Origin of the sequence: Cytobacillus sp. FSL R7-0680, from assembly GCF_038009245.1 — a bacterium.
Taxonomy (GTDB): domain Bacteria; phylum Bacillota; class Bacilli; order Bacillales; family Cytobacillaceae; genus Cytobacillus; species Cytobacillus kochii.
Genome location: NZ_JBBPAO010000001.1, coordinates 862,814 through 1,324,186 on the forward strand (window position 1 = coordinate 862,814; position 461,373 = coordinate 1,324,186).

A 461,373-nucleotide genomic window follows, 5' to 3' on the forward strand; every position below is an offset into this window, starting at 1 on the left:
AAAACCTAAACATTCCTATATAAAAATATTCCGACCCCATTAGTCGTCAAATGTTAAAGATGAGAATGGGATCGGTTTTTTATTTATCATCGATAGAATTAGATTGTAGTCCTATTAATAAATTGCGTCACTTTCCGAATTATAGCTTGATACTTATGCTTAATAGCCTACGCTTCATTCATTTTTGAAGTGTTAAATAACCCGTTCATTCCTCGGGGAAATAATATACATTACCACAAAATAGTTGACAATTAGCGTGATTTTTACTTTATCAAATCTAGTATTTAATTATGATATAATAGTGACCGATTGAAAAAAATAGAACGTTAATGAAGGGGGAGGGCTGAAATGAGCGATGTAAAAGGAAACAAAGAACGTTTTCAGCTCCTGTTACAACAATTAGAATTAACAGAAGATGCTTTTGTTCATTATTTTGAACAAGCCGAAATCATGAAAGTATATATTCAAAAAAAGGAAAAAAGGTGGCATTTTTCCTTTAGCTTAGTACAAATCTTACCGGCAACTGTTCTTCAAAGATTTGCAGCTCAATTGCACCACAAGTTTTCTCATATTGCACGTACCTCTTTTTCTATTACTGTTACGAATCAACAATATGATGAGAGCTTAATTCAAGATTATTGGACATTTTGTATGAAAGAAATTGAAGGCATCTCACCACCGATGCTTAAGCTTCTTCATGAGCAAGTGCCGAAAATAAAGGGAAATAAGGTAATCGTTACCGTTAGTAATGATATGGAAAGTCAGTCTATTAAAAATAAGTATGCGCCCCTTATTCTTGATAGCTTTCAATCATTTGGATTTCCACCATTTCAAATTGAAACAGAATTGTCAACCGAAGAGAGCAATGAAGCATATGAGCGTTTCTTAGAAGCAAAGAGAAAAGAAGATCAAGAACGCGGCATGCAAGCAGCAATTGAAATGGAGAAGAAAGCATTAGAGCAAGAATCAGATACACCGATACCACAAGGGCCATTGACAGTTGGCCTGACAATTAAAGATGATGCTGACTTCCGCAAACTAATTGATATAGTTGACGAAGAAAGAAGAATTGCTGTGGAAGGTTACGTCTTTCATGCAGAAACAAAAGAACTCAGAAGTGGTCGGACATTATTAACTTTCAAAATTACTGATTATACAAGCTCGATACTTGTAAAAATGTTTTCCCGAGATAAAGAAGATGCTGCACTCTTTCAAATGGTACAAAAAGGCATGTGGCTGAAAGTTCGTGGTAGCATTCAAAATGATACCTTCGTGCGTGACCTAGTCATGATTGGTAATGATTTAAATGAAATTAAACCAATTGAAAGAAAAGATACAGCTAAGGAAGATGAAAAGCGGGTTGAACTTCATCTTCATACACCAATGAGCCAAATGGATGCCGTTAGTTCGGTTAGTGCGCTTGTTTCACAAGCAAAGAAGTGGGGACATAAAGCAATTGCGATTACAGACCATGCTGGTGCTCAATCCTTTCCAGAAGCATTTAATGCCGGTAAGAAAAATGGTATCAAAATACTTTATGGTGTTGAGGCGAACTTAATCGATGACGGTGTACCAATTGCTTATAATGATGCTCATAGACGAGTAGCTGAAGATACTTATGTTGTGTTTGACGTTGAAACGACTGGATTATCTGCTGTTTATGACACCATTATAGAACTTGCAGCCGTGAAAATTCACGACGGCGAGATTATTGATCGTTTTGAATCCTTTGCTAATCCGCATCATCCATTATCTGCTACGACAATTAATTTAACGGGCATAACAGATGATTTAGTAGAGAATGCCCCTGAAGTAGCTGACGTTTTAAAAGATTTTTACGAATGGACTGGCGATAGTGTGCTTGTGGCCCATAACGCTTCATTTGATATGGGTTTTTTAAATGTAGGGTATAAGAAAATAGGTCTTGGAAAAGCAACAAATCCCGTTGTAGATACACTTGAATTAGCGCGATTTTTACACCCTGAAATGAAAAATCATCGCCTCAACACATTGGCAAAGAAGTTTGATGTTGAACTAACTCAACATCACCGGGCAATATACGATGCGGAAGCGACAGGCTATATATTAATCAAAATGCTGAAGGATGCGATGGCTAAAGGCATTGAATACCATGATCAATTTAATGACAATATGGGTAAAGGAAATGCTTATCAAAGGGCTAGACCGTCCCATTGTACTTTGATAGCGCAAACGAGTGAAGGATTGAAGAATCTTTTTAAATTAGTCTCGATTGCTCATATTAATTATTTTTATCGTGTGCCACGTATTCCTCGCTCGGTATTACAGAAATATAGAGAAGGTATTATTGTTGGTTCTGGATGTGACAAAGGTGAAGTTTTTGAAGGGATGATGCAAAAATCGCCTGATGAAGTGGAAGAGATAGCTGAGTTTTATGATTATCTAGAGGTTCACCCTAAAGAGGTCTATGCTCATTTATTAGAATTAGAGTTAGTTCGTGACGAAAAGGCGCTCGAAGAAATCATTACGAACGTTGTACAACTTGGTGAAAAATTAAATATCCCAGTTGTTGCCACAGGGAATGTTCATTACTTAAATCCGAATGATAAGATTTATCGTAAGATTTTAGTAAATTCTCAAGGTGGGGCAAATCCGCTCAACCGTCATGAACTGCCTGATGTGCATTTTCGCACGACCAATGAAATGCTTGAATGCTTTGCATTTTTAGGAAAAGAAACAGCGAAAAAAATCGTAGTAGATAATACGAATAAAATTGCTGAGATGATTGATGAAATCAAACCAATAAAAGATGATCTCTATACGCCAAAAATAGAAGGCGCAGACGAAGAAATGCGTGAAATGAGCTATAGCATGGCGAGAAGTATTTACGGAGAAGAACTACCTGAAATCGTAGAAGCTCGTTTAGAGAAAGAATTAAAAAGTATTATCGGACATGGCTTTGCCGTTATTTACTTGATCTCTCATAAACTTGTTAAAAAGTCACTAAATGATGGCTACTTAGTAGGATCAAGGGGTTCGGTAGGTTCCTCATTTGTTGCGACAATGACGGAAATAACAGAGGTTAATCCACTGCCTCCTCATTACGTCTGCCCTGATTGTAAACACTCTGAGTTTTTTGATGATGGTTCAGTAGGTTCAGGGTTTGATTTACCAGATAAAGATTGTCCAAACTGTTCTCAGCATTATCGTAAAGATGGCCATGATATTCCATTTGAAACTTTCTTAGGCTTTAAAGGGGATAAAGTACCAGATATTGACTTGAACTTCTCCGGGGAATATCAGCCTAGAGCTCATAACTATACAAAAGTTCTTTTTGGTGAAGAATATGTATATCGGGCAGGAACGATCGGTACTGTAGCAGACAAAACGGCATTCGGCTATGTTAAAGCGTATCAAAATGATAATAATCTTCATATTCGAGGCGCAGAAATTGATCGCTTAGCTTCTGGTTGTACCGGTGTTAAGCGAACAACTGGACAACATCCAGGCGGCATTATTGTTGTTCCTGATTATATGGATATTTATGATTTTTCACCTATCCAGTTTCCGGCTGATGATCGTAACTCAGAATGGAAAACAACTCATTTTGACTTCCACTCCATTCATGATAATGTGTTGAAGCTAGATATACTTGGTCATGATGATCCCACTGTTATTAGGATGTTGCAAGATTTAAGTGGGATTGATCCGAAGACCATTCCAACCGATGATCCAGAAGTAATGAAAATCTTCAGTGGAACGGAATCGTTAGGCGTCACAGAAGAGCAAATTATGTGTAAAACAGGGACATTTGGTATTCCGGAGTTCGGAACAAGGTTTGTTCGACAAATGCTAGAAGACACGAAACCAACGACATTTTCTGAGCTTGTTCAAATTTCAGGTCTTTCACATGGAACTGATGTATGGCTCGGCAATGCTCAAGAGTTAATTCATAACAATACATGCACATTAAGTGAAGTTATTGGATGTCGGGATGATATTATGGTGTATTTAATTTATCAAGGCTTAGAACCGGCTTTCGCTTTTAAAATTATGGAATCAGTCCGAAAAGGAAAAGGCCTGACAGAAGAGATGGAAGCGGAAATGAGGAAGAATGAAGTACCTGAGTGGTATATTGACTCTTGCTTAAAGATAAAATATATGTTCCCTAAAGCCCATGCCGCTGCCTATGTCTTAATGGCGGTACGTATAGCCTACTTTAAAGTTCATCATGCGCTTTTATATTATGCAGCTTATTTTACCGTTCGTGCAGAAGATTTTGATATAGATGCGATGGTAAAAGGCTCACAGGCGATCCGAGCAAAAATTGAAGAAATCAATGCGAAAGGCTTAGATGCTTCTACAAAAGAAAAAAACTTGCTGACTGTAATGGAGTTAGCGCTTGAAATGAATGAAAGAGGATATAGTTTCCAAAAAGTTGATTTGTATAAATCCAGTGCAAGTGACTTTATTATTGAAGGTAATACACTGATTCCGCCGTTCAACTCTATACCAGGATTAGGTACGAACGCAGCACTGAATATTGTAAAAGCAAGAGGAGAAGGAGACTTCCTATCGAAGGAAGATCTTCAGCAAAGAGGTAAGGTATCTAAAACAATTATCGAGTACTTAAATAATCATGGTTGTTTAGAAGAATTACCAGACCAAAATCAGTTAAGTTTGTTCTAAGTCGCTTTTACAGCTATTCCATTTGCATAAAAATTATGGTTATGGTATAGTTTTATTGGAAATACTAACGGATATCTTCGCAAACAAGAGTGGGGCAACCCACTCTTTCGTCTTGTTATTAACCAAAATTTTCATCGGTTACAAAGATGATCCGGTATATCTCGATTAGCAGCAACTCTAGTGTTTGCTGCTACATTTATAATGAATAGGCATCTTGCTAGAAGGAGGGATAAAGATGAGTAAAGTGACTGAAGAAGTTGAACAATTAGTCACTCCTATTTTGAGCGATCTTCAGTTGGAATTAGTTGAGATCGAATATGTGAAGGAAGGAAAAGACTGGTTTCTTCGTGTCTTTATTGATAAAGAGACAGGCGTTGATATAGAAGAGTGTGGAGTAGTTAGTGAACGCTTAAGTGAGAAATTAGATGAAATTGACCCAATTCCTTACAACTATTTCCTTGAGGTCTCTTCACCAGGAGCGGAACGCCCTCTAAAAAAAGAACAAGATTTCATGAAAGCAATTGGTAAAAACGTATTTATAAAAACGTATGAACCAATAGATGGAGAAAAAACATTTGAAGGTGTATTAACAGACTTCGATGGCCATATCGTTAAAGTTGAAATGAAAGTTAAAACAAGAAAGAAAACGGTAGAATTACCGTATGAAAAAATCGCAAAAGCTCGCTTAGCTATTGTCTTCTCATAAAGCAATTGGCGTAACGCAACTTATTTAAAGGGGGATATGAATCACATGAGCAGTGAATTATTAGATGCTCTTATTTTGCTTGAAAAGGAAAAAGGAATTTCACGAGATGTCATTATTGATGCAATGGAAGCCGCGTTAGTGTCTGCTTATCGTAGAAACTTTAATCAAGCACAAAATGTCCGTATTGATTTAAATTTAGGTAGTGGCACTATGAAAGTATTTGCCCGCAAAGAAGTCGTTGATGAAGTGTTTGATCCAAGATTAGAGATTTCTATCGAGGATGCACGCAAGATTAATCCTAACTATACGGTTGAAGATATTGTAGAAATGGAAGTAACGCCAAAAGATTTTGGTAGAATTGCTGCACAAACAGCCAAACAAGTCGTTACTCAACGTGTTCGTGAAGCAGAAAGAGGCATTATCTATTCTGAATTCATTGATCGAGAAGAGGATATCATGACAGGCATTGTCCAAAGACAAGACGCAAAATTTATTTACGTTAGTCTTGGTAAGATTGAAGCGATTTTACCTGTAAGTGAACAGATGCCTAGTGAACAGTATCGCCCACATGATCGTATTAAAGTGTTTATTACAAAAGTCGAAAAAACGACAAAAGGTCCACAAATTTATGTTTCTAGAACACACCCAGGACTTTTAAAACGTCTTTTTGAAATTGAAGTACCAGAAATTTATGACGGTACTGTTGAATTAAAATCTGTTGCGCGTGAAGCGGGAGATCGCTCAAAAATCTCTGTACATTCTGATAATCCAGAGGTAGATCCAGTTGGTTCATGTGTTGGACCTAAAGGTACACGTGTGCAAGCCGTTGTTAACGAGTTAAAAGGTGAAAAAATTGACATTGTGAAGTGGTCTAGCGATCCAGTTGTCTTTGTAGCCAATGCATTAAGTCCTTCTAAAGTGTTAGATGTTGTAGTAAATGAAGAGGACAAAGCGACAACGGTTGTTGTTCCAGATTATCAACTATCGCTAGCTATTGGGAAACGCGGACAAAATGCAAGACTTGCGGCGAAGCTTACTGGTTGGAAAATTGATATTAAATCAGAGACAGAAGCAAGAGAAGCCGGCACATATCCAAGAGATGAAGCTCTTTTAAGCTATCATCAAGATGATGAAGATGAAGATTTTACATTCCCTGAAGATAAGGAATAAGAGGTGAATGGCTGGTGAACAAAAGCAGAAAAATTCCGATGAGAAAATGTATAGCGACGGGAGAAATGATGCCGAAGAAATCACTCGTACGCATTGTTCGCTCAAAAGAAGGCGAAGTTTCGGTTGATGTTACAGGTAAGAAATCCGGTCGTGGAGCGTATCTTACAAAAAGCAAGGAAGCCATCTTACTTGCAAAAAAGAAAAATATTTTAGCTAGTCATCTAGATGTACAAGTGGATGAGGACATATATAACGAACTTTTAGATCTTATTGAAAAGGAGAAATGACCGTCCAAAATGAATGAGAGAAAATGGATGTCATTACTTGGCTTGGCCAATCGAGCGCGTAAAATCACTTCAGGTGAAGAGCTTTCTATAAGCGATATTAGAAAAGGGAAAGCGAAGCTGGTTTTGTTGTCTGCAGATGCTTCTGCTAATACGACAAAAAAAGTAACAGACAAATGTAAATCTTATGCTGTTCCTTATAAGATTGTCCCAGACAGAGAATTGTTAGGGCAAGCAATTGGCAAGGAAGCAAGAGTAGTGGTGGCTGTTTTAGACGCTGGATTCGCCAAAAAGCTATTAACGTTGCTCGATTAATTCTAGCGGGGGTGAAAGCATGAGTAAAATTCGCGTTTACGAATATGCTAAAAAACATAATCTATCTAGTAAAGATGTAATTACGAAATTAAAGGAAATGAATATAGAGGTTTCGAATCATATGACAACATTAGAACCAGGTGAAGTAACAAAATTAGACGGTATTTACAATAAGCAAGAAGAGAAGCAACCACAAAAACAACAATCAGCGCAAGCACAACCTGCAAACAATCAGAAAAATAAACCAGCAGGTGCACCAAAAGGCAATAGAAATAAGCCAAATAATAATAATAATAAGAATCAAAAACCTAATCGCAATAATAATCAAAAAAATAAACCAAAGAATAAAGGGCAGAAGCCACCTCAACCACCAGCACCTAAAAAAGTAAAAGAATTACCAGAGAAAATTACTTTTACTGAATCACTAACGGTTGGTGAGCTTGCTAAGAAGCTCCATAGAGAGCCTTCAGAAATCATTAAAAAGCTATTTATGCTTGGTGTGATGGCAACAATTAACCAAGAACTAGATAAAGATTCAATTGAGTTAATTGCAGGCGAATATGGTGTTGATGTAGAAGAAGAAGTATTAGTAGATGTGACAGATTTAGAAGCATATTTCACTGAAGATGAAGAGACTAATCTTGAGGAACGTCCATCTGTTGTAACGATTATGGGTCACGTTGACCATGGTAAAACGACATTACTTGATTCCATTCGCCACACAAAGGTAACTGCTGGCGAAGCTGGTGGAATTACACAGCATATCGGTGCCTATCAAGTAGAAGATAAAGGTAAGAAGATTACATTTCTAGATACACCTGGTCATGCGGCATTTACAACAATGCGTGCCCGTGGAGCGAAAATAACTGATATTACAATTTTAGTTGTTGCAGCGGATGATGGTGTGATGCCGCAGACAATTGAAGCAATTAACCATGCTAAAGCTGCTGAGGTACCAATTATTGTTGCTGTTAATAAAATGGATAAAGAAGCGGCAAATCCTGACCGTGTAATGCAAGAGCTAACAGAACATGGATTAGTTCCTGAAGCATGGGGCGGAGATACAATCTTTGTACCGATTTCAGCCATTAAAGGTGACGGTATTGATGAGTTGTTAGAAATGATTCTCCTTGTTGGTGAAGTAGAAGAATATAAGGCGAACCCTAATCGTAATGCTGTCGGAACAGTTATTGAAGCACAGCTTGATAAAGGTAGAGGATCAGTAGCCACATTACTTGTACAAAACGGAACATTGAAGGTTGGTGATCCGATTGTTGTCGGTAATACATTTGGACGCGTACGTGCAATGGTTAATGACCTTGGACGTCGAGTAAAAACTGCGGGACCATCTACTCCTGTAGAAATTACAGGATTGAATGATGTCCCTCAAGCAGGTGACAGATTTGCTGTTCTAGAAGACGAGAAATCTGCGCGCCAAGTAGGGGAAGCACGTGCACAATTAGCTCTACAAGCACAAAGATCTGAGAAATCTCGTGTTAGCCTTGATAACTTATTTGAGCATATGAAAGAAGGGGAAATGAAGGACATAAACATCGTTGTAAAAGCTGATGTCCAAGGTTCTGCTGAAGCCCTAACTTCCGCATTAAATAAGATTGATGTAGAAGGCGTAAAAGTACGTATTCTTCATACAGGTGCGGGTGCCATTAATGAATCAGATATTACGCTTGCTGCTGCATTTAACGCAATCGTTATCGGCTTTAACGTAAGACCAGATACGAATGCAAAACGTGCTGCTGAAGCAGAAGATGTTGATATTCGTCTACACCGCATCATTTATAACGTAATTGAAGAAATTGAATTAGCAATGAAAGGGATGCTAGACCCAGAGTTTGAAGAAAAAATTATTGGTCAAGCAGAAGTCCGTCAAACATTTAAAGTATCAAAAATTGGTACAATTGCTGGTTCTTATGTTACGGAAGGTAAAATCACAAGAGATTCTGGTATTCGCCTAATTAGAGATGGCGTTGTTATTTTCGAAGGTGAAATTGATGCGTTAAAACGCTTCAAAGATGATGCGAAAGAAGTAGCAACAAATTACGAATGTGGTATCACAATTAAGAACTACAATGATGTCAAAGAAGGCGACATCATTGAAGCTTATATTATGCAAGAAATTGAGCGTAAATGATTGTAGGTTTGGTTTCGTGTGAGTGTATGATATATGATGCTCGTTCATTAAAGGAGAAGAGAAGTGTATTACAGCGAATCCTCACTCGTCTGCAACAGAAGTTTAACATTTCTGTTGCAGAAGTAGGGTTTCAAGATACATGGCAACATACGCAAATTGCCATAACTGCTGTAGCTTCAAGTAAGCAAGCCGTTGAGTGGGAGCTTTCAAATGCGCTTAAATTAATTGATTCTTTTCCTGAGATTGAACGGACAATTACAGACATTGAATGGCTTTGAAAAAGAGGTGTAACAATTGAGCCTAAGATCAAATAGAGTTGGCGAGCAAATGAAAAAAGAGCTCGGAGAAATTATCGGTCGAAAAATTAAAGATCCACGAGTGGGATTTGTAACAGTAACAGACGTTCATGTGACAGGTGATTTACAACAAGCTACTGTCTATATTTCTGTTCTCGGTAATGAAGAGCAAAGAGAAGATACATTGAGAGGATTGGCTAAAGCTAAAGGGTTTATCCGTTCTGAAATTGGTCAGAGAATACGTTTGAGAAAAACCCCTGAAATCACTTTTGAGTTTGACGAATCAATCGATTACGGTAATCGTATTGAAACACTCCTTCATCAAATTCAAGATGACGGTCAATCCAAAGATAAGGAATAAATAATGATTGGCGGATAGACGTTTGTCTATCCGTATTTATTTCACCTTAATTTGAATTTGAAAGGGGGCGTACAAAATGGAAGGAATATTACCTTTATTAAAGCCAAAAGGAATGACTTCTCATGACTGTGTATTCAAGTTACGCAAGATTCTAAAAACGAAAAAGGTGGGTCACACAGGAACATTGGACCCTGAGGTAACTGGCGTATTACCTATTTGTATTGGACGTGCTACGAAGGTTGCCGAATATATTACGGATGCAGGTAAAGAGTATGAAGGAGAGGTCACAATAGGTTTCTCTACAACGACAGAAGATGCCTCAGGTGAAGTGGTTGAAGAGAAGAAGGTAGATAAACCGATTACTCGAGAAGAGATTATCGCGGTGTTCCAGCAATTAACTGGAGAGATTGTCCAAACACCACCCCTGTATTCTGCTGTTAAAGTGAATGGTAAAAGACTTTATGAATATGCACGACTAGGGCAAGAAGTGGAGCGGCCAAGTAGAAAAGTGCGCATTGATCGTATCACCTTGCTAAATGAGCAGGAAGTATATAATGGGGAACGGATTACTTTTCGTTTTCGTGTTGCATGTGGAAAAGGAACATATATTAGAACATTAGCAGTTATGATGGGTGAACTTCTTGGTTATCCTGCCCATATGTCTGATTTAACTCGCATCCGGTCTGCAGACTTTACTATTGAGGATTGTTTGACATTACCACAAGTGGAGGAAGTGATGAACGAGGGAAGAATAGCTGATGTGCTCAAACCTTTAGAATGGGGGATTAGCTATTTGCCGAAATATCAAATAAATGATAAAGTAGCAATGAAAGTGAAGAATGGCGCAGTTCTTCCTACTCCCGAAGAACTTGAGAGTGTATCTGGTCCTATTGTAATGGAGACTGTGAACAATCAAGCGTTAGCCCTGTATATCCATCATCCTGATAAACCAGGTATAATAAAGCCAACTAAAGTTCTATACATAGGTGAATAGGGTAAAGGTAAACGTTCTTTAACATAAAGTAGACGTTCTATGCCTATCTTCATGTTTAAACAATATAAAAAGGTGAATGATCATGGAAGTTATAAAAATAGTACATCCACATAACCATACTAAAGATAGCTGGCCACCTCTTTCAATGGCATTGGGCTTTTTCGACGGTGTTCATCTTGGTCACCAGAAAGTGATGGAAAATGCAAAGGAGAAGGCAGCTGAACTAGGGTTGAAAAGTGCCGTAATGACATTTGATCCTCATCCATCAGCTGTATTAGGTGATCCACAAGAACAAATTAGATACATCACACCGATAAATGAGAAAATTAAGATTGTTGCACAGTTAGGCATTGATTATTTATTTATTGTGCACTTTTCTAAAGCATTTGCTAATCTAGATCCAGAAGCTTTTATCGATCAGTATATTATTGATTTAAATGTATCACATGTATCTGCTGGATTTGATTATACGTATGGTAAATTCGGAAAAGGCACTATGGATACGATAAAGACACATGCTAAAGGGTTTTTCTCTACAACCACGATTCCACAATTAAAAAGAGATAATGCCAAGATTAGTTCCTCGCTTATTAGGTCTTACTTAAAAGAGGGGAGCGTTGAAAAAATCCCTCCGCTTTTGGGAAGATACTATACAGTTAGTGGTCCGGTCGTGCAAGGTGATCAAAGAGGGAGACAATTAGGTTTTCCAACAGCAAACGTTGCTGTTAGCGAAGATTTCATCACCCCGCCTACAGGTGTTTACGCTGTAAGAATTTTTGTTCAAGGAAAATGGCGTAAAGGGGTCTGTAATTTAGGCTATAAGCCAACTTTCCATGATGACTTAAAGACCCCTTCTATTGAAGTTCATATTTTTGATTTCGATCAAGATATATATGGTGAAGAGGTTGAAGTAGAGTGGCATCAACATATTAGAGATGAACGAAAGTTTAATGGAATTGAAGCTTTAATAGAGCAAATTGCTAAAGATAAGCAAGCAACACTCGATTATTTTGCAAAAAACAACGGTTAATTCTTGCATTTTGTCTAAAAAAGTTGTATTCTTATAAACGTATTGATTGATGAACCTTTGCTTGGCAAGTCGAGTCACCGACGCTTGCTCAGTAACAGGGGATTGAAATTTTAGGAGGTGAATCGGATGGCAATCACTAAAGAACGTAAAAATGAACTTATCAGTGAGTACAAAACTCATGAAAATGATACTGGATCTCCAGAAGTTCAAATCGCTGTCCTTACAGAAGAAATCAACAATTTGAACGAACATTTACGTACTCATAAGAAAGATCACCACTCTCGTCGTGGTCTATTAAAAATGGTAGGTAAACGTCGTAACCTATTAACTTACCTTCGTAACAAAGATGTACAACGTTACCGTGAGTTAATCAATAAGCTTGGTTTACGTCGATAATAAGAAGCTTGTCTTCTTATTTGAAGAAGCGGGATTTTTTCCCGCTTTTTTATTAGCCTAAAAACGCTATTCTACATAAAATTTTGTTATTTTATATATTTGAAAAAGTGTGCATAATAGTATTAATGATGAAAATATGTCATGGCATTTTGCTTTAGTATATATGATTTTGTAAGTGAAATGGTAGAGAGGGGTACAAATATGGGACAAGATAAGCATATCTACAGCATAGATTGGGCTGGACGCAAGTTGTCTGTTGAAATTGGACAATTAGCAAAGCAAGCAAACGGTGCTGTATTGGTTCGCTATGGTGATACAGCTGTACTAAGTACAGCAACGGCATCAAAAGAACCGAAGAACTTAGATTTCTTTCCACTTACTGTGAACTATGAGGAAAGATTATACGCAGTCGGTAAAATACCTGGCGGCTTTATTAAACGTGAAGGTCGTCCAAGTGAAAGAGCCATTCTAGCTAGCCGATTAATTGATAGACCAATTCGACCACTTTTCCCGGACGGTTTCCGCAATGATGTTCAAGTTGTCAGTATGGTTATGAGTGTCGACCAAGATTGTTCTTCGGAAATGGCGGCAATGTTTGGGTCATCTCTTGCATTAAGTGTTTCTGATATTCCGTTTGCCGGTCCAATTGCAGGTGTAACTGTTGGCAGAGTTGACAATGAATTTATCATTAACCCTTCTGTAGAACAAACAGAAAAAAGTGATATTCATTTAGTCGTTGCTGGTACGAAAGATGCGATCAACATGGTAGAAGCAGGGGCAGAAGAAGTTCCTGAAGAAACGATGCTTGAAGCAATTATGTTTGGTCATGATGAGATAAAACGATTAATTGCCTTCCAAGAGAAGATTGCTGAAGAAATTGGTAAAGACAAGATGGAAGTTACACTTTATCAAGTCGATGAAGAGATTAATGCAACTGTGCGCGCTATGTGTGAAGCGGATATGATTCCTGCTATTCAAGTTCAAGAAAAACATGCTAGAGAAGCGGCCATTAAAGTTGTCAAAGATAAAGTGATCACCCATTTTGAAGAGCAAGAAGTTGATGATGACTATCTTAAACAAGTAAAGCAAGTACTTGATAAAATTGTTAAACAAGAAGTACGCCGCTTAATTACTGAAGATAAAGTAAGACCTGATGGGCGTGGACTAGAGGAAATTCGTCCGCTGTCATCTGAGATTGATTTACTTCCACGTACACATGGATCAGGACTGTTTACACGTGGTCAAACACAAGCGTTGAGCATTTGTACATTAGGTGCGCTTGGTGATGTACAAATTTTAGATGGTCTTGGCATTGAAGAAGAAAAACGTTTTATGCATCATTATAATTTTCCTAATTTCAGTGTTGGTGAAACTGGCCCGATGAGAGGACCTGGTCGTCGTGAAATCGGACACGGTGCTTTAGGAGAAAGAGCTTTAGAACCAATTATTCCATCAGAAAAGGATTTTCCTTATACGATTCGACTTGTTTCTGAAGTGTTGGAATCTAATGGTTCCACCTCACAAGCAAGTATCTGTGCAAGTACTTTAGCAATGATGGACGCTGGGGTACCAATTAAAGCGCCAGTTGCTGGTATTGCGATGGGTCTTATCAAATCAGGTGATTATTACTCTATTCTAACCGATATTCAAGGAATGGAAGATCACTTAGGTGATATGGACTTTAAAGTAGCAGGTACAAGTAAAGGCGTTACAGCACTACAAATGGATATTAAAATCGATGGTCTTTCTAGAGAAATTTTAGAAGAGGCATTACAACAAGCAAAAATCGGTAGAATGCAGATTCTTGATTCTATGCTAGCAACAATTGCTGAACCTAATAAAGAGCTTTCACAATATGCACCGAAAATCTTAATGATGTCAATTAACCCAGATAAAATCCGTGATGTTATTGGACCAAGTGGAAAACAAATCAATAAAATCATTGAAGAAACGGGCGTAAAAATTGATATCGAACAAGATGGTACAGTATTTATTTCTTCAGTCGATGAAGCGATGAACCAAAAAGCGAAGAAAATCATTGAAGATATCGTTCGTGAAGTAGAAGTTGGACAAATGTATTTGGGTAAAGTGAAGCGCATAGAGAAATTTGGTGCTTTCGTAGAGATCTTTAATGGGAAAGATGGACTTGTTCATATTTCTGAACTAGCTGAAGAGCGGGTAGGAAAAGTCGAAGATGTGCTTTCAATAGGTGATGAAGTCCTTGTAAAAGTGACGGAAATCGATAAACAAGGTAGAGTGAACCTTTCTCGTAAAGCTGTATTAAAAGAGCAGCGTGAACAAAAAGAAAAAGCTGAGAATAAATAAACTTGTAAGAAAGTCAGGGTTGTCCCCTGATTTTTTTCTTTCTTTTTTTGTTAGAATATAAAATGATGATGTTTTTTGTGAGCCCTTGGCTTGTTTCTTTTACTTGTCAAAGGGATTGTTATTATGTAAGCGCTTTATCAAATAGTTAAACTGTTCTACCTTGTCCTCCTTTAACATATTTTAATGAAGAGGGAGGCTGGTGTTATGAGAAAAATTGGATACACGCTGGTAATAGTCATTAGTGGATTTTTAATCGTTGCGAACCCGTTAACAGATCAATATATGTCTTTAGCCCTGAATGAAAGCATATCGGTAAGTAAAGTAGATGATCCGCTTTTAATAGAAATAAAGGAGCAAGCGAAGACGTTTGAAGTACCTGCCAAGGATGCTGTTATAGATAGAGTATGGAAGGCGATTCCAGGATTAAATGGACTAAAGGTTGATGTGAATGCATCTTATAAAAAGATGAAAAAGGACGGGTCCTTTGATAAAGAGAAACTCGTATTTTCCGAAGTAAAACCAAAAATCCATCTAGAAGATTTAGAACCTTCACCGATTTATAAGGGCCATCCAGACAAGCCGATGGTTAGTTTATTAATTAATGTAGCTTGGGGAAATGAGTATCTTCCTAAAATGTTGGAAACATTAAAGAAACATAATGTAAAAGCAACGTTTTTTTTAGAAGGAAGATGGACGCAAAATAACCCTGATTTAGCAAAAATGATTGTTGCCGCAGGGCACGAAATTGGCAATCATTCTTATACGCATCCTGATTTGAAAGTTGCTTCTGATCAAAAAACGAAAGAAGAAATTGCGAAAACTAACGAAGTCATAGAGGCGACGACTGAACAAAAGGTGAAATGGTTTGCCCCCCCAAGTGGTAGTTATCGTAATCAAACCGTCAACATTGCTAATGGGCAAGGACTACTTACTGTGATGTGGACTGTCGATACGATAGATTGGCAAAAACCATCACCTGAAACGATTATTAATCGTGTAGTCAATAAAGTAGAAAATGGTTCAATGGTCTTAATGCATCCAACAGAATCAACAGCAAATGCACTGGACAGAATGATTGTAGGGATTAAAGACAAAGACTTACAAATTGGGACAGTGACATCCTTATTATCAGAGGAAAGAATCGGATCACACGAAAAGCCGAAAAAATAACAAGCGAGATTTTGCAAAAAATAGCAACAATAGATACACTTATGTTATTCTACCATCATGAGTCTTTTTTTCTAATGAATGATAAACAGTTGTTTTGAAAAGCATTTCGTATCATTCGGAAAAAAGACAGCTTGCAAACAGAACAGGAGGAGCATGCTTGATTAAAAGATATACTTGCAAAAATGGAACAAGAATCGTATTAGAAAATATTCCGACTGTCCGCTCTGTTGCCATTGGCGTTTGGATTGGAACAGGATCAAGAAATGAAGATAAAGAGAATAATGGGATTTCCCACTTTCTTGAACATATGATTTTTAAAGGTACAGAGTCAAAAACAGCTAGAGAAATAGCGGAGTCTTTTGATAGTATTGGTGGACAAGTGAACGCTTTCACATCAAAGGAATATACATGCTATTACGCAAAAGTACTGGATACTCACGCCTCATTTGCGTTAGATGTACTAGCAGATATGTTTTTCAACTCTTCCTTCGATAACGAAGAGTTGAAAAAAGAGAAAAATGTTGTCTACGAAGAAATTAAAATGTATGAAGATACACCGGATGATATTGTCCATGATGTTTTAAGCAAGGGTGTATATGAAAGTCATTCATTGGGGTACCCTATACTCGGAACGGAAGAAACACTAGAAACGTTTAACGGGGACACATTAAGAGACTATATGCATAATCACTATATACCTGAGAATGTTGTCATCTCCATTGCAGGTAATGTGCCTGAATCATTTATTAAAGAAGTTGAGTCGCATTTTGGTACATATACAGGTGGTAGTCCGGCAGTAAACGAAACAGTACCTACTTTTCACAATAATAAGATCGCCAGAAAGAAAGAAACGGAACAAGCGCATCTTTGTTTAGGGTTTAACGGACTTCCAGTCGGTCATGATGATATGTATCAGTTGATCGTTCTAAATAATATTCTTGGTGGTAGCATGAGTAGTCGCTTATTCCAAGATGTGAGGGAAGATAAGGGGCTCGCTTACTCTGTGTTTTCTTATCACTCTTCTTTTAAAGATAGTGGCCTGGTTACAATATATGGCGGTACCGGTGCGAAACAAATGAATGTTCTTTTCGAAACGATTCAGAACACATTAGACGTTTTAAAACGAAACGGAATAACAGAAAAAGAATTAGTCAATAGTAAAGAGCAATTAAAAGGTGGCTTAATGCTAAGTTTAGAAAGTACAAATAGTCGCATGAGCCGTAACGGCAAAAATGAACTATTGCTTGGATCTCATCGTACATTAGATAAAATTATTGAAGAAATTGATGAAGTATCAATGGATGAAGTCAATGAAATGGCGAAAAAGATCTTTACAGATGACTACTCATTAGCCTTAATTAGTCCAGATGGTGAATTACCTCAAGGGCTATAAATAAAAGAGAACAATTTCCCGTTTGTTAAGATAGGAAATTGTTCTTTTTTTATTATAAAAATTATATTTTCTTTAGCCTTTGTTCTTTTTTAAAACCGCACGAAAACAACTTAATTCTCCCCATATAGTTGATGTGAGGACATTAGAAGGTCGGGTGAAGGTCACATGATCAAAAAAGGTTAATCCAGCTTCGTGAATCATACGATTGAACATGTCTAGATCGATGGTAGGATAATCACATGTTAAAATAATAAGTCCATCCTCTTTTAATACACGTTTAAACTCTACAAGGCTTTTATATATATCCTCAATACTTAAATGTTCAATAACGGAAATACAGAAGATTTTATCAAATAGTTGCCCACTGTATGGTAAATCAGTTAAGGAACAGCAATTCATAGATAAGTTGTTTAACAATCGCTGTACATTTCCTTCTTGTATGTCGTCATGTGTATATGTTTCCTTCATATCTAACAAAATGGCTTTACTGTCTAATAATCTCTCATCGATATCACAGGCAAAAGTGTGTTTGCATATCTCACTTAGATAAAATTTTAAGGGATGCCCCAATCCACAGGCTGCATCGAGAACAATTTCATTTTTGTCTGCAAAATTTTTTGCCCATTCATACTCATAGGGTCTTGTTTCCCATTCCTTAGGTAACTGGAAGACAAACTGCTGAGATTTCGGATCGTCAGTTGTAATAAACCTAGAATCTGTTATGTTTTTCATTTCATTTCCTCCTCACTTAGCATTTTATTGTATGTGAATAAAGATGAGTCGCTACCTCACTATTTAATAACTTTTCCTATTTAAAGTGTTTTTTTAAAGTAAGGAGTTTCGTCCTTCATTCTTTATCAATCTTCTCTTCACAACTAAGGTTCAAACTTAGAGTCTATTCTTTGTTAGAGAACTCACCGAATAGGTCATTTCTACATAAGATGTTGAAGTAATTGAGTAAAAGAACATAAAAAGTTCTTTAAAAGAAGGTGAGTGTTGCATGCTGACAGGATTACAAATTGCAGTGATCGGCGGAGATGCAAGGCAGCTTGAGGTCATTCGTAAGCTGACAGAATTGGATGCAAAATTATATTTAGTTGGTTTTGAACAGCTTGACCACGCTTTTTCTGGTGCAGTAAAGGAGAAGTTAGATGAAGTTGACTTTACATGCATTGACGCCATTATATTGCCAGTGCCTGGGGCTGGGGTGGATGGACAGATTGATACAATTTTCTCTAATGAAAAAATTACAATAAATGAAGAAATTTTAAAGAAAACACCGCAACATTGTAAAATTTATTCTGGTATTAATCCTCCTTATCTTCAAGAAATTTCAACCAAAGCAGATCGTGAAGTTGTTCAATTATTTAATCGTGATGATGTCGCAATATACAATTCAATCCCCACTGTTGAAGGTGCATTAATGATGGCCATTCAACATACTGATTTTACAATTCACGGATCAAATGTGACTGTATTAGGACTAGGAAGAACAGGTATGAGTATAGCTCGTGCATTTCATGCTTTAGGAGCTAAAGTGAAAGTAGGAGCTAGAAAAAGCGAGCATATAGCGAGAATAACTGAAATGGGTCTTACGCCTTTTCATTTGAGTGATATTGAAGAAGCCGTTGTGGATACAGATATATGCATTAATACAATTCCCGTACAAGTCGTGGTGGCGTCAGTAATAGCGAAAATGCCAGTTCATACGCTCATTATTGATTTAGCTTCTAAACCGGGTGGTACGGACTTTAGGTACGCAGAGAAACGCGGGGTCAAAGCACTATTAGCACCTGGCCTTCCAGGAATCGTTGCACCAAAAACAGCGGGACGTATTTTAGCTAATGTTCTTTCACAATTGATTTTGGCTAATTTTGATGAAAGGGAGGATAAACAATCATGAATTTAAAAGGGAAAAAAATAGGATTCGGGTTAACTGGGTCGCATTGCACATATGATGCCGTTTTTCCGGAAATAGAGAAGTTAGTCGGGGCAGGAGCTGAAGTAATACCAGTCGTGACTTTTACAGTTCAAAACACGGTGACAAGATTTGGCGATGGAGAAGATTGGATTAAAAGAATAGAAGAAGTGACTGGGAATAAAGTCATCGATTCTATTGTAAAAGCAGAACCATTAGGTCCGAAAATCCCATTAGATTGCATGGTTGTTGCCCCATTAACAGGAAACTCCATGAGTAAATTTGCAAATGCTATGACAGATTCTCCAGTGCTTATGGCTGCCAAAGCAACATTAAGGAACGAAAAACCAGTTGTACTAGGTATATCGACTAATGATGCACTTGGCTTAAATGGCACAAATCTCATGCGTTTAATGTCAACAAAAAATATTTATTTTATCCCATTTGGGCAAGATGACCCGGTGAAGAAACCGAACTCAATGGTCGCCCGTATGACCGCATTATCTGATACAATAGTGAAAGCAATAAATGGTGAACAGATTCAGCCAGTCATTGTAGAAAGATACAAAGATGGTAACTAAGTTCGAGATTTATCATAGTTCCTTTTGTTAACTCATGAATATTTAGCAGACGACGGCTTTCGCCAGTAGACTTGGCGATAAGCCATGTTTTCTCATAAAATTTTATTTTTTAATGCGGGAATATGATAAAATATAAAATAATCTTAGTATACTATCTCTAGCTCGCTCTCATAGCTGAAATACGACTGAAAGATAGTCGCTCACTTGTTTGTTAGCTGAAAGGTAAACTAAAAAATATCAATCATTATGTTGGCCGGAAGGAGAAATGGTTATGACAGAGAAAAAAGACTTCCATGTAGCTGTAGTAGGAGCAACAGGAGCAGTAGGTGAACAAATGTTAAAAACATTGGAAGAGCGTGCTTTTCCGATATCAACGTTGAAAGTATTATCTTCGTCTCGCTCAGCTGGGAAGAAGATTCAATATAACGGTAAGGAATATACTGTAGAAGAAGCTACACCTGATAGTTTTGAAGGTGTAGATATTGCCTTGTTTAGTGCAGGGGGAAGTGTATCCAAACAATTAGCTCCAGAAGCGGTAAAGAGAGGAGCAATTGTGGTTGATAATACGAGTGCATTCCGTATGGATGAAAATACTCCACTCATCGTACCTGAAGTAAATGAAGAAGACTTGCATAACCATAATGGCATCATTGCCAACCCCAATTGTTCAACCATTCAAATGGTTGTAGCGCTTGAACCGATTAGAAAAGCATTTGGTTTAAATAAAGTGATTGTCTCCACTTATCAAGCAGTCTCTGGCTCAGGGCAAGCAGCTATTGATGAATTGCAAGAGCAAACAAGAGCGATCCTAGATAATCAAGCATACACGCCTGAAGTATTGCCAGTAAAGGGTGATAAAAAGCATTATCAAATCGCTTTTAACGCCATTCCTCAAATAGATAAATTTGTTGATAACGGTTATACATTTGAAGAAATGAAAATGATTAATGAAACGAAAAAAATTATGCATCTGCCTTCTTTACCAGTCGCTGCGACTTGTGTTCGTCTACCCGTAGGAACTGGTCATTCTGAATCTGTGTATTTTGAGATTGATCAGGAAGGCATTAACGCAAAGGATATAAAAGCTTTGTTAAGTACCGCACCAGGTATAGAACTACAAGATGACCCTGAACAGCAAATTTATCCAATGCCAGCAGATTGTGTTGGTAAATCAGAAGTGTTCGTCGGTCGTATTCGCAATGACTTAGATGAGCCAAAAGGGTTCCATATGTGGGTCGTTTCTGATAATCTACTAAAAGGTGCAGCCTGGAATTCTGTACAAATCGCAGAAAGTCTTGTTAAATTAAAGTTAGTGAAATAAATTGCAATTACTCGAGGTGTTAAGATGAAAATCGTCGTTCAAAAATTTGGCGGTACATCGGTAAAAAATGAAGAAGGCAGGAGTCATGCATTAAGGCATATTAAAAATGCCGTTCAGGAAGGGTTCAAAGTGGTAGTTGTTGTTTCTGCAATGGGAAGAAAGGGAGACCCTTATGCAACAGACACGTTATTATCACTTGTTGGTGCGCCCATTGCCAAAATCAATAAACGTGAAACAGATTTATTACTATCTTGTGGAGAAGTTATTTCAAGTGTTGTATTTACGAATATGCTTTTAGAAAATGAGCTAACGGCGACCGCATTAACAGGTGCGCAAGCTGGTTTTCGTACAAATCATGATCATATGAATGCGAAAATTATTGATATGAAATGTGAACGTTTAAAAAACGAGTTAGAATTACATGATGTTGTTGTCGTTGCAGGCTTTCAAGGATCAGCTAGAAATGGTGATACAACGACGATTGGACGTGGCGGTAGTGATACTTCAGCAGCTGCGCTAGGTTCTGCCCTTAATGCAGAGTGGATTGATATATTCACAGATGTTGAAGGGATTATGACAGCTGATCCGCGGATTGCACAGAATGCACGTTCTTTGGATGTCGTAACTTATACGGAAGTTTGCAATATGGCTTATCAAGGTGCAAAGGTTATTCATCCACGGGCAGTTGAAATCGCGATGCAATCAAAAATTCCCATTCGTATCCGTTCCACTTATACAGACGGTTTAGGGACCCTAGTTACGGCTGTTACGAAACAAAGTAGAGGAACAGATATAAAAGAAAGGCCGGTTACCGGGATTGCACATGTAGCGAATATTACGCAAATTAAAGTGGTTGCTAAAGAAAATCAGTATGACCTACAATCAGAGGTTTTTAAGGCAATGGCTAAAGAAGGCATTAGCGTTGATTTCATTAATATTTATCCACATGGAGTAACCTATACAGTGACCGAAGAAATGACCGATAAAGCGATACAAATTTTAAATGGATTAGGTCATGAACCAAAAGTGGAAAGAGGCTGTGCGAAAGTTTCAGTTGTCGGTGCAGGTATGCAAGGTGTACCTGGTGTTGCCTCTAAAATTGTAACAGCACTTTCGGAACAAGGCATTAGAATTATGCAATCAGCAGATAGCCATACGACTATTTGGGTTTTAGTTGAACAAGAAGATTTGCCGAAAGCAGTCAATGCACTCCATGATGCCTTTCATTTAGAAAAAGATCAAGTAGAAATGATATAAGTGATTATTAAAAAGAGGTGTAAAAATGGTTTTATTCGGAAGAGTTTCAACAGCAATGGTTACGCCATTCGATATCAATGGGCATATTGATTTTGCAAAGACAACTCAGTTGATCAATCATTTGATTGAGAATGGGACAGATTCTCTTGTTGTTGCTGGAACAACAGGCGAATCACCTACGTTAACGAAAGAAGAAAAGCTTGCTTTGTTTAAACATGTAGTGAAGGTAACGGATGGACGCGTGCCAGTTATTGCCGGTACAGGTAGCAATAATACTTACTCATCCATTGAATTAACGAAAAAAGCAGCAGAAATTGGTGTAGATGCCATCATGTTAGTCGCTCCTTATTATAATAAGCCAAACCAAGCTGGCTTATATGAACATTTTAAAGCGATCGCAGCAAGTACAGATTTGCCTGTTATGTTATATAATATTCCAGGTCGATCATCTGTTAATATTGCACCTGAAACAATTATTGAACTATCCAAAATTAAAAATATTGTCTCTGTAAAAGAAGCGAGTGGTGATCTTAATGCAATGACGAAGATTATCGCTGAAACAGATGACGATTTCTTGTTATATAGTGGCGACGATGGTATCGCTTTACCAGTCTTATCCATTGGTGGAGCAGGTGTTGTATCAGTGGCCTCACATATAATCGGCTCTGAAATTCAAGAAATGGTGCAAGCATTTTTAGATGGACACTATCAAGAGGCTGCAAAATTGCACCAATCCTTACTACCAATAATGGAAGCGATGTTTGCAGCGCCAAGTCCTGTACCAGTTAAAACCGCTTTGCAGGTCAAAGGCCTTGATGTCGGTTCGGTGCGTTTACCAATGGTACCACTTTCTGAACAAGAAAGAGCTACACTGATTGCCATTATTAAATAGTTAGCAAAAAAATCTGAACGTTCATTCCCACCTTAGGGTTTGAATTGTTCAGATTTTTTTTGTGATGCCATAACATATTTACACTGGATAGTGGAGTAAAAAGGGGGCTCTTCGTATATTTCACACAAATCTAAAATATATTGAGCAAACATAAGTAGTGCAGCTATCCTTGGAGAAGTTTTCGCATACTAGCTGAACTAGAGATATTTAAATCTTTGATTACTACTATTTAGTCCTTGTTAAATCCAAACCCAATATATCAATCTGGATGAAGGAAGTTTACACGTTTCTTGAGTCTTTTACGTTCTCTTTTTTAAAAGCAAGACTAACTGAATTATTAAAAACTTGATATTAGGTATCACTTTTTGAGGAGAGTATTTGCTAAAGTAAAATTATCCTTTATTGTGCCGTCTTCTTTAATTACTAAAGTGTTTAATTACTTAATTTAACTGGATAAATTGCTTAATAACCGCAAAAATGCATAAATTTGGTTGTTATTATTTTCTTAGTTAAAGTATAATGGGAATAACTGATTTTGATCGGGTGAATGAACTATAGGAGGATACATAAGTGAAAAGACAGAACGAAAGCATCAAGTTAGCAGCACTAGGTGGAGTTGGTGAATTAGGAAAGAATATGTACATAATCGAAGTTGATGAGGATTTATTCGTAATCGATGCAGGTTTAATGCTTCCAGAGAACGAAATGCTTGGAATTGATACGGTTATTCCAGATTTCACCTATCTTATTCAACAAAAAGATCGTGTGCAAGGAGTATTTTTAACCCACGGACATGAAGACCATATTGGAGCTTTATCTTATTTGCTTCGTCAAATTGAGGCCCCGGTATACGGAACTAAGCTTACGATTGCGTTAGCAAAAGCAAAAATGAAAGAGCAAGGATTTAAAGGGAAAGCTAAACTAGTGGAAATACATAGTGATACTGAACTACACTTTGATCATTGTGAAATTTCATTTTTTAAAACAAATCATAGCATCCCAGACAGTGTTGGGGTATGTATTCATACCTCACAAGGCAGTATCGTCTACACTGGGGATTTTAAATTTGACCAAGCGGCTGGCCCACTTTATAAAGCCGAAATTGGAAAAATGGCTAAAATCGGAGAAAATGGCGTTTTGTGCTTATTATCTGATAGTACAGAAGCAGAAAAGCCGGGCTACACAAAATCTGAAGCTGAAGTATTAGATGATTTAGTGAAGCATTTTTATCAAGCAAAAGGGAGAGTCGTAGTAGCTACATTTGCGTCTGAGTTAATTAGGATTCAACAAGTATTTGACGCTGCGAAACAGACTAACCGAAAAGTAGCAATAGTAGGAAGAAGTTTGCAAAAAATATATGATATTGCCATCAGATTAGGGTTTTTGGATATTTATGAAGACGTAATGGTTTCTATGAACGATGTGAAAAACTTGGCAGATGAAGAAATCATTTATTTAGTGACAGGTACGCAAGGAGAGCCAATTGATGCGCTGTATAAGATGGCGAAAAACTCTCACCGTCAAGTGCATATTCAATCTGGAGATTATGTGATATTCTTTGCTTCTCCTTTGAGAGGTTCGGAAGTTTATTTATCAAAAACAGTTGATGTATTGTTCAGGGGCGGAGCACATGTGGTCTCAGGTAAAGGGAGTTTTAATACATCTAGTCATGGTAGCAAAGAAGAGCTTAAATTCATGATTAATTTAATGAATCCGAGATATTTCTTTCCTGTTCATGGAGAATATAGGATGTTAAAGGCACATGCAAAAGTAGCTGAGTCGACTGGTATGGAAAGTGAAGCTATTTTTATTCCTGAAAAGGGAGAATTATATGAAATAGCAAAAGGAACCATGAAAAATGTGGGGAAAATCCCAACCGGACATGTATTAATTGATGGCAGTGGTGTAGGTGATGTTGGTAATATTGTCCTTAGAGATCGTAAGTTATTATCTCAAGATGGGATATTACTTGTGGTTGTTACGTTAAACAAAAAACAAAAAATCATTTCAGCAGGACCAGAAATTATTACAAGAGGATTTGTTTATGTTAGAGAATCTGAAGAATTACTTGCAGAAGCAAGCAAATTGGTAAAAGAAATTGTTGAAGCCAAACTATCGAAAGAAGCTTTCGACTGGTCAGGTATCAAACAAGATATGAGAGAAGGTCTCAATCAGTTCTTATTTGATAAAACAAAACGTCGTCCGATGATCTTACCGATAATTATGGAGTCCTAAAAAAGCAGGCAATTACGTATTCGTGGTTGCCTGCTTATATTTTTATTTCGATAATAGATATCTTCGTTTCTAAAAGCATTAGTAGAATGAAAATCCCATCCCTGTTCATACTAAATATATAAAAGTTTGAAGGGAGAAGTCTTATGGATTTTGAAATGAATGGGAATGATCAAGAGCAACAACCTAAAGAAGATAAACAATCGCCTTTAATGGAAAAGATACAGCAATTAGGTCAAACAAATGTACCGCAACTATCTCAAGATTCCAAAATTCACTGTTTGACTATCGTTGGACAAATAGAAGGGCATTTACAACTACCGCCACAAAATAAGACAACAAAATATGAACATCTTATCCCTCAGATTGTAGCCATTGAGCAAAATCCAAAAATAGAAGGTTTGTTAGTAATATTAAATACTGTAGGTGGAGATGTAGAAGCAGGATTAGCGCTTGCTGAAATGTTAGCATCATTGTCGAAACCTACAGTTTCAATCGTGTTAGGTGGTGGACACTCAATAGGTGTACCTATAGCCGTATCTTGTGATTATGCCTATATTGCTGAATCAGCAACGATGACCATTCACCCCATTCGGTTAACCGGCTTAGTAATTGGGGTGCCACAAACTTTTGAGTATTTAGATAAAATGCAAGAACGCGTCATTAACTTTGTAACAAAACACTCACAGATTACTGAAGAGAAGTTTAAAGACTTAATGTTTGCTAAAGGAAATTTGACAAGAGATATTGGAACGAATGTGATTGGTGCTGATGCTGTTGAATTTGGTTTGATTAATGAAGTAGGTGGTATTGGCCCAGCCTTAAAAAAACTTGAGGAGTTAATTGAAAACAATGAACATCAGGAGGGGCTTGTGCAATGATATTATATACAGCCATGCCAAGTGAATGGATATACCAAGCTGAACCATCTGAATATGCGAAACAAAAAGTGGTTAACTTTGAAGGTATCCCGTTACTAGTGGAATTAACTAGTGGTTCTGAATATCGTGTAATCCAAGTAATGAGTACGGACCCAAATGATTTCATGAATGAAAATATTGGACCTGGAGTAAAAATCACCCTCAGTTAAGTAAAAGATGGATGAAATTATGCTATAATAAATGAACAAACGTAGAGCAGCCACTAAAAGGCTGCTCTCTTCTTTCATGCATCATTCAAGTACTTATAAATCAGGTGATAAAATGGCGAAAAAAAAGAAGCGTAAAACGCGTAAAAAGCAACAAGTGAGACAAACTTTAAAATATGAATTAACTGCTCTAGTGATGCTCGCATTAGCAGTGATTGCTATAGCGAAATTAGGGGCAGTAGGTGGAGCAATCGTACTTTTTTTCAGGTTTTTTACCGGCGAATGGTACATGCTTTGTTTAATTGGATTAGTGATTTATGCAGGATTTCTAATGTGGAAAAGGGAGAGACCTGATCTCTTTCATATGAAATTAGTGGGCATGTACTTCATCATTAGTGCACTTCTTTTATTAAGTCATGTAACGTTATTTGAATTACTTTCAAATGGGGGAGCATTTACCGACCCAAGTGTAATCATGAATACATGGCGTCTCTATTGGGGTGAGGTGACAAATCAAGCCAGCACTTCAGATTTAGGTGGAGGCATGATTGGAGCATTAATGTTTGCCGTTTTCTATTATTTATTTGATGAAGCTGGCTCAAAAATTATTGCATTCCTCTTGATTATCGTAGGAATTATATTAATTACAGGGAAAACTTTTGGCCCTGCGATGGGCGATATGACCATTTCATTTGCTCAATTTCTAAAAAAACAATGGCTAGCATTTCTTGATGATGTAAAAGGTTGGGTAAGTAAAAAGAATAAGCGCAATGCTAAACCTCGTACGAGAAGAAGTAAAGAGAATCAAGAAGAGCCGGCAATAACAATCCATAACAGCTCAGAAGACATGGATAAAGACAATACACCAGAAGAACCAATTATTTCTAGCTTTTCTCAAAATGCTTATGATCAAGAACAAGATGTTACAGTCCCGGTACAAGGGATAAGCGAGAGACAACCGGAGGACGAAGAGCAGCAAGATGAGACTGTACCACCGATTACATTTACAGAAGTGGAAAATAAGGATTATAAACTACCACCAATGAAATTATTAAAGGCACCTAATCACACCGACCAAAGCGGTGAATATAAACTTATTCATGATAATGCAGCAAAGCTTGAGAGAACCTTCCAAAGCTTTGGTGTCAAAGCTAAAGTAACCCAAGTTCATCTTGGACCGGCAGTAACCAAATATGAAGTACATCCTGATGTAGGTGTGAAAGTAAGTAAAATTGTTAGTTTAAGTGACGACTTAGCACTTGCGTTAGCAGCAAAAGATATCCGAATTGAAGCACCAATTCCAGGGAAATCAGCTATCGGGATAGAGGTACCGAATTCAGAAGTTGCGATGGTTTCCTTAAGAGAGGTCATTGAACCTAAAGGTAAAGATCGCAATGATTCAAAACTATTAATCGGTTTAGGAAGAGATATTACTGGCGAAGCTGTCACGGCAGAGTTGAATAAAATGCCGCATTTGCTCGTCGCTGGAGCGACAGGAAGTGGGAAGAGTGTTTGTATTAATGGCATTATTACTAGTATTTTAATGAGAGCGAAACCTCATGAAGTGAAATTGATGATGATTGACCCAAAAATGGTAGAGCTTAATGTATATAATGGCGTCCCACATTTATTAGCGCCTGTTGTGACAAATGCCAAAAAAGCTTCTCAAGCACTGAAAAAGGTTGTAAGCGAAATGGAGAGAAGATATGAATTATTCTCCCATACAGGCACAAGAAACATAGAAGGTTATAATGAATTTATAAAAAGGCAAAATAAAATAGAGGAAGCTAAGCAACCACTACTCCCTTACATCGTTGTTATTGTTGATGAGTTAGCGGACTTAATGATGGTTGCTTCATCGGATGTTGAGGATGCAATCACTAGATTAGCACAAATGGCTAGGGCAGCTGGTATTCATCTAATCATTGCGACTCAACGTCCTTCAGTAGATGTCATCACCGGTGTGATAAAAGCAAATATTCCATCAAGAATTGCGTTTGCTGTTTCTTCTATGACGGATTCAAGGACGATTTTAGACATGGGCGGAGCAGAGAAGTTATTAGGAAGAGGCGATATGTTATTTATGCCAGTCGGCGCATCAAAACCTATTCGGGTACAAGGCGCATTTTTATCGGATGATGAAGTAGAAGAAATTGTTGATTTTGTCATTGGTCAGCAAAAAGCGCAATATCAAGAAGAAATGATTCCCGATGATTTACCAGATTCACAAGCAAGTGAAGTTGATGACAAATTATATGATGAAGCAGTTGAGCTTGTCATTGAAATGCAAACAGCCTCTGTTTCCATGTTGCAAAGGAGGTTCCGTATCGGTTATACGCGAGCAGCGAGGTTAATTGATGAAATGGAGCTGCGAGGAATCGTCGGACCTTATGAGGGAAGTAAACCAAGAACAGTACTCGTCAGCCAAAGTATGGATGAGGCATCTTCTTAAAAATATATTTAACGCTTTTTAGCAACACAGCTTTAATCAACAATTGAAAGAAAGTATGTACAAAGAATAGGTTAATATTTATTATAAATATGACCTATTCTTTTTTTAAAGGTTTCTAAAATATTTTAGTAGCATTTGATTTTTATCAAAAGAAGCCTATAACGAAAGGGAAAATAAATAAACAAAACTCTTTAAGACATCAACTATGAGTCAACAAATGTGAAAAATATTCACTTTTTTCACTATCTTTTTCGACATTTTTTGAAAAATATGTTTCTTTATATTTAGAAAAATGGTATAGTATTTTCGATTAGTAGAGATGATTGAACATCAGAGGTCTGATGTCTTGAGATTTGGATTTGGAGGAGCACAGCATGTCTATTAAGTCAGATAGCCGCCATTTGTATTTACAAGTAATTGATCGTTTGAAGCAAGATATTGATAAAGGAATTTATAAAGAGAGAGAAAAATTACCTTCAGAATTTGATCTTGCCAAACAATTAGGTGTCAGTCGTGCGACATTAAGAGAGGCATTAAGGATATTAGAAGAAGAGAATGTCATTATTCGTAGACACGGTGTCGGCACTTTCGTAAATACAAAGCCATTATTTACATCAGGAATTGAACAGTTAAATAGTATCACTAATATGATTACCCAAGCAGGTATGCAACCTGGGACTATATTCCTTAGCTCAGAGACGCAATGTCCAAGTGAGGAAGATATCAGACTTTTTTCCTGTTCAGCAGATGAAGAAATCTTAGTAGTAGAACGGGTGAGAACGGCAAATGGTGAACCTGTTGTTCATTGCTTGGATAAAATGTTGGCGAAGCATATTCCAGACTCTATCTCTTGGGAAAAAGAATCTATTTTTGAAAATTTGGAAGAAAAAACAGGCAGAAGAATTACATATGCGGTCTCTGAAATTGAACCGATTGGTTATCACGAGAAGGTCTCACCTATTTTAGATTGTAGCCCTGAGACAGCTCTACTCGTTCTTAAGCAGATGCATTACACTGAACAAGACGAGCCATTACTCCTCTCGGTTAACTATTTTAGAGCAGACAAATTTAGCTTCCATGTTCTTAGAAAACGGATTAACTAATCAATCATACTCATCTACTAATGTAAACCAATTCCTTAAGGGGGACAAAATGAAAAAACGTAAACTTGGATTAGTACTTTCTTTTGCACTAGCAGCAGGTACCATTTTAGGAGCATGTGGTTCTTCAGAAGAAAACGAAAAAGGATCAAGTTCAGAAGGCAACAAAGAAGAGTCATTCACGGTTGCAATGGTAACAGATGTTGGTGGCGTAGATGATAAATCATTTAACCAATCTGCATGGGAAGGGATTAAAGCTTTTGGTGAAGACAATGGCTTAGAAGAAGGTAAAGGTGGATACACTTACCTTCAATCCCAATCTGATGCTGATTATGCAACAAATTTAAATAACTTAACTCGTCAAAAATTCAATTTAGTGTTTGGTGTTGGAGCGATGATGCATGATGCGATTGCTGAAATTGCCGAACAACAAAAAGATAGCCAATTTTCAATTATTGATTCAGAAGTAGAGGCAGATAATGTAGCTAGCATTATGTTTAAAGAACAAGAGTCAGGTTTCTTAGCTGGTGTCGTTGCTGCAAATGCAACAAAAGGGGATACAGTTGGTTTTATCGGCGGTATGGAACTTCCTGTTATTGAACGCTTTGAAGCAGGGTTTATTGCAGGTGTTAGAGCTGTAAATCCAGATATTAAAGTAGAAAGCAATTACTCAGGTGCATTTGACAAAGCAGAGCTTGGTCAATCAATAGCCTCTAAGATGTATGCTTCTGGTATTGATGTCATCTTCCATGCGGCTGGTGGAACAGGTAATGGATTATTCAAAGAAGCACGTGACTTAAAAGGAAAAGATCCAGAGAGAGAACTTTGGGCAATTGGTGTTGACGCAGACCAATCAGCAGAAGGGGTAGTCGGAGATCATAATATTATCCTTACATCTGCTATGAAACGTGTAGACGTTGCTGTACAAGATATCGCTACTAAAGCAAAAGATGGGAACTTCCCTGGTGGCGAAACTACTGTTTACGGTTTAAATGAAGATGGAGTGACTTTGGCACCAATCAACGAAGAGTTCGCTGCCAAAGCGGAAGTTGAAACACAAGTAAACGAATGGATTGAAAAAATTAAGAGTGGAGAAGTTACTCCTCCTCAATCAGTAGAAGAAGCGAAGGCATTTACAGCAGAGTAATGAGGAAAGGAATAAGGGACTTGAAATCTCTTATTCCTTTTTAACTTAAAAGGTTAATTGAAAAGAATAACAAATTATCCTTTTCAATTAGGTTTTTAAAGATAAGCCTAAAATTTCATTCATGGATGTTCAATCAATCATAAATAAAAAGCGAGGTCTGACCTCTAACTACATAAGGGTAAGGAGTGGAGAGGGTGGAATATGTTATTGAAATGCTCAATATTCGTAAAGAGTTTCCGGGTATTGTAGCGAATAATAATATCACACTTCAAGTTAAACCAGGAGAAATTCATGCGCTCCTCGGAGAAAATGGTGCAGGAAAATCAACGTTAATGAATGTTTTATTCGGTCTTTATCAACCTGAAAAAGGGGAGATTAAAGTCAGGGGAAACATTGAAAAAATCACCAATCCAAATGTCGCGAATGAGTTAGGTATTGGGATGGTTCATCAACATTTCATGTTAGTTGATAAATTCACAGTAACAGAAAATATTATTTTAGGGAAAGAAATCACATCAAAAGGTAAAATTGATTTAAAAGAAGCGGAAAAAGTAGTTAGCGACATTTCACAAAAATATGGTTTATCGGTAGATCCAAAAGCAAAAATTGCAGATATTTCTGTAGGAATGCAACAGCGTGTTGAGATTCTAAAAACACTTTATCGAGGAGCAGATATCCTAATATTCGATGAACCTACTGCAGTGCTAACACCACAGGAGATTGCAGAGCTTATTCAAATAATGGGTAAGCTGATTAAAGAGGGTAAATCTATCATTCTGATTACTCATAAACTAAAAGAAATTATGGAAGTATGTGACCGAGTAACGGTTATTCGCAAAGGTGAGGGAATCGGAACGCTAAATGTATCTGAAACAAATCCCGATGAATTAGCTAGTTTAATGGTTGGTAGGGAAGTGACGTTTAAAACTGAGAAAACAGAAGCTATGCCGAAAGAAGCGTCATTAGAAATACAATCGCTTACAGTGAAAGATTCTCGCAATATCGCAGTTGTAGACAATTTAAACTTAACAGTCAGAAAAGGGGAAATTGTCGGTATTGCAGGTGTAGATGGTAATGGACAAACAGAATTGGTAGAAGCAATTGCAGGGTTAAGAAAAGTAGAAAAAGGGTCAATTCTGTTAAACAATAAAGAAATTACTAAATTAAATACAAGAAAAGTAACTGAATCAGGTATTGGACATATCCCGCAAGATCGCCATAAACATGGCTTAGTATTAGATTTTACAATTGGTGAAAATATGGTGCTACAAACCTATTACCAACAGCCTTATTCGAAAACAGGTTTGATGAATAAGAAAGCGATTTATGACCAAGCAAATAGATTAATAGAAGAATATGATGTACGAACACCAAGTGAATATACACCAGCTCGCGCTCTTTCTGGAGGTAATCAGCAAAAAGCGATTATCGGCAGAGAAGTAGATCGTAATCCAGATTTATTAATTGCCTCACAACCGACTAGGGGGCTTGACGTGGGTGCAATTGAATTCATCCATCGCAAGTTAATTGACCAAAGAGATCAAGGTAAAGCCGTGCTGTTAGTTTCTTTTGAAATGGACGAAATCATGAATGTGAGTGACCGTATTGCTGTTATTTTTGAAGGGGAAATCATTGCAATGGTTGATCCCAAGGAAACGACAGAGCAAGAGTTGGGCTTATTAATGGCTGGTTCAACGAAGAAAAAGGTAGGTGATGGAAATGTCTAACCGTATGCAAAATATATTAATACCGATCATTGCCGTGCTTCTTGGCATCATTGTTGGGACTATTTTAATGATTGTAACAGGTTATGATGCTATTGCAGGGTTTATAGCTCTGTGGAATGGTGCATTTGGTGATGTTTATTTTTTCGGTGAAACCGTTAGACAAATTATCCCCTATATATTAGCTGGCCTTGCAGTTGCATTTGCTTTTAAAACAGGCCTTTTTAACATCGGAGTTGAAGGGCAATTAATTGTTGGTTGGTTAGCTGCTGTTTGGGTAGGTGTAGCTTTTGAACTACCGAAGATCATTCATTTACCTTTAGCTGTGCTAGCTGCTGCTTTAGCGGGGGCAATTTGGGCATTTATACCTGGTTTCTTAAAAGCACAATATCGTGTTCATGAAGTTATTGTCACAATTATGTTGAATTATACTGCACTTCATATTACGAACTATATTATTCGAACAAAATTGTCAGAAGGTAGTGATAGTTCGGACCCAATTGCTGAAACAGCAAGTCTTCGTTCACCTTTATTAGAATCTTTAACAGATTACTCTCGTATGCACTGGGGAATTGTTATTGCCATTATTGCTGTTATTATTATGTGGTTTATTTTGGAGAAAACAACGAGAGGATTTGAGTTGAAGGCTGTTGGCTTAAATCAACATGCTTCAAATTATGCAGGCATGAATGTTAAAAAGAATATTATTCTTTCCATGGTGATATCTGGAGTTTTTGCTGGTTTAGCTGGTGCAATGGAGGGGCTTGGGACTTTCGGATATGCCGCTGTGAAAAGTGGATTTACTGGAGTCGGCTTTGATGGTATCGCTGTAGCTTTATTAGGTGCTAATTCACCGATAGGCATTGTTTTGGCGGCGATTCTTTTCGGGAGCTTGAAGGTTGGTGCCCTTAATATGCCACTAGAAGCAGGCGTTCCGAACGAGTTGGTTGATATTATTATTGCTTTAATTGTTTTCTTTGTGGCTTCAAGTTATATGATTCGATTACTCATAAGAAAGATTAATAAGAAGGGGGTGAAGTAAGTGGGTATCATGGAAATATTAATGATTATTGTGCCAACTACTTTACTTTGGGCAGCACCCCTTATTTTCACCGCGTTAGGTGGAACTTTCTCAGAACGTTCAGGTGTAATTAATATTGGATTAGAAGGATTAATGGTAATAGGTGCTTTTACAGCAATTGTTTTCAATTTATCGTTTGCCGATGTATTAGGGGCATCGACCCCGTGGGTTTCGCTATTAGTAGCCATGCTTGCTGGAGTCATTTTTTCAGCTATTCATGCGATAGCATCCATCACTTTTAGAGCGGATCAAACTGTTTCTGGTGTCGCAATCAATCTGTTAGCAGTAGGAGTTACCTTATTTCTAGTAAAATTTATTTATGATAAAGGGCAAACAGATATCATTCAAGAGAGCTTCAGTAAAATAGATATCCCGCTTTTAAGTGATATCCCGTTTATTGGCCCGATATTCTTTTCTAATACGTATTACACTTCGTTTGTAGCAATCATTTTCGCTGTGGTTGCTTGGTATGTCATTTATAAGACAAAATTCGGTCTCAGATTACGGTCTGTTGGCGAACATCCGATGGCCGCAGATACTATGGGGATTAATGTGACAAAAATGCGCTATTATGGCGTATTACTTTCGGGAGCGCTAGGTGGTATAGGTGGTGGTGTATATGCCCAAGCGATCTCTTCTGATTTTGGTCATGCGACAATTAGTGGACAAGGATTTATGGCATTAGCTGCAATGATATTTGGGAAATGGCATCCCTTAGGAGCAATGGGTGCAGCGATATTCTTTGGCTTTGCCCAAAGTTTGAGTATTATTGGTTCTAGCTTACCGCTATTAGAGAATATCCCAAATGTCTATCTACTTGTTGCACCATATGTATTAACGATTATAGCACTCACTGGATTTATAGGTAGAGCAGATGCGCCAAAAGCTTCTGGGGTACCGTATATTAAAGGAAATAGATAATAAGTAAAGTCTCGGGAGATTGGCCCTGAGACTTTTATTTTACTTATTTTCTCCTATAGATGTCTGCAAGATTAGCATAGGATGGTTATTAACGTATATAATAGAAAATATTGTTTTCTTTTCATACATATACTAAAAAGATGACAAAATAGGAAGAAGTGCGATTCAAATAGTATGTTTTAAGGTAAAAAGGAATAAGGAGGTTTATTAATGAATATTACAACAGAAACAGTTAAAGAAATTGATGGTGTTAAGCTCCATCAAATTAAAACAGATAAATATAAAACAAATACGATTGTTTGGAAAATGAAAGCGCCTTTAAGTAAAGATACTGTCACACTAAGGGCTTTATTACCGCATGTGTTAGAAAGTAGTAGCGCTGCATATCCTACCACGGCTAAGTTGAGGGCATACTTAGATGAGCTTTATGGCGCTTCCTTATATGTGGACCTCTCAAAAAAAGGGGAGTACCACATTATTTCTATGACTATTGAAATGGCAAATGAAAAATTTCTATCTGATCAGACCCCATTACTTAGAAAAGCTTTTGAATTACTTTCAGAGCTTTTACTCCATCCATTATCCAATAATGGAGCTTTTGACCGAGAGGTGGTTGAAAGTGAGAAAAGAACATTAAAGCAGCGGATACAAGCAGTTAATGATGATAAAATGAGATATGCTAATTTACGTCTTGTACAAGAAATGTGTAAAGATGAAGCCTATGCGCTCCATGTACACGGTGAATTAGATGATTTACCATTAATTACAGAATCGTCTCTTTATCATTATTACGAAAAGGCTCTAGCTGAAGATGAGCTTGATTTATATATGATTGGTGATATTGATACGAATGAAGTTGAACAATATGTTCGTGAATTATTACCTTTAAAAACTCGATCTATTAAAGAAACCTCAATGGCGAGAGCAAACGATTTGATTGAGCCAGAAACGATTAAGGAAGAGCAGGATGTGAAACAAGCGAAATTAAATATTGGTTATCGTACTGGTATCACTTATGGTGATCCTGAATATAGTGCGTTACAAATATTTAACGGAATTTTTGGCGGATTCTCCCACTCAAAATTATTTATTAATGTAAGAGAAAAAGCTTCTCTAGCCTATTATGTCGCCAGTCGTTTGGAAAGTCACAAAGGTCTATTGATGGTGATGTCTGGAATTGACAACAACAGCTATGGGCAAGCAACTTCTATTATTGAAGAACAATTAGAGGAAATGCAGAAGGGTGCCTTTACAGAAGAAGAGATTACGCAGACAAAAGCGGTTATTAAGAACCAAATGTTGGAAACGATGGATACGGCAAGAGGTGTCGCAGAAGTGCTCTATCATAATATCGTTTCTCAACAAAAAATGGACTTAACTGAATGGATGAATGGAATGGAAGCAGTTACAAAGGAAGACATTATAACTGTAGCTAAGAAAGTTCAGCTTGATACAATTTACTTTCTTCATGGAAAAGAGGTGCAAAAATAATGGAACAAATCGCATTTGATCAGCTTCAAGAAAAACTCTATTATGAAAAAATGGCCAATGGGTTAGATGTCTATGTCCTACCGAAAAATGGTTTTAATAAGACTTTTGCAACATTTACGACAAAATACGGATCGATCGATAATCACTTTGTTCCGCTTGATAAAAATGAACCAGTTAAAGTACCAGACGGTATCGCCCATTTCTTAGAGCATAAAATGTTTGAAAAAGAAGATGGAGATGTGTTTCAACAATTTAGTCGCCAAGGTGCATCTGCCAATGCATTTACTTCATTTACTCGCACGGCCTATCTTTTTTCAAGTACTTCAAACGTTCAAGAGAATTTAACTACATTGATTGACTTTGTCCAAGACCCTTATTTTACTAAGGAAACGGTAGAAAAAGAGAAAGGCATTATCGGACAAGAGATTACAATGTATGATGATAATCCTGACTGGCGTCTATATTATGGTCTAATAGCAAACCTATATCATCATCACCCTGTGAAAATCGATATCGCGGGAACGATTGAAAGTATTTCTCACATTACAAAGGATATGATGTATGAATGTTATCATACTTTTTATCACCCAAGTAATATGTTGCTTTTTGTAGTGGGTCCAGTTGACCCAGAAGCTATAATTGCTCAAGTAAGGGAAAATCAGGCTAATAAAAGTTATAGCGAGCAGCCTGCAATTGATAGAATCTTTGATCAAGAGCCGCAAACGGTTGCTGAAACGATAAGTACATTAAGAATGAATGTGCAAACACCGAAATGTATGGTGGGCATTAAAACAAACGACGCCAGCCAGCAAGGAGCGGAGATGCTAAAAAAAGAACTAAGCCTAAATGTTATGTTAGACTTGTTATTTGGAAAAAGTGGGCAACATTACAATGATCTCTATCGAGAAGGTTTAATCGATGATACTTTCTCTTACGATTACTCCCAAGAATCTGGGTTTGGCTTTGCTATGATTGGCGGAGATACAAGTGACCCAAATAAACTTGCTGAAAAAGTGAAAGAGATTTTATTGCAGTCTACGAATGGTGCAAATTGGGATGAAGCGGCACTTCAACGCTCAATCAAGAAGAAGATTGGTGGGTTTTTAAGAGCGCTTAACTCTCCTGAATATATAGCCAATCAATTTACTCGTTACTCATTCAATGATATGGACCTCTTTCAAATTGTTCCTTTTCTTGAAAAGTTAACGTTGGATGATATTAATGAAGCGGCAAAAGAATTAATTTCGGAAGAAAGAATGTCTGTGTGCCAAGTTTTACCAAAATAAATAATGCTAGCCCCGTTTTAGGTGGGCTAGCTTGATTTATGTATTTGTTTTTTGGAGGAAAAAAATGAAGAAATTTGTATTAATAACGGGAGCTAGTGGAGATATTGGCGAAGCAATTGCGCAGTTATTAGCGAAAGAAGGTTATTCCCTTTATTTGCATTACAACAAAAATCAGTCTCGTATTGATCAGTTAGTGGCTGCTTTGAATACTTATGGCGGTGAATATATTGCTATTTCTGCTGATTTAACCTCAACTGAAGGATATCAAAAAATTGTTAAAAACATTTTTTCACTTGATGCGATCATTCATTGCAGCGGTCATGCTTATTATGGTCTATTAACTGATATGACAGATGCTGATGTCCAACATTTAATGAACGTACACGTCTTAAACCCGATTTTATTAACGAGAGCATTAATGCCAAAACTTGTAACAAAACAAAGAGGAAATATACAGTTTATTTCTTCGATATGGGGACAAACAGGCTCTGCCTGTGAAACTGTCTATTCAGCTGTTAAAGGGGCACAGATTAGCTTTGTGAAGGCATTGAGTAAAGAAGTAGCCTCTAGTGGCATACGGGTAAATGCAATTGCTCCAGGTGCCATTGAGTCAAAGATGATGTCCTCTTTTAACGAAATGGAAATGGAAGATATTAAGAATGATATTCCTATCGGTCGGTTCGGTCATCCAAGTGAAGTAGCTCATGCTTGTGCATTTTTACTATCTGACGCCTCTTCTTATATAACTGGTCAAACCATAAGTGTCAATGGTGGCTGGTATACATAAAGAATGAATAATTTATTTCTCCTCGTTGCATGATAATATTGTACGTTCTAATATTTTGCATTTGCACCATCTACCTGTTGAGGCAAATGTCTATAACGAGGAGGAAATACAAATGTCTGTACTAGATAATTGGCAACAATGGAAAGATTTTTTAGGTGAGCGTTTAGAACAAGGTCAAGATCAAGGGATGAATCAATCTACGGTAAGTGAAATTGCTTATCAAATTGGAGATTATCTTGCTGGTTCAGTAGAGCCGAAAAACGACCAAGAGAAAATTCTTGCTGATCTTTGGTCTGTCGCAAGTGAGGAAGAACAACATGCGATTGCTAATTTAGTTGTGAAATTAGTACAAAAATAATTAGCGGGTATGGGAAAAGCAATGAAGGTGTATATGCCTTTAATTGCTTTTTTCTTATTTTACATATATTTTTACGAACGAAAAGGATTTTCCTTTCATATTAGTGGAAAATCATATATTATAGAACCTAGATTTAATTAAAAATAAATTAATATTGTGTAATAAGAATATCTGGAACTGTAGGCGAATAAGGAGTGTTTTAGGTGGAGAAAAAAGAATGGTATTTCGAATATGAAATCCAAAAAAACAGACCTGGATTACTCGGAGATATTTCATCATTGTTAGGGATGCTTTCCATCAACATTATTACGATTAATGGAGTTGATCAAGGTAGGCGTGGAATGTTGATCCTTGCTAAAGATGATGACCAAATCGTTCGATTGGAATCAATATTAAAGACGATGGATACGATTAAGCTCATTAAACTAAGAGAGCCAAAGCTTCGCGATCGGCTGGCTGTGAGACATGGGAGATACATACAGAGAGACGCAGATGATAAGAAGACTTTTCGATTTGTCAGAGATGAGCTCGGTCTTTTAGTAGATTTTATGGCAGAATTATTTAAGAAGGAAGGCCATAAATTAATTGGTATTCGTGGCATGCCTAGGGTTGGGAAAACAGAATCTATTGTGGCATCAAGTGTTTGTGCGAATAAACGATGGCTGTTTGTTTCGTCAACGTTGCTTAAACAAACGATTCGCAATCAATTAATTGAAGATGAGTATAGCGATGATAATTTATTTATCATTGATGGGATCGTTTCGACAAAAAGAGCAAATGAACGTCATTGGCAGCTTGTGAGAGAGATAATGAGACTCCCAGCTATTAAAGTAATTGAACATCCTGATGTTTTTGTGCAAAATTCAGAATATACTTTGGATGATTTTGATTATATTATCGAGCTTCGTCACGACCATGATGAAGATATCGTCTATGATGTAGTCGAACGTAACAATCATAATATGTTCTCCGATACAGGCTTCGGAGGTTTTGATTTTTAGTAATGTTGGAAGGTGTTAGTTTTGACAGAATTAGGTAGTCGTTTGAAAGAAGCACGTTTACAAAAAGGGATGTCTCTTGATGAGTTACAGACAGTTACAAAAATACAGAAAAGATATTTAATCGGCATAGAAGAAGGTAATTACCGTATAATGCCGGGTAAATTTTATGTGCGTGCTTTCATTAAGCAATATGCAGAGGCAGTGGGCTTAAATCATGAAGAGCTGTTAGATGAGTATAAAAGTGAAATTCCAGCAACATCCAATGAAGATATTCCAGAGAAACTTTCACGTGTGCAAACAAGTAAGAATATCTCTCCTTCAACTTCGAAGTTTTTAGATCTTTTACCAAAAGTTTTAATTATTGTCTTTATCATTGGTGTTATTGCTGTCATTTATTATTTTGTTGAAAATAACGTGTCTAATAGTGATAAGCAATCAAATGAAGACAATAATAATCCAGGTGCAATTGTTGAAAATAATATGCCTAAAGATGAGAAACAAAATGAAGATGCTGCTCCTGAGGAAGAAAAAGACGATGCAGCAGATGAAAATGCAGAAGAAGAGGAGAAACCAGTTCAAGAGTTAAGTGTACAAGAATCCTCGGGTAAAAACACTGTATATGAATTGAAAAATACGGATACGTTTACACTATCTTTATTAGCAGAAGGTAAAAGCTGGGTAAGAGTGGCTAGTGCTGATAATGAAACCTTCTATGAAGAAACAATGGAAGAAGGCGTTGAAAAAGAGTTAGATTTAACAGATCAAAAAGAAGTACAAGTAATCATTGGAAATACAACTGCTACTGAAATTAAAATCAATGATGAGAGACTCGAATATGAAGTCTCACCATCAGAGTATGTAAACCAAAACATTACAATCCGTTTTACATCGCTTGGCGAATAGTCATCAACCATTGATGACTATTTTCGTGTTTAGCCCCCTGAGGTGGGAAATATAAATAAATCCTAACATTGTATCGCAAATTTAGGCTTTATGACTTTTTTTTGATAAAATATGATCATCCCACCAAGGGAAGAATTACATAATTACCGGAGGGAACTTATGAATTTACCAAATAAGATAACGATTTCAAGGATTTTGTTAATACCGATTTTCATTATTATTATGTACAACCCTTTCTCATGGGGAGACATGAATTTTATCGGTGTGACGCTCCCAATTGCTCATTTTGTTGGCGCGCTTATTTTTATATTCGCTTCCGTTACAGATTGGATTGATGGATATGTAGCGAGAAAATATCAATTAGTAACCAATTTAGGGAAATTTTTAGACCCTTTAGCAGATAAGTTATTAGTTTCCAGTGCATTAATCATCCTTGTAGAATTAGGGATGGCTCCCGCTTGGATTGTGATTATTATTATTAGTAGGGAGTTTGCAATAACTGGTCTTCGCCTGATTTTAGCAGGTGGTGGTGAGGTAGTTGCAGCGAATATGTTAGGTAAGATTAAAACTTGGACGCAAATTATAGCTGTATCTGCGTTATTGCTGCATAATACAATCTTCGCATTGATTCCATTTGACTTTGCGACATTTGCTCTATGGGTGAGCATGGTGTTTACTGTTTGGTCTGGCGTTGATTATTTTATTAAAAACAAACATGCCTTTACCAATTCAAAATAATAGGAGAGTGGTCATCATGAATGCTGAAATTATTGCCGTTGGCTCTGAGTTGTTATTAGGACAAATTAACAATACGAACGCCAAATTTTTATCACAGCAGTTAGCTGACCTTGGTGTGAATGTTTTTTATCATACGGTCGTCGGAGACAATGCGGGGCGGTTAGAGTCTGCTATAAAAATTGCTGAAAATAGAGCTGAACTCATTATCTTCACTGGTGGGCTTGGTCCGACAAAAGACGATTTAACAAAAGAAACCATTGCTAAGCATTTGCAAACAAATCTCGTAATGGATGATACAGCACTGGCGTCTATTGAAGAATATTTTAAACGGACGAATCGACCGATGACTGAAAATAATCGTAAGCAAGCCTTAGTTCTTTCTGGTGCGAAAGTACTTCCTAATGATTACGGTATGGCACCTGGTATGTTTTATCAGACGGAAAATAAGCAATATATGCTTTTACCTGGGCCACCAAAAGAAATGGAACCGATGTTTTTGAAATACGGATTTTCTGCAATAAAATCACAATCAGTAGAAGAAGCAGTTATCTCGTCGCGTGTCCTTAGATTCTTTGGCATTGGTGAAGCAATGCTAGAGGCGGAAATAGAAGATATACTTGATAACCAAACAAACCCGACGATTGCGCCGTTAGCGGGAGATCATGAAGTTACATTGAGGTTGACAGCCAAACATCATAATCTTGATACTGCTTTAACACTTTTGGAAGAAAAAGAGAAAGAAATTATGGCAGTAGTAGGAGACTATTTTTACGGTTATGATGATACGTCGCTCTTTAAAGAGCTCTCAAAAAGAATGCAGGACAAGAAATTAACCCTGTCTGCTGCGGAAAGTTTAACTGGGGGCATGTTTCAAGAAACATTTACATCGATTCCTGGAGCTGGTGGGCTAATAAATGGTGGCGTCGTTTGTTATACAAATGAAGTAAAAGCTAAAGTACTCAATGTAAAGCTAGAGACAATTAAAAATGAAGGTGTTGTCAGTGCTACATGTGCAAAGGAACTTGCGGAAAATGTCGCCAAGTTAATGGAAAGTGACATTGGTGTAAGCTTTACGGGTGTTGCCGGACCTGATGAATTAGAAGGCAATCCAGTCGGTACCGTTTATATAGGGATTTATCACGATGGTGAAGCAAGAGCTGAGAAGCTCAACCTTGGTGGTTCCCGCACATCAATCAGAAAGAGGTCATCTCTTTATGGCGCCTATTTTCTATTGAAATCCTTGGCGTAGTGAGGCGTTTTAGATACTGAAGGAAGTAAGTAGTTGAAGAAATCCGGACAATGATTAACGTTGTTCGGATTTCTCACTTCTAAAGAAGCAATAGATGCTTGTTATGATCGGCTAGGGTGCCAATATAGCTAAAGGAATAGTCGGAGATTAAAAGAAATTTGAAGTTTATACTGAGAAAGAGGTTTGATTAATGGATTTCTATCTGGCAAAACGATCATTTTTCCAAAAAAACCAACCGATAAAAAAAACGAATGGATGTTCGATTTTTTCCTCGACAAAGTCATAAAAAAAAGCTATAGTATAAATATGAAATCGAAAGACCTAATGATAAATTTATCATAGATAATCGAAATTTAAAGGAGGAAATAGCATGAGCGATCGTCAAGCAGCCTTAGATATGGCGTTGAAACAAATAGAAAAGCAGTTTGGTAAAGGCTCGATTATGAAGTTAGGAGAACAAGCAGAGCGTAAAATATCCACTATTCCAAGTGGTTCATTAGCTTTAGATACCGCTTTAGGAGTAGGTGGATATCCGAGAGGACGTATCATCGAAATTTACGGGCCTGAAAGTTCGGGTAAAACAACTGTTGCTCTGCACGCCATTGCTGAAGTACAAGCAGCAGGTGGACAAGCAGCATTTATCGATGCAGAGCATGCACTTGACCCTGTATATGCTCAAAACCTTGGGGTAAATATTGATGAGCTTCTTTTATCACAACCAGATACAGGGGAACAAGCCCTTGAAATAGCTGAAGCTTTAGTTAGAAGTGGTGCCGTTGATATTTTAGTTATTGACTCTGTAGCTGCTTTAGTACCAAAGGCAGAAATTGAAGGGGAAATGGGAGATTCTCACGTCGGTCTTCAAGCAAGATTAATGTCGCAGGCACTAAGGAAACTATCTGGTGCGATTAATAAATCCAAAACGATTGCGATCTTCATTAACCAAATTCGTGAAAAAGTAGGCGTTATGTTCGGTAACCCTGAAACAACACCAGGTGGTCGTGCATTAAAATTCTACTCAACGGTACGTTTAGAAGTGCGTAGAGCAGAAGCTTTGAAGCAAGGCAATGAGATTGTCGGTAATAAAACAAAAATTAAAATTGTAAAAAATAAAGTAGCTCCGCCTTTTAGAGTAGCGGAAGTTGATATCATGTATGGTGAAGGTGTATCAAAAGAAGGGGAAATTATTGATCTCGGATCAGAGATTGATATTGTACAAAAAAGTGGTTCTTGGTACTCCTATAATGATGAACGTTTAGGTCAAGGAAGAGAAAATGCAAAGCAATTCCTTAAAGAGAATACGGAAATTCGTTTGCAAATTCAAGAGAAAATCCGGGAGTACTATGGTTTAGACGTAGATAAATCTTCTAACAGCGATGATGAACAAGAGGAATTCGAACTAATCGATTAATTGAGAGAAAGCAGAGTACAGACTACTGTAACTCTTGTTACTTCGAAAAGAGATATTCACAACTTATAAATATAGTTGAATATCTCTTTTTGTATAGAAAAATCATGCGGTGAAAATCGTCATCTTCTTGAGCTCGTGATTATACATAATAACAGGCATTGTGGACTTATACTCTACCTTCAAGTACTTGACAATGAAATTCTGCGGCTTTACAATTAAAACTGTATAATTTACATTTTTTATATGTTAATTTGCATATTTGTTAAGGGAAGGTAGAAATAACCTTTTCAGAAGATATCTCTGTTGCAAACAATGGAGAATGCTTCCAAATAACTGTATTATTTGCAAACAATAAGAAGAATGAAAGCGTTGAAAAGCTTAAGTGCAGTATATTGTTAAAACGGTATACATGCCAACACTTTAAAAACGTAACAAAAAAGTTTATAGCAAGAGGAGGTGAAATGATGGAACTAGGTTATATCATCTCCATTTTGCTTGGCCTAATCGTTGCTGCTTTTGTTGGCTATTTCTTTCGAAAATCCGTTACGGAAGCAAAAATCGCTGGTGCCCGAGGAGCTGCTGATCAAATCTTAGAAGATGCAAAACGTGAAGCAGAAGCTCTAAAGAAAGAGGCATTACTTGAAGCGAAGGATGAGAATCATAAGCTTCGCACAGAGGCGGAACGTGAAATTCGTGAACGTAGGAATGAACTGCAAAAACAAGAAAATCGTTTATTGCAAAAAGAAGAGAATCTAGACCGAAAAGATGAAACGCTAGATAAGCGTGAAGCGGTTTTGGAAAAAAGAGACGACTCTCTTGGCAAAAGACAACAGCATATTGAAGAGATGGAAAGCAAAGTGGACAAAATGGTACAGTCTCAGCAAACTGAACTGGAAAGAATCTCCGGGTTAACTCGTGAGGAAGCTAAATCCATCATTTTAGATCGTACTGAACAAGAGGTTGCACATGATATTGCCATCATGGTAAAAGAGAGTGAATCAAGGGCGAAGGAAGAAGCGGATAAGCGTGCGAAAGAAATCTTATCATTAGCGATTCAAAGATGTGCTGCGGACCATGTAGCTGAAACAACGGTGTCAGTTGTTAACTTGCCAAACGACGAAATGAAAGGTCGTATTATCGGTCGTGAAGGGCGTAATATCCGTACACTTGAAACGTTGACAGGTATTGATTTGATTATCGATGATACACCAGAAGCCGTTATTCTTTCAGGATTTGATCCTATCCGACGAGAAACTGCTCGTCTTGCACTTGATAAACTTGTACAGGATGGAAGAATTCATCCAGCTCGAATCGAGGAAATGGTGGACAAGGCCAGACGAGAAGTGGATGAGCATATTCGAGAAATTGGAGAGCAAACGACATTCGAAGTTGGTGTCCATGGTTTACATCCTGACTTGATCAAAATATTAGGTCGCCTAAAATTCCGTACAAGCTACGGTCAAAATGTATTGAAACACTCGATGGAAGTAGCACAGTTGTCCGGTATGCTTGCTGCGGAATTAGGTCAAGATGAGACATTAGCTCGCCGAGCAGGATTATTACATGATGTTGGGAAAGCGATTGACCATGAAGTAGAAGGAAGCCATGTGGAAATTGGGGTTGAACTAGCGACGAAATATAAAGAACACCCAGTTGTCATTAATAGTATCGCTTCCCATCATGGTGACACGGAACCAACATCCATTATCGCTGTTTTAGTAGCTGCAGCTGATGCACTTTCTGCTGCAAGACCGGGGGCAAGAAGAGAAACGCTTGAGAATTATATTCGACGTTTAGAAAAGCTCGAAGAAATCTCAGAGTCATATGATGGTGTTGAAAAATCATTTGCTATTCAAGCGGGTCGTGAAATTCGCATTATGGTTAAACCGGAGCAAATTGATGATTTGGAAGCACACCGTCTTGCAAGAGATATAAGGAAGAAAATCGAAGAAGAACTCGATTATCCAGGTCATATAAAAGTAACGGTTATTAGGGAAACAAGAGCCGTAGAATATGCGAAATAAGAGCGATGCCTATTAGGCATCGCTTCCTTTTTTGAAGGATAAATAATCTTAAAGAGCTAACAATCTAGCATAGAGCTTGATTGGCGTATGTATGAATACAAGTATTTTTAGAAGGGGAATTTTATGAGAATTTTATTTGTAGGGGACGTTGTTGGATCATTAGGCCGTGAAATGGTAGAAGAGTATTTACCCAAGTTAAAGGAAAAGTATCGACCGCAAATAACCATTATTAATGGGGAGAACGCTGCTGGTGGTAGAGGAATTACCGAAAAAATATACAGGGAATTTTTATCGGCTGGAGCACAAGCGGTGACATTAGGTAATCACACATGGGATAATAAGGAAATATTTGATTTCATTGAGGAAGCAAAGTATTTAGTTAGGCCAGCTAATTTCCCTGATAATAATCCAGGGAAGGGTTTAGTTTATTTAAAATATAATAGTGAAGAAATAGCTGTTATCAATCTACAAGGTCGAACATTTATGCAACCAAGTGATTGCCCTTTTGAGAAGGCAGAGCAACTTATTGAAGAGGCAAAGCAAAGAACTCCGGTTATTTTCGTCGATTTTCATGGTGAAACAACAAGTGAGAAACAAGCAATGGGCTGGTATTTAGATGGTAAAGTGTCAGCAGTAATTGGGACTCATACACATGTGCAAACAGCAGATCAACGCATTCTGCCAAATGGGACAGCATTCATGAGTGATGTAGGTATGACTGGACCATACGATGGTATTCTTGGTATGGAAAGAGAAGCTGTATTAAAGCGGTTTATTACGAATATGCCGGTTCGTTTTGAAGTACCGAAAAGTGGAAGAGGAATATTGAGTGCCGTAACCATTGACATTGATATGAAAACAGGAAAAGCGAAGAAGATAGAAAGCGTTTTAATTAATGATGATCACCAATTTTATAGCTAAAAAAAACCTCCTCATTTTTTAATTTTTCTGGTCAAGCTGGAATATGTCTTTTTCATTATGAATATAGTAGCAGTGGAAACATTTATTGAAACCTGATGAACTCTTTAAAAAAAGAGCATTCAGGAGGGGGAAAAATGAGGAGGAGCTAGGAATGGAAATATTAAAAGTTTCAGCAAAATCTAATCCTAATTCTGTAGCTGGTGCGCTTGCTGGTGTTCTACGTGAAAGAGGAGCAGCAGAAATCCAGGCAATTGGTGCGGGTGCATTGAATCAAGCGGTTAAAGCAGTAGCAATCGCAAGAGGATTTGTAGCGCCTAGCGGTGTAGACTTAGTATGTATTCCTGCGTTTACAGATATTTTGATAGATGGGGAAGAGAGAACAGCTATAAAGCTGATCGTAGAACCTAGATAATGGCTGTCATGTCCCATCAGAAAAAGTAAAAGCTCATTTGATTATCAAATGGGTTTTTTCTCTTTGTAGAACGAAAAACAATAGAGAATGAATGAAATATTTTGTATATTTAAATAATAAGGGAGTGAGAAAGTGAAGATAGTTGATGGTCATTGTGATGTATTAGTAAAAATGTTTTTGGACCCTTCCATTGAGTTTCAGTATTCGCAGCAGCTTCAGGCTAATCTCAATCGATTATTAGCCGGTGATGTGAAAGTCCAATTGTTTGCTATTTATGTACCAGAGAAAATTCATCCAGAATTAAAGTTTAACGCAGCACTACAAATGGTTGATATTTTTTATGAGAAAATAGTTAAACCTCATCCTCAAGTGAAGGTAATTCAGTCGAGTGATGATCTTCAAGGATTACAGGAAAATGAAATAGGGGCGGTTTTAACTCTAGAAGGCTGTGATGCGATTTACAATGATGAAGTGAAATTAAAATCGCTGTTAAGGTTAGGTGTACAATCGGTCGGCTTAACTTGGAATTACGGAAATTTTGTTGCCGATGGTGTATTAGAGGAGAATGCAGGAGGACTATCACGATTTGGCAAAAAGGTTATTGAAATATTAAATGAACGCAATATATTATGTGATGTCTCTCATATAGCAGAAAAAGGCTTCTGGGATGTAATGGATATAGCTAAGAGACCGTTTGCTTCACACTCTAATTGTCTTCATTATTGTTCACATCCAAGGAATTTAACCGATGACCAAATTCGAGCTCTTATTAAGAAAGATGGTTTGATTGGATTGACTTTTGTTAGAGAATTCTTAAATGAGCCACATAGAGCTTCAATCAATGATGTATTAAAACATATTGATCATATCTGCTCCCTTGGTGGAGAAGACCATATTGGCCTTGGTTCAGACTTTGATGGCACTGAACCACCACTAAGAGGGCTTGAGCATGCTGGAGAATATCAATATTTGATTGACACATTATTACAGCACTTTCCACACGATGTCGTAGAAAAGATTACCTATTATAATTTTAAAAATATGTTATTTAGTAGATAAATAGATGAATTTTTCAAAACTATCTAAAAAAATAAACAAATCTATCAATTATTTAATCTTAAAGGCTTGCAATTTTACATTGTTAGGTCTAGAATTGAAAGCGTTTAGTACGTTAAATGGTGAAATGGATGTATAAAAAGAGATTATACAAGTTATTTACATATTTCTCATGTAATAAAAGGGGTGTAGGACATGGTGAAACAACTTTCGTGGAAGGTTGGCGGACAACAAGGCGAAGGAATTGAAAGTACTGGTGAAATATTTTCTATTGCATTGAATCGCCTTGGCTATTATTTATACGGATACCGTCATTTTTCTTCTCGTATCAAAGGGGGGCATACGAATAATAAAATTCGTGTGAGTACCTCTCAAACTCGGTCTGTTGCGGATGATTTAGACGTTCTTGTGGCGTTTGACCAAGAAACGATAGATGTCAATTATAAAGAGTTACATGATGGTGGGATTATCTTAGCAGATGCAAAATTTAATCCAGTGAAACCAGAAGATACAAACGCGCTACTTCTATCCATTCCATTTACACAAATGGCGACTGATCTGGGTACATCACTGATGAAAAATATGGTCGCTGTAGGCTCAACTTGTGCCGTTTTAAATTTGGATGTGGAAGTTTTCAAAGAAGTGGTAGAAGAGATTTTTGCTCGCAAAGGACAAGCCGTTGTAGATAAAAATATGGAAGCGATAAAAGCTGGCTATGATACAACAGTTGAACAATTAGGTAAAACAGATGGCTTGATGCAGTTGGATGAAGCGGATGGTAAGAAAAGAATGTTCATGATCGGAAATGATGCCATTGCTCTGGGTGCATTAGCTGCAGGAAGTCGATTTATGGCTGCTTATCCAATTACACCAGCCTCGGAAATTATGGAGTATCTAATAAAAAAATTACCTGAACTTGGTGGTACTGTTATTCAGACAGAGGATGAAATTGCTGCTGCAACTATGGCGATTGGTGCTAACTATGCAGGAGTACGTGCTTTCACAGCCTCAGCCGGCCCAGGATTATCTTTGAAAATGGAATCGATTGGCCTAGCGGGTATTACAGAGACACCATTAGTTATCGTTGATACTCAACGTGGTGGCCCGTCAACAGGTCTACCAACGAAACAAGAACAGTCAGATTTAATGGCTATGATTTATGGAACACATGGCGAAATTCCAAAAATTGTTCTTGCACCAAGTACAGTACAGGAAGCGTTTTATGATACTGCTGAAGCATTTAATCTAGCTGAAGAATATCAATGTCCTGTAATTGTTTTATCAGATCTACAATTATCATTAGGTAAACAAACAGTGGAACCGTTGAATTTTAATGAAGTAGAAATTCGCCGTGGGAAGCTGCAAGGTGATCTACCTGAAATAGATAGCAAAGAATATTTTAAACGTTATGAAGTGACGGAGGATGGCGTATCGCCAAGGGTAATCCCAGGGATGAAATATGGAATCCACCATGTTACAGGTGTAGAGCATGATCAATCTGGAAAACCATCGGAATCAGCAGCAAATCGTATTCAACAAATGGATAAACGGTTCCGTAAAATTGAAAATGTGAAATTTAATACACCAGTATATAAAAATGCCCCTCATGAAGAAGCAGACTTGTTATTAGTTGGTTTCATTTCAACAAGAGGTGCAATTGAAGAAGCGATTACTAGATTAGAAGCAGACGGTTTGAAGGTTAATCACGCACATATTCGTTTGATTCATCCATTCCCAACTGATGAGTTAATGCCGTTAGTTGCATCTGCTAAAAAGGTTGTGGTGGTTGAAAACAATGCCACTGGACAGTTAGCAAATATTATCAAAATGAATGTTGGACATGCGAATAAAATCATTAAATATAATAAGTACGACGGGAATCCTTTCTTGCCGCACGAAATCCATACAAAGTGCAAGGAGTTGTTCTAAATGGCTACGTTTAAAGACTTTCGAAATAATGTAAAACCGAATTGGTGCCCAGGCTGTGGTGACTTCTCTGTTCAAGCTGCTATTCAACGCGCATCAGCTAATGTTGGTTTAGAACCTGAAGAGTTAGCTGTAGTATCTGGAATTGGTTGTTCTGGACGAATTTCTGGCTATATTAATTCATATGGATTTCACGGAATCCATGGACGTTCATTACCGATTGCTCAAGGTGTTAAGATGGCGAATAAGGACTTAACGGTTATTGCTTCTGGTGGTGATGGGGATGGCTTTGCTATCGGTATGGGGCATACGATTCATGCTATTCGCCGCAATATTAATGTTACGTATATCGTAATGGATAACCAAATTTATGGCTTAACTAAGGGCCAAACATCTCCGCGTTCATCTACCGGTTTTAAAACAAAATCAACACCTGAAGGTTCCATTGAACAAGCGATTTCACCAATGGAAATGGCTTTAACGGCAGGAGCTACGTTTGTTGCACAAAGTTTTTCAACCGACTTGAAAGATTTAACTGCTCTCATTGAACAAGGAATTCAACATGATGGATTTTCACTTATTAATGTGTTTAGTCCATGTGTCACTTATAACAAAATCAATACGTATGATTGGTTTAAAGCGAACTTAACTAAATTAAAAGATATTGAAGGATACGATTCTTCCAATAGAGAACAAGCAATGCAAACCTTAATGAAACACGAAGGATTAGTAACTGGACTTATTTATCAAGACACAGAGCGTAAGTCTTATCAGGAAATGCTACATGGTTATTCAGAGACACCGTTAGCAAAGGCTGATTTAAACTTAGATCAAGCGTACTTTGATAAGTTAGTAGAAGAATTTATGTAAATTAAATAAAAGACTTAAGAGAATCCATTGTTGATTTTCTTAGGTCTTTTTTATTCTTTATAGAATGTACGCCTATTTTTAATACTTTCCTACGAAAAAGAATAGATCAGGTGCATTGCTATTGTGTTCAATAGAAATACGCTTTATACTATAGTAATGTGTATAGAAATAATGGATAGAAATCGCCTACAGTATCATAGAAAGGGGCATGTCGTAAATGAATGAAAAACAAAGATTAGAAAGTCAACAAGTAAAGGTCGCAAATCCTGCGGACAAAAAATCCGAAAAGGATTACAGTAAGTATTTTGAACATGTGTATACAGCTCCATCTTTAAAGGATGCGAAGAAACGTGGAAAAGAAGATGTCAAATACCATAAGGATTTTGAAATACCGAGTGAATTTGCCGGCTTAGGGGAAGGTCGTAAGTTCTATATCCGTACATATGGATGTCAAATGAATGAGCATGACACGGAAGTAATGGCAGGGATTTTTATGAATTTAGGCTATGAACCAACTGAATCCGTAGATGATGCCAATGTGATTCTTCTAAATACTTGTGCCATCCGTGAAAATGCGGAAAATAAGGTGTTTGGTGAACTCGGACATTTGAAACATTTAAAACAGCAAAATCCTGATTTACTTATCGGTGTTTGTGGGTGTATGTCTCAAGAAGAATCTGTCGTTAATAAGATTCTTAAAACATATAACCAAGTAGATATGGTGTTCGGAACACATAATATTCACCGCTTGCCAAATATTTTACAAGAAGCTTATATGTCTAAGGAAATGGTACTTGAAGTTTGGTCTAAAGAAGGCGATGTGATTGAAAATTTACCTAAAGTGAGAAGAGGTAATATCAAGGCTTGGGTAAATATTATGTATGGCTGTGATAAATTCTGTACGTATTGCATTGTTCCTTATACAAGAGGAAAAGAGAGAAGTCGCAGACCGGAAGATATCATTCAAGAAGTTCGTCAACTAGCGGCAAAAGGCTATCAAGAAATTACTTTATTAGGACAAAATGTGAATGCTTACGGTAAAGACTTTAAAGACATAAAGTATGGTCTTGGGGATTTAATGGATGAAATTCATAAAATTGATATTCCTAGGGTCCGTTTTACAACTAGTCATCCACGTGACTTTGATGACCATCTCATTGAAGTGCTTGCAAAAGGCGGCAACCTTGTAGAACATATTCATTTACCTGTACAATCAGGTTCGAATGATGTATTGAAAATTATGGCTAGAAAGTATACCAGAGAACAGTTTCTAGAGTTAGTACGCAAAATAAAAGAAAACATACCAGGAGCAACTTTTACTACGGATATAATTGTTGGTTATCCGAATGAAACTGAAGAACAGTTCGAGGAAACGATGTCGCTCTATCGTGAAGTAGGTTTTGAAGCGGCGTATACTTTTATCTATTCTCCTCGTGAAGGTACACCTGCTGCGAAAATGAAGGATAATGTACCAATGGAAGTGAAGAAGGAACGCTTACAAAGATTAAACGCGCTAGTAAATGAAATATCTGCTGAATCTATGAAGAAATACCAAGATGAAATAGTTGAAGTGTTAGTAGAAGGGGAAAGCAAAAACAACCCTGATACATTAGCAGGCTATACAAGAAAGAACAAGTTGGTAAACTTTAAAGGACCGAAGACAGCAATAGGAAAAATCGTCAAGGTGAAAGTGACGGATGCTAAAACTTGGTCACTTAATGGTGAGATGATTGAAGAAAAAGAAAATCTTGAGGTGAGCTAAGATGGCGAAGTATTCTAAAGATGATATTGTAAAGCGTGCAAGAGAACTAGCTGTAATGATTGCTGAAACGGAAGAAGTAGATTTCTTTAAACGTGCGGAAGCACAAATTAATGAGAATGAAAAAGTTTCAAAGATTATTACGCAAATTAAAGGTCTACAAAAACAAGCGGTTAATTTACAACATTATGGGAAAGAGGAAGCTTTAAGAAAAACAGAAGCGAAAATTGATTCTCTTGAAGAAGAGCTAGATGCAATTCCTGTTGTTCAAGAGTTTAAACAATCTCAAGTGGATGTGAATGATTTATTACAAATTGTCTCTTCAGCCATTTCTAACAGAGTGACAGATGAGATTATTTCGTCAACTGGTGGCGATTTACTATCTGGTCAAACCGGTTCACAATTGAAAAATTCAGGCTGTCAACATTAAGAATGAAATTGAAGGGTGATCACAAGTCGATGTGATCACCCTTTTGATTTTTCACTATTGATATCAGCAGCTTTTAGAAACTTTTTTTATAAGTTTATTGTTCTTTAAGAAAGGAAGTGTTTCTCATGGATTACTTTAGACTTATGAATATATTCTTAGATTTCGAACTTCTTATTTTTGAATAGAATGATTATCAATATAGGTTAAATATGTGGATTTATCACCCTTTCCTTTATTGTGTAAGATGAAAATAGGGTCTTTTTTTGCTTGTTAAAAAATACATCACATTCAATGCAACAGTATTTATAACCAATTGCCTGCAATCCATAATCGCCCTTTTTAAAAGCAATAATACATCTGCATCGTTGTCGTTTTGGGCAATGATTGAATCGGTTGCAGCTGCACAACCTTTGTTGATGAAAAACTGTAAAGTTATAAAGATATTGTAAAAAAATAGTCTAAAGACCAGCAATAGTACCCAGCGCTGCTGATCTGTGCTTATTTAAACGGCTAATCTCACTTATGCATGTATCTTATTTGTTTCTATTGAGGAGTAAATTTATATCTCTAATTTTGCGCCGTTTTGTGAGAAATGAAAAAGTGTACTATAAGAAAAACAATATAATTGGGAACAAACTATACAGTAAGGTGAAATTTGAGAATTCAAATTTTCTACAAGTGAGATGCGTTTTCAAGATATTATTTAACTGACCAATTAATCCTTCGTAAGACAACTATCACAATAACGCCACTTCTATCCTCGTATGATTAATTTAACAGCTACGTGACAATCAATACCGGTATTTGAACCAAAATTGAGAGAGAATGTTTCAAGAGGTTGCTGAAAAATCTTTCCTAGATTGGGCCCTTGCCCACCTCAGTCCGTAACAATCGCCCGTATGCGGCATATGATAAAGCATGCTAATGGATTTGGCTAATTGCCCACAAGAAAATATGTCGCACACTAGTCTAATATCCCGCATAGGATGAATTGAAAATGAATGAGGAGGGTTCGCTCGCAATGGGAGACTATAGAGAGATAATAACGAAGGCAGTCGTTGCGAAAGGACGTAAGTTTATCCAGTCCAATCACACGGTTTGTCCTCAACACCACCCATCTAGTATTCTTGGTGCTTGGATCATTAACCATAAGTACAAAGCGAAAAAGGTGGGAAATACTGTAGAGGTTAGCGGAAGCTTTGATATCAATATCTGGTATTCTTATAAAGATAACACGCAAACTGAAGTAGTAACAGAATGCGTGGAATACAAAGATGTAATCAAAGTGAAGTATCGTGATGAAGAAATCCTTGACGATATTGAAGTTGTTGCACGGGTCGTTCAACAACCAAACTGTATTGAAGCAACAATCTCTAAAAATGGCAATAAAATTATTGTACATGTGGAGAGAGAGTTTATTGTTGAAGTCATTGGAGAAACAAAGATTTGTGTAGCAGTTGCTGATGCTGGTGACTGCGAAGATGAAGATTGGGGATTAGAAGCAGAAGATGAGGAATTTGAAGACTTAAACCCAGACTTCATCATTGGAACTGAAGAGGAATAAAAACTAACTAGGAGGTTTTACTTCCTAGTTTTTTTCTTTTTTCAAAGTGTTGAAGAGTTAAGGCGGGTAAGAGTATGAAGCATTTCTAATCGTTTGTTGACTTTCAAGTATGATATAATGAGATAAGAAAATAATAGATTATGAATTATGTGGAGGAAATTATGGCAGCAACATATACGCCGATGATACAACAATATTTAAGGGTAAAGGCAGATTATCAAGATGCCTTTTTATTTTTTCGTTTAGGCGATTTTTATGAGATGTTTTTTGACGATGCGATTTCAGCATCAAGAGAGTTAGAAATTACATTAACAAGTAGAGACGGAGGAGCTGAAGACCGCATACCGATGTGCGGGGTACCTTATCATTCAGCCCCGAATTATATCGAACGCTTAATTGAAAAAGGCTACAAAGTAGCCATATGTGAACAAACCGAAGATCCGAAACAGGCTAAAGGTGTAGTCAAAAGGGAAGTTGTTCAATTAATTACACCTGGGACTCGGATGGAAGGTAAGGGGTTAAATGAAAAGGAAAATAACTATATCGCTACAGTAAGCGCATTTGAAGATGATACTTATGGTTTTGCATATAGTGATTTATCAACAGGAGAAACAAAAGCGACCATTATAACTGATGGTTTTACTTCCATTTTGAATGAGCTTTCAGTTTCTAATGCGAAAGAAATTGTCGTCTCTTCGCAGTTCTCAGATAAATGGCTCAAAAAGATGAAAGAGAGAATGGTACTGACCATTTCTATTGAAGACGATATCCAAACTCGGGAAGTGTTTCAGGAAAGTATAGCAAAGTTAGCAAATGATCGACTGCGTGAAACAGTAATGAGATTATATAATTATTTATACAAAACACAAAAACGTAGCCTTGACCATTTGCAACTTGCTGAAGTGTATGAAGTGAACCAATTTATGAAAATTGATTACTTCTCGAAGAAAAACCTAGAACTAACTGAAACGATGCGTTCAAATGGAAAGAAAGGTTCACTTCTTTGGCTGCTGGATGAAACGAAAACAGCGATGGGTTCGAGAATGTTAAAACAATGGATAGATCGTCCGCTAATTAATAAGGATGCCATTATAGAACGACAATCAATGGTGGAAACTTTCATGAATCATTATTTCGAACGAGAAGAGCTAAGAGATACTTTAAAAGAGGTATATGACTTAGAGCGACTTGCAGGTAGAGTCGCATTCGGTAATGTCAATGCTCGTGACTTATTTCAATTGCAAAAATCATTACAGCAAGTACCCAAAATAGGTCATGTAGTGAATCAGTTAACGAATGACGTTGCTAAACAGTTGGCAAATGAACTTGATCCTTGTGAGGATGTAACCGACTTGTTAGAAAGAGCCATTACCGATAATCCCCCGTTAACCATCAAGGAAGGGAATATTATTGCTGACGGTTTTAATGAAGCACTCGATCAATATCGTGACGCAACGAAAAACGGTAAAAATTGGATCGCTCAGCTTGAGAAGAGAGAGAGAGAGAAGACAGGGATTAAGTCATTAAAAATCGGATACAATCGTGTCTTCGGATATTATATTGAAGTGACAAAGTCTAATCTTCATCTGTTAGAAGAAGGTTTATATGAACGAAAGCAAACCTTAACAAATGCTGAACGGTTTATTACTCCAGAGCTAAAAGAAAAAGAGGCATTAATTCTACAAGCGGAAGAAAAATCGGTTGAACTAGAATACACATTATTCTTAGAGGTAAGAGAACAGGTAAAAGAGCATATTCCACGCATCCAGAATCTTGCCAAGCTTATAAGTGAATTGGATGTATTGCAATGTTTCTCTGTGGTTAGCGAACAGCGGCAATACCATAAACCGACCTTTTCTAGTGAACGGAAAATCGTCATTGAGGACGGGAGACATCCGGTTGTTGAAAAAGTGATGAATGCGCAAGAATATGTAGCAAATGACTGTTATATGGATGATGAAAGAGAGTTGTTACTTATTACTGGACCTAATATGTCAGGTAAAAGTACATATATGCGACAAATTGCTTTAACCTCAATTTTGGCACAAGTTGGTTGTTTTGTTCCTGCCAAACAAGCGGTGTTACCTATTTTTGACCAAGTGTTTACTAGAATAGGTGCGGCAGATGATTTAATCTCTGGACAAAGCACATTTATGGTCGAGATGTTAGAAGCAAGGAATGCCATTGTTCATGCCACAGAAAATAGTCTTATCCTATTTGACGAAATTGGTAGGGGAACGTCGACCTATGATGGAATGGCCCTTGCTCAGGCGATTATTGAATATATTCACCACCATATTGGGGCGAAAACATTGTTCTCAACGCATTATCATGAGCTTACTGTTTTGGCAGAGGAGTTACCCCATTTAGAAAATGTGCATGTAAGTGCAGTTGAACAAAACGGGAAGGTCGTATTTCTCCATAAGATTAAAGAAGGCTCAGCAGATAAAAGTTATGGTATACATGTTGCCCAACTTGCAGAGCTACCGGAGACATTGATTCAAAGAGCAAACGAAATCCTTACGCGACTAGAAGCAAAGGATTCAACAAAAATAAATGCAACAGCAACAAAAATAGACGTACAAGAAGAAGCGGTTGGCCAATTGTCATTCTTTGAAGAAGAAACGCAAGCGAAAAGAGGAACAAATATTGCAACAAAGGAAAGAAAGTTGCTTGATCAGCTAAAGAAACTAGACATTCTAGAAATGACACCGATGACGGCATTAAATACCTTATATGAAATACAAAAAAAATTAAAATAAAGATTGAAAGGGTGAATCCTAATGGGTAAAATCAAGCTCTTAGATGATTATCTATCAAATAAAATCGCAGCAGGAGAAGTCGTTGAGCGTCCAGCATCTGTTGTAAAAGAATTAGTTGAAAATGCAATTGATGCAGGCAGTTCTGTTATAGAAGTGGAAGTAGAAGAAGCTGGCCTTTCAAGTATCCGCATCATCGATAATGGAGAAGGAATAGCAGAAGATGACGTTCTCCATGCGTTCCACCGACATGCGACAAGTAAAATCCAAGACGAGAGCGACCTATTTAGGATTCGCACATTAGGATTTAGAGGGGAAGCGTTGCCCTCTATTGCTTCCGTTTCCAAAGTTGAATTGAAGACTTGCCATAGTGATATAGGTACGAGAGTGGTGCTTGAAGGCGGAAAAGTTGTAACGATGGAAAAGGCAGCTAGTCGTAAAGGTACAGATATTACCGTGTCAGATTTGTTTTACAATACGCCGGCTAGACTTAAATATATGAAAACGATTCATACCGAATTAGGTAATATTACAGATGTCATGAATCGCTTATCTTTATCACACCCGGAGATTTCATTCAGGTTACTCCATAATGATAAGCAATTGTTAAAAACAACAGGTAATGGTGATGTTCGTCAAGTTTTAGCGGCGATCTATGGTTTAAATATTGTCAAAAAAATGATTCCCATTCAAACTCAGTCCCTTGACTTCAAGGTTTCTGGTTATGTAGCGTTACCAGAAATAACGAGAGCTTCGAGAAATTATATTTCAACGATGATCAATGGTAGGTTTATTAAAAACTACCCTTTAGTGAAAGCGATTCAGGAAGGTTATCATACATTATTGCCGATAGGACGGTATCCCATTGTTTTATTAAACATTGAAATGGACCCATTATTAGTAGATGTAAACGTTCATCCTTCTAAAATGGAAGTTCGGTTAAGTAAAGAGCATGAATTAAACGAATTAGTAACGGCCACCATTAAACAAGTCTTTAAAAAAGAAGAATTAATTCCAAGTGGCTTTACCGAAAAGAAAATAATTAAGCCAAAAGATGAACAAACATTCCTTCACCTCGATCATTTACCTGAAAGAAAACCATTTAAAGAGATCGAGCAAGAAAGGAAAGAAACAGAAGTACAATTCATCCAAGAAGATTCAGTAACACCAAATCAACAAGTAAAAAATACGATCTTTGAAACGGCTCCTGCAATAGAAGTTTCTGCTCCACCTAAAGAAGTGGATTCACAAGAAGGAGAAAATATAACGCTTGCAGAAGAAGAGGAATTCGTGCTTCCTTCTAGAGTCCCAGCGATGTATCCTATAGGTCAAATGCATGGTACCTATATTTTTGCACAAAATGATAATGGTTTGTATATCATTGACCAGCATGCGGCTCAGGAAAGAATCAAATATGAGTTTTTTAAGGAAAAGGTTGGGAAAGTAGAAAGTGAATTACAGGAGCTTTTGATTCCAATGACCTTTGAATATGCGAATGACGATGTGATAAAGATTGAAGAATATAAAGACGAACTTGAAAAAGTGGGAGTTTTCTTAGAGGAGTTTGGCCACAACAGTTATATCGTTCGTGCGCATCCACAATGGTTTCCTAAAGGAGAGGAACAAGAAACGATTGTGGATATGATAGAACAATTGCTGAATATGAAACGAGTGGATATAAAAAAACTGAGAGAAGAAGCGGCTATCATGATGAGTTGTAAAGGTTCCATAAAAGCAAATCGCCATTTACGTAACGATGAAATTCAAGCATTACTTGATGAGTTACGACAAACGAATGATCCCTTTACTTGTCCTCATGGTCGCCCAATTATCATTCATTATTCTATATATGAAATGGAAAAAATGTTTAAGCGTATTATGTAAGACTTGCTTTAAAGAGACCTTTGTTTTAAGAAGGATACAGGAAATCAACTCTAAAACGCTTATGGTCACATAAAAAGAGAGAACCGCAAAATTAGTGATACGCGGTTCTCTCTTTTTTAATTATTTCGCATTGGCTGTTTGTAATTTGTCCATGTATTTTAATGATTTTCCTGTTCCAATTGCGACGGATTCTAACGGATTTGGAGCAAGGTGAACAGGCACATCAATCTCTTGACTGATCCATTCTTGCATACCGTTAAGTAAAGCTCCACCGCCAGTTAAAATGACTCCACGGTCAACGATATCACCGCTTAATTCAGCAGGGCTATCTTCTAATGTTGCTCTTAGTGCTTCTAAAATACTGAGTAACGCTTCTTTCATCGCATCCCTAATTTCAAAGGAAGAAAGCTCAATGGTTTTTGGTAAACCAGTAACTAAATCTCTCCCACGTATCTCCATTTTTAATTCATCATGGTTAATCAGCGCATGGCCAATCTCAATTTTAATATTCTCTGCTGTTCTTTCACCAATAAGTACGTTGTATTCTTTACGCACATACTGAATAATATCATCGTCTAAACGGTCTCCGCCAATACGGACGGAGTGGCAAGCAACTACACCACCGAAGGAAATAATCGCCACTTCAGTTGAACCGCCACCTATGTCAACTACTACATTTGCTACTGGCTCATCGACTGGCATACCAGCGCCAATTGCTGCTGCAACAGGTTCCTCAATAACGAAAACTTTTTTTGCACCGGCGTTTCGTACTGCGTCTTGAATCGCTCTTCTTTCAACACTTGTCGACCCGGAAGGTGTACAAACAACAACACTCGGCTTTCTAATTGAGAAGCCACCAGCTTTTGCAGCTTTTTTCATAATATGACGTAACATTTCTGTTGTTGTATCGAAATCGGCAATTACCCCATCTTTTAGTGGGCGTATGGCGACAATTCGTCCCGGTGTTTTACCAATCATTTCTTTTGCTTCAGAGCCAACTGCAAGCACTTTTTTTGTTTCTGTATCAATCGCAACAACAGAAGGCTCATTGAGAGCGATTCCTTTTGCTTTACTATAAACAAGTATATTAGCTGTTCCTAAATCGATTCCAATTTCAGCATTTCCTATCATTATCAATCACCTAATTTCCTATAATTCTGCTTCGTCTCAATCCATTTTCATAAGACCATATTCATAAGACATCTTATCTTAAACTCCGCTTTTTATAAGGTAACATGAAACGACTATAGAAGCCTGAATGTAAATAAAACGTTATAAAAATGTAATCTCCACTGTAAAAAAGAATCGAATCCGCAATAAAAAAGGTTTAATTTGTAGAAAAAGGGTGAATAATGTTTGAGTATTGATTGTCTTTTTTCCTTCCTATGCTTATGGTACGATAAGGTAGAAATTGAAAGACTAAAAGGCAGTGTGAGTGAATGACAAATCAAAAAGAAAAAATCATTATTCTTATAGGACCTACTGCTGTAGGGAAAACAAAAACAAGTATTGAACTGGCAAAAAAATATAATGGTGAAATTATTAGTGGTGATTCCATGCAAATTTACAAAGGTATGGACATTGGTACAGCTAAAATAACGAAAGAAGAGACAGAAGGTATCAGCCATCATTTAATTGATATTAAAGAGCCAGATGAAAGTTTTTCGACAGCTGAATTTCAAACAATTGTCAGAGAAAAGATAACTGAAATCAGTAGTAAAGGGAAGTTACCCATTATTGTAGGGGGGACGGGACTATATATACAATCCGTTCTATTTGACTATCAATTTTCAAATGCCCCCTCAGATGATGATTTTCGATATCGCTTAGAGGAAAGGGCGAAAGTTGAAGGGAATGTTTGTATACATAAGGAATTACAGGTGGTCGATCCGGTATCTGCGGGAAAAATACATCCTAATAATATTCGAAGAGTGATTCGGGCTCTCGAAGTATACCATTGTACGGGAAAAACGATGACAGAATGGCAAAGTAAACAGGAACTTGAATCGGTATATAATGCCGCTGTAATCGGTTTAACAATGGACAGAGATCTTTTGTATAAACGAATTAATCAGAGAATAGATATGATGATGGATAATGGCCTATTGGAAGAGGTGAAAGGGTTTAGTGATAAGGGGTTGCAAAACTGTCAGTCCATGCAAGCGATAGGATATAAGGAATTCTACCCTTATTTTGATGGTTTGATTACTTTAGACGAAGCTGTTGATCAACTAAAGCAAAACTCACGAAGATATGCCAAAAGACAGCTAACCTGGTTTCGTAATAAACTGGATGTTAGTTGGATAGATATGAGTGAAGCTCTCGATTCAAAGGGTTTTCATAAAAAAATAAATGAAATTTATGTAACGATTGAAGGAAAGCTGAAAATTAAATCGAATACATAATAATAGAGATAAAAGAGGAGGATTTGTAATGAAAACATCAATCAATATCCAAGATCAATTTCTAAATCAATTGCGAAAAGATAATGCCAATGTGACAGTTTTCTTGTTAAACGGTTTCCAAATTAGGGGGCAAGTAAAGGGATTTGATAATTTTACTGTCCTATTTGAATCAGAAGGAAAACAACAACTTGTTTATAAGCACGCGATTTCAACATTTGCTCCTCAACGAAATGTATCGCTAGATATGGAACAAAAATAATAAAGTTGCCTTGTCGAGTCCGCAAATGATGCGGGCTTTTTCTTATGCTTTGACAATCTTGTTGGAAGAAATTCTGTTGTTCTATAATTTATATTTAATTATTAACAATTTTGTTTTCACTAAAAAAACTTTAATGATTTTCCTCCAAATTGAATATATATGAACAAGAAGACTCTAACTTCTAATAATAGAATAGGCTAAATAACGACTTGAGATAACGACTAGGCTTTTGTCACAATTAAGGCAATCTTAGCGTATACTGGTGCAAGAGAATGTGAGGTGAAAGCTATTGGATCAGCCGATTCGTTTGAAAAATAATGGACAAATCAGTATTGTACTAAATTCTCAAAAAAGAAAAGCCTTAACAAAGGAAATACCCGAACCGAATGTTGTACAAAAAACCTTACAATCAGAGCATCTTGCTCTTAGAGAAATTGAAGAAGAATTAGCTGCTTTAGTAGGCATGGAAGAAATGAAGAGAATGATTAAAGAAATTTATGCCTGGATCTATGTGAACAAGAAGCGAGAAGAAGCAGGACTGAAAGCGGGAAAGCAGTCCCTTCATATGATGTTCAAGGGAAACCCTGGTACAGGGAAAACAACGGTAGCGAGGTTAATAAGTAAGCTATTTCAAAAAATGGATGTTTTGACAAAGGGACATTTGATCGAAGCTGAAAGGGCTGACTTAGTAGGAGAATATATTGGCCATACAGCTCAAAAAACGAGAGATTTAATTAAAAAAGCAATCGGAGGCATACTTTTTATCGATGAAGCTTATTCCCTCGGTAGAGGAGGGGAAAAGGATTTTGGTAAAGAGGCAATCGATACATTAGTGAAACATATGGAAGATAAACAGCATGATTTTATACTGATTTTAGCCGGATATTCAAAAGAAATGGACTATTTTTTATCTTTAAATCCGGGTTTACATTCTAGGTTTCCGCTAGTTATAGATTTTCCAGATTATTCGATTGAACAACTAATGGAGATTGGGCAAAGAATGCTGAAACAAAAAGAGTACGTACTTAGTAGAGAAAGTGAAAGGAAATTAAAAGATCACTTACTTTGGGTGAAAACAGTCTTAAATCCACAAACATTTTCTAATGGAAGATATATAAGAAATATTATCGAAAAGGCAATACGCGCACAATCCATGAGGCTTTTAATGCAAAGTCATTATGACCGCCATGAATTAATGACTATTAGAAGCAACGACTTAGTTTTTGAAGAAGATGATTGACCTTGTTTTAGCTCCGATTAATTTAGGAGCTTGTTTTTGTTATTAATAGAGATGGAAATTGAATTAAGCAGAGCCAGTCTCCTACCTTTTATCGTGGGCTGAAACGTGGCTCTGTTTTTTTACTATTTTATCTTTAATTTAACTTGAATTGTTTTGTAGGAAGTTTCCATTTATAAGTGTAAGATAATACTCTAAGGGCTGTAATTGTTATGAATAATATTATGAGTTCTACTGCTGATGTGAAAATATTTAATCCAATTAATAGCCCAGTAATAATCGCCCAAACAGCATAGATTTCTGATCGTAATACCAAAGGTTTTCTTTGTGCTAATAAATCACGAATCATTCCACCACCACTACCGGTTAATACTGCGGCAACGATAATTGCGCTTAATGGATGATTCATATCAGCAGCATAAAGTGCACCTTGTATAGCAAATGCTGATAATCCGATGGCATCAGTGAAGTTTCCCCACTTATGCCAATGCTTCAATAAGTGATGGGGAAAAATAATAATCAATGTAATAGACAAGAGGGCGATTTGAAAAAAAGTTCCCTGTTCCCACAATGTTGATACGGGTACCCCAATTAATAAATTACGGATGGCTCCCCCACCAAAGGCAGTGACAATACCTAAAATATAAATGCCTAATATATCATAATCTTCTTCCATTGCTACGATAGCACCGCTAATGGCAAAAGCAATTGTACCAATCATACTTAAAAAATCCCAAGTTAACATCACATATCACCACACGTTCTTAAAATCCTGCTAAAACACAAACATATAGATTTTAACATGAAAAAGCATGAAATCAATGATTTTCAATAAATAAATTTTTGTGGTAAACAATAATTATTGATTACTTAGCAGGGACATTTTGGATAACCGGAAATTTTCTCCCTTTAACGTAAAGAATAATTAGTGAATTACAAAAGAATTTGATATGATAATGATATGTTAAAAAGAAAGTAGGGCTTTAATGGAACAACAGTCTTTTAAAGAAAAAGCGATACTTGTCGGCTGTCAAACGACTGAAGACGATTTGCAATATAGTTATTCAATGGATGAGCTTGTGTCTCTAACAAAAACAGCTAAAGGTGAAGTGATTACAAGTGTTGTACAAAAAAGAGAGAGAATTCATCCATCTACATATATAGGAAAAGGGAAAGTTGAAGAAATATCACGCCTACAAGAAGAGACCGAAGCAGATGTGATTATTTTTAATGATGAACTATCTCCTAGTCAAGTTCGTAACTTATCCGAATTCATTTCGGCAAGAATTATTGATCGAACCCAGTTGATTCTTGATATTTTTGCTGGCAGAGCTCGTTCAAAAGAAGGGAAACTGCAAGTTGAACTAGCTCAATTAAAATATTTACTACCGAGATTATTGGGACAAGGAACAGCACTTTCACGCTTAGGCGGGGGAATTGGAACAAGAGGTCCAGGTGAGACAAAGCTTGAATCAGATCGCCGTCATATACGAAGGAAAATTGATGATATTGATAAGCAATTGAGGGCAGTTGTTCATCATAGAAAGCGTTATCGTGAAAGAAGAAAGAAGAACCAAGTACTGCAAATAGCCTTAGTAGGTTATACGAATGCGGGTAAATCGACCTTGTTTAATCGCCTAACCGAAGCTGATTCCTATGAAGAAAATCAATTATTTGCCACACTTGATCCAATGACAAGAAAAATGTCTTTACCAAGTGGATATACAGCTCTTTTAACCGATACAGTTGGATTTATACAAGACTTACCGACTACGTTAATTGCAGCTTTTAGATCTACTTTAGAAGAAGTAAACGAAGCGGATCTCATTTTACATGTAGTCGATATGTCTAATCCGGACTACACCCAACATGAACAAACCGTACAACAATTAATTGATGATTTAGAGCAGGAAGAGATTCCACAATTGATTGTTTATAATAAAAAAGATGAAGCACATGAAAGGTTCATTCCAACAAAAGGTAGGCACACGTTACAAATGAGTGCATTAAATGATCGTGATCGCTATTTGCTAAAAGAAGCAATTGAACATGCGGTCACCCAATTAATGGATTCGTATACTGCTGCAATCCCTGCATCTGAAGGAAAGTTATTATCGCTCCTAAATACGGTGACTATTGTGCGGAGTAGTGAGTTTATAGAAGAAAAACAAATGTATTTGGCTAAAGGTTTTTACTTCAAAGATCATCCAATCACACAAATGCTAAATCATTATAGAGTATAGAAAGTAAAGGTGTAAATCATGTTCCAAAGCTTAATAAATGGAGAATCTCTTTCTGAGATTGTTCAAGAAGTAGAAAAAAAAATTTCTTGTGTGACACATAAAATAGAGGAAAGAATAGATGAGAATCAATTTCGGGTTCTGCGGAGTTTTCAAAAACACCGTGTAAGTGATAGCCATTTTATACCGTCGACGGGATATGGTTATGACGATGCGGGTAGAGATACTTTAGAATTAATCTATGCAGATGTCTTTGGTGGCGAAGCAGCATTGGTTAGACCACAAATCATTTCTGGTACGCATGCTATATCCACTGCGCTATTTGGTATTTTACGACCGGGGGATGACCTTTTATATATTACTGGTAAACCATACGATACGTTAGAAGAAATCGTCGGTATAAGAGGTAAAGGGGTAGGGTCTCTAAAAGAATTTCGTATTGGGTATGATGCGGTTGAATTGCAAGAGGATGGTACTGTTGATTTTGAGGTACTCAAAGAAAGAATGACATCCTCAACAAAGATGGTTGGTATACAACGTTCAAAAGGTTATGCGGAAAGACCATCATTTACAATAAATGAAATTAAAGAAATGATTCATTTTGTTAAGTCCATCAACCCTGAAGTCGTTATCTTCGTCGATAATTGTTATGGTGAATTTGTTGAAGAAATGGAACCTTGTCATGTTGGTGCCGATTTAATGGCCGGTTCCCTTATTAAGAACCCAGGCGGTGGATTGGCGAAAACGGGTGGTTATATTGTTGGAAAAAAAGCCCTTGTTGAAGCGTGCTCTTATCGATTAACTTCCCCTGGCATTGGAGCGGAAGCTGGAGCCTCACTATATAGTTTACAGGAGATGTATCAGGGTTTTTTCTTAGCCCCCCATGTAGTAGGACAAGCTTTGAAGGGAGCGGTTTTTACAGCTGCAATTCTCGAATACTTTGGGATGAAAACTAATCCAAGATGGGATGCAGAGAGAACAGACCTTATACAATCAGTACAATTTGGTGATGCTAAAATGATGGTTGCCTTTTGTCAAGCGATTCAATATGCTTCCCCAATCAACTCTCACGTTACTGCCTATCCAGCATATATGCCAGGATATGAGGATGATGTCATTATGGCTGCGGGTACTTTTATACAAGGAGCAAGTATTGAGTTAACAGCAGACGGACCTATTCGGCCCCCGTTTGAAGCATATGTTCAAGGCGGATTAACCTATTCTCATGTGAAAATCGCCATTTGTACAGCGTTAGACCAATTATTAGAGAAAAAACTCATTCAAAAGTATTAATAAATATAGGGAAAGGAGGCGGATATACGCTGCCTTCTTTCAGTATTAGGAAAAAAGTTTGAAAATTTCATGATTTCCATGTGATAAAACATAACATTTTGTTGACAGATTATCTAACACGACATATAATAGGATATAAGATACAAAGAAATTAAAAGTAAAAGAATGAAGGAGGAGAGATGGTTGACTGGAAGTGAAATACGTCGTTCCATGCCGCTCTTTCCAATTGGCATTGTGATGCAGCTGACTGAGCTAACAGCAAGACAGATTCGCTATTATGAAGAACACCAATTGATTACTCCAGCTAGAACGGATACGAATAGAAGGCTATATTCATTGAATGATATTGATAAGTTGCTAGAGATCAAAGATTTAATTGATCAAGGTGTCAATATGGCTGGAATAAAGCAACTATTCACAGTGAAACAACAACAAGAGATGGATGAACAAGCATTTAAGAAGCAAGAAGAAAAAGTGAGACACGATTTGTCAGATGACGAATTGAGAAAGCTTTTGCGTAAAGAATTTATGCAAGCAGGTAGGTTTACTCGATCGTCTTTAAGACAAGGTGATTTATCACGCTTTTTCCATTAAAATAAAAAATCTTTTCTTGACTTTAAAGGAGGAAACACAAGGTGGCAAAATTCACTAAAGAAGATATCACACGAATTGCTGAAGAAGAAAATGTAAAATTTATCAGATTACAATTTACTGACATTTTAGGAACAATTAAAAACGTAGAAATCCCAATTAGTCAGCTTGAAAAAGCTTTGGACAATAAAATGATGTTCGATGGTTCCTCAATTGAAGGTTTCGTTCGCATTGAAGAATCAGATATGTATTTATTCCCAGACTTAGACACATGGGTAGTCTTCCCTTGGACAGCTGAAAAAGGAAAAGTTGCACGTTTAATCTGCGATATTTATAATCCAGATGGTACGCCATTCGCGGGAGACCCTCGTAATAACTTAAGAAGAATCCTTAAAGAAATGGAAGACCTCGGCTTTACAGATTTTAACCTTGGACCAGAACCAGAATTCTTCTTATTTAAGTTAGATCAACAAGGTGAACCAACTTTAGAGCTTAATGATAATGGTGGTTATTTTGATTTAGCTCCAACTGATTTAGGTGAAAATTGCCGTCGTGATATCGTTCTTGAGCTAGAAGAAATGGGCTTTGAAATTGAAGCTTCTCACCATGAAGTGGCTCCAGGGCAACATGAAATCGATTTTAAATATGCTGATGCACTTACAGCATGTGATAACATCCAAACATTTAAATTAGTGGTTAAAACAATTGCACGTAAACACGGTTTACACGCAACATTTATGCCAAAACCATTATTCGGTGTGAACGGATCAGGTATGCACTGTAACGTTTCATTATTTAAAGATGGTGTAAATGCATTCTATGATACAAAAGGTGATTTAGAACTTAGTGATACAGCACGTAATTTTATTGCAGGTATCATTAACCATGCACCAAGTTTCACAGCAGTAACAAATCCAACAGTAAACTCTTTTAAACGTTTAGTGCCTGGATATGAAGCTCCTTGTTATGTTGCTTGGTCTGCAAGAAACCGTTCACCACTTATTCGTATCCCAGCATCACGTGGTGTCAGTACACGTGTAGAAGTACGTAGTGTTGACCCAGCTGCCAATCCATACCTTGCAATGGCTGTTCTTCTTAAGGCTGGATTAGATGGTGTGAAAAACAACCTAACACCACCAGCTCCGGTAGACCGTAATATCTATGTTATGAGCAAAGAGGAACGTGAAGCTGAAGGTATTAAAGATCTTCCAGCTACACTTTATAGCGCGCTAGAACTTCTTAAACAAGATGAAGTAATGGTTGCTGCACTTGGTGAACATATTCTTGAGCACTTTATTGAAGCAAAAGAAATTGAGTGGGATATGTTCAGAACGCAAGTTCACCCATGGGAACGCGAGCAATATTTACAAATGTATTAATAGATAATACCAAAGTGGTTTTTCAGACTGTAGGTAAACTCGGTGTAATCGAGGTACCTACAGTCTTTTTTATTTAAAAATAGAAGAAAGTAAAGCGGTGAGGATCATCATTGAGGCGTTTATTATGAACCTCTTTACATTTAATTTATAGAAGTAGCCTTAACATCTGATTTTTCATAAAAACTTAAGAAGATGTAATATAAAATGGTCTTTTAACAAGGTAATATAGCCCGTACAACTCTTCATCTTCCACATATAGTATTAACATAACCATAGAAAGGAGGATGAGAATATGGGATATAATAATCAAAACTATTCAGACTCATACGGATATGATCATAATGATTGTGGATGTGATGAGTTCTTTAGGAACATTTCCCGTGGTGAGGATGTGAAAGTATTCCTTAAAGGTGGCGGCCATGTGTTCGGAGAGTTTATCGATGTTCGTGGAAATTTAGTTTTTCTAGCAAAAGCTAACTGTAATCGTCACGATGATCGTCACGATGATCGTCATGATGATCGTCACAAAGATTGTTGCAACAAGAAAGATCGTGTAAGGATTACTACGATCTGTTGTGATGATATCATTGCAGTTGAAACTCGATAGTAAGAGTCCTTTTTATGAGTCTAAAAGAAGTTCTTGCAAGGGGTATAACTGCTTCGTATCATCATTCAACTAATTAATAGAAACTAAAAAGGGTCTCAGATAAAAGCAGCCATAATGGCTGCTTTTATATATTTGCTAGGATAGGTTTGAAAAACAAAAAAGGTCCACAGAGAAAAATAAAATGGTCTTTCAACAGGGGGATATAGCCCGTACAACTCTAAGACCATCCACATATAGTATTAACATAATCATAGAAAGGAGGAAGAAAAATGGGATGTAATAATAATTTCTATGGAAGAGGCTCAAGATATTCAGACTCATATGGATATGACAACAACAATCACGGTTGTGGTAATTACAGTAAAAACGACAATAAGGATTGTGGCTGTGATGAGTTCTTTAAGAATATCTCCCGTGGTGAGGATGTGAGAGTATTTCTTAAAGGCGGCGACCATGTGACAGGAGAATTCGTTGATGTTCGCGGTAATTTAGTTTTCTTAGCAAAAGCTAACTGTGATCGTCACGATGATCGTCACGATGATTGTTGCGACAAGAAAAATCGTGTAAGAATCACTACGATCTGTTGCGATAATATCGTTGCAGTTGAAACACGATAGTTAGGAGTTTCTTTATTGTGTCTTAGCGGATGCAAGGGCTATAACTGTTTAGTATTAACATTCAACTTGGTATCTATTTAATAGATACCAAAAATCGAGTTCAAAGCAGCCATAAAGGCTGCTTCTTTATTTTAGTTAGATAGGTTTGACAAACAAAAAGAAGGTCCACAGAGAAAATAAAATGGTCTTTTAATAGGATGATATAGCCCGTACACCTCCTTTATTATCCACATATAGTATTAACATAATCATAGAAAGGAGGAAGAAAAATGGGATGTAATAATAATTTCTATGGAAGAGGCTCAAGATATTCAGACTCATATGACAATAACAATCACGGTTGTGGTAATTACAGTAAAAACGACAATAAGGATTGTGGCTGTGATGAGTTCTTTAAGAATATCTCCCGTGGTGAGGATGTAAGAGTATTTCTTAAAGGTGGCGACCATGTGACAGGAGAATTCGTTGATGTTCGCGGTAATTTAGTTTTCTTAGCAAAAGCTAACTGTGATCGTCACGATGATCGTCACGATGATTGTTGCGACAAGAAAAATCGTGTAAGAATCACTACGATCTGTTGCGATAATATCGTTGCAGTTGAAACACGATAGTTAGGAGTTTCTTTATTGTGTCTAAACAGATATGTATGCAAGGAGTATAACTGTTGAGTATTAACATTCAACTTGGTATCTCTTTATTAGATACTAAAAAGAGTCCAACCAAAGCAGCCATAACGGCTGCTTCTTTATTTTAGTTAGGATAGGATAGCAAATTAAAAGATAGAAACAAAGAGAAAATAAATGGTCTTTTAACAGGGGGATATAGCCCGTACACCTCCAATACCCTCGACATATAGTATTAACATAATGATAGAAAGGAGGAAGAGATATGGGATATAATAATTGTTTTTTTGGAAGAAGACCAAGATATTCAGACTCATATGGATATGACAACAACAATCACGGTTGTGGTAATTACAGCAAAGACGACAATAAGGATTGTGGCTGCGATGAGTTCTTTAAGAACGTTTCCCGTGGTGAGGATGTGAGAGTGTTTCTTAAAGGTGGCGGCCATGTGTTCGGGGAGTTTATCGATATTCGCGGTAATTTAGTCTTCCTAGCTAAAGCAGACTGTGATCGTCACGATGATCGTCACGATCATTGTTGTTGTGACAAGAAAGCTCGTGTAAGAATTACTACGATCTGTTGTGATGATATTGTTGCAGTTGAAGTATAAGGAACTTAGGAACCCCGTAAGTTGAGAGTGCTTTTACTGTGTTTTAATGGAAGCTTATATATGGGAAAATAACTATTGCTAAAACTAAAAGGTATCTTCAAATACCGTTTTAACGGCTGCTTCAGACTGTAGATAAACTCCTTAAATGAGTTTGTCTACAGATTTATTTATTAATAATAGGAAGAAAAATTATAAGTAATGATGCGGATAGTCGAAATCAATGAGAAATAGTTACTTTAAGCGATTTAGTACTTGTGGGTTATTGGGTATGTAAAATCAAGGGGGGCAATTGATTCATTTATGAACTGAATTTAAGGTGTATGTATGATGAAGTAGGTCGTTCAAGTTACCAATCAATTGAATAATTGGCATTTAATCATCCTAGCTATTTGTTTTCATGAAAAATGCTTTAATATTTATTTACCCATAAAACATCATGTCAAGTAGTAGGTATCAAATTTAAAAACATTAGCTCGTATTGAATGGATGAACAGTACTTCAGGAGAGTGGTTCTATGGGCTGTGTAAGACATACATATTACAATTTAAGAAGCAACACAAAACGTTAAACGAAAATGTGTTATGTCCCTTCCATAAAGGTGAAATAGAACTGTTTAAGCGGGTATTTCTAGCGCTAGAATAGTAGGTAAAAAGCGAAGTTGTCTAAATAAAATCTGTTCTTGTTATATACAACAAAAAACCGTTCATAAGAACGGAATAAAATTTTATTCTTGATCTTTTACTTTTAGGGTATCTAATAATTTTAAGATACCCTCACCTCCCATACCAGATACGAGAGAGATGATGAAAACAGCAGTGGGGGAATCCGGTGTTGTTGTCACAATGACAAATACGGCCGCCAGTCCTCCTAGTAAGATGTCTTCTAAGAACCCTAAATAAATGAATTTTTTCGTCATCCGTGGCTTGACTAGTTTGCCTAATCTCTGCAAATGTCCTGCAACACCGACAATTCCACCAATCAACGCAGCGAAGAGAATGTTCATTAACATTTTTCCTTCACACTCCTAAAGCCGAGATTTTTTTGCGACCTTAGGTTGATTCTTGGTGTAAATTTCATTATAATATATTTTTGTCTCGATGTAATGATTCTATTTTACTGAATTTTTCAAATTTTATAATTGTATGAGTAACATATAAAGATAATTGCAAACTATTAAAAAGGAGTGTCAATAATGACACTCTTTTTTAATGTATTTGACGATAAACACCAATAACTTTGCCTAAAATAGATACATTGTGCAAGATAATCGGCTCCATAGTAGGGTTTTCTGGTTGCAAGCGGATAAAGTTCTTCTCTTTAAAGAATCGCTTAACGGTGGCCTCATCATCTTCTGTCATAGCAACCACGATTTCTCCATTATTTGCTGTTTGTTGCTGCTTGACTATGACATAATCACCATCTAATATGCCAGCTTCAATCATACTTTCTCCCATAATTTCAAGCATGAAGATATTTTCATCACTCGGAGCCATTCTTTCAGGTAAAGGGAAATATTCCTCAACATTCTCAATCGCAGTAATGGGGTGACCAGCAGTAACCTTACCGATAATAGGTACGTTCACCGTTTGCACTTTAGGTATTGGGTTGCTCTCTTCTAGATTTAATACCTCAATGGCACGGGGTTTTGTCGGATCTCGACGAATAAGACCTTTACTCTCTAGTCTGGCTAGATGGCCATGTACGGTTGAACTTGAAGCAAGTCCAACAGCTTCACCTATTTCCCTAACGGAAGGTGGATAACCTTTTTGTTTTACTTCATCTTTTATAAAATTCAATATATCTTGCTGCCTCTTAGATAATTTCACGCTATCACGCACCTTCGTCAATTTCATTAAGATTATTATACCATCAGTAGTAAATAGATACAAACATAAGTTCGAATTTTCTTATTGACAGAAACAAATGTTCGCATTATACTAAAATTATTAAATCGAACATATATTCTATTCAGGGGTGGCAATTAATGATAAAACAATTGTGGAATTCTTATAGTTATGCTATTATTCTTATCGCTTTTAGTTTCGGTATGGTTTTCTTATTATTTTTGAACACTGGTAATGCAAATCAGGAGGAATATGTAAAAGTTGAAGTAAAACAAGGAGATTCTTTATGGAAAATAGCGGAGGAGTTTAAAGATGCCCATAATATGTCTTCTAAAGACTTTGTTGCTTGGGTAGAAGAATTTAATCATATACATTTAGGTAAAATACATCCTGGTGATACGGTATATCTTCCCATTACAAATGGTGAAATAATATCTGAAACAAATTTAGCTAGTGTGATATTAGAAGACTAAAGGAATGAAAGAGAATGAATGTAATTATATATTGCAGGGTGAGTACGACGAAGGATACCCAGGAAACGTCTCTTGCTAGACAAGAAGAAGAACTTTTACATTTAGCGAGAATGAAGGATATGAATGTAGTTGAAGTCATACGTGAGAAAGCAAGTGGCTATGATTTAGAAAGAATTGGTGTGTTGCAATTATTGGAGTTACTTAAACAAAATCAAGCAGAGGCTGTTCTTATTCAAGATGAAACCAGGATTGGAAGAGGAAATGCTAAAATTGCCATCTTACATTGTATACTTAAAGAAAATGGGAAGATTTATACAATTGCCCATAATGGAGAATTGCAACTTTCAGATTCTGATTCTATGGTATTACAAATTGTTAGCATGGTTGAAGAGTATCAAAGAAAACTACATAATGTAAAAATAAAAAGAGGGATGCAAAAAGCTGTTCAAAAAGGCTTTCGACCTGAAAAAAATTTAAAAAACCAAGGAAATATAAACGGAAGAGAACGAATAGAGGTACCAATAGAAGAAATAGTAAAATTGAGACAAAATAACCTTACTTTTGCAGAAATTGCTGCAACGTTAAGAGGCTTTGGTTATAAAATATCTAAAGCGACAGTAAACCGTAGGTATAATGAATATATAGATGATATAGAGCAGATGGATAATGAATCATCATGATATAGGCATAATAAGTTAAGTCGATTGATTAGTTGTAATTTAACTTAAAAACTAAGAAATATTAGTACTGATACCAAGCAAGATAAAGGCATACTAAAAGATCCTACAATCGTTCGTGGGTTCAGACAAGTGAACTGTGAATGGTTATTTGTTTCCGAGGATTCATCCATGTTTTTTCATTTAACGTTAGTTGTTAGTGAAAGTATTATTCCCTTATTCCCCTTATTTACATACATACGCTCCCTATATTAATAGTCTCACATTTTTAAGTTGAGAACACTGCTACATTGCCATACCTAATAATAAAGCAATACGATACCAACTTATTGGCGTCTGAAATGAAAATCAAAAGATGATTGTAAAACTGCTTTCTTGTAAAATGCAGTCATATTTAGTAATATGGCTATTAAGTATCTTCTCCATATGGGATGAAGAACTTTTTGGATGGGAAGGAGTGTAGCACAATGATTTCAAAAGAAAAATTAGCGAGAATTAATTCGCTTGCTAAGAAAGCGAAAACAGAAGGTTTATCAGAACCAGAAGCAAAGGAACAATCTAAATTAAGAAAAGAATATTTAGAGAAGTTTAGAGCTTCTATGTTAAATACATTAAAAGGTGTTACTGTTATTGACCCTGAAGGTAATGATGTTACACCAGAGAAGTTAAAACGTGAACAAAATAAACCACTTCACTAAGATTGTGTTTATAAATTTTTAAAAGGAAACTGTCACGAACAGTTTCCTTTGTTGTTGTTTTATATGACAATTATATAATTTTTTACCTTTCTGGTTGTAACTGAAGGTGAAAGTCTATTATATTTAATTTGTAGGATATATATTGAAAGGATGTCGTTCATGTTCAACAAAACAGATGCTTTATCAATTAGTGCCATAAGAACATTGTCTATCGATGCAGTCGAGAAGGCAAACTCTGGTCATCCAGGAATGCCAATGGGGGCTGCGCCAATGGCGTATACTTTATGGACAAAGTTTATGAATCATAATCCCAAAAATCCTGATTGGTTTAATCGTGATCGCTTTGTGTTATCTGCGGGTCATGGGTCTATGCTTTTGTATAGTCTCCTTCATTTATCGGGATATGGTCTTTCTTTAGATGATATTAAAGAATTTCGCCAGTGGGGTAGTAAAACACCAGGACATCCTGAATATGGCCATACACCAGGTGTAGATGCGACAACAGGTCCATTAGGACAAGGGATTGCCATGGCAGTAGGGATGGCAATGGCAGAAAGTCACTTATCAGCTGAATATAATAAAGATGGCTACAATGTAGTAGACCACTATACATATAGTATATGCGGAGATGGAGACTTAATGGAGGGAGTGTCTGCAGAAGCAGCTTCTCTTGCTGGTCACCTTCAATTAGGAAAGTTGATTGTAATGTATGATTCTAATGACATCTCATTAGACGGAGATTTAGATCAATCATTTTCTGAAAGTGTAGCCGATCGTTTTAAAAGTTATGGCTGGCATTATCTTCGAGTAGAAGATGGAAATAATCTCGATGAAATTGCCCAGGCAATTGACAGCGCTCGTCAAAATACTACACAACCGACGTTAATAGAAGTTAAAACAGTAATTGGTTATGGATCCCCGAATAAGGCAGGCTCATCTGCTTCTCATGGTTCACCACTAGGCTCATCTGAATTAAAATTAACAAAAGATGCTTATGAGTGGACATTTGAAGAAGATTTTCATGTTCCTGAAGAAGTATATGCACACTTCAAACAAAATGTAGCTATTAACGGTGAAAAAGCAGATAGTGAATGGAAAGATCTTTTCGCTGCTTATAAAAAAAATCATCCGGAATTAGCAGAACAGCTAGAAGGTGCAATCAAAGGTGAATTACCAAATGGTTGGGATAAAGATATTCCCGTATATGAAGAAGGTAAAAGTTTAGCCACTAGAGCGTCTTCAGGGGAAGCTCTCAATAGTATTGCGAAGAACTTACCATCTTTCTTTGGTGGTTCAGCTGACTTAGCAGGTTCGAATAAGACGATGATTAAAGATGCAGAAGACTTCTCAGCAACTAATTATGCTGGAAAAAATATTTGGTTTGGCGTACGAGAATTTGCTATGGGTGCCGCTTTAAATGGTATGGCTTTACACGGTGGTCTAAATGTTTTTGGAGGGACATTCTTTGTATTCTCTGACTACTTAAGACCAGCTATTCGGCTTGCAGCATTAATGAAGCTACCTGTTACTTATGTTCTTACACATGACAGTATTGCTGTAGGTGAAGATGGACCTACTCATGAACCAGTTGAACAATTAGCAGCGCTTCGTGCCATGCCAAATTTAGCAGTTATTCGCCCAGCTGATGGAAATGAGACTTCAGCTGCTTGGAAGTTAGCGATTGAATCAAAAGATCAACCAACAGCACTTGTGTTAACTAGGCAAAATATTGCTACACTACCAAACTCAGCAGAGTTAGCCCCTGAAGGAGTTCAAAAAGGTGCTTATGTGATTGCAAAAGCAGAAAAAGAGCAACCAGATGCGCTTCTTTTAGCGACAGGGTCAGAGGTAGAATTAGCGGTGAAGGCTAAAGCTGCTTTAAAAGAAGAGGGCTTTGATGTGGCAGTAATCAGTATGCCGGATTGGAAACGATTTGATGCTCAATCAAATGAATATAAAGAATCTGTATTACCTAAAAATGTAACCAAACGTTTAGCCATTGAAATGGCAGCATCATTTGGCTGGCATAAATACGTCGGTCTAGAAGGCGACGTTTTAGGAATTGATCAATTCGGTGCTTCTGCACCAGGAGATATTCTAATAAAAGAGTATGGGTTTACTGTAGAGAACATCGTAAGTAAATTAAAAAGTTTATAAACATGAGCGAAGAGGGAATTTCCCTCTTCGTTTTTTTTCGACAAAAAAAGTAGAAATTTATAACAAAAAGAGACAGAAAATACAGAAATAAAATTTTATAATAAGAAAAAGACTTGTCTAAAAAAGGAGTAATTCTATGAGAACGTATCAGCTATATTTAATAGATGAACCTTTTGCGTCTCATTATTTTGGTAGAGAGCAAATGTTTTATCAGCTGTTCAAGGAATATGAACAAGCGACTGGGACGATCCAATTTATTTTGGGAAAACAAATTGCCTTTATCACCAAGAATATTCCAAAAGATAAAGTAAATAATGATTTATATAGAGAATTATATGCAGAGAAAAAAGTTTCTTATAAGAGTAATGCGTTTTATATTAAAGAAAAAAATAGTCAAGCTAAGTTGATGATCTATGATCGTTTTCTTAGTTTAGAGGCTCAAGGAAACTATGATGCAGAGACGGTGTTCTTTGAAGTCCTACGAAAAGAAGAAAGTTCTTATTTAGCTATCGACCTTTTTCATAATCGATTTGGCTGGTTAAAGCCAATAAAAGAAAGAAAGTTTGTCTAAATTAGAGAAAATCATCAGCAAATATTGTATAATAACCTTTGGTCTAGTACACTGTATGATAGACAACATGAAGGAGGAAGTAGTATGTGGACATATATTCTAGTTGGTATATTAGCATTACTTGCTGGTGTAGCACTAGGATTTTTCATCGCTCGTAAATATATGATGAGCTACCTAAAGAAAAATCCACCAATTAATGAACAAATGCTTAAAATGATGATGATGCAAATGGGAATGAAGCCGTCTCAGAAGAAAATTAACCAAATGATGAATGCGATGAATAAGCAACAACCTGGAAAATAACTTACGAACGTTGATATATCAAGGGTTCATCAACTAGTTACACCATTTAATATGTAAGAATTAAATCTATCAATATCGACAGGGTGAATCCTTCACCTTTAAAAATTGCTAGAAAATGGTGTAACTTACTCCATATCAAAATATAACCACTTTTCCTGTAGAAACTTAACCAGGGAGAGTGGTTTTTTTGCGTCTTGATGAAGTTATATCTGAGTATTTTTATCATTGTCATGCAAAGGGGTTTACTCCTAAAACCATTAAAAACAATCGACAAGAGTTAAAGCAAATAACTCTTTATTTGAAAGAGAAAAGAGGAATTGAAAACTTAGAGAGTATCACCGTATACGATTTAAAAGCCTATGTCCGTTACAAGCATCAGCGGGATTGAAACCTCAAAGTATTGTTTCAATGTTTAAAATGATTAGAGCTTTCTTCAATTGGTGTGTGTCAGAAGAATATTTAGATGAAGATATAACTAAAAAAGTTGAACTACCTAAAGTACCTAAGAAGGTATTAAAAGGATTCACTTCCGAAGATATCACAACCATGATCAATGTTTTTTCTTATCAAAACTATATGGAAGCTCGTAATAAAGCAATAATTGCTATGTTATCAGACTGTGGACTTCGTTCGATGGAAATTAGAGGGCTTAAGTTTAGCAATGTCAAAGAAGCTTATCTTTTGGTAAATGGTAAAGGGAATAAAGAAAGAATGGTTTATATTAGTCCTGAGCTTAAAAAAATACTGATTAAATATGATAGAAAACGTAAGGAATATTTTAAAGATAAGCTCAATGATGATCGCTACTTTTTATCTTACAAAGGTGGAGAACTATCACATGTAGGCTTGTATAACGTAATAAAAGAAGCAGGAGAGAGAGCTAAAATAAAAGGGAAACGTATCTCTCCGCACTCATTTAGACATTTTTACGCAGTCCAGTGCATTTTGAATGGCATTGATATTTATACATTGTCTAAATTACTTGGACACAGTGAAATTAGGACTACCCAAAGGTATCTGCAGTCACTGGAGGACTTTAAATTGCTTGAAAAAGCCATGCCATCGAGTCCGTTAATGACTATTAATAAAAAGAGATAAACAAAAAAAGTCTGTGCTACCAACACATGGCTTCAACTTACCATATTAATTGCTTGCCAACAATTGAATACGGAATTTTCCTGCCTTTATTTTACTTAAAAAAATAGTAGATGCAAGGTTTAGTTTCTTATTGTCTTTATTAGGGAATTCCCTTGTGAGATGCCGTTAAGCACAAGTAAATAAATTACGTCAGGTGCTGACCCAGCCAACGCAAATAAATGGGGATAGGATAGCTCAGTATCCGAAGGGCGAAAGCTACCATAAAGTGCTGACGAAGGAAGGACAGTGGCAGATATGCCAGTAAGATAAATCACTCATATAAGTCTTTAAATAGCTTTTATGGCCGCCTAGGGCTGTTTGAGGTGTGTAGGTTTATTAGGGTTGATAACCCTCTATGTTTATGCTTAATAATTTTCAAACGCTTTCTCATTTATTAGTTTCCTCCTCATTTCTATTCATATTGTCTAATTTATCTAATGTTACATCTACTTCATTGTAATAATCTTTACCGTATGGGAAATGTATGGACTGAGATAAAATTACTGAAGAGATTAAATCATTATCTTACCAATTATTTTATAGATTATTTCTATACTTTCTGGCAAGAATTTAAAATTATATAAGAATATTAACTTTGTTGCAAGTGTAATTAGGGTTAAAATGAATTTATCTTTAAATAATGAATACCTAATAAAATGTCTTTTATAGTAAAATAAACCATAAGGGGGGATATTTTACTATGACAACAACTGATTGGATTCAAATAGCAGCAATTATAGTTAGTCTTATAACATCTTTAATTGCTATCATTATTTCTAGTAAGTCACTTAAATTAACAAGGTATTCTATTGAAGAAGCTAATAGACCTTATGTAGTTATCTATGAAACTGATGTTCAAGTATCAAAAAGTATACACACATATCTAGTAATCAAAAACTTTGGCAACACTGGAGCAACAATAGAATCAATAAATTACTATCCAGAATATAGAGATGTGATTTTTAACAGACAACCATTTTTAAAAGTAAAAAATCACTTTATTGCTCCTGGTCAACAATTTTCAACATCTATAAGAATAAAAAATAACTCTAATAAAGAAGTAAGAACTTTTCATATTAAATACCGTGATTCAGCTAATAAGATATATAGAGAAAAGATAATTCTCAATGAATTTTCTACATCTGAACTAGTGCATGCCAAAACTATTCCAGATAAAAATACAAGTCTAGAAACAGTAATATCAAAGGCAACAGAAGAATTAATACGGAGAAATTTATAATAAAAGAGTTATTTCATTATACACCTAAATAGAAGTTGGAGGTAAAAGGTTTTTATTCAATAAAATAAAGGTGCAAAAGAAATCAAACCTGACCAAATAGTCGATTGTTAACAAAATTACTAGATATATATTATAGGATGCTTTACTGAAATTATTAAAAATGTCCCAAAGAAGCGAGTATGCTTGTTTCTTTGGGATGAAAGTAAAATTTATGGAACATAATATTAACCTTTTAATAAGGCATAGATTATTACGCTCAAGACAATGCTTATGAATAAAGAAATTAGCCAGTCTCTTTTTCTGGTGTTTTTCAGCAGTATATTCAACACAGAACTGATTATTAAAAGTATAATAAAAATTACAAAAACCATAAATAAATCCATTTTCTTTGTGCTCCTTAATTTGATTTGTCATTCACTCGACATTATCCAAATAATACTAAATTAAAAAGATTGTTTCAACTATATCTGAAACAATCTTTTTAGAAATAGACTATAGTCCTGTTACAGAACCAGAGTATTTACTAGATTTAGCATAGTAAAGTGGTGGCTTATCATATCCAGTACGCTCTGCTTCATCATATATCACTAAACGATAATCGCCATCTCCAGAACTGACATTAAAGCTTATCTGACTTGTACTCGTCACTGACTTCGTGGCTTTTGTGCTCCACCAAAGTCCGTTGCTTTTTTGTACTTCAACATATACACGCTTTTTTTTATGAGTCTTTATAAATTTATCTACCTTAAATTTAACATTTATTGTATCTTTACTTGAGTAGAAGTGATGATAATTTTTTGGGTGGGATGCAGTACTTTCCTTTGTTGTGCCACTAAAATTAGTAATATGAACATCAGCAAACACAGATCCCGAACCAACGAATAAAGCTATAATTAGTATTAATAAAAACGTTAAACCCTTAGTAATTTTCGACATAAGCTTAAGCTCCCTTCTATATTAACTGCTGATTTTTGCTGTAATGATTCTATAGCTTTTTGTAGGTGCATAAAAATCAACAACAAGAGTAGTATAATAAGAGATTGGTGACCATTTTAATGCAGTAAAAGTCCCTTTACTTGTTAATTTTCCTATCTTTGCATCTCTTCCAATAGTGCCGTCTACTCCCTGAATGTTTGTGCTAGCTGATTTACCATACATTGTTCCACTAAGATCTTCGACATAAGTAATGGCCTTAAGTAAACTGCCGTCCCATGTGAATTTCCCACTTACTCCGTGCCTAAAATTAAATCCTGATGTATTTGCTACAAATGCTTGATAGCTTTTAGATCCAATTGCTTGAATACCTACATTATTTTTACTAACGGTAGTATTATCTTTAACGTTGAATCCTAAAGTCATATTTTCTGAAGATACTTCAATATTTTCTTCTCCATTTTCGAGCTTCTCATTTGCCTCATCAACTAAGATTTGAAGCTCTTCATTCAACTGGTTAATCTCTTTTAGGGTGGGATAGCTATTATTTTCAGATGCACTGGCATCACTTGCTAAGTGAAATACGCTAACTCCAAGACTAAGCGTAAGTATTAGAAATAGTTTTTTCATAGATTTATCATCCCTTACATTTTTTTCAGAAAATAGTTCATTTGTGTTTAAGAGGCCTCTTTTTAACAAAATTGGATATTTATTTCCTGTCAAATTCCAGTATAAGGTATTTGTTGATAGAATAAAAGTCTAATATTGTAAATTGACACTAAATAAATAGAAATAATAGTTTATTACTATTTTTCCTAATTTTAATTTAGGTGAATGGTATTTTTGTGACCGATTTTCTCAGGACTAAAGACCTAACGCTGTTATTATAAATATTATACAAATAGGAACGCTTGTTCTATAATAGTTGTAAAGAGATGATCTTATGGCCATACAAGATAGAGGAAAGAAAAAGTGGCAAGGTTTCTTTATGACTTGTTTTACAATATGTTAGGAATTTAATTTGTAGAAATGCTATAATAGTAACAGTTATCACCTAGAGAAGAATTAACTTCTTCCCTAGGCAAAATGTTTATTTGCGGTACCTTCTTCTATAACTTGGGCATTTAGGAGAAGGTTTTTTATTTTGCTTTAATGACCTCAGAAGAACCATTTTTAATCTTGTATCGTGACTAAAATGTTATCTCTAAAGTATAGGTATTTATAGCCTGGGGATACGGTAAAAACACTTTAAATTTTGACAATACTGCACCTCCTAATATAGTTAAATTGCACCATATTATAGTTGGAATTTTCTTTATTTATCATAAAATATCCACTGTTTAGTTAACTTGTATAGGAATATCATGGTAAAATATAGGCCTTAAGATACTGGGGGGGATTTTGTTGACACAAAGTCATTTGGCAAATTATAGCGATGTTAAATTGGGTAAAGTTGGTAAAAAATATGATAGAGAGGATTTTATCAATTACTTAGATTTAAATGGTTTTGTTGTGTTGACCGTAGAAAAAAAAGAAAATTTGCATGAATTTGCTGTTATCGAACGATTGTCTACAGTAGCCAATCAGAGAAGAACTATCTATGTTGAAGTAGATGAAAACAATAAAATAGAAAAAATCTCAATTTTCCATGGTATTGTACATAATAAGAAAGTTGCTGATAATGATTTTTATCTAGGGTTGGTAATTGTTAGCTTTATCATTTTTGCGATAGGATATTTCTTATTTTGGTTTTTTAGAAATGTAATATAAAACAAGTATTTTAATAGATATGAGGAAGTAAGCATGATTCAAGCATTAGTTTAAACGAGTAGAAGAGTAATAATTAAGAGGAGACTATAGAATGAAAAAAGGGTTTTTATCTGTTTTACTTTTAATGGGGTGCGGAGCTGAGGAGATAAAAGAAACAGAAAAATCCTCAGAAGAAATTGTTACAGATGTATCCAAAGTTGACAATGAGAAAGAAGCAAAATATATCAAACCAGATACGAAAACAGTAGAGGGAAACAATGATGAGGGAGAGGATATTATTGCTTTTCATTGGCACAATATCGAAGCATTACCAAAAGCAGAAAACTTCACAGAAGCGGTAGAAACCATTTTCGGTAAAGATCGATATTACTATGATTATACAGCGGAAACCATTGAAAAAATGATTGATGTTTACAAAGCGAATGATGATAAACAGGTTGTGACTGTTAAAAATGGTGATGATGATAAACCTATATCATTTGTTGGAGGGTTCATATTTGATTTATCAATTGACCTAGATGTAGATCCAAGAATGGAAATGATTGATTTTTTACATTATTTAAAAATGAGTGATTTAATCAAAAGTGATTCAGATACGTTCAGCTATGCTATTCGCTTATATAATAAGAGAGAACCTGGAATGAACTATTCAGAGCCAGCTATGTTGTGGTCAATCAAAGGAAAGGCAATTGCTGAAATGGATTTTAATGATAAAACATCAATTTATAAAAGTATATACCAATATGGTAAATATGAGGGAATGTACCCGACCGAATAGAAGAATTAAAATAATCATGCTCTAGAGGAGAAAAGGAAAAAACATTGCCATATGACAAGAAAAATATTTTAGTAGAGATAAGGAGGTTATTCATATGGACAAATATGTAATTGTATCAGACGATGAGAAATATTGGAATAAAAAGAAAAAGGAGTGGGTTAATAATTTTTCACAGGTGACTCCACTTGAGTTTGAGGAAGCTCAAAATATAGCAGAAGATCTTGAATCTGACTATGCTATAAGTATCAAGTCATTCAGCAAAGAATTGATGAAGTATAGTAAATAACCAATTATAAACCAGCATTTTAAAAAAGCATAGACAGTATTAAAATAATCATTTTATTTATGTACATTTAATAAAATTGGAGGTTTTTATGTTTACTAAGGAACATATTCAAAAGACAGTAGTTGAGGGAATAGTTGGCGGTTTTAGATATCATAGAATACGTATGGGAGACGCATGTGCATACACATCATATTTAACAAGAGACTTAATGAAAAGGTTTTATAATTTAGACGTAGAATTGGTAGCAGGTGAATTAAGGTTTACTGATTTACCAATTGCCTACCTTTGGAATCCGCCAAATGAATTCCACATGTGGGCAAAAAAAGACAAAGATATAATAGACATTTCTATAATGGATTTGACTAGAAGGGATGAGTTTAAAAAGGGGAATAGATTTTATGAATTTAGCGACTGCGATTTTAATGTAGTTTGGGAAGAGTGGCCTTATGGCGGTCAGATATATAACGAAATTGAAAATGGACTAGATAAGATAGAGTCTCCTGTTGATTCTGAAGATTATATAGACATTCTCAACTATGCAATTAAGTATATTGAAAATCACAATCGGTGATGTAACAAGATAAAAGAAATATTTTATAGAATGGTATAGAGGTGAATTTATTTCAAATGAAGAACTTAAAGGCTGTACATTCAGAAACATTAAAAGTCTCAAAAAATGTATTAGATAATGTATTCAGAGGTAAACGCAGAGAGTTTAAATATGAAGATGTTGTAATATTTGGTCTTTTTGAAGACATGTTAGGGAAAGTTGGATCATTTATAAAACTGCTAGAAATGAACGATTACAATGTTTTACTTGGTATATCTAGAATGGTACTAGAAAACTACGCATATTTAAAGTACATCTTAGAAAAAGATACCGTACATAGAGGTGAGACCTATTTCTACTCAACCGCAATGAACAAGATTCAAGTATATGATATATACTCAAAAGATAAGCAAGTAAAAGATTATCTTGGTCTAAGTCAAAGTGTTTTTTCCCCTGCTTTCAAAGAAGATATAAAAGAAAAGTATAAGAGATCGATTGGTTCTAAAAAAACTAAAGATAAATGGTACAATTTTAATGGTAAGATTAATAACTTTAGAAAACTATGCGATTATCTAGGTATTGATTTAGAATATAAAATACTCTATAAAATGCAATCAACTGAAGTACATGCACAAGATATTTTCTCATTTATAAGATTAGAAAATGAAAAAATATCTGTTCCAAAAAAGACTTATAATCCAGAAGCTATAATTTGGAAACTCATCAGTTTTTTAATAGATACTGTTAAATCAATCTATTTATATTACCTGTTACCCAATGAAATTGGGAAATACAATAGTGATTTATTATTGGTATTGGATAAAAAAAACTAATATATCAGCAGATAAAATGACAATTTTAAATGGAAGCGAGATAGTATAGTGCGAGAATACACATTGCGATCAATATAGGAGGCAGGCAATGAAAAGAACTCTGAACTTAATTCTTTTAATAGCGATAGCCATACTAGTAGCATGTGGTAAAAGCGAAGCGGTTGAGAACTATGAAAAGTGCAATGAAGAGTTAGAAACAGAATGTACTCAGCAAGAATTTGAAGAATGGTTAATGATGGAGGCGGAATATAATAAGCTTATCCCCTTCAGTGAGCTAGATCCTTCAAACCAGATAGAGTACTTAGATGATGTTGAAGATCAGGTTGTGGAAATATTTGGGGACAACTGATTTTGATAAAATAATAAATAGGTGCTTATAAATGTATAAGATAAAATGTGCTAATCCAAATTGTGATAGCGTACTTTCTACAAATAACAATCAGAAAATATTCTACTGTAGCTTTGGTTGCTCAGGTAAAGCATATCAATTAAAGCAAAATTATCCTCAAGAATATTGTGATAGTTACATGGTGAATGAAAAAGAGTTTTATAGAAATGTGAATACGCAAAGTGATTTTAGAACCAGATTCATTAAATCCTTAAATTCGTATTCTGACACTATTAATTATGGTAGAGGAAAGATAGACACTGTAATAAAATTTGCAATTAATTATTTGCAGCATCTAAAAGCAGATCTGGGTGAAGCATTAAATAACACCAATATAAATATTGATGTTTTCTACGTGAAAGAAGGACTATTTGCTGAAGTAAAATCCGTGAATATTTTTTACGCTTTTATAGAAGAAAAACTAAAATCATTATTATTTCGAACGATTTATTTCAAGATATTAATGGGGATATTGTATTGATGGATTATAAAATACATTCTTTAAAAGAGCTACCACGAAATATGGATGAGATGATGAGTGTATATTTAGAGTTAGCTTTCAAAGATAAATGCATTGTTGAGATGAATGACGCTGAATAAAATGACAAAATTAAAAGAGGGTTCAATGATTGAAAGAGTTGAAACCACCGACATTTACTGTTGGTGGTTTTTTTCGTCTCTAATATGAGTAATTACTTCTTCTACTTTACAACCTAGCTTATTGCAGATATCATCGATCACTTTTAAAGAAACTGGTTCATCCTTACTTAGTTTTGCTATTGTAGCAGATGATACTCCGATAGCCTCCTGTAAATCTGATTTAGACATTTTCATTTTATGTAACGTAGACATTAATGGCGCATAAGAAATCATTAAACCAACCACCTCATTTTCTATCTATATTTATATTATAAAGAAAATCTTTAAAAAGTTAAAGATATTTTTACAAAAGTATTGACTTTACCTTTAGAAGATATTATAATTTCTTTATAAAGTTAAAGAAAATCTTTAAAAAGAGGTGAATTATGAAAATTGATTTAAAAGAAATAAGATTAAGATTCCAAGTTGACGATCACTACGAGTATTATCCAATCGCTTATCTTTTTAATTACGAGATGTGTATTGCCTTCGATGATAAGCAAGTTTATCTCCATAGGGTTAATGAGGTGTTGTCAGGTATTTACGAGGAGACACCAACAACAAAGATAATAGTCCTAGGTGAGATAATGCGTGATGATAACACATACGAACAATATGCTGAACGGATTATCAGGCATATGTACAACACAAGCATATTTAGCTTTTTAACTCAAAAGTATATCTACATTGGGATGGATTATGTCGAGGATGATTGGCAGCTTACAAACGTATAGAGGGGATGGAGTTATCCTGTTCCCTCCTATAAAAGGTGAGATAAAATGGTACTAAAAGATAAGGAATTATTGGCTTATTTAAATTTATTGATTGTGGATTTTGAGGAGATGTTGAAGAAAGAGGAAGATAAGGCCTATCCAAATGGTTATTCCAAGGGTATGTTGCAAGGTCGAATTGATTCGTATAAACATGTCGCAGAAATATTGAATAATGAAAATCAGGATTATAGATTTTTGTTTCGTAATAAAAAATAAAGGGAGAGATTTAAATGAATTACATAAATGGCGAGATCACATTGAATATTGGATTTTTATCAGAGTCAAAAAGAAGTGAACTAGAACAGTTACTTATACATGCTGCTACAGGTGATTTGAAGTTTATTGTAGCTGGGGAAGAAGTATCTATAGATGTTAATGAAGTTGTTAGTGTAGATGTAAAAGCGTTTGATTATCATACTGAAGAAGAGATTTATGAGGATGATTTGGTGTATTAATGTGTTGAAAACTAGGTTCTAATACTTCGGAAGTTTTGAATGTGTCGGAATCTACTTCTGAACAATATATTATAGTAGAAACTAGTAAAAGATTAACCTTAAATAGTAGCTGAATTTTATTTTTACTAGACTTGTTGATTGATAAATGGTATATTTTTCTCAGCAGGAAAAGTACGTATTATTTTGATAAGAACCCTTGATATATCAACGTTTGGTTGTGTTTTCCTAGAAGCCGTCTCAGAAGAAAATTAACCAAATGATGAATGCGATGAATAAGCAACAACCTGGAAAATAACTTACGAACTATAGTTAGATAAAGTTACTAGGTTCAATTGCATATAGATAGAAACAGAGCAAACTTTATTTTTCGGTTCTTCATTGCAACTAAGAAATAGACCAAAGCTAAACTTTAGCTTTGGTCTATTTCTTTAGTCAGTATCATATTGTCGAATTCTCTGATATCACGTCACTTGTTTAATCCAAGTGTTAGCCTTTTATGCTTGTCTATTTAATGTGAGTCTGCTCTCGTAAAGACGATTATATTCATTTAATAAAGAATCTAACTCCTGACTATATTTTATGGCAGAAGCAGAGTTGAGGCCGTTTCTCATAGCGGTTTGTATCAGTTCTCGTCTTTTTTGTTCAATTAATAGTAGTAAGTCTTGTTTGTTCACGCACCTAAAACTCCTCTGCGATTTTGTTCTAACCATGAAGTAGTTTCTATTTTGTCCCAAATATACTTTTATTAATTATAGCGAATAATGGTAATTAATTCAAAAGAAACTTATGTAAAACTTTTTACATTCATTATACATTTCACCAAATGATTCAACGAGATTGATACAATATCGAAATAAAACTGGTGTTTAACGTGTGTGTTAAATGTTAGACACAAATTATTCAAAAAGATTAATTTCTTTTCTCATAATGTTTTGATAGAATGGGGAAGGAAAAAGGGGAAGGTATGGAGGTGTTGGTATGACTGATGTGAATTTTATTATTGCTCTTGGTGCAGGCTTTTTGAGTTTCATCTCGCCATGCTGTTTACCATTATATCCGGCATTTTTATCGTATATCACTGGAATGAGCGTAGGTGAATTAAAAACGGAGAATGCACTGCTACAAAAACGTAGTTTGATACATACGCTATGCTTTTTATTAGGATTTTCAATTGTGTTTATTGCCATCGGCTTTGGTTCTTCTTATATAGGTAACTTTTTTTATGAATATGCTGACCTCATCCGTCAAATTGGAGCCATTTTTATTGTTATATTTGGTCTAGTGATCTTAGGTTTACTTAAACCAGCATTTTTAATGAAAGAAAGGAGATTTGATTTTAAAAATCGACCGACTGGTTACTTCGGTTCAGTTTTAATAGGTTTAGCCTTTGCTGCTGGTTGGACACCTTGCTCTGGACCTATTTTAGCATCAGTTATTTTACTTTCAGCGACAAATCCTGGATCTGGCCTATTTTATATGATTGCCTATATTATTGGCTTTGCTGTGCCATTTTTAATATTGTCTTTCTTTATCGGTAAAATGAAATGGATTAAAAAACATAATGTAAAGATTATGAGAATTGGTGGGATTTTAATGATAGTAATGGGTGTCGTCTTGTTTTTTGATTGGATGACTGATATAATCTCCCTTCTCACTATGTTGACAGGTGGTTTTACTGGTTTTTAACAGTGATAATTGGATTAAAAAGCGAGGAAAACTCGCTTTTTGTTCCTTGCGAAAATTGTCGTTGGGTTTAAATTGAAATTATTAGAAAAATTAGATATATTGTAATGAGTGATATTACTTTGAAATCGTAGTTCTTTAATATGAGATGTTGTAGCGGATGTGTTTGGAGGAGGAATAATAGGTGGCAAAGATACTAGTAGTAGATGATGCAAAATTTATGAGGCTGACTTTAACAAATATATTAAAAAAAGCCAATCATGATATTGTGGGCGAAGCGGAGAATGGTAAACAAGCCATTGCTTTATATGAAGAATTAACACCAGACCTTGTGACAATGGATATTACAATGCCAGAGATGAGTGGATTAGAAGCAATGAGAAAAATTAGAGCTGAATACCCAACAGCTAGAATTGTTATGTGTTCAGCCATGGGTCAACAAAAAATGGTAGTAGAAGCGATCGAAGCTGGGGCAAAAGATTTTATCATCAAACCATTTGATGAAGTTAGAGTGATAGATGCAGTATCGCGAGTGTTATCTTAATATCATACATATAATTTACTATTGAATAGGAATTAGCTATAATAATAAGTGTCATTGATTTTATTGTAAAAGGATGTTTTTTATGGACATGGTGTTGTTGACATCAATTGGAGCTGTTTCTATGGCAGTATTAGCTATGTTCATCCGAATGAAGGCAGCTAATCATCCAGTCACGATTAAGAAGATAATTTTACCTCCCGTGTTTATGAGTACGGGGGCATTAATGTTTATTTTTCCCTATTTTCGCGTTACGCCAATTGAATTAATGGAAGCTGTTATAGTAGGGGCATTGTTTTCCTTAATATTAATCAAAACGACTAAATTTGAAAAGAAGGAAGACGAAATCTATTTAAAGAAATCGAAAGCGTTTATATTTATCTTAATAGGTTTACTTATTATTCGGCTCGTTGCCAAACTGATGCTAAGTTCGACTATAGACATAGGTGCACTTGCAGGAATGTTTTACTTATTAGCATTTGCGATGATTGTTCCATGGCGTATGGCAATGTTCGTTCAATTTCGCAAAATGGACAAAGCGGTAAATGTCAAACAAGTTAGATCAAGACCAACTACTTAACAAGAAAAGAAGCACCTTTAAGAGTGTCCTAACTTTTAAAGGTGCTTCTTTGTTATTGTGCAATTTCTGCTTCGTTTTAAAAAAGATGTTCATATGGTGTCATGTTGATTTCTTTTTGTGCCAATTTTTTTCTTAGAAATTTATGATCTTTTTTTGGAGTAGCAATTATGTAGCCGCGGATGAGAATTTCCTCTGTTATCTTTGTTGCTTTTTCCTTTACAGCTAATTCCCCAATTTTTCCAGCTATCTTTTGTCTGGCAACATCACGAAAAAGTTCTGGTACTGGACTAACGAGATCATTTAATAACTCTTTTTCTTGTTGTCCCCATAAATGCTGTGTTTGTCTTACGTAATATTCTTCCCAATCCATATCAGATTTACCGTCAGCTTTAGGCAGCCGTTTTAAAAACTTTCGGAACATAAAGAAACCACCAATGGACATAAGGATTACTAATATGACAACCCAAAAAAGTATAAACCACATAAACCAACCATCGAGCATGTTCTTTTCACCCTTACCGTTCTTATTCTCTCATTATTATAAGCCTTCTTATGCAATCAGACAAGCAAGCGTCACAGAAGAGGTTCGTTTTTCCCGATTTGTGAAAACAATGTGGCGTATTCCTTGTCGGTGATTAGTAATCGATGATCTAAATCATATGTTCTCAATACATATTCTTTTACACCTATAAATTCAGATTCAGTAATGACGAGAAAAGGGGTACCTTTTTGAAAATTTTGATAGTCTTTTAATAGACGTACTCTCTTCATGATTTCCCTCGCAAACTATAGTAAATAATTTACTTTCTATTATATTAAAATTTCTTGTTATTGTCGAAACTTGTCTAAAAATAAATCTTTTCTTTTAGTACAAATACTATTGCATATATTAATTATATTTTTTAGAATATACATATATTTCAGAAAATGGGAGGGGATCCATTGGATAACTTAGCGAAAGCGCATGACCAAAAGGAAGAGAATGTAGATTATGAGGTTGTGGCAAGTAGTTCAGCTTTTAAAAGTTTATTAAGTGCTAAGAAAGCCTTTTTAGTACCAATGATTATTTTTTTCATGCTCTTTTATTTTATGCTACCGATACTGACTTCGTTTACGAATGTGCTTAATCAACCGGCAATTGGTTCTATTACATGGACTTGGATGTATGCGTTTGCACAATTTGTGATGACTTGGGTTTTATGCATGATTTACGTTAAAAAAGCTGCAAAATTTGATAAAGATGCAGAACAAATCATTGAAAGTCATAAAACACAAGGAGAACGTTAATTATGAGTGGAATTGGTTTAACTTTATTCGTATTAATCGTAGCAATGACATTGGTGGTCACTTATTGGGCAGCAAAACGCACGAATACAGCAAGTGAGTTTTATACAGCCGGAGGGGGATTAACCGGTTGGCAGAATGGCTTAGCGATTGCTGGTGATTATTTATCAGCCGCTTCCTTTTTAGGTATTGCGGGCGCGATTGCATTATTCGGGTTTGATGGTTTCTTCTATTCTATTGGATACTTAGTAGCCTATTTAGTCGTATTATATATAGTTGCGGAACCACTTAGAAATTTGGGTAAATATACAATTGCTGATATGATTAGTGCCAGATTTAGTGAAAAGAAAGTTCGAGGAGTCGCAGCAATTAGTACGTTAACGATTGTTATTTTCTATATGATTGCTCAATTAGTTGGAGCTGGTGCACTTATACAATTATTGTTGGGTATTGATTACTGGATTGCTGTTGTAATCGTTGGTGTCATGATGACAACTTATGTTTTATTTGGCGGAATGACGGCAACTAGTTGGGTTCAAATTATTAAAGCAGCACTATTAATGATAGGAACAGTCATTATTTCATTCCTTGTATTAAAAGAGTTTAACTTTAATATTCTCGGTATGTTTGAGCAAATGAAAACGGTAACATCCCACGGTGAATCTTATTTAAACCCAGGTGTGAAATATACGAACGGTGTTGACACATTGTCAATGATGGTCGCTCTTGTATTAGGTACTGCTGGACTTCCTCATATTTTGATGAGGTTTTTCACAGTGAAAGATGCTAAAACAGCGAGAAGTTCTGTTGTCACAGCTACTTGGATTGTAGGAATATTCTATATCTTAACGATCTTCCTAGGATTTGGAGCTGCAGCGTTTGTAGGCTCACAAGATATCGTTGCAGCAAATGCAGCTGGTAATATGGCAGCACCTCTATTAGCTGAAGCACTTGGTGGAGACTTCCTAATGTCATTCGTTTCTGCCGTTGCTTTTGCAACCATTCTTGCCGTCGTTGCTGGGCTTGTGCTTTCAGGAGCTTCAGCCTTCGCACATGATATTTATGGGCAAATTATTAAAAAAGGTAAAGCAACTGAGAGAGAGCAAATGCTAGCCGCAAGATATGCTTCCATTGGTGTTTCTGTACTTTCGATTATTCTTGCCCTATTTGCGCAAACGTTAAATGTTGCCTTCTTAGTATCTTTAGCTTTCTGTGTGGCAGCAAGTGCGAACCTTCCAGTTATCATTTATACAATATACTGGAAGAAGTTCAACACAGCGGGTGCCATTTCAGGAATGGTTACCGGTCTCGTTACTGCACTTGTTCTAGTAGCTATTAGTCCAAGTGTATTGAGCCCTGAAGGAACAGCAATCCTTGTTGGTGATCCAATATTTCCATTAACCAACCCGGCAATCATATCAGTTCCAGCAGGATTTCTAGCAGCCTATATTGGTGCAGTTGTTTCAAATAAACGAGATGAGAAGAAATATGCTGAAGTAACTGTTAAAGCGAATACAGGTGTTAAATAATATTTTTAATACAACGCACAAGAGCGGCTTTCCATTAGAAAGTCGCTTTTCTTATATTTTGCGAAATAATGGTGGTGGGGATTTAATGGATATGGAAAGAATAGAAAATTTATCGAAGCCTGCACTTATATTAGATTTAGATGCTCTTGATCGAAACTGCCAGGTCATCGCAATGCATGCAAAAGGCAAAAAAATAAGAGTAGCAACAAAGTCTATTCGTTCCATTGATGTAATCAAGCGTATTTTAGCTTCAAATGAATGCTATCAAGGTATTATGACTTATTCTGCTGATGAGAGCTTAGTATTAGTGAAAGATGGTTTTAATGACATTTTGCTTGGATACCCAAGTATGGATGAAAATTCTCTAATGCTAATTGCTCGAGAGCATCCTAAAGAAATAACTGTCATGGTCGATTCTTTAGCGCATGTTGATTATTTAATAAAACTAGCAAAGTCTGTAAATGGCCAGTTTTCAATTTGTGTAGATATAGATATGAGTACAAATATTTTTGGATTTCATTTTGGGGTTCGACGTTCTTCTTTAAGGAGCTCCTCTGAGGTCCTAGCTATAGTAGAAGCTATTCATGCTAGTGATGTGCTTCACTGGAAGGGAATCATGGGATATGAAGCACAAATTGCTGGCGTTGGTGATAACGTCCCGCATTCATATGGGAAAAATACCATTATCCGTTTAATGAAACAAAAAGCAAAGCGAGAAGTAAAACGGAAGAGGGAAGCAATCATTACAGCTTTACTACAAAAAGGGTATACACCTGCTTTAGTGAATGGTGGCGGGACTGGTAGTATCCATTATACGGCAACAGACGAACAAGTGTCGGAAATTACTGTCGGGTCAGGCTTTTATTCACCACTTCTTTTTGATTATTATCAAGAGATTAAATATGAACCTGCTCTCTTCTTTGCCATACCTATTGTTCGTCAAGCGAAAGCGGATATATATACATGTCTCGGCGGAGGTTACATTGCTTCCGGTGTTACTGATCAAACGAAGATGCCACTTCCCGTATATCCATATGGCATGAGACTTTTATCAATGGAAGGTGCTGGCGAGGTGCAAACACCATTGTCTTATTCAAAAGAACGTTTATCCATAGGAAGTGCAGTTGTTTTTAGAGCTGCGAAAGCTGGGGAGGTATGTGAAAGGTTCACAGAGATTCATTGCTACTCGGAAAGTCAATCTACATCAACTGTAAAAACGTATAGAGGGGAAGGGATGTGTTTCCTATGAGAAAAACTTCGCTCGCATCTATCCGTAACTGGGCAGAAAATGTACAATTCAATGCTGAGCAACTATTTTTTCCACAAAGCATAGAGGATGTCATAAAAGTTATAAATAATGCAAGAAAGGAAAAGAAGAAGATTAGAGTGGTAGGATCTGGACATTCTTTCACAAATCTAATTCAAACCGAAGAGTGGTTCGTTTCATTAGACCGTTTATCAGGTATGATTTCTTTTGATGAGGACCAAGGTTTAGTAGAGGTATATGGTGGTACCAAATTATATGAAATCGGCAAATACTTAGGTGAGAAAGGTTGGGCCCAAGAAAACCTTGGTGATATAAATACGCAAAGTATTGCCGGCGCAATATCAACTGGTACACACGGGACAGGTATGAAATTCGGCAATATTTCTACACAAGTTGAAGAACTAGTGATGATTACAGCAGGAGGAGAGGAACTGTTAATCTCTCGTCAAGTAAACTCACAATTGTACGATGCATCGCTCGTTTCGTTAGGGTTGTTGGGCATCGTTGTAAAGGTGAAATTAAAGGTCATTCAAGCACCGACCTATGTTTATAAAAGTAGGAAAATACTTTATAGTGATTTAAAGTCTCATATTAGTTTATATATCCAACACAATCGCCATTTTGAATGCTTCTTATTCCCCTTTTCTAACCAAGTGCAAATAAAAACAATGAATATAACAGACAAGAAGCCGAGGAAAAGGAAATGGCGTAAGATGGAAAGTATGATAATGGAGAATTATATATTTGGTTTTCTATCTGTCTTATGTCGCAAATGGCCAAATCTAACGAAACCAGTTAGTCGTATAAGCGCAAAAGCCATTAGTGATAGTGAGCAATATGCGCCAAGTTATGATTTATTTGCTACTCCACGAAAAGTAAAGTTTGTTGAAATGGAGTATGCCATTCCGTTAGAGCATATGGTTGCTTGTCTCGATGAAATAAGGAAAAAGATAGAAGAGCAGCAATACAAGGTCCATTTTCCAATCGAATGTCGCGTCGTGCAAAGAGACAATATTTGGTTAAGCCCATCTTTTGGGAGAGATTCAGCTTATATTGCTTTTCATATGTTTAAAGGTATGCCATATGAAACCTATTTTAACGATATGGAAGCAATTATGAATAAGTATAATGGGCGTCCTCATTGGGGGAAGATTCATCAAGCAAAGCTTTCAGAGTTGACTCGTAAATACAGCCACCTAAGAGAATTCCTCATTTGGAGAGCAAAACTTGATCCAAACCATTTATTTGTCAATCCCTATTTGGCGAAGTTGTTTCATATTGAAAAGGGCAACATGTACGCGAAAGAAACAATGACAGAAAAGCCATGATTTTTCTAATATACGAAAGGGATATGGTAAGATAGTATTATCGAATCTACATTCAGGAGGATTCAGTCTATCTTGTCTAAAGAACTATTTCAAAAAGCTCAGGAATTTATTTATCAGTTTTACGAAGAAACAAGGCAAACAAAAGAACAAGCGGATAGAAGATTAAGTATGATATTTGATGAAATAGAATCAACTGGAACATATACGCAATTACAGGAAGAATTGGCTTATGGTAGCAAACTTGCATGGCGTAATAGTAATCGTTGTATAGGGCGTTTCTTTTGGGAAACACTTCAAGTCATCGATAAGAGATTATGTAACACAGAAGAGGAAGTAGCAAAGGCGCTTTTTGAGCACATAAAACTAGCGACGAATAGTGGGAAAATTAAACCTTTTATTACTGTATTTCCAAGTAACGAGAGTGATACAACCTTTCGTATATGGAATCACCAATTGATTAGATATGCTGGATATGACACCAAAGATGGTATATTAGGTGATTCATCTTCTATTGAATTTACAAAAAAGTGCATCGAGCTAGGGTGGGAGCCAACCTATAGTCATTTCGATATATTACCGCTTGTTATTCAAAAGAACAATGAAGAACCCAAATGGTTTACGATACCGACAGAATTAATTGTTGAGGTAGAAATCGAACACCCCGAATATACTTGGTTTAAAGAATTACAGTTAAAATGGTATGGAATCCCCATCATTGCTGATATGAAAATGGAAATAGGCGGTCTTATTTATGAAGCGGCACCTTTTAACGGTTGGTATATGGGGACAGAAATAGGTGCTAGAAATTTAGCAGATGAAGATAGGTACAATCAGTTACCTATTATAGCAGAATTGTTAGAGTTAAATATTCGCTCGAATGCTTCACTTTGGAAAGATCGTGCATTAATCGAATTAAATTTAGCTGTCATGCATTCTTTTCGACGGGCCGGAGTTAGTATTGTAGATCATCATACGGCTGCAGAACAATTCAAACAATTTGAAACGAAGGAAAGAAAACACAAGAGAGAAGTCACTGGAGATTGGACTTGGCTTATTCCCCCTTTATCACCAGCTACTACTCACATTTTTCATAAACCTTATAAAAATGTAAGTAAGTCACCCAATTTTTATTATCAGCATAAACCTTATTAAAAAAAGATAGATACTCTACCCTAAATGGTTAGAATATCTATCTTTTTTATGATGGGGAAGAAGTGTTGTGAACAATAGACTGAAGCCGTATTATACTACTTTTATTACATATTGAATCTGTCCGTTTTAATGTCTCTAAGGCACTATCAATAAGAAACTTCCTTGGTTTTTTTCTTAAAAGGAGTTCGTCTTGAATAAACTGTATCAATAATTCTTCGTCCTTAGTTAGTGCTTCCGTTTCTAAGATAAGTTCACATAAATACTTAATTTCATCCTGTGTTTCAGTACGTAACAAATCATTGATCTCTGTATCGATTAATGAAGGTGAGAATAGTTGAACTTCTTTTGTCGCAACTTGATTTGTCATTTCTACAATTCTCTCAACACTATATTGAACAACCTTAGTAATACTGACCGATGATTGGAATAATTCAGTATAATATTTGCTCAACTGATGAAGAATACCAAGGAAGATAATTGACATATCAAGAAGGTATGCTCGCCGATTCTCTCCAAACAGATCAATAAAACGGTAATAAATCCACTTAATTGTCTGGAGCTGACCTTTTCTTATAAATGCTTTAAGTTCTATGTCATCTGATATGAACATTTCATCAAATAAGGAGATGAGCTGATGTTTATGATTAAACATGACTTGCTGTTCCACTTGCTGCTTGAAAACATCAATACTTTGTGGGCTTTTGCCGATAAGTAAAGCATCTCTCTCCTTTTCCATCAGTTTGTAACTATCTTTAAAGATGGCCATTAGTAATTCTGCTTTTGATGAAAAGTAATTATAGAATGTACCTTTAGATATACCTGTATAAGATAATATATCTTGGATAGAAGTAGCTTGAAATCCTTTTTCAATAAATAATTCATGAGCTAAATGAATGACATGTAATTTTCTGTCCTTCAAAAAATATCACCTTATTTTTAAGTTTTAAATAATTAGTATCATAACATAAAATTCTCCTAAGAAAAAATTCGCAAAGCGAAATATAATGATTGCATTCACTAATCATATCAGTTATGATAAGTCCTACGTGAAATAGTGGTATAAACAATTGAACAATGTGTATAGGGAGGGGAAACAATGACCGCAAATCACCAAAATTCAAATACACCACCCTATGGATTATTAGCAATCCTAATGGTGGGTGCGTTTATTGCGTTTTTAAACAATACTCTATTAAATATCGCCTTACCATCAATCATGGAGGATTTGAATGTAGATACAGCTACTGTCCAGTGGCTAACAACTGGCTATATGTTAGTAAATGGGGTCTTAATCCCTGCAACTGCGTTCTTAATCCGTAAATATAGTGTTCGTATTTTGTTTTTATTTGCGATGCTTATGTTCACATTAGGAACATTTGTAGCTGGATTTGCCGATATTTTTAGCATGTTACTTATAGGAAGAATGATGCAGGCTTCTGGTTCGGCTATATTAATGCCTGTTCTAATGAATGTGATGCTCGTTTCTTTCCCTGTTGAAAAGCGTGGTTCTGCGATGGGGATATTTGGTTTAATATTAATGGCAGCCCCAGCGATAGGTCCAACATTGTCAGGGTGGATTGTCGAAAATTATGATTGGCGAATGTTGTTTCATTTTATTTCTCCAATTGCAATTATCGTTTTACTATTAGGCTTTATATGGTTAAGAGATAAAAAAGAAAAGCAATCAATTAAATTAGATTTTCTTTCATTATTATTGTCTAGTATTGGGTTTGGTGGTATTTTATATGGATTCAGCTCAGCAGGTAATGATGGATGGAGTGCTGCAAACGTTTATTTAACCATCATTGTCGGTGCTATTTCTCTATTCATTTTTATAATTAGACAAAACAAGCAAAAAGAACCAATGTTAAACTTTGGTGTTTTTCAATTTCCAATGTTTACTCTCTCAACGATTATTACAATGGTTGTGAATATGGCGATGTTCTCAGGGATGCTACTCATTCCTATCTATGTACAGAATATCCGAGGTATTGCCCCTTTTGATGCCGGTTTAATGATGCTGCCAGGTGCATTAGTAATGGCAGCAATGTCACCACTAACTGGAAAGTTATTTGATAAATTCGGTGGGAAAATATTAGCTTTAACCGGCTTAAGCATTATGACAATCTCGACTTTCTTTTTTAGTCGTCTTGGTATGGATACAGGAGCAATTCATATTATGGTATTACATACGATTAGAATGTTCGGTATGTCAATGGTAATGATGCCTGTGTCTACAAACGGTTTGAATCAATTACCACCACGGTTTTATCCCCATGGTACGGCGATGAATAATACACTTAACCAGGTATCTGGTGCCATTGGTACAGCGTTGCTTATTACAATTATGTCTAATAAAGCAAACGCAGTCGGAGAAGATTTAGCAAAAACTACTCTACGTGAAAATGGTGGAGGAGAACTATCTCAAGAAGCGATGATACAAATTGGGTTGCAATCTACATTAGACGGGATTAATTTTGCCTTTTTTGTTTCAACTTTTATTTCGGTTATCGCGTTGATTCTCGTCTTCTTTATGAAACGCTCAGTACCTGCAAAAGATCCCGAGGAACAGACTGAAGCATTAGAAACGGGACCTTTAAATGAAACAGAATCGTCAAGATGATAGAATAAAGTGACTGGAGATCCTCATCTCACAGTCATTTTTTTTGATTTTGTTAAAGTATGATTAATTGCATCTTTATACGAAATAATTGCGAATTTCTGATACCCGTGAAATAATAGGTACCATACATAATAGTTTTTATTAAAAGGAAGTGTTTTCTTTGAAAAAGATATATATTATTCACGAGAATGATGAATGGACAGACCATTTGACAAGAAGATTAGATGAATTACAAGTACCTTACGAAACATGGCACTTACATGAGGGAATAATTGATTTAAATTCTACACCACCAGAAGGTGTGTTTTATAATCGCATGAGTGCTTCATCTCACACGAGAGGGCATCGTTTCGCTCCAGAATTAGCAGCAAGTGTGATTACATGGTTAGAAAGTCACGGTAGACAAGTGTTAAATGGGAGTAACGCACTTTCGTTAGAGGTGAGTAAAGTGAAACAATATGCTCTACTAGAAAAAAGCGGGATTAAAACACCAAAAACAATTGGAGCAGTTGGGAAAGAAAATATTATAACTGCAGCTGAAAAAATAGGAACCACTCCTTTTATAACGAAACACAATCGTGCAGGAAAAGGTTTAGGTGTGCAGTTATTCCAAACAATCGATTCTTTAAGAACGTATGTTAATAGCAATTCCTTCGAAGAACCTGTTGATGGGATTACTCTTATTCAGCAATATATAAAATCGGAGGATCAGATAATTACAAGGGCAGAGTTCATTGGCGGGAAGTTTTATTATGCTGTAAATGTTGATACTTCAGAAGGCTTTGAATTATGTCCGGCAGATGCTTGTCAAATTGGCGATGCTTTTTGTCCAGTGGGAGAAGAGCCACAGATACGTCCTAAATTCGAAATTACTGAAGAAGTGGATACTGAACAAATGGTTAAATATGAGAAATTTCTTGAATATGCAGGAATTGATGTAGCAGGGATTGAATTTATAAAAGATGGTGATGGTAACGTTTATACGTATGACATCAATACAAATACGAATTATAATGCAGACGCTGAAGCAATTGCAGGTAAATACGGCATGTTACAACTAGCAACGTTTTTGAAGGAACAGTTGAAGCTAGCATAATTCATGTTAGCCATCATATACTAATGAAGCTAGTCCATTTTTCTATGAACAGTTCTAAATAGAATGACATATGCTAATTCAAAATGTGTATGTCAGTAATACTGAAATGTTAGGTAATACATCTAAGGGCTGCTTAATTTTAAGCAGCTCTTGATTATGGAGGACTTTAAGGTTATTTCTTGACATTTGCTCAAAAAAGAGTATATTTATAACTCGTGATAGCGTTAAGTTTAAAGAAAAATTTACATTGTCATAGAACGTTCATAATTATCGACTATAATCATAATATGCTATTGTTCAATACAAACGAGGAGAGTAGTTGGTAAGAAAAGGGTTTTTATTACCAATTGCTTATAGAATTTTTTTAAAAGCATGTTATAATAATGTGCTAGAAGGTAGGTGCAATAATGGATAATTTATCTAAAAAAGGTCAAAGTTTATTCTTCGATAAATATATTGGCTTCTTTATGTTAGCTGTATTCTTCCTTTGGATGAAAACGTATATAACACAATTAACTCAATTTAATCTCGGGGTTGACAGCCCAATACAGCAATTTCTCTTATTTTTAAATCCTTTAGGGTCATCGTTGATCTTTCTTAGTTTAGCTTTATTTTTTAAAGGAAGACGAAAGTATATTGCGACATTAGTGATATACAGCATAATGTCATTCTTGTTATATGCGAATGTGGTATATTATCGTTCATTTACGGATTTTATTACATTACCAACATTAACAATGACACAGAACTTTGCAGATGTTAGTAAAAGTGTAACCACTCTACTACGCCCATATGATTTCTTATTCTTCATAGACATCCTTTTCTTAATTGGTCTATTAGCATTTAAATTTGTTAAGATCGAGAAGAAAGATTATGGTAAGAGACGCATGGTTGCCGTATTATCTTTAGGGTTAGCAATCTCATGTGCAAACCTAGGACTGGCTGAAGCAGATCGACCACAATTATTAACACGTGGGTTTGATAGAAACTATATTGTTAAATATCTCGGTATGTACAATTATACTATTTATGATGCAGTACAAAGTACGAAAGCATCAGCTCAAAGGGTTATGGCAGATAGCAATGATACAACCGAAGTCGTGAACTTTACGCAATCTAATTATGCTGAACCAAATCCAGAAACATTCGGTATTGGGAAGGATATGAATGTGATATATCTTCACTTGGAATCCATTCAAACTTTCTTAATGAACTATGAATTGCATGGAGAAGAAGTTACACCATTTCTCAATTCATTAATTGAAGAAGAAAACACAACTTATTTTGATAACTTCTTCCATCAAACAGCTCAAGGAAAAACAGCTGATGCAGAATTTATGCTTGAAAACTCGTTGTACGGGTTACCACAAGGTTCTGCTTTTACTACAAAAGGAATGAATACATTCCATGCAGCACCAGCCATTTTAAAAGAAAAAGGCTATACGTCTGCAGTATTCCATGGAAATAATGGGACATTCTGGAACAGGAATGAGATATATAAAGGATTTGGCTATGACCGTTTTTATGATGCAAGTTATTTTGATATGAATTCAGATAACTTAACTGACTATGGATTAATGGATAAACCATTCTTTGAGCAATCAGAAGCTTATTTGGATGAATTACCACAACCTTTCTATTCGAAGTTTATTACCGTAACTCATCACTATCCGTATCCATTAGATGAAGAAGAAGCGACAATTGATAAACATACAACTGGCGATCCATCTGTGGATAATTATTTCCAAACGGCAAGATATGCGGATGAAGCACTTGAAGAGTTCTTTAATTATCTTAAAGAATCAGGACTCTATGATAATTCAATTATCGTTATGTATGGTGACCATTATGGAATTTCAAGTAGCCATAAGAAAGCAATGGAACAAGTATTAGATACAGAGTATAATGATTTTCTTGATACAAGTTTACAACGTGTGCCTTTATTCATTCGTGTCCCAGGGATGGAAGGTGGAACGAACCATGAATATGCAGGCCAAATTGATTTAAAACCAACGTTATTACATTTACTTGGTATCGATTCGAAAGAGTATATTCACTTTGGAACTGATATTTTCTCAAAAGAACATGATGATTTAATACCGTTTAGAAATGGAGATTTTGTTAGTCCAACAATTACAGCTATCGGTGGAAAATATTACGATTCAAATACAGGTGAACTAATAGAAGATGAAGAAGTTATTGCAAAAGGCGATGAGATGAATGAAAATGTTGAGCAAAAGCTCGCATATTCAGATAAAGTCGTCAATGCTGATTTACTTCGATTCTATGAACCAGAGAATTTCACTCCTGTAAATCGATCAGATTATGATTATGCCGACTTTAAAAAGTTGTTTACTGACACTGAATCAAGTACAAACTCAAACGATATGATTAGAGAATAAAAAGAGGAGCCATTAGTGCTCCTCTTTTTATTATTTCACGTTATTTTTTCAAAAACTATTGAATTTTTTAAAAATTTTAATTATTATATAATATATAAACCAATGACAGTAATTACCTTACTGCAAAAATGGTTTCCCTTTTTGAATTGTGAATATGAAAATCATTGACAATGATTCACTTGATTTTTCTTGCCGAAAAACAAGCCGTGAATAGGAGTCAGTAGAGTAAACTTTTCGGAGGAAAGTTTATTTTGCTGACTCTATTTTATTGTTGTAGAAATGGAGTGTATAAAAGATGGGGCTTGCATTAGAAGGGGTTAAGATTATCGACCTATCACGGGTGTTAGCAGGACCATTCTGTACGATGATACTTGGTGATTTAGGTGCAGAAGTCATTAAAATTGAACATCATCAGAATGGAGATGAAACAAGATTCTGGGGACCTCCTTTTGTTGAAGGTGAAAGCGCTTATTATTTATGTGCAAACAGAAATAAAGAGAGTATGACATTGAACTTAAAAGCTGAAGAAGGGAAGGAGGTTTTTCGTCAATTAGTAAAAGACGCTGATATCGTAGTACAGAATTTTAAGACTGGTACATTAGATAAATGGGGACTTGGATACGAGCAGTTAAATGAATGGAACAGTAAAATTATTTTAGCTTCTATTACAGGGTTTGGTCAAAGTGGCCCATATAAAGATCTACCTGGGTATGATTACATCATTCAAGCAATGAGTGGTTTAATGAATATTACCGGAGAGGAAGCTGGCTCACCAATGAAAGTTGGTGTTGCCATTTCTGATGTGATTACAGGATTATATACTTGTATTGGAATATTAAGTGCATTACAACACCGTCAGCACACTGGAGAAGGTCAAGAGATTGATATAGCATTATTAGATTGTCAAATATCGGCTTTAGTTAATGTAGCGAGTAATTATTTGGTCGGTCAAACAGAACCTAAGCGGTTAGGTAATCGCCATCCAAATATAGCCCCATATCAAGTATTTACGGTGGCTGATGGAGAAATGGTCATTGCTGTTGGCAACGATCAACAATTTGCCCGTTTCTGTAATATTTTAGAATTAGCTGAGTTGATAAACGATAAACGGTATGCCACCAATCGTAGTCGCGTTGAAAATCGTAGTTCGCTAATACCAATTCTTCAACGAGAGTTGTTAAAAAATTCAAAACAAAATTGGAAGCGTTTATTTGATGAACATGCGATTCCAAACGGTCCAATTCATACAATTAGCGAAATGTTTAATGATCCACAAGTTCTGGCAAGAGAGATGGTGATAGAGGGCAATCATCCTCATATACCGTCGTTGAAATTAACAGGTTCTCCATTAAAGCTGTCAAAATCTCCGGTCAAAGTAAGACATCATCCGCCGCTTTATGGGGAACAGACAGCCGAAATATTACAGAGAGTGGGATATACCAGAGCTGAAATAAAAGAAATGAAAAAAAATCAAGTGATATAGGAGGAATTATGATGATGAATTTCGAATTAACAGAAGAACAAGAAAGTGTAAAAAAATTAGTGAGACGGTTCGTTGACAATGAAATTATGCCAAATATTCAAGAGTGGGATCGTAAACAACATTTTGAACCTCGTATTTTAGAAAGGCTGTCAGAACTTCAATTAATGGGTGTATGTATTCCTGAGCAATACGGCGGGGCGGGGATGGATTATAACACCCTAGCAATTGTATGTGAGGAATTAGAAAGAGGAGATACAGCATATAGAACAGCAGTGTCTGTTCATACTGGATTAAATAGTATGACCTTATTGCAATGGGGAACTGAAGAACAAAAGCAAAAATATTTAGTTCCTCAAGCAAAAGGTGTAAAAATAGGTGCTTTTGGTCTTACTGAACCGAATGCTGGATCAGATGTAGCAGCAATGAATTCGACAGCGAAAAAAGATGGTGATTATTATATTTTAAACGGATCAAAGACTTGGATTTCACTTTGTGATGTTGCTGATCACTTTCTTGTATTTGCTAAAACAGATCATGATGCAGCTCATAAAGGTATCACAGCTTTTATCGTTGAGAGAACATTTGCAGGAGTAGAAACAAAGGCCATTAAAGGAAAGTTAGGTATACGAGCGGGTAATACTGGAGAAGTGTTCTTATCTGATGTAAAAGTACCAGTAGCCAACCGTTTAGGTGAGGAAGGGGAAGGCTTCAAAATCGCCATGTCAGCTTTAGATAATGGTCGATTCACAGTAGCTGCTGGTGCAGTAGGCTTAATCGCTGCTAGTTTAGAAGCAAGTGTGAAATATTGTCATGAAAGAAAAACATTTGGTAAAGAGATAGGAAAGCATCAACTTGTTCAACAAATGATTGCTAAGATGACTGCTAACCTAGAAATTTCACGCCTACTTGTTTTCAAAGCTGGATCGCTGAAAAATGCTGGTAAGAGAAATACAAAAGAAACGTCCTTAGCCAAATGGATTGCGTGTGATGCTGCGTTTGAGGCGGCAAATGATGCGGTACAAGTCCATGGTGCTTATGGTTATTCAGATGAATACCCCGTAGAAAGATACTTGAGAAATTCAAAAGCTCCGGTTATTTACGAAGGAACGAGAGAAATTCATACCGTTATGCAAGGTGAATATGCACTAGGCTATCGTGAAGATAAGCCATTGCGTAACCCACTGCCATCTTGGCCCTTTGAAGAAGAAGAGGTGGCAATTCAACAAAGATAAGGAGAGCAACTATCATGAATACATTTTTTCTAGCAGGACACGCTAAGCTTCCTCAAGGAATGGCGGCAAGGAACCTATATGATTCTATTACAATTACATTAGAATTGGATCAAAAGTATGGTGTAATCATTGATGCATCATGCACGTTAGCAACAGAGCATGGAAGAGAATTTATTCGCCAGTTATTAAGAGGATATAGTTTAAATGATGGTTTAGAACCTTTGATACAGAGAGTAAAAGATCATTATAAAGGCAAAGCGGGTCAAGCGATATTAGCTGCTTTAAAAGATGTGCACACACAATATGAAATGGTTTTATCTATGAAATAAGGAGGGGGGCTGCTTTCATGCAGACCCCTTTTTCCTATCATCGTGTAAAAAAGGAGAAGAGTGATATGGATACCATTCGTTTTAAGATCGGAGACAGTGCAGCCATAGCAAGAAAATTTACAGAAGAAGAAATTTTGAGCTGTCAGCAACTAACAAAAGATTATAGCCCTGTTTACCAATTACACAATAAGAAATGGGATGAACCTTTTCATAAAGCAATCGTACCCGCATTGTTAATTGAAGGACTGATCCATCAAGTAGTTAGTGAAAAATTACCAGGTTGTCCATGTGTGCTCCTTCAAAAAGAACTGTTATTTTATGACCCTGTCTACCGTGACGAAATTATTACAGCTAAGTTAGATTTGCTAGACTGTCATAACGAACGTCATTGGTTGACGATGAAGGTATCATGCATAAACGAAGATAATCATGAAGTCATTAGAGGTCAGCTCGTGGTACAATTACTCGGGCCTAGAGGTTGAATAAGATGAAGGACATTACATTGATGGAACAATCTCATCAAAATCCTATATTAATCGTAACTGAGCACGGAAGAATGGTTACTGCTAACCCTATATTTACCCAACGGTTTGCGATTACAATACAAGAATTGAAAGGTCAGTTGATAGAAGTTAGTAATTTTCCTTATCTGATTGGCAAACTTCACTGTCTAACGATCTTATCGGTTCTCTGTATCGTCAAAGTTAATAAAGAAAATGGTCATTATCGTTTAACTATTTTTTTAAAAGCAGATGAAATTTCTCTCCCTGTTTTAAGACAGTTTCTTTCTTTATTACAAGAAAAAGAGCAATATACACCTAAGACACATACAGCTAATTATGAATTTGCGCATATTATCGGTGAAAGTCAAAAGTTATTAGAAGTGAAAGAACTAGCTGCTCGTATAGCTGTTAGTTCATCCACAGTTTTAATTACCGGTGAAAGTGGTACTGGTAAAGAATTATTCGCTCAAGCGATTCATCATGCCAGTCCAAGGAGAAAAGGCCCTTTTATTGCAGTCAATTGTGCGGCCATTCCATCAGAATTATTTGAATCTGAAGTATTTGGTTATGAAGAAGGCGCATTTAGTGGAGCGAAAAAAACAGGCAAGCCAGGAAAAATTGAGCTAGCACAGAATGGCACATTGTTCCTTGACGAAATTTCTGAATTGCCTAAAGCTGCACAAGGAAAGCTATTGAGGGTATTGCAGGAGAGGGAAGTTGAGAGGCTTGGTTCCATAGGAAAAAAGCGAGTGGATATTCGGATAATAGCCGCCACGAATAGAGATCTATTTGAGCTCGTCTCGGCAGGGGAATTCAGACAAGATCTATATTATCGTTTATTCGTATTTGATCTGCCTATCCCCCCATTAAGAGACAGAAAAGAAGATATATTACCGCTTGTTCACTATTTTTTAGATAAATATAATCAACAACTAAATAAAAACGTAAATCAGATTCATCCACATTTGCTAAAATGCTTAATGGAGCATGAATGGCCTGGTAATATAAGAGAATTAAAAGCTGTGGTAGAAAGAGGTGTAACACTTTCTTTAGGAGAAGAGTTAGGCGACAATGCTATGGTGAAAAGAATAGCGACTCAGACTAGTCAAACCCAGTGTTTACCAAGCAATAATACTTCAAAAACCTTAGAAGAGATCGTGAAAGAAACAGAAAAAAAAGCTATTGTTGAGGCTTTAGAAAAATCGGATGGAGATAAAACGATGGCTGCTGTAAAATTAAATATTCATTTAGCTAGTTTATATAGAAAAATGGCTAAATATCAAATCAAAACCTAAGTAAGTAGAAAACGTAAGCAGATTTTGGCAGAGAGCCAATTTGTTTACGTTTTTTTTGTTGATAACACTCGTTCATCTACTGTATAATGACTCACTTTTGCAAATATATTTCGCAAAAGTGAGATAAATTCGCAATAGTAAGAAGAATGAAACTGAATAAACAGCTTCAAACAAATAAACTAATTTGGCATGGTTCTTGCTTAATAGTAACTGAGAGGAGGATGGATGATGTTACAATTTTCATTTACTGAAGAGCAAGAGGACTTTCGAAAAATTTTAAGACAATATTCTAAAGAGGTATTATTACCTCAATATACAAAGTGGGACAGAGAAAAAAAGACGCCGAGACATTTATGGGAGGAGCTAGGGGAGTTAGGTGTAACAGGTCTGCGTATTCCAGAAAAATATGGTGGAAGCGCGGCAGATTGTATCACGACAGGTATTGCTGCTGAAGAAATAGGCAAAGGTGATTTTAATTTAACTTATTCAGTAATGTTAAATGCTTTAATAGGAGAAATTCTCTCCATTCATGCAAATAATGCTATTAAATCAGAGTGGCTTCCGAAAATTGCACAGGGAAAATCGATTGTTGGGATTGCAATTACTGAGCCACAAGCAGGTACCGATGCAGGGGGAATACAATCAACAGCTATTAGAAAAGGCGATCATTTCATTCTAAATGGTGAGAAATCGGGGATTAGTGTGGCAACAGTGGCGGATGCATTTATTCTTTTTGCTAAAACCGACCCAACTGCCGGAAATAGAGGAATATCCGCTTTTCTTGTACCTAGTGATTTACCAGGAGTAGACTGTAGAGGTTATGAAGATATGGGAAATATCCCAATAGGTAGAGGCTCCGTTTATTTAACTGATGTCATGATTCCTGAGCAATACTTGATTGGTAATCTAAATGAAGGCTTCTCTCAAGTGATGAATGGCTTTGATTTAAGCCGACTTTTAATAGGACTTCAATGTATAGGTACAGCCACACAAAGTTTGGATGAAACAATAGAACATGTGAAAACAAGACATTCTTTCGGCAAACCATTAGCTGTGAATCAAGCAGTCTCTTTTCCGATAGTACACCATTATACTCAACTGGAGCTCGTTAAATGGCAAGCTTATCGAGGACTGTGGTTGCGTGATGAAGGTTTACAACATACGAAGGAAGCAGCATCTGTTAAGTGGCTTGCACCTAAATATAGTAGTGAAGCGATTCATGAATGCCTCCTTTTAAATGGGCACTATGCTTATACAAAAGAAATGCCATTTGAACAACGATTAAGAGATGTCATTGGATTAGAGATTGGTGATGGAACAGCCCAAGCAAACCAAATGGTAATCGCCAAACACCTTATAGGGAAAGAATTCCGATCTTATCAAAAAATATAAATTCAAATCAGAAGAAAAGGAGAATCACTAATGGAATTAATAGATACGATACTAGAAAAGAAAAATGGCGTAGCGAAAATAACTATTAACCGACCAGAAGTTTATAATGCCTTTCGAGCACAAACGATTAAAGAATTAATTTGGTGTTTTCGTGAAGCTTGGGATGATAACACTGTTGGTGTGGTGATTTTAACAGGTACAGGAGAAAAAGCATTCTGTACAGGTGGCGATCAAAAACAAAAAGATGGAGAAAGTGGTTATGATGGTAAAGGTGGTCTAGGAAATGGAATTGGCCTTGAAATAGAGAATCTCCATCAAACGATAAGAAACATCCCTAAGCCAGTTATTGCTGCTGTTAATGGCTATGCAATCGGTGGGGGCCACGTATTACATGTAGTTTGTGATTTAACAATTGCTGCTGATACCGCAAAGTTTGGGCAATCAGGGCCAAAGGTTGGGAGCTTTGATGCAGGATATGGATCTGCCTATTTAGCAAGAATCGTTGGTGAGAAGAGAGCAAGAGAAATTTGGTACTTATGTGAACAATATAGCGCTGATGAATGTAAAGAAATGGGACTAGTGAATAAAGTTGTACCATTACATGAATTACAGCAGGCGTCAGAAGACTGGGCACAAAAAATACTGCAAAAAAGTCCAACAGCAATTAAAATGTTGAAACTGTCCTTCAATGCAGATAGTGCAAATATCCAAGGGATTACGCAGTTGTCAATGGCAAATTTAGCATTATTCTATCAATCTAATGAATCAGCGGAAGGAAAAAATGCTTTCCTAGAAAAACGCCCAGTAGATTTTTCTACGTTTAGAAGTTAAATGAAAGATGAAGGAGTGTTTATTGTGGAACAATTAGATGGATTAACATCATATTCTTCACAATGGCTCAATAAAACGATGATTGATTACTTAGATGAAGCAATCACACGTACACCAAATAAAACAGCGATTATCGATAGTAAAAGTCGATACACATACAAAATGTTAGGTTCAATGGTCGATCGCGTCGCACTAGGTTTATTGGACTTAGGTATAAAAAAAGGTGATGTCATTTCTATTCAGCTTCCGAATTGGAATGAGTTTGTTATTCTACATTATGCTGCTTCAAAAATTGGGGCGATTACGAACCCTCTTGTACCTATTTACCGAGAAAGAGAACTTACTTATATGGTTAAAGAGGCAGGGGCTAAATTATTAATTATTCCAGATTGTTTTAGAGGCCATGATTATATTGAAATGGTAGGAAAATGTCTAAACGAATGGCCGGAACTTGAGAATATTGTTGTTGTAGGAAATTCGTTACCAATACCGGAAAAAATGAAATCGTTTGCATCAATAGTCACTTCTATAGACATACTTCAAAAGCGTAGAGATGAGCTAAATATAGAAATAGATCCTAATGAAGTGACTGAGATTATCTTTACATCAGGTACAACAGGTCTTCCTAAAGGTGTCATGCATACTCATAATACTTTATGTATTACTTCCCATTATTGGATTGATCATTTGCAATTAACGAATGAAGATGTGTTATTTATGGCTTCAACTTTTGCCCATCAAACTGGGTTTGCATACGGCGTAAGGTTACCAACACAATATGGTGGTACAGCCGTCTACCAAGATACTTGGAATCCAGATTCATTCTTAAAGCTTATAGAAACAGAGAAAGTGACTTTTACGGCTGGAGCTACACCTTTTTTAAAAGACACAATCGCAGCGGCTAAAAAAAGCACAGCAGATATTAGTAGTTTGAAGTATTTTATTGCTTTAGGCGCCCCTATTCCGAGAAACTTAGTCAAGCAAGCAGAAAAGGTTGTATCATTCAAAATATTGGCCGGTTGGGGGCAAACAGAAAATGGGTTAGTTACCTTAACAAAGAGAACTGATTCCATTCAAAAATTGACAGAAACAGATGGTGTTGCTTTCACTGGCATGGAAGTAAAGGTTGTCAATCAAGAAGGGGAGACTTGCCAGGCGGGAGAAGAAGGTAATATTTATTGCCGTGGACCGGCTTTATTTCGCGGTTATTATAAACAAATAGAGAAAACGCAGTCTGAATTCGATCGAGATTGGTTTATTACTGGTGATAGAGGCGTGTTGGATGAGGATGGTTATTTAAGAATTACTGGTAGAAACAAAGATATTATTATTCGAGGTGGGGAAAATATCCCCGTATCTTATATTGAAAATGTCCTATATGAGTATGAGTTGATCAATGATGTGCAGGTTGTGGCAATGCCAGATGAACGATTGCAAGAAAAAGCATGCGCATTTATTCAATTGAAACAAGGGGCTACTACGCTTACTTTAGCTATGTTACAACAGTTTTTACTGGAAAAAGGGGTAGCGAAACAATATTGGCCCGAACATTTTGTCCTTCTAGAGGAATTTCCACGAACAGCAAGTGGGAAAATCCAGAAGTTTAAATTAAGAGAATCGTTACTAAAGAATTGAATGTAACTTAAGTAAAAAGGAGTGTTTGAATAATGAGTAAAATTGCCTATATTACCGGTGGCGGTAGGGGGATGGGAAGAGCAATTTGTTTAGCTGTTGCAAATAATTATCAAGTGGTTGCCAGTGATATCAATATAAATAATGCGAAAGAAACTATTGAACTTGTGAAAGAAATAGGCGGAGAGGGGTTTGCTGTACATTGTGATGTTACGAGTTTAGAAAGTGTAGAACGATCAGTAAAGGAAGTGCAGCAGAAGTATGGGAGTATTGATTTACTAGTAAATAATGCGGGATGGGATAAAATTGAACCATTTTTACAAAGTGAACCCGATACTTGGAGAAAGGTAATAGACATTAATTTAATGGGTCAAGTACACACATGTAAAATGATCCTGCCATTAATGATAGAAAATGGGAAAGGAAAGGTAGTCAACATTGCTTCAGATTCTGGGAGAGTAGGTTCAAGTGGAGAAGGAGTTTACTCTGCTGCTAAAGGTGGTGTAATTGCATTTACAAAGACGATTGCAAGAGAAATGGCCAGATATCAGATTAATGTGAACTGCATTGCGCCAGGTCCAGCCGATACGCCACTTTTCCAGGAGATAGGATCTTATAATAAAGGGATTGCTGCTGCACTAGAGAAAGCCATTCCATTCCGAAAATTAGCCCAACCAGAGGATATTGCTGGTGCAGTCGCTTTTTTTGCTTCGAAGGAAGCGGATTATATTACCGGGCAAACACTTTCTGTTAATGGCGGTTTAACAATGTGTTAAACAAGTTAAAAAAAAGGATAACCTTTTTCCTAAGATCTTAAGGATAGAAAATAAGTATAAGAGCATACAAACAAGCCGAAACCTTATTCGGCTTGTTTGTGTTTGTGCTTGAATAGGCAGTAATATATTGTTACTCATCTATATCATATGAATGTTTCTCGTCAATGGTTCCATCTTTTTTATATATTACAAGATGTGTTTTTTTATTTTGAGCGATTTCCTTTGCTCTTTTGACTGCTTCTGCCTTCGTAGGAAGGATCTCAGATGGTTTTTTTCCATGATCAGTTGTAATTGCCCAACCATCATCGTGTGGTAGTACATGTTGTCCTTCTTGAACTCGTTTACTCTTTTCTTTATCCCCTTTTCCTTCGGGTTGTAACTCACTGTCAGTTGCTTGAATCATTTGGTTTCGTTCTTTCGTTGTTGCATCGCTATACCATTTTTTACTTTGTTCAATGGCAATTGGGATAGCACGACTTTCATTATAGCCATCACGAATAAGACTGTTAGCTATTTCAATGGCTTTTTTCTTCATCGCTGTTTCTAAGTTTTTGAATGAATCTGGATAATCTGTCGTATGCCAGGGCATGTTCTCCACCTCCTAGTTTATTATTAAATTCATACCCTAGTTTTATAAAGATTACTCATAAAAAAAAGTAAGAGTAGTACATAACAATAGTGAAATATCTAAAAATTTAGAATAATGATTGACAAATGATGGGTATCTATTTAAAATTAAAACAATGTTTTGTTATAGAAACATAATGAAGAGGAGGAGTAAAATGCCTACCATAAGAGTAAGTAAAGAAATGAAGATTCATTACAGAGTGAAAGGTGAGGGAAAGCCGCTTATTATTTTACACGGGTTAGGTAATAATTCTCAGTCGTGGACAAAACAATTGGATGATTTATCAAAAGACTTTCAAGTATTCGTTTGGGATGCACCAGGTTATGGTCATAGTAGTGATCCGGAGGAAGAGTTTACAAGTTTCCGGCAATTTGCTGATATACTAAAGCAATTTGTCGATGCCCTAGAATTACAAAAATTTTACTTACTTGGTCATTCAATGGGTTCTGCTATTGCTATAGATTTTACCTATCGATTCAAAGATCGAGTTGAATTACTTATTATTGCTGATCCAACACGAGGGGCTGCTGGGAATAGTGAAGAAGAGAACAGGAAAAAGTTAACTAGAAGAGTTTATAATGTGACAAATCTAACAGGAGAAGAACTAGCAAAACAAAGAGTAAGAGAATTGTTAGCGCCAGAGGCAAATCTGGAGGTTGTGAAAGAAGCAGAAAGAATTATGGCGCAAGTTCGACCGAAAGGATATATTTCGGTTGCTAACTCATTATATTCCTTGGATCACACGGACATTTATGGGAGCATAACAACGCCAACTTTAATATTATGTGGTGAATTTGATAAGGCAACTCCTGTTGAAGAGGCAAAAATATTTCATCATGCGATTGCCGAATCACAGTTGGTGATCATTCCTAATACAGGCCATCTTTGCTATCAAGAGGACCCAGCATCTTTTAATGAAGCCGTTCGGACATTTCTGCAAAATCCTGTAAATATATAAATGAAAATGATTCTTAATATCTTTTTCATCGATTTTTTGTTAAAATAGTAATATAGCATTTACTGGGAAAGTGGGGTGATGGAGTGGCTAACGGTGAAAAAGAGAGATATAATGCCAATTCATTAGTCAGAGGATTAGAAATCTTGAAATTATTCAACGGTGGACGTCCAACGATGTCTCTAGCTGAAATTGCGAAGGAACTAAATGTAAGTCGTACAGTACCATACCGTTTACTTTATACATTGCAAACGTTAGGTTACTTACATCAAGATGAACATACAAAGCGCTATAGCTTAACACCAAAAGTGCTTGAGCTTGGGTTTGCTTATTTGAATAGTTTAAACTTACCTGAAATCATTCAGCCTTATTTGGATACACTCCGTGATACAACTGGAGCGTCATGTCATTTATCGATATTAGATGATTATGAAGTCGTATACATAGGTAGTGCACCTGTTCGCGGGGTATCTGCCATAAATGTAAATATCGGTTTAAGATTGCCTGCACATGCAACAGCTAATGGCAAGCTTTTATTAGCTATGCAACCAGAAGGGAAGCTACGTGAGACAGTGTATGGATCTAACTTAAAACCGTATACAGAAAAAACGCAAACTGATTTACCTGGGTTCTTTGAAGAATTAGAAACAATCAGGAAAAACGGTTATGCAATTTCTTTAGGTGAATTCCATCAAGGAATTCAATCTGTAGCGGCGCCAATATATGATCGTAGTGGAAAAGTAGTAGCAGCCATTAATATTGTCGCCACTGATGTTACATATCAGAATGATTTTATCGAAAAAGTTGCTTTACCGAAAATCCTTGATATATCCAAACAATTATCCGGACTTATTGGAAATTGATTCACTAGAAGACACGAACTACTCATTAACAATTGTTGTACCCGAATCTAATTGATTCGGGTTTTTTTATTGGATTTACCTTTTTCTTTCACATGAAACTTACTTCTTTCCAGTTTATCTTTCTTTAGTTATGAAAGAGTAATTGTTTTTTATATATGTACAATCTTTCCCCTAGTGTTGCTCTCATAGTAATAACTCTACAAATTAATCTACTAGATTAATATATTACTTCTCATCATCAACCTCTTCATTTGTCGTTCCTTTAATTGGCAGGGACTCACTTTTTATAAATAGTTCACAATAAAAAAGGTCATTAAATTAAATAGATTCTAAAAAATATATGAAATCACCTGATAAAGTGACTAAAATTTCGAATCTTTTTGGGCTTCTTTAAAAAAATACGTATTCACTATTAAAATAAGTGAAATCAGTTGGGATGTTCAATTTTTATTATAAGTATAGTGAAAATAGTTTTAATTTATAACAATCTGTATTGACAAAATTTTTTAAAAATTTTAAGATTATATAAACTTTGTTTTGTATAAAAAACAAAGTTTTAAATGGATCGAAATTTATATGGAGGTGATTTTTGTTAATTAGTGATTTTTTCCACATATGATAGGAGGGTAAAGAATGTTAACAGGAAAGAAAAGATGGTTATATATTGCTGTACCGATATTCTTCTTTTGGTTTTTTGGCCAAATTGACAAGCTTGGTATTTCTATTATTCAAACAGATGCTGATTTTCTTAGTGACTTAGGGATTGCTGGTGAAAATGCCAAGATTGGTTTCATCACTTTTATATTCACAATTGCTTATGCGGTTTCAAACCTATTTTGGGGTGTAATTATTGATAAACTAGGTGCCAGAAAAACAGCAATGTTAGGTTTGGTTGTTTGGACCATTACGATGATTACCGCTGGCTTGTCGACTACATATGAGATGTTTATCTTGTCAAGAATCGTTCTTGGGTTTGGTGAGGGAATGATGATTCCTGTATGTGGAAAATTCATTGCTAACTGGTTCCATTATAAAGAATTAGGAAAAGCACAAGCATCATGGTTATCTGGTAACTATTTAGGGCCGGCTGTTGGTGCATTAATGCTAACCGCTATCATTGCTAGTCTCCATTGGCAAGCTGCATTTTTCCTACTCGCTGCTTTTAATTTATTGCTTGTACTGCCACTTTTTTATTTTCTTACAAGAGATATACCAGAAGAGCATAAAGGGATTACACATGAGGAGCTTGCCTATATACGTGAGAAAAACCCGATTGATAAAAAAGATGGATCGAAAAATTTTGCTCAAGACTATAGGTACTGGATTGTATGGTTTGGAATGCTGATGTCTTCCTTCTTATTTTTTGGTATTAGTATATGGTTACCTACTTATTTAATCGAAGCGAAGAGTTTTTCTAGGGAAGCAATGAGTAGTATTACATCCTTATCTTGGTTATTTGCCTTAGGATTTGTCCTTATTTGTGGTTACTTATCAGATAAGACAAACCGCCCAAGCCTGATGGCGACCATTTTATTTGCATTAACAACAATCTTTTTATGTGGTGGCATTATGTCGCCTAACGCGATAGTTGCAGGTATTTGCATGGGGTTAGCTATGGGTACACAAGGTGGCGTCTTCCATCTAAGTAATTTATTTATTGTGAAATTCTCTACACCTGAAACCGCTGGTAGAGCAGCAGGTATGATGGGGTTTACTAATATTATGGGTGGTTTCGCCAGTTATATTATGGGATATTTACGAGATTTATCAAACGGAGACTTTGGGACATCAATCATTGTGTTAATTTTTGCCTCCACTTTAGGTTTTGTTGCTTATTTATTTACTCTTAAGCGGGAATCAACTGAGTTAAGGGTTGTTCATAATAACCAGTCAATAGTAGGTTAATCGTTTCATTCCAACTATTTATCTTTTTAAAATTTTCTCAAAATTTGTTGACTTTTTTGTTAACAGATTTTAAAATTGATTTATAGGAGAAACAGTGTTTCTAATATAAAACATAAAGGAGTGTTTTTGAAAATGGCATTTGATGTTAAAGAATTTGAAAAGAAGCATGTAGCAAGATTACAGGATCGTTCATTAGATTGGAATGTTCTTAAATTCCAAGAAGAAATTGACCCAAGATTTAAAAGAGCACAAATGAGATATATTGGTCGTGGAGCCACTGCAAATGCTGATTCTAATGTTATTGCAGCTGAGCACTTTACATTAAGCACAATGGTATTACCTGCAGGTTGTATTGGACCATTGCATTTACATGATGATGTTGAAGAAGTTTTCTTCATTATTAAAGGAAGTGTAAAAGCGTTGATTCAAGAAGTAGATAGTGATGAGGTTCATGAAATTCGTTTAAACGAGCGTGATTGTATCAGTTCCCCACCTGGCGTATATCGTGGGATTCATAATGATGGTGACGAAGAAGCATTAATGTTGGTTATGCTTGGTGCAGTTAAACCGAATTTGCCAACTTACGTTAAAGGGAGCGAATTAGAAGAACTTCGTCTTCAAAGAGCGAAAGAAAGAGAAGCAATTATTGCAGATAAATAATTAAGTGAGGTAAGGAAGACCAATCTCATATGGTCTATCCTTACCGATTTTTATTAACATTCTATATTCACCAATAATTTGTAACGAGCGAAACATTTACCACGAACTTTCGCTTTATTTATAGAGGAGGTTTCAAGATGATTGGTATTACCCATTTAAGACATATCAGTCTTATTACTCCGAACATTGAAGAACAAGCAGCCTTTTATGAAAAAGTTTGGGGATTAGACAAAACGGCTGAGGATGAACAAACGGTTTATTTCAGAGGAGCAGGACCTGAGAATCATATTCTTAGCTTGCACAGTGGAGATAGAAGTGCTCTTCATCATATCGCATTTGGCATGGTGGATAAGCATGCAGTTGACCGTGCTGCAGAATATTTACAAGAAAAAGGCGTACCGATTGTGCAAGCACCGGGCTATTTAGATGAGGAAGGTAAAGGTTATGGTCTCCGCTTTGCTGATCCAGAAAATCGTGTAATTGAATTATCGACGTGGGTTGAAATTCATACATCTATTTGGAATCAAAAAAATGTAGATCCAGTCAAACTTAATCATGTAGTAATGAATACCGCTGATTTACAAATGATTACAGAATTTTATACAGATATTCTTGGCTTTAAAGTGACAGACTGGAGTGAAGATAAAATGGTGTTCTTACGTTGTAATCGAAAACATCACTCCATTGCTTTTAATCAAGAGGGTCATGCATCTGTCAATCATATTGCTTACGAAGTTGATACAGTAGATGAGGTCATGCGTGGCATTGCTAATGTGCGGAAAGCTGGATTGAATGAACTATGGGGACCAGGTAGACACGGACCAGGAGATAATATCTTTTGCTATTTCAAAGACCCAGGTAATTTTGTTATGGAATACACTTGTTATCTTGAAACGATTGAGGATGAAGCAGAATGGAAAGCAAGAGTATGGAAACGTGTACCACACTTAATGGATCAATGGGGGATTGCTGGGCCACCATCCAAAGAAGCACGTGCAGCAATGGGGGGAAAACCAGATCCAGGCTGGGCAAAATTACAATCTTTGATTTAATGGCTGACTTAAGAAAGGAAGAGTGTAATGGATTTAGGATTAAATAATAAAGTAGCAATTATTATGGGGGGGACTTCAGGTGTTGGATTGAAAACGGCTGAGATGTTCCTAGCTGAAGGTGCTAAAGTTGCTATTTGTGGTAGAGATGAAACAAGAAAAAATACGGCAGAGAAATATTTAAATGATTTAGCATCTGCTGATAGCATTTTTGCCGAAACATGTGATGTAACGAATAAAGAAGATGTACAGCGTTTTGTCAAAGGTGTGGCAGAAAAATTTTCAGGTATTGATATTTTAGTCAATGCAGCAGGGCAAAGTGTAATGGGACATTTCTTTGATGTTACTGATGATCAATGGGAACAACAAATTCAATTAAAGTATTTTGCTATCATCCACGCTGTAAAAGCTGTTCATCCCTACTTAGTTAAGCGTGGCGGCGGCCGAATAATAAATATAAATGCTACGCTCGCGAAAGAACCAGAAAGGCATATGATTGCAACAGCTGCGACAAGAGCAGGATTACTTAATTTAAGTAAAACATTATCGCAAGAACTGGCGAGTGATAATATTCTTGTGAATTCTGTAAGTCTTGGCTTAATTAGAACGGATCAATGGGAGAGAAGAAGGAAGAAAAATGCCCCCGATATGGATCCAGAAAATTATTATGCAGACTTAGCGAAGAAAAGAAATATACCACTTGGTCGTGTTGGAGAAGCAGAAGAAGTAGCTAGTGTGATTTTATTTTTAGCATCCAAACATGCAAGCTATGTCGCTGGCTCAACTATTGAAACAGCAGGTGCATTAGGAAAGGCGTTATAAATACACAAAAAAGGTAGGAAGATACTATGACAGAAACAAAGCAAATGGAGACAGCGGGTGTAACAGATAACTCGGAGATGAACTTTACGGTTGCTGATGCGATTGTTCAAGAGCTTGTTAAAGCGGGCGTTACGACAGCATTTGGAATTGTAAGTATACATAATATGCCGATTTATGATGCCATTTTACGAGAAGGAAGCATCCATCTTGTATGTGCACGTGGTGAAAGTGGCGCGGTAAATATGGCCGATGGCTACGCACGTGTTACAGGAGAGTTAGGTGTTGTCATTACAAGTACAGGAACAGGCGCAGGTAATGCAGCAGGCGCACTTGTTGAGGCTTGGGCAGCAGGTGTACCACTTCTGCATCTAACTGGTGAAGTAGCATCCCCCTATTTAGGTACTGGCCGTGGCTATATTCATGAATGTAAAGATCAATTATCAATGTTAGAAGGATGTTCTAAACAAGCGATGCGCTTAAGAGTGCCACATCAAGCAAAAGCAGTGGTAAGGCAGGCTGTTGTAACTGCTCAAACTGCGCCGGCTGGTCCTGTTTCGTTAGAAATCCCCATTGATTATCAATCTGCGATTATTCCTGACCTGCATTTACAAGACTGGTCGGTAAAAACTCCGGAAGTTAACTCAAATACATATATTCCTGAAGATATTCTCTCATTGGTTGCTAAAGCGAAACGTCCTGTGATTTGGGCTGGTGGAGGTGTCATTTCAGCAAATGCATCCCAAGAGTTAACAAGATTGGCTAATCAGCTAGGAGCTGCTGTTATTACGAGCCAATCCGGAAAAGGAAGCATCCCTGAAGATCATCCTCAATGTATTGGTCATTTTGCTGCCTATCCAGACACGAAAGAAATGCTCAAGAATGCGGATTTGTTAATTAGTGTCGGTGTGAGATTTAGAGGAAATGAAACGTCAAATTGGAAGGTTGAAGTGCCGAATAATCATATTGCAATTGATGCCGATTGGCAAGGAATAAATCGAAATTACCCTTGTAGTTATGGACTTGTTGGAGACGCGAAGGATATTTTAAATCACTTTGTCACGCAATTACAGACAAAAGATGTTCAAGATAAACCATCGTATAAGGCTGAAGTAAAGCAACTACGAGAAAAATTACGAGCAAATTTACGAGCAACTTTAGGTCCATATGAACAAATAATGGACGAAATGAGAGCAGCATTACCGAAAGATACAGTGCTCGTACGAGATGTGACAGTACAAGCTAATGTATGGGGCAGCAGATTGTTCGAGATTCTTGAACCGAGAACATCTATTCATGCTTCCGGTGGTGGAATAGGTCAAGGGTTACCGACAGCGATTGGTGCTCAAATGGCTGCAAAGGATCGCAAAGTGGTTTTAATGGCTGGTGATGGGGGCTTTATGGTGAATGTTGGTGAAATGCCGACTGCTGCCGAGGAGGCTCTCCCACTTATTGTTATCTTATTTGATGATGCTGGTTATGGCGTTCTTCGTAATATCCAACAAAATGCATACGGTCGTCAAGTAGCTGTTGATCTACTAAGTCCTGATTTTGTGCAATTGGGAGAGTCTATGGGATTTGATGCGGTACGAATTCATTCAAGTGATGAATTTGCCGTAGAAATAAATAAAGCGGCAAAAAGTGTTAATCCGACAATCATCGTTGTAGATATGGAAGCTGTAGGGCCAATGGCTAAACCTTTTGAGGGACCTCCTGGTGCTGCTGATGCGTTTAAACCGAAGAAGTTATAAGTAAACATCTGAGTAAAGGAGGAAGCATAATGATTTCAACATATCCTAAAGTTTCAGGAAAATTTTTAATTGATGGTAAATGGTTGGAAGCGGAAAATAAAAAAGAAGTCATTAATCCAGCAAATACGCAAGAAGTAGTTGGAGAAGTTGCCCTTTGTACAAAGGAGCATGTAGATAAAGCGATAACATCAGCAGTGACGGCATTCGAATCTTGGTCTCAATCAGATATTCACGAACGCGCAGAAAAAATGAAGGTAGCAGCAGGAGCGATTGAAAAAATCGTTGAAGAGAATGTGAATTTACTCGTAAGGGAAAATGGTAAAATATTAGTTGAAGCAAAGAAAGATTTACTTCGATGTGTCGACATTATGAGAGAAGCGTCCGATGAATTATTAACTTGGTGGCAACCAGAGTCATTAGATGGAAAACAAAAAGTGCAAATTCGTAGAAGGCCGAGAGGGGTAACTGCGGTAATCTCTCCATGGAATTCACCGATGATTTTAACATTTAAGCGTGTTATTCCTGCTATCTTAACAGGTAATACAGTCATCGTTAAACCAGCTACAAGTTGTCCGCTAACAATTATGACATTTCTAGAAAAAGTCGCTTCATACTTTCCAAATGGTGTATTGAATGTTGTAACAGGGTCAGGTTCAGTAATAGGAGATGCACTTTGCAAAGATTCTAGTGTACGAACAGTTGCCTTTGTTGGTAGTACGGAAACGGGTAAAGAAATTATGAAAGCGTCAGCTAGCAATGTGAAAAACATCTTCATGGAATTAGGCGGGAATGATGCAGCCATCATCTTGGAAGATGCGAAACTCGATGATGAATTAATAACTAAGTTAAGATTTGGTATCTTACGAGCAGCTGGTCAAGTATGCTCAGCAGTTAAAAGGGTATATGTGCATGAATCTCGTTATGAAGAGCTTGTGGAAAAATTAAGGAAAAAGTTCCAATATATTCGGATTGGTAGTGGGATTCAACCAGATGTAGAGATGGGACCGTTAAATAATCAATCACAATATGAATATGTGAAAGGGTTAATTTCGAGAGCGAAAGATGGAGGGGCAGAAGTCCTTACAGGTGGAATCAAAATTGATCCAGAAGGTTGGAATGATGGATACTTTATTGAACCTACTATTATTACTGGTGTTAATCAAAATAGCGAAATTGTTCAAGCGGAACAATTTGGACCAGTAATTCCGATTCTCTCATTTAAGACAAATGAAGAAGCATTAAAGCTTGCAAACGATAGCCATTTTGGTTTACGTGCGTCTGTTTGGACAGAAAATGAAAAGAAAGCGATTGCGTTTGCTGATCAATTAGAAGCCGGTGCTGTATTTATCAATAACCATACTGTATTCCAGGACCTTCATTTAGATTTTCCTGGTTTAAAAGAAAGTGGTATTTCACGCGAAACGAGACACTGTAGCTTGGAATTTTTTGCAGACACTTATGGATTCGCGAATTAGAAAGTAGGGTTAAAAAATGAAGCTGGGATTAATAGGTGGAGGAAATATCGGAAAATTTTTGCTACAATCTATCAATAGCGATAAATTGGTAGATGGCGCACAATTCGTTGGATTGTATACAAGAAATCAAGAGAAAGCAAATGAGCTGGCTGAAGAGTATGATTTGCGAAGCTACCAATCAATCGATGAACTGATTGCTTCAGATATAGATGTGATAGTTGAAGCAGCTACTGTAGACGTTGTTCGGGCTCATGCCACATCGGTTCTCACACATGGTAAAGATCTTGTTGTGAGCAGTGTTGGCGCATTTTCTGATAACGACTATTTTCTCCAATTAGAAACGATTTGTAAAGAACAAGGGACAACGATTCATTTACCTTCAGGTGCAGTAGGAGGCTTGGATATATTAAAAGCTGCTAAGGCTATTGGTGCTTTACAAGAAGTATCGTTAACAACAACGAAGCCACCGCATGCCTTAAACGGTGTTACTCTCGAGAATAAAACAGTCTTATTTGAAGGTAATGCCTATGAAGCGATTAAACAGTTTCCTAAGAATATTAACGTATCAATTATTCTATCATTAGCTGGACTTGGTTCAAAAGAGACAAAAGTGAAGATTATTGCTGATCCAAAAGCAACGAAAAATAGTCATGAGATTACAGCTAAAGGGGCGTTTGGAAAAGTGAAACTAGTGGTTGAAAATGATCCGATGCCAAACAACCCAAAGACAAGTTACTTAGCAGCTTTAAGTGTTCTCTCAACATTGAAACATAAGGATCAATCTATCAAAGTGGGGTAAGAATTAGTACAATAATCTTTGTGACATCGATGAATCAATTGGTAAGAAGGGGGATTATTATGATTAAAACGGCAAAAGACATAGAGGATATGACAAAATCGGAATTATTGGAACATTTGAATGATACGGTCAAACCGGAAGTAGGAGAAATACCTGCCTACGTGTTGGCTGATCCCAAAGTTTATGATCTTGAACATAAAAAAGTCTTTATGAAAACATGGATATTTATTGGTCATGAATCAGAAATACCTAATAAAAATGATTATATGCTGAGAGATTTAGCCGGATATTCAATTATTGTATCTAGAAATGCAGATAGCAGCATCAAGGCATTTTACAATATGTGTACGCATCGTGGTATGAAGTTGTGTCGTGCAGACAAAGGGAATAAATCTGCTTTTGTTTGTCCATATCATGGATTTAACTTTAAAAACAATGGTGATTTAATTGGTGTTCCACTACAAAAAAACATCTATGGTGAAGAGCTAGATAAATCTACTATGGGTTTAACAGAAGTACGAATTGAATCCTATAAAGGATTGTTATTTGGTACTTGGAATGATGAGGCAGAATCATTAGATGATTTTTTAGGAGATTTTAAATGGTATCTTGATATATTAGTAGGTCGAGCTGAAATGGAAGTTCTCGGTGCTCCGCAACGTTTCGTGATTCATTCGAATTGGAAGATTGGTGCTGATAATTTTGTTGGTGACTCCTATCATACAATGGTGACACATGGTTCAATTGCTAAATTAGGAATGGTACCCTCTGCAACGTATTCCAAAATGGGTTATCAAATTCATAGTGAAAATGGCCATGGACTAAATCTTGGTACACCAAATCCTGATTTTGCTTTTCCAGAAGAATTAATAGAAGAATATAAATCGAATTTATCGTCAGAACAGTTTGAAGTATTAAGTAACTTGAAGAATATGATCGGGAACATCTTTCCACATCTATCTTTCTTAATTTCTCATACGAAAGTAAAAGGGCAATTGATTTCCAATACCACTGTTAGGTTATGGCGACCAATCGATCACGACAAAATGGAAGTGATTGCTTGGTTTTTAGTAGAAAAAAATGCACCTGAAGATTGGAAGAGACGTTCACGTGAATCCTTTGTCCTTACATTCAGCCCATCAGGCATTTTTGAACAAGACGATACGGAAGTATTTACTGACATTACTGCCGCAGCAAAAGGCCCTATGCCAGTAATGAAAAATTTAACTTATAACTACACAATGGGACTGCATAGAAAACCAGTAGACTTTATCGGTCCTGGAGTTGCTTATGATGATAAATTCTCTGAAGCGAACCAAAGAAATTTTTATAAATACTGGTTGGAGCTAATGAATAGCTAAATTTTCTTGAAGGAAGGAGATAGATGAAATGAGTATGGAAAAAATGCTTGCAAATTATGAATTTGAACAATGGCTATATAAAGAAGCACAATTATTGGATGATATCGATTTTGATGGCTGGTTCAGTTTGATGCATCAAGATTTGAAGTATCAGATGCCAGTCCGTATAAATAAGGAAGGAACAGAGCGACCTGATTATACGACAGATATGTTTTGTTTTGATGATGATATTGACTTGCTAAAACTCAGAGTGGATCGTTTAAAAACAGATTATGCTTGGGCGGAAATTCCACCTTCTCGAACTCGACGTTTTGTCAGTAATGTAAAACTGGAAGATTATAAAGAGGAAGAATTTGCGTCAGTGAATAGTTATTTACTTCTTTATAGAAGTAGAAGTACAGATATCCATCACGATATTATTTCAGGAGAGCGTCGTGATGAATTCAAGTTCGAGAACGGCAAATGGAAGCTATCGAAACGGGTATTTATCGTGGATCAAACAACAATTAATACTCGAAATCTAGCAATCTTTATTTAATTTATTCACAAGGAAGAGAGGAGGACAACTAGAATGGCAGAGTTTAGTGGTCGCTCGCTTTATGTAACTGGTGGGGCATCAGGTATTGGGAGAGCTGTGGTGGATTCATTTCTGAATGAAGGAGCAAATGTGACGATTCTTGATCGCTCAAAAGACGGATTAGCTGCTATCAAGGCACAATATGGTGAGCAGGTGATTTGTATAGAAGGAGATGTCACTATTTTTGAAGACCACGAAAAAGCGGTATATCAAGCGGTTGAAAAATTTGGGGGACTAGATGTCTTTATTGCTAATGCAGGGGTATTCGATGGATTTGCAAAATTCGAAAATGTGACTGCTGAAGCAATGAATGATGCTTATGATTTATTAATGAACATTAATGTTAAAGGATATTTCAACGGTGCGAAAGCTTCCCTTCACGAATTGCAAAAGACAAAAGGTAATATCATTTTCACCGTTTCAGGTGCAGGATTTTACCCTGATGGTGGTGGAGTATGGTACACCGCTAGTAAACATGCGCAAATTGGTTTAATGAGACAATTAGCTTTTGAGGTTGCCCCAGACGTAAGAGTGAATGCAGTTGCCCCTGGTGGGACATTAACAGCACTTAATGTCATCCCACCTTTAAAACCATTTGTGAAAGAAATCGACAATGATACGAAAGCGAAAAGCATAAAAACGAGAAATCCATTAAGAATCGCAATGAATGCTGATGATCATGTTGGTCCATATTTATTATTAGCTTCGAGTAAATCACGCGCCATTACTGGCGAAGTCATTTCGAGTGATGGCGGCCTAGCCATCAGAGGTCTTAGTTAAGAAAGGAGATAAATGATTATGGCATCAAATACGAAAATACAGCCACTTCTTGGTAGTACAGAGGTCAATCAATTAGCATTTGTTGTCAATGATATTGAAAAAGCCTCGGCTGATTTTTCAAAACTGTTAGGTATACCTAATCCTGGCTGGTTCTTAACAGGTGATGAGGAAGTCTCTAAAGTAATATATAAAGGAAAGTCGACCGCTTCACAAAGTAAACTAGCATTCCTAAATACACCGACTGTTCAATTTGAACTCATAGAACCTAATATGGAGCCGGGAACAATGCGCGAATTTCTCAATGAAACAGGAGAAGGAATCCACCATATTGCCGTTGATGTTGATAAGATTCAAAATCATTTGCCGAACCTAGAAAAAAATGGTTATCCGCTTCTTCAATCAGGTGAGTTTACATCAAGTGATGGAAGGTACATTTATCTTGATACAGCGAATGAAACGAAAACTTTGATTGAATTATTAGAAAGTGCAGAACCTAGGGATACTACATACAAAGCGGGAGAAGAAAAGCCACTTTTAGGTACAAATGTTGTGGAACAACTTGCCATTGTGGTAAAAGATTTAGATAGAGCAGCAGATAAGTTTTGCCAATTACTAGGTGTGAAAAAACCAGCAGTGATTCAATCAGGTCATAGTGACATAACAAAAGTTGTTTATAACGGTGAAGCAACGGATGCGGATAGTCGCTATATGTTCATTCGAACACCATTATTAGAAATTGAGTTAATTGAGCCTGGAAAAGCGCCAAGCACATGGAAGACACATTTAGAATCATATGGAGAAGGTGTTCACCATATATCCTTTGTAGTAAAAGATATGGATGAAAAGATTACACTTTTAGAAGAAATGGGCTATCCAGTTATTCAAAGAGGTAATTTTTATAACGGAAAAGGCAGATATGCTTATATGGACACAACTTCAACTTTTAAAGTCATCATTGAGTTGTTAGAAAAATATTAAACTATATTGGGAAGCGCTTTGTAAATGAAGAGGTATACAAGGTTGCTTCTCTCAATTTTTTAAGTAAATACTTATCAGGTGATCTCATGACAAAAGTTGATGTCTTTATTATCTGAATTTTCAAATAAAAAAATAAGCGAGGATTATATGATGGAATTAAAGGAGAAAGCACTAGCGCTTCATCGTTTGCATAAGGGAAAACTTAGTATTACCACAAAGGTGCCAGTAAAAACGAAAGAAGATTTAAGTTTGGCGTATTCTCCAGGTGTAGCTGAACCTTGCTTAAAGATTGCTGAGCATGAAGAGTCAGCCTATGAATATACGAGTAAAGGCAATATGGTCGCAGTCGTTTCAGACGGTAGTGCCGTTTTAGGCCTTGGAAACATAGGTGCTCAGGCATCTTTACCTGTAATGGAGGGAAAGGCGATTCTTTTTAAAGAGTTTGCCAATGTCGATGCAGTGCCGATCTGTCTTCAGACCAATGATGTAGATGAGATTGTCCGTACGGTGAAATTATTAGAGCCCTCATTTGGAGGGGTGAACCTTGAAGATATTTCTGCACCTAGATGTTTTGAAATTGAACAAAGATTAGTTGAAGAATGCGGAATTCCTGTCTTCCATGACGATCAACACGGTACGGCAATTGTAACAGTAGCTGGTTTAATCAACAGCTTGAAGGTTGTGGGGAAAAAGCTTGATGAAATAAAAGTAGTCGTTAATGGTGCAGGTGCAGCGGGGATTTCAATTATTAAATTATTAAGAAAATTAAATGTTAGCGAAATGATTCTTTGTGATACAAAAGGAATGATTTATAGCGGAAGAGAGGAAGGGATGAACGCGATTAAAGAAGAGGTATCCAAAATAACAAACAGTAAGTCTCTATCGGGTACGTTAAAAGAGGCAATGAATGGGGCGGACGTGTTTATTGGAGTCTCTGCAGCAGGTGTATTATCTCAAGAAATGGTACAAACAATGAATCGTGATGCGATAATTTTTGCGATGGCTAATCCTAGTCCAGAAATTATGCCAAAGGAAGCCAAAGATGCTGGAGCAGCCATCATTGGTACCGGCCGCTCTGACTTTCCTAATCAAGTGAACAATGTATTAGCTTTTCCAGGAATTTTTAGAGGTGCATTAGATGTAGGAGCCAAAGTGATTAATGAGGAAATGAAGATTGCGGCTGCTTATGCAATAGCAGGCATGATTAATGAAGAAAAACTTACTAGAGACTATATTATCCCAGATCCATTTGATATCAATGTAGCACATAATGTGGCAAAAGCAGTTAGTGAAGCAGCCATTTCTACTGGTGTCACTAGAAATGCATATAGAGAACCAATTTTTATATAAAATAATGAATTCGCCGGGGATGTTTGTCCAAACAAAATAAAGATGTGGACATACTATAATTGTGTAAGATCTCCTCCCTATTAGATCTTTTGATCTACTTTGGCCACAAGCCATTTAAACTTGTGGTCTTTTTTATGTTCAATTAGAAAAAAGATAAAAGCTACCGAACATGCCGGTAGCCTTTACTCTCACGAACACCATACCTCCTCAAATATCAGCCCTCATTATCTGTTTTTTTATTTATCACTATCCCTTCCTTTGTTTGTTTCAAAACCTGATGACCAAAAACAGCGATCCCTGCTGCAATAATACCGTTAACAATCGCCTCTAATGAAAAACCATATCCGATGCTCCCAATACCGATAGAACAAATAAACAAAATCCAAATGATTGTCCAATCAGGGATAATAGGGGTCTGTTTGAGTGCATGTCCAATGAGCCAAAGCGCCGGTATTAATACAAAATAATTTTGGTTCAAAAATTGCACAAGGTTCATGTCACCACCTCCTTATTCCGGCTATTAAATATAGTATGAAAACCGCATAAGATTGCTTGTTCGCTTGCACTAAGTTTAGAAGCAGAAAGGTATTATTTTTTGAAAAATACTAGAAATAGTATAAACAAATCCTTATTTTTAGGTGATCTGTTGTATGTAATAGGGGTGGAACAATCTCTAAGTTCTAATAAATGAAAGCACCTTGTAAGTAGCTCAATTTTAATTTATCTAATGATAACCTGTCTCTTTTGCATCTTAACTTTTATATAAGAAGTGAAAGGGGGGAGAGAATATGGCACAAACAATTTTAGTTGATTCAAAGCTTCGTTTAAGTTTTGAAACAGGTGTAAATGAAAAGGGAGAAGCGGAGTATAAGGTGAAAACTTTTAGCCATGTGATATCAGAAACTACGCCTGATCAATTATATCGATTTGCCGAGGCATATGGATCTTTAGCACAATCACCACTCGTTTCTATCCAAAGAAATGACAACCATGATATTTTACAATAATACTATTTGAAGGGGGAGAGTAAAGAATGACGAAAAAATTAGAGTTAACTTTTGGAACGGCAGATGGAAGTGTTTCGACCATTTCAGTTGATGATCCTAAAGAACCTATTGACATCGCTGAAGTCATTACTGTAATGGAAGAAATGATTGCTTCAGAAGCGGTTCAATCAACAAAAGGAAAGCTTACAAATGTTAAAGGTGCAAGACTTGTAGAAAGAACCGTTACTGATTATGAGATAGTGTAATATAAGGTTATTGTTGCCAAGTTGTAATTTAGGTGAACCTCTATCTTTTGCAAGGAAAGAGGTTCATCTTTTTATTTATCTTCTATATTCTTATTACGCAAATTTAGGAGGGAACGAATGTGAGTGAGCTTGTTAAAATGATCAGTGAAGTCGGCTTTCCTATCATTGTGACATTGTATTTACTTTACCGCATTGAGGCGAAGTTAGATGTGGTTGTTCAATCGATTCAAAGCTTGCCTGAGAAGCTAAAAGATTAAAAGCGTAATTTGTTGACAGTGATGGGGATAGATGCTAAATTTAACTTAACCGTTACTCATTAGTGGTATATGAAGAAAGCTTTTCCTTTGATTGGATAGGTCTTTGTAAGTACAATGATTAAAGGTGAATTTTTATATGGTTGTTTTTTCAACCATAAGGAGGATTTTTTGTTATGAAAAACGGTAAAGTAAAATGGTTTAACGCAGAAAAAGGTTTTGGATTTATCGAAGGCGAAGACGGAAATGATGTATTCGTACATTATTCTGCAATCCAATCTGAAGGATTCAAATCACTAGATGAAGGTCAAGAAGTTTCTTTCGAAGTTGTTGAAGGTGCTCGTGGACCTCAAGCGGCTAACGTTAATAAAATATAATTCGATGATAAACAGTCTAACATTTGTTAGGCTGTTTTTATATATAAAAATAATAGTTGATCCTTTCACTTAATATGATGCTGAGCCCACTTACGAAACATCTCATCAAGTTCATTCATATTAAAAGTAATAGGAAGGTATGATGCTTCAATATCTTTCCAAAACATTTTTAAAGTATTACCTGCTGACTTCGTACTTCCCCACAATCATTAATATGTTTGCAAGGATTTGCCATCATATCATAATTGCTATACATTTGGAATCTTTCATATGTATAGCAATTGGTTAATTGTGACCCACACGGTTCATTTTTTGCACTCGGTAGGAGTAATCATCGAGATGATTATTCAATCACTATGATGAACCAATAATAATCCTCGTTCACTCCATAACAAGCGGTACACCTTTTATATGATAATCTGATTATCCTTCCAATCATTGCATTATTGTCCGTTCTAGCCCATATTTTTCCTTAATATATTGTTATGCTCACTCCTTTACTTGTTTTTATTTTAAAACATATTCGAAAAATGAAATGGAATATATTAATCTTTGCATTAAGAAAATGTTATTAAGATATAGCTTGTAATCATAGTAGATTATTTGTGATAATATGGTGAGAAAATTGGTTACAGAGTTAAATGGTTCGATTATGGGAAAAGGAAGGTTTAGTTCATTATTAACAATAAGACCTTACGAATCGATGCTGTATGATGGATTGCAGACATGGGGTGTAAGTATTACCAATGGGCGCAGCATTCGCTTGCTATGAAAGTACGACTTTATAAAGATATATTAATATTGAAGATAAGATAACATCAGAAGATTTTGTAACAATGTGGAAGAAAAGCAATATGAAGGCAGATTTGCCTCATTTATATAAAAGGTTAAAGTAGGCAAACAAAGATACATAGAAGAGAGGGAAAATAAGTGAAATTTATTCATACAGCTGATTGGCATTTAGGAAAGCTTGTTCATGGGGTTTATATGACTGAGGATCAATCATATATGCTAAAGCAATTAGTTAAGCTTGTTGAGGAAGAACAACCAGATTGTTTAGTTATAGCAGGTGACCTTTATGACCGATCTGTCCCGCCCGTTGCTGCGGTAGAATTATTAAATGAAGTATTATTTACAATCAATGTAAAATTAGGTGTCCCCATTGTGGCAATTGGTGGAAACCATGATAGTGCAGAACGATTATCATTTGGCAGTTCATGGTATCAACAGAGTGATTTTTACTTAGCTGGAAAGCTGAAAAACACGGTTGACAGTGTCAATATTAAGGGAGTGAATTTCCATCTTGTTCCCTTTGCTGAACCAGGTCTAGTAAAATATGCTTTCAATGATGATCGGATTATCTCACATGAAGAGGCAATGAAAGCGATTATCGAAAAAATAGAAAAGAAGATGAACCATAATGAGCCAAATGTGCTCGTCGGTCATGCTTTTGTACTTGGGGGAGAAACGACAGATTCAGAGCGAATATTATCTGTAGGTGGTTCTGGCTGTGTAAGTGCCCGTAACTTCGATTTATTTGATTATACAGCTCTTGGTCATTTACATAGTCCAGATGCGATATCTCATAACAAAATTAAATATGCTGGATCTCTGATGAAGTATTCTTTCTCAGAGGCAAAACAACAAAAATCGGTTTCAATTGTTGAGATGAATGCTAATGGTACTTTTCAATTAGAGAGAAAAAGTTTAATACCGCTCCGAGATATGAGGGAAATTGAGGGCTATTTAGACGAGTTATTAGACGAGCGTTTTTATAGCGAGCAGAAGAAGGATGATTATATAAAAGTAACCCTATTGGATGAAGGTGCGTTGATTGACCCCATCAATAAATTAAGACAAATATACCCTAATATTCTTCATTTAGAACGAAAGCGTACTTTGCAAGATATGAAAAAGAAGACGAAATTAAATGTTTTAACTGATGAGAGAAAAAGTGAACTTGAACTATTTTCGCATTTTTATCAAGAAGTAACCACAGCTGAATTCACTGAGGATAAGCAAAATATTATTGTCGATGTAATAGAAAAAATGAGAAGGGAGGGAGTTGGCCGATGAAACCACTGTTATTAACAATGCAAGCGTTTGGACCATATGCCGGTAAAGAAAAGATTGATTTTACTCAATTAGGTGGTCGTTCAATGTTTGTTATATCCGGAAAAACAGGAGCGGGAAAAACAACTATTTTTGACGGGATAACATTTGCCATTTATGGTAAGGCGAGTGGGGAAGATCGAATGGGTGCAGACTTACGTAGTCAGTTTGCAGAAGAAGAGTTAATAACGGAAGTATCGCTCACATTCACAATTAAAGAGAAACGATTCTATATTGTTCGCTCTCCTCAGCAATTGAAGAAAAAAACAAGAGGGGACGGCTTCACAACCGTTGGTGCGAAGGCCGAATTATATTCGATCTCTAATGATGGTACACAGCAACAATTAGCTGCGAATGTTCGGGATGTAGATGAAAAGATTAAAGAAATCATGCTTATTGATAGCAACCAATTCAGGCAAATACTGATGATTCCCCAAGGAGAGTTCCGTAAATTACTCACTTCAGATAGTAAAGAAAAGGAAGTCATCCTGCAAAAACTATTTCATACAGAGATATATAAAAGAATAGAAGAAAGATTAAAAGATGAAGCAGCTGAACTGCGCAAAAATGTGGAAGTGAAATTCGAGCAAAAGCAGAGAATCGCGCAGCAAATTCATGCTGTTATGAATCAGGAGTTACAGAGAGTACTAGAAGAGGATAAGCTTGAGTCTATCAATCATCATCAGTTTGTAAAACTTTTATCAGAAGAATTAGCACAAATGGAAGAAAAAATAATTGACTGGTCAAAAAAGATAAAAGAGCTTGAAAAGACAAGTTTAGAATTTCAACAAAAGAAAATAGAAGGAAACCGGATTATTGAACAATTCACATTAAAGGAACGATTAACTGAAAGGTATGAACAGCTAAAAGATACTGAGGAAATAATGGCGAAGAAAGAGAAAGATTTGTCATCGGCGTACAAAGCAGCTGTCTTATTCGAACAGGAACAAAATTGCCACCGTCTAAAAAAAGAAATTAATCATATTTCCGAGCAAATGCAATCAGTCCAAAGTGAAGAAAATATCCAAAAGGAACGGCTATTACATGCAAATAAAGTATTAGAAAAGGAGTTGCTTCGGGAGAAAGAAAGAGAATTAGTAGAATCAGAATGGTTGTCATTAAAAAATTTACACGATGATATCCACATCTTTGCTGACACAGAGAAAGAGGTTTCATTATTAGATCATGCAATGACTAGTAAAAAGAAAGAGATTGATAAAAGCCAACAAAAACTTAATCATTTACAGCAAGAATTAAAAAAAGTAAAAGAAGAAAAGCAAGAGCTTGAGAAAAATCAAGAACATATGCTTTCAATAGAACAACAACTTCATCAATACAAATATGAAATCAAACAATTACAATCACTTATACACTTAGAGCAAGAATTAGTTTTTGAAAAGCAATCTTATGAAGAAAAGGATAAATATCTACAGAACGCAATTGCGCGCTTGAATGATAGTAAATCACTTCAGCATGAACTCGAGAAGAAGTGGATAGAAGGACAAGCAAGTATTCTAGCAGGGCAGCTTCAACAAGGTGAACCATGTCTTGTTTGTGGTTCAATTCATCATCCGTCAATTGCTAATGGTCATGAAACCATTCCAACTGAGGAGGATTTAAATGCAGCTAAACATCAAGCATTAGTCATTGAAAAGGAAAAAATAGCGGCAGAGCAAGCTTTCTACCTAGTACAATCTAAATTACAACATATAGAAAAATCTATTGCGAAACTATTAACAGAAATACAATCAGAGCATCTACATCATCTAACATTAGATAATGCAAAAGAAGTTTTAGCAGAAGTGGAAGAAAACGAAAGAAAAAAAATACAACAGAAAAATCAACTAGAAAAAGAAAAATCCAGGTTGAAGCAATGTCAAGAAAAAATCATCCTGTTAGAAGAAGAGGAAAGTCAGTATGCAAAAAAAACAGATACGCTTAAGCAGTCTGTTGTTGATCTAAACAATGAATATATTAAGCATCATACCTCGCTGCAAAGGTTGATTAAGACCATTCCAGAAGATTTACGTTCTTTACCGCAATACAAAATGGCATTGCAAAGTAAACAGGACAAATTGCAGACATTAAAAGACCAATTAAAGTTGGCAGAAGAACAGAAAGAAAAAGTGGCCAAACAATTAACCATTTTGAAATCGCGTTATGAAACATTCACCCAACAACATGACCATTTACAAGGACAATTACATCAGGAAAGAACGGACTTTGTTAATCGAATGCAGAAGCAAGGCTTTCAAAGTTATAGTGAATATGCCAATGCGCAAATTTCAGAAGAACTTAGGGAACAAATCGCTCAAGAGATACGTTCGTATCGTGAAGAATTACGTTCTGTTAATGACCGCTTAAATGAGTTGACGAAACAATTAAGAGATATAATGAAACCAGATTTAGAGCAAATTGAATCGAAAATAAATGAACTCGCTAAAAAGATTCAATTTGAAAATGAGCAATACAATCAACTTATGTATAAGAAAAGAGATAATGAAAAGGCATATACACGTTTAGAAAGTCTTCATGAAGAAATTGCTGATTTAGAAGAACGTTATCGCCTCATTGGTCATTTATCCGATATTTCGAAAGGACAAAATACGTATAGATTAACGTTTGAGCGGTTCGTTTTAGCGGCTTTCTTAGATGATATCCTTATTCAAGCCAATTTACGTTTATATAAAATGACGAACGGAAGATATGAATTAACGAGAAAAACAGATCGTTCCAAAGGAAATGTACAAAGTGGATTAGAACTACTTGTATTTGACCAGTATACGGGACAAGAAAGACATGTTAAAACATTATCAGGTGGGGAGAGTTTCAAGGCTTCTCTTGCCCTTGCATTAGGTCTTGCTGATGTGGTTCAATCACATGCAGGTGGCGTTTCGATGGAAACCATGTTTATAGATGAAGGTTTCGGTACACTTGATCCTGAATCATTAGAACAAGCCGTTGAATCACTCATCGAAATACAGAGTAGCGGTAGATTAGTGGGCATTATTTCCCACGTCCCCGAGTTAAAAGAAAGAATAGATGCACGCCTAGAGGTAGAGTCGTCTAAAGGGGGCAGTACAACTAAGTTTATTTTTACAACCTAAGTAATTTTGGACTCTCTTCATTGATAGGGGGTCCTTTTTACGTAACCAAAAGGTTTGTTATGAAGACGACATCACTTAGTCTCGAATGATTTTTTTTCGAGCGATTATTCACTATTATTAGGAGTTTTCGGGCGAATAGAAGTGTTTGTCTATAGTCACTTTTTCATAAAAAGAAAATACTTGTGCGAAAGCAACAGATAAGAGTATGGTAAAAAAGGTAAGTACTTCACTTAGAAGCACAAAAGGTGAAAAAGGCGAGCGTATGATGTTTGAACTTTACTCTGAACGAAAGATAGAAATGAAAGCCGTCCACACAAACAAGGCTAGCCTGAGTTAATTAGGTTCAAAAACTCCTAACAAGACCCCAGCAAAAAATGTTTATGTTTTCTTTCGAAAAGCGGAATAATAGGAATCAAAGTTTAATTATTGTATAATTATTAATAATCAGAAAATAATTAAAGGGGGTGAAAAGACATGGCCGTTGCATCCTTCACTCGAACGAGCGCTCATAAGCAAGAGAACCCACAATATAAAAAGTTAATTTTAGCACTCTGTTTTTGTAGCTGGTTTGTCGTTATGAACACAACAATGTTTAATATAGCCTTGCCCAATATAATAACAAACTTACATATTACCCCGATTATCGGTTCGTGGATGGTTTCTGGATACTCCATCGCTTTTGCCATTTTTACACTCACATTTAGTCGATTATCCGATTATATTTCTATAAAAAAATTGCTCCTTATTGGACTTAGTATATTTATAAGCTCTTCGTTGGTTGGATTTTTTGCTGAAAATTTTATTATCCTTTTATGTTCACGAATCTTACAAGCGGTGGGTGCTGGGGCTGTTCCAGGATTATCTATGATCATTGCTAGTAGATATGTGCCGATATCAGAAAGAGCAAAATCAATTGCCATGATTGGTTCAGGTGCAGCATTAGGTTTTGGGTTAGGTCCAGTAGTAGGTGGGGTAGCAACACAATTTTTTGGCTGGAATTACTTATTTCTAATACCGCTAATGGTTCTTGTCTTTTTGCCTATATTAATGCAATTGTCTCCGGAAAATGAAAGAAGGGAAGGTAGCTTTGATATATTTGGTTGCTTTCTTACTAGTTGTACAACTATTGCCGCCCTTTTAACTATCTCGCAAACATCTTATTTATTCGGCGCAGTATTTGTAGGTTTAGCAATCATTACAATGTTCTATTTGATGAAGCAGAATCACCCATTTATATTTCCGCAATTACTATTAAATAAACACTATATCCGATTATTAGTCATTGGTTTATCAGGTTTTATTTTTCATTTTTCAAATTTATTTATGATGCCACTTATTTTAGGGAATTTGCATCATAAAGAGCCGATTACTATGGGTCTATTGATATTTCCAGGTGCCATCATCGCTATGCTTGCTGGACCCTATATTGGTAAGTTGATTGATTTATATGGAAGCAAGCGTTTTATTTCTCTTGGCCAATTAACATTACTGCTCGCCTCATTACTATTTGCTTTTTTACAAGCTTACAATTCGTACTTTATTATGGGTGCTTACATTTTTGCAAGTATCGGTTTTTCTATGCTAAATAGCAGCGTTGCCAATGAAACAGCCTATCTATTATCAGCAGAATTGAACAGTGCAGGTATGGGTCTGTTACAACTACTTCAATTTATTGGTGGAGGAATTGGAGTGACAATATGTGGATTATTAATGAATCTTCAGGGGGAATTGCCATTATATATTCAGTATGAACGCGTCTACTTTATGCTTGCTAGTATTCTCGTACTCGCTTTTAGCTATCAAATCATCTTTCGGAAAGTAGATATTGAAAACTAATCGTTCAAAACAATATAATAATAGAAAAAGAATTCAAGGGGAAAATAGATGATGGAATTGAAGATTGATGATTTATCAGGTACAGATATTCAACAATTGATAATGGAACATTTAGAGGATATGAGTAGTCAATCACCTCCTGAAAGTACACATGCATTGAACTTAAATGGTTTAAAACAGCCTTCTGTGACCGTTTGGAGCTGCTGGGAATCTGGTCAACTTGTTGGTTGTGCTGCATTAAAAGAGCTAGACAACCAACATGGTGAGATCAAATCGATGAGAACAGCCAAAAACGCTTTACGAAAAGGGGTAGCAGGAAAACTATTAGATCATTTGCTTCATGAAGCAAAGGAGCGGGGGTACTTGCGTTTAAGTTTAGAAACAGGTTCTATGGAATCTTTTGAACCAGCTAGAAAATTGTACGAAAGTAGAGGGTTTCAATATTGCCAACCATTTGACCACTATAAGGAAGATCCCAATAGTGTGTTTATGACACGAACAATTTAGAATAAGAAAATTATTCTTGTTAGATAAATGGTTGCTAGTAAAGAATCTCTGTAATGAAACAGGTGCAAACCGAATGTGATTTGCACCTGTCTTTCTTCGCATTATGGAAATATTTTTTTAAAGGACAAAGGTGAAAATGAAAAATAAAATGTAAATGAAGATTAATAAGCCGATAATTGTAAAGGCAATAGTTGCTATTTTACTACTAGAGTATTTATTAAGAACAAACACCATCACAATATAGAGAATAAAAAAGATTAGAGCTGGTAAGAAAATAAAGAATGTTGAACTCAATTGGAAAACCCTTTCTTTTTGCAATATATGTACATTCTCTACTATCTTAAATGAAAGCTAGTAGGACATGCAATATTTCGTACAGAGCATAACCTTTTTGAGGTATTTTTAAGCGTATGATAAGTATATTCAAGACGGTTACAGAAGGAGATGTGTAAACGTGAAAAAATAGAAAGATGGAACACTGTACTGGGCAACCTCCTTTTCCATTGTTTTCTATCTTCTCTTTACTAACGAATGTGATATTGAATAATTTTCCCCCCTTATAATGAAAATTCCTGTGATCTCTTTTAAGCAGTTCAGTTCCGACCGCTTAATACACTAATTAAAGAGTGTATATTTTAAGAGCGCCAATCCTTTGTCGGTTCACACCCACAACCTCAGGCAATTATTGTTCTGTCCACTTTTGCTACCTAACAGATATGGAATCTTTGAGCAATTCCTTTCCCTCTTTTCATCAATATGTTTTTTACAGTATTATTTAATATGGCAAAAAAGAAGTGTAAAAAATTCAGATAATTATTAACCTGTTTATTTTGTTGAGGATATTTATGGTATCATTTGTAAATAACAAAGGTCCTAAATTCTAGTTTAAAAGGAGATTTGCGCGACAATTGATATCATTACATAATTTGAAAGAATGGAAAAACCCAATCATTTTATTAATCTCACTTTCTAGTGCCCATATTGGTAGTTTTGTATATTTAGCAGCCATTAATGTATTGGTGTACAAAATAACAGATGGTTCAGCAGCGGCTGTCGCCGGTCTTTGGGTGATTTCACCAATAATCAACATGATGACAAAGTTGTGGACAGGTAGTTTTATAGATTATCGTAGTAAAAAGAAAATCGTGATGATTACTTATGTTTTACGTGCTTTATTAATTGTAACCATGTTCTTCGCAACGAATATAACCTACTTGTATCTTATTTTAATTGCTTTAAGTGTGGCCCAATCATTTTTTGTCCCTGCGTCAGTAACCTATTCAACGATGATAGTCCCTGTTGAGAAAAGAAAAAAGTTCAATACATTCCGTTCGGTCACATCATCTAGTGCTTTTATTATTGGGCCAGCGATAGCTGGTGTATTTATCTTGTTGACAACCGTTGAGGTGACTCTTTTATTAACTAGTTTGTTTTTTGTCATCGCTGCCCTTTTTATTTGCTTTCTACCTGATGTGGATAAGAAGTTGGAGATCCCTCGATTAACAGTTAACAGAGTAAAAGAAGATTTTACCATTGTTTTTAGCTTCTTAAAAAAAGAGAAATATGTCAGCTTTGTCTACTTAGGTTATTTATTTCTGGTAATCATTTCCTATATTATGGATGCGCAAGAGGTCGCTTTTATTCAAACTGTAGTCGGCCTTTCTGAGACTGATTATAGCTTTCTTTTGAGTATTACAGGTATAGGATCGGTTGGTGGCGCTTTAGTATTAACCATGATGGCAAATAGACTATCAATCCGATCAATGATTGCTTGTGGAATGTTCATGATGGCTATTGGATATGTTATCTACTCATTATCCACGTCATTTACGGCTGTGATGAGCAGTTTTATTCTATTAGGTTTTTTTAATAGTTTCTTAAATGCTGGAGCCTTAACTTTTTACCAAAATAATATCCCTGTAGAAATGATGGGCAGAGTGACAAGTATCTTTCAATTGCTGCAAAGTATGTTACAAGTAGGTTATTTAAGTATCATTATACTAATGACTCATCTCATTCCATTAAAAAATATTATCATTACATTGAGTTTGCTCCTATTTGCATTCACTTGCCTTTATGTTGTAGTTATTTTTCGCTATTCTTTTCAACGTTATTTTACAGAAAAAGGTGAGGAGATGTCTGCTGATGAATAACAGCAAATGGCTATGCTTGAATACAACTTTTCTGCAAACAGTTTTATTTGCTACCTAAGAGTGAAAGGAGTATGATGTGTTATAAGAATATTCAGTTTATTATAAGGAGGATTATATGGGAAAAACGGCTTTATCATGGAGTGGGGGGAAGGACGCTTGCTTGGCATTAGACTACTTATTGGCTAATGGAATAAGTGTTGAAGTATTGATTACAACAAAACAACCATCTGAAAAAAGGACATACGGTCATGGAGAAAAAACAAATCTGTTAGTAAAACAAAGTGAATCATTAGGTATACCCATTCATTTTATTGATACAGACATAAATAATTATACAGATAGATTTGTAGAAGAATTAAAGCAACTGAAGTTAAAATATGATTTAGAGGCTATTGCATTTGGGGACATTTATTTTACGCCCCATAAAGATTGGGGAGAGAAGCTTGCTTCAACAGTCGGTTTACAGGCTATTTATCCATTATGGAGAAAAAAAGAAGAAGTAGATGCACTTCTAAAATCGTTTATTCAGCGTGGTTATAGAGCTAAAGTGATAAGAGTCCGTCCGGATTGTTTATCTGATAGTTGGCTAGGCAGAGAGATTGATGATGAATTTTTTCAGAAGATTAAGTTAGAAGAAGTCTGTCCGATGGGAGAAGCAGGAGAATATCATAGCTTTGTTTATGATGGACCGATTTTTTCTAAAGCGGTTTCACTCCTTACTAAGGAAACAGTGTTATGGGAAGGATCTAAGAAGGTTGATTACCATTTAAGTCATGATGGGGAGGTAGAAGTATGAAAATAGGTGTGGCTGGGGCAGGAGCAGTTGGAAGTTTGTTTGGGGCATTACTTGCAAATGCTCATCATGAAGTGACCTTTCTTGCCAGAGGTAAGCATTTAACTAGGTTGCAAGAGAGGGGCATAAAAGTAGTTACTGAGCAATATCCTATCCTTAACTTAAATAATGAGCAAACGATTTTCACTAATGACATACATGCGTTAGCTTCAGTAGACATCCTTCTATTTTGTGTGAAGTCTACTGATACGAAAAAGTTAGCTGATAGCCTAAAGGGTGTTATTAAAGATGAGACAATGATCGTAACGATGCAAAATGGGGTGGATAATGAAGAAATATTGGCACGTAGTCTAACGAATAATAAAATTTTTTCTTGTGCGACTTATGTGCAAGCAAGTATAACTGAACCAGGCTGTGTGAAAGAATCGGGGTCACATCAATTATTAATAGGTGCATTACAAAAAGAAGATAGCAATCAAGCGAGAAAAATGGTTGATTTATTTCAAAGAGCAGGAATAAGTGCAAAATTCACAGAAGAAATTCTTAACCATAAGTGGAAAAAGCTTCTTTGGAATATTACCTTTAATCCGTTGTCGGCTATAACAAAAGCAACAATTGGCGAAATATTAGAGAGTGTGGAATTAAGTGCTTTGGCGAAAAACGTGGCAGCAGAAGCCGTTTCTGTGGCAGCAAGACAAGGTTATCCATTTGATAAAGAAAAAGTGATTCAGTCTATTTTTAAAAAAGCCGCCTATGCCAAAGATCATCAGACATCTATGCTACAAGACCGGTTAAATGGTAAGGCAATGGAATACGAATCGATGTGTGGGTATGTTCTTAAACTTGCCCATGAAACAAAAATAGAAGTGCCAACGATTATGTCTTTATATAGTATATTGAAATTTTGGGACGAAAAAGAAAGAAGAAAGGACTACGGATATGTTGAAATCTTATAAACATGAAGGTGTGATTTGCGCCGAAGGGAATTTATTGAAGAATAGTAAAATTTCAAGAAAAATATTTTCTTTTATTATCGACGGTTTGGTGATTGATACTGGGCCGTATTCGATGTCATCTGCCTTCACTCAATTTTATCAATCCTATTTTGTTGATCAGGTCGTTTTAACACATAGCCATGAAGATCATTCTGGCAATGCCTCGTGGTTTGCCAAACAACAAATTCCTATTTTTTGTCATCGGTTAGGGGTAGAGATTTGTTCTGAAGAGGCGCCATACCCCTTATATAGGCAAAAAACATGGGGAGCAAGAAAAGCGTTTCCTGCTTATCCATTATCGCAAAAAGTTTCGTCAAGACAGCTTGATTGGGAGGTAATAGAGACACCTGGTCATGCGGATGACCATGTGGCCCTATTTTGCCGCAATAAAGGGATAATGTTTACAGGTGATTTATATGTTCAGCCTCATACAAAGATTGCGATGGATACAGAATCCATTCCGGAAATAATGCAATCAATAAAAAAATTGTTAACTTATGACTTTGAGGCAATGTTTTGTTCTCATTCAGGGTATTTTCCTCATGGTAAAGAACAATTGCAAGCGAAATTGAATTATTTAGAGGATCTCAGTGGTGAAATCATGCAATTGTATCTTGAAGGAAAAAGTGTTTTAGAGATTCAGCAATTACTTTTTCCAAAGCACTATCAAATGATCGCGTTATCAAATGGTGAATGGGATACGCTTCATATTGTTACTTCTATCATTAATGGCAATCAAGAAAAATTCAAAAAATCATCGGTTTAGTCTTGGCAAGAGAAAAAATCTCTGATATTATAATGAATATTAAAAACATACTGACTAGTCAGATAATATTTTATGTTTTTATTACTCCATGACACATTTCCATTCAACTACTAAGAACTTTGCAAAATTACTGCGTGGTTTGGCTGTAGACACTTCTTTGTTTTTAGTTCCGTTACCTCTGCCAAACGTTTTTATCAAAAAATGAAAGCGTTTCCTAACTATTACGTTCAATGAAATTTAACACCATTGTTCTAAGCCGGTTGTAAAGTGAATAGATTCATAATGTCATTTATAGGTGGCTACTCTATGCTTCGCTACAGGCAAGAGTCAAACAAAATGATCATGTTGTTATTAATAATGTGAAAAAACTAACCGGTTAGTATGTAAGGAAGTTCTAACATACTAACTAGTTAGTATAAATAAATAGATAGAGGTGAAAAGAATGGATTTACGGTTAACAGAAGAACAAAAAATGGTACAACAAACCATTAGAAAGTTTGTGGAGAAAGAATTAATTCCGCTAGAAAATGAAGTGTTAAAGAATGAACGAGAAGGAAAGCCAAGCCTTTCTATAGAAGTGCAGAAGAAACTACAGTTAAAAGCAAAGGAAGCAGGTTTTTGGGGAATTAACACACCTGAGGAATACGGTGGAGCTGATTTGGGACAAATGATGCAAGCCATTGTTTGTATTGAAGTAGCTAAAACGTTTGTGCCATTTAGTTTTGGTGGATCTGCTGACAACATTCTTTATTATGCTAATGAAGAACAAAAACAAAATTATTTAATTCCGACGATAAATGGTGAGAAAAAATCTTGTTTCGCTATGACTGAACCTGGAGCAGGATCTGATACGCAAAATATTCGCATGACAGCAGTGAAAGATGGAGATGAGTGGGTTCTAAATGGTGAGAAAACTTTCATTACTGGTGGTAATGAAGCAGATTTCGTAATGGTCATCGCGATAACGGATAAGGAGCTACATAAGAAAACAAAGGGTAGAGATGGTGTCACTTGTTTTATCGCTGACCGTGAAATGGGCTGGAAATCAGAATTTATCCATACGATGGGTGAATGGGGACCAGCTGGACTTGTATTTGATAATGTACGAGTGCCAGAGAAGAATATACTAGGTGAATTGCATGGTGGTTATAAACTTGGCCTTGAATGGATTGGATTTGCTCGTTGGATAGTAGGAGCAAGAGCAGTTGGAGCAGCAGAGAGACTATTGCAAATGGCATTAGATTATGCAAAAGAACGAGAAACTTTTGGGAAACCAATTGCTGAGAGACAGGCAATTCAATGGCAAATTGCCGATTCAGCCGTTGAAATTGAGGCAGCGAAGTGGCTAGCTTTAAATGCTGCATTTACTTTGGATCAAGGGGAAGATAATCGACACTATGCATCAATGGCAAAACTTTATGGGTCTAATATGGGGAACAGAGTCGTGGACCGTGTATTACAAATTCATGGTGGCATGGGGTATACAAGAGAGCTTCCGATTGAGAGATGGTACCGCGAGGCAAGACTTTGGAGAATATATGATGGCACAGATGAAATCCAACGTATGATTATCTCAAGAAACTTACTGAAGGGACATGTGAAAATCGGACAACAAATATAAAGGAATGATACAGGGGGCATATGAAAATGACAAGATTCACAGGGAAAACTGCATTTATTACTGGTGGAAGCCGAGGAATTGGTAAAGGCGTCGCCGAGCTTTTCGCACAAGAGGGGGCAAATATTGCTATTATTGATATCAATGAGGAGGCATTAGCAGAAACAGCCGAAGAATTCAAGGAAAAGGGCTATCATATCTTCGTGAAAAAAGCGAATGTTGTGGAAGCAGGCGAAGTAGAAACAGCAATGGAGGAAGTTGTGCAACAGTTTGGTACACTTGATATTTTAGTTAATAACGCTGGTATCATCCGCGATAATTTACTGTTTAAAATGACGGACGATGATTGGCAATTAGTGATGGATGTACATCTGAAGGGTTCGTTTAATGCATCGCGTGCCGCACAAAAATATATGGTCAAGCAAAACTATGGCAGAATCATTAGTATTTCTTCTACTTCTGCTCTCGGTAATAGAGGTCAGGCTAACTATGCAACAGCAAAAGCTGGTTTACAAGGGTTAACAAAAACATTAGCCATTGAACTTGGACGTTATGGTATCACAGCAAATAGTGTCGCACCTGGTTTCATTGAAACAGAGATGACAAAGGCTACAGCAGAAAGAGTAGGGGTACCTTTTTCAGACTTTGTAAATGGAGCGATTGCGGCTATACCGGTTGCGAGAAGCGGAAAACCTGCGGATATCGCAAATGCAGTTGCTTTTTTTGCAGATGAGAAATCATCATTTGTGAACGGTCAAGTAATCTATGTTGCGGGCGGTCCAAAAAATTAAAATAGGAGTTGATACACAGGATGTACACGGATGTGATCGGCAAAGTATCAGATAAGGTGAAGAATACTGTTGAACGAGGGTTAGTCAAACGGTTCGCGCAATCGATTGGCGACCCCCATCCCATTTTTATTGACGAAGAATATGGAAAGAGAAGTAAGTATGGCACAAATATTGCGCCACCTACTTTTCCACGTGTGTTTGAATCGGGCACAATTGAAGAGTTACAGCTTCCTAAAAAAGGTTTGATTCATGGTGAGCAAAGGTTTCATTATGAAAGACCTCTCCTAGTTGGAGAAGATGTTTATGTTTGGACCGAAGTAAAGGGTTATTATGAAAAGAAAGGGAGCAATGGTTTAATGGGTTTTCTTTCCGTAGTGAAGTATGGGGAAGATAAGGATGGGAAGCTCATTTTTAAAGAAGAAGCCATTACCATCATTACAGAAGCTGTGAGAAAGGCGATGAGTGTATGAGTAATATCTTGACTTTAGAAAAAGGAAAAACATTGTCAGAAACCTTAGCGCCTGTATCGAGAATGGACTTAATAAAGTATTCAGGTGCATCTGGAGATTTTAACCCCATTCATACAGTTGATGAGGAAGCAAAGAAAACGGGACTTCCTGGAATTATCGCTCATGGCATGTGGACAATGGGTAATTTGGCCAAATTATTCACACCATATTATGAAGAAGGGTTTATAAAGGATTATCGCATTCGTTTTTCAGGTATGGTCTTTATTGATGATGTGATTACACTGGTTGCTACAGTGACTGCTGAAGAGGAGCAGGAAATTACATTTGAGGTGAAAGCAGTCAATCAAGCAGGGAAGGCAGTTTTAAAAGGTGATGTCACGTTTGTTAAAACAAATGGATAAGAGGAGGTGCGGGTAATGAATTTTGAATATTCGGACAAAGTAAAGCGTTTACAAGAAAAAATTAGTGATTTCATGGATCAATATGTTTTTCCAAATGAGAAAACCTATATGGAGCAAATAAGTAAGGAAAATCGATTTAGTACCCATCCAACCATTATGGAGGAACTAAAAGCAAAAGCAAAAGCAGAAGGATTATGGAATTTATTTTTACCGGATAGCGAAGATGGTGCAGGTTTAAGCAATATCGAATACGCTCCATTATGTGAGTTAATGGGGAGGTCATCTATAGGACCTGAAGTATTTAACTGTGCAGCACCAGATACAGGTAATATGGAAGTATTAGTACGCTACGGAACGGATGAACATAAGGAAAAGTGGCTAAAGCCATTACTAAACGGTGAAATACGCTCTTGTTTTTCCATGACTGAACCGAATGTGGCCTCATCTGATGCGACCAATATCGAATCCAGCATTATTCGTGATGGAGATGAGTATGTCATTAATGGAACAAAGTGGTGGTCATCAGGGGCAGGTGATCCTAGATGTAAAATTGCCATTGTCATGGGTAAAAACGATCCAAACGCCGAAAAACATAAACAACAATCGATGATATTAGTCCCACTTGATACACCAGGTGTGAAAATCAAACGCACATTAAATGTGTTTGGTTACGATCATGCTCCTCATGGTCATGCAGAAATTGAATATAACAATGTAAGAGTCCCTGCTAGTAATATGCTACTAGGTGAAGGGAGAGGCTTTGAAATTGCACAAGGCAGATTAGGACCAGGGCGCATTCATCATTGCATGAGAACGATTGGGGCAGCGGAAAGAGCATTATCCATTCTTTGTGAGCGTGTCCAAGAGCGCATTGCCTTTGGCAAAACATTAGCAGAACAAGGTGTTATTCAAGAATGGATTGCTGAAGCTAGAATGAATATAGAACAATCTCGTTTACTTACATTGAAAGCTGCTTATATGATGGACACTGTTGGAAATAAAGCTGCCAAAACAGAGATTGCCATGATTAAGGTAGTCGCACCAAATGTGGCACTTCAAGTTATTGATCACGCCATTCAAGCACTAGGTGCAAAAGGAGTAAGTCAAGATACACCGCTTGCTGCAAGTTGGGCGAATATTCGAACATTACGATTAGCAGACGGTCCAGATGAAGTCCATAAAAGAGCGATTGCAAGACAAGAGTTAAAAAAATATAAAAAAGTAGCACAGGGGGTCCAATAATGCATGTAAAAGAACTGTTCGATCTATCTGGAAAAACAGCTATTGTCACTGGGGGCGGAAGAGGATTAGGTGAACAAATTGCTGAAGGGTTTGCAGAAGCTGGAGCAAACATCGTGTTATGTTCCAGGAAAAAAGAGAATTGTGATGAAGTGGCCGATCGTTTAAAGGAACTTGGTGTTGAAGTACTGACTTTTAAATGTGATATTACTAATCCAGAAGAAGTGCAAACAGTCGTCGATGAAACGATTCAGCGTTTTGGAAAGATTGATATTCTTGTCAATAATAGTGGGGCAACATGGGGGGCACCAGTAGAAGAAATGCCTCTAGAAGCCTTTCAAAAAGTAGTCAATGTAAATGTTGTAGGCACATTTCTAATGTCACAAGCTGTTGGTAAAGCAATGCTGGTTGAAAAACAAGGGAAAATCATTAATATAGCTTCTGTTGCTGGACTTAAGGGGTCAAATCCAGAGTTAATGGACGCAATTGGATATAACTCAAGTAAGGGTGGTGTTATTTCTTTTACAAAAGATTTGGCTGTGAAATGGGGACCAAGAGGCATTCATGTCAATGCGATTGCACCTGGGTTTTTCCCAACAAAAATGTCCAAGGTTCTTATTGAAAGAAATAGCGATCGCTTCTTACAGAGGACACCACTTAGGAAATTTGGTTCCGACTCTGATTTAAAAGGAGTGGCTCTATTTTTAGCCAGTGGTGCGTCCGATTTCATTACTGGTGAAACAATTGCGGTAGATGGTGGAACAACGGCGATGTAAAGAGAAAGGGATGGGTGAAATGGGTAATAGAGAAGCAGTAATCGTTTCAGCTGTACGCACAGCGATTGGTAGGCAGGGAGGTGCTCTTGCCTCCGTTCCAGCTCACGTATTTGGTGGCGAAGTAATAAAGGCAGCAGTAGAGCGGGCGCAAGTGAATGTGGGAGAGATTGATGATGTGATTTTTGGTAATGTGCTAAGTGGTGGGGGAAATATTGCTAGATTATCAAGTCTTCAATCAGGTCTTTCTCTTAATCTACCTGGCTTAACAATAGACCGCCAATGCGGATCAGGTATGAATGCTGTTGCACTTGCTGCAGCAATGATTAAAGCCGGTGAGGGAGATGTCTATATTGCAGGTGGAGTAGAAAGTATGTCGAGGGCACCTTACTTGATGGATCGGGCTGATCAACCGTATAGTCCAAGACCCCCTCAATTTAGAAAATCACGACTTTCACCTGATGAAGTTGGAGATCCTCCTATGGGGATAACAGCAGAAAATTTAGTAGAAAAATATGATATTTCTCGTCAAGAGCAAGATGAATATGCCAATCGTAGTCAAGCAAGAATGGCTAAGGCGATGGCAGAAGGCCGTTTTAATGAACAAATTGTTCCGATAAAGATTCCTATTAGAAAAGGTGAGCCGATTACTTTTAATGAGGATGAACACCCAAGACCACAAACGAATATAGAGGGGTTAGCTAAACTTAAACCTGCATTTAAGCAAGCTGGCAGTGTGACAGCCGGTAACAGTTCAGGCTTAAATGATGCGGCCTCGGCGCTTGTTATCATGTCAAGAGAAAAAGCGAATTCACTCGGTTTACGTCCATTAGCCGTCATAAAAGAATCAACTGTCGCTGGTGTTGACCCTAATATTATGGGAATAGGTCCTGTACCTGCTGTTAGAAAACTATTAAAGAAAACTGGAAAAACACTTGAAGATATTGATTTAATTGAATTGAATGAAGCATTCGCCGCACAAGTCATTGCTTGTGACAGGGAGTTATCATTCAATCCTGAAAAGTTGAATGTGAATGGCGGAGCGATTGCTCATGGTCATCCATTAGGCGCAACAGGTGCCATACTTGTTACGAAAGCAGTGTATGAATTGCAACGGTCACTGAGCCAGACGGCTTTAATTACCGCTTGTATTGGTGGAGGTCAAGGGATTGCCCTTCTCATTGAAAGAGAACTAGTCTAAGAATAGGCATAGACATAGTCAGGAGGGCTTTTAGTGAAAAATCAAATTTTAAAGAAAAGCATCGATTTGTTTGATGATAAAGGCTTTAAGGAAACGACCATTCAAGATATTGTCGATCAACTCGATGTGACGAAAGGTACTTTTTATTATTATTTCAACAGTAAGCAGGAAGTATTAAGGGATATCCATTTAGAATACATCGAAGGTTTATTACAAGAACAAGAGGAAATCTTACAAAATCAAACATTAAGTAATAAAGAAAAGCTCTACGAAAACATTTATTTAACATTAAGTAAGATTGACACCCAGGGAAAAGAAGCACGAATTGTGCATCGGGAGTTAAGGCATTTACATGAAGATCATGTCAAACAAATTAAATTAAAGAGAAAAGAATATCGATTAAATTTTGAAAAAATTATTGATGAAGGTAAAAAGACAAGAGAGTTTAGTAATCATATTCGAACGGATATTCTTGCATTCGGATTTTTAGGAATGACGAATTATAGCTATTATTGGTTTCGCACAGATGGTGAACTAACGGATAAGGAATTAGCACGATTTTATACCGAAATTATTTTAAAAGGTATTGAAGAAGTGCCTGTTAAAGAGGGGATTTGATGATGCATAAAAAACATCAAATAGAGGTGTATGTACGGTTTAGTGAAACCGATGCTGTTGGCCATGTCAATAATACAAGTTATTTTCTTTATTTTGAAGAGGCAAGAACGAAATTATTTTATGAGATTTTACCTAATAGAAATAAACAAAGTAGTATGATTTTGGCTTCTATTCATTGTGATTATGTTGCCCCAGCTTTCGCAGGTGAGGAACTAGTTGTGACTACTGAGGTTAGCAATATTGGCCGTAAAAGCTTTGAATTACAGCATTTATTGACAAAGAAGATGGATGGGAAATTGGTTGCTAAAGCAAGTTGTGTCACTGTGTGTTATAACTTCATAGATGATCATTCTATTTTGATTCCAGAACATTTAAGGGATAACTTAAAAAAATATCAGCCTCTCGCATTACTAAGTAAAACAGAGGAGGGTGTTCATGACTTCTGATACAATTCCCATTCGAGAAGGTGAAGGGCTTGATGTTCATCGCTTAGAACAATATTTAAAAGCAAATATAGAAGAAATACCTAACAAACCATTAGAAATCTCCCAATTTAGTGCAGGTAAATCAAATCTAACCTATCAATTAAAAGCTGGCAACTGGGAAGCTGTGTTAAGAAGACCGCCTATGGGACCAGTAGCACCTAAAGCGCATGATATGGAAAGAGAATATAAAGTACTACAGGAAATCCACCCTTTTTTCAATCAAGCACCGAAGCCTTTTATTTACAGTGATAAAGAACTTTTAGGTGCACCATTCTTTATTATGGAAAGAAAAAAAGGGGTGGTGATAGACGATTCCCTCACTATTCCTGATGGTGACAGTACTTATGATGTAGGTCAAAGAATATCACAATTGATGGTAAACACTCTTGTGCAATTACACGCTATCAATTATCAGAAGACCAAACTAAAAGAGATGACGAGACCAGCTGGGTTCATGCAAAGGCAAGTAGATGGCTGGATAAGCCGATATCATCGTAGTAAAACAGATGAAATTAATGGGATTGATGAACTTACAAATTGGTTAGAGTCACATCTCCCACATTCCGAAAAAACAACGATTATCCATTATGATTTTAAGCTAAATAACAGTATGTTCAATCAACAGTTAACAAGATTAATCGGTGTCTTTGATTGGGAAATGTCAACTGTTGGTGACCCGTTAGCAGATCTAGGTGTTGCCTTAAGCTACTGGCATGAAAAAAATGATTCCGATCTATTGAAGAGAGGTCTAGGAGAAGAGTCGGTGACGACAAAGCCAGGCTTCTTCACAAGAGAAGAGTTTATTCAAGCATATGCGCTAAAAAGTGGGACAGATGTCAGTCAAATTCATTATTATTTAACATTTGCTTACTTCAAACTCGCCGTTATATGTCAGCAAATTTATTATCGTTGGAAGCGCGGACAAACAAAAGACGAGCGCTTTTCTAATCTAAACTTATATGTAAATAACTTAATACAACATGCTGTAAAGACATCTAGAAGAAAATTGTGAGGTTATTGATATGGTGAAACTTCATGTAGTCATGAAAAAAGAAGAAATCGATAAAGAGAAATTAAATGGGCAGAAGGTGGTAGTTGTATTTGATATTTTGATGGCCACATCAGTTATAACAACTGCGATTCAACACGGGGCAAAGGCGGTCATACCAGTAGCGAATCAAGAGGATGCATTATATGAAGCAAGCATTCGTGAAAAAGGAACATATGTGTTAGTTGGAGAATATAACGGGCTAACGATAGACGGATTTGAATCACCCCATCCAGAAAGATTATCTAAAACTGTTGAAGGTAAGGATATCATCTTAACAACCACCAATGGAACAGTGGCCATCAAACATGCTCTTAATGCAAAGAAAGTGTATATAGCATCCCTCTTAAATGCCAAACATTCTGCTAAGGCAGTTTGTAGCGAACATCTTGATGAGACGGTAGTACTTGTTTGTTCGGGATCTTCTGGTGCATTTAATGTCGAGGACTTTTATGGAGTCGGTTATTATATTGATTGTTTAATAACTAGCAGTCATAAGGCTTGGGAAATGTCAGATACAGCACTGTGTGCCCATCAATTTTATTTGGGTGCAAAAGAAAAAGGAACAGAATTATTAATGGCTTCACGTGTAGGTAAAATGATTGCAAATCACGGTATGAAGACGGAAGTAGCATTCGTAGCTCAAAAAGATATTTTTGCCGTTTCCCCTATTGTAACGGATGAAGGCGTAATCGGCGTTTAATAAAAAAATGAGGTGAAGATATGACATCGAAAACAATGAGTCATTTACTAATGAAAATTGAGAATGGTGTAATGGAATTAACATTAAATCGTCCTGAGGCATTAAATTCATTTAGCCCTGAGCTAATTCAAGGGTTAAAATCAGCACTACAACAAGCCAAAGCGGATAAAGATATTCGTGTTATTGTATTGAAGGGAGCGGGAAGAGCTTTCAGTTCTGGTGGAGATGTAAAAAGGATGGGTTCAAGATCGCCTATAGCTACTTATGAACATATTGGGAATTTGAATGAGCTTATTCTTTTAATACAATCTGTAGAGAAACCAATCATTGCAGCCGTACATGGATATGCGGCAGGAGCAGGGTTTAATCTAGCACTAGCATGTGATTTAATCTTAGCAGAAGAAGAAACTAAATTTATTTTAAGCTTTTCTAAAGTAGGCTTAATTTCGGATGGCGGCGGCTCTTATTTTCTACCTCGACTAGTTGGATTACAACGTGCGAAGGAACTATTATTTAGCGCAGAGCCATTAACAGTTGAAAAAGCATACGAATTTGGCATCGTTAACCATATTTACAAAAAAGGTCACTTTGAAGATGATGTAAAACAATATGCGGAAAAATTAAGTGCTGGGCCAAATATTGCGTATGGATTTATTAAAAAACTTACTAACGAATCTTATCAGTTATCATTAAAACAAGTATTAGAACAGGAAAGGATTACACAAGGTACGATGGTAACAACAGAGGACCATCATGAAGGAATTACTGCTTTTAAAGAAAAAAGACAACCTGACTTCAAACGTTCTTAAATTAAATATGACACCTCTATGAGCTATTCTAAAAAGTTAAGGAGGAGATTAAATTAATGCAAACAAGACATTTTGATCACTGGCCAAAGCTTCCAAAAAAACTGATTGTTCCAGAAACTTCAGTTTACCAAAACTTGGAATTCTCAGCACTTCAATATCCTTCGCGAGAGGCTATCCATTATTATGGAAATGAAATAAGCTTTAAGCAATTATTAGACGAAGTGAAGAGTGTTTCTAGTTATCTTCAAACGGAATTACAGGTAAAAAAAGGAGATAAAGTCCTGCTCTTTATGCAGAATTCTCCACAGTTTGTCATTAGTTTCTATAGCATTATGAGAATCGGCGCAGTCGTCGTTCCGATTAACCCAATGCTTGTTACGAGTGAGTTAGCTTTTTATATTAATGATTGTCAAATTGAAACAGCAGTTATCGGTCAAGAATTACAACCTATTGTAAAACCACTTATTGAACAGACTTCTTTGAAACACCTACTTATTGCCTCCTATTCAGATTATATTGACCCACAAGATAACATAGATAGACCAGATGTAGTTGCAGAACCACGAAAAGAATGGACAGAAGAGCAAGATCATTTCCGGTGGGATGACGCTATAAAGATAAGAGAAATCGTTCCTTATTATACGAGCAAACAGGATGATTTAATCGTCCTTCCTTACACTTCAGGAACAACCGGTGTACCAAAAGGCTGTATGCATACGAATTATTCTGTTCAAGCCAATACCGTTGGTGGTGCTTTATGGGGGAGGATTTCAAGTAGCAATGTCATTTTATCTTCTTTGCCATTTTTCCATGTGACCGGAATGGTGCAAAGTATGCATGTACCCATTTATGCTGGAAGTACCATGGTCATTATGACTAGATGGAATAAAGATACGGCATTACAACTTATTGAGAGAAAGCAGTGTAGTAATTGGACAGCTATAAGTACGATGTTAATTGATTTTATTTCTAATCCAAAATTAACAGCTGATCGTATAGCTTCACTTATTGGCATTTCCGGTGGTGGCGCTACTTTGCCGGAAGCAGTTGGTCAGAAATTAGAGAAATTAACTGGATTAACTTTTTTAGAAGGGTATGGCTTGACCGAAACAATTGCACAAACCCATTCAAATCCAACAGATCATCCGAAAATGCAATGTTTAGGCATTCCCTTCTTCGATGTGGATGCTAGAATTATAGATCCTATTACAAATGAAGAATTGGGAATCGATGAGGTTGGTGAAATCATCATTCATGGTCACCAAGTAATGAAAGGTTACTATAATCGTCCAGAAGAAAATGAAAGCGCTTTTATTACTATAGAAGGAAAACAATTTTTTAGAACAGGTGATTTAGGAAAAGTAGATGAAGAGGGTTATTTCTTTATTGTTGATCGTGTAAAAAGAATGATTAATTCTTCAGGTTATAAAATTTGGCCGACAGAGGTGGAGTCGATTCTATATCGTCACTCTGCGATTCAACAGGCTTGTGTCGTTGGGATTCCTGATCCGAGACGAGGAGAAGCAGCTAAAGCCTTCGTAATATTAAATGAAGACAGTAAAGGAAAGACATCTGCTGAAGAGATTATTCAATGGGCTAAAGAGCATATGGCTGCCTATAAAGTTCCGAAAGTGGTTGAGTTTAGAGAGTCTTTCCCGATGACATCTAGCGGGAAAATATTATGGCGTAAACTGAAAGAAGAAGAAGAATCGAAAGTGAATCAACAAAAAGTCTAATCTTCTACTGACGTGAAAAAGGGGGAAAATGATGGAACTTTTAATGCAACAATTGTTTAATGGATTAACAATTGGGAGTGTCTATGCCCTAGTAGCTTTAGGGCTCACTTTAGTATACGGCATTCTCCATATTCCAAATTTCGCTCACGGTGCTCTGTACATGGTAGGTGGATATATCACTTTAATTATGATGACTGAAGCAGGTTTACACTATATTCTCGCAATGGTTGTTTCCATTTGTGTAGTCGGACTATTAAGTGTCTTAATGGAGAGACTTGTGTTCTATCCTCTAAGACACTCTCCTCCTATTCAAGATAAAGTGGCTGCCATCGGTATTTTACTTTTTCTTGAAGCATTAGCACAGTTTATATGGGGAGCGGACTATCGCCAAATGTCAACACCTTTTGGGCAGGTGGTGGAAGTGTTTGGTCTCACACTGACATTGCAGAGAATACTCATTGTATTCGCAGCAATTGCGGTAATGATTTTGCTTTACTGGTTCTTAAAGAAAACATTTACGGGTAGGACAATCATTGCAATGGCCCAAAATAGAGAAGGGGCGCAATTAGTAGGTATCAACACACATAAAGTAGCGATCCTCACTTTTTTTATTGCTGGTGCTCTGGCGGCAATTGGTGCTTCACTTACGTCACCAATTAACCTCGTCTTTCCTGGAATGGGACATCTGGTAATCCTAAAAGCTTTTGTCATTATTATCATCGGTGGAATGGGCAGTATTCCAGGAGCCATATTGGGTGGATATATCCTAGGGTTCACGGAAAGTTTAGGAGCAACCTACCTTTCTGCAGATTATAAAGACATCATCGCTTTTGTATTATTAATTCTCATTCTATCAATCAAGCCTCAAGGAATTTTCTCTAAAGGAGGCGTATAGAATGAACGTTCTAACAAACAAGAAGGTAATTATACCTTTGCTCATCGTTCTCGGAATCGTTTTCCCTTTCGTTATTCCGAATCTTTATTATCTTCATATTATGACTTTGGCTTTTATTTGGACCATCGCAGTTTATGGCTTGAATTTACTTGCGGGTTATACAGGTTACTTATCTTTAGCTCATGGTGGTTTCTTTGCAATTGGGGCGTATGTTATCGGCATCCTTACTGTTAAACTTGAGATGGGTTTTTGGTTAAGCTTTTTGTTAGCCCCATTGGTAACGATGTTCATCGGGTTAATCATCGGGCTGTTTGCCTTAAGAACGAAAGAACACTTTTTTGCTATATATACCCTTTGTGTAGGCTATATTATTTACCTAGTGATTGATAAGTGGGAAGGTCTAACTGGTGGCGTAAGAGGACTAATTGGTATCCCTTTGCCAGAGGCAATCGGTCCAATTACTTTTCAATCACCAACAGCTCAATATTATTTAGCGTTTTTCATTTTTCTCCTCGTTGTGGCTGTCATTTATCGTATCGTGCATTCACTAACTGGGAGAACATTTATCGCTATTCGTAATAGTGAAGATTTAGCGTTATCACTTGGTATTTCAACTAAACGGAATAAACTTCTTGCCTTTGTACTTTCCACTTTTTTTGCTGGTTTGGCAGGAGCGATGTATGCAGGTTTTATCCGTTTCATCGGTCCAGAAATAGCTTATACAACGATCACATTTGATTTGCTTACTTATATGATTGTTGGTGGAATTGGTACATTTGCTGGTCCGATTGTAGGGACATTTCTTATCGTGATCATCTCGCAAAATCTACAATTCTTACAAGATTATCGGATGCTCATATTTGGTCCATTATTGACATTACTCATCATCTTTTCTCCTAGAGGAATTGTTGGGTTTATTCAAATGCAGTTGTATCAAAGAAAACGGAAAAAACAGGAATCTCTTGCTTACAAAAACAGGGAGGAGGAGACAAATGCTGGAGGTTAAAGGCTTAACGAAGCGTTTTGGTGGAAATGTAGCAGTGAAGTCAGTGGATTATTCCGTCCAACAAGGGAAGATCAACGCCATCATTGGCCCTAATGGTGCGGGGAAAAGTACATTCTTTAACTTGATTACAGGTGTGCACGAACCGACCGAAGGAACCATTATCTATAAAAATGAGGAGATTACTAGACAACCAGCGAATGTGATAGCAAAGCTAGGTGTGGCAAGGACATTTCAAAGTACACACTTATTTGAAATGTCGACGGTGAAAGACAATGTAATCGTTGGCCATCGCTTGCGAACGAAATCTAATCTGTTTGATAGTATCTTTCGGACGAAAAGGCTAAAAGAAGAAGAACAACAATGTATCGCCAAAGCAGAGGAATCTTTAGATTTCGTTGGCTTATCACATGTAAGTGATCAACTAGTAACAAATATTTCTCAAGAAGAGAAGAAACGTGTTGCTTTCGCATTAGCACTTGCTACTGATCCTGAGATCGTTTTTCTCGATGAACCAACAGCTGGGGTCAATCCTGATGAAACAGATGAAATGGCAAAATTAATCCAAAAAATGGCGGATAAAGGTTTAACGATTTGTCTTATTGAGCATAAGATGCCGATGATTATGCGGTTGGCGCATCATATTATGGTTTTAAACTATGGAGAAAAGATTGCGGAAGGAACACCAGCAGAGATCCAAAAAAATGAAGAGGTCATCAAAGCCTATTTAGGAGGGACGGTGAGTGCTTAAATTAGATGGAGTTTCTGCTAAATATGGAAAATATTTAAGTATTAAAGATATTGATATTGATGTTGTGGAAGGCGAGATTGTTGTTTTACTAGGGGCGAATGGAGCAGGGAAAAGCACGACTTTCAAAACAATTAGTGGTCTATTAAAAGCAACTTCAGGCAAGATACTTTTTAATGATGTACCTATTCATCAAACGGCACCTGAAAAGATTGTACAAATGGGGATTGTCCAATGTGCCGAGGACCGTAAATTGTTTCCTTATATGAACGTAGAACAAAATCTAATGATGGGAGGTTATATTCATCGTAAGCGTAAAGCGCAATTGAAACAATCATTAAATGATGTGTTCGAGCTTTTTCCGATTCTTTACGAAAAAAGAAATGAAGCAGCAGGTTTACTAAGTGGTGGACAACAGCAAATGCTTGCAATCGGCAGAGCTTATATGGCTAAACCGAAGTTAATGTTACTTGATGAACCTTCCATTGGGCTAGCACCACTTATTGTTGAGCAAATGTTTGAAAGCATTAAAAATATTAATCAAGAAGGAACAACCATTCTTTTAGCAGAACAAAATGCATTTGCAGCGTTAAGTATTGCGAAGAAAGGTTATGTGTTTGAAAATGGGCAGATTGCATTGCAAGGGACTGCGGATGAGCTTTTATCAAACCAAGAGGTAAGAAAGGCTTATATTGGTGCATAAGTAATAATTATTAAGGGGGAGAGTTTTATGAAAAAGCGGAAATGGTTAAGTGTTTTAGTCGTATTCACTATCTTTTTTCTTTCAGCTTGTGCACAATCAAGTGGTGGCAATGGTGAGAAAGTCGTCAATATTGGTTATAGTGGTCCATTGAGTGGTGCTGCTGCTTATTATGGTGAAAACACATTAAATGGTTTGAAGATGGCAGTAGAGGACATTAATAAAGAAGGTTTTGAAGTAAATGGTGATAAATACAAACTGAATGTTGTTGCCTTGGATGATAAATATCTACCTAATGAAACAGCATCAAATGGAAAACGCTTAGTTCAAGAAAACCAAACACCAATTATATTCTCGCCACATAGCGGTGGGATCTCAGCGTTACAAGTATTTAACGAAGTGGATAATTTCATCGTATCAGCCTATTCGAGTGAACCAGATATTGTTGAGCGTGGGAATACATTAACTGTTAGAATACCGCCGAGCTATGAAGGATATATTGAGCCATTCTCCGATTATGCGATGGATAATTTCGGAAAAAAATTAGCTGCTATTCCGCCTGTTACGCAATATGGAAAAGATTGGGCTGAAGCGATTATTCCATACTGGGAAAGTGCAGGAGGAGAAGTAGTTCATAAAGCTTCAGTTGATTACTCTAAAGATACAGACTTTTTTACTCTTTTAACGAATGCATTAAAAGAAGAGCCAGATGTCCTCTTCATTGGTGGACCTTCAGAACCTACTGCTAAAATTGTATCGCAGGCAAGACAGCTTGGATATGACGGAGGTTTTATCGTGATGGACCAAGCGAAATTGGATGAAATGAAAAATGTGACAGGTTCATATGATGTATTAGAAGGAGCGATAGGTGTTGTTCCGCTTATATATACAGAATATTCTGGAACAAAGGAGTTTATTGATAAGTATCGTGAAAAGCATGACAAGGACCCAGGTTCTGAAGCAGGCTATCACTATTTAGCAATGTATGTATTTGTAGAGGCAATGAAAGCAGCGGGATCTGTTGATGATGCTAAGCTTATACGGGAACACATTGAAGATGGATTAACTAATTTACCAGATGATAAAAAAGTATATGATTTGAAACATATTGAAGAAAATGGGGCAATCGAAAACTTTATCAGAATGGGTGTAATTAAAGATGGTGAGTTTGAAGAAGTAGATGTAGAGTAAAAAGAGGGCGTCTGTGAGTGAAGAAGGTTCACAGACGTCCTATCTTTTGTTTTACCTTAATTGATAAGGGTATAGAGAAGTAGAACGTATAAAATGGAGGGATAAAATGGGTAATCGAAGTATTCTATTAGTCGAAAGACCAACCGGAATGCCAAATGATAAAAATTTTGAATTAGTAGAGAGTGAAGAACTTCCTCGTTTAAATGAAGGGGAGGTATTAATACAAACCATTTACCTTTCTGTTGATCCATATATGAGAGGCAGGATGAGTGGGCGAAAATCATATATTGAGCCTTTTGCATTAAATGAAGTGTTATCCGGTGGAATTGTAGGTCAAGTAATTGAATCAAAGGATGGTAATTTTAAAGTGGGTGACTATGTGGAAGGGCGTCTTGGCTGGTCTGATTATAATGTAGCTAAAAGTCATCAAGTACGTAAATTAAATCCTTCTATAGCTCCTATATCAACAGCATTAGGTATTGTGGGAATGCCAGGATTAACAGCTTATTTTGGCTTACTAGATATAGGTGAGCCTAAAGAGGGAGAGACGGTTGTGGTCTCTGGAGCAGCAGGTGCCGTCGGTTCAACGGTTGGGCAAATAGCTAAATTAAAAGGCTGTAAAGTGATAGGAATCGCTGGAACGGAAGAAAAATGCCAATATTTAAAAGAAGACCTACATTTTGATGAAGTCATCAACTATAAAACTGATAATATAAAGGATAAGGTTAAACAATATACACCCGATGGCGTCGATATTTACTTTGATAATGTAGGTGGAGATATTTCCGATGAAGTAATAAAAAGAATTAATTACAAAGCAAGGATTATTCTTTGTGGACAAATCTCCTCCTATAATGCGACAGAAATAGAGCATGGGCCGAGAATACAAGGGTTATTAGTACAAAAAAGCGCATTAATGAAGGGTTTCATTGTTGGTGATTATGCAAATAATCACGAAGAAGGCTTGAAGCAACTTGGAGAATGGGTTAATTCAGGAAAGCTTCAATATCGTGAAAATATCGTGGAAGGTTTAGAAAATGCTCCTCATGCTTTTATTGGCTTATTTAAGGGAGATAATTTAGGTAAACAACTGGTTAAAGTGAGTGATGATTAACATGAACGAACTATAAGAGCATGGATATTGGAGAAGAACAAATAACGTGTTTGGCATAATTTGTTCTTTTCCTTATTATTGTGAATGTTTGATCCTGCTACTAGCTCTGTAATAGAACAATAAGGGACAATTAGATACATATATTGGAGGAATGTTATGCAACTATTTGAGCAAAACCATAGCAACTACTCCTTTGAGATATTTTCTACTTCACACCTTGTAATGGTAGTACTCTTTTTAATAGGATCCTTCTTCTTATATTTCCAGAGAAAAAGGTTAGCCGGACATAAAACGATGTTAAGAGTAATATTCTTATTGCTCTTGCTCTTTTTAGAAGGAAGTTATCACTATTGGTTATGGATAGGTGGAAAGTGGGATGTCTCTTTTGCTTTGCCTCTTCACTTATGCTCGATTAGTGTGCTACTTTGTTTGCTATTACTTATTTTTCAAAAACGTTTGCTCTTTCAATTAACTTATTATATTGGTATTGCGGGAGCGACTATGGCTATCTTAACGCCAGAATTGTTTTTCGGATACCCACATTTTCGTTATTTTCAATTTTTCTTTATCCATATGATCATCGTATGGACAGCTCTACTTTATATATTTAGCTTCAAGTACTCTCCATCAAGTAAAGGGGTTGTAGCTGCGTTTATTTCTCTTAATATATTTGCGATTATAGCGGCTGTTATTAACTATGTTACGGATGGAAATTATATGTTTCTTTCTCGAAAACCAGCGACGAGTTCTGTGCTCGACTTTTTTGGCCCATATCCTTATTACATTTTTGTTCTTGAGGCTGTAGCAATATTGTTATTTGTACTTATGTATCTTCCTTTTAAGGATAGGAGGAAAGACCCTTTAGAGAAAAGAAAAACAATTAGTTGATTAAATCGGCCCATTTTTTTCATAGGTGTCACAAAATGGACAAATAAAATGTAACTATTTTCTTTTGTGTTACATTTTGTTTTAGTGATAAAGAACTGTTTATTGTGGATGCTATTGGAAGTTTAGTATGTATTTTCTTTTAAATTGTAATTATATTACATATAAACCATGTTTTTCACGGTTTGTTTTTCTTCGTATGCACTCTATCATGAATGAGAAATGATAGATTAGGAGTGTACAAAGAGATGAAAAAACAACTCGTGTCAATAGCAGCGGCTACTACTCTTTTTGCGGCAACATATGCAGAAGTTGGAGCAGCGCAAACACATACAGTGCAATCAGGTGATACTTTATGGAAATTGTCTAATACATATAATCTTTCCATCAATCAATTAATGGAGTGGAATCAGCTAAAGAGTTCTACAATTGTTGTTGGTCAAAAGCTGAAGGTTAATGGGGCAGAACAAACAAGTACCTATACAGTCAAAAGTGGAGACTCACTTTGGAAAATTGCACATCAACATGGTATCTCTGTCATTGATTTAAAAAACATCAATGGGCTGAGTTCCGATAGAATATATCCAGGGCAGAAATTAAAGCTAAAGGTGAGTTCAGGGGGAGCACCTTCAACCCCTAATACAAACCAATCAACTTATACAGTACAATCAGGTGATAGTCTCTGGTTAATTGCCTCAAAGCATCAGTTATCAGTGGCGCAGTTAAAAAATATGAATAACTTAACAACGGATGTAATCCGTCCAGGTCAGGTATTAAAAGTGAGTTCATCTAACTCCTCGGCTGGTGGAAATCAAACTAGTAATAACCAACAGTCACAGGTAAATCAATTAATAAAAGAAGCGAAAAAACATATCGGTGTTCCTTATACTTGGGGAGGAAATTCACCGTCTTCAGGGTTTGACTGTAGTGGATTTCTAAAATATGTTTTTAATCAAATCGGTGTTTCCATACCACGAACAGTGGAGACGATTTGGCAAGCGACTACATCTGTTTCATCTCCACAACCAGGTGATATTGTTTTCTTTGAAACGTATAAAAAAGGACCATCACATGCCGGTATTTATTTAGGCAACAATCAATTTATTCATGCTGGAACAAGTACAGGTGTAACAATTGCTGATATGTCTTCAAGTTATTGGAAACCGAAATATTTGGGTGCTAAAACGGCATTATAAAAACTGGATTTAAAAGAGCATTTGGGAGACAGTTCCTAGGTGCTCTTTTTTAGGTTAAAACACTGAATTACTCTGTAAATATTCTAAATATTTAAAATTGACAAAAAAGAATATTTTAAATAAAATATTATATATAGATATATAGTATCGAATACCGATAAAATGAGAGGATGAAAAGAATGGTTAAATTAGAAGTGCCAACTGTTCAATTGACATCAGATCAGCAGTCATTTAGAAATGAAGTCCGCGCATTTTTAAGAGAAGAAATACAATCCGGGCATTTTACACCTACATGTGATTCATGGCTAAGTGGAGAATCATCTACTTTTTCGAAAAAGCTAGGTGATAAAGGTTGGATTGGAATGACATGGCCGCAGGTATATGGTGGAAGTGAAAAGAGCGCCATTGATAGATATATTTTAACAGAGGAGTTGCTTGTAGCAGGTGCACCCGTTGCTGCTCATTGGTTTGCTGATAGACAAACGGGGCCATTGCTTCTAAAATATGGGACGGAAAATCAAAAAAAGACTTTTTTACCGCAAATCACAAAAGGGGAATGTTTCTTTGCTATTGGTTTAAGTGAACCGAATGCTGGCTCTGATTTAGCTGCCATCAAAACTCGGGCAGTACGAACGGCTGGCGGCTGGCTACTCACTGGTTCAAAGATATGGTCAAGTGGTGCTCATATCGCTCACTATATGGTCGTACTATGTCGTACATCACCAGAAGATGAAGAAAATCGCCATGATGGTATGAGTCAGTTAATTGTTGATTTACATGTTAATGGTGTGACCATTCGCCCAATCACTTTTTTAACAGGTGAGCATCATTTTAATGAGGTATTTTTTGAAAACGTTTTCGTTCCAGATGAACAAGTGGTCGGTCAAATCGGGAATGGTTGGAAACAAGGAATGGCAGAACTTGCTTATGAAAGAAGTGGACCAGAGAGAATACTCAGTACATACCCATTATTTTCAGGTGTAATTGATGAACTAAAAAGGATAAATGATCGAGAAGGATTAACAGAAATGCTCTCGCTCCTTCCAGAGCTATGGAGCATTAGAAATTTATCTATTGGTGTGGCAAAGTATCTTGACGAGGGGAAGGATGTTTCATTTATTGCCTCACTTGTTAAAGATAGAGGAACAACTTTTGAAACAAAAGTGGCAGAGACGGTGAGGTTAGTATTGTCTAAGCACCCTGATTTATTAAATAGTAAGTCTATCGGTGAGCTGTATACACAATCTATTTTGCATGGCCCAGGTTTCACTCTAAGAGGGGGAACAACGGAAATCTTACGAGGAATTATTGCCAAAGGGGTTGTATCAGAATGAGTGAAATAAAAGAGTATATTTATGATTCGGCCAGTAAATTTTTGAAGAAACAATCTACACAGGACTTACTTGAAAAGGGACAAAAGGGTTTATTTGATGATGAGTTATGGGCATCCCTAAATGACATGGGTCTAACAGGAGTAAATATACCGGAAGCATATGGTGGAGTGGGTGGAGATTATGAAGATGGTTTTACAGTTATTAGATTAGTTGGTCAATACCCAATTCCTCTACCTTTACCTGAAACTTTAATTAGTAAATGGATTCTGTCACAGTACGAGATGAAAATCACTCATGATCAACCGTTATCATTCCATTTTAATGAACAAAACCCTTTGGAAGTTAGGAAACATAACGGTAACTATATTTTAAGCGGAGAGGCTTTAAATGTACCTTGGGGAAGGGTAGCAAAAGAAATCGTTGCCCTCGCTAAATGTCAAAACGAGTGGATGATGGTCCTCGTACCAGTAAACGAGTCAAAGATACATGAACAGGTGAATCTAGCCGGTGAACCACGTGATTCCTTGATTTTTCATGACATTCATATTGGAGATTCAGCCATCAAAATAATAGAAGATTGTGAGAGTAAGAAAATAGTAGAGCAACTGTATGCATTGGCTAAAGCGGCGATGCTTGCTGGCATTAGTGAACGAGTAGTACAGGAGTGCCTGTCTTATGCAAGTGAGCGTAAACAGTTTGGCAAGAATTTATATCGTTTTCAAGCAGTGCAGCAACATATCTCACTTCTAGTAGGAGAAACCGCTGCTTGCTTAGCTGCTGTTAACAATGCAGTGGAAATGCTTCAGGGTAGCCATGATTCGTTGTCTATCATGTTGACGAAGATAAAGGTGAGTGCCGTTGCAGGCGATATTGCGATGACCGCCCATCAGCTCCATGGAGCTATTGGGATGACATATGAGCATACGCTGCATCATTTAACAAAACGGTTATGGTCATGGCGTGATGAAGCTGGAAATGAGCGCTATTGGCAAGGGGAATTAAGCACTTATATAGCACACAGTCCAGTCACTATTTGGTCACTATTAGTGGATAATCACGAAGTTAAATCCATTTTATAAGGAGGTAAAGAAAATGTCTGATTTACATTTTGAGGTAAGAGACGGAATTGCACAAATTATATTAAACCGCCCAAATGCAATGAATGCGTTTAGTGAGGAAATGCTAGATTTATGGATTGACGCACTACAGACTGTGCGAGATTCTAATGATATACGTGTTGTGATTGTTAAAGGAAATGGAAAAGGTTTTTGTGCTGGTGGAGATATGAAAGAGATGGGCGCAGGCAGGGGATTTTATCGTTCTGATGAAGATCGTGTAACCACTGGTCTTGCAAGAAAAAATTCACTATGGAAAAAGGTACAACGGATCCCTTTATTATTGGAAGAGATTGATCAACCTGTTATTGCAGAAATTAATGGAGCGGCATTTGGAGCAGGTCTTGATATGGCATTAATGTGTGATATCCGCATAGCCGCAGAAGGAGCGAAGCTATCTGAAAGTTATACAAAAGTCGGCTTAGTTCCTGGGGATGGTGCTGCTTATTTTCTTCCGAGAATAGTTGGAATAGACAAAGCTTTAGATATGCTTTGGACAGCGAAAGTATTGACGGCTAATGAGGCGAAAGAAATGGGATTGGTCACATTTGTAATTGCTGATGATGAGTTGGAAGGTTTTACAGAGAACTATGCCAAAAAATTAGCAAATGGACCACAAACGGCCATTCGCTTCATTAAAAGAGCTGTCTATCAAAATCAAACAATGAGCCTAAGGTCATCATTAGATATGATTTCTTCGTTTATGGCAATCACAACCGAATTAGAAGATCATCGTGAAGGAGTAAAAGCGGTAACAGAGAAGAGAAAACCGAAATTTCAATGAATGGATGTGAAGGGGGAGGTAGTCGTGGATAGAGCCTTGGATGGAATTAGAGTATTGGATTTATCAAGAGTTTACGCTGCACCGGCTGGTTCAATGATATTAGCTGATTTAGGTGCCGATGTAATTAGAATAGAATCACCTATGGGTACTGATAGCATGCGAGATTGGGGGCCGTTTGTGAATGGTCACAGCAGCTATTATTTTACAGCCAATCGGAATAAACGTTCTATTACCCTTAATTTAAAATCTCATGAAGGATTGACTATTTTTAAGCAGTTAGTAGCAAAAGCTGATATCGTCCTTGAAAACTTTAAAACAGGGACATTGAAAAAGCTTGGTATTGCCTTTGATGAATTAAAAAAAATCAATAATAGGATTATACTTTGTTCTGTAACAGGCTTTGGACAAACAGGTCCAATGCGTACAGAACCAGGTTTTGATCCAGTTATTCAAGCGATGAGTGGATTAATGGATGTGACAGGTCACCCTGATGGTGAGCCAACAAAAGTGGGAATTCCAATTGCGGATATTCTTACCTCTAAATATGTCGCTATAGGTATCTTAGCCGCTTTAAGGATGCGAGATAATAATGGTGTGGGTCAGCATATCGACTTATCTTTACTAGATGTGCAAATCAGCTCAATGGCCAATATTGCGAGTGGCTACCTAAATACTGGTATGGAATCTAAAAGATTAGGCAATCAACATAATAATGTTGTTCCCTATCAAGTTTTTGATTGTAAAGACCAACCGCTAATGATTTGTGTAGGAAATAACCATTTGTTTAGACAATTATGCATACTATTAGATAAACCAGAATGGGTAAGTGATCATAGGTTTCAAACAAACGAAAAACGCTTAGAGTATAAAGATATCTTAGTCCCATGGATAGCTGAACAAATGTTAGCAAATACAGCAGACAATTGGTTAGAGAAGTTTTCCCAATACGGTATTCCTGCTGGAAAAGTTAATAGTATTACGCAAGCCTTTAATGATCCGCAAGTAATTGCAAGAGAAACGGTTGGAACAATGTTACATCCAGTGATGGGAGAGGTGAAATTAACGAAAAGTCCTTTACGTTTTTCTGGATTAAACATAAGGTATGATCTGGCACCACCAATCCTCGGAGAGCATACAAATTTGTTCTTACAAGAGGAATTAGGTTTGGATGAGGGAGAAATAGCAGCATTAAAAATACAAGGGGTTATATGAGAAAGATCTATATTTTAAAAAATTTGTATGATTGAATAGCTCATTTACCAATTTTTCATTTGAATAAAATAACACCTTTTTTCCGATGTGTTGGTTCCAGAAAGATACTTCATTAGATATTCTATTTTACATGGATGAGAAACTCCTGTTTTTTCTCATCATTCCTTACCAAATTACCTGGCAAATGTGAAGCAGGATATGTGTCGGAAGTAGTAAAAGCCAAGTAAAATATGTGTTGATATCTATCACTACATGGTAAAATATAGATGAGGATGAATATGATGAGGAGGAAGAAATGAATGAGTTTCTTTTCTAAAGTTTTAGCTAGTGTGGGTATAGGTGGCTGTAAAGTGGATACAAAACTTGCAAAAGCATCTTTTGTGCAAGGCGAACAAATCGACGGTGTCATTGCAATCACCGGTGGGAAAATAGATCAACAGATTGAACATTTATATATAGAAATATGCTGTAAATATGATGTCGAAAATGATGATAATGGGGTAAGCGCACAAACAGCAGTTCTAAGTCGCCAATTGATTACACAAAATATAACCGTTTTAGAAGGTGAAGAAAAAGAAGTGCCTTTTTCTTTTCAATTACCTTATGATACACCGATGACTTACGGAAAAACAAAGGTTTGGTTACAGACTTCAGGGGATATTAAGAACGCTATGGACCCTAACGACACAGATTTTATAAAGGTTGAACCTAATCGATTATCTTCTTCCATTTTACATAGCATGGAGGATATTGGATTTAGGTTAAGAGAAGTAGTATGCGAGGAAGTACCTAGAAGATTAAGAGATAAATATCCGTTTGCTCAAGAGTGGGAATTTATTCCTGCTAGCGGAGAGTTTCGAGGCCGGTTGGATGAAATAGAATTGATCTTCATGAAGCAAAGTGAAAGTAATGTGGAATTACTCATTGAAGTCGACCGCCGAGCAAGAGACTTTGGCTCCTTTCTTTCAGAACTTATGGAAACAGATGAGACGAAATTAAGGGTCTGTTTGTCTGTAAATGATATCCCTCAAATGGAAGCGAAACTTACAGAGCTTATTCGCAAATATGCTTAAAATGTAACAATATTTACTGGTTATATGCTGGAAGTAAGTAGAATAATAGCCTAATAGAAGCTTAACAAGACAATGATTTTAGCTATTATGTTTATTTATGAATGTGATTTTATGCGAACATATCAGAGGATAATCTTCATTGGATATGTTCGCATTTGTCGTTTCAAGCATATTAAGTCAATCTATAGATGTTCTAATAAATCAGAATTTTTGAATTAATCACTTGGTTTGGTATACTTGTATTATGTTTAATTAAGTAAAATAATTGCTTTACATACAGGAGAGGTTTGGAAAGGGGTAGAATAAATGAAAGCGGTTGTATTAAAAGACAAAATGAAAAAAGGAAATATGATTGCTCCATTATATTATGAAGAAGTAGAGACACCACAGCCCAATAAAGGTGAAGTGCTCGTGAGATTACATTATGCTGCTGTTAATCGTCGTGATGTATTTATCCGATATGGTGCTTATCCTGGAATCGCGGTTCCTTCTGTTTTAGGTTCTGATGGGGCAGGTGTCATTGCAGCATTAGGTGAAGGGGTTTCAGGTATCGCTGTAGGTAGTGAAGTTGTCATCAATCCAGGGCTTGATTGGGGAGATAACATTGACTATCCTCAAGCTAAACATACAGTACTTGGTGTTCCCTCAAACGGGACTTATGCACAGTATGTGACAGTACCTGCTGAGAATGTGCTACAAAAACCTTCTCATTTAACATTAGAAGAAGCAGCTGCCATTCCATTAGGCGCACTTACAGCATACCGAGCCGTTGTCACAAAAGGAGAGGTCAAACCATCTGATACCGTTATTATTCCGGGTATTGGAGGAGGTGTTGCGACTTTTGCATTACAAATTGCTGTAGCAAAAGGAGCGACGGTCTTTGTTACTTCAAGCAGTGATGAGAAAATTGCTTATGCTAAGGAACTAGGGGCTACTGATGGAGTAAACTACCGCAATGAGGATTGGGTGAAGGAATTAAAAGCACTATCAGGTGGTGCCGATTTAAGTATTGATAGTATTGGTGGATCTACCTTTAATGATCTCATCTATTTGGCTAAACCTGGTAGTAAAATCGTCTCCTTTGGTGCGACATTAGGACCGGTAGAGCAAGTTGTGATGCCAAGAATCTTCTTTAAGCAATTACATATTCTAGGGACAACAATGGGTAGTGCTTCTGAATTTAAATCAGTGATTGATTTCTACGGGGCTCATAAGTTAAAGCCAGTAATTGATGGAGTATATGATCTACAAGATATTGAAAGTGTTCATGAGAAAATGGATAAAGGAAAGGTATTTGGGAAAATGGTTTTAAAAATACCGCATGACTAAGAAGGAAAAATGGTATTAAACATGATTTATCGTTGCCAGGCCAGCTATGAAATTATCATCCACTCATCAAAGATATCAAATCCCAACTGACATGCAAAAATGAAAAACATATAAAATAAATAGCAAAAGGTTGATCTTATCATTACTATAAGTTCAACCTTTTTATGCTGCTTATTGATAATTATTCAGGTTTCCATGAGCTAAATCTTTTTTCAATCAAGCCGATAATGCCGGTGAGAATGACACCAGAAACAGCGATTACAACGACACCTACAAACATTTCCGCAGTTTTTAAATTTTGGCCTGCATGTGTGAGATGATAACCAATACCAGCTGTAGATGCATACATTTCACCAACGACAATTGCGATTAATCCCTGTCCTAGCCCTAAGCGAATACCGTTTAGAAGAAAAGGAACTGTGGAGGGGAGAGCAATCGTTTTAAATATTTGGAATTCAGATGCGGTAAAACTACGAGCTGCTTTAATTAAGTTTTGATCTAGAGTGGACATGGCCTTTTGTGCACTCATGACAATAGGAAAAAATGCCATTAAAAATACGACGACGATTTTAGATGCCACACCAATCCCAAAAGCAATGATGATTATGGGTAATAATGCAACTTTTGGCGTAACGTATAGAGCGGATACAAATGGACTAATTATACTGTTGAAAATACGATTCCACCCTGCAAATATGCCAATTGGAATCCCTATCGCCATAGCCAGTATAAACCCAAGTGAAAATTCATAAGCACTAACACCTAGATGTTGCCAATACCTAGGATCTGCAAAAAGTGTCGTAGCCGCTTCAACAATTTTAATAGGTGAGCTTATAAATAGTGGGTTAATAAGCTTATAATAAGAAATCAATTCCCAAGAAATTAAAAATAGAATAACGGAAGTTACACTAATCCAGACGGTGCTTTTTTTTGTTTTTATTTTTAGCGATTTATTTTTCACTGGAATGGTGGATGTCATTTCGGTTTTACTCACTGAATGTCTCCTCCTTAGGCGAATCCTTGTTTTGCTGACTCATTTTCTATTAACTGCCAAATACGGTCAACATATTGTAGAAAATGTGGTTCTCTTTTTATCTTCAATTCTCTTGGTCTTACTAAATCAATCGAAATATCTTCTACTAAATGGCCAGGTCTTGCACCAAACACAAAAACGCGATCAGCTAAAAAAACAGCTTCGTCGATTTGATGGGTGATAAAAATACTTGTTTTTTTCGTTTCACTCCATATTCTCACAAGTTCCTGTTGCATAAATTCTCTTGTTTGTGCATCAAGAGCGGAGAATGGTTCATCTAAAAGTAGTAAGGAGGGTTCCACTGTTAAGGCTCTTGCAAGGTTTACTCGTTGTTGCATACCACCAGATAGTTCATGCGGATAATGACTTTCAAATCCTTTGAGGCCAACCATTTCGATATATGTTTTCGCTAGCTCTCTTGTATCAGGACTCAGTCTCTTTTGTAATTCTACCCCATATAAGACGTTGTCCATTACATTTCTCCATGGAAGGAGACTCGGAGATTGAAAGACCATAGAGCGATCTTTCCCAGGTCCGACTATTTTCTTATTATCTAAAAGAATGGACCCATTACTCGGTTCAATAAAACCGATCACAGTATTTAAGAAAGTTGTTTTTCCACAACCTGATGGACCGACAATACAAATAAATTCTCCTTCTTGAATGGCGAGGTTAATATTTTTTAAAGCAGTTACCTCTTGACCGGTTTTATGGTTCATATAAGTGACATCGAGGAATTGACTTTGCAGTTTAGGTATTGATTGTGTATCTTTCATCGTACCCTTCCTTTCCTATTATTTTGGGAAAGCCTCTTTTAAGTAACGATTTGTCCAAAGTTTTTCTTCAGCCGTATCATGAGTTTGGCTTACACCAGAAATTTCACTTAATTCAACTAAAGGGTCTTGTGCGTGATCCCATGCAGCTTGAGTCATTTCACCATACCCGACATAGGTTGGTTTTAATGAAGTGAGTGATTTTTCTAATATTTCTTGATCAACTCCTTCAAAATACCCTGTAATTAATCCAGCGGCTTCACCTGGATTGTCCCGAGTAAATTCAATCGCTTTTCCTAATGCCCTTACAACTTTTGTAGTAAGTTCAGGGTTGTCTTCGATATAGTCTCTTTTCGCAAAAACAATCTCCCAAGCTAGTTCAGCGTACATTTCTTCTTCACTTAGTTCGAGTGCAAGTGAACCACCATCTTCTGCTTCAACCAGTGCAGAGAATGGAGGTGACGCAATTCCACCATCAATAATACCTTCTTGCATTCCACCGACTTTTGATCCTGTTCCTTCCATTTTTACTGTTTCAAGGGTCGATTGATCTTGTCCATACTTTTCCATTAAATAACGTAAATAAACATCGCCGGAATCTCCCACTTGATTAGAGCCAATTTTTGCACCAGCTAATGCTTTTACTTTCTCCTCAACAGTGGATTCCTTTGTTATGCCTTTTTCTTTCATAAAGGCTTTAGACAGCGCTACTTCATATGTGAGAGCAGAATTTAATCCTTGGATGGCTACAAGGTCTTCTCCTGCCTCAATGGCAGATAACATGGCACGTGGTGCAGCTAGCGCAAATTGTGTATCTCCTGAAAGAATAGTCGCTGTTACTTGGGAACCACCACCACCTGAAGCAATATTTGCCTCGATTCCTTCGTCTTCAAAATATCCATTTTCAATTGCCACATAGAGAGGGGCGAAGGAAAGAATTCGTGCTGGCTCTGCAAAAGTAAGTGCGGTCTTCCCATCCTCTGTAGTAGAAGAAGCATTTCCACAAGCTGTCAGAAGGAGCAGTGTTGACAGTAATAAAGTGAATAAAGTGCTTTTCATGTTAATTCCTCCTTTGTTTTATATATAATACATAGTTTTAAATATACAAAAAAGATTTGATTAATGTCAATATTATTTGAATATTTTATTTATTTTGATGAGTTCGATATATCTTTTACCGATTCTAGAGTAGAAAGATAGTCGAAGGAGAATTTCGTCTTTTAATCTAATTAAAGAATCCTATGTATGAATTGATTATTCTCCAACATTTGGTGATTCAACCGTTTATTATCAGTTATAATGGGAAATAAGGGAGGTGGGTTGATGAAGCCTAAACCGATTTATGTGGAGATTGATATCAATCGTGCGCTAGATGACGTTTGGACATACACACAAGAACCTACTAAGCATGTGGAATGGGATATCAGGTTCTCAAGCATTCACTATGAAGAAATACTGGATGATGATGTACAAACTTTTACATATAAGCGAAATATCCCACCACTTTTAGAAATAATAGGATGGGGGAAAACAAAAGGTAGCGTAGATAGGGATGGAAAAAAGACTTCATCGCTTCATTTCGGTACCGATTATTCGTTTTCGCCAATAAGGGAAGGTAGAGGATACTGGAAATATGAACCTAAAGGAGAAAATAAGACATTATTTATTACCCAATATGACTATGATGTCCCATTAGGTAAGTTTGGTATGTTGCTAGATAACTATTTTTTCCGACCTTTATTAGGATGGTCAACGGCCCTTAGTTTCGATGTATTGCGAAGATGGTTAGAAAAAGGGGAAAGTCCTCAGACGCAATATCGAAATTTTATCATTCACTGGATAGTTACTTTTCTATTTGCTTTTATATGGATCTATCACGGTTTGGTTCCTAAATTGATTACACAACATCCCCTAGAGGTGCAAATGATTACTGATGTATTGCCAGTCTCATATGCGCATGCGAAAATATTGACGGTAATAGCTGGTGTAGGTGAGATTGCCTTTGGCTTGAGCTTTTTATTTATTCAGCGAAAAGGGAAGCTGTTTATAATAGCCCTCTTGCTTTTATTTGCTTTAGGCATAGCGGCAATTGTCGGAATTCCATCTTTAATGACTGCCCCCTTTAATCCTTTTACGTTTAACACTAGTTTAATTATACTTGCCCTGATTGGGTGGTTAAGTTCGGCTCATCTACCGTCTGCTAAAAATTGTAGGAGAGTGAAAAAGCGTAAATGACTATGTATGAGCAAGTATTAGGTGAACATTTTGAAAGATTACATAAGAGAATGCAGCAAAGATACCGTTTCAATGAGGCAATTTTTATAGGAAAAGGGAAAATGGACATGATTGAAAATAAATGGTGGCTACGCCCTTTTTTATATTTAGCGACAAAAAGACGCTTAATGTTCCCTGAACATGGTAAAAATATTCCGTTTGAAGTGAAAAATACGTTGAATATAGAAAAAAACGAAGTGTATTGGGAGCGGAAGTTTTTCATTGGTGGGAAAGTACGTTTTTTTGATGCAAACATGAGGTGGAATGAACAGACGAGAGAAGTGGATGATTTTTTAGGATATCCGTCCCCTTTATACTCATCACTATGTTTTCAAGTACAACCTTGTGGTGGTTTAAAGATTGTGTCGGGTCGGCAAAAGTTGCTTATTGGTAAACACGAGTTAGAGATTCCCTCTTTCTTTCAAGTAAAAGCAGAGGTGTATGAACAATTCGATGAGAAGATTGGCCGGTTTCGAATTAAAGTAAAAGTTATGAATCGGCTTATAGGTACATTGTTTACATATGAAGGGACTTTTATTGATGAATAGACAGAAAAAAACATTACTTCTCCTATACATCATTTTATTTATTATCACACTTATCGTATCAATCGATAGTGGCTATTTTTTACTTTTGACCGTAGCACAAATGATTTATGTCCCGACAATGATCTTGCTTATTGTTGAGAAAGGGGATTGGATAGACAGATTCGGATGGCTATTCATTACAATTGGTGTCCTTTCGATTTTTATACTAACGGTTTTCACTTCAGTTGAGACCAATTGGATTTTCTCTACAATTTACCTGTTTTATACGGTTTTCATATGTTTTTATGGGGTATGCCGCTTTCTAAACCGAGGTTTCACTCTCTTTGAAGAATTTTTGATTGATGTTGGCTTGATTTATTTAGCAATTGGAGGATTATGGACATTTGCTCATTATAATGGAGTTGATACTGGTTTTTCACCAATGATTACTTGGTTAACGAGTATCCATTTTCATTATGCTTCTTTTTTATTACCGGTTTTTGCTGGTTTTTTAGGACGCGTACTAAAAGGGAAGCGAAGGGGTTTTTATTACTGTAGCACAGCTGTCCTTATTGCACCGCTTCTTCTTGCAATTGGCATTGCTGTTTCTTATTGGTTAGAAGTAGTATCCGTCGTTCTTTATATATATGGAATCTATGGACTGATTTATTATGCATTAAGTGCACGAATTCATAGATTGTTTTACAAATCCTTAGCTGTCATTTCATTTGCTTCCTTAGGTGTAACCATTTTATTTTCTGTTGCCTATATCATAAGTCGATTTGGTGGAAATGAAGGGATTACTATTCCTTTTATGCTTCAATTTCATGGTATAACGAATAGTGTCTTTTTTGCTTTATGTGGTTGCTTAGCTTGGTTTTTTATCCGACCCCAAAGTCGTTTCGTTAAGCATAATATCCCATTGAGTCATGTGAGAGGTGGCATGATGGTTGGTGAAGAAGTTTTAACTAAAGTGAAAGACAATAGACAAGTAGAGGGACTTGTTGAAGAACTACAAAGTTATTCAACCCGTTCGATTCCAAAACCATACCGAGATTTTTATGAACATACAAGCGAGTTTCGCTTGTATGCAACTGTACATTGGGCTAAATGGTTTAAACCATTTGCTTTCTGTTATTACCAAGTGAGCCGCTTCGTTAAACAAATCCATTTGCCCCTCCATAGCAATAAAATAGAAATGAACGGTGAGTTGGTATCGGTCTCATCTAAAGTCGATGGGCGAACAAATCCCCGAGCGTGGGTGAGAAAAATAAACAATGACGTTTGCTTTATTGCTTTATATGCAGCACATGAACATTTAGGGAAAAAATATATGAATATAAGTCTACCCCTTCCTTTCTCTGCTATGACCGGTATTCTTTCACTGAAGATGGATAAAGAGAACTTAGTATTAACTAGTTTTCAAGAAAATGAGCAGTCGCATGAAGGGATATATTTTCAATGGAGAAATGACTTCTTCCGTTTGCCATTAAATGAAAAATTTACGATGTTTGTTTCAAAAGATGGCAAGTTAATGGCGAATCATCATATGTGGATATTCGGAATCTCTTTTCTATTTATCTCCTATGAGATTGAAAATAGGCAGGAAAAAAATACTTAGAGTAGAATTATATTAGCATGATTAAATGATAGGTTGCTAAGGAGTGCCTTAAATGGGAGAGATGTTAATAAAAGGATTTCGGATGCTAGATGGGAAGAAATTTTATATACGACATGCTGAAAGCTCGGATGCCAATGAGTTGCTACTGTTTACTAAGGATGTCATAGAGCAATCTCCCTATTTATTGATTGAGCCCAATGAATATCAAGTTTCCTTCAAACAGCAACAGCAAAAGGTTCAGCAAGTACTTGAAGATCCAAGTAAGTTATTGTTAATTGCTGTTTTTGGAGAGGAGATTATTGGCAGGTTAGATTTTAGTGTAGCCAGTCGCAAGAAAATTGCGCATACAGGAACTTTCGGGATGAGTGTGAGTCAATCTTTTCGTGGAAAAGGGGTAGGAAAAGCGTTACTTTCAAGTTTACTTTTATGGGGTAGACAACACCCAAAAGTAGAAAAAATAGAGTTAGAAGTGTTGGCTGAAAATAAAGCTGCTATCCACTTGTATGAGAGTGCTGGTTTTGCAGTTGAAGGTGTTAAAAGGCAGGCAGTGAAAAATCGTTTTAATGAGTATGATGATCTCATCTTAATGAGCTATTTTTTCGATAATAGCAGCATGTAAAGAAGAAAAAAGGTGATGAAAGGAATCATCACCTTTTTTCTTACTTTTGTTTGTTAAAAGCTTCCTTCACATCGCCGAACTTTTCTTTAACTGTTCCTTTCACTTGATCCATCTTACCTTCAGATTTTTTTGATGTATTATTTGTACTATCACCATATTCTTCTTTCATTTTTCCTTTTACTTTATCTTTAAGACCATCCATTTGCTCTTTATTCATTTGTACCACTCCTTTTGAAGTTTGTTACATTAATTCCCTTTATCAAAAAACTGAAACCTTTTTCTTCGATTATTCGTTTATGAAACTGATAAACTATTGAAAAGAGACAACTTTGTGTGGGGGAAAAGAAAAGGTGAAGATGGTGAAAGTTTTTAGGGCGTTTGTGTTTGTGCTCATATTAATTATTATTCTATTATTATTTATCCAATATTTATTTGGTTCATTATTTAAGTATAAAGATGTACCTTTACCAGTTGAGGTTCATCCCGAAGTAAGAGCTAAGACAGAACAGCTAATCACATCATTAGAAGACAAAGGAATCACTATATTGATTACAGATGATTATCGCAGTTTACATGAACAAGATGAGCTGTATGCAAAAGGGCGAACTGAAGAAGGACAGATTGTCACACATGCCAAAGGTGGAGAATCTTATCATAATTATGGGTTAGCTGTTGATTTTGCACTAGTCACAAAAGGTGGAGAGGTTGTATGGGATATGACATATGATGGGAATGGAAATGGCCAAGCTGACTGGGATGAAGTAGTTGCAGAAGCGAAAAAGTTAGGATTTGAATGGGGTGGGGATTGGCAGCATTTTAAAGATTACCCGCATCTGCAATATGACTTTGGTTTATCGATTAATGAATTACAAAAGGGGAAAAGACCACCAGAAGAAGAATAATTATCGTTAAGGGAGGGATTGAGTGTGTTGGATATTGCTGCTGTAACTAAAGAGGAAGGTTTTGATCTGCATTTGCATACGACTGCCTCAGATGGTGAACTAACACCTCTTGAGTTAATGCAATATGCTGTTGAAAAAAGATTAAAGACTATCAGTATTACAGATCACGATACGATTAATGGTGTGGAAGAGGCATATAGCATCTCCCACAATCTCCCTATTCAACTTATTAGAGGGATTGAGCTATCATCATCATATAAAGACAGAAGAATTGATATATTAGGTTACGGTATTCACCCAACTAATCATCTTAAAAAAAAGCTTGAATTAATTTTTGAAAATCGGTTAGATCGTGCCAACAAGATGTTAAAACTGTTAAACTCTTATGGCGTGCATATTAATATGAGAGATATTAGAAAACAGATGGTAGGAGAGCTTATTTGTCGTCCCCATATTGCCATGGCTATAGTTGAAAAGGGCTATGCATCGTGTAAGATTGATGCTTTTCGGCGATACATCAGTGATGATAGCCCAACACATGTTCCACTCGATACGATGTCTGCGGAAGAGGCGATTGCCACTATTCATGAGGCTGGTGGACATGCTGTGCTAGCTCATCCCCGGCTCATAAAAGATGACCAATTAGTGTTAGAATTACTGCATTTAGGTCTCGATGGTATTGAAGTTTGGCATCGCAGGCATACGAGTAAAGATGTGAAAAAATACAAAAGAATGGCAAAAAAATATGAGATTCTGCAAACAGGCGGATCAGATTTTCATACATACGCCCACTATTTGGGTGAATTTGGTTATAAACGATAATGGAATTATGGAGGTTTGTCATGCCTATTTGTCAACATTGCCATCACAAGTGGAGTTGGATGCAAACATTTAAAAGGCTATTTACTATTAGAAGGGCAATAAAGTGTATGTATTGCGGTGAAAATCAATATCAAAGTGTAAGGTCAAGAAAAGTTACTTTCTTTTTACCGCTCGTTTCCTCATTTATGATCGCTTTTATTTATCTTTTTAACCCTTGGCAAACCATTGTATATCTATTCAGTGGCTTCATATTTATCCTTATTTGTCTTGTCATGCCTTTTTTTATCCGATTCATTAAGGATGATGATGTAATGTAGTGAACTAATGAAGAACTAAAATTTTGCTTGCTATGATGATATGGTAAATACCATTGCATCATAGCTTTTTTTCATTATATATACTCCACTGCCTTCGCCCCTTTTAGGTATATGTTTCAATTTTATCTTTCAAAGACTTGCCTATAGCAAAGTCGAGATACAAGCATAAATTAATATTAGATAAAAAAAGTGCTATGGTCTAGTAATGGAAAGGAAAGGGAGTGAAGGGATGAAGATCATGACAATTTTGGGGACAAGGCCAGAAATTATTCGCTTAAGTTTAATCATAAAAAAACTCGATCAATTAATTGATGAACATCTTATTGTACACACTGGTCAGAATTTTACAAACGAATTAAGCGATATCTTTTTTAAAGAACTAGGCTTAAGACAACCTGATTATATATTAGCATCAAAACAGCAATCACTAGGGAAACAATTAGCCAAAATGTATAGCGAGCTAGAAGGTATATTACAAGATGAGGCACCAGATAAAATTCTCGTATTAGGAGACACCAATAGTGGACTCAGTGCTATTTTAGCTGAGCGCATGGGAATTCCAGTATACCATATGGAGGCAGGGAATCGTTGTTATGATTTAGAAGTGCCTGAAGAGAAAAACCGCCGTGTAATTGATGCGATTTCAACAGTTAACCTTCCTTATACACCAGGAAGTAAAGAAAACCTATTAAGAGAAGGGATTGCCCCACAAAGAATTTATACTTCAGGCAATCCGATTAATGAAGTCATCCAACACTATTCGGTCCAAATTAATCAAAGTAATATCTTAACCTCATTATCACTACAAAAAGGAAATTATTTGTTACTTACTGCACATAGAGCTGAAAATGTCGACCATCAAGAAAGGCTGCTTGAGATATTAAATGGCGTTAATCAAGTAGCTGACCATTTTAATAAACGTGTCATTTGCAGTATTCATCCCCGCACAAAATCCAAAATCGATCACCTTACCGACTTCGTTTTACATCCATTAGTCGAATTCCATCAGCCATTTGGTTTTTTTGATTTTGTACAGCTTGAGAAAAATGCTTTCTGTGTATTAACGGATAGTGGAACAGTCCAAGAGGAGTGCTGTTTATTCTATATTCCAACTGTAACGATCCGCCATACAACAGAAAGACCTGAAACATTAGCCTGTGGAAGTAATATGATTTCTGGTATTGATGCAGAAAGAATACTTTCCTGTGCAAAAATAATGACGAGTCAGCCGACAAGTTGGAAATTGCCTGAAGGCTACGAAGCAGAGGATGTTTCAGATAAAGTAATCAAACTACTATTAGGGGGACTGACAGTTGTTTAAAGATAAAATCATCTTAGTAACCGGCGGAACAGGGTCATGGGGCTACGAACTCGTCGAGCAATTACTTTTCTTACAACCGAAAGAGATAAGAATACTATCTAGAAATGAGTCTAATCAATTTTCAATGAAAGAAGCATTTGATCATCATCCTTCATTACATTTTTTAATTGGAGATATAAAAGAAAAAGATGCAATGATTGAAGCAACACAAGGAGTACATTATGTTTTCCATCTTGCGGCACTTAAGCATGTTCCTGTATGTGAAGACCAACCGATTGAGGCATTAAAATCCAATGTAATTGGAACACAAAATGTCATAGATGCAGCGATTATTAATAAAGTAGAAAGAGTTGTATATATATCCACAGATAAAGCTTCTAACCCGTCGAACTTCTACGGTTTATCTAAAGCGATGGGGGAGAAATTGATTATCCATGCCAATACATTAAACTCGGCTACAAAGTTTGTTTGTATAAGAGGCGGAAACGTACTTGGTACAAATGGAAGTGTCATTCATGTGTTTAAGAGACAAATACAAGAAAAGGGAAAGGTAGGTATCACCGATCCAAGAATGACAAGATTTTTCTTAACAGTAGAGGAAGCAATTAAATTGGTATTTAAAGCAACTTTTGAAAGTATCGGTGGTGAAACATTTGTAATGAAAATGCCTGCATGCAAAATTACTGATCTCGCTGACTTATTAATTGAGGCATCAGGAAAACCGAATATTGGAACAGAAATTCTTGGAGTAAGACCAGGAGAAAAAATCCATGAACTTTTACTATCAGATTATGAAAGTACAATGACCGTCACTTATGATGATGAATACTATGTTATCCTACCCTCTATTCATATCGATGGTTTGAAGGCTTATTATAAAGATTATCAACCGATTAATCTAGAAGAATATAATTCTGGTCAATCGTTAATGGATAAAGAGGAGCTGAGGAAGATGTTGAAGAAGGGCGGGTTTATTTAAAATGAAATTATTAATTTTGGGAGGGAAGGGCATGGCAGGTCACATGCTTGCCTCCTATTTTCATGCGTATTCAACCTTTGACGTCTACACAACTTCAAGAGGACATTCAGAAAGTGATCATCAACTATATTTAGATGTGACCCGTACAACAGATGTCGAAGCGGTTATAGATAAAGTACAACCAGATATCGTTATAAATTGTGTTGGTATCTTAAACGAGCATGCGAGCGCTAATACAAAGCTTGCCTTTCAAGTGAATAGTCTGCTGCCACAAGCGTTGGCAGGTATTATGGAAAAAAGGGGCGGTCGTCTCATCCATATTAGTACTGACTGTGTGTTTTTAGGCGATAAGGGTGGATATACTGAAGAAGACATAACAGATGGTACATCTATTTATGCGCAATCGAAACAATTAGGTGAAGTATCTTCACCTCCCCATTTAACTGTAAGAACATCAATTATAGGTCCGGAGTTAAAGCAGGATGGTATTGGCCTATTCTTATGGTTTATGGAACAAACAGGTACCATAAAAGGTTTCAGTAATGTGTATTGGAATGGCGTAACAACTTTAGAATTAGCGAAAGCGATTCATCAAATGATCCAGGAGGATATACAAGGACTGTATCATTTAGGTATGCCTCAAGCTGTTTCAAAATATGAGCTCTTATCTTTAATAAAAGAAGTATTTCACAAAGATGATATATCGATTATCTCTGATGATGTAGAAAAGTTAGATCGTACAGTGCAAACGGTAAGGAAAGATTTTTCCTATCTATTCCCAACATATAAAGAAATGCTTATTGAGCTTAAAGCAGAGATGGAAAGAATGAAGGAAAGAGAATAATTGTCATCAACTATAAGGAAAAACTGCACCTCTGATGGTTAGACGCATGACCTAACAATTGGAGGTGCAGTTCTTTCTTAAATTATTCGCATTTAGATTTTTAGCGAATCAAACCGGATTGATCGTTTTTTTAATTCAATTATTCATCTGTTTTTTCTGTATCGCCTGATGATAGAGGGGGAGTACTAGTTTAATGGCGTTAGCTAACGACCAGTGACTAGTAGCAAACTCAAATGCTTTCGTACCTATACTTCTTCTGACCATATCCTCATGTAGTAAGAAAGCCATTTTTTCGGCTAGTTTCTTTGAGTCTCCTATCGGTGTAAGAAATCCTGTTACGCCATCTTCAATCATTTCAGGTATGCCTCCTACATCACTAGCGATAATAGCTAATCCTGATAGTTGTGCTTCGATAATTGATAAAGGCTGGTTTTCTGAGAGTGTTGGTAAAATGAATAGATCAGCTTGTTGTAATAGAGAGGGGACATCATTTCTTTCTCCTAAAAAGAGAATTTGATTTCTTAAATGATAATCATTCGTTAGTTTTTGTAGATGCTGTTTTTCTTCGCCATCACCAATGATCCAACAAACCCAGTCATTATTTTGTTCTTTCAAATATGACAACGCGGTGATCAAATACTGTACACCTTTTGCTTTAATGAGTCTACCTGTATATATGAATAGTTTCTGTCTTTTTTTTCTTTTTCTAATATGGTTTGCAGGTTTTGCAGCTCGTAATAAGAAATCATCAATATCAAACCCATAGTGAAGGACAGTTAGTTGATGACTCTCGATGTGAATATCATTACATAAAATATTTTTCATCCATTCATTAGCTACAATAGTGGTATAACCTGCCATTCCACCGATGTATTCTAAATTCTTAAAATACGATAAATTCTCCAGTTTTGATGAAGGGTCTTGGAAAAACTGTTCTTTTATTTCTTTTGTCAGGGATCCATGTATAGTTGTAATGAGAGCAGGGTGTTTGAGTTTTAAGTGATCAATTGCCCGGGCTGCAATAACGTCTTGTGCATGTATGATATGATATGCTTCCAAATCCATTTGAGCAGCTGCCTTCTCATATTCCTTGCTTTGATAAGCGGTATATTTAACAATTAATTCATCAGGCGGAAGTTCTGTATGAGGAAACGTTGTAATCGGAATACTAATATCTTTATTAATAATAATGACATGACGGTTTTGTGTATTAAACCCCATTAGATCTACCTCATGACCTTGTGCCTCAAGCCCTTTTCTTAACTGAATCATATAATTCCACACTCCCCCTAAGTGAGGAATCGCCCAATACGTAGCTAATAGAATCTTCATAAAAAAGCTCCTTTACATTAAGTTAGCTTTTGTTGTTCATAAATTGATAGGTTTGTAGTAAGCCCTCGTCGATAGAATGGTTTGGTATCCAATTGAGTTTCTGTTTGATTTTTTCTCGGGAAAGGCAGCTATCTTTTATATCTCCTTGGCGACTTGTAACATATTGTTTCTTTATCGGCTTGGAATGAATATGCGAGAGTTTTTCAATGATTTGATTAATTGAAGTCTTTAAACCTGTGCTCACATGAAAGGTATCATTTGAGACTTGTTTACTAGCAGACACATTTGCCAGAACGATATCGTCAACAAATATAAAATCTCGCGTTTGTTCACCATTACCATGGATATTAAGTGATTCTCCGGATAAAATCTTTTGAAGGAAAACAGCAATAACACCACCTTCTCCTTTTGGTGTTTGTCTAGGACCATACACATTGCCATAGCGTAATATCGTATAGGGTAATTGATATAAATGGTGGTAGAGGCGGATATAATTTTCTGCTGCATATTTTGACATACCGTAGTAGGAGATTGGTTGAGTGGAATCTGTTTCGTGAATAATATCCTCTGATGATTCTCCGTAAACAGCTGAGGTAGAGGAGAATATAAATTGTTTTACTTTTGCTTGTACACTAGCTTCTAGTAGATTGATTGTACCAACGATATTAATATCTGCATCTGCAGTTGGATATTTGATAGATTTTGTTACATCTGCTTGAGCAGCAAGATGGAAAACAAGATCAGGTTTTATGTTAGAAAAATGTTGCTTTATTTTGTCACTTCTTATATCACAATCAAGAACGATTGACTCAGGGTGGATATTTTTATTTGTGCTAGATGAGAAGTTATCAATCACATATACTTTAGCTCCTTCTTTTACAAAATAGTCCACTAAATGTGAACCAATAAATCCTGCTCCTCCACTAATAACAATATTCATGCTTCTTCCTCCCTATGTTTGCTTTGTCTTCAAGGCTTTTTCGTAAACGGCAATAACACAATCAATGGCTGGGGCTAAACGCCAGTAATCATGTGCGAAATGTTTGGCACGCATACCGAGATTATTCAAGAATGCTGGCTCTTGTAAGAGATAAGCAATCGTTTCATAAAGGGGGTAGGCGTTTTTTGGAGGTACTAGCATGCCTGTCATTCCATGTTGAATCATCTCGGGGACACCACCGACTTGACTAGCGATAATGGCTTTCCCAGAAATTTGTGCTTCAATAACTGATAAAGGCTGGTTCTCAATTAACGTTGGTAAAATAAGCATATCTGACTGTTGCAGTAAGGCAGGGACATCGTCTCGTTGCCCTAGAAAGACAATATCTTTCTCTAATCGTGCTTCTTTAACAAGTTTTTTCAATTCGTTCTCTTCAGGACCGTTCCCTACCAGCCAACATACCCAATCACGTCTTTTTTTCTTAAGCATTGAAAGTGCTTCAATAAGAAACCTCACTCCCTTGAATGGTGTGAACCTCCCTGTGAAAATAATCACTTTTTTATTCCGTGGTTTTTTTATATTGGTTGTTTCCTTAGCGCTAGCAGTAAAAGCTTCAATATCATAGCCATAGTGTAAAATGCTTAATTGCTGACTCGATACACCGAATTGGGAGATCAACTTTTCATACATCCATTGGTTTGCCACAATCGTACAATCGCTTGCTTCGGCTCCTTGTTTTTCAAGTTGACAGAAATATTGAACACCTTCGATGGAGCGATTTTCTATTTGCCCATGATAATGGGCATCAATAATTTCTTGAGCTACACATCCATGCATTGTAGTAACTGATGCAGTGTGAGGGTGTTTTAATCGATTGACTGCGATAGAAGAGAAAATATCTTGGGCATGTATGACATTATATTCGCTAAGGTCAATTTGTTTGAAACAATTTATATATATGTCTAATAAGGAAGAATAAGAGCCAATAATTGGATCATTACTCTCAGCCATAGGTGGTTGTCCAGCGGGTGTAGGGATAAAAATATTACGATTAATGACCGCAAGTGCTTTATGACCTTGAGTAAAGCCAATGATATCTACTGTATGACCAAGTAGTTCATATCTATTCTTTAGTTGGTTCATATATTTCCATACGCCACCAACATGCGGAATTTGCCAAAAGGTTGCAAATAAAATCCTCATATGTTCCTCTCCTTTTTGATTGTCCACATACTATGTATATGCAGTGCGCTATAATCGGTTATAGACGGGTATACCTGCTAAATATCATAAATAGAATAGCTCTGTTCAAATTAAAACGCGGACAAAACATGTTAAAAACATATATTGTCCGTGTTTTGCGTCATTCAAGAATTAATCAGAATAGGCAGCTGCATAAAATGTTTCTGGTCCTGTTCGTGTTGGAAATAACACTACCCCGCCTCCTACATTGATTGTTGCACGATAAATTGGAAAAGTCGTTGAATCAATTGGGTTGTAATCAGCACCATTGAAAGATAATACAGTAGTTGAAGCTACTCCGAGACCTGCAACTGCTAATGATTGTGTGGCTGAATAAATGAGGCTTGGGGTACCGTTCACCACACGATATACGTTGACGACAATCGGTGTTAACACTGTAGCTAATGAAGTGAAGGCGGCACTGATAGAAAATGTTACACGTGGATTAGCACCAGCACCTGCTAAATTCAAGCCTAATGTACCGAATAATGCTGGTGTAGCTGTTACAGGTATACTAATCTGACCATTAGCTGTTGAGTTTTGTGAACTTTGTGAATCTAAAAATGTTCCCATAATGTTCACCTCCTTTGCTTGTCAGTTAGTAATACATTATGTGAATGAAGTGTAAGGTGCTTGGACAAGTTTCACCATTTTTTTAACGAATTGAGCCCGAAACAAATAGACAAACTCTTCATATGCTATTTAGTAAGTTGTTCGAATTGGAGAGTGAGAGGGGCAATATGGGTAAAGGGAAAACAATCCTTATTACTGGTGCTGGTGGGTTTACGGGTCGGCATGCATGTGATTTCTTTCATAAACAAGGTTATCAAGTATATGCATTAATGAGGAATCAACCAATATTATCATTACCATATAATGTAATTATTTGCGATTTATTATCGCTTGAACAAATTGAAGAAGCAGTAAATGTCAGTAAGCCTGATTATATTTTACATTTAGCTGGGAGATGTAGTGTTACTGATTCATGGGAACATCCAGTAGATGTATTAAGTGTTAATACGATGGCAACAGCCAAATTAATAGATGAAGCTAGAAAGCATGTGAAACACTGTCGCATTCTTATACCGGGTTCTGCCTTAGAGTTTGAACCCAATCAAATAGAGACGCTGAAAAACCCTTATAGTCTTAGTAAAACAATACAAGTCATACTGGCAAAGTCCTGGATTCAGCTCTTTGAAAGCCAAGTCATCTTAGCCAAACCTACGAATTTAATTGGGCCAGGAAATTCGACGGGGATTTGTGCCATTTTAGGTCAACGAATCGCAGAAATAGAAGCAATGCATTCTCATGATAAGGAAGAAGCTATTGAGATTGCTGTCAATGCTACAAGAGATTTTCTCGATGTAAGAGATGCTATAAAGGCTTACGAATTGTTGTTAAGAAAAGGAAAAGTTGGTGAAGTGTACGAGATTTGTTCTGAAACATCTTACACACTTCTTGAAGTGATGGCTATTTACAAATCTCTTACAAATGAAAATATTCATTTTGAAGAAGTGGAAGAGTTACGACCATCTTATGTCGCATCAATGAGTGCACAAAGATTAAGAGAATTAGGTTGGGTGAGAGACTACACGTTAAAAGAATCTTTAAATGATGTGTTAACTCACTTTAGGAATAAGATAAAGAAGGATGTGTAAATATGGAGCCACTAGTTTCGGTCGTTATTCCTTTTTATAATTGCCAATATGTCGATCAAGCAATTGAAAGTGTATTACAACAAACGTATCAAAATATTGAATTAATTGTTGTCGATGATGGTTCAACTGAATACGTACATTTAGTGCAAGCGTATAAAGATAAACTAACCTATCTTTATCAAAGAAATAAAGGGACAGCAGCTGCATTAAATACGGGAATAAAAGCTGCTAAAGGTAAATATATTGCCTGGTTAAGTGCCGATGATTTATTTGAACATGAAAAGATTGAAAAACAAGTAGATTTTATGGAAGATCGTCTAGTGGATATGAGTTTTACAAACTATGATATCATCAATGAAAATAATGAAGTTTTGATGAAAAACTTAACGATTAATTTTCTATCTACCGGTCATATTTATGAAACATTTTTATACTACAATCCTGTTAACGGGTGCACAGTTATGATAAAGAAAGATGTATTTAATGAAGTGGGCTATTTTAATCCTCAATATAAATATACCCAAGACTATGATATGTGGTTAAGAGTGGTCCTTGCCAAAACTTCAATAGCATTTATTAATGAAAGTCTAACAAAATATCGTTCTCATAGTAATTCAACATCAGCTAAAAATCAGCCGGCAATGAAACTGGAAATACGTAAACTCGAAGCCATTTATCGTAAAAAATTGAGGAAACACTTAAAAAAGTTGATATAAAAAGGCTGTTTTCGTAAACTTTGTTGTTTTTGCTTATGATTATTTTTGATTAACAGGAACAATTGTTCTATAATAGAAATAAGTGAATATTGAGGTGTAGAATATGAGACCAAATCTAACAAAAGATATTAGTGTAGATAGTTTTAAAGATTTCTATTGGTTGAAGGAAGAATTACAATCTTTTTGCAGAGAAAATGGAATAAGTGCTTCTGGTTCAAAAATAGAGATTTCCGATAGAATTGAAACATTTCTTCGAACAGGAGAGATAAAAAAGCCAATTAGAAAATCAAAGGTGAATAGTAAGTCAGAACCACAGGTCGATTTAAGTCTTGATACAGTCATTTCGAAAAACCATCGTTGTAGTCAAAATGTAAGAGCCTTTTTCAAGACAGTTATCCCTAATTTTCATTTTTCTACCTATATCCAAAACTATTTTAAAACTAACATTGGAAAAACGTATCGAGATGTTGTAGATGCTTGGTATAAAGAAGAAGAACGAAAGAAAAACCCATTGTACAAGAAAAAAATCGCTCCTCAATTTGAATACAATCAATTTATTCGTGATTTTTTTGCCGACTCTAATAATCAAGGAAAAAGTCGTGAGGAAGCGATTGAAGCGTGGAACAACATCAAAAAACTCCCTGGAAGCAATAAATATACGTCTAATAATTAGTTAAGCACATCTCAACATTTCTATTGTGGTGTGACTTGATTTTCGACAGGCAGAAACAAGCATTTGTTTGACTCGTTCATCAAATGCTATTTGTTTGCCTATTTCAAGCCAACGAAACCAGTTGAGGTAATTATCTAAGTATTTGGTTGCCACCCCTTGAAAACGTTCCATCCAACCTTTCAAACGATTATGAGAGTTATTGACGTGTTGAATATGGTATATGCCTTTTTTCACCCGTTGTTTTTGGCTTTCATTAACTGTTTCGTGTTGTAATCCTTTTAGTTTGGCGAATTTCTTGTAGTTAGTTGCTGTATCTGTACATAACAAAGCAGACGGGTGAATATACTCACCTATCACAGTATCAATTTCTTCTGCCTTTACACGACCTGTTCCTGCTTTCCGAGCAATCATATTACCATTTCGGTCTTGTGCCACGACAACTGCTATTTTAAGATTAGAAATCCCTCTTTTCTTGTCCTTTTCTCCACGTTTCTTGGCTTTTCTATGGGTAATTTCACGACCCTTCATAGACTCTCGAAAGAAGGTCTCGTCACTTTCAACGATACCTTGCAGTTGATTAAAACCAAGACTTCCTAATGCGTTCAGGATTTTATGTCTCCAATAGAATGCAGTTGATATATGAATTTTTAAGCGTTCAGCGATTTTCGGTAGGGTGTAACCTTCGACCATTAGTTCAATGTATTTTATCCACTTTTCAGGGTAGCGAGACCCTGAAAATGGTGTATTCGTCATATCGTTGAAGGACTTTCCGCAATCATTACACAGATAGCGTTGTCTTGAACTATATTTACCGTTTCTTTTTACAGATGTACTTCCACAATGAACGCACCCTAAACCAGAAGCAAATCGGGCTTCACGAATGCTTTTGAGTAGTTTATTAATCTTATCTGGTTCGTCTGGAAATAAATCCTGTTTCATAGCATTAAATAAAGCCATTTGCTCTGATTTGGTTAGTTCGCTGAACTCTTCATATACATCTTTCCACATACTTGAACGCCTCCTTAAACCCCATTTATCAACCCTTTATAAGTATGGTCAAGAAAGCAACAATCTATACGAAAACAGCCTATAAAAATGATACTAGTTTTTATAAATAGTGACCTAGATGAATACATGCCAAATGAACACTCCGAATATGGAGTGTTTTCTTTTTACATAAAATACTTTTGTGCGTTCTAATTGTTAAACTGATAGAGATGGTTAAAAAAATGATTGCAGAGTAGGTAAAACCCTAAAGGGCGAATAAATCAATGGAGTTAAGATTCCGAGTTATACCAATAGAGTAAAAACAGAATTGAGCAGTGTAATGTACTGCTCAATTCATTTCCTAATGTATGATTATTACAATCTACTTTTTTCAATTCCTTAAAGAGGCATCTGAATTAATAAAATATTTAAATGAGTAGTTGCAACGTATTCCTTATAAGATGACATTACGTTCAATTAAAAAACAACAGCACGTAACAGATTTGGTATTTGAATTTTTTATTTGTTTTTCCATCCATAAAACATATTCAGTTACTTACTGGTAATGTACTTGTCATCATTTTCTTGAAATTCTGAGCATAAAGCGAGGGGGCAAAGTTCGTTTTTACATGGGATACTGCGTTATTAATAATTGTCTGTCTGAGCGTCTGGTTTTGAATCAGCTCTATTCCTTCTTTAACAGCTTCTTTTGGGTTGCCAATTTCATAGTATTTGCCGGTAACATTATGAGTAACAGCTGTTCTTATACCGCTAGAGTCAGTTGTGAGTATCGGACATCTACAGCTCATCGCTTCTAATGCTGTTAATGGGGCACCTTCTATTTTTGATGTCGAACAAAGAAATCCACCAGAATCACTAATAATGGAAAAGTAGTCAGCCATTTTCTCATTAGGAATATTCGGTAATAAATTGATGTTTTTTTCTAAATGATACTTTTTCATCACCTTAAAAAAATCCTCTCTATCTTCGGGTAAAGATAGTGTGGGATCTTCAAAAAGGTAGACTTGTAGCTGATTACGTAGTTTCCTTTTGAGTAGAAAACAAATGTTCAAAAATTCCTGCCAGTTTTTATTATCCTCGATTCGACCAACCCAACCAATAATTGGTTGGACAAAACTTTTGCCAGTCGCTTTATAGTTAAAGTGACTGCAATCAAAGCAATTATTAAATTCATACTTAGGCACATTTGGGAACATCTCACTTAATAATGTGGAAATATGGGGAGTTCTTGGATTAAGAAAACCATCAATATCATTCTCTGCTAATGTTTTACCAATAGAAAAACCATATCTTGTTTGTTGTATCGACCCATAACCTTGGATTTCAACAAAGATTTTACCTTTGTATCCACTTTTTTTGATAGCAGGCACCATTTTAAAATCAGAAGTAATGACAATGGCGTCATATTGATGTTTCTTTATAAGGTTAATAATTTCTTCTTCATCATTTTTAATAAATACAGGATTATAGTGTTCATTTAAATAATTTCTACGGTTTTCATAGTATAGAAAATGACAAGTGATTCCAACGTCCTTTAAAGCAATACTTCTTTGTCGATTTAAGGTTTCGACTCCTCCACTTGGTACATAGAATATAAATAATACTTTCAAGATGTACTCCTCCTATCACATTTATCCTCTAATATTATGAATATGCTTAAGTCTCACATGTGGTTTGGACAATACGTCTAGAAAGAAAGAACGGAGTGCATTTAATTTATGGATAAAGTTTCAGTAGTCATCCCTTTTTATAATTGCCGGTATATTGGTGAGGCAATTGAAAGTCTGCTTGCACAGACATATGGAAATATCGAGATTATTGTCATCGATGATGGGTCCACATTACATCTTGATAAACTTGAACCATATAAAAAACAGGTTACTTATGTAAGGAAGGAAAATGGAGGCACAGCTACAGCTCTCAATGCTGGAATTCAAATTGCAACAGGTAAATATTTTTGTTGGCTTAGTGCCGATGATAGCTATAAGCCAACAAAAATAGAAAAACAAGTAAAGTATATGGAAACATATGGCGTAAGAGCTTGTTATACCGGCTGTGAGACAATTGGGAAGAGTGATTCACAGATAGATGCTTATTTTAATCAAACCTATTCATTGCGAAGTCACTTTTTAAAAGCTTTATTAAATAGATGTTTTATTCACGGTTGTACAGTTATGCTGCATATGGATTTATTACGCGAAGTTGGTCCATTAGATGTTAGTTATCGATATACACATGATTATGAGATGTGGCTGCGGGTTGGCCTAAGTGAGGAATTTTACTATCTTTCTGAAAAGTTAGTGAATTATCGTGTGCATGAAGAAATGGGGACAGTGCGTCATCAAAGAGAGATAAAGCAAGAAGTTCTCTTTATAAAGAGACAGTATCGAAATCAAGTATTAAAGAAAATCTCAGAGTTAAGAAGGGATGGGCATTAGGAAAAAAATATACCTGCCGTCAAACGATAAGTTTTTGGCAGGTATGGTTATATAAATTGCATATTGGATGTTAAGCTTTAACCCACTAGTTCTGACTGTAAATAATAATAAAGTAAGTCGTAAGTTTGACGAATACTCTTTTCATGCGTGCGCTCAAAAGCGTGGGAGGAATCGATACCTGGTCCTATTAATCCGTGAATAATATCAAATCCAGCTCTAATAGCGGCAGATGCATCGGAACCGTAGTATGGATAAATATCCACTTTATAACCGATTTGATGTTCTTCTGCGAGAGCGACTAAATGTTTACGCAATTGATAATGATAAGGCCCACTAGAATCCTTCGCACAAATAGAAACCGTATATTCATCAGTTGCCTGTCCATCACCGATCGCTCCCATATCCACAGCTAAATACTCTACTGTTTCGTCAGTGATATTTGAATTGCCTCCATAACCAATTTCTTCATTATTTGAAATGAGGAAATGAGTTGTATAAGGTAATTCAATACGAGCAGTAACGATTTCTTTAATTAACTGCAGTAAAATAGCTACACTTGCTTTATCATCCAAATGTCTAGATTTGATAAATCCAGCGTTGGTTATTTCCACTCGTGGATCAAATGAAACAAAATCTCCTACGGCAATTCCTAGTTTTTTAACGTCTTCAATGGAGTGTATTTCTTCATCTAAACGTACTTCCATATTATTTATATTTCTTTCCGCTGTTCCAGCATCTTTATATACGTGAACAGAGGTCTGATGCATGAGAATCGTACCAGTATATTTTTTTCCATCTGACGATTCTATCTGACAGTACTCGCCTTCAATAGAGTTATAACGAAACCCACCAATCAGATCAATTTTTAATCTGCCACTCGGTTTAATTTCCTTTACAATGGCTCCTAATGTGTCCACATGTGCAGTTAACATCCTATGTTGGGAATTGTCTTTGCCAGTAATTGTTGCGATAAGAGCACCTTTGCGGTTTTTTCGTGTTTGTACTCCAAGTTCACGCAAGTATTCCTCAACGAATGAAATTACTTCATATGTATTCCCTGATGGACTAGGGATGGAAACTAAATCTTTTAATAATTGCAGTGTTTCTTTCGTTTGAAAGTTAGTCAAATTTTGTGTGCCTCCTATATGTTTAATTGTCTATTATTATACGCCTTTTTTGTGTGCCTGAACATGCCAGGCTGTTTATTGCTTTTGTGATTGAGATTCTCTTTTTTTAAGCTCTTGTATGGCAAGTATTTTTAGTGAAAGAATTTCTTCTTCACTAAAATGCTTATTAACGGTGTCCATTAATTCTTCTTTATCTTTCTCCGTTAACCCTTGTTTTAGTTTTGTAGAAAAATCCTTGATGTCTTGATTGCTGAAGGTTTGCGTTACTTTAGTCATGGCTTCTGATCTCGTTTTTATTGGTAAGTCCGTTTTACTTAAGTTCATTGTTGCAAGCTCGACTTTTTCATTTATATATGGCTGGATTGTAGGGTCGTTTAATAATTTTTGCATGTCTTCTTCTTGAAGCGTGTCAGCCAGTTTTGAAGCTGCTTGATAAGTTACTCCCTCTAGCACCGCAAAACAAATAAGTATGGCGGTGAAAACCGTTGTTAAACTTATGAAAGAAATGAATATGATTTTCTTTCTAGGCATGGGGAGCTTGCACCTCCTTTTTTCGTTTCTTTTAGCATATTTTAACATTAATTGAGGAGGTTTACGTACAAACTCGTTAAATCTTTTGTGATTTTCTCAATGTTAAAATCTTTTAATAATGCTTGACGAATATCTTTCATTCCAAGGTTTTTTTCATAAGTCATTAATTGGAGGATGTCATTTTTGATATTCCGTTGATGAATAGGTTGATCTGCCTGATGATCAGCAAAATGGCCATATTTCATCTTTTCCCAGTTTTCTTTTGTCACAATTCCACTATAACCTTTTGCTCCTGCTGCTATAACAGGGACTTCGCAGCATATCGCTTCCATTGCTGTTCTTCCGGTTCCTACAACCGCATTAACGGAATAGTAAAAGGGACGTAAATCTTGTTGTGAGCCTAATAAATGAACGTATGGTGTTGCTCTTTTCCGATTCATCGCTTTAATCATATTATGAATTTGTTTCGTTCTAAAACCTTCCCCAGCAACAAGTGCGTATAGGTTTGGATGTCTCAATTCTGCAATGGATTTTAACAGCCGCATGCAAATATCTGCTTTATCAAATTCGAGCCGGCTGGCATAAAAGACGACAAATCCTGTTTCTGGGATATGAAGGTTTTTTCTTACAGTTATATCAGATTGATAAAAATAATCATCTCCATCAATGCCATTTGGGATGAAAATAGATGACAGATTATATTGTTGAACCAATTGCTCTTGAACTAATTGGCTAACAGTAATGATTTGATTACATTTTGGCAGTATTTTTAATAACTCATCTTTTCTATTATATAGGCCATGAAGGGTGTAGACATAGGGGATGTTATGTTTTTGTGCCATATGAAGTAACAAAATACCTGAATATACTTGATGACAATGAATGAGATCAATTTGATGGTTATGAATGATTTCTTCTATTTTTGCTTGTATTTCGGTAGATTTTTTGTCAAAGTTGTTCGGAATTTCAACCTCATAGACAGGAATGTTCTCTTGCTTAAAATTGTCTCCTAATACGCCCGGTCTCCCGATTACAATAATCGTATAACCCATCTGCTTTAATGCTTTACTAATTGTAAATATATAAGTCACTGTTCCGTTTGCTCCTAAGTGATCAGCTACCATTAATATGGATTTCACCTAAACACATCCAATCATGTTTTTTTACATTATATGTGGGGCGTTAAAGGAATTGTTAGAAAAAAGGCGTTTGTACTGGGAAACTCGTCCATTCAGTTTGAGGAAAACAACATAAGATAGTTAGTGATTAAGGAGTGAAGGGAGGGTATTACAATATGTTATGTACTGACTCTAAGAAAAAACATCGTCATCAAGGTGGTAAGAAAAAAGAATGGAAAGAGTGTTGTGGAAGACCATCTCAGAACATTGAAACTGGCGATGACTTCTGTAATTTCGAAGGTTTAAGAAATGAGTTAAGTCGTTTAGTGGGTTCTTTTGTAGAAAAAGAAACTACTGGTGGTCCAGTTGAAGGTGTATTAGCAGCAGTAAGACAAGATTATGCCGTTGTTACTGACGGGACTTCAACATACTTCGTACCATTTAAAAATATTCAATCTGTTGTCAAATTAGGATAAGGAGGGGTTTAAATGTCTAGAGGGGTTTCAAATTTTGCCTCTACACTAGAAGAAGAATGTACCAACTACATTGGCCGTACGGTCACTGTAGTAAGTAACTTTACTTCTCAAACAGGTATCATGTTACGTGTAGAAGATGGTTCACTTGTGATAGCTCGTGTCGTATCTGGTTATTTATCTACTGAAACGGACGAGATTATTATTCCGTTATGTAATGTAAGTTATATGGAGTTATCAGGAGTTTATTGATGACTTAGAGCCTTCGAAGGTCTTTACCTTTGAAGGCTTTCACATTTTTATTTGTGTAGCAGGACGATATCAAAAAGCTTCATTTTTGAAACTTTATTATTTTTGTCTTCGTCTTCAATAGGAGCAAGCCTATATCATATTGCATTTATACTTATAAAAGAACGTGAAAGAGGTTTTATAATGGAAGAAAAAAGCCATAAATATATTTCATTTCATACGATTTTTCTCATTGCATTAAGTAGTTTTGTTATGAAGCTCTTGATTACATATAGCACACAGTTTCGAATGAGTATTGAGCTGGGAACACAAATGATTATATTAGCTACACATATTTTAAGTTCTGCTAGCTTATTTTTTATCTTGTATATATTTAATAAACGTAAACAAATGATTTATTTACTTATCATGGATCTTCTTTTAACCATTATTCTTTATGCAAATGTTGTATACTATCGATTCTTCAATGATTTCATTACAATACCAGTCTTAATGCAAACAAGAACAAATGGGGGGCAATTAAGTAATAGTGCCTTCGCCCTCATACAGCCATTAGATATTCTCTTTTTTATAGATTTGATCGTGTTGGTCGTCCTTTTAACCGTATTTAAAGTTAAGATTGTTGGACATCGAAGCATGAAAATGGCATTGCTAGGTCTTTTCTTAGGAATAATGATGGTTATAGGAAATGTCATTTTAGCAGAAAAGGAACGACCGGGGTTATTTCAGCGCTCATTTGATCGCGCCTATATAGTCAAGTATTTAGGGTTATACAATTTCACACTTTTTGACATTTATCAAAATATACATGCGACTAGTGAAAGAGCAATGGCAGATAGCGAAGATGTGGCAAAGATTAAAAAAGAAATTCAAGATCGCTATGTTTCGCCTTCTCAGGATTATTTTCAATTGGCGCAAAATCGCAATGTGATAGTAGTCTCAATGGAATCATTACAAGATTTTGTAATCAATATGAAAATAGAAGGGGAGGAAGTCACACCTTTTCTCAATTCTTTAGTAGAAGATGAGGAGACGTTTTATTTCGATCAAATCTATAATCAAACGGGTCAAGGTAAAACATCGGATGCTGAGTTCATTCTTGATAATTCTTTATATGGCATGCCGCAAGGATCGGCCTATGTAAATAAAGCGCAAAATACCTTTCAATCTACACCAGGAATATTAAAGGAATATGGTTATACATCTGCTTCCTTTCATGGGAATTATAAAACATTTTGGAATCGGAATGAAATGTATCGTTCTCAAGGCTATGACCGTTTCTATGATGCATCATATTATGATATGAATGAGAGAAATACGAAGAATTATGGATTGAAAGATAAACCTTTTTTTGAAGAGTCGATGTCAATATTACAGGGATTACCTGAACCTTTTTACGCAAAATTTATTACATTATCCAATCATTTTCCTTTTGAAATGGACGAATGGGATACAAATTTCCCACAAGCTAATACAAATGATAAGGTTGTTAATCAGTATTTCCAATCAGCAAATTACTTAGATTCCGCATTATCTAAGTTTTTCACAGGTTTGAAAAAGAGTGGATTGTATGACCGTTCTATTATTGTCCTTTATGGTGATCACTACGGAATTTCAGAGAATCATAATGAAGCGATGGCAGAGATTATCGGTAAAGAAATTACACCATTCGAAAGTTTAAAACTACAAGAAGTCCCCGTCTTTATTCATATCCCTGGAGTGAAAACAGGTGATTATCCTCAACCTATCGGTGGACAATTGGATATTAGGCCTACACTTCTACATTTATTAGGGGTTGAAACCAATCAGTATTTAGGTCTAGGAACAGATTTATTAGCCGATGGTCATATCGAACTTACACCATTGCGAAATGGTGATTTTGTCTCGAATGATATAAGTATGATTAATCAGCGTTATTATGATAGTAAAAGCGGTAAAATGATATCGTATGAGGAGGAGTTTGATCAACTGACACAAGCAGCGAGAGAAAAACTTGATCTTTCAGATGAAATATTAACAAAAGATTTATTAAGGTTTTATCATCCAGCAGGGTTTACCCCTATCAATCGTGAGGACTATCAATATGTTCAAGACGATGAAGCGGAAAGTTAAAGTATTGAATGTGAACTTCAGGTTAAAATATAGCAAATAACTTATATTCAATGTTATACTTCATACATTGAAAAATTGATTAAGGGGGATAAAAGATGAGCGAATGCAAATTAGATCACACAATGACTGATGTAAAAAATAAGTATATAGATCAGCAATCGTATTTGCCTAAGGATTTGCATGCAAAGTTCGACCTTTTTTTCCAAGAAGAACATAGCCAAGAAATCCTAAACGATGTATTTCATTTATTAAAGAAATACGATTTAGCTGATGAAGAGGAGCAAGACACGAGAAATAATCGTCTTCATTTAGTCTTAAGAAATGTTTGATGATAAAGCGAGAGGACTTTTGTTCTTTCGCTTTTCATTTGTTGTTTTTTGGGTCGTGTGTAGCATGATTTGAAAGTATTTTAAAGTTGCTCTCATAAATTTAATCCAAGCTGAAACCCTCACAAAATAAAAAAAGCAGTTTTCCACTTCAGAGAAGAGTCCCAAACTATGAGCGTTGGCAAAATTAAACAAAAAAACTCTGCTCACGTACGAAAAGTGAGTGATTTTGATGTTAGACGTGGGGATACGTTGACACGTAACAAGTAAATGCCCCCTTCTTTCTCGAGTGAATTGTGGATATAATCTATTCTCATATAAACTTACATAATAGCTATTTTAGACTCACTGTTTTTATTTGTTGTTCTTAGTTTATAGTTCTTTCAGAATGATTTTACAAAAAAATTGTATGCATTAAAAAAATATTTTAATTATAGTTTATGTGTGTTATGATGATTAGGATTTGAAATACAACCATTTTGAAAACGGTTTCATTCGAAGAGTATAGGATGTGACAAAGATGAAAAAGAAGGATCAACATATATTTGACTTTGCTATTAGAACGGCAGATATGCTTGTGAAAATGTTTGGCCCTCATTGTGAAGTAGGTGTTCATGATTTCGCAGATTTTAAGAAATCGCTTATACATCTTGCTGGTAATGTAACTGGTCGTTCAATTGGTGCTCCAATTACGGATTTGGTTTTGAACGAATTAGCAAAGGGTAACCATGAGGCAGAGGATCTTGCCAACTATAAAACGCAGACACCAAAAGGAAATGTAATGAAATCATCGACCGTTTTCTTACGAGATGAACATAATAAAATTATTGGCGCGCTATGTATGAACTACGATATAAGCTTGATGATGCAATTTGGTGGTGTCCTTGAAACGTTAACAAACTTTAATGAAGAAGATACAAAGGATGAAACTTTCTTTACATCCGTACAGGATATTGTTCACGAAATGGTAGAACAAGTCCTTCAACCGTTTAAAAAGGCACCTGCAAGTATGACGATTGATGAAAAAATTGAGGCAGTGAAAAGGTTAGAGGAAAAAGGAACCTTCTTAATTAAAGGAGCCAATGAATATGTTGCTTCTATTTTAGGAGTTTCTAAGTTTACTATTTATAATTATTTACAAAAGATAAAAGTGATGAATGAGAATGAGAACACACATGAGTATGTATAAGATAAAGAGTCAGTTAATGATAAAGGAGCATAAGATATGAAATATAGATCAGCATTTGATATTATCGGCCCAGTTATGATCGGACCTTCTAGCTCACATACAGCTGGAGCTGCTCGAATTGGAAGGGTAGCTCGGACCTTATTTGGCAGACAGCCTTCTAAAGCGGAAATATATCTTTATGGTTCATTTGCAAAAACGTATAAGGGACATGGAACAGATGTGGCAATTGTAGGGGGAATTCTTGATTACGATACGTATGATGAACGCATCCCTGGATCGCTTCAATTAGCCGAGCAACTGGGAATGGAAATCGTGTTTTCTGTTGAAGAAGCAGTTGTCGATCATCCAAATACTGTGCGCATTAAATTGTTCGATGATGATAAAGAAATGGAGCTAGTTGGTATTTCCATTGGTGGAGGCTCTATTGAAATAATTGAATTAAATTCATTTGCGCTTAAACTTACAGGTGAACATCCCGCTATCTTAGTGGTCCATAATGACCAATTTGGTGTGATTTCAAAAGTTACTTACCTTTTAGCACAACATGAAATAAACATCGGTCATATGGAAGTGTCAAGAAAAGAAAAAGGGAAAATGGCTTTAATGGTCATTGAAGTTGACCAAAATATTGATCAAAACTTAATGGACGAAATTGCTCAGTTACCACATATCACTCAAGTCATCAAGATGGTGGATTAATGACAGCATGTAGGAGGGATGTATATGTTATTTAAGAACGCGGCAGAATTAGTAGAAATTGCAGACAAAGAGCAAATTAAAATTGCAGAAGTGATGATTCGCCAAGAAGTTGAAGTATCCGGGCGCGCACGTGAAGATATTATTGCCCAAATGGATCGTAATCTTACCGTTATGGAACAAGCAGTAGAGAGAGGTTTAAATGGTGTAACTTCCGTTTCTGGGTTAACAGGAGGAGACGCGGTTTTATTACAAAAATATATAAAAAGTGGAAAAGCACTTTCTGGTCATACACTGCTAGATGCTGTTAGCAAAGCTGTTGCTACAAATGAAGTAAATGCAGCAATGGGAACTATTTGTGCCACACCAACAGCGGGTTCCGCAGGCGTTGTACCTGGAACGTTGTTTGCTGTTAAGGATGTACTTAACCCAACAAGAGAGGAAATGATTGAATTCTTATTTACATCCGCAGCTTTTGGCTTTATTGTTGCCAATAATGCATCCATTTCCGGAGCAGCTGGTGGCTGCCAAGCAGAGGTGGGTTCAGCGAGTGGGATGGCAGCTGCAGCTATTACAGAAATGGCAGGCGGTTCACCTTCTCAAGCAGCACATGCGATGGCGATTACTTTAAAAAATATGCTCGGTTTAGTATGTGATCCTGTAGCTGGTTTGGTAGAAGTCCCTTGTGTGAAAAGAAATGCAATGGGTGCTTCAAATGCGATGACAGCTGCTGACATGGCATTAGCAGGTATCACAAGTAGAATTCCATGTGATGAAGTAATTGATGCCATGTATCGTATTGGTCAAACGATGCCTTCTGCGTTAAGAGAAACGGCTGAAGGTGGGTTAGCTGCTACACCAACAGGTAGAAGGTTAGAAAAAGAGATTTTTGGGAACAAAGCAAAAGCAGGTAAATAATATGAAATAGTACTTAAATGAACATTCTTGCTTCGTGTCTATACGATTCAAGAGTGTTTCTTTTTTTGATTGTTTAGGTAAAAGTTGTAGCATTACGGCTAATAAGGGATGAGGTATAGGAGAAAGAAGTAGAGCAAAGAGCGCTAGGTATTCTTTTTATCAAAATCGAATGAAAAAGTCTTAAAATAGTGCTTATCTTTCAATACGATAGGCGTTCAAACGTTCATCTTTTTCACAGATTTACAATTAAGTACAGACATAGCATAAGAGAAGACCACTACAATAGTGGTCTAATGTAAAATGGGTGCCAAAGGTAGTTGATGCTTGTGTATTTTGTCTATTATCCTCGTTCCCAAAACCTTTGTTTACCTACATTTTGTATATAAGTTTTAAAAGGGCCATTTGTGATTGTTACTCCAGGTTTATTAATAATACCAACTTCTTGGATTAAGTACATGCCACTTCGAGAAGAGCCGATCGGTTTATAATGATTATATTGTTCAATTATATAGCTCTTTGCTTTTTGATTAAAGTGAGGTGTAGCTCCTCTTCCAGATACGACAAATAGACTGTCATAAACCAGTGGAGAGCCTGTTAAAAAGGAATCGTCGACTTGAAGCGTACTACCATCAGTTCCATTCAATGTTTCCTGTGTTTCACTAATAATGAACGGGCGAGTTTTTGCTGCGAGTAGCTGTTGTAATAATGGACGTACAATAGCTGCATCATATTGGTCAGCTACGATGATCCCCACCTTTAAAGTAGCTGGCGAAAAAGTTGTGTTTGCCATACTAAGTGCTTTAGAGGACGCAGTTTCCGATGATTCTTTCACATTTGGTGGCTCAACACCAATTTTATGTGCCACGGATGTGGCAAGATCGTGGCTAATATGACCAATGAGGTTGACTACATTTTGTCTGACCATTTTACTTTTTACTTTACCTAATTCAAAGCTAAAAGCTAAGAAAATATGATTCCTTTCAACATCACTCATACTATTCCAAAATAACCTCGCCTGAGAAAAGTGGTCTGTAAAACTTGGAGCAGTTTTTCGAACTTTCATGCCTTCAACTTGAGAAGGATATGTGAGGAATCCTCCTCTTGCTGGGGGTACTTCATAAGGTGTATTGTTTTGCAAGGAATTATTGTGATAAGCGACTTTATCCTTATCGATAATATATCTGGCTGCTCCATCTCGTTGGTTGTTATGAAATGGACAAACAGGACGATTAATAGGAATTTGCTGAAAATTTGTTCCTACACGATATATTTGTGTATCTGAATAGGAAAAAATACGCGTTTGTAGTAGGGGGTCATTAGAGAAGTCAATACCACGAACAATACTACCAGGGTGAAGAGCAACTTGTTCTGTTTCGGCAAATACATTATCTACATTTCGATTCAATGTCATTTTACCTATTTTCCGTACGGGAACAAGCTCTTCTGGCCATAATTTAGTCGCATCTAGAATATCAAAGCCGAATTTAAATTCGTCTTCTTCATTTATGACTTGTATGCCTAATTCATACTCAGCAAAGTGACCTTCTTCGATATTTTCCCATAAATCTCTGCGGTGAAAATCGGCATCAGCTCCGCCAAGTTTTTGTGCTTCATCCCAAATTAACGAGTGCAGGCCGAGTACAGGCTTCCAATGAAATTTAACAAATCTCGCTTCGTTATTTTTATTAACCAGTCTAAATGTATGGACGCCGAAGCCCTCCATCGTTCTAAAGCTACGGGGAATTGTCCGGTCAGACATAATCCACATCATCATTGCTGCAGATTCTTCATTGCTAGAAATGAAGTCCCAAAAAGTGTCGTGAGCTGTTTGACCTTGTGGAATTTCATTATGCGGTTCAGGTTTTACTGCATGAATGAGATCTGGAAATTTAATACCGTCTTGAATAAAGAAGATGGGAATATTATTCCCTACCAGGTCAAAATTACCTTCTTCTGTATAAAATTTTGTTGCAAATCCCCGTACATCTCGGTTCGTTTCATTTACCCCTCTAGAGCCCGCCACCTGAGAAAAACGGACGAATACTGGTGTTTCTAAACTAGGATCTTGAAGAAAATGAGCCATTGTTATATCTTCTAACGATTCATATACACGAAAAACCCCATGGGCAGCAAATCCCCTCGCGTGAACTACTCTCTCAGGAATACGCTCTCTATCAAAATGAGCCATTTTATCCTGAAATATAAAATCCTCCATCAAGGTGGGACCGCGTTCACCAGCTGTTAGAGTATTTTCGTCATTCGCAATTTTTACCCCTTCATTAGTTGTTAACGGTTGATTTTTATTTTCACGAATGAATGCTTCTAATTGTTTCGTTTTTTTATTTTCTGGCTTTTTGCCTTCTCGCTCCACTACAGTCACCTCCATTATCAAAGGTATGATGACGGTAAAAAAGTATGTATAAAATTTTATGATATACGCTTTTGATGGTCTTTCACGGCAATTAATATCCCTTTATTAATCCAATAATTGAAGTTTTCTGGCGGGAAAACGCCACGTCTTTGTGAAGACCCCATTTCAATAATAATACTACTATCACTTACATCCAAAACCTTCAAAGATTTTGACAAACATAAGTTCGGTAAAAAACCATCTTTAATTTTAAACTCCATATTCTTTTTAATAGCCATGTAGATTCGCCTCCATTTGAAATGATGCATTAATGCGATAGACTAGGCTTTCATTCGCCTAATCTTTTAGATAATACAGAACTTATATAAATCGTATCTTAAAAACCTTTTAAATGTTTATTTTCCTTTGCTGTTTACTTGGATTGTTCAATTATAATGTAACCAATTTTCATGAGGTTTATCCTTTTATAAGAGTATTTCAGCAATGATGAAGAATAATAGAAAGAACAATGTTGTTGGTTTAAATATTGAAAGGGGCAATAAGAGATGGAATTTCCCGTCATACATACAAATTTTTGGGATGCTATGATCGCCATTCCCATCGTGATTATCTTTACGCAAATGTTAAAATATTTTCTAGGGATTAGTAAACCTTTTGTACCAACAGTGGCTATACTTATTGGGTTAATTGTATCGATTTTTATTAGTCATAGAGGTGATCTCATTGCAGGGGTCTTTATGGGTTATTTTTATGGTTATGGGGCTATTGGTAGTTACGCTTCCCTTAAAACATCTTTGCTTTATTTTAGAAATAAAAAATAATTCAAAAGGGTATAGAGTTTATTAAAACGAAAAAACACGAACAAATTTCCATTTGTCCGCGTTTTATAAAGGATATCATTCCGATTTACTTGGCGTATGAGTCACAAATTGCATCCTTTCATTAAACATTGTTGGATAGGAGAGGAATCCAAGTATAATACTCGTAATAACAGCAGATGAAAGCAACATAAATAGAATCAACAATTGAAACATGACAGCCTGAACAGGATCAGCGCCTGCAATTATTTGTCCACTCATCATCCCAGGTAGTTGTACAAGACCAATCGTTTTTTGACTTTCAATTGTTGGTATTGTACTTGCGCGAATACTAGTCATTAACTGGCGATGAATGGCTTGTTTCGGTGTACCCCCCAATGAGAGAAAAAGTTCTACTTCTCCTGTTCTGTTTTCAATTTCCGCGGTAAATCGATTAAGAAATAATATTGATAATACCATCGCATTACCAATAATCATTCCACTAATGGGTATCATATATTGCGCAGTTGCTGGAATAATTTTAAGACTAATAAGGACACTTTGGGTCAACACTTCAATAAAGCAGTATGTAAGAATTAGTTTCCATGTAATGCCTTTGATCATCACACCTTTTTTTCTTGCATTATGTACGGCAGCAGTAATAATGAGAATAATCATTAAAAAGATATAGAAAAAGCTTTCTGAATCAAAAACGAATTGCAACACGTAACCGACCGCAAGAAGTTGGATGATTGAGCGAATGGTCGCAATCAAGACATCCTTCTCAAGACCTAGCTTGAATGTTTTAGATAAGAGAATAGGAATAAGAACAAATATTAATGTCAGAGATAATTGGAAAAAAGTCATTTTTCCTCACCACCTTCAAAAAACTGCTTGACCTTATCATTAGAGGTTGAAACAATTTCAGAACTTTTTCCATGTGCCGCTAGTTTGCCATCTATAATTACCCACGTCTCATCCCCTATGCGTAGTGCTTGATCAAGATTATGAGTAATCCAAACAATGGTTGTTTTTCTCTTTTGATTAATGGATGTAATTAGTTGCTCAACTTCCCTTTGTGAAGTTTGGTCAAGGGCTGATGTAACTTCGTCTAACAATAATATTACTGGTTCATTCAATAATGTCCGCGCGATAGACACCCTTTGTTGTTGCCCTCCAGAAAGGTCTGTTGCTTTGCGGTGAAGAAATTCTTCATTCAATCCAATCAAATTAAGCATTTCAATCGCCTTTTCTTTTGACAACTTTTCTCCATTGAGGGTTAGCGGCAACGATAAATTATCATAGACATCCCCTTCTATCATAATGGCTTTTTGCAGAACTATTCCCACATTACGACGTAAAACTGTTGGTGTAATGGTCAAAATATCCTCACCATGAATGAAAATGTCTCCAGATGAGGCTGATTTCATCCCATTACATAAATGAAAGAGTGTAGATTTGCCCGAGCCTGATGGACCGACAACGGTCGTTATATTCCCCGATGAAATAGTACCAGTTATGTCTTTAATAATTGATAATGAATCAGTGTGATAATGTACATTTTGAAATGAAATTGCTGTATGCAAATATAACCACCCTTTTAAATTTATGATAAATCTTTATGTACAATCTTAGTATATCCTAAAGGATGAGATTGGTTAGATATTTAAAACATTCTTGCTTAAAATGCCGAAGAAATAACTTGATGTTCTTTAAAATAAAGCGCTCTAACGGTTACTTAGTATAAAGACTTCACTTAATATTTGAAAAAAGAAAAGGATTTATTAAAGGAAGTAAAGAAAAGAAAATATATAACAATGACAACATAGAGGAGGTAAAAATGATGAAAAGATATGAATTAGCAGTGATTCCTGGTGATGGTATCGGGAAAGAGGTTGTACCTTCTGCCGTAAAAGTGCTCCAAACAGCAGCGACTTTACATGGTGGTATTCAATTAGAGACAACTGAATTTCCATGGGGGTGCGACTATTATCTCAAACATGGCAAAATGATGAGTGATGACGGTCTAGAGCGACTGAAGAATTTTGATGCGATTTTTTTAGGGGCAGTAGGAGATCCGAACAAAGTTCCCGATCATATTTCATTATGGGGGTTACTCATTCACATTAGGAGAGAATTTGAGCAGACCATTAATATCCGACCAGCCAAATTATTTAAAGGGCTAACCTCCCCTCTCGTTGATCCAGGGGCATTTAATTTTCTAGTTGTACGTGAAAATAGTGAGGGCGAGTATAGTGAATCTGGTGGGAGAATACATAAAGAAACAGACGAAATCGCTATCCAAAACGCCATTTTTACGAGAAAAGCAACGGAAAGAGTAATGGATTATGCGTTTAAGCAAGCTGTTCTTCGTAAGGGTCATGTCACTTCAGCTACGAAATCTAACGGTATTGTCCATTCGATGCCATTTTGGGATGAAGTGTTTAATGATGTGAGTAATCGCTATACAGGAGTGCGTACATCATCTGTGCATATTGATGCACTAGCTGCTTTTTTTGTTACCAAACCGAGCGATTTCGATGTGATCGTTGCTAGTAATCTTTTTGGAGATATTTTAACTGATATTGGTGGAGCGATTATGGGGAGTATTGGTATAGCCCCTGCAGGAAACATCAATATAAATGGGAAATATCCGTCCATGTTTGAGCCTGTACATGGTTCAGCGCCAGATATTTATGGTAAAGGAATAGCCAATCCAATCGGGCAAATATGGACGGCTTCGTTAATGTTAGATCATTTAGGTGAAATCGCACTAGCTAGAGAGGTCTTACGAGCAATGGAAGAAGTTACTGATGCAGGGATAAAGACGAGAGATATTGGCGGAAATGCTACGACTGATGAAGTGACAAATAAAATTTGTCTTCAATTACAAAATAATATTGGCTGAATGTAGGGAGGTTGAAGATATTTGATGAATCAAATGTTTAGTTTTTTATTCGTACCTGCGATCTCTACCAAGATGGTAAATAAGGCTTTAACAATTAAGCAATCAGCCATCATACTTGACTTAGAGGATTCTGTTGCCCATTCCAAAAAGCATGTAGCCAGAGAGAAGGTCTCTGGTTATATGAGTGAACTTAATGAATGGGATAGGCAAAGGGTATATATTAGGATTAATGATAGTGAAAGTCCGTATTTTTATCATGATCTCCAATTAGTTAAAGTATGTAAGCCACGGGGACTATTTATCCCAAAAGCAGAAGATAAAAACATGATAAAGGAGATAGCAACTTATTTGGCAGACGAATCGATAGCTCTTATTCCCTTAATCGAAACGGCAAAAGGGATACATTATTCATTTGACATTGCCACTGCAACAGAAACCGTTGAAAGACTGGCTTTTGGTGCGGTTGATTATTGTTTAGATACAAATATTGAGGTAGGAGAGGGGAGGGAAGAGTTATTATACGCACGTTCACAACTAGTAAACGCTTCAGCAGCAGCTAAAATACTACCCCCTATTGATTCTGTGTTCCTTCATTTAGAGAATAGCAATGATCTCATTAAAGAAACAACCCATGGCCGGAAAATAGGCTTTGCTGGTAAATTAGCGATTCATCCAAAGCAAGTCGTACGAATCAATGATGTGTATCATCAAGAGAATAACAACCGTATTCATGAAGCGAAAGAAGTGATTAGACTGTTTGAAGACGCTGAGAAAGAGGGAAAAGCATCAATTAATGTGAATGGGCGTTTAGTGGATTATCCCGTTTATAAACAGGCTAAGAAATTACTACAGATAAATAGTGAGTGTAATGAATCAAGGTGATGACACTTTCATATTGTGAACTGTAAAATGTTTGATACGCTAGTATTAGCTGACCCCTTTTCGGCGAACACTTAGTTTTACTACTCTTTAAATAAATTTCAGAAAAGTATAGACAATTTTAATTGGATTTTGTATCCTGTTTTAAAAGGGAGTAAAGGGTGAGTGATCATTGACGATTGATGTTGATTTGAAATTAGATAATCGCGATACACTGCATTTAAAAGTATGTAATGTTCTCCGAGAAGCAATTATAAAAGGTCAGTTTAAACCTGGTGAACGATTAAAACAATCAGATTTAGCAGAAAAACTTGGTGTCAGTAGAATGCCGATTAGAGAAGCATTGAGAAAATTAGAATCTGAAGGTTTAATTACCCTAGTACCACATAAAGGAGCTATTGTTAAAACGATTCATTTATCAGATTTACAAGAGGTGTACACCTTAAGAGCACAGTTAGAGAAGATGGCTTTTATCCAAAGTGCAAAGCTGCTTACAGATACTGAAATCACGAGATTAATAGATCTTGTACATTTGATGGAAGATAGTGAAGATGTAGATGAATTTATTGAAAGAAATATAGAATTCCATCAATTATTATTAAAGCACTGCCATTGGGAGAGATTAAATGGTTTTATTGACACACTATGGAATGGGCTACCACAACAAACACCACATTTTATTACAGGTCAGACGGCTACATCAAATGAAGAGCATCGGGAGATTATCAAAGCGATAAGAGAGAAAAGATTTGAGCATGCAGGTGAGATTTTGTCTCATCATATTTTAAGAACAGGTGAATCACTTATTCACAGTTTAAAAAATGAAAGAATGAAATAAATATTGATTCATCAGGAAGGCAGCACGAATTTTTCAGAGCTGCCTTATCTTTTGCAAACGTTTACTTTAACGAAGGAAGGAAGAATGGACAATGGCTTTAACGGAAAAAATTTCAGAATATATAATTAATTTAGACTATCAAGATTTACCAAAAGATGTGATTGAGTTTACGAAAGTATGTATTTTAGATTGGTACGGTTCAGCAATAGCAGGAATAGATGAACCACCAGTGGTTGCATTAAAAGAGACGTTATTTGAAATGGGAGGGAATGAACAGGCAACCCTTATTTCCGGTGAAAGGACTTCTCTTGCAAATGCTGCCATGATTCATAGTGCTGCTAGCCATATAGTGGAGTTAGATGATATTCATAAAGGATCGATTATTCATGCAGCAACAGTTGTGATTCCTGCTGCTTTATCTGTGTGTGAAGCGTATGACTTATCAATAGAAGAATTAATTACGAGTATCGTCATCGGCTATGAAGTTTGTTATCGTATCGGTGAAGCGGTTACGCCTAGTCATTATTATTATTGGCATAATACCGCAACATGCGGGACTTTCGGAGCAGCAGCTGCAGCAGCGAAGTTATTAGGGCTTAATAAACAACAAATCGTTCATGCTTTGGGGAATGCAGGGACACAGGCAGCGGGGTTATGGGAATTTATTGAAGATGGAGCCAATTCAAAACAGCTTCATACTGCAAAGGCATCCTATAATGGTGTACTTGCAGCACTCCTTGCTAAAAAAGGCTTTACAGGTGCCTCAAAGATATTAGAAGGTGATCGTGGTTTTTTCAAGGCAATGAGTGATTCGTACAACGAACAAAAGATTATTGAAGGACTCGGTGAGAAGTTTAAAATAATGGAAAATGGTTTTAAGCTTTATGCTTCCTGTCGTCATACCCATCCGAGTATGGACTGTGTGCATACATTGATGAACAAACATTCAATTGACTCTACTAAAATTGAAAAAATCCTCATAGAAACCTATCAAACGGTATTAGATATAACAGATAATCCCAAACCTCGTTCCATTTATGCAGCAAAATTTAGTGTACAATTCTGTGTTAGCTTAATTGCCCTTAAAGGCAGCGCTTTTCTACAAGACTTTAATGAAAGATCATTAAATAATAGTGAAATTAGAGAAATGATGAATAAAGTACGAGTAGCATCAACAAAGGATTTTACGGATGCCTATCCAGAACAATGGGGTGCAAAGGTAACTATTGTCTTAAGGAATAAAGAAAGTTATAGTTTCGCGACTGAATTTCCAAAAGGAGACCCAGAGAATCCTGCCAGTAAAAAACAAATGGTTGAGAAGTTCCAGTCATTAGTGGCTCATAAGATCACAGATGTAGATCATAGAGTAGATGATATATACAATATTGAAAATTTAAAAATAAAGGATTGGCTACTGGCAAATAGCCCAATTGTAAATGGAAATGAGGCTTGATGATGAAAGTGATTGCTTATGACCATATAGTGGAAAAAGTAGCGAAGCTTTGTCAGGAAGCGAACTTTGACCTTGGCGAAGACGTTATTTCTGCTTTTCGACAAGCGGTAGAAACAGAAAGGTCACCAATTGGGAAAGATATCCTGTTAGATTTAATTGAAAATGCGAATATCGCTACAGAAAACCGTGTGCCTATGTGTCAGGATACAGGTGTTTCCGTTTTTATAGTTGAATTAGGTCAAGACTGTTTGATTAAAGGTGGGACAATTACAAGTGCCATTAATGAAGGTGTAATGAAAGGATATAAAGACGGGTATTTACGGCATTCTATCGTCAATAATCCCCTGACACGAGATAAATCTGCAACATATAACAGCCCTGCCATTATTCATATTGAAATGAAAGCCGGAGATCAACTCGTTATCCATATGTCGGCAAAAGGGGGAGGGAGTGAGAATATGAGTGCACTTAAAATGTTAACCCCAGCAGATGGTATCGAAGGCGTAAAAGAGTTCATCTTAACAACCGTTGAAAATGCAGGACCTAATGCTTGTCCACCTTTAGTTGTTGGAATTGGAATTGGTGGGAATTTTGAACGCTGCGCTTATTTAGCTAAAAAATCATTGTTTAGACCGATTGGTCAACATCATCAGTCTCCAATAGTTGCCCAATTAGAAAAAGATTTAATGAAGAACATAAATGAAATGGGGATTGGTCCTCAAGGCTTAGGTGGCGATACAACTGCCATAGATGTAAAAATCGAGTTAGAACCATGTCATATCGCTGCACTTCCTGTGGCTGTTAATTTAAATTGTCATGCGTCAAGACATAAAGAATTGAGAATGTGAGGCTGATAGAATTGGAAAAAAAGCAGTTAACTTTACCCTTAAAACCAGAAGAGTTGGAAACATTAAGGGCAGGACAGCAAGTCGAATTATCAGGCTTAATATATACAGCAAGAGACGCAGCCCATAAAAAAATTTATGATCTTTTATCTCAACAAGAAACGGTTCCATTCACGGTAGAAAATGCTTTTATTTATTACGTTGGTCCGACCCCAGCAAAACCTGACCAAGTGATTGGCTCCGCTGGTCCAACTACTAGTAGTAGAATGGATAAATATACACCATTATTATTAGAGCATGGCTTAAAAGGAATGATTGGAAAAGGATATCGAAATGAAGAAGTAAAGGAAAGTATAAAAAGAAACAAAGCCGTTTATTTAGCAGCAATAGGGGGCACCGGCGCACTTCTTTCTACGGCTATTAGAGAGGCTGAGGTTGTGGCATTTCCTGAGTTAGGTCCGGAGGCAGTATACAAGCTCACAGTAGAAAATTTTCCAGTTACAGTTATTATCGATTCTTTAGGTAATGACTGGTATATACAAGCAAGAGAGAAGTTTCAACAAAAAAGATCAACTCTATAATTATTAATTACTATTTTTAAAGGACAAAGTCTCATATGTCTATCAATTGTATCCATTATCCCAAATAAATTATCTGTTTTATTAATAAAATATTGAATATTATTAATATATATAATAGTATAATTAATAAATTCAGAAAATTCTAATTAGGTGGTGGGGATAGATGGAGTTCGAATACACAAATGAAAACCAACAAGTCTTACAAATGGTAAAGGAGTTTGTCCGAAAAGAAGTGTCACCTCATATTAAATATTATGAGAAAAATCAATTATTCCCGAAAGATATTTTTGAAAAAATGGGCTATCTAGGTTTTTTTGGTGCTTGTTTTCCTGAGCGATATGGTGGGTCTGAATTAGGTTTTCTTAATTTAGCTATCATTGCTGAAGAAATATCGAAAGCACATCCATCGTTAGGTTATGCCTTTAATATGCAAGCAATGACCTGCCCTTTTACAATCTTAAATTGGGGAAATAAGCAGCAAATTGAAAAATATGTCCCTTCTCTAATAAAGGCAGAGAAAATTGGTATGTTCGCTCTTACTGAATCTGGTGGTGGCTCAGACCCTGCTGGAGCAATGAAGACAACGGCTGTTTTAGATGGTGATGAGTACGTGCTGAATGGATCAAAAATGTGGATTACTTTTGCTAACGAGGCAGATGTAGGTGTGTTGTTTGCGAGAACAAATCCAGAAGCTGGTCATAATGGCATTTCTGCATTTATTATTGAGACTAATGTACCAGGGTTTTATGCAAAACCAATCGAAATCAGTTCACTAGGATATATGACAAGAAGCTGTGAAGTATTTTTAGAGGATTATCGAATCCCCAAAAGTCAATTATTAGGTAAAGAGGGAGGAGGCTTTAAAATTGCGATGAACGCGCTTGATTATGGACGCTTAACTGTTTCTTCACGATTGGTTGGTATTGCTCAAGGTTGTATTGATGAGGCGATATCTTATGCAAACAAACGAGAAGTGAGTGGTGTGCCAATTGGTCAATATCAAATGATTCAACATTTGATTGCGGATATGGTAGTAGAAACAGAGGCTGCAAGATTGCTTACGTATAAAAGCGCTTACTTAAAAGATAAAGGCGAAGTGGCGACTAGACAAAGTGCATACGCAAAATATTTTGCTTCAGAAGTAGCTACCAAAGCTGCAAGAAGTGCGTTAGAGATATTTGGTGGCAATGGTATAGCAGATGAATATCCGATTATGAAGTATGTAAACTATGCGAATATGCTTCACTTTGGTGAAGGGTCGGCAAATATACAACGTATACTGATTGCTAATGATGCCTTAGGGGAAAAGGATGCTAATCGTCATCATATCGAAAGAAAGTATTCTTTAAGTAGTGATATTAAAAAGGTGAGGGTGTAGTCGATGAGTGATAGGCAACCACTTGAAGGCGTAAAAGTATTGGATTTATCTCGTGTTTATGCAGGACCTGGGGGTTCAATGATACTAGCAGATTTAGGTGCTGATGTCATCAGAATAGAGGCACCGAATGGTACTGATAGTATGAGAGATTGGGTCCCTTTCATAGGTGGAGAAAGTACGTATTATTTTACCGCTAATCGTAATAAAAAATCAGTAGAGTTGGATTTGAAAAACCAAAAAGGGAAGGATATCTTTTTAAAGCTCGTACAAGAGGCAGATATTGTCTTAGAAAACTTTAAAACAGGTACTTTGAAAAAGTTAGGTCTCGACCTACAACAACTTAAAAAGGTAAAAAAAGATATTATATTATGTTCGGTTACCGGATATGGGCAAACGGGACCGTATAAAGGGGAACCGGGATTTGATCCTGTTATGCAAGCGATAGGTGGTCTAATGGATGTTACTGGACTTCCAGAGGGAGACGCAACAAGAGTGGGACTTCCACTAGTCGATATTATGACGTCACAATATGTAACAATAGCGATTCTCGCAGCTTTAAGACAAAGAGATCAAACAGGAAAGGAACAATCTATTGATCTATCCCTATTTGAAGTACAATTAAGTGCACTTGCCAATGTAGCAAGTAGTTATTTAAATGCAGGTACAGTTTCAACAAGAGTTGGCAATGATCATAGTTATATTGTTCCTTATCAAGTATTTAAATGCAGTGACCGTCCATTAATGGTTTGTTGTGGTAATGATAAATTATTTGCGAATTTTTGCGTTGTTTTAGATCGTGAAGAATGGATTGGGGACGAGAGGTTTAAAACGAATCAAGCTAGAGTAACTAACCGTGAAGTGTTAACAAATAGAATCGCAGATATGATGATAACCAAAACGGCAGATGAATGGTTCACTCAATTATCACAAGTAGGTGTTCCAGCTGGACCAGTAAATAATATCGAACAAGTTTTTCAACATCCTCAAGTTGAGGCGAGAGAGGTTGTAGAAGAAGTTTCCCATGTAAAGCTTGGACATATTAAATTGGTGAAAAGTCCACTTAAAAATTCTACCCTAAATGTTAAAACAAAAGCAGGGCCACCTGTTTTAGGACAGCATACAGAAGAACTTCTACATGCATTAGGGTATCAAAAATTAGAGATTGATCAATTGAGAAAAGAGGGAGTTATTGGTTCGTTAGCCGAGCGGAAAATGTGATTATGAACAATAATGGAGGTGTTTCCAATGAAAAAGTTTCTTCTATTGACTTTATTTTTTGTATGTATTTTATTAAATGGCTGTAGTCAACAGACATCCAATGAAAGCGCTTCCGATGAAGTGTATGTGATGGATATAAATAATTGGCAGCCATCTACACATCACTATGCTTATAATGCGTGGGAGCCATGGAAAAAGATGGTGGAAGAAAAGACGAATGGAAGAGTTAAAGTCAATATTTATCATGGGAGTGCCTTAGGAAAGTCTAGCTCCGTTTACCAAGATATAAAAGGAGGGCTCTATGATGTGAGTCTTCTCGTAACGAACTATTTTTATGATACACCTTTTTTTCCTTATACAATCGGTAGTTTACCTTTTGCATTACAAGGACCTGTTGAGGCAAACAAGGTTTTAAGTAAATTCGAAGATCGATTTGCAGACAAAGGGTTAGATAATGTCATCCTTATGCCACCAACCTCAACAGATGCCTATGATTTATTTTCTACAACTCCTATTCACACAATGGAAGATTTACAGAATAAAAAAATGAGAATGAGCGGAAAAGGCGAAAATGCCTTTATTCAATCATTAGGAGGAACACCCGTATCGATCACATCTGAAGGCATATACGAAGGATTAGAAAAGGGGATGATTGATACCGCATTTTATACACCTATTGGCGGTGAAGCAGTAAGGTATTATGAACCTGCCCCTTATATTACACAAATGTCAGTACTCGTAAACCCACTCATTCCTGTAATGAATAAAAACTTCTATGATCAGCTCCCACCAGATTTACAAAAATTATTTACAGAAGAATTGAATCCTGCATTATCAGAAATGTTTACAAAGAGTTATGTTACAGAGTTAGCTGCTTCTAATGAGCAGCTAGAAAAAGCAGTTGAAAAAAGAGGCGAATATATTAAACTTTCAACAGAAGAAGACATTAAGTACCGTGAAGCAGGTAAAGGTGCTTGGGAGTTATGGATAGAAGATGCAAATAAACGTGGATTTGATGGAGATGAAATGGTAGAAGCTTTTTTTGAAATTCTCCGTGAAGAAGATTACCCTTTACCATTTGAAAATTAAAACAGTTAAGGTGGTGGAATGCATGAGAAAGCTTGAAGAGGTCATACACTTTTTAACTGCAATAACAAAATATATTGCGTTAGCAACGATGACACTGATGATGATATTTATTACCTTTGCTGTGTTTAGTCGGATGTTATTTTCACCTATTATTGGTGATATCGAAATTGTTCAGTTAGGTATGGTAGTGCTAATCATGTGTGGTTTGGCTTATACAGAACAAGTTAACGGACATATTACAATAGATATTATTACAAGCAGACTTTCATATAAGTGGCAACGCGTATTAGAGATATTTGGCGCATTTCTTACATTTATTATTACCATCCTCATTGCCTATATTTATCTTCATGTCGGGATCTTTCATCAACTAACAATGCCTATATCTACAACTCTTTTAGAAATTCCTTTTTACCCCTTTGATTATATCATTACAATCGGTTTTCTCATGTGGGGAGCTGAGGCTTTTCTAAGAATGCTCAAGCTCATCCTTTCATTAAATCATGAAAATATAGGAGGTGATGAACATGCCGGTTGAATGGTTTGGTGTTATCGTTATTTTGATCATGTTTGTTTTAATGTTTTTTAAAGTACCCATTGCAATCGCAATGGTCGTACCAGCTGTACTAGGAATCTTTTATTTGAAAGGTTGGACGGCATTAGCCACAGTTGTTGAAACAGTGACATGGGATCATAGTTTTAGTTATACGTTAAGCACTATCCCTATGTTTGTTCTAATGGGAGAACTATTATTTATCTGTGGAATTAGTACAGAGCTCTTTAATACTTTCAGACTTTGGCTTAGTAGATTAAGAGGTGGACTTGGGATGGCGACAATTGCATCTTCTGCTGTTTTTGCGGCCGCTTCAGGTTCAAGCCTAGCAAATACTGCCACAATGGGTGTCATTGCATCGAAGGAAATGCTAAAGGCTGGTTATAACAAATCATTAACCGGAGGAACGATTGTCGCAGGAGGAACATTGGGTGTGCTCATTCCACCGAGTACATTGTTTATTCTATATGGGATGATGACTGAACAATCTATCGGACAGCTTTTAGTTGCGGGCATTATACCGGGGATTATTCTTATCATTTTATATATGATCACCGTTTATGTAGTTGTATCTTTAAAGCCAGAATTAGCACCGATGATTCATACAGAGGTGAAATGGAAGGATCGTTTCATCGCATTGAAATCTACAATATGGATTATTTTGTTATTTGGCATTGTGATTGGGGGTATGTATATCGGATGGTTTAACCCAACTGAAGCAGCAGGGATTGGGGCATTCTTTACGTTTATTTTTGCATTAATCAGAAGGAAATTAACGATTCAGTCATTTGTTAAAGCATTATCTGCTACTTTAAAAACAACAGGATTTTTATTTGCCATAATTATTATGGCATTTATCTTAAATTACTTCTTAACAATTACAAGATTGCCTTTTCTATTAGCGGATATTTTCGAATCTATCTCAGTTCCCCCTTTTCTATTATTTGTGCTTATTATTCTTATGTACATTTTATTAGGAATGGTAATGGATGCTCTTGCTATGGTTGTTGTTACATTACCGATTATTCTACCGATCATTCTAGCGATGGATATGAATTTAATTTGGTTCGGTGTCATTATTGTTTTGGTGATGGAAATGGCAATGATCACACCTCCTGTTGGGATGAATTGTTTTGTGCTAAGAGGATCAGCCCCAGACCTTACTTTAGAACAAATTTTTAAAGGAGCAAGTTTATTTTTAATTCCCATTTTCCTATTAATTATTATTCTTTATCTTTTTCCTGATATTGCTCTGTTTCTACCTAAAAATATGTATTAAGAGGAAGGTGAAAATATGTTTACGAGTGACGACCTTAAACCAATGTTAGAACCAAACGCAGTAGCTATTATAGGAGCTAGTGGAGACAAAACGAAAATCAGCTATAAACCAATAGCGAATTTAAAAGAGGTAGGCTATCAAGGTGAAGTTTATCTTGTAAATCCAAAATATGAAGAGATATTAGGTTTTCCATGCTATCAGAAGATAGAAGAACTACCTGAATATATTGACTTAGCATTGATTTGTGTAGCTGCTAAAAGTGTATTATCTATTATTAAACAATTACATGCGAAGAAGGTAAAAAGTATTTTGATTTTTAGTTCTGGATTTACAGAAATAGGTGGAGAAGGAGCGAAGTTAGAGGAAGAGATAAGGGAGTATTCAAAAGGAAACCATTTGCCGATTTGCGGTCCAAATTCTCTCGGGTTATTTAACTTAAATAAGCAGATGATTGCTTCCTTTTCCAGTTTAAAAGCATGTGATGCTGCAGCGATTGCATTTGTTACACAAAGCGGAGCAATGGGTTCTTTAACTCATACATTAGCAACTGAAATGGGTATCGGATTTCAAGCTTTTGTATCTAGCGGAAATGAAAGCACGGTTGATTTCTTTGAGTATATTGATTATTTTGCTAAAAGTCCTGACATAAAAGTCATTGGTGGATATTTAGAGGGAGCAAGAAATATAACTAAAATGAATCGTGCAATAAAGGCTAGTCATGAAAATAATAAACCAATAGTATTAATAAAAGTTGGTACGTCAGTTATCGGGGCGGATGCGGCTAGTTCGCATACTGCATCATTAGCAGGTAATGCGAAGATTTATCAATCTTATTTTGCTGCAAACAATGTGGTTCTTGTTGATGATGAGGAAGAATTAATTGATACATTATCACTGTTTCATTATGCTAAAAATATCTCTAAAGACGGAGGGGCGGTTATCGTCACACAATCAGGTGGTGCAGGCATAATGATGGCTGACCAATGTGAACGTAAAGGAATGAAACTTGCCACTTTAAAAGCAGAAACGAAAGAGAGATTATCACAAACTCTTCCAGCTTTTGCTTCTATTAAAAACCCAGTTGATATGACGGCACAAGTGAATCAAAATCCTCAACAAATACTTGATACTCTATCTGTGCTAGTTGAAGCAATTGAAGTGCAAACCATCGTGCTTTATATTCAAATGACGGATCATTTATTTACACCTATTATCGACAAACTCAGTAAGTTGATTAAACAAGCTAATAAGCCCGTTGTTGTTTGTTGGTCTGGAATACAGGAAGAAACAAAAAAGGCAGTCTTTAAGGAAAAAAGTATTCCTTGGATTCCTACACCAACACGGACCATTAATGCCCTAGCACATGTCGTAAATTACTATACGACAGAAAAGCAAGCTTACGATCAAACGAGAAAAGAGATTCGTAAGCATACACCCATGATCGTAAATGAAAAACTAAATGAATGGGAAGGAAAGCAACTATTACAATCGATTGGTATAAAAGTGCCTAAAGGTTCTTTTGTTCGTAATCAAGAAGGTCTGCATGAGCATAGTCTTCCTTTTCCTCTTGTCTTAAAAGGAGTTTCGAAGGAGATCACTCATAAATCAGACTATCAGTTGGTTCAAACAAACATCAACAGTCAACAAGAGTTACTGCAATTTTATGAAGGGATGATTAATAGGATAAAGCATCATCATATCGAACATCTTATCGAAGGGATGATGATTGAAGAAATGGCAGATGAGGGAATTGAGGTGATTATTGGAGCAATTGACGACCCTACATTTGGACCGACAATCATGTTTGGTATCGGTGGGGTATTTACGGAAGTGCTTGAGGATGTTGTTTTCTTGCCTGCACCAATTACAGAGAGCCAAGCGTTACAAATGATTGCTTCTATTAAGGCATTTCCACTTCTAAATGGAGTGAGGGGAAAACCTAAGTCAGATATAAAAGCATTGGCATTAACGATACAAACTTTATCCGAATTTTGTTTATCTCATCAAGGGGAATGGAGAGAAATGGAATTTAATCCGATCCTTGTCCATAAAGAAGGTAATGGTGTTACCGCGGTTGACGCCGTCATTGTTGGGAAAAAACAAGCAGAGATATATAGTTGATTCACTTACCCTTATTAATGAGACAAAGTGCAGAGACCTCATTAATAAGGGGGTTTATATACTTAAATCAAATAGGGCTTCTGTTCAGTTACAAACGATAAAAACTTCTGTATTCCTCCAGCAATTACGGTATCTTGATGGTAAACAAGGTGAGAGTGACGATACAAATGCAGGTTATCACTTATTGGAATGATTTGGAGCTTACCATTTTCAATCTCTTCTTGTACCGAAATACTTGGCAAGAAAGAAATCCCGAGATTGATCTCGATCATTTTTTTCGTTGCATTGATGTCGTTAAGCTCCATTCCTGTTTTCATATGGAAACCATAGGAAAAAAGCTTTTGTTCAATTTGTGCCCAGTAGTTTGACTCTTTCCCATAAACAATGAAGGTTTCATCAGCTAAGTCACTTAAATGAGGACTTGGAATATTTGTTAAACGATTGCTAGCTGAGGCAACGAGTACAATGGGATCTTGTCCAATATGATGGCTGACTAAATCTTCTTCTATAAACTCTTTTTGAGCGGAACGTGCAATGGCGAAATGCACTTCACGATGATAAAGCATATCGATCATTTTAGGTGTAAAAGCGGTATGTAGTATGATTTCAATTGTAGGATAGGAAATATGAAAGCTTTCTAAAATTTTTGGTAAGATCCAGTAACAAAATGAATCGGAAGTCACTAGAGAGAGGGAACCTTTATACCCTTCTTTATATTGAGTGAGTGATTTTTCGGCTTCTTTTACTAATGAAAGAATTTGTGTGGAATAGGGATAAAGAATCTTTCCGGCATCTGTTAAGTTACCTAATGATTTATTTTTACGATTGAATAATTGCAGCCCTAATTGGTCTTCTAAAGATTTGATTTGAGAGCTAACTGTTGGTTGTGAGATACATAGTTCCTCAGCAGCTTTAGAAAAGTTATTATGTTTATATACTGATAGAAATACTTCTAATTGTTTAATATCCATTCTATTAACGCTCCTCACATGTTTTCCTGCTCCCACTATTTTACCATATAGATATCAGATAATTTATATCATTCAAAAAAACAATCTTTATTTCATTGACAAAAAAAATTTTTGTATATAAAATTACTGAAAAAAGGATAATGAAGGGGTAGAAAAGATGGATGAGCATGTAAAGAAGGCGAAAAGAAAATATAATGTACCTGCAGTTGACAGTGCATTTAAAATCCTTACATTATTGAGTCGAAAAAAGTTTAGTAAAAGTAACTTAACTGAAATTGCAAATGCCTTATCATTAACCCCAACCACATGTTACCGCATACTGCAAAAGTTAGAAGAGCTATCCGTTGTACGTTATGATCAAAGCTCTAAAAGATATAGTCTTGGCCCCTATTTAGTTGTTTTAGGAGAAAGAGCGAAAGAGAATATTCTAGATTTATCTGTTATAATGCAGTACTTGGAAAGATTAACAGAAGAAACTGGATTAACGAGTTTCCTAGTCAATCGAATTGGTGAGAAAAAATCGACCATTATTGCTAAGGTAGAAGCAGAACAATTTGGTATAAATGTATCAGTAGGTAGACATTTCTCAATTGTAGATGGGGCTTATGGTAAGTGTTTGTTAGCTAATCTAAGGCGAGAAGAAGCAAAACGTTTAATTGATTATAATGATGGTCTTCGTCCTTTAACGGAAAAAGAAATGAAAGAATTATTAGCAGAGTTAGAAATGATAAAAATAAAGGGATTTGCCATTTCACATGGAGAATATATTGATGGTTTAATTGGCATTGCTGCACCAATTTTTAATAATACAAATACAGTGGAGATGTCCATTTCTTTAGTCGGCTTAACCAGTCAGTTGCAAGGAGCGGAAGCGGAAAGAATTGGTGAACTAATAAAGGGAATTGCGAATGAAATTACAATTAAATTAGGCGGAGAACGCCCATTAGTCTAATTAGAAAAGACATTATTATTCAATCAGAAAATAGGGAGTAATAATGTCTTTTTTGCTGAGAATAATCGAATATAGTTAAATAATCTTAATTTTCTAATTTTTTATTGACAAAAAATTTTTTAATATATAAAATCTTAATTAATATCATATTTTTGAAATGGAGGTAGTTTCATGGATTTAAAGAATAAAGTAGCGATAGTTACTGGCGCTGGGAAGGGAATCGGTAGAGAGATTAGTCTTTTATTAGCTCAACATGGCGCCCAAATAGTCGTTGGTGACTTGAATGTAGAGGCATGTGAATCTGTCGTGAATGAAATTGAAAAGGTTGGATCAAGGGGATTAGCAGTTAAAGTAGATGTTGCCAAAAAAGAAAGTGTTGACGAGCTTTTCTCTAAGACAATTAGTCATTTTGGTGATATAGATGTGCTTGTTAATAATGCAGGAATTACACGTGATGCAATGCTTCATAAAATGACAGAAGAGCAATTTGACCAAGTGATTCAAGTACATATGAAAGGGACATTCTTATGTATGCAAGCTGCTGCACTTCATATGAGAAAACAAGAAAAGGGAAAGATTGTTAATATCTCATCCATTGCCGGTAAGGTTGGTAATATGGGGCAAGTGAATTATGCTGGCGCTAAGGCTGGAATTGTTGGCATGACGAAAGCTGCAGCAAAAGAATTAGCTAAATTCCAGGTCAATGTGAACGCCATTCAACCTGGTTTTATTGAAACAGATATGACCAAAGCCATTCCTGACAAGTTAAAGGAGTTGAAAATAGCAGAAATACCGATGCAGAAAGTAGGTCAACCGCTTGATATCGCTAAAGCTGTCGTTTTCTTAAGCTCTAATTATGCTGACTATATCACTGGGAACGTAATTGAAGTAACTGGTGGCAGATATATGTAAGCGATTGCAAAATATGAAAAATATATCGATTCATTTTTAATCTCTCTTCTAAAATCTACAAAATGATCTAACAACATCCTCAACCAAGATACATCCTGAAATACTCGCTGTTAACTTCTTTGTAAAAGACCAAACCCAATAAAAAATATATTTCTACCAATCTATTAGGTATTACTGCTTTCATAAGGATTTCTACAAATAAATGCATATGGAGGGTTATCATGTCAATTAAAAACGCTGCTGCCATTGTCGGAGTAGGTGATATTGAGCTTGAGGAAGGAAAAGTAAAAGACGGTTTATCTGTCTTGCAAATTCAAGCAATCGCAGCAAAACGAGCACTAGATGATGCAGGTTTAACAAAGTCTGATGTAGATGGTCTGTTTGTTGCTGGTCTATGGGGAGTACCTGGTGTTGGTACATTTCCTTCTGTTGTAATGGGGGAATATTTAGGGATTGAGCCGAACTATACAGATTCTACACAGATAGGCGGTTCTTCATTTGAAGCTCATATTGGCCATGCTGCAGCTGCCATTCAAGCAGGGCTTTGTGAAGTAGCATTAATTTTATATGGAAGTACACAGAAGTCAGAGAGGTCGCGATCTTTAGCAGGAAGACCACCTACGTTTACTGCACAATATGAAACACCTTTTGGCTTACCTTCACCAGCTGGTGCTTACGCGATGGCGGCACATCGTCATATGCATCAATACGGAACAACGAATGAAGACCTAGCAGAAATAGCAGTGGCAACAAGAAAGTGGGCTCAATTAAATCCATATGCGACAAAAAGGGATACGATATCCATTGAGGATGTGCTGCAATCGCCAATGATTACTGATCCTCTTCATATACTAGATTGCTGTCTCGTAACAGATGGAGCAGGGGCAGTAGTGCTTGTATCACCCGAACGGGCGAAGGATTGTCGGAAAAAACCGGTCTGGATCCTTGGCCAAGGTGAGGCACATAGTCATTGGTCTATACAAGCGATGCCTGACTTAACCATGACATCTGCTGCGCAATCAGGTAAACGAGCGTTTGAGATGGCTGGAGTTGGCCATGATGACATTGATTTCGTTGAAATCTATGACTCTTTCACGATTACGGTGTTGCTCACATTAGAATCTTTAGGCTTTTGTAAACGTGGTGAAGGTGGCGATTTTGTGAAAAATCAACGTACAGCTCCAGGCGGTGATTTTCCGATGAATACGAACGGCGGGGGCCTTTCATATGCACATCCAGGTATGTACGGGATTTTTTTAATTATTGAAGCGGTTAGGCAACTAAGAGGTGAGTGTGGAGAGAGACAAGTGAAAGAAGCAAAAATAGGACTTGTAAATGGAACAGGGGGAACACTTTCCTCAACATCAGTCGTCATTTTAGGGAGGGACTAAACAGATGGATAAGATAATGAAGCCATTACCAATTATTGATAATGATTCGAAGTTTTTTTGGGAAGGGTGTGAGAAAGGAAAATTATTCATACAACAATGTCAAAGTTGCTCTTTGCATATCTTTTACCCACGTATTCTATGTCCTCACTGTGGAGAGGAAAACGTTACTTGGGTAGAAGCAAGCGGAGAGGGGACGATTTATTCTTATACAATTGCGCGAAGGGCTGGTGGACCTGCGTTTAAAGAAGATTTGCCGTATTGTGTTGCCCTCATCGATCTAAAAGAAGGGGTTAGGATGATGACGAACATTATTGATACGGATATGGAAGCAATTCATTGCGATCAACAAGTAAAAGTCGTCTTTCAAAAAGTCGGAGAGATGACGCTACCCATGTTTACGCCTGTATAACTTTGTTTTCATTGGCCATATCTGGATGGGAGGTTATTACATGAATAAAGGGAATAAAATGCTTCCATTAGTACTGCTGCTATTACTATGTTTTCTTTTAGCTGGATGTAACTCTGCTCCTCAAGCTTCGTTGCTCGCAGATGAATCGGGCCTAGCTGAGCAAATGACGTGGAGTGTATATGATGTAGGCTCTGGTGGTTATGCAGAAATGTCGGCTATTGCGAATGTGTTGACAGAAAAATATGATACAAAGGTGAGAATGCTTCCATCTGCAAGTGGTGTTGGAAGAATGGTGCCTTTAAGGCGTGAAATTGCTTCTGTAGGTAAAGTTGGAGATGAAATTCAACTGGCATTCGAAGGAAAGGAAGAATTCACTTCAAAAAAATGGGGACCGCAAAATGTTCGAGCTTATTGGGCACCCATTAGTCAATTCGGATTTGCTGTAAGAGAAAACTCAGATATACAAACTCTCAAAGATCTAAGGGGAAAGAAAATTCCAATAATAGCTGGAAACACTTCCGTCAATTTAAAAAATGAAGCAATGCTTGCTTTCGCCGGCTTAACTTGGAATGATGTGGAGCCAGTAAAAATCACTTCCTATTCAGGACAAGGAGAAGCACTTATCCAAGGGCAAATTGATGTTGCCGGTATTAATCCGACTGCATCTACAATGTTTGAAGCCCATAGTAAAGGTGGGATTCGTTGGTTAGAAATGGATAAAGATGACAACGGGGGATGGGGAAGAGTAGAGGAAGTGGCTGCGTGGTTATTTCCTATTAATACAAAACAAGGAGCAGGTATGGAAACAGGTATGGATGTTATGGGACATGGCTATTTAATTGGTGGATACGCAGATCAAAGTGAAGAGGCAATCTATCAGTTTATTAAATCGTTAAATGATTCTTTCCATTTATATGGCGATGCCCTACCTAATTTAGCTCTATATAGTAAGGATGAAGTCTTAACAGAGCCAAAAGGGATTCCGTTTCATGAGGGCACAATTCGTTTCTTTAAAGAAGAAGGCTTATGGAGTGAAGAAAAACAACAAAAAAATGATCAATTAATAGAACGGTACGAAGCGTTAAATGAAGTATGGGAAAAAACGGTTGCCTTCGCTGAAAAAGAAGAATTAACAGATGAGGAATTTGAAGCGCTCTGGTTACGGGAACGGGAATCTGTAAATTAAAAATGAGAGAATCATAACCATCCATTCTGATAAATGTGAGGTGAGGTTAGTCTATGGTGCAATCACGTTTAAACACTTTTTGGAAAACGATTATTATTAGCTCCACTTTAATAGGCATTTTCTTATCTGTAAACATGTTATTCTATCTTGAATTATTTGGCATAAATCCGATTCAAAATGCTTACATGATTTTATTATTAGCCTGTTTTCTCCCTTGTGCCTATCTTATGTTTCCCGCAAAGAAAACGGATCTTTCGATTAAATGGTATGATATCGCCTGTTTTTTATTAACCATGATCATTGCTATAGCCATTGGTTTGAATGGTGAACGAATTATTATTGAGGGATGGGATTGGGAGGCTCCAGTTTTACCGACAATTGCAAGTATTCTTCTATGGGGGTTAATTATTGAAGCTTTAAGAAGAACAGCTGGTCTTGTTTTAGCGATGATCTGTCTAGTAATCTCACTGTATCCCCTTATTGCTGGAATTATACCGATAGAATTGCTCCAAGGACAGTCTTATGATTTTCTTACCTTAGCGAGAAATCACATCATGAGTTCTAATAGCGTGTTTGGTATTGCTTATACAACGATTGGGAATTTATTACTAGGATTTTTAGTATTTGGTGTAGTCATTACGAAAACTGGTGGTGGTGACTTTTTCTTCAACCTCGCTCTTTCTATCTTTGGCAGAACGAGGGGTGGCTCTGCGAAGGTTGCCGTTGTAGGGAGTGCATTTTTTGGCATGTTGAGTGGTAGTGCCGTTTCAAATGCAGTGACAATAGGTGCAATGACCATACCGGCAATGAAGAAAACAGGCTATAAACCCCATTATGCAGCAGCTATTGAAGCGACAGCGTCTACAGGTGGTACCATTACGCCACCGATTATGGGTTCGGCAGCCTTTATCATGGCCTCTTTTTTAGCGGTCCCTTATTATGAAATCGCTTTAGCAGCTGCAGTCCCAGCATTTCTTTATTATCTTGGCTTATTTATTCAAATTGATGGGTATGCTGCCAAAAATGGATTGAAAGGGATGGCTGCTAAGGAAATACCATCATTCTGGAAAACGTTAAAAGAGGGTTGGTATTATATTTTTTCAATCGTAGTCATGATTTTCTTCTTAGCAGTACTAAACTCAGAAGGGCAAGCCCCTTATTATGCAAGTGCTGTATTGTTACTCATTGCCATGATAAAGAAATCAACGAGGATGTCAGCTAAAGATCTAGCAAATATGGTCGTGAATATAGGAAAGGTCTTAACTGATATCGTTGTTATTATTGCTGGGGTAGGCTTTATTGTTGGTGCGTTGTCTGCTACAGGTGTATCGTTTTCATTTTCTCGTGAATTAGTGGCTGCTGCTGGAGATAATACTTTCTTAATCCTAATTGGTGGAGCACTTACCTGCTTTATTTTAGGGATGGGTATGACTGTATCCGCTGTATATGTATTTTTAGCAGTTATTATGGCACCGGCACTTGTTGCTGTTGGTGTGGATCCAATAGCAGCACATTTATACGTTGTTTATTGGGCAACTGTCTCCTATATTACGCCACCAGTAGCATTAGCTGCCTTTTCGACAGCAAGTATAGCAGGAGCAAGTCCGATGAAAACAGCTTTTCAATCTGTCCAGTTAGGATCCGTCAAGTTTATCGTTCCTTTCTTCATGATTTATAATCCTGCCATATTAATTGGTCGCGGAGATCCGTGGGATACGGTCCTTAGTATAGTTGTTGCCGTCATAGGAATTGCTTGCATTTCCTTTTCATTAGAAGGATATCTTGTGGGAGCTGGTACTTTAGCCATAGTAGAGCGAATCATTTTATTTATCGCAGGATTGATGATGTTTGTCCCAATGTGGCCGTTTATTATCGGTGGTATCGTGATTGCATTATGTCTTTATGTACTTAAATGGCGAAGAAAAAGAAGTAATTATAATCAAGGCAATGAACTGGAGGTATAACGAATGGATAAAAATGAAGCGATACAAAAATTTCTTCACCCAGAATCAATCGCCATTGTAGGCGTATCAAAAGATTTCACATCCATTAGTGGTAAACCGATCAAAAACCTTATTCAGCATCAATATAAAGGCAATATTTATCCTGTTAACCCTAAATATGAAGAAATTGGTGGTTATAAGTGTTACCCTTCTTTGGTTGATATTCCTGACTCCGTTGATGTCGCATTAATTGCTGTTTCAGCTAAAAGAATGTTATCTATCATCGATCAATGTAAACAAAAAGCGATTAGAAGTATCGTACTTTTTGGCTCAGGTTTTGCAGAAATAGGAGAAGAAGGTTCAAATCTACAGAATGAAGTGTTAGAAAAGGCTGAGGAAGCGAATATTCATATTCTTGGTCCCAACTGTGTCGGTTTATTAAATGTTCATTTATCACTACCAATGGGGTTTGCTACCTCGTTTGAAACAGATCGGCCCTTTATTTCTGGACCAGTCGGGTTTGCTTCTCAAAGTGGAGCGATTGGCTTTTCATTATTCGGGATGGCACAAGAAGAGAATATAGGATTTTCCTATGTCGTGAATACGGGAAATCAGATGGATATTACGACACTTGATGTCATGAATTATATGGTAAAGGATGAGCAGACATCAATCATTACTGGTTATTTAGAAAGTATTCCAGACGGGGAACAATTTATTCGATTAGCGAAAGCCGCAAAAGAAAAAGATAAACCACTCATCATGTTGAAGGCTGGAAGGTCAAAATTAGGACAGAAAGCGGCTTTATCGCATACAGCCTCAATGACTGGTTCTGACGAAACGTATCAAGCAATCGCCAAACAATATGGCATTATTACAGTGAATGATATTGATGACTTAATCACAACAGTCAAAGTCTTTTTAAATCAAAAAAGGGCAGCTGGAAATAGAGTGGTAACAATTTCTAATTCTGGAGCTGCAGGTATTGCAATGGCTGATTATAGTGAAGATTTGCAGCTTAATATGATTACGTTGACTGAAGAAACGAAGAGAAAAGTGGCAGATTTAATCCCTACTTACGGATCTGCGATGAATCCGATTGATGTGACTGCGCAAAGTTTAAAAGAACAACATATTCTAACCGATACATTGAAAGTATTATTAGAAGATACAACAATAGACAGCATTGTTTTTCAAACGACATTTGGAGGCGAATTAGGCTTTAATATTTGCAAAGCAATAGCGGAAATAGACCCGAAAACAGATAAACCGATACTCGTGACGATTACTGGCACAGATGAATTAACAGGCAAAGGAAGAAGGTATTTACAACAAAATAATATCCCAGTATATAAAACATCTTATGAAACGATGGTTGCACTAAGTTTACTAGTACAATATTCAACAAAGACTGTTAATGATGTTCAGGTAGCTGGTGAAAACATTTATCATACTGATGAAATAAAGGAACGAATTTGGACTGAAGTGAAGGTTAAACATTTATTAACAAACTTTGGCATCCGTACACCTAAAGGAGTACTCATCAATAAGGTAGATGAGATAGAGACTATGAAAGTAGACTGGGATATTCCTAAGGTGTGCAAAGTCATTTCTTCCGATATTCTTCATAAAACGGATGCAGGTGGTGTTATTGTTAATATACAGAATGAACAAGAATTAGCGTTAGCGGTTAAGGAGATAACAGAAAGTGTAAAGAAATATAATAAAGAAGCACAGATAGATGGCTTTCTTGTGGAAGAGATGGTTAAGCAAGAAGGTGTAGAATTTTTCATTGGCGTGAAAGAGGATCCTCAATTTGGTGCGATTATTGTCTGTGGGCTAGGAGGGATATTTATTGAAGTATTTAAAGATGTATCGCTAAGAAAAGCTCCAGTCAGTGAGGAAGACGCAATTGAGATGCTAATGGAATTAAAAGGTTATGCCGTTTTGCAAGGAGTTAGGGGAAAAGGCAGTCATGACATTCAGGCATTAGCTCGAGCGATAGAGAAGATATCACATTTTGCTGCTAATCAAAATGGTAGATTAAAAGAGATGGATATCAACCCTCTGATTGTGCTTGAAGAAGGAGAAGGTGTGCTTGCCCTAGACGGTGTCATCGTTTGGGATGAAAAAATTGATCATTTAATAGAATCCTTATGAATGGAGAAGTCTCTATTATGAAGAATGAATACTTACAATGGCTAGAAAAGGAGTTTAATACATCTCCTTATTGGCAGCTTCTTGGTATTACAATGGATGAATTGGAAGCAGGGAGAGCGCGCATTAAGATGTCAGTACAAAAACAACATTTAAACTCTAATGGTGTGGTTCATGGAGGCGCAACTGCCTCCTTATTGGATTCGGTTATAGGTGTCACTATTCGGTCAATGAAAGATGTTAAAGTTGCGACGATTTCATTAACAACTCAATTTCTCGCCCCTGTTAAAGAAGGGATCTTGTATGCAGAAGCGAAAATGATACATGAAGGAAGAAGAATCCAATATGTTGAGTCTATCCTTACTCAGGAAGATGGAAGTGTTGTTGCCAAAGCGCTAGGTACCTTTTCTATTAAACAGCGGATAAGTTAGGAGGTGGATTTATGGATGAGTCTATTAAAGTACCTCAACCGGAACCGATAAAAGGTGGCATGCCAGAACCGACAGAAATCAATTATTTCTTATCAGATCCCCATATTCATTTTTTATTAGCACACTATGTAAATGATGAATATCAATTAGTTAAAGATAAGTTAATTGAGTTAGGGGATAGAGCAAATAATGAAATCGATCCGCTTTCGAGAGAGGCGGACAGACATCCACCAACATTAACAATGTATGATAAGCGTGGACAACGAATAAACGATGTTAATTATCATTCATCCTATTCACGTCTCGAGGAAATCGGTTATGAAGAATTCGGCTTGGTTGCCATGAGTCATCGTAGCGGTGTCATGGGGGCTGAAACGGCTTTTAATAAAGTGATGAAATACACTTTTTGGTATGTATTTGCTCAAGCTGAATTTGGTTTATGTTGTCCGATGAGTATGACAGACTCAGCGGCGAAGATTTTGGAGGATTATGGAAGTGTAAAACTAAAGAAAGAATACTTACCCCAATTAATTAGCACGAAGAGTGATAGAATGACGGCTGCTCAATTTATGACAGAAAAGCAAGGCGGCTCGGATGTGGGTGCCAATTCAGTCAGAGCAGAAGCTAATGGAGATTCATGGTTAATCACGGGGGATAAATGGTTTTGTTCAAATGTTAGTGCTGATGTAGCACTTGTATTAGCGAGACCAACAGGTGCAAAAGAAGGAACAAAAGGGTTGGCTATGTTCTTAGTACCAAGAATCTTGCCTAGTGGAGAAAGAAATCATTATACGATCAATAAATTAAAAGATAAATTAGGGACAAAAGGAATGGCTTCAGGAGAAGTAACTTTTGAGCGGGCGACTGGTTACTTAGTTGGGGAACTTGATCATGGGTTTAAACAAATGATGTCAATGGTCAACGCTTCAAGGTTATCAAATAGTGTCCGTTCTACAGGTCTCATCAGGCGCTCTTATTTAGAAGCCTTATACACAACTAGAGGACGTATCGCATTTAAAAAACCATTAGCCAAACTTCCTCTCATGCAGAAACAATTATTTGAAATGATGCTAACATCGGAAGTGGCGACATCCATGTCACTATACACGGCACATACCTTTGATTTGACCGAAACTAAAAAGGATGAGAAAGCAAAAACGATGCTAAGATTGTTAACACCTTTGTTAAAAGGTGTAATATGCAAACAAGCAAGAGTGATTGCAGGTGAATCAATGGAAATGAGAGGCGGCAATGGATATATTGAAGAATGGGCAAATGCTAAACTTGTACGTGATGCACATTTAGGGTCAATATGGGAAGGTACGACGAATATTGTTGCGCTGGATGTTTTAAGAGCAATTACAAAAAATAAGGCAAATACTGTGTTAATACAAACAATGAAAACGATTTTAAATGAAGTGACGTTTGTTGATTTTACCCCATTGAGAAAGAAGTTATTAACTAATATGCATCTATTAGAGGAAGATCTTAATCTAATAGGGCAAGTTAGCCCTACAGAAGTAGAAATGGAAGCTATTTCTATCATGCAACGCATTTATTATTTATTAGCGAATTGCTTATTGTTGAAAGAAGCTGAAATTGAAACAAAGGAAACAAGCAGTTATAGAAAATATTTTAATGCTTGTTATTATTATCATCTGCATATCGAAAATAGTAAAAGTCGGTGTTTTCACCAAAGTGTATGGCAATGGGGAGAAGATGTTATCAATTGGGTGACTATCCCCAAATCAGCGATCTCTCATTTTAATGAGCAATTAAGTAAATAGAAAATTCTAAAAAATATTGCAATTAAAAATTGGATACAGTATCCTATAGATAACCATTTTTATAAGTAGGGTGAAGACGAACGACAACTTGTGAGAAAAAACGTGAAGCTTCGTTGTTACTCCTAGCAAACCATTAAAAACATCATTTAAAGGAACCTTTAAGGATTGAATGAATGTTACGATGCATTTCCACAAAGAACATCTACGAACATTTGGCGAAAAATGAGCAGGTATTCGTCTCCACTTCTTTTAATGAATCATACTAAACCAACAAGAATATTAGGAGCAACTATGTCAATGATTGCGTATGGAATAAATGCTCATTTATAGCAAAAAAGGAGGATATAAATGAAAGTTGAGACATATGAAACGATTGACCTAAAAAAAACTCATCATAATCAAATTGCTATCTTACGTTTAAACCGTCCACAATCAATGAATGCATTGAACACCAAAATGGCGAGTGAAATCGTATCAAGTTTAGAAATCTTAAAATATGATCCAGATTTACGAGTCATTATTTTAACTGCAGAGGGGGATAAAAGCTTTTGTGTTGGAGCTGATTTAAAAGAGCGAAACGGAATGAGCCAACGTGACTGGAAAAAACAACATGATATTTTTGAAAGAGTGACTGAATTAATTCGTGAGTTTCCTTTTCCTATTATTTGTGCTGTAAATGGTTATGCGCTAGGCGGTGGTATGGAGATTGCATTAAGCTGTGATATGCGCACGGCAAATGAAAACGCTTCATTCGGTTTACCTGAAGCGAAACTCGGTCTCATACCAGGGATAGGTGGTACACAAATGGCCATAAGAGTATTACCACTTGCAATAGCTAAAGAAATTTTATTTACAGGTAAAAGAATCAGTGCTACAGAAGCTGAGACATATGGACTCGTGAATAAAGTTTGTCGAGAAGAAAGCTTATTAGAAGAGACAATTAAGTTGGCATCAGAAATTGCAGAGAACGCGCCACTTTCATTAAAGGCATTAAAGAAAGTTGTTAATAAAGGAGCAGATTGCGATTTATCTACGGGAATCGCACTAGAATTAGAAGCATATTATCGTTGTGCTAATTCTAACGATCGTTTAGAAGGAATTTATGCTTTTAATGAAAAAAGAAAACCACAATGGCAAGGAAAATAAAGGAGGGTAAAAATGGCACAGACGAAAGTCAATACTGAACATGACATGATTAGAAAAAGTGTGAAAAGTTTATGTGAGAGATTTCCGGAAACGTATTGGCAAGAAACGGATGAAAGGGAAGAATATCCAACAAGTTTCGTTCAAGCCTTAACAGATGAGGGGTGGCTTTCAGTTCTTATTCCAGAACAATATGGCGGAGCTGGTTTGGGAATGACAGAAGCGAGTATTGTATTAGAAGAAATTAATCGCTCAGGCGGGAATGCGGGTGCTTGCCACGCACAGATGTATACAATGGGTGCAATATTAAGGCATGGTAGTGAAGAACAAAAACAGAGATTTCTCCCAAAAATCGCCAGTGGTGAAGCAAGACTCCAAGCATTTGGGATTACGGAACCTACAGCTGGCAGTGATACAACTAGTATTGAAACTTTTGCCCAAAAAGAGGGAGAAAAATATATAGTTAACGGACAAAAAATTTGGACATCTAGAGCTGAGCATTCTGATTTGATGCTACTTCTAGCAAGAACAACACCGAAAGAAACTGTAACGAAGAAAACAGATGGCTTAAGTTTATTCATACTAGATATGAAAGAACAACGCGATAAAATAACCATTCGTCCGATTGATACAATGATTAATCATGCGACAACAGAAGTATTCTTTGAAAATGCGGAAATTCCTGTAGAAAACTTAATTGGTGAAGAAGGTAAAGGGTTTAAATATGTTCTTAGTGGAATGAATGCGGAGAGAATATTAATTGCCTCAGAATCTGTTGGAGATGGTTTATACTTTATAGATCGCTCAGTACAGTATGCTAATGAACGTGTAGTATTCAATCGCCCTATTGGAAAGAATCAAGGTGTACAATTTCCAATTGCTAAGGCATTTATGGAAATAGAAGCTGCAAAGCTAATGAGAGATAGGGCGGCTGAATTATTTGATGAGGGAGTCAATTGCGGTGCAGAAGCAAATATGGCTAAATACCTTACTTCCGAAGCGACATGGAATGCTGGAAATGCGGCAATGGATACTTACGGTGGCTATGGTTTTGCCAAAGAATATAATATTGAACGTAAATTTAGAGAAGCGAGATTATTTAAGGTTGCCCCAATTGCCAATAATTTAGTATTAAGCTTTGTCGGACAGCATGTATTAGGATTACCAAGGTCTTATTAACTTGTACCATTTCTTTTACTACAGGGAGGGATAAGGATGACGGGACCTTTAGCAGGCATGAGAGTCGTTGATGTCACAACCAATATTTCTGGTCCAACTTTAACAATGATTCTAGCGGACTTAGGTGCAGAAATTATTAAAATTGAACGTCCGGGTACGGGAGATGACGCCAGAGGAATGGGGCCATTTATGAGTGGAGAAGGTGTATATTTTCTCCATATTAATCGAAATAAAGAGTCGGTTGTCATCGACCTTAAGAAACAAGATGGGAAACAAATCGTTTATGATCTTGTCGAATCGGCAGATGTATTCGTTGAGAACTTCCGACAGGGAAAAGCTGAGCAAATGGGATTAGGTTATGCTAAATTGAAAGCAATAAACAATCAAATCATCTATTGTTCATTATCAGCATATGGCCAAAGTGGGCCGCAAAAATTGCAACCGGGCTATGATGCTATTGCTCAAGCTGAAACAGGTATCATGGGTATCAATGGAGCCAAAGACGCTGAATTAGCGAGAGTACCTGTCTCTATTTTAGATCAAGGAAGTGCAATGTGGGGTGTGATTGGTATTCTATCTGCACTTTTGCATCGAAAGCATACAGGTGAAGGGCAATTTGTTTCTACTTCTTTATATGAAACCGGTTTATTTTGGAGTAGTTATCATATGCTTTCCTTTTTAGCGACAGGAGAAGAACCACAGAAAAACGGCTCTGGTCACACGGCATTTGCTCCTTATGGTGCTTACTTGGCAAGCGATACGTATATCATGATTGGCATTTCTAATCAATCGCTATTTGAAAGATTATGTCGGGTTTTAAATAGTATGGAGTGGCTATCAGATCAGCGATTTAGAGATAATAAAAATCGTGTGGAAAACCAATACATCTTAAAAGAAAAAATAGAACTGATACTTCAAAGGGAAACTGCTGATTATTGGGTGACGGAATTAAGCGCGGCAGGTATCCCAAGTTCCAAAGTGAAAAAAATATCTGAAGTCATTGACGCAAAACAGACAGAAGCCCTCGACATGTGGGAACAAGTAACACATGATACAATTGAAGATTTACGTCTCCCAAGACTACCTTTTCAGCTAAGTAAATCTACACCTAAGGTGAAAACGGCATCGCCAAAACTAGGGGAAAATACGGATTATGTCCTACAATCATTAGGCTATACGCAAGAAAGAATAGCAGAACTTTCATCCAGCCAAGTTATTGCACCTTATGAAAAAGAACTGAAAAACAGATAAAGCATTTATGAGCTCTTCTATTAATGTGGTAAGACATTTATAGGAAGAGCGTTTCTCTTGGTTCAACTAACACGTAAAATAGAACAACTGTTTTTCATCTACAGTATCAAAAAAGTTGAAGAAAAGATGTGTTTGATGAATATTACATATGAAGTGGTAATATTTCATTACTACGATAAATATTTCTTTTCATGAGAAAGATTTCTGCTATAATAGTTGTAATACTGAAACGTTTTAATAGAAGAAAGAGTCAAAATTATAAATGAACGATTGAAAGAGGGCTAGTAAATAGGGATTGGCATGAAAGAGAGTGGAATTTATCAGCTGAAAGATTCCACCATGTTTCAACCTATTGAACCTGCCTCTATAGTCTGGTGAAAACCATCAGCGGTGATTGAGACGTTAACTCATAAAGTGGAATGTTTAAAAGAGAGCATTCAATTAAGGTGGTACCGCGAACCTAACTCGTCCTTATGTATTAAGGCTTGAGTTAGGTTTTTTTTTATCTTTTAAAAAACTAGACTGAGACATCACTACATGGGTGTTCGTGCTCTTAAAAGGAATGAATCATATGGGGAAGAAAAGAATGATCGTTAAAATTGGCAGCAGTTCATTAACGAATGAAAGGGGAGAGATTGACCGCTATAAATTTACCGATCATATATTAGCAATTGCAAAAATACAGAAGATGGGCCATGAAGTGATTGTCGTATCCTCGGGAGCAGTAGCAGCAGGTTTTAGAAAACTAGGTTATTCTTCCCGTCCCATTACATTAAAAGGGAAACAAGCTGCGGCTGCTATCGGTCAAGGATTATTAATTCAAAGTTACATGGAAGCCTTATTAAAATTTGACACCTTGGCAGCGCAAATTTTACTGACTCGATCCGACTTTAACAATCAAGTCCGCTTTAGAAATGCGTACGATACGATTATGGAACTGTTAGATCGTAAAGTCATACCGATTATTAACGAAAATGACACTGTTTCTATTGAGGAATTGACTTTCGGGGATAATGATATGTTATCAGCACTCGTTAGCGGGCTTGTTCATGCTGATTTACTTGTAATTTTAACAGATATTAATGGCTTATATGATCAAAACCCGTTTAAGTACCCAAATGCCAGCCGAATTGACTTCTTAAATGAAATTACTGATGTGCAAATGAAAGCGACAGACGGTGCGGGCTCTAAAGTTGGTACTGGCGGCATGTACTCAAAGTTGAATGCTGCTAAAACAGCTATGGAATTAAATGTTCCGGTTTTTATCGGTACTGGTAAAGGTGAAGACAAACTTATAAGCATCCTTAATGGAACTGGAGACGGTACATATCTTTCTAATCAGCAAATGAAAAAGATTAATACGAAACGGCAATGGATTGCCCTTCATTCAACGGTCAAAGGAAAAATCTATGTGGATAAAGGTGCCGAAAAAGCACTTGTGCATGGTGGTGGCAGTCTATTATCACCTGGAATTGTTAAAATTGATGGAAGTTTTCTTTCGGGTGAGGTTGTTGAAGTGAGGTTTGAAAGTCAACTAATTGCTAGGGGAGAAGTAAGTTGTTCTAGTCAATATCTTACGCAAACAGCACATAAGAAAAACCGAATTAAAGAAGTGATTCATCGTGATAAATTAGTTTTGGAATCGAATAGGAGTGAAGGGAAATGACAAGTGAAGTATATGAAAAAGGTAAGTTAGCAAAAAAAGCGAGCTATCGTTTAAGTGGAGCTACGACAGCAGAAAAAAATCAAGCATTAAAGGCCATTGCCAATCAATTAATAGAAGATCAAGAGGAGATCCGTTTAGCCAATGAAAAAGATATAAGGATGGCGCGTGGCCACATGAATGACAGTATGATTGATCGTCTTATGTTAGATGAGTCTAGAATAAAAGCAATGGCACAAGCGGTCACTGATATCGCACAACTTGACGATCCTATAGATCGTGTATTGCAGACAATAAAAAAAGAAAATGGTCTACTTATTCAACAAAAGTCAGTCCCACTGGGTGTTATAGGCATGATTTACGAGGCAAGACCTAACGTAACTATTGATGCAGCTTCACTAGCTTTAAAGACAAATAATTGTGTAATTTTACGAGGGAGTAAAACGGCTCTACATAGTAATCGTGCGCTTGTCCAAACTGTTCATCGGGCATTACAATCGACGGAGCTACCAATTGATAGCGTCTTATTAATTGAAGATACGAGTAGAGAAGCTGCCAAAGAATTATTTCATCTTCATACTTTTCTCGATGTGCTTATCCCTAGAGGTGGAAAAGGATTGATTGATACTGTTGTACGTGAGGCATCCGTGCCGGTTATTGAAACAGGCGCAGGCAATTGCCATATGTATATTGATGAGTTTGCGGAATTAGAAATGGCGAAGAAAGTAGTATTAAATGCGAAGAAACAAAGACCTTCTGTTTGCAATAGTATCGAATCTCTTTTGATTCATACTCATTGGTTGGAAAAATACGGGGGAGAATTTTTAGCTTACATGGAGAACGAGGGAATTGAAATGGTTGGTGATCAATATGTGAAAGCCATTCTTCCTCACATCGAATTAGCCACTACAGAAGATTTTCACAGTGAGTTTCTTTGCTTAAAAATGAGCGTTAAAACAGTTGCCTCTGTTGAAGACGCCATTACTCATATTCGTCAATATGGGACAAAGCATTCAGAAGCAATTATAACTGAAAATAATAGTCGTGCAGCAACCTTTATGAATCATGTAGATGCTGCTGCTGTTTATCATAATGCTTCAACAAGATTTACAGATGGATTTGAATTTGGTTTTGGCGCTGAGATTGGCATTAGCACACAAAAAATGCATGTGCGTGGACCAATGGGATTAAAAGCATTAACATCAAGTAAATATTTTATTGAAGGCAATGGACAAATAAGAGAATAATTGTTAGCTAGAAGTTAGAGGAATTTTGCTAGCGTTAGAGAAGTATAAATGAATAAGATGATATTCTTCTAAAAAGGTGTGACTTATACATGGAAACTATTCCTAAGCCAGCGGCGACAGTCTTATTAATCAATCCACAAGGACAAGTATATATGACGAAACGCCCAGCAACAATGAAATTTCTTGCTGGGCATTATGTTTTTCCTGGTGGCGCAGTGGATGAGAAAGACTCGCTGCTATCTAATAGATTAATTGCTCCAACAGATCAGGCAAATATCCCTTTAGCTTATTATGTTGCTGCCGCAAGAGAAGTCTATGAAGAAATTGGAGTTTTCCTTGGATGTGATAGAACAGGGGAGCCGCTCTCATTTCAAAGAGAAGAAAGTTTGAACGATAGGAAAAGGCTCTTAAAAAAGGAAATAAGTTTTATCGAGTTATTAAAAGAAAAAGAAGCCGCGCTAGATTGTCGCTGCTTCACATATATCGGCCATAAAACGACACCAGCAAAAAGTCCAATACGTTTTGATACACGTTTCTTTATTACGCGTCTTCCAAAACGGCAACAACCAATTCCTGATCCTTATGAAGTGGCAGAAGCCAGGTGGATATATCCAAAAGATGCTTTGCATGCATATGAGAAGGGTGAAATTAAACTCATACACCCGACTATCCGTTCACTTGAAAAAGCAATTTGTTGGTTAGATGCAACTTCATGAATAACTTGAGTAAGCATTTCTGTTCTGTATAACCTTTCTTTCTTCTATCAACTTAATTAAATGAGCTTCTGTTGTTTTTTCTGCCACTACTTTGTTTGAAGGGTGAATATGACCAGCGTATATCTTATTCGTAATTTCGTGTAATAACAGGGGCTCATTCTCTTTTAAAATTTGTAAAATTTGTTCTTCTCTCTGTATCCTTCTATTCAGTACATAATCAATATGTTCGTATGGATTATTAATCCAATCGCCATGACCAGGACCAACCATTGTTAAGGATAATGATTTTATTTTTTCTAATGTGATGAAATAATCTTTCATATTCCCATCTGGTGTACCAATCCAAGAAGTTCCCTTTTCTATTAAATTGTCACCTGCCAGTAAAATCTTCTTAGAAGGTAAATAAAAGCTTAAATGGCCTGAAGAATGCCCTGGGAGATGTAATGCGATCAGAGATTCATCGCCTATAGATATTTCTTCGTGATCAGAAAGGTAATGGAGGTGATCAATTTGAACATTCCTTCTGATTTCCGGCTCCTCAAGTGGATGAGCAAATATAGGTATTTGCCAATCAAGAAGTTGTTTCACTCCAGGTGAATGATCTTTATGTCCATGGGTGAGAAGAATCGCTTTCGGAATGGGAAGCTCATGTTTTTTTAGTGCTGTATGTAGTGTTTCTCTTGTAATGGGTTGATTATAACCAGTGTCAATGATTAGAGTTTCCTCTTTATTACCAATGATGTAGCTATTTGTTGTTGTATATGGCCAAAGAGTGGGAGTAGGAATAGGTATTCGTAAAACACTAATATCAGATTTCATTATGTCCACCTTTTATAAATAATTTGAATATTATGAATATTTTTTAGCTATTGATACTTACTGAAAAAATATGCTATGATACATAAGTATGGCTGTTTGTTATTATTGTGTAAAAGTATCCAATATAATAATACCAAAAATATTGAGATGTGTCAACTAATTTTTTATCGAGGAGTGATTCTATGCAAGAGCGACAAGAAGAGCAAAAAAGGGTTGATAGAATAATACATGAAGTGATTAAGAAGCAAGTCGCTTATATAGAAAATCGCGACCACGTACAAAAGGATGTAAAGCAATTAAAAACAGGATTTTGGGATGATGTGACAGTCAACCTAGAGGAAATGGACGATGTAATTGAGACATTTCAAAGTGTAAAGCAGCAAGCAGAATTATTAGGGGAAAGAGAACGGCGAATGGGAATGCTCGATCAATATGTCAACATATTGTCGAAACAAAAAGACTCACCCTATTTTGGCAGAATTGATTTTAAGGAAGATGGGGAAGAAAAGGAATCCATATATATTGGTGTTGCCTCATTAATGGATGAAAACGATGAGCAGTTTCTTATTTATGATTGGCGGTCACCTGTTGCGAGTATGTATTACGATTACACACCTGGAAAAGCAAAATATGACACCCCTTATGAAACAATTATGGGAGAAATGTTATTAAAGCGTCAATTTATTATAAAAAAGGGGAAAATTGAAGGGTTATTTGATACGGGTTTAACGATTGGCGATAGTGTGCTGCAGGAAGTGTTAGGTGGACACGCAAATGCACAGATGAAAAGTATTGTTGCTACGATTCAAAAGCAACAAAATGCAATTATTCGCAATGTGAAAGACGATTTGATTATTGTTCAAGGAGTGGCAGGTAGTGGGAAAACATCAGCAGCATTACAAAGAATCGCTTACCTACTATATCATTATAGGAAATCATTACATGCTGAAAATATCATGCTATTCTCGCCAAATCCGCTATTTAATAGTTATGTTTCTCAAGTGTTACCAGAATTGGGTGAGAAAAATATGAAGCAGGATACTTTTTGGCACTTCATTCAAAGTAAGTATGATGCAAAGCTTACGATAGAAACACCGCTTGATCAATTAGAATTTCTTCTTCAAGAAAATGATTCAAGTGAAAAAAGAGTCCAGGAAATTGAAAATAAGTCCTCTTTATCCTATAAATCTTCTATGGATCAATATATTAGCCATTTATTAATAGAAGGGATGATTTTCCGTGATATCACCTTTCATAATGAAAAATGGCTGACTGTCGATGAAATCGGTGAGAAATTTTATTCTTACGAAAGTAATATCTCAATCGCGAACAGACTGCAACTTATACAAGAATGGATCCTTTCTATAATAAAGAAAAAGGAGAAAGCAGAACGGAAAAAGGCATGGGTTGAGAATGAAGTAGAATTACTTGATAAAGAAGATTATTTACAAGCATATAAAAAGGCACAGCAAATAGATAATGATGGCTTTATGCAACCAGAAGTTGAGCAAGCGTATTTGATGAAAATGGTTGTAAAAAGGAGACTTAAGCCACTTCGGAAACAAATCAAATCTTTCTATTTTGTTGATATACTTGCAATGTACGTTGAGTTTTTACGTACAAGTAACAAAGATGATTCGGGATTAGAGGCAACTGTATCTGGTGATATGCTGTATGAAGATGTGGTACCCTATTTATATTTAAAACAACAATTACTAAAGGAAGATGGTCATACGTCTGTACGTCATATTTTTATTGACGAAGCACAGGATTATTCACCCTTTCACTTTGCCTATTTAAAAGAGTTATTCCCGCATAGTAAGTGGACGTTATTGGGAGATGTGAATCAAACTATTCACTTTCACGCTGACAATCAGTCTGTCCTTTTTAGTAATGAAAAAGCTACAGTTTATCAATTAAGACAAAGTTATCGTTCAACAAAAGAGATTACGACATTTACTTCAAGTCTACTTTTGAATAATGAAGATATCATTCCTTTTAACCGAAGTGGCGAAAAGCCCGTTATCAAAAATGTGGATGAGAAAGAAGCGCTAACGATACTCATAGATGTCGTTCGTCGATCCGTCTCGCTAGGCCATGAAACCATTGCGATCATTGCTAGGAGTGCGAGTCAAAGTGAGGAGTGTTACCGTCAATTATTTCCTCATTTTAACAATGTGAACCTTATCCATCAAAAAACAACGGAATTTCAAAAAGGAATTACCATTATTCCATCTTATTTAGCAAAGGGGATTGAATTTGATGCTGTTGTTATCCCTGATGGTGAACAATATAAAAAAGAGAGGGACCGCTTTTTATTCTATACTGTGTGTACGAGGGCAATGCATCAATTAGTCATCCTGCAAAAATCGCAAACGAATCCGTTTATAAATGGAGCAAATGTGCACACATATGAATCTATATTATAATGATTGTTTTAGGTATGTAGGATATTATTCGTATCTTGCATACTTTTTTTATATCTTTTGATGTGTTTTTACAAATTAAAGGAGGAAAAGGGGATTTCTTGCATAACCCTTTTAAGGGAGCAATTTTTGCTTTCAACCTGATTAGAGGGAGGAATGTGAAGTGAAAAAAATGGTCGCTTGTATTGCCATCGTCACGCTATTTATGTTAACAACCTCTCAAGTATTTGCTGCTAAAACGATTACGCCTCAAGGAAAGCTTAAGCCACCAGGAGAAGTATTCACGCCGGGAGAATGGTTTCTCGGAAGTGTACCACCGAATTTAGATACAAGTAAACCCCCGATTGTCTTTGTTCAAGGAAAAAATGGTAGTTCAACTAGTTGGTATGAAGAAACGGAATATCATGGTGTAAATGATATGTATACAAAAGCGTATGAATCTGGTTATCAAACTGTGTTTTTACAATTGCATGATGCGGCAGGGGAAGGTTCGGCAAGCCAATTTGATAACGGTGAACTTCTCGCTTCGATGCTTGCTGATATTTCCGCGCATTTTCAAGGGAGAAAATTAAATATTGTCGCTCACAGTAAAGGTGGGCCAGATACACAAGCGGCCCTCATTCATTATGGTGCACACGCATATGTTGGTCGAGTCATTACATTAGGTTCCCCTCATCATGGTTCACATTTGGCTGACCTTGCTTATAGTTGGTGGGCAGGGTGGTTAGGTACGTTGTTAGGGCAAAAGGATGATGGGACCTTTTCTTTACAGGTAGGTGAAATGGCTCACTTTCGCTCAATAACTGATCATCATTCTAATGCAACGAAGAATAAGTATTACACTGTTTCCGGGACAAATAAGGGACCGTCAATGTCCGCTTTATGGATGGGTGGCCAATACTTATCCTCTGAAGGTGAAAATGATGGTTTAGTTAATGATTGGAGTACAAGATTACCATATGGTACACATCTCTTTAATGACACCTCTCTCGATCATGATAAAATTCGTATGGGCTCCGCTGTATTTTCTAGAATTGAACCATATTTGCGTACATCATCTGTAGCCGGATTGAAAACGGATGATGTAAAAAGTAGCGACACATTTATGTCTGAAGATATTTCCTCCTATACCCACGGTGGCGAATGGCAAGGGAATGCCCTTTATAAACAATCCTTTCATGTGGATGAACAACTTAAAAACATACAAATCTGGACATCAACGAAGGATGTTAAAGTTAGATTAATCTCGCCAACTGGAAAAGAGTATCAAAGTTACGCTTCATCACCTAAAAGTGCAGAAATATTTAATGGGGCAGCAGCACATAGTTTTACTGGCATTATATCTGAAACAGGCCGTTGGCAAGTGCAACTAACATCTAATAAGAAAGATAATGCCTATGTGATGAATGTTACCCATGAAGGGAAAAATAATCTAGAACTAAAGATGAATCCACTTTTCTCAAAGGATCCAGTTGCTTTCTCCCTACAATCAAACAACAATATACAATCTATCACAATGAATACGAAATTAGTGGATAAGAACGGCAATACAGTAGTGGCACCTTTAGATGTACAAAACACTTCGCGTAATGGGTCAATTGGCCAATTTAATGCTAAGTTAAGTAGTGGTGTTTATAATATGACTATTGATATAAAAGGTAAAACACTTCAAGGGGCCCCTTATGAAAGAACAGTTATTCGCTCGTTTTATGTACAATAGTAGTGTTTGATTTATCGTTTGATTGATGACTGAGGTGCTGATACTGGCATCTCTTTTTCTTTTTAACTAAAATAAAGGCAAGTCAATTGAATTAGATGGGGTGAGATGTGAATGAAGTTTATAAATAAAACAGTTATTGTCACTGGTGCAGGAAATGGAATTGGTCAAGGGGTTGCACTCGCTTATAGGCGGGAAGGTGCCAATGTAGTAGTGGCTGATTGGGATGATTCTAACTTTGCTGCGCTTGAAGCAAAGGGGCTTGATTGCCTTCAGATAAATGTCCAAGAAGAAGCAGACATTCAACGATTATTAGAACAAACAATCGAGAAGTATGGACAAGTAGATATTCTCATTAATAATGCTGGTGTATCTGTCTTTAAACCTTTGTTCGAATTAACATTAGACGAATGGGATCGTGTCATCAATACAAATGTAAGAAGCGTATTTCTAGCCACGAAAGAAGCGGCGAAATATATGAAAAATAACGAAACTGGTGGAGCGGTTGTAAATATGGCTTCTACTCGTTCGATGATGTCTGAAGTCAATTCAGAAGCCTATGCTGCTTCAAAAGGTGGCATAGTTAGTTTAACTCATGCATTAGCTCTTTCCCTAGCAGATTATCACATTACGGTTAATTGTATTTCGCCAGGGTGGATTGAGACGAATGAGAAGGCGGAACTGCGAGAAGTTGATCATCATCAGCACCCTTCAAGGAGAGTCGGGACGGTAGCTGATATAGCTAAAGCCTGTCTTTACTTAACAGATCCAGAAAATAACTTTGTGAACGGAGAGAATATTACTGTAGATGGTGGTATGACGAAGAAAATGATATATGAAGAATAAATAAATGATAAAAAGCAAGGTTCCTCTAGTAAAGAATAAAGGAACCTTGCTTGTTCATATTTCTATTTCATTGCGTCTGACCACTCTTCTACATTCCACACTTTTGTGACCCAATCTTCGTAAAAATCGGGTTCGTGGCAAACGAGGACAATGGTGCCTTTGTATGCTTTTAAGGCTCTTTTTAATTCTTCTTTCGCAGTAATATCTAAGTGGTTTGTTGGTTCGTCAAACAGCAGCCAATTGCTTTCGTTCATCATTAACTTGCAAAGACGTACTTTCGCTTGTTCTCCCCCACTTAGTTGGTTCATTGGTCTTGAAATATGTTCATTTTTTAGCCCGCATTTAGCGAGAGCTGCACGTACCTGATGCTGATCCATCGCTGGGAACTCGTTCCATACATCATCTATGGGTGTAATTTGCTCGCCTTTCACTTCCTGTTCGAAATAGGAAGGGTAGAGGAAGTCACCTCTTTCAATTTTTCCGCTAATCGCTGGGATTTTTCCAAGCATTGTTTTTAAGAGGGTAGATTTTCCGACACCGTTACAACCAACTATGGCAATGCGATCCCCTTTTTCAATCGTAATTGACATTTTTGGCAATAGGGCATGTGTATAACCAATTTCAAAATTCTCGCCTTCAAACACATAACGGCTACTAGCCCTCGACTCTTTAAATTCGAAAGTAGGTTTAGCGGCTGTTTCAGGACGATCAATTCTCTCCATCCGGTTTAATTGCTTTTGCCTACTTTTTGCACGACCTGTGGTTGAATATCTCGCCTTGTTTTTTGCGATAAAATCTTCTTGTTTCTTGATGAATTCCTGTTGCTTTTCATATGCTTGGATATGTTGATTTTTATTGATTTCTGCCAGTTCTAAGAATTTTTCATAACTAGCCGTATAGCGAGTAAGTTTAGAGAATTCTAGATGAAAAATAACATTTGAGACACCGTTCATAAATTCAGTATCATGCGAGATTAAAATGAAGGCATACGGATATTCTTTTAAATAGTTGGATAACCAGTCTATATGTTCAACATCTAAATAGTTTGTTGGTTCATCTAAGAGTAAAACTTGAGGTTGCTCAAGCAATAGTTTAGCAAGTAAGACTTTTGTTCTTTGCCCACCGCTAAGTGCTGCGACATCTCTATCCAAACCTATTGCATCTAATCCCAATCCTCTTGCGGCATCGTCTATTTTTAAGTCGATTGAATAAAATCCGCCTGCTTCTAGTGTATCTTGAATTTCTCCCATTTGCTCTAGCAAAACTTCTAATTCTTCTGGTGTGGCATCTGCCATCTTCGCTGTGACTTCATTTAATTCTTCTTCTTTTTTATATAATGGTAGAAAGGCATCTCTTAATGCATCGCGCATCGTTTTTCCAGGGGTTAAAACAGTATGTTGATCCAGATACCCATATTGAACATTAGGTGTCCATTCCACTTTGCCCCCATCGTGAATAAGTTGCCCTGTAATAATATTCATTAAAGTAGATTTACCTACCCCGTTCGCTCCAACTAACCCTACGTGATCTTCTGCTAATAAACGAAAAGACACGTCCTTAAATAATGTTCGATCGCCAAAAGTATGACTAAGATGATCAACTGTAAGTAAACTCATTTTGTAATCCTCATTTCTTCATAATCATTTAATAATCATACTAGATTTCTCGATGTTTAACTAGGGGAGAGGCGATATTTATCTATAAAAGAAAAATTCCTTTTGAGGAATGGCTGGTGGTATAATATGGTTTAAATACATATAAAAGGGGGATTGTTATGCAATTAACGATTCATGCAAAAGGAGAAGGAGCGAATGTCCTTTCTTTTTTATTGGCTAAACACCCTGAACGTCTTTATGAAAGAGATCATAAAGGGCATAAAGTACGTCTCTTTTATCAATCCTTTACTCCCAATGAGGTGAAAGTAACGATATACGTCGTTTTGGATGCTATAAGTTTATTAAGGGATAGTGGAGAGAAGTTAGATATTACACATTATATTAATGACCGTGAATTTGCAGTTAGTAGTTTGTTTTTATCGCTCATACGCTCTCCTCTTGCGACAGCTCTAAATGGCTTACCTAAGGAAGAATATTTATCATATGTGGGGCAGGTATTTCAATTTTCTTATTCATTTGGTCCAGTAAATACAGACCTTTCTGTAGAGAATCTTCGGGAGTTGTTTTCACCGCTTGGATTTAGCTTATCTGTGCAATCTGAAACGAAAAACAGTCCTCTTTATGTAACTGTTACAGGTGAGACAACGTTACAAAAGGGGTTAAGGCAGTTATTTATTCTCATTCCAGTTATTGATAATTATAAGCACTATTATATTGATGAAAAAGAGGCGGAAAAGCTTCAGCGTTTCGGAGAAGGTTGGCTAGATGATCATCCTCAAAAAGACTGGATTTATAAACGTGCCTTAAAGTATAAAGGGCTCTTAGGCGACAATATAACCGAACACACAAAGGTTGAAAAGGAAAAGAAGCAAAAAGGACTAAACCAACTACGTTATGAAAAGATAATCGAGATCATTCAATCTAAACCTCATCTTAGAAAGATAATAGACATGGGGAGTGGAGAAGGAAAACTTAGTACTAGATTAGGTTTTTTACCAAATGTGAGTGAAATAATCGCAGTTGAACCAAGTGAACGAGAAACGGTAAAGGCGACAAAAAGATATGCAAAAGCTGCCGAAAATCCGGGCTTCTTAATGCCAATGCAAAAATGGGGTTCGGTATTTTATTATGATGATGGACTAAAGAATAAAGACGTCTTTATTTTATGTGAAGTGATTGAACATATTGCCGAAGAAAAATTGCAAACGGCCATGCAACTTATTTTTCAAGAGTATAAGCCTGCGGTTTGTATTATTACAACACCGAATAAAGAATATAATACACTTTATCAACTTGGTGAATCCATGCGCCATTATGATCATCGCTTTGAATGGACAAGAGCAGAATTACATGCATGGGTTGAGAAGATGACTGCTATGTATGCATATAAGGCAAGCATTTCTAGTATAGGTGATATAGATCATGAACGAGGTGCGCCGACTCAAATAGTCGTTTTCGAAAAAGAGGTGATGGTATGAGGAGAAGAATCACAATTCCTAACGCTGGTGTCATTTTACTTGTTGGGCCTTCTGGTAGTGGTAAAACAACATTATTGCAGAACTGGATCGATAGCGGACAAATAAGAGACTCAGAAGTTTTAAGTTCAGATAAATATAGAAAAATAGTTGCAGATCAAGAGTACACCTCAGTTGAAAGCAGTAATAACAAGGTGGGGCAGATCTTATTTGAACAGTATCAAATGATTTCTAAAGAGGCATTTGAACTACTAGAATCAACCCTACAAGCAAGATGTCGTTTAAATAAATGTAGTTTCATTGATGCGACTAATATAAATAGTGATGATCGCAAAAAATTGATTTCCATTGCACATCGCCATCATTTACCGATAAGCGCAATTGTGCTAGATATCGATTTAGATACATTATTAATGAGAGATAACGAACGAATATTCCCAAGGGGTTCAAAGCGCATTAAACAACAAATGAAAAGGTTCCAATATAATAAGCGTTATTTAAAAACAGAAGGTTATCATCAACTTCATATGATAAAAGAATTGAATCACTCTGTTGAAATAGCACGAATGGATGAAGTTCCTCCTATTGATGTGGGAGCAGGAATTGATATCATTGGTGATATTCATGGTTGTTATACTGAGCTATTACAATTATTAGAGAAGTTAGGTTATGAAGAAAATGAACAAGGGCTCTATACTCATCCCTTTGGGAGAAAGTTTTTATCACTAGGTGATATTATGAGTCGAGGACCGCGCTCTTTAGAAACGCTTTTATTTTTTAAAAATCATGTCAATAATAACTTAGCTTATATGATTGATAGTAATCATGGTTGGAAAATCTACAGATGGTTAAAAGGAAATCAAGTCACTTTGCAACATGGTGACGAATTGACGGCTAAAGAAATCAATCAATGGTTAGCTACCTATTCAGAAGAAGAGCAAAAACGACTGAAGGATGAGTTCATTCAGTTTTTAGGAAATGCTCCGGCACATTATATAATCGAGGATGAAGGTGTGCCGATGCTTGTATGCACGCATGCAGGGATTAAAGATGAGTATATAGGCAAGAAATCCCAACAAATATCGGATTATTGTCGATACGGTGAATCATCAAGTCGCATGAAAGATGGTATTCCCATAAGAGATGAATGGTATCATCATCATACAGGTCATATGACCATTATATGGGGGCATGATCCGAGACCATATCCGACTACTATCAACTCTACGATTAATATTGATCAAGGTGTCGTATTTGGAGGGAAATTAACAGCCTATCGATATCCCGAGAAGTCATTTGTCGCGGTGGATGCTCTCAAAAATTATAACGGTGTAGAGCATAACCCAATAATAGAATGGAAGAGCAAGAGGTTGCAACCCCCTAATATACAAGCGCTTATTGAAGGTTATCGCATACAAATGGAAGAATTCGAAGATGTAAGTGTGAAAGGTAAGTATGTCAAACCAGTCATTGGTTCGTTATCTACAGCCGATACCCATTTTGGTCAACTGGTTTATCTCCCTCCTACTATGAGTCCTGTTCCTATTCCGAGTCAGTTGCCAGATTATTTAGAACATCCAGTAGAGGCTTTTAAATATTATCGGGATTATGGTGTTAATCAACTTATTGTTGAGAAAAAGCATATGGGTTCACGGGGGATTTTACTCATTTTTAAGAATGAGGAAGTAGCATTAAACTATACTGGGATTAGTAATTTAGGTGCGATATATTCAAGAAGTGGGAAGCGCTTTTTTAAAAAGGATATAGAAGAGCGAATATTAACGGTTATTCAATCTAGTTTAAAGAAAAATGACTATTTTGATAAGTACGAAACAGACTTTGTATTACTGGATTGTGAGATCATGCCGTGGAATTTAAAGGCACAAGATTTAATCAATAAACAATATAATCTTGTAGCTGAAAGTGCAATCTTAGACCGAAAAATCTTGGATAAAGCACTAAGCGAAGCATTGGTTGAGAACCAGTGGTTAAAAGAAAATGAAGAGAAGTTAGAACGTGCAGAAAGTTTTCAAAAAGTGTATGAAAAGTATTGCTGGGAGGTTTCTGACATAGATCGCATTGTGATAGCTCCATTTCATATCCTAGCACATAGTGGAAGAGTATATCACGAAAAACCCCATACATGGCATATGACTCATGTGGAAGAACTATCCAACGCATGTAGTATTTTTAGGCCTACTGAATATTTGCTAATTGAAGATGAATCGGATTGGGAGCAAGTAATTAGTTGGTGGAAAGAAATGACAGAAGAAGGGCATGAAGGAATGGTTGTTAAACCCAACCAGTTTACCGTATGGGAAAAAGGGAAGCTGTTACAACCGGCGTTAAAGGTAAGGGGAAGAAAGTATTTACAAATCATATATGGCATGGATTATTTAGAAGAGAAATACTTAGAGCGGTTGAAGAAAAGAAACACGAAACGTAAACAAAAATTAGCTTTACAAGAATTTTCCTTAGGGATAGAGGCGTTAAACCGCTTTGTAAAGCAAGAAGAAATAGGTCGAATTCATGAATGTATTGTCGCTATACTTGCCCTCGAAGGAGATGAAGTCGACCCGAGATTATAGTCGTCATAGAGAAAAGTCATCTATATTGATGGCTTTTTTATGATGGAATTTTATCTTTCATAATCTTATTACCACAAGCGCAAATTGTACTATGCTTTAATTTAATCAATTTTGTTTTACATACTGGGCAAATTTTATCTTCTTTTTTCATCGGAATCATCCTTTCTCTATGCATTCTTGGCATTTCCCATACACTTCCATATTGTGATTATTGACGGAAAAACCTGTAAGATTAGCTACCATTTCTTCAATTTCTGTAAGTTCCGGATAGTTAATATCTGCAATTTTTCCACATAATTCACAGATAACGTGATAATGATTGGACTGACTAAATTCAAAACGACTTAATCCATTGCCATAAGGTAGCTCATTAATGATTCCTAATTCAACAAATAGTTTTAAGTTATTGTAAATGGTAGCGAGACTAATGATAGGGATTCTTTTTTGAATGTCTTCAGCTGTTGGATGTCCATTCATGTCAATCAGTGTCGTTAAAATTTGTATTCTTTGTGGTGTAACCCTTAAATTTTTTTCTTTTAATAAGGGAATTAAGCTTTCTATTTGGTCTTTGTTCATGCTATAACCCTCATTTATAATGATGTAATTGTAGAGAATGCCTTTAAGTAGAACTTAAAGGCATATGAGAAAAAGTGAAAAATAAACGAAATATGAGAATGACTAACATATTAACGATATATATTAATAATAACACTTCTCATTCGAAAATCAATACTTTTTTATAATAATTATAAATAAGGATTGTGTATAAATATAGTTTCGACATTTCCGGTAATATACCTTCGTTGAGTGTGTAATAATTTTAGTTTTTTAATCACCACTATACTAATATGTTACATGATATCAATGTGTGAAAGAATATTGAAAACGGAAGGGGATTATCAATTACACTTTGAATAGGGATTCTAGTTGATAAAAGAGTTTGAATTTTATACAAATATAAAATCCGTAATGTCTCAAAAACATTAGCGTTGTTTGGGACATTACGGATTTTTATATGTTTAATCTAATAATGGAAGTGAATGTTATTTTACTTTTTCTGACCAGTTAATAAAATTGATTACAACCTGATCTAAGAAATCTAAAGTTTGTTCGTGTACAAGTTCTCCTTGTTCATTTACTTTATCAAGGACGGTACCGATAAAAACTTCATTTCCTGGAAGCGTGACAGCGCCGACTCCAGCTGAGTTGAGTATTTGACGCAAGTGCATTTGCGCTTTTACTGTTCCCATTGCACCAGGCGTTGCACCAACAATCATCGCAGGTTTATTGACCATAACTTTTTCCACTCTTGAAAACCAATCAATGGCGTTCTTTAAAAAGGCAGGAATGGAGTGATTATATTCAGGGGTTAAAAATAATAACCCATCACTATCTTTAATTCTTTGGCGAATTTCTAAAACGGACGCTGGCGGTGTAAGTTCATCATCTTGATTATACATCGGTAATACTTCAAGAGGGAGGATATCTATCTCGAGCTCTTCTTTATAACGTTCTTTCATTAATAAGGCTAACTTTTTATTAATTGATTCTTTGCGATTGCTTCCGACAAATGCAGCTATTTTCATAATAAATGCCTCCATTATGTAATAATTAATGTTTCCATCATAGCATAGACCTATTTGAAATCTGTTATAAATGCTCAGAAAATCTAAACGTTTCCATTAAATTTGAACATTTTTTAAGTAAGATGGGTAAATTAACTAATAAAGTTCTTTTGAAAATATGTCCTCTATATGTGTACAATTATTTAAAATGTGGTAAAGTATAATTTGTAAAACCTATACATAGCAAATGTATAACTAGAAAATAGTTGTATTTTTACAGAGGACAGTTGTCTATTTTGAAAAGAAAATGAAGATGAAACACTAGGAGGAAAAGGAATATGTCAAGCAATATTCTAAATCAATTTTTAAGTGAAAATCTTGAGGATTTAAAAGATAAAGGATTATATAACGAAATTGACCCGTTAGAAAGTGCGAATGGTCCAATCATTAAAATTAACGGGAAAGAGTTAATTAACTTATCTTCGAACAATTATTTAGGTTTAGCAACAAATGATACGTTAAGAACAATTGCTAAAGAAGCGATTGATAAATATGGTGTTGGTGCAGGGGCAGTTAGGACGATTAATGGTACGTTGCAAATCCATGTAGAGCTTGAAGAAACACTTGCAAAATTCAAGCATACAGAGGCAGCAATTGCTTATCAATCTGGATTCAATTGTAATATGGCGGCGATTTCTGCAGTTATGGATAAAAATGATGCCATCCTTTCAGATGAGCTTAATCATGCTTCAATTATTGACGGTTGCCGTTTATCCAAAGCAAAAATCATTCGATTTAATCATTCTGATATGGACGATCTTAGAGCAAAAGCAAAGGAAGCAACAGAATCTGGGCAATACAATAAAGTAATGGTCATTACAGATGGCGTATTTTCAATGGATGGTGATATTGCTAAATTACCAGAAATCGTTAAAATCGCTGAAGAGTTTGATCTAATAACATATGTAGATGATGCTCACGGTTCTGGTGTATTAGGTAAAGGTGCTGGTACGGTAAAACATTTTGGTCTTTCTGATAAAGTGGATTTCCAAATTGGTACATTATCGAAGGCAATCGGAGTAGTTGGTGGTTATGTAGCTGGTAAACAACAATTAATCGATTGGTTAAAGGTGAGAAGTAGACCTTTCTTATTTTCTACATCTGTTACACCTGCTGATGCTGCTGCAAGTAAAAAAGCGATTGAGATGTTAATGGAGAGCACAGCGCTCAATGAAAAGTTATGGGAAAACAGTGAATACTTAAAAGCAGGCTTAAAGAAATTAGGCTTTAATATCGGTGAAAGTGAAACACCGATTACACCTTGTATCATTGGGGATGAAGTGAAGACGCAAGAATTTAGTAAGAAACTTAATGAAGCTGGAGTGTATGCAAAGTCCATCGTATTCCCAACGGTACCAAGAGGAACAGGCCGTGTACGTAATATGCCATCTGCTGCACATACGAAAGAAATGCTAGATCAAGCATTAACTATATATGAAACGGTAGGAAAAGAATTAGAGATTATATAAAATCACCCCTTTAGAGAGGGTTGAAAAGGGTAGGAGAAAAAATGAAAAAAATTATGATTACTGGTGCACTTGGCCAGATTGGCTCAGAGTTAACACTCAAATTAAGAGAAATCTATGGAACGGACCATGTCATTGCAACAGATATTAGAAGCAATGACTCAGAGGCAGCTACATCAGGACCTTTTGAAATGGTAGACGTTACAGATGGAAAAACGATGTTAGAAGTGGCGAAAAAGCATCAAGTTGATTCTATTATTCATATGGCTGCCTTATTATCAGCCACAGCTGAAGCAAATCCAGTGTTTGCTTGGAATTTAAATATGGGTGGATTGATGAACGCACTTGAAGCAGCAAGAGAAACGGGTGCGCAATTCTTTACACCAAGTTCCATTGGCGCTTTTGGACCTTCTACACCAAAAGACCTTACACCACAAGATACGATTTGCCGACCAACAACAATGTACGGCGTAAATAAAGTTTCTGGAGAGCTCCTTTCTGATTATTACTATCATAAATTTGGTGTGGATACACGCGGTTTACGATTCCCAGGATTAGTTTCTTACGTAACACCTCCAGGAGGCGGAACGACCGATTATGCTGTGGAGATTTATTACGAAGCGATGAAAAACAAAGCGTATACTTCTTATATTGCAAAAGGTACCTATATGGATATGATGTATATGCCTGATGCCTTAAATGCGATAGTCAACCTTATGGAGGCTGATCCAGCAAAATTATTACATCGTAATTCATTTAATGTGACAGCAATGAGTTTTGAACCGGAGCAAATCGCTGCTGAAATCCGTAAGCATATACCAGAATTCGTCTTAATGTATGATGTCGATCCAGTTCGCCAATCAATCGCTGATAGTTGGCCAAATGCCATTGACGCTTCAGCCGCAAAAGAAGAATGGGGATTTAAAGCAGAGTATGATCTCGCAAGAATGACTGAGGATATGTTAAATAAACTAAAATAAAGATAAAGAAAAACGCCCTTTTGTTACGCGGGCGTTTTTCTTTAAGTTAAAATAGATTTTAGTATATCCATGCAGGAGTTATCATATTGTAAATTTGTTTATTTTAGTTCGAATCCTGAGACGATAAAAGGTTCACATAATTTTATTATGTCAACTAAATATTGTATCATTATTTGTCTATGAAAATTTCCAAAATAGAATGCTGGTGAACGATTCGTAGTGGAGTTGTAATATGAGGAAGCATAAGTTTTCTGCTATATGTTGCACCATCACTTTTTGCAACAGCACTGATAATAAGCTCATCTCCCGTTGGTATAACTTGCACATGATGATAACGATCCTCTTCAATTAAGGCTTCAATTATATAAGCTGATTCAGTATCAAATACATCGATACGAAAGATAGACTCGTCTAAAAAAGATGTTAACGGATCAAGAAACATGCTTTCAAACCAACTCTGCCACTCCATATTCATACATATCACCCCAGTATGATAATGTATGCGTATACACAAATAATGTGAATCGTACAATCGATTTTTTTAAATGTTAATGTGGAAATTATATTTTCTTCCAAAATTGATGATAACTGTACAAGAACTACAGTTTATAAAATATATTTGTATGAAGCTACTTAATCAAGTTAAGGAAATGAATGATGTATTATTTTTATTAATAACAGTCCGGGGATAAGGTGAAATGAGTCCGATACAATACCGAACTCATTTCAAGAATGCAGAGTTATTTCATTAAGGTTTTTATTTTGATCATTTATTCAATTGTATCGAACAAACTTCTACATATCATGATGAGAGTGATTCTTTTGTCTTGAATGATTTCTATTCTTTACTTTCTTAGAGCCACTTAAAGGCTCAGGTTGTCCTGGGTTATCCCCTTTTGGAGCGTTTTTTCTCATATCTTTACCATCATTTTTATTCATTTTTTCATTTCCCTCCTTTTGTTTATAGGATGAAAGAATCCCCATTTTTTATACGGTATATTTTATCCTCACTCTGAACAATTTAATTGTAAGAAAAGCAAAAGAGGTGAAAACAAGTTATGCCTTATCATAAAAATAAACAGCAAGCATTTCAAGCAGCCCAACAAAGTATGGAAGATGTAGAAGAACAGTATCATGTAATAGATAAACATGCTAGTACGTATGGCCAACAACTCAAACATCTGTCTCAAGAAATAGCAGAAACTTATGAACAAATCCAAAATGCTTTAGAAGTTGCATCTGAGCATCAAAAAGAGCAATTGCTTAAATTTCAAACGGATTTGGATGCCATCACAAGCCAAGTGCAATCAGAAAAATAAAAATAGGGCTAAAAAAGTCGAAAAAAGTCAATTAAACGCGATTGGTTTATTTTCTTAATATAATAATTAAATGAAGTGTATTTCACACCGTAATTGATAACCTCTCTCAATTGCGGTGTTTTTATGTTTATCATATCATTTATTAGAAATACCATAAGAAAAACTTATCAATAACAATAACTTTCTTGTTATTTACTTATGTTGAATGTTGTATTATTATAGGAATTGTGAGAAAAGTGAGGATGGGTAAAAATTCAAACTTTTCGACTGATTACCATTAAGTGGTATTATAGTACTTTGTAGTTCGAATTAGGGGGTAATACTATGGCGAAAAATGATGTGTTTAATTCCCGTAAATCATTTGATGTAGATGGGAAACGTTATCATTACTATGACTTAGCAGCACTTGAAAATGCAGGTATAGGACAGGTATCTAAATTACCATATTCTATTAAAGTCCTACTTGAATCTGTACTACGTCAATATGACGGTCGTGTAATTACAAAAGAGCATGTTGAAAACTTAGCAAAATGGGGAACAGCAGATGTGAAGGAAGTGGATGTACCATTTAAACCTTCACGTGTTATCCTTCAAGACTTTACAGGTGTACCAGCAGTTGTAGACTTAGCTTCTTTAAGAAAAGCTATGGCTGATATGGGTGGAGATCCAGATATGATCAACCCTGAAAAACCAGTTGATCTTGTTATTGACCACTCTGTACAAGTTGATAAATATGGCACACCAGATGCACTAGATGCAAATATGGTTTTAGAATTTGAAAGAAACGCAGAACGTTACCAATTCTTAAGTTGGGCACAAAAAGCATTTGATAACTATCGTGCTGTTCCACCTGCGACAGGTATCGTTCACCAAGTAAACTTAGAATATCTTGCTGATGTTGTAATTGCAAATGAAACAACAGAAGGAGATTTTGAAGCATTCCCTGATACACTTGTTGGTACTGACTCTCATACAACGATGATTAATGGTATCGGTGTACTTGGTTGGGGTGTTGGTGGTATTGAGGCGGAAGCTGGGATGCTTGGACAGCCTTCATATTTCCCAGTTCCTGAAGTTGTTGGGGTGAAACTTGTTGGTGAGCTACCTAATGGAGCAACAGCTACTGACCTTGCCTTAAAAGTAACACAAGTTTTACGTACACACGGTGTTGTAGGTAAATTTGTGGAATTCTTCGGACCAGGTGTTCCTGCACTTCCACTAGCTGATCGTGCAACAATCGCGAACATGGCACCTGAATATGGTGCAACATGTGGGTTCTTCCCAGTTGATGGTGAATCTTTAGAATACATGCGTCTAACTGGACGTAAAGAAGAACAAATCAAAGTTGTTGAAGCTTATTCTAAAGCAAATGGCTTATTCTTCGATCCTTCATTAGAACCAGTTTATACAGATGTAGTAGAAATTAACTTAGCTGATATTGAACCGAACCTTTCCGGTCCAAAACGTCCGCAAGATTTAATTCCGCTTTCTGCTATGAAAAAAGAATTTAATAAAGCTGTTACTGCTCCTCAAGGTAACCAAGGTTTTGGTTATGATGAGAAAGAGTTTGATAAAACAGCAACAGTTAACTTCAAAAATGGCGATTCTACGACAATGAAAACGGGTGCAGTTGCAATTGCTGCAATCACTAGCTGTACAAACACATCTAATCCTTATGTATTAGTTGGTGCAGGTCTTGTTGCGAAAAAAGCAGTAGAACTTGGTTTGGAAGTTCCTAAATATGTGAAAACATCTTTAGCACCAGGTTCAAAAGTTGTAACTGGGTACTTAAATAACTCTGGTTTACTTCCTTATTTAGAGCAATTAGGATTTAACCTAGTAGGTTATGGATGTACAACATGTATCGGTAACTCTGGTCCTTTAAAAGAAGAAATTGAAGAAGCGATTGCTGACAGTGATTTACTTGTTACTTCTGTTCTTTCTGGTAACCGTAACTTTGAAGGTCGTATCCATCCATTAGTGAAAGGTAACTACCTTGCTTCACCACCGTTAGTAGTTGCATACGCTCTAGCTGGAACAGTTGATGTTGATCTTCAACATGATGTTCTTGGTCAAGATAAAGATGGGAACGATGTATTCTTTAAAGACATCTGGCCAACAACAGAGGAAATCAATGCAGTCGTTAAACAAACGGTTACACCTGATTTATTCCGTGCTGAATATGAGCGTGTATTCGATGATAATGAGCGTTGGAATGAAATTAAAACAAGTAATGAACCATTATATACTTTCGATGAGTCATCTACTTATATCCAAAACCCACCATTCTTTGAAGGTTTAAAACCAGATCCAGAAGAAGTAAAACCATTAAATGGTTTACGTGTAGTTGGTAAATTTGGTGATTCTGTTACAACTGACCATATTTCTCCTGCAGGTGCAATCGGTAAAGATACACCAGCTGGTAAATACCTTCGCGAAAATGGCGTAGAAGTTCGTGACTTTAACTCTTATGGTTCTCGTCGTGGTAACCATGAAGTTATGATGCGTGGTACATTTGCTAATATCCGTATCCGTAACCAAATTGCACCAGGTACTGAAGGTGGATTCACAACGTACTGGCCAACTGGTGAAGTGACATCCATTTATGATGCATGTATGCAATATAAAGAAGATGGCACTGGATTAGTTGTACTTGCTGGTAAGGATTACGGAATGGGATCATCTCGTGACTGGGCAGCAAAAGGAACAAATTTACTCGGTATTAAAACAGTTATTGCCGAAAGCTATGAGCGTATTCACCGTTCTAACCTTGTGTTAATGGGCGTTCTACCACTTCAATTTAAAGCTGGTGAGAGTGCTGATACACTAGGATTAACTGGTAAGGAAACAATTAGTGTTGAAATTGGAGAAGACGTGAGACCTCGCGACTTTGTAAAAGTGACAGCAATTGCAGAAGATGGCACTATAACTACTTTTGAAGCACTTGTTCGTTTCGACTCTGAAGTGGAAATTGATTACTATCGTCATGGTGGTATCTTGCAAATGGTTCTTCGTAATCGATTGAAGAAATAATTGTAGCTTTCCTGCCCTCTACACCTCTAGATGTGTAGAGGGTTTTTAGTTTCCAAACTTCAACAAACTTCACCCTTTAGGAAGGAATTTGCCTTCATTCAATACACATAGAATCACGATGTGAAAGTTTAAAAAAACCTTAGAACTAAATGAAATGAGTAAAAATGATTGAGCATAGTAAAACAAAAGGAGATAACAATTGAAAGCATGGATGATTGGTCCGTTTTTAATTACTGTGAATCAGTTAAGTCTTGCGATAGCGTTTGTAATCACATATTTTCTTTTAAAAACTTTGTTTAGAGTTGATGGGAAGATAAAAGATGAAGTTAGTTCTAGTCTGGTGACTGGTCTAATTATTTTTCTCCTATGTTATAAAGGGCTGCCACTAATAATGAGGTTTACAGATGTAATAAAAAACCCTCTTATAATTGTTTATTCAAATAGTGGACTGAAAGGTCTATTCTTCGCTTTAGTTATCATGGTAATTTATTTATTTATTAAAGCCTATCACTCGCATTTCCCTATGATTCAATGGATGCGTATCGCTTTTGTTTATTTATTTACATATTTTCTTTCATTTTGGATGATCAGAACACTATATTTTCTTTTCTATTAGGAACAATAATGAAAGGAAGGAGTGTTCTAGTTGAAAAAAACCTTATTATTCCTTTGTTGCCTTTTACTATTTATCCCGCTAGAAACTGCAGCAGAAGATCAATTACCTGGTTTGAAGATCGGCACAAAAGCACCCGAATTTAAGCTTCAGACTATTGAAGGTAAAAATGTCAGTTTAACGGAATTTCGCGGAAAAAAAGTGATGCTCAATTTTTGGGCTACTTGGTGTGCGCCATGTAAACAAGAAATGCGTGATTTCCAATCATTTTATCAAAATAAAAAGGATACTAATATAGAGATCATTGCCATTAACATTGATACAAAAAGTAATGTCAGCAAATATGTTGAGCGATTAGGTATTACTTTTCCGGTTTTATTAGACGAGAATGATCAAGTAAATGAAATTTATCATGTGATGGTAATACCAACTACTTATTTCATTGATGAAAAGGGCGTCATAAGGGATAAATACTATAGTGCTATGCCTTTATCATTAATTAAAGAAAAGTTAAAACAGTTTTAATCTATCTCTTTTATAATTCAATAACTAAGCCCATTATTAAATTTTCTAAAATTTGTAATAACTTTCTATTGAATGGGGCATACTGCTTATAAAATAGAAAGAAATGGTGGGTGAAGAATTTTATGAGAAAACCTAAAAGAAGAACGTTTGCTGATCTGGTATTAGAGAATAAGCTTCAATTAATGAAAGATCAGTCTGCAATGGATAAAATAGAAATGCGATTAGAAGAAAAACATGCTAGTCACCTAAAGGCAGAGTAGATTTTTACCTGACTATTTCACTTAACTTCCGAACATAATAAAATGAAGGAGGGATAAGTGATGGGTAATCCAAAAAAGAACAGTAAAGCTTTTGTCCCCAATCACCTTGGTACACAATCAAGAGGTTTTGGTGGCAATAAAGGTAAACAAATGCAGGATAAAACAGGCAAACAACCTGATGTGATTCAAACAAAAGGTGAATAAATGTCAAAAGGATGCTTAGGTAAGCCGTACCTAAGCATCCTTTTGTATGTAAGCGGCTTTACTTCAATATGAAGAAAAAAATATGGTATAGTTAGTTTAAACCATTGAATAAAGTGATGTGAATAGAATGAAACAAAAGAAAAAAACAGATATTGATAAAAATGGTTCCCAGCAAGTACATACTGAAAGAAATATATTTGAACAAATCTCTCGATTAGATGAAAAAACGGATGCTGAACAATTATCAGAGTTGCTAACAGAAGCAGCGCAATTGTCTGCTATAAGGGACAAAACAGATGTTCAATTGCCAGTTGCATGGTTACAAAAGGCGATTGAATTATCACCGCAGAATCTCAGAGCAAAAGAAGCGCTCGCAGAAACAAAATGGATGATTAACAAAGAATTCATGGATCAACTTCAATATCCTATTATTCGTGAAACTGATAATCGTGCAACAAAAAAATATGCTGCAGAAGAAATGATAGCCATCACAAACCGTTTTATGCAACAAACTCATAAAGCAAAAGAACATTTAAAACGACAAAAAGAGGAACTACGTAAGTATAAAAATGATCAATTGAGTCCTTTTGTAAACGATTTATATGCTATCCTCGAAGACGCTCTATCCATTGGCGGTGAATTAGTTGAGGTTGCCGAAGCATATGAGCAGTCGATATCTGGCGTATTTCATACAGCGATACATTATGATGAAGTAAAGAGAAAAATTGAGCAACTTTTGAAAGTGAAAGAAAAGTGGCAACAAAGAATTGAAGCCTACGAAATACAGAAAAAGCAACATGTGACTCCTTTAAATGAACTTGATGAAATGGTTGGTATGATAAATGTAAAGAAGAGAATTAAAGCTTATTATCAATTTTTACAGTATCAACATAGACGTCGTACTTTAGGTTTTAACCAGCGAGATCAAATGAGTCTCAATATGGTGATTACAGGGAATCCTGGAACAGGTAAAACAACTTTAGCGAGAACACTTGCGCGTATATACAATCATTTGGGTGTCTTACCAAGGGAGAATGTCATAGAAACTAATCGTTCACAATTAGTTGGTGCATATGTTGGGCAAACCGAAGAGAATGTTGGACAATTAGTCGAAAAAGCGCTAGGTGGAGTATTATTTATCGATGAGGCTTATACATTGAATCGATCAGATCAATCAAAGGACGATTATGGACAAGTAGCAATTGATACCCTTGTTTCGTTAATGACAAGTGAAAAGTATAGTGGACGATTGGCAGTAATATTGGCAGGCTATCCTGATGAAATGCGACAGTTTCTTGAAGTAAACCCGGGATTACGCAGTCGTTTCCCGCAAGCAAACCATCTCCATCTTTCAGATTACAATGACTACGAGTTGTTAGAGATAGGAAAGCGAATCGCTTTAAATAATGATTATGTGCTAACTAGTTCAGGAGAAAGGGCGTTGTTAAAGAGAATAGAAAGAGAGCGTGTTGATGATACCTTTGGTAACGCAAGAGCTGTACATGATGTCATTCTCGATGCGATATTTTCTAAAGGTATAAAGGGTGATCAAGCAGATATTAGAGAACTAACCATATTAGAAGAAGATGATTTTACCATTGATGAGGAAGAGTCTATTGATCAACCGCAGAAGCAACTGGATGAAATGATTGGATTGGAGCATGTTAAAGAAGAAGTAAAGACTTTAGTGTCATTTGTACAAGTACAGCATATGCGAGGGCAACAAGGATTACCGGCCATTCCTGTGCAGCTACACTCAGTTTTTACAGGGAATCCAGGTACTGGGAAAACGACGATAGCGAAAATCTTCGCACAATTATTAAAAGAATGCGGCTTGCTCAAACGGGGCCATCTTATTGTTTCGAGTAGAGCCGACTTTGTTGCTGGTTATATTGGCCAGACAGCATTAAAAACAAGAAAACTTATTCGCCAAGCATTAGGTGGTGTTTTGTTTATTGATGAAGCGTATTCTCTTTTATCTGATATCACTACTGATTTCGGAAAAGAAGTGATAGATACGCTTGTAGATGAAATGACTAAGCATAACGAAAACTTGGTAGTGATATTAGCAGGCTATCCAGTGGAAATGGAAAAGCTATTGGCAAGTAATCCTGGACTAAGGTCGCGTTTTAAAAAGTTTTTACATTTTCCGGACTATACTGCTGAAGAGATGCTGAAGATGATGAAAGCATTTTTAACAAGATATGAAATGAGTTTAACGAAGGCGGCCGAACAATTACTGCTGGAGTATTTTACGACTACAGTAACAGAAGGGAATGGTCGTTTAGTTGTGAATCTTGCTGAAGGGGCTATTCAGAATCAAGCAAGAAGAATTATGGAAGATTCACATACAAGTGAGTCATCGTTATCCACATTAACAGAGAGAGATTTTATAAATACAATTGGTCCGAATAGAAAGGAAGACAAGACTAGTGCTAGTTTCAACGAAAGAGATAGAAGTTAGATATGCGGAAACAGATCAAATGGGTGTGGTCTATCATGCCAATTATATTATTTGGATGGAACTAGGTCGAACGCAATTCGTAAAAGACCTAGGTTTTAATTATGCGGCATTAGAAGAACAAGGTGTATTATCACCTGTACTTGACATACAAGCATCTTATAAAAAGCCTCTCCATTATGGAGAGACAGCTACAGTCAAGACTTGGGTAGAGGATTATGATGGTTTAAGGACAACTTATGGATATGAAATATATAACCAAGAAGGCATTCTCGCTGTTAGTGGGTCTTCATTACACACTTGTGTGAAGAAGGATAGTTTTCGACCGATTTCACTTCGGAGGAAGTTTCCAGATTGGCATGAAGCATACGAAAAAGCAAAGAAATAAAGAAAGAAGGCTTAAAAATGGCGTTCGGTATTACTAGGGTTGATGTAAGAAAGTGGAAATCTGATATAGATGCTGGAAAGATCGCCTTTCTTACTCATTATTGGCTTGATGATCGTTTTCCCACGTGTAAGACGGTCACGAAGGTGGGAGCGTCCGATTTGAATCAGCTCATTTTATGGGGGAAGAAGTACGGATTGAAGCCGGAGTGGATTCATCATCGTAAAGACGGATACTCTCATTTTGATTTATTAGGAGATAAACAAATTGAAATTATGAAGTTAGAGGGAAAAGAAGAGCATATTTGGAGATAATAAACATCACCCCTAGTTTTATAGAGCTAGGGGTGATGTTTATTTTTCATATTTATACTGCGGTTCGTTTAAGTCCTCGTCATATTGCACAATCAAATGATGATTATCGAAGTACCACAAGTCTTTTTCCTCGATAAAAAACTGGATACCGTCAGATTCTTTCGTAACGACAGGATTGACCGGTTCTTCATTAGAAATACCTAAAGAAAATCCTTGTTGTATCGGGCTTGAACCTCCATACCGGGCAAAAAAACGAACGTAATCTCCGGCAGTTAAAAGCATCTCATCTTTAAACCAGTTAATGGCTTTGTCACTCAATCGAATGTCCAAGGTCCCCACTCCTTTTATCTTTATAAGACTATTGTATACGAAAGCGAAACACACTGCTAAGATTTTGATTGGAAAGAGAAGGGAACCTTATTTATGCTCAGAAAAATATTCATTGATGGCACGAATCCAATTGATTCTTGTTACATCAGAGGCTGTTTGTTTGTCACCTGCTTCTAGCGCTTGTATGATCCGTTCATGCTCGTCGATAGATGATTCTGTTAAGATAATGGCTTTGTAATAGTAAAGTCTCATAACGTGAGGTTGGAGACCTTCAATCGCCTGAGTTATATAAGGGTTTTTTGTTTCATCTACTATTAATTGATGGAACTCTTCGTCATATTTAAGAGCAGAGAATGAATCCTCAGTTTTAATAGCTTCAGCAAATTTCTGATTAATTTCTTTTAAACGATTAATTACCTCTTGCCCCAGATTGCCTGCTACTAATTCAGAAGACAATGCTTGCAGGACACTTAATGGAGGAAGGATTTTCGTTATATCTTCGTGATTTACTGCAGTAACTTGTGTCCCTACACCCGGATACATTTCTACAAATCCTTGGGAATTTAATAATTGTAATGCTTCTCTAATGGGTGTTCTGCTGACTCCTAAAGCTTCCGCAAGATCAGCATCATTCAGCTTTTCTTTTGGTTTTAACGTGCCATCAATAATCCATTCTTGAATTTGCAAGAATGCTCGTTTTTTAGCTGAAAGTCGTTGTGGAGTTGAAAAATTACTTGGAATTGGCATAATAAACCACCTTTGCGTATCAAATATCTGTAAATTACTCTGTTAGTATAGTGTGATTTTTCAAAATTGCTGAAAGAAATCCGGAAATATTCTATCTATATTAGTAATATATAGAAAAAATTATATAATAATATAGTTTTTAATGCAATATATCACCTCTTCCGTTAGTTTCTTAAGATAATTTATTGTGTTCATTATAGTGATATGTTATCTTATTAATGCAATATATTAACGGGAATTAGATAAGTGACAGAATTTTTAAAAATTATTTCAGAATATTTAATTTTATGAAGAATAAATATTCTGAAAAATACTAGCGGTGAAAAAATCATCTGCTAGTTGTAATTGAGAGGGGTAAACTTGTAAATATGAATCAAAAATCTTCAAATTCTTATGTGGTTGTATTAGGTTTAATGTTATTCTCTTTGTTCTTTGGAGCGGGTAATTTAATATTCCCGATTATGATGGGGCAAGAAGCGGGTACAAATGTTTGGGCAGCGACAGCTGGGTTTATTATAACTGGTGTGGGACTGCCATTATTAGCTGTTGTTGCTCTTGGCTTTTCAGGTAAGAGTGATTTGCAATCGCTTGCAAGTCGAGTGAATCCAACATTTGGACTGATTTTCGCTATTATATTGTATTTAGCTATTGGTCCATTATTTGCCATTCCGAGAGCAGGAAGTGTTTCATTTGAAATTGGAATTCGACCATTATTGCCAGAATCTTCACTGACGATTGGTTTATTAATATTCTCAATCTGCTTCTTTGGTGTTGCGACGATATTATCATTAAATTCATCAAAGATTGTTGATATTGTTGGTAAATATTTAACGCCTATTAAAATTAGCTTTATACTACTATTAATTCTTGTTGCTGTTTTTAATCCTCTAGGATCTTTTGGGGAGCCAACAGAAGCTTATTCACAACACTCATTCTTTAATGGCTTCTCAGAAGGCTATTTAACTATGGATGTACTGGCTGCATTTGTCTTTGGTGTAATTGTTATTAATGCACTGCGGGCAAAAGGTATAGAGTCAAATCGCTCTATTATGTTTGCTACGATGAAGGCTGGTTTGATTGCTGCGGTTTTATTAGCATTCTTTTATAGTGCGATGGCTTATATGGGTGCTAGTAGTGTTGCGGAATTAGGTATCCTTGAAAATGGTGGAGCTGTTCTCTCGGGTGTTGCCTATGCATATTTTGGCTCTTATGGAGGAATCGTTCTAAGTGCTGTTATGATTATTGCTTGTATGACAACAAGTGTAGGTTTGATCAGTTCATGTGCTAGCTATTTTAGTAAGATCATGCCTAAATTTTCCTATAAGACATATGTAATTGCATTTGCTATTTTCAGTACTGCAGTTGCGAACTTTGGTTTAACAGAGTTAATAGCTATTTCTGTTCCAGTACTTACAGCGATTTATCCTTTGGCGATTTTATTATTAATTTTAACATTTTTCCATCAGTTTTTTAATGGGAAGAAGACTGTCTATCAAGTGAGTATGATTTTAACGTTTATTGTTAGTGTTTTTGACGGTTTAAAAGAAGCAGGAGTTCAAATAGAGCCTGTTTATCATTTATTCGCAAACATTCTTCCGTTGTATGAAGTGGGATTAGGTTGGATTGTACCAGCTATCATTGGTGTAATTTTAGGTATTGTAATAGATCTGTTTAAAAGAGAGACAAAGATAAAAGAGAATGAAGAAGTAATTTAACTGTTTTTTACCCTTACAAAAGATTTTCCTTTTGTAAGGGTTTTTTTATGTAACCTATAATAATATTCACTATTTTTTTGATAACTAGAAGGATTATTCTTAGTCATTCCAATCAAGAATGTAAAATTATCGAGGTCTCTACTAGTAAATTAAGTAAGAATAATTCTATTAATATATTACATATGACTATATTTTTTTAAAATAATATATTGCATTCATTACATGGATATGTTACTTTAATAATGCAATATATTGCTTGAATTTTTTCAGAGATTGTAATTCATACAATATTATATTTAAATATGAATTTTCTGAAGAATTAGTAAATTATAGTAATTGAAGATTGTTAACTACAACAGTAGAGGCAGAAGGGGGTAGAAGATATGAATCAAAAGGTTCCGTCTTCTTATATTATTGCAGTAGGATTTATGTTATTTTCATTATTTTTCGGTGCTGGGAACTTAATTTTTCCAGTAATGATGGGTCAAGAAGCAGGAACGAACGTATGGGCCGCAGTAGCGGGCTTTATTATAACAGGTGTTGGTCTTCCTTTATTGGGTGTAATCGCTTTAGGTTATTCTGGTAAAAGTGACTTGCAATCGCTTGCAAGTCGTGTAAGTCCACTCTTTGGTCTACTTTTTACAGTTGTTCTATATTTATCTATCGGACCATTATTTGCGATACCAAGAACTGGTACGGTCTCTTATGAAATTGGTATTAGACCATTCATTTCTGATGAATGGAGTACGATTGGATTAGTTATCTTCTCTATCATCTTCTTTGGAATTACCGCATTCTTCTCTCTGAATGCATCGAAAATTGTTGATATTGTTGGTAAAGTTTTAACACCTATTCTACTATTATTTATTTTAATTTTAATTGTAGTAGCATTTGTTAATCCACTAGGATCTCTACAAGCACCAAGTGAGGCATATACTGTTAACTCTTTCTTTAACGGCTTTACTGAAGGTTACTTAACAATGGATGCCCTTGCTGCTTTCGTATTCGGAATTATCGTAATTGATGCCATTCGTTCTAAAGGCGTTCAATCAACTAAAGTAGTGATGCTTTCAGTGATTAAAGCAGGATTAATTTCAGCCGGTTTGCTTGCTGTGATATATGGCTCACTTTCTTATATTGGTGCTAGTAGTGTTTCTCAATTAGGTATATTAGGAAACGGTGGGGCGGTTTTATCTCAAGTTTCCGGGCATTATTTTGGCTCATTTGGAGGAGTTATACTAAGTGTGATTGTCATTGCCGCATGCTTAACGACTAGTATTGGTTTAATCTCTTCATGTGCAGCTTATTTTAGTAAAATCATGCCTAAAGTCTCCTATAATACGTTTGTTATTGTTTTCTCAGTATTTAGTGCAGCGATTGCTAATTTTGGATTAAGTCAATTGATTGCTATTTCAGTACCGGTATTAACAGCTATTTATCCATTAGCGATTGTATTATTAATCCTTACGTTTTTACACCCGTTGTTTAATGGTAAGAAATCTGTTTACCAAATGAGTATGTTATTTACGTTTATTATTGGTATCTTTGATGGCTTTAAAGCAGCAGGATATACGATTACCTCAGTAGATAATCTATTCACTAGTATTCTTCCATTATATGATGTAGGGTTAGGTTGGTTAGTACCTGCATTTTTAGGAGCGGTTCTAGGAATAATCATTGGTTTATTTCAAAATAAAAAGGTTGAGGATGAAAAAGAACAATTAATTTAATAAGAAAAAAAGCCTCCGACTAAAACGGAGGCTTCTTTTTTTTGCTATAAAACGATGCCAGATCATTCGGATATGTGAAGTTAATCTCTCAATTGCTGTATGTATTTTCTTTATCTAGCGGTAAAGTAATCTTAATCGTTGTACCAACATTCATTTCAGATGAAATGTTAATCCAGCCATTATGTTGTTCGATAATTCTTTTACAAATGGATAACCCAATGCCTGTGCCCGTCGATTTAGTAGAATAAAAAGGTTGAAAAAGCTTTTCTAATGTCTCTTCATTCATTCCGAAACCAGTATCCTTTATAACGATTAAACATGTTTCAGCTGTCCTTCTAACAGAGATATTAATCGTATTTTCTTGATGCTGCTCTTGTGTATCAAATGATTCCAGTGCATTTTTAATTAAGTTGACTAGTACTTGTTTTAATTGTTTGGCATTACCATAAATATATGGATCGTCTTTTGATAATTGGAAGGAGAGTGCAGTATTCTTTAAAATCGCTTCACTCTGAAACAACAGGAAAGTATCGTGAACAAGTTTATTAATAGAAATACGTTCTTTAATATTGTCTGTTGGCTTTGCTGCATTTAGAAACTCATGAATAATATCATTGGCACGATTAATCTCATCTAGAGCAATATCAACATATTGATTTTTCCCTGACTCATTGAGATAGGGTTTTAACAATTGTAAAAAACCTTTAACTGTTGTAAGCGGGTTACGTATTTCATGTGCCATCGATGCTGCAAGTGTACTTAAATTTTGTGCGTACTCATTTGTGAAATTAGCTTCATTAATCTGAGACGCAGTTTCATGAATGATTTTCTTTTTTTCATTTAGTTCTAAGCTAAATCTGAGGAGTTTTTGCTCTAATTGTTGTGTTTGATAATTATGATCAGTAGATAATGAATGAAATAAGGGGTAGCAAAATAAATGACATGATTCTTCCTCAGGAATCGTATAGACGCGATAATTGTGATAACCGTTTCCGAAAAATAGCTGTAAATTAAGAACTGCTTTTTTCTTGCGTATTTCATTAAATTGTTCGACATCTTCGTAATTCATTAATTGTGTGAATGGGGTACCAATGATTGTATGCTGATTAACTATAGATGTTGAAACCACGTGATTATTGTTGTCAATTAAGAAGTATGGAAATGGTAGTTCTTTTAAGACAATCTCAGTTAATTTCATTTCTTATCATCCTTACCATTGTTTGTCATGTGGAAGTAGTATCTAATGTCATTCTCTTTTATTCTATTAGAAGAAATTGCATTATATGTTAGAAAAACATGTATATTGAGAAAAAAACACGAATCATCTCTACTTTTCTTGTTATGTATATGAGTTAAAATGTCATATTTTTAATTAAATCGCAATGATGGACTTATTAATCTTATCATACCAAAGTCATTCAATGGCTTTCAATCACCGTTTTCATTCGTTAAAGGAATTTTTTAGGAATTGTAAAAAAGATAGATTACTAGAAAAAATTATAGCTTCGATCTACCTAGTATAGAAATGAATAAATAAGAAAAGACAGCATTCTATAACGCTGTCTTTTGAATGTTAACTTTTCTTTTTAAATAAATTGACTTTTGGTTCGGTTTTATTGATAATCCTTTTAATATTTGTACGATGTCGATAAATGATGAACAATGTCATTAAGGCAATCACTATGATTAAAATTGGATCACCAAGAATGAGTGAATAAATCAATCCTGCAATACCAGCAATCATTGATGATAATGAAACATATTTAGTAGTGAGAAGTGAGATGAAAAATACAGCTAATATTACCACAAACATGACGGGCACGAACGCCAGCACAACACCTGCAGATGTAGCAACAGCTTTACCACCTTTGAATCCTGCAAATATCGGGTACATATGGCCAATAACAGCAAAAATTCCTATAATTACTGTATGTATATCTATATCAAAGAAGATTGGTAATAATCCAGCAGCTATGGTACCTTTCAGGATATCGGCCAGTGTAACGGTAAAACCTGCTTTTTTTCCTAGCGTTCGGAAAGTGTTTGTCCCACCAAGATTACCACTACCATGCTCACGAATATCAATGCCATAAAACACTTTACCAATGATTAATCCAGATGGAATGGAACCAATTAAATAAGCAATAAGAAAAACGATGATTACTTCAAATGTCATAAACTCTCCCCCACGGAATAAAAATACAGTTCTTATATTGTACCACGTAAATAAGTGAATGTACTATGTTGCTTTTAAAATATCTTTTCAATTGCAAAGATTACCCTAGTATGAAACGAATGTTAAATAGATATATGATTAAAATTAGTAGAAAAGAACTTTTTTGTTAAGTGGATTACGTGATATTTAGCGAAAAGGAAAGCTTTATAAAAAAGATGAAGCTGTATGTCAGAAAGAACAGCATTGCGATCTATTCGCATTTATACTTTAATTCAGATAAAATAGTGTAGAGTTCAAAATAAGAGGTGAATGTATTGAGTATAGAAAACCCATCAAGAACTGAAATCGGAAAGATGTTAAAACAAGCAAAGAGGATTGCCGTCGTAGGTTTAAGTGATAAACCTAATCGTACATCCTATATGGTAAGTGAAGCCATGCAAAAAAGTGGTTACGAAATCATCCCTGTTAATCCCAAAGTTAAGGAAGTATTAGGTGTAAAAGCGGTTGCATCATTAGCTGAAATAGAAGGCAAAGTGGATATTGTTAATGTCTTTAGACGTTCGGAATATTTGCCAAGTCTTGCGAGTGAATTTCAAAATATTGATTGTCCCATTTTTTGGACTCAGCTAGGTGTTGTAGATGAAGACGTATTTCAGCAGTTAAGTGATGCTGGTTATACCGTGATCATGGATCGATGCATTAAAGTAGAGCATGCGCTAACAAAATAACATTTGTAGCATGGGATCATGACATTGATTTCATGCTTTTTCTTTCATATGCGGTTTAGACGTATAAATATGATATAATGATTAGAACGTTTGTTCTTATTCGCCTCTTGCAACAGTATATACATGACCTTAATGCATGTTACAATGGGGAACATATATGCATACGACTCGCATGATAAGAAGGAATATAGTGAATAAGAATGGAATAATAAACCGATATCTATTGTAGAGAGGTGCATAAAGGCGCGGTTATGATATAATCAAACTCTATTGCCGACTCGGATTGATAGACAATAGATGGTTTTTGAAGAGATGAAAGGGGAATGCTTGTGGCAAAAAATCAGGAAGTATTTGACTATAATGATGATGCCATACAAGTACTTGAGGGATTAGAAGCTGTTAGAAAACGTCCCGGAATGTACATTGGAAGTACGGATGCAAGAGGGCTACACCATCTTGTATACGAAATAGTCGATAACGCTGTAGATGAAGCACTTGCAGGTTTCGGCGATCATATCATTGTCAAAATACATAAAGACAATTCAATTAGTGTTCAAGATAAAGGTCGAGGAATGCCGACCGGAATGCACAAGATGGGCAAACCTACAACCGAAGTCATATTGACTGTGTTGCACGCTGGAGGAAAGTTTGGCCAAGGTGGATACAAAACAAGTGGTGGACTTCATGGTGTAGGTGCTTCAGTTGTTAACGCCTTATCACAATGGTTAGTCGTTAAAATTAAACGCGATGGAATTGTTTATGAACAGCGGTTTGAAAACGGCGGAAAGCCAGTAACCACGCTTGAGAAGGTTGGTAAAACGAATCAAGTAGGGACAACGATCCACTTTAAACCAGATTCGACAATTTTCTCAACAACTACATATAATTTTGAAGTGCTAAGTGAACGATTACGTGAATCCGCTTTTCTCTTAAAAGGGATGAAAATCGAGATAACGGATGAACGTCATGATCTTAAAGAGATTTATCATTATGAAAATGGGATTGAAGCATTTGTTCAGTACCTAAATGAAGAAAAAGATACGCTCCATCCAGTAGTTAGTTTTGAAGGGGAGCATAATGGTATTGAAGTTGATTTTGCCTTCCAATTTAATGATGGTTTTTCAGAAAATGTCCTTTCTTTTGTCAATAATGTTCGTACGAAAGATGGAGGGACACATGAAGCTGGAGCTAAAACAGCGATGACTAGGGTGTTCAATGAATATGCCCGTAAAGTTCAGCTTCTAAAAGAGAAAGATAAGAACTTAGAAGGAACTGATTTACGAGAAGGTTTTGCGGCGATTGTCTCAGTACGTGTACCCGAAGAACTGTTACAATTTGAAGGACAAACAAAGGGCAAGCTCGGAACAAGCGAAGCGCGTTCAGCTGTCGATGCTGTTGTATCAGAGTATCTCTCTTACTTCCTTGAAGAAAATCCAGATACAAGCTCTTTATTAATTAAGAAAGCAATTAGAGCTTTTCAAGCAAGAGAAGCAGCACGTAAAGCAAGGGAAGACGCTAGAGGCGGAAAGAAGAAGAAACGGGCTGAAGCGGTTCTGTCAGGGAAATTGACACCTGCTCAATCACGTAACCCAGAAAGAAACGAATTATATTTAGTAGAAGGTGACTCTGCGGGTGGTTCAGCAAAGCAGGGGCGCGATAGAAGGTTTCAAGCAGTATTGCCATTAAGAGGTAAAGTAATAAATACTGAAAAGGCAAAGCTCGCAGATATCTTTAAAAATGAAGAGATAAACACGATTATACACGCTGTTGGAGCGGGTGTCGGTGGTGACTTTACGATTGAAGATATTAATTACGATAAAGTGATTATTATGACGGATGCTGATACCGATGGAGCCCATATTCAAGTGCTCTTACTGACCTTCTTCTACCGCTATATGAAGCCGTTACTAGAAGCAGGTAGAGTCTATATTGCTTTACCACCATTGTATAAAGTGAGTAAAGGTTCTGGAAAGAAAGAAGTAATAGAGTATGCATGGAGTGATGAAGAGCTTCCTGATACGATTAAAAAGGTTGGTAAAGGCTATATTATTCAGCGTTATAAAGGACTTGGTGAGATGAATGCTGACCAATTATGGGAAACAACGATGGATCCAGAAACGAGAACGCTCATCCGTGTGAAAATTGATGACGCTGCGAGAGCGGAACGTAGAATTACCACTTTAATGGGTGATAAAGTTGAACCACGGAGGAAATGGATTGAAACAAATGTCGCATTCGGATTAGAAGAAGATGGCAGCATTTTAGAAAATGAAAACATTTCGACGCTTGAGGAGTTAGATTCATGAACAAAGCAGAACAATTTCGTGATCTGCCGTTAGAAGATGTCCTTGGTGACCGATTTGGCAGATATAGTAAATATATTATACAAGATAGAGCATTACCTGATGCGAGAGACGGGCTTAAGCCCGTGCAGCGTCGTATCTTATATGCCATGCATGTTGAAGGTAATACGCATGATAAAGGTTTTAGAAAATCGGCAAAAACGGTCGGTAATGTGATTGGTAATTTTCACCCACATGGTGACTCCTCTGTATATGATGCCATGGTGCGTATGAGTCAAGATTGGAAGTTGCGCAAGCTTCTTATTGAAATGCACGGCAATAATGGTAGTATCGATAATGATCCACCTGCTGCGATGAGGTATACAGAGGCGAGATTATCTTCTATTTCTTCTGCACTCTTAAATGATATTGAAAAAAGAACGGTTGATTTTATTCCGAACTTTGATGATACTTCGAATGAACCAACCGTTTTACCAGCTAGTTATCCCAACTTACTTGTAAATGGATCAACAGGGATTTCTGCCGGATATGCAACGGAAATCCCACCTCATCATCTTGGAGAAGTTATTGATGCTGTTATTCATCGTATGGATCGTCCACAAAGTACTGTCGATGATTTAATGCAGTATATAAAAGGACCTGATTTTCCTACCGGTGGAATCATACAAGGTGTAGAAGGCATTAAGAAAGCCTATGAAACGGGCAAAGGTAAAATTATTATCCGTGGTAAAGTAGATTTCGAGGATATTCGTGGTGGTAGAAAGCAAATAGTCATTACTGAAATCCCTTATGAAGTAAATAAAGCGAACTTAGTGAAGAAAATGGATGAATTTCGCTTCGATCGTAAAATCGAAGGAATCGCTGAAGTCCGTGATGAAACGGATCGTACAGGGCTAAGAATTGTCGTTGAATTAAAGAAGGATGCTGACCCACAAGGGGTTTTACATTATTTATATAAATATACTGATCTGCAAATCCCGTATAACTTTAATATGGTGGCTATTCATAACCGTCATCCGAAAACGATGGGTCTAGTCCCCTTACTAGATGCCTACATTGACCATCGAAAAGAGGTTGTCACACGTAGAACACAATTCGATTTAGAAAAGGCTCAAACACGTCAGCATATCGTTGAAGGCCTAATCAAGGCATTATCTATATTAGACGAAGTCATTGCGACGATTCGTGCTTCAAAAGATAAGCGTGACGCGAAAGAGAATTTAATGAGAGAGTATCAATTTACAGAGCCTCAAGCAGAAGCGATCGTCTCATTACAACTATATCGTTTGACGAATACAGATATCACTGCATTGCGTGCAGAAGCAGAGGAATTAGCGGCCAAAGTAGAGGAACTCACATCGATTCTTGCCAGTGACAAGAAACTCGCATCAGTGATTAAAAAAGAACTTCGTGAAGTGAAGAAGAAATTTGAAGACAATAGAAGAACAGTAATTGAAGCAGAAATAGAAGAAATTAAAATTAACCTAGAAGTTCTTGTAGCAAATGAAGATGTGATTGTTACTGTCACAAGAGATGGGTATATTAAGCGGACAAGCCAGCGTTCTTATTCAGCTTCAAATGGACAAGATTTAGCGATGAAGGAATCCGACCGTTTATTAACAAAGCTAGAGATGAATACAACGGATGTTCTACTTCTATTCACGAATAAAGGCAGCTACTTATATTGTCCTGTGCACCAATTACCTGACATCCGCTGGAAGGACATGGGTCAACATATTGCCAATATCATTGCCATCGATCGTGATGAATGTATCATTCACGCAATCCCTATTACTGATTTTGAACAAGAGAATGCAACATTATTATTTATTACGAAAAACGGTATGGTGAAGAAAACCGAATTAAAATCATATAAAGCTCAACGCTTTTCAAAAGCGCTCGTTGCACTTAACCTAAAAGGTGATGATGAGGTTGTCGATGTTCACCTAACACATGGCGAGCATGATGTGTTTCTCACAACTCATTTAGGTTATGGTCTCAGGTTTCATGAGAAAGAAGTAAACTTAGTAGGCCCAAGAGCTGCGGGTGTAAAAGGAATCAATCTAAAAGATGATGACTATGTTGTTTCTGGAAAAATGATTAGTAATGAGAAAGAAGAAGCAGTTGTCATTGCGACGCAACGCGGGGCAGTGAAAAAAATGAAACTGCAAGAGTTTGAACAAACATCAAGGGCAAAACGAGGTGTAGTGATGTTACGCGAATTGAAAAAACATCCGCATCGCATTGTTGGTATGGTTATAACGAATAATCATGAAACAGCATTTGTTGAAAGTGAAAAAGGGACAATCGAGTCCATAGCAATGAATGAACTTAGATACAATGATCGCTACTCCAACGGATCGTTTATATTAGATGAAGAAGAAAATGGTGCAATTATTCATTTATGGACTGAGACAAAGGAACAAACATAAACGATTTCTTCAAAAAGTTGAAAGGTTGTATTTAACTTAATGACACATTATTAAAAAAGTACACACTCATAAAAGTGATGTACTTTTTTAATGTGCATTATCATTCTTTTAGTTGATCATTTTAGTATTGAAAAAACACTGAAGGCATCCCTCTAACGTTTCTTGGTCAACAGGGAAGATTACTGTGTAAAGTAAATAATTTTTTTATTAATGTTAAGTCTTCTAGTTATCTAATCTTCATGATTAATGAACGGAAATAGACAGAACTTCTGTTCATTTAATCGTAGTTACTTCAAAATTTTAGATAGAATTTTTTTATGGGTGTTCGACAATTTTAACAAATTAAAGTTTCCAGCTCTAACTAAACTTTTAATGATTTTTACTTCTTTCCAAGCTAAATCATATAGAGGTTGATTAATAATATTATTTTTTAGCGCATCTTCAAGTTCGTCGTCATCCAAAACATATAATTCCCCGGTTGGTAATATAACAATATCTAAGAATAAATCGTCCATCCATGGAATATTATTGTCTATTCCATAATGGAGGCATATGTCTATATACCACTGAATGATATTCCCTTTAGAATCGAACATCGTAGTTACTGTATGGTTTTTTCTTAAAGGAAATTGTTGAAGCCACATATATCCATCATCCACTATACATAATTTCTTTCTCCCATAACTTACACATAATGGTGAGGTAACGGATAGTGCATGTAATAAAGTTATGTGACCCTTAAAGTTTTTGGTATTGAGGAAAGCCTGTGAATATTTCCTTTTATCAATTCTTTTCCAATCTGAACGATCTCCGAACTTCCTCTTTAGCATCATCATCCCCCACGCAAGTTTTTATGCGAATTATAGCATTTGATTGTAACGAGTTTACTTATATTAAACAAAATTATTGGATGAAATTCTATATTAAAGATTTATTCAACATATCATCACTTTTATTTGAAATATTAGATACTACCGAAGATATTTCATAAGTAATGCTGTTACCTCTAAAATTAATATGCTTCCTTTTACTGAGCTATATTAGTGAGAAAAAATTTAATTGAGGATAGAGGAATTTTACAATAGGAGGTCTAATACTATTAATAGTCAGAATATTTTCGACAAAACCTATAAAATGTAAGCGCAATCATTTAAGTAGAAAGGTGTGAGTAATTGATGGACAATCACAATCATCAAGATTTCCCTTCCTATGATGCAATCATTGTTGGTGCTGGGTTTTCTGGCATGTATATGCTCTACAGATTACGAGAACGTGGCTTAAGTGTCCGAGTGTTTGAAAAGGGAGCTGGTGTAGGGGGAGCTTGGTATTGGAGCCGCTACCCTGGTGCGAGGTGTGACTCAGAGAGCCATACGTATAATTTTACCTTTTCTGAAACGTTATATGAAGAATGGTCTTGGCGTTCTCGTTATCCGACTCAACCAGAAATTCTCGAATACTTAAACTTTGTAGCAGATCGCTTACAACTGAGAGAGGATATTGAGTTAGAAACAGAAATAAGAGCGGCTCATTTTGATGAAGAAATTACACAATGGAGAGTGTATTTACAAGATGGTCGACAATTGATATGTAAATATTTCATTACAGCTGTCGGTTGTCTGTCAGCACATGCGAAGAATATCCCGAAAATACCAGGTTATAGTCAGTATAAAGGTGAAAGCTATCACACAGGTACTTGGCCACATCACGAAGTAGATTTTCATGGCAAGAAAGTAGGGATTATTGGTAATGGTTCAAGTGGAATTCAAAGTTTACCGGTTATTGCAGAAACAGCAGCGGAAGTATATAGCTTCCAAAGAACTCCTCAATATGCGATTCCTGCACAAAATCACCCTTACACAGAAGAAGAAATCAATGAATATAAAGCAAATCGATTAGATACAAGAAAGAAAATGTTTCAATCTCATACTGGTTATCCCTTTTTTTCACGACCGATTTCTGCCTTAGAGGAAAATCAATTTAAACGGCAGGAAATTTATGAAACAGCATGGAAGAAAGGTGGCTTTGAGATAAGTGCCACTTATAATGATTTATTAATTAATGAAACCTCTAATGAAACACTTAGTCAATTTGTTCGAGATAAGATAAAACAAGTTGTTAAGGATCAATCGTTAGCAGAAAAATTGTTACCCACTTATCCAATTGCCACTAAACGTCTAGTTCTTGATACAAATTATTATGAATCATTTAATTTGCCACATGTCCATTTTGTCGATGTAAAATCTGCGCCTATAACACAATTCAGTGAAAAGGGTATTTGCACAACAGGCAGAGAGTATCCCTTAGATATGGTTGTGTTCGCTACAGGTTATGATGGAATGACCGGACCATTATTAACGATGGATATTAAAGGACGTGGAGGAGAATCACTTAAGGAGAAATGGGAACATGGAGCTAATGTATCAACTTATTTAGGTGTTGCCACTAACCTCTTCCCGAATATGTTTATGATTACTGGACCACAAAGTCCATCTGTAGCAACAAATATGCCGACAAGTATTGAACAGCATGTGGATTGGATTGACCGTTTTATTGCTTATATAGAGGCAGAGGGAATCGAAATGGTAGAAGCTAATGCGCAACAAGAAGAAACATGGCGTATCCACTGTGAAGAAGTATATAGACAAACATTATATAGTAAAACCCCTTCTTGGTATTCTGGAGCAAATGTAGAAGGAAAGCCTGAAGCATTTTTAATTTATCTAGGTGGGCTAGGACAATACGGGAAAATCCTCGAGAATTGTGCTACTAGTGAGTATAGTGGGTTTGACCAACATTCTTCCATCACAAAAAGTATGTAAAGGAGTGCTATTAATGGATTTTATCAGTAGAGTAGCAGAAGAAATAAGAGAAATCTGTGAGGTTTTCCCACCATTTAAGTTACCAGAGGGATTAGAAGCAGCAAGGCAGGCTGCATTCGTCCCAGTCGAAACATCCCCTTATGTAAGAATCAATCAATTATCTATTCAAGGTGGAGATAAACAAAGAATGTTAGTGAAGATCTATGAACCTTCTAATAGAAATGAAGAGGCACTTCCAGCTGTTCTTTTCATACATGGAGGAGGGTATGTAACTGGTCATCCAGATGGTAGTGATGCTATTTGTCAAGCGTTTGTAAAAGAAGCTGAATGTGTGGTTGTGTCAGTCGATTATCGGTTAGCTCCAGAGCATCGCTATCCTTGTGCAATAGAAGATTGCTATGCTGCCTTGTTATGGATGCATGAGAGCTGTGAAGAATTAAAGATTGATAGAAGTAGAATCGCAGTAGCTGGTCAGAGTGCGGGCGGAGGATTAACAGCTGCCCTCTCATTGTTAGCACGAGATAGAAGCGGTCCGAAAATAGCCTTTCAAATGCCACTTTATCCAATGATAGATGATCGTAATACGACTGCATCAAGCTATGAAATCACCGATGAAAAAGCGATATGGAATCGTGGCAATAATCTAGCAGCATGGAGGATGTATTTAGGTAAAAATATCAATGGTGAGATTTCACCGTATGCTGCGCCGGCAAGAGCAAAAAATTATTCTGGCCTACCACCAACCTATACATGTGTGGGTCAATTGGATCCATTTAGGGATGAAACAATTGAATATGTCTCGAGACTTGCGAAAGATGGAGTCGATGTAGAGTTTCATATTTATCCTGGCGCTTATCATGCCTTTGAATTATTAAATCCAACTTCTGATTTGGGTAGTGCAGCCATTCACAACTATATACAAGCATTAAAGAAAGCGCTTAATCCAAAAGTAAAAATCATGAAATAAAAAAATGAGCTGCGAGATTGAATCGCAGCTTATTTTCACGAAAAATAATATTGTTAATTTAGAAATATCTGATATTTAATTGACGGGTAACAGAAATATGGGTTAAATTGGACATATAGAAAACAGATGTAAATAAGTGTTACCGTTTTCATTCGTTCTTTGAAGGGAGAAAAGAAAATGTCTCGTTTACCAAAACAATTTCAGCAATTACAGTTACCGGTCATTGGATCACCACTTTTTATTATTAGTAACCCAAAGCTAGTTATTGAACAATGTAAAGCTGGTATCGTTGGATCAATGCCAGCATTAAATGCCAGACCTTCTTCTCAGTTAGATGAATGGTTAGCGCAGATTACAGAAGAGCTTGCTGATTATAATGCACAAAACCCGGATAAACCGGCTGCACCCTTTGCAATTAATCAAATCGTACATAAATCAAATCAAAGATTAGAAAAAGATATGGAGCTATGCGTGAAATATAAAGTGCCAATTATAATTACCTCTCTAGGAGCGAGAGAGGAAGTATTCTCCGCTACTCATAGTTATGGTGGTATTGCACTCCATGATGTAATCAATAATACTTTTGCACATAAAGCGATAGAAAAAGGCGCAGATGGTTTAATTGCTGTTGCTGCAGGAGCGGGTGGCCATGCTGGTGATAAAAGTCCGTTTGCGCTCATTCAAGAAATTAGACAATGGTTTGATGGAACATTAGCGCTATCTGGCTCTATTGCGAACGGACAAGCCATTTTAGCTGCGCAAGCGATGGGAGCAGACTTAGCCTATATCGGCTCGCCATTTATCGCTACAGAGGAAGCTAGAGCCTCAGAAGAGTATAAACAAGCTATTGTTGATGGTTCATCCGATGATATTGTTTATAGTAATCTATTTACTGGGGTTCATGGTAACTATTTAAAACCATCCATAAAAGCTGCTGGTTTGGATCCTGATAATCTACCAGATAGTGATCCAAGCAAAATGAATTTTGGGGAAAATCGAGTAAAAGCATGGAAAGATGTTTGGGGAAGTGGACAAGGTATTGCTGCTATTTCCGCGGTGACAACTACCGCTAATTATGTCAATAAACTAAAACAGGAATATAAACAAGCACAAGAAGACTTGTTCGCTTATAGCAAACAATTTACGTGAACAATGAATCTTTTAGCCACCTTTTAGGTGGCTTTTTTAATGTTCGAAGTTATAAGCATACAAAAAATTAACGAAAATAATTCTAACAGAACTATGTTCCAAATATTCAATAGATAAAGAAAAAACAAAAAATGCGATTAAGTAAGAAAAGGCCGAAAGTATAAAAAGTGACTTATTGCAATATACAGTTAGACTGTATATAATTGAACTATATAGTTTAACTGTATATATAGTGTCGGGGTGATTCAATGGACATAAATAAATATTCTCCATTAACCGAAACAACCTATTACATTCTATTATCATTAATTGAACCTTCCCATGGATATGTCATGATGCAAAAAGTGGAGGAATTAAGTGACAACAAAGTGAAAATAGCGGCAGGAACGATGTACGGAGCAATAGAAAATTTAGTGAAACAACGGTTAATACAATCTGTGGAAAGTGATGATAAACGTAGAAAAACGTATGTGATCACAGAGAAAGGAATTGAGGTACTAAGACAAGATTATAAAAGGATGAGCCATATGATTCACATTACTGATAACTTATTCTCTAATACAGATATTTAGTGGAGGGGAGAAGATGCGCAAATTCAAGGTTTTTATTGACTTTGATAAAGAGGAACAATGGTTAGAGAGAATGGCGAGTGAAGGGTACCAATTAGAAAGCACTTATTTCGGCTACAAATTTCGGTTAGTTGAGGCAAAAGAGAAGAAAATCAAAATAGATTTCAGAAAGTTCAAGCATTCAGCAGACTTTTTGGATTATATTACACTGTTCGAGGATAGTGGTTGGAGACATATTGCTGGATCAAAATATTCAGGGATTCAATATTTTGAGAAAATCGATGATCAAGCCACAGATGATATTTTTTCTGATAATGTTTCAAAGGCAAAAAGGTATAAACGTTACGCTCATTCTTCTCTCATGCTTGCCATTGGTAACTTCCCACTAATAGTCTTTCTTTATTATACAGGCATCATTGATCCAGCCTATTTCATTCGACCAAGTGAACTTTACTTAACTCCGGGGCTATGGGACAAAAGTGGAATGTCATTTTGGTTTTCGTTTATTTTTGAGACACCTTTTGCCTTGTTAAGAGGGGCAGCTTGGACATTCATTCCACTATCTGTTCTATCCTATTTATTCTTTAGTTATAAAGCAAATAAACGGTATATTCAATCAATGATAAAAAAATAACATGATTCTTCATAGCAAAGGTAGGAGAGAACAATGGAATCAGAATTAAAGAGGGGCTTTCTTGTAAGACAAAGAGCATTTTTGAAGTTGTATTTACTAAAAATGATTGAAGCGAATAAGCGTTATGGTACTCAGTTTTTAGATGATCTTAGAACCGAATTTAAACCATATGGATATCATCCTACTCATTCCGAAATCTATAAAACATTACATGAATTAACGAGAGAGGGATGGGTGAGAAGAGAAAAAAAGTTACTTGGTGAACCTGGTGTAGATTTTCAAGAAATTATTATTTATCATCTTACGGATAAGGGGAAGCAAGAATACGAGCTATATAGAAAGCAAATGAAAGTGGAGTTTGACCGTTGTTTAGGACTGCTAAATCAGGCCATGAGTGATCATTATGGACCAATAAAAAGAAAATAAATTTTTCAAGTCTCTTTTTGCATTATTCTTCCAATAAAGGGCATCCTTATAATAATGTTAGGAGGGTCTTTATAATGAAGAAAGAAGTGCTTGTCGCATTAACTGCCTTTTTCTTGATGAGTTTATCCACGATGACCGCTGTATATGCCGGTGTAGACAAGAATGAAGAGCAAAAAACAGTCATTACCCAAGAAGCAGAGCTTTCTGGAAAAGAGATAAAAGAGACGATAAAGATTAAAGGTATCCGTTATGAAGAAGAAGCTGGTTTTTTTAAAGAATTATCATTAGAAGTAGAAGATGATCTTAAAAAAACTGTCAAAGTAGATTTAGAACCAGGGTTTGACCCACGATTAAAAATAATTGATTTTAATGATGATGGTAATAAGGAATTGCTAGTGAAAATCAACAGCGAAGATAGTGGAGAAAATGCTTCATTCTATCTTTATAGTTATCAAGATGGAAAACTAATTAACTTAGGTGTACCTGATCCAGTCATTTCTACTGCGCAATTAGAGGATAATTACGAAGCTGTTATCGCAGTAGAAAATGAAAATAGAGAAGTAACTTTTGATTTGGCTGAGAATGCAAAAGAATATGAAAAACTCGGTTTATATCATAAAGGAAAATTAAACGAACCTTTTGAACTAACTGTTAACTCATACAATATGCTTACTCCTTTTGAAAATACAAAGGGGGAAAAGGGCTTGAAGGGAATGCAAAGGGTCACAGGTATAGACCAAAATGATACTATAGCTTATTTGCAATCTTTTTGGAAAAGAGAAGATGAAAAATGGCAATTAGTGAACGTAGAAATTTTAGATGTAAGAAACAAATAAGCGGTTATTGCTAAAATGCTTATAGTTTATCTTCTTTTAAAGATAAACTATAAGCTATTTTTTATGATAAGGGCAGCTCAAGGAGCATTGAGTTTTCTTCTTTATGGTAAGAATGAGGTACAAATCTCTAGCTAGCACAACTTTAGTTAATGGGCATATGATGTATAGAAGTAACAATCTTTTAATGAAGGGGAAGGATTCAATGAATCAAGAATTAGATTTAACAAAATTAAAGGTTGATATTCTTGCTCCTGCTACAAATGTTAAGCCAGTTGAATATAGAAATTATTACTTTCGACAGCCTTATGGAGATGAACAAGCTTATTTAAGCATTTCTATTGAGAGCGTAAAAGGCAATGAGAACAATCATTCTGACGCGCTTCAGGCACAGTGGATACCGCAAATGGGGCAATATGTATTGTTCTGCCGATTTCAAATTAGCAAAGGAGAATATACCGAACCGTATGCTAAGATACGATATCTTATTTATGAAAGAGAAATCAATAATTGGTTAACAGCGCTGGTTTTTGGAGATCAACAATTTTTACAGCATTATCCATGGTTACTTGATTCTCCAATCTACGTACAGTTTCAATCTGATTATCCTGCGTTTAATAAGATACAATATTACGGAAATGTAAGACAGTTTTTAAGCAAAGCTTTACAAAGACAATAATATTATTATGTAAACTAAAAGTTATAAATCATAGCATGGTTTATAACTTTTTCTATTTAAAATTCATAAAGTAGAAATATGTTGCAGTTAATTAAATTCGTGAATAATCTTAGTGATCAAGGAGTTATTTTTATATCATGCAGAAAGACATGATAATAGATAAAGCAATTTTTCTGTTACATCCAAACTTAATTATGAGCATTCAGCAGCTGGCAATGCTGGAGCAAGAGCCAGAGTACGATTAGAGGAAAAATAGAAAAGGTAGCTAAGAAAGAGCTAATACGATATTCTAATCGTATACAACATAGCTAGAGCAAGAACGTAAATAAAATTATTGAGTTAACTGGATTTTTTTATTGGATAATAGATTTATAAATACACTAAAACTTGAATCATATGCGAATCAATCATTTTGTTATATTTATTAAAGATGACATATTGATTTGCAATTTATCGCAGAATAAGATCAGAATCATAAAATTTTATTTTGTCTCAATGTTTTAAGTATACTTGGATATTGAGACAAAAATGATTATAATTATTTAACTTCCTATAATATATATTATGTAAACTAGATAAAAATGATAAGAATAGTAGATACTTTCATTTCATTGCGATTTCTCGCCTACGACTTCACCTCCATCTAACCGAAAAATAGCAACTCTATGTTTATTTTTTTTATGCCAGTTCTTTAAACTTTCATAATCCTTATTCTTTTGAATGCTCTGGATTATCAACTAATAATTTGTTTTAGATACTGAGGTACCTTAATCATCTCTATTTTTTTCTAAAGCCAAAAACCAGTCATCAGATGACTGGTTTTTGGCTTTCACTCTGTTAAAAGCATATTAATTGATAGCAACCTCGCTTTGATATTTTAAGTCACCTGCCGCTTTTACTCTTACTCTCGTTGCATTTCCTGGCAAGTAGGCCAATGGGACATCCTCAATATCTACAATCTCTACACTACTGGGTTCGGCTCCAGCTTGCACAGCTTCTTTTATTGCTTGTTCTTTTGCGCTTTGTAACGCAGCAGCTCTGCCGATCTCATCTAAAACAAATATCTTTTCCACTTGCCCGCTCACTTGAGCAATGGCTGAGCCGATGGCATTTGCTACTCCTGAATGGTTCGGGCGGATAACATGTGAGGCACCTTTAAGGGTTTCTGGTAGTAAAATACTACCTCCTCCAACAAGAATAACGGGAACTGGATCAGCACTTGTTTTCATTCTGTCTATTGCTTCTTCGACCATCTCAACCATTCTTACGTATATTTTTTCTAATAAATTTTTATCAAGATGTGACACTTTTTTAACGTCTCCTAAATTACTTTTCCCAAGTGCCACAACAACATCAGTAGTAGTTAATGTATCTCCACCGAAGACCAATCCTTTCTCTGGTAATCGATATCCCACACTTTCAGGACCGATTGTAAAAGAGTGTTCGTCTTCTATCTTTATAATTGTTCCGCCCCCTAAGCCTATAGAAACTAAATCCGGCATACGGAAGTTCGTTCTTGCTCCACCAATCTCAACTGCAAGAGAAGATTCTCGTGGAAATGATTGCACTAGCACACCTACATCAGATGTTGTTCCTCCAACATCTACGACTATGGCATCCGATAATTCACTTAAATATGAAGCTCCTCTCAAAGAATTAGTAGGTCCGCATGCAACTGTGAAAATAGGATATTTCATAGCGTATTTTACAGACATCAATGTTCCGTCATTTTGTCCAAAGAATACTTTCGCTTGAATCCCTTCATTTTTTAATGCATCGATAAACCCTTCTGCAGCCATCTTTGCGACATTAATAACTGAAGCGTTTAATATGGTCGCATTCTCCCTTTCTAAAAGCCCTACAGAACCAATCTCAGAAGATAACGATAATGCGATAGAGTCTCCCAATACTTCTTGAAAAATCTCGGCTGCTCTTTCTTCATGTGCCTTTGATACTGGAGAGAAAACAGAAGTAATTGCTATGGAATCCACTTTTTCCTTTAATTCATTTGCGATTTCATATAAGTGATTTTCATCAAGTTCAACTATTTCTCTTCCATCAAATTCATGACCCCCTCGCACTAAGAAGACATGTTCACCTAGTAATTCTCTAAGGTCATTTGGGACACCTATTAAAGGTTTGACTGCCAGTGTCGCTGGCGCACCAATTCGTACTACCGCCACTTGATTTAGTCTCTTTCTTTCAACAATCGCATTCGTGCAATGAGTTGTTCCTAGCATTGCATATTTTATATTTTCTTTTGGCACATTCGCATGAGAAACAATTTTGTGCATTGCGTGATATATGCCTGTAGCTACATCTTCAGTAGTTGAAGCTTTTGTTTCTGATATGACTTCATTCTTGTCATTTAACAAGACCGCGTCAGTATGAGTACCACCTACATCAATTCCAATTCTATATGTTGCCATCATTGTGTCACTCCTTTTTTTACAAGTTCCTCTACAGGTGTATATGCCATATCATAGCCAAAGTAGTTTGGTCCTACTGTTGCTATGCCTTTTTCTGTTCTCCATTTTGGATGACAAGGGATGCCAATTACAACACATCTAGATCCATAGCGTATGCCTTCTGTTGTTATAGGTAAACCTGTTTCTGAATCGAGTACAGCTATTAAATCCGGCGTCATACATAAAACCTTTTCATTCGTTTGAGCAATAAGATGTTCATTTTGAAAGCGGAGTTTTAAATTTTCACCTTTATTTTGTTCAAGCCCCTCAAAAGTAGCGACACCCTTTGCAAAACCTGATTCAGTTTTCCTATCTATATCAATGACTTTCCCTTTAAATAACTCAAAGCCATTGACTGTTTCTAAAATTTTTTCTATAGGATTCACATTATTTATTTTAGCTAATCTAATACTTTTACCAATTTCCTCTTCAAGCTTAAGAATATTTGTAATCCCACTTTTCTTAAGGTCTTTAGCTTTCATTGAATACATCGCACACATGACTGAACCACCCATTTGTATAGTTGCAGATCTAGCAATCCGCTCTGTCCATACATTATCAATTGTAGACAATAGCGCCGTATTTCCCTTTTCATCAGCTATTATTGCAGGAGTTGCTGATATCCCGTCTAAATAAAAGGTTACCATTTGGAGTTCTGGAAATGCTCGTCCCATCCCATCAGCATCTATTACTGGAATTCCTAATCTTGCAGCTAATGCAAAAGGTAACATGCTATTTACACCACCCGCTTCAATAGGAAAAGTCCCGTATATCTTTTCACCTAAATATTCCTCTAATTGATTAAAAGCACGAATAGCCTCCTCACCACTTGGTGCTTTTTCTAACATAACAGTGGGTGCACCCATCATTGATGATGGGACAACCAATGCATCGTCTGGTACTTCCTCTGGGTCTAATAATATTACTTCTCCATATTCTTCAATTGCTTGAAGCGCCATTAGCTTCCCGATGTACGGATCTCCACCTCCGCCCGTTCCAAGTAAAGCTGCACCAATTGCCATATCCTCAATTTCTTGTTTTCCTATTTTTCTCATTTCGCGCACTCCTTTGAAGTTTCTAAATATTTACGCTACATCTGCATGAATATCAGTTTTATATAATCGCTCCATTTTTTTTGCAACATAATAAATGACCGCACTAATCACTAACGAGTTAATAGACGGTATACCTATTGTAATAAAATAACCAGCTAATCCTCCGCATCCCCAGGCTAAAATCGTAGGCCAGCCAAGTTTCTCGGTATTTGCAGGCAATTGGCCCTTCTGGCGACTTTCGTCTAGTATTTTCCTATGTGTCTTTAAAATGAAATAGTCAATAACCATAATTCCCGCAACAGGTGGAACAAGTATCCCAAGTAAAACGAGAAAATCAGTGAAACGTTCTAGTATCCCTAATACAGATAATAGCGTCCCAATAATACCAATAAGTAACGTAACCATTCCACGATTTAATTGAATTCGAAATAATGAGTCAAAAATATTAGTAAAACCGAGGGATGATGAGTACAAGTTTAAATTATTGATTTTAACAGTGGAAAGGACCACAACCAAAACCCCTAACCAGCCAACTGTTGTCATCATAATATTAGCTACATCATTTGTTCTTGCTGCTAAAGCCATTAAGACAGCAATCATATTAATCCCTAACTCTCCAACCAATAATCCGATGGTAGTCATCCAGAAAACATCTTTTCCACTCTTAGCAAACCTACTAAAATCCGGGGTAATCACGGCACCTATGATAAATCCACCCGCAACCATCGTCGCAGCAACGCCAATTGATAAAGGCTCACCTGCTGGCTGTGTTGCTAGTAAATCAGAAAAACTCTGTCCTTTTAGTGTTTGATAAATTCCTATACTGACAGCTATTAGAAATAAAGGTACAGTGATAGAAGCAGTAATACTTAAAAGTTTAAAACCGAAAATAACCAAAATTGTTACGCCAATTCCTGTTAATGTTGCTGCTAAGGGTAAAGAAATCGCTCCATTTGTAGATTGTACAATTCCTTCAGCGAACACGGAATTTTGTACTCCAAACCAACCAATACAAGAAATAGCTATAACTGCACCAATTATACTCGAACCATGGCGCCCAAACCCTGTCCACCTAGCTAAAAGGCTTGTAGATAACCCTTCTTTCGCGCCTGCATACCCTAAAAGGAAACCAACCACTTGAAGAATCACACTACCTAGAAACGTAGCCCAAAATGCCTGCCAGAAAGTCATACCGTATCCTAAAGATGCTCCTAAAATAAATTGTGAAATGGTTGCTAATGCCCCGACACGAATGATCGTAATACTCCACAGTGATCGTCTAGCCTCCTGAGGCACCCTTGTTAATGAATAATCGTCCCCAATAGTAGAATGATTTGCCAACGTCCTATCCCTCCATTCAATTCGTATTCATCACCCTTTGTTTACTTGGCGGCTTCATATAAGTAATGCGACTTTGCTTCACTCCCATGCTTATTGTTGCTTCTAATAATTTAGTTGCAGCAAAGCCAGGATCTACAACTGGAATGTCATAGCCTTTTTCAGTTAGCTTCATTTGGAGTTCGCTAGCTACCCCCATAAATCCAGTACAGCCCAAAATTAGTGCTTCTGCTTGGTCTTCTTTAATCGCTTTTAACATTTCGTCTAAAAGGGCACTCTTTAACTTCTCTTTCTCATGTACTTCTAAAACGGGGATGTTTACATAACGAATAGAGGCAAGATTATGATAAACACCTGTTACTTTACTAATGTTACTAATCATTGAAACGACATTGGGGAGAACAGTTACAACAGAGAAACGTTTTGCCAGTGTGCTTGTAAACAGCATAGAAGCCTCGCAAGGGCCTATCACTGGAATATCAACGACCTCTCTAGCTGGCTTCACTCCTGGATCTCCAAAACAATTACTAATCACACCGTCGTACCCGTCTGCTTCCGCTTGTTTTACTTTTTCGATAAAATCAGGTACACATAAGGCTTCATCGTACTCACTTTCTATAGAAGCAGGCCCGTAATCTAGGTTTGTTACATCAATGGTTGTTTGAGGATAGGAAAATCCAGTAAATTCTTTTTTCATTTCATCCATAAATGTGTCTGAGATAATAGGTGCAATCACTTTAATTTTCATATTTCGCCCTCTCTTTTTTAAAATAAGATTATAAATCACCAAATGCCATTATTTTCAAACGAAACATTTCACCTTTTAAATAATCGAATGGAAATTCCTCCACTCTATTAATTTTGATCGTTTCAGGTTTTGCTCCTTTATGAATTAACTCTTTAATTACTCTCTCTTTCTCTCTTTCTACAATTTCTTCTTTTGTGCGATCATTTAGCCAAAAAACTTTGTCTAGACTTGAGCTTAGAGGAGCATAACAAGCCCCTACCGCATTACATATTTGATAACCTACAGGCTGGATAGCTTTATCAAATTTAGTGAAAATATTATTTAGAAGTAAAGGACTTCCACCCCCAACTAGAACGAGTGGGATGTATTGATCTTTAGGTTGTAATTGTCTGATTTTTTCTCTTATCCTGCTTGATACCGTATTTACTACTTTTAAACAATCTTCTGTTGAAATACCTTCTAAATTTTCATATTTAATGTGTTTATCCTTGAATGAATGAGGAAAGATTTTTAAAAACGAGTCGGATATTGTCCATTGCTCTCCTCCCCATGCAAGCCCATCTTTTGTTATATCACTTGCAATTGTATCTTCAATTAATAAATTCCCTTTATGAGTATTGACCAAATTGCCTCCACCTGTTGAAAGTGAATGTACTTTTGGAAGCCTAACATTTACTGGTATATCCAATACTTTTACAGGCCCTTCTTCTGTTTGTGGATGACCATGACTTACCATACCAATATCAATTGTGCTGCCTCCAACATCAATCGCTATGAAGTTCTTTAAACCAGTAAGTTTGGAAGCGCCGCGTAAACTATTAGTTATGCCAGAACCGATTGTGAAAATAGGTAACTTAATCGCTTCTTCTACTTTCATCAATGATCCATCATTTTGGGTTATCCAATAAGGGCAATCCAGACCTAAGTTTTTTAAGATATCATTAATGGAGCTTAAAGCATCCTTCATCACAAATGACAACATTGAGTTAAGCAAAGAGGCATTCTCACGATCTAAAAAGCCTATACTTCCTATTTCATTAGATACAGTGACAGAAAGAGAAGGCATATGAGAGGCGATCACTTTTTTTAAGTTATTTTCTTCATCCTCATAAAAGGAAGAAAAGGCGCCTACTATACATACTGCATCTACTTTTGCTTTTTCTATTTCCTTCATTATCTTCAATACACTTTCATGATCGATTTCATAATGAGGTATTTGCCTTGTAAAATCATATCTTGTTTCTAAATGAAACTCTTTTATAATGTATTTACTTAAATGACTTGGCCAAAATAAACCTGGTTTGATTTTCGATGGTTTCTTAGTTAAGCGAATCAAAGCTGTCTTGGCTAAATTTTTTGGATAGTACAATTCATTTAGTACATGTGTAGTGCCTAAGAAGACCCCTTTTATCGATTCTGACTTTACATTAGCCTCATTTAATAGTACTTTTGCGGTTTTATAGATGGTTTCTCCCAAGTTACTTGTCGTCAATTGCTTTGACCAGCCCTTTATATTGTCTGATTCATCAATGATAACTGCATCAGTATTTGTTCCACCTACATCAATTCCTAACCTCATTGGTCTTCCTCTTTCTTTAATAGTTGATAGGATTCTTTCATGTGTATGAGTGTTAACATATCTGTAGTATGCAATATGTTAGGAGCAGGTATAACTAAAACTATGACTGATTGAGCCTTTTGAATGTCTACAACACTGATTGGTTCAAGTGAATCTATATGGAGAAACACAATTAAATCTGGCACACGATAAATGTTTTCGCCATTATGAATGAAAAAAAATTCATTCATAAATTGGATTTCAATTTTCTGGTTATGTTGTTTTGTATAGCTTTCAATGAATAGTTTTCCAACAATCCCTTCATTTTCAAACCAACGAGAGACTTCTGTTACATATCCTTTAATCACAAAAGATAATTCTCCGTAGATAGAATTTTCAAATGCGTTCATTATTTGTCTTAATCGGGTCATTCCGTCGCCATAAGACGCAATAATTTTCCCTAAACGATAAGCTAAATAAAGTGTCCCTGACAACATGGAAGTTTTGATCTCATCTCCACTAGCACCATAGCCAACTAAGTGACTATGCCCTCCATTATTATTAGCAAATGATTTCGCTTCATGTACTGCCTGATCGGAAGTGTATGAAGAAGGAACGAACTTCATATTATCTTGCGTTACTAGTGAAAGAGGGGCAAGTGGAATACCATTTAAATGCAAAGTAGTCATATAAAGCTCTGGAAAGGCTCTTCCCATTCCATCTCCATCAATCACAGGAAGGTGCCGCTTTAGAGCAAGTAAAAGGGGAGCCAAAGCATTCACACCGCCTATTTCAATAGAAATGAGGGCATCTACATTTTTGTTAAATTCCTTTTCATATAAACTAAGTGCTGTTTCCACTTCTTCGCCTGTCGGTAAATCTTCATTAAAGAGGACTGTTGAACCCATAATTCCAATAGCAGTTACCCACCAATCATCCTTCACTTCATGAATGGGTATCACCTCTATCACATCATCGTCTTTCATCACAGACAAAATTAAAGCTTCAATTGATCTTGTATTACCACCACCTCCACAAGATAATATTCTTGCCCCAAGGGAAATGAATCGAATGTCTTCTTTAGTTATTTTCCAAGGCATTTCTTTATCTCCTTTCTTTACTAATTGCAAGTTCTATACCAATATTCAAAAAAATAAAATAATAACTTAAAAAACCACGAATCTCGCAATTTTATGTATCTAGGTTAAACGTGAAAATCCTCTCAAGTGAGAGGATTTTTAAATATAAACATGAGAATGATAATTGAGAAAAACAGGTTAAATACATTGATTTCTCATTTTTTCTCAACTTTTCTCTTTGATTCTCAAATTACTTAATTCTTAATTTATTCAGTTTGCGGTATAAGGTTGGTAAACTTATATTCAAGGATTTTGCTACTCTTTTTTTACCTAAGGTATCCCTTCCAAATTCATCTAATAGTCGGAGGATTTCCTCTTTGTTTTCATTGGATTGTGTTCTATATATACGCTTATGATTTGATTGTAATTGTATTTGAGATTGTATTTCATCTTTAAGATACGTTGGCAAACTTTTTTGAGTCACTAATTCACCGATTTCTAATTGAACAAAGTGGTGAACGACATTTTGTAACTCTCTAATATTTCCACTCCAATTGTTATTCAATAAAATCTCCAATACTTCTTTAGAAATTCTTTTCGGTTTTTTTCCAGCTTGTTTTGATAAGTTTTTCATAAAATATTCAATCAATATAGGGATATCCTCCCTTCTATCTCTTAAAGGTGGGATGACAATCGGTATAACATTTAAACGGTAATATAAATCTTTTCTGAACTTCCCTACTTGAACCAATTGCTCCAAGTTTTGATGAGTAGCAGTAATGATCCTTACATCTACTGGGGTTGATTGATTATCACCTACTTTTTCTATTCTTCTTTCTTGAACAACCCTTAATAACTTCGCTTGAAGAGAAGGAGACAAATCACCAATCTCATCTAAAAAAAGCGTACCGCCATTTGCGAGCTCAAAGCGCCCAACTCTTGTGGTATGTGAACCAGTAAATGCACCTTTTACATGGCCAAATAATTCACTTTCTAATAATGATTCCGGTATGGCCGCACAATTTAGTGCAATAAATGGCCTTTTACTTCGATTGCTTCCATGGTGAATAGCTTGGGCAAAAATTTCCTTTCCCGTACCACTTTCACCTCTTAATAGAATAGATGAGTCACTATTAGCTACTCTCTGTGCTTTTTCAATCGTTTTTTGAATACTATGACTAGTCCCTTTAATTTGTTGAAAAGTATAGAGCGTTTGTTTAGCAATCGGTTTTTTCACAGTTCCTTTATCCATTAATATTTGTATTAAATAGGAGATTGTTACATCATTTGATTTGATTGTTCTTAAAGAAACCGTAGCTTTTCCTTTGTTCACTAATAATTCAACCTCTTCAATGACTTTATCCTTTTTGAGTCTTTCCCAATCTTTACTGTACATTAAAGTCGAAATATTTAAGCCTACTACATTTAATCTATCCTCATTAATAGATGAGAATGTTTGACTGGTCGTTTCAATGATGTCTTCTTTGTTAATTAGGACAAATACATCGCTTGTAGTTTGTAAAAAGATTTGCAGTTCATCTAACGTTTCATGATAAAGACGTTCTAGTTCTAGACTTTGTAATTTTATTTCGATCGTCGATTTACATAAGTCCAATTGAGAGTCAATGAGTTCTAATGTTTCATATCGCTGTTCATTTTTCATACCATTTTGAATAACAAGATATGCCACTATTTGATCCGCTATCCTAATTGGGGTCATACTTATTTCTTCATCTGGGTATTCAGTTAATGTACATAAGTCAGTACAAATGCTACATGATTCTTTAAATAATTGTCCAATATGGTTCCTCGTTTTCCGGAGTTTTTCTTCAATAAGGACACTAAAGGTTGAATTCTCCCTATCACAATTCTCAAAATAGATATGTATCTTACAAGAATAGTGGCGAAAGAACCTTATAGCAATTGTCGTTATTTCACTTTTGTATAATTCAGATAACAACAGGATCACCACTTTTACTGAGATTAAAGTTATTATAACAAATAATCTAGATTTCCCATTGGTATATTGACGCATTTAGATCAATGTTACTTTAAATGATCTTATGAAAAATAAACCTTAGTTTAAATAATTCCATTCATATAAAGGTGAATTAAGGTCGCGCCTCCCAAGGCTTAAGTATGCCAATGATGGTGAAATCCCTCTCTGATTGCATACTGTCAATTGTACCAGCTGATATTTCTTCGTGTGTGAGCCACCTGGAAGATGTTCCGTTATATTTGAAGCCTAGTTGGATGATTTTAAGCTTACATTGGTCTTGGTAGTTTTGTTGGGAGGATTTGATACTTTCGATGTCTGAACTGCTGCCTTTTACAAGATAGAGTGTCCAAGGTTCATTTTGTAATTGCTCTATTTGTTTGTTCATTATAGGAATAGCGTTGGGGGCTGTATTGTGAATCCATGCTAAAACAGTGTGAATGGGACCGCCATCTTTGTGAGCAAGGGTAATCTCTTCAATAAGTTTGTCAGTATCTGTGTAATCTAAAAGGCGATAAGTTGTATTTGAATGCTCTAGGGATTTGCTCTTTCTTCCATAGATTCTTGTTTGAGTCGTGCGATCAATTAACCATTTTGTTGTTTCCTTTAACATACCTGTTCCTCCAAAAATGAGCGTATGTCCAAAGTTTTTCATACTGCTTCTCCCTCCTTCTAATTAGCTGCGATGTTACTGCGAGCGCATACATAAAACTTCCATTTATCAGCGATTAAACCCTCTTTTTCACAAAATTTCATTGAAGAATTTTGACGGTTTAAAGAACTTGCTTCTTGTATTGGAAATATTTCTTTTCTAATTTTGCAGAAGTTGCAAAGATATATTGGTAGCTTTGCTGAATAAGTTGAATTAAATCATTTAGTTGCACATTCGATTCATTCACTACTTCTTCTCTCATCTCTTTAAGTGATTGATGAAAGCCTTTAATGTCTTCATATTCCATAATGTCATAGAGTGTTTCCATATCTTCATATGATGTATAGATGAACCGTTTCATTAGTTCGTGTAATCTTTTTGCTTTCAGATGGTAATCAATGTCTAAATTAAAAACATTAGAGTATAGTAATGCTTCATTAGCAATCTCTTTATATTTAGGTTCAATCTTCGTCGTTATTAAAAGTAGTTTTGAGGTAGCGGTTGAGAGAAAGATTTCCTTATCACGATGCCAAATGGTTACTCTAACACCGTAGAAGGTAATCATTCCGCCAATAATCGCTCCAATAAATCCGATCAAACCAGCTATAATGGTCAAGTCCCATTCAAACATGATATGTAAACAAGCCCCTAGAATCAATGTAATACATAATAGTAATAGAGTAATGATGATGATTAAGAAGCTGTTTTCCTTTTGATGAATCATTGCCTTCCCCACCTATTTAAAAGGATTATTAAGAAAGATTATATTAATCAAAGGCTAATACTTTCCATTTTAGTTACTTTCATTTACAATAAAAGATAAATAGTCAGATTTTTCTATCTTTATTTTATGACCTCTATTAACTGATAATACCTTTTACTGATTTATTTTCATTTACATATTAATTTTATCAATTTCATTTGCGTTTTCTCATATCCTCCTTCTCTTTTTACTATTTTACAAGAATAAAAGGACCCTAATATTCCATTGTTTATCCTCTTAGAATATAATTTTCTCGTAAATTTCATCTTTTCCCTTTACTTTTTTTATTATATTTTATTATAATCATTATATAATAATTATTATTATCTGAGATTGATTAGTAGATGATGATAATTACCTCACTTCACAATAAAGGAGAATCAGTATGAGCGAAAATAATATTATTTCTGAAGCAAACCATTCAGGCGGAGGTGGCTGCCCTTTTCATCATGGAAGTGTAACGAAGCAGCAATCTGAAGCAACGACTAACAAAGATTGGTGGCCCAATCAATTAAACTTAAATATTCTTCACCAACATGATAAAAAGTCTAATCCAATGGGTGAAGATTTCGATTATACTGAAGAATTTACTAAACTAGATTACTATGCTTTAAAGCAAGATCTTCATAAATTAATGACGGATAGCCAAGATTGGTGGCCAGCAGACTTCGGTCATTACGGACCACAGTTTATTCGTATGGCTTGGCATTCTGCAGGTACTTACCGTACAGGTGATGGCCGCGGGGGTGGCGGTACAGGTTCACAACGGTTTGCCCCTCTTAATAGTTGGGCAGACAATGCCAACATTGATAAATCTCGTCGTCTTTTATGGCCTATTAAACAAAAGTACGGTAACAAAATTTCTTGGGCAGATCTCATTCTATTAGCAGGAAACGTTGCCATCGAATCGATGGGTGGTAAAACATTTGGTTTCGGTGGTGGCCGAGCAGATATTTGGCACCCTGAAGAAGATGTATACTGGGGTAATGAAAAAGAAATGCTTGGTGATAACCGCTACTCAGGAGATCGTGAATTGGAAAATCCTTTAGCGGCTGTACAAATGGGTCTGATTTATGTGAACCCTGAAGGTCCAAATGGGAAACCAGATCCTGTAGCAAGTGGTAAAGATATTCGGGAAACATTTGCACGTATGGGTATGAATGATGAAGAAACAGTTGCCCTTGTTGCAGGTGGACATACTTTCGGTAAAGCACATGGTGCTGGAGATGCTGCGCAAGTTGGCCCAGAACCAGAAGCAGCGCCAATTGAAGCGCAAGGACTTGGTTGGATCAGCTCACATGGTAGTGGTAAAGGTCGTGACACAATTACAAGTGGAATTGAAGGTGCATGGACTGCAAACCCTACTCAGTGGGATAACGGTTTCTTCGAACAATTATTTGGATATGAGTGGGAATTAACAAAAAGCCCTGCCGGAGCGTATCAATGGCAAGCAGTAGGTCAAGATGAAGCACATATGGCGCCTGATGCCGCAGATAGCTCTGTCCGTGTAAAAACAATGATGACAACTGCTGATATGGCGCTACGTATGGACCCTGCTTATGAGAAGATCTCTCGTAGGTTCTATGAGAATCCAGAAGAATTCGCCGATGCTTTTGCACGTGCTTGGTTTAAACTTCTGCACCGTGATATGGGTCCACGTGATCGTTATTTAGGCCCAGAAGTACCAGAAGAAGAATTAGTATGGCAAGACCCCATCCCTAAAGTAGACTATGAACTAACAGATGCTGAAGTGTCTGAGTTAAAAGCCAAAATTTTAGATTCAGGTTTATCAATAAGTGAGCTTGTTACAACTGCATGGGCATCAGCTAGTACATTCCGTGGTTCTGACAATCGTGGAGGTGCAAATGGTGCGCGAATCCGTTTTGCTCCACAGAAGGACTGGGAAGTGAATCAACCTGAACAACTTTCTAAAGTACTTCATACATTAGAAGGTTTACAAGCTGGATTAAATAAAAAAGTCAGCTTAGCTGATTTAATTGTACTTGGTGGTAGTGCGGCGATTGAACAAGCAGCAAAAAATGCTGGTTTTGACGTCACTGTTCCATTCTCAGCAGGTCGTGGAGATGCCACAGAAGATCAGACGGATGTAGAAAACTTCGAAGTATTAGAACCAATTGCTGATGGTTTCCGTAATTATCAAAAGCAAGAGTACAGTGTAGCTTCTGAGGAGTTATTGGTAGATAAAGCACAACTACTAAACTTAACTGCTCCTGAAATGACTGTGTTAATTGGCGGTATGCGTGTATTAGGTACAAATCATGGTGGCACAAGCCATGGCGTATTTACTGAAAATGTAGGCACACTATCCAATGATTTCTTTACGAACTTACTTGATATGAGTGTAGAATGGAAACCAGTTCAAGGCGGTATTTTTGAAGGCCGTAATCGCCAAACAGGTGAAGTTGTTCGTACCGCTTCAAGAGTGGACTTAGTATTTGGTTCTAACTCTGTATTACGTTCGATCGCTGAAGTATATGCACAAGAAGATAATAAAGAGAAATTTGTTAAAGACTTTATCTCCGCTTGGGTTAAAGTAATGAATGCCGATCGTTTTGATTTAAAAATCAAGGATGCCGTATTAAGCAAGTAATATTATTCTAAAAAGAAACGCCGCTACTTATGTAGACGGCGTTCTTCTTATTTGCTTCTGCGTGCGGCTTGTTGCACTGGGTCCCATACCCCGTTGAAAGGTGGCGCATACGATAAATCTAAATCCATTAAGTCATCGATAGACATTTGATTGTATAACGCAGTGGCAAGAACGTCTATTCGCTTATCTACCCCGTACTCTCCAATTATTTGTCCCCCAAGTAATGTGCGATATTTCTTATGGTATAAAAGTTTAACCTTCATTCTTTTTGCATCTGGGTAATACCCAGCAATATCGTGAGCGTCTGTTACGACAATCTCGTAAGGAATATTTAGTTCTTTAGCTTCCTTTTCAGAAATACCTGTTCTTCCTAATGTTAAGTTAAAAAATTTAATGACAGATGATCCTACGATTCCTTTAAACGGCTTAGGAATTCCTAATAGGCTCAGACCTGCAATTTGTCCCTGTTTATTTGCGTGTGTGCCCAAAGGAATATGATCATCTAACGCTTTAATTCGATGATATTGCGTAGCACAATCTCCTGCTGCATATACATCTTTTATACTGGTTTGCATATAATTGTTCACCCGTATTGCCCCGTGCTGACTGAGTGAAATATCTGTTTTTTTGAGAAATGCTACGTTTGGCTTGACACCAATTGCCACTAAGACAAGATTTGTCTTGTATGACCCTTTATCAGTCGTAATGCTTTCGACAAAAGCCTTTCCTGAAAAGGATTGAACTTCTTCACCTAATTTTAAAGTTACTTGATGCTCTTTAGCCTTTTGATGGATTAGCTGTGCCATATCTTCATCAAAAATGGTAGCAAGTTGTTTATTCCGCTCGATAATGGTTACCCTTTTCCCTAACCTCACAAAGCTTTCAGCCATTTCCAAACCAATGTATCCACCACCAATAATCGTCACATGTTTAATCGTTCGATTATTCATTTCCTGGATTATTTCATTTGCGTCAGGTATGGTTTTTAAAGTGAATATTCCTGGAAGATCAGTCCCCTCCCAATCAGGCATAACAGGACTAACTCCAGTGGCAATCAATAATTTATCGTATGTAAGTTGAAATGGTTGTTGATCAATATAGTTATATCCCTCAACGATTTTCGTATCTGTATTAATATTAGAGACTTCATGTTGTACTTTGGCATCAATTCCATATTTCTCGCGGAAAGTTGTTACAGAACGGGCAATTAAGTCTTCTTTTTGAGGAATTACCCCACTAATATAATAGGGAAGACCACATTGTCCATAAGAATAAATCGTTCCTTTTTCTAATACAGTAATTTCGTGATTTTCCTTGCTGTTGCGAATGATTTGCATCGCTGCACTCATCCCGGCAGCATCGCCACCAATAATAATTATTTTCATCTTTCATTCCTCCCTTCACTAGTTTTGCTCAACAATGTGTTTTTCACACAATGATTCGTTTATTACCTACAATTAAACGATTGAACGAAGTTAAATGAGGGTTAACGTTATCGTATCTTATCCTCTTCCAGCACTTGTGAATTTCTTAATTGAATACCCTTTAGTTCATTTTAAGAAACCATAATGATTGCTTGAGTAATTTATACTCATTGATGGGGCCCAGTAGCAAAACGCAAACTTGTTCACTTATATCATCAGAAATGCTAACAAACGCTAACATTGGTTCTGATGTAAGCTATGCTCATCCTCTTAACCACATTCTTTTACTATCTTACAAAATTGCTTGGCATTAATGTCGATACAGGGATGTCTTTATGTTTCACTTTTCATTTCCTTTTTTAGCCTGCTTCCTTATCTAAATAACAATAGATAGTTCTACGAAGAAATCCCCCCATTTAAGCAACATCCTTTATAGGGAGGCCGTTTGCCAAATTTGTTTTCTGCATTACTATTTCTTCCTTTCTAATTTTACTGATTTTCAGCCTCATCTACCTCTAACCTTCGCTGCTATCCTTCAGCTTGCTGAATGTTCTTGAATAAGGTTTCGTTCCGGAGAGATTCCTCAAATCCTTTTCTTTACTCTTTTAATCCACTCATTTGTCAGTTAAGATTTCTTCACAACCATGACTTTTTAAAGCTCTATTGCAAGTCCAACTTCTGAAGACCAGTTGATAGACAAGCTAACTATTTTCATAGAGAACCATCATTTCTAATTATTCCCAAAAATAATTGTACCATAACTTGATGCAATGGTATTAAGGAAACATAGATTTATTAACAGAGTTAATGTGAATTATTTGCAATAAAATATAGAAAACTAGATTACAAAATATTTTCTACAGAAAAAGATGACTTTCCGGACTGAACTCAATAATAAAATAATCTTCTATTTGTATATTTCATTTTCTCTTTTCGGTAATTTATCTCTCTTTATATGAATGAACAAAACCCCAAATAGCGTTAAGATTCATCCTATAACAGAAACGGTAGTCGGTACCTCTCCAAGCCAAACCCAAGCGATCACAAATGTAAGAGCTGGTGTTAAGTAAAGGGAGCTTGTCGCCTCTGAAGCTCCTACCCGAGATGTTACATAAACTAATGCAAGATAAGGAATAACCGTAGGAAAGAGACCTAAGTACAAAAATGCTATAGGGAGGATCTTATTATTTCCTGACCCAGTCCCGGGAGATAGAAAAGCATAAAAAATGTACCTGCCAAATCGTATATGTAGTAAAAGCAAGAAATCCATACTTTATTAAATACCGCTTTTGAAAAACGAAGTATAAACTTTCTGAAAAGGATGCTAAGAGAATCATTCGTGAATTAGTAAAGTGTTAATAAAAAATCCTCTTCCAATAGAAAATTGGTTGAGGATTTTTGTTTACGCTTCCTGTTCTGTTGATTATTGAAAAAATGATGAAGTCTTTATGAGGGTATTTTCCTCAATCTTTTTATAACATTTACAATTAAACAGATTCTGGTGTTGCTATTATTGTTATTGTTCCATTTCAAGTAGGTTGAGATCAAATGATATCTTTTTCGACCATTGTCAATACAATCTGGACTGAATTCCAAGCAGCCCCTTTTAATAAATTATCTGATACAATCCAGAGGTGGAAACCATATGGATTGTCAGGGTCTTTTCGAACTCTTCCAACAAACGTTTCTGTTTTTCCGACCGCGTAAATAGGCATTGGATATAGTTGATTACTTGGAGAATCCTGCAAAACAACGCCCGGTGCCGAAGATAATACTTCTCTCATTTCATCAACAGTTGCTACTCGTTCTAATTCAATATAAACAGATTCAGAGTGTCCTGTTACAACTGGCACTCTGACACAAGTGGCAGCCATTTTTAGGTTAGAATCTTCGAATATCTTCTTGGTTTCTTGAATTATCTTTACCTCTTCAAAGGTGTAATCATTTTCAGTAAATACATCTACTTGCGGGATTACATTATAAGCAATTGGATAATGTTTCTTATCTTTTTTTGCAGGCATTATAGAAGCGGTAGCCTCTTCACCCGCGAGTAAACTCATTGATTGATCTTTTAACTCATTGATGGCATGTATTCCAGTTCCTGATACAGCTTGATATGTAGAGACAATAATTCTTTCTAAACCAAATAATCTTCTAATTGGCTGAAGTGCTGTCACCATTTGTAAAGCAGAACAATTGGGTACTGCAATAATCCCCTTGTGTCTAATAAGAGTATGTGCATTCACTTCTGGAACAACAAGTGGGACTTCACTTGACATACGATATTCGCTAGTATTATCAATCACCACTGCGCCACTTTCGACCGCGAATCTTACTAATTGTCTGGAAACTTCTCCGCCAGCACTAAAAAATGCAATATCAACATCCTTAAAGCTTGCTTCATCCGCTTCCTTAATGATGATTTCTTGACCTTTAAAAGAAATTTTCTTACCAGCAGATCGCTTCGATGAAAGAAGAGTGATTTCGTTTATATTAAATTCAGTTATTTGCTCCAGTAAGTTAATAATTTTCTGGCCAACTGCACCAGTAGCACCCACAACAGCGATATGATAGCTCTTTTTCCTCATATTATTCTCCTCCGTTAATTAATTTTAAGAAGTGGAATAGGTCCATTTTTTTATTCCTACTTTTACTATAATGGAAGAGTTATTATTTGATAAATTGAAATATATGATATAATCATTCATAAATTATGATACTAAAAAGAGGTTTAGCTATGGAAATGAGACATGTTAAGACTTTCTGTGCTGTTGTTAAATATGGTGGATTCTCAAAAGCAGCGCGTGAATTAGATTATGCACAATCCACTGTAACAACGCATATTAAAGCTTTGGAGAACGACTTACAATCTCCACTTTTCGATCGGTTAGGGAAAAAAGTACTTTTAACAAAATCAGGGCATCATTTTCATCCTTATGCGTTAGAGTTACTTGCGATTTACGAAAAAGCACAAGAAATCCCAAAAGATAGCAACCATCCTGAAGGTACGCTTACGATTACTGCGAATGAATCTTTAGCTGTTTATCGATTACCAAATATCCTACAAAAATATAAACAGATAAATCCTAAAGTGAATATTGTTCTTGAGACGGGAACAAATGAACAAGCAATTAAGAAGCTGAGAGATGGAGAAACAGATATCATTTTTTTGATTGGACAATCAATGGAGTACGATGAGCTCATTACGACTCCTTTGTTTGATGAGACCTTAGGTTGGGTTTTACCGGCTGACTTAGCTTCATGTGAAAATCCATTAAAGATATTAAAGGATTATCAGTTTATCTATACAGAGAGAAATTGTGGGTACAGATCCATGGTGGATAATTACATACGTATGAGTGGACAGATGCCTGACAGAACATTTGAAAGTTCAAGTATTGAAGTTATTAAACAATCAGTTTTGTGTGGGTTGGGCCTTGCTATTCTTCCTTATATTGTTGTGAAAGAAAATTGTAACAATAACGAATTAATCTTTAAGCCAATTGAAGCATCACAACTTATTAAAAGTAATGTGATTTATCATAAATCCAGATGGATCTCTCCAGTACTACAATCTTTTCTTAGTATATTAGAAAAGTAGAGCAATTTAATGTATGATTAAATACTATTATTTTTTCAAACATTTAGTAACGATTTTTAAAGAGCCTTACTATGTATAAAATGTAGTAGGGCTCTTTAAAATCGTTAAGTTAAATAACCAAAATCGACTTTTTTAATATCAAATTTGCTTAGCGTATGTTTTCCGCGTATTGCTACCAGGCCCCCTTGATTTGGATGAGACCAATGTCCTCTAAAATATAATGAACTCGTACTCAAAAAAATCAGTAATATGATAATAATTAGCCCAATCTACTTCAGAGTATGTAAAATTACTCTCATCTATAATCACTATAATTATTTTTCTTTCTATATCTAATGATTTAAACACTTCGTTCGGAGCAACTCCACTATTAATAATAATAGTATCATTCATCTACTTTGAAAATTATTGTATCTTGATCAATATTAGTTACTATAAAATTATTATGTAAACTAATCCTCCTTTAGATTGTCATGTATACAAAAAATTATTACAGTGAAGCAAATAAGGATAAATTACCGGATTAGGTGTAAATTTTGTATAATAATAAATTTTATTAGATGATAGCCCCCGATAATTTTGTAATAATATCCTTTTAAAAGTATAATTATGCATCGTGATTTTCCATAAACAAAGGATTATACTTGCTTTTTTCAACATGTGTTGTAGTAATATCTTTAATAACAGTTTACAATTTACACTTATTGCAAAAGGAGGAGTCAAACTGAATAAAATATATCCTCTAAAGTATTTAAGCCATTTTTATAGTATTATAGTCTAAAAGGTTTGCCGCTTACATAAAGTGGATATGTCATAAGAAAGGAGAATTTACATGAAGACGATAGAGATAAAAAGATTTTCTGTTAGTAGTGTTGTAAAAAGCACATTGTACTTATTATTTATCCCCATTATTGGGATGATTATTTTCGGATTATTTTCTTCCTTATTATTGTTTACCGAAGATGGTGTCATCGCCTTTACTGGCATTTTATTTATGCTTTTATTATCTGTATTGTATGCGGCCATTTATTTTGGCATACTTGCACTCATGACCGTTATTTATAATTGGTTAGCTGGAAAGTTTGGTGGCTTGACGATGGTAATTGAAGAGAAAGAGTAAAGAAACTAGGCTGGGATCATTTCATCCCAGCCTTACTGGTGTTTTAAGAGTTTAAATGTAGCATTTTTTTATGGTAGATTCGAATGATTGTAAAGATAATTGCTGTTACCCATATGATTGCGACAGCACTATACACAATGGGATGAATCTCTTCATTACTAATCCATGTTTGTACAATTGTTTGAATGTTAATGAGAATGATGAATCCTCCAACAAGCACCCCCATTAATTGTGGATTTAATTTCTGTACAAGCCAAGCAGCGATCGGTGCTGCAATCACCCCCCCTACCATGAGTGCTCCCACCCAAAGCCAATTTACCTCGTTCCATCCTAAAGAAATAAGAAAACCAATGGATGCAGAAAGGGCAATCGCAAATTCACTTGTGTCAACAGTCCCAACAACTTTCCTTGGGCTTACCCCTTTTTTTGAAAGCAATACTGGTGTTGTAACTGGACCCCAACCGCCACCACCTGTGGCATCAGCAAATCCGGCTATAAAACCTAAAGGAATCGATTGCTTTTTACTGAGATTGATCGATGACTTGTGGCTACTTTCCTTATATTTAAATAAAAATCGTATAAAGATAAAAACACCTAATAGTAAAAGGAAAAGGGCAATATATGGCTTAGCTAAATCACCTGGGATATTACTTAAAAATGTGGCACCTAAGAACGCACCAATGGAACCAGGGATGATTAACTTAAATACTGTTTGTTTATCTACATTGCCAAATTTAATATGTGAGATACCTGAAGCAGCAGTAGTGACAACTTCAGCAAGATGTACCGATGCGGAAGCAACGGCAGGTACAATGCCAAAAGCAAGTAAAAGCGATGTAGAAGTCACTCCGTATGCCATTCCAAGAGCACCATCAATTAACTGTGCGAATAAACCAATAAAAATAAAAAGCAATAAATTTTTCATGGGTAACACCTCTTTCGTTAAATAAAAAAAGACAAAATCTATTTTCTAGATTTTGCCTTCGGTTGACCGAACAGCAGCTATATGTAATGCTTCTAAGCTCTCTCTTTGTTGTTTATTATTTACACGGAATTCATCTGCTAGTACCTCTTGTAAATAGTCATTTTTTTCAATCTTACTTATAGGCAATTTTTTAACCAACTGCCTATATTCGGCAAGAAACGCTGTATACTCCGTCCAACTTTCATCAAATTGTTTACTTAATTGTTGTTTTAATGCTCTTGTTAACTTTGGACTACTGCCATTTGAAGTAACCGCTACTTGCAGATGCCCTCTCGTTACAGTAGCGGGGAAGATTGTATTGCCATCCGTTAATTCATCTACTACACAAACTAACTTTTGCTGGGTTAATATTTCGCCAAAATGGTTATTAATCGCTCGATTATTGGTGGCGAGAATACAAAGAAACGCATCCTCGAAATCAGCCAATTCGACCTCTCTTTCTATGCATTGAAAATGATTTTGTTGCGCTAATTTAAAGACTTCATTTGAAAATGCAGGTGCGATAAAAGTAATATTGGCTCCTTGTTCTAATAAAACTTTCGCTTTGCGTGCGGCAATCTTCCCACCTCCCGCAATGACAATTGCCTTATTACTTAAATCAATAACGAGTGGTTGCAATCTTCTGGGCCCCCTTTATTTAAATATTGCATCAATCGAAGTTGTATGTTGGAGATGCGACTTAACGGTTCAATGATGAAAGTTTGATCTCCTAAAGCTCTTTTTTGTTCGGTGAATTGCTGCAATTCATCTAGTAATAACCCTGAAAATAATAAGTAAGGGATAATAATTACTCTATTATTTGTACGATTCTGTGATAAATGGTAGCCCTCTTCAAGTCGAGGAGTGGCTGCAGCAAGAAAGCAGGAGGTCACGTTATTCACAGCTAACCTTTCCTTTAACCCAGTTGTAATTAAGTGGAAATCCTTATAAATGTTCATATCGCTACTTCCACGTCCTACTACAAGTAAATGATCTGTTTCGGTAATGGGAGAATATTTTTCGTTTATTAAATCAGTTATTCCGTCTAAAATATAGCTCTGGACGCCAAAAGGTGGATGCAAATTGATTTTAATAGCTGAAAAGCGCTTCTTCAATAATAGTAGAAGGCCAGGAATATCCTTCTTGTAATGCCCTCCTTTTAATAAAAGTAACGGAATGACATCAATTTCCCGTGCTCCTTGATGAACACAAGCTTCTATTCCTTGCTCAATCGTTGGGGCACATATTTCTAAATAGGACCATTCTTGTATAGGGACATTTACTTGTTTCATGATGGTCTGCAAAAAACCTTCTACTTCCCGTATCCCTTTTTTTGACCTTGTGCCGTGAGCAATATAAAGGATGGCTTTCATTCGCTATGTACCTTCTGAAGGGCTGAGCCATTTTCAATATACCAGTTCAGTTCGTCTCGTAGTTTAACGACCTCCCCAATAATAATCATACTTGGATTGATGATTGCTTCTTCTTCCGCTAAGTTTACAATCGATTTTAAATTTCCAGTTATCGTCCGTTGTTTTAATGTTGTTCCCCACTCCACAATAGCAATTGGGGTATCACTATTTTTTCCGCTTTTAATAAGATGATCGACAATGACAGGCAATTGTGAAACACCCATATATATACAAAGTGTATCAACCCCATGTGCTAAGTGATGCCATTTTTGGTCAGCAACTGAGTCACCCGCTTGATGACCGGTAATAAATGCAAAGCTTTGACTGATTTGCCGATGGGTGACAGGAATGCCGGCATAGCTCGCAGCGCCAATGCCAGCAGTAATCCCAGGAATCACTTCAAATGGAACACGATGTTTCACACATTCAAGGGCCTCTTCTCCTCCACGACCAAACACGAAGGGGTCCCCACCTTTTAGGCGAACAACTGTTAATCCTTTTTTTGCATATTTCACGAGGAAATTGTTGATCGTTTCTTGTTTCATCGTATGATAATGAGGAAGCTTCCCACAATAAATCAATTGTGCCTCTTCTCTCGCAAATGATAAAATTTCCTGATTGACTAGTCGGTCATATAAAATTACATCCGCTTGCTGAATTTTTTTTATTGCTTTTAATGTAAGTAATTCAGGATCACCACAGCCTGCACCAACAAGGTAAACATAACCCTTCATTTATCCGCCTCCATTATTCATCTAATATAAAACCGATTTTTTTCGTTATTCGTTTCTTTTCTCTTAACGTGACCTCGTCTATTTCTGGCAATTTTAAATAATATTTTTCTAGTTCAATATCTAATTGGGTAAATGCTTCATCATCAGAATCAGCTACAATGACTGCTGGAATTTCCTTATTTACCAATGACAATTCAAACCTATATAGAAAGGCCATCTTTATGATTCTCCAATACAATATTTAGTTGATCTTGCAAAGATTGTGTGCCATTTCTTTGTACAAAAGTATAAAAGTTCTCACCTGCCATTTTTTCTTTATTAAAAAAATGTAGTAGATGTTCAAGTGTATCTGTGAGGAAGTTGGCTGGTACTTTTCCTTTTAACTTTTTGTTAAACTCTCCGCCAGATTCTAACGTTCCTCCAACATACACTTCATAAGCTTCTTCCATTTCCTTATTCTTGTTTCGTACCATCACACCTTGTAAACCGATATCGGCTATTTGCCGTTGACCGCAGGAATTCGGACAACCGATCATATGCATGCGTACCGGAACATCAACAGTTAAGCGACGATCGAGTTCTTCTGCAATTTGGCGCATTCTTTCCTTTGTCTCAACTAAGGCTAAGTTACAAAATTGGATACCTGTGCAAGAAACGGAATGTCCGATGAAAGAATTCGGATTCACTGTAATTCTATTAAAAATGGGCTCGGCTAGTAGCGATTCTACATGTTCTTCTGGGATATGTGGAATAATCAAGTTCTGTGAATTACATGTTCTAATTTCACCTTGACCATATTGATCAGAGATTCGAACAAGTTCAAATACTTCATCAGCTGTTAAACGGCCGACAGGTACATTAAAACCGATGAACTTAAGCCCTGATTGTTTCTGATCATGGACGCCATAGAAATACCCTGCATTCCATTTCTTCACGGGTTCAACTCCTTTAGAAGGCAATTCCCCTGTATATTCTTCAAGTTTTTCTTTAAATTTCTCTACACCCCAGTCAGCAATTAAAAACTTTAATCTAGCACGATGACGTTTATCTCGATAACCGTAATCTCTAAATATTGTCGTTACGGCAATAGCAATCTGCAACACTTGCTCTTTTTCTACAAATATATCAACGGTTTCTGCCAGAAAAGGCTTAGCAGATAGGCCTCCCCCTACTTTTAAATGAAAGCCTTGTTTTACTTCACCATCAATGTTTTTTTCAGCCGGTGTAAAAGAGACACAGTTAATTTCTGCATTAGCGGCGTTGTGTAAGTTTGTACTGATAGACATCTTATATTTTCTTGGTAAATTCGAAAATTCCTCATTAAATTGAAAATACTCATACACTTCTTTGACAATATCTCTCGTATCAAATAATTCGTCAGGGTCGATGCCTGCAATCGGATTTCCGACTATATTCCTCGTTATATCCCCACATGCACCAGCACTGGAAAGGCCAACACTTTCTAGTCTTGTAAAAATATCAGGGATTTCCTCAATTGTTAACCAGTGAAATTGAATCGCTTGTCGCGTCGTAATGTCGAAAATCCCGCGACCATAATCTTTGGCAATACCAGCAAGAATATTCGCTTGTTCCTTCGTTAAAATTCCTGAAGGTACATTTACGCGCATCATAAAATAACCTGCTTCTTTAGGCTTTTGCAAATACAAGCCTGCCCATTTGAAAAGATCCCATTGGTCTTTAGGAATAGACGAGAAGCCATTCTTTGCATAATGTGGAATGTCTTCATAAATTTTCAGTCCATCTTTTTCGAGTTTAGCTATTTCGCTTTTGTTTAGTTTTTCATTATTTGACCAATGCTTTGTATAAGCCATTGCCTACAACTCCTTAATGATTTGTTGTTGTTGCAAAAACGATAGTATTTCAGTTATGGCTTCCTCAACTGATAACCGGTCGGACCTAATAGTTAAATCCGGATGTTTAGGAGGCTCATAAGGTGAATCGATTCCGGTGAAGTTTTTTATTTCACCTCTTCGCGCTTTCTCGTATAATTTCTTCGGGTCTCTTTTCTCACATTCTGCTAACGGGCAGTCAATAAATATTTCAAAAAATTCATTGGAAGCAAACTGTTCACGTACACAATCACGGTCTGCGGAAAATGGTGAGATGAATGCCGTAACAACAATTGTTCCACTATCAACAAACAGTTTAGCTACTTCCCCAATACGGCGGATATTTTCTGTACGATCTTTTTCAGTAAAGCCTAAGTCTGCATTTAGACCATGTCTGATATTATCTCCATCAAGCACATATTCCTTTATGCCCTTCTCAAATAGTTTGGCTGATAAGGCATTCGCTAAAGTTGATTTACCAGAACCTGATAATCCTGTAAACCATAATGTGCAACTGCTATGTTGCTGTTTACTACGGCGCTCGTCTTTTGTAATCACGGCATCATGCCAAGTAAGGTTACGATTCGTCATATTCATTCACCCTCTCGTAACCGTTGCATCTGACTTTAATCCGTTAATCAATACATCAATCACTTCTTTACGACTAAATGTGGAAGGTGGCTGTTCACCCTTACTTAATAGCTCTCGTACTTTTGTACCAGATAAAATTACACGATCTTCCATTTCATGAGGACAAGTTTTATCTGAAGCCATTCCCTCGCAACGGTGACAATAGAAACTATGTTCAAAGAACAACGGTGTAATACCCAGCTCTTCTTTCGTAAAGTTGTGGAAAATTTCTTGGGCATCGTATGTACCATAATAATTGCCAACACCAGCATGGTCTCGCCCAACAATAAAATGTGTACACCCGAAGTTTTTTCTAGCGATAGCGTGAAAGATGGCTTCCCTCGGCCCAGCATATCTCATTGCTGCTGGGTATACACCGAGGTGAACACGTTCACGAGGGAAATATTCTTTTAAAAGAATGCGATAACTTTCTAAACGAATAGTTGCCGGGATATCATCTGCTTTCGTTTCACCGACTAAAGGGTTCACAAATAAGCCATCGACAGTCTCAAGGGCGGCCTTTTGAATATACTCATGGGCACGATGAATCGGGTTACGTGTTTGAAAGCCAACAATCGATTGCCAACCTTTTTCTACAAACAAAGCCCTAGTGTCTTTTGGCTCTAACCAAACATCTATAAAGTCTTTTTTCTCAGGTTTTCTTATAAGGGTGATCTCACCAGCTACGTAATGATTGCCTCTTTCAAAAAGTCGTTTCACACCTGGATGCGCATGGTCGTTAGTTTGATAAACATGATGTGCCTCTATCTCTAAATCTGGTCTAAACCATTCCGACACTGTGATGACTCCATAAGTTGTATTCTCGAAATCCAAGCGATATTGTTCCCCTTTATCGAGTTGTTCTGCAACCGATAGATCAACAGGTAATGTAATGGGAAGTGACCAAACCGTGCCATCACTTAATCTCATTTTCTTCACGACAGATTCATAATCTTCTTTGCCTAAGAAACCGGTTAGTGGGCTAAATAGGCCAATAGCAATCAACTCTAAATCACTTAATGCAATTCGGTCGATTGCGATTGTTTTTGTCACTTTAGCTAGATCGAATTGTGGTTCATATTTTTGAATTAATGTTCCTCCATGTGGACTAGGTAAGCTCATTTGTTTACTCCTTTTTATGAATTAGTATGCAAGCCGCATTCTGTTTTCGTTAAGCCTTGCCAACGACCCGCGCGGGAATCAGCGTCTTCATTTGTTGGTTGCGTGCAAGGAAAACACCCAATACTCGGATAGTTCACATCATGTAAAGCATTATAGGGTAATTGTTTTTCTTTGATATAATCCCAGACATCTTTCGTCCGCCAATGAATAAGTGGACAAATTTTGATGTTTGTGAATTTCTCATCCTTGTTCACAAAATTAGTATACTTTCTTGTGGGTGACTGTTCGCGCCTAAGACCTGAAATCCACGCTTTTTTTCCCACCATTGCTTCTTGTAAAGGTAGTATTTTACGTATTTGACAGCATTGATTCGGATCTTTTTTCCACAATGCCGACTCGTAACGAGCGGCTTGTTCATCTAATGTTAAATGAGGTTTTTTCATTTCAACTTGAAGCGCTGGAAAACGTTTTTTTATATCTTCAATCACTTGATAAGTTTCAGGAAAGTGTAAATCCGTATCAAGAAAAACCAACTTAGCCTCTCTTTTGATTTGCGTAATTAAGTCGATAAGGACGATGGCTTCGGCACCAAAACTAGAAGCATACACAATTTCATCCTCGTTGTACGCGTGATAGGCCCACTCTAGAACAGACAAAGCGCCTTTCGAGTGATCATCGGTAGTAAAGCTTGCAGAAATATCCTGCCAGTTCTCATAAGTAATCGCCTGTTGCATTTCATCCCTCCTTTTCCGATAAAAAAAGACGGCATTTCCCCATTGAAGGAAAATGTCCGCCTTTAGTTGTCTAATCAGCGAATGACTATTATTTTTTAAGAATCACCTCTTATACAAAAAACACCTTTTCAATAAGAAAAGGTGTGAGATAACGATTCATGACACCTTATCTTTCAAAATGAATCAACATTTTGCTGGAATTAGCACCTTGCATTAAGCAGGTTGCCGGGTTTCATCGGGCCAGTCCCTCCACCTCTCTGGATAAGAAAATATTGGATAAGATAAATCCTAACATACTATCAATAAAAGTCAATACAAAAATCTAATTTTTATGATTTGTCAGAATTATTTAATTGAAACTCATGAATATACATAAACGTTAAGAAAAAGTTAATTTCTTCTGAGAGCGCTTCTCAAATATCCTCATAAAAGAAATAACGTTTTATAAAGGATGTAACTGCCGTTAATAATTAGTTAAAGATATAGTAAAAAACATGGTATGAGCTTCTCTTTTGATGGTCTCAATTGTTCTTTGAAATTAAAATCGAAAATAATCATATTAGGAGAATTATATACTGCATTTACAACTAAAAGATTTCCTCCAAAAGCTGCCCTTGAAAAATTAAAGACATAATACTTCTCACTTAGCTAAAAGTAAAATTCAATCTATCTTCATTCTCTTAAAGGAGGATTAATAAGAATAGAAGTTTTATCCCAACTTTTCTTGGGTTTTTGGAGCTAGGTGTAAGTCAGAACATTTACCAGCCTTCAAAATAAAGCTATCAGAATATTCAGGATATTTAATCTCTATTTTTTTTCCTAGCTTAATGACTTTATCCAAATCTACACCTGTTGAAATACCCATCTCTTCAAAACCATGAATAAGGTCTTCAGAGGAGATATTTCCAGTGGCGTTTGGTGCATAAGGGCAGCCACCTAGTCCAGCAATCGAGCTATCAAAATCCCGAACACCCATTTCATAGCCTGCTACGGCATTGGCAAAAGCCATACCTCTCGTATTATGCAAATGTAAGGATAAGGATAATTCTGGGAATTTACTAGTGAGATGCCCAATAATGCGCTTAACTTTTACCGGATTCGCCATCCCTGTTGTATCAGCTAACGATAACTGGTATATTCCCATATCTATATATCTTTTGCAAATCTCTTCAATTCTTACCAAAGGTACATCCCCTTCGTAAGGACATCCAAATATGACAGAAATGCTGCCTGATACACCCATAGAAGCTTCTGTTGCGCGTTTTACTAGAGGTTCAAAACCTTTCATTGCATCGAACGTTTTGCTATTAGCGTTACTGATACTGTGGGAATCTGTTGCTGAAAGCATTAGTTTTACTTTATCTACTTCTGCTTCAATCGCTCTTTCTAATCCTCGTAAATTCGGGACAAGCGCACGTAGTTTTACCCCTTGCTTGCGCTTTATTTTTTGCAGTACTTCAGCAGCGTCCGACAGCTGAGGAATCGCTTTTGGGTGAACAAAAGATGTGACCTCAATTTGCTTGAAACCGCAGCTAATCATTGAATTAATCAATTCGACCTTTTCTTCTGTAGGAATGATTTCTGCCAGACTTTGAAAGCCATCGCGGGGGCAAACTTCAGAAATAATGACCTCTTCTTTCAAATTCATGTTTTTCCCTCCTTAGATTACGTTATTTTCTTTTAAAATCTCAATTTCTTCATGATTATAATTAAGAATGCCAGAAAGGATTTCCTCATTGTTCTCTCCCAAATCTGGGCCTACATTTCGAACAGCCCCAGGTGTCTCAGAGAATTTAGGGATGATACCAGGCATTTTTATTTTTCCTAGACGAGGGTGGTCAACCTCTATGATATTTTGTCGTTCTTTATAGTGAGTGTCTTCGAAGATATCTTTAATACTATATATTGGACTAATTGGGACCCCATAGTCATCTAGCAGATTCTGCAATTCTTCTCTATTAAATTGTTTCACCCAATCGGCAACAATTCCGTTTGTTTCCTCAAATCGGCTAAGGCGGGCGGCATTATTATGATATCGCTCATCTTCAAGCATATCTTCCCTGCCCATTGCAGCTGCTAAACGTTCAAATGTACGATCAGAGCTAGTGACAAGAGACATCCAGTGACCATCTTTTGTTTGAAATGTTCCTGCCGGACTGGAGTGTCCGCTCAAACCTGGCGTACGCTCTTTCACGATTTGCTTTTGATCATATTCCGCAATAAGAAATTCCATCATTCTAAACATAGATTCATATAATCCGATATCAATATATTGTCCTTCCCCTTGTTCTGCTGTATCACGATGATATAGACCTGTAACCGTTGCAAAAGCAACGTAAATACCCGTCACATAATCTGTTAATGAAAAAGACGGACTAATGGGAGGTCGATCCGTGTATCCATGTAAATAAGTAAATCCACTATAGGCAGTCGCTGGTGTACCAAATCCTGCTTTGCTGGCATTTGGACCTGTCTGACCATACCCTGTAACCCTTGTCATGATTAAGTTCGGATTCTCTTTCTTTAAATTTTCGTATCCAACCCCCCATTTTTCCAACGTTCCTGGTCTGAAGTTTTCTATTACTACATCTGACACTCTAACAAGCTTTCTTAAAATTTCTTTCCCTTCTTCTTTATGCAAATCTAAAGTAAGTGATTTTTTATTTCTTGCTAAAGCTGGCCACCTTAATGGTTCATCCTCACGAAAAGGACCCATGCCTCTTAATGTATCCCCTTTACCGGGAATCTCTACTTTAATAACTTCAGCTCCAAAATCCCCTAGTAATGTAGCGCCAAAAGGTGCCGCAATCATTGTAGACAAATCTAACACTCTCTTACCAGTTAGAGGGCCATATTTCTGTTTATTATTCATTACTTTTAACCTCTCTTCTGTTTAAAAAATATACTTTTATTTCAACTCCAACAAAACAAATAGTTTCTCAATATTTGTTTCCGTTTCTAAATGAGTAATAAAATCAATTATTTTATCCTGTTGATTGCTGCTGTAGACGGCAGATGTCAAGGTCTTAAATTTTTCTATCAATTCGCTTTCAGATAGTTTTTTACCCGGCCCGCCCTTTGCAATGTCTACACGTTCGCTATATATATTTCCATATGAATCTATAATTTCCACTCGAGCGGGCATTTGAAGAGGATAGTCCTTTTCGAGCTCAGCAGAATATTGAACAAACACCTTTTTAGCGAACTCTTTTATCTCTTTATCCTTGTGTAGCTGATCTATGAAAACAGATTGATTCGCTTTTTGATGATAGAGCTGTACAGCAATAGCAAAAGGTATGCTAAACTTCGATGACAGTATATTTTCATAATCCTGATGTAATAAAGAGGATGCTCTTGCATAGGTAAATACGTTTATTTTTTCTATCTGATCTGGACCAAGTTGCTGTTTGTCAAGAATAGACTTAAAGGCATCAATAGGTGAATGCACATAACGACAAAAAGCATAGGGTTTAAAATAATTGAGTTCAATATCCCAGGGCACATTCTTACCCCTCTCTAAATCAGTCCAATTAAATCCACTGCCGAGAATAGTGGAAAACACAGTTGAAACATTATTTTTCGGCGCCAAATGATTGGTACGGGCAAATATCACACTCTTCATTCCCATTTCAATCGCATGGCCAGCGTAAATATTTCTAATTAATTTACCTTCTAATGCCGATGTCCATAAGGTTGGCAATGAGAAGCTAGCGCTTAGGTTCACACCTTCTTGAAATGTTGCTTCATCTGCTCCATCAATCATGAGTGCAGTTGCTGCAGCCCCCATTACTCCCCATGTACCATGAGCATGTGCTTCTGGTAATAGAGTAGTCGCTCTACCAAATCTTGAGCAGTATTCATAGCTTTTAATAATCATACTAATCAGTTCTTGTCCAGAAACATTTTTGCTTCTCTGAAGCATCGTGAGAATAACAGGAATCACATGAGCCGCAGGGTGGCCTTTACTATATTGGTTTCCTTCATCCATCTCTGTAGCCACACATGCCGTACCATGTACAAGTCCAGTACTATACATATCTGCATGGAGGGTAGTACCAAGCAGCTGATAGCTACCCGTTCCAGAAAATTGCTTAGCTAATTCGAGCGTATCTTGTTGCTGCATGCCAGCAATCAAAGCTCCTAATGTATCTAACAAGATCCATTTAGCTGAATCAATTGTTTCTTCATTAAAGTCTGACCAAACTGCATCATATATTGCTGAAGCTTTCTTGAACAATCGGCCTTCTCCCCCTTCTCTTATTCAAAATAACCTAGGTTGTTGCTGATTTGTCTAGCTCCCTCATTTATTTTTGCAATCAATTCCTCCTCATGTTCTGGCGTAAGTCTCTGGATAGGACCTGCAATCGTTAAGCTTGCGACCATCTCTTTGTTTTGATCAAATATAGGTGCAGCAATAGCAAAGCTCCCAGGAACCCTTTCACCTTTCGTAACACAGAAACCACGTTGGTTGATTTGATTGAGTTCTTCTCGTAGTGCTTGAATAGGGATAAGACTGTTTTGCATAGCTAGATTATCGAGTGTTTTTTCTCTGTCGGTTTCCTTCTCGAATGCAATCAATACCTTACCTGAAGCACCTAAATGAAGTGGCTTTCGTTCTCCAATTCTTACAAAGTTTCGGACATCCTGAGGACTATCAACCTTTTCTACGCATACTCGATTAAGGTCGTCCTTAATATTAAGTTCTACTGTTTCGCTTGTTTCTTCTACCATTTTTTTCATTATCGGTATGGCGACATGCCTAAAATCCAATTGGCTTTGAACAATGCTACCCAGCCTAAAAAAATTAACACCTAAAGAGTATCTATGAGTATCTTTGTTCCTTTCAATATAATCAAATTCTTCTAGTGCGTTGAGGATACGAAAGACGGTGCTTTTAGGGTATCCCAACTCCTCTTGTACCTCACTAATAGATAAGCTTGTTCTATTCATAGAGTACAAAGATAGTATTTTAGCCATTTTTTCAATTATTTTCATTTTGTGAACTCTCCAGTCTATCAAAAAACTATTCGGTGCAAGGGTCTTAATTGGCTAGACCTAAATAAGATTCTCTAAGTTTATTGTCCTGCAGCAAAGACTCTGCTGTACCTGACATCACTATCTCTCCATTTTCAATCACATATCCCCTATCAGACATGGATAATGCTTGATGTGCATTCTGTTCAACTAATAGGACAGTGACACCCTGTTGCTTAATTTCCTTAATAATGTCAAATACTTGTTTTGTTAATAAAGGCGATAACCCTGTAGAAGGCTCATCTAATAATAGAATCTTAGGTTGAGCCATCAGTGCTCTACCTATTGCAAGCATTTGTTGCTGGCCTCCACTGAAGCTTCCTGCCATCTGGTTTTCCCTTTCCTTTAAAATCGGAAATAGCTTAAAGCAGTACTCGATATTTTTCTTCATATTTTTACGTGCCCCTGAAGAATAAGCACCTAACTCTAAGTTTTCACGTATTGTCATTTCAGTAAATAACATTCTGCCTTCTGGCACCTGTATTAATCCTTCCTTGACAATATTTTCTGGTTGCATTTTTTGTATATGCTTTCCATTGAACTCTATTTGTCCATTGGTAGTAGAAATTAATCCAGATAAGGTCCTCAACAAAGTAGTTTTCCCTGCACCGTTCGTTCCTAGTATACTGACTAATTCACCGGAGTTCACTTCAAAAGTGATATTTCTTAAAACCTGTAAATTTCCATAACCTGCATTCAGGTTCGATACTCTTAGCATCATGATACTTCCTCTCCTAAATACGCCTCTACTACAGTTGGAATTTTCATTACTTCCTGCGGGTCTCCATCAGCTATTTTTTCTCCCAGATGCATAACAGCTAGACGATCAGATAGTGCCATCACCGCAGACATAAGATGTTCAATGAAGAAGATGGAAATTCCACTGTCTCTAATATTCTTAATAAGCTCAATGAATTCATTAACCTCAGATGGATTAAGCCCTGACATTACTTCATCTAAAAAAAGAACTTCAGGGCTTGTAGCAAGAGCTCTGGCTACTTCTACTTTCTTTTGATTTGGAAAGGTTAGGTCTTTCATTCTGGAATAGGCAAGAGATGAAATACCAATTAAATCTAAGTTTTCCAAAGCCAATCTTTCTGCTTCTTTATAACTTTTTTCTCGATTAAATGCGCCAACAATGACATTTTCTAACACTGTCAGATTGCCAAAAGGCTGCACAATCTGAAATGTTCTCGCAATCCCTTCTTTACATATATGCTCCGGTTTATTTCCAATTATCTCTTTACCATTATACTTAACAGATCCTTCCTCCGGTATGTGAAATCCACATACAGAATGGAATAAAGTTGTCTTTCCTGCTCCATTCGGACCAACCAGCCCAACAATTTCTCCTTTATTGAGCGTTAAGTTGACATTGTTTACTGCTACTAGGCCAGCAAAGCGTTTTGTCAATCCTTCAATTTTTAAAAGTTCCAACGTCTTCACTCCCTTTTATGCTATTATCTTTCTTTTTCTTTGCATTTTTTTCCTTCCCAAATTTATTTTGGAACCACCCAACAATTCCTTCAGGCAAGTACAGCATGACAAGAATTAAAATGACCCCGTAAGCCATTAAATTCGCTCCGACAAAGTTTCCAAATAAAGTGGTTGTAATCTCCCCAATTGGAATAATAATGAGTGAACCTACAATAGGACCTAAAACCGTTCCTGCCCCGCCAATGATAGCCGGTAACAAAATATTAATCGATACATCATTAGAAAAAGTCGTCGCAGGCTCAATAAAGAGCATATATTGTGCATAAAATGTACCTCCTATTGCTGTTAGGCTTGCACTGATTGCAATAGCAATCATTTTATTCTTATACGTATTTACACCTAGTGATTGGGCAGCATCTTCATTTTCGCGGATGGCGACCAAGTTATAGCCCAACTTAGAACGACTAATATAATAAACTAAAACAGTGACTGCGATAGCAAATAATAGAATGATGTAATAATAAGTGGTGCGTGAGCTAAATTGAAACATAAGGGGATCTGGTTTATACGGAATAAGTACACCAAGTGTTTTATTGAAAATGTCAAAATTCTGAATAATGATTCGCAGAATTTCCGCAAATGCAAGTGTTCCGAGCGAAAAGAACACACCTCTCAATTTGAATCTGAACGACAGATATCCAATAAATAGACCAATTAAGGCTGCAATTATGGCCCCTGCAAAAAGTCCAATCCAAGGCGATACACCAAGCTTTGTGAATAATATACTTGATGTATAAGCACCTGTTCCAAAAAAAGCTGCATGCCCAAATGAAAACTGGCCCGAGTAACCGCTTAGTATATTCCATGCTTGGCTCACCAATGCATAATACAAAATGAGAATGGCAATGTGCATGTAGTACTGGTCTTTTACAACAAGTGGAAAGAACGTAAAGATAAGTAATGCTAAGATGATTAGAATAGGAGATTTTCTCATCGTGCTTTCCCTCCAAATAAACCATTAGGTTTTGCCATTAGGACAATGACAAAAATAATATAGGTCATGAGTTCTTTTAAACTACCAGGTAAAAAAGCTCCTCCTAACGCTTCAGAAATGCCAATAATGAGCCCACCTATTATTGCACCGATAAAGTTGCCCAATCCGCCAAGAACTACCACAACAAATCCCTTTAATATAAAAGTGGCACCTACTGTAGGCGAAGTATAGAAAAATGGAGTAATGAGCGAACCAGCGATTGCTGCAAGTGAAGCGCCTAATCCAAAGGCAATATAGTTTATTCGGTTCGTGTTGATTCCTGATAGCATTGCACCGTTCCGATTGATTGAAGTTGCGCGTATCGCCTTTCCAAGCATCGTTTTTTTAAGAAATAAAAACAGGCCTATGGATAATACAATCGCTGCAATAAAAGCAATTAATTTTGGGACATTTACGCCTACTTCACCTATATTAAACGTTTGAATAAAACCTTCTAATTTTACGCTGCGAAAATCAGGACTCCATAATATTAACGCAAGGTTTTCGATAACAAGCATAATTCCAAGTGTCACTAGCAATTGATTATGCTCTGGCGCATTTAACATTTTAGATAAGATTGTCTTCTGAATGATCGCTCCAATGAAAAATAAGAAGATGGCGCTTAATGGTATTGATAAGTATGGATTTAGCCCAAGAAGGCTAAACGACCAGTATGAAATATACATACCTAACATTAATAATGCCCCTTGAGCAAAATTAATAATTTTCATTACCCCAAAGATTAAGGTGAGGCCTATAGCTACCAGTCCATAAATACCTCCCATTAAAATACCGTCCACCAAGGACTGTAAAATCAAAGTGAGCATCAACTTCCCTCCTATACCTAGTGTTTTTTATAAAAGAGAACCCATTTCGTTCCCTCAATCATCCTAATTTTGAAAGTTGGGGTGGAGTTTTCCGATATATGACGCAAGCTTCCAAATGAGATAAGAGTATACAACCGGCCACAAGTACAACTGAAGGCCCTAAATGTTAACATTGTCTATACATAGTACTCTCTCTTCGTTCCCTCTTTTCATTACTTTGCTGGTAATACAGCGTCGGCATTCTTGTATTCATCAGGGAAAATAACTTTAGTTTCACCGTTAATAATTTGATTTAAAACAGCCTGGGCATTTGCGTTTTGTCCACTTTTATCAAAAATAATTGAATCTTGAGGGAGAATATGCTCTATTAAATTTGTTTCGGATAAAGCCTTCTGAACTTTGGCCCGATCGGTTGATCCAGCTCTCTCTACTGCATCAATTAAGACTTTCGTGGCAGTATAAGAATAAGCTGCATTCGGCCCCATATGTTTATTAAATAGGTCCTCATACTTTTTTGAAACTTCAATTGCCAGGTTACTTTGAGGGTTGATAGAATAGTTGACATCCATAATATATTGATTGATTTCTGTTTCATCATTAATAAATGCCGTATTGCTAAAAGCTCCATTAGCAACACCGATTATTGCTTTAGGCTGAAAGTTAGATTGTTTTAATCCATTTACCAGTAGCGTGCCGTCACGCAAATAGGTTGTTGCGATTACTGCGTCAGGCTTGAGCCGATTAATTTTATTGATTGTCGATGATAAATCAGCTGTTGTTGCAGCGTGAGGGATGTTATCCAGCACTTCAATTTCGTGATCTGCTGCCCCTTTCTCTATCAAACTAGCAATACTTGTCCCAAAAACTGAGTCCTCATGAACAAGAACAACTGTCTCTAGAGGGGAATCACTCATTTCATTAAGCACATTAAAATAATCTAAAAAGTTCGCTGCCATAGTCGATGCTGGCGGCTGAACTCTGAAGGTGTATTTAAAGCCTCTCTTTGTAACTTCTTCGACTGTAGCAATATCGACAACGAATGGGATTCCTGCTCTTTCAGCTTCTTGGGTTGCAGGTAATGTAACACCACTTGAATAAGCGCCAATAACACCAACTACTTTTTCACGATCTAACCTTTGAATTTCAGACATCCCTTTTTCTGGTGCACCTTCATGATCAGCTTCTATTAATTCGACCTTTGCACCGCCTAAAGACTCGATTCCGCCTGCTTCATTAATTTCTTCAACTGCAAGTCTTGCTGCATCACGCATTTCCTGACCTTCATTAGCCAATGCGCCGCTTAATGGATGAAGTGCGCCGATTTTAACAATATTCTCATCGTCTGATTGTGCTTCTCCAGTACAACCTGTCAATATGAACAGCGTCGCCAGCATAAGAAAAACGATTTTTTTCAATTCCATCCCCCACTTTTATCATTAAATGGACCTTCTAACGAATTTACCTCTACCACTTTCCTTTGTTGGTATTCCATTGTTTACGATTACTTCTCCTCTACTGATGGTATACACTGGCCATCCTACGGTCTCAAATCCATCAAATATAGAATAATCTGAATTCGAATGAAGTACTTCTGGCGAAATCGTTTTGGCTTTAGCTAAATCCACAATGGCGAAATCAGCATCTGCTCCTATTTCAATTCGCCCCTTATTTTCCAAATTAAACGATTCAGCTACTTGATAGGAAGTGATATCAGCAATTCTTTCAAGCGGAATTCCTCTTTTCATATGACCTTCAGTAATCATCATTGGCAATAGTGCACCAGCACTTGGGAATCCGTACTCTGCTTCAAATACTCCATTCCCTTTAGAAAATTTGGTTGCAAGTGATCCAGGCACATGGTCTGTTCCAATTGCATTCACAATTCCTTCCTTAATCCCCTCCCATAAACGATCTGAATCGTATTGACCATGAATAGGTGGACCTACTTTTGCTTTTAATCCAGTTGAAGATTCTTCTGTTAAGTTCAAATAATGGGGACAAGTTTCTACCTTTACCCCTTTTTCAAGTAGCCAAGGCATCTTTTCAAGCACATCGATACTAGCACCTGACGTCAAATGCACAATAAAAACATTTCCACCAACAATGGAATTAATATACAATGTGCTTAGTAATGATTCTGCTTCCGCAAAACCAGGGCTTGTAAGAGACCATGTTTTTAATCCTTCTTCCGCACCTTCTTCTTTATACTTCTTAATCAAACTGCGATTAATATCCATATTCTCGCAATGAATCGCTAATAGCAGTTTAGGAGAGATAGATTTAAACTTCTCCAGAAGACGCATTAAATCATAAGAAGATAAGTTAATGCCATTGGATATTTTGAATTTATCATTTAATTGTCGTTCATAATTCCTAAAAAACTTAAATGATGTTAGCCCGAAACGTGTAACCGTCTCTTCAAGCTCATCAATGTGCTGTTCTGTCAAAATACCTAAGCTATATGTAAAGTCAATATAACTATGTTTTTCACCGATATCTTGTACTTTAGGAAAAAAATCTAAATAGCTAACTGGTTGCCGATCATAATTGACAATCGTTGTAATACCTCCAACGGCATGCTGTTTCGTATCAAGAAAATCTTTTTCAATTGAGTTATAGATTCCTAGATGCTGGTGGGCATCGATCACTCCAGGGAACACATGTAAACGGTTTGCATCAATTACTTCATCAGCTTCTATCTCTGTGTTCTGATTATAAATACCAGCAATTTTACCATTTATGACACCGATATCAACCGCCTTAACTCCTTCTTTAGGGAAGACGACTAACCCATTTTTAATCAGTTGATTAACCTTCAACTTTAACTCCTCCTTCTTAAAATTGTTTTAGATAATCGTAAATTTCTTCTGACGGTGATACGTCGCAATACTTCATCCATAGATCAAGTAGACCGGCTTTATGAGACAGTTCGATCCGATCATAAACACAGTCCTCCACAACAGCCACATTGAAATTATGCGTGACTGCATCTACGGCTGTTGCACGGACACATCCACTCGTCGAACCACCTACAATAATCAATGTATCGACGCCCATTTTTACTAGATAACTAATCAGTGGCGTACCAAAAAAGGCGCTTGCATAGCTTTTATCAACAACAAGATCCTTGCTTTCTGGCTCAAGTTCAGAAACAATTTGTGCCTCAGGCCTTCCGTCAATGTACTTAGAATTATCTCGTTCAGCTTTAACCGCAAATGAATCAAAATTGATGGTTTTCTTCTGCACATTCCTTGTATAGATTGTTGGTATATTTAATTGATCTGTCAGCTTTTTCATTTTCTTTATTTTCTCGATCGATTCCCATGCCTTTGCACCTCCCCCACTTGGCCATGTTTCAAGCTGATCTGCTATCGGAAGGTTTGCCCCTACATAGTTATGTTGAATATCTATAATAACAAGAGCAGGCTTTTTCCCTAATCCTCTCTTTTTTCCATATCCTCCTTTTTGAATTACCATTCTATCTACCTCAGTCAACATATCTTCCCATGGTCTAGTCATAATATTTCTATCCCTTCATTTAAAATTGATAGTGCCGCATGGTCTCCGGCAATTTTCCCGAAACCTAATGCAGCTAAGAGGCCGTTTCCTGACATATAACCATAAGAATGGTTACCTGAAATTCCAACCGCTGCCCCTCCGCCTGCATATAAATTCCTAATAGAATTACCATTCTTATTTATCACCTGTGCATTGGAATTTATTTGCAAACCTCCTTGTGTATGAAAAAGAGCAGGCGATACCTTGATCGCATAATAAGTTGGGGTAAGCTTCTTCGGCCATTCTGCTCTTCCATATGCATCTCTGCCTTCATCAACAGCTACATCAACTGATTCGAAAGTTTTTTGTAGATTTTCTGCAGGCAAACCTAACAACTTCGCTAACTTATCAATCGAATCACTTGTTTTAAAAGCTTTCATCCCAACAAGCTGGTTAAAATCTTCAATACTAATCAATTGATCGTATATATGCTGATCGAAAATAATATATCCGCATTGGCCAGGCTGACTTAATACTTGCACAGCGAATTCTGAGTATCCATGAGATTCATCGCCAAATCGCTCACCATTTTGATTGACCATAAATCCACCCATCATAACCGTTCCCCATGTAACTAAAATACCTTGTGATTTTGCAACAGCAGAGTGCCCTTGATAACTTGTTAAGGAGGCAAATGATGCCTCTACTTTCTCGCCCATCCTAATAGCATCACCTGTATTTGCTTCATAACCAAAATAGAGCGCATCTGCTATTTCAGGAATATATTTACGTACCATTTCTTTATTTGCCCCAAACCCATTTGTTGCTAGTATGACTTTTTTTGCTTTAATTCGCTGGACACCATCATCTGTTTTTACTTCTATTCCAATGACTTCTTTGTTCTCATTTGTTATTAATTCATTTACCTCTGATTTTAATAGCAAGTATATGTTGTCCCGCTTTGCAACAGCTTGTTTAAGCTTTTTTATTAGTTCTAATCCTGATCTCGAGGGCGGTGCATGCATTCGAAAATTCCTTTGACCAGGATATTTAAACTCTTTTACAAGTGAAAGCTGAATTTGCAACGTATCTGCCATCCACTCAATTAATGGGCCCGATTCTTTACATAAAGCTAAGGTTAAATCATAGTCACTTTCATGATGATTTTTCCTTAAGATATCCTCTGTCATCTCTTCTGCTGTCTCAAAAATTCCTTCCTCTTTCTGAAATCTTGTATTCGCTGCAGGAATCATTCCGGCACTGGCAGCTGTATTGCCCAAAACAAAATCTGTTTTTTCAAAAACTCCTACCTCTAAGCCTTTTTCAGCTGCTGCTAATGCAGCCACCAAGCCGCAACCACCAGCCCCTGCTACAACTACATCTAACTCAGCATCCCACATAATGTTGAATCCTCCAATTTGTTCCATATTGTGAAACTAGTTTCATTTAATTATCATAGTAACACTATAAAATAAATTGACAACTAAGATGTCATATTTATTTACAATATTTTTTATTTTGCAATAATTAATGAGCTGGCCTCAGCAATTCTGTGATTGTTGATATATCTTCCAATTCTTCTAAAGAAAGAATTTTTTCTATAAGATCCTTTGCACGCTGACAGCTAAGAACCTTTCCTAAAGTTCTTTCGCTTTTTTCTATTACTTTTTGTTCAAGTCCTACCTCATGAGCATCTCCGCTAGCTCCACTAACAGTCATCGTAAATTGCTGTTGATTTACCATTTTAAGTACAACACGTGAATCGCGTTGGTCAGGAAGCAATTTTGTCATATTAACATCCTCATGAACAAATACTTTCTTGGTAAAATTGAGCCTCTCTTCGTTCTGACTTTCCTTTGGATAAAATAAGCTTGCCACAGCATAAGGTATAGAAAATTTGCCTGCATATGGATTTTTCACATTTTGATTATTTAGCCTAGCTGCCATTGAATAGGTAAAGATATCTACTCTCTTCACATCTTTAGGGAGGATTGTTTCCATTTTTAATAGTTTAATTACTCCATCCATAGGAGAGTGGCAAAAACGACAAAAGTCATAAAATTTGAAATAAGTTTTCAGCAAGTAGTATTCAACGCCAAGATTTTCTATTAATTTTTCGCTTTGAAAACGCTTTCCTAATATTCCATCACCATAAATTTGCTTCATAGCGTTAGGACTGCTCGAAAAACCAGCTGTAATAAGATGGTCAATTAAAAATGAATGCATATTGTTCAAACCAATGTATACATCCCGTAACCGATGACCTTCTAACACAGGCTGCCATAAAGATACATTAGGCAATGAGCTACTTAAATAAAATCCTCGCTCGTAATCACTTGCATGATAGTTTTTCAGTTTACCTAAAGCAAATATAGCCCCAATTACTCCCCAATTTCCATGGGGATGTATGTCGTCGCGCAAGGTAATAGCTGCCCCTGCTCTAGTTGCAATCTCATAGGCGAGTATAAAGCTTTCTAAAAAACTTCTTCCATTGCAGTGACTCGTTTCAGCATAGGCCAATAAAGAAGGAAAGAAGTGACAACTTGGATGCCCTTTTGCTATCGGATTACCTTCATCCATCTCCTCACTCACCATTGCAATCCCATTAATAAAGGCTGCCATCTGAGGGTTAATAGAAGCTTGTCTGCCTACAATAGTTGCGTAGCCTTTATTGGCTTCATTCTGACTGATATCCTCTTGTAGCTTGAGCATATGTGAAGACTGATTTCCATGGATAATGGCAGTTATTGAATCAAGAATGATTAATTTCGCTCTCCGTTTTACTTCTTCTGATGCATTATGAAGTTGAAATTTGATTGCGTACTCACTTAAAACTTGTTGATATTCCATTCAGACACCTTCTATTGTTCCATATTATGAAACATGTTCTATTTTTTATAAATTCTATCACTATTTAAATTTTTAAGTCAATGAATTTCATTAAAAAGTTTTGAATTAATTTTAAATTTTAATAAATCTGATAATTGTATTGACTTCTACTAATACTTCCCTTACGATGTTTGTATGTTCGTATCGTGAACATGTTGTTCATAATATGTAATAAGGGGATTAAAAATTGAAAACAAATGAAACTGAAACGGTTCAATCTGTTGAAAGAGCGATTGAACTATTATATTGCTTCACAACACGAACACCGGAGCTTTCACTCAATGATATCGTCAAACGCACAGGGCTGAATCGGACAACGGTCTTTCGATTACTCTCTTCTTTGATGAAAAAAGAACTGATTAATAAAAATGCAGCTATGAATACTTACCGACTTGGTCTACCTTTTATACATTTCGCCCAGATTGTTACTGAAAATCTAGATTTAAGAAAAATGGCCCTGCCTATCATGAATGAGCTTAATGAGATTACGAAAGAAACAATAAGTTTGAATATCATACAAGGAGCTTCGAGAATATGTATTGAGAAATTAGAGGGAAAGGAAGATATTCGACAGTTTATCAACTTAGGCATTCCTTACCCTCTTTATAAAGGGGCTTCAGGTAAACTGCTGCTTGCCTTTTCTAAAGACGAACTAATTGAAGAAGTTATTGAAGGATCCGGATTGACGAAGAATGAGACAACAGAATTAAAAAAAGACCTCTTACTTTTCCAGGAGCAGGGATTTGCCTTCAGCATGGATGAACGAATTATCGGAGCATTTGCGATTTCCACCCCCATTTTAAATAGCCAGCAGCAGCTAATTGGCGGACTCTCTATCTCAGGGCTATCAGCAAGGCTAGATAATAATAAACAGTTATTTATAAAAGCAGCCATACAGTCAGCAAAAAAATTATCAGCTATGATGGGTTATCAAAAATTAGGAGGATGATTCATTATGGGACAAACCATTATTGAAAAAATCGTATCAGCACATGCAAATAAACAAGTTAAGCAAAATGAAATTGCAATTGTCAATGTCGATGGTGTGATGGCTACCGATACAACTGCCCCTCTTACAATTAAGGCCTTTCAGGATATGGGTGGATGGAAGGTATGGGATGCAAAAAAGGTTTTCCTTATTATTGACCATGCTGCACCAGCGCCTAACGAAAAAATCGCAAATCTTCATACATTCATGAGAGAGTTTGCGAAAGCTCAGAATATAAAGCTTTACGATATCGGTGAAGGCATATGTCATCAGCTGATGGTAGAAAATCATCATGTGAAGCCAGGTCAATTATTTTTAGGAGCGGACTCCCATACTTGTACATATGGTGCATTGGGTGCCTTTGCTACAGGTGTGGGTTCAACCGATTTGGCAGGAGTCATGTTGACAGGGCAAACTTGGCTAAAAGTACCTGCTTCATTCAAAATCACTTTGAATGGAAAGCTGCAACGAGGTGTGTCTGCTAAAGACTTAATTTTATATATCGTCGGTCAGTTAGGAATTGAAGGTGCAACCTATAAAGCAATCGAATTCACAGGCCCTGCAGTCGAATTACTTTCACTTGATGACCGGATGACTCTTTCCAATATGGCCATTGAAATGGGAGCTAAAGCTTGTTTTGTTGATACTACAGGATTAGAGCTTCCATACGATTTTGATCATATATATGGTGATGAGGATGCAGCGTATGAAAAAGAGTTTTTATTTAATGTCAGCCAAATTAATCCTGAAATTGCCATCCCTCATTCTCCAGACAATGTAAGAGATATTGCTGAAGCCATTAACACACCTATCCAAATGGCTTTTATCGGAAGTTGCACAAATGGCAGATTGCAAGATTTACATGCGGCAGCAGAGATTTTAAAAGGAAGGCATATTCATCCAGATGTTCGTCTAATCATTGCTCCCGCATCGCAAAAGGTATTACTAGATGCACTAAAGGATGGGACTGTGGAGATCTTAACTGCAGCAGGTGCATCCTTCATATCTTCAGGCTGCGGGCCATGTGTTGGGACGCACCAAGGGGTACCAGGGAACGGAGAAAACGTTATTTCGGCGACAAATCGTAACTTTCAAGGTAGAATGGGAAATCGTCACTCCAATGTATACTTAGCATCTCCAGCAACTGTTGCAGCCTCCGCCTTGAATGGAAAAATCACTGACCCTACAACACTAAAGGAGGCATTTTCTTGATTATTAAAGGTCAAACACATGTATACGGAGATAATATCGATACTGACCGGATTATACCCGGAAAATACACTAAAACACTAAATTTACAAGACTTAGCCGATCATGTCCTTGAAGATTTAGATCCTGAGTTTCGCACAAGAGTAAAACAAGGTGACATCATCGTGGGAGGAAGCAACTTCGGCTGTGGCTCATCAAGAGAACAGGCCCCTCTTGCGTTAAAAAAAGCAGGGATCTCTGCCGTTGTTGCGCAATCCTTTGCGCGCATTTTCTTCCGCAACGCAATCAACATTGGCTTGCCTGTTATTGAAGTGAAGGATCACTCTATCAATATGAATAATGAAGTAGAAGTAGATTTAAAGAACGGAAAAGTGACAAACTTATCAAAAAATGAAGTATATGAGGGGACACAAATCCCTGAGGTAATGGTAAAGATACTAAATGAAGGTGGATTAGTCCCTTATTTGAAGGAACATAAAACTTATTCTTAATCCCATTTTGGCGCTTTTTATTGACAATTATAAAAGAGATGAAAGACATAGATATATCATGCCTTCTTCTGTTCGACTATAAGGGAGCTTGCATGTACCACTGAAAATTAAGATTTCCAGTGGTACACTTGCTCGAATCGTAGGGCATTTATGCAAAACATTGTTTTTTATAATCAAAATACATGTAAAAATGAACTTAGGGAAAATAGCCAACTTATTCCTGGCTTACATATGTACAATTAATGAATAAAAAGCTCTCCTTTGTAGAAGCAAAATCGACGCCTTCCGATTCCATACCTAGCACATTGCCACTTCTTTTTGATTTCATCCCTCCTAGTGGTTTTTAGCTAAATCTCATTAATTATAATATTTTATTATATTTACTAATAATATTTTTGAAATCTGATTCTTTCATTTATCTGAATAATATCCCTTTATACCAAGAGATATTTTATAAGAAACGAATGAGTAAATACCTATTAAAAAAAAGATAATTTCGTCTGAGGGCGATTCTCAAGCATCCTAATTACTGGAAAAAATAATTTTATTTTCATAGATTTCTATGATAATATATAAGTAAAGATAATTACGCATTATCTTTACTATACATAATATAATTATTGTTAATTATAAAGGAGTTCCTTCTTATGGATGAATTAATTTTATTACATACCATTTCAAATGAAGATTATTTACGGCAATTACAAAATCGGCTAGCATCTAGTAACTTACTAGATTCCAATCGAAATCTCAGCTTGAAAAATGCAAGTGATCAAGAATTACTTGAAATGTTTTTTGTCGTAAAGATTTTTACAAGTAATAAAGAGTTATCTCCCCATACTTTGAAAGCTTATCGTACAGATGCAAAAACATTATTAATTTTTATGAATGATCATCAGCTTGGATTTAGAGATATCGGTTTTCCAGAAGTGAAAGCCTATAATCATTATATTAATGAAAAATATGCACCAAAATCGGCAATTAGAAAATTAGAATTTTTTCGGAGAATATTAGACTTTGGCTATGAGACACAATTTTATGTCGCACATTTATCTACGTGGGTTTCGAAACCTTCTAGTAAAAAAGGGCATTTTGCCCAACCGGATAGCGGTCAAGTACGAGAACTAACACCTCATGATGCTGAACATTTGATAGCCTGCTTTCCCCAAGTTGTAAAAGCAAAGAAAAATCGAGAGGCCTTGCAAAATCGCAACTTATTAATTGGATATTTACTTTATACAACCGGTATGCGTGCCAGTGAGTTATTAAGCTTGAACTGGGGAAGTTTTCGTATTAACCGTAGAGGAGCACTTTATGCTGATGTGTTAGGAAAAGGAAAAAAGCATCGTTCCATACCCATTCGAGGAGAAGTAAAAGAAGTTCTCTTTACTTATCGAGAAAGTATTTGTGCACCGATAGAATGGAATAGCAATGATACAACGCCTCTCTTCTTCTCCCTCTACAATAAAAATGATATTGAGACAGATCCAAAGCGCTTGTCCTATCCTGCCTTGTATAAAATTGTAAAAGAAGCCGTTACCTTAGCAGGAAAACAATCAAATATCTCCCCGCATTGGTTTAGACATACATTTGTTACGATGTTGCTCGAAAACGATGTCCCCCTTGCCGTTGTCAAAGATTGGGCTGGACATGCAGATATATCGACTACCAATATCTACTTGGAAAGGATTAATCAAGATGATTCATTTAAACATTTACAAAAAGTGTCTATATTTCAATAATACCCCTATAAAGTTTGTTTTGCATGCCATCCCCTTTTGAATGTTTGAGGCAATGGCTTCGGACTATTCGCCTGTTTATCTTTAAATTGGTGAATAGTCATATCTATCAAGAAAAGAATATAAGCTTTTTCTCTATCACTCTGCATTCGTTTGTCGTTTGCTACCTTTAGATTTCATGTCAGTCCGTACCCTTTAGTTTAGCTCATTACAATTTTTACCTTTGCTTATGTGGGAGTACTCAATAAAGGGGCTGGGTAATCACTAAATGAGCTAACCTTAAAAACAATCAGTAACAAATGATGATCTTAAGAACATCATTTGCAAAAAAGTCCTTACCATTGTGCTACAGACACTCGCTTTCCGAGATAAGGGGCTGAGCTTCCACGGCATTGCTTGCGGGGTCGCAGCTTTCCCATTTCACTATTTACATCATATAAGGAAATCATTACAAAAAATCCGAATGATTAGATGTTAGATACGCCTAATCACTCGGATCAATCCTTAGCTAGAATACTTATGTCCCAACCTCTTTTGAAAATATGATGATGTCTAACAATAGGATGAAAATAAGCGCTACTACATGCAGAGATAGGCTGTTTGATTTTGAGTAATCGCTATCTTCTTATTGAGTCTCTTCCTATTTAATATATTGTGTTTTAGATAATGCTTGATTCATATAAGCCAGTTCACTGGCTAAGTTTTTCACTCTTAATAAGACATCTTTATCAATTAGTTCGTTCTTATGATTGAAATGATCAATATGTGCGTACACATAGCTTGGAGATACATATGCACGAAAATAGCCTGCAATCGGTTTTAATTGATTTTCAATTACGAGATAATGTTGATATGTTCCTCCTGTCGCAATAAATCCCATGACTTTGTTACGAAATACATCTGGAGGAACTAAATCAAACAAATTTTTAAGTACGCCTGTTATCGATCCTTGAAAAATAGGTGATCCGATAACATAAAAATCAGCGGAAGTGATGGTTTCAATCACTTTTTTTGTATCATCATTGTAATCAGAAGGATGTCTGCCATCACAAAATTGCAGGTCAAAATTCTTTAAGTCTAGTAACTCTACTTCTATTTCAGGGTGAATTGATTTTAATTCATCTAATACTTTATTTACTACGACTAACGTTTTCGAGCCTGTTATTGTTCCAGAAATCCCTAATAATCGCATCCTTAATCTCCCCTTTATTTAGCATTGTTAATATAAGATTAAGTTGCAATATTTATGCCAATTTAAAAAGTAGTGATTAGATGACACAGCTTATTTTATATGTATCATATTCGAACCAATATGATGAATTTTGCAACATTGGGAGCGCTAAGATTCGACGATGATTATATTCAAATTAATTCTTCTTCATTTAACTTCCGCCATAATGTACTTCTGCTGATCCCTAGTAATTTTGCTGCCTCACTTTTGTTCCCATTTGTTTTATTTAGCACATCTTTGATTGTACTCATCTCTGCCTTTTTTATTAGATCTTGATATGATGTGTTTTCCTCATAAAGGTCAGCACTTAATTGTGAAAAGTCATTATCCTCTAATGTTTCAATTAAATAATTCATTAACTCTTTTCTAGTCAACTTTATTGGTGATTCTAAGTAGGCAAATAATCGTTCAAGATTGTTTTCCAATTCCCTAATATTTCCCTGCCACTGGTACTCTGCTAATAGTTCTGTCATTTCATAAATGTGCTCATTTATCGTATGTAAAAAATGAGGATATCGCTTGGCAGTATAAGATAAAACCAAATCTTCCAAATCTTCTTTGCGTTGATTTAATGTCGGTAAAATAAGATTTAATACACTAATACGGTAAAATAAATCTAAACGAAACTCACCTTTCCTCACTTTTTCAAGCAAGTTCACATTTGTAGCAGCAATAATTCTCACGTCTATTGGGATAATCGAAGCACTTCCCACACGTCTAACGACTTTTTCTTGAAGAATTCTTAATAATTTTGATTGCATGCTTAATGGGATTTCTCCTAATTCATCTAAAAATACAGTACCTTTATGAGCAAGTTCGAATAAACCTGCTTTTCCCCCTTTTTTTGCGCCTGTAAAAGCACCTTCTGTATAACCAAAAAACTCTGATTCAATTAAGTTTTCCGGGATTGCTGCACAATTGATTGCAATAAAAGGTTCAGATGAGCGAGAGCTTTCATTATGTATACTTTGTGCAAAAAGCTCTTTCCCAGTTCCTGATTCTCCAATGATTAAAACATTTGCATCGGTTTTCGCAAACTTTCTGGCCTTTAACTTTGTCTTTTGAATCGCTGTACTCTTACCGACAATATCATGAAAGTCGTAAATGGCGCGATTGGATTGATCATATAACTTTTTTCTTATTTTCTTTTCATGTTTTTGTATCTCGTCCGTGTCCGAAATAATGATAACCGTTCCGTCAAAAATATCTTTAACATAGATTGGGAAGGAGTTTAAAAATAAAGTTTTGTTTTTATAATCAAGTAATTTCCCCTTGATAAGAACATTTTGTTTTGAGCTTTTAGAAATAAAACCAAACTCCCCAATTTCATTGATTGAAATCCCTTTCAAATCTCGATATTTTTGTAGATCTAACAATTCGATTGCTTTTTGATTGATTTGAAGGATTCTGTTTGTTACGTTTAAACTAATGACACCTTCATTAAAATGTTCTAATATATATTCTTGACGTTTTAAATTACTTTGCTCTTCAAATCTCCCGGCTAATACATTGAATGCAATATCGACTGCCTGTTTTACACTTTCTCTTCCATACCAAATGAACCCGCTTAATCCTTTTTTAATAGCTTTAGAGACAATTAAGCCAGAACCTATGACACTATTTTGATTGTTCGCAACAAGCTCATCTATTAAATCATCAATGGACTCTACATTCGGATAAGAGTATTGGTTAATCTTTATATTCAATAAATTTTCTAAATCCGATAAATCTTCCTTAAAAAACTTTTCTTTATAATTAATAATATTAATTTCATTTCCAAGTCGTACGGCTTGATTTAATGCTTTTAGAAATTCATTCGTTTGTACGCGAAATGGAATCAAATGTCCTCTAACATGACGCTTCTTAAACTCTTCATAAATGGTAGCACCACAAATTAATACATCATCATTTTGTATATAGGTAGGGTTTTTCAAAATATCTTTTGCTTCTAATTTTTGTACTACTAATTCTTGGAAATTTTGTTTCCTTATTGAGATTTCTTCTTCGACAAACACATCCAAAGGTGAAAAACCGGTTACAAATAACTTCATCTTCATCCCCCCTTATCTAACAATATTAATGAAACATTTGGGTATGTTGATTTTCAATTAATTTAACCATGTTTTCACATTTTCATAGAGCATCGTATGGATTTGTTCTTCACTTACCCCATTAGCTATTAACATAGGAACCACTTTATCTAATAAAAATGTCATTGACCAATCGGGGTATACTTCCTTTTTTAAACTTTCAGGTTTATATCTATCTGTCGTACAACAATAATCTTGCGATAAAAACATTCTATTAGTGTATCCTTTTTGAACAAGCGCGTTTATTGTCGCATTTCGTCTTTCTGTTGATAAAGTAGAGGTAAGACCATAGCGGTCCATTCCGATATAAACCCCTTTATCTAACAATCTTTCGAGATAACCCAGTTGGTCAGTGTCCCCACAATGACCGATTAGGACTTTATTCAATTGAACGCCTTCCTCTTCAAAAATTTCAATTTGAGTGAGGCCATTTTCTTTGGAGGGTACTGAATGAGTCATGATAGGTACTCCTGTGCGGAGGTGTGCCCGAGCGACTGCTCTTAAAACTTTTTCTACTTGAGGAGTAAGACCAGGAACATCCGTTGCACATTTTAAAAAGCCTGCTTTGATCTCACTATTTTGAACGCCTACTTCAATATCCCTTACAAATTGTTCTACCATAAAGCCGATGTCATTGAACATAAAGCGTGTCGGTAAATAATGAAATGTAAAGATACCTGTAGCAGCAATGATATTTACTCCTGATGCCCTAGAAACCCTTTGCATAAATCTGACGTCACGATCTAGTCCCATTACACTTGGATCAAAAATAGTCTGTACCCCTTGTTTCTTAACACCAAGCACTTGTTCTAAAGCTAATTGATATTCTTCATCATGATTGTATAAATGGGGGAATTGAACAGCGACTTCTTCTGCTCTTGTCCTTAAATGTTCATGGATAAGTGTTTTACCTAGTTTGTTGACTTCAATTGGCCCGGTAACCGAATGAATTACTTTCATATATTCAACCTCCATTCATTTTTTAATTATTTCATAAATTTATAATTTTGAATACAAATGAAGGGAGAAGATAGATGTAGTAAACGTTTTCATTTTCACCTTCTCCCTGATTGAAGCAAGTTGGATGTACTTTTGAAGAAAATTGAATCACCTTACGTAATTCGGTAGAAATAGGGCGATTTCAGGGAAAATATATAACAATATTATTAATGATAGAATTGGAATCATGAACAATAGTGCGCCTTTAAATATGGATTGAAGGTCAAGGTCGTCCACGACGCCCTTCAACACAAAACAATTCATCCCAACTGGTGGTGAAATTAAGGCCATCTCTACGAGGAGAACAATAATTACGCCAAACCAAATCAAATCAAATTCAAGCGCTTGAATGATTGGCATGATTATCGGGATGGTTACAACAATCATTGCCATTGTATCCATAATAGCTCCTAAAATTAAATACATAAGCACAATAAGTAAAAAAATCATTGTTGGTGATAATTCTTTACTAAATAAAAAGTCTGCTAATAGATTAGGTACTCTCGTAATCGTCAAAATAAAGTTTAAGAGAAATGCCCCCATCACAATAGCGAAAATAAAACCAGTCGTTTTTACTGTACTAAAAATTGCTTCACGAAATCGAGCGAATGTCAGTTTTTTTCTTAATAAGGCAACAAGCAAAGCACCTAATGCCCCAAAACCAGCTGCTTCTGTAGCGGTGAAAAATCCGATATATATTCCACCCATAACTAGGATAAATAGTAAAATAATCCATATATTCGTTTTTAAAGATTTAACTTTTTCACTCCAAGTTACATTGTTCTCATAAGTCCCCGACACTAAACTAGGCTTGATCAATATACTAATCCATATCGTTAGCATAAAAAAAAGCGTTAATAAAATCCCAGGCACAATGCCTGCCATTAGTAACTTACCTATAGATTGCTCGGTCATCATGCCATAAAGAATGAACATGGTACTTGGAGGGATAAGTATGCCTAATGTTCCTCCTGCGACAATCGATCCACCTGTTAAGCTTTTTGCATAGCCCGCTTTGAGCATTTCTTTTGATGCGACGACTCCAATGGTACCTGTTGTTGCTAAACTCGAACCTGAGGAAGCAGCAAACATAGCCGATGCCCCAATGGTTGCTATACCTAAGCCGCCTTTAAGCTTGCCGAACCAATTTTTGAATGCGGTGAATAATTCGTCACTAAATCCAGCAACATATAAAAATTGTCCCATTAATACAAATAGAGGAATTGTACTTAATGTATAGCTATAACTATGATGCCAAATGATGCTTTCAATAGCAGTAAACAATGCATTTTCACTTTTTAAAACTAAAATACCTATACAGGCAGGCACCGCCATTGCTACTACAATCGGTATTCTTAGAAACATTAAAATAAACACAAAAACTAAAACAAGCACACCTATAGCAGTTACATCCAAACGAATCCCCTCCCTACTTTCCTTGTGTGAGCAACTTAATGTTACCAACTATTTGCTTGATTGATTCAAATCCCCAGCCGATGAAACCAAATATTAATAGGGCTTTAAAGTAGAAAAAAGGTATCCTGAGAATGATAGAGGCTTCGGCGAGATCAAATTTGATGAAAAAAACATAAGCAACTAAAAAAGCAAAAATCGTAATTAATATAGAAGAAATTAAATCAATCACATATTGAACTTTGATTGGAAAATGATCTGCTAGGATCCCTACCGAAATATGAGCTCTTAGATTTTCAGTATACGAAAGGGCACCTACGATCAATGTAACCATTGTTAATTGGACAAGCTCAACATCACCGACAATCGGATTGCCTAAACCTCTTGATATAGCTGAAAAGGCAACAATTATCATCATTACTATCAATGAGAGGAATGCCAACCATTTATTGATTTGAGTACATTTCGAGATTATTTTCGCCCACATCTTTAACCCTCCAATCACAAATGATCATTACTATTAAAATATGTTGGGGCTCACTTGGTAGCCCCTTTTCACTATTCTGGAATGATAATCCCTTTTTCTTCAAGTAGACTTGTAAAGTACGCCATCATTTCTTCGCCAGGATAGCCTCTCTTATTTGCAATTTCTACCCACTGATCCATTACAATTTTTGCAGGTTTTCTAAACATAGCTAGTTCTTCTTCAGTAGGAACGATCACTTTACCTCCATCTTCTTTTACATTCAATTCAAAAGTATCTATCGCTTTGTCAGCACTTTGTGTGTAAAGGTCTGTAATCAAACTAGCGTATGCAGGGCCAAATTTTTCATAAAACATCTCTTTTATCTCTTCAGGTAAGCTCTCTAAAAAATCATGATTCATCATAAACATTTGTGTTGCCACACCAATATCTAATTTCGTCATATAAGGGCTCACTTCTTCTAATTTGAATCCATTTGCACCGACTGCAGTGTAAGCAACGGAATCGACTATGCCTTTTTCAACAGATTCATATAATTCTGTATTATTCAAAGATACTGGTATGGCGTCTAACTCTTTGAATAACTCGATTCTTTCAAGAACGGAATCGGCTATTTTCAGTTTCTTCATATCCTTCATCGTACGAATTGGTTGAGTACTATATAATTGATAAGCGTCAGTGGAAGAAATTGACATAAATTGTCCTTCTTTAAAAGTATCTTTCATATATTTATCTTTGAATTGAGTAAGGACAGATTCTGCGATTGCGGGGTCATCAATTAGAAAAGGCAAATCACCAATAGTTAACGGGAAAAGGTCTGTATCTATATGTCTACCTGGTGATACAATTCCAGCTTCATAAAGGCCTGATTTTATATCTTCATAGGCAGAAGAAAGCTCTCCTAAAGCAGCACTAGGGAAAATATTAACTTGAACAATCCCATTCGTCTCTTCTTCAACCATTTCTGCCCACGGCTCTGCTACTTGTTTGGTAAAAGGATGTACAGGTCCGGCTGAAACATTTAAGTTTAATTGATATATTTTTTCGCCGGAAGCTGTTTTTTGAGAAGAACAAGCTGATAAAAACAAGAGTGAAATGAACAGTGTAACTATTAATGCCTTGTATCTCATAAAGCCCCCCCTTTTTAGTAAACGTTTTCATTACGACGCATTAGCGAATGGAATGTTCTGTCTGCGAAAAATATGGCATCACTTTTTCTGAGAACAACTTCATCGACTTTAACACTTGCCGTTGTGGTTGACCACCAATATTCATCCAAAGAATCATATTATTTAAACCTGTAATTCTCTTGTATTCTTGTATATCATGTATTACTTTTTCTGGTGATCCAACTAATGTATTCTCCGATTGTAAAAAACGTTGGTAATCTATATTTCTTTCTCTATCAATCACACCAAATGTTGGTCGGTTATCCCTTTCACTCATATACCATTCAAGCCCTTTTCTATATTCCTCTTGTGCTTGTTCAGTCGTTTCTGCAACATAGCAGAAAAGTAACTTTCCAGATCGAGCAACCGCATTTTCAACATATTCAGGAGTTAAACCTGATTCAAGTGCAGACTTTTTATACAATGCAATCTTGTGATTCGTATCTTCATTCGTTATTCCTCCTAGAACAAATGAATGCCCCTGTTTTGCTGCATTAATGATAGAAGAATCATTACCAGATACCATTACAAATATCGGTGGTCCTGAACGACGGACCGGTCTTGGGTAAACAGGAATGTCTTTAATATCAAAGAATTTTCCTGCATAAGTAACCTTCTCATTTTTCAATGCGGTTGTAAGAATATCTAATGACTCTAAGTATTTTTCATGACGTTGATCAAAGTCAATATTATATGCTTCATATTCTAATGCATCGTAGCCTTTACCAACGCCTAAATACAATCTACCATTACTGATAATATCGACTAATGCCATATCTTCAGCTAATTGTAATGGATGATGGAGAGGTAATCTAGAAACGGCAGAGCCCAGCATAATTGTATTCGTTTGTGCGGCTGCAGCTGCCAGATAAACAGATGTAGAACTAACAACACCATAAGCACGAGCATTATGTTCAGCAATCCATGCTGAATGAAATCCTAATTGATCAGCACCCTTTATTTGTTCTAATCCATCACGTAACTCTTCTGCATCCGTTTTCCATGGGGCTACCGAATTCAAGAAGAACAGTCCAAATGTCATATCTTTTCCTAAAATAGGCATTATCCAACACTCCATTTCATTTGATTTTCAACTTTTGACTAAATATTACAAAAATTTAACTAGAGACTATAATTGTATCTTTAGAATCCCTTAAATCTAAGGACTTCTTTTTATATTTCTGAAAGCGCTTCTTCCAAAATAGGCAAGCTTATATGAAAAGTACTACTGCCTTGTGTACTGACAATTTTTAAAATTTCCATTATCTCTTCAGAGCTAGCTCCATACTTCAATGCATTTCTTATATGAATTCGAATCCCATTCTCGAATAAATGTGTTGTAGAGCTATCGATTGCAATATAAATAAATTCTTTTAGCTTTGCACTGATGATGTCTTTTTCCCAAGGGTTTGTTAAAACTTTAAGATAACTTTCAAAAAATGGTTCATCATTAACTAGAAGTATGTCACGAAAACGGTTCCAATAGCCCATTTTCTTTATAAACTGATCTTTTTGTTCCTTTTGGCTTTCGTTCAACTTTACAGGCATAGAATCGTTTGAGTACGCATTATATTCATCTACTAAAATCGGTATTCCTACTGCACAAGTATGCATGCCTAGCACACTAACGAGTTTAAGAACCTCGAAGATTTCCTCTTTTTTTGCCCCGTGATTGATTGCGTTTTTCATATGCATTTCTAGTTTGCTTTGGCAAAGGTTTGTCGGAGAAGCGTTTATTGCGATATGAATCAGCTCAATTGTTTTTGCATCAAAAATATGATTTGTATAAGGAGTACATAAGAAGTCTTTGTATATATGATAAAAGTCAGTATCGAAAGTCGATATATAATCCATTATCGAATCCCAATAACCCATTTCTTTTAGTTGATCTTCTGCGATTGTTTTTTTAGTATTGCCGTTAGTTTCCAACGATAAATCCTCCTTCCGTGGGATGAAGAGATGGATTGATCCGTCAAGCAAAACTGGTGACTTAACTTGTTCTACATGATCAATTTTTCTATCCCCTTTTAGTCACAAGTTCAATAAAATCCATAGTCTGTTAATTATTTGGAGCTCCTGATACATAGATGATTTGTCCTGTAACATAATCGGATTTTTCTGTTGCCAAAAATTCAATGACATTTGCCACATCTTCTGGTTGACCAATTCTTCTTATTGGATTCCGATCGAGTATCGCTTGCTTCATTTGATTGAAATTATCAATTCCCCTCTTATGCGCATCGGCTTCAGACACTTTACTCATCTGTGTTTCTATATAGCCAGGGGCAACCGCATTAACATGGATGCCATGGGGACCAAGTTCAATGGCTAAAGATCTTGTCAGTCCTTGAATGCCTGCTTTTGCAGCAGCATAGTTGACTCTTCCTTGTGTACCTAGAGCTGCGACGGATGAAATTAATATTATCTTTCCTTGTTGCTGTCTCTTCATATAAGGTGTAACCGCTCTACAACAATTAAAGGAACCTTTTAAATTTACATCAATGACTGTATCCCACTCATGATCCAACATATCATCAATTAGATGATCTTTTAATATTCCAGCACAATTGATCAAAATATCAATGCGATTAAACTTTTTATATACACTCTTTACAGCTTCTTCAACCTCTCTTCTATTCCTAATATCTACTTTTATTTCCTCAATATCGTCTTGATAGCCTTGCCATTTTCCTTGTTGTAAATCAAAAACAACTACTTTTGCTTCCTCACTCAACAATTTCTTCACTGTTGCTTCCCCTATTCCCCCTGCACCGCCTGTAATAATAGCCACTTTCCCTCTGAACATCCTGATAGGCATCCATTCCTCCTTTTAAATTTCTTGTTCATTAAACCATTGAATGGTTGGCTTAAGGCCCAATTCATTTATTTTCTCTCTAATTGATTGAATCCCTTCAGTCGTATGGATAATTGCATCCTGTTCTGGACCAAACATTACACTCGTTCTAAATCCTTGAATGTCCATTACGCGATTATGTGCTTGCTTCTTTAACTTCAAAATATCAAGAGGTGTTTTGGCAATTCCTTTAGCAATTTCTAATGTTTTATCTTCTAATTCAGCTTCTTTAAAACAACGAGCGGCAAATCCATACTCTGTTGCTTCAATACCTGTTATTCTACTTCCAGCTGTTAAGTCTAGTAATTTTGCTCGTTGATGCCCAATATGCCACCCCCAATAAATCCCGACAAATCCTCCTCCAAGAGGCAGAGAGGGAAAGCCAAATTGTGCATTCTCCGCTGTGATGACAAAGTCACATGAAGCTAATAACTGTGTACCCCCTGCCAATGCATAACCATGCACTTGAGCAATGATTGGTTTGGGAAAGGCCCATATTCTTAACCATCTTTTCGTAAATTCCTCTAATTTATCTCGATCTTCAGTGACAGTCGGATGACTGTACTTACCAACATCGTAGCCTACACTAAAGGCTCTCCCACTTCCTTTTATAATGACTACACTAATAGAATCATCTTGTTCAATTTCGTTTAGCGCTTGATCAAGTTCTGTTAACAGCTGGTTATTTAAAGCATTTAATTTTTCTGGGCGATTCAATATGATATAGGCTATTCTTCCTTTTTTTTCTTGTAATACTGATAATTCTGACATCTGATGACCTCCCATATATCTTTTTTTAAAACCCACCACCACTAACATCCAATGTTACACCTGTAATATAAGATGCATCGTCTGAGCTTAAGAATGTAACAGCAGCAGCTTGCTCATGAGGTGCGGATGGTCTGCCGATTGGAACATTTCTTAATGTAGATCCAACATCTCGGTTCTTCCATATTTTCTGCATTCTCTCACCACTAACACAATAGCCTGGAGCAATTGCATTAATCCTAAATCCTGATGGGGAAAACTCTTTTGACATATGCTTAGTTAAACCTATAACAGCCGCCTTTGCTGCACTATAATGTGGCCTCATCGAATTATTTGGGTTGATTGCTGCTTGTGAAGCCATATTGACAATTGTTCCTTGTGTCCCTTTTTCAACATGATTTCTAATAAACGATTGAGATACGAGGAAAATACTTTTTGTATTTAAATCAAATACACGATTCCACATGTCTTCTGTTAGTTCCAATAGATGAATGGGGTGTTCCATACAACCTCCACCCGCATTATTTATTAAAATATCGATAGTACCTAGTTGTTTCCAACAATCTTTGATGACATTGTTCACTTGATTACTCGATGTGACGTCACAAATCTTCGGTAGGCAAGAACCAGGAACTTGATGATTGATTTCATTACAAGTGACATGTAAAGATTGTTCGTCTATATCTAATACAATCACGCGAGCTTCTTCTTGAACAAAACGCTCGACAATTGATCTGCCAATTCCTGAGCCTCCTCCAGTGACGAGCGCAATCTTGTTTTTTAGTTTCCCCATTTCAGCTCCCCCTTGTAATAATCCTTCTGTTTAATTAAAGTTCAAGTCACCTTTTAATAGGCTTCTAGCTATTGTTCGTCTATGGATTTCTGATGTACCATCAGGGATTCGCAGGATTCTGGCATAACGGTATCCTGCTTCAAGCTTTAATTCATTTGAAACGCCGACTCCTCCATGAACCTGGATGACTTTATCATATACACGCCCTAACATTTCCGTACAGTAAGCTTTTACCATCGAGATTTCTTTCACCGGTTGTTTTTTCGTGTTTTCAATTTTCCATGCGCAATGTAAAGCCATATTCCTAGCAGCATAGATATCCATGGCAGATTCTGCGATCATATTTTGAATAGTTTGGTGCTCACCTATTGCTTTTCCAAACGTTTTTCGCATATTTGCATAATCTATTGCCTGTTTCAATGCCCATTGAGCAGAACCGATACATTTCCCGCTCATCCCTAATCTGCCATTATTAATCCCGTGCATGGCCTTTGTAAAGCCTTGATCTAATTCTCCAATAATATTTTCTTCTGGAACTCTTAATTGATCGATGCTAATAATTCCAGCATCCCCTCCTAATTCCCCCATAACTGGAATGACTGAATCTACGTTGAAGCCTGTGCTATTTGTTTCAACAAAGAAACAAGTAATTCCACCTTTTCTCTTCGCATGTAATTCGGGATTTGTAACTGCAAATAACATACAGTAATCCGCATAAGGTGCATTCGTTATCCACTGCTTTGTTCCATTTATTACCCATTCATTGTTCACTTTAACAGCCTTTGTTTTAATCCCCCAAACATCAGAACCGGCATCTGGTTCAGTTAAGCCAAAGCATAATGTTTTCTCTCCCTTTCTTATCCCATCTAGATACTCATCTTTTAATTCTTGTTTCAACCCTCTCAGTACTGGTGTAATTCCATTGGTAAATGGAGAGGGAATCACTATAGGGTCGATTAGTTTTCGATTAGGATAGTTTTTTGCAATCGCTTCTTGCGTTAATAATGCCGTAATAGGTCCAAGTTCCTCTCCACCTAGTTCTTTATCCCCGAACATTGTATAAAAGCCAGCTTCTGCTGAAGCCACTCTTACTTCTTTTCTTAAGCTCTCAACCTTTGGATGACGCCTACCATTTTCTAGATAATAATTCCTTTCATTGTAGAGTAATTCTGCGTTTTCTTCTTCTAAAGGAATGACCTTTTTATCAATAAATTGTTTTAAGCCGTTTATAATTTCTAAAGTTTCTTCTGGTACAGTAAAATTCATGCATAATCCTCCTTCATTATTTATTTAACTTAATTTCATCAATGCGTCCGCAACCTTTACACCTTTCCTACCTTCAAACACCATAATAGGGTTTAGGTCAACTTCCTCTAAAACCCCTTCTTGCATACTGATTACAAAACTAAACTGTGAAATGAGATTACATAATGAGTCAACATCGTACTGAGTTTTTCCTCGAAACCCTTTTAAAATCTGGCTTGCTTTTAATTCCTCTACCATTTCTTTCGCAACTTTTGGCGATACCGGCGCTTTTCTCATTGAGACATCCTTAAAAACTTCAATAAAAATCCCGCCTAAACCGACAAGTATCATTTGGCCGAAAATAGGGTCTCTCTTTGCACCGACATACATTTCTATCGAATGATCGTTTATCATTTCCTGTATTAACACACCATCAAATGTTGCCTCTTCTTCGTTTTGAATAATCGTTTTAAGATGATTGAAAACATCTTTGACTTCTTGGTCACTGTTAATATTTAATTGCACTAGTCCCTTTTCAGTTTTATGTAATATTTGTGGTGACATGCCTTTTAACACTACTGGATACCCTATTGAATTTGCCGATTCCACCGCTTCTGTTGGAGATAGTGCCAATTGCTCTACTGTTATAGGAATCTTGTAATGACTTACTATTTGTTTGCTTTGAAATTCTGTTAACGCTTTTTTACTAGAGTATGAAATGAATTGATTGATTCGATCAAGCGGTATCCTCACACCCTCGTCAGCAGACATTTCTTCTAGATGGTTTTTAGATTTTCTCAATTCATTCATTGCGGAAAGAATCTTTACAGCTCTAGTTGGGTCTTCATTTAAGACCATTCCCGATTCATGGATTAATTTTTTTGCTTCGGGATTACATAATGTAACCATGACACAAGGAATATCAGGAAATTGTTGTTTCATATGCATCAGAGATGTAAGCTTTGTAGCTAATGAATCCGGTTTCAATCCTGAAAAGCCTAAGAACACTATTGCTGCATCATATTGCCCACTCTCTAAAACCGCTTTCATAAAATCTTCTAATAATGTCGGCATGTAAGAGACTTGTGCTGTAGTATCGAGGGGGTTTTTCACTCCAGCAATAGGAATAATTGATTTTAAATGTCTTTGAACTTCTTTAGGCGTTTCTGGTAAAGTGAGTCCGTTTTCTATTACTTGGTCGGAAAGCATAATGCCTACACCTCCAGAGACCGTAAAAATGGCTACGCGGTCCCCTTTCATCCGCGGTAATTGTGCGAATGCGTTTGCTACATCAATAAACTCATCGATCGTCTCTGCCCTGTAGACGCCGTACTGTTTAAAAATCGTGTCATATACCGAATCAGAGCCGACCATTGAACCGGTATGTGACATAGCCGCCTGCATACCTACATCTGACTTTCCTACTTTTAGTAAGACGATTGGCTTTTTCTTTTGCGCAGCTAACTTAAACATATTGATTAATTTTTTTCCATCTTTTGTTCCTTCAAGATAACAGGCAATCACACTTGTTTTATCATCATGTACCAAATACTCGATGCAATCTGCCACATCAATATCACTTTCATTTCCAGTGGCAACAAAGTGACTAAAACCAATATGATGTTGTCTTGCTAAAGTAAAAACATGTGATCCAAATGCCCCACTTTGACTGACGAAACCAATTTTCCCTTTAGGTAATGGTTCTTCGTTTTCTAATATGGTGGAAAAGGTAGCATACATTCTTTTACTTGAATTAAATAACCCTAAACAATTCGGCCCTAATACTCTAATATGATGTTTTTTGGCAAGGGCAGTAATTTGCTCTTGGTCTTTTTTTCCATCTTCCCCTAATTCTGAGAAGCCAGCACTAAAAATAACAACAGACTTCACATTCTTTTTGATACAAGCTAGAAATGTATGGAGAACTAATTTTTGTGGCAACGCAATAATTGCTAGATCAATCTCACTTGGAACATGCATAATGGTCTCATAACACTGCATGTCTTCGATTATTTCATAATTAGGATTAACTGGAAAAATACTTCCTAAGAATCCATATTTCAATAAATAATCTAACGGTCTGCCACCAATTTTTTTTTTGTCAGGGGAACAGCCTATAATGGCAATACTTTCAGGCTCAAATAGAGATTTTAATTCATTCCGCATATAAGACTCCTTTCATGAAGTAATTATTAACCTTGTTGCAATTTGTGTGCCAAAAAATTTAGAATAATTAAAATAATGGAGATAACTATTCTTGTTATAGAGAATCTTAAGTGACGGAGGGTGAAATTCAAATATCAAAACGATGAATGTGTTTCAAAATAAAATACTAGCTTTTTAAAATGAAACAAATAAAAGATTTCATACTGTTATTTGGGAACATCATTTTCATGAATTTTATGAACGTTAGTCTTATTAAACGCATAGTTAGTTTTTTTACTGAGCAGGTTTGATATACACTGGATAAATGGGACGGCGGTTAGGTTGGATGCTAGTTTTTTTAATTGAAAAATCCCTCCTGCAAGCAGAGGGATCCTCAATCATAAACGCTATTGTTTCTTGCTTTTTAACACATAAGTTGCTCTCCCTGTTGCTAATAGCTTTCCTTCTTCATCAAATATATCTGCTACACCAACTACAAGGGTCCCTCCTTTATGAATAATTTTTCCTTCTGCTTTTATCACGCCTTTTGAAACTGGGCGGAAATAATTAATATTCATTTCAGCTGTCATAGCATTATGATGATCTGTGAGAATGGTTCTAACAGCTGTCCCAATGACAGAATCGATTAAAACTGATATTACGCCTCCATGAACAACTTGATTCGGTTGTAGTAATTTCTTACTTACCGGTAGAATAAGTATCGCCTTACCATCATCAATTTCTTCCAACTTCACCCCAATTAGTTCACGAAAATGGTTGTTTTTCATCCGGTGTATTTCTTTATCCCATAGCTCATTTTTCAACGAAATCTCCCTTTCTCTCATAGGTATCTAAACAATTATGTATCATGCAAATTATATGCCTAACTCAACAAGTAAAGATTCTCCCAAATACTTTGTTAACTATTAACTGATGAAAAGCTGGTTGCCTTCATTGGATTGTTTGAATAGAAATATGAAAAAGACAGCCTGGGCGAGCTGTCTTTTTCTCCGTTTGAGGTGAATCAGTTTTTCAGAAGGATTACTATACTATATGTACAAGCAGGGAATGTGGACAAGGACAATCGTCTATTTTTTAAAATTTGGGCTATACTTAAATTTGATACCCCTTATTTACTTCCTTTAATTTTCGTGCAAGTGAGCTAATCTTTAAACCCTCTTCGTGACTTTGTGCAACTTCCTTCATTAAATGGTTTGAATCCTTCACCATTTGCTCTGATTTTGCTAAAGTCTCTTGCGAAATCGCTAAAGCATATTCTGTTTTGTCCTCCATTTGCGGTAGAATAGTCTGTAAACCAACTAATTGTCGTTTTGATTCATCTATAATGTTACAAACAGAAAGGACTTCTTTCATTAACAAATCGAATGCTGTTCGATTCTTAGTCATGATCTCTTTATATTGTATAAAATGGTTATTCGTTTCTTCAGATTCAAAAAGTGTTCTAGATGAGATGTCTTTCATTGAAATAATATTTTCTTTGACTAATTCAACAGCTTGTGCTGATTTTTCTGCCAAAGCCCCGACTTCAGTTGCCACTACTGCAAAACCGCGCCCTGATTCCCCTGCTCGCGCTGCTTCTATGGAAGCATTTAAAGCTAGCAGCTTTGTTTGAGTTGAATATCTTGTATAACTGAGGTCACCTTTTCAATAGAAGAAAATAGTTATTCATTTGGGCAACAGTGTGAGTCATTTTTGAAAATGAAGTTGAAAAAGATTCAAATGTGGCGATGACTTTACTTATACTCTCTTCACCATCTACCGCAGTACCTTCCATTGTATATGCTTTTTTCATCATACTATCCATACTATCAAATAATTTATTGGTTTTTTCTTTCATAGATTGAAACTTCTTAATACTCTCTTCAGAACTAATGGCAGTTTGCTCTGCTCCCTGTTTTACTACTTGAATACCGACTAATAATTCTTCATTTTCTAATTTTACTTTATGAGAAATATGATCAAGGCTATTGCCTGATTGGGATAAATTGTCTGTAGCATCCATTATATTTGTTAATAACTTCCTCATATGAGCAATCATTGTTTGATAACTATTAATAAGTGAGACAATTTCAGGTGTTGTACTTTCCATTTTTATATCATTTATTAGTTGTCCTTTACTAGCCTGTCTCATCATTATTGTTAACTTTGAAATAGGGTTGGTCAAATTTCTTACTAAAAGAATGACAATCACTCCAGTTACTAACAAACATAAAAGGACTGTTACACCAATAAACTGGCTCATTTCTGTTAATGTTTGTAGATACTGTGATTGAGGTATAGCAATAGTGTAGATTCCCTTTAATTCTTGAATGTTACGAAATGCTATCGTGTAGGTTTCCCCATTCATGTCACGCTCAATGATTCCATTTTGTTGTTGAGTAATAGTTTCAACAACGTTATCAGGAAAGTTAATTGGTCGATTTTCACTGACAGAAAAAGGGTCTGCTCCGTTTTGATTAATCAAAAAGAAATATGCACTGAATCCATCTTGGGCTAATTGTGATTCCTGTCTTCTGATCACTTGATTCAGTTTTGTTGTGTACTCACTCTCGTCACCTATGTATATGAGTAATAAATTTTGGGCAATTTCATAAATATAACTCGTTTCCTTATCAAGTCTTTGTTCCATAAAGCCAATAATAGTTTCTTTTGATTTACTAATAGAAATCATTGTCACTATCGTTGCTGAAAAAAGCAGAATAGTAATAACAATAATCAAGAGTCTTGCTTGTAAAGAAAGTTTTCCAACAATCCCTTTGATGGCGTCTAAAACATTTTCCATATCTCTCTCCCCCTTGTTCTCATTATGAGGGTGAAATATAAAGAGAATGTAAATAAGGAGTTATGATTATTTTAATTCTTTATACCTATTGCTAAAGTATTGAGAATAAAAAGTTGTGCACTCATTCTTAATACATTGAATAATGCAATTTCTGTCATTTTTTAATATTCATTTGACATCAGATGTCATACTACCTTATCATCAATACTATTGGAGAAAACTTTTTAAGGGGAGACATCATGGTAAATATTTTAATAGGAATTTTAGGTTTTTTTCTCGTTCTCGGCTTAGCATACCTTATTTCCAATGATAAAAAAAATATCAACTATAAAGCGATTGCTATTATGGTTGTCTTACAGATTATCATTACTTTATTCATGTTCCAAACAACCATTGGTTTAAAGTTAGTTGAATGGATTTCTAATGGCGTTACAACTGTTTTAAATTTTGGTTATGAAGGTATTGATTTTGTATTAGGTGGCTTGGTGCAAGAAGGACAAACAGTCTTCTTTATGAATGTACTTATGCTCATTATTTTCACTTCAGCATTATTATCCATTCTTACTTATATTAGAGTTTTACCACTCGCTATTAAGTATATTGGTGGGTTTTTAGCGAAAATTACCGGTTTGTCAACAGTAGTTACATTCAATAGTATTAACTCGATTTTCTTTGGCCAAAGTGAAGCACTATTGGCGATTAAATCACATTTAGCAAGAATGAGTGATAACAAACTATTTATTATTAGTACATCAGCAATGGGGAGTGTATCAGCTAGTATTATGGGCTCTTACATGACAATGGTTCCTCCTCAATATGTTTTAATAGCGATGATTTTGAATTCGCTTTCAGGCTTGATTATCGCGACAATGATGGCTCCGATCAAAAACAATGAAAAAGAAGAAATTGATGTAAAAGACGTAACGGGGTCAAAATCATTATTCGAAGCTATTTCTAACGGTGCACTTGATGGTGGTAAAGTAGCTTTAATCGTTGCAGCTATGCTTGTTGCCTATATTGCGTTAATGGCTTTACTTAATGCCATGTTTGATGGAATATTCGGTATGGATTTAACAACAATACTAGGTTATATATTTGCTCCTGTTGCCTGGTTGATGGGTATACCATCAAATGAAATTATTACAGCAGGATCCATTATGGGAACAAAACTTGCTACAAACGAATTTGTTGCAATGTTACAATTCCAACCACTTATTGGAGAGCTTTCAGAGAAAACAGTTGCGATTATTTCAACATTCTTGATCTCTTTCGCTAACTTTAGTTCAATTGGTATTATTAGTGGTTCGATTCAAGCTATTAATGGTGAAAAAGCGGCAGTCGTTGCTAAATTTGGTTTGAAGATTCTATTAGCAGCAACATTGGCGTCTACCTTAACATCCATTATGGTCGGTTTATTTAGTTAAACACAAAAAAAGGCATATATCTCTATGCCTTTTTTTCGTGTTAAAATCATGAGTTTGTTCGACTGAACTTATACTTACTTTGATTAAATCTAAAGTCACCGCCCTAAGATCTTATGATAAAAAGATAAAATTGACCAGATGAATATAGGTAGCACAAAAGCACCTATAAGCATATAAGCGAGCGTTTTAATTGCATCATTTGGGCCGCTTCCATAAAACAGAAAAATTGTCAATGTAGCTAAAAATAATATGATTATTGTATTTATGAAAAATACACTTCTTTGTTTCCCTTGAACTTTCCATTTATTTGATTGAATTTTAATCGCTGTCCAAACAGCTGGGATTGCTATGATTGTTAATATTACTGCTACAATTGTGAGTATATTTGCTATCATTCCAGTTGTAAATATTGTACCCGTCCAAGAACTTACTGCAAACAACACTAATGCTCCTATTCCCCATCTTGCCGTGTTACTTAAAGATTCTTCATGTTTTTGGGCAAGTGTTTCCTTATCTGAATAAATTGGTTCAGTACCAGGATCGGCGCGAAATAAATGAATACCTGCTTCTGAGAAAACGTGGTTCCAACCTGCGTCTTCAAAATAGCTTAAATATTCCTCTTCCTCATTTTCTTCTACTGTACGGTAATCAATGCTGTATATATACTCTTTTTTCTCACCTTTCACCAATGTATAACCCATGAAACTTAGCTTTTTAACATGCCACCCTTTAAGAGACTGCTGCCTCAGTTTCTCCATATCTTTGCTTTCTGCAAATGCTAATCCACCAGACATCATATACTTTGATTTACTCATTGTCCATTCCTCCCAATCCTTCTTCAGCTAATTGAACCATTAGCTTTCTCACATTCATTTCATCTTTTAAAACCACTTTACCTTGTTTAGTCAATTCATATACTTTTCTTCTTGAATCTGAACCGTCCTGTAAATAAATCCATTCTTGTTTTAAGAGCTTCTTTATAATCGTATACATCGAGGCTGGCCCAATGGCTATTCTCCCCTGTGTAGTCTCTTCGATCAAAGACATAATTGCATATCCATGCCTTGGACGGGTTAGTGCCGTCATAATATAGAACATAGAATCGGTAATCTGCCCTTCTGATTTCAATTTACATCATCCTTAATGTATTCTTTTTTGATATATCACAAATGGATATATTAAGAATATATCACTTTATGATATAAGTGTCTATAGTTATATCATAAAGTGATATAAATTTTTATAAAAAAAAGCTTCCTTCAACATAAAGAAGCTTTCTAGTCAATATTAACGGCGAACATATCTTTGCAATTTTAATTTACTCAAACATTGCGCACTACTTCAAAGAATATACCATCAACCAATGACTACCCTTATTCATTTTTCTCATTTTCGTAAACCCAACTTTTTCATAACAAGCAATAGCACGATGATTGTTAGTCGCAGTATCTAAAATAACCATCTTTGCTTCAGTTCTTTGCGCAATGTATTCAACAAATAGTTTCACCATTCTTGTTCCAATACCTTTTCCGAAAAGCATGGGTTCACCGATGAACTGATCGATTCCATAAATCAGTTCATTGTCCCTAAATCCAAAATATTCATTATCTACCTGATAATACTGCATAAATCCAATCGGTTGATCTTTGAGTTCTACGATAAATGGTGGGACATTGATTTCGCCGTCTATACGAGGACCGTATTTCTCTTTCACCATTTCTAGAGAAAAAGGTTCATTGACATCTCCGTAGAATGTCAATACTTCTTTCGTACTTAACCATTTACTCATATACTGATAGTCATTTTCACACATTTTTCTTATAAATAAATCATTTTCCTTCAACACGAACTCTCCTGTTCAAGATATAGAGTGACCTCTCGCACGCATAAAAACAGAAATGTTTGACGACCAACCTACCGAATAAGAAAAGTCTCCCCTTGGAAAAATAATCGTATCTTAACTGTTCCAAAGAGAAACAACTGAAATTCCGGTTATTTATTCACATGTTTATCCGTACACATACCCACTTAATAGGACGGAATTTTCAGTTAATAAATTACACACTATTTCTTAAAGTCCTTATCTATCAAAGGTTTACCATCTGGATCAACCATAACAGTTAATCCACTGACCGGACCTGCATAATGGAACATATACATCACTCCGGTTTCATTATCCCGAATAATCTTGAAATTTTCTATTTTCCCTTGAGAATAAATTGTTTCAAAACGCTTATTATCCATCACTCAACGCTCCCTACATCTTTTTTAATGAAGTTCCTCTGAGGTAATGTAGCTGTATATAAGTTTCATTAACTTATTTTTACCATAAAACCACCTCTTGAACAATGCACATTTCAAAGCATTTTTCTTTTGGAGATTAAATCGAAAATTTTTCATAAATAATTCTGAAAAATAAAATTAACTCCATGAAAGTGATATAGCAGACTAAATTATTATTATTCCATTCAGTTAAAGTCCTCTCAACGCCTGTATTGAGTGAAACTAAAAATCACCTAAATAAAAGCTTGTTAACTTCAAAAGCTAACAAGCCAAAAATGATCTTATTCTGTTTTTCTTTTTTGATCTTTGTTTCGTTTATTTCCCTTACTATTATCACCACTTATTGCGCTTTGAGTTCCTTGCGGTGAGCTTTGGTTCTTACTGCCGTTATTAGGTACTTTCGTCAAACTGCTTCACTCCCTTCTATTAAGGAGTATTGTGGACCGTTCGAGAAAATTCTATACAAGCCCTCTTCTTATCAAATCACGAGGCGAGTAATTCCATCCATATTGCTCTATTGTTTTTTTGAATGATAACCAGTGGTTTCTTCCTCAAAGCAAGAAAAACAAATCATTTTACCATCAGCTTCAAGAACACCACCTAAAAATCCGCCATGACAATAAATCCCCTCACCACAACTACGACATTGACCAAGATACTCTTTTTCCATATATCCTCCTTTAAAAATAAGTGCTCTTTTTACTTCAGACCTTAAAATACTTCATATGTTCTTTTGTAGAATTGAGTCCGATCAAATGAATCTCAAAATTAACTTAGGTTATATATATATTTAGACAACCAGAAAACATATTCCCTCTAGTTTGAAGCCATTTGATGAGAATTTTTGGTAAACTTAAAAGGTACTTTGAGTTTTTATAAAGGAAGAAACACGTAAAATACAAGTGCAAGTTGTAATAAGAGACTTTCTTTTATCATATAGCTACAAATGTTTTTCAAAATTAAGGGGGAATTTATAATTATGTAGTAGAGAAAAATATGTATATTACTACAAAGTAGACGAAATTATTGCAGGTATAAGCGTGCTAAGAAATTATTTAAAAACTACCTGGAATGCTAGATTCCACGTAGTTAATAGATTTTACGATTTCATTCTACTGTTTCGCGTAACAATCAAAAATAACTTTGTAACGTCTCATCTCCAATCTCAGAGATGTGTGAAAGTTTTATCATGTTTTATGACCCGTACTTTTAATATTTTTAAAATCTCGGGGCTTGCCAATTACATTGTTCGTCTATTACAAAGTTAATTATAGTAATAGCCTTAAAAAATAATAAGTAAGAAACCTCATTATCTAAAATGAAGTTTCTTTACTTAACTATAATTAAATGCTCATTACGCCACCTTTTGATGCATTTGTTACTAGTTTGGAGTACCTTCCCAACCAGCCATTTTTAATCTTTGGTTCAAATGGTTGTAATGATTTTTTTCGGTTAGCTAATTCTTCATCAGATAATTTTACGTTCATCGTTCTGTTAGGTAAGTCGATCACAATGATATCTCCATTTTCAATAAGTGCGATTGGGCCACCCTCAGCAGCTTCTGGAGAAATATGACCAATGGAAATTCCGCGTGATGCTCCGGAAAAACGACCGTCTGTTAGCAAAGCAACTGAACTACCTAATCCTCGACCCATAATGGCTGAAGTTGGTGCTAGCATTTCCGGCATTCCTGGACCACCTTTAGGTCCCTCATACCTGATGACAACAACATGACCTTCTCTTACAGCTCCATTATCGATTGCTTGTTGTGCTTCTTCTTGTGACTCAAAAACAATTGCTTCTCCTTCAAACTCTTGAATCGTTGGGTCCACTGCGCCGACTTTAATAACAGCACCTTCAGGGGCGATATTTCCATATAAGATGGAAAGGCCACCAACTGGGCTATAGGGATTATCTTTAGGACGAATGACTTGTTCATTAGTAATGTCATGTCCACTTACTAACTCACCCATTGTTTTACCTGTAATCGTTATTCTCTCTGGATGAATGGCATTTGGAATTTTCGTTAATTCATTAATGATTGCACTAATGCCCCCAGCTTTATTAATATCATCCATTGAATAATCTGACGCTGGCATAATTTTTGCTAAATATGGTACACGGGCAGCGATTTTATTAATATCTTCAAGATTATAATCAATACCAGCTTCATTTGCGATTGCCAAAGTGTGAAGCACTGTATTAGTCGAACCACCCATCGCCATATCTAAAGCAAAGGCATCATCAATGGCTTCTTTCGTAATGATGTCACGTGGTTTCACATCTTCTTCAATCATGCGAACTAAATGTTTAGCAGCTTCATAGATTAACTCTTTCCGTTTTGCACTTGTTGCGACAATCGATCCGTTACCAGGAAGAGCGACACCTAGCATTTCCATTAAGCAGTTCATTGAATTAGCTGTAAACATCCCTGAACAAGACCCACATGTTGGACACGCATTATTTTCAATATCATTGAACTCTTCTTCTGTCATTTTTCCTGACTTAAAAGCTCCTACTCCTTCGAAAACAGATGTTAATGAAAGTTGTTTTCCGCTCGCACTTGTTCCTGCTTCCATCGGTCCACCTGAAACAAAAACGGAAGGGACATTTGTACGCGCCGCTGCCATTAACATACCAGGAGTGATCTTGTCACAGTTTGGAATATAAAAAACGCCATCAAACCAGTGGGCATTAATAACGGTTTCCGCACTATCAGCAATTAACTCTCTGCTAGGTAAGGAATAACGCATACCAATATGCCCCATGGCTATTCCATCATCAACACCGATTGTATTAAATTCAAAGGGAATGCCACCTGCTTCAATGATTGCTTCTTTAACCACATCTGCAAATTCTCGTAAATGAACATGTCCAGGAATAATGTCAATATATGAATTACATACACCAATAAATGGTTTCTCTAAATCTTTTGCTTTAACTTTTCCTGTCGCATATAAAAGACTACGGTGAGGAGCTCTATCTACTCCAAGTTTAATCGTATCGCTTCTTCTCATTTACAACCACACCTTCAATTTTCATTATTTTGATTATTTGTATAATGTATTGTAAAACGTAAGTTGTCTGCTGTCAATAACGTTGTTAGACAAAAAGAGCATCTTATACAAAAAGATGCTCTTTTTTGCTTTTTATTCAATTCCTAATTCACTCATTGCATGTAATATATGAATTTTCATCGCACTTCTTGCTCCTTCAGGGTTACGATTCATCATAAAATCCATAATCATTTGATGATCATTCAATGTATCTTTAATTGCAACCTCTTTTTCGACTGATAAAATCACACCTTTATCGATGGCTTGATAAATGACAGGCATGAGCTTTTCCATAAATTCATTATGCGTCGCTTTAACGATTGATTGATGAAATTTCTGCTCTTCAGCCGTTCGATCTTGCTTTTTTTTAATCTTCTCTTCAATTTGTAATCCATAATCGATAATTCTTTTCATTTCTTGGTCACTTGCACGAATGGTCGCATAGTATGCAGCTTCTGGTTCAAATATTAAGCGCATTTCATACAAATCTTTCGCATTAATTTTTGCATCTGTAAGCAATCCGAAATGTTGCATATGGTCAATATCCAAAGCTTCTTTTATAAAAGTCCCTCTACCTCTTTTGATTTCGACAATGCCATTTGTAACGAGGATTCTAATCGCTTCTCTTAAAGTTGTTCGACTAATATTCAATTCTTCCGATAATTCATTTTCGTTAGGTAGCTTATCTCCAGGTTGAAAACGTTTCTCAATGACAATCATAGAGATAATGTCATCAGCAATGGAATCGGATAATCTTTTTTGAGTCATATATTTGTCCACACCTTATTTAGTATTAATATAGAATATAGTGTAAACGATCATTTATGTAAATGCTTATTTTTCGCAAAAAGAAAAACCACGAATGCGAGAACATTCGTGGAAAGAATTTATTCATTATTGGTTGGTTGTTACTAGTGGCGCGTTTTCGTCTTGCACCCATTCTGTCATGGAACCATCGTATACAGCAACATCTTTACGGCCTAGTGTATATAGAATGAAAGCATTCCATGTAGCAGCAATCCCACCGCCACAATAAGTGATGACTTTTTTAGATTGATCAAATACACCGGTCGGCTCAAAAATTTCACGTAATTTTTCTTCATCTTTAATGAGAAGTGATTCATCATCTGATAAGTCGGCAAAGAAGACATTTTTACTATTAGGGATATGACCGGGACGGCCGTAAGTGTTTTTCTTACCACTAAAGACATCTGGTGATAAACAATTCATAATAATCATGTTGGGATCATCAATCGCTTTTTTGACATCTTCTTTTGTAGCTAATAATTCCCGTCTTCTTCTACCATTAAAAGTTGCTTTTGGATAATATTCAATTCCAGACTTAATTTCTCTACCTTCTTCTTTCCATTTTCTAAACCCGCCGTTTAAGATTGAGACATTATCAAACCCTTCGAAGCGAAGTTGCCACCAAACACGTGATGCCCAATCAGACGCGGCATTTGGGGAGCCGACTTCAGCGATTTTGTCATAAATAATTACATGCGTACCATCACCGACACCCAATTTTTCAATCCCTTCTACGAACCTTTCTCGGGATGGCAATGTAAATGCTTTTGGATCATCTGGGTTTGCTAATTCGTTTACTACATCTGCATGCACAGCACCTGGAATATGCTCTTCTTTATAAGCGTCTCGTCCGTTCGTTACAGAGTAAAGTCCATCACCATCTGGTAACTTTAAGAAAGTCGTCGCGTCTAGTATGCGGATATTTTCATCATTTAAATGTTCCTCTAACCATTGGGTTGAAACAATTGGTGGAATCGTTTTGGTCATACTTTTCTCTCCTCTTTCGATTTTTGATTAATATAACATTATACCCATCTGTTTACAAGGAATTAGGTTTGCGGTATTCATTTTTCTGCTACAAGCCATTATACTTTCAATATTCCCTATTTACAAAGGACAAAAACATTGATAAAAGCATAATTATAGAAATCATTATCTTATGAAAGCTTTCGAGTAAAAAAAACAATCTTACGAAACCTGTTCATTGTATAGAGAGAATGAAATTAAGTAAAGACATTCGACATTCATACCGATAATTATAAGAAAATATCTTTTCGATTCGTCTCTTCATTACATTCAATCTTGCTACATAAGGTCCTCCTCTATGGCGGGAAGAGACAACTGGAAAAAACCGATTCTTATCAATCGGTTTTTAAAATAGTTTACCATTAATAGAGGGTGCCTTCTGCTTCTTTTGTATAAATTTTCACCTGATCAAGTGCCCCATCTTTTAACTTGGTTACCCATTCTGGATCTGCAAGTAGGGCACGACCGATTGCCACGTAATCATATTCACCAGCATTTATTTTTTCATCGACAATTTTAAGATTTTTTTCAATGGTGATTTGTGCATTATCTTCACTACTCAAATATGCGCGATTAATGCCAATGGATCCAACTGCAATTGTTGGTTTTTGTGTAATTTTCTTTGTCCAAGCAGCTAAGTTATATGTAGGGTGTTCATCTACAAATTCTGGTTCCCATATGCGTCTTGTTGAACAATGAAAAATATCGACACCCGCTTCAACTAAAGGTAATAATATGGTCTCAAGCTCCTTACTATTATTCGCTAACTTGGCTTTGTAATCTGTACCTTTCCATTGAGAATAGCGGAAAACAATTGGAAAATCGGGCCCAACACTTTGTCTGCATGCCTTAACGACCGCTGCTGCAAATGTAGAGCGTTCCTGTAGGTCTCCACCATACTGATCTGTCCGTTTATTAGTCAGTTCCCAGAAAAATTGATCAATGAGATAACCGTGAGCTCCGTGTAATTCGATGCCATCAAACCCAACCTCTTTGGCAGATTTAGCAGCCTTTGCATACGCATTAACTAGGTCATGTATATCTTCTTCTGTAAGTACCTTGATTTGATCAATTTTCTTTCCTTTTAACGTGATGCCTGAAGGACTGACAGGCGGTGAATCGATGTTAGGTAGACTCCCGGCTTTTCTTGCTGCACCAACATGCCATAATTGTGGAATAATCTTCCCGCCGGCTTCATGTACTTGAGCTACTACATTTGCCCAGCCTTTTAATGCATCCTCGCCATAAAAAAGGGGAATTGTTTCACCAGCAACTGCTGATGGATGATCAATCGCTGTGCCTTCAGTAATAATAAGGCCTACACCATTTTCTGCTCTCCTGCGATAATATTGTGCTACCTTTTCATCTGGTACACCATTTGGTGAGAATCCTCTTGTCATTGGTGCCATTACTACCCTGCTTTTTAATTGCCCATTTCCAAATGACACCTTTTCCAATAAACTATGCCCTGCAATTTTTTCTACCATCTTTATCACTCCTTGCTTTCATTTTACAAAGAATGATAACAAATACAAGTAAAATGCTTTCAATTAACAGAATATTTTATTCATTTGTCACTGCATAAAAAAACATTTCAAAAAAAGGATTGAAATGTTTTCTCTTTATTAGGAATCAGCTCTTTTAATTTCTTCAGGTTTAAAGCCATAAATGACAGAAACACCTAAATACAACGAAAAGAAATCCAAGAACCAATTATTATTCCTTTCCTTTGTGTGCAGACAACGAAAGATCTCTTGGAACTGCATGCTTTCATTTGCCTTCACCACGGGGGTGATTCCGAAATATTTAATTACCGTATCTAAATTTAAATGTTTTGCAACCTTCAAAACATCCTCTAATAGTGAATAATAGATTGCGATTTCCTTTTCCTGAAATAGTTTAATCATTTGCGTATTTAAGTTAGCTAATAATAACTGTCCTTCTTCTTCCTTCACAACAGGAACTTGATTTAACATTTCTTTTATATCGATTTTAATCACCTATTTTTCCAATTTTATTATCTTCACGAGTTGAGAGTTATACTTGCAAAGGTTTATCAAAAACATAAATCGTCATCGCAATATCTTTTTCTAAATCAATATCAGTAAAAATATTGATTAATTGAGCACCAACGAGTACTTCAAGTTTTTCAACCTTTTCTGTATCGCTATATAATTGTTTGATAAGGGTTGTTCGAGCTTCATGGACTACTTGGTAGCCTTTCGTTGATTCAATCATGAACTTCTCGACATTTGTTAAGTTCCCTTTCATTTCCGTAATCGCCCAACAGCCTGTAAATTTTGTAGTCATTTCTCTTGGTCCATTGCCTACATGTTTTTTTCGAATTTCTCTTATAATCATATTGAATTGATGTTCGATATTCATTAAAAGCGTCCTCCAATAATAAAGTCACAGTTTTTCCAAGGTAAGTGTATAGTGAAAATGTAATCTTATGGTCCTCCATGTGACCATTTGTTAAACCTATTACTCTATGCATACAATAAGCCCGCCATAAAATAGCTTGTTTTCACAAACTATTTTATGGCGGGCTAATAGCAAAGCAGCAGACGCTACTCGTTATCCATCTCACCATTCACCTATTATTATATAGTAATAGGCAATCTCTTTACCTATTAGCCATATATTACTTATATAAGTATAATTTCTTTCTCAAAAAATATCAATATTAAAGAAAAATTGCTTTCTCTTCTATTTGATATAGTAATAAACTCATACCCTTGCTGTTTCATTTGCGTCCAAGGTTTTATCATTGATAACGAGCCATTAAGAATCAACTCCATATATTCCTTTATCATTTCGAGTGCTTTTAGGATTTGCACCTCTTCGGTAGTAAATCATCAAGGAGCTCAAACATTGTTATTATTTAATTTGAGCAGCTGCTTTTTATTTTCACCACATTCTACAAGTATTCAACTACTTTCATTTATATTTACAAAAAGGAAATTTATCCTTTGTTAACCAATAGTACCTAAGATCTATTTTACATCTAAAAAACAAATGAGAATACATCCTTTACTAAAGTATGTATTCCATCGATAAAGAGAGAGGTTTGTGGATTTTTCTTCAAAATTTCTTTAAAACATACTTACTTCTCCAGAAGAAAAATTGAATTCTATTATGAAAATTTTAAAATGCGTAAACAAAAAGAAACTACCTTGTGTAAACATAACTAATACGTAAATAAAAAAACCTTGCTTGCGTGGAGCTTATAGCTACAATCGGCATACAAGGTTTTTTAATTCAATGAAGTTTACTTTTTAATTGTTTTTATGTGCGTTCAGAGTTAGATTACTTTTTTTGAAAGAATCCCTCAACATGTTGAGATGTAAAATCGGATAATTGTGCAAAGTCATATTGGGGATTGCGGTCTTTGTCAATGACCACTGACCGTACACCTTCATAAAAGTCACTATGGTTTAAAAAATTTCTAGCAAGTATTAAGTCTGTTTCTAAGCAAGTTGTGAGAGATTGTTCTTCACCGTCAATCAGTTGCTTAAGTGTGACTTTAAGTGATGAAGGTGATTTAGATAATAAGATATCACTTGTCGTTGTAGCGAAATCACTAGGATGTTCACGAAGAGAGTGTAGAATCTCTTCTAATGTTTGAAAAGAAAAGTGCAAATCAATTTCTTCTTGTAATTGTGATAACTTACTTTCTCCGCTTTCGTTGTTGGCGTACTGATTGAGGAAATCATTCAAGTTATAATCGAGATTTACATCTAACCAATTCATATTCTCTAGATTTTCTAAGAGGGAGTTAAATTGTTCACTCTTGATGAAATAATCAGCTCCTCCTATGTAGAGAACATCAGATGCATGTATCGTCTCTGCCGTCAACGCTAAATAACGGCCAATATAGCCTGGAGCTTTGTTAAGGAAATAGGCAGCACCTACATCAGGGAAGAAGCCAATATTCATCTCAGGCATGGCCCACTTCGTCCGTTCAGTTACGATACGATAGTTTGCCCCATAAGTCAGCCCAACTCCCCCTCCCATTACAATACCATCAAGATAAGCGATAATGGGCTTTGGATAGTCATAAATTAATTGATCTAATTCATACTCCTCTTTGAAAAATTGCATTGCCAGACTTTTATTTTTTTCATTCAAGCGGGCATCGTATAAAGCTTTTATATCTCCACCTGCACACAAGCCTTTTTCTCCTGCTCCTTTGATCAGAATCATCTGTATGTGATTATTGTTTTTCCATCGCAGTAACTTTTCTTTAAGTGGTTGAACCATTGCTAAAGAAAGTGAGTTTAGCGCTTTCGGTCGGTTGAGTGTAATCACACCTAACCCTTTATCATTTACTGTGAAGAGTACTTCATCTGTCATACAATCTCTCCTTTCGTTTTTTTAAAACCAACGTTCAGTTACAACTTTCTTTCTTGTATAAAATTGAACACCATCTTTTCCGTTAGTTCCTAAATCTCCATAAAATGATGATTTGTTACCAGCAAAAGAGAAAAAGGCCATAGGAGCAGGTACATTCACATTTACACCAATCATGCCTGCATCAATCTTCTCCCTGAAAATTTGTGCTTCTTTACCACTGGATGTATAAATAACAGCTCCGTTGGCAAATTTTGATTGGTTCGTTAAAGCGATGCCATCTTCAAATGTTTTTACTCTAACGACACTTAAGACCGGTGCAAAAATCTCATCTTGCCAAATTTTCATATCGGATGTTACATTGTCAAATATTGTTGCACCTACATAATAACCATCTTCTGTCGTCTCTGTATCCCTGCCATCTACGATTAAATGGGCCCCTTCAGATACCCCTGAGGCGATATATTGTAACACACGGGATTTATGAGTGTCACGAATGAGTGGTCCAACAAAATGCTCTTCAAAGCGACCATCCCCGACAGTAAGTTTTTTCGTTTCTGCTACGAGTAGGTTCATAAACTCATCTGCTATATCTTCTACAACGGCTACCACAGAACAAGCCATACATCGTTCCCCACTACTTCCAAACGCTGCGCCAATAACACCTTGAACCGTTTTTTCTAGATGACAACTAGATGTTATAACTGCGTGATTTTTCGCACCAGCTAATGCTTGGACTCTCTTTCCGTGAGCGGTGCCTGTTTGATAAACATGTTTGGCTACCGGCTCTGACCCAACAAAAGAAATTGCACGAATTTCTGGATGATCTAATAAGCGATTAACCACGTCTTTTCCCCCATGTACAAGGTTTAATACACCTTTAGGAAAACCTGCATCATAGAATAACTCAACGAGTCTACCAGCCAAGATCGGCGTTCTTTCTGAAACTTTCAGTATAAATGTATTCCCACAAGCGATTGCCAGAGGAAACATCCATAAAGGAACCATCATTGGAAAGTTAAAAGGGGAAATCCCAGCAACAACACCAAGCGGATAGCGCCAAATTGAGCCATCTATCCCTTCGGCAATACTAGGAAGCGCATCTCCCATCATTAAATTAGGAGTGGAGGTTGCGAGTTCAACGACTTCAATTCCTCTTTGTACCTCACCACGCGCATCCTTTAATGTTTTTCCATTTTCCTCTGTAATAATTTGAGCGAGGTTTTCTTTTTCCTCTTTTAACAAATGAAGATATTGGTAAAGCAGACGCGTTCTATTTGGGACGGGTACCTCAGCCCACTTAGGATAGACCGCAGCAGCAGCTTTGACAGCTAAATCAACATCTCCTTTACCAGAAAGGGGGACGTAAGCAATAATTGTCCCATTCGCCGGATTCGGTACGGCTTCCACTTCCTTACTACTTGAATCAACCCATTCACCATTAATATGGTTTTTCATTGTTGGAATTTCTGTTTTAATCATTCCTTCATCCCCGTTTCTTTGGCATTTTTTGTTTGATCATTTTTCACTTTTTCATAAAGAACAGCCATATCTTGGCTTCCATAACCCTCGTTTTCAGCATGTTTGTATATATTTAATAGTAATTCACTAACTGGCAATTGCAATTCGTGTTCCTTGGCTAAATCAAGCGCAAAACCAAGATCTTTATTTAATAACTGCAAAGTAAAACCGGGTCGATAATCTTCGTTTGCGATAAAACTTTTATAGTTTCTTTCATATATCCGACTTTGGCCGTAGCTCACATTCAACATCTCAAATAATTGCGCTAAATTAATGTTGCTTTTTTCTGCCAGATTTAAGGCTTCGCTTACACCAGCAGTATAAAAACCGATAAGTAAGTTATTGATTAATTTGACTGCAGTTCCGCTTTCAATATGTTCGTTCACATGAAAAATATTCTCTCCAAGAATATTTAACAATGGTTGGGATTGCTCGAAAGCTTGTTTAGGACCACCGACCATAATGGTTAAAGTACGATTTTCAGCACCGATTACACCCCCACTGACAGGAGCAGCAAGAAAATGAATCCTCTTCTTTTTTGCTTCTTCTGCTAATTTTTGATTCAAGCTAGGAGCAACAGTACTTGTATCAATCAGGACAATGCCTTCCCGTCCTTTTGTAATCAATCCTTCCTCACCTAAATAGATTTCTTCCACCGCTTTCATTGAAGGTAAGCTTGTGAAAATAAAATTTACTTGCTTTATGATATTATTGATAGATAATCCAATCACACCTCCCGACCTTAGCAATGCCGCTTCAGCATCTTTGTTAAGGTCGACACCGTACACTTCATTGCCTTCTGATAATAAGCTTTGCGCCATCGGTAAACCCATATTCCCTAAACCAATAAAACCGATTTTCTCACCCATCATTTTAGCTCCCTTCATTTCAGTAATTTTGGTTGATCAATAAGTATTTGTGCTAATTGCCTTTTTTTCAATAACAGATTGCTGTAGAGTGGGATTTGGTAATTTTCAATGTTTGCGAAAGCAACGAATCGTTCTTTTTCATCAAGTATCGCTGCTGAAATCAGGCTAATCGTTTGTTGTTTCAAATATTGAAAGCATTGTTCGCATATAATATCAGTCGCTAAATCTTTCCACTTTTGATTTTGTTTTCGATGTTGCAGTTTTAAAGTCCGCATATAAGTCGCTTCCATTGTATATAATTCTGTGATGATATTAGCTAAAAGACGTGCATACTGCTGTTCTCTATTAATATCAATCCTTGCATTTGAAACCGCTTCCAAAGACAGCGATAACAGTTCTTTTCCTAACTCAATAAATTGGCTGTTTCTATCTCGGTGTAATGGTGTCGGGGTATTGATTGTGATACCTTTAGATGAGTGTTTGTGAAGTAAGTTTTTTGCTATGGTTAAGCGATTGATTTCGTTTGTTCCTTCAAAGATACGACTGATTCGAGCATCCCTATATAGTCGCTCAACATCGTAATCTCTCATATAACCGTATCCACCGTGAATTTGAACGGCCTCATCTGTTACATGCCCAAGCATTTCAGAGCATCGTACTTTGTTTATGGCACATTCCATTGCGAATGCTTTTAAAGAGGTGATTCCTTCATCCGTTGGAGCTTGATCAATCATATCTGCTGTGCGATAAGCGGCACTTTCACTTGCATAAATAGATGTCGCCATTTCAGCTAATTTTTCTTGTATCAACGTAAATTCAACCAGCGCTCTATCAAATTGTTGTCTTTCTTTCGCATAGCTAAGAGAAAAGTTGAAGGCTTGTTTAGCTGTGCCAATATTCGAGAAAGCTAGCTTCAATCTAGCTAGATTTAATATATTCATGGCAACTTGATGACCGTTTCCTTTTTCTCCTAGTATATTAGCGGATGGCACAACGACATCTTCCAATATAAGAGTAGCTGTTGATGATCCATGAATACCCATCTTTTCTTCTTCTGCACCAATCGATAGGCCTGCTGTGTTTTTTTCAACAATAAAAGCAGTCATCCCGTCATTTGTTTGGCAAAACACAACAAACACATTTGCTATGTGAGCATTGGTAATCCATTGTTTTTCCCCATTTATTATCCAACTATCACTCTTGCTGTTGTAAATAGCTCTTGTTTTAGGTGAAAGTGCGTCTGATCCAGCTCCTGCTTCCGTTAAGGCATAAGCACCAATCCAATCCCCAGAGATGAGTTGTGGTAAATACTTTTGTTTTTGTGCTTCTGAACCAAAATAAACATACGGTAATGTGCCAACACCTACATGAATATTATAGGAAACACTAAAAGCCCCACCGTATCCTATCTTTTCAGCAATAAGCCCGGATAATTTTTTACCAAGTGCAAACCCGCCATAATCTTCAGGTACATCAATAGCAAGTAGACCAAGTTCCCCTGATTTTTTAAACAGATTCTTAGCCACTTCATAGTTCTTATTTTCTAATGAATCCATTTGGGGCAACACATCATTCTTAATAAATAATTCTGCCGTTTGTGCAATGAGTTGTTCCTCTTCAAGAAAATCTTCAGGAGAAAAAATATCTCCCTTTTCTTCTAGCGTTTTTTTTAGCTTCGCCATCGTGCACTCCCTTTACATCTTTCTATCTCCTTTGATTGAGCGCTTGCTCAAATCAGTAGTAAGAAGCAAACCTCCTTCAAACAAAAAACAACTCCTATTAAAAGAAGTTGTTAAGTAACGAGTGGACAAACAAATAAACATGTGTAGTGTTATATACATGTTCTTCTATCCGCACTTAACACCCCCTATCCGCGTAGGTAATGATGTTGGCTAAAACAGGCAGGTCTCCTGGCTTATGGTCGTGGCGGATTTGCTCCTTCCCCATTCAATAATGAATAAGTGGTTATGTACAATCCGCTCGCAAATACAGTTGCGGGACAGCACCGGAGTCTAACCGGTTTCCCTTTTAAGCTTGATGAACAAGCACCTGTTTATTTAGCTTATTTAGTTTTCACACTAACAATATATCAATTTTTCGGAAAATTTACAATTTATTTTTTAGAATATGTATTCTCAGCTTAAAACGATGAAAAAGTTAGGCTCTTTATCATTTTTCTTCCAACCACAATATAAGCTAGATTCATTGATTGAATCCACTCCTACAACCCGAGTAGAAAAAGGTCAAATTCTTCATTTTGACCTCGTTTTATGTAACATGAAAGGTTAAATAAATTTACCCCCTAAAAGAGAAACACGCCTCCTAGATTGCAGAGGCGTGTTTTTCAAGTTTACTTAAATAAGTTAAGAAGTTTCTCGAAGAATCCTACTTTATCTTTTGTTTCTTTAACATCTTCTTTGTTATCTTTTATTTTAATCTTATCTGTTTGAATGACAAATTGGACTAGTTCCAACTTATCATTATTTTTATCTGATACAAAAGAAATTGGCTCATAATCAGATTTATCATATTGCGATATCATTTCATCAACTTCTTTTGTCACCTCCTCAGGAATGTCTTTAGTTGCATCATGTAATTGTCCAGTTCCATTATGAAGCGAGCCAGCTCCTTTCGTTAGTTGCTCAGCTCCAGATAGAGAACCGCTAATTCCTTCATGGATGTCATTATTTGATGTACTTAATTCAGAAACACCGCCTGTATAAGCAAGTAACCCTTGGTGGAATTGATTATAGTTAGATACCATTTCTTCAACACCAGATGTCAATTGTTTTAACCCTTCATCAATGTCAATTTGAAGAATAGATTCATCTATATTAGATGATATTGCACGGAGGTTACCTGCTGCTTCTCTCATTGATTGACTAAAGGTTGATAGAGGTTCAACCATGTCTGTAAGGTTATCTTTGGCTAGTAGTAGAACTTCTTGAGCAGCTTTTGTCCCTCTATAGGTTTCTACCAATTGATCAATTACCTCTTTATTCGCATTACTTTCATATAATTTATTTATCTCTTTATCTGAAATTTGGTTATCTGGTATCTGCTCCAGAGCACGGTTGATTTGTGTTTTTACCTCATTATAATTAACAACTACTTGGTCTACATCATTAGCTGCTTGTTCTAAATTATCCGCCACCTCAGGCAGATCGATTGTTACATTCTCGAGTTCCCCAATACCACTCACGCCACTGGCTTGTTTAATCTCATCTTTAATCAAAGATAAAGTATTATTTATTTGTGCTGATCCTTCAGTTAATTGGTCACCAGACTGACTTAATTCATTTAGTCCTTTTTTATATTGTGCAGCCCCACCCTCTAATGACCGTAAGCCTGATGAAAGTTCATTCATTCCTATTTCTAAGTCTCCGACACCATGATGAATGTCACCAATTGCCTCAGTTAATGAGTGAAATTCACTCGTCAATTCTTCAGTATCTGGGCTATCAATGGCAAGTGAAGCAGGTAAAGCAGATATTTGCACACCTTCTGTTTCAAAATGATTTGTTTCTGCCTCAATCGTAAATACTTCTTCCTGCTCAGGCATAACGGTAAAAGTGAGCTGCTTATCTTTGCCGGATTGTGCAACAGTGGCATTCTCAGCTTTTATATCCTTAAATTTTTCAGTGTTCAGCGGTACGCTAATTTGCAGCATATAATTTTCAGAGAATGAAGAACGCTTACCTTCATTCGCTTCTACAGCAATTTCCATTTTTATATCGCCAGATTTACCAGCTAAATTTTCTGGATTAATCTTTTTATTATTAAGGTAATAATTAATTGTAAAACGCCAAGGTAACTTAGAGTTATTTGGTAAGTTTCCTTGATAATAATAATTTTCTTCTTTTGCTTGTAATGTGATCTGATTATTTTCTTTGCTAATTTTTGATGTGTCAGTTAGATTTTTAACTTTTTCGTAATTTCCAAAATCCTCAATCACACCAGGTTCTATCATTTCAAAAGAATTGACAACATATAATTCGGTTAGGTTACCGTCTGCTAGCAAGTTAGCATAAATCACTTCATTTTTGTTTGCTACTTTCCCTTTACTCATTTCATCTTTAACAGGTTGTGATTCTGCATGTATATTCATCACAGGAAAGAAAAATAGAGAAGCAGTGATAAGCATCCATTTAATGATCTTCATTTTTTTCCTCCTTGTTACTAAAGTCCATTTGAAGAGATGTTTTTTGAATCAATTTATCACATAGTAATAATAATCCAGGTAGAAAAAGTATAACGAGTAAAAACGCGAGCAATGCTCCTCTACCTAATAATAATCCTATAGAACCGACGATTGGATTTGAGGAAGTTAGCCATAATATAAATCCGACACTTGATAATATGGACGCTGAAACGATAATGGAAAATAATTTCTCATCAATTGTTTTTCTCATCGCTTGTTTTGGAGATAACTTTCCACGATTATGCTTATAAGTCTCTGTTAATAAAATGGCATAATCGACCGTTGCTGCAAGCTGTACAGTGCTAACGATGAGATAACCAATAAATACTAATGACGTATCGGTAAAATAGGGTATGGCGAGATTAATCCAAACAGAAGATTGTATTGTTAATAATAAGATAATCGGTAATGATAATGATTTGAATGTGACAAGTAACACGAGTCCAACCGCGATAACGGTTAAAGTATTTACTAAAGAATTATCTTCTGTAACAGTTGATTTCATATCATAAAGTGCAACACTTTCGCCTAAAGTTAACGCTTGATTACCAAAATAGTTAGTACCTATTTCCCTTACCTCTTCTACTAATTGAAAAGGAATATCTCCTTCTGTTCCTGCATCAGTATTAATGATGATTCGACTGTAATTATTAGATAAGAATTGTTCCTTTGCTTCCTCCTCCAAATATTCTTGCGGAATAGTCGAGCCAACCATATTCGCGTATCCAATTACATTTGAGACATGGTCAACCTCTTCAATAGATTCAATCATTTCTTTTTCTTTACCTATTTCATTATTAGGTACCAATAATACTACAGCGGTTGATTCGCCAAATATTTCTTCTACTTTTTGGATGTCTTGCCCTAATCTAGTACTATCAGGTTGATCCCCCATTCCATAAGTAAATGAGGTTTCTTTTTGTGCTAAAAAGCTAGGTATAATGAGAAGTAAGACGAAAATCAAGACTGGAAACCTTAACTTTAATGTTTTTTTTCCAATACCTTTAAAATTTGGTATTAATGATTTGTGCTGTGTTTTTTCAATCCAATGATGGAATAATAATGTAAGTGCTGGAAGGAATACCATCACACTTATAAAACTTAAAATTATTCCTTTAACAAGGTTTAAACCTAGGTCTGATCCAATCTCAAAATCCATAAACAATAATGCAATAAATCCAAATAGAGTTGTAGATGCGCTCGAGGCAATGACACTAAACGATTCTTTCATAGCTAGTTTCATAGCTTCATTTGGCTCATGCCCTTGTTTACGATAATCTTGAAAACTATGTAATAAAAAGATAGCGTAATCCAAGGAAACAGCTAACTGCAAAATTGGTGCGACTGATTGTGTCACAAAGGACACTTCTCCTATAAAAACATTACTCCCTAAATTAATAATTACCGATACACCGATAGCCGTTAAGAAAAAGAGCGGTTCGACCCAAGAGTTTGTCGAGAGAACTAGTATAATGATAATAATGGGAATAAGTATCCCTGCAGCGAGTAACGTTTCTTGCCCTGTCATTTTCTGCTGCGTAGCTGTATTTGCAGCTTCGCCAATAAGTGATCCCTTCTCACCAATTATTTGATATATATCTTCTGTTGCTTCGACCTCTTTGCCACTCTCAATGGTGACAGAATAAAGAGCGTGATTATTTTTGTAGTAATTTTCTATTGTGCCTTGGTCTCCGGTTTCTATTGGTGTTCTTATGTCCATCGCATCATCTAACCACATCACATCAGTTACACCTTGAACCTTATTTAATTTCTCTTTAATAACGAGCGCTTCTTGGATTGTTACATTCTCAACCATTACGCTTGTATTTGGAATGCCACTAGTAAACTCATCTTCCATCACTTCTAAAGCAACGGTAGATTCAGCTTCTGCTGGGATATAATCTTTCATATTATAATTAACATTCACAAACAGAAATCCAATAGCAGAAAGCACTGATAACAAAAAGAAAATGATGGTTACAGATTTTTTATAACGAATAATAAACTCAATCATTATTGGCTTCCCCACTTCTTGATGTTGAAATTCTTTTACAGTAACATTATACATACCACTGTGTTAGATAAACAACAAACAGTTGTGTAAAAAATGTTTAACATCCAACATTTAAGCGTACTTTGTTGGATTTCTCAAAAAAGTGAGGGTGGCATGATGAACAAAAAATTGGATCGTCGGAAACAATATACTCGTATGGTGTTAAAGGAAAGTTTAATGGAATTATTAAGAGAAAAGATAATTTCATCCATTACCATTAAAGAATTATGTCAAAAAGCAGATATCAATCGTTCTACTTTTTATAGCCATTATCGTGATCAATTTGATTTACTTCAGCATATTGAAGATGAGATTTTGTTAGAATTACAGGTCACTTTAAAACAGTACAACCATAATGAGATAAATGAAACTTTTGCAATGACGAAGTATTTATTAGATTATGTTTATAAACGAAGTGCTGATTTTCTTGTTTTATTTAGTGACCATGGTAACAAAGCTTTTCAAACGAGAGTGATTGATACTGCACAATCAATCATTATTAATAGTTTAAAGGAAGATCCGCAGGTCATAAATATAGATAAATCAAAATATATGATTTACTTTGTAATTAGTGGATGTATTTATGTAATTGAAAAATGGTTAATGAATGGGATGAAAGAATCTCCGGAAGAAATGACAACCATTATTACTGAAATTAGTAATCGGGTTATTCTTCATTCTAAATAGTATGCGAATATATCAACATTCTTCACATCAATATTTTATTCACCTCTACTATATTGGGATTTAAACTGTATTCCTTACTCTTTTGCATCATTTACGTATCAATTAATAAATTGTATTTATCTCTACTACATTATCAATTGACAAGTATTGGTTTACAGATAATGATTTTTTGCTTATGATAGGATAGACGAACAAATAAAATATATCGAATGCGCTAGGGGAGCTATATTTAATGGCTGAGAAGGCAATTGCCTGACCCTTATAACCCGATCTAGATAATACTAGCGTGGGGAAGTGCAGTTGGTCAGTGTATTCTCTTTTTTTTCTGCATAGCCAAACTGCATTCCATCGGGGTGCAGTTTTTTTTGTTCAAAAAATGTTAAAAGGAGATTTTTATATGAATCAATTATGTGGAACAAGTAGTATCGTAGGTTGTCAGTTTACGCTTTCTCCAATGAGTGAGAGGTATGTGGACATCATCTTATTTGCCCTTAAAGAAGTGAACACGTCAAAGGTGTGGTCAGAAACTGATGATGTATCTACTTGTATCCGTGGTAAGCAAATTCATGTTTTTGATGTAGTGAGGGCAATCTTTTTACACGCAGCTAAAACAGGAGAACACATCGCTATGAGTGGTACCTTTTCGATTGGTTGTCCAGGAGATTCAGCAGCAGATGTATACATGGACGAATCTGACATTGCCTTGAACAAGGATGATACAAAAGAAATAGACCAGCTTGCAGGTTGTAAATTTGCCCTCTATCCCTTAGGGAGGGAAGATTATATGGAAAAAATTTATGAGCAAATTGATTGGTCCAAGGAGACTGAAGTAAACGTAAGCCATAGCCATTATGCCACAAGGCTTGATGGCAAGGTGAATGATATTTTTAACTTGTTACAGAACGTTTTCGATCAGACCAAGCAAGATGTATCTCATGTGACAATGACATTCACATTATCAGCTAACAGCCCTACTGGAAAAGCTAAAGAAGTGAAAGTCTCATGATAAAATCATGGCGTCTGAAAGATATTGTTCTCATGTCAGTCCTGGGTGTCGTATTTGGCTTTATTTATTTAGGGTTTTTTGGGGTCGGTAAAGTTCTTGTTGCCATCCTTACCCCGTTTGGGTTTGGACCCATTGGTTATGAATTGATTTATGGCATATGGTTTATTGTATCCATAATAGCTGCTTACATTATCAGAAAGCCAGGCGTTGCTTTTACAGCAGAAACCATTGCTGCTATTACCGAAGTACTTGTCGGCTCAACATCTGGACCCACTTTAATTCTTTCAGGGATGGTGCAAGGATTAGGGGCGGAAATCGCTTTTGCTCTGACAAAATGGAAAAATTATCAACCTCGTATTCTCGTTTTTTCAGGTGTCAGCGCTGCATTTATTAGTTTTCCTTACCATTTCTTTGTATCAGGTTTTCATGCCTATGAATCCTGGCTTATTATGACAATGTTTGTTATACGTCTCCTAAGTGGAGCTATCATTGCTGGTTATTTAGGAAAAATATTAGCAGATCAACTAGCGAAAACTGGTGTTTTAAATGGGTACCCTATTGGGAAGGAGGTACTAGCAAGGCATGGAAAATCATCAACCAATTTTTGAATTAGACTCTTTCTCATTTTCCTTTGATAAACACGATGAACCTTCTGTAAATAATGTAAGCTGTAAGTTATATGCAGAGGAAGTGACTTTATTACTTGGAGCAAGTGGTTCTGGCAAAAGTACACTTACACTATGTTTAAATGGTCTATATCCTGAGGCGGTTGAAGGTTTTACTTCAGGGGACCTTTTATATAAAGGGAGAAATATCTCCTCCTACCCTAAAGGAGTAATAAACCAAGAAATAGGCATTGTCTTTCAAGATCCAGAAAGTCAGTTTTGCATGGTTCGTGTAGAAGATGAATTAGCATTTGTGTTAGAAAACTTGTCTATTCCCAGATGTCAAATGAAACAAAGAATAGAACATGTGCTGGATATTGTAGGATTATCACAATATATGAAACATAACATTCACCATCTTTCAGGAGGACAAAAACAAAAGGTTGCGCTAGCTTCTATCCTTTTAATGGACCCTCAATATTTAATTTTAGATGAACCTACAGCAAATTTAGATCCGATATCTAGCCTCGAGTTTATCGAGACAATTATTAAGATTCAAAAACAACAAAGATTTGGTTTGCTTGTAATTGAACACGAAATCGATGACTGGGAACCATACGCTCATCGGTTGGTTGCGCTTAATAAAAAAGGAGAAATACTTTTAGATAGTACGCCGAAGGAAGGTTTTCAAAATCATTTACATAAGTTGACGAAGAATCGTATAAGAGTTCCTAAAAGGTATGAAAATAGGAAAATGCCTAGTCGACCATCAAGTGAGAAAGAAAGTACAGAAGTAATAGTCAATCTTAAAGATATACAATTTAACTATAAAAATAAGCAAATCCTAAATGAACTTTCCTTTTCAATCAAAGAAGGGGACTTTTGCGCAATAGTTGGCGAAAATGGTGCTGGTAAATCTACTTTATTACAGTTAATAGCCAAATTAATTAAGCCCGTATCAGGCTCAATCGATTTTTTAAACACTCCATTAAGTAATTGGCATGAAAACGAATTGTATAAGAATATGGGCTATGTATTTCAAAATCCTGAGCATCAATTTATTAACCAAACTGTATACGATGAAGTGTGTTTTGGTATCAAGCTAAGTGGCTATTCTACAGAAGAAACAGAAAGAATGGTTCATCATTTATTAACCGATTTTGATCTCTTATCTGATAAGTGGAAAAATCCATTTTCCTTAAGTGGTGGCCAAAAAAGAAGGCTAAGTGTAGCAACGATGTTACATTCCAAACCTGATTTACTTCTATTCGATGAACCAACATTTGGACAAGATGCCTATACGACCTCTCAATTTATGCGTAAAGTCATGCACCTAAATGATAAAGGGGCCACCATCGTTTTCGTTACACATGACATGGATTTAGTTGATTCATACTGTAATAATGTCTTGGTTATGCAACAAGGAAAGATCGTTTATGATGGTACACCTAAAGCACTTTGGCGAAAAACTGACCTTTTAGAAAGAGCCAGATTAAGGATACCTTACCGCTTACGGTTGATAAATGAAGAGATGACGATATGATACACTCATTAAATCCAACCATAAAAGCTATTACGGTTATCTTACCTGCCATTTTGTTGAGCTTTTCCTTTGATATTATTACACCAGCGATTATGTTTATTTATATCCTGATACTTACCTTTTTCTTCAGTAAACTGAACATAAAGAAATGGTTGTTTTACTTTATACCGATGTCCTTTTTTACGCTCGGGTTAGCTTGGATGACAATGCTGTATACGGATGATAAGTACGCAACTGGTCCTATTGTTTTTTCGTTCTTTTCTTTTGATATTAGGATGGGTAGCATTATAGTTAGTATGAGTTTAGCACTAAGGTCATTGTGTTTTATAGGGTTATCTTTACTCTTTGCTTTTACAACTGATCCAACAAAATTTATGTTAAGTTTAATGCAGCAAGTTCGCCTTTCACCTAAGTTAACTTATGGTATTTTGGCAGGGTATCGCTTTGTTCCAACCTTCAAGCACGAATTAGACTTGTTAAAGAAAGCTCATCGTGTTCGGGGCCTTGGTCGTGCAAAAGGATGGAGAAATCGCGTGGAACATACGAGACAATATTTTATCCCCCTATTAGCTGGCGCCATTCGGAAGGCTGAAAGAGTCGCAATTGCAATGGAATCAAAAGGTTTTACAGGGTCAAAAGATCGAACCTATTATACTGTAATGAAAATCAAAGCGACTGATTACCTATTTTTTATCATCATGCTTATCATATTAATAATCGCCTATTACGTCTCCTATCGATTGGGTACACTTAATATATTTGGCCATCGGATTATGCCCTAACTTTACTCGCTAAAACCTTTCTAAGTAAAATTAACAACGAACAAGTTCAGTTATATGATAAGAATTTGTTCGTTGTTGATTATCTTAAAGTACTTAATTCTAATTTTTTTATTGAATCAAGCAAAGAGAGATTTATTTAATCAATCTCATCCATCCCCCACGCTTTGAACAATGCTTTCAAGCTGTGTTCCAATTGCTCTTCACGAATACCTGCAAAGCCTAATATAATTTGCGGTTCTTTATCATCTCTTCTAATTATGGAGTAATTAGATAAAGGATAAATTTTCAAGCGCTCTCTTTTTGCGCGTGCTACGAGTTCGCTTTCATTCATTCCGTTCTTGACAATCAATACGACATGTAATCCAGAGCTTTCTCCCATAACTTCTAATTGCGGAAAGGACTTGAGTACGTTTAGAACTATTTCGACCTTTCTTCTATAAACTTTTTTCATCCGGTTTAAATGCTTTTCAAACTCCCCGTCTTTCATAAATCCACTTAAAGCATTTTGGTCTATTCTCGAAACCGTGCAATGATAAAAAGATAATTTTTCTTTATAAGATTTAACAAGGGGTTTTGGCAAAACCATATAACTAATTCGCAATGATGGAATAAAAGATTTAGAAAAAGAGCCTAAATAAATAACCTTTTCCCCTCTGTCCATACTTTGCAGAGACGGTATCGTTTTTCCGTTATAGCGAAACTCGCTGTCATAATCATCTTCAATAATGTAGCGATCATCCTTCTCTGCTGCCCAATTCAACAATTGTTGTCTTCGTTGAATCGGTAAAACGGTTCCATAAGGGAAATGGTGTGAAGGTGTCGTATACAGGATATCTATAGGTGATTTTTTTATGGCGTGAATGTCGACTCCTTGTCTATCCACTAACAGTGGATACACTTCATATCCGTAATTATGTAGTATCTTCATCATTAAATGGTAACCTGGGTCTTCCACCCCATAGACTGTATTTTTATCAAATAGAAAAATCAGCTGTTGTAAAAGAACTTCTACACCTGCGCCAATTACTATTTGTTCAGGCTTGCAAGTTACGCCACGGGAATGATATAAGTACTGCGCAATTTCCTGCCTTAAATCAAGTTCCCCTTGGTTTTCACCAAGCAGTAATGAGGACTGATGAACCGGTTCAATATGTTGTTTCACATACTTTCGCCATTTATCATATGGAAAGTGAACAGTATCAATTTGGCTCGGGTGAAAATCATAAATCGCGGTTTGTTCTTTAGGATAAACACCAACTGTTGAACCTTCATTCTTCATTTTACTTTCGATATATTCTAAGTCTGTTAATGGTAATATAAAGTAGCCTCTGCGCGCTTGTACTTCAATATAACCTTCCGCTTCAAGCTGTTCATACGCTGTTTGAATAGTATTTTGACTTATTTTTAACAAGGTGGCTAATTTTCGTTTAGATGGAAGCTTATCTCCTTCTAGTAATCTTCCCACTGTTATTTCGCCTTTAATATAGTCATATAATTGCTCATATAAAGGTACATCACTGTCTCTTAACAACTCACAAGCTAAGTAATCCATCTAACTGCCCCCTCTAACTGATACTATAAAATTATCAAAAACTGATACTTACAATCATATCAGTTCCTTTTTATACTAATAAACAAATCTGAAAAATGCAATGGAGGAATGAAAATGAGTCAATTAGTAGGTACAGAAACAGTAAAACGCGGGATGGCACAAATGCAAAAAGGCGGTGTCATTATGGATGTCGTCAATGCTGAGCAAGCAAAGGTCGCTGAAGCAGCAGGCGCAGTCGCTGTTATGGCATTAGAGCGCGTGCCTTCAGATATTCGTGCAGCTGGAGGAGTCGCTCGCATGGCCGATCCAAGAATTGTTGAAGAAGTGATGCAGGCAGTGTCTATTCCTGTCATGGCCAAAGCTAGAATTGGACATATTGTTGAAGCACGAGTGTTAGAAGCAATGGGTGTTGATTACATAGATGAGAGTGAAGTATTAACCCCTGCAGATGAAGAGTACCATATTTTAAAAAGTGAGTTTACGGTTCCATTTGTGTGTGGATGTCGTGATTTAGGTGAAGCAGCAAGAAGAATTGGTGAAGGTGCATCCATGTTAAGAACGAAAGGTGAACCGGGCACAGGTAATATTGTTGAAGCAGTAAGACATATGAGAAAAGTTCAAGCACAAATTCGGAAAATCACTTTAATGAATGATGATGAACTCATGACAGAAGCTAAACTCTTAGGTGCACCATATGATATCCTTCGTGAAATAAAGAAAAATGGCAAATTACCAGTAGTAAACTTTGCTGCAGGAGGGATTGCAACACCAGCAGACGCTGCTCTTATGATGGAACTTGGTTCTGACGGTGTCTTTGTAGGATCGGGTATTTTCAAATCTGAAAATCCAGAAAAGTTTGCTCATAGCATTGTGCAAGCAACAACGCATTATAAAGACTACGATTTAATCGGGAAGCTTTCGCAAGAACTCGGTGCTGCTATGAAAGGATTAGATATTTCTAAATTATCCTTAGAAGAAAGAATGCAGGAGCGTGGTTGGTAATGTTGAAAATTGGCGTACTCGCCTTGCAAGGAGCCGTTTCTGAGCACATAAAACAAATCGAGTCAGCCGGGCAAGCCGCTGTAGCCGTAAAAAAAGCAAGTGAACTATCATCACTTGATGCTTTAATTATTCCTGGTGGAGAAAGTACGGCAATAAGAAAACTAATTGATTATTATGAATTCAAAGCACCAATTCAGCAGTTTTCAGCAGAAAAGAAACCAATTTTTGGCACTTGTGCGGGTTTAGTATTACTAGCTAATGAGTTAGCCGATGGTAGTGAAGCGCATTTACGGTTAATGGATATAAGTGTAAAGCGAAATGCCTTCGGTCGACAAAAGGACAGTTTTGAAACAATGTTACAAGTAAAGGGCTTCACAGACAATGTTCCAGCAGTATTCATTAGAGCGCCCATTATTACAGAAGTAACAGAGCATGTGGAAGTGTTAGCTACATATGATAACCAAATTGTAGCTGCCAAACAAGATCATCTACTTGTTACCTCCTTCCACCCTGAACTGACAGAGGATAATCGTTGGATGAAATTATTTATCGAGATGGTAAAACAAGCACATCAAAAGGCTACCATTCATTAATCAAAAAAAGAGCCTTGCTACAGATAATTTAAAAAGAAATGCCCGGAAAAGTGCTGTTTTCTAATAGGGATTTTTCCGGGTTCTCTATGTATTTATTTATTTACTCTCCTTTTCCTAACCTGCAAATCTATTCCTAAGCGTGAGAAATTATCAATGGCAAGATGACGATACACACTTGCTTACTTCGATAAAAGCACGTTCCTTCTTCGAGCCCAATTATTTAGAAGAAAAGAAGCAACCATATTATTTATAAAGTTCTTTTTACATATTTTACAATAAATGCCTTTGGCTTTAATATCTTAACTTTATTAGCAATTCGGGACAAATTTACTTTAGTAAGGGACTACTAAACGCTACAATATATATGAAGTTATATAATAAATAGGGATCTATCTACAGAATTAAACCAAACCATGCTGCATTGTTTGATTGTAAAATGGTTTACACATTTACTTGCTTTTAATCATTGCAGCAGAAAAAAAATTTAAATTATGATTGAGATAATATAAAGTTGTATAAATGTATGAAAAATCCTAATTACCATATTTCTACTAAGTCTAATCTTTCATTCCGTAAAAAAGAAGCGGAATGACCACCACTTTATGGTAGTTTTTTTCTGTTAATACCCCTTTAATGAAACCTTTTCTACAATTGTTTCGTAATATTTATGAATGGTGTGTTACTGTTAAAACGTAGATTTCTCAACGGCTTTGCGGAAAATTAGTAAACAATCAGGGCGTTTTCCAAAAAGGAGGGTTACTGAATGGCTTATATTGGAGTGGCATTTGCTTTAGCCGTAGCTATTTGGATAGGTTGGAAAGAAGACAAAAAGAAAAAGGTTGAATAAAAATGATAAAAAAACGGGTGCTTAACAATTAATAGAAATTTTCATTTGTATATAGTGAAAATCACCCCAACCGACTGTTAGTTGATTAACCACCTTAAGGTGGCTTTTTTTTAAAGAAAAAGGCAGTAAAAGGGGGAGGTGACGAAGGTTTTATTCATGTTTTCATTCATTCTTTAAAAAGAACGAATCGTGCCTTATCACTGTTTCTTAACATGAATAATATACTAGGCCAACAAAAACGCAAAGAAATAGCCAGATTCCACATGGGTTCTGGCTTTTGGCAACTGCCAATATTGAGGCGTTAAGTCTACTAAAATGTATGAGCTTTGTATATATATTTATCAAGTTGGAATTCTAATTTAAGGTAGGTTATTTGCTTTAGAGTTGCTGTTCTGTTCGCTTTACTTCTCTTTTTTATCTTCTTCTAACGCTTTCCCCTTTTTTTGAATCAATAAAAAGGATAATAATGAAGATAATTATAAAAAATACAATACCGATGTTCGAAAATGAGATACCGTCTAATCTATTATCCAACCATAAAATATCGTTAATGAAGGTGCCTATTAAATGAAAGAACTCGTTGCTTTTGAATTTCTATACGAATATCATATAGAAATGAGATTCATTCATAAGGGAATAACCATAAAAAAATACATACGGAACTTTTGAACTTGAAATGGGTTAGCGACTACCTATTAAAAGTCTCTTAAATCATTATTTCAATTAGAGTAAAAACCAGCTAATCCCTAGATAGTACAATAGCTGGTTTTTGTTATAAATACATAGATGTAAAAAGAGCACACTCCTTCCTCCGAAAATGCGCCCTATTCTCGAATAAGAACTAAATTTATCAATCGTTATTTTTAATTAAAATTTGATTGTGAATATGGTGTTCCATATGCGAAAGATAATCTTGAATAAGCCACTCGAGTGTCTTATGTTGATTATTGCCTATGTCACAAAGTTTAGATAAGCTTTCGCTAGGAACATTTTTAACAATATTGAGAATTTGCTTATTTAATGTCTGAAAAAGGTTTATTATTTCACCAAGCGGTCTATCTTGATAATTCTGAAGCTTTACCCATTGATCTTGATTATATGATTGAATAACATACATTTGTTCTTCATACTGAATTTTTATAAACCTCTCAATATTATTTATTGCAGAGTCACATAAATGTCCTAAAATTTCTTTTTTTGACCATTTATTTGGTAATGGTCGATTCGAAATTTCTAATTCTGACATAGAATTGTACTCATCTGGTAATGTTTTTATCCAATGATTGATCCCCTCAACTACCTTTTGCATATTTCTCTTCCCCCCTAAAATTTTTATAAGACGAATATTCAACTGTACTGGAGGTCTATCCTTTTGAAGTTACCCGTATATAATATCCATCTGGGTCAATGACTCTAAAATCAGTTGCCCCCCAACTTTGGTGTTTAATAGGAGATTCTATGACTTTTGGTGCGACTTTTGTGATTTGCTCGTAATGATCATTGACGTCATCCACACTTAGAATTAACTCAACGCCCACTCCCTTATTTGCTAAATTCCTTTTTCTGAAGTAATGGTCCTCGTCTAGAATGGATTCTCCTGTGAGTAAGAGAAAAGTATCCTCATTCTTAAACAAGGCACTATTCTCCCCTTGTTTCATAAGGCTACATCCTAATATTTCTTGATAAAAATGAATCGACTGGTGCAAGTCTATGACAAATAATTCAATTTTAAAAGCCATCAACTACCTCCTTTATTTTACTAGTAATGGTTGAATCAGTCTTATGACATCTTGATAAAACGAAGGCGGATGCGGAACAAAGTGTGCTTGAGTGATAATATTAGTGTTCAGCTCATCACTTTGCCTAGGATCTAAGATAGATCGATCTATAATAGGAATCGTATCTTGTTCCCCCACCCATAATCGGCAAAAATCAGTCCATTTCACTTTAACCAAGCCGGCTACTTCTTCTTCTTGAAGAGAAAATTGATCCCAGTTGAATAATCCACGATATAAAAAAACATGTGCATACTCTCTATCTTTCATCTTTTCGGTTTCTATGGCACAGCGAAGCATACCAATTGAGGAAAGTTGTTTTATAGAGACATTGATGCCTAGCTCTTCCTCTACTTCCCTAACTCCATCTTCAATGGTTTCATCCGCTAATAAATGCCCTGCAGCAGTAATATCTAGCAAATTAGGATAATCTTTCTTTTGCGCACTTCTGATCTGTAAAATGAGGTAGTCTGTTTCTCCTTCCTGACTTAGTAGCCAACAATGAAAGACTTCATGCCAATAGCCATTGTCGTGCGCGTCGTCTCTTGTTGCTATACCAATTTCGTTATAATGTTCATCAAAGATTTTCAAGAATTCTTTAGTCATGTATGCCGTCCTTTCCTACAACCAATCTTCTAGTACACTCCAAGTAATAGTGGCTTTGCCGTTGTCTGATTTCATTGTGCCGGTATAGATTAATTCATTTTCCAGGTGTTCATTATAATGACTAGCAATGGCTCTCGACGTTTCAGAAACGTTTTCTTTTTGCAGATTTTTCATCCTGACCCAGCACAATTCTCCCTCCTCACCTGAAATAATCGGTACATTATCCTTTAAGTTTGCAAAGAAAACATATTGAACCCTTATCTCATTTTCATCTGCTTTTAATCTATGAACAATATACTTTAACTGTAGTTTATCTAACATAAGTCCAGTCTCTTCCTTCACTTCTCTTATAATCGTACGTTCTGGGTCATTTAGCTCATCTGGCTCCATATGACCACCGATTGGAACGAGTTTCTCTGGAAGAAATGCGTGCGTGGAAGGTTTTTGTAATAATAAAACTTCACCATTTCGATTGGTTAAAAACGCAACGGCCATCTGCCTTAACCTCACCCAGTAATCACCTCACTTCCAATTGACTTTTATTCTCCCCTTTAAATCTGAACCAGTTATGAAAACACGATACTCACCTGTTGTATTTGCTGTAAAATAGATTCGAAAATTGTTCACGTCTTGATCGATTGCCTCTATCATCTGATAAGACACATCTTGATTTTTTTCGTCTAAAATATAATAACCATAGCCACCCTCATTTTCAGGTGAAAATTGAATGGTTATGTAGACTATTTCACCACGAGCAAGTGAAATAGGAATAGGGTGCATACCATTAAAATGAGTAAATTGAGCAGAAAATGAGTTTTCTGACGTTTGTTCATGCCAGTCTTTCTTCTCTGTATAATCTATGGTGGATAAGGCAACTAACACGGGAAGAAGTAGGACAATTACCCATAACTTTTTATGATAGTGTTTCACGATTTTATAGCAAAAGAAAAAGATAACAGCTATAAATGCAGCGAAAACACCTGCGAAAAAGGTAAAAAAGCTGAATCCCGTAAGAGGAAAGAAAGCTATAAAGCCAGCGACTGTATAAAAGATGGCCTGAGCTGACAAGGATAAAGTTAATTTAACCGAAAACCCATCAATAACCACAGCAACGAGTAGAGCATAAATGATGCAATAAAGATAAACCCATGATTGATATGACTGCTTCCATGCGTATAAACAAAACCAACACTACTTAGAAGGAAAACATTTAGTAGAATAAGTAAGAAAGTGAGTTTAGTTAATAGATTCATTATATATGATAGAATGGATTGGTTTTTATCCGTGTTCATATGTACAACCCCTATGAAGCAAAAGATTTTATTGAAAGATCTGTAATTTCTGCTGATTATTAATGGCAATAATGCCTATCCATTGTTGTTTAGCTACAGCAAAATTCAACTGATCGTCTCCCCAATCCCAAGAAGGGTTCCATACCCCCTCCGTTGTAATTGTTTTATGTAAGTAAACAATATTTTCTTCTACAAGATTGCGATATTGATGATATAGAAGGTCCTCTTTATTATGAATTAAATCTAGTGGCGTTGCGCCATAACTTTTCCCCCATGTATCTGGTAATTTGTTCATCGCTCGCTCTGCTAGTTGATGGATTTTAGCAAGCACTTTTTTGGAATCACCCATTTTGTCCTGTAATAAGTTAGCTGCCTTCTGATAATTATTAATCTCATGAAATCCCATGTCTTCCGCTTGCTGCAGATAGGTTAAGGCTTTTTCAATTACTTGCCATCCCAACTTATTTGCTTCACTCTCCTCGTTCGACCAATGTATCAAATAGGCAGCTAATTCAACTGATGGATTATACATCCACTTAGATTGAACATCTTTTGTATATTGCCAATGAGGGGCATGGGGATAAAGGTTATGTTCTGGTGTTACTGTGAGCCAAAGTTCCGCTTCTCTATTATAAGAAAGTAATAAATAGTTGACGAGATTCCTTACTATCTTTTCATCCTTAGTCGCATTCACTTCTATTAATTGTTGGCACGCTGACCATGTAGCAATAGCCGAAGAATCTGGCAGCCAGAAATCGGGTTCCAATCCATTGCCGAAACCTCCATCTTCGTTTTGGTAGGACGCTAAATACTGAATGACCCTTTCTCGTGACCCTCCATCAAATAGGTATTCCCATCGTGCCAATTCAAGTGGTCGAGCATTACGCTTCATCCAAATCTTCGTTTTTTTATTCATCCTGTCTCCTCCTTAATCATAGCGTCTTGAATAGAGCTCGTTAGTCAAGATTAGAAAACTGACCACGGCTACTGGCATATCTTGATGAGAGCTGTTTAAACTTTGTTCACCGTTTTCTATTGCCTCTTTTCCTTCTGCCATTGTTTCATCTAAGGAACTAGATGAAGAATCATTATATTCACTAAACGCGTCAGCAATATATCGTGAATAATGAAAGCATCACTAATATTCGATATCATTTTGCGCCTTATCATTCATTCTATTGCTTAAGCTTCATAGATAGTAGAAACCTTCCATATAATTATAGAAGAATACATTCTAACTTAGGAGGTCTATTAGCAATGAATTTGTTAGGTATGATTACTTTTCTCTTATTAATTATTGCTGTTGATTATTTTTACTTTGATAGGGATAGAAAAAGATGGGGTTGGTTGAAATGTGCAAGTCGCGCAAAGAAAGCAATTTGCATATCCTCTATCCTTCTACTTTCTATCATATCTTATCTAGGTTTAAGTATGTGATATTCCCTCTGAAAATTCTTATAATTTTTGTTACTTTTGTAATAAAAGAACAGGCATTTTTTCCTTTTTAATATGAAAAGAATGGCTAATCTCTTGTTTTGCTGGTATCATATGTAAATAGTTAAAATTTTTATTGATTTTTCAATTTGATTACATCGCATAATTGGAGGGTCTATTGGTTTCTTTTTAGCCAAACATACTATATAATGCGCACTAGATGATTTTAATCAAAAAATCATTCTGCTTGCAGGAAGGAGATTGATTATGAAGAAATGGACAGTTTTATTAATGACAAGTTTGATGGTGCTTTTCTTAGCCGCTTGTGGAGGAGACGAAGAAGCAAAAGATGCTGAGAAGAAGGACGAAGGGCAAAACACTGAACTATCTGCTGAAGATAAGAAAAAACAAGAAGAAATGCAGAAGAAATTAGACGAACAAATGGTTGAGGATGATTCAACTGTTGCTGTAGTGAATGATGAAAAAATCTTAGGTGTTGATTATAATTTGACACTTACTACACTACAAGGCCAAATGCAACAAATGGGTCAAGACCCAACTACTAAAGAAACATCTGAGCAAATGAAGACTCAAGTAATTGATAGCCTTGTTGGACAAGCACTTATCCTTCAAGAAGCAGATAAAAAAGGGATTAAAGCTTCTGAAGAAGATATCAATGAACAATTTGAGCAAACAAAAGGTCAGTTTGAAGATGAAAAAGCCTTTGCAGCTGCTCTAGAACAATCTAAATTAGATGAAAAAGAATTAAAAGCACAAATCGCTGATAGCATTCAATTCAACCAATACGTTGAAAAAGAAGTACCTACTGGTGAAGTATCAGAAGATGAAATCAAAAAAGCGTATGAAGAAGTAAAAACACAAAGTGAAGGTGCCGATCAAGAAGTTCCAAAACTTGAAGATGTAAAAGAACAAATTAAAGCATCTATTCAACAGCAAAAACAACAAGAAGTACTTGCTCAACATGTTGATGACTTGAAAGAAAAAGGGAAAGTTGATATTAAGATTTAATACTTGATTCTATCCCATTTGAACTGCATCCCCATCTGTTAGACATGATCTAACAGAGGAGGTGCATTTTTATTTTAAATAAGTAAATTGATGAGTTAATGAAAATGTAGTTTTCGAATGGTAAAGCCATAAGCGTCTAATAAAATGTTTATATTGGACCAAAATAGCTATACATTAGAGTAAAGAGAAACGGAAATGAGAGGTAATTCCTAATACGGTTTGGTTATGAGTGCTTTGATCCTTTTTTTAAGTTCTATCGAAACATAGGTAAGTTTACAAACTATAAAACCCCTCATTTTGATATAACCTACACACAAAGATTTGTAAAAACTTAGTTCACCTATTTGTTGTTTTTATAACACACTAGTATTCACTTACAATATGTCCGAAAACAACTTTTGATTAAATGCTGTCTAATACTACACTTCGTAATTTCAATCAAATTACAATTTATCCTTTTTTAGAAAACCAATTTATTAATATCTTACTTACACGATGCCTAAAATGTGAATAATCATGTTTGGCACCATTGATAATGGTTAATTCTGTCTGAAATGCCTTCGCAACTTCATCGTTAGAGTGGATAAAAGCGTGATTGACCTTATTATCATCACTTTCTAAACTACCACAATCTATATAAATTTTATTCACATGTGAAATATCTGAATTTCTAATTAAATCTTCTATTTTTTCTTGATTTCGATAAAATGAGGAAGAGAAAACTGCCATACTCTTATAGATAGTCGGATAAGCACAAACTGCATAAGCTGATATAAGTCCACCTAAAGAGATACCTGCTATAGCTGTATTATCAGGGTTTGTACGATAATGTTTATCTATAAATGACTTCAGTTCATTTGTTACAAAATCAATATATCTTTGTCCATCTGGTTGGCAACTGTCATCAATATGAAATTGCTGACTATACTCACCCCTTTGCCACGGACTATAGTCTTCTATTCTTTGTGTTTGGATACTATCAATCCCGACAACAATCATTTGACAATCGTGGTCATCAAACGCCTTTTCTAAAGATAAAGAAACGCCCCCAATCGCATCCTCATCTCGAAAGATATTCTGTCCATCATGCATGTAAAGCACTGGTAACCGTTTATTTGTATTGAGGTAATTTTTGGGTGTATACATACGAATCGTTCTTGTTTGATTCAGAATTGTTGATTGAAATGAAAAAACTTTATACAATTCTGATTGCACCTCCCTTTATATTTTGAAAGAAGATACATAATAGCAGTATTCTAGAAGCAAAAAATCGATCTTTACTTGGCTAAAAGCTCGATTTTTTACTTGTTATAATTTTATTCGATATTTCTTGCTCTTTTTCCTATTACTTTTATTAATAGTAGTTTCTTATCTTTCCTTAACATAATTTGATTGTTTCACCTGTAGATTCTATAATTACTACAGTTTTACTATCATCGAGATTCCTGTGCATCAATTTTTCTTGCATTAAGGAATTTGATTCTTATTATCATATCCTCGTTTAATACATATTCTCCTGCAATCGCTCAGTAATTGATTGTTTTGTCATTTTTTTGTAGGTTAGCAATGGAACTGTCACACAAATAATGACTACGACTAATGACACAAGTACCATTGGGGTGACTGGGAACTGATAGACTGCATATTTTGAGACTGAATTAAATAAAGTGAATAATCCATAAGCTATTCCATTTCCTAATGTCCATACTAATCCCAAGGAAATCATAGCATAATATGCGCCTTCAATCGCAACCATCTTATTCACTTGCTTCCTTGTCATGCCAATACTTTCTAATACAGATAACTCTTGTTTTCGGTTGATTATTCCGGTAAACATGATATTAATAAAGTTCACAATGCCTATTAAGGCAAGTAGAACAGAAAACCCACCACCAATAAGTGAGATTGCAATTTTTGATAGCTGCAGATTATCACGTAGGGCTTCTTTTGTTTCGATTTGGAAATCACCGTATTTCTCAGATATCTGTTGGATTTGTTGATGGACTTCCTTGTCTTTTCCTTTTTCGACGGACACATAGACCGACCCGATCACTGGTTGAACTTTACCATTGAAGGTATTCATAAATTTTTCCGGTACTATTAAGGTCGGTGCCCAGTGATTAATTCCGGATGATCTTAGAGAGATTGGTAGGTAGCCTCCAAAATTAACTTTATATTCTTTACCCGAGATTGGATGAGTGATATCAAAATGACTTGGAAGCTCGTAGGTTCCCTCCAGTGATTGACTTAAATAGACCGTATTTGACTTGGGTAAATCTATATTGCTATTTATTTCACTGGTCTGAATACTAAATAAACGTTCGAAATCCTCACTTTCTAAGCTAATAATTTCACCCTCAAATCGCTTTGCCAGATCTGCTTTTGAAATACTATCCTTAGCCCAATTATAATAAGATGAAAATTCATCCGAAAATTCTGCTTTATATTTAGATTCGTACTGCGGCATAACAGCAGTAACTCCAGGAACTGCTTTAACTTCATTGATTAGTTTGCTCGATAAATTGTAAACCGGTTCAAATTCCCCATCATCACCAATCATATAGCTATTACGCATTTCAATATCGCTTACCATAGTTCTGGACACATAATTCTCAATATCCAAGCTTTCAACAACTGTAAAAACCGATAAAAATGTGGTTAAACCAAAGAATAAGGACATAAAAACTACAGTGGTCCTTTTACCATGTCGGAAAATGTTTCTCCATGCCATTTTCCCTATTTTTCCACCATGGGTTGTTAACTTCGTTTTTTTATTTTGAATTTTTATATCTGTATAACGAGTTGCTTCTACTGGTGATATCTTCCCAACCTTTCGGGCTGGTTTCCATACACTAATAAGAACAGTCATAAATGCGAAGAAACTACTTAATATAATGAGTACTAACTGTACTTGCCAATATCTAAAGAAATTGGGTAGGCCGCCATATAAAGCAAAACCAAAAGCTAAAGCGATAGCTATGGCACTACCAATTGGAATACCAATGACAGAAAGGCTCAATGCTTGTCCTCTAATAATTTGTTGAAGCTGTTTAGCAGTAGTTCCAATTGTTTTCAAAAGTCCATATGACCGAATATCGTGTGAAATCGATAGATAAAAGATATTATAAATAAGTAAGTATCCACTAAACATAATAAGGAGGATAACTACTCCAATACCTACAAGCATCAACATTTGATCACTTGATCCAGATAAATTAAAGTATGTTGCAAATGCTTGAGAATCAAGTGTTTTTATTTGCTGTTCTAACCGTTCTATTTCATCTTCTGCGGTTATTCCTCTTTTAAACTGAACATCTGCATACCCGTTATTTTCTATGGTGTGATTTGTACTTTCTAAGTAGGCTTTTGAAACAAACCCAATACTGGTTAAAGGATTATTTGAAGCTAGTGGATCAGTAAACCACCCTGTAAGAATAAATTCCTGCATAACCTGATTCCCGTGCTTATCAGAAATCGGTAATTCAATTTTCAATCCCTTTTTCGGTGTTGAACCAGTTAAATGGTTAACTGATTCAACCGAGAGCATGATTTCATTTTGCTTTTTCGGGTATTCTCCCTTTATTGGATATAATGCATCTTGCTTCATTTGAAATGCTTCTTTTGATAAGTAACTTAATTCAAAACGATCATCATCCATATCACTACTTGCAACTTGTGTAATTTGACCTATTCGTTCAACTGAAGATGATTTATCTAAAGTAGATAACTGTAATTCTGTCGGATTGGTTAAATATGCATCAGCTGCTGTTCCCGCAGATTGAATCCAATTTACTTCATTGAACCGATAAGCATTCATGCCAAAAAGGATCAAGGCACTCAGCATAAAACTTGTTAAAATAATCGCCAGTAATGCTACTTTATTTCTAGACTTATTTTCTTTCAGTAAACGTTTAGATAATGTATGAATGACCTTTCGATTATTAACCTTTAGCATAACCCATACCACCTACGATCTGACCATCCTCTATTCGTATGGTGCGATCCGCCATTTGTGCGATTTCTTCGTTATGTGTAATCATAATAATTGTCTGCTTAAAACGATCACTTGTTACTTTTAATAAGCCAATCACATCTAAGCTCGTTTTACTATCTAAGTTTCCTGTAGGCTCATCTGCAAGTATTATTGAGGGTTTTGTTGCCAGTGCTCTTGCTATAGCAACACGCTGCTGTTGTCCTCCTGAAAGTTGATGAGGAAGATTGTATACTTTATCCTTCAACCCTAATAATGTAATAATCTCCTGAACATATTCCTCATCGACCTGATTACCATCTAATTCTATTGGCAAAACAATATTTTCATATACATTTAGGACGGGGATTAAATTAAATTGTTGAAAAATAAAACCGATTTTACGTCTGCGAAAAATAGTTAATTCATCAGGACTTAAGGCAAATAAAGATTGACCATCAACGATTACCTCACCTGAATCTGGAAAATCCAAACCACCAAGCATATGGAGTAAAGTGGATTTCCCACTACCTGATGTCCCGATTATCGTTACAAATTCTCCATGCTCAATTTCTAAGGTAACATGATCTAATGCTTTGACAATATTCGTTCCACTACCATAGAGTTTTTTTAAAGCGTTTGCTGTAACTATGTTCAAATGTCTCTCCTCCAAAATACTTGTTTGTTAACAATGTGATTGTAAAAATTAAATCTTTCTATGTTCTTTCTGAAATCTGTCACAATTGAAAGAAATGAAAAGTATTTATGATTTTGGAAGAGAAACTGAAAACAATGATCCTTGATTTTGCTTAGAGGCAACTTTAATATAACCACCTTGGAGCATAATAATTTCTCTTGTCAAAAACAAGCCTATCCCTACACCTTCCATATGATACACCTCTTTAGAACGGTAAAACCGAATAAAAATCTTGTTTATTTCTGATTCTTTTATTCCAATGCCTGAGTCCTGGATGTCTATCCTACAGAAGCTTTCATATTCAAGTACTTTAATTGTTATTTCTCCTGCTTCTTTCGTATATTTATTAGCATTATCAACAATGTTTAATAATGCCTCTTTTGTCCATTTATAATCAAAACTAGCTTGTTCTAGCCCACATTGAAGATGAATACTTTGTTGCTTCTCGTTAAACATGGGCTGCAAATCTTTAATAATATCTTCTAGTAAAGGTCTCAATAACTGTCGTTTTGGCGTCACATGGATCATACCGGTTTCTAATCGCGAGGTATTTACTAAGGCTTGTACTAAAAAGCTTAATTTTGTCGTTTGATGGTTTAATTGATTAATATAAGTCTTTCCATTCACTGATAAGCCTTCTTCATCTAACAGTTGCCCATAAAGCATAATATTGGATATGGGTGTTTTAGTTTGATGGGCTATATCAGATATTAATGTCTTTATCTCGTCACGTTCTTTTGAAAGCTGTTCTTTAGATGTCCCACTTTCTAAGAGATACTGCCTCATCTTTGATTCTATCGCGGATAATTTTGACTCATCATACGTCGACTCTCTGAATTGTCCGTTCTTAGCTGATTCAATCATCTCAGATAAGCGATTTAACATTCGGCTCATTTTTCGCTCATAATACCATTTCCCAAATAGCCATGTGCTTATAATAGATACAATCATCACCAACAAAACAGCTATTTTTTCCATGAGTAGCCTATCCCGTATACTGTTTCAATTCTATTCTCTACCCCTAACTTATCTCTCAGCCTTTTAATAGCAACCGAAAGAGCATTCTTCTCAACAAATGCTGATTCATCCAACCATACCTTATCTATCAACAGTTCTCGTTGTAGAGTTTGCCCTCTATTGATGATTAATAAGCGCAACAATTTCTGTTCCGTTTTGCTTAATTCTATTGGCAGTGATTGATTCATAAATTGCATTTTTTCAAAGTTGAAATAAAAATTTCCGATTTGATAAATATCTGTATTCTGATGAGATTGTTGTCTACGGAACACCGCTGAAACTCTTGCCCGTAAGATCATTAAACTGAATGGTTTCGTTATATAGTCATCGGCACCAAGTTCTAACCCTCTCACAATATCGACTTCAAGATCATTTGCTGTCAGAAAGATGAAAGGACACAAGTCATTCTTCATCATAGCTTGAATCCATTCAACACCATTTCCATCTGGCAAATTAATATCTACAAGCATCAAATCATATATATCCTTATGTAAAGCAACAGTCGCTTCTTCTAATGTATATACTTGAGTAAATGAATAATTATCTTGTTTCAAACTCAGGGTAATGCCTTGATTCAGTGAAATATCATCCTCTATTACTAAAATTTTTTTCATCCTTACGCTTCCTTCCTAGAGACAATTGACATAAACCTGTCCCCCTTTTATTTATCCTTTCCATACTGGACGTATGTAAAAATGCATTCATCAGTTTTAAGTAAAAGCTACAAGTTAGCACCTCAATCAGGGAAAATCATCTTCTTTACATATTAAGTACTTCTCAGAGTTTGTGCAAACAACATCAGCTATTAACAATTGAACACGCTTCCCTTTATCTTGACCTTTTAGTGCTTGTTTCCCATTGCTTTGAAATTTCATTGATTAATGATAAACGCTTCATTTTTTCAAACATAATTAATATACATCCATAACAAATTCATGGTATAAACAGGTGTAGGAAGAAAATAATAGTAGGTATCCATATATGTAAAAGGGAGCGTGGATGATGACTTATATTTTATTACTTGTTGGATTCGCATTATTGATTAAAGGGGCTGATCTTTTTGTTGACGGTTCTTCCAATATTGCTAGGTTGTTAAGAGTCCCGCCCATTTTAATTGGGTTAACGATTGTGGCATTTGGTACAAGTTCACCTGAGGCTACTGTTAGTATTATTGCGGCACTTGAAGGAAGTGCAGATGTTTCACTAGGGAATGTACTTGGAAGCAATATCTTTAATATCACACTTGTGGTCGGTGTTACAGCCTTTTTATATCCATTGAAAGTACAAAGTGAAACCATAAAAAAAGAAATCCCTTTCACATTACTTGCAAGTGTTACTTTGCTCATTCTTATGAGTGATGTGGCATTACAGGGTTTTGATAGTAATTTACTTACTCGTAGTGATGGTCTTGTCTTTTTATTATTTTTATCTATATTTCTGTACTATGTCATTGAAATTGGTCTAAAAAGTAGGCAGAATAAAGAAAATATAACTACTCCTAAAGACATTACGTGGGGTAAAAATATATTCATTTCGATTTTAGGTCTGGCGGCCATTATTTTTGGTGGGAATTTGGTCGTTAACAATGGGACAGAAATTGCGTACTCCCTCGGTATGAGTGAAACATTAGTAGGGTTAACAATTGTTGCAATAGGGACCTCTCTACCCGAGCTAGTAACTTCAATTACTGCAGCGTTAAAAAAAGAGAGCGAAATCGCTTTGGGTAATATTGTAGGTAGTAATATTTTTAATATTTTATTTGTACTTGGTGCCTCGGCAACCATCTCACCATTAGCCGTAAATGATAAAGTCTTTATTGATGTCATTCTTATGATAATCTTAACGATTGTTCTATTTATATTCTCGCGGACCAGTTTTAAAATCGGCAAAAGAGAAGGGTTCATTCTCGCTGTCGCATACATTATTTATTTGGTTTATATTATTATTCGTAATTAAAAAATGCTATAAAATAATTGAATGTGCATGATAAAAAAAGACTTCCATTTCTAGTTTGAAAGCCTTTTTTGTTTACCCTATATGTTTGGCTTACGACATTTGATAATAAAGCTAGTCGGTAATAGACTAGCTTTATCAGGTGAATACCAGACATTACTATGTCTTTCTTTATCTTCTTCTGTTATACAGACCTCTTCGATTATTTGCTCAATATGAAAGCCAGAAGCAATAAGTAAATTTATATATGTACTTAATTTATATTGTTGCATTGTTGCTGGTTCCTGCCATGCATGATGATTATAAGCACCTTCCTCATGATAGCTTTTAGTCATAACGAGTTGTCCATTTTCGTGGCTCATTCTATTATATAGTGGGTGCTCCCAACTAAAGATAAATAAACCACCATCATTTAAATATTGAAAGACATTGGCCAATGTCTTTCTTAAATCCGTCGACCATCCGATCGCGTATATTGAAAAGACAATATCAAAATACGCACTTGGGATACCAGGATTCTCTTCCATTGGAGACTCAAATAATTGAATCGATGTATTACTTTCTGCTAATAAGTGCTTAGCTGTTTGAATTTGCACATGAGATAAATCAAGCCCCCATAACTCACTAGGAGATTTTCCATCTAAATATTTGATTGAATGACCACTCCCACATCCTAATTCCAATATCCTCTTTCCTTTCACCTCACCGAATAACTGTAAATCTTCTTCTGTAGGTGCGAACGGACCATATTCAGGTAGCGGGTTTCTAGCAAAAAAACGCTCTGCGGCTTTATCCCAACTTTTTTTGTTTTGTACTAACGTTTCATTATTCATACTTTCACCTCTTAAGAACATACATTCGACTATTGAGTAGTGAAACCCTGCAAATTATTTTCGTATTTTAAAAAAAAGCGATATATACATACCATTGTGTATTATTCTTTTAGTCCTTTCCTTTCAGTTCTTTCCACCTAGCAATAGCCACATTCACTCGATGTGCATTTATAATTAACTATTCTAGCATGTTGCAAGATTTAAAATTTTTCTAAAAAAATTGAAAAGAGCATCCTAAAAATTAGGACGCTCCATTACTTTATGCTGTTACAGTGCTTTTATCGAATTCTGTTACAATGTAAGTTCCTGATGTATTAAAATTGCTCATTTCTTCAAAGATTTTTGTTACTTCTGATAAACTGATTTCTGCTGTTACCATCTTACCTGGTGTTATTTTCCCTTGCAATACTAAAGGAAGTAATGAATCAAAACGGTGATTCGGCATCCCTAAAGTTCCGATAAATTGGATTTCTTGCATAACCATTTGATCAATAGGTAAGGCAATCTTTCCGCCTTCAACCTGTGTTGTCACTCCAACTTGCAAGTGACGACCACGTTTAGCTAAACTATTAATCCCATTTAAACATGTATCTGCAATACCAAGGGCATCAATTGATACATTCGCCCCACCACCAGTGATTTCCTTCACTGCATGAACCGGATCTACTTCTTTACTATTAATCACTACATGTGCTCCCATTTGCTTAGCCAACTCTAGATTCTTTGGATTAATATCGACACCAATGACGGTTGCACCAATGGAAGCAGCAATATTAATGGCATTTAAGCCCACTCCTCCACATCCATAGACCACTACCCACTCACCTGGTTCCACTTTTGCTCGATCGACTACTCCATGAAAAGCTGTCATTAAACGACAACCTAATGCAGCACCATCTAGAAAACTAATTTCATCTGCTAAAGGAATAATATTGCGGTCACCCAATGGAACTCCTACATACTCCGCATACCCCCCATTGTAAGTCGAACCCGGAATAAAGGAAGAGTGACAGAGGTTAGAGTGGCCTTGTAGGCAATAAGGACATGTACCATCACTACCAGAGAAAGGAACGATAACGCGGTCTCCTTTTTTATAGTTTTTCACATTTTTACCTACTTCTTCGACAACACCAGTAAATTCATGACCTAATATTTTTTGGGTAATCGGTATATCTCCTGCCCAGTAATGCCAATCACTACGGCAAACGCCATTTGCTTTTACCTTTACAATCACCCCATTCTCATCAATTGTAGGGTCAGCGACCTCTTGAACAATTGCATTTTTTATTCCTTCAATTACTAATGCCTTCATAACATCAGCTCCCTATCCATGGTTAATGGCAACACTTTTTACTTTTGTATAAGCTTCTATACCTGCTAATCCTAATTCCGACCCTATTCCACTTTGCTTAAATCCAGTTAATGGGATATTGTCATCAGTTAAATAATATTCGTTGACCCAAACAGAACCAGCATTTAATGAATCAACCATTTTATGGGTTGTCTCTATATTTGTCGTCCACACACCTGAAGCTAGTCCATATTCTGTAGCATTCGCTCTCTCAACGATTTCCTCGATTGAATCAAAAGGCATAATGCAAAGGACAGGACCAAAAATCTCCTCATAGACAGACTGACATTTTTCATCAAGTCCTTCGATAATTGTTGGTAAATAGAAGTTTCCTTGTTGAAGATCTGGACTATCAGGTCGTTTCCCCCCGGTGAGAATGGTAGCTCCATCTTTTTTGGCAAGTTCAACATATTTTTCTACAGTGGTTATTTGGTTTTTCGAAATGAGTGGCCCCATTTGAGCATTTGGATCAAGAGGATCACCTAAAACAAAGCTTTCTGCTATTTCAACAAGCTTCTCCTTGACCGTATCGTAAACAGAACGTTCAATATATAGTCGTGAGCCTGCCGCACACACTTGCCCTGTATTCATGAGGATCGCTTTTATAGCGCCAGGAATCGCTTTGTTTAAATCCGCATCTGCAAAGATTATGTTTGGCGATTTGCCCCCTAGTTCGAGCGTGATTTTCTTTAAAGATTTCGAGGCTTTTTCCATAATTCGTCTTCCCACACTAGTTGAGCCTGTGAAACCGATTTTATCGATATCAGGGTGTGATGTAATCGCTTCCCCGAGCTTCCCTCCTGCACCTGTAACAATATTAACCACCCCAGGGGGAAAACCAGCTTCTTCTATTAATTTACCAATATATAAAGTAGATAAAGATGTTTGTTGTGAAGGTTTTATCACAACAGTATTCCCGGCTGCTATTGGAGCAGCAATCTTCCAACATGCAACTAAAGCTGGGAAGTTCCATGAGGTGATCTGACCACAAACACCAAGGGGTTCACGTTTAGTAAATGCATGGATATTTCCACCACTAGTTAGTTCGAGAGTATTGCCATAAAGCTTTGTTGCCCAACCAGCATAGTAACGAACATGATGTACTGCATTCTCTGCAAAGCCACCTGCAACTGCAAGTGTTCCACCATAATCAAGGGCATCCAGTTGCGTAATAACTTCTAAATTTTCTTCTAATAAATCCGCTAGCTTATTTAATAATCTAGCTCTCTCTCTTGGAGCTGTATTTTTCCAGCTACCTTCAAAAGCTCGTCTGGCAGCCTTTACTGCTACATCGAGATCTTCCTCATCCCCTTCATAGATTTTCGCCAGAATTTCATTCGTTGTTGGGTTAATAGATTCATACACTTTCCCCTTAATTGCCGGAACCCATTTGCCATTTAAGAACATTTCCTTTGTTCCACTTAAAAACGCTTGAACGATTGGATTAATTTCTAACGTAGTATTGGCCATGTTCATTCCTCCTAATCAGACTTGAATTTTATTAACTCCTAAAACATATCCTTTGTACCCCTGTTGAGAGACCTCGTTACATATTTGGCGATAATTGTCTAAACCGCCTAAATAAATTAAGAAATCTGATGACTTTCCATCAATATTAGATCCTGTATACCAGGACGCTGTTTTTGTAAATAGCGTATTATGGGCAAGCTCTGTACAATCCTTACTCCATTGCCTTTGTGCATCCTCAGTTGGCTCAATCGTTTTCAGATGATGTTGACGCATGTACTTTAGGCAATCTGATATCCATTCAACATGTTGTTCAATGGCTGACGGTACATTGGTTAAAACAGAAGGACTTTGTGGCCCAGTAATCGTAAAAAAATTTGGGAATCCTGCTAAGCCAAGTCCTAAATACGTCTCAACTTTTTTCCCATTTTGCCAATTGTCTCTAAGGGATAGCCCTTTACGTCCTTTTATATCTAGTTTCAATAGCGTCCCTGTCATGGCATCATAACCAGTTGCAAAAACAATCAGATCTAGTGGATATTCTTTTTCCGTTGTTTTAATTCCGTTTTTTGTTATACACTCAATTGGTTGCTGTTGTAAATTTACTAATGTGACATGTTCTTGGTTATACGTATCATGATAGTTTGTATCTAAGATTGGGCGTTTTGTTGCGTAGTAATAATATGGAAGGAGATCTTCAGCAACTTCGGGATTTTTAATTTTTGCACGAATTTTATTTCTAAGAAATTCTGATACTAACTCATTTGATTTCTCATTAATCGTTATATCATTAAATGCATTGTTTAAAATCATCCCCCCTTTGTCCCAAGCATTTTCTAAGATTGTATTGCGTTCCTCTTCTGGCGTTTCTACTATGGATTTGGTTGCTTTAGGAATGGGTAATCCTGAAGGTGAGGTTAACATGATTCTTCGTGCTGAATGAAACTCATCTTTAAATTGTTCAACTTCCTCGTGCGTAAATGAACGATTTCTAGTTGGTACAGAATATTGCGGTGTTCGTTGAAATACATAGACTTCTTTCGCAGTTTCTGCAATAACAGGAATCGATTGTACACCACTAGAGCCTGTGCCAATCACTCCCACACGCTTGCCTTTAAAATTAACGTCAGTATGTGGCCATTCACCGGTATGGTAGCTTTGACCTTGAAAATCTGCAATCCCTTTAAAGTTGGGAATACTTGAGGTGGATAGGCAGCCGACGCCTGAAATTAAGTAAGTTGCTGCAAACTCATCACCTTTTCCCGTTGTAATGTGCCACATTGAATGTTCTTCATTCCAAACGGCCGATTTGACTTCCGTATTAAATTGCATATATTGCCTAACATCTAATTCATCAGCTACGAAATTCAAATAGCTTAAAATTTCATCTTGACCAGCAAACCTTTTAGACCAAGACCACTTTTTATATAAATCCTCTGAGAACATAAAATTATAATAAAAACTATCTGAATCACATCGGGCACCAGGATACCTAGCGACATTCCACACGCCACCAACTCCAGCTGCCTTTTCAAATGTCTTTACAGAAAAACCGTCTTCGTGTAATTTATACGTCATATAGATTCCAGAAAAGCCAGCACCAATCACTACAGCGTCAACATATTGAGTCATTCCTTATCCCCCTTTGTAGTGTAATAGATGATTTTTAGAACATATGATCTTTAGCTACTTATTTACTGCTTTCTCTCCCCCTTGGTGGACATTATTTAAAAATTTCACAATATGTTGAACAGACTCTTTTGTTTCTTCTTCAAAGAAATCCATATTACTGTAATAACCATGGACTGCCCCTGATATCACTTCATATTGAACAGGTACACCGTCTCGTCTTAACTTTTCTGCATAAGCAATTCCCTCATCTTTTAGAACATCATTTTCCGCTGCGATAATAATAGTTGGGGGTAGCCCTTGAACAGTATCGTATTTTAATGGTGATACATCGGGATGACTATACATTTTTTCATCACCTACATAATGGAAACCAAACCATTTCATAAGATCTCGATCGAGACCATATCCTTCAGCAAATTCATTATAAGAATTGGTATTGAATTCCAAGTTTGTGACTGGGTATATAAGAACTTGTGATTGAATGGATGGCCCATTGTTTAAAGCTCTCTTGGCAATAACCGTGGATAAGTTCCCACCAGCACTATCTCCACCAACAGAAACTTTAGTTAAATCTACATTAAGCTCTTCTGCATGATTAGCTACCCATTCTAGTGCTGTATAGCAATCATTCATTGGAATGGGAAATTGATTTTTCGGAGCAAGACGATAATCCACAGAGATAACTACCGTTTTAGCCTCTGTCGCTACTAATCGATTGGCCGCTTCAAACATTTCAACAGAACCAATGACCCAACCGCCTCCATGATAATAAACTAGTGCTGGAAAAGGCCCTTCTCCTTCCGGTGAATAAATACATAATCGTATTTCTGCTCCATCATTTACTTTAATTAAGCGCTCTTCTCTGCGATGAATATGAGGTAGAATATTTTGTTCAGGTATTGGGGCATTTTTCTGAATTTCCTTTAATTCAATTGGATCAAATGATTCGATTTTCGGACCAGAATAAAAGCTCTCCAAATACAATTTTGCTCTTTCAGATAAACTTGCCAAATGATCTCCTCCTTTTTACTCAGAAAATTGTAATCGCTTACAATGATATTGTATAATCTAAATATTCTAATAACTATTCCTACTTTTTGATAAAACAGTACATACTTTAAGTCAAATTACAAATAAACTATGCCATTAGGTAATGAATATATAAGACTAAATTAAAAAAGGAGAGTGTATTTATTGGTTAAATTAGATAAATGGGAAAGTAACGTAGATAAAATAAAGGCAGCTATCAATCAAGAGCATAAAATTAAAATAATATTGGAAAGCTTTCTTACTGATTTTTCATTAAATGAAGCGATGTTATTTCGATATTCTCCGATAGACCACTTAGCGGAGGGGATACTTTCTGCTACTAAGTCAGAGTTCAAACATATTTCCTCTATAAGGGATGATATCACTTCTATTCCGGCCATATTCAAAGCTATTAAAACGAGAACACCACAATATTACGAAGGAAATAACTTCCATTTAAATATATCAAAAAAATATATTATCGCAGATAACCAAGATGCTCTATTGGTTGTTCCTATCATATTTAACCAAGTTGTCATTGGCTATTTTCTGGGATCCCAATTTAAGAAGCCCTTTGACCTTAAACTATTAATAGAAGCAACTTTATTTAGCAAGGACATTGGAGAAATTTTATTCAATCAATTTAATTTTATCGAGGAGGCAGAAATAAAACTATCGAAACGTGAATACGAAGTAATGAAATGTACTGCAAGCGGTTATAGTACGAAACAAATTGCCCATATATTAGAGATTAGTGAAACGACGATTAAACAATATATCAAAAGTGTCATGGCAAAAACCAATACATTAAATCGAACACATGCTGTAGCGTTTTTAATTCAAAAAAATATTCTTAAATAAGATGGGATTTTGTTAGAATCTCTTTACGTTCTTGTGAAAAAATACAGCTCATAAAAGTATCCTTTTATATAATGTAGAATAAGGTTTTGGATAAAAGAAATACCCCTCTATAAAAGATGGAATTTTCATACTTTTATTCTATCTAAAAGGGAGAATATCATTATAATCTAATATTTGTTTTCTAGTATAATATTTCGTCTTAACGGAATCAAAATCGGATAGTTCTTTAAATCACTTGAATTAAACTCATAAAATCTTCCAAGATTGCATTGTAAAGCCTTAAACACTTAGCTAACTTCTAAAATGAATATTGCTTGCCTCCCTAATTTTAATTAATTACCAATTGTAGAAACAAAATATATTAATATAAATCACTCTTTCTAGCTCTATAATCACACCATTTTGGAACTCCTGGTTAATGACGTTAGAAGCATTATTTATCGGGATGTTCGCTCATACCCGTGGTTTAGTACCAGGCTTAACAGTTGAAACATGTGATCGGATTATTCCGTTATTCTTCTCTACTTATGCACCGGTATTTGGGGCGATTGTAGTAGCAGCTGTAATTGCAGCGGGAATCTCGTCTATTAATAGGGCGTTATTATCATCTGCTAGGTTATTAGTTAATGATATTTATGCCCGATTTATCAAAAAGAACGCTTCTTCTGCTGAGATTTACCTTGAAGAAATATCATCAAGACCTGAATTTCAATCATTAGAAAATGAACTAACGAGTGGAGGTAGCTCCATCGTCAACCCACTTGGGCAATTTATAGCCGAGCCTGTATACGGAGAAGAAAAGATTATTTATGCCGATATTATTCTCGACCAAATAGCAGAAAGCAAATTTGACTTTGATGTATTTGGCCATTATGCAAGGCCTGATATCTTTCAACTGACTATCAATGAAAAAGAACAGGAAAACGTCGTTTGGAAAGGATAAAATGATAAAATGCTCGCTAAGATTTTGATTTTCTAAGCACGAACCAGGGGATTCTAGGGTTAGATCTAACCCTAGAATTCCCTATATAAACTTGGTAACCAATTTTAAAATCATACTAAATAAGTATAAGAGCAGTAGTCAAAAATACCGGATGTAATAATTATACATTATTTCAAACTATTAGGATTTGTAAATGACTTTCGCTATTCACACCTCTATTTGTTATAGCTTTAAATAAAAGAATGAACTATAAAAACTGTTTGTACAACTAAGTTAGACTTATGTGATTTATGTCTCATATGTTTATCTAACCATTGCGACATTTTCAACATTTTTTGACATCTATTACCTTAAATTATAGATATGTATAGTTGAACTCATATCAACACCGTTTGGTAAACAGATACCATATACAAGTTAGAGTCATTTAGCAACACTACACTTTGTACATTAAATATATCTGATCTGAAATATACTCTGAACTATAGTGAATCCCCTTTCGTATCCACCACATAATGATGCCTACTAAAGAGGCAGTTTTAATTTCAATGGAAACATAATCGTCAGGTAAATCTTTCTCTGTATTCTCTCTTCGTACTTCTATTAATTTTCTTATCTGTAGAAATAATTGATCCTCAAACTGATTTAAATTGAATAAAGTTTGTAAATAGTTTCGATGGATATACAAGAAATCTAATAAATGTGTTAGTTGCTGTTTTTCTGTTAAATCTTTTACTTGAATTAATGAAAAGATTCTAGAAGAAAGATCATTTACTAGCTCTTCTGTCACTTGCGTTAATAAGTCTTCTATATCTAAATAATGCAAGTAAAATGTGGTTCGATTTAAGCCTGCTTTTCCAGCTACTTTCTGAACTGTCAAATTCGAAATGGTGTAGCCTTCCTCTCCTAAGAGAGAGAGTACAGATTTTTTAAACATTTCTTTTGTACGTATGGTACGTGGATCTTCTTTTTTAGAATTAGACATTTATAACTCCTTCGTATATTTTCATTTGACTTCAACGACAACTACTGATCAATATGTCGATTAGTATACACTCGCAAATAAAACTGTTCATGGTCATCAAATTATATATTTGTTACTATAAATTTTATCGACGTCATGTTGATAATGCAAATTGGAGTAAGGAGTATATATATGGAAAAGGAAATAACCAAAAGAAGTAAAAATATTTTAATGGTTGTATTAATTGCTGGCTGCTTTTTATCAACATTAAATCAGACTTTATTAAATGTGGCTATGAGTGGTTTTATGGAGATTTTTGAAGTATCCGCTGCAACTGTACAATGGTTATCAACGGGATTTATGTTAGTAAACGGGGTTTTAGTACCGATAACAGCATTTTTAATGAAACGATTTACAACTAGACAGCTATTTATTAGCTCGATGTTCTTTTTATTGTTTGGTTCAGTCCTATGTGCTTGTTCAATCAATTTCGGCATGTTATTAACAGGAAGAATGATTCAAGCCATTGGTGCTGGCATTATCATACCTTTATTAATGACAGTTGTTTTGTATTTATATCCGATTGAAAAGCGTGGAAGTGTTATGGGTACTATTGGCTTTGCGATGATTTTTGCACCAGCTATTGCTCCTACATTATCCGGTTTTATTATGGAATTTTCATCATGGAGATGGCTATTTATTGGAATAACTCCTTTTATATTAATCGTTATTATACTTGCCTTTAAATATTTAATGAATGTGGCAGAAACATCAAAAGCAAAGTTAGATATTCTAAGTGTCATTTTATCAACATTTGGTTTTGGTTCTATTTTATTTGGATTTAGTAGTGCAGGAAGCAAAGGCTGGGATGACCCTGTTGTTATTACGACCATTATTACCGGATTAATTGTTACGACTTTATTTTGTTCACGTCAATTGACTTCCAAAGATCCATTGTTAAATCTATCTATATTTAAATATAAAATATTTACACTCACATCACTAATCAATGTACTAATTACTATGATTATGTATGCTGATTTAATCCTACTACCCATCTACTTACAGGATGGTCGAAGTTTTACAGCTTTTGAAGCAGGTTTACTTTTATTACCTGGTGCGATAATTAATGCTTTCTTATCACCGGTCACAGGTAGGATGTATGATAAATACGGCGCCAAGCCACTTTTTATAACAGGTCTAGTGTTTATTATTATTGCGATGTGGGGCGTGATTGATTTATCAGCATCAACTACCTATTTTTATTTATTGTTACGAACATGTATTTTACGAATTGGCTTAAGCTTTATTACGATGCCTATAAATACAGCGGGTTTAAACGCGTTACCAAGAGAGTTAGGTTCCCATGGTTCAGCAGTAAACAATACTATTCGTCAATTAGCAGGTGCGATTGGTACTGCAGTAGTTATCACGATTTACACCATTCAATCTACTTCTTATGCTCAAGAATTATCCCTTGAAAATGGGCATATTTCTGCCGTTCAACTTGCTAAATTGGCATCTATCTTTGGCTCAAGTAGTGCCTATATATTTATGTTAGTTTTATCTTTTGCGGCACTAATTTTAGCATGTTTTATGCCTACTCAAAAAGCAAAGAATCACAAAAATACAACTAAAAAAAATGTATTTAAACAAAGCCCCAATTAATTTACAAAAAATAGCATACCTAACGTTTTTATCAGGTATGCTATTTTTTGTACACTTAATAAATAGCAAACACACAAAATAGTACTCTCATTTTATTACTAAAATCTTACTCTCTTATTACCCTCACCTACCTAAAACGAACTGTGACTCTGCATCTTCAGATTTATCTTCTAGAGGAATAATTCTTAGTCATTTTTACTTATTCAGCACTACTCTTCTTGCTATTAAATCTGATCGCATTTTTCATAAACTAATTTTCCTCATTTATTAATAGCTTTCTTTTTTGAAAGTGAACCAAACAAATTATTTTGCTCTCTTTTCAGCTAATGAAATATCAATCTTCTTTTAAAAATTATATATTCATATTGACAAACCACTAAAAACATTATACTCTTTAAAACGTAATCGTTACGATTAAACAGAAAAGACATGCATCTGAGGAAATCATACTCTATACATATTGATCAGCCTTCTAAAAGTATATTCTTTAAAACGTAATCGTTACGATTAAATCCAACGCGAAAGGATGTTTATTTTGAAAAGACCGTATTTATATTTAAGTGTATTGGCTTTAAGTTTAGCATTAGTAGCTTGTCAAGATTCAGAAAAAACAGCAACTACTAACAGTACTTCTGCAGAAGAAGGGGAATCTACAAATGATAATGCAACTTCAGCAGAAACAGCAGATATTGCGATCGATGGCTTAGGTGATCATTATCACACTGGGGATACCATTGAATTGGCTGCTGTATTAAGTGAAGATGCTGATTATGATCACTGGCATTGGTATACAAGAGAAAGTGGTCAATCAGAATGGGAGGTTGCATCTGGTCAAGAAGGTGACACCTTCTCAGGCGAAGCAAGCGTCGATGGTTTAGAAATTAAAGCAGCTCTTTACAACGATAATCATGAGGTATTTGCTGAATCAGAACCGGTAACTATTGTTATTGATGATCATCATGGGAATGATGAAGAAAGCAAACAAATTTATCAAGGGTATTTTGATGATGATCAAGTAGCAGATCGTGAATTAACAGACTGGGAAGGCGATTGGCAGTCTGTCTACCCTTACCTTTTAAATGGTGATTTAGATGAAGTCTTTGCACATAAAGCTGAAGAAGGTGACATGACTGCGGAAGAATACAAAGACTATTATACAGAAGGTTATGTAACAGACGTCGAGCGTATTGTTATTGATCATGGTAATGTAACGTTTTACAAGGACGGAGAAGAGTTTTCTGGAGACTACGAATATGATGGCTATGAAATTCTGACTTATGAAAAAGGAAATCGCGGTGTTCGTTTTATCTATAAACTTGCAGAAAAATCTAATGAGATGCCTCAATACATTCAATTTAGTGACCATATCATATCCCCTCAGAAATCTAGTCATTTTCATCTTTATTGGGGAGATGATCGCGAGAAATTATTGGAAGAAGTAACTCACTGGCCGACTTATTATCCATCTAACTTAGACGGCGATGATATTGTCCGTGATCAATTAGCCCATTAATACTTTGGAGAAGAGATGGATTGGTCCTCTCTTCTCTCTACTTTTGCAACACATTCTAACAAGGAGATTCATAGATAAAATGAAAAAACACCAAACTATATTCATATGTTTTACCGTGATAGCATTTCTTTTTGGTTGTCAGTCTCAAAATTCAAAAGAAGTTGGAAATAAGAATGAATCTGAAATAACTGTTGTCGCTTCCTTCTTACCGATGTATGAATTCACCAAACAAGTAGCTGGTGATCGAGCAAATGTTCAACTTATGGTTTCAGAAGGTCAAGATACCCATCACTACGAGCCTAGTGCCCAAGATGTAGCTGCTGTCAGTCAAGCAGATGTGTTTGTCTACAGTAGTGAAGAAATGGAGTATTGGGTAAAGAGCCTACTTAATACGGTAGAGAACAACAATCTCGTTATAGCACGTGCTGCAGACGGTCTCTATGAATCAAACCATGAAAATGTGCATGATGAACACGACTCAACTGGAACAGAACAAGTGAAGATCAATGGGGTAGCAGATCATTACCATACGGGTGATGAAATTCAACTTTCAGCTGAATTAATAGGAAATGCCGATTATGATCACTGGCATTGGTATCAGCAGTTAGATGAGAGTGAAGAATGGGAAGCTATTTCTGAGCAAAGTACTGAAACGTTGACAATGGTTGCTCCAGATAAAAGTTTAAATATTCGTGCTGTTATTTATGATGATAATCATAATAAATATGCAGAATCAGAGCCAGTAGAAATTAATATTGATAACCATGATAACCATGTAGACACTGAACATAACCATTCCAAGAAGGAAGCGGAAATAAACATTAAAGGGTTAGCAGATCATTATCATACAGGTGATGTTGTTACATTAGAAGCTGTGCCGACTGATTCATTCAATCATAATCATTGGCATTGGATGATGAGAGAAGATGCTAACCAAGAATGGAAAGCAGTACCAAAACAAGTAACCGATCATTTTGAGTACAAAACCACAGGAAAAAGCTTTGAATTGAAAGCTGTTCTTTATGATGATAAACATCATATTCAGGCAGAATCTAACCCTGTATCTGTGTTAATTGATGATCACGAAGAACAAGATCCTCACATATGGCTTGATCCAGTTTTAGCACAAAATCAAATCAAAGCGATTCGTGATGCCTTAATTGAGGCAGATCCAGGTGGAGAAGAAATATATGAGAAGAATGCTGAATCCTTTATGAATGAACTTAAGGATCTAGATGAGGAATATCAAACTACTTTAAAAGATGCGAAAAATCGTGTTTTTGTCGTGCAACACCAGGCATTTGGCCATCTGGCGAAACGTTACAACCTAGAACAAATTGCGATTGGGGGATTATCTACAGAAGTTGAGCCCAGTCCTTCACGTATTGCGGAAATCGGTCATTTAGTCGAAGAGAATAACGTACCTGTGATTTATTATCAACAAGGAGCGAGCTCCTCTATTGCTCAAACCGTTGCATCAGAGACAGGAACAGACACAGCTGTATTGTATGATTTAGAGGTACTTTCTGAAGAATTATTAGAAAATGACTTAGGTTATATTGAAGCTATGCGTCATAACCTTAAAGCATTGCAACTTAGTGTACATTAGAATCAATTGGTGAAGGCGGTTATTTAAAAAAGGCTAACTAACTAAGGTTTGGGTTTGCATCATTCTAGTTAGCCCATCTGGATAATTTAACTTCTATCTAATAGATAAAGAATCAGATAGACGATCCTGCAATCCTTCCACCTTATTTTTGGAAAATGAAGAAAGGTAGATGAAAAAGTGTTCTATATAAAAGTAGATGATCTCTCTTTCCACTACGAAAAAGAACCCGTCTTAACAAATATTTCATTTGAGCTAAACCCGGGTGATTTTGTCATGTTAACCGGTGAAAATGGCGCCGCAAAAACAACTTTGTTACGTAATATCTTAGGATTGCTTAATCCTACTATGGGGGAAGTTACGCAGTCTCCTACGAATCGATATGGTGAGAAGTTAGTGGTTGGATATGTTCCCCAACAAGTATCTTCATTTAATATTGGTTTTCCTAGTACAGTCTTAGAATTAGTTCAATCAGGACTCTATCAAAGGGGCAAGTGGTTTAAAAAGTTGACTGATTCGGATAAAGATCAAGTGAAACGATCCCTTGAATCTGTAGGATTATGGGAGATGCGTCATAAAAAAATTGGTGAATTATCAGGAGGCCAAAAACAACGAATATCGATCGCACGTGTATTTGCTACAGATCCGGACTTATTTGTTCTAGATGAACCTACTACAGGAATGGATAAAAAATCACGGGAGGAATTCTACCAATTATTGCGACATCAAAGTGAAATACACGAAAAAGCAATTCTGATGGTGTCGCACGACCACGACGAATTACGAAATTATTGTAATAAACATATTGAACTTGTTCGAAAGGAGGAATTGCCTTGGAGATGTTTCTCTATGAATTCATGCAGAGAGCTTTCCAAGCCTCGATTCTCATCTCTTTAATTGCCCCTATGCTAGGCTTGTTTCTCATACTACGGAGACAGTCTCTGATGGCAGATACTCTAGCTCATGTTTCTTTAGCTGGTGTAGCACTTGGATTATTAGTTAGTATCAATCCGACTTGGACGAACATTATTATGGTGGTGATCATTGCGATCTTACTTGAATACTTACGTATGTTATATCGCACCTATTCAGAAGTTTCAATTGCTATTTTAATGTCTGGCGGGATGGCCTTAGCATTGTTTTTAATGAGTTTGAACCAAGGTGGAACTACACTTAATATCAATCAGTTTTTATTCGGTTCTATCGTAACAATTAGCACACAACAAGTATGGATGCTCTATCTCTTAGCGGGAATCATCGTCATACTGTATATCATTTTCCGTAAGGCGATGTACGTTTTAATATTTGATGAAGAAACAGCGTTTACTGCTGGATTACCAATAAAAACGATGTCGATTACTTTTAATGTATTAACCGGAGTAACAATTGCTATTATTATGCCTATAGTTGGCTCCCTGCTCGTATCCGCCATTTTAATTCTTCCTGCAGCCATTTCTATGCGATTGAGCCGTAGCTTTGCAAGCACAATTCTACTAGGGATACCTATTGCGTTGACTGGTATGTTAAGTGGTTTATTTACATCTTATGAGTATGGTACGCCTCCGGGTGCCACTATCACTTTAATCTTATTAGCCCTATTTGTGATAGCAATCATAGTAAAAAAAGTGATAAAACAAAACCAACAGGGAAAAATTACTTTGAAAGAACAGCAGTAAATGGTACAACATCATAAAACCAAGCTTCATAAGGTTCTGGTTCTATGTCTTGTTAGGGTGGGGATACTATCTCCACCCTTAATTTATCTTATAGATACTTTTATTTAGAGTATTTATATTCAGAGGTTAAGTAGTTTTTTAACTCTCCACTTAAATCTTGTTCTATTTCCCTTTACATCTAAATAAGTTTCACATTCATATAAAATATTTTTCAAGTATCATAATATCTTATCTGTTTGAAATAGCGTTCCGTACATATCGAACATTTATGTATACTCTCTATGAATAACGTTCATGGCCTCTTCTATCCCTTCAACCACCTTATCCAACTCAATGTCTTTGAGTCTCTCCTGGTGCTCTTTTAATGTTTGCTCTCCTGCCCCAGTTTTGACTAAGATTTTCATTGCCCCTACTTTTGAAGCGGCAACCATATCACTCCAGCGGTCGCCAATTACGACGGTTCGAGCTAGGGAAAGCTTATAATCTTCTGCTGCTTGCTGGAGCATTTCAGTATTTGGTTTGCGACATTTACATTCCGCTTCAGGGGCATGAGGGCAAATATACCCTTGATCGAATCCGAAAGAAAGTAATTCGTGAATAAATGCCGTTTTTGTCGTTAATCCTTTCGCAATTCCAGGTTGGTTCGTGAAAGCAAAAACCTTTATTCCCTTTTCCTGTAACTTCCTTATATTTTCTTTTACTCCGGGGAAGAGTCTAAATTCCCCAGGATAATGGATGGTGTCATCGCCACCAATTGTGCCATCTCTATCTAAGAAAACGGCTTGTATTTTATTGTTTTTCTTCATGATGACTGTTCCCCCATAGGCGATTAACCGTTAACAGTTTTTCTTCAGCAAAAACCATCTCATAAATATCAGGTTTTGTTGTTTGTTGAAAAAATTGAAAATTAAACTGTTTTTGAAAGTAATTCATTATAATCGTCATGATATTTCCATGTGTCCCAATAACAATAGATTCTCCCCTGTAATTGTTTAAAATCTCTTTTATGACTGGAATAGAACGTTCTTGCGCGGCACCTGTGGATTCTCCTCCAACTAAACAGTAATTTTCGTCTTTAAATGACTGCTCAATGGCGGATAATAATTCCTTTTCTTCTGCATGGTAATCGAGCCCCTTAATTGGTCTTTCTCTTAGATTTTCATATGTTTTGATTTGTAGTTGCCTATTTTCTGCAACCTCTCGAACAGTCTCGATTGCGCGTGTATATGGACTAGAGATGACTCTATCAATCTTTTTATCCTTTAAAACCTCAGTGACCTTAATTGCTGCTTCTCTTCCCCTTGGCGATAAACCTCTCGTTTTCTCCTCACCAAATATAAACGGTGATTCTGCATGTCTAACCATATATATTGTCGTTACCATAGATTTCCCCCTATCATTCTCTATAAGACCCGAAAAAAAATCCGATAATTTCGAGTCTTATAGTTAACGTAAATCCAAATATATAAAATTCTTTATACAATCTTTACTCTTCTTTTTACGCTAAGAATCGAGCACAATGACATTCTTTATTCTGCTCCACCATCATGTTTATCTTGACCTAGGGAAAAGCCTGCAAATAATCGAGCACCATATGGAAGCAACACCTCATAAGTAAGTGCGATTAACCCTGCTTTATTATTTTACTGATCCAATTGAGGATAAGAAGGACCAAAAAAATGAAGTACGAGATATCTATACCCCTTTATTTATAGTAGTAGAGAAGGTTAAAAATGGGGAACTATAAATTTGCGAAAGGCATGGTGTGAAACATCCAACATGCCTTTTCTTTTTTCTATTTAATCTTTATCATACTTATAATAGATCTGGTTTTACAGAAACTTCTCATAACAAAAACATTCATATGCTCGCTTATACTGTGACTTCACTTCTTCTTTGTTATCACCGACATAATGCGCGAAGATTGTCATTGGTAGGATATTTTTCTCTTTGCTATAAATGACATCACTACCCTCTTCTTCATTGATATAAAGATGAAGATAGGAGTAATCACTAGTAAATCCGTTTTGTTGGTACCAACTGTTGACTCTATTATCGTCTCTCGTCCACGCTTCAAACCGATTGATGTTTTTTTACGAGCTATTCGCTCAGCTTCTGTCAGTAATGCCCGGGCAATCCCTTGTCTTCGGTAATCTGGATGGACAGCGATATGCCATAACATGCCACCGAGTCCACTCCCATGGAAACAAATACTTCTTTCTTCATTTTCATATTCTACATCGATCAAGCCGACAACTGTTTTGTCCATGATAGCTATGAGTTCAATCGCTTGATTTTCGTAATGCTCTTTTGCAGTTAAAACATTGTCATAATAAGCTGAATCCAAAAAGGCAAGTACTCTACATCTCACCCAACCTATTTCATCCTCTGGTCTATAAGCTCTTATTTCCATTTACTCTCTCCTTAAGTAAAAGAATCCCCTAAACACCTACATGCAATTATTGTTAGATTCATTGTGAACATGGCAATCACTCCTTTCAATATGAAAGTCTTAATGATTAAAGATAAAAGGCATTAAATAAACAAACGAGAAGTCCAGTTTCTATGGATATAGAACCAACACACTTTGCTAAACGGCCTCACATCCCATTCTATAGAACAAGATTGGCGAGAAACAATGCCTTTTTTGTAAAACGAAATAGCCGATTACTATTATTTTGATATTGCTTGGCATGAATGTCTTTCTCTCGAGATTCCAGTTATCCATTTGAAAATAAAAAGAGCACGTTCTTTTTCTCCATGCTTTACTTTACATTTCGATTACAATAAAAAACAGGTGGAAATTTGATACAGATGATTATCTGGTCAATTTATAAATTGTAGCCTATTTTATTTTCTGTATTTCCTATTTTTTCTAGCAAGTATTCAACTTCCTATTACTTTTTTTGCTATAATTAATAGTATCATATTTTGGAAAAAATGTAATTTTGTAAGAGGAGTGAAATGATTTTGTTCCAGTTCTTTCAATATAATTGGCAAGTGAGAGATGAATGGTTGACACTGTTGAAAGACATCCCTCCTGATGAACTATTAAAGGAGAGGGTCGGTGGTGTCAGGAGTATTCTTTATACCTTCTTCCATATCATTGATGTGGAGTATAGCTGGCTACGATGTATCAATGGAAAAGAAGATGTACTATTTGATTATAGTGACTATCAGACACTTGATCGTATTCATTATCTATCAAATCAACTAAGAACTGAAATAAGCGCTACCTTTCCTCATGATGTACCTATAGATAAACAAGTATTTATTCCTTGGGACTCTAGTCACCAAAATGTGACTGCGATTCTTCATCATATAATTGCCCATGAAATTCATCATATCGGCCAGTTGTCTATTTGGGCGAGAGAAATGAATTTACACCCTGTCTCTGCTAGCTACATTGGGCGGAAATTTTAATCGGAGGTATCTATGCGTCGTCTTACTTATTTTTGTCTTAGCTTAACAGTGTTGTTTTTATTATGCGGGTGTTCTGAAATGAGTAGGAATGAAAAATTAGAAACGAACTGGTCTTTCCAAACTGAAACCGGACAATCATTTAATATTGTAGAAATCCAACATTTAATGGAAAGGTACATAAAAGATCATGATGAAGAAGATGCTATATTCGCAGATTATAAAGAAGCGGTCATTGATCCTATTTATAATGATTGCTTTCTTGACGGCGAATTTCTTCATATCGCTGAAGATGTATTGTCACATAACCCGGAGAATTTCGACAAACTACAAAGAGCCATCGAACGGATGAATAGTAAGGAAGTAAAAGATAGCTTATCAGAAGCATTAGAGCTTTCTGCTGCTGCCTTACCGATAGAAAAGGAAATCAATGTATGCTTACTTCCTGTTTCCTACCCTGCTTTTGGAATGGCAGTAGGATCAGATAAGATTCTCATTTTGTTTGACGAGTACCTTTCCATCGATCGTTTTAAGGTTACACTCGCTCATGAATATCATCATAGTGCCTGGCAAGCTGCATATAGAGGGCCATCTGAGAAATGGACTGTCCTAGATAATATGGTTTTTGAAGGAAAGGCAGTGATGTTTCAAGAGATCATTTACCCTAATCAACAAATGATCAATACAAATGAGATTTATGATCAAGAGGCATGGGATTATGCTTCACCTCATTTCGAAAAAGGAACACTCGAGCACTCTAATGAGATTCTTTATGGCGGATTTGATCCACTGCCACCATTGTATGGCTATTCTGAGGGCTACCGTATGGTGAAAAATTACATTGAGAAAAATCCGAAAATGAGTATTCCGGAATGGACAAAACAAGACGCTGCCACTATTTTCAAAGAAGGTAATCATGAGGAAAACTATGATTAAGATAGGAGAGCTCTTATGCAACATGGAAATGTATTAATTCCTTCAAAAAAGGGACTGTTTCTCTATAAAAACACCTTTCAACAAGAAAGCTTATTACGTTCAGATGCTTCGTATAAATTGATATATGCTCTAAACGGACCCATTCATTACCATTTATCACAAAGAGTGGAAAAACTAAAGGTTAATCAATTTATTATGGTTGATCCATTTACACCTCATCAGCAATTATTTGTTGAAAAGCAAAAATTTCTTATTGAAATCAACCCTTCTTTTTTAAAAGATGTGAATGAATCTTTTGGTGTTGAACCTATTGATATTGCATTTGCAGCGGTTATTCAGCTCAATCCAATGATCACGAAATGGATTGAACTGGTCATTGAAATGATGACACTAGAAGAAGATCATCAACAGCCGATGTTTCGCTTATTCCTTGAGAACAGCTACACACAGCTAGCGATCCTTCTATTAAAACACACGATACATACGAATAACCATCAGCTACCAACAGAGCATTATCAAACCGTAGCACCTGCTATTTACAAAGTCACTTCCTCATTAAGAGAAGCCTATCAATCACCATGGTCACTCAATGACATGGCGGCAATTATTGATTGGGATATCTATCATTTCTCTCATTATTTTAAAGAAATCGTCGGTGTTTCACCCTATTCGTGGTTACAAATCTATCGTCTGCAACGAAGTTTGTTTTCATTGAAACAGAATGATACGACTATTCTCGATACGGCACTGAACGCTGGTTTTTCATCCATTGCTGTCTATAATCGCCTTTTTAAAAGAGTATATGGCATTTCACCTCGAACATTTCGAAACAACTTCACGAAGTAATAAAGTGTGAAGAGACATATAAAAAGGCCACATATTGCAAAGAGGAATCTTACTGGTACAATATTTGAGAATAAACCAAATAATAATAAGGAAAAGGCATTCGCACAATATAAAGTAAATGCGCTAAAACTAAAGCCTCGGCCCAACATCTCGTCTGGTAGGTGTTTTTGTAACAAATAAACTCTAGCTAACCCTGAAATCGGTAGACCAATCGCTGCGAGGGACACACCAATAAACAAAAATGGGAGCCCATTAACTAAACCGACGATACTAATGCCAGCTCCCCATATAAATGAACCAATTACATATTGCATCATAGTGAATCTTTTGATAAATAAAGGAATGATTACATTAACAACAATGACAAATAGGCCGTACCAACTGGTTAAAATACTGTACCATTCTTCTCCCTTTGTAACCATTTGTTCTACTAACAAAAATAATCCTACTTGCCAGACCCAAGTATGGAAAAATACAATCACAACAGTGATGAAAATGACATTCCTAAGAATATGGTGCCGTATTAACCAGTGAAAAAATTCCTTTAAGGACCTGTAAATTTTTAATTTATTCGTTTTGATGTCACTATGAATGTATACCTTCACAAATGAAAGGAATATTGCACTAACAAGATAGCTAACTATCGAAACTGTAAATAAATGTATTTTACCGATCGTAGCTAAAATGATGAGGTTTCCAACTGGGCCTACTATAACAACACCTCTTGTAATAGAGTCAACTAAACTGTTGGCCGTTGTTCTCTCTTCTTCAACAGTCACTTTCATCAATAACGCTCTACTCGCAGGATCATATAAGCAACCTATTGTATGTATAGATAAACAGAGAAAAATAAGGTGCCAATATTGTAATTGCTGAGTATAAAATAAAACAATCACTATCATAATTATCGGTATTTTAATGATTTCCATCCGAATAAGCCATTTCTTAATAGGAATCCAATCCGCTAATACGCCTCCTATTAATCCAAATAGCAAATATGGCAACACCTGTGCGGCCACCATAGCAGTTACATAGCTAGATGAACCCGTTAATGAGAAAGCAAAAAACAATAAAGCCATATTTATCATCATATTACCTAAACTGGTGAAACTCTTATTTAGTAAATAAAATCTGAATGCCCGGTTTTTTCGCAGGATAGATTGATACATCTCGATCACCTCACCTACTAGCTTATAGTCAAGCGAGGGATTTTTCTGCTATGATATTGCATATGTTTTCCACAATATCGTACCATTAAGTGGCATTAATATCAGAAATACGAAAGGTGATAAAATGACAATAACGTTACAATACAAACCCTAAAATTGGTGGTTCACTCACATAAGATAACATTGGGTACATCATATTATTTAGGTCACGCTATAGCCTTCCTCACCAATTTCACCAACAATTTCCTCTAGAACATCCTCCATTGTGACAATACCAACGGCTTGCTTTTCTTCATTATGAATAAGTGCCATATGCTTTCTTGTCTTTTGCATCGTTAGTAAGGCTTCCTTAATTGGAGAAGTCTCTAGAAAGTTTGGAATTTCATGAATAAGATCACTGATAGATATATTTTGATCCACTAGACTTTTCGTTAATAACTCCTTTGCATTTATATAACCTTTAATCCTTCCATCTATCTTGTCTTTAACAGGATAACGAGTAAAAGCGTGTTTTTCTAAAATATCTAATAATACGGCAAGGCTCATGTTTTTTTCAAGTGTAATGATACTTGCTTTAGGAATCATGATATCTTTTAGTTTTCGTTCATCAAAACTAAAAATATTTTCTAGATAAGTAAGTTCTGCTTGGTTAATCTCACCACTTTCGAAGCTTTGTGTGGCAATCAACTTTATTTCTTCTTCTGTATGCGCTGTTTCATGTTTCGACGGTTCGACACCAAACAATCTTAGAAGACTTTGCGAAGCTCCATTTAAGAATTTGATAAACGGTTTTGTTATTTTCCCAAACCAATATAATGGTGGAGCAAGTAACAATGTCATCTTCTCTGAATATTGGATCGCCAATGTTTTTGGAGCTAATTCTCCAAAGACAACGTGGAAAAACGTGACAATCGCTAAAGCAATGAAATACGACAATAAAGTGGCTGTTGCTTGAGAAAGTTCGAATCGTTCAAAAACAGGATGTAAAATTTTTTCTACTGTTGGCTCACCCAATGCACCGAGTACGAGGGCGGTAACAGTAATTCCTAATTGGCATGCTGATAAATGATAATCGAGCCCCACAACCACTTTTTTCGATATTTTAGCCTTTTTATTTCCTTCTTCAATCAGTTGGTCAATTCGTGACATTCGCACCTTAAGAATAGCGAACTCTGCACCAACAAAAAACGCGGTTAAAATAATAAACACAACAACAAGAAATAGATTTAAAATAATCATACCGTCCATTCTCAATCCCCTTTGGGTTCACCTCCAATATGAAGTCCTTCTAATTGTACTCTTTGGATTTGTAGTTGTTTTACTTTCATTACTGTCCAAGTGAGACCGTTTTCTTCCACGACATCTCCCTTTTTTGCCATGCCCGCTAATTTTTGATGAATCCAACCGCCTAATGTATCAATTTGATCACTATTTGCGAATGTCATCCCGAATTTTTCTTCTAAATCAGCCAATAAAACGCGTCCAGAGATACAGTATTTGTTAGGTGCACGATACTCAATTTCTTCGACTTCCTCTTCGTCAAATTCATCGCGAATTTCACCAACAATTTCTTCTAAAATATCTTCTATCGTAAGTAAACCAGAGGTACCACCGTATTCATCCACAACTATCGCCATGTGAACACCGGTTTTTTGCATTTTGATGAATGCGTCGTATATTTTTGTTGTTTCTAAAATAAACGGAATAGGTTGAATGAAATCAGTCAAGTGATATTCCCTTTTGCCTGCCATCTTGGTCAACATTTTTTTAACATTAACGATGCCGATCACTTGATCCTTTGTGTCTTCTATCACAGGATATCTTGTAAAATGATACTCAATCATCATTTGCGCAATTTCTTCCCTTGTCATGTTCTGCTCGAACACAGCCATATTAATTCTGGGTACCATGATATCTTTGGCCACCCTTTCATCAAAGGAGAAAATATTTTCCATATACTCGAGTTCGGTTTGGTTGATTTCACCGCCTTTATAACTTTGGGTCATGACAATTTTCAATTCTTCTTCCGTATAAGAGTCTTCTTTTGCTTTTGCCGGCACGCCAAACATACGTAATATCACACGTGATGTTCCATTGAGTAACCAAATGAATGGAAACATGATTTTTCCGAACCAGTAAAGAGGGGGCGCTAATAATAAGCTCATTCTTTCGGCAAATTGAATCGCTAAGGTCTTAGGTGCCATTTCACCGACAACTACATGTAGAATGGTTACTAAAACAAAAGCAATGGCATATGAAAGAACTGATGATAATGATTGTGAAAGATTTAACCAATCAAAAACAGGATATAATATCTTCTCAACGGTTGGCTTACCAAGGGAACCAAGTCCTAAAGCTGTTACGGTAATCCCCAGTTGGCAAGCTGATAAATTATAATCTAAGTTATCTGCTACCCTCTTGACAGTCATTGCTTTTTTATTCCCCTCATCAATAAGCTGATCAATCCGTGACATTCTTAGTTTGACAACAGCAAATTCAGCTGCCACAAAAAAACCGGTCGCAAAGATCAAGAAGGCCAGTAGTAGTAAATTTAATATTGTAATCAGATCCATAAGACACCACCAGAATTGAAATTGTATTTTATTAATGTGTCCATTCTTATATCATGTACTCATGCATTTGTAATGATTAGTTAACCTCTAATACCAAAGGCTAAAATGCATAACAGTATCTATGAAACCTCCTATTAAAAATAAAAACGAGGAAAGAAAATAATTTTTCTTTCCTCGACAACATTAACTTCTTTTATAACTGGACCGATTTATCTAACTATTGATTGTCCAGCTAAATGGATCTGGCAGTTCATCCCACTTGGTATCATACTCACTTGGTGATAACAAGCAGTCATCTAATTCTTTTGTTATTAAATCTACATCAATATCCATTCCAATAAACACAAGTTTAGTATGACGATCACCAAATTCCACATCCCAATCATCTAACAAACTAGGGTTTTCCTTTAAGGTCGCATCTTTTTCCTTCTCTGGTAGTGATGCTACCCAATAGGATATGGGCTGCATCATTACAGAAGGACCAGCTTGTGACATTAATATAGCTAAGTTATTTCTACTCGCGCACCAAACAATCCCTTTTGATCTAACAATTTGTGATGGCATTTTTTGACACCAAGTATTAAAACGTTCAGTATGGAAAGGGTATTTTCGGTAATAGACAAAAGATGAAATGCCATACTCTTCTGTTTCAGGCGTATGATCAGAAGGACCGATCGAGAGCTCTTGTAACCAACCTGCAGATTGACTGGCTTCGTCAAAATCGAAAAGCCCAGTATTTAATATTTCTTTCGGATTTACTTCACTATTTACCGTACGAATAATCTTCGCTTGTGGCTGCAATGTTCTAATCACTTTTTCTAATTTATCAAGGGCTATATCATTTACTAAATCACACTTATTTAATATAAGCACATCGCAAAATTCAATCTGGTCAATGAGTAAATCAGCGATATTTCTATCATCTTCTTCCCCAACTGCCTCCTTTCGTTCTAATAATGTGTCTCCTGATTCAAAATCATGCCAAAATCGATTCGCATCAACCACCGTTACCATCGTATCTAATTTACAAAACCGAGTTAAATCTATATTCATTTCTTCATCGATATAAGAAAAGGTTTGTGCTACAGGGACAGGTTCGCTAATACCTGAAGATTCAATCAGTATGTAATCTACTTCACCTTGTTTAGCTAATCGTTCAACTTCTATAAGTAAGTCTTCTCGAAGAGTGCAGCATATACATCCATTTGACATCTCCACCAATTTTTCCTCTGTTCGAGAAAAGTTTCCTTGTTTTCGAACAAGTTCACTATCGATGTTTACTTCACTCATGTCATTTACAATGACTGCTACTTTTAAACCGTTTCTATTATTTAATATATGATTTAATAATGTTGTCTTACCGGAACCTAGATAACCACTAAGAACGGTCACTGGAATTTTTTTCATTGTTAAACACCCCTATAAATCAAAATGATTACGATTTAAGAATTAAAAAAATACTCTTCTTATCTTCGTTTATATACTCCCATCTAATAAGGATTGTGGATTACCAACTCGATTTTTTAACGCCTGGTATTTGACCTTTATGTGCATATTCGCGAAAAGCTATACGAGACATCTTAAATTTTCTAAGATAACCTCTAGGCCTTCCGGTTATTTCGCATCTGTTTTTTAACCTTGTCGGGGACGAATCTCTCGGTAGTTTTCTAATACCTTGAATGTCACCTTTTTCTTTCAGCTCTTTCCGAATTTCTGCATATTTTTTCACTAATTCTTGCCGTTTCTTTTCTTTTGCTATTTTAGATTTCTTAGCCAACTTTCACCATTCCTTTTCTATTTCTACATTCTCTACTTTGTTTCCCTATGCAAAGTTTTTCTCTTTAACCGTGGACAATATTTCATCAGTTCAATTCTATCTGGATGATTTCTTTTATTCTTTGAAGTAATGTAATTTCTATCACCCGTCTCTGTGCAGGCTAGTGTGATTTTAACTCTCAATTTTTTATCTCCTTTCCGTTTCCTATTCATAAAAACTAAAAACAATCAGATACTTTCAACTCATAGTATAAAACGTAATCATTACGATTTGCAAGTGTTTTTTACTCCTTTATAAAAAAAGAGCCATCATTTTGTATGATCGCTCTATCCTTTGATTATTTAATTTACATAGTTGCTAAGGGGCTAATTTTCACTGCAACTCTTACTGATTGCTCTAATTTATGATCGAGCATAAAGTTCGCTTGAATATAATAATCATTATCTTGAGAATTCATCTCATTTGCTGAGGGAATTTCCAATGTAAATACTGTTTCTTTTTGCTCATTCGGTTGGACAGGAATCGAACAAAATACAGAGTGAGATCTCACAATTTCTTCTTTATCATTTTTTTGGTTGCAAGCAATCAAATCAATATCATATCTTCTAATCTTCTGTGGGATGAGACCACCAAAAAATTTTATGCCACCTTCAATAATATGGCCTTCTTTATATTCTTTTTCATTAGTAGATAAATGAATTTTCTTCATTCCTATACCCATTTTTAGAGCATATTTTTTAAGCATTCTAGCTATGTCACCTATACCTTCTTATATATTGTTTAATAACTGTTGTTTGTAATCGTACTAACCTATAATAGTATATGATAGAAATAATGGTAAAGAATTTTTTTACATAATTATTTTTTAAAATTATTTATCCTTCTTTTAACCTTAAAATTATAAGCTTTCAATCAGTAACGCATTTTACTAAACAATTAATCAATTCCATTACTCCCTTTTTGAAAGTGAAACGTTACAATTGTCTAACATTTCTTCAGGTAATTAACCAAAAGATAAAGTGCAACGTTATAGTTCTTTAAATTATATAATGCGCATCTACCTTTGACAAGATAAAAACATGTGCTAATAAAAAATTTACTTTGTTTTTACATTCGTTGATAATAGGAAACAAAAACATTCGCCAAGAAATAAGCGAATGTTTTATCATGATTGTTTATGCATTTACAACTTCATAAATCTTCCCACCAACAGCTTCAGTTAATTCTTCAGTTGTTTTTGGTACAAATGATTTTAGGATTTGATTAATCATTGGACCCATAGCACCACCGGCCGTGATGTCCAGATTACCCGTCATTTCCGTGGTTCGATCATTAACAACAACAGCATTAAAATAACCGCCTCCTTTAAAGTTATCCGAAATCCCCTTTAAATCGAAGGTAACTGTTGTTGGTTCTTTCCATTCTATAATATTTATTTTTAGCTTAACTGTTTTTTTCATAAACCCTAAATCACCTTTAAAAGCCCAAGTCGATTCATTTTCATTGAGAATTTCATGTTCGATGTAACCAGGGACTAATGGGGCCCATTTGTTCATATCGCTTACAAAAGACCAGATTTCTTCAATTCCCACTGGTAACGTAATGGTATGTGTTCCTGCTGGCATATATATGCACTCCCTCACTTTTTGTATTTAACTTCATCATTCATTTTCTTGACTTATAGCCAATCCTGCTAAGTAACCAAATGTAAGTGCAGGCCCAATTGTTCCACCAGCGCTAACATATCCTTGGCCGAAGATGCCCATCGCTGCATTTCCTGCTGCATATAAACCTTTAATCTTATTACCACGTAAACTGATTACTTGTCCGTTTTCATCTATTTTTGGTCCCCCATTTGTGCCTAAGCTCCCAAAGTGAACTTGTACAGCGTAGAAAGGACCTTTTTCAATCTTTCCAAGGTTTAGTTCCTTATTACCTCCGCCAAGTGCTAAACCTTCAAAGAAAGTTGTTCCACGGTGGAAATCTTTATCTTCCCCTGCTTCAACTTGGCTGTTCCAACGATTGACAGTTTCTTCTAGGGCATCTGGATTGATATCAATCTTACTAGCCAATTCTTTTATGCTATCTGCTCTCGTCATCCATTCTGGTGCATCTTCACCTGGCATAACAGTAACAATCATGGAAGCGTCTTTTACTTGTTGATCAAAAATCATCCAGTTATTTTTTTCGTTTGGCCATTCTACATTCACTGGATCAAATTCATAAAATGACTTTGGTAAATCATTGTAGGTCGTTCCTTCATGGACGAAACGTTTCCCTTTACCATTTACAATAATACTATTAGGACCCGTACGACCGCCTGAAGCTAATTGGTTCATCACACGATCCTCATATTCAAACGTGGGATCTTGCATTGTCGGATACCACCAAGCCTCACTCATATTCCCTAATGCTGCTCCAGCTTCCATGGCCATAATTAAGCCATCGCCTTCATTCCCCCAAGGTGTAAGTGGATGAGTAATCTCACCTTTTAAAAAGGTTTTAATTAATTCCTTGTTCCATTCAAAACCACCTGAACCTAACATCACTCCTTTTTCGGTACGGTAATAAATTTGATTGTCTTTATTTTCAGCAATGAGGCCAATGACTTCACCTTCGTCATTTAACACAAGCTCTTTACCTGATGTTTCCATCACAATATCGATACCTCGATCTAAACAACCTTTAACCAATCCAGCGATTAGTGATTGTCCCATTGTCACAATATTATTTTCCATTCGCTCTGCGACCTTTACGAAGTCAATTCCACCAATTGCTCCACCTTCTTCAAGTGTTAAAGGTGGGAAAGTTGGATTGTGACGAATGAGTGCTCCCCATTCACCAATTTCATTTAAATCGTATGGAAGGGGATCTAATGAACGTCCCTTTCTAGAACCCTCAAAATAACTATAATATTCTGGATAACTTCCCGGTACAGCGAATCTTACCGGAGTATGCTCATATAAATAATCAATCGCTTTGTAAGCGTTATCAACGTATACCTCAAGCAATTTCGGATCTGGTACTTTGCCACCAGTTACACGATTAATATAGGCAAGTGCATCTTCTCTTGTATCCTCTAATCCTACTTCTTTCATATATCTGTTTAACGGTATCCATGGTACACCACCTGAAAAAGCTGTTGTTCCACCGATTTGATGAGTCTTTTCTAAAACAACAACTTTAGCTCCTTGGTCGTGTGCCGTAATGGCTGCAACTAATGCTGCTCCCCCTGTTCCCATGACAACGACATCGGTTTCATAATCCCATTTCTCTGGTTTCTTTGCAGACATCTTTTTTCCCCCTTATCCCAACGATTAAATTGAATTTTTTAAAAATAATAGTTTAACTATCATGGGTATTTTATCATGCGGCCGTTTGTTAGTAAATAAGTTTTTTTACAATTGTAAATTATTTTTTAATGCTATCATTTATTTTATTTTTCTGTTCGTACCCTTAGAAAAGAGAAATTCATGAAATAGTTATGATAATATAAATGAAATATAGTTATGCTTATGCATTCGCAAAAAATATGAGGAGTTAAGCCGGTATTATGAGAGAGAATACGAAAAAGAAAAAGAGAGAAAAGATTTTACAAAGTGCAGAAATTCTATTTGTTGAAAATGGTATTGAAAAAACAACAATGAATGACATAGCAGTCAAAGCAGAAATGGGTGTTGCAACGATATTTAGACATTTTCCAAAAAAAGATATGATTGTCGATGAGGTTGCTGCTGAGAAATTGAAAATATTGCTTTCTTTTATGGAAGAATTGAGTAAAAAAGAAGATATCTCGTACCTTGAAAAAATCACCTACCTTTTGGATTTCTTCATTTTTCATTCAAACAAAGAATCAGGCGCATTACCGAAAATTTTAGACTATATCGTCAATTACATTGCTGTCAACAATTTTTCCTTTGAAGAAAATCGATGTTATTTAAATGTCCGAGATCAATTGTTTAGCCTTTTTTTCGACATGATTGATGCTGGCGCTAATGATGGAACAATTCGCTCAGATATTAATGCCAGAGAAGTAATTCCAACCATTATTAACAATTTCACTGTTTTCACATTTAAACTTGCTGTACAAAGCAAAACTAATATAATCGAACCGGAATTACCTGCGCAGCATCAACTAGTAACAATGAAAAATGTTATCTTAAACTATTTAACCGCGAATGCAGCAAAATAAAGTCATTTAGAAAAGAGGAGAATAATCATTTCATACTTACCTGAATGTCAGATAGAATGGGGAAAACGTGGTGTGAGAGAAGCAGCAAATCGAGGAGATATTGTGATTATTGTTGATGTCCTCAGTTTTTCTTCTACAGTTGTAACGGGTTTAAATTATGGAGCAATCATATATCCTTATCCCCCTCATTTAAATGGCAAAGCATACGCGCAATCATTGGGAGCGCAATATATTCTTGGGAGAGCTGAGGCAGCGAGATTAGGTGCACCCACTTTATCACCTGTTACATTTAACCACTCACATGATAGGCAAAAATATGTTTTGAGTTCCTTAAATGGTGCCTTTTGTACTTGGATTGCCTCCCATATACCAGCTTTATTCATTGGCTCTTTATTAAACGCTTCTGCAGTAGCATCAGCTGCAAATCAATTATCCGCTTCATTAAACGCTAATATTACTGTTGTTCCTTGTGGAGAATTATGGAATGGCCTGAAAGAATTTGAAGACTCCCTTCGTCCTGCAATGGAAGACTACTTGGGGGCTGGGGCCATCCTTTCTAGGATAGAAGGAAAGCGATCAGCTGAGGTGCAAGTGTGTATTGGCGCTTTTCAGTATTCAAAATCAACACTTAGTAGATTAATATGGGAATGTACGAGTGGAGTAGAATTAAGAGAAAGAGGGTTTGAAAAAGATGTGAAGCATTGTAGCCGTTTAAATATTTACCAAACCGTTCCTATATTAAAAAACCAACATTTTTCCGAGTATACAACAACGATATGAAGAAGCAATCCACGATAATGTTCACAATTGCTTCTTCTTTGGTAGCTTTTAATCTTGTCATCTTCATCTTAAGCTGTTTGATTCGCCAATTATAAGTGTCACTATTTGGTAGAAATCTCGTTGTGCTATGAGGAAGTGGGGATGATTTTCGTCATCTAATAACATAATATAAGGTTCTTCTTCTTCAGGAATAATTAATACCATTTCGTTGATAAAATCATTAAACCATTTGTTTTTTACGGTCAATGATGGTGCCAACGGAATACGAACCATATAGCCGTCTTTAGGCATAGGATTAATCTTCACATATATCCCATTGATTGATTGAAGAATGGATGTTGCTTCTTGTTGTATTTGTTCATTAGGGGGGCGTTTTTTTACAACGTCGTTGACTTCCACATCAAACAATTCCACTTGCGGAAGTCCTTGTGCTGAAACTGTTGAAACAAATGATAATAATAGTGCGAAAAAAAGTAAGATCAACATTTTTTTCATCTTAATCACCTCTGTTATTAACTTTTCCCTCAAGATTTTTTTTACTCTTAATTGTGTATTTATTATTTTCTTCCTATTGAATATTTGGAACATAGTTCGTTTAATTTATTAGTTAAATAAAAAAACCAATCTAAGATTTATACTCAGATTGGTTTTTTTTCTTATGCTTGTAAAGATTTCGCTTGCATCTCGTACATTTGTTCGTATATACCGCCTGCTGCAATGAGCTCTTCATGACTGCCTTGTTCTTTGATTTCACCTTTATCAAGCACCAAAATGCGGTCAGCATTTTTAATTGTAGACAGTCTATGAGCGATGATAAAAGTGGTTCTTCCTTGTTTTAGAACATTCATTGCGTTTTGAATAATCTCTTCCGTTTCTGTATCGATATTTGATGTTGCTTCATCGAGGATTAGGATCGCTGGATCGAAAGCGAGCGCCCGTGCAAACGAGATTAATTGTCTTTGACCGGAAGACAAAGTACTTCCTTTTTCAATTACCGGTTCATCTATCCCTTTTTCTAAATGTGATAGCACCCGATCAGCACCAACTGACTGAATCGCATGCTCCACTCTTTCTCTTGTAATATTAGGTTGATTTAAACTTACATTCGAAGCAATAGTCCCGGTAAAAAGATACGGGTCTTGTAAAACTATCCCCATATGTTCACGAATCGTTTGTCGTGGTATCGTCGTAATATCCACTCCATCAATATAAATTTTACCGATTGTTGGATCATAAAAGCGAAATAATAAGTTCATAATCGAGCTTTTTCCTGAACCTGTATGACCCACGAGCGCAATCGTTTCTCCCTTTTTTGCTTGGAATGAAATATCCTTTAAAACAAAATCAGGTTCTTTATATGCGAAGGATACTTGATCAAACACCACATGCCCTTTATATTTTGGTATCTTTTCATTAGATACCTTCTCACCTTTTAGTGCTAAGACTTCAAATACACGATTACCGGCTACGAGTGAACGCTCCATTTGCGAAAATTGATTCACAATATTTGTAATCGGATTAAAAAGTCTTGTTAAATAGTCAACAAAAGCATATAGTGTTCCAGCTGTCACTATTTGTGTACCACTAAATGATTGTGTCCCAAAATAAATGATAAAACATGTAAATAACAGTAGCCTTAACGTATTTACAAGGTTATGAGAAGTCGCAGAATCAAGAATAATTAGCTTTCTCTCATATTGATAATGTTCTTCATTCATTTCATCAAACTCTTTCGTCATTTGTTTTTCTCGACGGAAAGCTTGAATAATAGTCATCCCTTGAATGGATTCATTGATCATTGCATTAATATCAGCAATTTTTGTTCGGATCACGTCATTATACTGTGAAGCATACTTTCTATATAGAATCATCCAAATATAAACGATTGGTATCATAACGAGTGCGATTAAAGCCATTTTCCAGTTCAAAATGAATAGGGCAATATAGACACCAGTTATAGAAATGGCACTCGTAGCAAAACTCGAAAGTACTTGCACAAATAAGTTTCTTATTGCCTCTGTATCATTTGTCACTCTTGCAACAATTTTACCAGATGGTAATTGATCAAAAAAACCAATTGGTAATGTTTGAATATGCTTGAATACATCTTTTCTTAATGCTTGAATAATTCTATTTGAACCCTTTTGTAATTGTAAATACATAAAATAACGGAAAATAGCCGTACAAATTGATAACGAGAAATATAGAATGAGTAAGTATAGAATTGGTGTAAAGTCAAATTGGCCGACTGTCATATGATTATCAATGATGTGTTTAGCAATAAAGGGGCCCGCTAGGTCAGTGAACACTGCAATGGATAGAAATAACAACCCGAGTAAAATGGTGCCTTTAAACCTTAGCGCATACGATAATAATTGTTTGCCTGTGCTCATGAATTGGCCCCCTCTAGCTGTTGGCGTACATACTGTTCTTTATACCAACCGTCTTCATTAATTAAATCATCATGTGTACCTACTTGTGTAATCACACCATTATCTAAAACAATAATTTGATCTGCGTGTTGAATACCTGATAAACGATGTGTTGTAATAATTGTCGTTTTTCCCGCTCTTTCGCGTTGAATATTGCTGATAATTGCAGACTCTGTTTTTGCATCTACAGCAGATAAGGAATCATCTAATATTAAAATATCAGGATCTTTAATTAATGCGCGAGCAATCGATACCCGCTGCTTTTGTCCCCCTGATAAGGAAACACCTTTTTCACCTACTAACGTATTTAACCCGAGCGGAAGATAAGCTAAATCTTTTGTAAAAGCAGCCAAATCAATCGCTTTTTCTATTTCTTCGTCTGTGGCATCTTCTTTACCGAATAATATATTTTCTTTAATTGTTCGAGAAAAAAGCACGTGACTTTGCGGTACATAACCAATCCAATCTAATACTTGTTCTTTCGTCTGTTGGGAAAGGTCGATATCATCAATAGATATTCCTCCTTCTCCTAAAGGATACTCCCTCAACAATTGGCGAATAAAGGTCGTTTTCCCTGCGCCTGTTTTACCCACAATTCCTAACGTTTCACCACTTCTTAAGCTTAAATTAATATTTGAGAGGTTAACGACTTTACTCGTAGGGTATTGAAAGGTTAACTCTTGGAATTGTAAAGTATGGGGCTTATCGACTGCTAAAGGTTTTGTTGGCGGCATGATATCCGCTTCATAATTTAATGTCTCTTGCACCCTGTCTAAAGAAGCGTTCCCTTGTTGCATCACATTGATTAACTCACCAATAGCAAAGATTGGCCAAACCGCTAATCCTAAATAAACATTAAAGGTAACTAATTGCCCAACAGATAAGTCTCCATTAGCCACTAATACTGATCCATAACCTAGTGCGACAATATAACTAATGCCGGTTCCAATTGTTGTGATTGGATTGAATAAAGCATTTATCTTGGCGGTATGCATATTTTTCTCAAAAACATCTTCACTCATATCAGCAAAACGTTGTTCATCTGCCTTCTCTTGCACATAGGCGCGAATAACTCTAACACCAGAGACGGATTCTAAAACACTATCATTCATCTCGCCAAAAGCATCTTGTGCTCTCATATACCTTTCATGGACAAGTTTGCCATAATATTGAATTAATATGGCCATAACTGGGACAGGTAACATGGCGAAAAAAGTAAGTTCCCACGAGATCATGAAGCCCATCGCTAAGATAATACCACCGAGAAAGAAAGTAGAGTCAATCAACGTCATAATCCCAAATCCTGCGGTTAACGAGACAGCATTCAAATCATTGGTCGCCCTGGCCATAAGATCTCCGGTGCGATTTTTTTCATAAAAAGTCGGTGTCATACGCAGAAATTGGCTCATTAATTTTCGCCGCATTAATCGTTGCAAGTTGACGGATCCTTCGAATAGACCGTATTGCCAAAAGAAATTTAACATATAGCTAAAAATAATAATACCTAAGAAGACCGCTACATACTGAATGAGTAAATCACGCGTCATTTCACCTTCTGTAATGTAATCAATAATGACCCCAATTAAGTACGGTGGAATAATTTCTAATACAGTAGCTAACATCAATAATAGAACGGCGATACCGTATTGCTTTTTGTATTTTTTGAAAAACCAACCGAGTTTCTTTAACACATCAAACATTTATTTCACAACCTTTCCTCTCTTGCTGTCTGATTCCTCTACCCACAACCTATACGCTGCTTTTTTAATAGTAATATTCTTTGTTTTCTGTTCATCTTTAACATCCCCTTATCTTTATTCAACTATCTATTAGAAAAACTCGACTTGCACCGAAATTTACATGGCAAGTCTCTGTTTATCTCCCCTATTTACTTCTCCAAAAAAAAGAAAATGCGGCCCCCATAAAGAGGCCGCATTTCTCTTCTAAGGTATGAACGTGTTGCCATACCTCTATTCATTAAAAGAATAAAGCATTATCGAAAAAAAGGTAGGGACGAATATGAATTTGTATTCATGAATGCCTTCACTCTTGCTTTCATCGTCCTTACCTCCTCTCATTTGTAAATAGCGTCTTTTGAATATTACCACTATTTTCATATTTGTGTCAATATGTTTTTTTCAAAGACATTCTTTTTGAATACCTGTCTACTTCAACTGTTATGCCAAAAAAATCAGTTAATGTTTCACTCGTAAGTAACTCAGATGTATTTCCACTTTTAAATACCGTACCGTCTTTGATTAATAGAGATTTATTGAAAATAGGAATGATTTCTTCAATATGATGGGTAACGAAAATAATGGTCGGCGCTTCTTTTTGTTTTGAGATACGAGCAATTGAATCCAGCAGCTGTTCACGAGAAACAAAATCTAGTCCCGTTGTTGGTTCATCAAGAATGAGCAATTTTGGATGGGCCATTAGGGCACGAGCGATTAATATTTTTTGTTTCTCACCTTGAGAGCAGGTTTGATAAGTTTCATTCTGTAATTGGGTTAAATGGAATTGCTCTAACCATTCATTTGCTTCTTCAATATCATCCGTTGAAGGTTCTTCATAAAGTCCGATAGATGCGTATTTCCCACTTACTATAATATCTTGTACTCGTTCATATGGACGAATCTTCTCTTGAAAAGAAGAGGATACCCATCCAATGGATTGCCTTACTTGCTGTAAATCTACTTTTCCGTATGTATGACCCAATACTGATATTTGTCCACTAGTTGGCCAAATATAGCCCATAACCATATTTAATAATGTGGTCTTTCCTGATCCATTTAAACCAAGCACTGCCCAATGATCCCCATTATTTACATGCCAATTCATATTTTGTAGGATGAGCTCCTGATTTCTTGACCAGTAGACATTTTCTATTTGAAGCACTGTATCCATCTTTACCCTCCCTAAAAACCAAAAATTCTGTTATTTACATCATAAAAAAACAGAACGGTGCTTTTGGCTTTTGTCCGTCCTGTTTATGTAAATTATTCATTTCACTCATAAAAACTGTCAGGAATACCTGCGAATTTACGCTTATGATATAATAACGGTTCTTTTTTATTGCTTTCTATATCAACCACTTTTCCCACTAAAATACTGTGGTCGCCAGCTTCAATTGTGTCATGCATCTCACATTGAAATACACCAGCACAATCAGCAATAATTGGCAATCCATTGGCTGATTCAGACCAATCAGTATTTTTAAAACGATCAAGACCTTTTGAAGCAAATAATGAACAAACTTCTGCTTGATCATGAGCTAATACATGGACAGCAAATTTTTTCGTTTGCGTGAACTTCTCATAAGAAGATACTCTTTTATCTATTGACCACAATAATAACATTGGATCTAATGAAACAGAAGCGAATGAATTCACCGTTAAACCGATAGGTGTGCCTTCTTCGTCCATCATTGTGACAACAGTGACACCTGTAGGGTAATTACCCATGACTTCTTTAAATAAATCTGTTTTACTCATGATTCTTTCCCCTTTCATTCTCCTCATAATCCCCTAAAATTTGTACTTCTCTTTCTAGCTTCACACCAAAATTGGCAAAGACCTTTTCTTGTACAAGATGAATGAGTTGAATATAATCACTAGCAGTCGCTTCATTCATATTCACCATAAAACCTGCATGTTTCGTCGACACTTGCGCGCCCCCAACCGTTAAGCCCTGTAAGCCGCTATCTTGAATCAACTTCCCAGCGAAGTATCCAGGAGGTCGTTTAAAGACACTACCACAAGAAGGATACTCTAGTGGTTGTTTCGATTCTCTCGCAAAGGTAAATTCATCCATCTTTGCTTTTATGTCTGCTTTATTTCCTTTTTGTAGCGTGAATGTCGCTTCTAGTACAATTAGCTTTTTCTTAGCAAATGCACTTGTACGGTAAGCAAAATCGAAGTCTTCTGGTGTTAGCGTTAATAACTCACCTTCCGTATTTAAAGCAATGACCTTTGTTAATACATTCGAGATTTCACCACCGTATGCCCCTGCATTCATAAATACCGCACCGCCTACACTTCCTGGTATCCCGCATGCGAACGCTAACCCATCTAACCCGTGTTCATATGCAGTACGAGAAACATGAATAATTTCAGCGCCACTACCTGCTGTTATTTGTTTTTCATTAACAGAAATATCATTAAAATGATTCAGGTTTAACACAATTCCAGGTAAACCATGATCACTAATAATGACATTTGCTCCTTTTCCAAGTAAAGTTAGAGGAATCTTTTTATCGAAGGCAAATTTTACGACCTTTTGTGCGTCTTCAGTATTTCTTGGCTGTACGTAAATTTCCGCCTCGCCACCAACCTGTATATATGTATGTTTTGACATCGGCTCTTGAGGATAGATATCACTATTCGTTAATAGCTGACGTAATGTTTCTTTGATGTTCATTTTTTTACTCCAATCTGTTATGCTTTACAAAAAGTCAATGCATTTTTATACTGAAAGGTATAAAAATAAAATAACATGAAATCATGTATTTATCTAGTACTTTGTGAGACGAAAGAAAGTGTGATAACCATGGGTTTAATATTACTAGAAATTTGCGACATGAACCTCTTGTCAGAAGAAGCGTTGCAAGCACTATTAGAAAAATATCCCGAAGTAGCTGTTATGAGCTATGATTGTCAAAACTTATGTGGTCTTTGCAAAATGAGACCATATGCGCTTGTAAACGGACAAAGGATATTTGGAAAAGACTTGCCGGAATGCATAGAAAATATACGCATTAAAATAGAAGAGGAACTGGCATTGTTCGCATAATTCATTCACACTGGAGCCTAATAAAGGCTCCAGTTTTTTATTTATTTTTTAATGTAATCCCAAATAGATCTTTAGCTAATTGTAAAAATTCAGCTGTTGCTACTTTTCTTTTCGTTATATTTCCCCCTACATTTAGGGTATAGGAACTTTCTGTCAACGTAACCGTTTCATATTCTCTAATAGATGTGAATAGATAACCCTTATTAAAAGGTGATGATTCACTATGAATAATGGTGTCTTGTATGGTCGTTAATTCATCTTCTGATTGTATAGTGTTTGCCAAAGAGAATTTATACCCTGTTTTCCAATCATGTACACCGTTTTTTTTCATATTTAAAATATATTCATCGTTATTGTATGTGATTCTAAAAAAACCGTTCGCTGATTTGACTTCTTCACCGTCTAACGGTACAGCTTTTAAAGGTAAATTATTGCCAAAACCTGTATCTACTAAGAAAGGTTTATTTTCTTTAGTGAGAATGATAAATACATGGGTGTCCCCAGTACTTGACCATGTTTGATTAGTGTGATCATAGACATTCCCTTTTACTAATTTTACATCTAATCCTTCATCTTTTAATACATAAAAAAGCAAAGGGTTCAAATGATAACAAACACCACCAAATCCATTGTTTAAACAAGTTTCTTCAATTAATTCTTTCGTAATAGGTGTTGTACTTCTCGCCATAATACTCGTGTTTTCAAACGGGAAGATATTTGTTGTTTTTCTTAGAACTTCGTCCAAATTATTAAATGTAATCTTCTCTTGAAAATGAATTTTCTCTTTAAACTTCATAGTCAAGTCTGTCATTGTTCATCATCCTTTGGTATAACTTCACTCTACTATAACACTCTTCGGCTATCTCATAAATGAATCTGCATAAGTTTGGCGAGCTCAAGGTATATTTCTGTTTCTTTGAATTACTGAGAATTATTTAAAAAGACAAAACAATCATTCCTCCTATCACAGATTGCCTACTATTTTATTCCTAAAAAAACAAACACATGCAAACACAAATCACTTTGAATAAACCTTACATAATAAAGAGACAAACCGCTGACAATATAAGCAACAAAGATAGGAGGACTTCATTATGTTATCTGCTGAACAACTACATCATTTTAAAAAATTGTTAACACAATCTTTGAAGGAAAATGAACAACAAATAGAGCAAAATCATCATTTCGGACTACATGAAGATCAAAATAATGTTGGTTTTTCAGGAGAATTATCTAATTACGATAATCATCCAGCTGATTCTGCGACTGAATTATATGAAAGAGAAAAGGACCTAGCCATAGACGATCATTATAGAGATGAAGTGGATGAAATTCGCACAGCTCTTACTGCTATAGAAAAAGGAACTTATGGAGTGTGTCAAGTTTGTCAAAAAGAGATTCCCTTAAGCCGCCTTGAGGCATTGCCAACAGCAACAACTTGCATTGAACATAGTCAACAGCAGAACTTAAATGAGTACAGACCAATTGAAGAAGAAGTCATTAATGCCGATGTCGAGGTACCACATGATGATAATAACGGTTTTGATGAAGAAGATAGCTGGCAATCTGTTGCAAAATGGGGGAATTCAGATGGACCGTCAGATTTATACGATGCCCCAACAGATTATGAAAAAATGTATCTTAATTCCGGTGAAAATGTTGGCTATACAGAAGAGTTCGAAAATAGTGTGGGAACGGATATCGATGGCAAAAACATTCAAATTTTTGACACTAAACAGTTACGTGCTTATGAAGAAGCACTTGATGAAGAAGGCATTATGACCACTTTCGGTGATTTAAAAGCTTATGAAGAAGAACCATATGTAGAGAACGAAGAAGATGAGCAATAATAAAAAGCGAGACTATAGCGTCTCGCTTTTTATTATTCACTGCTTTACTTCTCTTCTTTGGCGAGATCGATTATCATGACAATTAACACGAGTAATTGAATCAAGACATCGGCTTCGATCGGAATCATCCTCCTCCATAAATGGTGAAGTTCATTCCTCCGTTTCTTCTAAGAAGTAAAGACTTACGTTTCCCTTACTCCATCTATATGCAGAAGCGTCTTCATTATGTCTCCATATACTAGTAACCAGTGAAGATATACGTTAAACTAAAAAGGATTATATACATAGGTGGGGAGAATAAATGACATTAAAGGAAATTGAAAACCAATTAGCAGAGTTAAAAATGGACTATATGCGCTTACAAGATGATATCGAAAAGTTAGAGTCATTTGGACGTTCAGTTGAGAAACAAGAATTACGAATGAAAGAAATTGAAGAAGAACTACAAAGGCTTAATCGTTTAAAAGCTGAGCTTGAGAAATAATACGTTGACTATAGGTGAGAAACGGCCTGTTGATTTGCAGCCGGGTCCATTAAGTGATAATGAAGGCTTCCCCCAATTAATTTGGGGGATGTTTCCTGAATTGATGAACACATGACTTGCACTAAAAAATAATCTTATTTTCATATTTTTCCCTTCACATTCTATTTAACAGAGTGTCAACAGAACGCTGATTTGATATCTTGTGACAGCAATCTTATAAAGAGAAACTTTGTGGTTGTATAAAGGATAGTAGAAAAAAACCACTTGTTGCCCTTCCGATTGGATTTCTAACAAAGACAAAAAATAGGGGTATTAATCGAAACCTGCTCATTAAATTTAGTTACCCTTATAACGGATATAGAAAGCTCGCAATTAGAAGAAGTTCAAATACATAACGGTATAATCGGTTATTATGCAGTAACACCGTAACTTTTCTACAAGATGATGTTGCTATTGATACCGTATAAGTTAACTAAAAAGGTGGATGAAGATGAGCATTCTCTGTGGAATCAAGTGATTAATGAGGCAAGCTAAGGAGGCATTACCAATGTCTAAAGGAATGATTCATCATATAGAATTGTATGTGTCAGAACTTTCACGTAGTGTAGCTTTTTGGGATATATTATTAACAGAGCTGGGTTACAGTCGTTTTCAAACATGGAAGTACGGACAAAGTTGGAAAATAGAGAACAGTTATTTAGTCATTGTACAAGCAGAAGAGAAATATTTAGACATCCCCTATCATCGTTGTCGCGTTGGCCTTAATCATTTAGCTTTTCATGCACAGTCACGAGAGCAGGTTGATGTGATTACAGAAAAATTAAGAGAAAATCATGTCACAATTCTCTATGAAGATAAGCACCCCTTCGCTGGTGGTACAGGGCATTATGCTGTTTATTTTGAAGATCCAGACCGGATGAAGGTCGAAATTGTTGCACCCGCAACATAGTTTCATCGTCATTCTCCACCATTTAAATACTTGTTATCACCCATCATCATAATTTTATCTTCTCTCATATTTACATTAGTAGGAGGCGAATATGGATGATGCCTCCTTTTTCTATCAATCCAAAAAGCTATACTAAATAAAAAAACAATGATAAAAAACAGCACCCATATTTTTATCATCACCACGCTTTTAATCAATCGCTTTTTGTCTAATCCATTTGGTTGCCACCCACTTTTCTCCTCTTTGTACCGGTAAACTTGAATGTAATGATTTGCGATCGACTTCACCTAGAGAATTACTATAGTGAAAAAAGACAGCAGATCCTTTCTTAGGGGTAAATGAAGCATTAATCTTTGGAAATATCGTTTCACCGCCTGATTCGACATCATTCAAATAGATTAGCATCGTCGCTATTCTTTGGCCGCCTTTACGATTGTCTACATGGTTTTCCGGAAAAAAATCAAAGTGAGACTTATATTCATCACCGACTTCATAATGTAATACTTGCAAACCTTCCCCATTTTCAATTGGATAAGAGGTCAGCAAACTGATTCGTTTTTCAATTCGAGCAATAAAATCATCTTCTTGAAGCTTAAAATACATCCCTTTGCTCGTTCTACCAGCAGCGGCTTTTTCTGCTCCAGAATTCGCATCTATGACTTTAGATGGCTGAAGGCGGCTTTTCGCCCGTTCAATGAGAAAATCACATTCCTCATCTGATAATACATGGTCTAATTGGATAATCGTTGGTTTTATAAAGTTAGAGCGAACAAACACCATTTGATTATCTACCACAATGGAATGAGGTTGTTCATTTAAATAGACAGGTTCATATTGATAAGTTGAGGCACCTTTAATATCTGAACTGGCAAACGCAATTTCAAACATTGTCTCATAGGCAAACCTAGCATCAAATCCTTTTTTAATCAGACCATTCGTAATAGCTAATGGACTTACTCCTTGTTTTAATGTATCAATAATCCAATCTTGTAGTTCATTTGAAATAGTTTTCATTTTTTCCAAAACAGACGTCAACTCCTCCCCTATTTTGACAATATGTTTTGTTGAGACTGAACAATCTTCATTAGTTGCTCTGAAGAATAAATACAAACCCCTTGTTTCTCCATATCAGTGATACATTTCATTGCTTGAGCAACATGCTTGGCTTCAATGGCATATTTCATTTTTTTCTCGTCATTCAATAATGGCGACAAAAGTTGATACAGCTTTTTACCCGCAAGTTCCCCTCTACGCTTTTCTAATCGTTCTCCCATTAACAATGAAGGCCTTACAATCGATAATGCAGGTAATGACAATGTTTTTAGTTTATCTTCTAGTAAGCCCTTAATCCTTGGATAGAACAATTTAGAACGAGCATTTGCATTGATAGAACTTATAATGACAAAATGTTCAACCTCATGACTTTTCGCTAATTTTGCCATCGTATAAGGATAATCTACATCTACTTTAATCATTTTCTCTTTTGTTTTTGCTTTTTTAATGGTCGTTCCTAAACAGCAATAAACGTGATCAACACAAAAATGTTCGGCATATTCTTCTAAATAATCAAAGTCAATGACTAATTCAATCAATTTTTCATGTTTCATATGAAGCGGTGTTCTAACAATAGCAATCACTTTCTCATACGAATCTTGTAGTAATAATTTTAATAATTCTTGCCCAACTAGGCCTGTTGCACCTGCTATCAGCGCAGTCTTTCCCATCTTTAAACCATCCTTCTATATTTTTTCCTTTCATTCTATGATACATGGAAACGGGTACAGATAAAAACAAAAAGTTTGAATTATTGTGCATTTATTGTTTTTTTCTAGTCACGAAGCTTTTCTTTTTGCAAAAATTACATCATATGCCATAATATGACCATAACATTAAAGGAGGTACTACATGAATACAATTACTTTAAACAATGGAGTAGAAATGCCCCAACTTGGCTTTGGTGTTTGGCAAGTGCAAAATGAGGAAGCAACCGCTGCTGTGCAAACAGCCATTGAAGTTGGGTATCGTTCCATTGATACAGCGATGATTTATCAAAATGAAGAAGGTGTCGGCAAAGCCATTAAAAATGCTGGTATTGCTAGAGAAGATCTATTCATTACGACAAAAGTTTGGAATACTGATCAAGGATATGAACAAACATTAAAAGCGTTTGACGAAAGTCTAGAAAAGTTAGGATTAGATTATGTTGATTTGTACTTGGTTCATTGGCCAACACCACAATTCGATACTTATGTAGATACATATAAAGCACTAGAGAAATTATATAAAGATGGTCGTGTAAAAGCGATCGGCGTCTGCAACTTTCATATTGAACATTTAGAACGTATATTAAATGAGTGTTCAGTCAAACCTGTCTTAAATCAAGTAGAATGTCACCCCTATTTATCACAAAACGAATTAAAGGAATTTTGTAAGAAACATGATATCTATGTTGAGGCATGGAGCCCCTTACAACAAGGCGGGGAAGTATTACAACTTGATTCAATTAAAGAAATAGCCAACTCAGTAGGAAAAACACCTGCCCAAGTAGTTCTGCGTTGGCATTTGCAGAACGATACAATTGTTATTCCTAAGTCAGTTACTCCTTCTAGAATTAAAGAAAACTTCGATGTCTTTGATTTTGAGCTTTCGCAAGCACAAATGGAAACCATTAATAAACTTAATCGCAATGAAAGAAAAGGACCAGATCCATCGGATATGAATGTTCGCTAATATTCTTTCATCAATAGGATAAAGAGGTAAGTGCTATAATATTCTTATATTTGCACCTCCCTCTTTTTTTATTACCTAAAGGCGTCTTTAATATTATATAGGGCTATATCAATATCTAATTCCTCGCCACTTACAAGCTTTGCTAATTGCGCACCTAAATACGGACCAGATGTTAATCCAGATGCTCCTAAACCATTGGCAGCATATAGTTTCTCGTACCCAGGAACTTGACCTATAACGGGTAAAAAACCAGGTGTATACGGTCTAAATCCCACTTTTGTCTCAACAAGAGTTGCTGCTTGTAAACCAGGTGCCACAGTCAACGCTTTAGATAATACTTCAAGCACGCCCCCTGCTGTCACATTCGTATTAAACGGATGTTCATCCTCATGTGTCGCACCAACAACGACTTTACCATCTTCAAAAGAGAGTAAATAATGATTTGTTGGAGACTGAACCACAGACCATTCAGATGTGTCTGTATCAGGTACGTGAAGATGGACAATTTGTGCTTTTTGAGCGCTAACTTGAAAGTTGAGCCCTATTGGCTCTAATAATTCCCTTGCCCAAACGCCGGCGGTTACGATGATTTTATCTGCATGTAATAGCTCTCCATTCACCTTTACCCCTTCTAGTTGACCATTTTCACTTACTAAAAAAGCTTCACCATGAATGATATCTGCGCCATATAGTTCGGCGGCTTTTAGCAGTGCCTTCCTAAGTTTACGCCCATCTACTCTAGCCGCTCCACTCACATATACTGATTGAAAATCTTGCGACAGTGGTGGAAAGGCGTCTCTAGTTTCTTCTTGATTATAATTTTTGATTTCACCGATTTCTGGTGCATCTTCTCGCCTTTTTATCGCCCTATCTATCATCTTTTCAAGTTTTGTTTCGTCGTGATGTAAACTAATCGCACCTACTTTTTTATAACCGGTGTCTTGATCAGTTTCCGCTTCAAGTGCTGGAATTAATTGTTGATAATACTTCGCTCCCCCTTTAGCAAGCTGATACCACGCTTTGTTTCGACGTTGTGACAACCATGGGCAGACGATACCCGCAGCTGCTTCTGTCGCTTGCCCTGCATCTTGCCGATCGATTACTGTCACCTTAAAACCAGCTTTCGCTAAATGGTAAGCCGTAGATGCACCTAGTATGCCTGCTCCAATCACTATCATTTGTTGCATATTTTTTTCCTCCATCATGGATAAAAGACGAAAGGCAATATGCTTTCCGTCTTTTTTCTTTCTAGCTTAATCTTGCGAACTCTTCCACAAGCTCTTCAAACGTTTGTAACGCTTCGTCAATCGGTTTTGACGTCGTTAAATCCACGCCCGTATTTTTTAATAAGTCTAATGGAAATTCTGAACTTCCGCTTTTTAGAAACTCAAGATAAGTCTTTAATGTTTCCTCATCGCCATTATAAATCTTCGTTGCTAATTGAATGGCTGAAGCATAACCTGTCGCATATTTATATACGTAAAATGGTCGATAAAAATGCGGAATTCTTGACCAACCATATTTTACCTCTTCATCTAATACAAGGCTTTCCCCATGATAATCTTTAAATAGTTGTTCATAAATACCATTAAACACTTCTGTATTTAACGTTTTACCTTCTTCTGCTAATTGATGCGTTTTCCATTCAAATTCACTGAACATGACTTGTGTAAAGAATGTGCCTTTAAACTGATCAATAAAATGATTAAGTAAATGTCGTTTAATGTCTTCATTGGTTTCGTGATCAAGTAAATATTTTATTAAAAGTACCTCATTTACAGTTGATGCAACTTCAGCGACAAAAATACTGTAGCCTGCCGTAATTTGCGGCTGATGCTGGGCACTCCATTTACTATGAACACCGTGGCCACATTCATGCGCAAGTGTAAACATACTATCAAGATCATCACGATGATTTAAAAGTATATAAGGGTGTACACCATATACCCCCATATTATAAGCACCAGAGCGCTTTCCTTTCGTTTCTCTTACATCAATATAACGATGTTCTTTAAACGATTGCAATGTAGAAATATACTCTTCCCCTAGTGGCGCTAACGCTTTACACATCTTCGCAAATGCCTCTTCATATGGTATCTGCATATCGACATCTTTCACAAGCTGGGCACTTAAATCGTATTGTCTTAATTCATCTAACTGCAATAACTCTTTTCTTAATGCTGTATATTTGTGCATCGTTTGCAAATGGTCTCTTGTGGACTGAATAAGATTATGATAAACCTCTTTCGGAACATTATCACCAAATAATGCTTTTTCTAATGCAGAAGGATACTGCCTTATTCTTGTGGTTGTAACATTATTCTTGATCGCTGCTGATAAAGTCGAGCCGATTGTATTTTTAAGTTGTACATAAGGCTTATAATACGCCTTATACGCTTCTTTCCGCTTTTGTCGATCATCACTTTCAATTAATTTCGCATACATTCCTCGTGTAAGTTCTACTTTTTCACCATTATCATTTGTTACGAGACCAAACTCAATATCAGCATTATTAATCATATTATATGTATTTGATGGTGCAGAAAGTGATTCACCGAGTTGTGATAATAAACTTTCTTGCTCAGTTGAAAGCACATGCGCTTTATAACGAAACGATTCGAGTAAGTCTTCTTCAAAATATTGCAGCCCTTCTTCTTCTTTAATATAAGCTTTTAATGTCGCTTCATCTAAGCTAAGTAAAAACGGCATAAAGAAAGAAGTTGCACTACTTACTTTTACACTTAGTTGTTTCGATTGATCTAATAAACTTTGAGCACGACTATCCCTTGTATCAACATCAGATTGTAACATCGCATAAGCATATACTTTACCAAACAAATAAGATAAATCTTCCTGCTTCTTCAGAAATTGAAATAAACTTTGACCATCGCTTATTTCCCCCTCGAACCCAGCTAACTCCTGCGCTAACGACTGAATGGATTCATAATCCTTTTGCCACTCAGACTCCTCACTATAAATATCAGTGATATTCCAAGTTTCTTCTACGGGAATCTCTTTTCGACTAGAATAGGTCGTCATAATTTTTAACACTCCTTAAATAGTTCATTTTTTTGCTCATATGCGTTATATTAACTAAATATATTCTATTTCGCCATTCTTAAACCTTTTTATAGTAATTAATAATGGAAAAAGGAAAGGAGATCCAATCATGGCTATTACATTACCTCATATCGAGGATGCGAATCAAACTAATTATCTCCCACCTCAAGGTGAGATTCAACCGTTTGAATCTGAAGAAGAATACGAAACTAAGTTAAAAGAATGGAAGCTGCCTGCCAAGAAAACGTTTTGGTTTAAACAAAAAACCCATCAACGCAAAGTAGAAATTGTCGGCTATCAAGCATACGGTGAAGAAGATGATCATTACACCATTGTAATCAAGTTCCAAGATGGAAAACTAAGTTGCATTCATCCGGCTTATTTAAAAGAAATGCAAGCAGGCAACTTTGGTAAAGAAGCTTTTGATGCTGCTGGACAACCAAACACCGCACAAATAGAAGAAAAACAGGCCGACGAAAAAACAAAAGAGCAAGCGCCAACACCGCCGAAAATCACAGCTACAAAAACGAAAACAAAGAAAAAAGAAGCAGCTAAAAAAATCCAACTTCCTGAAGATAAGGTGGCTTTTTCAGCAATTGTGAAGCAATTTGCGCTAAGCTATAACCATTTCACTGAGGACCATGATGAAGTCATTGTGCTCGATGAGGTTGTCATTCATCAAGACGACCCTTTACCAATTGGACTAGCTTGGTGCAGTCACTCTAAAACATTAAAAAAACAAGAATTAGCTATCGGAGACAAACTTTCCTTTAATGGCAAAATCGTCAAAAAGAAATTACCAAAAGCCCAAGACGATGTCGATGAAGAGCATAAAGTAGAAGAAACAGTACCTTATAAAATAAACAATCCTTCAAAAATTGAAAAACAATAGCAAACAGAGTGAGGCCATTCCTCACTCTGTTTTGTTCTACTTTAAGATAAGCAAGTAATCTCGTAACAGTTTGGGTACTGATTCGACAAATAGTTCCTCAGCAATCATTCATGCTTGTAGTTAAAAAACATATTTAATTGCGTATACGTTTTTATCTTACTAGCTTGTTTAAAATGTCTTCCTTTTTTGAACCCTAATCTCTTTACACATCATCGAGTTGTGTGATACTGGTCAAGTTTATTCAAGGTTTACACAAAGAATGAGCGACCGTGATTTCCTATATACAAGTTTTAGGACGTCCTTTAGACAAAAAAAGCACCTCTACAAAAATATAGAGATGCTTTCGTATCGAATTAGAATTGAGCAGCAGCTTTAGCTACGTTTTGTAATCCTTCTTCAATAATATCTTGTGTACGATCTGGGTATTGGTTATGTCCTTCAATCACTACTTCTGACGGAGAAGTAATGCCCCAAAGGCTGATAATTGTTTTTACTAAGTTAACTGCCATTTCGCCAGCAGCCATACCTTCTAGTGAATAATCAGAACCTCTAGCATTTAAAAGCATCACTTTCTTGTCGCCAGCAAATCCTACTGGACCTTCAGCAGTATATTTAAACATTTTACCTGCTTGAGCTAAGTAAGAAACATAGCTGATCAATGGAGCTGGTACAGTTGAATTCCAAAGTGGGAATGCGAAAACGATTTTATCAGCATCAAAGAACTGATTTAAATACTTCTCAACTAGCGCCGCACCCTTTTCTTCTGCAGCAGTTAATTCCAACCCTTGGTTCTTTTTAAAAGTACCATTGATTGCATCATTACCATAGTAAGGCATGTTTTCTTCAAAAAGATTCAATTCCGTAATATCATCTGATGGATTTGATTCTTTATATGATTGTAAAAATGCATGATACATTTTTACAGAAATTCCAGCTTCAACTGGACGATCACTTGCGTTTACAAATAGAACTTTTGCCATTATGTGAAGACCTCCGAATGTCGTAATAATTTATTCGAAATACACTAAAATGAAATATCTCGAACCAAAAGTAATTTTAGTATATTAATAGTATCTTGTCAATGGAATAAGTTCTCTTTAACTACACTTATGATATTTTTTAGGTCTAAAGGAATAATTGAAGTAAATCTCGAGCTGACTTTTCTGGATTTTTAGATTTACTAATTGCTGAGACAACAGAAACACCTGCTAACCCTCGATTTTTAAGCATTTTTATGTTTTCTAGTTGAATACCACCAATAGCGACAGCAGGAATATCAATCGCTGCAATGATTTCCTCGAGCATACCTGGTGCTAATAAATCAGCATCTGATTTAGAAATTGTCGGAAACACCGAACCTATTCCAACATAATTTGCTCCTTGTTCTTGAGCAAGTTTCGCTTCTTCCACATTGGATACAGAGATACCAACTACCATATCATCAGGAACAATCTTTCTAACGACGGCACATGGCAGATCATCTTGTCCAACATGCACACCTGCTGCACCTACCGCTAAAGCGATGTCTACTCTATCATTAATAATCAGTGGAATATCCAATGGTTTTAATATAGATTGTAATATTTTCGCCTTTTCATAAAAGAGTTGACCATCCGCTGTCTTCTCTCTTAATTGAACGATGGTCACACCACCTTTTACACCACTTCGAACAATATCATATAATTCATTGTTTGCTATTTTATCATCTGTGACTAAATATAAACGGTAATCCATTAGTTTTGCCTCACTCCATCTAGCCATATGGCTGCATTCATTGTACTAATCGTATCCATTAGCTTCACTCGAAATGAACCTAACCCTTCACCGGCATGTAAGCTCTTAGCTGCGATTTCCCCTGCTAGACTCATAGTAGCCATACCAATAACAGCCCCGTCAAACCAATTTTCTGAAACAGCAGCAGCAGTTGCTACTAATGAAGCTGTCATGCAACCAGTTCCTGTTACCTTCGTCAAAAGATAATCTCCATTATCAATCACAACTAATTGCTTCCCATCTGTAATGACATCTTCTTTTCCACTAATAACAATGAGACAGTTTAGGACTTCAGCTGCCTCCTTTGCAAGTGCTTCAGGTGCTATTTCAATTGCCCCTGCATCAACACCACGCGTTTTTGTATTCTTACCAATAAGAGCAGAAACTTCAGAAGCATTGCCGCGAATAATGGACACTTTTATTGTGCTAATTAGCTCTTTTGCCTTATTTGTGCGATAAGTGGTTGCACCAACACCAACTGGATCAAATATTACTGGGGCCCCTTTTTGATTGGCAGTTTGTCCAGCTTTAATCATTGCCGCAAACATCGCATCATTAATAGTACCAAAATTAATTACGAGCCCATCTGCCACCATAGCCATTTCTTCTACTTCTAAGAGTTGGGTGGCCATAACAGGTGAACCGCCCATTGCTAGGGTCACATTTGCACAATCATTAATAGTTACTGTATTTGTTAAATGATGAATGAGTGGGGTATGTTCTTGTAACTGCTGAAAGACTCTCTCAACTGCTTCACTTGAAATCGCCATTATCTTTCCTCCATCTTTGCTTTGTTGTATAACTCATAAAAATGATTTGTCGGACCATGCCCATTACCGAGTGCTAGGCTATGCTCAATCGCTATGGAAATATAATTTTTCGCAGACTGTATGGCCTCAATAAGTTCTTCCCCTTTTGCTAACCCAGCAGCAATGGCAGATGATAGAGTACAACCTGTACCATGGGTGTTTTTTGTCTCTACTCTTCGACCATTAAACCAGTTGAAACTTTGTCCATCCCATAATAAGTCATTCGGTTCTCCTTCTAAATGTCCACCTTTTAATAAGACGGCTTTTGGCCCTAATTCATATAATTTTTTACAAGCTTGCTCCATATCATCAACCGTGCGAATTGTCATACCCGAAAGTACTTCAGCTTCAGGAATGTTTGGCGTAATTACAGTCGCAAGTGGTAACATTTTCGCTTTTAATGCTTCAATAGCTTGTTCCTTTAAAAGATGATGTCCACCTTTTGAAACCATAACAGGATCTAACACAATCACTTTTGGACTATAATGATTTAAACGGTCTGCGACGATTTTTACAGTCTCACTAGATGACAACATCCCGATTTTGACAGCATCAACTTGGATATCATCAAACACAGCTTCTATTTGGTCTTTTATAATATTGATTTCTATATCCTGTACCGAACGTACCTCTACTGTATTTTGAGCGGTAATCGCCGTAATGACGGACATGCCAAACACACCATTGGCGGAAAAAGTTTTAAGATCTGCTTGAATCCCAGCTCCTCCTCCTGAATCAGAACCTGCGATCGTTAATGCTGTTTTCATTGATGTAACCTCCAATAGCTTTATTCTTAATTAATACTCTTAATAAACCATATCCTAAAATTGCTCCAGTAAACGAGCTCACCATAAATGCTGGTAGGAATCCGAAAAGGGTTGCTTCTTGTCCTAAAAGTAATGTACTAATCGGATAAGTCGCTACTGCCCCTATCATTCCTGTTCCAACGACTTCACCTAGTGCTGAGAAGCCAATTTTTTTCGTTTTTTGATAAAGGAACCCTGCAAGTAATGCGCCAATCATACTCCCGGGGTAGGCAAAAACACTTCCAGTCCCCATCATATTTCTCAATGTAGATGAAAGAAACGCTTGACTAACGGCATACCATGGTCCAAGAAGTACAGCAGATAATACATTCGCCAAGTGCTGAATCGGAAAAATTTTCGCTATTCCAATCGGAATAAAAATGAGACTACTCGACACAGTAGTGATGGCTGCAATCGTTGCCGTCATCGTCATTTTTTGGATTTTATTCATAGACCTTTCCTCCTTTCGATAAAAATAAAAAAGCCGCTATTTTGAATAAGCGGCTTTGGTCATCATGATATGTATGACGTCACTCGCTTCCCTACGCTAGTATTAACTAGATCAGGTTCAAAGGGTTCATCTCAGCCAAGTATTTGGCACCCCTAGCATTTATTCATATATAAAAAAAATCCTCTACTTCCAAAAGGAAGCGAGGACGACTACATCGACACACTTCCCTCCACTGGTACAAACCAGATCAGGTTCAAAGGGTTTTGAACGGCATTCAATCTCAGCCTCTATGTGAAGGCACCCCCAGTGAAAACTTATAATATATGATGTCAATATAACATGAAATGATAGAAATGAAAATAAAAAACATTGGATAGAAACGATGTTGCGACATAAAACGTTATGATATGATATTTTATATATTATTCGGGAGGACAGTCTATGGAAGATAAGAGTATTGTACTTATTGGGTTTATGGGGGTCGGAAAGACATCCATAGGAACGGAATTAGCTAAGAAATTACAGTGGGGTTTAATCGACACGGATGAACGCATTGAACAACAGTTTGGGATGTCAACTTCAAAAATTTTCCTTGATCATGGTGAAGAAGTTTTTCGAAAAGCTGAAAGCGAATTGATTGAACAACTATCTGCCGAAGAAAAACAGATTCTTTCATTAGGCGGCGGCGCCTTTTTAAACAGTAAGAACCGCGAAATTTGTTTACAAAACAGTACCGTTGTCCTTATCGAGCTCTCATGGGAAAATTGGCTCGATCGATACCCATTGATTAAAGATACAAGACCGAAATTGAATGGTCTTTCTACTGACGAAATGTATCATCTCTACAAAGAAAGACAAGCTCATTATCAACCATATCATCTAAAAATCAATGTTGACGGGAAAACAGCTGAAGAAGCTGCTGAATTGATTGTTAGTGGGATAGGATAAAGCTTGTGATGATTATGGTTATAGTTCATTAGAATATTTCTTTTACTATCTAAGTAATTCGCATTATCCTAAACGAATTTATGAAAGCCGGGCACTCCCTTGCTCGGCTTTCATTTGTGTTTGGTTCTAAATAAATTGCTGAATAACTCCCTTTTTGTGAGGCGGTTATCTCTGGTTTTCTTTCTGAGTGACTAGCTAAACCCTTTTGCGAGGCGCTCTTCTCTGATTCTCCTATTGAGTGACTTACTATCCCCTTTTTTGCGATGTCATATAAATTTTTTTGTGCACAAAGTCCTTTGTTCAACTTATAACTGCTTACTAGTAGATTAAACCCATCAGAATACCGGTCAATCTATACGGTACTGTTACTTCACTTCATTACTAAATAATTCAACTATTTCTTCTTTTTTAAAACCCATTAATGATAATAAAAATAATTTCCACCACCATTAAGTGTATATTTCTCTTGTAAGAATCGTTGTATTGCGGAACTACTGATTGCTCCTCCACACCAATCATAAATCGCCGTCTTTGTTACTTTTTCTGATGGAAAAAGAATAATAAAGTCATTGATTGCTTCACTTAATGCATCATAAGATGAAATATTCCTCCTACATTTTGAGCAATGAAATTTGCGCAAACTCGCTCGCCTCATCTGCCCACTGCACTCTCGACAAACCACTCCTTTTACCAAATCCTCCGTACAATAATCGATTTTTCTAGCATAATTCTCTTCTTTATGATGACTCAAAAAAGTGTGAACAATTTTTGTATGAAATGGAGAGTGTTGAATGTCCATTTGATTTAGTTCTCTTAATAATCGTGGAATTTGCGGTGGAAGAATAACATTTTGTTTCTTTGTACGGTCATATAACATAAACTCGGGATGGACAAAAACAAGTAGATAATCAAATGCAATGTTTAATTCGTGCTTAGTAAGGAATTGGTGTAGGAGGGTTTCATTTCTTTGGATTTGTAGAAGGGGATTTTTAATTTCCTTGTTTGTTGGTGAATACCATTTAGTGTCCTGAACCAAAAAATCACCACTATAATTTTTCACTTCGAAAGCAATGAGTTTGTGAGGAGTTAAACAGAGAGCATCAATTTGGAAGGATGTATGATTAATTTCTAGCAATACATCATAAAGAATGGGGAATTTTGGTGAAAGTTGCTGCAAATCATCTCGCCATTTACTTTCTCCTTCATATCCTTTTTCTAACATTTTGAGATATTGTTCATTCTCAGGGGACAATTTTGATCTAAGATGGAGCACGCGTAATAATCGGAGTTGATAAGAGGGATTGAGTGGTTTTAGGTCTGGCAAATTACTTCATCCTTTCTTTTTACTCTATTATAACGAATTTTTAACATAAAAAAATACCAATATATATAACTTCTCTAATAGATAGTACAAATTTGCTTGTTAAAAAGTGTAAAACTCTTTTGTGATTTTAATATATGCAGTCATTCCATTTTCTCACTAAGTCCATCACTTCGTCTTTATTCTTTCAGTTTTTGTCCACTTTTACCGCTATCCACATTTCTAGCCTAACCTTTTTAAAAAACCACTTACCATCAATGGCAAGTGGTTTTTTTCTTCTATTAAATTGCTGTCGTAACAGCTTTTTCTTCGTCTACTTTCACAATCCAACCAAATTTATCTTCTACTTTTCCTTTTTGGATTCCTGTTAGCGTTTCGTAAAGTTTGCCGGCGATTTCACCTGTTTGTCCGCCACCAATGGTAAGTTTTTCGTTATTCCAGAATAGTTCTCCGACTGGTGAAATGACCGCTGCAGTACCCGTTCCGAATGCTTCTTCTAGCGTGCCATTTTTTTGCGCTTCATAGATCTCATCGATTGAGATACGACGCTCAGATAAAGGAATACCCCAGTCTTTAATGAGTTCAATAACAGAGTTTCTTGTAACGCCTTCTAAAATGCTTCCGTTCAATTCAGGTGTAACGACTTCACCGTTAATTTTAAAGAAAATATTCATGCTTCCTACTTCTTCAACATATTTATTTTCCTTGCCATCTAACCAAAGTACTTGTGAATATCCTTCCTGTTCTGCTACTTCTTGTGCTTTTAGGCTAGCAGCATAGTTTCCTCCTGTTTTGGCATTACCCGTTCCACCTTTGACTGCACGAACATATTCGCTTTGGACAGCGATTTTCACTGGGTTAATTCCTTCTTTATAATAGGCACCGACTGGTGACATGATAATAATAAATTTGTATTGATGTGATGGAGCAACGCCTAAATAAGGTTCTGTAGAAATAATAAATGGACGAATATATAGCGATGTTCCTTCTACATTTGGAACCCAATCACGATCAACTGCAATTAATTGTCTTAATGCTTGAACAGCAAGTTCTTCGTCAATTGGCGGAATACAGAGTCTGTTGTTCGATTTGTTCAGTCTCTCCATATTTTTATATGGTCTGAACATGAGCACTTCCTGATCTTCAGATAAATATGCCTTTAATCCTTCGAAAACACTTTGGCCATAATGAAATACCATTGCAGACGGGTCAATTTGTAATGGCTCATAAGGGACAATACGTCCATCATGCCACCCCTTGTCTGCATGATAGTCCATTACAAACATATGATCTGTAAAGTTCCTACCGAAAATCAACTGATCAAATGCCGGTTTTTCTTTTTTGGTTGCACGTCTTTGGATTTCAAACTGATAATCATTCATTTCTACTCTACTCCCTGTCTAAGATCAATTTAAAGTGCCGTTAAACATCTTTACTCTTTTTCTTGTGGTATTATGCACCATTGTAAACGAAATACTTTGATGATTAAACTACTCCTTCGCAATTTATACGATATTAAGAATTTATTACTTTAATACATAAAATCAATATAACATTTCCTTAATAAAGTACATTGATTGTTTAAAATATTATGAACCCTATTTTTGGTATTGTCAACACAGTTTCTGAAACTTTTCTATTATTCTTACAAATTTATAATTTCCCTATAAATACAGGATTTTACTAGCTTTTTATTGAAATGATTTGCATGAAATATTATGCAAAAAAAAGGTTTGGTTTTTTAGATAATTAGTCAAGAAATACAAAAAATACTCGTGACTTCCTGCTCGTCACGAGTATTCATTAATGAAACCAGCCTTTGTTTTTTGACTCTGTGATGGCTTCGATTCTGTTTGTTACTTCTAACTTCTCCAATATAGCTGATATATAATTACGAACTGTACCAACTTTAATCGTTAATATAGAGGCAATTTCTTTAGTGCTTTTTCCCTCTGCCATTAATTCAAGTACCGCTTTCTCACGTTCTGTTAAGGGATTTTCTTCTCGGTAGACATCATCCATCAGTTCCGGGGCAAAAATTCTTTTGCCTGCCATGACATTACGAATCGAATCAGCTAACTCTTCACTCGGGCTATCTTTTAATAAATAGCCCCGTACCCCTGCTTTTATCGCTCGTTGAAAATATCCAGATCTTGCAAAAGTGGTTAAAATAATAACCTTTATGCCCCTGTTTTTAATTGCTTCAGCTGCTTCTAACCCTGTTTTTAAAGGCATTTCAATGTCCATAATACAAATATCGGGACTTAGTTCTTGCACTAATGTAACGGCCTCTTCTCCATTGGAGGCTTGACCAACGACTTGCATATCATCCTCAAGGTTCAGTAACGAACCGAGTGCGCCTAACATCATTCTTTGGTCTTCTGCAATGACAATTCGAATCATGCCAAATCTCCTCCTTCAACTTGTTTAACGACAAGTGGAACAATAATTGAAATTGTCGTACCCTCGTCACAACTGATGTCCAAATGGCCATTTACAAATTCTAATCTTTCTTTCATGCCATTAATCCCATTACCATAGCTTTTTTTCTCACTATTCGTAATGCCTATTCCATTATCCTTTACTGTAACGACTAATTCTTTATTTCGTTCTTCTATTGCTACCGAACATTTTGTCGCTCGACTATGTTTGACTACATTTGTAACCGCTTCTTTTAAGCACATACTAATAATATTTTCTATAAAAATGGAAGTGTAAGCTTCTTTTAATGGTTCATTGATTTCCATATCCATTTGCGCTGCTTGTAAAATTTCCTTTATACGAACGACTTCTTCCTGCAATCGTATTCCTCTCATTTGCGATACCATTTTCCGTACTTCATTCAATGCTGTACGGGCTGTTTGCTGAACATCTTTTAATTCAACTTTTGCTTGTTCTGGATCTTTTTGAATTAACTTTCTCGCCAGGTCACTCTTTAATCCTATTAGTGAGAGTTTTTGACCAAGTGTATCATGTAAGTCACGCGCAATTCTTTGACGTTCTTCTTGTTTAACAAGGTCGGCAATTCTTTGGTTCGCGTATTCTAATTGTTTCTCTAGCCTCTCTTGTTTTCTTTTATTATAGATATTAAAAGGCAACAATATCATACTCACTAAAATAATAATCACAAATGGAATTTGACTTAAAAACATGTCACTTTTAACAACGATATTGTAATTAATGGCTACAGTCGTTGAAACAATGTGAATGATATAAACAATAAAAAACGCCACTCTATTTCTTATATATCCATTATAATAAGCGATGAAAAAAGCAAAATACACATACTGATAAATAATTAACATGGTCATTGAAACTGCAATCAATAAAAGAGACCATATATAAACTGGCCATTTATTAGATATGAAGGCAAAACGAAAAGTGATAAAAAAGACGACCGTTAATATGATACCAACAATAATCTCCCAAGTCGTTGAAGATTGAAAGATAAAATAAAAAGGGAGAATCGTCAGGATAATCCATATGTATGGTGTCATCCCAGAGCTTTTTAATTTATATAAAAGTGGATATGACATTATAAACCTCCGCTTCAATGTAGAAATAGAAAACTCCTTTGTTTCTTTCATACAAAGGAGTTTCTTAACAGTATTATAGCAGATTATTATTAAGATACCGGTACTTTTCGGTATTGTTTTACTGCACGGTAGCCGACAAATATTTTCTTCTCTTCATCCCAAAGCTTAAAGCGAAGAGATTCTAGGCTTGTTGCTAGTGAAATGGTCGGTACATTTTGTAATTGCTCACTGTTAGTATGTGCTTTCTCTAATTCGTAATTTGGGACTCTTGGAGCTAGATGGTGTACATGATGGTAACCAATATTTCCTGTCATCCATTGCAGTGGTTTTGGCAATTTGTAAAATGAACTGCCTTCAATTGCTGCACTCACATATTCCCACTCTTTATCTGGCTCAAAATAAGAATCTTCAAATGTATGCTGGACATAGAATAACCAAATACCAGCTGCACCAGAAATCAGGAAAATCGGGGTTTGCACAAGTAGGAATGCTTCCCAGCCGATGAGATAACACATGAAAGCATATAAAGTAACAATTCCTACATTGGTTAAATACGTATTTAATCTCTCTGGTAAACGAGCACCCTTTCGATTAAAACGATTTTTAAATAAAAATGTGTAAATCGGACCTAATCCAAACATAATGATTGGATTACGGTAAAGTCGATAACCAACCTTCGTTAAAAAAGAGGCATCCATATATTCTTTAACAGTCAATAACCATATATCTCCTGTCCCACGCTTGTCCAAGTTACTGCTTGTTGCATGATGAACGGAATGATCATGTGCCCAAGCGCTATATGGAAAAATCGTAATAATCCCAGCAATCGTTCCCACAATTTTATTCGCTTTGCGGCTTTTAAAGAATGAATTGTGACAGCAATCATGAAAGATGATAAATATACGTATTAAAAAGCCCGCCGCTAAAACAGATAAAGCTAATGTCAATAAATAATGAATGGAAAGTGAAAAATAAGCAAGTGTCCATAAACCAAAAAATGGTACAAGCGTATTGATTAATTGATATATACTTTTGTTACGATTCGCCTTTTCAAATGGCAGCATTTGTTTTCTCAATGTTTTCAAACGTTCTTTTGTCATATTGTAAGTTCCTTTCCTTCAATATAATTTAATAATAAAGACGTCTGAAAATACTGTGAAGACATAGGTGTCATCACGCAACCATGATAAATGTCATGTATCCATTAAGACCAACTACTAATATCAGCCTTCAAGCTCAATTATTAGGTCAAATAAAACTTTATATATAAGTGAAAAAGCTTCGCCTATCTTCATATCTTCAGAAAATCCTTCAATATAATCTAACGTAAAGTTAATTTCCCATAAGCCATCTTTTTGATTAAACATAGGGCTCAGTCGCGCTTCATCACTTGTGAAGATTGACATAAAATAGGCTTTAATTTCTTTTTCCTTTTTCTTAGGCTGCTTTAAACCAATCAAGCAATCATAAGTACGGAATAAATCATCTACTTCAAAAGAAAGTGATTCAACATTTAGTTGATCGAACCATACGGATTCAACATAGACGAATTCATTGATATGTTGCTTAAAATAAGTGATCGGCTGCTCAAAAAATTCACTGGCCGATTCTGTCCCAAGAAAGTTTTCTGTTTCTTTATCGCCTCTTTCAATATAACTATCAAAAAAGCGCTTTTTAGTGTCGAGGACATTTACCTCTTTTTCATCTATTATCTCCTGCTTTTTAGCGTAGTTTAATTCTTCAATAAATAGTAATTCCCCATTATCTTTTGCTTGTTTGATTCTTTCGACTAACTGTTCTTTAAACATTATTCGCACCTCTTTGTCTTTCATTGCAAGTTTTTCTCCTTTACATTCTACACAACTCTCTATCATGCTTTCAACAATGGAAAATCAATATAGACGAACATCCACTATCAATGGGCCCAATAAAGGCCATCTTAGCCTTTCAATCCGTTTAGCTTGCAGGATGGTCATAAAATTTATCTTAAAATCTTTACTTCTTTCATAAGTATAAAATAGGCTGCAATTGATTCATGAAGGTTCGTGAATGCATAAACTATAAATTAAAAATGTGGTGATGACTTTGCAAATACTTCCTTTTCAAAATTTAAAAGAGAAAAACTTAACATTTGAAGATGTCTTTGAGCGCATTCTTCACTTCATGTACATCCAACCGAGAGGAAATTATAAACTGATTGTTGGAACAGACTCTCAAGTACATCCTGCCCATACTTTATTTATCACTGGTATAGTGATTCAAAATGCAGGAAAAGGAGCGTGGGCTTGTATTAGAAAATGTTCCGTCCCACGAAAGATGCTTCATCTACATGAAAGAATTTCTTTTGAAACTTCTTTAACTGAAGAGATTGTTGCATTATTTGATGAAGAGAAGAAAAACCAGATGATTGATATTGTCTTACCATTTATTTACCAAGGTGCAAGTTTTACGATGGAAGGCCATTTAGATATTGGTGCCGGCTCTCGTAATAAAACGAAGGAATATGTAGCTGAAATGGTCGCAAGAATGGAATCCATTGGTGTGGAAGCCAAAATAAAACCAGAGGCATATGTCGCCTCTAGTTATGCAAATAAATTCACAAAATAAATTACTGATGCAGTGAATACTGCTGTTCTGCTTTCTCTGCGACTGCATTCGTTAACTCAGTTGTAATTTCGGGAAGAGAGGTTTCTAAAATAGCATTCGCCATTTTTGCCATCATTCCCTCAGCTACAATCTCTAAAAAGCCCGTCATCACTACTTCTTTTTTAGAAGAATTTACACTCGAGAAAAAACCATTGCCCTTAAATTTCTCATTGATACCTGTTAAGTTAAATGTCACTTTATTAGGCGCCTGCCATCTAGTGATATCGACCTGTAGCTCTATCTTTTTTTTCATTAAGCCGACATCTACTTTAAACACCCAGATGGAGCTTTTTTCATTTAATATTTCATGCCTTATATATCCAGGAACAAGTGGTGCCCAATGATTCATATCACTAACAAACTGCCATAGGTGGTCAATTGATACATTTACCTTTTTCTCATGATGAAAGCTTGCCATTATACCTCTCTCCTTCATTCTCGTCTTAGATGCTACTGCCTTATTTCTATTCAAGCAGTAAGGGAAACATGCTATCGAATTTATGATTAACGCATCGTAAACGAAAACAAATTAGAAACTTTAGAGGTAAAAGCTGCTTGCTTAAAATTGACATTGCTTCAATTTAATACAACCCATATACCTCTCATGTTTGCCCTTTTAAAGAGCGGAAAAAAAGAGAATAAATTCTTCTAGACATGAGCAATAAATATTTATTTATAGAGGAATAGTAACCAGCTTTCGTTTGACCATGACAAAAAAAGATAAGAGCTTCCCCCTACAAATATTGAAGAAATAATGTGTAGGTTGCTTCACATTCCCTTTATATCTCTAAAAAACTGGTTTGTTAATCATATCAGCCAATAATTTATATGACTTTAGACGATCGTCATAATCATGTGTTATTGTCACGATCATGACTTCATCTATGCCGTATTGGTTTGTAAGACTTAACAAGTCTCTCTTGACCTTTTCCGGATTACCAATAATCATTCTTTCTTTCATCTTAGCGACTTTTTCTTGTTTTGCAATGAAATAGGGATGCTTAATTGCTTCCTCTACTGAAGGTACTTCTTGCTTCTCTCCATCATCTGATTGGAGATGCCATAATAATACTGAGGTAGCTATTTCTTCAGCCTTTTCATCTGTTTCAGCACAAATAACAGAGACGGTTAACATCATATTTTGTTGTTCGCTCTTGCGCTTCTCTTTAAAAAGATCAATCGCTTCTTTTCCATTAGCATCACTCATAAATTGTCCAAAACAGTAATGTAACCCCTTTTCAGCTGCTAAACTAGCACTTTTATGGCTTGTTCCTAACATCCACACTTCAGGCTTTATTGGGGGGATGGGACTTGCCTTTACTTTACGAAAAAGATGGTCTTCTGGATGATGGTCATTTAAAAAAGCAAGTAGTGTATCAATAGACTGGGGCCACTCTTTGACAGCTTGCAAATAATTCCCTGCTAGTGCAATACTTGCTTCAGCAGATGCACCTGGTGCTCTTCCTATGCCGAGGTCTATACGTCCTGGAAAAAGTGTGCTTAACAAATGAAAGTTCTCTGCCACTTTAAAAGGTTTATAATTCGGTAGTAACAACGCACCCGAGCCAATCCTTATAGTTGACGTTTGTGATGCAATATATGTCATCATAATTTCAGGAGAGGAACTAGCGAGCCCAGGCAAGTCATGATGCTCTGCAATCCAATAGCGGTAATAGCCTAATTCATTCGCTGTTTTCGCTAACTGCAGTGATGCCTCAAGTGCTTCTTTTGCTGTCTTGCCTTTTGCAATTGGTGATTGATCTAAAATACTCAGCTTCACATTACCCCTCCTGTTTACCTCTTATAGTAACGTCTTCTTCTACTCGGTTGATTCTTATGGCAATCATCGCAAATGTTAAAGGCATGATCCCAAGCTAAAGATTTTCCACAACGCTTACATGTTTTTTTCATATTTGCAATATCATCATCTAATCGTTCAAACACATGATTAGATATATCGTCCCTCACTCTTTCCCAATAGATGGCTTCAGTATGTTGACCTAATTTATAGAGAAATAGTAAATGAAGACCTATTGCTTTATATGAATACTCAAGGTCTTCAAGATTACGGTTTCTTAACCTTGGTTCAGGCAGCTCTTCATGATCAATGATACTGTACATCGCCTGCTCCCATTGCCGAATCAAGTCCGCTTCTTTTTTTGAAAAAGGTAGATGTAAGAAACTGTACAAATCTTTTAAAGGCATTCTCGCCTCAATCTCTGTCCCTCTAACCAGTTCATAAAGCTCCCTTTCTTCACTTAATGTTGCTTTCTTAGTTCCCTTTGGACTCTCAAATAAATCCCAGAGTTCAAAAAACTTCCCTAAATCACGATAATACGAAAGAAAGCGATCAAAAATGGCTGAAGTAGGTGCAATAGCAAAACTTTCAATCGGAGCATCTACTTGTGATAATAAACTGCTCATTAACTTAATCCGGTCAAAAAAGGCCACTCTACCTACAGGGTAAATACCTTTTCTCCCCGCTCTCCCAGCAATCTGTTTCACTTCTTGAGATGTCAGTGTGCGACGTTTCGTACCATCAAATTTCTCCGTTTCCAAAAAAACAATCCGTCGTATCGGTAAATTTAATCCCATTCCGATTGCGTCTGTTGAGACAATGACATCAGATTGACCAGCTGTAAAGCGATTAACCTGTTTCTTCCTCGTTTCAGGTGGCATACTGCCATATATCATACTCACTTGATGACCTTTTCTTTGTAACATAGACGCTGTTTCGAGTACCCTTTTACGTGAGAAACAAATCAGCGCGTCACCCTCTTTTACGTTTTTAAGAGTGAACTCTTCACTGTCTACTTCCAAAGGGGCTTCTCGTTTATATCTATGTATTTCAACATTGCTATCTCCAATTAATTGCAACAGCATAGCTTCGGCATTTTTACTCGCAATAATATGCACTTCTCTCGCATTTGCCTTTGTGATTGCCTTAAACCAAGCATAGCCACGGTCCTTATCACTAATCATTTGTGATTCATCTATAACAATGACATCATAATCATCTTTCTCATAAAACATTTCAACCGTACAAGCTAAATGTGTCGCACCTGAGGTTTCTCGTTCTTCTTCTCCAGTTTTTAAAGAACAGGGTGTTCCTTCATTGTTTAGCTTTTCATAGACTTCAAGCGCCAACAAACGTAATGGGGCTAAATATAACCCGGATGGGGCTGCTTTCATTTTCTCTAGTGCTTGGAACGTTTTCCCTGTATTTGTTTCACCAATATGAAGAACAAATTTCTGATAAATATTCTTTCGGCTCTCATAAGCAGAGCCAAAAATATCATTCAACATTTTTTGTTGTTGTTCTTCTTTTTGTCTCCGTTCCCGTTCTTCTTGTTTGCGCTTCATTTTTCTTTCTTTCACTTGTATTTCATATAAGCTTCGCTGCTCTTCTAAATCAAAATTCTCATTTGCTATCTTCAATAAATCTTTCACATAATCTTCCATGATTCGGCCTAGTGCATTTGGAATTAAATCTTCCCAATCAATTAGATCTAACAACTTCTCTCCAGTCAAACTATGCTGGAACAAAGATTGATACTTATCAATATGACCTTGACCAAGATGTAATAGAAGCGCTTGTTGTATAAGCGTATGTAAAGTTTCTCCTACCATTTGTTCGTATTCAAAATAGTATGTTTCATACTCAAAATACCATTTATTTTTTATCATCACTTTGTGGAGATTACCTGTAAACTCTTCAAAGAAATCTTCTACACGGGGGTAATCATCAACGATAAATGGCCCCACTTCCACTAAAGGTTCTTCTAAGTAACGTGATTCCGTCTCATGATACTTCACTCTATTTGCTAAATCCGTTTCAAGCTTTAAAGCCAATTTATGTCTTAAAGCTAAAAAGAGATTTTCACTGTTTTTTGACAACCATTGTTCTGCTTCTTCACATAGAAATTCTTGATAGGCGTATCTTTCTTGTTTGATCTGGCGTTCTTTTTCTTCTTGAAGATATCTTTCTCTTGCATAAACATAACGTTTGGCCCACTTTTCAGGTTGATCTGCAAAAATCGAATGTAGCAAACTATTTACATTTAATGGACGGAACTCAATGACTTCTTTCCTAAATGCTTGATTTAACGTTTTCTTATTCATATCTTCAATAACATAGTTTTTTTTCTTTAAATATTCCTTCTTATGAAAACGAGAGAGTTTGTTTGTCGCTTTATTACTCCACACATTTTGCCAAACTTGTGCTAAAAACGGAGCTCGATCTTTGATATATTGTGAAAAACTTAACATTTGTTCATTTGCACCTAAATAATAATCTATATCTTCATAAATTTTCATTTTTGTATATTCAATCGCTTGACGATGGATATCCTCTAATTGCTTCATTCCTTTAACTCCTCTAACAAATACATATTATTCCTATTGTATACGAACTCTTGTCACTTCACTACCATAACATATCGCACTTCCGCGAAAAATTATTAGAAAATTTAAAAATAAAATTGACAAACACGGATGGCGAGATTATAATTATTTCGAAATCAATTATTTTTAATTTGAGATTTATTAATCAAAGATATATAGGAGGAAAATAAAATGGCTAAAACAAAGTGGACGTTAGACCCAGCACATAGTAGTGTTGATTTTTCTGTTAAACATATGATGATTGCTAATGTAAAGGGATCATTTACAGCGTTTGATGCTGTTATTGAAGCTGATCCTAAAGATTTAACAACAGCGGATATTTCATTAACAATCGACTCAGCTAGTATTGATACCAAAAACGAAGATCGTGATAATCATTTAAAATCACAAGATTTCTTCGATGTTGAAACCTATCCAAAAATTAATTTTAAAGCAACGAATATTGTAAAAAATGGGGAAAATGAATATAGCGTGACAGGTGATCTGACGATTAAAGATACAACAAAACAAGAAACGCTTGCAGTCGAATTTGAAGGAACGGGAATTGATCCATGGGGAAATACAAAAGCTGGATTTAACGTAACTGGATCAATCAGCAGAAATGATTATGGATTAACATGGAACTCTACATTAGAAACGGGTGGCGTTCTTGTCGGAGACAAAATCAAAATTAGTTTAGATGTTCAGGCTAGCAAGGGTGAGTAATTTTTATCTGAATCTTATTTAGAAATAAAGACGATTACAAAAACGCTTGGTGTCCAGCATCCAAGCGTTTTTGTAATGATAGAGCGTAGTTTATTGTTCAGCTAAAATGGTAGCAATTTTATCTTCAATGATTTTCCCCTTTGACCCATCTACCATATTATTCAATATAATAGAAAATACATATCTTTCTCCTGACTTGTTATCCACATAGCCTGAAAGCGAGCTAACAGTTGAAATCGATCCTGTTTTTGCATAAACATGACCCTCAGCTGGAGAGTTTTTCAGTCGATTTCTTAATGTACCCCCTACCATTCTGTCCGCATGACCAGCTACTGGTAATGAATGAAAATACACATCAAACCAAGATTCCTTCTGTACTTCGTATAAGAGTTTGGAAAGCTCATTAGCTGGTAATAAAGTGACATGAGAGATGCCTGATCCGTCTCTTAAAAGCATGGTATCTTGATTGATTCCCCAAGCATTCAATTCATCTGCTAAAACTTCTAATCCTGCATCCCAACTGCCTTCATTTTTAACTACTTTCCCCATTTCTTTGATTAAAATTTCGGCATGTGTATTATTACTCAACTTCATAAAGGGAATAAGCAATTCCTCTAACGGCATGGATTGTTGTTCATACAACACTTCTGTTTGATTAGGTGCGACTCCTACCTTAACGCCACCATGGATTTTAATACCCTCACCTGCTAAAGAATCCTTTAATAACTCTAAAGCATACTGTGTTGGCTCCCATACGGCAATCCACTCTCTACTAGATGTAGCTTCTATAGGAATCGTCCCAGTGATGGTTATCTCATTTGTACCATGTTCTCTTACAATATCAATTTCTTTCTTATCTGATGCACCAACGGTTTTAGCGTTATTGTTGATTTTGACATATCTATTGTTCGGCTGCAGAGTTATTTCTGGCTTTTTCCCCTCTTGTTTACCTGGTTTTACCTCGACAATTACACTTCCAGCATCATAATCTTCATTCGGACTTACAGTCAATGCTGATATTTGCGCACCATAATAATAACTCTCATCTTTCCAGATGATATCTTCTGACAAACGTTCATCATCATACCAACTATCATCTGCAATAAGTTGACCCTTAATCATTTTAATACCTTGTTTTTTTAATGCTTTAGCCATGTTAGTAAAATCTTCTTTCAATAAAGTTGGGTCGCCATACCCCTTTAAATAAATATCCCCATGGTGGACAGAGCCCCGTTGCTGGCCTATCGATAATAATTCTGTTTTAAAGCGATAATCTTCACCTAATACTGACAGTGCTACTGCTGCTGTTAATAGTTTCATATTAGAAGCTGGTCGTAATCTAGTATCAGCTATATGTTCATAAACAATCTTCCCTTCTTCTGCGCTCCTCACGCTAACACCAGCAAGAGCTCCCGCTAACAGTGGATCATTGTTAATAAGTTGATTAAGCTTCTGAACTAACTCATCACCTTCTTCATTAGCCGAAACTTTAGGTTCCACTGCTGATTGAAACGGTGTATAGGCAATTGAAAATAGTAGTACAACCGTCAACAAACTCACTAAAGCTTTTTTCATTTTCCCTCATCCCCTCCTATATTCTTCCTGTCTACATTTCTCCTACATAGATTGACAAAAAACTACATCTATATGTATTGAACTTCGCTTTTTCTTCATTTTTCTCCTTTAAGTGAATGGATGTGTTTTTCCTTCTGTCCTAAATAGGTAGCAATGACTAGTCAATCATTTCTTTCAGCAAAACTAGGCATACTTAGGGGAAAAAAAGAGGAAAGATAGAGAACAAACCTTGACTGTGTGTTAGTGCTTCACTTGGCGCGGTCATACTGTGAGCGACTCATATCCACTTGATGAGCCTGTATAAAGAAAACACCTTCTTGTTCAAGTAACTCTTTTTGCATATCGGCTTGGTGGCTATCATTTAGTCTAATTTCACCTACTTTATTGACCACTCTATGCCAGGGCAAACCATATTTATGACTCATTGAATGGAGAATGAGAACAACTTGCCTTGCACCACGGGGGCTACCAGCATATGTTGCGATTTGTCCATAGCTCATTACTCTTCCTTTAGGGATTTCTTTAATTATTTTAATCACTGTTGCTGTAAATGGCTGCATATCCTTTCCTCCAAACGCGCTCGTTTTGTTACTAGTATAATAAACTAAAGGATCATAACATAGTCTCAATTCATTCATCATAAAATACATGTAATCAATAAAATAAAAAAACCATGCCTAGAGAAACTTATTAGACAAAAAATAACAAGAACAAATTCAATGAAACAGAATTTGTTCTTGTTTTTAATACAATCAATATATTAACTTTTTACTAATCTATTTTTTACTACTTCAGTTAATACACGGTTTAAATGCTCTGGTACAGTTAAATAAAGTAGACCGTTTCCTTCTAATTTTGGCGAATAGCCCAGCGGAACAGTTCTTCTAATCAATTGCGCATATGACTCAGGCTCTGAGAAATCTCTTTCAAATGTAACTTGAGAAAAATCTTTTATTAACGCCAAAGCCCCTGCGACGTGTGGTGCGGCCATTGATGTACCGCTTAGTTTTGCATATTTACCATTTAAAAAAGTAGATAATATCTCTTCACCAGGAGCGACCAAATCAATTTCGGTATGAGAATTGCTGAAAGGTGATGATTCGCGGTTTAAATTAACAGCACCAACACTAATGACTTCATTATATGAACCTGGATAAGCAAGCTCATCGGTATTATCATCCCCGTCACCTTCATTTCCAGCTGCACAAACAACGAGAATATTTTCTCCGACGGCTTTTTGTATCGCTTCATGTAGTTCTGGAACATCTTCAGGGCCACCTAGTGACATCGATATAATATCTACTTTCTGTTCAACCGCATACAATATTCCATTTATAATCCAATCATATTGACCAGATCCATCTTTGTTCAATACTTTTACAATTAACAAATCTGCTTCCGGGGCTACACCAATTACTCCTGATTCATTAGCAGTAGCAGCAATTGTACCAGCAACATGTGTACCGTGACCATTATGGTCATCTAAGATATCTGGTGAACTCCCATCATCGTCTGTAAAGTTTCTACCACCTATAATTCTCGCTTTTAAATCTGGGTGGTCCATGTCACAACCTGTATCTAATATTGCCACCTTCATGCCTTTTCCTTTCGTCTCTTTCCAAATCTCAGGTGCCTGAATCAATTGTATTCCTTGCGGCGTTTCATTGACATCTGTCACTTGATCATTGACTGTGTAAGGCATTACTCTAACTAATTGCTTCATCCTTTATCCCTCCCTAACATAATCGTGAAAACCATTTGGTCCCTTCAACGCATAGACAAGAGAATTTTGAAGCGATACAAGTTGTATCATTATTATAACAAAAGATTAAATATTCTGAAAGAAATTAGACCTTTTTTTCTCTCGGTCTTTTTTCCTGTTTTTTACTTCCGTAACTTTTCCCTCAATTGTTTATAGATATCTACAATTTCATCTATTTTCATTCTTACAAGCCCGCTT

At 36.1% G+C, this 461,373-nt stretch carries 438 protein-coding genes, 3 pseudogenes and 5 riboswitches (1 of these 446 running past the window's edge); of the genes and pseudogenes, 270 read left to right on the forward strand and 171 right to left on the reverse strand.

Annotated features, from left to right (window positions below; genetic code table 11):
• The first annotated feature begins 348 nt into the window (after nt 1-348).
• From MKY26_RS04465 to MKY26_RS04530, 14 genes are all read left to right on the forward strand, one after another.
• Complete coding sequence (locus tag MKY26_RS04465) at nt 349-4,668, forward strand: PolC-type DNA polymerase III (RefSeq protein ID WP_341092215.1); 4,320 nt, start codon at nt 349-351, stop codon at nt 4,666-4,668.
• A 235-nt stretch (nt 4,669-4,903) separates the two neighbouring features.
• On the forward strand, nt 4,904-5,374 hold the full coding sequence (rimP, locus tag MKY26_RS04470; protein WP_095369494.1) for a ribosome maturation factor RimP: 471 nt from the start codon (nt 4,904-4,906) through the stop codon (nt 5,372-5,374).
• 45 nt (nt 5,375-5,419) lie between these two features.
• Nucleotides 5,420-6,544, forward strand: a complete 1,125-nt coding sequence (gene nusA / locus MKY26_RS04475) for a transcription termination factor NusA (RefSeq protein WP_191812158.1) — start codon at nt 5,420-5,422, stop codon at nt 6,542-6,544.
• A gap of 14 nt (nt 6,545-6,558) precedes the next feature.
• The gene (gene rnpM / locus MKY26_RS04480) at nt 6,559-6,831 is read left to right on the forward strand and encodes an RNase P modulator RnpM (RefSeq protein ID WP_095369493.1); all 273 of its coding nucleotides are present in this window, start codon (nt 6,559-6,561) and stop codon (nt 6,829-6,831) included.
• A gap of 9 nt (nt 6,832-6,840) precedes the next feature.
• The gene (locus MKY26_RS04485) at nt 6,841-7,143 is read left to right on the forward strand and encodes a YlxQ family RNA-binding protein (RefSeq protein ID WP_095369492.1); all 303 of its coding nucleotides are present in this window, start codon (nt 6,841-6,843) and stop codon (nt 7,141-7,143) included.
• Between the two features lie 19 nt (nt 7,144-7,162).
• Nucleotides 7,163-9,292 (forward strand): translation initiation factor IF-2, encoded by a 2,130-nt coding sequence (gene infB / locus MKY26_RS04490; RefSeq protein ID WP_095369491.1) that lies wholly within the window; start codon nt 7,163-7,165, stop codon nt 9,290-9,292.
• Nucleotides 9,289-9,570 carry a DUF503 domain-containing protein gene (locus MKY26_RS04495; RefSeq protein WP_095369490.1) on the forward strand — a complete coding sequence of 94 codons (282 nt, stop codon included), beginning with the start codon at nt 9,289-9,291 and terminating at the stop codon, nt 9,568-9,570. Before infB ends, MKY26_RS04495 begins: the two co-directional genes overlap by 4 nt.
• Before the next feature lie 16 nt (nt 9,571-9,586).
• Nucleotides 9,587-9,949 carry a 30S ribosome-binding factor RbfA gene (rbfA, locus tag MKY26_RS04500; protein ID WP_095369489.1) on the forward strand — a complete coding sequence of 121 codons (363 nt, stop codon included), beginning with the start codon at nt 9,587-9,589 and terminating at the stop codon, nt 9,947-9,949.
• A gap of 76 nt (nt 9,950-10,025) precedes the next feature.
• Nucleotides 10,026-10,943: a tRNA pseudouridine(55) synthase TruB gene (gene truB, locus MKY26_RS04505; RefSeq protein WP_095369488.1), complete on the forward strand. Its 918-nt coding sequence runs from the start codon at nt 10,026-10,028 to the stop codon at nt 10,941-10,943.
• An 82-nt stretch (nt 10,944-11,025) separates the two neighbouring features.
• Complete coding sequence (gene ribF, locus MKY26_RS04510) at nt 11,026-11,973, forward strand: bifunctional riboflavin kinase/FAD synthetase (protein WP_341092218.1); 948 nt, start codon at nt 11,026-11,028, stop codon at nt 11,971-11,973.
• A 126-nt stretch (nt 11,974-12,099) separates the two neighbouring features.
• Nucleotides 12,100-12,369, forward strand: coding sequence for a 30S ribosomal protein S15 (gene rpsO / locus MKY26_RS04515; protein ID WP_095369486.1), 270 nt, complete (start codon nt 12,100-12,102; stop codon nt 12,367-12,369).
• 201 nt (nt 12,370-12,570) lie between these two features.
• Nucleotides 12,571-14,694, forward strand: coding sequence for a polyribonucleotide nucleotidyltransferase (pnp, locus tag MKY26_RS04520; RefSeq protein ID WP_095369485.1), 2,124 nt, complete (start codon nt 12,571-12,573; stop codon nt 14,692-14,694).
• A 204-nt stretch (nt 14,695-14,898) separates the two neighbouring features.
• Nucleotides 14,899-15,864 (forward strand): polysaccharide deacetylase family protein, encoded by a 966-nt coding sequence (locus MKY26_RS04525; RefSeq protein WP_322909240.1) that lies wholly within the window; start codon nt 14,899-14,901, stop codon nt 15,862-15,864.
• Between the two features lie 157 nt (nt 15,865-16,021).
• Entirely contained in the window at nt 16,022-17,257 is a 1,236-nt protein-coding gene (locus MKY26_RS04530; protein ID WP_307314370.1) for a M16 family metallopeptidase, read from the forward strand.
• A 72-nt stretch (nt 17,258-17,329) separates the two neighbouring features.
• On the opposite strand, the gene MKY26_RS04535 is transcribed toward MKY26_RS04530, so the two are convergent.
• Complete coding sequence (locus MKY26_RS04535; RefSeq protein ID WP_322909242.1) at nt 17,330-17,989, reverse strand: class I SAM-dependent methyltransferase; 660 nt, start codon at nt 17,987-17,989, stop codon at nt 17,330-17,332.
• 268 nt (nt 17,990-18,257) lie between these two features.
• Here MKY26_RS04535 and dpaA point away from each other — a divergent pair, with 268 nt between their 5' ends.
• From dpaA to mutL, 34 genes are all read left to right on the forward strand, one after another.
• Nucleotides 18,258-19,160: a dipicolinic acid synthetase subunit A gene (gene dpaA / locus MKY26_RS04540; protein ID WP_095369481.1), complete on the forward strand. Its 903-nt coding sequence runs from the start codon at nt 18,258-18,260 to the stop codon at nt 19,158-19,160.
• A complete protein-coding gene (dpaB, locus tag MKY26_RS04545) occupies nt 19,157-19,756 on the forward strand; it encodes a dipicolinate synthase subunit B (protein WP_095369480.1) in 600 nt (199 codons plus the stop codon). Before dpaA ends, dpaB begins: the two co-directional genes overlap by 4 nt.
• A 271-nt stretch (nt 19,757-20,027) precedes the next feature.
• Nucleotides 20,028-21,077 carry an aspartate-semialdehyde dehydrogenase gene (gene asd, locus MKY26_RS04550; RefSeq protein WP_095369479.1) on the forward strand — a complete coding sequence of 350 codons (1,050 nt, stop codon included), beginning with the start codon at nt 20,028-20,030 and terminating at the stop codon, nt 21,075-21,077.
• A gap of 24 nt (nt 21,078-21,101) precedes the next feature.
• On the forward strand, nt 21,102-22,334 hold the full coding sequence (dapG, locus tag MKY26_RS04555; protein WP_095369478.1) for an aspartate kinase: 1,233 nt from the start codon (nt 21,102-21,104) through the stop codon (nt 22,332-22,334).
• A 25-nt stretch (nt 22,335-22,359) separates the two neighbouring features.
• Nucleotides 22,360-23,226: a 4-hydroxy-tetrahydrodipicolinate synthase gene (gene dapA / locus MKY26_RS04560; protein WP_095369477.1), complete on the forward strand. Its 867-nt coding sequence runs from the start codon at nt 22,360-22,362 to the stop codon at nt 23,224-23,226.
• Nucleotides 23,227-23,796: 570 nt separating this feature from the next.
• Nucleotides 23,797-25,461 (forward strand): ribonuclease J, encoded by a 1,665-nt coding sequence (locus tag MKY26_RS04565; RefSeq protein ID WP_218971969.1) that lies wholly within the window; start codon nt 23,797-23,799, stop codon nt 25,459-25,461.
• Between the two features lie 155 nt (nt 25,462-25,616).
• On the forward strand, nt 25,617-26,339 hold the full coding sequence (locus MKY26_RS04570; protein WP_233435397.1) for a ClpP family protease: 723 nt from the start codon (nt 25,617-25,619) through the stop codon (nt 26,337-26,339).
• Entirely contained in the window at nt 26,336-26,548 is a 213-nt protein-coding gene (locus MKY26_RS04575; RefSeq protein ID WP_095369475.1) for a YlzJ-like family protein, read from the forward strand. Before MKY26_RS04570 ends, MKY26_RS04575 begins: the two co-directional genes overlap by 4 nt.
• Before the next feature lie 112 nt (nt 26,549-26,660).
• Nucleotides 26,661-28,997 carry a DNA translocase FtsK gene (locus MKY26_RS04580; protein WP_341092221.1) on the forward strand — a complete coding sequence of 779 codons (2,337 nt, stop codon included), beginning with the start codon at nt 26,661-26,663 and terminating at the stop codon, nt 28,995-28,997.
• Nucleotides 28,998-29,371: 374 nt separating this feature from the next.
• Nucleotides 29,372-30,100 (forward strand): GntR family transcriptional regulator, encoded by a 729-nt coding sequence (locus MKY26_RS04585; RefSeq protein ID WP_095369473.1) that lies wholly within the window; start codon nt 29,372-29,374, stop codon nt 30,098-30,100.
• A 49-nt stretch (nt 30,101-30,149) separates the two neighbouring features.
• Nucleotides 30,150-31,244: a BMP family lipoprotein gene (locus tag MKY26_RS04590; RefSeq protein ID WP_095369472.1), complete on the forward strand. Its 1,095-nt coding sequence runs from the start codon at nt 30,150-30,152 to the stop codon at nt 31,242-31,244.
• 194 nt (nt 31,245-31,438) lie between these two features.
• A complete protein-coding gene (locus MKY26_RS04595; RefSeq protein ID WP_095369471.1) occupies nt 31,439-32,971 on the forward strand; it encodes an ABC transporter ATP-binding protein in 1,533 nt (510 codons plus the stop codon).
• The gene (locus MKY26_RS04600) at nt 32,964-34,010 is read left to right on the forward strand and encodes an ABC transporter permease (protein ID WP_095369470.1); all 1,047 of its coding nucleotides are present in this window, start codon (nt 32,964-32,966) and stop codon (nt 34,008-34,010) included. Before MKY26_RS04595 ends, MKY26_RS04600 begins: the two co-directional genes overlap by 8 nt.
• Complete coding sequence (locus MKY26_RS04605; protein ID WP_341092223.1) at nt 34,011-34,970, forward strand: ABC transporter permease; 960 nt, start codon at nt 34,011-34,013, stop codon at nt 34,968-34,970.
• 210 nt (nt 34,971-35,180) lie between these two features.
• On the forward strand, nt 35,181-36,461 hold the full coding sequence (gene yfmF, locus MKY26_RS04610) for an EF-P 5-aminopentanol modification-associated protein YfmF (protein WP_307314356.1): 1,281 nt from the start codon (nt 35,181-35,183) through the stop codon (nt 36,459-36,461).
• Entirely contained in the window at nt 36,461-37,747 is a 1,287-nt protein-coding gene (gene yfmH / locus MKY26_RS04615) for an EF-P 5-aminopentanol modification-associated protein YfmH (protein WP_341092226.1), read from the forward strand. Before yfmF ends, yfmH begins: the two co-directional genes overlap by 1 nt.
• A gap of 64 nt (nt 37,748-37,811) precedes the next feature.
• Entirely contained in the window at nt 37,812-38,534 is a 723-nt protein-coding gene (ymfI, locus tag MKY26_RS04620) for an elongation factor P 5-aminopentanone reductase (RefSeq protein WP_341092228.1), read from the forward strand.
• Between the two features lie 112 nt (nt 38,535-38,646).
• On the forward strand, nt 38,647-38,892 hold the full coding sequence (locus MKY26_RS04625) for a DUF3243 domain-containing protein (protein ID WP_095369466.1): 246 nt from the start codon (nt 38,647-38,649) through the stop codon (nt 38,890-38,892).
• 203 nt (nt 38,893-39,095) lie between these two features.
• Nucleotides 39,096-39,893: a DUF3388 domain-containing protein gene (locus MKY26_RS04630; RefSeq protein WP_095369465.1), complete on the forward strand. Its 798-nt coding sequence runs from the start codon at nt 39,096-39,098 to the stop codon at nt 39,891-39,893.
• Between the two features lie 12 nt (nt 39,894-39,905).
• Entirely contained in the window at nt 39,906-40,796 is an 891-nt protein-coding gene (locus tag MKY26_RS04635) for a helix-turn-helix domain-containing protein (protein WP_095369464.1), read from the forward strand.
• 159 nt (nt 40,797-40,955) lie between these two features.
• Complete coding sequence (pgsA, locus tag MKY26_RS04640) at nt 40,956-41,534, forward strand: CDP-diacylglycerol--glycerol-3-phosphate 3-phosphatidyltransferase (RefSeq protein WP_095369463.1); 579 nt, start codon at nt 40,956-40,958, stop codon at nt 41,532-41,534.
• Between the two features lie 16 nt (nt 41,535-41,550).
• Nucleotides 41,551-42,783, forward strand: a complete 1,233-nt coding sequence (locus tag MKY26_RS04645) for a competence/damage-inducible protein A (protein ID WP_341092230.1) — start codon at nt 41,551-41,553, stop codon at nt 42,781-42,783.
• Between the two features lie 370 nt (nt 42,784-43,153).
• Nucleotides 43,154-44,194 carry a recombinase RecA gene (gene recA, locus MKY26_RS04650; protein WP_095369461.1) on the forward strand — a complete coding sequence of 347 codons (1,041 nt, stop codon included), beginning with the start codon at nt 43,154-43,156 and terminating at the stop codon, nt 44,192-44,194.
• Between the two features lie 461 nt (nt 44,195-44,655).
• Nucleotides 44,656-46,218, forward strand: a complete 1,563-nt coding sequence (rny, locus tag MKY26_RS04655) for a ribonuclease Y (RefSeq protein WP_180316975.1) — start codon at nt 44,656-44,658, stop codon at nt 46,216-46,218.
• Nucleotides 46,219-46,341: 123 nt separating this feature from the next.
• The gene (locus MKY26_RS04660; protein ID WP_341092233.1) at nt 46,342-47,139 is read left to right on the forward strand and encodes a TIGR00282 family metallophosphoesterase; all 798 of its coding nucleotides are present in this window, start codon (nt 46,342-46,344) and stop codon (nt 47,137-47,139) included.
• Nucleotides 47,140-47,290: 151 nt separating this feature from the next.
• Nucleotides 47,291-47,551: a stage V sporulation protein SpoVS gene (gene spoVS, locus MKY26_RS04665; protein ID WP_095369458.1), complete on the forward strand. Its 261-nt coding sequence runs from the start codon at nt 47,291-47,293 to the stop codon at nt 47,549-47,551.
• A 132-nt stretch (nt 47,552-47,683) separates the two neighbouring features.
• Nucleotides 47,684-48,610 carry a dipeptidase gene (locus MKY26_RS04670; RefSeq protein ID WP_095369457.1) on the forward strand — a complete coding sequence of 309 codons (927 nt, stop codon included), beginning with the start codon at nt 47,684-47,686 and terminating at the stop codon, nt 48,608-48,610.
• A gap of 192 nt (nt 48,611-48,802) precedes the next feature.
• Nucleotides 48,803-50,536, forward strand: coding sequence for a 2-oxoacid:acceptor oxidoreductase subunit alpha (locus MKY26_RS04675; RefSeq protein ID WP_322909245.1), 1,734 nt, complete (start codon nt 48,803-48,805; stop codon nt 50,534-50,536).
• Complete coding sequence (locus MKY26_RS04680; protein ID WP_095369455.1) at nt 50,537-51,403, forward strand: 2-oxoacid:ferredoxin oxidoreductase subunit beta; 867 nt, start codon at nt 50,537-50,539, stop codon at nt 51,401-51,403.
• A gap of 217 nt (nt 51,404-51,620) precedes the next feature.
• Entirely contained in the window at nt 51,621-53,165 is a 1,545-nt protein-coding gene (miaB, locus tag MKY26_RS04685; RefSeq protein ID WP_095369454.1) for a tRNA (N6-isopentenyl adenosine(37)-C2)-methylthiotransferase MiaB, read from the forward strand.
• A gap of 1 nt (nt 53,166) precedes the next feature.
• On the forward strand, nt 53,167-53,592 hold the full coding sequence (locus MKY26_RS04690; protein WP_095369453.1) for a RicAFT regulatory complex protein RicA family protein: 426 nt from the start codon (nt 53,167-53,169) through the stop codon (nt 53,590-53,592).
• A gap of 1,021 nt (nt 53,593-54,613) precedes the next feature.
• On the forward strand, nt 54,614-55,156 hold the full coding sequence (locus MKY26_RS04695) for an outer spore coat protein CotE (RefSeq protein ID WP_095369452.1): 543 nt from the start codon (nt 54,614-54,616) through the stop codon (nt 55,154-55,156).
• Nucleotides 55,157-55,317: 161 nt separating this feature from the next.
• Nucleotides 55,318-57,918 (forward strand): DNA mismatch repair protein MutS, encoded by a 2,601-nt coding sequence (gene mutS / locus MKY26_RS04700; protein ID WP_322909249.1) that lies wholly within the window; start codon nt 55,318-55,320, stop codon nt 57,916-57,918.
• A 21-nt stretch (nt 57,919-57,939) separates the two neighbouring features.
• Nucleotides 57,940-59,799: a DNA mismatch repair endonuclease MutL gene (gene mutL, locus MKY26_RS04705; protein WP_328199161.1), complete on the forward strand. Its 1,860-nt coding sequence runs from the start codon at nt 57,940-57,942 to the stop codon at nt 59,797-59,799.
• Nucleotides 59,800-59,919: 120 nt separating this feature from the next.
• On the opposite strand, the gene mreBH is transcribed toward mutL, so the two are convergent.
• Nucleotides 59,920-60,930 (reverse strand): rod-share determining protein MreBH, encoded by a 1,011-nt coding sequence (gene mreBH, locus MKY26_RS04710; protein WP_095369449.1) that lies wholly within the window; start codon nt 60,928-60,930, stop codon nt 59,920-59,922.
• A gap of 308 nt (nt 60,931-61,238) precedes the next feature.
• Between mreBH and miaA the strand changes: the two genes are divergently transcribed.
• From miaA to spoVK, 3 genes are all read left to right on the forward strand, one after another.
• Nucleotides 61,239-62,204, forward strand: a complete 966-nt coding sequence (gene miaA, locus MKY26_RS04715) for a tRNA (adenosine(37)-N6)-dimethylallyltransferase MiaA (protein WP_095369448.1) — start codon at nt 61,239-61,241, stop codon at nt 62,202-62,204.
• Nucleotides 62,205-62,232: 28 nt separating this feature from the next.
• Nucleotides 62,233-62,463: an RNA chaperone Hfq gene (hfq, locus tag MKY26_RS04720; protein WP_095369447.1), complete on the forward strand. Its 231-nt coding sequence runs from the start codon at nt 62,233-62,235 to the stop codon at nt 62,461-62,463.
• A gap of 289 nt (nt 62,464-62,752) precedes the next feature.
• The gene (spoVK, locus tag MKY26_RS04725; RefSeq protein WP_095369446.1) at nt 62,753-63,703 is read left to right on the forward strand and encodes a stage V sporulation protein K; all 951 of its coding nucleotides are present in this window, start codon (nt 62,753-62,755) and stop codon (nt 63,701-63,703) included.
• Nucleotides 63,704-63,836: 133 nt separating this feature from the next.
• On the opposite strand, the gene MKY26_RS04730 is transcribed toward spoVK, so the two are convergent.
• Nucleotides 63,837-64,445, reverse strand: a complete 609-nt coding sequence (locus tag MKY26_RS04730) for a trimeric intracellular cation channel family protein (RefSeq protein WP_095369445.1) — start codon at nt 64,443-64,445, stop codon at nt 63,837-63,839.
• 241 nt (nt 64,446-64,686) lie between these two features.
• On the opposite strand from MKY26_RS04730, the gene hflX reads away from it, so the two are divergent.
• From hflX to MKY26_RS04770, 8 genes are all read left to right on the forward strand, one after another.
• On the forward strand, nt 64,687-65,943 hold the full coding sequence (gene hflX / locus MKY26_RS04735; protein ID WP_341092238.1) for a GTPase HflX: 1,257 nt from the start codon (nt 64,687-64,689) through the stop codon (nt 65,941-65,943).
• Nucleotides 65,944-65,961: 18 nt separating this feature from the next.
• Nucleotides 65,962-67,233 carry a methionine gamma-lyase family protein gene (locus MKY26_RS04740; protein WP_095369444.1) on the forward strand — a complete coding sequence of 424 codons (1,272 nt, stop codon included), beginning with the start codon at nt 65,962-65,964 and terminating at the stop codon, nt 67,231-67,233.
• Nucleotides 67,234-67,416: 183 nt separating this feature from the next.
• A complete protein-coding gene (locus MKY26_RS04745; protein WP_095369443.1) occupies nt 67,417-67,827 on the forward strand; it encodes a MerR family transcriptional regulator in 411 nt (136 codons plus the stop codon).
• A 41-nt stretch (nt 67,828-67,868) separates the two neighbouring features.
• Nucleotides 67,869-69,203: a type I glutamate--ammonia ligase gene (gene glnA / locus MKY26_RS04750; RefSeq protein ID WP_095369442.1), complete on the forward strand. Its 1,335-nt coding sequence runs from the start codon at nt 67,869-67,871 to the stop codon at nt 69,201-69,203.
• Nucleotides 69,204-69,495: 292 nt separating this feature from the next.
• The gene (locus MKY26_RS04755; protein WP_322909250.1) at nt 69,496-69,810 is read left to right on the forward strand and encodes a hypothetical protein; all 315 of its coding nucleotides are present in this window, start codon (nt 69,496-69,498) and stop codon (nt 69,808-69,810) included.
• 269 nt (nt 69,811-70,079) lie between these two features.
• Nucleotides 70,080-70,427: a hypothetical protein gene (locus tag MKY26_RS04760; RefSeq protein ID WP_322909251.1), complete on the forward strand. Its 348-nt coding sequence runs from the start codon at nt 70,080-70,082 to the stop codon at nt 70,425-70,427.
• A gap of 449 nt (nt 70,428-70,876) precedes the next feature.
• Entirely contained in the window at nt 70,877-71,038 is a 162-nt protein-coding gene (locus MKY26_RS04765) for a hypothetical protein (protein ID WP_157733735.1), read from the forward strand.
• Between the two features lie 439 nt (nt 71,039-71,477).
• A complete protein-coding gene (locus tag MKY26_RS04770; RefSeq protein ID WP_157733734.1) occupies nt 71,478-71,663 on the forward strand; it encodes a hypothetical protein in 186 nt (61 codons plus the stop codon).
• A gap of 724 nt (nt 71,664-72,387) precedes the next feature.
• On the opposite strand, the gene MKY26_RS04775 is transcribed toward MKY26_RS04770, so the two are convergent.
• Nucleotides 72,388-72,672, reverse strand: a complete 285-nt coding sequence (locus tag MKY26_RS04775; RefSeq protein ID WP_224936226.1) for a DUF4257 domain-containing protein — start codon at nt 72,670-72,672, stop codon at nt 72,388-72,390.
• A 196-nt stretch (nt 72,673-72,868) separates the two neighbouring features.
• Nucleotides 72,869-73,516, reverse strand: coding sequence for a transcriptional repressor LexA (gene lexA / locus MKY26_RS04780; RefSeq protein WP_095369436.1), 648 nt, complete (start codon nt 73,514-73,516; stop codon nt 72,869-72,871).
• A 131-nt stretch (nt 73,517-73,647) separates the two neighbouring features.
• Here lexA and yneA point away from each other — a divergent pair, with 131 nt between their 5' ends.
• The 9 genes from yneA (at nt 73,648) to MKY26_RS04825 (ending at nt 80,763) form a co-directional block, all read left to right on the forward strand.
• Entirely contained in the window at nt 73,648-73,980 is a 333-nt protein-coding gene (gene yneA, locus MKY26_RS04785) for a cell division suppressor protein YneA (protein WP_095369435.1), read from the forward strand.
• 14 nt (nt 73,981-73,994) lie between these two features.
• Entirely contained in the window at nt 73,995-74,660 is a 666-nt protein-coding gene (locus MKY26_RS04790) for a YneB family resolvase-like protein (protein WP_095369434.1), read from the forward strand.
• 464 nt (nt 74,661-75,124) lie between these two features.
• Nucleotides 75,125-75,355 carry a DUF896 domain-containing protein gene (locus MKY26_RS04795; protein ID WP_095369433.1) on the forward strand — a complete coding sequence of 77 codons (231 nt, stop codon included), beginning with the start codon at nt 75,125-75,127 and terminating at the stop codon, nt 75,353-75,355.
• Nucleotides 75,356-75,514: 159 nt separating this feature from the next.
• Nucleotides 75,515-77,512 carry a transketolase gene (tkt, locus tag MKY26_RS04800; protein WP_095369432.1) on the forward strand — a complete coding sequence of 666 codons (1,998 nt, stop codon included), beginning with the start codon at nt 75,515-75,517 and terminating at the stop codon, nt 77,510-77,512.
• A 136-nt stretch (nt 77,513-77,648) separates the two neighbouring features.
• Entirely contained in the window at nt 77,649-78,083 is a 435-nt protein-coding gene (gene sirA, locus MKY26_RS04805; RefSeq protein ID WP_095369431.1) for a sporulation inhibitor of replication protein SirA, read from the forward strand.
• 84 nt (nt 78,084-78,167) lie between these two features.
• Nucleotides 78,168-78,386 (forward strand): YneF family protein, encoded by a 219-nt coding sequence (locus MKY26_RS04810; protein ID WP_095369430.1) that lies wholly within the window; start codon nt 78,168-78,170, stop codon nt 78,384-78,386.
• Between the two features lie 187 nt (nt 78,387-78,573).
• Nucleotides 78,574-78,774 (forward strand): hypothetical protein, encoded by a 201-nt coding sequence (locus tag MKY26_RS04815; RefSeq protein ID WP_341092242.1) that lies wholly within the window; start codon nt 78,574-78,576, stop codon nt 78,772-78,774.
• A gap of 20 nt (nt 78,775-78,794) precedes the next feature.
• Nucleotides 78,795-79,484 (forward strand): tyrosine-type recombinase/integrase, encoded by a 690-nt coding sequence (locus MKY26_RS04820; RefSeq protein WP_341092244.1) that lies wholly within the window; start codon nt 78,795-78,797, stop codon nt 79,482-79,484.
• 739 nt (nt 79,485-80,223) lie between these two features.
• Nucleotides 80,224-80,763, forward strand: a complete 540-nt coding sequence (locus tag MKY26_RS04825) for a hypothetical protein (RefSeq protein WP_341092246.1) — start codon at nt 80,224-80,226, stop codon at nt 80,761-80,763.
• A gap of 492 nt (nt 80,764-81,255) precedes the next feature.
• Here the strand turns inward: MKY26_RS04825 and MKY26_RS04830 are convergent, their stop codons facing one another.
• Together MKY26_RS04830 and MKY26_RS04835 are read right to left on the reverse strand one after the other, a co-directional pair.
• Nucleotides 81,256-81,699: a hypothetical protein gene (locus tag MKY26_RS04830; RefSeq protein WP_341050884.1), complete on the reverse strand. Its 444-nt coding sequence runs from the start codon at nt 81,697-81,699 to the stop codon at nt 81,256-81,258.
• A gap of 21 nt (nt 81,700-81,720) precedes the next feature.
• Nucleotides 81,721-82,326 carry a hypothetical protein gene (locus MKY26_RS04835; RefSeq protein WP_341092249.1) on the reverse strand — a complete coding sequence of 202 codons (606 nt, stop codon included), beginning with the start codon at nt 82,324-82,326 and terminating at the stop codon, nt 81,721-81,723.
• A 774-nt stretch (nt 82,327-83,100) separates the two neighbouring features.
• On the opposite strand from MKY26_RS04835, the gene MKY26_RS04840 reads away from it, so the two are divergent.
• The 8 genes from MKY26_RS04840 to MKY26_RS04875 all read left to right on the forward strand — a co-directional run bounded on the left by MKY26_RS04840 (nt 83,101) and on the right by MKY26_RS04875 (nt 86,901).
• On the forward strand, nt 83,101-83,466 hold the full coding sequence (locus MKY26_RS04840) for a hypothetical protein (protein WP_341092251.1): 366 nt from the start codon (nt 83,101-83,103) through the stop codon (nt 83,464-83,466).
• 91 nt (nt 83,467-83,557) lie between these two features.
• On the forward strand, nt 83,558-84,244 hold the full coding sequence (locus MKY26_RS04845) for a hypothetical protein (RefSeq protein WP_341092253.1): 687 nt from the start codon (nt 83,558-83,560) through the stop codon (nt 84,242-84,244).
• A gap of 94 nt (nt 84,245-84,338) precedes the next feature.
• Nucleotides 84,339-84,530, forward strand: a complete 192-nt coding sequence (locus MKY26_RS04850; protein WP_341092255.1) for a hypothetical protein — start codon at nt 84,339-84,341, stop codon at nt 84,528-84,530.
• Between the two features lie 88 nt (nt 84,531-84,618).
• Entirely contained in the window at nt 84,619-85,101 is a 483-nt protein-coding gene (locus MKY26_RS04855; RefSeq protein WP_341092258.1) for a hypothetical protein, read from the forward strand.
• Nucleotides 85,102-85,157: 56 nt separating this feature from the next.
• On the forward strand, nt 85,158-85,913 hold the full coding sequence (locus MKY26_RS04860) for a DUF5677 domain-containing protein (protein ID WP_341092261.1): 756 nt from the start codon (nt 85,158-85,160) through the stop codon (nt 85,911-85,913).
• A gap of 88 nt (nt 85,914-86,001) precedes the next feature.
• A complete protein-coding gene (locus MKY26_RS04865; RefSeq protein ID WP_341092266.1) occupies nt 86,002-86,262 on the forward strand; it encodes a hypothetical protein in 261 nt (86 codons plus the stop codon).
• Between the two features lie 31 nt (nt 86,263-86,293).
• Nucleotides 86,294-86,782, forward strand: coding sequence for a hypothetical protein (locus tag MKY26_RS04870; protein WP_341092271.1), 489 nt, complete (start codon nt 86,294-86,296; stop codon nt 86,780-86,782).
• Complete coding sequence (locus tag MKY26_RS04875; RefSeq protein WP_341092277.1) at nt 86,779-86,901, forward strand: hypothetical protein; 123 nt, start codon at nt 86,779-86,781, stop codon at nt 86,899-86,901. The genes MKY26_RS04870 and MKY26_RS04875 overlap by 4 nt, the downstream gene beginning before the upstream one ends.
• A gap of 54 nt (nt 86,902-86,955) precedes the next feature.
• On the opposite strand, the gene MKY26_RS04880 is transcribed toward MKY26_RS04875, so the two are convergent.
• Complete coding sequence (locus MKY26_RS04880) at nt 86,956-87,174, reverse strand: helix-turn-helix domain-containing protein (RefSeq protein WP_341092280.1); 219 nt, start codon at nt 87,172-87,174, stop codon at nt 86,956-86,958.
• A 152-nt stretch (nt 87,175-87,326) separates the two neighbouring features.
• On the opposite strand from MKY26_RS04880, the gene MKY26_RS04885 reads away from it, so the two are divergent.
• Genes MKY26_RS04885 through MKY26_RS04895 form a run of 3 tightly spaced genes read left to right on the forward strand, consistent with a single transcriptional unit; the run spans nt 87,327 to nt 88,168 of the window.
• The gene (locus MKY26_RS04885; protein ID WP_341092282.1) at nt 87,327-87,674 is read left to right on the forward strand and encodes a hypothetical protein; all 348 of its coding nucleotides are present in this window, start codon (nt 87,327-87,329) and stop codon (nt 87,672-87,674) included.
• A gap of 45 nt (nt 87,675-87,719) precedes the next feature.
• Nucleotides 87,720-87,929 carry a hypothetical protein gene (locus MKY26_RS04890; RefSeq protein WP_341092285.1) on the forward strand — a complete coding sequence of 70 codons (210 nt, stop codon included), beginning with the start codon at nt 87,720-87,722 and terminating at the stop codon, nt 87,927-87,929.
• Nucleotides 87,930-87,943: 14 nt separating this feature from the next.
• On the forward strand, nt 87,944-88,168 hold the full coding sequence (locus MKY26_RS04895) for a hypothetical protein (protein ID WP_341092289.1): 225 nt from the start codon (nt 87,944-87,946) through the stop codon (nt 88,166-88,168).
• Nucleotides 88,169-88,662: 494 nt separating this feature from the next.
• On the opposite strand, the gene MKY26_RS04900 is transcribed toward MKY26_RS04895, so the two are convergent.
• Nucleotides 88,663-88,842, reverse strand: coding sequence for an aspartyl-phosphate phosphatase Spo0E family protein (locus MKY26_RS04900; protein ID WP_095369429.1), 180 nt, complete (start codon nt 88,840-88,842; stop codon nt 88,663-88,665).
• A gap of 304 nt (nt 88,843-89,146) precedes the next feature.
• Here MKY26_RS04900 and MKY26_RS04905 point away from each other — a divergent pair, with 304 nt between their 5' ends.
• The 3 genes from MKY26_RS04905 (at nt 89,147) to MKY26_RS04915 (ending at nt 90,972) form a co-directional block, all read left to right on the forward strand.
• Entirely contained in the window at nt 89,147-89,854 is a 708-nt protein-coding gene (locus tag MKY26_RS04905) for a cytochrome c biogenesis CcdA family protein (protein WP_095369428.1), read from the forward strand.
• A gap of 181 nt (nt 89,855-90,035) precedes the next feature.
• The gene (locus tag MKY26_RS04910) at nt 90,036-90,395 is read left to right on the forward strand and encodes a response regulator (protein ID WP_095369427.1); all 360 of its coding nucleotides are present in this window, start codon (nt 90,036-90,038) and stop codon (nt 90,393-90,395) included.
• Nucleotides 90,396-90,477: 82 nt separating this feature from the next.
• A complete protein-coding gene (locus MKY26_RS04915) occupies nt 90,478-90,972 on the forward strand; it encodes a CcdC family protein (RefSeq protein WP_095369426.1) in 495 nt (164 codons plus the stop codon).
• A 76-nt stretch (nt 90,973-91,048) separates the two neighbouring features.
• Here MKY26_RS04915 and MKY26_RS04920 read toward each other — a convergent pair whose 3' ends face one another.
• A complete protein-coding gene (locus tag MKY26_RS04920) occupies nt 91,049-91,474 on the reverse strand; it encodes a DUF2621 domain-containing protein (protein WP_095369425.1) in 426 nt (141 codons plus the stop codon).
• A gap of 71 nt (nt 91,475-91,545) precedes the next feature.
• Nucleotides 91,546-91,743 carry a hypothetical protein gene (locus tag MKY26_RS04925; RefSeq protein ID WP_341092293.1) on the reverse strand — a complete coding sequence of 66 codons (198 nt, stop codon included), beginning with the start codon at nt 91,741-91,743 and terminating at the stop codon, nt 91,546-91,548.
• Nucleotides 91,744-91,914: 171 nt separating this feature from the next.
• Between MKY26_RS04925 and MKY26_RS04930 the strand changes: the two genes are divergently transcribed.
• From MKY26_RS04930 to MKY26_RS04950, 5 genes are all read left to right on the forward strand, one after another.
• Entirely contained in the window at nt 91,915-92,259 is a 345-nt protein-coding gene (locus tag MKY26_RS04930; protein ID WP_233435262.1) for a DUF485 domain-containing protein, read from the forward strand.
• A 2-nt stretch (nt 92,260-92,261) separates the two neighbouring features.
• The gene (locus MKY26_RS04935) at nt 92,262-93,785 is read left to right on the forward strand and encodes a solute symporter family protein (RefSeq protein WP_095369422.1); all 1,524 of its coding nucleotides are present in this window, start codon (nt 92,262-92,264) and stop codon (nt 93,783-93,785) included.
• Nucleotides 93,786-93,870: 85 nt separating this feature from the next.
• Nucleotides 93,871-95,034, forward strand: coding sequence for an alanine racemase (locus MKY26_RS04940; RefSeq protein ID WP_340974652.1), 1,164 nt, complete (start codon nt 93,871-93,873; stop codon nt 95,032-95,034).
• On the forward strand, nt 95,031-96,380 hold the full coding sequence (locus MKY26_RS04945; RefSeq protein WP_341092298.1) for a D-arabinono-1,4-lactone oxidase: 1,350 nt from the start codon (nt 95,031-95,033) through the stop codon (nt 96,378-96,380). The genes MKY26_RS04940 and MKY26_RS04945 overlap by 4 nt, the downstream gene beginning before the upstream one ends.
• 72 nt (nt 96,381-96,452) lie before the next feature.
• Nucleotides 96,453-97,532: a nitric oxide synthase oxygenase gene (locus MKY26_RS04950; RefSeq protein ID WP_095369420.1), complete on the forward strand. Its 1,080-nt coding sequence runs from the start codon at nt 96,453-96,455 to the stop codon at nt 97,530-97,532.
• Nucleotides 97,533-97,578: 46 nt separating this feature from the next.
• On the opposite strand, the gene MKY26_RS04955 is transcribed toward MKY26_RS04950, so the two are convergent.
• Complete coding sequence (locus tag MKY26_RS04955; RefSeq protein ID WP_341092303.1) at nt 97,579-98,451, reverse strand: TetR/AcrR family transcriptional regulator; 873 nt, start codon at nt 98,449-98,451, stop codon at nt 97,579-97,581.
• 177 nt (nt 98,452-98,628) lie between these two features.
• Between MKY26_RS04955 and MKY26_RS04960 the strand changes: the two genes are divergently transcribed.
• The 12 genes from MKY26_RS04960 to MKY26_RS05015 all read left to right on the forward strand — a co-directional run bounded on the left by MKY26_RS04960 (nt 98,629) and on the right by MKY26_RS05015 (nt 113,126).
• The gene (locus MKY26_RS04960) at nt 98,629-100,155 is read left to right on the forward strand and encodes a DHA2 family efflux MFS transporter permease subunit (RefSeq protein ID WP_095369418.1); all 1,527 of its coding nucleotides are present in this window, start codon (nt 98,629-98,631) and stop codon (nt 100,153-100,155) included.
• A 160-nt stretch (nt 100,156-100,315) separates the two neighbouring features.
• Nucleotides 100,316-101,251, forward strand: coding sequence for an ATP-grasp domain-containing protein (locus MKY26_RS04965; RefSeq protein ID WP_095369417.1), 936 nt, complete (start codon nt 100,316-100,318; stop codon nt 101,249-101,251).
• Nucleotides 101,252-101,658: 407 nt separating this feature from the next.
• Nucleotides 101,659-103,653 carry an LTA synthase family protein gene (locus MKY26_RS04970; protein WP_095373470.1) on the forward strand — a complete coding sequence of 665 codons (1,995 nt, stop codon included), beginning with the start codon at nt 101,659-101,661 and terminating at the stop codon, nt 103,651-103,653.
• A 295-nt stretch (nt 103,654-103,948) separates the two neighbouring features.
• Nucleotides 103,949-105,136: a CaiB/BaiF CoA transferase family protein gene (locus tag MKY26_RS04975; protein ID WP_328199186.1), complete on the forward strand. Its 1,188-nt coding sequence runs from the start codon at nt 103,949-103,951 to the stop codon at nt 105,134-105,136.
• A 14-nt stretch (nt 105,137-105,150) separates the two neighbouring features.
• Nucleotides 105,151-106,368 (forward strand): acyl-CoA dehydrogenase family protein, encoded by a 1,218-nt coding sequence (locus MKY26_RS04980; RefSeq protein ID WP_180317080.1) that lies wholly within the window; start codon nt 105,151-105,153, stop codon nt 106,366-106,368.
• A 14-nt stretch (nt 106,369-106,382) separates the two neighbouring features.
• Nucleotides 106,383-106,697, forward strand: a complete 315-nt coding sequence (locus MKY26_RS04985; protein WP_095373468.1) for a DUF3870 domain-containing protein — start codon at nt 106,383-106,385, stop codon at nt 106,695-106,697.
• A gap of 17 nt (nt 106,698-106,714) precedes the next feature.
• Nucleotides 106,715-107,179, forward strand: coding sequence for a hypothetical protein (locus tag MKY26_RS04990; protein ID WP_341092310.1), 465 nt, complete (start codon nt 106,715-106,717; stop codon nt 107,177-107,179).
• Between the two features lie 5 nt (nt 107,180-107,184).
• Nucleotides 107,185-108,495 carry a sigma-54 interaction domain-containing protein gene (locus MKY26_RS04995; RefSeq protein ID WP_341050914.1) on the forward strand — a complete coding sequence of 437 codons (1,311 nt, stop codon included), beginning with the start codon at nt 107,185-107,187 and terminating at the stop codon, nt 108,493-108,495.
• Nucleotides 108,496-108,720: 225 nt separating this feature from the next.
• Complete coding sequence (locus MKY26_RS05000; protein WP_341092320.1) at nt 108,721-109,887, forward strand: acyl-CoA dehydrogenase family protein; 1,167 nt, start codon at nt 108,721-108,723, stop codon at nt 109,885-109,887.
• A 30-nt stretch (nt 109,888-109,917) separates the two neighbouring features.
• A complete protein-coding gene (menB, locus tag MKY26_RS05005) occupies nt 109,918-110,718 on the forward strand; it encodes a 1,4-dihydroxy-2-naphthoyl-CoA synthase (protein ID WP_095373464.1) in 801 nt (266 codons plus the stop codon).
• 24 nt (nt 110,719-110,742) lie between these two features.
• On the forward strand, nt 110,743-112,353 hold the full coding sequence (locus tag MKY26_RS05010) for an AMP-binding protein (protein WP_233435261.1): 1,611 nt from the start codon (nt 110,743-110,745) through the stop codon (nt 112,351-112,353).
• A gap of 32 nt (nt 112,354-112,385) precedes the next feature.
• A complete protein-coding gene (locus MKY26_RS05015; RefSeq protein WP_095373462.1) occupies nt 112,386-113,126 on the forward strand; it encodes an SDR family NAD(P)-dependent oxidoreductase in 741 nt (246 codons plus the stop codon).
• Between the two features lie 130 nt (nt 113,127-113,256).
• Here MKY26_RS05015 and MKY26_RS05020 read toward each other — a convergent pair whose 3' ends face one another.
• Nucleotides 113,257-113,715 carry a DUF2188 domain-containing protein gene (locus MKY26_RS05020; RefSeq protein ID WP_307314263.1) on the reverse strand — a complete coding sequence of 153 codons (459 nt, stop codon included), beginning with the start codon at nt 113,713-113,715 and terminating at the stop codon, nt 113,257-113,259.
• Nucleotides 113,716-113,908: 193 nt separating this feature from the next.
• Between MKY26_RS05020 and MKY26_RS05025 the strand changes: the two genes are divergently transcribed.
• The 14 genes from MKY26_RS05025 to MKY26_RS05090 all read left to right on the forward strand — a co-directional run bounded on the left by MKY26_RS05025 (nt 113,909) and on the right by MKY26_RS05090 (nt 129,076).
• Nucleotides 113,909-114,712 carry an alpha/beta fold hydrolase gene (locus MKY26_RS05025; RefSeq protein ID WP_341055347.1) on the forward strand — a complete coding sequence of 268 codons (804 nt, stop codon included), beginning with the start codon at nt 113,909-113,911 and terminating at the stop codon, nt 114,710-114,712.
• 83 nt (nt 114,713-114,795) lie between these two features.
• Nucleotides 114,796-115,572 carry an IclR family transcriptional regulator gene (locus MKY26_RS05030; protein WP_095373459.1) on the forward strand — a complete coding sequence of 259 codons (777 nt, stop codon included), beginning with the start codon at nt 114,796-114,798 and terminating at the stop codon, nt 115,570-115,572.
• A gap of 633 nt (nt 115,573-116,205) precedes the next feature.
• A complete protein-coding gene (locus MKY26_RS05035) occupies nt 116,206-117,477 on the forward strand; it encodes an MFS transporter (RefSeq protein WP_095373458.1) in 1,272 nt (423 codons plus the stop codon).
• A 132-nt stretch (nt 117,478-117,609) separates the two neighbouring features.
• Complete coding sequence (locus MKY26_RS05040; RefSeq protein ID WP_095373457.1) at nt 117,610-118,137, forward strand: cupin domain-containing protein; 528 nt, start codon at nt 117,610-117,612, stop codon at nt 118,135-118,137.
• A 137-nt stretch (nt 118,138-118,274) separates the two neighbouring features.
• Nucleotides 118,275-119,189: a VOC family protein gene (locus MKY26_RS05045; protein ID WP_307314255.1), complete on the forward strand. Its 915-nt coding sequence runs from the start codon at nt 118,275-118,277 to the stop codon at nt 119,187-119,189.
• Nucleotides 119,190-119,216: 27 nt separating this feature from the next.
• Nucleotides 119,217-120,008 (forward strand): SDR family oxidoreductase, encoded by a 792-nt coding sequence (locus tag MKY26_RS05050; RefSeq protein ID WP_307314253.1) that lies wholly within the window; start codon nt 119,217-119,219, stop codon nt 120,006-120,008.
• Nucleotides 120,009-120,034: 26 nt separating this feature from the next.
• Nucleotides 120,035-121,756, forward strand: coding sequence for a thiamine pyrophosphate-binding protein (locus MKY26_RS05055; protein ID WP_341092340.1), 1,722 nt, complete (start codon nt 120,035-120,037; stop codon nt 121,754-121,756).
• A 29-nt stretch (nt 121,757-121,785) separates the two neighbouring features.
• Entirely contained in the window at nt 121,786-123,231 is a 1,446-nt protein-coding gene (locus tag MKY26_RS05060; RefSeq protein WP_307314250.1) for an aldehyde dehydrogenase family protein, read from the forward strand.
• 16 nt (nt 123,232-123,247) lie between these two features.
• Entirely contained in the window at nt 123,248-124,030 is a 783-nt protein-coding gene (locus tag MKY26_RS05065) for an aspartate dehydrogenase (protein ID WP_095373452.1), read from the forward strand.
• A gap of 59 nt (nt 124,031-124,089) precedes the next feature.
• Nucleotides 124,090-125,391 carry an aromatic ring-hydroxylating dioxygenase subunit alpha gene (locus MKY26_RS05070; RefSeq protein WP_095373451.1) on the forward strand — a complete coding sequence of 434 codons (1,302 nt, stop codon included), beginning with the start codon at nt 124,090-124,092 and terminating at the stop codon, nt 125,389-125,391.
• A 28-nt stretch (nt 125,392-125,419) separates the two neighbouring features.
• Nucleotides 125,420-125,929, forward strand: a complete 510-nt coding sequence (locus tag MKY26_RS05075) for an aromatic-ring-hydroxylating dioxygenase subunit beta (RefSeq protein ID WP_095373450.1) — start codon at nt 125,420-125,422, stop codon at nt 125,927-125,929.
• 33 nt (nt 125,930-125,962) lie between these two features.
• Nucleotides 125,963-126,748 carry an SDR family NAD(P)-dependent oxidoreductase gene (locus MKY26_RS05080; protein ID WP_095373449.1) on the forward strand — a complete coding sequence of 262 codons (786 nt, stop codon included), beginning with the start codon at nt 125,963-125,965 and terminating at the stop codon, nt 126,746-126,748.
• 18 nt (nt 126,749-126,766) lie between these two features.
• A complete protein-coding gene (locus MKY26_RS05085) occupies nt 126,767-127,726 on the forward strand; it encodes a VOC family protein (protein ID WP_341092354.1) in 960 nt (319 codons plus the stop codon).
• Nucleotides 127,727-127,873: 147 nt separating this feature from the next.
• The gene (locus MKY26_RS05090; RefSeq protein ID WP_341092356.1) at nt 127,874-129,076 is read left to right on the forward strand and encodes an NAD(P)-dependent malic enzyme; all 1,203 of its coding nucleotides are present in this window, start codon (nt 127,874-127,876) and stop codon (nt 129,074-129,076) included.
• Between the two features lie 214 nt (nt 129,077-129,290).
• Here the strand turns inward: MKY26_RS05090 and MKY26_RS05095 are convergent, their stop codons facing one another.
• Complete coding sequence (locus MKY26_RS05095) at nt 129,291-129,572, reverse strand: phage holin family protein (RefSeq protein WP_095373446.1); 282 nt, start codon at nt 129,570-129,572, stop codon at nt 129,291-129,293.
• A gap of 292 nt (nt 129,573-129,864) precedes the next feature.
• Here MKY26_RS05095 and MKY26_RS05100 point away from each other — a divergent pair, with 292 nt between their 5' ends.
• The 40 genes from MKY26_RS05100 to MKY26_RS05295 all read left to right on the forward strand — a co-directional run bounded on the left by MKY26_RS05100 (nt 129,865) and on the right by MKY26_RS05295 (nt 169,699).
• Nucleotides 129,865-130,083 (forward strand): DUF1659 domain-containing protein, encoded by a 219-nt coding sequence (locus MKY26_RS05100; protein ID WP_341092359.1) that lies wholly within the window; start codon nt 129,865-129,867, stop codon nt 130,081-130,083.
• Nucleotides 130,084-130,109: 26 nt separating this feature from the next.
• The gene (locus MKY26_RS05105) at nt 130,110-130,328 is read left to right on the forward strand and encodes a DUF2922 domain-containing protein (protein WP_095373444.1); all 219 of its coding nucleotides are present in this window, start codon (nt 130,110-130,112) and stop codon (nt 130,326-130,328) included.
• A gap of 137 nt (nt 130,329-130,465) precedes the next feature.
• Nucleotides 130,466-130,585: a YvrJ family protein gene (locus tag MKY26_RS05110; RefSeq protein ID WP_263624176.1), complete on the forward strand. Its 120-nt coding sequence runs from the start codon at nt 130,466-130,468 to the stop codon at nt 130,583-130,585.
• 173 nt (nt 130,586-130,758) lie between these two features.
• Nucleotides 130,759-130,959 carry a cold-shock protein gene (locus MKY26_RS05115; RefSeq protein WP_095373442.1) on the forward strand — a complete coding sequence of 67 codons (201 nt, stop codon included), beginning with the start codon at nt 130,759-130,761 and terminating at the stop codon, nt 130,957-130,959.
• A 625-nt stretch (nt 130,960-131,584) separates the two neighbouring features.
• Nucleotides 131,585-131,731, forward strand: a complete 147-nt coding sequence (locus MKY26_RS05120; protein ID WP_180316972.1) for a hypothetical protein — start codon at nt 131,585-131,587, stop codon at nt 131,729-131,731.
• Between the two features lie 158 nt (nt 131,732-131,889).
• Nucleotides 131,890-133,035 (forward strand): exonuclease SbcCD subunit D, encoded by a 1,146-nt coding sequence (locus MKY26_RS05125; RefSeq protein ID WP_341092362.1) that lies wholly within the window; start codon nt 131,890-131,892, stop codon nt 133,033-133,035.
• Nucleotides 133,032-136,178, forward strand: a complete 3,147-nt coding sequence (locus MKY26_RS05130) for an SMC family ATPase (RefSeq protein ID WP_341092364.1) — start codon at nt 133,032-133,034, stop codon at nt 136,176-136,178. The genes MKY26_RS05125 and MKY26_RS05130 overlap by 4 nt, the downstream gene beginning before the upstream one ends.
• 474 nt (nt 136,179-136,652) lie before the next feature.
• Nucleotides 136,653-138,014 (forward strand): MFS transporter, encoded by a 1,362-nt coding sequence (locus MKY26_RS05135; RefSeq protein ID WP_095373440.1) that lies wholly within the window; start codon nt 136,653-136,655, stop codon nt 138,012-138,014.
• Between the two features lie 51 nt (nt 138,015-138,065).
• On the forward strand, nt 138,066-138,521 hold the full coding sequence (locus MKY26_RS05140) for a GNAT family N-acetyltransferase (protein WP_095373699.1): 456 nt from the start codon (nt 138,066-138,068) through the stop codon (nt 138,519-138,521).
• Between the two features lie 908 nt (nt 138,522-139,429).
• Nucleotides 139,430-140,674 (forward strand): MFS transporter, encoded by a 1,245-nt coding sequence (locus MKY26_RS05145; protein WP_233435260.1) that lies wholly within the window; start codon nt 139,430-139,432, stop codon nt 140,672-140,674.
• A 115-nt stretch (nt 140,675-140,789) separates the two neighbouring features.
• The gene (locus tag MKY26_RS05150; RefSeq protein ID WP_307314228.1) at nt 140,790-141,470 is read left to right on the forward strand and encodes a diphthine--ammonia ligase; all 681 of its coding nucleotides are present in this window, start codon (nt 140,790-140,792) and stop codon (nt 141,468-141,470) included.
• Nucleotides 141,467-142,423: a ketopantoate reductase family protein gene (locus MKY26_RS05155; protein WP_341092389.1), complete on the forward strand. Its 957-nt coding sequence runs from the start codon at nt 141,467-141,469 to the stop codon at nt 142,421-142,423. Before MKY26_RS05150 ends, MKY26_RS05155 begins: the two co-directional genes overlap by 4 nt.
• Nucleotides 142,407-143,228: an MBL fold metallo-hydrolase gene (locus MKY26_RS05160; RefSeq protein ID WP_341092393.1), complete on the forward strand. Its 822-nt coding sequence runs from the start codon at nt 142,407-142,409 to the stop codon at nt 143,226-143,228. The genes MKY26_RS05155 and MKY26_RS05160 overlap by 17 nt, the downstream gene beginning before the upstream one ends.
• Nucleotides 143,229-143,670: 442 nt before the next feature.
• Nucleotides 143,671-144,849: an acyl-CoA dehydrogenase family protein gene (locus MKY26_RS05165; protein ID WP_341092401.1), complete on the forward strand. Its 1,179-nt coding sequence runs from the start codon at nt 143,671-143,673 to the stop codon at nt 144,847-144,849.
• 26 nt (nt 144,850-144,875) lie between these two features.
• Complete coding sequence (gene fabG, locus MKY26_RS05170; protein WP_341092405.1) at nt 144,876-145,637, forward strand: 3-oxoacyl-ACP reductase FabG; 762 nt, start codon at nt 144,876-144,878, stop codon at nt 145,635-145,637.
• 20 nt (nt 145,638-145,657) lie between these two features.
• The gene (locus MKY26_RS05175) at nt 145,658-146,107 is read left to right on the forward strand and encodes a MaoC family dehydratase N-terminal domain-containing protein (RefSeq protein WP_341092411.1); all 450 of its coding nucleotides are present in this window, start codon (nt 145,658-145,660) and stop codon (nt 146,105-146,107) included.
• Nucleotides 146,104-146,508 carry a MaoC/PaaZ C-terminal domain-containing protein gene (locus MKY26_RS05180; protein WP_341092415.1) on the forward strand — a complete coding sequence of 135 codons (405 nt, stop codon included), beginning with the start codon at nt 146,104-146,106 and terminating at the stop codon, nt 146,506-146,508. Before MKY26_RS05175 ends, MKY26_RS05180 begins: the two co-directional genes overlap by 4 nt.
• Before the next feature lie 15 nt (nt 146,509-146,523).
• Nucleotides 146,524-147,750, forward strand: coding sequence for an acyl-CoA dehydrogenase (locus MKY26_RS05185; protein WP_328199228.1), 1,227 nt, complete (start codon nt 146,524-146,526; stop codon nt 147,748-147,750).
• Nucleotides 147,750-148,523, forward strand: a complete 774-nt coding sequence (locus MKY26_RS05190) for an SDR family oxidoreductase (RefSeq protein ID WP_307314214.1) — start codon at nt 147,750-147,752, stop codon at nt 148,521-148,523. The genes MKY26_RS05185 and MKY26_RS05190 overlap by 1 nt, the downstream gene beginning before the upstream one ends.
• 19 nt (nt 148,524-148,542) lie before the next feature.
• Nucleotides 148,543-149,721, forward strand: a complete 1,179-nt coding sequence (locus MKY26_RS05195) for a thiolase family protein (RefSeq protein WP_224936304.1) — start codon at nt 148,543-148,545, stop codon at nt 149,719-149,721.
• A 33-nt stretch (nt 149,722-149,754) separates the two neighbouring features.
• Nucleotides 149,755-150,339 (forward strand): TetR/AcrR family transcriptional regulator, encoded by a 585-nt coding sequence (locus tag MKY26_RS05200; protein ID WP_095373429.1) that lies wholly within the window; start codon nt 149,755-149,757, stop codon nt 150,337-150,339.
• Nucleotides 150,339-150,785: an acyl-CoA thioesterase gene (locus tag MKY26_RS05205; protein ID WP_341092427.1), complete on the forward strand. Its 447-nt coding sequence runs from the start codon at nt 150,339-150,341 to the stop codon at nt 150,783-150,785. The genes MKY26_RS05200 and MKY26_RS05205 overlap by 1 nt, the downstream gene beginning before the upstream one ends.
• Nucleotides 150,775-151,836 (forward strand): phosphotransferase family protein, encoded by a 1,062-nt coding sequence (locus MKY26_RS05210; protein ID WP_322909267.1) that lies wholly within the window; start codon nt 150,775-150,777, stop codon nt 151,834-151,836. Before MKY26_RS05205 ends, MKY26_RS05210 begins: the two co-directional genes overlap by 11 nt.
• A gap of 10 nt (nt 151,837-151,846) precedes the next feature.
• Nucleotides 151,847-152,575: a 2-phosphosulfolactate phosphatase gene (locus MKY26_RS05215; RefSeq protein ID WP_322909268.1), complete on the forward strand. Its 729-nt coding sequence runs from the start codon at nt 151,847-151,849 to the stop codon at nt 152,573-152,575.
• Between the two features lie 20 nt (nt 152,576-152,595).
• Complete coding sequence (locus tag MKY26_RS05220; protein WP_095373426.1) at nt 152,596-153,384, forward strand: enoyl-CoA hydratase/isomerase family protein; 789 nt, start codon at nt 152,596-152,598, stop codon at nt 153,382-153,384.
• A 56-nt stretch (nt 153,385-153,440) separates the two neighbouring features.
• The gene (locus tag MKY26_RS05225; protein ID WP_322909269.1) at nt 153,441-155,120 is read left to right on the forward strand and encodes a long-chain-fatty-acid--CoA ligase; all 1,680 of its coding nucleotides are present in this window, start codon (nt 153,441-153,443) and stop codon (nt 155,118-155,120) included.
• A 31-nt stretch (nt 155,121-155,151) separates the two neighbouring features.
• On the forward strand, nt 155,152-156,015 hold the full coding sequence (locus MKY26_RS05230) for a branched-chain amino acid ABC transporter permease (protein WP_095373424.1): 864 nt from the start codon (nt 155,152-155,154) through the stop codon (nt 156,013-156,015).
• 1 nt (nt 156,016) lies between these two features.
• The gene (locus MKY26_RS05235; protein ID WP_095373423.1) at nt 156,017-157,021 is read left to right on the forward strand and encodes a branched-chain amino acid ABC transporter permease; all 1,005 of its coding nucleotides are present in this window, start codon (nt 156,017-156,019) and stop codon (nt 157,019-157,021) included.
• Nucleotides 157,008-157,769: an ABC transporter ATP-binding protein gene (locus MKY26_RS05240; protein WP_095373422.1), complete on the forward strand. Its 762-nt coding sequence runs from the start codon at nt 157,008-157,010 to the stop codon at nt 157,767-157,769. The genes MKY26_RS05235 and MKY26_RS05240 overlap by 14 nt, the downstream gene beginning before the upstream one ends.
• Nucleotides 157,762-158,469, forward strand: a complete 708-nt coding sequence (locus tag MKY26_RS05245) for an ABC transporter ATP-binding protein (RefSeq protein ID WP_307314199.1) — start codon at nt 157,762-157,764, stop codon at nt 158,467-158,469. Before MKY26_RS05240 ends, MKY26_RS05245 begins: the two co-directional genes overlap by 8 nt.
• Nucleotides 158,470-158,496: 27 nt before the next feature.
• Entirely contained in the window at nt 158,497-159,657 is a 1,161-nt protein-coding gene (locus MKY26_RS05250) for an ABC transporter substrate-binding protein (protein WP_307314196.1), read from the forward strand.
• A 106-nt stretch (nt 159,658-159,763) separates the two neighbouring features.
• Nucleotides 159,764-160,771: an NADP-dependent oxidoreductase gene (locus tag MKY26_RS05255; protein WP_095373419.1), complete on the forward strand. Its 1,008-nt coding sequence runs from the start codon at nt 159,764-159,766 to the stop codon at nt 160,769-160,771.
• A 156-nt stretch (nt 160,772-160,927) separates the two neighbouring features.
• On the forward strand, nt 160,928-161,659 hold the full coding sequence (locus MKY26_RS05260; protein WP_341092448.1) for a YwaF family protein: 732 nt from the start codon (nt 160,928-160,930) through the stop codon (nt 161,657-161,659).
• Between the two features lie 245 nt (nt 161,660-161,904).
• Complete coding sequence (locus tag MKY26_RS05265) at nt 161,905-162,852, forward strand: C40 family peptidase (protein ID WP_095373417.1); 948 nt, start codon at nt 161,905-161,907, stop codon at nt 162,850-162,852.
• Between the two features lie 179 nt (nt 162,853-163,031).
• The gene (locus MKY26_RS05270; RefSeq protein ID WP_341092456.1) at nt 163,032-164,186 is read left to right on the forward strand and encodes an acyl-CoA dehydrogenase family protein; all 1,155 of its coding nucleotides are present in this window, start codon (nt 163,032-163,034) and stop codon (nt 164,184-164,186) included.
• On the forward strand, nt 164,183-165,265 hold the full coding sequence (locus MKY26_RS05275; RefSeq protein ID WP_341092460.1) for an acyl-CoA dehydrogenase family protein: 1,083 nt from the start codon (nt 164,183-164,185) through the stop codon (nt 165,263-165,265). Before MKY26_RS05270 ends, MKY26_RS05275 begins: the two co-directional genes overlap by 4 nt.
• 13 nt (nt 165,266-165,278) lie before the next feature.
• Nucleotides 165,279-166,085: an enoyl-CoA hydratase/isomerase family protein gene (locus MKY26_RS05280; RefSeq protein ID WP_341092466.1), complete on the forward strand. Its 807-nt coding sequence runs from the start codon at nt 165,279-165,281 to the stop codon at nt 166,083-166,085.
• 24 nt (nt 166,086-166,109) lie between these two features.
• A complete protein-coding gene (locus MKY26_RS05285) occupies nt 166,110-167,297 on the forward strand; it encodes a CaiB/BaiF CoA transferase family protein (protein WP_341092470.1) in 1,188 nt (395 codons plus the stop codon).
• A gap of 299 nt (nt 167,298-167,596) precedes the next feature.
• A complete protein-coding gene (locus MKY26_RS05290) occupies nt 167,597-168,370 on the forward strand; it encodes a sporulation protein (protein ID WP_307314186.1) in 774 nt (257 codons plus the stop codon).
• A gap of 306 nt (nt 168,371-168,676) precedes the next feature.
• Nucleotides 168,677-169,699: a zinc-binding dehydrogenase gene (locus MKY26_RS05295; protein WP_341092476.1), complete on the forward strand. Its 1,023-nt coding sequence runs from the start codon at nt 168,677-168,679 to the stop codon at nt 169,697-169,699.
• 181 nt (nt 169,700-169,880) lie between these two features.
• On the opposite strand, the gene MKY26_RS05300 is transcribed toward MKY26_RS05295, so the two are convergent.
• From MKY26_RS05300 to MKY26_RS05310, 3 genes are read right to left on the reverse strand one after another with little or no spacing between them, the layout of a single operon-like run.
• A complete protein-coding gene (locus tag MKY26_RS05300; RefSeq protein WP_095373410.1) occupies nt 169,881-170,693 on the reverse strand; it encodes an ABC transporter permease in 813 nt (270 codons plus the stop codon).
• A 14-nt stretch (nt 170,694-170,707) separates the two neighbouring features.
• Entirely contained in the window at nt 170,708-171,508 is an 801-nt protein-coding gene (locus tag MKY26_RS05305) for an ABC transporter ATP-binding protein (RefSeq protein ID WP_095373409.1), read from the reverse strand.
• A gap of 18 nt (nt 171,509-171,526) precedes the next feature.
• On the reverse strand, nt 171,527-172,564 hold the full coding sequence (locus MKY26_RS05310) for an ABC transporter substrate-binding protein (protein ID WP_341092490.1): 1,038 nt from the start codon (nt 172,562-172,564) through the stop codon (nt 171,527-171,529).
• Between the two features lie 264 nt (nt 172,565-172,828).
• Here MKY26_RS05310 and MKY26_RS05315 point away from each other — a divergent pair, with 264 nt between their 5' ends.
• Genes MKY26_RS05315 through MKY26_RS05330 form a run of 4 tightly spaced genes read left to right on the forward strand, consistent with a single transcriptional unit; the run spans nt 172,829 to nt 176,546 of the window.
• Nucleotides 172,829-173,740, forward strand: coding sequence for a DoxX-like family protein (locus tag MKY26_RS05315; RefSeq protein WP_322909277.1), 912 nt, complete (start codon nt 172,829-172,831; stop codon nt 173,738-173,740).
• Nucleotides 173,737-174,327, forward strand: a complete 591-nt coding sequence (locus tag MKY26_RS05320) for a DUF4166 domain-containing protein (RefSeq protein WP_095373406.1) — start codon at nt 173,737-173,739, stop codon at nt 174,325-174,327. The genes MKY26_RS05315 and MKY26_RS05320 overlap by 4 nt, the downstream gene beginning before the upstream one ends.
• Nucleotides 174,320-175,927, forward strand: a complete 1,608-nt coding sequence (locus tag MKY26_RS05325) for a YndJ family protein (protein WP_341092502.1) — start codon at nt 174,320-174,322, stop codon at nt 175,925-175,927. The genes MKY26_RS05320 and MKY26_RS05325 overlap by 8 nt, the downstream gene beginning before the upstream one ends.
• 52 nt (nt 175,928-175,979) lie before the next feature.
• Nucleotides 175,980-176,546, forward strand: coding sequence for a GNAT family N-acetyltransferase (locus tag MKY26_RS05330; RefSeq protein WP_341092509.1), 567 nt, complete (start codon nt 175,980-175,982; stop codon nt 176,544-176,546).
• Nucleotides 176,547-176,586: 40 nt separating this feature from the next.
• Here MKY26_RS05330 and MKY26_RS05335 read toward each other — a convergent pair whose 3' ends face one another.
• Nucleotides 176,587-176,763 (reverse strand): CsbD family protein, encoded by a 177-nt coding sequence (locus MKY26_RS05335; protein ID WP_224936334.1) that lies wholly within the window; start codon nt 176,761-176,763, stop codon nt 176,587-176,589.
• Nucleotides 176,764-176,902: 139 nt separating this feature from the next.
• Here MKY26_RS05335 and MKY26_RS05340 point away from each other — a divergent pair, with 139 nt between their 5' ends.
• The 6 genes from MKY26_RS05340 to MKY26_RS05360 all read left to right on the forward strand — a co-directional run bounded on the left by MKY26_RS05340 (nt 176,903) and on the right by MKY26_RS05360 (nt 181,731).
• Entirely contained in the window at nt 176,903-177,448 is a 546-nt protein-coding gene (locus MKY26_RS05340) for a M15 family metallopeptidase (RefSeq protein ID WP_341098664.1), read from the forward strand.
• A 24-nt stretch (nt 177,449-177,472) separates the two neighbouring features.
• The gene (locus MKY26_RS05345) at nt 177,473-178,270 is read left to right on the forward strand and encodes a PHP domain-containing protein (RefSeq protein ID WP_341092516.1); all 798 of its coding nucleotides are present in this window, start codon (nt 177,473-177,475) and stop codon (nt 178,268-178,270) included.
• A gap of 20 nt (nt 178,271-178,290) precedes the next feature.
• Nucleotides 178,291-178,587 carry a TIGR04104 family putative zinc finger protein gene (locus MKY26_RS23375; RefSeq protein ID WP_445293123.1) on the forward strand — a complete coding sequence of 99 codons (297 nt, stop codon included), beginning with the start codon at nt 178,291-178,293 and terminating at the stop codon, nt 178,585-178,587.
• A 229-nt stretch (nt 178,588-178,816) separates the two neighbouring features.
• Nucleotides 178,817-179,908: a non-hydrolyzing UDP-N-acetylglucosamine 2-epimerase gene (wecB, locus tag MKY26_RS05350; protein WP_307314169.1), complete on the forward strand. Its 1,092-nt coding sequence runs from the start codon at nt 178,817-178,819 to the stop codon at nt 179,906-179,908.
• Complete coding sequence (locus tag MKY26_RS05355; RefSeq protein WP_095373400.1) at nt 179,901-180,887, forward strand: polysaccharide biosynthesis protein; 987 nt, start codon at nt 179,901-179,903, stop codon at nt 180,885-180,887. The genes wecB and MKY26_RS05355 overlap by 8 nt, the downstream gene beginning before the upstream one ends.
• A gap of 1 nt (nt 180,888) precedes the next feature.
• Nucleotides 180,889-181,731 (forward strand): dTDP-4-dehydrorhamnose reductase family protein, encoded by an 843-nt coding sequence (locus tag MKY26_RS05360; protein WP_095373399.1) that lies wholly within the window; start codon nt 180,889-180,891, stop codon nt 181,729-181,731.
• A gap of 135 nt (nt 181,732-181,866) precedes the next feature.
• On the opposite strand, the gene MKY26_RS05365 is transcribed toward MKY26_RS05360, so the two are convergent.
• The 4 genes from MKY26_RS05365 to MKY26_RS05380 all read right to left on the reverse strand — a co-directional run bounded on the left by MKY26_RS05365 (nt 181,867) and on the right by MKY26_RS05380 (nt 185,818).
• Nucleotides 181,867-183,063 (reverse strand): glycosyltransferase family 4 protein, encoded by a 1,197-nt coding sequence (locus MKY26_RS05365; protein ID WP_322909284.1) that lies wholly within the window; start codon nt 183,061-183,063, stop codon nt 181,867-181,869.
• A gap of 22 nt (nt 183,064-183,085) precedes the next feature.
• Nucleotides 183,086-184,003 (reverse strand): NAD-dependent epimerase/dehydratase family protein, encoded by a 918-nt coding sequence (locus MKY26_RS05370; RefSeq protein ID WP_341092531.1) that lies wholly within the window; start codon nt 184,001-184,003, stop codon nt 183,086-183,088.
• A 12-nt stretch (nt 184,004-184,015) separates the two neighbouring features.
• Nucleotides 184,016-185,206, reverse strand: a complete 1,191-nt coding sequence (locus MKY26_RS05375; protein ID WP_341092536.1) for a glycosyltransferase family 4 protein — start codon at nt 185,204-185,206, stop codon at nt 184,016-184,018.
• 171 nt (nt 185,207-185,377) lie between these two features.
• Nucleotides 185,378-185,818: a hypothetical protein gene (locus tag MKY26_RS05380; RefSeq protein WP_095373395.1), complete on the reverse strand. Its 441-nt coding sequence runs from the start codon at nt 185,816-185,818 to the stop codon at nt 185,378-185,380.
• 167 nt (nt 185,819-185,985) lie between these two features.
• Between MKY26_RS05380 and MKY26_RS05385 the strand changes: the two genes are divergently transcribed.
• The 3 genes from MKY26_RS05385 to MKY26_RS05395 all read left to right on the forward strand — a co-directional run bounded on the left by MKY26_RS05385 (nt 185,986) and on the right by MKY26_RS05395 (nt 188,292).
• A complete protein-coding gene (locus MKY26_RS05385) occupies nt 185,986-186,903 on the forward strand; it encodes an NAD-dependent epimerase/dehydratase family protein (RefSeq protein ID WP_307314159.1) in 918 nt (305 codons plus the stop codon).
• A gap of 2 nt (nt 186,904-186,905) precedes the next feature.
• Entirely contained in the window at nt 186,906-187,619 is a 714-nt protein-coding gene (locus tag MKY26_RS05390) for a glycosyltransferase (protein WP_095373393.1), read from the forward strand.
• 103 nt (nt 187,620-187,722) lie between these two features.
• Nucleotides 187,723-188,292, forward strand: a complete 570-nt coding sequence (locus MKY26_RS05395; protein WP_224939361.1) for a DUF6434 domain-containing protein — start codon at nt 187,723-187,725, stop codon at nt 188,290-188,292.
• On the opposite strand, the gene MKY26_RS05400 is transcribed toward MKY26_RS05395, so the two are convergent.
• Nucleotides 188,293-189,300: an IS1595 family transposase gene (locus tag MKY26_RS05400; RefSeq protein ID WP_341092545.1), complete on the reverse strand. Its 1,008-nt coding sequence runs from the start codon at nt 189,298-189,300 to the stop codon at nt 188,293-188,295.
• A 527-nt stretch (nt 189,301-189,827) separates the two neighbouring features.
• Nucleotides 189,828-190,910, reverse strand: coding sequence for a glycosyltransferase family 4 protein (locus tag MKY26_RS05405; protein ID WP_095373392.1), 1,083 nt, complete (start codon nt 190,908-190,910; stop codon nt 189,828-189,830).
• A gap of 108 nt (nt 190,911-191,018) precedes the next feature.
• Here MKY26_RS05405 and MKY26_RS05410 point away from each other — a divergent pair, with 108 nt between their 5' ends.
• A complete protein-coding gene (locus MKY26_RS05410) occupies nt 191,019-191,738 on the forward strand; it encodes a glycosyltransferase family 2 protein (RefSeq protein WP_328199276.1) in 720 nt (239 codons plus the stop codon).
• A 77-nt stretch (nt 191,739-191,815) separates the two neighbouring features.
• On the opposite strand, the gene MKY26_RS05415 is transcribed toward MKY26_RS05410, so the two are convergent.
• The 3 genes from MKY26_RS05415 to MKY26_RS05425 all read right to left on the reverse strand — a co-directional run bounded on the left by MKY26_RS05415 (nt 191,816) and on the right by MKY26_RS05425 (nt 194,535).
• Complete coding sequence (locus MKY26_RS05415) at nt 191,816-192,838, reverse strand: M42 family metallopeptidase (protein WP_370873311.1); 1,023 nt, start codon at nt 192,836-192,838, stop codon at nt 191,816-191,818.
• 102 nt (nt 192,839-192,940) lie between these two features.
• The gene (locus MKY26_RS05420) at nt 192,941-193,396 is read right to left on the reverse strand and encodes a hypothetical protein (protein ID WP_307314148.1); all 456 of its coding nucleotides are present in this window, start codon (nt 193,394-193,396) and stop codon (nt 192,941-192,943) included.
• A 47-nt stretch (nt 193,397-193,443) separates the two neighbouring features.
• Nucleotides 193,444-194,535, reverse strand: a complete 1,092-nt coding sequence (locus MKY26_RS05425; protein WP_341092556.1) for a glycosyltransferase — start codon at nt 194,533-194,535, stop codon at nt 193,444-193,446.
• Nucleotides 194,536-194,690: 155 nt separating this feature from the next.
• Between MKY26_RS05425 and MKY26_RS05430 the strand changes: the two genes are divergently transcribed.
• The 7 genes from MKY26_RS05430 (at nt 194,691) to sdaAA (ending at nt 200,477) form a co-directional block, all read left to right on the forward strand.
• Nucleotides 194,691-194,990: a DUF2642 domain-containing protein gene (locus MKY26_RS05430; protein WP_095373387.1), complete on the forward strand. Its 300-nt coding sequence runs from the start codon at nt 194,691-194,693 to the stop codon at nt 194,988-194,990.
• 12 nt (nt 194,991-195,002) lie between these two features.
• Nucleotides 195,003-195,239, forward strand: coding sequence for a hypothetical protein (locus tag MKY26_RS05435; protein WP_307314144.1), 237 nt, complete (start codon nt 195,003-195,005; stop codon nt 195,237-195,239).
• A 180-nt stretch (nt 195,240-195,419) separates the two neighbouring features.
• Complete coding sequence (locus MKY26_RS05440; RefSeq protein ID WP_341092566.1) at nt 195,420-197,348, forward strand: LTA synthase family protein; 1,929 nt, start codon at nt 195,420-195,422, stop codon at nt 197,346-197,348.
• A 95-nt stretch (nt 197,349-197,443) separates the two neighbouring features.
• Nucleotides 197,444-197,677, forward strand: coding sequence for a group-specific protein (locus MKY26_RS05445; protein ID WP_095373384.1), 234 nt, complete (start codon nt 197,444-197,446; stop codon nt 197,675-197,677).
• A 517-nt stretch (nt 197,678-198,194) separates the two neighbouring features.
• Nucleotides 198,195-198,863 (forward strand): helix-turn-helix transcriptional regulator, encoded by a 669-nt coding sequence (locus tag MKY26_RS05450; RefSeq protein ID WP_095373383.1) that lies wholly within the window; start codon nt 198,195-198,197, stop codon nt 198,861-198,863.
• A 36-nt stretch (nt 198,864-198,899) separates the two neighbouring features.
• Nucleotides 198,900-199,562, forward strand: a complete 663-nt coding sequence (sdaAB, locus tag MKY26_RS05455; RefSeq protein WP_095373382.1) for an L-serine ammonia-lyase, iron-sulfur-dependent subunit beta — start codon at nt 198,900-198,902, stop codon at nt 199,560-199,562.
• A 24-nt stretch (nt 199,563-199,586) separates the two neighbouring features.
• Complete coding sequence (gene sdaAA / locus MKY26_RS05460; protein WP_322909291.1) at nt 199,587-200,477, forward strand: L-serine ammonia-lyase, iron-sulfur-dependent, subunit alpha; 891 nt, start codon at nt 199,587-199,589, stop codon at nt 200,475-200,477.
• Between the two features lie 340 nt (nt 200,478-200,817).
• On the opposite strand, the gene MKY26_RS05465 is transcribed toward sdaAA, so the two are convergent.
• Nucleotides 200,818-202,848 (reverse strand): catalase, encoded by a 2,031-nt coding sequence (locus MKY26_RS05465; RefSeq protein WP_233435259.1) that lies wholly within the window; start codon nt 202,846-202,848, stop codon nt 200,818-200,820.
• Between the two features lie 56 nt (nt 202,849-202,904).
• Entirely contained in the window at nt 202,905-203,126 is a 222-nt protein-coding gene (locus MKY26_RS05470; RefSeq protein ID WP_095373379.1) for a hypothetical protein, read from the reverse strand.
• Nucleotides 203,127-203,393: 267 nt separating this feature from the next.
• Here MKY26_RS05470 and MKY26_RS05475 point away from each other — a divergent pair, with 267 nt between their 5' ends.
• Nucleotides 203,394-203,669, forward strand: a complete 276-nt coding sequence (locus MKY26_RS05475) for a hypothetical protein (protein WP_095373378.1) — start codon at nt 203,394-203,396, stop codon at nt 203,667-203,669.
• Nucleotides 203,670-203,744: 75 nt separating this feature from the next.
• On the opposite strand, the gene MKY26_RS05480 is transcribed toward MKY26_RS05475, so the two are convergent.
• Nucleotides 203,745-204,512, reverse strand: a complete 768-nt coding sequence (locus MKY26_RS05480) for an ABC transporter permease (protein WP_095373377.1) — start codon at nt 204,510-204,512, stop codon at nt 203,745-203,747.
• Nucleotides 204,509-205,231: an ABC transporter ATP-binding protein gene (locus MKY26_RS05485; protein ID WP_322909292.1), complete on the reverse strand. Its 723-nt coding sequence runs from the start codon at nt 205,229-205,231 to the stop codon at nt 204,509-204,511. Before MKY26_RS05485 ends, MKY26_RS05480 begins: the two co-directional genes overlap by 4 nt.
• Nucleotides 205,232-205,488: 257 nt before the next feature.
• Here MKY26_RS05485 and MKY26_RS05490 point away from each other — a divergent pair, with 257 nt between their 5' ends.
• From MKY26_RS05490 to MKY26_RS05545, 12 genes are all read left to right on the forward strand, one after another.
• A complete protein-coding gene (locus MKY26_RS05490) occupies nt 205,489-206,553 on the forward strand; it encodes a tartrate dehydrogenase (RefSeq protein ID WP_322909293.1) in 1,065 nt (354 codons plus the stop codon).
• Nucleotides 206,554-206,577: 24 nt separating this feature from the next.
• The gene (locus MKY26_RS05495) at nt 206,578-207,435 is read left to right on the forward strand and encodes an HpcH/HpaI aldolase/citrate lyase family protein (protein WP_322909675.1); all 858 of its coding nucleotides are present in this window, start codon (nt 206,578-206,580) and stop codon (nt 207,433-207,435) included.
• 169 nt (nt 207,436-207,604) lie between these two features.
• Nucleotides 207,605-208,270: a GntR family transcriptional regulator gene (locus MKY26_RS05500; protein WP_095373373.1), complete on the forward strand. Its 666-nt coding sequence runs from the start codon at nt 207,605-207,607 to the stop codon at nt 208,268-208,270.
• Between the two features lie 91 nt (nt 208,271-208,361).
• On the forward strand, nt 208,362-209,723 hold the full coding sequence (locus tag MKY26_RS05505) for an MmgE/PrpD family protein (RefSeq protein ID WP_341092587.1): 1,362 nt from the start codon (nt 208,362-208,364) through the stop codon (nt 209,721-209,723).
• Nucleotides 209,723-210,571, forward strand: coding sequence for a fumarate hydratase (locus MKY26_RS05510; RefSeq protein ID WP_341092599.1), 849 nt, complete (start codon nt 209,723-209,725; stop codon nt 210,569-210,571). The genes MKY26_RS05505 and MKY26_RS05510 overlap by 1 nt, the downstream gene beginning before the upstream one ends.
• Before the next feature lie 11 nt (nt 210,572-210,582).
• Entirely contained in the window at nt 210,583-211,149 is a 567-nt protein-coding gene (locus tag MKY26_RS05515; protein WP_095373370.1) for a Fe-S-containing hydro-lyase, read from the forward strand.
• A gap of 163 nt (nt 211,150-211,312) precedes the next feature.
• The gene (locus tag MKY26_RS05520) at nt 211,313-212,527 is read left to right on the forward strand and encodes an acyl-CoA dehydrogenase family protein (RefSeq protein WP_341092630.1); all 1,215 of its coding nucleotides are present in this window, start codon (nt 211,313-211,315) and stop codon (nt 212,525-212,527) included.
• A 3-nt stretch (nt 212,528-212,530) separates the two neighbouring features.
• Complete coding sequence (locus MKY26_RS05525; RefSeq protein WP_307314116.1) at nt 212,531-213,745, forward strand: CaiB/BaiF CoA transferase family protein; 1,215 nt, start codon at nt 212,531-212,533, stop codon at nt 213,743-213,745.
• Between the two features lie 27 nt (nt 213,746-213,772).
• Complete coding sequence (locus MKY26_RS05530) at nt 213,773-214,834, forward strand: TRAP transporter substrate-binding protein (RefSeq protein WP_322909297.1); 1,062 nt, start codon at nt 213,773-213,775, stop codon at nt 214,832-214,834.
• A gap of 22 nt (nt 214,835-214,856) precedes the next feature.
• On the forward strand, nt 214,857-215,372 hold the full coding sequence (locus tag MKY26_RS05535) for a TRAP transporter small permease (protein ID WP_095373365.1): 516 nt from the start codon (nt 214,857-214,859) through the stop codon (nt 215,370-215,372).
• Entirely contained in the window at nt 215,362-216,666 is a 1,305-nt protein-coding gene (locus MKY26_RS05540) for a TRAP transporter large permease (protein ID WP_307314110.1), read from the forward strand. Before MKY26_RS05535 ends, MKY26_RS05540 begins: the two co-directional genes overlap by 11 nt.
• Before the next feature lie 15 nt (nt 216,667-216,681).
• On the forward strand, nt 216,682-218,787 hold the full coding sequence (locus MKY26_RS05545) for an acetate--CoA ligase family protein (protein WP_341092692.1): 2,106 nt from the start codon (nt 216,682-216,684) through the stop codon (nt 218,785-218,787).
• Between the two features lie 62 nt (nt 218,788-218,849).
• Here the strand turns inward: MKY26_RS05545 and MKY26_RS05550 are convergent, their stop codons facing one another.
• On the reverse strand, nt 218,850-219,758 hold the full coding sequence (locus tag MKY26_RS05550) for a LysR family transcriptional regulator (protein WP_095373362.1): 909 nt from the start codon (nt 219,756-219,758) through the stop codon (nt 218,850-218,852).
• 157 nt (nt 219,759-219,915) lie between these two features.
• On the opposite strand from MKY26_RS05550, the gene MKY26_RS05555 reads away from it, so the two are divergent.
• The 15 genes from MKY26_RS05555 to MKY26_RS05625 all read left to right on the forward strand — a co-directional run bounded on the left by MKY26_RS05555 (nt 219,916) and on the right by MKY26_RS05625 (nt 238,125).
• Nucleotides 219,916-220,710: an IclR family transcriptional regulator gene (locus tag MKY26_RS05555; protein ID WP_322909299.1), complete on the forward strand. Its 795-nt coding sequence runs from the start codon at nt 219,916-219,918 to the stop codon at nt 220,708-220,710.
• A 171-nt stretch (nt 220,711-220,881) separates the two neighbouring features.
• Complete coding sequence (gene fabG / locus MKY26_RS05560) at nt 220,882-221,622, forward strand: 3-oxoacyl-ACP reductase FabG (protein ID WP_095373360.1); 741 nt, start codon at nt 220,882-220,884, stop codon at nt 221,620-221,622.
• 221 nt (nt 221,623-221,843) lie between these two features.
• Nucleotides 221,844-223,013, forward strand: coding sequence for an acetyl-CoA acetyltransferase (locus MKY26_RS05565; RefSeq protein ID WP_095373359.1), 1,170 nt, complete (start codon nt 221,844-221,846; stop codon nt 223,011-223,013).
• A 4-nt stretch (nt 223,014-223,017) separates the two neighbouring features.
• A complete protein-coding gene (locus tag MKY26_RS05570; RefSeq protein WP_095373358.1) occupies nt 223,018-223,422 on the forward strand; it encodes a Zn-ribbon domain-containing OB-fold protein in 405 nt (134 codons plus the stop codon).
• A gap of 40 nt (nt 223,423-223,462) precedes the next feature.
• The gene (locus MKY26_RS05575) at nt 223,463-224,608 is read left to right on the forward strand and encodes a TAXI family TRAP transporter solute-binding subunit (RefSeq protein ID WP_307314098.1); all 1,146 of its coding nucleotides are present in this window, start codon (nt 223,463-223,465) and stop codon (nt 224,606-224,608) included.
• A 53-nt stretch (nt 224,609-224,661) separates the two neighbouring features.
• Nucleotides 224,662-226,572, forward strand: coding sequence for a TRAP transporter permease (locus MKY26_RS05580; protein WP_322909300.1), 1,911 nt, complete (start codon nt 224,662-224,664; stop codon nt 226,570-226,572).
• Between the two features lie 3 nt (nt 226,573-226,575).
• The gene (locus MKY26_RS05585) at nt 226,576-228,711 is read left to right on the forward strand and encodes an acetate--CoA ligase family protein (RefSeq protein WP_322909301.1); all 2,136 of its coding nucleotides are present in this window, start codon (nt 226,576-226,578) and stop codon (nt 228,709-228,711) included.
• A 17-nt stretch (nt 228,712-228,728) separates the two neighbouring features.
• The gene (locus MKY26_RS05590; protein WP_180316969.1) at nt 228,729-229,139 is read left to right on the forward strand and encodes a PaaI family thioesterase; all 411 of its coding nucleotides are present in this window, start codon (nt 228,729-228,731) and stop codon (nt 229,137-229,139) included.
• 11 nt (nt 229,140-229,150) lie between these two features.
• Nucleotides 229,151-230,926 carry an acyl-CoA dehydrogenase family protein gene (locus MKY26_RS05595; RefSeq protein ID WP_341092787.1) on the forward strand — a complete coding sequence of 592 codons (1,776 nt, stop codon included), beginning with the start codon at nt 229,151-229,153 and terminating at the stop codon, nt 230,924-230,926.
• Nucleotides 230,927-231,274: 348 nt separating this feature from the next.
• Nucleotides 231,275-232,072 carry an enoyl-CoA hydratase/isomerase family protein gene (locus MKY26_RS05600; protein WP_307314088.1) on the forward strand — a complete coding sequence of 266 codons (798 nt, stop codon included), beginning with the start codon at nt 231,275-231,277 and terminating at the stop codon, nt 232,070-232,072.
• Between the two features lie 12 nt (nt 232,073-232,084).
• Nucleotides 232,085-233,248 carry an acyl-CoA dehydrogenase family protein gene (locus tag MKY26_RS05605; protein ID WP_233435257.1) on the forward strand — a complete coding sequence of 388 codons (1,164 nt, stop codon included), beginning with the start codon at nt 232,085-232,087 and terminating at the stop codon, nt 233,246-233,248.
• Nucleotides 233,249-233,284: 36 nt separating this feature from the next.
• Complete coding sequence (locus MKY26_RS05610; protein ID WP_095373351.1) at nt 233,285-234,499, forward strand: CaiB/BaiF CoA transferase family protein; 1,215 nt, start codon at nt 233,285-233,287, stop codon at nt 234,497-234,499.
• A gap of 571 nt (nt 234,500-235,070) precedes the next feature.
• Nucleotides 235,071-236,165, forward strand: coding sequence for a glutamate 5-kinase (gene proB / locus MKY26_RS05615; protein ID WP_322909304.1), 1,095 nt, complete (start codon nt 235,071-235,073; stop codon nt 236,163-236,165).
• On the forward strand, nt 236,162-237,409 hold the full coding sequence (locus tag MKY26_RS05620; RefSeq protein ID WP_322909305.1) for a glutamate-5-semialdehyde dehydrogenase: 1,248 nt from the start codon (nt 236,162-236,164) through the stop codon (nt 237,407-237,409). The genes proB and MKY26_RS05620 overlap by 4 nt, the downstream gene beginning before the upstream one ends.
• A gap of 89 nt (nt 237,410-237,498) precedes the next feature.
• Entirely contained in the window at nt 237,499-238,125 is a 627-nt protein-coding gene (locus MKY26_RS05625; RefSeq protein ID WP_095373348.1) for an NUDIX hydrolase, read from the forward strand.
• On the opposite strand, the gene MKY26_RS05630 is transcribed toward MKY26_RS05625, so the two are convergent.
• On the reverse strand, nt 238,120-238,944 hold the full coding sequence (locus MKY26_RS05630) for an MBL fold metallo-hydrolase (protein WP_095373347.1): 825 nt from the start codon (nt 238,942-238,944) through the stop codon (nt 238,120-238,122). The genes MKY26_RS05625 and MKY26_RS05630 overlap by 6 nt on opposite strands.
• 182 nt (nt 238,945-239,126) lie before the next feature.
• On the opposite strand from MKY26_RS05630, the gene helD reads away from it, so the two are divergent.
• The 3 genes from helD to MKY26_RS05645 all read left to right on the forward strand — a co-directional run bounded on the left by helD (nt 239,127) and on the right by MKY26_RS05645 (nt 243,933).
• The gene (gene helD / locus MKY26_RS05635) at nt 239,127-241,373 is read left to right on the forward strand and encodes an RNA polymerase recycling motor HelD (protein ID WP_095373346.1); all 2,247 of its coding nucleotides are present in this window, start codon (nt 239,127-239,129) and stop codon (nt 241,371-241,373) included.
• A 169-nt stretch (nt 241,374-241,542) separates the two neighbouring features.
• Nucleotides 241,543-243,090 (forward strand): esterase/lipase family protein, encoded by a 1,548-nt coding sequence (locus tag MKY26_RS05640; RefSeq protein ID WP_322909676.1) that lies wholly within the window; start codon nt 241,543-241,545, stop codon nt 243,088-243,090.
• A 111-nt stretch (nt 243,091-243,201) separates the two neighbouring features.
• On the forward strand, nt 243,202-243,933 hold the full coding sequence (locus MKY26_RS05645; RefSeq protein ID WP_095373345.1) for an SDR family NAD(P)-dependent oxidoreductase: 732 nt from the start codon (nt 243,202-243,204) through the stop codon (nt 243,931-243,933).
• A 62-nt stretch (nt 243,934-243,995) separates the two neighbouring features.
• On the opposite strand, the gene MKY26_RS05650 is transcribed toward MKY26_RS05645, so the two are convergent.
• The gene (locus tag MKY26_RS05650) at nt 243,996-245,549 is read right to left on the reverse strand and encodes an ABC-F family ATP-binding cassette domain-containing protein (RefSeq protein WP_095373344.1); all 1,554 of its coding nucleotides are present in this window, start codon (nt 245,547-245,549) and stop codon (nt 243,996-243,998) included.
• A gap of 158 nt (nt 245,550-245,707) precedes the next feature.
• Here MKY26_RS05650 and MKY26_RS05655 point away from each other — a divergent pair, with 158 nt between their 5' ends.
• Nucleotides 245,708-247,027 (forward strand): 3' terminal RNA ribose 2'-O-methyltransferase Hen1, encoded by a 1,320-nt coding sequence (locus tag MKY26_RS05655; RefSeq protein ID WP_095373343.1) that lies wholly within the window; start codon nt 245,708-245,710, stop codon nt 247,025-247,027.
• Nucleotides 247,024-249,612 carry an AAA family ATPase gene (locus MKY26_RS05660; RefSeq protein ID WP_322909306.1) on the forward strand — a complete coding sequence of 863 codons (2,589 nt, stop codon included), beginning with the start codon at nt 247,024-247,026 and terminating at the stop codon, nt 249,610-249,612. Before MKY26_RS05655 ends, MKY26_RS05660 begins: the two co-directional genes overlap by 4 nt.
• Before the next feature lie 156 nt (nt 249,613-249,768).
• Here MKY26_RS05660 and MKY26_RS05665 read toward each other — a convergent pair whose 3' ends face one another.
• Together MKY26_RS05665 and MKY26_RS05670 are read right to left on the reverse strand one after the other, a co-directional pair.
• Nucleotides 249,769-250,188, reverse strand: a complete 420-nt coding sequence (locus MKY26_RS05665; RefSeq protein ID WP_322909307.1) for a Fur family transcriptional regulator — start codon at nt 250,186-250,188, stop codon at nt 249,769-249,771.
• A 467-nt stretch (nt 250,189-250,655) separates the two neighbouring features.
• Nucleotides 250,656-251,198 carry an NADPH-dependent FMN reductase gene (locus tag MKY26_RS05670; RefSeq protein ID WP_095373340.1) on the reverse strand — a complete coding sequence of 181 codons (543 nt, stop codon included), beginning with the start codon at nt 251,196-251,198 and terminating at the stop codon, nt 250,656-250,658.
• A gap of 317 nt (nt 251,199-251,515) precedes the next feature.
• Between MKY26_RS05670 and MKY26_RS05675 the strand changes: the two genes are divergently transcribed.
• On the forward strand, nt 251,516-252,706 hold the full coding sequence (locus MKY26_RS05675) for a glycine C-acetyltransferase (protein WP_095373339.1): 1,191 nt from the start codon (nt 251,516-251,518) through the stop codon (nt 252,704-252,706).
• A gap of 41 nt (nt 252,707-252,747) precedes the next feature.
• The gene (locus tag MKY26_RS05680) at nt 252,748-253,683 is read left to right on the forward strand and encodes an L-threonine 3-dehydrogenase (RefSeq protein WP_095373338.1); all 936 of its coding nucleotides are present in this window, start codon (nt 252,748-252,750) and stop codon (nt 253,681-253,683) included.
• 169 nt (nt 253,684-253,852) lie between these two features.
• Here the strand turns inward: MKY26_RS05680 and MKY26_RS05685 are convergent, their stop codons facing one another.
• Together MKY26_RS05685 and MKY26_RS05690 are read right to left on the reverse strand one after the other, a co-directional pair.
• Nucleotides 253,853-254,158 carry a heat-shock protein Hsp20 gene (locus tag MKY26_RS05685; RefSeq protein WP_095373337.1) on the reverse strand — a complete coding sequence of 102 codons (306 nt, stop codon included), beginning with the start codon at nt 254,156-254,158 and terminating at the stop codon, nt 253,853-253,855.
• A 320-nt stretch (nt 254,159-254,478) separates the two neighbouring features.
• On the reverse strand, nt 254,479-254,622 hold the full coding sequence (locus MKY26_RS05690) for a small acid-soluble spore protein P (protein ID WP_224936401.1): 144 nt from the start codon (nt 254,620-254,622) through the stop codon (nt 254,479-254,481).
• A 119-nt stretch (nt 254,623-254,741) separates the two neighbouring features.
• Here MKY26_RS05690 and MKY26_RS05695 point away from each other — a divergent pair, with 119 nt between their 5' ends.
• The 9 genes from MKY26_RS05695 to MKY26_RS05735 all read left to right on the forward strand — a co-directional run bounded on the left by MKY26_RS05695 (nt 254,742) and on the right by MKY26_RS05735 (nt 262,797).
• On the forward strand, nt 254,742-255,002 hold the full coding sequence (locus MKY26_RS05695; RefSeq protein ID WP_095373336.1) for a hypothetical protein: 261 nt from the start codon (nt 254,742-254,744) through the stop codon (nt 255,000-255,002).
• A 324-nt stretch (nt 255,003-255,326) separates the two neighbouring features.
• On the forward strand, nt 255,327-258,035 hold the full coding sequence (gene acnA / locus MKY26_RS05700) for an aconitate hydratase AcnA (RefSeq protein WP_095373335.1): 2,709 nt from the start codon (nt 255,327-255,329) through the stop codon (nt 258,033-258,035).
• 199 nt (nt 258,036-258,234) lie between these two features.
• Complete coding sequence (locus MKY26_RS05705; RefSeq protein WP_322909308.1) at nt 258,235-258,651, forward strand: hypothetical protein; 417 nt, start codon at nt 258,235-258,237, stop codon at nt 258,649-258,651.
• A gap of 30 nt (nt 258,652-258,681) precedes the next feature.
• Nucleotides 258,682-259,173: a peroxiredoxin family protein gene (locus MKY26_RS05710; protein ID WP_322909309.1), complete on the forward strand. Its 492-nt coding sequence runs from the start codon at nt 258,682-258,684 to the stop codon at nt 259,171-259,173.
• A 122-nt stretch (nt 259,174-259,295) separates the two neighbouring features.
• Nucleotides 259,296-259,433 (forward strand): FbpB family small basic protein, encoded by a 138-nt coding sequence (locus MKY26_RS05715; protein WP_095373332.1) that lies wholly within the window; start codon nt 259,296-259,298, stop codon nt 259,431-259,433.
• 60 nt (nt 259,434-259,493) lie between these two features.
• On the forward strand, nt 259,494-259,637 hold the full coding sequence (locus MKY26_RS05720) for an acid-soluble spore protein N (protein ID WP_095373331.1): 144 nt from the start codon (nt 259,494-259,496) through the stop codon (nt 259,635-259,637).
• 127 nt (nt 259,638-259,764) lie between these two features.
• On the forward strand, nt 259,765-262,101 hold the full coding sequence (locus MKY26_RS05725; RefSeq protein ID WP_322909310.1) for an AAA family ATPase: 2,337 nt from the start codon (nt 259,765-259,767) through the stop codon (nt 262,099-262,101).
• On the forward strand, nt 262,070-262,486 hold the full coding sequence (locus tag MKY26_RS05730; protein ID WP_095373329.1) for an acyl-CoA thioesterase: 417 nt from the start codon (nt 262,070-262,072) through the stop codon (nt 262,484-262,486). The genes MKY26_RS05725 and MKY26_RS05730 overlap by 32 nt, the downstream gene beginning before the upstream one ends.
• Before the next feature lie 17 nt (nt 262,487-262,503).
• On the forward strand, nt 262,504-262,797 hold the full coding sequence (locus MKY26_RS05735; protein ID WP_307314047.1) for a hypothetical protein: 294 nt from the start codon (nt 262,504-262,506) through the stop codon (nt 262,795-262,797).
• Nucleotides 262,798-262,836: 39 nt separating this feature from the next.
• Here MKY26_RS05735 and MKY26_RS05740 read toward each other — a convergent pair whose 3' ends face one another.
• A complete protein-coding gene (locus MKY26_RS05740) occupies nt 262,837-263,127 on the reverse strand; it encodes a HesB/YadR/YfhF family protein (RefSeq protein ID WP_307314045.1) in 291 nt (96 codons plus the stop codon).
• Between the two features lie 87 nt (nt 263,128-263,214).
• The gene (locus MKY26_RS05745; RefSeq protein WP_095373327.1) at nt 263,215-263,874 is read right to left on the reverse strand and encodes a GntR family transcriptional regulator; all 660 of its coding nucleotides are present in this window, start codon (nt 263,872-263,874) and stop codon (nt 263,215-263,217) included.
• Between the two features lie 368 nt (nt 263,875-264,242).
• Between MKY26_RS05745 and brnQ (MKY26_RS05750) the strand changes: the two genes are divergently transcribed.
• Nucleotides 264,243-265,589 (forward strand): branched-chain amino acid transport system II carrier protein, encoded by a 1,347-nt coding sequence (gene brnQ / locus MKY26_RS05750; protein ID WP_322909311.1) that lies wholly within the window; start codon nt 264,243-264,245, stop codon nt 265,587-265,589.
• A 383-nt stretch (nt 265,590-265,972) separates the two neighbouring features.
• Complete coding sequence (gene brnQ / locus MKY26_RS05755; protein WP_322909312.1) at nt 265,973-267,319, forward strand: branched-chain amino acid transport system II carrier protein; 1,347 nt, start codon at nt 265,973-265,975, stop codon at nt 267,317-267,319.
• An 88-nt stretch (nt 267,320-267,407) separates the two neighbouring features.
• Here the strand turns inward: brnQ (MKY26_RS05755) and MKY26_RS05760 are convergent, their stop codons facing one another.
• Both MKY26_RS05760 and plsY read right to left on the reverse strand, forming a co-directional pair.
• Complete coding sequence (locus tag MKY26_RS05760) at nt 267,408-268,517, reverse strand: ATP-binding protein (protein WP_095373324.1); 1,110 nt, start codon at nt 268,515-268,517, stop codon at nt 267,408-267,410.
• Nucleotides 268,518-268,892: 375 nt separating this feature from the next.
• A complete protein-coding gene (gene plsY, locus MKY26_RS05765) occupies nt 268,893-269,495 on the reverse strand; it encodes a glycerol-3-phosphate 1-O-acyltransferase PlsY (RefSeq protein ID WP_095373323.1) in 603 nt (200 codons plus the stop codon).
• A 314-nt stretch (nt 269,496-269,809) separates the two neighbouring features.
• On the opposite strand from plsY, the gene MKY26_RS05770 reads away from it, so the two are divergent.
• The 3 genes from MKY26_RS05770 (at nt 269,810) to parC (ending at nt 274,958) form a co-directional block, all read left to right on the forward strand.
• Complete coding sequence (locus tag MKY26_RS05770; protein ID WP_095373322.1) at nt 269,810-270,223, forward strand: CoA-binding protein; 414 nt, start codon at nt 269,810-269,812, stop codon at nt 270,221-270,223.
• A gap of 329 nt (nt 270,224-270,552) precedes the next feature.
• The gene (gene parE, locus MKY26_RS05775) at nt 270,553-272,529 is read left to right on the forward strand and encodes a DNA topoisomerase IV subunit B (RefSeq protein ID WP_322909313.1); all 1,977 of its coding nucleotides are present in this window, start codon (nt 270,553-270,555) and stop codon (nt 272,527-272,529) included.
• Nucleotides 272,526-274,958, forward strand: a complete 2,433-nt coding sequence (gene parC / locus MKY26_RS05780) for a DNA topoisomerase IV subunit A (protein WP_307314039.1) — start codon at nt 272,526-272,528, stop codon at nt 274,956-274,958. The genes parE and parC overlap by 4 nt, the downstream gene beginning before the upstream one ends.
• A 287-nt stretch (nt 274,959-275,245) precedes the next feature.
• Here the strand turns inward: parC and MKY26_RS05785 are convergent, their stop codons facing one another.
• Entirely contained in the window at nt 275,246-275,602 is a 357-nt protein-coding gene (locus tag MKY26_RS05785; protein ID WP_341093010.1) for a DUF402 domain-containing protein, read from the reverse strand.
• A 531-nt stretch (nt 275,603-276,133) separates the two neighbouring features.
• Here MKY26_RS05785 and MKY26_RS05790 point away from each other — a divergent pair.
• From MKY26_RS05790 to MKY26_RS05825, 8 genes are all read left to right on the forward strand, one after another.
• Nucleotides 276,134-277,777: a flavin-containing monooxygenase gene (locus MKY26_RS05790; RefSeq protein ID WP_095373320.1), complete on the forward strand. Its 1,644-nt coding sequence runs from the start codon at nt 276,134-276,136 to the stop codon at nt 277,775-277,777.
• Between the two features lie 13 nt (nt 277,778-277,790).
• The gene (locus MKY26_RS05795; RefSeq protein WP_322909314.1) at nt 277,791-278,744 is read left to right on the forward strand and encodes an alpha/beta hydrolase; all 954 of its coding nucleotides are present in this window, start codon (nt 277,791-277,793) and stop codon (nt 278,742-278,744) included.
• Between the two features lie 177 nt (nt 278,745-278,921).
• Nucleotides 278,922-279,893 carry an NAD(P)H-dependent flavin oxidoreductase gene (locus tag MKY26_RS05800; protein ID WP_095373318.1) on the forward strand — a complete coding sequence of 324 codons (972 nt, stop codon included), beginning with the start codon at nt 278,922-278,924 and terminating at the stop codon, nt 279,891-279,893.
• A 248-nt stretch (nt 279,894-280,141) separates the two neighbouring features.
• The gene (locus tag MKY26_RS05805) at nt 280,142-280,465 is read left to right on the forward strand and encodes a PadR family transcriptional regulator (RefSeq protein ID WP_095373317.1); all 324 of its coding nucleotides are present in this window, start codon (nt 280,142-280,144) and stop codon (nt 280,463-280,465) included.
• Nucleotides 280,466-280,478: 13 nt separating this feature from the next.
• A complete protein-coding gene (locus tag MKY26_RS05810) occupies nt 280,479-281,096 on the forward strand; it encodes a DUF2812 domain-containing protein (RefSeq protein WP_095373316.1) in 618 nt (205 codons plus the stop codon).
• 33 nt (nt 281,097-281,129) lie between these two features.
• Complete coding sequence (locus MKY26_RS05815) at nt 281,130-281,522, forward strand: helix-turn-helix transcriptional regulator (protein WP_095373315.1); 393 nt, start codon at nt 281,130-281,132, stop codon at nt 281,520-281,522.
• A 74-nt stretch (nt 281,523-281,596) separates the two neighbouring features.
• Nucleotides 281,597-282,358, forward strand: a complete 762-nt coding sequence (locus MKY26_RS05820; RefSeq protein WP_322909315.1) for a hypothetical protein — start codon at nt 281,597-281,599, stop codon at nt 282,356-282,358.
• A gap of 202 nt (nt 282,359-282,560) precedes the next feature.
• Complete coding sequence (locus MKY26_RS05825; RefSeq protein ID WP_180316968.1) at nt 282,561-283,034, forward strand: staygreen family protein; 474 nt, start codon at nt 282,561-282,563, stop codon at nt 283,032-283,034.
• 848 nt (nt 283,035-283,882) lie between these two features.
• Here the strand turns inward: MKY26_RS05825 and MKY26_RS05830 are convergent.
• From MKY26_RS05830 to MKY26_RS05870, 9 genes are all read right to left on the reverse strand, one after another.
• Nucleotides 283,883-285,463 (reverse strand): hydantoinase/oxoprolinase N-terminal domain-containing protein, encoded by a 1,581-nt coding sequence (locus MKY26_RS05830; protein ID WP_095373693.1) that lies wholly within the window; start codon nt 285,461-285,463, stop codon nt 283,883-283,885.
• Nucleotides 285,463-286,557 (reverse strand): DUF917 domain-containing protein, encoded by a 1,095-nt coding sequence (locus MKY26_RS05835; protein ID WP_307314022.1) that lies wholly within the window; start codon nt 286,555-286,557, stop codon nt 285,463-285,465. Before MKY26_RS05835 ends, MKY26_RS05830 begins: the two co-directional genes overlap by 1 nt.
• A 30-nt stretch (nt 286,558-286,587) precedes the next feature.
• Entirely contained in the window at nt 286,588-287,898 is a 1,311-nt protein-coding gene (locus MKY26_RS05840) for a purine-cytosine permease family protein (protein ID WP_322909316.1), read from the reverse strand.
• A 16-nt stretch (nt 287,899-287,914) separates the two neighbouring features.
• Complete coding sequence (locus tag MKY26_RS05845; RefSeq protein WP_095373692.1) at nt 287,915-288,643, reverse strand: aspartate/glutamate racemase family protein; 729 nt, start codon at nt 288,641-288,643, stop codon at nt 287,915-287,917.
• A gap of 28 nt (nt 288,644-288,671) precedes the next feature.
• Nucleotides 288,672-290,222 (reverse strand): hydantoinase/oxoprolinase N-terminal domain-containing protein, encoded by a 1,551-nt coding sequence (locus MKY26_RS05850; RefSeq protein WP_341093050.1) that lies wholly within the window; start codon nt 290,220-290,222, stop codon nt 288,672-288,674.
• Complete coding sequence (locus tag MKY26_RS05855; RefSeq protein ID WP_341093051.1) at nt 290,219-291,301, reverse strand: DUF917 domain-containing protein; 1,083 nt, start codon at nt 291,299-291,301, stop codon at nt 290,219-290,221. Before MKY26_RS05855 ends, MKY26_RS05850 begins: the two co-directional genes overlap by 4 nt.
• Before the next feature lie 229 nt (nt 291,302-291,530).
• A complete protein-coding gene (locus MKY26_RS05860) occupies nt 291,531-293,240 on the reverse strand; it encodes a sigma-54 interaction domain-containing protein (RefSeq protein WP_341093055.1) in 1,710 nt (569 codons plus the stop codon).
• A 151-nt stretch (nt 293,241-293,391) separates the two neighbouring features.
• Entirely contained in the window at nt 293,392-293,931 is a 540-nt protein-coding gene (locus MKY26_RS05865) for a short-chain dehydrogenase (RefSeq protein WP_341093060.1), read from the reverse strand.
• 118 nt (nt 293,932-294,049) lie between these two features.
• A complete protein-coding gene (locus MKY26_RS05870) occupies nt 294,050-294,652 on the reverse strand; it encodes a hypothetical protein (RefSeq protein ID WP_341093068.1) in 603 nt (200 codons plus the stop codon).
• Nucleotides 294,653-295,076: 424 nt separating this feature from the next.
• On the opposite strand from MKY26_RS05870, the gene katG reads away from it, so the two are divergent.
• Nucleotides 295,077-297,302: a catalase/peroxidase HPI gene (gene katG, locus MKY26_RS05875; protein WP_095373305.1), complete on the forward strand. Its 2,226-nt coding sequence runs from the start codon at nt 295,077-295,079 to the stop codon at nt 297,300-297,302.
• A gap of 47 nt (nt 297,303-297,349) precedes the next feature.
• Here the strand turns inward: katG and MKY26_RS05880 are convergent, their stop codons facing one another.
• The 3 genes and pseudogenes from MKY26_RS05880 to MKY26_RS05890 form a co-directional block, all read right to left on the reverse strand.
• Nucleotides 297,350-298,687, reverse strand: a complete 1,338-nt coding sequence (locus MKY26_RS05880) for an FAD-dependent oxidoreductase (RefSeq protein ID WP_341093088.1) — start codon at nt 298,685-298,687, stop codon at nt 297,350-297,352.
• A 946-nt stretch (nt 298,688-299,633) separates the two neighbouring features.
• Nucleotides 299,634-300,063, reverse strand: a pseudogene (locus MKY26_RS05885) (DMT family transporter); the annotation flags it as partial.
• 207 nt (nt 300,064-300,270) lie between these two features.
• A complete protein-coding gene (locus tag MKY26_RS05890) occupies nt 300,271-301,314 on the reverse strand; it encodes an aspartate-semialdehyde dehydrogenase (RefSeq protein ID WP_322909322.1) in 1,044 nt (347 codons plus the stop codon).
• A gap of 125 nt (nt 301,315-301,439) precedes the next feature.
• Between MKY26_RS05890 and MKY26_RS05895 the strand changes: the two genes are divergently transcribed.
• Nucleotides 301,440-302,327, forward strand: coding sequence for a LysR family transcriptional regulator (locus MKY26_RS05895; RefSeq protein ID WP_095373302.1), 888 nt, complete (start codon nt 301,440-301,442; stop codon nt 302,325-302,327).
• Between the two features lie 832 nt (nt 302,328-303,159).
• On the forward strand, nt 303,160-303,447 hold the full coding sequence (locus MKY26_RS05900; RefSeq protein WP_340974850.1) for a SoxR reducing system RseC family protein: 288 nt from the start codon (nt 303,160-303,162) through the stop codon (nt 303,445-303,447).
• A gap of 43 nt (nt 303,448-303,490) precedes the next feature.
• On the opposite strand, the gene MKY26_RS05905 is transcribed toward MKY26_RS05900, so the two are convergent.
• The 22 genes from MKY26_RS05905 to MKY26_RS06010 all read right to left on the reverse strand — a co-directional run bounded on the left by MKY26_RS05905 (nt 303,491) and on the right by MKY26_RS06010 (nt 325,572).
• Nucleotides 303,491-304,372: a sulfite exporter TauE/SafE family protein gene (locus tag MKY26_RS05905; protein WP_095373300.1), complete on the reverse strand. Its 882-nt coding sequence runs from the start codon at nt 304,370-304,372 to the stop codon at nt 303,491-303,493.
• A 45-nt stretch (nt 304,373-304,417) separates the two neighbouring features.
• Entirely contained in the window at nt 304,418-305,050 is a 633-nt protein-coding gene (locus MKY26_RS05910; RefSeq protein ID WP_341093108.1) for an NAD(P)-dependent oxidoreductase, read from the reverse strand.
• A complete protein-coding gene (locus MKY26_RS05915; RefSeq protein WP_095373298.1) occupies nt 305,026-305,784 on the reverse strand; it encodes a sirohydrochlorin chelatase in 759 nt (252 codons plus the stop codon). The genes MKY26_RS05910 and MKY26_RS05915 overlap by 25 nt, the downstream gene beginning before the upstream one ends.
• Nucleotides 305,781-306,557, reverse strand: a complete 777-nt coding sequence (gene cobA / locus MKY26_RS05920) for a uroporphyrinogen-III C-methyltransferase (RefSeq protein ID WP_341093124.1) — start codon at nt 306,555-306,557, stop codon at nt 305,781-305,783. Before cobA ends, MKY26_RS05915 begins: the two co-directional genes overlap by 4 nt.
• Nucleotides 306,558-306,570: 13 nt before the next feature.
• Entirely contained in the window at nt 306,571-306,774 is a 204-nt protein-coding gene (locus MKY26_RS05925) for a DUF3906 family protein (RefSeq protein ID WP_095373296.1), read from the reverse strand.
• The gene (locus MKY26_RS05930; RefSeq protein ID WP_095373295.1) at nt 306,758-308,389 is read right to left on the reverse strand and encodes a nitrite/sulfite reductase; all 1,632 of its coding nucleotides are present in this window, start codon (nt 308,387-308,389) and stop codon (nt 306,758-306,760) included. The genes MKY26_RS05925 and MKY26_RS05930 overlap by 17 nt, the downstream gene beginning before the upstream one ends.
• Nucleotides 308,390-308,392: 3 nt before the next feature.
• On the reverse strand, nt 308,393-308,998 hold the full coding sequence (gene cysC / locus MKY26_RS05935; protein WP_322909326.1) for an adenylyl-sulfate kinase: 606 nt from the start codon (nt 308,996-308,998) through the stop codon (nt 308,393-308,395).
• A gap of 6 nt (nt 308,999-309,004) precedes the next feature.
• Nucleotides 309,005-310,159 (reverse strand): sulfate adenylyltransferase, encoded by a 1,155-nt coding sequence (gene sat, locus MKY26_RS05940; RefSeq protein ID WP_341093148.1) that lies wholly within the window; start codon nt 310,157-310,159, stop codon nt 309,005-309,007.
• Between the two features lie 14 nt (nt 310,160-310,173).
• Entirely contained in the window at nt 310,174-310,893 is a 720-nt protein-coding gene (locus MKY26_RS05945; protein ID WP_095373293.1) for a phosphoadenylyl-sulfate reductase, read from the reverse strand.
• A 163-nt stretch (nt 310,894-311,056) separates the two neighbouring features.
• Nucleotides 311,057-311,161, reverse strand: a riboswitch (SAM riboswitch).
• A gap of 441 nt (nt 311,162-311,602) precedes the next feature.
• A complete protein-coding gene (locus MKY26_RS05950; RefSeq protein ID WP_322909329.1) occupies nt 311,603-312,541 on the reverse strand; it encodes a hydroxymethylglutaryl-CoA lyase in 939 nt (312 codons plus the stop codon).
• A gap of 12 nt (nt 312,542-312,553) precedes the next feature.
• A complete protein-coding gene (locus MKY26_RS05955; RefSeq protein WP_307313966.1) occupies nt 312,554-313,765 on the reverse strand; it encodes a CaiB/BaiF CoA transferase family protein in 1,212 nt (403 codons plus the stop codon).
• Between the two features lie 36 nt (nt 313,766-313,801).
• A complete protein-coding gene (locus MKY26_RS05960; protein ID WP_341093195.1) occupies nt 313,802-315,130 on the reverse strand; it encodes an MmgE/PrpD family protein in 1,329 nt (442 codons plus the stop codon).
• Nucleotides 315,131-315,150: 20 nt separating this feature from the next.
• Nucleotides 315,151-315,888, reverse strand: coding sequence for an IclR family transcriptional regulator (locus MKY26_RS05965; RefSeq protein WP_307313961.1), 738 nt, complete (start codon nt 315,886-315,888; stop codon nt 315,151-315,153).
• Between the two features lie 46 nt (nt 315,889-315,934).
• Nucleotides 315,935-316,645: an ABC transporter ATP-binding protein gene (locus tag MKY26_RS05970; RefSeq protein WP_307314796.1), complete on the reverse strand. Its 711-nt coding sequence runs from the start codon at nt 316,643-316,645 to the stop codon at nt 315,935-315,937.
• The gene (locus MKY26_RS05975) at nt 316,645-317,373 is read right to left on the reverse strand and encodes an ABC transporter ATP-binding protein (protein WP_341093222.1); all 729 of its coding nucleotides are present in this window, start codon (nt 317,371-317,373) and stop codon (nt 316,645-316,647) included. The genes MKY26_RS05970 and MKY26_RS05975 overlap by 1 nt, the downstream gene beginning before the upstream one ends.
• Entirely contained in the window at nt 317,345-318,358 is a 1,014-nt protein-coding gene (locus tag MKY26_RS05980) for a branched-chain amino acid ABC transporter permease (RefSeq protein ID WP_341093228.1), read from the reverse strand. Before MKY26_RS05980 ends, MKY26_RS05975 begins: the two co-directional genes overlap by 29 nt.
• Complete coding sequence (locus MKY26_RS05985; protein ID WP_307313952.1) at nt 318,355-319,224, reverse strand: branched-chain amino acid ABC transporter permease; 870 nt, start codon at nt 319,222-319,224, stop codon at nt 318,355-318,357. The genes MKY26_RS05980 and MKY26_RS05985 overlap by 4 nt, the downstream gene beginning before the upstream one ends.
• Before the next feature lie 212 nt (nt 319,225-319,436).
• The gene (locus tag MKY26_RS05990; RefSeq protein WP_341093250.1) at nt 319,437-320,639 is read right to left on the reverse strand and encodes an ABC transporter substrate-binding protein; all 1,203 of its coding nucleotides are present in this window, start codon (nt 320,637-320,639) and stop codon (nt 319,437-319,439) included.
• Nucleotides 320,640-320,660: 21 nt separating this feature from the next.
• A complete protein-coding gene (locus MKY26_RS05995) occupies nt 320,661-322,043 on the reverse strand; it encodes a dihydroorotase (protein ID WP_340974870.1) in 1,383 nt (460 codons plus the stop codon).
• A 16-nt stretch (nt 322,044-322,059) separates the two neighbouring features.
• A complete protein-coding gene (locus MKY26_RS06000; RefSeq protein WP_340974873.1) occupies nt 322,060-322,743 on the reverse strand; it encodes an isochorismatase family protein in 684 nt (227 codons plus the stop codon).
• A complete protein-coding gene (locus tag MKY26_RS06005) occupies nt 322,740-324,122 on the reverse strand; it encodes an FAD-dependent oxidoreductase (protein ID WP_307313942.1) in 1,383 nt (460 codons plus the stop codon). Before MKY26_RS06005 ends, MKY26_RS06000 begins: the two co-directional genes overlap by 4 nt.
• Before the next feature lie 127 nt (nt 324,123-324,249).
• Nucleotides 324,250-325,572, reverse strand: a complete 1,323-nt coding sequence (locus MKY26_RS06010; RefSeq protein WP_340974875.1) for an MmgE/PrpD family protein — start codon at nt 325,570-325,572, stop codon at nt 324,250-324,252.
• Between the two features lie 226 nt (nt 325,573-325,798).
• On the opposite strand from MKY26_RS06010, the gene MKY26_RS06015 reads away from it, so the two are divergent.
• From MKY26_RS06015 to MKY26_RS06030, 4 genes are all read left to right on the forward strand, one after another.
• Nucleotides 325,799-326,560, forward strand: a complete 762-nt coding sequence (locus tag MKY26_RS06015) for an IclR family transcriptional regulator (RefSeq protein WP_340974878.1) — start codon at nt 325,799-325,801, stop codon at nt 326,558-326,560.
• 6 nt (nt 326,561-326,566) lie between these two features.
• Nucleotides 326,567-327,811 (forward strand): 3-isopropylmalate dehydratase large subunit, encoded by a 1,245-nt coding sequence (locus MKY26_RS06020; protein ID WP_340974881.1) that lies wholly within the window; start codon nt 326,567-326,569, stop codon nt 327,809-327,811.
• Entirely contained in the window at nt 327,808-328,299 is a 492-nt protein-coding gene (locus tag MKY26_RS06025; RefSeq protein WP_307313932.1) for a 3-isopropylmalate dehydratase small subunit, read from the forward strand. The genes MKY26_RS06020 and MKY26_RS06025 overlap by 4 nt, the downstream gene beginning before the upstream one ends.
• Before the next feature lie 647 nt (nt 328,300-328,946).
• Nucleotides 328,947-330,041, forward strand: a complete 1,095-nt coding sequence (locus tag MKY26_RS06030; RefSeq protein ID WP_307313929.1) for a tyrosine-type recombinase/integrase — start codon at nt 328,947-328,949, stop codon at nt 330,039-330,041.
• Between the two features lie 637 nt (nt 330,042-330,678).
• Here the strand turns inward: MKY26_RS06030 and MKY26_RS06035 are convergent.
• From MKY26_RS06035 to MKY26_RS06110, 16 genes and pseudogenes are all read right to left on the reverse strand, one after another.
• Nucleotides 330,679-331,230 carry an NADPH-dependent FMN reductase gene (locus tag MKY26_RS06035; RefSeq protein WP_095373291.1) on the reverse strand — a complete coding sequence of 184 codons (552 nt, stop codon included), beginning with the start codon at nt 331,228-331,230 and terminating at the stop codon, nt 330,679-330,681.
• Nucleotides 331,231-331,400: 170 nt separating this feature from the next.
• A complete protein-coding gene (locus MKY26_RS06040) occupies nt 331,401-333,320 on the reverse strand; it encodes a sigma 54-interacting transcriptional regulator (protein ID WP_341093322.1) in 1,920 nt (639 codons plus the stop codon).
• 57 nt (nt 333,321-333,377) lie between these two features.
• A complete protein-coding gene (locus tag MKY26_RS06045; protein WP_328199422.1) occupies nt 333,378-334,319 on the reverse strand; it encodes a phosphotriesterase family protein in 942 nt (313 codons plus the stop codon).
• Nucleotides 334,320-334,466: 147 nt separating this feature from the next.
• Complete coding sequence (locus MKY26_RS06050) at nt 334,467-335,774, reverse strand: TRAP transporter large permease (protein WP_341093335.1); 1,308 nt, start codon at nt 335,772-335,774, stop codon at nt 334,467-334,469.
• A gap of 13 nt (nt 335,775-335,787) precedes the next feature.
• Nucleotides 335,788-336,258, reverse strand: a complete 471-nt coding sequence (locus MKY26_RS06055) for a TRAP transporter small permease (protein WP_341093349.1) — start codon at nt 336,256-336,258, stop codon at nt 335,788-335,790.
• A gap of 71 nt (nt 336,259-336,329) precedes the next feature.
• Nucleotides 336,330-337,385, reverse strand: coding sequence for a TRAP transporter substrate-binding protein (locus tag MKY26_RS06060; RefSeq protein ID WP_341093360.1), 1,056 nt, complete (start codon nt 337,383-337,385; stop codon nt 336,330-336,332).
• Between the two features lie 40 nt (nt 337,386-337,425).
• Nucleotides 337,426-338,487 carry an LLM class flavin-dependent oxidoreductase gene (locus MKY26_RS06065; RefSeq protein ID WP_340974898.1) on the reverse strand — a complete coding sequence of 354 codons (1,062 nt, stop codon included), beginning with the start codon at nt 338,485-338,487 and terminating at the stop codon, nt 337,426-337,428.
• A 110-nt stretch (nt 338,488-338,597) separates the two neighbouring features.
• Nucleotides 338,598-339,353: a carboxymuconolactone decarboxylase family protein gene (locus tag MKY26_RS06070; protein WP_341093370.1), complete on the reverse strand. Its 756-nt coding sequence runs from the start codon at nt 339,351-339,353 to the stop codon at nt 338,598-338,600.
• A gap of 130 nt (nt 339,354-339,483) precedes the next feature.
• On the reverse strand, nt 339,484-340,242 hold the full coding sequence (locus MKY26_RS06075; protein WP_322909346.1) for an SDR family NAD(P)-dependent oxidoreductase: 759 nt from the start codon (nt 340,240-340,242) through the stop codon (nt 339,484-339,486).
• A 12-nt stretch (nt 340,243-340,254) separates the two neighbouring features.
• Nucleotides 340,255-341,049 carry an enoyl-CoA hydratase-related protein gene (locus tag MKY26_RS06080; protein ID WP_322909347.1) on the reverse strand — a complete coding sequence of 265 codons (795 nt, stop codon included), beginning with the start codon at nt 341,047-341,049 and terminating at the stop codon, nt 340,255-340,257.
• Nucleotides 341,050-341,074: 25 nt separating this feature from the next.
• Nucleotides 341,075-341,839, reverse strand: coding sequence for an SDR family NAD(P)-dependent oxidoreductase (locus tag MKY26_RS06085; RefSeq protein WP_340974906.1), 765 nt, complete (start codon nt 341,837-341,839; stop codon nt 341,075-341,077).
• A 30-nt stretch (nt 341,840-341,869) separates the two neighbouring features.
• The gene (locus MKY26_RS06090; protein ID WP_341093409.1) at nt 341,870-343,105 is read right to left on the reverse strand and encodes an acyl-CoA dehydrogenase family protein; all 1,236 of its coding nucleotides are present in this window, start codon (nt 343,103-343,105) and stop codon (nt 341,870-341,872) included.
• Between the two features lie 24 nt (nt 343,106-343,129).
• Nucleotides 343,130-345,250 carry an acetate--CoA ligase family protein gene (locus MKY26_RS06095; RefSeq protein WP_341093416.1) on the reverse strand — a complete coding sequence of 707 codons (2,121 nt, stop codon included), beginning with the start codon at nt 345,248-345,250 and terminating at the stop codon, nt 343,130-343,132.
• 386 nt (nt 345,251-345,636) lie between these two features.
• On the reverse strand, nt 345,637-346,053 hold the full coding sequence (locus tag MKY26_RS06100; RefSeq protein WP_157733984.1) for a PaaI family thioesterase: 417 nt from the start codon (nt 346,051-346,053) through the stop codon (nt 345,637-345,639).
• A 289-nt stretch (nt 346,054-346,342) separates the two neighbouring features.
• A pseudogene (locus tag MKY26_RS06105) lies at nt 346,343-346,855 on the reverse strand (methyl-accepting chemotaxis protein); the annotation flags it as partial.
• A gap of 31 nt (nt 346,856-346,886) precedes the next feature.
• Nucleotides 346,887-348,032, reverse strand: coding sequence for a methyl-accepting chemotaxis protein (locus tag MKY26_RS06110; protein ID WP_095373277.1), 1,146 nt, complete (start codon nt 348,030-348,032; stop codon nt 346,887-346,889).
• A 239-nt stretch (nt 348,033-348,271) separates the two neighbouring features.
• Between MKY26_RS06110 and MKY26_RS06115 the strand changes: the two genes are divergently transcribed.
• A complete protein-coding gene (locus tag MKY26_RS06115) occupies nt 348,272-349,456 on the forward strand; it encodes a NupC/NupG family nucleoside CNT transporter (RefSeq protein WP_095373276.1) in 1,185 nt (394 codons plus the stop codon).
• Nucleotides 349,457-349,551: 95 nt separating this feature from the next.
• On the opposite strand, the gene MKY26_RS06120 is transcribed toward MKY26_RS06115, so the two are convergent.
• The 18 genes from MKY26_RS06120 to MKY26_RS06205 all read right to left on the reverse strand — a co-directional run bounded on the left by MKY26_RS06120 (nt 349,552) and on the right by MKY26_RS06205 (nt 369,586).
• Nucleotides 349,552-350,271 (reverse strand): DUF2812 domain-containing protein, encoded by a 720-nt coding sequence (locus tag MKY26_RS06120; RefSeq protein WP_095373275.1) that lies wholly within the window; start codon nt 350,269-350,271, stop codon nt 349,552-349,554.
• Nucleotides 350,264-350,584 carry a PadR family transcriptional regulator gene (locus MKY26_RS06125; RefSeq protein ID WP_095373274.1) on the reverse strand — a complete coding sequence of 107 codons (321 nt, stop codon included), beginning with the start codon at nt 350,582-350,584 and terminating at the stop codon, nt 350,264-350,266. Before MKY26_RS06125 ends, MKY26_RS06120 begins: the two co-directional genes overlap by 8 nt.
• A 208-nt stretch (nt 350,585-350,792) precedes the next feature.
• The gene (locus tag MKY26_RS06130; RefSeq protein ID WP_322909353.1) at nt 350,793-351,299 is read right to left on the reverse strand and encodes a GNAT family N-acetyltransferase; all 507 of its coding nucleotides are present in this window, start codon (nt 351,297-351,299) and stop codon (nt 350,793-350,795) included.
• 221 nt (nt 351,300-351,520) lie between these two features.
• A complete protein-coding gene (locus MKY26_RS06135; protein WP_095373273.1) occupies nt 351,521-351,700 on the reverse strand; it encodes a DUF6440 family protein in 180 nt (59 codons plus the stop codon).
• A 320-nt stretch (nt 351,701-352,020) separates the two neighbouring features.
• Nucleotides 352,021-352,146, reverse strand: coding sequence for a hypothetical protein (locus tag MKY26_RS06140; RefSeq protein WP_267892241.1), 126 nt, complete (start codon nt 352,144-352,146; stop codon nt 352,021-352,023).
• A 107-nt stretch (nt 352,147-352,253) separates the two neighbouring features.
• Nucleotides 352,254-352,409: a hypothetical protein gene (locus tag MKY26_RS06145; protein WP_322909354.1), complete on the reverse strand. Its 156-nt coding sequence runs from the start codon at nt 352,407-352,409 to the stop codon at nt 352,254-352,256.
• A 673-nt stretch (nt 352,410-353,082) separates the two neighbouring features.
• The gene (gene ilvD / locus MKY26_RS06150) at nt 353,083-354,756 is read right to left on the reverse strand and encodes a dihydroxy-acid dehydratase (RefSeq protein WP_307313873.1); all 1,674 of its coding nucleotides are present in this window, start codon (nt 354,754-354,756) and stop codon (nt 353,083-353,085) included.
• A gap of 132 nt (nt 354,757-354,888) precedes the next feature.
• Nucleotides 354,889-355,563, reverse strand: a complete 675-nt coding sequence (locus tag MKY26_RS06155) for a FadR/GntR family transcriptional regulator (RefSeq protein WP_322909355.1) — start codon at nt 355,561-355,563, stop codon at nt 354,889-354,891.
• Between the two features lie 126 nt (nt 355,564-355,689).
• Complete coding sequence (locus MKY26_RS06160; RefSeq protein WP_095373270.1) at nt 355,690-356,589, reverse strand: sulfurtransferase; 900 nt, start codon at nt 356,587-356,589, stop codon at nt 355,690-355,692.
• A gap of 401 nt (nt 356,590-356,990) precedes the next feature.
• Nucleotides 356,991-358,115, reverse strand: coding sequence for an NADH:flavin oxidoreductase (locus tag MKY26_RS06165; protein WP_341093499.1), 1,125 nt, complete (start codon nt 358,113-358,115; stop codon nt 356,991-356,993).
• Nucleotides 358,116-358,253: 138 nt separating this feature from the next.
• A complete protein-coding gene (locus MKY26_RS06170) occupies nt 358,254-358,628 on the reverse strand; it encodes a hypothetical protein (RefSeq protein ID WP_095373268.1) in 375 nt (124 codons plus the stop codon).
• A 37-nt stretch (nt 358,629-358,665) separates the two neighbouring features.
• Complete coding sequence (locus tag MKY26_RS06175) at nt 358,666-359,013, reverse strand: DUF2294 domain-containing protein (protein WP_095373267.1); 348 nt, start codon at nt 359,011-359,013, stop codon at nt 358,666-358,668.
• 924 nt (nt 359,014-359,937) lie between these two features.
• Complete coding sequence (locus MKY26_RS06180) at nt 359,938-360,984, reverse strand: enoyl-CoA hydratase/isomerase family protein (protein WP_341093515.1); 1,047 nt, start codon at nt 360,982-360,984, stop codon at nt 359,938-359,940.
• A gap of 21 nt (nt 360,985-361,005) precedes the next feature.
• Nucleotides 361,006-362,463 carry a CoA-acylating methylmalonate-semialdehyde dehydrogenase gene (locus tag MKY26_RS06185; RefSeq protein ID WP_341093523.1) on the reverse strand — a complete coding sequence of 486 codons (1,458 nt, stop codon included), beginning with the start codon at nt 362,461-362,463 and terminating at the stop codon, nt 361,006-361,008.
• A complete protein-coding gene (locus MKY26_RS06190; RefSeq protein ID WP_233435253.1) occupies nt 362,460-363,371 on the reverse strand; it encodes an NAD(P)-dependent oxidoreductase in 912 nt (303 codons plus the stop codon). Before MKY26_RS06190 ends, MKY26_RS06185 begins: the two co-directional genes overlap by 4 nt.
• A gap of 14 nt (nt 363,372-363,385) precedes the next feature.
• Nucleotides 363,386-365,053 (reverse strand): acyl-CoA dehydrogenase family protein, encoded by a 1,668-nt coding sequence (locus tag MKY26_RS06195; RefSeq protein WP_341093540.1) that lies wholly within the window; start codon nt 365,051-365,053, stop codon nt 363,386-363,388.
• Between the two features lie 201 nt (nt 365,054-365,254).
• Nucleotides 365,255-365,439, reverse strand: a riboswitch (cobalamin riboswitch).
• A gap of 282 nt (nt 365,440-365,721) precedes the next feature.
• The gene (locus tag MKY26_RS06200; RefSeq protein ID WP_341093546.1) at nt 365,722-367,533 is read right to left on the reverse strand and encodes a YhgE/Pip domain-containing protein; all 1,812 of its coding nucleotides are present in this window, start codon (nt 367,531-367,533) and stop codon (nt 365,722-365,724) included.
• On the reverse strand, nt 367,520-369,586 hold the full coding sequence (locus tag MKY26_RS06205; RefSeq protein ID WP_341093557.1) for an efflux RND transporter permease subunit: 2,067 nt from the start codon (nt 369,584-369,586) through the stop codon (nt 367,520-367,522). Before MKY26_RS06205 ends, MKY26_RS06200 begins: the two co-directional genes overlap by 14 nt.
• Before the next feature lie 153 nt (nt 369,587-369,739).
• On the opposite strand from MKY26_RS06205, the gene MKY26_RS06210 reads away from it, so the two are divergent.
• The 5 genes from MKY26_RS06210 to MKY26_RS06230 all read left to right on the forward strand — a co-directional run bounded on the left by MKY26_RS06210 (nt 369,740) and on the right by MKY26_RS06230 (nt 374,248).
• Nucleotides 369,740-370,312, forward strand: coding sequence for a TetR/AcrR family transcriptional regulator (locus MKY26_RS06210; protein ID WP_341093570.1), 573 nt, complete (start codon nt 369,740-369,742; stop codon nt 370,310-370,312).
• Nucleotides 370,313-370,518: 206 nt separating this feature from the next.
• A riboswitch (TPP riboswitch) is annotated at nt 370,519-370,622 on the forward strand.
• 87 nt (nt 370,623-370,709) lie between these two features.
• On the forward strand, nt 370,710-371,318 hold the full coding sequence (locus MKY26_RS06215) for a YkoF family thiamine/hydroxymethylpyrimidine-binding protein (protein ID WP_341093583.1): 609 nt from the start codon (nt 370,710-370,712) through the stop codon (nt 371,316-371,318).
• On the forward strand, nt 371,315-371,926 hold the full coding sequence (locus MKY26_RS06220) for an ECF transporter S component (RefSeq protein WP_095373259.1): 612 nt from the start codon (nt 371,315-371,317) through the stop codon (nt 371,924-371,926). The genes MKY26_RS06215 and MKY26_RS06220 overlap by 4 nt, the downstream gene beginning before the upstream one ends.
• Nucleotides 371,901-373,466, forward strand: a complete 1,566-nt coding sequence (locus MKY26_RS06225; protein ID WP_341051139.1) for an ABC transporter ATP-binding protein — start codon at nt 371,901-371,903, stop codon at nt 373,464-373,466. The genes MKY26_RS06220 and MKY26_RS06225 overlap by 26 nt, the downstream gene beginning before the upstream one ends.
• Nucleotides 373,463-374,248, forward strand: a complete 786-nt coding sequence (locus MKY26_RS06230) for an energy-coupling factor transporter transmembrane component T family protein (RefSeq protein WP_340974980.1) — start codon at nt 373,463-373,465, stop codon at nt 374,246-374,248. The genes MKY26_RS06225 and MKY26_RS06230 overlap by 4 nt, the downstream gene beginning before the upstream one ends.
• Nucleotides 374,249-374,384: 136 nt before the next feature.
• Here MKY26_RS06230 and pdxR read toward each other — a convergent pair whose 3' ends face one another.
• Nucleotides 374,385-375,800, reverse strand: coding sequence for a MocR-like pyridoxine biosynthesis transcription factor PdxR (gene pdxR, locus MKY26_RS06235; RefSeq protein WP_341093605.1), 1,416 nt, complete (start codon nt 375,798-375,800; stop codon nt 374,385-374,387).
• Nucleotides 375,801-375,914: 114 nt separating this feature from the next.
• On the opposite strand from pdxR, the gene pdxS reads away from it, so the two are divergent.
• The gene (gene pdxS, locus MKY26_RS06240; protein WP_322909365.1) at nt 375,915-376,802 is read left to right on the forward strand and encodes a pyridoxal 5'-phosphate synthase lyase subunit PdxS; all 888 of its coding nucleotides are present in this window, start codon (nt 375,915-375,917) and stop codon (nt 376,800-376,802) included.
• 2 nt (nt 376,803-376,804) lie between these two features.
• Nucleotides 376,805-377,395 carry a pyridoxal 5'-phosphate synthase glutaminase subunit PdxT gene (gene pdxT, locus MKY26_RS06245; RefSeq protein ID WP_322909677.1) on the forward strand — a complete coding sequence of 197 codons (591 nt, stop codon included), beginning with the start codon at nt 376,805-376,807 and terminating at the stop codon, nt 377,393-377,395.
• Between the two features lie 1,697 nt (nt 377,396-379,092).
• Here the strand turns inward: pdxT and MKY26_RS06250 are convergent.
• From MKY26_RS06250 to MKY26_RS06280, 7 genes are all read right to left on the reverse strand, one after another.
• Nucleotides 379,093-379,551, reverse strand: coding sequence for a DinB family protein (locus tag MKY26_RS06250; RefSeq protein WP_341093618.1), 459 nt, complete (start codon nt 379,549-379,551; stop codon nt 379,093-379,095).
• Nucleotides 379,552-379,606: 55 nt separating this feature from the next.
• Nucleotides 379,607-379,981, reverse strand: a complete 375-nt coding sequence (locus MKY26_RS06255; protein WP_289433786.1) for a VOC family protein — start codon at nt 379,979-379,981, stop codon at nt 379,607-379,609.
• Nucleotides 379,982-379,993: 12 nt separating this feature from the next.
• Nucleotides 379,994-380,623, reverse strand: a complete 630-nt coding sequence (locus MKY26_RS06260) for an NUDIX hydrolase (RefSeq protein ID WP_341093630.1) — start codon at nt 380,621-380,623, stop codon at nt 379,994-379,996.
• Between the two features lie 15 nt (nt 380,624-380,638).
• Nucleotides 380,639-381,133, reverse strand: a complete 495-nt coding sequence (locus tag MKY26_RS06265) for an NUDIX domain-containing protein (RefSeq protein WP_341093635.1) — start codon at nt 381,131-381,133, stop codon at nt 380,639-380,641.
• A gap of 12 nt (nt 381,134-381,145) precedes the next feature.
• Nucleotides 381,146-381,553, reverse strand: a complete 408-nt coding sequence (locus MKY26_RS06270) for a hypothetical protein (RefSeq protein WP_341093639.1) — start codon at nt 381,551-381,553, stop codon at nt 381,146-381,148.
• A 146-nt stretch (nt 381,554-381,699) separates the two neighbouring features.
• Nucleotides 381,700-381,915: a hypothetical protein gene (locus MKY26_RS06275; RefSeq protein WP_341093644.1), complete on the reverse strand. Its 216-nt coding sequence runs from the start codon at nt 381,913-381,915 to the stop codon at nt 381,700-381,702.
• A 28-nt stretch (nt 381,916-381,943) separates the two neighbouring features.
• Complete coding sequence (locus tag MKY26_RS06280) at nt 381,944-382,831, reverse strand: hypothetical protein (protein ID WP_341093646.1); 888 nt, start codon at nt 382,829-382,831, stop codon at nt 381,944-381,946.
• Between the two features lie 341 nt (nt 382,832-383,172).
• On the opposite strand from MKY26_RS06280, the gene MKY26_RS06285 reads away from it, so the two are divergent.
• Complete coding sequence (locus MKY26_RS06285) at nt 383,173-383,352, forward strand: hypothetical protein (protein ID WP_095373248.1); 180 nt, start codon at nt 383,173-383,175, stop codon at nt 383,350-383,352.
• A gap of 264 nt (nt 383,353-383,616) precedes the next feature.
• Nucleotides 383,617-384,378: a SurA N-terminal domain-containing protein gene (locus MKY26_RS06290; protein WP_224936505.1), complete on the forward strand. Its 762-nt coding sequence runs from the start codon at nt 383,617-383,619 to the stop codon at nt 384,376-384,378.
• 450 nt (nt 384,379-384,828) lie between these two features.
• On the opposite strand, the gene MKY26_RS06295 is transcribed toward MKY26_RS06290, so the two are convergent.
• From MKY26_RS06295 to MKY26_RS06315, 5 genes are all read right to left on the reverse strand, one after another.
• Nucleotides 384,829-385,581 (reverse strand): alpha/beta hydrolase, encoded by a 753-nt coding sequence (locus MKY26_RS06295; RefSeq protein ID WP_341093682.1) that lies wholly within the window; start codon nt 385,579-385,581, stop codon nt 384,829-384,831.
• Between the two features lie 298 nt (nt 385,582-385,879).
• Nucleotides 385,880-388,333: an ABC transporter permease gene (locus tag MKY26_RS06300; protein WP_341093687.1), complete on the reverse strand. Its 2,454-nt coding sequence runs from the start codon at nt 388,331-388,333 to the stop codon at nt 385,880-385,882.
• A complete protein-coding gene (locus MKY26_RS06305; protein WP_095373246.1) occupies nt 388,320-389,006 on the reverse strand; it encodes an ABC transporter ATP-binding protein in 687 nt (228 codons plus the stop codon). The genes MKY26_RS06300 and MKY26_RS06305 overlap by 14 nt, the downstream gene beginning before the upstream one ends.
• Nucleotides 389,007-389,111: 105 nt before the next feature.
• Entirely contained in the window at nt 389,112-390,023 is a 912-nt protein-coding gene (locus tag MKY26_RS06310; protein WP_341093702.1) for a sensor histidine kinase, read from the reverse strand.
• Nucleotides 390,011-390,676, reverse strand: a complete 666-nt coding sequence (locus MKY26_RS06315; RefSeq protein WP_322909374.1) for a response regulator transcription factor — start codon at nt 390,674-390,676, stop codon at nt 390,011-390,013. Before MKY26_RS06315 ends, MKY26_RS06310 begins: the two co-directional genes overlap by 13 nt.
• A gap of 388 nt (nt 390,677-391,064) precedes the next feature.
• Between MKY26_RS06315 and MKY26_RS06320 the strand changes: the two genes are divergently transcribed.
• Nucleotides 391,065-392,018 (forward strand): calcium/sodium antiporter, encoded by a 954-nt coding sequence (locus MKY26_RS06320; protein WP_095373243.1) that lies wholly within the window; start codon nt 391,065-391,067, stop codon nt 392,016-392,018.
• Nucleotides 392,019-392,095: 77 nt separating this feature from the next.
• On the opposite strand, the gene MKY26_RS06325 is transcribed toward MKY26_RS06320, so the two are convergent.
• From MKY26_RS06325 to MKY26_RS06345, 5 genes are all read right to left on the reverse strand, one after another.
• Nucleotides 392,096-392,848 carry a class I SAM-dependent methyltransferase gene (locus tag MKY26_RS06325; RefSeq protein ID WP_341093711.1) on the reverse strand — a complete coding sequence of 251 codons (753 nt, stop codon included), beginning with the start codon at nt 392,846-392,848 and terminating at the stop codon, nt 392,096-392,098.
• Nucleotides 392,849-393,107: 259 nt separating this feature from the next.
• Nucleotides 393,108-394,160, reverse strand: coding sequence for a zinc-binding dehydrogenase (locus MKY26_RS06330; RefSeq protein WP_095373241.1), 1,053 nt, complete (start codon nt 394,158-394,160; stop codon nt 393,108-393,110).
• Nucleotides 394,161-394,172: 12 nt separating this feature from the next.
• Entirely contained in the window at nt 394,173-395,669 is a 1,497-nt protein-coding gene (locus MKY26_RS06335; RefSeq protein ID WP_341093721.1) for an aldehyde dehydrogenase family protein, read from the reverse strand.
• A gap of 15 nt (nt 395,670-395,684) precedes the next feature.
• The gene (locus tag MKY26_RS06340) at nt 395,685-397,298 is read right to left on the reverse strand and encodes a flavin-containing monooxygenase (RefSeq protein WP_341093727.1); all 1,614 of its coding nucleotides are present in this window, start codon (nt 397,296-397,298) and stop codon (nt 395,685-395,687) included.
• 54 nt (nt 397,299-397,352) lie between these two features.
• Nucleotides 397,353-398,309 carry an alpha/beta hydrolase gene (locus MKY26_RS06345; protein WP_341093734.1) on the reverse strand — a complete coding sequence of 319 codons (957 nt, stop codon included), beginning with the start codon at nt 398,307-398,309 and terminating at the stop codon, nt 397,353-397,355.
• 174 nt (nt 398,310-398,483) lie between these two features.
• Here MKY26_RS06345 and MKY26_RS06350 point away from each other — a divergent pair, with 174 nt between their 5' ends.
• Nucleotides 398,484-399,188 carry a helix-turn-helix transcriptional regulator gene (locus tag MKY26_RS06350; protein WP_307313787.1) on the forward strand — a complete coding sequence of 235 codons (705 nt, stop codon included), beginning with the start codon at nt 398,484-398,486 and terminating at the stop codon, nt 399,186-399,188.
• A 418-nt stretch (nt 399,189-399,606) separates the two neighbouring features.
• Nucleotides 399,607-400,131, forward strand: coding sequence for a sodium:solute symporter family transporter (locus tag MKY26_RS06355; RefSeq protein WP_341093745.1), 525 nt, complete (start codon nt 399,607-399,609; stop codon nt 400,129-400,131).
• Between the two features lie 436 nt (nt 400,132-400,567).
• Here MKY26_RS06355 and MKY26_RS06360 read toward each other — a convergent pair whose 3' ends face one another.
• On the reverse strand, nt 400,568-401,116 hold the full coding sequence (locus MKY26_RS06360; RefSeq protein WP_095373236.1) for a TetR/AcrR family transcriptional regulator: 549 nt from the start codon (nt 401,114-401,116) through the stop codon (nt 400,568-400,570).
• A gap of 171 nt (nt 401,117-401,287) precedes the next feature.
• Here MKY26_RS06360 and MKY26_RS06365 point away from each other — a divergent pair, with 171 nt between their 5' ends.
• The 5 genes from MKY26_RS06365 to MKY26_RS06385 all read left to right on the forward strand — a co-directional run bounded on the left by MKY26_RS06365 (nt 401,288) and on the right by MKY26_RS06385 (nt 407,558).
• Nucleotides 401,288-402,763, forward strand: a complete 1,476-nt coding sequence (locus tag MKY26_RS06365; protein WP_341093754.1) for a DHA2 family efflux MFS transporter permease subunit — start codon at nt 401,288-401,290, stop codon at nt 402,761-402,763.
• A gap of 526 nt (nt 402,764-403,289) precedes the next feature.
• Complete coding sequence (locus tag MKY26_RS06370) at nt 403,290-404,276, forward strand: ZinT family metal-binding protein (protein WP_322909379.1); 987 nt, start codon at nt 403,290-403,292, stop codon at nt 404,274-404,276.
• A 79-nt stretch (nt 404,277-404,355) separates the two neighbouring features.
• The gene (locus tag MKY26_RS06375) at nt 404,356-405,885 is read left to right on the forward strand and encodes a metal ABC transporter solute-binding protein, Zn/Mn family (protein ID WP_322909380.1); all 1,530 of its coding nucleotides are present in this window, start codon (nt 404,356-404,358) and stop codon (nt 405,883-405,885) included.
• A 177-nt stretch (nt 405,886-406,062) separates the two neighbouring features.
• The gene (locus tag MKY26_RS06380; RefSeq protein ID WP_341093778.1) at nt 406,063-406,779 is read left to right on the forward strand and encodes a metal ABC transporter ATP-binding protein; all 717 of its coding nucleotides are present in this window, start codon (nt 406,063-406,065) and stop codon (nt 406,777-406,779) included.
• Nucleotides 406,716-407,558 carry a metal ABC transporter permease gene (locus MKY26_RS06385; RefSeq protein ID WP_218971965.1) on the forward strand — a complete coding sequence of 281 codons (843 nt, stop codon included), beginning with the start codon at nt 406,716-406,718 and terminating at the stop codon, nt 407,556-407,558. The genes MKY26_RS06380 and MKY26_RS06385 overlap by 64 nt, the downstream gene beginning before the upstream one ends.
• Before the next feature lie 266 nt (nt 407,559-407,824).
• On the opposite strand, the gene MKY26_RS06390 is transcribed toward MKY26_RS06385, so the two are convergent.
• From MKY26_RS06390 to MKY26_RS06400, 3 genes and pseudogenes are all read right to left on the reverse strand, one after another.
• Nucleotides 407,825-408,364: an HAD-IIIA family hydrolase gene (locus tag MKY26_RS06390; RefSeq protein WP_095373231.1), complete on the reverse strand. Its 540-nt coding sequence runs from the start codon at nt 408,362-408,364 to the stop codon at nt 407,825-407,827.
• Nucleotides 408,348-408,941 carry a histidine phosphatase family protein gene (locus MKY26_RS06395; RefSeq protein WP_095373230.1) on the reverse strand — a complete coding sequence of 198 codons (594 nt, stop codon included), beginning with the start codon at nt 408,939-408,941 and terminating at the stop codon, nt 408,348-408,350. Before MKY26_RS06395 ends, MKY26_RS06390 begins: the two co-directional genes overlap by 17 nt.
• A 449-nt stretch (nt 408,942-409,390) precedes the next feature.
• Nucleotides 409,391-409,971, reverse strand: a pseudogene (locus MKY26_RS06400) (GNAT family N-acetyltransferase).
• Nucleotides 409,972-410,528: 557 nt separating this feature from the next.
• Between MKY26_RS06400 and MKY26_RS06405 the strand changes: the two are divergent.
• The 3 genes from MKY26_RS06405 (at nt 410,529) to MKY26_RS06415 (ending at nt 412,760) form a co-directional block, all read left to right on the forward strand.
• Complete coding sequence (locus MKY26_RS06405; protein WP_341098668.1) at nt 410,529-410,981, forward strand: DinB family protein; 453 nt, start codon at nt 410,529-410,531, stop codon at nt 410,979-410,981.
• Nucleotides 410,982-411,059: 78 nt separating this feature from the next.
• Complete coding sequence (locus MKY26_RS06410; RefSeq protein WP_341093806.1) at nt 411,060-411,914, forward strand: DUF2268 domain-containing putative Zn-dependent protease; 855 nt, start codon at nt 411,060-411,062, stop codon at nt 411,912-411,914.
• Nucleotides 411,915-411,929: 15 nt separating this feature from the next.
• Nucleotides 411,930-412,760, forward strand: coding sequence for a helix-turn-helix transcriptional regulator (locus MKY26_RS06415; protein WP_341093815.1), 831 nt, complete (start codon nt 411,930-411,932; stop codon nt 412,758-412,760).
• Here MKY26_RS06415 and MKY26_RS06420 read toward each other — a convergent pair.
• The 9 genes from MKY26_RS06420 to MKY26_RS06460 all read right to left on the reverse strand — a co-directional run bounded on the left by MKY26_RS06420 (nt 412,691) and on the right by MKY26_RS06460 (nt 421,572).
• Entirely contained in the window at nt 412,691-413,929 is a 1,239-nt protein-coding gene (locus tag MKY26_RS06420) for an MFS transporter (RefSeq protein WP_341093825.1), read from the reverse strand. The genes MKY26_RS06415 and MKY26_RS06420 overlap by 70 nt on opposite strands.
• Before the next feature lie 201 nt (nt 413,930-414,130).
• Nucleotides 414,131-415,177, reverse strand: a complete 1,047-nt coding sequence (locus MKY26_RS06425) for a hemolysin family protein (RefSeq protein ID WP_341093832.1) — start codon at nt 415,175-415,177, stop codon at nt 414,131-414,133.
• 2 nt (nt 415,178-415,179) lie between these two features.
• Complete coding sequence (locus MKY26_RS06430; RefSeq protein ID WP_341093837.1) at nt 415,180-416,502, reverse strand: hemolysin family protein; 1,323 nt, start codon at nt 416,500-416,502, stop codon at nt 415,180-415,182.
• Between the two features lie 213 nt (nt 416,503-416,715).
• A complete protein-coding gene (locus MKY26_RS06435) occupies nt 416,716-417,909 on the reverse strand; it encodes a GTP-binding protein (protein WP_341093852.1) in 1,194 nt (397 codons plus the stop codon).
• 100 nt (nt 417,910-418,009) lie between these two features.
• Nucleotides 418,010-418,279: a 30S ribosomal protein S14 gene (gene rpsN / locus MKY26_RS06440; protein ID WP_095373223.1), complete on the reverse strand. Its 270-nt coding sequence runs from the start codon at nt 418,277-418,279 to the stop codon at nt 418,010-418,012.
• Nucleotides 418,280-418,311: 32 nt separating this feature from the next.
• Nucleotides 418,312-418,461, reverse strand: a complete 150-nt coding sequence (gene rpmG / locus MKY26_RS06445; RefSeq protein WP_095373222.1) for a 50S ribosomal protein L33 — start codon at nt 418,459-418,461, stop codon at nt 418,312-418,314.
• A gap of 164 nt (nt 418,462-418,625) precedes the next feature.
• Nucleotides 418,626-419,024, reverse strand: a complete 399-nt coding sequence (locus MKY26_RS06450) for a sporulation protein (protein WP_095373221.1) — start codon at nt 419,022-419,024, stop codon at nt 418,626-418,628.
• A 430-nt stretch (nt 419,025-419,454) separates the two neighbouring features.
• On the reverse strand, nt 419,455-419,904 hold the full coding sequence (locus MKY26_RS06455) for a CoxG family protein (protein WP_307318538.1): 450 nt from the start codon (nt 419,902-419,904) through the stop codon (nt 419,455-419,457).
• A 36-nt stretch (nt 419,905-419,940) separates the two neighbouring features.
• Nucleotides 419,941-421,572, reverse strand: coding sequence for an FAD-binding protein (locus tag MKY26_RS06460; protein WP_341093878.1), 1,632 nt, complete (start codon nt 421,570-421,572; stop codon nt 419,941-419,943).
• 260 nt (nt 421,573-421,832) lie between these two features.
• Here MKY26_RS06460 and MKY26_RS06465 point away from each other — a divergent pair, with 260 nt between their 5' ends.
• Both MKY26_RS06465 and MKY26_RS06470 read left to right on the forward strand, forming a co-directional pair.
• Entirely contained in the window at nt 421,833-422,471 is a 639-nt protein-coding gene (locus MKY26_RS06465) for a TetR/AcrR family transcriptional regulator (RefSeq protein ID WP_307318534.1), read from the forward strand.
• Between the two features lie 72 nt (nt 422,472-422,543).
• Entirely contained in the window at nt 422,544-423,251 is a 708-nt protein-coding gene (locus MKY26_RS06470) for a 2-phosphosulfolactate phosphatase (RefSeq protein WP_307318531.1), read from the forward strand.
• A 63-nt stretch (nt 423,252-423,314) separates the two neighbouring features.
• On the opposite strand, the gene MKY26_RS06475 is transcribed toward MKY26_RS06470, so the two are convergent.
• The 6 genes from MKY26_RS06475 to murB all read right to left on the reverse strand — a co-directional run bounded on the left by MKY26_RS06475 (nt 423,315) and on the right by murB (nt 430,102).
• Entirely contained in the window at nt 423,315-423,746 is a 432-nt protein-coding gene (locus MKY26_RS06475) for a hypothetical protein (RefSeq protein WP_095373216.1), read from the reverse strand.
• A 161-nt stretch (nt 423,747-423,907) separates the two neighbouring features.
• On the reverse strand, nt 423,908-425,644 hold the full coding sequence (locus MKY26_RS06480) for an ABC transporter ATP-binding protein (protein WP_095373215.1): 1,737 nt from the start codon (nt 425,642-425,644) through the stop codon (nt 423,908-423,910).
• Nucleotides 425,641-427,383, reverse strand: coding sequence for an ABC transporter ATP-binding protein (locus MKY26_RS06485; RefSeq protein WP_095373214.1), 1,743 nt, complete (start codon nt 427,381-427,383; stop codon nt 425,641-425,643). The genes MKY26_RS06480 and MKY26_RS06485 overlap by 4 nt, the downstream gene beginning before the upstream one ends.
• A 424-nt stretch (nt 427,384-427,807) precedes the next feature.
• Nucleotides 427,808-428,590 (reverse strand): ABC transporter ATP-binding protein, encoded by a 783-nt coding sequence (locus MKY26_RS06490; RefSeq protein WP_341093891.1) that lies wholly within the window; start codon nt 428,588-428,590, stop codon nt 427,808-427,810.
• Nucleotides 428,591-428,691: 101 nt separating this feature from the next.
• Nucleotides 428,692-429,177 (reverse strand): flavin reductase family protein, encoded by a 486-nt coding sequence (locus tag MKY26_RS06495; protein WP_233435247.1) that lies wholly within the window; start codon nt 429,175-429,177, stop codon nt 428,692-428,694.
• Nucleotides 429,170-430,102: a UDP-N-acetylmuramate dehydrogenase gene (murB, locus tag MKY26_RS06500; RefSeq protein WP_341093898.1), complete on the reverse strand. Its 933-nt coding sequence runs from the start codon at nt 430,100-430,102 to the stop codon at nt 429,170-429,172. The genes MKY26_RS06495 and murB overlap by 8 nt, the downstream gene beginning before the upstream one ends.
• 129 nt (nt 430,103-430,231) lie before the next feature.
• On the opposite strand from murB, the gene MKY26_RS06505 reads away from it, so the two are divergent.
• A complete protein-coding gene (locus MKY26_RS06505) occupies nt 430,232-430,474 on the forward strand; it encodes a DUF1450 domain-containing protein (protein ID WP_095373211.1) in 243 nt (80 codons plus the stop codon).
• A 37-nt stretch (nt 430,475-430,511) separates the two neighbouring features.
• Here the strand turns inward: MKY26_RS06505 and MKY26_RS06510 are convergent, their stop codons facing one another.
• Nucleotides 430,512-431,285 carry an arylamine N-acetyltransferase family protein gene (locus MKY26_RS06510; protein ID WP_095373210.1) on the reverse strand — a complete coding sequence of 258 codons (774 nt, stop codon included), beginning with the start codon at nt 431,283-431,285 and terminating at the stop codon, nt 430,512-430,514.
• A gap of 283 nt (nt 431,286-431,568) precedes the next feature.
• Between MKY26_RS06510 and MKY26_RS06515 the strand changes: the two genes are divergently transcribed.
• The 3 genes from MKY26_RS06515 (at nt 431,569) to MKY26_RS06525 (ending at nt 433,757) form a co-directional block, all read left to right on the forward strand.
• Nucleotides 431,569-432,324, forward strand: a complete 756-nt coding sequence (locus MKY26_RS06515) for a TraR/DksA C4-type zinc finger protein (protein ID WP_307318515.1) — start codon at nt 431,569-431,571, stop codon at nt 432,322-432,324.
• Between the two features lie 301 nt (nt 432,325-432,625).
• Entirely contained in the window at nt 432,626-432,808 is a 183-nt protein-coding gene (locus MKY26_RS06520) for an SE1832 family protein (RefSeq protein ID WP_095373208.1), read from the forward strand.
• A 547-nt stretch (nt 432,809-433,355) separates the two neighbouring features.
• Nucleotides 433,356-433,757 (forward strand): VOC family protein, encoded by a 402-nt coding sequence (locus MKY26_RS06525; RefSeq protein WP_307318512.1) that lies wholly within the window; start codon nt 433,356-433,358, stop codon nt 433,755-433,757.
• 189 nt (nt 433,758-433,946) lie between these two features.
• On the opposite strand, the gene MKY26_RS06530 is transcribed toward MKY26_RS06525, so the two are convergent.
• Both MKY26_RS06530 and MKY26_RS06535 read right to left on the reverse strand, forming a co-directional pair.
• Nucleotides 433,947-434,771, reverse strand: a complete 825-nt coding sequence (locus MKY26_RS06530; protein ID WP_341098669.1) for a 2OG-Fe(II) oxygenase — start codon at nt 434,769-434,771, stop codon at nt 433,947-433,949.
• A gap of 29 nt (nt 434,772-434,800) precedes the next feature.
• The gene (locus MKY26_RS06535) at nt 434,801-435,481 is read right to left on the reverse strand and encodes an NAD-dependent epimerase/dehydratase family protein (RefSeq protein ID WP_095373204.1); all 681 of its coding nucleotides are present in this window, start codon (nt 435,479-435,481) and stop codon (nt 434,801-434,803) included.
• A gap of 181 nt (nt 435,482-435,662) precedes the next feature.
• Here MKY26_RS06535 and MKY26_RS06540 point away from each other — a divergent pair, with 181 nt between their 5' ends.
• Nucleotides 435,663-436,487, forward strand: a complete 825-nt coding sequence (locus tag MKY26_RS06540) for an aldo/keto reductase (protein ID WP_095373203.1) — start codon at nt 435,663-435,665, stop codon at nt 436,485-436,487.
• A gap of 71 nt (nt 436,488-436,558) precedes the next feature.
• On the opposite strand, the gene MKY26_RS06545 is transcribed toward MKY26_RS06540, so the two are convergent.
• Together MKY26_RS06545 and pepF are read right to left on the reverse strand one after the other, a co-directional pair.
• Complete coding sequence (locus MKY26_RS06545) at nt 436,559-437,674, reverse strand: NAD(P)/FAD-dependent oxidoreductase (RefSeq protein ID WP_341093925.1); 1,116 nt, start codon at nt 437,672-437,674, stop codon at nt 436,559-436,561.
• Between the two features lie 61 nt (nt 437,675-437,735).
• Nucleotides 437,736-439,526, reverse strand: coding sequence for an oligoendopeptidase F (gene pepF / locus MKY26_RS06550; protein ID WP_341093932.1), 1,791 nt, complete (start codon nt 439,524-439,526; stop codon nt 437,736-437,738).
• A gap of 130 nt (nt 439,527-439,656) precedes the next feature.
• Here pepF and MKY26_RS06555 point away from each other — a divergent pair, with 130 nt between their 5' ends.
• Entirely contained in the window at nt 439,657-440,439 is a 783-nt protein-coding gene (locus tag MKY26_RS06555) for a hypothetical protein (protein ID WP_322909392.1), read from the forward strand.
• 353 nt (nt 440,440-440,792) lie between these two features.
• Here the strand turns inward: MKY26_RS06555 and MKY26_RS06560 are convergent, their stop codons facing one another.
• The 5 genes from MKY26_RS06560 to thiW form a co-directional block, all read right to left on the reverse strand.
• Nucleotides 440,793-441,419 carry an FMN-dependent NADH-azoreductase gene (locus tag MKY26_RS06560; protein WP_095373199.1) on the reverse strand — a complete coding sequence of 209 codons (627 nt, stop codon included), beginning with the start codon at nt 441,417-441,419 and terminating at the stop codon, nt 440,793-440,795.
• 145 nt (nt 441,420-441,564) lie between these two features.
• Nucleotides 441,565-442,173 (reverse strand): thiamine phosphate synthase, encoded by a 609-nt coding sequence (gene thiE, locus MKY26_RS06565; RefSeq protein ID WP_341051192.1) that lies wholly within the window; start codon nt 442,171-442,173, stop codon nt 441,565-441,567.
• Nucleotides 442,173-442,982, reverse strand: coding sequence for a hydroxyethylthiazole kinase (gene thiM, locus MKY26_RS06570; RefSeq protein ID WP_341093948.1), 810 nt, complete (start codon nt 442,980-442,982; stop codon nt 442,173-442,175). The genes thiE and thiM overlap by 1 nt, the downstream gene beginning before the upstream one ends.
• The gene (gene thiD, locus MKY26_RS06575; protein ID WP_307318492.1) at nt 442,982-443,788 is read right to left on the reverse strand and encodes a bifunctional hydroxymethylpyrimidine kinase/phosphomethylpyrimidine kinase; all 807 of its coding nucleotides are present in this window, start codon (nt 443,786-443,788) and stop codon (nt 442,982-442,984) included. Before thiD ends, thiM begins: the two co-directional genes overlap by 1 nt.
• A complete protein-coding gene (thiW, locus tag MKY26_RS06580) occupies nt 443,757-444,278 on the reverse strand; it encodes an energy coupling factor transporter S component ThiW (RefSeq protein ID WP_095373195.1) in 522 nt (173 codons plus the stop codon). The genes thiD and thiW overlap by 32 nt, the downstream gene beginning before the upstream one ends.
• Before the next feature lie 71 nt (nt 444,279-444,349).
• Nucleotides 444,350-444,442: riboswitch (TPP riboswitch) on the reverse strand.
• Nucleotides 444,443-444,485: 43 nt separating this feature from the next.
• Nucleotides 444,486-444,593, reverse strand: a riboswitch (TPP riboswitch).
• Nucleotides 444,594-444,719: 126 nt separating this feature from the next.
• On the opposite strand from thiW, the gene MKY26_RS06585 reads away from it, so the two are divergent.
• Nucleotides 444,720-445,226: a shikimate kinase gene (locus MKY26_RS06585; RefSeq protein ID WP_307318488.1), complete on the forward strand. Its 507-nt coding sequence runs from the start codon at nt 444,720-444,722 to the stop codon at nt 445,224-445,226.
• 418 nt (nt 445,227-445,644) lie between these two features.
• Here MKY26_RS06585 and MKY26_RS06590 read toward each other — a convergent pair whose 3' ends face one another.
• From MKY26_RS06590 to MKY26_RS06615, 6 genes are all read right to left on the reverse strand, one after another.
• A complete protein-coding gene (locus MKY26_RS06590; protein ID WP_341093962.1) occupies nt 445,645-446,550 on the reverse strand; it encodes a nuclease-related domain-containing protein in 906 nt (301 codons plus the stop codon).
• Nucleotides 446,551-446,828: 278 nt separating this feature from the next.
• The gene (locus MKY26_RS06595; RefSeq protein ID WP_095373191.1) at nt 446,829-447,929 is read right to left on the reverse strand and encodes a branched-chain amino acid aminotransferase; all 1,101 of its coding nucleotides are present in this window, start codon (nt 447,927-447,929) and stop codon (nt 446,829-446,831) included.
• Between the two features lie 421 nt (nt 447,930-448,350).
• Entirely contained in the window at nt 448,351-448,950 is a 600-nt protein-coding gene (locus MKY26_RS06600) for a response regulator transcription factor (RefSeq protein ID WP_095373190.1), read from the reverse strand.
• The gene (locus MKY26_RS06605) at nt 448,947-450,083 is read right to left on the reverse strand and encodes a sensor histidine kinase (RefSeq protein WP_307318477.1); all 1,137 of its coding nucleotides are present in this window, start codon (nt 450,081-450,083) and stop codon (nt 448,947-448,949) included. The genes MKY26_RS06600 and MKY26_RS06605 overlap by 4 nt, the downstream gene beginning before the upstream one ends.
• Nucleotides 450,084-450,172: 89 nt before the next feature.
• Nucleotides 450,173-451,183 carry a fatty acid desaturase gene (locus MKY26_RS06610; protein ID WP_341093978.1) on the reverse strand — a complete coding sequence of 337 codons (1,011 nt, stop codon included), beginning with the start codon at nt 451,181-451,183 and terminating at the stop codon, nt 450,173-450,175.
• A gap of 123 nt (nt 451,184-451,306) precedes the next feature.
• Nucleotides 451,307-451,915, reverse strand: a complete 609-nt coding sequence (locus MKY26_RS06615; RefSeq protein WP_341093983.1) for a branched-chain amino acid aminotransferase — start codon at nt 451,913-451,915, stop codon at nt 451,307-451,309.
• A gap of 247 nt (nt 451,916-452,162) precedes the next feature.
• Between MKY26_RS06615 and MKY26_RS06620 the strand changes: the two genes are divergently transcribed.
• Nucleotides 452,163-452,690 carry a ribonuclease H-like YkuK family protein gene (locus tag MKY26_RS06620; RefSeq protein ID WP_095373188.1) on the forward strand — a complete coding sequence of 176 codons (528 nt, stop codon included), beginning with the start codon at nt 452,163-452,165 and terminating at the stop codon, nt 452,688-452,690.
• Between the two features lies 1 nt (nt 452,691).
• Here the strand turns inward: MKY26_RS06620 and MKY26_RS06625 are convergent, their stop codons facing one another.
• From MKY26_RS06625 to MKY26_RS06635, 3 genes are all read right to left on the reverse strand, one after another.
• Nucleotides 452,692-453,147, reverse strand: a complete 456-nt coding sequence (locus MKY26_RS06625; protein ID WP_307318471.1) for a CoxG family protein — start codon at nt 453,145-453,147, stop codon at nt 452,692-452,694.
• A gap of 369 nt (nt 453,148-453,516) precedes the next feature.
• Nucleotides 453,517-454,509 carry an LLM class flavin-dependent oxidoreductase gene (locus MKY26_RS06630; protein WP_341093993.1) on the reverse strand — a complete coding sequence of 331 codons (993 nt, stop codon included), beginning with the start codon at nt 454,507-454,509 and terminating at the stop codon, nt 453,517-453,519.
• A 14-nt stretch (nt 454,510-454,523) separates the two neighbouring features.
• Nucleotides 454,524-457,094, reverse strand: a complete 2,571-nt coding sequence (locus MKY26_RS06635) for a DEAD/DEAH box helicase (RefSeq protein ID WP_341093997.1) — start codon at nt 457,092-457,094, stop codon at nt 454,524-454,526.
• A 210-nt stretch (nt 457,095-457,304) separates the two neighbouring features.
• Between MKY26_RS06635 and MKY26_RS06640 the strand changes: the two genes are divergently transcribed.
• Nucleotides 457,305-457,838 (forward strand): YceI family protein, encoded by a 534-nt coding sequence (locus tag MKY26_RS06640; protein ID WP_095373185.1) that lies wholly within the window; start codon nt 457,305-457,307, stop codon nt 457,836-457,838.
• 90 nt (nt 457,839-457,928) lie between these two features.
• Here the strand turns inward: MKY26_RS06640 and dacB are convergent, their stop codons facing one another.
• The 4 genes from dacB to mug all read right to left on the reverse strand — a co-directional run.
• On the reverse strand, nt 457,929-459,413 hold the full coding sequence (gene dacB, locus MKY26_RS06645) for a D-alanyl-D-alanine carboxypeptidase/D-alanyl-D-alanine endopeptidase (RefSeq protein WP_341094008.1): 1,485 nt from the start codon (nt 459,411-459,413) through the stop codon (nt 457,929-457,931).
• A 248-nt stretch (nt 459,414-459,661) separates the two neighbouring features.
• Nucleotides 459,662-459,973 (reverse strand): MGMT family protein, encoded by a 312-nt coding sequence (locus MKY26_RS06650; RefSeq protein WP_341094013.1) that lies wholly within the window; start codon nt 459,971-459,973, stop codon nt 459,662-459,664.
• A gap of 200 nt (nt 459,974-460,173) precedes the next feature.
• Nucleotides 460,174-461,136, reverse strand: a complete 963-nt coding sequence (locus MKY26_RS06655) for a S8 family peptidase (RefSeq protein ID WP_095373182.1) — start codon at nt 461,134-461,136, stop codon at nt 460,174-460,176.
• Nucleotides 461,137-461,297: 161 nt separating this feature from the next.
• Nucleotides 461,298-461,373, reverse strand: partial view of a G/U mismatch-specific DNA glycosylase gene (gene mug, locus MKY26_RS06660; RefSeq protein ID WP_328198079.1) — the 3' portion only. 431 nt of this gene lie beyond the right edge of the window; 76 of the gene's 507 nt are visible here — the last part of the coding sequence; the start codon falls outside the window, past its right edge; it ends in the stop codon at nt 461,298-461,300.

Excerpts from the sequence above, each read along its gene's own strand:
- MKY26_RS04465 (WP_341092215.1), top strand. The coding sequence starts at position 349 with ATGAGCGATGTAAAAGGAAACAAAGAACGTTTTCAGCTCCTGTTACAA.
- rimP (WP_095369494.1), top strand. The coding sequence starts at position 4,904 with ATGAGTAAAGTGACTGAAGAAGTTGAACAATTAGTCACTCCTATTTTG.
- nusA (WP_191812158.1), top strand. The coding sequence starts at position 5,420 with ATGAGCAGTGAATTATTAGATGCTCTTATTTTGCTTGAAAAGGAAAAA.
- MKY26_RS04485 (WP_095369492.1), top strand. The coding sequence starts at position 6,841 with ATGAATGAGAGAAAATGGATGTCATTACTTGGCTTGGCCAATCGAGCG.
- infB (WP_095369491.1), top strand. The coding sequence starts at position 7,163 with ATGAGTAAAATTCGCGTTTACGAATATGCTAAAAAACATAATCTATCT.
- MKY26_RS04495 (WP_095369490.1), top strand. The coding sequence starts at position 9,289 with ATGATTGTAGGTTTGGTTTCGTGTGAGTGTATGATATATGATGCTCGT.
- truB (WP_095369488.1), top strand. The coding sequence starts at position 10,026 with ATGGAAGGAATATTACCTTTATTAAAGCCAAAAGGAATGACTTCTCAT.
- ribF (WP_341092218.1), top strand. The coding sequence starts at position 11,026 with ATGGAAGTTATAAAAATAGTACATCCACATAACCATACTAAAGATAGC.
- rpsO (WP_095369486.1), top strand. The coding sequence starts at position 12,100 with ATGGCAATCACTAAAGAACGTAAAAATGAACTTATCAGTGAGTACAAA.
- pnp (WP_095369485.1), top strand. The coding sequence starts at position 12,571 with ATGGGACAAGATAAGCATATCTACAGCATAGATTGGGCTGGACGCAAG.
- MKY26_RS04525 (WP_322909240.1), top strand. The coding sequence starts at position 14,899 with ATGAGAAAAATTGGATACACGCTGGTAATAGTCATTAGTGGATTTTTA.
- MKY26_RS04535 (WP_322909242.1), bottom strand. The coding sequence starts at position 17,989 with ATGAAAAACATAACAGATTCTAGGTTTATTACAACTGACGATCCGAAA.
- dpaA (WP_095369481.1), top strand. The coding sequence starts at position 18,258 with ATGCTGACAGGATTACAAATTGCAGTGATCGGCGGAGATGCAAGGCAG.
- dpaB (WP_095369480.1), top strand. The coding sequence starts at position 19,157 with ATGAATTTAAAAGGGAAAAAAATAGGATTCGGGTTAACTGGGTCGCAT.
- asd (WP_095369479.1), top strand. The coding sequence starts at position 20,028 with ATGACAGAGAAAAAAGACTTCCATGTAGCTGTAGTAGGAGCAACAGGA.
- dapG (WP_095369478.1), top strand. The coding sequence starts at position 21,102 with ATGAAAATCGTCGTTCAAAAATTTGGCGGTACATCGGTAAAAAATGAA.
- dapA (WP_095369477.1), top strand. The coding sequence starts at position 22,360 with ATGGTTTTATTCGGAAGAGTTTCAACAGCAATGGTTACGCCATTCGAT.
- MKY26_RS04570 (WP_233435397.1), top strand. The coding sequence starts at position 25,617 with ATGAATGGGAATGATCAAGAGCAACAACCTAAAGAAGATAAACAATCG.
- MKY26_RS04575 (WP_095369475.1), top strand. The coding sequence starts at position 26,336 with ATGATATTATATACAGCCATGCCAAGTGAATGGATATACCAAGCTGAA.
- MKY26_RS04580 (WP_341092221.1), top strand. The coding sequence starts at position 26,661 with ATGGCGAAAAAAAAGAAGCGTAAAACGCGTAAAAAGCAACAAGTGAGA.
- MKY26_RS04585 (WP_095369473.1), top strand. The coding sequence starts at position 29,372 with ATGTCTATTAAGTCAGATAGCCGCCATTTGTATTTACAAGTAATTGAT.
- MKY26_RS04590 (WP_095369472.1), top strand. The coding sequence starts at position 30,150 with ATGAAAAAACGTAAACTTGGATTAGTACTTTCTTTTGCACTAGCAGCA.
- MKY26_RS04600 (WP_095369470.1), top strand. The coding sequence starts at position 32,964 with ATGTCTAACCGTATGCAAAATATATTAATACCGATCATTGCCGTGCTT.
- yfmF (WP_307314356.1), top strand. The coding sequence starts at position 35,181 with ATGAATATTACAACAGAAACAGTTAAAGAAATTGATGGTGTTAAGCTC.
- yfmH (WP_341092226.1), top strand. The coding sequence starts at position 36,461 with ATGGAACAAATCGCATTTGATCAGCTTCAAGAAAAACTCTATTATGAA.
- ymfI (WP_341092228.1), top strand. The coding sequence starts at position 37,812 with ATGAAGAAATTTGTATTAATAACGGGAGCTAGTGGAGATATTGGCGAA.
- MKY26_RS04625 (WP_095369466.1), top strand. The coding sequence starts at position 38,647 with ATGTCTGTACTAGATAATTGGCAACAATGGAAAGATTTTTTAGGTGAG.
- pgsA (WP_095369463.1), top strand. The coding sequence starts at position 40,956 with ATGAATTTACCAAATAAGATAACGATTTCAAGGATTTTGTTAATACCG.
- MKY26_RS04645 (WP_341092230.1), top strand. The coding sequence starts at position 41,551 with ATGAATGCTGAAATTATTGCCGTTGGCTCTGAGTTGTTATTAGGACAA.
- recA (WP_095369461.1), top strand. The coding sequence starts at position 43,154 with ATGAGCGATCGTCAAGCAGCCTTAGATATGGCGTTGAAACAAATAGAA.
- rny (WP_180316975.1), top strand. The coding sequence starts at position 44,656 with ATGATGGAACTAGGTTATATCATCTCCATTTTGCTTGGCCTAATCGTT.
- MKY26_RS04660 (WP_341092233.1), top strand. The coding sequence starts at position 46,342 with ATGAGAATTTTATTTGTAGGGGACGTTGTTGGATCATTAGGCCGTGAA.
- spoVS (WP_095369458.1), top strand. The coding sequence starts at position 47,291 with ATGGAAATATTAAAAGTTTCAGCAAAATCTAATCCTAATTCTGTAGCT.
- MKY26_RS04675 (WP_322909245.1), top strand. The coding sequence starts at position 48,803 with ATGGTGAAACAACTTTCGTGGAAGGTTGGCGGACAACAAGGCGAAGGA.
- MKY26_RS04680 (WP_095369455.1), top strand. The coding sequence starts at position 50,537 with ATGGCTACGTTTAAAGACTTTCGAAATAATGTAAAACCGAATTGGTGC.
- miaB (WP_095369454.1), top strand. The coding sequence starts at position 51,621 with ATGAATGAAAAACAAAGATTAGAAAGTCAACAAGTAAAGGTCGCAAAT.
- MKY26_RS04690 (WP_095369453.1), top strand. The coding sequence starts at position 53,167 with ATGGCGAAGTATTCTAAAGATGATATTGTAAAGCGTGCAAGAGAACTA.
- MKY26_RS04695 (WP_095369452.1), top strand. The coding sequence starts at position 54,614 with ATGGGAGACTATAGAGAGATAATAACGAAGGCAGTCGTTGCGAAAGGA.
- mutS (WP_322909249.1), top strand. The coding sequence starts at position 55,318 with ATGGCAGCAACATATACGCCGATGATACAACAATATTTAAGGGTAAAG.
- mutL (WP_328199161.1), top strand. The coding sequence starts at position 57,940 with ATGGGTAAAATCAAGCTCTTAGATGATTATCTATCAAATAAAATCGCA.
- mreBH (WP_095369449.1), bottom strand. The coding sequence starts at position 60,930 with ATGATAGGAAATGCTGAAATTGGAATCGATTTAGGAACAGCTAATATA.
- miaA (WP_095369448.1), top strand. The coding sequence starts at position 61,239 with ATGACAAATCAAAAAGAAAAAATCATTATTCTTATAGGACCTACTGCT.
- hfq (WP_095369447.1), top strand. The coding sequence starts at position 62,233 with ATGAAAACATCAATCAATATCCAAGATCAATTTCTAAATCAATTGCGA.
- MKY26_RS04730 (WP_095369445.1), bottom strand. The coding sequence starts at position 64,445 with ATGTTAACTTGGGATTTTTTAAGTATGATTGGTACAATTGCTTTTGCC.
- hflX (WP_341092238.1), top strand. The coding sequence starts at position 64,687 with ATGGAACAACAGTCTTTTAAAGAAAAAGCGATACTTGTCGGCTGTCAA.
- MKY26_RS04740 (WP_095369444.1), top strand. The coding sequence starts at position 65,962 with ATGTTCCAAAGCTTAATAAATGGAGAATCTCTTTCTGAGATTGTTCAA.
- MKY26_RS04755 (WP_322909250.1), top strand. The coding sequence starts at position 69,496 with ATGGGATATAATAATCAAAACTATTCAGACTCATACGGATATGATCAT.
- MKY26_RS04760 (WP_322909251.1), top strand. The coding sequence starts at position 70,080 with ATGGGATGTAATAATAATTTCTATGGAAGAGGCTCAAGATATTCAGAC.
- MKY26_RS04775 (WP_224936226.1), bottom strand. The coding sequence starts at position 72,672 with ATGTTAATGAACATTCTCTTCGCTGCGTTGATTGGTGGAATTGTCGGT.
- lexA (WP_095369436.1), bottom strand. The coding sequence starts at position 73,516 with ATGAAATTGACGAAGGTGCGTGATAGCGTGAAATTATCTAAGAGGCAG.
- yneA (WP_095369435.1), top strand. The coding sequence starts at position 73,648 with ATGATAAAACAATTGTGGAATTCTTATAGTTATGCTATTATTCTTATC.
- MKY26_RS04790 (WP_095369434.1), top strand. The coding sequence starts at position 73,995 with ATGAATGTAATTATATATTGCAGGGTGAGTACGACGAAGGATACCCAG.
- MKY26_RS04795 (WP_095369433.1), top strand. The coding sequence starts at position 75,125 with ATGATTTCAAAAGAAAAATTAGCGAGAATTAATTCGCTTGCTAAGAAA.
- tkt (WP_095369432.1), top strand. The coding sequence starts at position 75,515 with ATGTTCAACAAAACAGATGCTTTATCAATTAGTGCCATAAGAACATTG.
- sirA (WP_095369431.1), top strand. The coding sequence starts at position 77,649 with ATGAGAACGTATCAGCTATATTTAATAGATGAACCTTTTGCGTCTCAT.
- MKY26_RS04810 (WP_095369430.1), top strand. The coding sequence starts at position 78,168 with ATGTGGACATATATTCTAGTTGGTATATTAGCATTACTTGCTGGTGTA.
- MKY26_RS04820 (WP_341092244.1), top strand. The coding sequence starts at position 78,795 with ATGTTTAAAATGATTAGAGCTTTCTTCAATTGGTGTGTGTCAGAAGAA.
- MKY26_RS04825 (WP_341092246.1), top strand. The coding sequence starts at position 80,224 with ATGACAACAACTGATTGGATTCAAATAGCAGCAATTATAGTTAGTCTT.
- MKY26_RS04830 (WP_341050884.1), bottom strand. The coding sequence starts at position 81,699 with ATGTCGAAAATTACTAAGGGTTTAACGTTTTTATTAATACTAATTATA.
- MKY26_RS04835 (WP_341092249.1), bottom strand. The coding sequence starts at position 82,326 with ATGAAAAAACTATTTCTAATACTTACGCTTAGTCTTGGAGTTAGCGTA.
- MKY26_RS04845 (WP_341092253.1), top strand. The coding sequence starts at position 83,558 with ATGAAAAAAGGGTTTTTATCTGTTTTACTTTTAATGGGGTGCGGAGCT.
- MKY26_RS04850 (WP_341092255.1), top strand. The coding sequence starts at position 84,339 with ATGGACAAATATGTAATTGTATCAGACGATGAGAAATATTGGAATAAA.
- MKY26_RS04855 (WP_341092258.1), top strand. The coding sequence starts at position 84,619 with ATGTTTACTAAGGAACATATTCAAAAGACAGTAGTTGAGGGAATAGTT.
- MKY26_RS04860 (WP_341092261.1), top strand. The coding sequence starts at position 85,158 with ATGAAGAACTTAAAGGCTGTACATTCAGAAACATTAAAAGTCTCAAAA.
- MKY26_RS04865 (WP_341092266.1), top strand. The coding sequence starts at position 86,002 with ATGAAAAGAACTCTGAACTTAATTCTTTTAATAGCGATAGCCATACTA.
- MKY26_RS04870 (WP_341092271.1), top strand. The coding sequence starts at position 86,294 with ATGTATAAGATAAAATGTGCTAATCCAAATTGTGATAGCGTACTTTCT.
- MKY26_RS04880 (WP_341092280.1), bottom strand. The coding sequence starts at position 87,174 with ATGATTTCTTATGCGCCATTAATGTCTACGTTACATAAAATGAAAATG.
- MKY26_RS04885 (WP_341092282.1), top strand. The coding sequence starts at position 87,327 with ATGAAAATTGATTTAAAAGAAATAAGATTAAGATTCCAAGTTGACGAT.
- MKY26_RS04890 (WP_341092285.1), top strand. The coding sequence starts at position 87,720 with ATGGTACTAAAAGATAAGGAATTATTGGCTTATTTAAATTTATTGATT.
- MKY26_RS04895 (WP_341092289.1), top strand. The coding sequence starts at position 87,944 with ATGAATTACATAAATGGCGAGATCACATTGAATATTGGATTTTTATCA.
- MKY26_RS04905 (WP_095369428.1), top strand. The coding sequence starts at position 89,147 with ATGACTGATGTGAATTTTATTATTGCTCTTGGTGCAGGCTTTTTGAGT.
- MKY26_RS04915 (WP_095369426.1), top strand. The coding sequence starts at position 90,478 with ATGGACATGGTGTTGTTGACATCAATTGGAGCTGTTTCTATGGCAGTA.
- MKY26_RS04920 (WP_095369425.1), bottom strand. The coding sequence starts at position 91,474 with ATGCTCGATGGTTGGTTTATGTGGTTTATACTTTTTTGGGTTGTCATA.
- MKY26_RS04925 (WP_341092293.1), bottom strand. The coding sequence starts at position 91,743 with ATGAAGAGAGTACGTCTATTAAAAGACTATCAAAATTTTCAAAAAGGT.
- MKY26_RS04935 (WP_095369422.1), top strand. The coding sequence starts at position 92,262 with ATGAGTGGAATTGGTTTAACTTTATTCGTATTAATCGTAGCAATGACA.
- MKY26_RS04940 (WP_340974652.1), top strand. The coding sequence starts at position 93,871 with ATGGATATGGAAAGAATAGAAAATTTATCGAAGCCTGCACTTATATTA.
- MKY26_RS04945 (WP_341092298.1), top strand. The coding sequence starts at position 95,031 with ATGAGAAAAACTTCGCTCGCATCTATCCGTAACTGGGCAGAAAATGTA.
- MKY26_RS04960 (WP_095369418.1), top strand. The coding sequence starts at position 98,629 with ATGACCGCAAATCACCAAAATTCAAATACACCACCCTATGGATTATTA.
- MKY26_RS04970 (WP_095373470.1), top strand. The coding sequence starts at position 101,659 with ATGGATAATTTATCTAAAAAAGGTCAAAGTTTATTCTTCGATAAATAT.
- MKY26_RS04975 (WP_328199186.1), top strand. The coding sequence starts at position 103,949 with ATGGGGCTTGCATTAGAAGGGGTTAAGATTATCGACCTATCACGGGTG.
- MKY26_RS04980 (WP_180317080.1), top strand. The coding sequence starts at position 105,151 with ATGAATTTCGAATTAACAGAAGAACAAGAAAGTGTAAAAAAATTAGTG.
- MKY26_RS04985 (WP_095373468.1), top strand. The coding sequence starts at position 106,383 with ATGAATACATTTTTTCTAGCAGGACACGCTAAGCTTCCTCAAGGAATG.
- MKY26_RS04990 (WP_341092310.1), top strand. The coding sequence starts at position 106,715 with ATGCAGACCCCTTTTTCCTATCATCGTGTAAAAAAGGAGAAGAGTGAT.
- MKY26_RS04995 (WP_341050914.1), top strand. The coding sequence starts at position 107,185 with ATGAAGGACATTACATTGATGGAACAATCTCATCAAAATCCTATATTA.
- MKY26_RS05000 (WP_341092320.1), top strand. The coding sequence starts at position 108,721 with ATGATGTTACAATTTTCATTTACTGAAGAGCAAGAGGACTTTCGAAAA.
- menB (WP_095373464.1), top strand. The coding sequence starts at position 109,918 with ATGGAATTAATAGATACGATACTAGAAAAGAAAAATGGCGTAGCGAAA.
- MKY26_RS05015 (WP_095373462.1), top strand. The coding sequence starts at position 112,386 with ATGAGTAAAATTGCCTATATTACCGGTGGCGGTAGGGGGATGGGAAGA.
- MKY26_RS05020 (WP_307314263.1), bottom strand. The coding sequence starts at position 113,715 with ATGCCCTGGCATACGACAGATTATCCAGATTCATTCAAAAACTTAGAA.
- MKY26_RS05025 (WP_341055347.1), top strand. The coding sequence starts at position 113,909 with ATGCCTACCATAAGAGTAAGTAAAGAAATGAAGATTCATTACAGAGTG.
- MKY26_RS05035 (WP_095373458.1), top strand. The coding sequence starts at position 116,206 with ATGTTAACAGGAAAGAAAAGATGGTTATATATTGCTGTACCGATATTC.
- MKY26_RS05040 (WP_095373457.1), top strand. The coding sequence starts at position 117,610 with ATGGCATTTGATGTTAAAGAATTTGAAAAGAAGCATGTAGCAAGATTA.
- MKY26_RS05045 (WP_307314255.1), top strand. The coding sequence starts at position 118,275 with ATGATTGGTATTACCCATTTAAGACATATCAGTCTTATTACTCCGAAC.
- MKY26_RS05050 (WP_307314253.1), top strand. The coding sequence starts at position 119,217 with ATGGATTTAGGATTAAATAATAAAGTAGCAATTATTATGGGGGGGACT.
- MKY26_RS05055 (WP_341092340.1), top strand. The coding sequence starts at position 120,035 with ATGACAGAAACAAAGCAAATGGAGACAGCGGGTGTAACAGATAACTCG.
- MKY26_RS05060 (WP_307314250.1), top strand. The coding sequence starts at position 121,786 with ATGATTTCAACATATCCTAAAGTTTCAGGAAAATTTTTAATTGATGGT.
- MKY26_RS05065 (WP_095373452.1), top strand. The coding sequence starts at position 123,248 with ATGAAGCTGGGATTAATAGGTGGAGGAAATATCGGAAAATTTTTGCTA.
- MKY26_RS05070 (WP_095373451.1), top strand. The coding sequence starts at position 124,090 with ATGATTAAAACGGCAAAAGACATAGAGGATATGACAAAATCGGAATTA.
- MKY26_RS05075 (WP_095373450.1), top strand. The coding sequence starts at position 125,420 with ATGAGTATGGAAAAAATGCTTGCAAATTATGAATTTGAACAATGGCTA.
- MKY26_RS05080 (WP_095373449.1), top strand. The coding sequence starts at position 125,963 with ATGGCAGAGTTTAGTGGTCGCTCGCTTTATGTAACTGGTGGGGCATCA.
- MKY26_RS05085 (WP_341092354.1), top strand. The coding sequence starts at position 126,767 with ATGGCATCAAATACGAAAATACAGCCACTTCTTGGTAGTACAGAGGTC.
- MKY26_RS05090 (WP_341092356.1), top strand. The coding sequence starts at position 127,874 with ATGATGGAATTAAAGGAGAAAGCACTAGCGCTTCATCGTTTGCATAAG.
- MKY26_RS05095 (WP_095373446.1), bottom strand. The coding sequence starts at position 129,572 with ATGAACCTTGTGCAATTTTTGAACCAAAATTATTTTGTATTAATACCG.
- MKY26_RS05100 (WP_341092359.1), top strand. The coding sequence starts at position 129,865 with ATGGCACAAACAATTTTAGTTGATTCAAAGCTTCGTTTAAGTTTTGAA.
- MKY26_RS05105 (WP_095373444.1), top strand. The coding sequence starts at position 130,110 with ATGACGAAAAAATTAGAGTTAACTTTTGGAACGGCAGATGGAAGTGTT.
- MKY26_RS05110 (WP_263624176.1), top strand. The coding sequence starts at position 130,466 with ATGATCAGTGAAGTCGGCTTTCCTATCATTGTGACATTGTATTTACTT.
- MKY26_RS05115 (WP_095373442.1), top strand. The coding sequence starts at position 130,759 with ATGAAAAACGGTAAAGTAAAATGGTTTAACGCAGAAAAAGGTTTTGGA.
- MKY26_RS05130 (WP_341092364.1), top strand. The coding sequence starts at position 133,032 with ATGAAACCACTGTTATTAACAATGCAAGCGTTTGGACCATATGCCGGT.
- MKY26_RS05135 (WP_095373440.1), top strand. The coding sequence starts at position 136,653 with ATGGCCGTTGCATCCTTCACTCGAACGAGCGCTCATAAGCAAGAGAAC.
- MKY26_RS05140 (WP_095373699.1), top strand. The coding sequence starts at position 138,066 with ATGGAATTGAAGATTGATGATTTATCAGGTACAGATATTCAACAATTG.
- MKY26_RS05150 (WP_307314228.1), top strand. The coding sequence starts at position 140,790 with ATGGGAAAAACGGCTTTATCATGGAGTGGGGGGAAGGACGCTTGCTTG.
- MKY26_RS05155 (WP_341092389.1), top strand. The coding sequence starts at position 141,467 with ATGAAAATAGGTGTGGCTGGGGCAGGAGCAGTTGGAAGTTTGTTTGGG.
- MKY26_RS05160 (WP_341092393.1), top strand. The coding sequence starts at position 142,407 with ATGTTGAAATCTTATAAACATGAAGGTGTGATTTGCGCCGAAGGGAAT.
- MKY26_RS05165 (WP_341092401.1), top strand. The coding sequence starts at position 143,671 with ATGGATTTACGGTTAACAGAAGAACAAAAAATGGTACAACAAACCATT.
- fabG (WP_341092405.1), top strand. The coding sequence starts at position 144,876 with ATGACAAGATTCACAGGGAAAACTGCATTTATTACTGGTGGAAGCCGA.
- MKY26_RS05175 (WP_341092411.1), top strand. The coding sequence starts at position 145,658 with ATGTACACGGATGTGATCGGCAAAGTATCAGATAAGGTGAAGAATACT.
- MKY26_RS05180 (WP_341092415.1), top strand. The coding sequence starts at position 146,104 with ATGAGTAATATCTTGACTTTAGAAAAAGGAAAAACATTGTCAGAAACC.
- MKY26_RS05185 (WP_328199228.1), top strand. The coding sequence starts at position 146,524 with ATGAATTTTGAATATTCGGACAAAGTAAAGCGTTTACAAGAAAAAATT.
- MKY26_RS05190 (WP_307314214.1), top strand. The coding sequence starts at position 147,750 with ATGCATGTAAAAGAACTGTTCGATCTATCTGGAAAAACAGCTATTGTC.
- MKY26_RS05195 (WP_224936304.1), top strand. The coding sequence starts at position 148,543 with ATGGGTAATAGAGAAGCAGTAATCGTTTCAGCTGTACGCACAGCGATT.
- MKY26_RS05205 (WP_341092427.1), top strand. The coding sequence starts at position 150,339 with ATGATGCATAAAAAACATCAAATAGAGGTGTATGTACGGTTTAGTGAA.
- MKY26_RS05210 (WP_322909267.1), top strand. The coding sequence starts at position 150,775 with ATGACTTCTGATACAATTCCCATTCGAGAAGGTGAAGGGCTTGATGTT.
- MKY26_RS05215 (WP_322909268.1), top strand. The coding sequence starts at position 151,847 with ATGGTGAAACTTCATGTAGTCATGAAAAAAGAAGAAATCGATAAAGAG.
- MKY26_RS05220 (WP_095373426.1), top strand. The coding sequence starts at position 152,596 with ATGACATCGAAAACAATGAGTCATTTACTAATGAAAATTGAGAATGGT.
- MKY26_RS05225 (WP_322909269.1), top strand. The coding sequence starts at position 153,441 with ATGCAAACAAGACATTTTGATCACTGGCCAAAGCTTCCAAAAAAACTG.
- MKY26_RS05230 (WP_095373424.1), top strand. The coding sequence starts at position 155,152 with ATGGAACTTTTAATGCAACAATTGTTTAATGGATTAACAATTGGGAGT.
- MKY26_RS05235 (WP_095373423.1), top strand. The coding sequence starts at position 156,017 with ATGAACGTTCTAACAAACAAGAAGGTAATTATACCTTTGCTCATCGTT.
- MKY26_RS05240 (WP_095373422.1), top strand. The coding sequence starts at position 157,008 with ATGCTGGAGGTTAAAGGCTTAACGAAGCGTTTTGGTGGAAATGTAGCA.
- MKY26_RS05250 (WP_307314196.1), top strand. The coding sequence starts at position 158,497 with ATGAAAAAGCGGAAATGGTTAAGTGTTTTAGTCGTATTCACTATCTTT.
- MKY26_RS05255 (WP_095373419.1), top strand. The coding sequence starts at position 159,764 with ATGGGTAATCGAAGTATTCTATTAGTCGAAAGACCAACCGGAATGCCA.
- MKY26_RS05260 (WP_341092448.1), top strand. The coding sequence starts at position 160,928 with ATGCAACTATTTGAGCAAAACCATAGCAACTACTCCTTTGAGATATTT.
- MKY26_RS05265 (WP_095373417.1), top strand. The coding sequence starts at position 161,905 with ATGAAAAAACAACTCGTGTCAATAGCAGCGGCTACTACTCTTTTTGCG.
- MKY26_RS05270 (WP_341092456.1), top strand. The coding sequence starts at position 163,032 with ATGGTTAAATTAGAAGTGCCAACTGTTCAATTGACATCAGATCAGCAG.
- MKY26_RS05275 (WP_341092460.1), top strand. The coding sequence starts at position 164,183 with ATGAGTGAAATAAAAGAGTATATTTATGATTCGGCCAGTAAATTTTTG.
- MKY26_RS05280 (WP_341092466.1), top strand. The coding sequence starts at position 165,279 with ATGTCTGATTTACATTTTGAGGTAAGAGACGGAATTGCACAAATTATA.
- MKY26_RS05290 (WP_307314186.1), top strand. The coding sequence starts at position 167,597 with ATGAGTTTCTTTTCTAAAGTTTTAGCTAGTGTGGGTATAGGTGGCTGT.
- MKY26_RS05295 (WP_341092476.1), top strand. The coding sequence starts at position 168,677 with ATGAAAGCGGTTGTATTAAAAGACAAAATGAAAAAAGGAAATATGATT.
- MKY26_RS05305 (WP_095373409.1), bottom strand. The coding sequence starts at position 171,508 with ATGAAAGATACACAATCAATACCTAAACTGCAAAGTCAATTCCTCGAT.
- MKY26_RS05310 (WP_341092490.1), bottom strand. The coding sequence starts at position 172,564 with ATGAAAAGCACTTTATTCACTTTATTACTGTCAACACTGCTCCTTCTG.
- MKY26_RS05315 (WP_322909277.1), top strand. The coding sequence starts at position 172,829 with ATGAAGCCTAAACCGATTTATGTGGAGATTGATATCAATCGTGCGCTA.
- MKY26_RS05320 (WP_095373406.1), top strand. The coding sequence starts at position 173,737 with ATGACTATGTATGAGCAAGTATTAGGTGAACATTTTGAAAGATTACAT.
- MKY26_RS05325 (WP_341092502.1), top strand. The coding sequence starts at position 174,320 with ATGAATAGACAGAAAAAAACATTACTTCTCCTATACATCATTTTATTT.
- MKY26_RS05330 (WP_341092509.1), top strand. The coding sequence starts at position 175,980 with ATGGGAGAGATGTTAATAAAAGGATTTCGGATGCTAGATGGGAAGAAA.
- MKY26_RS05335 (WP_224936334.1), bottom strand. The coding sequence starts at position 176,763 with ATGAATAAAGAGCAAATGGATGGTCTTAAAGATAAAGTAAAAGGAAAA.
- MKY26_RS05340 (WP_341098664.1), top strand. The coding sequence starts at position 176,903 with ATGGTGAAAGTTTTTAGGGCGTTTGTGTTTGTGCTCATATTAATTATT.
- MKY26_RS23375 (WP_445293123.1), top strand. The coding sequence starts at position 178,291 with ATGCCTATTTGTCAACATTGCCATCACAAGTGGAGTTGGATGCAAACA.
- wecB (WP_307314169.1), top strand. The coding sequence starts at position 178,817 with ATGAAGATCATGACAATTTTGGGGACAAGGCCAGAAATTATTCGCTTA.
- MKY26_RS05360 (WP_095373399.1), top strand. The coding sequence starts at position 180,889 with ATGAAATTATTAATTTTGGGAGGGAAGGGCATGGCAGGTCACATGCTT.
- MKY26_RS05365 (WP_322909284.1), bottom strand. The coding sequence starts at position 183,063 with ATGAAGATTCTATTAGCTACGTATTGGGCGATTCCTCACTTAGGGGGA.
- MKY26_RS05370 (WP_341092531.1), bottom strand. The coding sequence starts at position 184,003 with ATGAATATTGTTATTAGTGGAGGAGCAGGATTTATTGGTTCACATTTA.
- MKY26_RS05375 (WP_341092536.1), bottom strand. The coding sequence starts at position 185,206 with ATGAGGATTTTATTTGCAACCTTTTGGCAAATTCCGCATGTTGGTGGC.
- MKY26_RS05380 (WP_095373395.1), bottom strand. The coding sequence starts at position 185,818 with ATGGGAACATTTTTAGATTCACAAAGTTCACAAAACTCAACAGCTAAT.
- MKY26_RS05385 (WP_307314159.1), top strand. The coding sequence starts at position 185,986 with ATGGGTAAAGGGAAAACAATCCTTATTACTGGTGCTGGTGGGTTTACG.
- MKY26_RS05390 (WP_095373393.1), top strand. The coding sequence starts at position 186,906 with ATGGAGCCACTAGTTTCGGTCGTTATTCCTTTTTATAATTGCCAATAT.
- MKY26_RS05395 (WP_224939361.1), top strand. The coding sequence starts at position 187,723 with ATGAGACCAAATCTAACAAAAGATATTAGTGTAGATAGTTTTAAAGAT.
- MKY26_RS05400 (WP_341092545.1), bottom strand. The coding sequence starts at position 189,300 with ATGTGGAAAGATGTATATGAAGAGTTCAGCGAACTAACCAAATCAGAG.
- MKY26_RS05410 (WP_328199276.1), top strand. The coding sequence starts at position 191,019 with ATGGATAAAGTTTCAGTAGTCATCCCTTTTTATAATTGCCGGTATATT.
- MKY26_RS05420 (WP_307314148.1), bottom strand. The coding sequence starts at position 193,396 with ATGCCTAGAAAGAAAATCATATTCATTTCTTTCATAAGTTTAACAACG.
- MKY26_RS05430 (WP_095373387.1), top strand. The coding sequence starts at position 194,691 with ATGTTATGTACTGACTCTAAGAAAAAACATCGTCATCAAGGTGGTAAG.
- MKY26_RS05435 (WP_307314144.1), top strand. The coding sequence starts at position 195,003 with ATGTCTAGAGGGGTTTCAAATTTTGCCTCTACACTAGAAGAAGAATGT.
- MKY26_RS05440 (WP_341092566.1), top strand. The coding sequence starts at position 195,420 with ATGGAAGAAAAAAGCCATAAATATATTTCATTTCATACGATTTTTCTC.
- MKY26_RS05445 (WP_095373384.1), top strand. The coding sequence starts at position 197,444 with ATGAGCGAATGCAAATTAGATCACACAATGACTGATGTAAAAAATAAG.
- MKY26_RS05450 (WP_095373383.1), top strand. The coding sequence starts at position 198,195 with ATGAAAAAGAAGGATCAACATATATTTGACTTTGCTATTAGAACGGCA.
- sdaAB (WP_095373382.1), top strand. The coding sequence starts at position 198,900 with ATGAAATATAGATCAGCATTTGATATTATCGGCCCAGTTATGATCGGA.
- sdaAA (WP_322909291.1), top strand. The coding sequence starts at position 199,587 with ATGTTATTTAAGAACGCGGCAGAATTAGTAGAAATTGCAGACAAAGAG.
- MKY26_RS05470 (WP_095373379.1), bottom strand. The coding sequence starts at position 203,126 with ATGGCTATTAAAAAGAATATGGAGTTTAAAATTAAAGATGGTTTTTTA.
- MKY26_RS05475 (WP_095373378.1), top strand. The coding sequence starts at position 203,394 with ATGGAATTTCCCGTCATACATACAAATTTTTGGGATGCTATGATCGCC.
- MKY26_RS05480 (WP_095373377.1), bottom strand. The coding sequence starts at position 204,512 with ATGACTTTTTTCCAATTATCTCTGACATTAATATTTGTTCTTATTCCT.
- MKY26_RS05490 (WP_322909293.1), top strand. The coding sequence starts at position 205,489 with ATGAAAAGATATGAATTAGCAGTGATTCCTGGTGATGGTATCGGGAAA.
- MKY26_RS05495 (WP_322909675.1), top strand. The coding sequence starts at position 206,578 with ATGAATCAAATGTTTAGTTTTTTATTCGTACCTGCGATCTCTACCAAG.
- MKY26_RS05505 (WP_341092587.1), top strand. The coding sequence starts at position 208,362 with ATGGCTTTAACGGAAAAAATTTCAGAATATATAATTAATTTAGACTAT.
- MKY26_RS05510 (WP_341092599.1), top strand. The coding sequence starts at position 209,723 with ATGATGAAAGTGATTGCTTATGACCATATAGTGGAAAAAGTAGCGAAG.
- MKY26_RS05520 (WP_341092630.1), top strand. The coding sequence starts at position 211,313 with ATGGAGTTCGAATACACAAATGAAAACCAACAAGTCTTACAAATGGTA.
- MKY26_RS05525 (WP_307314116.1), top strand. The coding sequence starts at position 212,531 with ATGAGTGATAGGCAACCACTTGAAGGCGTAAAAGTATTGGATTTATCT.
- MKY26_RS05530 (WP_322909297.1), top strand. The coding sequence starts at position 213,773 with ATGAAAAAGTTTCTTCTATTGACTTTATTTTTTGTATGTATTTTATTA.
- MKY26_RS05535 (WP_095373365.1), top strand. The coding sequence starts at position 214,857 with ATGAGAAAGCTTGAAGAGGTCATACACTTTTTAACTGCAATAACAAAA.
- MKY26_RS05540 (WP_307314110.1), top strand. The coding sequence starts at position 215,362 with ATGCCGGTTGAATGGTTTGGTGTTATCGTTATTTTGATCATGTTTGTT.
- MKY26_RS05545 (WP_341092692.1), top strand. The coding sequence starts at position 216,682 with ATGTTTACGAGTGACGACCTTAAACCAATGTTAGAACCAAACGCAGTA.
- MKY26_RS05550 (WP_095373362.1), bottom strand. The coding sequence starts at position 219,758 with ATGGATATTAAACAATTAGAAGTATTTCTATCAGTATATAAACATAAT.
- MKY26_RS05555 (WP_322909299.1), top strand. The coding sequence starts at position 219,916 with ATGGATGAGCATGTAAAGAAGGCGAAAAGAAAATATAATGTACCTGCA.
- fabG (WP_095373360.1), top strand. The coding sequence starts at position 220,882 with ATGGATTTAAAGAATAAAGTAGCGATAGTTACTGGCGCTGGGAAGGGA.
- MKY26_RS05565 (WP_095373359.1), top strand. The coding sequence starts at position 221,844 with ATGTCAATTAAAAACGCTGCTGCCATTGTCGGAGTAGGTGATATTGAG.
- MKY26_RS05570 (WP_095373358.1), top strand. The coding sequence starts at position 223,018 with ATGGATAAGATAATGAAGCCATTACCAATTATTGATAATGATTCGAAG.
- MKY26_RS05575 (WP_307314098.1), top strand. The coding sequence starts at position 223,463 with ATGAATAAAGGGAATAAAATGCTTCCATTAGTACTGCTGCTATTACTA.
- MKY26_RS05580 (WP_322909300.1), top strand. The coding sequence starts at position 224,662 with ATGGTGCAATCACGTTTAAACACTTTTTGGAAAACGATTATTATTAGC.
- MKY26_RS05585 (WP_322909301.1), top strand. The coding sequence starts at position 226,576 with ATGGATAAAAATGAAGCGATACAAAAATTTCTTCACCCAGAATCAATC.
- MKY26_RS05590 (WP_180316969.1), top strand. The coding sequence starts at position 228,729 with ATGAAGAATGAATACTTACAATGGCTAGAAAAGGAGTTTAATACATCT.
- MKY26_RS05595 (WP_341092787.1), top strand. The coding sequence starts at position 229,151 with ATGGATGAGTCTATTAAAGTACCTCAACCGGAACCGATAAAAGGTGGC.
- MKY26_RS05600 (WP_307314088.1), top strand. The coding sequence starts at position 231,275 with ATGAAAGTTGAGACATATGAAACGATTGACCTAAAAAAAACTCATCAT.
- MKY26_RS05605 (WP_233435257.1), top strand. The coding sequence starts at position 232,085 with ATGGCACAGACGAAAGTCAATACTGAACATGACATGATTAGAAAAAGT.
- MKY26_RS05610 (WP_095373351.1), top strand. The coding sequence starts at position 233,285 with ATGACGGGACCTTTAGCAGGCATGAGAGTCGTTGATGTCACAACCAAT.
- proB (WP_322909304.1), top strand. The coding sequence starts at position 235,071 with ATGGGGAAGAAAAGAATGATCGTTAAAATTGGCAGCAGTTCATTAACG.
- MKY26_RS05620 (WP_322909305.1), top strand. The coding sequence starts at position 236,162 with ATGACAAGTGAAGTATATGAAAAAGGTAAGTTAGCAAAAAAAGCGAGC.
- MKY26_RS05625 (WP_095373348.1), top strand. The coding sequence starts at position 237,499 with ATGGAAACTATTCCTAAGCCAGCGGCGACAGTCTTATTAATCAATCCA.
- MKY26_RS05630 (WP_095373347.1), bottom strand. The coding sequence starts at position 238,944 with ATGAAATCTGATATTAGTGTTTTACGAATACCTATTCCTACTCCCACT.
- helD (WP_095373346.1), top strand. The coding sequence starts at position 239,127 with ATGCAAGAGCGACAAGAAGAGCAAAAAAGGGTTGATAGAATAATACAT.
- MKY26_RS05640 (WP_322909676.1), top strand. The coding sequence starts at position 241,543 with ATGGTCGCTTGTATTGCCATCGTCACGCTATTTATGTTAACAACCTCT.
- MKY26_RS05645 (WP_095373345.1), top strand. The coding sequence starts at position 243,202 with ATGAAGTTTATAAATAAAACAGTTATTGTCACTGGTGCAGGAAATGGA.
- MKY26_RS05650 (WP_095373344.1), bottom strand. The coding sequence starts at position 245,549 with ATGAGTTTACTTACAGTTGATCATCTTAGTCATACTTTTGGCGATCGA.
- MKY26_RS05655 (WP_095373343.1), top strand. The coding sequence starts at position 245,708 with ATGCAATTAACGATTCATGCAAAAGGAGAAGGAGCGAATGTCCTTTCT.
- MKY26_RS05660 (WP_322909306.1), top strand. The coding sequence starts at position 247,024 with ATGAGGAGAAGAATCACAATTCCTAACGCTGGTGTCATTTTACTTGTT.
- MKY26_RS05665 (WP_322909307.1), bottom strand. The coding sequence starts at position 250,188 with ATGAACAAAGACCAAATAGAAAGCTTAATTCCCTTATTAAAAGAAAAA.
- MKY26_RS05670 (WP_095373340.1), bottom strand. The coding sequence starts at position 251,198 with ATGAAAATAGCTGCATTTGTCGGAAGCAATCGCAAAGAATCAATTAAT.
- MKY26_RS05675 (WP_095373339.1), top strand. The coding sequence starts at position 251,516 with ATGTCAAGCAATATTCTAAATCAATTTTTAAGTGAAAATCTTGAGGAT.
- MKY26_RS05680 (WP_095373338.1), top strand. The coding sequence starts at position 252,748 with ATGAAAAAAATTATGATTACTGGTGCACTTGGCCAGATTGGCTCAGAG.
- MKY26_RS05685 (WP_095373337.1), bottom strand. The coding sequence starts at position 254,158 with ATGAATATGGAGTGGCAGAGTTGGTTTGAAAGCATGTTTCTTGATCCG.
- MKY26_RS05690 (WP_224936401.1), bottom strand. The coding sequence starts at position 254,622 with ATGAATAAAAATGATGGTAAAGATATGAGAAAAAACGCTCCAAAAGGG.
- MKY26_RS05695 (WP_095373336.1), top strand. The coding sequence starts at position 254,742 with ATGCCTTATCATAAAAATAAACAGCAAGCATTTCAAGCAGCCCAACAA.
- acnA (WP_095373335.1), top strand. The coding sequence starts at position 255,327 with ATGGCGAAAAATGATGTGTTTAATTCCCGTAAATCATTTGATGTAGAT.
- MKY26_RS05715 (WP_095373332.1), top strand. The coding sequence starts at position 259,296 with ATGAGAAAACCTAAAAGAAGAACGTTTGCTGATCTGGTATTAGAGAAT.
- MKY26_RS05720 (WP_095373331.1), top strand. The coding sequence starts at position 259,494 with ATGGGTAATCCAAAAAAGAACAGTAAAGCTTTTGTCCCCAATCACCTT.
- MKY26_RS05725 (WP_322909310.1), top strand. The coding sequence starts at position 259,765 with ATGAAACAAAAGAAAAAAACAGATATTGATAAAAATGGTTCCCAGCAA.
- MKY26_RS05735 (WP_307314047.1), top strand. The coding sequence starts at position 262,504 with ATGGCGTTCGGTATTACTAGGGTTGATGTAAGAAAGTGGAAATCTGAT.
- MKY26_RS05745 (WP_095373327.1), bottom strand. The coding sequence starts at position 263,874 with ATGCCAATTCCAAGTAATTTTTCAACTCCACAACGACTTTCAGCTAAA.
- brnQ (WP_322909311.1), top strand. The coding sequence starts at position 264,243 with ATGAATCAAAAATCTTCAAATTCTTATGTGGTTGTATTAGGTTTAATG.
- brnQ (WP_322909312.1), top strand. The coding sequence starts at position 265,973 with ATGAATCAAAAGGTTCCGTCTTCTTATATTATTGCAGTAGGATTTATG.
- MKY26_RS05760 (WP_095373324.1), bottom strand. The coding sequence starts at position 268,517 with ATGAAATTAACTGAGATTGTCTTAAAAGAACTACCATTTCCATACTTC.
- plsY (WP_095373323.1), bottom strand. The coding sequence starts at position 269,495 with ATGACATTTGAAGTAATCATCGTTTTTCTTATTGCTTATTTAATTGGT.
- parC (WP_307314039.1), top strand. The coding sequence starts at position 272,526 with ATGAACAAAGCAGAACAATTTCGTGATCTGCCGTTAGAAGATGTCCTT.
- MKY26_RS05785 (WP_341093010.1), bottom strand. The coding sequence starts at position 275,602 with ATGTGGCTTCAACAATTTCCTTTAAGAAAAAACCATACAGTAACTACG.
- MKY26_RS05790 (WP_095373320.1), top strand. The coding sequence starts at position 276,134 with ATGGACAATCACAATCATCAAGATTTCCCTTCCTATGATGCAATCATT.
- MKY26_RS05795 (WP_322909314.1), top strand. The coding sequence starts at position 277,791 with ATGGATTTTATCAGTAGAGTAGCAGAAGAAATAAGAGAAATCTGTGAG.
- MKY26_RS05800 (WP_095373318.1), top strand. The coding sequence starts at position 278,922 with ATGTCTCGTTTACCAAAACAATTTCAGCAATTACAGTTACCGGTCATT.
- MKY26_RS05805 (WP_095373317.1), top strand. The coding sequence starts at position 280,142 with ATGGACATAAATAAATATTCTCCATTAACCGAAACAACCTATTACATT.
- MKY26_RS05810 (WP_095373316.1), top strand. The coding sequence starts at position 280,479 with ATGCGCAAATTCAAGGTTTTTATTGACTTTGATAAAGAGGAACAATGG.
- MKY26_RS05815 (WP_095373315.1), top strand. The coding sequence starts at position 281,130 with ATGGAATCAGAATTAAAGAGGGGCTTTCTTGTAAGACAAAGAGCATTT.
- MKY26_RS05820 (WP_322909315.1), top strand. The coding sequence starts at position 281,597 with ATGAAGAAAGAAGTGCTTGTCGCATTAACTGCCTTTTTCTTGATGAGT.
- MKY26_RS05825 (WP_180316968.1), top strand. The coding sequence starts at position 282,561 with ATGAATCAAGAATTAGATTTAACAAAATTAAAGGTTGATATTCTTGCT.
- MKY26_RS05830 (WP_095373693.1), bottom strand. The coding sequence starts at position 285,463 with ATGGCAACATATAGAATTGGAATTGATGTAGGTGGTACTCATACTGAC.
- MKY26_RS05835 (WP_307314022.1), bottom strand. The coding sequence starts at position 286,557 with ATGAGAAAAATAGGAAAACAAGAAATTGAGGATATGGCAATTGGTGCA.
- MKY26_RS05845 (WP_095373692.1), bottom strand. The coding sequence starts at position 288,643 with ATGAAAATTAAAGTGATTGCACCTATTATCTCAGACACATTTATGGAT.
- MKY26_RS05850 (WP_341093050.1), bottom strand. The coding sequence starts at position 290,222 with ATGAGGTTAGGAATTGATGTAGGTGGAACAAATACTGATGCAGTTATC.
- MKY26_RS05855 (WP_341093051.1), bottom strand. The coding sequence starts at position 291,301 with ATGCCTTGGAAAATAACTAAAGAAGACATTCGATTCATTTCCCTTGGG.
- MKY26_RS05865 (WP_341093060.1), bottom strand. The coding sequence starts at position 293,931 with ATGAAAAACTTTGGACATACGCTCATTTTTGGAGGAACAGGTATGTTA.
- MKY26_RS05870 (WP_341093068.1), bottom strand. The coding sequence starts at position 294,652 with ATGATTCATCAAAAGGAAAACAGCTTCTTAATCATCATCATTACTCTA.
- katG (WP_095373305.1), top strand. The coding sequence starts at position 295,077 with ATGAGCGAAAATAATATTATTTCTGAAGCAAACCATTCAGGCGGAGGT.
- MKY26_RS05880 (WP_341093088.1), bottom strand. The coding sequence starts at position 298,687 with ATGAAAATAATTATTATTGGTGGCGATGCTGCCGGGATGAGTGCAGCG.
- MKY26_RS05890 (WP_322909322.1), bottom strand. The coding sequence starts at position 301,314 with ATGAGGAAAAAGAGCTATCATATCGCTGTTGTGGGTGCTACTGGTGCA.
- MKY26_RS05895 (WP_095373302.1), top strand. The coding sequence starts at position 301,440 with ATGATACTAAAAAGAGGTTTAGCTATGGAAATGAGACATGTTAAGACT.
- MKY26_RS05900 (WP_340974850.1), top strand. The coding sequence starts at position 303,160 with ATGAAGACGATAGAGATAAAAAGATTTTCTGTTAGTAGTGTTGTAAAA.
- MKY26_RS05905 (WP_095373300.1), bottom strand. The coding sequence starts at position 304,372 with ATGAAAAATTTATTGCTTTTTATTTTTATTGGTTTATTCGCACAGTTA.
- MKY26_RS05915 (WP_095373298.1), bottom strand. The coding sequence starts at position 305,784 with ATGAAAGCCATCCTTTATATTGCTCACGGCACAAGGTCAAAAAAAGGG.
- cobA (WP_341093124.1), bottom strand. The coding sequence starts at position 306,557 with ATGAAGGGTTATGTTTACCTTGTTGGTGCAGGCTGTGGTGATCCTGAA.
- MKY26_RS05925 (WP_095373296.1), bottom strand. The coding sequence starts at position 306,774 with ATGGCCTTTCTATATAGGTTTGAATTGTCATTGGTAAATAAGGAAATT.
- MKY26_RS05930 (WP_095373295.1), bottom strand. The coding sequence starts at position 308,389 with ATGGCTTATACAAAGCATTGGTCAAATAATGAAAAACTAAACAAAAGC.
- cysC (WP_322909326.1), bottom strand. The coding sequence starts at position 308,998 with ATGACGAATCGTAACCTTACTTGGCATGATGCCGTGATTACAAAAGAC.
- sat (WP_341093148.1), bottom strand. The coding sequence starts at position 310,159 with ATGAGCTTACCTAGTCCACATGGAGGAACATTAATTCAAAAATATGAA.
- MKY26_RS05945 (WP_095373293.1), bottom strand. The coding sequence starts at position 310,893 with ATGCAACAGGCGATTACTTATGAGAACTGGCAGGATATTTCTGCAAGC.
- MKY26_RS05950 (WP_322909329.1), bottom strand. The coding sequence starts at position 312,541 with ATGAATTTGAAAGAAGAGGTCATTATTTCTGAAGTTTGCCCCCGCGAT.
- MKY26_RS05955 (WP_307313966.1), bottom strand. The coding sequence starts at position 313,765 with ATGAATAATAAACAGAAATATGGCCCTCTAACTGGTAAGAGAGTGTTA.
- MKY26_RS05965 (WP_307313961.1), bottom strand. The coding sequence starts at position 315,888 with ATGAAAATAATTGAAAAAATGGCTAAAATACTATCTTTGTACTCTATG.
- MKY26_RS05970 (WP_307314796.1), bottom strand. The coding sequence starts at position 316,645 with ATGCTAAGAGTATCGAACCTGAATGCAGGTTATGGAAATTTACAGGTT.
- MKY26_RS05980 (WP_341093228.1), bottom strand. The coding sequence starts at position 318,358 with ATGAGAAAATCTCCTATTCTAATCATCTTAGCATTACTTATCTTTACG.
- MKY26_RS05985 (WP_307313952.1), bottom strand. The coding sequence starts at position 319,224 with ATGCTCACTTTGATTTTACAGTCCTTGGTGGACGGTATTTTAATGGGA.
- MKY26_RS06000 (WP_340974873.1), bottom strand. The coding sequence starts at position 322,743 with ATGACTAGACCATGGGAAGATATGTTGACTGAGGTAGATAGAATGGTA.
- MKY26_RS06005 (WP_307313942.1), bottom strand. The coding sequence starts at position 324,122 with ATGTGGGATGCTGAGTTAGATGTAGTTGTAGCAGGGGCTGGTGGTTGC.
- MKY26_RS06010 (WP_340974875.1), bottom strand. The coding sequence starts at position 325,572 with ATGGAATATCAACAAGTTTTAAGTGAGTACGCAATCAAATTTCAACTT.
- MKY26_RS06020 (WP_340974881.1), top strand. The coding sequence starts at position 326,567 with ATGGGACAAACCATTATTGAAAAAATCGTATCAGCACATGCAAATAAA.
- MKY26_RS06030 (WP_307313929.1), top strand. The coding sequence starts at position 328,947 with ATGGATGAATTAATTTTATTACATACCATTTCAAATGAAGATTATTTA.
- MKY26_RS06035 (WP_095373291.1), bottom strand. The coding sequence starts at position 331,230 with ATGCGATTATTAGGGATTTCTGGAACAATAACAGGCTCGAAAACGTTA.
- MKY26_RS06040 (WP_341093322.1), bottom strand. The coding sequence starts at position 333,320 with ATGAAGTTATTTGTAACCGGTTTTTCACCTTTGGATGTGTTTGTCGAA.
- MKY26_RS06045 (WP_328199422.1), bottom strand. The coding sequence starts at position 334,319 with ATGAAAGTAATTCATTCGGTTACCGGGCCAATTGAAGTCAACAAACTA.
- MKY26_RS06055 (WP_341093349.1), bottom strand. The coding sequence starts at position 336,258 with ATGTGGGCGAAAATAATCTCGAAATGTACTCAAATCAATAAATGGTTG.
- MKY26_RS06060 (WP_341093360.1), bottom strand. The coding sequence starts at position 337,385 with ATGAGATACAAGGCATTAATAGTTACACTGTTCATTTCACTCTTGTTT.
- MKY26_RS06065 (WP_340974898.1), bottom strand. The coding sequence starts at position 338,487 with ATGCCTATTTTAGGAAAAGATATGACATTTGGACTGTTCTTCTTGAAT.
- MKY26_RS06075 (WP_322909346.1), bottom strand. The coding sequence starts at position 340,242 with ATGCCTATCAGGATGTTCAGAGGGAAAGTGGCTATTATTACAGGCGGT.
- MKY26_RS06080 (WP_322909347.1), bottom strand. The coding sequence starts at position 341,049 with ATGTCAGAATTATCAGTATTACAAGAAAAAAAAGGAAGAATAGCCTAT.
- MKY26_RS06085 (WP_340974906.1), bottom strand. The coding sequence starts at position 341,839 with ATGGGGAAACTAAAAAACAAGATTGCGCTCGTCACTGGAGGAGGCTCA.
- MKY26_RS06090 (WP_341093409.1), bottom strand. The coding sequence starts at position 343,105 with ATGAATTTTACTGTACCAGAAGAAACTTTAGAAATTATAAACGGCTTA.
- MKY26_RS06095 (WP_341093416.1), bottom strand. The coding sequence starts at position 345,250 with ATGCGGAATGAATTAAAATCTCTATTTGAGCCTGAAAGTATTGCCATT.
- MKY26_RS06110 (WP_095373277.1), bottom strand. The coding sequence starts at position 348,032 with ATGGAAAATGTTTTAGACGCCATCAAAGGGATTGTTGGAAAACTTTCT.
- MKY26_RS06115 (WP_095373276.1), top strand. The coding sequence starts at position 348,272 with ATGGTAAATATTTTAATAGGAATTTTAGGTTTTTTTCTCGTTCTCGGC.
- MKY26_RS06120 (WP_095373275.1), bottom strand. The coding sequence starts at position 350,271 with ATGAGTAAATCAAAGTATATGATGTCTGGTGGATTAGCATTTGCAGAA.
- MKY26_RS06135 (WP_095373273.1), bottom strand. The coding sequence starts at position 351,700 with ATGGATAATAAGCGTTTTGAAACAATTTATTCTCAAGGGAAAATAGAA.
- MKY26_RS06145 (WP_322909354.1), bottom strand. The coding sequence starts at position 352,409 with ATGGAAAAAGAGTATCTTGGTCAATGTCGTAGTTGTGGTGAGGGGATT.
- ilvD (WP_307313873.1), bottom strand. The coding sequence starts at position 354,756 with ATGAGAAGAAGCGATACGATTAAACTTGGAGTAGATAGAGCTCCTCAC.
- MKY26_RS06155 (WP_322909355.1), bottom strand. The coding sequence starts at position 355,563 with ATGACTCAAAAAAGATTATCCGATTCCATTGCTGATGACATTATCTCT.
- MKY26_RS06160 (WP_095373270.1), bottom strand. The coding sequence starts at position 356,589 with ATGACCAAAACGATTCCACCAATTGTTTCAACCCAATGGTTAGAGGAA.
- MKY26_RS06165 (WP_341093499.1), bottom strand. The coding sequence starts at position 358,115 with ATGGTAGAAAAAATTGCAGGGCATAGTTTATTGGAAAAGGTGTCATTT.
- MKY26_RS06175 (WP_095373267.1), bottom strand. The coding sequence starts at position 359,013 with ATGAATATCGAACATCAATTCAATATGATTATAAGAGAAATTCGAAAA.
- MKY26_RS06180 (WP_341093515.1), bottom strand. The coding sequence starts at position 360,984 with ATGACAGATGAAGTACTCTTCACAGTAAATGATAAAGGGTTAGGTGTG.
- MKY26_RS06185 (WP_341093523.1), bottom strand. The coding sequence starts at position 362,463 with ATGATTAAAACAGAAATTCCAACAATGAAAAACCATATTAATGGTGAA.
- MKY26_RS06190 (WP_233435253.1), bottom strand. The coding sequence starts at position 363,371 with ATGGGTGAGAAAATCGGTTTTATTGGTTTAGGGAATATGGGTTTACCG.
- MKY26_RS06195 (WP_341093540.1), bottom strand. The coding sequence starts at position 365,053 with ATGGCGAAGCTAAAAAAAACGCTAGAAGAAAAGGGAGATATTTTTTCT.
- MKY26_RS06200 (WP_341093546.1), bottom strand. The coding sequence starts at position 367,533 with ATGAAGATCATTAAATGGATGCTTATCACTGCTTCTCTATTTTTCTTT.
- MKY26_RS06205 (WP_341093557.1), bottom strand. The coding sequence starts at position 369,586 with ATGATTGAGTTTATTATTCGTTATAAAAAATCTGTAACCATCATTTTC.
- MKY26_RS06210 (WP_341093570.1), top strand. The coding sequence starts at position 369,740 with ATGATGAACAAAAAATTGGATCGTCGGAAACAATATACTCGTATGGTG.
- MKY26_RS06215 (WP_341093583.1), top strand. The coding sequence starts at position 370,710 with ATGAATCAATTATGTGGAACAAGTAGTATCGTAGGTTGTCAGTTTACG.
- MKY26_RS06220 (WP_095373259.1), top strand. The coding sequence starts at position 371,315 with ATGATAAAATCATGGCGTCTGAAAGATATTGTTCTCATGTCAGTCCTG.
- MKY26_RS06225 (WP_341051139.1), top strand. The coding sequence starts at position 371,901 with ATGGAAAATCATCAACCAATTTTTGAATTAGACTCTTTCTCATTTTCC.
- MKY26_RS06230 (WP_340974980.1), top strand. The coding sequence starts at position 373,463 with ATGATACACTCATTAAATCCAACCATAAAAGCTATTACGGTTATCTTA.
- pdxR (WP_341093605.1), bottom strand. The coding sequence starts at position 375,800 with ATGGATTACTTAGCTTGTGAGTTGTTAAGAGACAGTGATGTACCTTTA.
- pdxS (WP_322909365.1), top strand. The coding sequence starts at position 375,915 with ATGAGTCAATTAGTAGGTACAGAAACAGTAAAACGCGGGATGGCACAA.
- MKY26_RS06250 (WP_341093618.1), bottom strand. The coding sequence starts at position 379,551 with ATGCAAAAGGTAGTTGAGGGGATCAATCATTGGATAAAAACATTACCA.
- MKY26_RS06255 (WP_289433786.1), bottom strand. The coding sequence starts at position 379,981 with ATGGCTTTTAAAATTGAATTATTTGTCATAGACTTGCACCAGTCGATT.
- MKY26_RS06260 (WP_341093630.1), bottom strand. The coding sequence starts at position 380,623 with ATGACTAAAGAATTCTTGAAAATCTTTGATGAACATTATAACGAAATT.
- MKY26_RS06275 (WP_341093644.1), bottom strand. The coding sequence starts at position 381,915 with ATGAACACGGATAAAAACCAATCCATTCTATCATATATAATGAATCTA.
- MKY26_RS06280 (WP_341093646.1), bottom strand. The coding sequence starts at position 382,831 with ATGAATAAAAAAACGAAGATTTGGATGAAGCGTAATGCTCGACCACTT.
- MKY26_RS06285 (WP_095373248.1), top strand. The coding sequence starts at position 383,173 with ATGAATTTGTTAGGTATGATTACTTTTCTCTTATTAATTATTGCTGTT.
- MKY26_RS06290 (WP_224936505.1), top strand. The coding sequence starts at position 383,617 with ATGAAGAAATGGACAGTTTTATTAATGACAAGTTTGATGGTGCTTTTC.
- MKY26_RS06300 (WP_341093687.1), bottom strand. The coding sequence starts at position 388,333 with ATGCTAAAGGTTAATAATCGAAAGGTCATTCATACATTATCTAAACGT.
- MKY26_RS06310 (WP_341093702.1), bottom strand. The coding sequence starts at position 390,023 with ATGGAAAAAATAGCTGTTTTGTTGGTGATGATTGTATCTATTATAAGC.
- MKY26_RS06315 (WP_322909374.1), bottom strand. The coding sequence starts at position 390,676 with ATGAAAAAAATTTTAGTAATAGAGGATGATATTTCACTGAATCAAGGC.
- MKY26_RS06320 (WP_095373243.1), top strand. The coding sequence starts at position 391,065 with ATGACTTATATTTTATTACTTGTTGGATTCGCATTATTGATTAAAGGG.
- MKY26_RS06325 (WP_341093711.1), bottom strand. The coding sequence starts at position 392,848 with ATGAATAATGAAACGTTAGTACAAAACAAAAAAAGTTGGGATAAAGCC.
- MKY26_RS06330 (WP_095373241.1), bottom strand. The coding sequence starts at position 394,160 with ATGAAGGCATTAGTAATTGAAGGAATAAAAAATGCAATTGTTCAAGAG.
- MKY26_RS06335 (WP_341093721.1), bottom strand. The coding sequence starts at position 395,669 with ATGGCCAATACTACGTTAGAAATTAATCCAATCGTTCAAGCGTTTTTA.
- MKY26_RS06340 (WP_341093727.1), bottom strand. The coding sequence starts at position 397,298 with ATGACTCAATATGTTGACGCTGTAGTGATTGGTGCTGGCTTTTCTGGA.
- MKY26_RS06355 (WP_341093745.1), top strand. The coding sequence starts at position 399,607 with ATGACGTTAGAAGCATTATTTATCGGGATGTTCGCTCATACCCGTGGT.
- MKY26_RS06360 (WP_095373236.1), bottom strand. The coding sequence starts at position 401,116 with ATGTCTAATTCTAAAAAAGAAGATCCACGTACCATACGTACAAAAGAA.
- MKY26_RS06365 (WP_341093754.1), top strand. The coding sequence starts at position 401,288 with ATGGAAAAGGAAATAACCAAAAGAAGTAAAAATATTTTAATGGTTGTA.
- MKY26_RS06370 (WP_322909379.1), top strand. The coding sequence starts at position 403,290 with ATGTTTATTTTGAAAAGACCGTATTTATATTTAAGTGTATTGGCTTTA.
- MKY26_RS06375 (WP_322909380.1), top strand. The coding sequence starts at position 404,356 with ATGAAAAAACACCAAACTATATTCATATGTTTTACCGTGATAGCATTT.
- MKY26_RS06390 (WP_095373231.1), bottom strand. The coding sequence starts at position 408,364 with ATGAAGAAAAACAATAAAATACAAGCCGTTTTCTTAGATAGAGATGGC.
- MKY26_RS06395 (WP_095373230.1), bottom strand. The coding sequence starts at position 408,941 with ATGGTAACGACAATATATATGGTTAGACATGCAGAATCACCGTTTATA.
- MKY26_RS06410 (WP_341093806.1), top strand. The coding sequence starts at position 411,060 with ATGAGTAGGAATGAAAAATTAGAAACGAACTGGTCTTTCCAAACTGAA.
- MKY26_RS06415 (WP_341093815.1), top strand. The coding sequence starts at position 411,930 with ATGCAACATGGAAATGTATTAATTCCTTCAAAAAAGGGACTGTTTCTC.
- MKY26_RS06420 (WP_341093825.1), bottom strand. The coding sequence starts at position 413,929 with ATGTATCAATCTATCCTGCGAAAAAACCGGGCATTCAGATTTTATTTA.
- MKY26_RS06425 (WP_341093832.1), bottom strand. The coding sequence starts at position 415,177 with ATGGACGGTATGATTATTTTAAATCTATTTCTTGTTGTTGTGTTTATT.
- MKY26_RS06430 (WP_341093837.1), bottom strand. The coding sequence starts at position 416,502 with ATGGATCTGATTACAATATTAAATTTACTACTACTGGCCTTCTTGATC.
- MKY26_RS06435 (WP_341093852.1), bottom strand. The coding sequence starts at position 417,909 with ATGAAAAAAATTCCAGTGACCGTTCTTAGTGGTTATCTAGGTTCCGGT.
- MKY26_RS06450 (WP_095373221.1), bottom strand. The coding sequence starts at position 419,024 with ATGCTTAAAAAATATGCTCTAAAAATGGGTATAGGAATGAAGAAAATT.
- MKY26_RS06455 (WP_307318538.1), bottom strand. The coding sequence starts at position 419,904 with ATGCCAGCAGGAACACATACCATTACGTTACCAGTGGGAATTGAAGAA.
- MKY26_RS06460 (WP_341093878.1), bottom strand. The coding sequence starts at position 421,572 with ATGTCTGCAAAGAAACCAGAGAAATGGGATTATGAAACCGATGTCGTT.
- MKY26_RS06465 (WP_307318534.1), top strand. The coding sequence starts at position 421,833 with ATGAGAGAGAATACGAAAAAGAAAAAGAGAGAAAAGATTTTACAAAGT.
- MKY26_RS06475 (WP_095373216.1), bottom strand. The coding sequence starts at position 423,746 with ATGAAAAAAATGTTGATCTTACTTTTTTTCGCACTATTATTATCATTT.
- MKY26_RS06480 (WP_095373215.1), bottom strand. The coding sequence starts at position 425,644 with ATGAGCACAGGCAAACAATTATTATCGTATGCGCTAAGGTTTAAAGGC.
- MKY26_RS06485 (WP_095373214.1), bottom strand. The coding sequence starts at position 427,383 with ATGTTTGATGTGTTAAAGAAACTCGGTTGGTTTTTCAAAAAATACAAA.
- MKY26_RS06490 (WP_341093891.1), bottom strand. The coding sequence starts at position 428,590 with ATGGATACAGTGCTTCAAATAGAAAATGTCTACTGGTCAAGAAATCAG.
- MKY26_RS06495 (WP_233435247.1), bottom strand. The coding sequence starts at position 429,177 with ATGAGTAAAACAGATTTATTTAAAGAAGTCATGGGTAATTACCCTACA.
- murB (WP_341093898.1), bottom strand. The coding sequence starts at position 430,102 with ATGAACATCAAAGAAACATTACGTCAGCTATTAACGAATAGTGATATC.
- MKY26_RS06505 (WP_095373211.1), top strand. The coding sequence starts at position 430,232 with ATGGGTTTAATATTACTAGAAATTTGCGACATGAACCTCTTGTCAGAA.
- MKY26_RS06510 (WP_095373210.1), bottom strand. The coding sequence starts at position 431,285 with ATGACAGACTTGACTATGAAGTTTAAAGAGAAAATTCATTTTCAAGAG.
- MKY26_RS06515 (WP_307318515.1), top strand. The coding sequence starts at position 431,569 with ATGTTATCTGCTGAACAACTACATCATTTTAAAAAATTGTTAACACAA.
- MKY26_RS06520 (WP_095373208.1), top strand. The coding sequence starts at position 432,626 with ATGACATTAAAGGAAATTGAAAACCAATTAGCAGAGTTAAAAATGGAC.
- MKY26_RS06525 (WP_307318512.1), top strand. The coding sequence starts at position 433,356 with ATGTCTAAAGGAATGATTCATCATATAGAATTGTATGTGTCAGAACTT.
- MKY26_RS06530 (WP_341098669.1), bottom strand. The coding sequence starts at position 434,771 with ATGAAAACTATTTCAAATGAACTACAAGATTGGATTATTGATACATTA.
- MKY26_RS06535 (WP_095373204.1), bottom strand. The coding sequence starts at position 435,481 with ATGGGAAAGACTGCGCTGATAGCAGGTGCAACAGGCCTAGTTGGGCAA.
- MKY26_RS06540 (WP_095373203.1), top strand. The coding sequence starts at position 435,663 with ATGAATACAATTACTTTAAACAATGGAGTAGAAATGCCCCAACTTGGC.
- MKY26_RS06545 (WP_341093925.1), bottom strand. The coding sequence starts at position 437,674 with ATGCAACAAATGATAGTGATTGGAGCAGGCATACTAGGTGCATCTACG.
- pepF (WP_341093932.1), bottom strand. The coding sequence starts at position 439,526 with ATGACGACCTATTCTAGTCGAAAAGAGATTCCCGTAGAAGAAACTTGG.
- MKY26_RS06555 (WP_322909392.1), top strand. The coding sequence starts at position 439,657 with ATGGCTATTACATTACCTCATATCGAGGATGCGAATCAAACTAATTAT.
- MKY26_RS06560 (WP_095373199.1), bottom strand. The coding sequence starts at position 441,419 with ATGGCAAAAGTTCTATTTGTAAACGCAAGTGATCGTCCAGTTGAAGCT.
- thiE (WP_341051192.1), bottom strand. The coding sequence starts at position 442,173 with ATGGATTACCGTTTATATTTAGTCACAGATGATAAAATAGCAAACAAT.
- thiM (WP_341093948.1), bottom strand. The coding sequence starts at position 442,982 with ATGGCGATTTCAAGTGAAGCAGTTGAGAGAGTCTTTCAGCAGTTACAA.
- thiD (WP_307318492.1), bottom strand. The coding sequence starts at position 443,788 with ATGAAAACAGCATTAACGATCGCAGGTTCTGATTCAGGAGGAGGAGCT.
- thiW (WP_095373195.1), bottom strand. The coding sequence starts at position 444,278 with ATGAATAAAATCCAAAAAATGACGATGACGGCAACGATTGCAGCCATC.
- MKY26_RS06585 (WP_307318488.1), top strand. The coding sequence starts at position 444,720 with ATGGAAGATAAGAGTATTGTACTTATTGGGTTTATGGGGGTCGGAAAG.
- MKY26_RS06595 (WP_095373191.1), bottom strand. The coding sequence starts at position 447,929 with ATGAATGATTATCAGTTTGAAATCCAAAGACGTGCAACCAAAAAAGAA.
- MKY26_RS06600 (WP_095373190.1), bottom strand. The coding sequence starts at position 448,950 with ATGATTCGAATTGTCATTGCAGAAGACCAAAGAATGATGTTAGGCGCA.
- MKY26_RS06605 (WP_307318477.1), bottom strand. The coding sequence starts at position 450,083 with ATGTCATATCCACTTTTATATAAATTAAAAAGCTCTGGGATGACACCA.
- MKY26_RS06610 (WP_341093978.1), bottom strand. The coding sequence starts at position 451,183 with ATGACAAAAGAACGTTTGAAAACATTGAGAAAACAAATGCTGCCATTT.
- MKY26_RS06615 (WP_341093983.1), bottom strand. The coding sequence starts at position 451,915 with ATGAAAGACAAAGAGGTGCGAATAATGTTTAAAGAACAGTTAGTCGAA.
- MKY26_RS06620 (WP_095373188.1), top strand. The coding sequence starts at position 452,163 with ATGACTTTGCAAATACTTCCTTTTCAAAATTTAAAAGAGAAAAACTTA.
- MKY26_RS06625 (WP_307318471.1), bottom strand. The coding sequence starts at position 453,147 with ATGGCAAGCTTTCATCATGAGAAAAAGGTAAATGTATCAATTGACCAC.
- MKY26_RS06635 (WP_341093997.1), bottom strand. The coding sequence starts at position 457,094 with ATGAAGCAATTAGAGGATATCCATCGTCAAGCGATTGAATATACAAAA.
- MKY26_RS06640 (WP_095373185.1), top strand. The coding sequence starts at position 457,305 with ATGGCTAAAACAAAGTGGACGTTAGACCCAGCACATAGTAGTGTTGAT.
- dacB (WP_341094008.1), bottom strand. The coding sequence starts at position 459,413 with ATGAAAAAAGCTTTAGTGAGTTTGTTGACGGTTGTACTACTATTTTCA.
- MKY26_RS06650 (WP_341094013.1), bottom strand. The coding sequence starts at position 459,973 with ATGCAGCCATTTACAGCAACAGTGATTAAAATAATTAAAGAAATCCCT.
- MKY26_RS06655 (WP_095373182.1), bottom strand. The coding sequence starts at position 461,136 with ATGAAGCAATTAGTTAGAGTAATGCCTTACACAGTCAATGATCAAGTG.